Below are 375,851 nucleotides of genomic sequence, written 5' to 3'. Positions count from 1 at the left end.
CCAGTGTCAGGCGCAACAGGTCGCTCGCCGATCTGATGCCGCGCGGGCGCAGGAACGCCTTCGTCTCGCGAGCACTTCCTGCGATCAACTCTTCCCCGCCGAGAAGCTCAATCGTCTCGGCCCAGCCGTCATCAACAAGCGATTCGTGTGTCATCCCAGCGTAGAATCACAATCGATTCCGCGCCGCAATCCCTATCTTAGCGCCTATGCCCTTGTGGGGGAGATGCCCGGCAGGGCAGAGGGGGCGCGAAGGATCGCGGCCTGTATCGTGTTCTTCGCTGGGACGCGAAATGACAATGCGCTTGGCTCAGGCCAAAAAGCCAACCGCCGATACGCTGGCGGGACAGCGCCCCCCTCTGTCCTGCCGGACATCTCCCCCACAAGGGGGGAGATCAGCCGTCACCCCCGCTCCGGAAACATCGCCTTCAGCCCGTCGCGTGAAGCCTTCGCCACGCCGCGTTCGGTGATCAGCCCTGTCACCAGCCGCGCCGGCGTCACGTCGAAGGCCGGGTTAGCCGCCGGCGTGGCGTCCGGCGAGACGCGCACCTGCGCGACCTTGCCGTCCGCGGTCTTGCCCCAGACCAGCGAGACCTCGTCGCCGGAGCGTTCCTCGATCGGGATCTCGGCAAGTCCGTCGGCGACCGTCCAGTCGATGGTGGGCGAGGGGAGCGCGACATAGAAGGGCACGTCATTGTCGGCGGCGGCAAGCGCCTTGAGATAGGTGCCGATCTTGTTGCAGACGTCGCCATTGGCGGTGGTGCGGTCGGTGCCGACGATCACCATGTCGATGTCGCCATGCTGCATCAGGTGGCCGCCGGCATTGTCGACGATCAGCGTGTGCGGCACGCCATGGCCGGCCATCTCCCAGGCCGTCAGCTGGGCGCCCTGGTTGCGCGGCCTGGTCTCGTCAACATAGACATGGACCGGAATGCCGGCCTCGGTCGCCAGGTAGATCGGCGCGGTGGCGGTGCCGTAGTCGACCGTCGCCAGCCAGCCGGCGTTGCAGTGGGTCAGGATGTTGACGGTCTCGCCAGGCTTCTTGCGCGCCGCGATCTCCCTGATGATGGCAAGCCCGTTCTCGCCGATGGCGCGGTTGAGCCCGACATCCTCGTCGGCGATTTCCGCGGCCCGCTTGTAAGCCGCCTCGGCTCGCTGTTGCGGCGCGAGCGGCTTCAGGAAGCGGCGCATCTCGTCCAGCGCCCAGCGCAGGTTGATCGCCGTCGGCCGCGTCTTGTTGAGCGTCTCCCACACCGCGTCGAGCGCTTCGTCCGAGGCATCGTCGGTCATCTGGATGGCGACGCCATAGGCCGCGGTGACGCCGATCAGCGGCGCGCCGCGCACCCACATGTCGCGGATCGCGGTGGCGATGCCGGCGACGGTTCCGATCCTCTCGACGCGGAACTCGTGCGGCAGCCAGCGCTGGTCGATGATCTCGACCGAACGCTTGTCGTCGCTGAGCCAGATGGTGCGGTAGTGGCGTTCGCCGACGTTCAAATTCAATTCTCCTGTTCGATCAGCGCGGCCAGGGTGTTGACCTCGTCGATGCTGTGGATCTGGCGCCGGTTGACGGCGATGTGCCGGCCGAAGCGCAGCGCCTTGGCCTCACATCTGGCGCGCAGGTCGGCATCGGCAATGGTCTCGAAATCGGCATTGTGGGCGAGGCCGAGGATGCGCCGGTGCACCTCGATGCCGGCGAAGCCAAGCAGGTCAGTCCAGATGCCGGAGAGGATGTGGTCGAGCGCCTGCTCGGCGCCCAGCTTGTCGCCTTGGTCCTCGAACAGGCTCTTCTGGTAGAGCATGCCGGTGCGCTCGGTCCGCCACAGATGCGAGAACTCGGCGCGAAAGACGGCCCAGGTTTCGGCCGTGACCTTGAGCAGGTAGGCACGCATCGAGTCCCGGCTGCCCTCCTCCTCATGGCCGCGTTGCGAGAAGTAGGCCATCCAGAAATTGGCGAGCAGCATGCCGACATCGAAGGCGATCGGGCCGTAGAAGGCGAATTCCGGATCGATCATCCGGGTCTCGCTGTCGGTGACCATGATCGAGCCCGAATGCAGGTCGCCATGCAGCAGCGTCTCGGCATTGGCGGCGAAGAGATGCTTCAGCCGCTGCGCCTCGACCTTGAGGTCACGGTCGGCGCGCAACTCGGCCGCCAGGCCGTCGAGCTGCGGGCTGGTGTGCCGGTTCATCTGGGCGTCGAAATAGGGATCTGAAAACACCAGGTTCTCGGTGATGTCGCAGAGCTCGACATTGTCGGCGAACAGCGCGAGATCGGCCTTGCGCTCTCTGGTCACCATAGACAGGTCGGAGCCGCGGAACAGCGTCCGGGCCATGAACAGGCCGATGTCGCGCGCGATCTTCGGCAGCTCGCGGCCGTCGATCAGCGCGCGCCGCAGGATGATGTGCGGCGGCGCCAGATACTCCATGACGATGAGCGCCTGGGTCTCGTCGAAATGGTAGATCGCCGGCACCGAGCCGGGCGCTCGGCGCTCCTGCCTGGTCAGCGCATGATATTCGAAGAAGGAACGCTTCAAGGGCAGCGGCCAGCTGTCGCCGACCAGCCGCACATAGGGCAGCGCCTGCTTGACCACCGCGGCCCCGTGATCACCCTCGACGATGAAGACGAGGTTCAAATTGCCGTCGCCGACCTCGCGTACTTTCCACTGGCTGGCGTCCTTGCCGATGCGCTCTGTCAGCGCCTCGTTGGCGCCAAGGCGCTTCGGCAGCGTTTCCACCGACAATGCTTCGAACGTCTCGGTCATCCTCTCCCCTCCTGCGCGTGGTCTCCGACGATAGCGGAGCCACGGCGGCGAGGCCAAGCTAGGGAGCGCTCTAGCAATTGTCAATCGTGTTGACAATTGCCGAGTGAGCCCATAGCGTCATGGATCAGGGAGGAACGAATGGGCGCAGATGCCGTGTTCCGTGTGGAAGGCCTGAGGAAATCCTTTGGCCAGAACGAGGTGCTTGGCGGCATCTCGGTCGACTTGTTTGCCGGCGAGGTGACCGTGCTGATGGGCGCCAACGGTGCTGGCAAGTCCACCCTGGTCAAGATCGTCAGCGGGGTCTATTCGCGCGGCAGCGGATCCATGCGGCTTGCCGGCCAGGCCTTCGACCCGCAGACACCCGCCGAAGCCATCCGCGCCGGGGTCGTCACCGTGCACCAGAACATCAATGACGGCGTGGTGGCCGATCTCGACGTCGCCACCAACCTAACGCTGGACCGGCTGAGCGGCAAGGGCGCATCGCTGCTGTTCAAGCCTGCCAATGTCCGCGCCGAAGCCAGGACCGTCGCCGATCGCATGGGGCTTATCATCGACCTCAGGGCGCGTGTCGCCGACCTCTCGCTCGCCGACCGGCAGATGGTGGCGATCGCGCGGGCCATGGCGCACCGGCCGAAGGTGCTGATCCTCGACGAGCCGACCTCATCGCTGTCGAGCGCCGAGGCCGACCGACTGTTTTCGCTGATCGACCGGCTGCGCGGGCAGGGCGTCGCCATCCTCTACATCTCGCACCGCATGTCGGACATCAGGCGGCTCGCCGACCGCATCGTCTCGATGCGCGACGGCGTCATCTCCGGCACCTTCGACCGGAAGCCGCTCGACTATGAGGGCGCCGTCAACGCCATGCTCGGCCGCAGGATCCAGCTCGACCGGGTCGTCGCCAGAAACTCGGCGCGCGTGGTCTTCATCGCCGAAGGCCTGCAGCTGGCGCATGGCGCCAAGCCGATCTCGATGGCGCTCGGCGCCGGCGAGGTGGTGGCGATCACAGGCCTCGTCGGCGTCGGCAAGACGGCGCTGGCCGAGACGCTGTTCGGCGTGCGCAGGCCGCTGGCCGGCACCATGCATATGGACGGCAAACCTTATGCGCCGGGATCGGCGCGCGAGGCGATCGCCGCCGGCGTCTTCCTCGTTGCCAAGGACCGCGCGCTGAGCGGCATCGTCGGCGGCTTCAACATCGAGCGCAACATCAGCCTGCCTTTCCTCAAGCGCATGTCCGGCTTCGGCGTCATGAAGAAGCGCGCGGAACGCGCTGCCGCGCGCCGCCAGATCGACGAGCTCGGCATCGTCTGCCGCTCCGAGAAGGACGAGCTGTACGCGCTCTCGGGCGGCAACCAGCAGAAGGTGATGGTGGCGCGCTGGATGTCGCAGGCCTCGCGCCTGTTCATCCTCGACGAGCCGTTCCAGGGCGTCGACATCTCGGCCAGGCGCGACATCGCGGCCAAGCTGAGGGGGAGCGCCGACGGCCGCGCCACACTCGTCTTCGTCACCGAGATCGACGAGGCGCTGGAGACCGCCGACCGCATCCTGGTGATGTCGGAGCAGGCGATCGTCGGCGAGCACCGGAACGATGGCATCGATCTCGATCGGCTGCTGGCGCAAGTGGCCGGCGGGCCGCTGCATGGCACGGTGTGAGATCGTACCGATGAAGAGACTTGGAGTGCAGGCATGAGTTCCAGTTTGACGGAGAGGGCGACAGCGCGGGAGCGTTCGATGACATTGCGTGACCATGCCATCCGCTATGGCTTCATCGTCCTTCTGGTCGGGCTGATCGCCTATTTCGCGGTCGCTGCCGACGGTTTCGCCTCGCCGCAAAGTGCCGTCTTCATCTTCCAGTCGGTAGCGATCACCGGCGTGCTCGCGCTCGGCGTCACCGCGACGCTCGTCGTCGGCGGTTTTGATCTCTCGATCGGCTCGGTCGCCACCAGCGCCATGATGGCGGCATCCTATGCCATGGTGGTGCTGGAGCAGAACGCCTTCGTCGCCGTCATCGCCTGCCTGGCGATCGGCGTGGTCGTCGGCCTGATCAACGGCTGGCTGATCGTCTACATGCGCGTGCCGGATCTTCTGGCGACGCTCGGCATGATGTTCCTGCTGCTCGGCCTGCAGCGCATTCCGACCGAGGGCCGCTCGATCGCCACCGGCATGACCATGCCCGACGGCTCGGTCGCCAACGGCAAGTTCTCAGAGGCCTTCCTGGCACTGGGCCGCCACCGCATCGACTTCTTCATCCCGAGCCTGATCCCGGTCTCGGTGGTGGTGCTGGTCGTGCTTGCGGTGCTGATCTGGTTCTTCCTCGAATACACCCGCTTCGGGCGCATGATGTATGCGGTCGGCAGCAACGAGCGCGCCGCCGAACTCGCCGGCGCGCCTGTCAAGGCATACAAGATCTGGGCCTATGTCATTTCGGGAGTATTTGCCTCGATCGGCGGGATTTTGCTCGCCGCCCGGCTTGGACGCGGCGACATCGCCTCGGGTAATAATCTCTTGCTCGACGCGGTAGCTGCGGCACTCATCGGTTACGCGGTGCTCGGCGCCGCCAAGCCCAACGCCTTCGGCACCGCCGTCGGCGCGGTGTTCGTCGGCGTCCTGTTGCAAGGCCTGACGATGATGAACGCCCCTTACTACACGCAGGATTTCGTCAAGGGCGCGGTGCTCGTCGTCGCCCTTGTCTTCACCTTCGCCCTTTCCGGCAGGGGCAAGAGATAGTTTCGACCGGGGCACTGATGAGAACACAACGGAGGAAAAAGTGAGCATCACAAGAAGACTTCTGGGGAAGGCCGCACTCGGCCTTGCGGGCGCGGCGCTGCTGATACAGGGCACGGCATTGGCGGCGGACCGCCCGGCGCCGTTCGACAAGCCGGGCGTCAAGATCGCGCTGGTTCGGTACCTTTCGACCGGCGACTTCTTTCAGGCCTATCTCTCCGGCGTCGAGGCGCAGGCCAAGGCGCTCGGCGTCGACCTGCGTGTGTTGGACAGCCGCCAGGACGCAGCACTCCAGGCCGATATGGTCGACCAGGCGATCGCGCTCGGCGTGCAGGGCATCATCATCCAGCACGGCCTGACGGAATCGATGAAGGACGCCGCCCAGCGCGCGGTCGATGCCGGCATCAAGGTCGTCGCCTTCGACGTCAATGTCGAGAACCCGAAGATCCCGCAGATCGAGCAGTCCGACCGCGACCTCGCAAAGCTCGCGCTCGAGCAGGCGGTCAAGGACAATGGCGAGGCCTGGAAGGCCGGCTATGTCTATGTCGCCGGTATCGCGCCGCTCGACCGCCGCAACGAGACCTGGGTCGACGTGAAGAAGAAATATTCGGGCATCAGCGAGGTCGCCATGTTCGGCACGCTCGACAACCCGATCGCCAATTCCGTCGCCAACCAGGCGCGCTCGGTGCTGCAGGCGCATCCCGACATCAAGGTGATGTTCGCGCCTTATGACGAATTCGCGAAGGGCGTGAAGATCGCCGTCGACGAGGCCGGGCTGAACAAGGGCATCAAGATCTACTCGGCCGATATCTCGACCTCGGACATCGCCGCGATGCGCGAGCCGGACAGCGCCTGGGCCGCCACCGCCGCCACCAACCCGGCCGTCGTCGGCCAGGTCTCCGTGCGCGCGCTGGCGCAGCTGCTTGCCGGCGAGGATCCCGGCCACAACGTCATCGTGCCGCCGACGCTGATCACCCAGAAAGAGCTCGTCGACAAGGACATCAAGAACATGGAGGACCTGTCGGCCAAGCTGCCGCAGTTCGCCCATGCCGATGTCGCGATGCCGGCCTGGATGCCGAACCCGAACGCCAAGTAAGCTCGGGCGTCATGGCCAAGGAAAAGAGCGGCTCTCGGGCCGCTCTTTTTTGTTGCGCCTTTCAGACCGATCGCGCCGCTCGCGCCAGCCCGTGCGCCACCAGCCGGTCGATGACCTCCGGATAGCTGACGCCGCTCGCCGCCATCGCCTTGGCGTACATGCTGATGTCGGTGAAGCCGGGGATGGTGTTGAGCTCGTTGATGAGGAACGTCATATCCGGCATCAGGAAGAAGTCGACACGCGCCATTCCGTCGCAACCGATGGCTCTGAAGGCCCTTGCGGCCGTGGCGCGCATGCCCTGCTCGACCTCCGGCGGCAGCTCGGCCGGAACGATCAATGCTGCGCCGTTTTCGTCGATGTACTTGGCATTGTAGTCGTAGAAGCCGTGACTTTCCGCGGGCACGATCTCGCCCGGTCGCGAGACGAAGAGTTCGCCCGCGGGATCCTCCAGCACGCTGTATTCGATCTCTCGGCCACGAACGAACTCCTCCGCCAGCAGCTTGCGGTCGTGCCGGAAGGCCTCCGCAAGCGCCCGATCGTATTCCTGGCTGGCGTTGACCTTTGCGACGCCGACCGACGATCCTTGCCGCGCCGGCTTGATGAACAGCGGCAGGCCAAGCTGATCTTCCAGAACGGCGAGGGAAGGCGCCGCGCCCTCGTCGATCGTCACCGAGCGCGCGATCGGCAGCCCCGCCGCCTTCAGCAGCCGCTTGGCGATGTCCTTGTCCAGCGCCGTGGCGGAACCCAGGATGCCGCAGCCGGCAAGCGGCACTTGAGCCACCTCGGCCAGCCCCTGCACAGCGCCGTCCTCGCCATGCAGGCCGTGCAGGACGGGAAACAGGATGTCGATGGCCGGCAGTTCGTGTGGCGGTCGATCGGCCGGGACTGCGAGCATCTGGCCATGTCCGCCCGGCACCAGGCAGATCTCCATGCCGGCTGAAGGTGTCGCCAATGCGCCGTCCTGGAAGCTGCTCAGCAGCCATTGCCCCTGGCGGGTGACGAAGATGGGGATGGTATCGTATTTCTTGGGGTCGAGCGCGCGCATGACATTGGTCGCCGAAAGCAGCGAAACCTCATGCTCGGCGGAACGTCCGCCGAAGAGCACACCGATACGCAGTCGTTTCGTGGCCATCGACATCTCCACCGAAGATCAGGGTTGGAAACCGACCGCGACGCCGCGCCGGGCAAAAAAGCGGTCGAAGCTGGCCAGCGGCAGCGTGACGTTCGCCTGGCTCTGCCGGTCGTGGCCGGACGGGTTGTGGAAGCGGATTTCGCCTGGTGAGGCCGCCGTCACCAGCATCAGGTGCCCGCCCTTCGACGGCGGCTCGCGCCCGGGCCAGCGGATCCCGGGATGCACCGAGGCGATGAAGTAGCGCCACCTTGAAAAAAGCCCGGGCACCATCGCCATATCGACATTCGTCATCGTCTCGGCGGGGAGGCCGAAATGGTCGCGGACGAATCTGACGAAGGGCTCGTAGATCAGCCCCTTGATCGAACCGTCCACTTCATTGATGACATAGCCGCCATAGGCCGTGCAGGCGCGGGCGAGCTCGAGCGTCGGATGGATTTCACCGCGCGCGGCAAGGATCATCTTCAGGCAGGCCATGCCGCAGACATTGACCGCCCAGCGCGCATAGTCCTCGACGGTCTCGGCGCCGGAGTTGCGCCACAACGGATCGCGATGCAGGGCCGATGGTCCCTCCGCCAGCAGCGGCAGGGTCATGCCGGGCGATTCCCACTGGCTGAAATAAGGCACTTCCCTGGATTGCATACCGGCTCCAGCCCAACATCTCGAATTGGAGGGCAAGGCACCCCCTTAAAGCTGTTCGAGCAATAAGCGAAGGATTTGAGCGGATTTTGACCAGCTGGAGCAGTTTTCCAGCAGAAGTGGGGAAACGAGCGGTTCGTCGTTTTCGTCAAACGATGAACCGCTCCGGGATGGCCTTGCGTCGTCAGCGCAGCGCCGCGGCGATGTTGCCGCCGTCCACAGTCGTCACATCGGCGGTGGTGCGCTCAGCCAGCGCCTGGTGCAGGAAAGCCTGCGCCACATCGTCGGCCGTCACTTCCTGTCCAAGCAGATTGCCGGACATGTATTCCTTCTCCGACACGCCGCGCGCGCCGGAGCGGCTGGCGATCATGGCGTCGGTCAGAAGGCCAGAGCGGATGCGGTCGGCGTTGACCGCGTTGGAGCGGATGCCGTGCGCGCCGTAATCCAGCGCATATTGCCTGGACAAGAACAGCGTCGCCGCCTTCGGGATGCCATAGGCGCCGAACTTCGGTCCCGGGTTGATCGCCTGCTTGGACGTGTTGAACAGGAGCACGCCCCCGGTGCCCTGTTCCAGCATGATGCGCACGGCATTCTGCGCCGCCGACTGGTGGGCGAAGAAGTTGAGCTCGAAGCTCCTGCGCAGCAGCGCGTCGTCGATCTCGCCGATGCGGCCTTCCCAGGCCGCGCCCGCATTGGAGACCAGGATGTCGAGGCCGCCATAGACCGCGACCGCCCGGTCGAATGCGGCGCGCAGTTCGACGGGATTGGTGATGTCGGCGCCGACGCCGATCGAGCCGTTTCCGGCCTTCTTCGCCGCTTCGGCGGCCTTGGCCGGATCGAGATCGACGATGACCGCATGCGCGCCGTTGGCGGCGAACAGTTTTGCCGTCGCCGCACCGATCGCGCCGGCGCCGCCGGTGACGAGCACCACCTGGCCGGTCAGCGGCTTCGGCTTGTTGGAGGCGAGCTTGGCCTGTTCCAGCGACCAGTATTCGAGCGGGAAGAGGTCCGCCTTGGAAAGCGGCTGGAAGTTGCCGATGGCTTCGGCGCCGCGCACCGCCTCGATCCACATCTCGCCGACGTCGGAAGCGATCTTGGCGTCCTTCAGCGTCCGGCCATGGCCGAACATGCCCAGCCCTGGAACCAGCGTCAGCCGCGGCATCGGGTCGAGCATGGTGCGCTTGACGTCGTCCAGCGCGTCATTGGTCTCGAAATAGGCGCGGTAGTCTTTCGCGAAGGCCTCGACATGGCCGCGGATGACCGCCTTGTAGTCGCCGAGCTTGTCGGCGTCCGGCGCCGGCACCGCCATCGGCCCGGTCTTGATGCGGATCGACAGGTCCGGCGTCGACACGCCGCGCCCGGCGTAATCGGCGATCGTTGCCGAATTGATGAAATCGATGATGGCGTCCGAGGTGCGGAAGTCGCTGATCATGCGGTCGAAGCGGCCTTCGCCGCGCGCCACGGCCACCGCGCCGCGCAGCGTCGGCGCGATGTCGCTGGGCTTCGCCAGCTTGGCTGGCAGCGCCGCCTTGGCCGTTTGTGGCTTGCCGTTCTTGGCCACAAAATCCTCGGCGACGGTCACATAGTGGATCATCCGGTCATAGGCCTGCCTGGCATCGTCGCCGAAGGTGAAGATGCCGTGCTTGTCGAGGATCAGGCCCTCGACGCCTCGGTCGGCGTCGAAAACCTCCGCCGCGACCTTGGCGAGATCGAAGCCCGGCTTGATGTAGGGCACGTAACCCATCTTGTCGCTGAACACCTTTGCCACCAGCGCCTTGCTGTCTTCCTGGTCGACGATGGCAAGGATGGCGGTCGAATGGGTGTGGTCGACGAACTTGTGCGGCAGGAAGGCGTGCAGCAGCGTTTCGACCGACGGATTGGGGGAGGCGGGGTCGATGAGGTTGGAGCGCTGCAGCGCCACCATGTCCTCGTCGGAGAGACTTTCCAGCCCGCGAGCCTTGAGCAGCGCGCCCATCTTCACCGCCGGCAGGCCTTGCGGCTCGATGACCGCCATGTCCCAGCCGCTGCCCTTGACGCAGAGCACATCCCATTCGTCGCCGACGAGATCGGTGGCCCTGGTCTTGCAGGAGGTGTTGCCGCCGCCATGCAGCACCAGCCGCGGCTCGCCGCCGAGCAGACGGGTCGTGTAGACGCGCAGCGCAAGGTCGCGGCCGACGCCCTTCTTCGCATAGTCGGCAACTATCTTTTCCGCGTCGGCGTCATTCCAAAGGTTCTTCATCTCGCTCCGTCCGATACTCGTCTTTTTGCTCATGAACAGAAAGCCGCGACGTCTTGATGACAGAAGCGGCGGGGGTGGTTTTTCTACGAAGCCTTTTTGCTCGCCGCGCCGGCGTATTCGAGAAGACGCGCGGCCATATGCGCGCCGACCACCAGATGCGTGCACAGCCCGCCGGCGATCGCCGCCAGCAGCGGCTCGAACTTGCTGTCCTCCTGCACCACCATAAGCCGCTTCTCAATGGCGCGCAGCGAGGCGAGCTCGGCGGAGATGACCCGTCGGTTGTAGTCGCAGTCGAGCACCTCGCCATCGGCGTCGATGACCTGCCCGGCGATGACGCCGGCTGCACCTTGTCCGCGCAGCGCCGACATTTCGGCCGGCGACAGCGCGCCGCATTTCACCAGATGGCTGTCGGCATCGACGGCGCCGACCGAATAGAGCGCCAGATCGCAATCGCTGATGCCGGCAAGCTGGTCGCGGATCACCGGCTCCGTACGCAGGCCCTGCGCCAGTTCCTCGGTCGAAAGCACCAGCGGCGCGTAGAAATTGAGGCCCTTGGCGTTCAGCCGCCGGGCGATCTCCATCGTGCATTGGTCGGGCCGGTAGGAATAGGGCGCGCCGAGATTGCCGCAGAGCTGCACCACGGTGACGTCCTGAAGATCGGCATAGGACATGATGTCGGCGATGGTGTAGACGGTTCGGCCCCAGGCGACGCCGATGCGGTCGCCCTTCTTCACGAGCTCTAGGAAGACGCTCGCCGCCAGCACCGCGATGTCGGTCGAGGGGTCGGCGACATAAGCGTTTTCCGGCGCGATCCAGACGGCGTCGAGCTTGAAGGCATCCTCCAGCCGGCGCGCCATGACGTCGTCGGTGAAAAGCTGCGTCGAGGTCGAGATGTTGACGATGCCGGTCTCACGAGCCTTGCGCAGATACATGGCGACCGACGCGCGCGAGATATTCAGCTGGTTGGCCACCTCGTCCTGGCGCAGGCCATGCGCATAGTAAAGCCAGGCGGCCTTGTGGATGAGCTGTTCTGCCGGTCTGATCGCCATGCCGCCTCCTCGGCTGACATTAGTCACGGCTCTCGACAAAAGTCAAATCTGAGCGGCTGGGTGTAATCGCCTTCCGGCGCGGTCTGTTCGGAACTGCCATTCTACCGGGGGCTCATATGATAGCATTTCCCGGTCGTTCAGGGGGATGGCATGATCGCCGCCCAGTGGGTAGAAAGCTCGAAAAGACTTTTGGGGAGGATGGGATGGTCAATCCCTATGAACAGGATCTCGACAGGAACGCCGCCAACCACCAGCCGCTGACGCCGCTGACCTATCTGGAGCGCGCCGCCAAGACCTATCCCGACCACATCGCCATCATCCATGGCAGCCAACGCATCACCTATCGCGATTTCTGGCGCCGCTCGCTGAAGCTTGCCTCGGCGCTTTCGAAACGCGGCATCGGCAAGGGCGACACGGTGACGGTGATGCTATCCAACACGCCGCCGATGCTCGAAGCCCATTTTGGCGTGCCGATGACCAAGGCCGTGCTGCATTCGCTCAACACCCGTCTCGACGCCGCCGTCATCGCCTTCCAGCTCGACCATGCCGACACCAAGGTGCTGATCGTCGACCGCGAATTCTCCGGCGTCGTCAGGGAGGCGCTGGCATTGGCCAAGGCCAAGCCATTGGTTATCGACTATGACGATCCCGACTATGCCGCCGACGCGCCCTATCCGAAAGGCGAGCGGATCGGCACGCTCGACTATGAGGATTTCGTCGCCGGCGGCGACGTGGCCTTCGCCTGGTCGATGCCGGATGACGAGTGGAACGCCATCTCGCTCAACTATACCTCCGGCACCACAGGCAATCCGAAGGGCGTCGTCTACCATCATCGCGGCGCGGCGCTGATGGCCTACACCAACACCATCCATGCCGGCATGGCCAAGCACGCGGTCTATCTTTGGACGCTGCCGATGTTCCACTGCAACGGCTGGTGCTTCCCCTGGACCTTAGCCGTGCAGGCCGGTACCCATGTCTGCCTGCGCTGGGTGCGGGCAAAGCCGATGTATGACGCCATCGCCGATCATGGCGTCACCCATCTCTGCGGCGCGCCGATCGTCATGTCGGTGCTGATCAACGCTAAGGACGAGGACAAGCGCCAGTTCCCGCAGACCGTGACCTTCAACACGGCAGCCGCGCCGCCGCCGGAGGCGGTGCTTTCCGGCATGGCCGATGCCGGCTTCGCCGTCACCCATCTCTACGGCCTCACCGAGACCTATGGGCCGGCCGTCGTCAACGAATGGCACAATGAGTGGGATGCCCTGGAGAAAGGCCCGAGGACGGCGAAGAAGGCGCGCCAGGGCGTGCGCTATGCGGCGCTCGAGGGGCTGACGGTGATGAACCCCGAGACGATGGCGGAAACGCCGGCCGACGGCGAGACCATCGGCGAGGTCATGTTCCGCGGCAACATCGTCATGAAGGGCTATCTGAAGAACCGCAAGGCGACCGACGAGGCCTTCGCCGGCGGCTGGTTCCACTCCGGCGATCTCGGCGTCATGCATCCGGATGGTTACATCCAGCTCAAGGACCGCTCCAAGGACATCATCATCTCGGGCGGCGAGAACATTTCGTCGATCGAGGTCGAGGACGCGCTCTACAAGCACCCTTCCGTCGCCTCCTGCGGCGTCGTCGCCCGTGCCGACGGCAAATGGGGCGAGGTGCCGGTCGCCTATGTCGAGCTGAAGCCCGGCAAGAGCGCGACCGAGGCCGAGATCATCGAGCACTGCCGCTCACTGCTCGCCCGCTTCAAGGTGCCGAAGGCGGTGGTGTTCGCCGAAATTCCGAAGACCTCGACGGGGAAAATCCAGAAGTTCCGGCTGCGGGAGATGGCGAAGGGCGTCTGAGTTCGTCATCCTAGGGTGGAGCAGTCGCGGAGCGACGTCGCGGAAACCCTGGGATCCATGCCGTGACCTTGCGGCCGTGCTCCGGCGGTCGAGAATAGCCCTGCACGAATGGCGGCGCTGGCAAGCTAACTGCTTGATCCGACTTTATTCTTTGGCCGACGTCACGGCATGGATCCTAGGGTCTGCGCTGCGTCGCTTCGCTCCTTGCTTCGCCCTAGGATGACGAACTCATTCGTCGGTTTTCACGCTTCCTCGCTGTCACCATTTGTCACCAATTATACGCGTACGTCGATTCCGCGTTGACTCTTCGCTGTTTTCGATTTACGACTGACGAAAATTGAAATTCGTCACTCGTCAAACGAAAGCACCAATGTCAGAAGCCGCCAACATCGTGGCCGACCCCGCCAGACAGGAGAATGTGACGCGCATTCTCGACTGCGCCGAGCGCCTGTTCCGGCATTACGGCTACGGCAAGACTAACGTCGCGGACATCGCCCGCGAGCTCGGCATGTCGCCGGCCAATATCTACCGCTTCTTCGCTTCCAAGGTTGAGATCCACCAAGCCGTCTGCGGCCGTATGCTCGGCGCCAGCTACGCGATGGCCTACGAGATCATGCGCCTGCCGATCAGCGCCGAGGAGCGGCTGCGCCGTTACGTTCACGCCCAGTACAAGATGACGCTGGAGGTCATGCTCGACGACCAGAAGGTGCACGAGATGGTCATCGTCGCGCTCGAGCGCGACTGGGGCGTCATCGACAAGCATGTCGACCGCATCCACGACCTGTTCGCCGAGGTGATCCGCCAGGGTATCGAAGCGGGTGAGTTCAGGAAGCAGGATCCGGTCATCGCCTCGCGCTGCTTCGGCGCCTCCACCGTCATCCTCTGCCATCCGCAGATGGTCGCGCAGTGCCTTGCCAAGACCAACAGGGCGATGCCCGACGATCTCATCGATTACGCAATCAGAGCCTTGAAATAGCCGCCGCCCGCCGGGTGCCGGTCGACGTTCATCTCCAGTTCGGGAGTGCTAAGGTGTTTTTGTCCAATTCCATCCTCCGCGGGTTGCCAGCCGCCGGTCTCCCAGTCGTAGGCCTCTTTGTGGCGGCGCTCGGCCTTGCCGGCTGCAGCCAGGAGAAGGCGGCGGTCGTCGAGGAAGCCGCCCGTCCGGTGAAGGTCGTCGAGATCGGCGAGGCGCAGACAACCCGCCAGCTCGACTATTCCGGCTCGGTGCGCGCCCGCACCGATATGAATCTCGGCTTCCGCATCGCCGGCAAGGTCACCGAGCGTCTTGTCGATATCGGCCAGCATGTGAACGAGGGCGACGTCCTCGCCCGCGTCGACCCGTCCGACTACGAGCTGTCGGTGAAGAGCGCCGAGGCGAGCCTCGACGCCGCCGAACGCCAGGTCGAGACGGTCGATCTCGCCAGGAAGCGCGCCGAGCAGCTCTATGCCAAGAACTTCGCGCCGAAGTCGCAGCTCGACCAGGCGGCGCTGAGCTACGACCAGGCGGTGGCGACGCGCGATGCCGCCCGTTCGACGCTCGCCCAGGCGCAGAACCAGGTCCACTACACCGATCTCAAGGCCAGCAAGGCTGGCATCGTCACCGCCATCTCGGCCGATATCGGCCAGGTGGTCGGCGCCGGCACGCCGGTGATGACGGTTGCCGTCGACGGCGAGAAGGAAGTGCTGATCGCGGTGCCCGAAATGGATATCGCCGGCTTCCGCCCGGGCAAGGAGGTCAAAGCGAGCTTCTGGTCCGACGACGCGCTGACCCTCGACGGCAAGGTCCGCGAGGTTGCCGGCAGCGCCGACCCGCAGTCGCGCACCTTTGCGGTCCGGGTGTCGTTGCCCAACGATCCGCGCGTGCTGCTCGGCATGACCGCCAACGTCGAGGCGACCGTCGGCAGCAAGGCGCAACTGGTTTCGATCCCGCTGACCGCCTTGACCGAGAAGGACGGCAAGCACATCGTCTGGACCGTCGACCGCGCCTCCGACACCGTGCATCCGCGCCCGATCAAGGTGGCGAACTTCACCGCCGACGGTGTCGCCGTTGCCGATGGCTTGAAGCAGGGTGACGTGGTGGTTGCCGCCGGCACGCAATTCATGACCGAGAACCTGAAGGTCAAGCTTTCCGGCGACATCGCCCAGCAATCCGCTTCGGCGGAGGACAACGTCGCCACCACCAGCAGCCTGCACTGATGCTTAAGACTTGAAGTCAGGCGAAAAAACGCCTTTCCCGCCCTCGCTGGCGCGAGCCGCGAGCCGGGGAGGGCATGGGTTCCGGGCGGCGAACGCCCCCGATCGACGAGACGCCGGCTGCTGGTATCCCCCGCACCGCGGCCGCGTCCAGCGCGATTGCGAGTCTCTCCGCTTGAGGTGCTCGCCGCCCGGAAGCCACCCGAGCAATTCATGAGTAATGGCAAGCGTGCCTTGCCGGCCAATTGGACTGGACTTGCGCCATGACCACGGACAGCAGCACTGAAAAGCGACCTTTCAACCTCTCGCGCTGGGCGATCGGACATCCGAGCATCGCGCGCTTCCTGTTCGGCCTCATCATCCTGGCCGGCGCGCTCGGCCTGATGCGCATGGGCCAGAAGGAAGACCCCGACTTCACCTTCCGCGTCATGGTGGTGCAGGCGGTCTGGCCGGGCGCCTCGATCCAGGACATGGAGGACCAGGTCGTCAACAAGATCGAGCGCAAGCTGCAGGAAACGCCGCATCTCGATTTCGTCCGTTCCTACACGCGCGCCGGCAGCGCCATCATCACCCTGCAGGTCAAGGGCGACACCAACCCTGAACAGGTCAAGGACGCCTTCTACCAGGTGCGCAAGAAGGTCGGCGACATTGCCAATGAGTTGCCGCAGGGCCTGCTCGGGCCGTATTTCAACGACGAGTTCGGTGACACCTTCATTACGCTGCATTCGATCAGCGGCGACGGCTTCACCTATCCGGAGCTCAAGAAGTTCGCCATCCAGGCACGCGACATGCTGTTGACGACGCCGGGAGTCGAGAAGGCCGTCATCATCGGCGACCAGCCGGAGAAGATCTATATCGACGTCTCGTCCAAGGCGCTCGCCGAGCGCGGCCTGACCATCGTCGACCTGCAGAACGCCGTGAAAGGGCAGAACGCCGTCGATCCGGCCGGCTCGGTGGACACCGGCCTGCGCTCGGTCCGCATCTCGGTCGAGGGCGACGTCACCAGAGCCGCCGACATCCGCGAGCTGAGGCTGCGCGCCGGCAACCAGGTGACGCGCCTCGGCGACATCGCCACCGTCACCTCGGGTCTCGAGGATCCCTATCAGCGCAAGTACCGCTTCAATGGCCGCGAGAGCGTCCAGGTCGGCGTCGTCATGGCCAAGGGCTTCAACGTCAGGGACGTCGGCAAGGATGTCGAGGCGACCTACCAGCGCTTCGAGGAAGGCCTGCCTTACGGCGTCGCGGTCGATCAGATCTCCGACCAGCCCGAGGTCGTCAAGGACGCCGTCAACGAGTTCATGGAGGCGCTCGGCGAAGCGCTGCTCATCGTGCTCGTCGTCTCGTTCCTGTCGATCGGCTGGCGCTCCGGCCTGGTGATCGCGATCGCCATCCCGCTGGTCTTGGCCGCCACCTTCGCGATCATGTACGAGATCGGCATCGACCTGCAGCGCATCTCGCTCGGCGCTCTGATCATCGCGCTCGGTCTTTTGGTCGACGACGCCATGATCGTCGTCGAGATGATGGAGCGAAAGCTGGAGGAGGGGCTGGTCAAGATCGAGGCGGCGAGCTTCGCCTATTCCTCGACCGCCTTCCCGATGCTCACCGGCACGCTGATCACCACCGCCGGCTTCATCCCGGTGGGCTTCGCAGCCTCCACCGCCGGCGAATATGTGCGCACGCTGTTCTACGTCGTCGGCATCGCGCTCGTCGTGTCGTGGTTCGTCGCGGTCTATTTCACGCCCTGGCTCGGCTACATGATCCTGAAGCAGCGCAAGCACGCGGGCACCCATCACGATGTCTTCGACACGCGCTTCTACCGGCGGCTGCGCTCGACGGTCACTTGGGCCGTGCGCCATCGCATCATCGTGCTGGTGATGACGCTGGTCACTTTCGGCACCAGCCTGTGGGCCTTCCAGTTCATTCCGCAGAACTTCTTCCCGCAGTCCTCGCGTCCGGAAATCCTGGTCGATCTCTGGCTGCCCGAGGGCACCTCGATCAAGGAGGTCGAGACGCAGGCCAAGGCGCTGGAAGCCAAGATGATGGACGACCAGGACAAGCGCTTCATCGCCACCTATATCGGCGAGGGCGCGCCGCGCTTCTTCCTGCCGCTCGACCAGCAGCTCAGGAATCCGAACTTCGCCCAGCTCCTGGTGATGGCCAAGGACGAGCCGACGCGCGAGCGGCTGATCGTCAAGCTGCGTTCGATCCTGGCCAAGGACTTCCCCTCGATCCGCGCCAAGGTCGATCGTCTCTTCCTCGGCCCGCCGACCGGCTGGCCGGTGCAGATGCGCATCATGGGTCCGGATCGCCAGGAGGTGCGCCGCATCGCCGACGAGGTGAAGGCGAGGTTCCAGGCCAACCCGCTGCTTGGCGCCGTTCATGACGACTGGCTGGAGCAGGTGCCGGCGATGAAGCTGGTCATCGATCAGGATCGCGCCCGGGCGCTCGGCGTCACCTCGCAGCGCATCCGCCAGATGCTGCAGGCGACCATGTCCGGCGCGCCGCTCGACGATTTCCGCGACGGCGAGGAGACGGTCTCGATCGTTGCCCGCGAGCCGGAAGCGACACGTCATCTGCTCTCCTCTGTCGACTCGGTCTACATCCCGACCGACTTCGGCGGCTCTGTCCCGTTGTCGCAGGTGGCCAAGGTCGTGCCCGTCATGGAACAAGGCATCGAATGGCGGCGTGACCGCCTGCCGACCATCTCGGTGCGCGGCACGCTGCCGGACGGCGTGCAATCGAACGATGTCGTCACCAAGATGTACAACGACATGAAGGACCTGCGTGCCGGCCTTGCTCCCGGCTACAAGATCGAGATCCAGGGCGGTGCGGAAGACTCGGCCGAAAGCCAGGCCTCGATCGCGGCCAAGGCGCCGATCATGCTGGCCATCATCGTCATATTGCTGATGGTCCAGCTGCAGCACTTCGGCAAGTCGATGCTGGTGCTGGCCACCGGTCCGCTGGGCATCATCGGCGCCGCGGCGGCGCTGCTGATCAGCGGCGCGCCGTTCGGCTTCGTCGCCATCCTCGGCGTCATCGCGCTGCTCGGCATCATAATGCGCAACTCGATCATCCTCGTCGACCAGATCGACCAGGATATCGCGGCGGGCATGGAGCGATCGGAAGCGATTGTCGGCGCTGCGGTGCGCCGCTTCCGGCCGATCATGCTGACGGCGCTGACCGCGGTGCTGGCGCTGATCCCGATCTCGCGCGCCGTCTTCTGGGGTCCGCTGGCCTACGCCATGATGGGCGGCATCCTGGTCGCCACCGTGCTCACCATCCTGGTGCTGCCGGCGGGCTATGCCTTGTTCTTCGGCCGCGAGCCGAAGAAAGCCAAGACCGACGCGCAGGCGCCGGAGCCGGAACAGATCGAAGGCATCGAAAGGCCGCAGCTGGCGCTGGCCGCGGAATAAAAGGTGGCAACCTCGCATCATCCGCCATCGGCGAAAGCTGGTGGCGGATGATATGTATCAGGGTGACGGCGTGCGGAAATCAGCCGTCACCCGAGGTCCTCGGGATGCGCGATGGAAGGGAGGCTGGCGCCGCCTGCGCCTCAAGGCATTGTCGGCTGACTCACGACATGATCAGGCCGCCGTCGACATTGATGGTCTGTCCGGTGATGTAGGCCGCGTCGTCGCTGGCGAGGAAGCTGACGAGGCCCGAAACGTCCTCGCCGCTGCCGGCTCGGCCCATCGGGATGTTCTTTACCCATTCAGCCATCAGCTCGCCCGGCTTGTAGTCGCCGAGCAGCTTGCCCCAGGCGGTGTCGTTATAGGCCCACATGTCGGTGTCGATGATGCCGGGGCATATGGCGTTGACGGTGATCTTCTCCTTGGCCACTTCCTTGGCGAGGCTCTGGGTGATGCCGACGACGCCGAACTTCGAGGCCGCGTAATGCGGCGTGTAGATGAAACCCTGCCGCGCCTGGCCCGACGCGGTGTTGATCAGCCGGCCGCCTTCACCATGCCTGCGCATGCGCAGGATCGCTTCCTGGCAGCACAGGAACACGCCCTTGGTGTTCACCGCCATCACCTTGTCCCACTCGGCTTCCGTCATCGCTTCGATCCTGGCGATGGTGATGACGCCGGCGTTCTGAATGGAAATGTCGACGCGGCCGAAATCCTTTTCGGCGAGATCGTAAAGGGCTGCGACCTCGTCCTTCTTCGTCACGTCCATGCGCATCGAGGCGACCTTCGCACCCGCGGCCTTCAGGTCGGCGGCGACCTCGTCGACGCGCGGATCGATGGCGCTGACCACGACCGCCGCACCCTCCGTCGCGAAGCGTTTTGCCATGGCGGCGCCGATGCCGCCGCTGGCGCCCGTGACGACCGCTGTCTTTCCCTCAAAACGCTTCTGCATCTTCTCTCCCTACCAGCAGACGAAGCCGCCATCGACGATGAGGTCGACGCCGGTGACGAAACTCGCGGCGCGGCTCGCCAGGAACACGGTCGGCCCGACCATTTCTTCCGGCGTCGCCATGCGGCCCATCGGCGTGTCGCGCTTGAAGATTTTTATCTGCTCGGCCACCTCCGGCCGCTTGTTCATCGGCGTCAGCGTATAGCCCGGGCTGACGACGTTGACGCGCAGGCCGCGATCGGCCCACTCCATGGCGAGGCTCTTCGACATATGGATCACCGCCGCCTTCGACGAATTGTAGTGCGCCTGCGTCAGGCCGCGGTTGACGATCGAGCCGGACATCGAGGCGATGTTGATGATCGAGCCCTTGCGGCGCGGCAGCATGACGCGCGCCTCGGCCTGGCAGGACAAAAACACGCCGCCGACATTGACGTCGTAGAGCTTCTGCCATTTCTCCAGCGGTAGCGTCTCGGCGGGTTCGGCGCCGGCGATGCCGGCATTGTTGACGGCGATCGTCAGCGCGCCGAGCTCCTTTTCCGTGCGCTCGATCGCGAGATCGCTCTCCGACGTCACCGTGCCGGTCAGCACCAGCGCCTTGCGGCCGAGCGCCTTGATCTTGCCGGCCGTCTCGTCCAGCCCGCCTTTCGAGCTGTGGCCGAAGCAGGCGACGTCGGCCCCGGCTTCCGCCAGCCCGATGGCGATCGACTGGCCGATGCCGCTGCCGGCGCCGGTCACCAAGGCTACGTCGCCGTGAAGATCGAACAGTTTCATCTTTTTCCCTCTCCTCAGATGAAGGGGCGCCAGTCCTGCTGGCGCCCCGCGCGGTCCGGTGCCTGGGAGGGTATCACCTGCTGCGCTTTGTTCCCATCCGCCGTGTCTCAGCTCGTGGCGAGTTCCATGACGGCGATATTGCTTGCCTCGTCGCGGTCGAGGATGCCGCGCTGGCGACCGCGGCTCAGCACCAGCACGCGGTGCGAAAGCCCCAGCACTTCCTCCAGATCCGAGCTCACCACCACCACCGCCATGCCAGAGCGGGCAAGGTCGGCGATCACGTCGTAGATCGCCGCGCGCGCGCCGACATCGATGCCGCGCGTCGGCTCGTCGAGGATGAACACCTTGGGCGGCCGCGACACCCATTTGGCGATGATCACCTTCTGCTGGTTGCCGCCCGACAGCTTGCCCACGGCCTGATTCGGCCGTCCCTTGACGCCGAGCCGACTGATCCCGGCCTCGGCAAATCTCTGCACCGCTCTGGGAAACACCCAACCCTTCGGCGCGACATGGTCGAAATTGCCGATCGCGAGGTTCTCGCCGATCGTCTGTTCCAGCACCACACCCTGTTCCTTGCGGTCTTCCGGCACCAGCACGACGCCGGCCCTGATTGCCGCCGCCGGGCCGCTGAGGCGGACTGCCTGGCCGGCGACGCGCACCGCGCCGGACGAGATCGGATCGGCGCCGGCGATCGCCCGCACCAGCTCGGTGCGGCCGGCGCCGATCAGCCCGGCGATGCCGAGGATCTCGCCCGATTTCACCGAGAAGGAAACGTTGTTGAAGCTGCGCTCCGGCGAGGACAGGTTCTCGACCTCGAGCACCGTTTCCACGCCCGGCGCCGACAGCCTCGGGAACATGCGCTCGACGCTGCGGCCGACCATCTGCTCGACCACGGTGCGCACCGGGATATCGGCGCGCTCGTGCCGGGCGACGATGCGGCCGTCGCGCATCACCACCACGCGATCGGCGATCTGCGCGATCTCGTCGAGGCGGTGGCTGATATAGATGAAGGACATGCCTTCGGCCTTGAGCTTGCGGATCTGCTGGAAGAGCAGCTCCGTCTCCTCGCCGCCAAGCGCCGCTGTCGGCTCGTCGAGGATCAAAAGCTCGGCGTTCAGTGTCAGCGCCTTGGCGATCTCGACCTGCTGCTGGGCCGCGACGCGCAGCGTGCGCACCTTGCGTTCCGGCGAGACGTCGAGGCCGAGGCGCTTCAACTGCGCCGAGGCTTTCGCGTTCATGGTTGCGCGGTCAATGCGGCCGCCGCGCATCGGCAGGCGCCCGACATAGACGTTCTCCGCCACCGACAGGTCCGGCAGCAGCTTCAATTCCTGATGGATCATGCCGACCCCGGCCTCGATGGCCGCGGCGGGGTTGGCGGGGGAGTAGGGCTTCCCCCGCCAGATGATGGTACCGGCGTCGGGCTTGGTCGAGCCGGCGATGATGTTCGAGACGGTCGACTTGCCAGCGCCGTTTTCGCCGAGCAGCGCCACGACCTCGCCCGGCCGCACCTCGAAGCTCGCATCGGCCAGGACCTGCACAGGTCCGTAGCTCTTGCTCAGCCCGTTGACGAAGAGCCCGTTATGCGGGCTCCCGCCGGTGTGAGGATCAGGGGACATCGTGGCGCTCTTCAGGTCTCGGCTGGCTTGCCCTCAGGGGTGCTTCTCGATGAACTGCGCGACATTGTCCTTGGTGGTCAGCGTCGCGTCCTGCAACTGATCGGCGGGCAGCTTGTCGCCGGCCACCAGCTTGACCGCCGAGTCGACGGCGAGCCGGCCCATGCCCTGCGTCTGCTGCGTCGCTGTCACGTCGAACACGCCGTCCTTCAGCGCCTTCAGCGCGGCCACGTCGCCATCGAAGCCGGCGATCCAGATCTTGTGGTCGGGATTGGCGACCTTGACCGCCTGCGCGGCGCCCAGCGCCAGGGCGTCGGCCTGGCCGAAGATGATCGAGACGTTCGGGTGGGCCTGCAGCAGGTCCTGCGCCAGCTTGAAGCCCTCGTCCTGGTGCCACTGGTCGCTCCACAGCTCGCCGACCACCTTGATGTCCGGATAAGCCTTCAGCGCTTCGCCGCAGCCCTTGGAGCGGTCGACTTCCGGTGTCGTGCCCTTCTGGCCATGGATGATCACCATCTCGCCCTTGCCGCCGGCCTGCTTGGCGATGTAGTCGCACACGCCCTTGGCCGAATTGACGCTGTCGGTGGCGATGAAGGTGTCGCCGGGCGCGCCGTCGGCGTTGCGGTCGACATTGACCACCGGGATGCTGGCAGCCTTGGCGGTCTTGGTCGGAACGGTCGCGGCGGTGGCGCCGGCCGGGATGTAGATCAGCGCGTCGATGTTCTGGGTGACGAGGTCCTGCACCTGGCTGACCTGCGTTGCCGAGTCGCCCTTGGCGTCGACGGTGATGACCTCGATGCCCTTCTCCTTGGCATAGGCTTCCACCGACTGCTTGATCTGGTTGAAGAAGTCCGCCTGCAGGTTGGCGACGGCAAGCCCGAGCTTCTTGGCGTCCTTGGCCGAAGCGGCGTCGGACAGGCCGAGTAGCGGGACGATGGCTGCGGCCGCAAGCAGCAGTGAACGTTTGGTGAGCATGTTTTTCCTCCGTTGGTGTTCAATCCCGTCCAGCCTGCGCATCGCGGCGCCCCCGGCCGGACAGTCCAGTCTCGGATCGACCGATCCGTTTCGCCCGCACATCCGGGCGAATCCCTATTGCCTGCGGCGCCGCCAGGTGTCGGTGGCGACCGCGAGCGCGATCACCACGCCGATCACCACCTGCTGGATGAAGGGCGAGACGCCGAGCAGGTTGAGCCCGTTGCGCAGCACGCCGATGATCAGCACACCGATCGCCGTGCCGCCGATCGAGCCGATGCCGCCCGAAAGGCTGGCGCCGCCGATCACCACCGCGGCGATGGTGTCGAGCTCGTAGCCGACGCCCGAGCTCGGCTGCACCGAATCGAGCCTGGCGGCGAGCACGATGCCGGCCAGTCCCGCCAGCAGAGCGCAGATCGCGTAGACCCAGTTGGTCAGCGACTTCACCGGAATGCCGGAGAGGCGGGCGACCTCGGCGCTTCCGCCGATCGCGTAAAGGCTGCGCCCGGTGGCGCGATAGTTGAGGAAGATGGCGAAGACGATCGCCAGCACGATCATCAGCCCGACGGTGACCGACAGGAAGCCGAAATGGCGTACGATCGACAGGTTGGTGAACCAGTCAGGGAAGCCCACGATCTGTGAGCCGTCGGTGATCATGTTGGCGAGGCCGCGCGCCACCGACATCATGGCGAGCGTCGCGATGAAGGGCGGCAGCTTGGTCACCGTCACCAGCAGCCCCGAGACCAGGCCGCAGAGGGCGGCGACAACGAGCGCCGCGGCAATGCCCACGGGCACGCCGAGATTGAGATAGTCGGGGTAGGCGACGTAGCCCATCACCATCGAGGCCAGCGCCAGCACCGAGCCGACCGAAAGGTCGATGCCGCCGATCAGGATGACCAGCGTCATGCCAATCGCCATGATGCCGAGCACGGTGACCTGGTCGAGCACGTTGAGGATGTTGCGGACCGTCAGGAAGGTGTCGGTGGTCAGCGCCAGCGCCAGGCACAGAAGCACCAGGCCGATCAGCGGTCCCATCGTTCCGGCAAACAGGGCCGAAAGCTTTGCGCCGGAAGCGCCGCGCGCGGCACCGGCGCCGGCCTTCAACTCGCTCGTCTCGTTGCTCACGGCCACGTCGTCTCCTCCGTCAGCCAGCCGGCGCGCCTCGCCGTCCGCTCCTGTTCACCAGGCATCCTCCCTTGTGAACAATTTATCTTTGATATGCAATTTTGTTCAGCTAAAACGTTCATCAGAAAATTGTCAAGTGCCGCTGACGCTTTCGGCGCCGGTTTGCGCCAACCGACGGTTTGCCATAGGGAAAGTCGAACGCATGCGGGAGGCATAAGGATGGCGGTGATCGAGAACGAGAAGGCCTCGCGCTTCCCGGATGCCGAGCTCAAGGCCCGTGCCGCCTGGCACTATTATGTCGAAGGCCTGACGCAGGAGCGGATCTCCGAGATCCTCGGTATCGGCCGCATCAAGGTGCACCGGATTCTCTCGGCCGCGCGCGAGGAGGGTGTTGTCCAGTTCCGCATTCGCGACAGCGTCGTCGAATGCGTGCAATTGGAGGAAAGCCTGAAGCAGCGCTTCGGCCTTGGCCACGCCGTGGTCGTGCCGTCGGCAGCCGACAGGAGCAACGCGCCGCTGATGATCGGCCATGCCGCCGCCGCTTATCTTGCCGACAATGTCAATCCCGGCGACGTCATTGCGCTGGGCTGGGGCAGGACGTTGAAATTCGCCATCAACGAACTGCCCAGGCGGCCGATCGCCAGGACCACGGTGGTCTCGATGCTCGGCGGCCTGACCCACGCGCAGCCGCTCAACCCGACTGAGAGCGCCTGGGAATTCGCCGAGAAGATCGGCGCCGAATGCTACCTTTTGCCGGTACCAGTCTATGCCGACAGGCCGGAGCAGCGCGATGCCTTCATGAGCCAGCGCAGTGTCCAGGACGTCGTCTTTAGGGCGAGGCGCGCCAACATCGCCGTGCTCAGCGTCGGCTCCTTCTCCAACGACAGCCCGATCGCCAACTACGGCTTCATCAAGCCAAGCGAATTGGAGGAATTGCAGGCGGCCGGCGCGGTCGGCGACATCCTTTGCCATTTCATCGATGCAGAGGGCCGCACGGTCGACCATGAGGTCAATCGCCGTGTCTGCGCCTATCCGCTGCAGGACCTCTCCGACATCCCGACCACCATCTTGGTTTCGGGCGGGCAGGAGAAGATCGCCGTCATGCGCGCCGCGCTTGCCAACACCAAGGTTTCTGTGCTGATCACCGACGAGGACGCGGCCAAGGGCCTGCTCAGCCGCTGAGGTTCGCCGGATCAGAAGCTGCAGATTTTGGGACGCTTCTCGTAGGACCAGTCCTTCAGCAGCACGGGCTTGAACCTGCCTTTGACGGGCTTGCCGTCTTCCAGATCCGTGGACGCTGTAGCCTTGCCGGTGAGGTAATTGATGTCGCAATCGCCGATCGTCGTCTCGACGGTTCCGTCTGACTTCTGGATGTTCCAGTCCCAGTTGCGGCTATAGCCGCCGACCAGGAAGCTGCCGTTGCGATAGACGACGGTCAGCGTGTCCTCCGTCGATTTGCTGGCGCCGCAGCCGAAGCAGGACGTGATCGCCAGCGATCCCTTGCCCTTGGCTTCCAGGTCGAGGATCCGGTCCTCGGTCAGAGCCCTCCGCACGAAGTCGGGCTTTCGCGAGGGATCGGGCTTTTCCTCACCTACCGCCAGATAGATGTAGAGGTCGGCCGGACCATCGTCCTGCATCACCACGGCGCGGTCCATCGTGCCGTCCTGATCGACGTCGAGCGCTAGCTCGAACGCCGGCTTGTCGCCGGCAAGCGCCGGCATAGGCATAGCCGTCGAGGCGACAAGCCAAAAGAGGGCCGCATGATGAAGGGCTGTGGTCATGAGCAATCGTCCGCCGCGTGCCGGAAGCGTAGCATCAGCAGGGCAAGACGCAAAATGCGTTGCTTCACACAGGTTTCAGGCCGCACCCAGCCGCGCGTGGATGTCTCGCGTCGCGTGATAGAGGTCGCGGTAGATTTCCTTGCGGGCGCGGTAGATCGGCACCAGCGCTTCGACCGGATCGACTTGTCTCGCTGGCGGGGCGGCCATCGCCTTTGCCGCGTCCTCCGGCGATGCGAACCAGCCGATGGCCGAGGCCGCCAGCATGGCAGCACCCAGCGCCGCCGCCTCGTTGACCGGCGAGACCAAGAGCGGCCGCTCGAGCACGCTCGCCATGATCTGCATCAGCAGCGTCGAATTGGTGCCGCCGCCGGCCGCGATCATCGCGCCGGCCTTGCCGGTCTGTTCCTCCATCGCGTCGGTGGCAATCGCCTGCTCCAGGGCAATGCCTTCCAGCACCGCGCGGAAGAGATGTTTCGGCTCGTGATCGAGCGACAGGCCGACGATCGCGCCGCGCGCCGCGCCGTCCCAATAGGGGCTCATGACACCGGCCCAATAGGGCATGACCAGCAGGCCGTCGCTGCCCGCGGCGACCGTCATCGCCGCCCTTTCCAGCTCGGCGGCCGAAGGCGAGCCGGTGGTGCGCACGATCCAGTCGACCAGTTGCATGCCGGAGCGCAGCACGGTTTCCAGCATGAAGCCGGAGCCGGTCGGCGAGACCAGCGTGCGGAACGCATCCGATGTCGTGACCGTGCCGGAATAGTTGCCGCTGACGACGCCCGAGCCCAGCGAGAGATAGCTCTTGCCGGGGCCGTAGACGCCCATGCCGAGGCCCATGGCCTGGCCGTCGCCGGCGCCGGCCACGACCGGCGTGCCGGCCTTCAGACCGGTCGCCGCGGCGATCCCTTCCGAAAGCGTGCCGCAGACCGCGCCGGGGGCGGCCAACTCCGGCAATTGTCCAGTTTGCAGGCCTGCCGCTTCGACTAGCCGCGGATGCCAGGTACAGTTGGCGATGTCGAGCAGGCCGAGCGGATCGGCGCTCGCCGTGCTGGTCATCAGCCGACCGGTGAGCCGGTGGACGAAGAAGGCATGCACGTCGACGAGCGCAGCCGCTTCCGTCAGCGCCGGCGGCTTGTGCTCCACCAGCCAGGCCAAGGCGTAGAGCGCCGGCGTCGGGTCCGGCGGCTTGCCGCTCCAGTCGCGGATCGCCTCGCGGCCAAGCTCTTGCGAAAGCCGCGCCACCTGGCGGCGGGCGCGCTCGTCGAGCCACAGGATGGCGGGGATGAGCGGCTTGCCGGCGTCGTCGATCAGCGTGAAGGTCTCGCGTTGATGGGCGATGGAGATCGCCTTCACGCGCGCCGCGCCGACCTTGTCGGCGACCTTCCCCAGCGCCGTCACCAGCGCCGTCCACCAATGCTCGGCATCCTGCTCGAAATGGCCGGGCGCCGGATTGGAAAGCGGGTAGGTCTCGCGTGCCTGGAAGAGCTCCGTGCCGTCACGCGTGAAAGCGATCGCCTTCACGGCCGTCGTCGAGGCGTCGATCCCGATTACGACATCGTCCATCAGGCGGCGATCCGCAGGGTTAGTGCATGTCGCGCAAAAGTGTGCAGCGGTTTTGCGAAAACGACATGCATAAAAACAAAGACCTAAATCGCGTCGCCTGGATTCGTTTCAGCGCGACGCGCTTTAGGCCGCGTTGGGTACAAACCGCCCGTCCGACTGGTCGAGACGACGGCGGATCTGGGTTATCACCATCGAATCGTCGGGTACACAATTTTCATAGGTCAGGAAGTCGCCGGCCTTCACCGGCTTCACCACCTTGGCGCGCTCGGCAAGGCCGAGCGGCAGCGCGCCCTTGGCGCGCGCGTCCTCCCAGGTCATGGCAAAGCCGCGATAATCGTTCTCGCCGATCATGCCGAGCGACTGTCCGGTGCCGAGATTGGTCTTGGCCACCGCCACCGCCTCGGCCACCGGATGGTCGAGCGGCTCCATGTCGGCGCGCTTGTAGACCACCGCGCGCGCCGCCGAGAGCGGCACTTCGAGACTGGTCAGGTGATAGGGGCGGAAGATCGTGAAATAGGGGCCCTTGCCGACCTTGAGGTCGATCATGCGCTCAAGCACGCGCGGATGCTTCGTCTCGATGATGCAGAACACGCCGGGCGCGACGCCCTTGCCGATCGAATAGTCGACCACGCCCTTGCGGTGCAGCACGCCGCCGTCCTCGCGAGGGCAGAGCACGCTTGCCAACTCCTCCAGCGTTGCCGTCGGGCCGTGCATGCCGGGCACGTCCGGCACCAGGCCGGTGGCATTGGCGATCGCCACCATCTCGATCGCCGTCTTCGAGCCGTCGACGAACTCGACAAGCATGCGCGCATTCATGTTGCGCTCGGCCGCCTCCTTCTCGTAATCGGCGGGCACCGCATCGAACTTGAGCGGATTGTTCTTGCCCTTGCCGGCGGCAACTATTGTGAAGCCGAGGCTTTTGGCGAAGCCGATGATCTCCAGCGTGCAGGCGGGCTCGTCGCCGGCCGCGCCCGTGTAGACCACGCCGGCCTTGCGTGCTTCCTCTTTCAGGAAGCGGCCGATGGTGATGTCGGCCTCGACATTGAGCATGACGATATGCTTGCCGTTCTTCATCACTTCGAGCGCGAACAGCGTGCCGATATTGGGATTGCCGGTGGCGTCGATGATGACGTCAATGCGGCCGGCGGCGGCGAGCGCGTGAAGATCCTCGGTGACGGCGATCTTGCCGGCCTCGATGGCGCGGTCGATGGCCGCCGCATTGGGCGCCTGCACGATATCGGAGCGGTCGTGGCCGGCAAGCAGCGCGGCATCGATCGCCGCCTGCGGCCTGACTTCCGAAATGGCGCCGATGCGCATGCCCGGCATGAGCGCCACCTGGACGACGATGTCCGTCCCCATCTGCCCGGCGCCGGCGAGCCCGATGGTGATCGGTCCCTGCTTCTCAGCGCGCTGCAGGAGTTCCGCTGCGAATTGCGGATGGGACATATCGCTTCCTCCGGTCCTTGGCGCGCCGCCGCGCCGCAATCGTTTGAACATTCCTATTTCTATTTGAAAAATATTTCAACCGGGATTTGGGCATTGCCCTGAGGGATCAATTCAAGGCCGGCAGGACAGAGGGGGGCGCGAAGGAACGCCACGGCTGCCAATCTGCGCCGCTTCGTTGCTTCGCTTCAGGAAGAGGCTGGGAGTTCGCTCAAAAATAGCCGTCGGACGCCGCTGTCGCTTCCTTGGGAATCTCAACCCCGTCGACCAGGATCTTGTCGACCAGTTCGTGGTGGAAGCACACCAGTCCCTTGATGCGTTCGGCCTCGTGCACGGGCTCGGGATAATACCAGACCAGGTTCTCGTGCCGCTTCTTGGGCGTCGTCACGTGGTAGTAGTTGGAGATGCCCTTGTAGGGGCAGCGCGAGATGTAGCGGCTGGGCGTGAACATATCGAGCCGCGTGTCCGAGATCGGCAGATAATGCCGAACCGGATGGCCGGTCTCGAACAGGAACACGCCACGCCGGGAATCGGCGACCTGCTCGCCGTCGAGGATCACCTGCACGCGCCGCGATGAAGGCAGGCAGTCGACGCGGCGGAACGGGTCGCGGGCATGGACGAAGATCTCCTCGTCCTCCTCCCACCAATGCGTCATCTTCGGCCAGTAGAAGGAGATGTAGTCCGCGATCGGCGGGCAGCCCTTGACGGGATCGAGATAGCGCCAGGCGCCGTCCTCGACGAGCGTGATGCCGGTGTTCAGCGAGTAGTGCGTGGCGGTGCCCTTGAACGGATCCTCCGTCGTGGTCCTGCTCGGCAGCAGGAACTCCTCGCGCACGTCGCTTATCGGGAAGTAGTAGACCGGCAGGTGGTCGCTCTCATAAAGCACCAGCGCCCTGGTGGTGTCGGCGACGATCATCGGCCCGACCTGGACGCGCAGCCGCTTGGGCGAGGGCATGGTGAAGGCGACGTAGCCCGGCTCGAACTCGTATTGCACGATAGTGTCGAGCAGCGGGAAATGCGGCCCGCGGCCGCGCAGATGAGGCTTGCGAATGGTCGTCGTCCTTTTCTCGTCGTTGGCCGCCAGGTTGCTGCGCGCGACCATGATCAACCCACCGAGACACGATCGAGCAGCAGGCCGGCGGCGATCGGCGGCAGGCCGCTGACATTCTTGCGCACCGGCACCAGGAGGTCCGGGAAATAGCTGAAGATCACCGGCGTCTCGTCGAGCAGCAGTTTTTGGATGTCGGAGGCAGCCTTGCGCTGCGCGTCGAGGTCGAGCGCCTTGAGGTAGCCGGCCACCAGCCCGTCATAGGCCGTGTTCTTGAAATGCGCCGCGTTCCACGGACCGTCGCTCACCAGGGGACTCTTCAGAAAGACGTTCGGCACGCTGCGATGCGCGTAGTCGGTGATGCCGAGCGGGCTGTCCAGCCAGTCGGACTGGCCGAACACCGCCTTGCCGTAATATTTGTCCTGGTCCTCGATGTTGAGCGAGATGCGCGTGCCGATCTCCTTGGCGAAGTTCTGGAAGAGCTGCGCGTAGCCGGGAATGTCGGAATAGCGCAGCGTGGTCAGCGTCATGTCGAAGCCGCTGGCAAGGCCGGCGGCCTCCATCAACTGCTTGGCCTTGGCGATGTCCTGCGCGCGCTGCGGCACCGATTTGTCGGTAGCCGGGAAGGCCGGCGCGAACGGGCTGTCATAGCCGGTCGCCGCCATGCCGCGGCAGAGCCCGTCGACCAGCTTGGAGCGGTCGATCGAGAGGGCGAGGGCCTGGCGCACGCGCTTGTCGGTGAAGGGCGCCATGTCGCAGCGCATGTGGAGTTGGCGATGCGCGGTGGACGCCACGCGCAGCACCGTGATGTCGGGATTGCCGAGCACCACCTGGCTGACGTCGAGCGGGATGGCGTCGAGCACGTCGACCTCGCCCGCCTGCAGCGCCAGGATGCGCGGCTGCACGTCGCCATAGAACTTGAATTCGAGGCGGTCAGGCAGCGCCTTCTCGCCCCAGTAGTCGGGATTGCGCACGAAGCTGGCGCCGACCTTCGGCGTGTAGCTTTCCAGCCGGAACGGGCCGGTGCCCTCGAAAGTCTTCTCGTAGTCGCCCTTGTAGCTCGCCGGCAGGATGACGGCGTTGTAATTGTCGATCGACACCGAATAGGGGAAGCTGCCGTTCGGCGCGTCGAGATGGAACTCGACGGTATGGTCGTCGACCTTGCGCGTGCCGCCTTTCGACAGCAGGCCCTTGAACACCGACAACGCGTTGGAGCTGCCCTTCGGGTCGGAGAGGCGATCGAAGGTCGCCACGACGTCGTCGGCCTTGAAATCCTCGCCATTGTGGAATTTCACGCCTTTGCGCAGCTTGAAGGTCCAGACGCTGCCATCGGCGTTGGGCGACCAGCTTTCCGCCAGAACCGGCTTCAGCGTCAGGTCCGGCTGCGTCACGCACAGGAATTCGGCCGTCTGGAAGACGAGCTGATAGCTGCCGCTGTCGTAGAAGTTCACCGGGTCGATGGCGCCGCCGGGCACGGCGATACCGGCGCGCACCGTACCGCCCGGCTTGCCTTCGGCGCGTGCCTGCGGTGCGCCAAGGCCGACCGCCGAGGCGATGCCGCCGAGGAAGGGCAGCGACAGGCCGAGCACGCTGCCATGGCGCAGGAATTCGCGCCTGCCGATCCTGCCGGCGAGCAATTCGTCGATAGCGGAATTTTCGATTGCGCTGAGATTGCTGCGAGCGGCGTCGATCGTCCTGAAATGCTTCGGCATGGCTGCATTCCTTGGCTGGCGTGGGGGCTTTGCCATCTAGTTCATTGTTGACCACGGCCGAAAAGCGATATTTTTTGATGAGGGCCATCGGAATCTTCGATTGCCGCCGAGCCGAAAGCGAAAGCCATGGATACGGAGAATCTGCGCAGTTTCCTCGAGGTCGCGGCGCATGGCAGCTTCACAATTGCCGCCCACCGGCTGAACCTTGCCCAGTCGACCGTCAGCGCGCGCATTCGCGGGCTGGAAGAGCAGTTGGGCCGCAAGCTGTTCGTCCGCGACAGCGACGGCGTCACGCTGACGCCGGCCGGCCGGCAGTTCCTGCCGCATGCATCCACCATCACCCGCACCTGGGAGCAATCGCGCCAGGACATCGCCGTTCCCGAGGGCTACGAGACGCTGCTGAGGCTCACCGCTCCCGCCTATCTCTGGGACAGCATCACCTCGCCCTGGATCGAGTGGATGCGGGCGAAGCGGCCGAACGTGGCGCTGCGGCTGGAAGGCAGCTTTCCGGATCTGGCGATCGACCAGATGGCCGAAGGCCTGCTGGATATCTGCATCCTCTATCTGCCCAAGCCGCATCCCGGCATCGTCTATGAGACATTGGCCGTCGACCAGGTGGTGCTCGTCCAGCACACCGAGCAAGCCGGGCCGTGGACCGACAACTACATCCTGATGGACTGGGGCCTGGAGTTCCGCGTCGAGCACGACCGCGCCTTTGCCGGCAAGGTGAAGCCGGCGATCTCGGCCGGGCTGGTGTTCATCGGCCTGCAGCATGTGCTGTCGCAGCAGGCGGCGGCCTATCTGCCGCTGAGCGCCGTCAGCGCTCACATCGAGCGCGGCGAATTGCGGCGCGTCGAAGGCACGCCGGTGTTCCAGCGTCCGATCTATCTTGCCTATCCCGCGAACCCGGCGTCGTCCGATGCTCTCGACATTGCACTCAAGGGTCTCCGCATGCTGGTCAAGGACTGGTCCGAAGTAAGCAGTTTCGCCGAGGCCGACCGCGCCCTCAGCATGGCCGACGCGGTAGTGTCTCAGTTTGAAATTTGACCGGCTATTAGCCGGCACCGCTCGCTGTCGCGCCTGCCGGCGAACTCCTATATGCTTTTCAAGATGGATCGGCACAACAATCAGCTAGCGCACACTTCAGACCGGCTGCCCCGCTGGAGAGCTTTGGCTCAGGTGATGTTGCCGAACGAGTTTTCTGCGGCATCCATAAATCGGACAGAGCGTTGCTCAACTTATGCGTTTTTCGCCGAGGTACTTTCTTCTGTTCGCAGAGCCCATTCGGTCGACGATCGCAACGAGCTTCCCAAAATCTACGCCTTTGCCGAATGGAGCCTCTGGCACCCCAACAAACAGCTTTGGAACGCTGCTGGAGTTTCCTTCTACGAGCACGCCTTTGACCATCGTGCTGACATAGACAACGTTATGGCATGGATTGCTCCCAAGACGAGGGCGGCCGTATCGGGCCTATGGGACCTGCACTTGGATCCCGCAACCTTAGAGCGCGTCAAACGCGCATCACAGAGCGTTCATTGGAGCCATCAGCGCGAATGCGATGTTGCTTTGCAAACCGCCATCGCCACGTTGAATGCGCCGGTAACAGCGGCTTAAACCTGCGACATTGAGGAAAAAATGCATGCCCACCGGGCTAAAGGCCAGAAGCGCCCCGCCGACGTGATCGGCAACGCCGTCCGCGTCATGCGCATTGCCACTGGCGAGGAAGCCGACGACGCGCAGGACGACGGCAAGAGTGCCGCCGCCAAAGAGCTTGGCTCGAAGGGCGGAAAGAAGTGCGCCACCGCCGTTGCGCCGAAACTGGGCAAGCGTGGCCCCTACAAAAAGTCAGTCGCCGAAATTTCAAACTGAGACACTACCGGACGCCTCCGCCTTGATTGCTGTTCAAGCGGGCTCCACGATCTGCAGCCGCGCCAGTTCCGCATAAGGGATGTGGCAGCGGATGGTGTGGCCTGGCTGGGCCTCTGTGAGTTGCGGCTCCTGCGTCTCGCAGATGGCGCCGATCTTGCGCGGGCAGCGCGTGTGGAAGACGCAGCCCGTCGGCGGGTTGGCAGCGCTCGGTATCTCGCCGTCGAGGCGGATGCGCGCGCTCTCGGTCCGGTCGAGTTTCGGCACGGCCGACAACAGCGCTTCCGTATACGGGTGGTGCGGTCCGGAAAACACCGCTTCCGACGGTCCGAACTCCATAATGCGGCCGAGATAGAGCACGGCGATCTTGTCGGAGAGGTAACGCACCACGCCGAGGTCGTGCGAGATGAAGATGTAGCTGACGTCCTGCTTCGACTGCAGGTCGGCCAAAAGGTTGAGGATCGCCGCCTGCACCGAGACATCGAGCGCCGAGGTCGGCTCGTCGCAGACGACGATGCGCGGATCGCCGGCAAAGGCGCGCGCGATCGCCACGCGCTGCTTCAGCCCGCCAGAAAGCTGGCGCGGCTTGACCGCAAGATGCCGGTCGGTAAGCCGCACCGAGCGGACGAGCTCTTCCAGCCGCGTGTCCAGTGTCTTGCCGGTGAGCCCGCCCAGCCGCTTCAAGGCACGGCCGAGGATGTGCCGGATCGAATGCGAGCGGTTGAGCGCCGAATCCGGGTTCTGGAAGACGATCTGCACCGCCTTGACCTGGTCCTCCGAGCGGCTTGCCAGCCGCGGCGCCAATTGCTGGCCCTCGAGCTCGATGCTGCCGCCTTCGTCCGGCGGCACGAGGCCGAGCAGAAGCCTCGCGAAAGTGGTCTTGCCGCTGCCGGATTCGCCGACCAGGCCCAGCGTCTCGCCGGGCCCCAGGCTGACCGAAACATCCTTCACCGCTCTCAGCGGGCGGCCATGGCTGGCATAGGTCTTGTTCAGGCCTTCGACCTGCAGCACCGGCGGCGCCTGCTTCGGCGCGACGGCGGGAATCTCCGCGGGCGTGGCGCGCGGCAGCGTCTGCGCCTTGTCGTGATAGTGGCAGCGCGACAGCCGGACGCCTCCCCCGCCATCAGCCAGCTCGTAGAGCGGCGGCGGCTCGCTGCGGCAGCGCTCCGTCGCCAGCGCGCAGCGGTCGGCGAAGGCGCAACCGACGATATTGGCGCCGATGCCGGGCAGGAAGCCGGGAATGGTGTCGAGGCGGCCCTGGTCCTTGCGTTGGCCGCCGCGCGGCAGGCAGCGCAGCAGCGCCACCGTGTATGGATGGCGCGGATTGTTGAAGACGTCCTTCGTCGAGCCTTGCTCGACCAGCATGCCGGCATAGAGCACCCCGACCCGGTCGCACATGTTGGAGACGACGGCGAGGTTGTGGCTGATGAACAGGATCGAGGCCGACAGTTCTCTTCTCAACTGGGCGATCAGGTCGAGCACTTCGGCTTCGACCGTGGCGTCGAGGCCGGTCGTCGGCTCGTCGAGGATCAGCATCGATGGGTCGTTGGCCAGCGCCATGGCGATCGCCACGCGCTGCTGCATGCCGCCGGAAAGCTGGTGCGGATAGCGCTGCATGACGCTGGCCGGATCGGAAATGCGCACCCGGTTCAGCATGGCGATCGCCTTGTCGCTTGCCGCCTGTCCCGAGACACCGCCAAGCTCGAAGATCTCGGTCAGCTGGCGGCCGATGCGCAGCGACGGGTTCAGTGCCTTGCCGGGGTCCTGATAGACCATCGACACGCTTTCCGCACGCGCCCGCCGCAGCGCTTCGGCATCGAGCTTCATCACGTCCTGGCCGTCGAGCGCGATCGAGCCGCCGGTGATCGAGCCGTTGCGCGGCAGGTAGCGCACCACAGACAGCGCCGCCGTGGATTTGCCGCAGCCGGATTCGCCGACCAGTCCGTAGGCCTCGCCCCGGCCGATGGTAAGGCTGACATTGCGCAGCACCGCCCGGTTGCGGCCGCCAACGCGGTAGGCGACGGAGAGATCGTTGAGCTCGAGCGCGTTCTTCTCAGTCATTGAACGCTCCATGGACGCCGTCCGCCACCAGGTTGACGCCGATCACCAGCGAGGCGATGGCCAGGGCGTCGAACAGCACCGTCCACCAGAAGCCGCCGCCGATCATGCCGTAGTTGCTGGAGATCGAGAGGCCCCAGTCGGGCGAGGGCGGCTGGATGCCGAAGCCCATGAAGGACAGCGTCGCGACGGCGAAGATCGCGTAACCCAGCCGCACCGTCGTCTCGACCAGGATCGGCGGGATGACGTTGGGCAGGATCTCGACGAACATCGTGTGCAGCGCGCCTTCGTGGCGCAGCTTGGCCGCCGCGACATAGTCGAGCTCGCGCTCGGCCAGCACCGCCGAGCGCACGGTACGGGCGATGATCGGCGCGAAGCTCAGGCCGATGACGACGATGACGGTGATCTTCGAGGTGCCGAGCGCGACGATGGCGAGCAGCGCGATGATCACCACCGGGATCGCCATGAAGGCTTCGAGCACGCGGCTGACGACGTCGTCGACGATGCCGCGGAAATAGCCGATCAGCAGGCCGAGCGCGGTGCCGGCGACGGTCGCCAGCAAGGTGGCCAAGGGCGCCACCGTCAGGATGTCGCGCGAGCCGACGATGACGCGCGAGAAGACATCGCGGCCGATCTGGTCGGTGCCGAACCAGTGCTCGGCCGACGGCGGCGCAAGCGCGTTGATGATGTCGTCGGCGAGCGGGTCGTAGGGCACGAAATGCTCGCCGAACAGCGCGCAGATGACCCAGAACAGGACGATGCCGAGCCCCGTCAGGAAGGTTCCTGATCTGAGCAGCGAATGCAGCACGTCGCCCCATGGGCCGCGCCGCGGCGCGGTATCGGGCGCTGGCAGGTTCGCCGGCGTGTCTGTCGCGCTCATTGCTCTGCTCCAAGCCGGATGCGCGGATTGAGCACCGAATAGAGGAAGTCGGCGATCAATGTGGCCACCGCATAGACGATGCCGATCGTGAGGATGCCGGCCTCGAGCATCGGGAAATCCTTGCCGCGCGCGGCGGTGAAGATCAGCGAGCCGATGCCCTGGTAGCGGAACAGCGTCTCGATCACGACCAGGCCGCCGATCAGGTAGCCGGTCTGCGTGGCGATGACGGTGATGGTCGGCAACAGCGCGTTGCGCAGCACGTGCCGCCAGATCACCGTGCGCCACGGCAGGCCCTTGAGCACGGCGGTGCGCGTGTAGTCGGAATCGAGCGCCTCGATCATGCCGGACCGCGCCATGCGCGCGATGTATCCGAACAGCACCAGGAACAGCGGCAGCGACGGCAGGATGAGATAATAGAGCTGGGTGAAGAAGCCGGCACCCTTCGGCCAGGCGGCCGCGATCGGCAGCCAGCGCAGCCAGACGCCGAAGATCAGGATCAGGATGATGCCGGTGACGAATTCGGGCAGCACCGTCACCGACAGTCCGCCGAGGCTGATGATGCGGTCGAGCGGCCGGTTGAGGTTGAGCGCGGCGATGACGCCGCCAAGGATGCCGATCGGCACCACCAGCACGAAGGCGACCAGCGCCAGCTTCATCGAATTGCCGAGCGCGTCGACCACGAAGGGCGCGACCGGCGCGCGGAAAATGTAGGACGTGCCCATGTCGCCATGCAGGAAGTTCCAGATCCAGCTTCCGTATTGGACGAGCAGCGGACGGTCGACGCCAAGCGAATGGTTGAGCGCGTCAACCGCGCGCTGATCGGCAAACGGCCCCAATATGGCGCGCCCGACATTGCCGGGCAGCACCTGGCCGCCGAGGAACACCATGACGCTGAGCAAAAACAGCGTGACGAGCGACAGAGCCAGGCGCCGGACGAGGAAAGCGAGGATGGCGAATACTCCTATTGAAGCCGGCTCTCGCTGGAGAGCCGGCCGTCAGGGATAAGCTTGTTCTCTCGTCAGGCCTTCGAAGCCTTCTCGAGGAACAACTGCGACATGGCGGTGGGTTGCACGCCCGCCACGCCTTTCGCCGTCGCCGTCAGGTAGTCGTAGAAATAGCCGAAGATGACCGGGGTCTCCTCGAGCAGCAGCTTCTGGATCTTGCCGGCGGTGGCCTTCTGCGCCTCGAGGTCGAGAGCCGCGATATAGCTCGTCGCCAGCTGGTCGTAGTCCTTGTTCTTGAAGTGCGCCGCGTTCCAGGTGCCGTCGCTCTTCAGTGGTGCCGCGAGATAGACGTTCGGCACCCCGCGGTGGCCGTAGTCGGTGATGCCCATCGCCGAATCCAGCCAGTTCGACTTGCCGAACACGGCATCGCCGTAATAGGCGCCCTGGTCGAGGATGTTGAGCTCGAGCTCGATGCCGATCTCCTTGACCCAGTTCTGGATGAGCTGCGCGTATTCGGGGATTTCGAGATAGCGCTCAGTGGTGAGCGTCACCTTGAAGCCCTTGCCGGCGCCGGCCGCCTCCATCAGCTGCTTGGCCTGCGCGATGTCCTGCTCGCGCTGCGGCACGCTGGTGTCGGTCGACGGATAGGCGGACGCGAACGGGCTGTCGTTGCCTTCCTGGGCGCGGCCCTTCATCAGGCCGGCGACCAGCTTCTTGCGGTCGATGCTGAGCGCGATCGCCCGACGCACGCGCGGATCCTTGAACGGGTCGGCATCGCATTGCATGTGCAGCTGCTGATGCGCCACCGACTTCAGGCTGATGATGGAGACGTTCGGATCGTTGAGCAGGCCGACGCCGGCCAGCACCGGCATCTGGTTGATGATGTCGATCTGGCCGCCCTGCAAGGCAAGGATCTGGGCCTGCATGTCGGAGAAGAAGGTGAACTCGGTGCGTTCCGGCAAGGCCTTCTCGCCCCAGTAATCCTCGTTGCGCACGAAGGAGGCGCCGACCTTGGCCGTGTATTTTTCCAGCTTGAACGGACCGGTGCCGTCGAAGCTCTGTTCGTAGCCGCCCTTGTAGCTCGCCGGGATGATGACGGCGTTGTAGTTGTCGGACGAGACCATGTAGGGGAAGTTTCCGTTCGGCGCGTCGAGGTGGAACTCGACCGTGTAGTCGTCGACCTTCTTGGTGTTGCCCTTTTGCAGGATGCCGTTGAACACCGACAGCGCGTTGGACGAGTTGGCGGGATCGGCGAGACGGTCGATGCTGGCCACCACGTCGTCGGCCTTCATCTCGCCGCCGCTGTGGAACTTGACGCCCTTGCGCAGCGTGAAGGTCCACACCGTGCCGTCGGCGTTCGGCTTCCAGCTTTCCGCCAGCGCCGGCTTCAGCACCAGGTCCGGTCCGTCGATGCAGAGGAATTCAGCGACCTGCTGTAGGACGAGAAGGCCGCCGGCGTCGGCGATGGTGACCGGGTCGATGGCGGCGGACGGCACATTGCTGCCGACGCGGATGGTGGCGCCGGGCGCGCCCTGGGCGCGGGCAAGCGATGGCGCGGCGCCAAAGCCCGCGGCCATGCCGATGCGGCCGAGCAGCGGCAGCGACAGGCCGAGCAGGCTGCCATGGCGCACGAAGTCGCGGCGGCTGACGCGCCCGTCGATCAGGCCATCGATAAGGTGGTTTTCGAGCGGCGTTCGGTTGCGCCGGATGAGATCGAGAATGCGATAGTTCTTGCTCATGGGTCTAGACCCTTTCCCCAGTTCTTGTGGTTGGCGGGTGGTGCATTCCGGTTGACGAAATACCGTGGAGTTCTCCGGTCCCGGACATCGTCATGAATTTCGGTCGAACGAACTTTAGCATGCAGTCTGGTCCGGTCCATCCGCTCTTGGATGCGGGAAGGTCAGATTTTCTTGATGCATGCCTTGTCCGTTTCTGCGGCCGGATCGAAATCGCGGCCGCTTCTTCTCTCCGTCTGTCGCCTCCTTTCCCTTGAGGTGCTGAGGTGCTCTAGTTCAGCGGCAGCCGGCGATAGGTGCCGGGCTTTTCCGGGTCGTGGTACTTATTGCAGGGCCCGTTCTCGACGAAGTCGCGATGGCAGGCAGCGAGCCTGTCGCGCGAAAGGGTGACGCCGAGGCCATGGCCTTCCGGCACCCGCACCACATTGTTCTTCGGCGCGAACGGCCCTTCCTCGATGACGTCCATCGGCTGCATGCGAAACAGCGACTGGTTGGGCTCCCGGATCCAGCCGAGCGCCGAGCAAAGATGCAGGTAGCAGGCGCTGCCGATGCCGGTGTCGCCGCTATAGCACCAGTAATCGATGCCGGTATGCTCGCAGGCGCCGACGAAGCGCAGCATGCGGGCGATGCCGCCATGCGCGGTCGGATTGCCGACGAAGGCGTCCGGCACCTTCAGCTCCATGGCGCGCGCGATGTCGATGTTGTGGGTGGAGAACGGGATCGAGGTGTGGCGGCGCAGCTCCCGCATCTCCTCGATCGTTGCCACCGGGTCTTCCCAGTTGCGCACGCCGAGCTCTTCCAGCGGCCGCGCCAGTTGCCTCGCGGTGGCCAGCGAATAGGCCTGGTTGGAATCGATGCGGATCATCGCATCGTCGCCGAGCTTCTTGCGGATCAGCTCGACCATCCGGAGCGAAAGCTTCGGATCCTGCGTCGAAAACTTGCCTTCGAAGAAGGTCGTGCCGTGCCGCTCGTGCAGTTCGACGCAGTAGTCCGCGACCGCTTCCGGCGTCTTTTCGCCCTTCGCCTTCGCTCCATCGCCGCGCAGCGAGAAATAGTCGGTGAAGGGGATCTGTTTGCGCACCGCGCCGCCGAGCAACTGGTAGAGCGGCTGCTTCCAGGCCTTGCCGCGCAGATCCCACAGCGCCATCTCGATGGCGCCGAAGGCCATGATGCGGGTACGATCGTTGATCGACTGCACGCCGCTCCAGTAGGGCAGGCACACCTCTTCGGCGCCGGCGATGTCGAAGCCGTCGCGGCCGGCGAGCCGGGGCGCGAGCACGTCGTTGATGATCGCCGCCGCCGCCGGCGTCGGCGCTTCGCCGAGACCGACGGGCCCGTCCTCGGTCTCGACCTCGACGATGGTCGGCGAGAAGCCGTCGAGCTCGCCGAACACCCAGACATACGGCGCTTCGAGCCTGTAGTTGATCGGCGTTGCCCTGATACGCCTGATCTTCATTTCAGCCGATCTCGAAGAAGGGTTTGCCGAGCAGCTCCGGCACGACATCGATGCCGAGGCCGGGTCCGTCCGGGATGCCCATGCGGCTGCCCGTCACCGGCGGCTTGTTGGAAGCGGTGCGCACTGTCACCCATTCGTGGAAGGCGATCGCGTGCAGCCGGCGCTCTTCCGGCGTCGACAGCGACAGATGCGCCATGGCGGCGGTGTCGATCTCGGCGCCACCGGTGTCTTCCACGGTGATCATGAAGCCGAGGTCGACGGCGACGTCGCGGATCAGCCGGGTCTGCGTCACGCCGCCCAGCCGCGAGATCTTCAGCGTCAGCCCGTCGGCCGCGCCGCGGCGATGGATTTCCAGCATCTCGCCCAGCGAGGTGACGGATTCATCCAGCACCATCGGCTTGTCGAACATGCGGCGCACCGACATGTTTTCCTCGATCGTCGTGCAGGGCTGCTCGAAGGTGTAGTCGATGCCGCGCGTGGCATCCGCGAACTGGCGCGCCTGGTAGGGCGTCCAGCCGGCATTGGCGTCGCAGAAGATCACCGTGCCCTTCGGCACGGCGGAGGCGACGGCCGTCACGCGCTCGATGTCGTCGCGCACGTTGCCGCCGACCTTGACCTGCAGCCGGTGGTAGCCCTCGGCGACGATCTTCTTGGCAAGCGCCGCCATCTGGTCGACCGTGCCGTGGGTGACGACCCTGTAGAGCTCCGCCGTCTCGCTCTCGCGGCCCCCGAGCATGGCCACCAGCGGCACGTCGGCCGCGCGGGCGGCAAGATCCCAGCACGCCATGTCGAGTGCGGCTTTGATATAAGGATGGCCCTTGAACACCGTGTCCATCAGCCTGCCGATGCCGGCCAGCCCGCGCGGATCGTGGCCGATGAGGTGCGGCGCGATCTCCGGCACGCCCGCGCGCGTCCCCGCCGGAAACGCGGCTGAGTAGAAATTGCCGAGCGGCGCCATCTCGCCCCAGCCGGTCACGCCGCTGTCGGAGGTGACGGCGACGATCACCGCGTCGAAACAGTCGGCGACCCGCCCCTTCGACATGCGATAGGGACCGTCCACGAAGGGCTGCACGACATGGTAGGCTTTGATGCTTTTGATCTTCACGTTGGTGTCCGTTGTCAGCGAGGTCGGTCGGCGCCCTTCGAGGCGCGCTTCTCGAGACCGCGCGCATAGGCGAGAAGCTCCTCGAAATCGAGGTCGATATGCTCGCGCGCATGGCGCTGGGCGGCGCGCATGTCCTTGCCCTTGAGCAGCGCCACATAGGTTTCGTGCACGTCTTCTGCCGGCACCGGCTCGTTGCGGGCGCGCTGATGCAGGGCGAAATACATCTGCAGCCGGCTGGTCAGCCGCTGCCAGGTCTCGAGCAGCACCGAATTGTCGGCCCATTCGTAGATCAGCCCGTGCAGCTGCAGCGCCGTCTCGATCTGGCGCGTGGTGTCGAGCGCCCGCGTCGCCTGCTTCACCGCCTCGTGGCGGCGGTCGAGCTCGTCGAAGAAGCGCTGGTCGCGCTGCGGCCAGGCGAGCTCGATGGCGAATTCGTCGAGGACCTTGTTCAACGAATAGGCGTCGATGATGTCCTTGGCGGCGACGTCGATGACGAAGGTCCCGGCATAGGGGATGCCGGTCAGTATGCCTTCCTGCACCAGCTCGCGCATCGCCTCGCGCAGCGGCGCGCGGCTCACCCGCATCTGTTCGGAAATCCTGAGCTCGTTGAGTTTCTGCCCGGGCTCCAGCTGGCCGGTCAGGATGGCGCGCCGGAGCAGGGCGACGATCTCGGCCCTGCGCGTCGTATCCGCGATTGGACTGAAATCCAGTTTCGCCATGCGTCCCACTCCGGATGAACCGGCTGCAAGACAAGCAGATTGTCGACAATCTAACAAGGGGCGGCGATCCGATTTTTTCGGATTGCGCCGCGAAAAGAAAACGGCGCCCTCGGCGTGGGAGCCGAGGGCGCCGTCGGACCGGAACTGATGGGGGTTATCAGCTGGCCGGTTTCGGTTGCGGCAAGGGAGAAACCGGCATTCCGGGTCCGATCTTCTGCAAATTGCCCGTGATCACCTGGTCGCTCTCGGAGATGCCGGAGGTGACGGAGATGAGGTCGCCGTCGGTCGGTCCGAGCGAGACCAGCTTCTGATCGACGGTGTTGTCCTTGCCGAGAACGTAAAGGTATTTGCCGAGCTGGCTGGAACCCAACGCGACCTGCGGCACCATCAGCGTGTTGGGCTGCTCTTTCACATGCAGCCGCACGCGCACATATTGCCCGGGCAGCAGCGTGAACTTGGCGTTGCCAATCGTGGCGCGTGCGGTGATCGTGCCGGTCGAATGGTCGATCGTGTTGTCGATGAAGGTGAGCTGGCCTTTCTGGCTCGGCTCGGTCTCGCCCGGCAGCAGCACGTCGACCGCGATCGGACCGGCAGCCCTCGCTTGCTCGATCTGCACGAGGTCGGTCTCGCTCGGATTGAAGGTAACGTAGATCGGGTCGAGCTGCACCAGCGTGTTGAGGACGGTGCCGGCGACACTGACCAGCGTGCCGACCGAAGCCTGGTTGCGGCCGATGCGTCCCGGGAACGGCGCCTTGATTTCGGCGTAGCCGAGATTGAGCTCGGCCGTCCGTACCGCCGCCTTGTCGAGCAGCAGCGCCGCTTCGGCCCCGCGCAAGGTGCTGGTGCGCTGGTCGAAGCTGTCCTTGGCAAGATAGCCGCTCTTGGCGAGCTCGCTGCCGCGGCCGAGATTCGAGCGCGCGTAGTCGAGCGTCGCGGTGTCGCGCTCGACCTGCGCCTTGGCCTGGTCGAGGGCCGCCTGGTAGTCCTCCGGCGCGATCCTGTAGAGCAGGTCGCCTTGCCGGACGTCGCTGCCGTCGGCCGCGGTCTGCTCCTGCAGATAGCCCGGCACGCGCGCCTGCAGCGTGATGCTGCGGATCGACTCGACGCGCGCGGCGTAGTCGAGATAGATCGGCAGCGTCTTCTTGACGACGTTCACCACCGGTACCGGCATGACGAAGGCCTTGGGCGCTGGAGCTGCGCCCGCCGTGCTGGCGTTGAGGCTCAGATTGCCCATGTCGAGCAGGTGGACGCTTGCCACCGAAATCGCGCCCAGCGCGACGGCCGTTCCTAAAGCGATTTTCCATTTACGCATGAAATCTCTCCAATCCTACTCGGCCGCATCGGCGAGCCGGATAGGCTCGGCGGTCGGTTCAATCTCTTGTTGATGCGGGGCATAGTGATGCCCCGCGGCAGGTTCGTTCTCGCCACCGCGCTCGCGCAGCTTCTCGATGACCGCGTAGAAGACGGGCACGAAGACCAGCGACAGGACAGTCGCCGCCACCATGCCGCCGAAGACGGTGGTGCCGATCGACTGCCGGCTGGCAGCGCCCGCGCCCGTCGCGAACATCAGCGGCAGCACGCCGAGGATGAAGGCGAAGGCCGTCATCAGGATCGGCCGCAGCCTGAGCCGCGCGGCTTCCATCGCCGCCTCGACGATGGTGAGGCCTTCCTCGCGCCGTCGCCTTGCGAACTCGACGATCAGGATCGCGTTCTTCGCCGCCAGGCCGATCAGCATCACGAAGCCGATCTGCGAGTAGACGTCGATCTGCATGCCGCGCAGCAACAGCACGACGAAGGCGCCGAACAAGGCCAGCGGCACGGCGAGCAGCACCATGAACGGCATCGCGAAGCTTTCATACTGCGCCGCCAGGATCAGGAAGACGAAGACGATTGCCAGGCCGAACACGACCGAGGCGATCGACCCTGCCTTGAGCTCCTGAAAGGTGATGCCGGTCCACTCGTAGCCGAAGTCGCGCGGCAGCACGTTCGCCGCCGCCCGCTCCATCGCCGCCACCGCCTGGCCGGACGAGAAGCCCGGCGCGGCGCCGCCATTGATGAGGGCGGACGCATTGTTGTTGTAGTGCGGCACCGTCTCGGGTCCGACGATCGGCACCAGCTTGCCCAGCGTGCTCAGCGGCACCATGCCGCCCGACGCGTTGCGCACATAGAGCCGCGAGATGTCGGTCGCATTTCCGCGCGCGTCCTTGTCGGCCTGGATGGTCACACGGAAGGTGCGGCCGAACAGGTTGAAGTCGTTGACGTAGAGCGAGCCGAGGTAGATCTGCAGCGTGTTGAACACGTCGGGCAGGTTGAGGCCGAGAAGCTTCGCCTTGCTGCGGTCGAGGTCGTAGTTGAACTGCGGCGTCGAGGTCGAGAAGGACGAGAAGAGCTGCTGCGGGTTGAGCTCCGGCTGCTTGCGCGCCTCGGCGATCAGCGCCTGCGTGACCTCGTTGAGTGCGGCGCTGCCGCGTCCCGAAAGATCCTCCACCTGGAATTCGAAGCCGCCGGTGGTGCCGAGGCCCGGGATCGAAGGCGGATCGAAGGAAAGCGCGAAGGCTTCCGGCATCTGTAGGAGCTTGTTGCGCACCTCGGCGACCAGCTTCGAGGCGTTCTGGTCAGGCCCGCGTTCGTCCCACGGCTTCAGGATGGCGAACTCGACAGCCGAATTCGACTGCGCGGCGCTGGTGAGGAAGTTCAGGCCGCTGATCGAGCCGACGATGTCGACGCCGGGCGTGTTCTGCAGGATGTCACGCGCCTTCTGGGCAACCGCGTCGGTGCGCTCCAGCGAAGCGCCGTCGGGCAGTTGGATGACGACGAAGAAATAGCCCTGGTCCTCCACGGGAAGGAAGGTCGAGGGCAGCTTCTGCCAGACGAAATAGGTCGCGACCAGACCGGCCGCGAACAGGCCGAGCATGGCCCAGCGCAGCTTGATCAGGATGCGCACGCCACGGGCGTAGGCATGCGACAGCCAGTCGAAGCCGGCATTGAACCAGCGGAACAGCACGAACTGCGTCTCGCCGCGATGGCGCAGGAACGCCGCGCTCAGCGCCGGGCTCAGCGTCAGCGAGTTGAAGGCCGAGATGCCGACCGAGATCGCCACGGTCAGCGCGAACTGGTTGTAGAGCCGTCCCGACACGCCGGGGATGAAGGCGACAGGGACGAACACTGCCGCCAACACCGCCGTGGTGGCGATGATCGGTCCGGTCACTTCGGCCATCGCCGCGCGCGTCGCGGCGAGCGGCGCAAGGCCGGCCTCGAGCTGTCGTTCGACATTCTCGACCACCACGATCGCATCGTCGACGACGAGGCCGATCGCCAGCACCATGCCGAGCAGGGAGAGCATGTTGAGTGAGAAGCCCAGCATATACATCACCGCCAGCGTCGCGATCAGCGACACGGGGATGGCGATGGTCGGGATGATGGTGGTGCGCCAGCTCTGCAGGAAGATGAAGACCACCGCCACGACCAGCACCAGCGCTTCGCCGAGCGTGATCAGCACGTCATGCATCGAGGCCGACACGAAGCGCGTCGTGTCGTAATGCATCGCGTAGTGGACGCCCTTCGGGAAGCGCTGCGACAGCTCCTGCATCTTATCCTTGACCCGCTGCTGCAGGTCGAGCGCGTTGGAGCCGGGCATCTGGTAGACGGCGAGCACCACGGTCGGATCCTTGCCGAAGAAGGCCGACGAGGAATATTGCAGCGCGCCGAGCTCGATGCGGGCGACGTCGCGCAGCCTGACGAGCGAGCCGTTCTGCGAATTGGCGCGCACGACGATGTCGCCGAATTCCTTCGGATCGCTCAAGCGGCCGACCGCGTTGACCTGCATCTCGAAGGCGGTGCCGGCCGGCGCCGGCGACTGGCCGATCTTGCCGGCCGCCACCTGCACGTTCTGCTCGGCGATGGCGTTCTGCACGTCGACGGCGGTGATGCCGAGATTGGCCAGCTTGTCCGGATCGAGCCAGACGCGCATCGAATAGCGGCGCTCGCCGAAGATCTGCACGTCGCCGACGCCGGGCAATCGCTTCAGCGGATCGACCACCTGCAGATAGGCGAGGTTGCTCAGCGCCACCGGATCGACCGAGCCGTCCGGCGAAGTGAGGTCGACGATCAGAACGAAATTCGGGTTCTGCTTTTTGATCGTGACGCCGCCTTGGTTGACGATGGCCGGGAGGGAGGATGCGGCCTGCGAGACGCGGTTCTGCACGTCGACCGCCGCTGTGCTCAGCGGATAGCCGACGTCGAAGGTGATGGTGATGGTCGAGGAGCCGTCATTCGAGCTCGTCGACGACATGTAGGTCATGCCCTGCACGCCGTTGATCTGCTGCTCGAGCGGCGTGGTGACCGTATCGGCCACCACCTGCGCGCTGGCGCCGGGATAGTGGGCGCTGACCACGACCTGTGGGGGCGTGATGTCGGGGAATTGCGAGACCGGCAGCAGGAAATAAGCGATCGCGCCGGCGAGCACCATGATGATGGCGATCGCCGATGCGAAGATCGGACGGTGGATGAAGAATCTTACCATGATGCGGATGCCTCGCCGAAGGGTTTTGCGAAGTGGCGCAGGCGCCGGGCGCGACCGGAGCCGGGGTCCTCCAGGAAGGATGGCAGGATCTCATCGCCCGGCGCCTGTTGCGCCGCGCGCGAGCGCAACATCCGTTCGAAGGCCTTGGGGTCGATCCCGTCCGCCTTCATCACCAGCCGGATCATCGGATCCCGGATGGCTTCGTCGATCGTCAGGTCTTTGCGCTTTCGCATAGGAGTGGCTCCTTGCTCGTCCCGCATCGGTTGATCACGGGCCGCCTTTTTTCTCGAATTCACCGGCCGAAGCCGCATGACAGGCAGGTTTTGCGTCCTATCTCACTCTGGCAGGCTATCTGTGGGCCTTGTCGTTTGACGGCGAGTGATATAGGTGTTACCAGTAAGTAACATCTAAAAGTTACAGATCGGTAACACCCTAGTCAAGAGGTGGCCGAGGGTTTTTTGGAAACGAAAGGAGAGCATGATGACAGACGGCGTCGTGGAGCGCACTCGCCCCCGGGACCGGATCCTGGAGACGGCGCAGGACATGTTCCACAAGCACGGCATCAAGGGCGTGGGCGTCGACGCCATCACCGAGGCCGCCGGCACCAACAAGATGACGCTCTATCGTCACTTCGAATCCAAGGACGATCTGATCATCGAATGCCTGCGCGCCACTGCGGCGAAGGCTTCGAGGATATGGGACGAGTTCGAGGCCCAGCATCCCGGCGACAAGCTCGCGCAACTGCATGCCTGGGTCCGCAAGGTGTCGCAAATGCTCAGCGCCGACAGCCGCGGCTGCGACATGGCCAATGCCGCCGTCGAGCTCAGCGAGACCGATCACCCGGCCAGGCGCGTCATCAAGGAACTCAAGGAAGCCCAGCGCGAAAAGCTCGTGGCGCTCTGCCGCGACGCCGGCGTCGGCCAGGCGGAGTTGCTCGCCGACACGCTGTCGTTGCTGCTCGAAGGCGCGCGCGTCTCGATGCAGAGCGTGGGCGCCGAAGGCCCGAGCGCGCAGTTCGTGCGCATGGCGGAAGGGCTTATCGCGTCGTTTAGGGCGCGCTGAGGGCGCTGCGTAGGCATTCCGATTTCCATGCGGGCAAAAGAAAAGCCCGCTGCCGGGAGGAGGAGGCAGCGGGCTCGATTTCGAATACGGCACGGGAGGAGGTGTACCGTATTCACCGTCGGTGTCTGGGAGGAGGAAGACATCCGACACCGCAACAATTACGATTTGCTCAACGATTCGGCAACCATAAAACTTGCATAGCTGGTGTGCAGTTTTGCCGCACCGCCCGCCAATCATCCGACAAATCCGGACAAAGACGCTTCGCCTCGGCGTGCTAACTCATTGAACCGGCACGTTTTCCTTGAAGATCAGCCGCGGCTCGATGAATTTCTTCGTCAGGTACGGCGCCGATGACGCGATCGAGCCGAGCAGGCGGATCACCGCTTGTTCGGCAATCAGCCGCGCATTCTGGTCGATGACGACGTCGGCGAGATCGTCGACGAGATAGCGGCGCGTCTCCTTGGTCAGGTCATGGCAGATGAACACCGGCTTCCGGCGCGGCCTGGCTTCCAGCAAGGCCCTCGCCACGCCCGAGCGTCCCGCGCCGACACAGTAGATGCCGAGCAGTTCAGGCTCGTTGTGCAGCGCCTTCATCGTTGCGCTGTAGCTGGCGTCGGGCTCGTCGTTGATCTCGACGGCGCTGGAGACGGTGAGGTTGGGAAATTCCTCGCTCAGCACCGAGCGGAAACCCATCTCGCGCTCCTCATGGCCGCGATAGGAGCGCGAGCCGACGACCATCGCCAGATGCCCGGTCCGGCCGCCGAGGAAGCGGCCCATCAGCAGCGCGGCGGTGCGTCCGGCGACCCGGTTGTCGATGCCGACATAGGCCGAGCGGGGCGCTGCCGGCACGTCGGAGACCAGCGTCACCAGCCGGATGCCGGCCTCGACCAGCTCGCGCAGGATGTTGCGCGTGCGCGGGTGGTCGACGGCGATGACGCCCACCCCATTGGCTTTCAACGACAGGTTTTCGACCGCACCCTGCAGCGCGCCGGGTGAGATGCCGGCAAGGTTGTGGATGCGGCAGGAGGCGACCAGCGGCAGGCGCTGGGCATAGTCCTCGATGTGATGGGCGAGATCGGCCATGAAGGCGTTGCTGCCGATCGGCAGGAAAAACTCCAGATGCGCCGGCTTCGACGGCAGCACGACCTGGTCGAGGGTCGGCAGGTAGCCGAGCTGCTTCGCCGCTTCCATCACCCGCTGCCGGTTGGCCGCGCTCGCCCCCGGCCGGTTGTTCAGCACCCGGTCGACGGTCGCGGTCGACAGGCCGCAGCTCCTGGCGATGTCGGCTACGGTGGCTTTCATGGGTCCAGTCATAGGATGGGATGCGAGCCCCTGTCAGGCCAAATCAGATGTCAGGCCAAATCAAACGTCGGGCCAAATCAACGTCGGGCAAATCAGCCATGCGGCTGCGGGCCGTCGGAAATCGCATCGCGGATCTGCTTGTCCGACATGCCGGTGATGATCCGCTCGACCTCGGCGACGGTGGTCTTTTTCGGATCGATGTCGTCGGCCACCACCTTGCCGCGGCGCATCACCACGATGCGGTCGACCACCTGGAAGACGTGGTGGATGTTGTGGGCGATGAAGATGCAGGAATGGCCTGAGTCGCGCGCGCTGCGCACGAAGCTCAAGACGCCTTGCGTCTCGGCGACGCCGAGATTGTTGGTCGGCTCGTCGAGGATGATCAGGTCGCTGTCGAAATGCATGGCGCGCGCGATCGCCACCGCTTGCCGCTCGCCGCCCGACAGCGAGCCGATCGGCGTCGTCGGCGGGATGTTCTTCGAGATGCCCACCTGTTTCAGCAGGTCGCGCGCCACCCTGTTCATCGCCTCCTGGTCCATGCGGTTGAGGAAGCGCGGCGGCTTGATCGGCTCGCGGCCGAGAAACAGGTTGCGCGCGATCGACAGCTGCGTGACCAGTGCCGAGTCCTGGTAGATGGTCTCGATGCCATGCGCTATGGCGTCGCTTGTGCTGCGGAAATCCACCTTCTTGCCGCGCACGAAGATGTCGCCGCTGGTTAGCGGCACCGCGCCCGACAGCACCTTGATCAGCGTCGACTTGCCGGCGCCGTTGTCGCCGAGCAGCCCAACGATCTCTCTTTCGTTGACGTGGAAGTTGGCATCCACCAGCGCCTGCACGCGCCCGTAGGACTTGCGGATGTTCGTCATGCGGATGAGAGGTTCGGCCATGGTTCACGTCCCTGCCTGGTGCCGGCGTTCGAGCCATGAGTGCAGCGCCATCATGCCGAGGATGATCGCGCCGATGAAGATGTTGTAGGCGAGCCCCGGCACGCCGATGAGCACGATGCCGTTGCGCATGACGCGCAGGATCAGGATGCCGAGCACGGTGCCGATGATGGTGCCGCGTCCGCCGGTCAGCGCCGTGCCGCCGATCACCACCATGGCGATGACCTCGAGCTCGTAGCCGGTGCCGCTGTTGGGATTGGCCGCAGAGGTACGCAGCGACGAGATCACGCCGGCAAGCGAGGCCATCACCGCCGACAGGATGAACAGGCCGACCTTGACACGGCTGACGTTGACGCCGCGCGCACGCGCCGCGTTGGGGTTGCCGCCGGCCGCCTGGATCCAGTTGCCGGTGCGGCTTTGCGTCAGCACGTAGCCAAGCACGATCGCGGCGCCGATGAACCAGAACAGCGAAGCGTAGACGCGGAACGGGCCGATATAGAAGTCGCCGACCAGGATGTCGGCAAGCCAGCTGCCTTCGGCGCTCCAGGTGCGCTGCGGAAAGCCGTCGGTGACGAACAGCGCGGTGCCGCGCACGACGAGCAGCATGCCGAGCGTGACCAGGAAGGATGGGATCTTGAGCTGGGTGACGAACCAGCCGTTGATCAGCCCGATGACGGCCGCGACCATAAGCGCGATGACGAAGCCCATCTCCAGCGAGGTGACGCCGCCGTTGAAAAGCGTCCACATCAGCACCGGCGAGAAACCGAACAGCGAGCCGACCGAAAGGTCGAATTCGCCCGATGTCATCAGCAAGGTCATCGCCAGCGCGATCAGGCCGAGCTCTACGGTGAAGGCGAGGATGTTGGAGATGTTCTGCGGCGACAGAAAATCCGGATTGATAGCCCAGAAGACGACGAGTTCGACGACGAGCAGCACCAGCGGGCCGAATTCCGGCCGCGCGATGAAACTCTGGATGAAGGAACGGTTTTCCATTGAGCCCGCGACGTGGATGAACTTGGCTAAAAGCGCGTCGCGATCTTTCGGATTCGCGCCACGCGCTTTAGATTTCTTGATTTTACGCATGTCTTTGTCCCGAAACCGGTTTCCCACTTTCGGGAGACATGCTTTAGGCCCGCGCGTGGGCAGGCCGGCGAAAGGAATGGCGTGGCCCAGGCGGCCACGCCATTCGGTCGCGGATTACTTGCCGGACAGGATCTTGTCGTAGACGCCGGCGGTGTCCTTTTCGTAGAGCGCGCCGGTGATCACGTTGAAGCCCGGAGGAATGCCGGCCGACGCCATCGCGGCAAGCGACAGCGCAACATAGCTTGTGGCCTGCGGGTCCTGCCACTGCGCGGCGTTGACATAGCCGTTCAGCACTTCCTGGGTGGTGTCGAGCGAGTTGCCCCAGCCGACGACCGGGATTTCGCCCGGCTTGACGCCGACCTGGTCGAACACGCGCTTGATCGAGCCGGTGACGAGGTCGCCGAGGCCGATGATCGCCTTCACCTTGCCCTTGTGCGCGGTGAGATAGTCGACCATGCGGTTGATCACCTCGGCCTGGTCGAGCGTCGCCTCAGTCACCTCATAGGTGATGCCGAGCGGCTCGAATACGCTCTTGATGCCTTCCTCTTCCTGCACGCCGTAAGTGGCGCCGGGCACCTCGACCGGCATCCAAACGAAGTCGCCCTTCTTCACCAGGCCCTTGTCGACCAGATACTGCGCCCAGTGCTTGCCGAAGGTGACATTGTCGCCGCCGACATAGGCATTGAAGTTCGCCTTCGGATCGGGCGTGTTGAAGTTGATGATCGGGATGTTGGCCGCGCGGGCCTCCTTGACGATTTCAACCAAGCTCCCCGGATCGGGGCTGGTGGTGACGATGCCGTCGGCCTTGGCCGAGATGGCGGCGCGCACAGCCTCCTGCTGCGATGCGACGTCGCCATTGTGGAACGAGGTGTTTACCTTGCTGCCGGTGTCGCTTGCCCATTGCTTGGCGCCGGCCAGGAAATAGGTCCAGACCGGATCGGCCGGGCCGCCATGCGAAATCCAGTAGAACGTCTTGGCCTCAGCCATCGCCGGAATGGCGAGCGCTGCGATCAAGCCAAGCACGAGCAGTCTCAGCCTCGAAAGCATTCGATTTCCTCCCATGTTGAAGTCTCTCCTCCACATCAAGCGCGATGCAGTCCGGGAACCGCATCTCCCGCCAGCGCCGGCCGGAAACGTCAAGAGCATTCCCTTTTTCGGCCGATGGCAAGCCTCCGCCGCCAATGGATGTTGGCACGGCCGCGCACGCCATCAGCGAACCCATCAGATTGCATCAGTTGCGGTGATATTTTGCGGGCAAACCCTCGCCATTACGCCCCATCAGCCTGTCGTGATGGGCACAACAAGCATGTTGCCGCTTTGATCCGCTAGATGAGATCGGCCTGGGCGAGATCGCGCATCAGATGGCTGGCGCCGTAGGTCCAGTGCGGGCAGTCCGGCGACAGCCGCACGCGATTGACCAGGGCACCGAGTTTTTCGGACGAGATGGTGACCAAATCGCCGACCTTGTGGGTAAAGCCCTTGCCCTTCTCGCCGCGATCCTTCGACGGCACGAACATGGTGCCGAGATAGAGCGCCAGCCCGTCCGGATACTGGTGATGCGGCCCCATCGCGGCCTTGACCAGCTCTTCCGGCGAGCGGCTGATTTCGGCCATCGAGCTTGCGCCCTCCAGCGAAAATCCATCCTCGCCCTCGACGCCGAGCCGCACCGTCGCGCGCTTCACGTCGGCGATAGAAAAGGTCTCGTCGAAGAGCCGGATGAAGGGGCCGAGCGATGCGGAAGCATTGTTGTCCTTGGCCTTGCCGAGCAGCAGCGCCGACCGGCCCTCGACGTCGCGCAGGTTGACGTCGTTGCCGAGCGTGGCTCCGACGATGCGGCCCGAGCTGTCGGCGATCATGGCGATCTCCGGCTCCGGATTGTTCCAGGTGGAAACCGGATGCAGGCCGACATCGGCGCCGAAGCCGACGGAGGCCATGGGCTGGCACTTGGTGAAGATCTCGGCGTCGGGGCCGATGCCCACTTCCAGATATTGCGACCAGGCCCCGCGCTGGATGAGCTTGGCCTTGATCTCCATCGCCTCGGGCGAGCCGGGCTTCAGCTTCGAGAGGTCATGGCCGATCAGCCCGGCAATGTCGGCGCGGATGGCGTCGGCCTTCTCGGCCGAGCCGCGCGCCTGCTCCTCGATGACGCGCTCGAGCAGGCTGACGACGAAGGTGACGCCTGAAGCCTTCACCGCTTGCAGGTCGACGGGCGAAAGCAGGATCGGCTTCTTTGCATCGCGCCCGGCCTCGAAGCTGTTCGCCGCGATGTCTTCCAGCGCGCCGATCGCCTTGCCCTTGGCCGAGCGCACGTGGCCCGCCGGGTCCTTCAGCTCGCAGACGTCGCGCACCGTGGGCGCCGCGCTCGAGGTGATGTCGATCACCTTGCCGTCGCGCACCGTGACCACAAGCGGATGGGAGGCATCGTTGGTTCTGGCGCGACCGACGAAAAGGCCATCGGCGGGGAGACGGGTCGGGTCGGTCATGGTGTCGGTCCTCTTGATTTTTCGCGCGCGGCACTTTTCCCCGATTTCGCCGAAACGTCTATCCCGTCTATGGCAAGGTTATGGGCTACAGGCATGCTGTCACATAGCCGAGGGCGGACTGGCCTATCGAGCGCTCTTTCAAGTTTGTGAAATCGGCAATAGGATTTTCACGAAGCTCCAGCGCCTCAGGTGAACGCTTGCCCGCAGCCTTTTCCGATCCGATCTGGCAGAAGCCCAAAATGGCCCCGGCGTTCCAGCCCGGGCTATCAGGCGGCGGCACGCTCGACGCGGTCATCGTCGGCGGCGGCATCATGGGCCTGTCGACCGCCTTGCATGCGGCCCGTGCCGGTCTTTCGGTGCAGGTGCTGGATGCTGGCGCGATCGGGCAGGGCGCTTCCGGCCTCAATGGCGGCCAGGTCATTCCCGGTCTCAAATATGATCCGGAATGGCTGATCGGGCATTTCGGCAAGGAGCGCGGCGGGGCCCTGGTCGACTTCGCCGCCTCGACGGCCGATGCCGTGTTCGACCTCATCCGCGACGAGCAGCTCGCGGTGCCGTTCACGCGCAACGGCTGGATTCAAGCGGCGCACACCGAGACCGCGTTGAAGGCTGCCGCCAATCGCGACCGGCAATGGCGGCGGCGCGGCGCCGACGTCAAGCTGCTCGACCAGGCCGAGATCGCTGCCATGACCGGCGCCAAGGGCTATCTCGGCGGCTTGCTCGACCGTCGCGCCGGCGTCATCGATCCACTGTCCTACACGCTGGAGCTGGCGCGCATCGCCTCGGCGGCCGGTGCCAGGATCGCCGAGGGGCAGAAGGTGGTGAGGCTCAGCAGGGAAGCAGGCATCTGGCGGGTATCGGTGCAAGGCGGTGCCGAATTGCGCGCCAAGTCGGTGGTGCTGGCCACCAATGCCTATACGGATAACCTGCTTCCCGGCCTCGCCCGGACCATCGTGCCGCTGCATTCGTTCCAGATCGCCACCGCGCCGCTGCCGGCCGGGCTTGCTTCCACGATCCTGCCCGGCGGCCAGGCCGTCTCGGACTCCCGTCGCATTCTCGTCTACTACCGCAAGAGCGCGGACGGCCGGCTGGTGCTCGGCGGCCGCGGGCGCATGGCGCTGCCGTCCAGCGCCGCGGACTGGGCGCATCTCGAGCGCGCGCTCACTCGCCTCTATCCGGTGCTTGCCGGCATCGCCATCGACAAGCGCTGGTTCGGCCGTGTGGCGATAACGCCGGATCATCTTCCGCACCTGCATGAGCCGGAAAAGGGCCTGCTTGCCGTCGTCGGCTGCCAGGGCAGGGGTGTCGGGCTGATGAGCGCGCTTGGCAAGCGCATGGCGAACTACCTGGCGAATGGCGATGTCGGGCAATTGCCGTTCCCGTTGTCGCCGATCCGACCGATCCCGTTCCACGCCTTCCGCCAGATCGGCGTCGCCGCCACGATCACCTGGTACCGGATGCTCGACGCATTCGAGCCCTGATGGCGACCGCGTGCAGCGCACAAGCGATTGAGCTTGACGGTTTCACAAATATGAAAAAGAATTAGCTGATTTCAAAAATCGATGGGCAGCTGCCCAATAGGCAATAAAATGTCGACCATCGTTGCAGCGCGGCCATCGCCGGAAACCCGCATCTCGCCGGTCTTCCGGTTGGCCATGCTGGTGCCGGGCGGGCTGGTCACCTTCTTCCTGATCCTGTTCGCGCTCGGCCTGGTGCTCTTCCTCGCCTTCAGGAGCAATGACGGCTCCCTGCTCGGCGCCGGCCTGACGGCGGAGAATTTCGTCACCGTGGCCACCGATCCGCTCTACTGGACGGTGACGCTGCGCTCGCTGGTGATCGCCGGCCTTGTCACGCTGGCGACCGTGGTGACCGCCTATCCCGTCGCCTACTACCTCGCCTTCCATGCCGGGCGTCGGCGCAACCTGCTGCTCTTCCTGGTCACGCTGCCGTTCTGGACCAGCTATCTGCTCCGCGTCTTCGCCTGGAAGATCGTGCTTGCCTATAACGGCGTGCTGAATTCGGCCTTCATCGAAAGCGGCCTCTGGTCGGAACCGACGCTGGCCTTCCTCAACACGCCGGCAGCGGTCGTGGTGACGCTGGCGCACGCCTACGCGCCTTTCGCCATCCTGCCGATCTACGTGGCGCTGGACACCATTCCGAAATCGCTGCTCGAAGCCGCCTCCGATCTCGGCGCGCGACCCTTCACCAGCTTCCGCCGCGTCGTGCTGCCCAACTCGATGCCGGGCGTGCTGGCAGCGGCGCTGGTCGTCTTCGTGCCGACCGTCGGCGACTATGTCACGCCGGCCATGGTCGGCGGCCCGGCCAGCACCATGATCGGCACGCTGATTCAGTCGCAGTTCGGCAAGGCCAATGACTGGCCGTTCGGCGCGGCACTGTCGGTCTGCGTCATGCTGGTCATCCTGTGCGTGGTGCTGGTCGCGCGCGGCGCCGACCGCAGGTTTGGCAGCCGTACATGAGCAGCGCGCGCAAAGAGGCAAATGCAGGCGGCCGCTGGCTCGGCCTCTATGTGCTTGCCTATCTCTTCTTCCTCTATCTGCCGATCCTTTTGATCCCGCTGTTTTCCTTTAACGATTCCATCCAGGCGGCATTTCCGCTGCAGGGTTTCACGCTTGGCTGGTATGAGACGCTCTACGGCAATCCGGCGCTCTCCGGCGCTTTGGCCAACAGCCTGATCATCGGTGTCATCGCCGCATCGGGCGCAACGCTCTGCGGCATCACCGTCTCCTACATGGACCTCTACGGCCGCTCGCCGCTTGCCGCCACCATCAGCGCCGTAGCCCGGCTGCCGATCCTGATCCCCGGCGTCATCGTCGGCATTTCGCTCTTGATCCTGGTCAACCTCATCGGGCTCGGGCCGTCGCGCATCGCCATCGTGCTCGGCCACATCCTTGTCGCGCTGCCGACGACGGTGGTGGTGATGCGCAGCCGCTTCGCCGCCATTCCAAAAACCATCCGCGAGGCGGCGCTCGACCTCGGCGCCTCCGACTGGACGACATTCAGGCGCGTCATGCTGCCGCTGAGTGCGCCGGCGGTGCTGTCGGCCTTCATGCTCGCCTTCCTCACCTCCTTCGACGAGTTCATCGTCGTCTTCTTTCTCGCCGGCACCGAGCCGACGCTGCCGCTCTACATCTGGAGCCAGCTGCGCTTCCCGCGCTCGCTGCCGACCGTGATGGCGCTGGGTACGGTGATCCTCACGGTGTCCTTCATCATCGCCGCGCTCGCCGAGCTCCTGCGCCACCGCGGCCTCGGCGCGGCGCGTCGCAATCCAGCCTGAACCACAACAAAGAAGAGGAGAACGAAAATGACATTCCACCTGAAATCGATCACTGGACTGAAGGCCCGCGCCGGCCTTGCCGCCTTGGCCCTGGCGTTGTCGTCGACGGTCGCTGTTGCCGCCGACAAGCTGCAATACTTCACCTGGTCGGGCTACGAGTTGCCAGACTTCAACAAGAGCTTCCTCGCCGCGCATCCGGACGGCGTCGAGGCGACGATCTTCGGCGACGACGACGACGCCTTCACCAAGGTTAAGGCCGGCTTCCGGCCCGACATCGCGCATCCCTGCTACGACAAGGTCGCGCGCTGGAACAAGGAAGGCCTGCTGCAGCCGATCGACACCAAGCGCATCAAGAACTGGGATTCGATCTTCCCGGTGTTCAAGAACCTGCCCGACCTGCAGGCCGGCGACGGCAAGGTGTGGATGGTGCCGTGGGACTGGGGCAACACCTCGATCCTCTACCGCACCGACCTGGTGAAGAACCCCGAAGCGAGCTGGAACCTTCTGTGGGACAAGCAATATGCCGGCCGCATGGCGACCATCGACGCCGTGCATGACACGCCGATCGTCGCCGCGCTGCTGGCGGGCGTGAATCCGTTCGACATGACGCCGGAGCAGATGGAGAAGGTCGCCGCGAAACTGCGCGAGCAGCGGCCGCTGCTGTCGAGCTACACCACCGACATGACCTCGGTCGAGCAGGCCCTGGCCAGTGGCCAGCTGGTCGCCGCAATGACCTGGAACGCGTCGGCCACCTCGCTCAAGAAACAGGGCGTGCCGGTCGAATTCATGAAGCCGAAGGAAGGCATGCTGACCTGGGCCTGCGGCTTCGTGATGCTGAAGGACGCCAAGAACGTCGACCTCGCCTATGACTTCATCAACAGCCGGCTCGATGCCGACTCCGGCAAATACCTGATCCAGTCGTATGGCTATGGCAGCTCGCTCGCGACCGCCTTCGCCGGCGTGTCGAAGGACGAGCTGGAGAAGCTGCAATTGCCGGCCGATCCGGACGTGATGCTGAAGAGCACCATCTTCACCGGCCCGATGAAGCAGAATGACGATGTGGCTAAGATGTTCGAGAAGGTGAAGGCCGGCGGGTGAACGGCGCGGACTCCCCTTCTCCCTCCGGCAAATACCTGATCCAGTCGTATGGCTATGGCAGCTCGCTCGCGACCGCCTTCGCCGGCGTGTCGAAGGACGAGCTGGAGAAGCTGCAATTGCCGGCCGATCCGGACGTGATGCTAAAGAGCACCATCTTCACCGGCCCGATGAAGCAGAATGACGATGTGGCCAAGATGTTCGAGAAGGTGAAGGCCGGCGGGTGAACGGCGCGGACTCCCCTTCTCCCCTTGTGGGAGAAGGTGGCCGCGAAGCGGCCGGATGAGGGGTGTTCCAGGGAATGCCAGCGTCTCACTTCGCTGGAACACCCCTCATCCGTCTCGCCGCTATCGCGCCGATCCACCTTCTCCCACAAGGGGAGAAGGAAAAGACAACGAGGACGGATGCATGGATGTATTTGACGAAGCCGAAAGGTCCAAGGACGATGCCGACGTCCGCGTCGGCCGGCGCGTGCGGGCGCTGAGGTTGGAGCGCAAGCTGTCGCTGGCCGAGCTTGCCGCCAAGGCCGGCATTTCCATCGGCGCGCTCAGCCAGATCGAGCGTGGCATGTCCTCGCTCCGCGTCAAGGTGATCTGGCCGCTCGCCGCCGCCCTAGACATCGAGCCCTCGGTGCTGATCGCCGACGGCAATGATGCCGTCAACGACCTCTATTGCGTGCGCGCCGACAAGCGGCGACAGATTCCGGTGAAATCCGAGGGTATCGCCAAGGCGCTGCTGTCGCCGCCGGCTGCCACGCTCACCGGCATGCTGGTGACGGTCGAGGCCGGCGGCGGCACGGCGGAAGCCTACGCCCATGCCGGCCACGAGTTCGGCTTCGTGCTGACGGGCGAGGTCGAACTGGTGGTGGATGCCACGACCTATCTGCTGAAGGCAGGCGACAGCTTCGCTTTCAAGAGCACGCTGCTGCATGCCTTCCGCAACCCCGGCGCCGAACGCTGCCAAATCCTTTGGGTCAACACCACCAAGCCCTCCGAGGTGCGCGATGGCGCCTGACGCGCTCGTTCGGCTGCAGGAAGTTTCGAAGGTCTTTCCCGGCGGCATTGTCGGTCTCGAAGCCGTCGATCTCGACATTGCGCCGGGCGAGTTCCTGACCCTGCTCGGTCCCTCCGGCTGCGGCAAGACGACGAGCCTGCGCGTCATCGCCGGCTTCGAGAGCCCGACAAGCGGCAATGTGCTGCTGGAGGGCCGCGACATCACCGGCTTGAGGCCCTTCGACCGCCCGGTGAACACCGTCTTCCAGGACTATGCGCTGTTCCCGCATATGGACGTCGCCGCCAATGTCGGCTTCGGCCTCTCGCTGCGCAAATTGTCCGGCGCCGATCAGGCCAGGCGTGTCGGCGAGGCGCTTGACATGGTCGGCCTCGCCGACAAGCTCGGCGCCCGCGTCTCCGAGCTCTCCGGCGGCCAGCGCCAGCGCGTCGCGCTCGCGCGCGCCATCGTCTGCGAGCCGCGCGTGCTTCTGCTCGACGAGCCGCTGTCGGCGCTCGATGCGCATCTGCGCGAGCAGATGCAGGTCGAGCTGAAGCGGCTGCAATCCCGGCTCGGCACCACCTTCGTGATGGTCACCCATGACCAGACCGAGGCGCTGTCGATCTCCGACCGCATCGTCGTCATGAACAAGGGCCGCATCGAGCAGATCGCCCCGCCGGCAACGCTGTACGACCGTCCGGCGACGCGCTTCGTCGCCTCCTTCATCGGCACGATGAACCTCTTGCAGTCGCGCTTTCTCGGACGCGACGGCGAGCGGCTGCGCTTCGCCGCCGGCGAGTTGCCGCTGGAGGCGGTCTCCAACACCGGAGAGATGCCGGCCGCCGGCGACACGCGCACGATCGGCGTGCGGCCGGAGGATCTGCTGGCAGCCACCGTGGCCGCCGACGGCACCGCGCCGGCCAGAGTGAGCGGCGTCGTCTTTCACGGCCGCACGCTGCGCCTTCATGCTGAGCTCGGGCAGGGGACTTCGATCGTCATCGACGCGCCGCGCCGCGCCGACGGTTTTCAATTCAGCGTCGGCGACGTGGCCCATATCAGCCTGCGGCGTGGCGCCAACTGCCCTGTGCTTTCGAGCTGACCGCTAGAGCGTTTCAGCGATTCATAGAATCGCCGAACCGCCATAAGTATTTGTTTTTACGCAATTCCCGACGAAAAACCGTTACACGCTTTTCCTGGAATTGCTCTAAAGACCGGTCAGGACGCCCTGGCGAAGAATCCCTGGTAGTCGGATTTGGCCTGCAGCAGGCGCAGGATGTTCTCGCGCGAGCCGCGAACATGCGCGCGAGCGCGCTCACCGGCTAAAGCGACATCGCCGGCGCAGATCGCGTCGACGATGCCGGTATGCTCCTCGCGGGTGACCTTCCATTCGTCCAGCCACAGAAGCTCCGTCCAGACATATTGCTGGCATTTGTCGAGGATGCCGCAGAGCATGCCGTGGAGCATCTCGTTGCCGCTGAGTTCGGCGATCACCCGGTGCAGGTCGATGCCGACCTGCAATTCCTCGAATTTCTCACGTGTGCTGCGGTCGGGGATCGCCGCCAGGCGCTCGCATTCGGCGAGCATCTCGCGCAGCCTTGCCTTGTCGGCGCTGGTGGCGTTGGCCGCCGCCAGCTCGGTCGCGCGCCCGTCGAGAAGCTCGCGGATATCGAAGGCTTCGCGGAACATGTTCAGGTTGAACTCGGCAACGATATAGCCCTGGCGCGGCCGGCCGATGACCAAGCCGTCGCGTTCGAGCCGGTTGAAGGCCTCGCGCACCGGCGTGCGGCTCACCTTCAGGCGCTCGGCGATCTCGTTTTCCGTCACGCGGCCGCCCGGCGGGATCTGACCGGTGATGATCATCGCCTTCAGCTTCTCGAACACCGAGTCGCGCAGGGTGTTTTTCCGTTCCTTGCCCAAACTTCCCGCTCCAACGGTCTGTGATGGATTCGCAGTCTAGTGCCTTTTTGCGCCTGCTTGAAACAGGGCCGTTTCGAGAAGCAGTCGACCCGGAAATGTTCTCAGTTTCTCCAGTGGCCAAAAAACCCGATCATCCATGTTGACATCGGCTCTCGCCGAATTACACTCAAAATTGTATACAAATTCGCATACCAAATCAACGATAACGGGAACACCGGTTGGAGAAGCGAAAATGACGAAGAGACTTTGCATTCACGGCCTGGCGATCACCGGCCTGCTGGCCTCGGTCGCCGTTCCGGCGTCGGCCGCCGACACCATCACCGTTGCCTCGTGGGGCGGCACCTATCAGGAGGCGCAGACCAAGGCCTTCTTCGATCCGACGGCCAAGGAGCTTGGCATCACCATCAAGCAGGACACCACCAACGGCCTCGACGACGTCCGCCTGCAGGTCACCGGCAACGCCGTCAAATGGGACATTACCGAGCTTGGCGCCGACGAATGCGCGCGGGGCTCGAAAGAGGGCCTGTTCGAGAAGCTCGACTACAGCCTCATCGACAAGAGCGGCATCAACCCGAAGCTCGTCCATGACGACTGGGTCGGCGTCTCCTACACCTCCGTCGTGCTGATCTATCGAACCGATGTTTTCGGCGACAAGGGACCAAAAACCTGGGCCGATTTCTGGGACGTCGAGAAATTCCCCGGCCGCCGCGCGCTCTCCGGCAGCCAGGCTACGGAGACGCTGAGCGTCGCGGCGCTCGCCAAGGGCACTCCGATCGACAAGGTCTATCCGGTCGACATCGACGGCGCGCTGCAATCCGTCGACAAGGTCAAGGGCCACATCGACGCCTGGTGGACTTCCGGCGCGCAGGCGATGCAACTCGTCAAGGACGGCGAGGTCGATATGGCGAGCATCTGGAACGGCCGCGCCGGCACCTTGAGGAAGGAAGGCGCACCGGTCGCCTTCTCCTTTGACCAGGGTGTGCTCACCGCCGACTGCATGGTCATCCCGAAGGGATCGAAGAACAAGGATCTTGCGATGAAGGCGCTGGCCAGGTTCGTCAGCCCGGATCTCCAGGCCAACCTGCCGCTCTATGTCGACAACGGTCCGGCCAACGAGAAGGCCTTCGAGACCGGCAAGATCCCGCAGGAGCGGATCAGGGACATCAACTCCTCGCCCGAGAACGTCAAGAAGCAGGTGCTGCAGGATCCCGAATTCTGGCGCGACACTCTCGTCGAGGCGACCGAGAAGTTCAACAACCTGATCCAGCAATAGCGACCGTGCCCGGAGCAGCGTCGATGCGCTGCTCCGGGCCGTTTCGCCGACAATGCTCCGGAGTTGAAGGAGATGCTCTTGTCTCTTGCGCCGTCAGCGCTTCCCATCGGCATTCACGGTATCGAGAAGCACTTCGGCTCGCTCTCCATCCTGAGCGATCTCAGCCTCGATGTCGCCGCTGGAGAATTCCTGACGCTGCTCGGTCCGTCGGGTTCGGGAAAGACGACGCTGCTGATGATCCTGGCGGGTTTTGTTCGCGCCAATGCCGGCTCAATCAAGGTCGGTGGCGAGGAGATCATCACCATGCCGCCGCACAGGCGCAACATCGGCATGGTGTTCCAGAATTATGCGCTGTTCCCGCACATGAACGTCTTCCACAATGTCGCCTTTCCGCTGAAGCAGCGGCGGGCCTCCGTGGCCGACACCAGGGAGCGCGTGGAGAAGGCGCTTGATCTCGTGCGCCTGCAGGGGCTGGGCGAGCGCCGCGTCGACCAGCTTTCCGGCGGCCAGCGCCAACGCGTGGCGCTGGCGCGGGCCATCGTCTTCGAGCCGCGCATCGTCTTGATGGACGAGCCGCTCTCGGCGCTCGACAAGGGGCTGCGCGAGCACATGCAGATCGAGCTGCGCAACCTCCACCGCCGGCTCGGCATGACAACCGTCTACGTCACCCACGACCAGCGCGAGGCGATCACCATGTCGGACCGCATCGCGGTCATGAATGCCGGCCGCATCGAGCAGATCGACCAGCCCGAGGCGCTCTATGCCAAGCCGAAGACGAAGTTCGTCGCCGGCTTCATCGGCGAATCCAACTTCATCCCCGTCGAATGCCGCAACGGCAGCGTCTGGTATGAGGACCGCAAGCTGCGCATGAACGATCCGCCGCCGGCCGCCGGTCCGCATCTGATGGTGGTGCGGCCGGAAAAGCTGCGGCTGATCGCCGACACGGACCAGTCGGGCCTCAACATGCTGCCGGCGACCGTTGGCGATGTCATCTACCAGGGCGACAGCTTCATCTGCTACGCGACGCTGCGCGACGGCCGGCAGGTGACGCTGCGCGACTATTGCCGCTCCGACGTGCTGGCGAAGCTGCCGGCGCCGGGCGAGCCGATCACGCTCGGCATCGATGCGCAGGATGTCGTGCTGGTGGCGGACCAATGAGCGTCGGATCCGCGAGCCTCGGCCATGCCGGCAAGTCTGATGGCGTGCTGAACGCAGACGCGCTGCGCGCCGATGCGCGGCGGCAGGCACTGGGGCTGCTGGCGCTGCTGTCGCCCGGGCTGTTTCTGGTCTTCGCCGTCATCATCGTGCCGATCGGCTGGCTGTTCTGGCTGTCGCTGTTCGACGAGACCGGTCAGCTCAGCGCCGCCAACTATGCGCGCTTCTTCGAGCAGGCGTCCTACATCAAGACCTTTGCCACCACCTTCAAGGTGGCCTTCGTCGTCACCGGCGCCTGCGTGCTGTTCGGCTATCCCCTGGCCTATATGCTGTCGCAGCTGCCGCGCCGCGCGGCCTCGATCTGCCTGATCTTCGTTATCCTGCCGTTCTGGACCTCCGTCTTGGTGCGCACCTATGCCTGGCTGGTCATCCTGCAGCGCAAGGGCCTGATCAACAACTGGCTGATCGACCTCGGCATCATCGGCCAGCCGCTGCCGCTCGCCAACAATTTCGCCGGCGTCGTCATCGGCATGACGCACATCATGCTGCCGTTCCTGGTGCTGCCGCTTTACGCTTCGATGAAGACGATCGACGTCGACTGCCTGCGTGCCGGCATGAATCTCGGCGCCAGCCCGGCCGCCACCTTCCGCCAGATCTTCTTCCCGCTGTCGCTGCCGGGCCTCGCCTCGGGCGTGGTCATCGTCTTCGTGCTTTGCCTCGGCTTCTTCGTCACGCCGGCGCTGATGGGCGGCGGCAAGGTCATCATGTGGGCCATGCGCATGGAGCAGGCGACCAGCCTCTATTCCAACTGGGGAGCGGGCGCGGCGCTCGGCGTCGTGCTGCTTGCCGTCACGCTGGCGCTGCTCGGCCTGTTCCAGCGGCTGCTCGGCGCGCGCGCCACCGGCATATGGAGCAGGCGATGAGCGCACAAAACAGCCTGCCCATCTCGCACTGGCAACGTCTCTGGCTCTATCTGCTGGGCGGCCTCGTCATGCTCTTCCTGATCGCCCCCTCGGTGATCATCGTCATCATGTCCTTCTCCGGCTCGACGCTGCTGCAGTTCCCGCCCGAGCAATGGTCGCTGCGCTGGTATGAGGCCTACTTCGGCTCCGTCGAATGGCACGACGCCACCGTCGTCTCGGTCAAGGTAGCGGTGATGACGGCGATCGTGGCGACGCCGCTCGGCACCGCCGCGGCCTATGCCATCAATGCCGGCACGCTGCGGCTGACCGGCGCCATCAATGCGCTGCTGACGGCATCGCTCATCATTCCGGTCATCCTGATCGGCATCGGCACCTTCTTCCTCTATGCGCGCATCGGCCTCAACAACACGCTGACCGGCCTTGTCATCGCCCACACCGTCCAGGCGCTGCCGCTGGTGGTGCTCACTGTGCTTTCCGGCTTGCGTTCCTACGACATGAGCCAGGAAATGGTGGCGCGCAGCCTTGGCGCCGGACGCCTCGCCGCCTTCTTCCAGGTGACCCTGCCGCAGCTGCGCTTCTCGATCGTCTCGGGCGCGCTGTTCGCCTTCATCACTTCCTTCGACGAGGTGGTGGTCTCGCTCTTCATCTCGGGCGGCGAGACGACGACGCTGACGCGCCGCATGTTCAATGCGTTGCGCGATCAGATCGACCCGACGATTGCCGCCATTTCGACTTGCCTGATCGTGCTATCGATCGTCTTGTTCTCCGCCGCCCAGCTTTTCGGCCGCGGACGTTGAATACAGGGATAATCTGAACCGCATGCGTGATTTCCAGTTTCCCGGCCGCTCGCCGGTCCGCGCCACCGAAGCCATGGCCGCGACCTCGCATCCGCTCGCGACACTTGCCGCCATCGACATGCTGCGCTCCGGCGGCAACGCCATGGACGCGGCCGTCTGCGCGGCGGCGGTGCAGGCCGTGGTCGAGCCGCAATCGACCGGCATCGGCGGCGACTGTTTTGTCCTCTATTGCCCGAAGGGCGACGGCAACGTGATCGCTTTCAACGGCTCGGGCCGCGCGCCCCAGGCCGCGACGGTCGACTGGTATCGCGAGAACGGTTTCAGCGAGCTTCCCAAGCAGGGCCCGCATGCGGTCACCGTTCCCGGCGCCGTCGACGCTTGGTGCCGGCTGCTGGAGGATCATGGCCGCAAGGGCATCGCCGACGCTTTGGCGCCGGCCATCCGTTATGCCGAAGAAGGCTATGTCGTGCACGACCGGGTCGCCTTCGACTGGGCTGATCCGGAAACCGATCTGTCGGCCGACGAGGTGGCAACGCGCATCTTCCTGCCGGGCGGCAAGCCTCCCAAGGCCGGCGATATCCATCGCCAGCCGGAACTGGCGGAGACGCTGCGCATCATCGCCAGGAAAGGTCGCGCCGGCTTCTATGAAGGCGCGGTGGCCGAGGATATTGTCGCACGGCTTCGCCAGCTTGGCGGGCTGCATACGCTGGACGACTTCGCCGCGACCAGGGGCGACTACAGGACTGCGATCGGCACCTCCTATCGCGGCTATGACATCCACCAGATGCCACCGAACAATCAGGGGCTCACCGCGCTCTTGATGCTCAATGTGCTGTCCGGCTTCGACCTTGCCGCGCTCGACCCGAATGGCGCCGAGCGCCTGCATCTGGAGATCGAGGCGGGACGGCTGGCCTACCAGGACCGGGATGCATTTTTCGCCGACCAGGACCATGTCGACGTTCCGGTGAGCGCGCTGCTCTCCGGCGCCTATGCCGACCGGCTGCGCGCTACGATCGATCCCGAGCGCGCGATGACGCATCTGCCGCGTCTCGATCTGCCGGGCAGCGACACGGTCTATATCACCGTCGTCGATAGCGACTTGAATGCGGTGAGCTTCATCAACTCGACCTATTATTCCTTCGGCAGCGGCGTCGTCGGGCCGAAGACGGGCGTCGTGCTGCAGAACCGCGGCTCGAGCTTCCGCCTCGATGCGAAGCACCCGAACGCGATAGCGCCTGGCAAACGGCCGATGCACACGATCATGCCGGGCATGATGACCAGGAACGGCCGCGCCGTGATGCCGTTCGGCGTCATGGGCGGCGGCTACCAGCCCTTCGGCCACGTGCATCTTTTGACCAATATGATCGATTTCGGCATGGACCCGCAGCAGGCGCTGGACGCAGCGCGCGTCTTCTACAACCACGATGTCGTCGAGGCCGAGCGCAGCGTGCGTCCCGACGCCACCGAGGGCCTGCGTCGCCGTGGCCACCGCGTTGTCGAGCCCGACCATCCCCTTGGCGGCGGACAGGCGGTGCTCATCGATTGGGAAAAAGGCACCCTGACCGGCGCCTCCGATCCGCGCAAGGACGGCCTGGCGCTCGGATATTGAGCAGCCCTTTGCTGGACATCGGCCGAGCGTTCGAAACATAGTCTGGAACCATGACAAGAAGCGGAAAATCCATCGACCTCGCCCATCGTCTCGCGCCCGGTGCCGAAGACGCGCCGGCCATTGCTGCGCCCGAACGGGCGGCTCTCTCGCATGGCAGGCTGCGCCGGCTGATCCAGGAGACAGTGGCTCGGCTCAACGCGCTCGGCATCGGCCGCGGCGACCGCGTCGCTATTGTTTTGCCGAACGGCCCGGAGATGGCGACGGCTTTCATCGCGATCGCCGCCGCCGCCTCCACGGCGCCGCTCAATCCCGCCTACCGCGCCGACGAGCTCGATTTCTATCTGAGCGACATCGGCGTCAAGGCGATCCTCGTCGGCAAGAACGAGACGGGGCCGGCGGTCGAGGTTGCCGGGCGTCTAGGCATCTCCGTGCTGCGGCTGGTCGTGCCGGACGGCGCGCCGGCAGGCGTCTTCACGATCGAGGGCGACTCGGCGGGAGCACCTGTCGTGTCCGGATTGGCCAAGGACGGCGATGTCGCGCTGCTGCTCCATACTTCCGGCACGACGTCGCGTCCGAAGCTGGTGCCGCTCAGCCACGCCAATCTTGCGGCGTCGGCAGCGCATATCGGCGCGACGCTCGGCCTGACGGCAGCCGACCGCTGCCTGAACATCATGCCGCTCTTCCATATCCACGGGCTGATCGCGGCGGTGCTGTCCTCGCTTGCCGCCGGCGGCTGCGTCTTCTGCACGCCGGGCTTCAACGCGCTGCGCTTCTTCCAGTGGCTGAGCGAGGCGAAGCCGAGCTGGTACACGGCGGTGCCGACCATGCATCAGGCGATCCTGCCGCGCGCCGCGCGCAATCCCGAGCAGCTGGCCGAGGCGAAGCTGCGCTTCATCCGCTCGTCGTCGGCGTCGCTCCCGGCGCAGGTGATGGCCGAGCTGGAATCCACCTTCGGCTGCCCGGTGATTGAGTCCTACGGCATGACGGAAGCCGCGCACCAGATGGCCTCCAACCGCCTCCCGCCCGGCCTGCGCAAGCCGGGCAGCGTCGGCGCGTCGGCCGGGCCGGAAGTGGCGGTGATGGCGCCGGACGGGCGGCTGCTCGCAGCCGGCGAGATCGGCGAGATCGTCATTCGCGGTCCGAACGTCACCGCAGGCTACGAGAAGAATCCGGACGCCAACGCCAGCGCCTTCGCCCATGGCTGGTTCCACACCGGCGACCAGGGCGTGCTCGACGAGGACGGTTATCTGCGCGTCACCGGCCGGCTGAAGGAGATCATCAATCGCGGCGGCGAAAAGATATCGCCGCTCGAGGTCGACGGCGTGCTGATGGACCATCCGGCGGTGGCGCAGGTCGTCACCTTCGCCATGCCGCACGACAAGCTCGGCGAAGAGGTCGCGGCCGCTGTCGTGCTGCGCGAAGGCCAGAGCGCCAGCGAGTCCGACATACGCGGCTTTGCGTCGACCCGGCTCGCCGATTTCAAGGTGCCGCGCAAGGTGCTGATCCTGGACGAGATCCCGAAGGGCGCGACGGGAAAATTGCAGCGCATCGGTCTCGCGGCAAAACTCGGGCTCGGCTGATGCGCGTCACCGTTTTCGGCGCCGGTGCCATCGGCGGCTATGTCGCCGCCAAGCTGGCGATCGCCGGCAACGTCGATCTGTCGATCGTGGCACGCGGCGCGCATCTCGAAGCGATCGAGGCCAACGGCCTTCGCCTGATCGAGGACGGCAAGGAGGAAGCGACACGGGTGAGGGCCGCGGCCCGGGCAGAGGAGCTCGGCGCGCAGGACTATGTCGTGCTGGCGTTGAAGGCGCACTCGCTGGCGCCGGCGCTCGGCCAGATCGCGCCGCTGCTGGGCGAGGGGACCGCCGTCGTCACCATGCAGAACGGCGTGCCCTGGTGGTATTTCTACAGGGCAGGCGGCGCGCTCGAAGGCACGCGGCTGAACGCGGTCGATCCCGGCGGAGCGATCTGGCAGCGCATCGGGCCCGAGCGCGTCATCGGCTCGGTCGTCTATCCGGCGGTCGAGGTCGATGCGCCCGGCCTGATCCGTCATGTCGAGGGCACGCGCTTTTCGCTCGGCGAGCCTTCCGGCGAAAAGAGCGAGCGTGTCGCAGCACTCGCGCGCGAACTGGTCAAGGCCGGGCTGCAGGCGCCGGTCCGCGAGGACATACGCTCGGAGATCTGGGTGAAGCTCTGGGGCAATCTTTCCTTCAACCCGATCTCGGCGCTGACCGGCAGCACGCTCGCGGCCATCGTCGCTGATCAAGGCACGCGCGCGCTTGCCCGCGCCATGATGCTGGAGGCTCAGGCCATTGGCGAGAGCCTCGGCGTGCGTTTTCCCGTTTCCGTCGACCGGCGCATCAAGGGCGCCGGCGATGTCGGCGAGCACAAGACCTCGATGCTGCAGGATCTCGAGCGCGGCCGCCCGATGGAGATCGATGCGCTGGTGAGCGCCGTGCAGGAACTCGGCCGCCTGACCGGCCAGCCGACGCCGGCCATCGACAGCGTTCTCGCGCTGGTGCGGCGCCTGGCGATCGAACGTGGATGTTATTCTTCCTTGTAGATTGTTCCTGTTTTGTTCTAGACTATCCTTCGAAGCGTGACTATCTTCGCCGCGCTGAGGCCGCCATCCTGACACGAATTGTCACCTGCGAGGTGACCTGACGGTGGCGGGCGAAGAATCGATCCCTACTTCATCTCTGGTCCAAACCGGGAGGAAATCATGACCACTGCCGAAATTGCCAAGGATTTCACCGAACTCCTCAAGCAGGGCGACAGCCACAGCGCTGCCGCGAAATACAATGCCGACGACATCGTCAGCTACGAAGCGATGGAAGGCCCGATGGCTGTTTGCAACGGCAAGGAAGCCGTCAAGCAGAAGGGCGAATGGTGGGAAGCGAACCACGAGGTTCATGGCGGCTCGGTCGAGGGCCCCTATGTCAATGGCGACCAGTTCGCCTTGCGCTTCAGCTTTGACGTGACGCCCAAATCTACCGGCGAACGCGTCAAAATGGACGAGGTTGGCCTCTACACGGTCAAGAACGGTAAGATCAGCGAAGAGCGCTTCTATTATTGAAGCCGGCCTGCTCTAGCCTTTCGTTTTTTTGCGCTGCACGATTGAAAATCAGGATGGCGGCCGGGATGATATTCCGGCCGCCGCCATGCGGCGCGTTAAATCGTCTTCGCATAGCCCCGCTGGCAAAGCGGGCAGGGCGGGCCTAGGGTTCGGCCAGATTCGCAACCCATCCGCCCGAGGTCTGAATTGACGATCACCATGTACGGCATCACCACCTGCGACACGATCAGGAAGGCGCGCGCCTGGCTGGATGGCCACGACATTCCGTACCGCTTCCATGACTACCGGGCCGAGGGCATCGAGGCGGAGAGGCTGGACGGCTGGGTCGGCGAGGTCGGCTGGGAAAAGCTGCTCAACAAGGGCAGCACCACTTTTCGCGAGCTGCCGGAGAAGGCCAAGGAAGCACTCGACGAGAAGAAGGCGAAGAAGCTGATGCTCGCCAAGCCGACCATGATCAAGCGGCCGGTTCTGGAGGTGGGGGATCGGGTTCTCGTTGGATTTAAGGCGGATGTTTACGAGGAGGCGGTTGGCGGAAGGTAGTACCTAGCAGCGACCTTCGTACGCCGCGTTCCTTCGCGCCCCTCTCTGTCCTGCCGGACATCTCCCCCTCAAGGGGGGAGGTTGGCAGTTTCGACGCCTAGCTCATTCTGCAACGTTGGCGATTGGCGAAAGCCGTTGCGACATCTGATCTCCCCCCAAGAGGGGGAGATGTCCGGCAGGACAGAGTGGGGCGCTGTCCCGCCGGCGTTTCCACGCTTACGCACGGGCTCGCAAATACCCCGCCAGCGCCACCGCATTGTTGTGCGCTTCGTCATGCGCGCCATAAAGCAGCGTCACCTTTCCCTCGCGAAGCACATCGCGCAGCTCCGCCACCGCCTCCTTGTTTGCGTCAAGCTCGGCCCAATACCGCTTCCGAAACTCCGGCCAGCGCTCCGGCTCATGCCCGAACCATTTGCGCAATTCGTCGGTCGGCGCGATGTCCTTCAGCCAGAGCGCCAGCGCGGCGTCCTCCTTGGCGACGCCGCGCGGCCAGATGCGGTCGACCAGCACCCGCTGGCCATCGGCTTTCGCTGGCGCCTCGTAGACGCGCTTCACCGCAATGTCGAAGGCCACTACGCCTCCTTGGTCAAGCAATTCCAGGAAAAGTGTGCAAACGGTTTTCCGTCCGGAATTGCGCAAAAAAAGTCGTGTCAGGCCCACTCGCCCTTGCGCATGACCGGCACGCGGCTGCCGTCCTTGGCCACACCATCGATGTCGATCTTGTCCGAGCCGATCATCCAGTCGATATGGATAAAACTCTTGTTGCCGCCGCGCTGAGCGATCTCGTCCTGGCTGAGCGACGCGCCGTTGACGAAGCACTTCGAATAGCATTGTCCGAGCGCGATGTGGCAGGCGGCATTCTCGTCGAACAGCGTGTTGAAGAACAACAGCCCGCTCTTGGCGATCGGCGAGGAATGCGGCACCAGCGCCACCTCGCCGAGGCGGCGCGCGCCCTCGTCGGTGTCGAGCACCTTCTTCAACACGTCCTCGCCCTTCGCGGCCTTGGCCTCGACGATCCGCCCGCCCTCGAAGCGCACCGAAATCTCGTCGATCAGCGTGCCCTGGTAGGAAAGCGGCTTGGTCGATGACACGTGCCCTTCGACCCGCCAGGCATGCGGCGTGGTGAAGACCTCCTCGGTCGGGATGTTCGGGTTGCAGGTAATGCCGTTCTTCGCTGTCGAGGCGCCGCCCATCCATTCATGGCCTTCCGCCAGTCCAACGGTCAGGTCGGTGCCGGGGCCGGTGAAATGCAGGGAATGGAAATTGTGATCGTTCAGCCATTTCGTGCGCTCGGCCAACGCCGCGTTGTGCGCCTTCCAGTTGCCGATCGGATCCTCTACATCCACCCGCGAGGCCGAGAAGATGGCGTCGGCGAGCTTGGCCACCGCGACGTCGTCGGGCTCGCCCGGAAACACCTGCTTTGCCCAGGCAAGATCGGGATAGGCCACGATGTTCCAGTTGATGTCGAAGCCGGTGATCTTCTCCAGCGCCGGCCGGTAGGCCATCGAGTTCGCCTTGTTGGCGCGCGCTACCTTGGCCGGGTCTTGCGCCGACAGCAGCGCCGGGTCCTCGCCGCGCACGGCGAGCCGCGCGGCATTGTTGGAGAAGGCCTTGGCCATGCCTTCATAAAGCCAGCCGGCGGCGCGGTCGAAACCGGAATCGGCGCCGTAGCGGAAGCGCGCCAGCGTGATCTCGTCATCATTGAAGATCGGCGTCACCAGCCCAGCACCGGCCTTGTAGGCATGTTCGACGATGCGCCGCGTCAGCGGCAGCGCCGCGATCGACGAGGTCAGCACCAGGTCCTGTCCGGGCTGCAGCTGCAGCCCGACCTTGACGGCGACCTCGGCCAGCCTGTCGAGCTTCACCGGGTCGATCGTTGCCGAAACGCCGCGCGAATGTGTGGTCATGATCCTGCCTGCCGTGATTGTGGAGTCTGGTCCTTACATAGACCGCTGCGGTTGGCCTTTCCACCGCGATCGACTGGTCCTGTTGACGCTCAAACGAGCTTAAGCCGCGCTGTCGAGCGCGCGGAACTGCGCCATGGTGGCCGCGATCTCCTCGCGGATCCAGGCCTTGAAGTCCCGCACCTTGCGGCTTTCGCTCTTCGTCTCCGAAGTCACCAGCCAATAGCCAAGGCCGCTTTCGGCGCGCACGCCGAAGGGCGCCACCAGCCTTCCGTCGGCCAGCGCATCTGCCGTCAGCAATTGCCAGGCAAGCATCACGCCATGGCCGGCAATCGCCGACTCCAGGCAGAGCATCGGATCGGTGAAGCGCGCCCCTTTCAGGAAAGTGACCGGTTCGACGCCCGCGGCCTCGAACCAGCTGTCCCAGCTGAACATGGCCCGTTCGTCGGTGATGGCGCAGGTCTGCGCCAGGTCCTCGATCGATTTCAGCTTGGCCGCGATCGATGGCGCGCAGACCGGAAACACCTCTTGCGCCAAAAGCAGCTCCGCCCGGCCGCCCGGCCATTTGCCGTCGCCCAGCCGGATGGCGATGTCGATGTCGGACCGGTCGAGGTCGGCGATCCGGGCGGAAGCGTCGATCCGCAGCAGAACATTCGGGTGCCGGGCGAAATGCCGCGACAGCCTCGGCAGCAGCCATTTCGAGGCGAAGGCAGGCGCCACCGAAACCACCAGCGTGCATTCGCTCGCTTCGTCGGCCAGCGCCACCGCTTGCGCGAGCTCGCGGAAGCCGGCGCTGAGCCGGGCCGCGAAGACGGTGCCGAATTCCGTCGGCACAAGCCCTGCCGGCGTCCGCTCGAATAGCGCCTGGGCAAGCTGTTTTTCCGTGCGCTTGACCTGCTGGCTGACGGCGCTGACCGAGACGTTGAACTCGGCGGCCGCGGCTGCGAGCGAGCCCAGCCGGGCGACGGTTTCGACGGCGCGCAGGCCGTTGAGATGGACGCGGTTCAGCATAGCCATTCAGATTTTCTAAATCCGAAGAGCCGAAATCTCAATTGAAACCTGGGGTGGGAAGGCGGATTTTAGCGAGGTGAGCCAGACCTTGGAGGCAATCCGATGAAGATTTTATCTTTGCTGAAGGGGCTTTCCGTCGCGGCACCGGTAAAGCGCTGGCACGATGACGGCGAGATCGCCCGCTGGGTCGTCGATCCGCTGTCGCATCCGGTGCTCGACACAATGTCGGAGCGCGAGCTCGGCGACATGCCCTTCCGGCTGACGGCGCATCGCACGGCATACGAGACAGCCTGCCGCTGAAGGCCGCCTGACCGAACTGGCCCAACACAAGCGCATTGTTTCGCCTGCGCGCACACTTATGTTGCGCTGCAATGAACCCCGCCTCGCCATCCCCCTTGCGCCTCGCCATTGCCGGCATGACGGCGCTCGCCGTCGCCATGGGAATCGGCCGCTTCGTCTACACGCCGATCCTGCCCGGCATGATGGAGGAGCTGCATCTGACGCCGGCCGACGCCGGCTGGATCGCCTCCGCCAACTATCTCGGCTATCTCATCGGCGCGCTTGCCGCGGCCGGCGGCTGGGCGCATGGCCGCGAGCGCCTGCTGATGTTCGCGAGCCTTGTCGCCAGCGCCGTCCTCGCGGGGCTGATGGGGCTGAACGAAACGATGGCCGCTTTCCTCGTCATTCGTTTCCTCGCTGGCCTGGCCAGCGCCTTCGTCATGGTGTTCATGTCGTCGATCGTCTTCAGCCATCTCGCCGAGGCCGGCCGCGGCGACCTGTAGGCGCTGCATTTCGGCGGCGTCGGTCTCGGCATCGCGGCGTCCTCGGCGCTGCTGGCCATTCTCGTCACCTCCCATGCCGGCTGGGCCGCCGGCTGGCTGTGGTCCGGAGCGATTTCCGCCGTCGGCCTGCTCCTTGTCGCGCTGCTCGCGGGCTCAGCCACGCCCGCCAACGGCGTCGACGGGCCTGAACCGGCGCTGCCGAGGGACAAGTCGCTGACCAAGATGATCCTCGCTTACGGGCTGTTCGGCTTCGGCTATGTGGTAACGGCCACTTTCCTGGTCGCGATCGTCCGCCAGGGCGGCGGTGGACGCGTCTTCGAGGCCGCCGTCTGGATGGTCACCGGTCTTGCCGGTTTTCCGTCGACCTGGTTCTGGCGGAAGCTCGCCGGCAGGATCGGACTATACGCGGCCTATGCCGTGAGCTGCCTGGTCGAAGTGGTCGGCGTCACCGCCAGCGTTGTCGTCAAGGGTTTCACCGGGTCGCTTCTCGCCGGCGTGCTTCTCGGCGGCACCTTCATCGCCATCACCGCGCTCGGCCTGCAGGCGGCGAGGCAGCTTGCGCCGCTGGCGCCGCGCCGCATCTTCGCGGTGATGACGGCCGCCTTCGGCCTCGGCCAGATCGTCGGTCCGATCGCCGCCGGCCTGCTCGCCCAGGCGTCCGGCAATTACGTGCTCCCCTCGCTCATGGCCGCCGTGGCCTTGCTGCTCTCCGGCGTCATCGCCTGGTCGGCTGCGCCAAAATCGCCATGATTTGTGGTCTTGCTCGGTGCTGGGCGCAGGGCAGGGCATTTTCTTTCCCACTAATGTGTGACCTTATGCCCGCCGAACAGCAACGCCGCTGATTTGCGGTCAGACCGAGGAAACCCGCCACAGTGTTCGTATCCTTCTTCCCGCAGCCGAAGCCATTTGTAATTTCGGCGGTCGTCTGGAGCCTTCTGCTTGTCATTTTTTGGTTCTTTGGCGGTGAACATCTGGGGACTCTCCTTGGTATGCCGCCGATAGACCCTGAGACTGCGCCTATCAGTCCTCTGCGCTTCCTGCTGCCGGGCTTCATCTGGTTTTATATCTACTTCTTCGGAGGGGTGGGCGTTTTCTATCTGTTTTGGGCTTGGTATGCTCCGCATCGTTGGCAGATATGGTCGATCCTAGGAACCGGTCTCATCCTGTTCGCAACTAACTTTTCAGTCCAAGTCAGCATCGCGTTGAACGCCTGGCGCGGTTCTTTCTATGACCTTGTTCAAAAGGCGCTAACCCCTCCTCCAGGCTCGGTGCAGGCCGCTGAGCTTTATGTCGGCGTCGGACAGTTCCTCTCGCTCGCCCTGGTAGGAATCACGGTTGCGGTTTTGAACCTCTTTATCGTGCGCCACTATGTTTTCCGTTGGCGCACCGCGATGAACGACTATTTCACATCGTATTGGTCCCGGCTGCGGCACATCGAAGGTGCCTCACAGCGTGTGCAAGACGATACGATGCGCTTCGCGAGGACTATGGAAGGACTGGGTGTTGATCTCGTCAGCTCGGTTATGACCTTGATAGCCTTCCTCCCGCTTCTCGCCGCCTTATCAGCACATGTGACAGCCCTGCCTTTGGTCGGGGCGATTCCCTATCCGTTGGTGCTCGCAGCGATCACCTGGTCGCTGTTCGGTACTCTTCTTCTTGCTATTGTTGGCATTAAGCTCCCTGGCCTCGAATTCAAGAACCAGCGAGTTGAGGCAGCGCTGAGAAAAGAGCTAGTCTACGGAGAGGATGACGAAGGTCGCGCCCAACCACCAACGTTAGCCGAGCTTTTCGCAAATGTGCGCAAGAATTATTTCACGTTGTATGCAAACTACGTTTATTTTGACGTAACGCGATACCTGTATCTACAGACTGACAGCGTTTTTGCAACTATGATTCTTGTGCCGACAATTGCTGTTGGAAAGATTACTTTTGGAATTTTCCAGCAGATCGTCTCTGCCTTCTCCCAAGTGTCTAATTCTTTCCAATACCTAGTGAATTCTTGGCCAACAATTGTAGAGCTGATTTCAATCTACAAGCGCCTGCGCGCTTTCGAGGCAACGCTAGAGGGTGCCCCCCTGCCGGATATCGACCAGCATTACCTGGAACGCGAGCGAGCCGGCTTACGTCCAGAGGATCAACCAGCGAGTTAAAAACGCATGCGGCGCCGCCCGCCCATCGTCGCCGGTGCTTAGCCGCCCACGGCTGCCAGCCTCTCGCCACCGCGTCGCCGCTCGACATAGTCGCCGAAGCTGATGCACTCGACGTCGGCCTTCACGCAGACCTCGCCCGCGAAGCGCTCGAGCGCGTTCCAGTAAGTGCCGCCGTTCATCTGCGTGAAGTGGAGGCCGAGCTCGAGCGGCAGTCGCTTGCCGTTGTATTGCGCATCGAACGCGGCGCGGAACGCGTGGTAGGCGCGATCGGCGAACTCGTCCGCCATCGACGGTTTCTCGAAGCCGCCTGAATGGCGGACATAGAGATTGTAGTCCATCGCAACCACCGGCTTCGCCTTCGGCCCCTCCGGTATCAGCGGCAGAGCGAAGCGGGTGGTGCGGTTCTTCGTCGGCGGCAGGGCAGGGCCGTTCGAGACGCCGCTCGCGTCGTACTTAAAGCCAGCCTCGGGCAGCGCTTCGTAAAGCGCCTTGTCGGTCGAAAGATACGGCGCGCGGAAACCGGTCACGGCATGACGGGCGAAATCGCGCCAGCCGGGCGGCTCTGGCGAGATGCCGTTGATCGCATAAGCGTTTTCCAGGATGCGCCGGAAGGCGCCGAATTCGGCCAGCCACTCGGCCTTGCTCCAGTCCTTGCCGTCGAAATGGCCGCAAGCATGGCTGCCGATGTCGTGGCCTTCGGCGGCCGCGAGCCGGATCTGCTCCAGCCGCTCCGCGACGTCCTGCTTCGAGGCGGCAAAGCCGATATTCGACTTGCCGGCGCCCTTGCCCGGTGCCGTGTACGCGCCGCGCGTTTCCGGCGACAGCAGGAAGACGCAGGACAGGAAATAGGTGAAATGCGCGCCGGTGCGCTTGGCCAGGGCGCGGCTGCGTTCCCATTGCGAGATCTCGCGCGCGCTGTCGAAGGAGACGAGCACGATCTGCTTTGGCTTCGCCGGCGTCGGCTCCGGCGATTTCGGCGGATCGGCGAAGGCCGCGGCAACGGAGGCCGCGAGCGCGGCGAGACTGAGCGCAAGGACGCTGAGCGGATGTGGCACTGGCACTGGCAACCTTCGGGCGATCTTCTGACGATTGGAAAGCCGGCTATTGCCCAATTGTGGCATGGGTACGTACGCCCGGCTGGAAGCCGCCCTGGCTTGTCCCGCCGATTTTCCGGCGCTCCCCCTTCCATGCCGACAAAATTTCGCTAAAACGCGGGGCTCAAGAAGCGCCCCGTTCCGGGGCAGCAATGGTTTTTGATTGATGTCGGACGACAGTTTTATCCGCGAAGTGAACGAAGAGATTCGTCGCGAGCAGGCGCAGAAGCTGTGGGACCGTTTTGGTCCGGCCCTGCTCGGCGCCGCGATCCTGATCGTGCTGGCGACCGCTGCCGTCGTCGGCTACCGCTATTGGGACGAGACCCGCGCCAACCGCTCGGGAGATGCGTTCTCGGCTGCGCTCAAGCTTGCCAATGACGGCAAGAACGACGAGGCGATCGCCGCGCTCGATCAGCTGGAGAAGGATGGCTACGGCGCCTATCCGCTGCTCGCCCGCATGCGCGCCGCGACCGTCAAGGCCGACAAGGGCGATGTCGACGCCGCCGTGAAGGATTTCGACGAGGTCGGCGCCGACAGCGCCATTCCCGCCGGCATCCGCGACATGGCCCGGCTGAGGGCGGCGCTGCTCCTGGTCGACCATGGGTCGTTTGCGGACGTCTCCAGCCGCGTCGAGGCGCTCACCGCCGACACCAACCCGCTGCGCAGTTCGGCGCGCGAGGCGCTCGGCCTTGCCGCCTGGAAGGAAGGCAAGTCGGCGGACGCGCTGAAACTGTTCGACCAGATCGCTTCGGATGACGGTGCCCCGCGCAATGCGCGCCAGCGGGCGCAGTTGATGGCCGAGCTGATCCGCGGGTCGGGCAACGCTTCGTGATATCGGATGGGCTTCAAAGTCGCCATCATCGGCCGGCCTAACGTCGGCAAATCGACTCTTTTCAATCGGCTGGTGGGAAAGAAGCTGGCGCTTGTCGACGACACGCCGGGCGTGACGCGCGACCGTCGCGTGCACGCCGCCAAGCTCTACGACCTTCACTTCGACGTCATCGATACCGCCGGCTTCGAGGATGCGGCGGCTTCCACGCTGCCCGGCCGCATGCGCCAGCAGACCGAGATCGCCATCCGCGAGGCCGACCTGATCTTCTTCACCGTCGATGCCAAGTCAGGCCTGATGCCCGACGACCGGACCTTCGCCGACGTGGTGCGCAAATCCGGCAAGCCGGTGGTGCTGGTCGCCAACAAGGCGGAAGCGCGCGGCGCGCAAGGCGGCATGCTGGAAGCCTGGGAGCTCGGCCTCGGCGAGCCGATCCCGGTCTCGGCCGAGCACGGCCAGGGGATGCCCGATTTGCGCGACGCGGTGATCGCCGCGCTTGGCGAGGAACGCGCCTTCGGCGAGGACGAGGAAGAGCCGGGCGACGAGATCGCCGTCAGCGAGGCGCTGATCGGCGAGGACATCGCCGATCCGGACGCTGAAGCAACCTATGACGACACCAAGCCGTTGCGCATCGCTGTCGTCGGCCGCCCCAATGCCGGCAAGTCGACCCTGATCAATGCGCTGATCGGCGAGGAGCGGCTGCTGACCGGGCCGGAAGCCGGCATCACCCGCGATTCCATCTCGGTCGACTGGGACTGGCGCGGCCGCCGCATAAAACTCTTCGACACGGCCGGCATGCGGCGCAAGTCCAAGGTCCAGGAAAAGCTCGAGAAGCTCTCCGTGCAGGACGGCCTGCGCGCCATCCGCTTCGCCGAGATCGTCATCATCGTGCTCGACGCCACCATCCCCTTCGAGAAGCAGGATCTGCAGATCGCCGACCTGATCATCCGCGAGGGCCGCGCGCCGGTGATCGCCTTCAACAAATGGGACCTGATCGACAGCCCGCAGGAGCTTCTCGCCGAGCTGCGCGAGAAGACCGAGCGGCTTCTTCCCCAGGTGCGCGGCATCCAGGCGGTGACGGTCTCGGCCGAGACCGGACGCGGCCTCGACCGGTTGATGGATGCCGTCATCAAGACGCACAGGGTGTGGAACAGCCGCGTCTCGACCGGCAAGCTCAACCGCTGGCTGGAAGGCATCCTCGCCCATCATCCACCGCCCGCCGTCGCCGGCCGCCGGCTGAAGATCAAATACGTCACCCAGGCCAAGACCCGCCCGCCTGGCTTCGTGGTGTCGTGCTCGCGTCCGGATGCGATGCCGCAATCCTATGTGCGCTACCTATCGAACAGCCTGCGCGAGGCCTTCGACATGCCTGGCGTGCCGATCCGCATGGCGCTGCGCACCTCGGACAATCCGTTTGCAGGTAGGGCGAAGAAGCGCTGACAGTCGGTGATTGTCGCAAAGCCGGGTTCCTCGTCATCCTCGGGTCTGCGCCGCGTCGCTTCGCTCCTTGCTTCGCCCTAGAATGACGAAGTCGAAAGGCGCCGGCCAAGACCTCACGCGACCTCCCGCAACCCCTCACCGGTTCGCGCCCCCTCCGGCAGCGTCTCTATCGCCGCCTGCAAAAGAATCTCCGCCAGCCGCGCCGACACCGGATCGAGTTCGGCATCCTTCTGGTGCAGATGCAGCGCCATCTTCGGCAGTGCCGGCAGGCCGAGCACTCCGGGCGCGAGCGCCCTGACATTGACGGGCAGGCCGATATCGGTGCGGATCGTCAGCCCCAGGCCGGCCGCGACCGCAGCCCAGATGCCGCCAAGGCTGGGGCTGGAGAACGCCATGCGCCAGGCCAGCCCGGCGCGGTCAAGCGTCTCGGTCGCCACGGTGCGCAGCAGGCAGGGCGCCTCGAACACCACCAGCGGCAGCGCCTCGCCCTGGCGTGCATCCGCCCCGATCGGTTTCGCCGAACCGATCCAGCGCGCCTGCACGTCGGCGACATGCCGGCTGTAGGGCAGGGTCGTGCCGTCGTGCCAGGCGAGGGCAATGTCGAGGCTGCCGGACAGGACACGCTCGGCAAGCTCGTGGCTGCGTCCGATCCGCGCCTCGATCCGCACTTTGGGATGGGCTCGGGCGAAGCGGCCGAGCACTTCCGGCAGCACGGCTTCGCCAAAATCCTCCTGCAGGCCGAGCCGCACCCAGCCTTCCAATTCGACGTCACGGATGGCGGAGGCCGCCTCGTCATTGAGCTCGATCAGGCGCCGCGCATAGCCGAGCATGGTCTCGCCGGCTTCGGTGAGCGCCAGGCCGCGCCCCGCCTTGCGGAAGATCGGCGTCGCCGCCTGCTCCTCCAGCTTTTTCAACTGCGCGCTCACCGCTGAAGTCGAGCGGCCGAGCCGCTCGGCCGCCTTGGCGAAGCTGCCAAGTTCCATGCCGGTGACGAAAGTCCTGAGGACGTCGAGATCGAAAGTGACGCGCCGCATGGAATTGTCCTTGTTTTCAGGATTGTTGATCAAAAACTTCCTGATTTTTCGAATGAAGCTACGGCGCTACATCCGTCCCGTCAAGGCCAGTCAACGGGGAATGGAATTATGTCCGCCATCGTCACACCTACCGATTGCGATCCGCCAGAAACAGGCCCCTCCGCCGGCTCGGCCGGCCGGAGCTTCGGACCCAACCATCGCTGGAAGGTGCTGGGCATCGGTGTCGCGGCCAATGCCGGCTTTTCCGCCACCTTCTCCGGCATACCGGCGACCGCTGTGGCGATGCGCCAGGGCTATCAGCTCGACAATGCCTGGCTTGGACTGGCGCTCGGGCTTCTCGGCCTCGGCGTGGCGTTGAGCGAATTGCCCTGGGGCCTGCTCACCGACCGTTGGGGCGACCGCCGCGTGCTGCTGACCGGGCTCGGCGCGACAGCGGCATGGCTTCTCGTCATGGCGATGCTCGTCGTGCCGACCAAGCTTGCGGTTCCCGGCGTCACGCTGCTGTCGGCAAGCCTGCTGGTTGCGGGCCTGCTCGGCGGCAGCGTCAACGGCTCCAGCGGCCGCGCCATCATGGGCTGGTTCGGCGAAGGCGAGCGCGGCTTTGCCATGAGCATCAGGCAGACGGCGGTGCCGCTCGGCGGCGGGCTCGGCGCGCTCGTGCTGCCTTCGCTCGCGTTGGACTTCGGCTTCGCCGCTGTCTTCGGCCTGCTTGCGGCTCTCTCCGCCCTCTCGGCTTCCTTCGCCTGGCGCTGGCTGCACGAACCGCCGACGCAAGGCGACGCGCACGCCGCCGCCGCGACGAGCGGTCCGGCGCCGCTGCGCAACATCGAGGTCTGGCGCATCTCGACGGCCATTGGCCTGCTCTGCTTCCCGCAGGTGGCGGTGCTCACCTTCGCCGCCGTCTTCCTGCACGACTTCGCCGGCATGGGCACATGGGTGACGAGCGCCAGCCTCGCCGCCGTGCAGACCGGCGCCATGGTGATGCGCGTCTGGAGCGGCCGCTTCACCGACCGCCACGGCAACCGCCGGCCGTTCTTGAAATTCTGCAGCGTGTTCAGCGCGCTGGCGTTCCTGGTCCTCTGGCTGCTGGTGATCGCGGCGTCCACGCAGCCGGCGCTGATGCCGCTCCTTCCCGCCATGGTGGTCGTGGCCGGCATCTCCGTCTCGGCCTGGCACGGCGTCGCCTATACCGAGCTTGCGACGCTTGCCGGCGCCGGCCATGTCGGCACCGCGCTCAGCCTCGCCAACACGCTCGTCTTCGTCGGCTTCTGCCTGGTGCCGATCGCCATTCCATGGCTCTTGCTGCTATGCGCCTGGCCCGGCGTATGGCTGGCAGCCGCGACCTGCGCGGCGATTGCCTGGCCGATCTTCCTGCGCCCAACCCGAAGCACCGAGCCTGATTAACCCAGCCTGATTCCCGGCCGGCTTTCCGCGGCAGGGGGGCCGGCTTGTCTCCAACACGAAAAAAACACGATCGATGCCGTTAACCGACCATCAAGGTTAATGCTTCATTTTGGCTCTCCGGGGTCAGTAGCGTTTCTGGAGAGTTCCGTGCATCGACGCGTTTTTATGCGGCTCGTCGCCGCCGCCGTTGCGAATAAACGTTCCTTCCTTCCTCCTTTGGTTCTGGGGCTCGGCTTCTGGGTCGGCTCCCCCTCCGTCGTCGCCTACCAGGACATGGCAAGCCTTGTTTCGGGTCTGGAATCGCCCAGCCATCGCTGGAACGCCTATGTCGAAAAATCCGTCGCCGGTTCGGTGCATGCCGCCGAGATGCCGTTCGTCGATTCGGCCGCCACGGGCTCGATCTCCGGCTCCGGCGTGGCATTGCCGGGCGTCGGCACGGTGGCGTTGCGCGGCAAGGGCAATGTCGCCGGCGCCACGCCCGACGAGGATCGCGTCGTGCGTGCCGACAAGAAGGGCCGCCTCGTCCAGGTCTCGCCGGTGGCGCCGCCGAAGAATTTCAGCGCCGGCTCGATCTTCGAGCGCACCTCCTCGCTGCTCCGTCCCGCGATGGACAGTGGCCTGAAGCTCACTTTCGCCAAGCCCGGCATCAAGGGCAAGGAGATCCAGATCGCCCAGGCCTTCCACATCCGCGAGGACAAGAAGCCCGATCCAGACTTGCCGGCGGCCCTCGTTGCGCTCGTCAACAACGACAAGCCCGACGTCCTCGCCACCGCCTATGCCCAATCGGCGCCCGACTACGCCAAGGCCTCACCCTTCGAAGCGCTGCTGCAGGACGATCCGAACGACGGCCGCTTCATTCCGCCGATGGGCAAGGGCGACCACGCCTGGATGCAGAACCCGCTGCCGGCGGCCGTCTTTTCCAGGCCGGAACAGGAATGCCTTGCCAAGGGCATCTATTTCGAGGCGCGCAGCGAACCGGTGCGCGGCCAGGCCGCGGTGGCGCAGGTGATTCTCAACCGCGTCCGCAACCCAGCCTATCCGAAGACGATCTGCGGCGTCGTCTACCAGAACGACAACTGGTTCAACCGCTGCCAGTTCTCCTTCGCCTGCGACGGCAGGAAGAAGCGCATCAACGACCCGGTCGCCTACAAGACCGCCCAGGATGTCGCCATGGCGGTGACCGCCGGCAAGATCTTCATCCCGGAGGTCGGATCCTCCACGCATTACTACGCCAATTATGTGCATCCCGGCTGGGCGCGCGCCATGCATCGGATGACCAGGATCGGCCTGCATATCTTCTACCGCACCTATGGCGGCGGCTGGAGTTGAGCCGTTTAGGCGGCTCGAACCAAGCCGCTCAATCGACGCCCTTCGTCAAGGCCGTTTGTCGCTCGCCGCGCACGCCGATCGGCGCGGCTTGCCGGGCGGATTCGCGCCGAGTCCTCGCGCGTGCGTGACGGGCACGATGTCGCACCCAAATAAGCCATTGATTTTAAATTGGAAAATACATCGCTTTGAAGTTCGGCCCGTGGCTTGACGGGCGCGGACCCTCTAACTATGTTGCCGGCGACTTTAGAAGCGGACGGACGGTGATCGTCTGCCCGGGCAGGGGGGTTGCGATGGCCGACGAAAACAGGCCAGACGGAACCGGAGAAACCGGCCGCGGCAGGCAGCCAGAAGCCACCATCCGCGACGACGAACTTGAGCGCCGCCGGCGCGAGCTTGAAGCATCGCTAGCGACAAGACGCACGGACCGGCTCGAGGGGAAAGACGAAGCGAACGCTGCGACCGGATACGGTCAGGCACTGAAGCTGTCCAGCGAGTTCATCGCCGGAGTGGTGGTTGGTGTCGGCTTGGGCTGGATCATCGACCGCTTGGCCGGAACGGCGCCATGGGGTCTGATTGTCGGCCTGTTGCTGGGTTTTGGCGCCGGCATACTCAATGTCCTGCGTTCGGCGGGACTGGCGCCACAGTTCGGTCAGGGCGGTACGCCGCGCGAGCCGAAGGAATGAGATGAGGCGCCGCAAGGCGCGAAAGAAACTTAAGAAGCCGGTTGTGGCTTTGACGGGGATTTAAAGTGGCTGCTGACAAGGTCGATCCGATCCACCAGTTCCAGATCCATCCGATCATCCCGCTCCATATCGGCGGCTACGACGTCTCCTTCACCAACTCCGCCCTGTTCATGGTTGTGACGGTCATCGTCGCTTCCGCCTTCCTCTACATGAGCACCGCCAGCCGCGCGCTCATCCCGGGCCGCCTGCAGTCGGTCTCGGAAATGGCCTATGAGTTCGTTGGCAATATGCTGCGCGACGCGGCCGGCAAGCAGGGCATGCAGTTCTTCCCGCTGGTGTTCTCGCTGTTCATGTTCGTGCTGGTCGCCAACCTGATCGGCCTGTTCCCCTATTTCTTCACTGTCACCAGCCACATCATCGTCACCTTCACGCTGGCCGCGCTGGTCATCGGCACCGTCCTGGTCTACGGCTTCGCCAAGCACGGCTTCGGCTTCCTCAAGCTGTTCGTGCCGCATGGCGTGCCCGGCTATCTCCTGCCGCTGGTGGTGGCGATCGAGATTATTTCATTCGTCTCGCGTCCCGTCAGCCTCTCGGTTCGTCTTTTCGCCAACATGCTGGCCGGTCACATCACGCTGAAGGTGTTTTCGGGCTTCGTCGTCAGCCTCAGCGCGCTGGGCGCGGTCGGCATCGCCGGCTCGGTCCTGCCGCTCGCAATGGCTGTCGCGCTGACCGCGCTGGAACTGCTGGTCGCCTTCCTGCAGGCCTACGTCTTCGCGGTGCTGACCTGCATGTACCTGAACGACGCTCTGCACCCGAGCCACTGACCGATTTTCACCGGCGCCCCGGCGCCAGCATTACCCAACGTACCAACCGCAACGATTACCGAAAACCACAGGAGTTTTGAAATGGACGCAACTGCAGCAGCTGCTATCGGCGCTGGTATCGCCTGCATCGGCATGGGCGGCGCGGGCATCGGCCTCGGCAACATCTTCGGCAGCTACCTCTCGGGCGCCCTGCGCAACCCGTCGGCTGCGGACGGCCAGTTCGGCCGCCTGATCTTCGGCTTCGCCGTGACCGAAGCTCTGGGCATCTTCTCGCTCCTCATCGCGCTGCTCCTGGTCTTCAAGTAAGAAGCACGCGCTGACGAAAGGGGCCGCATGGTGCGGCCCCGCCGTATGGACAGGGGAATGAGATGTTCGTGACATCTGCCTTTGCGCAAGAAACCGCGCCAGCCGCGGCCGAAGGCGAGACGCATGCGGGCACCGCCGTGCCTACCGAAGAGCATGGCACGTTCCCGCCGTTCAATGCCGAGACCTTCCCGTCGCAGATCCTGTGGCTGGTCATCACTTTCGGGCTCTTCTATCTGTTCCTGAAGCGGGTTGTGATGCCGCGCGTCGGCGGTATCATCGATGTCCGCAACGATCGCATCACGCAGGATCTCGACCACGCCGCAAGGCTGAAGGGCGAAGCGGACGCTGCCGTTGCCGCCTATGAGCAGGAGCTGGCGGAAGCCAAGGCCAACGCCAACAAGATCGGCCAGCAGGCGAGCGACGCAGCCAAGACCGAAGCCGAAAGCACGCGCAAGAAGCTCGAGGGGGAACTCGAGAAGAAGCTCGGCGAGGCCGAGGCGAGCATCGCCTCGATCAAGGCCAAGGCGATGAAGGAAGTCGGCACGATCGCCGAGGACACAACGTCGGCCATCGTCGAGGCGCTGGTCGGCACCAAGACCGACAAGGCCGAGGTTTCGGCCGCTGTCAAATCCGCGACCCGGTGAGGAGGGCATCATGGACGCCACATCACTCGCGACACTCTGGGCCACGATTGCCCTGATCATCTTCCTCGGCGCCATCATCTATCTGAAGGTGCCGGGCATGCTCGCCAAGTCGCTCGACGCCCGCGCGGCCAAGATCAGCAGCGAGCTCGAGGAAGCGCGCCGCCTGCGTGAGGAGGCCCAGCAGTTGCTCGGCCAATACCAGCAGAAGCGCAAGGAAGCCGAGAAGGAGGCTGCCGACATCGTCGCCGCCGCCAAGCGCGAGGCCGAGCTCCTTGCCTCCGAGGCGCACAAGAAGACCGAGGACTATGTTGCCCGGCGCACCGCGCTCGCCGAGCAGAAGATCAGCCAGGCCGAGCGCGAAGCGATCGGCGAGGTGCGCGCCAGCGCCGTCGACATCGCCGTCGAGGCCGCCCGCGCGCTGCTGGCTGCCAAGGTCGACGCCAAGGCCGGCGCGGACCTGTTCAAGTCCGCGCTGCAGGATATGAAGGCCAAGCTGAACTGACGAGCTTCACAGTTATTCAAATCAGAAAGCCGCCTGGGCAACCCGGCGGCTTTTTTGTTTGGAGATGGAGCGAAGCGCCGGAGCTGCCAATCTCCCCCCTTGTGGGGGAGATGCCCGGCAGGGCAGAGGGGGGGCGCGAAGGATCGCGGCCTCTCATCCGTATGTGCTGGATTGGGTGCAAGCTGTGCAGTGAATTCGCGCCACTTGCTGACAGGTCGGCGGGACAGCGCCCCCCTCTGTCTGCCGGACATCTCCCCCACAAGGGGGGAGATCAGCCGTCACCGGCGCCGTCGCTCACTCCATCCCGGCGAAGCTCTCTTCCTCTTCCGCGACCTCGACCCCGCCCAGCCGGAATGGCGCGAACGAGGCGCGGTGCAGTCTCGCCACCGGCCCATGCGTCTCGATTGCGCTCCGGTGCCGGACGGTTGCATAGCCCATATGCACCTCGAAGCCGTAGTGCTCGTGATGGCCGCCGCAGCCGCACATCATGCGGTCGCGCATCACCTTGGCGACGATCGAGGCGGCGGCGATGGATTGCGAGCGCTGGTCGCCCTTGATCAGCGCGCGGCCCTCGCAGGGCAGCCCAGGCGGCACGTCGCGGCCGTCGGCCAAAGCCAGTTTCGGCCGCAAGGACAGGCCGGCTGCGGCGCGGCGCATCGCTTCCAGGCTGGCTTTCAGAATATTGCTGTTGTCGATGCCTTCGGCGCTGATCGACGCCATCGAGACGCTGAGCGCCGAGCCCAGGATTTTCAGGAACAGCGCCTCGCGCTGCAGATGGGTGAGGCGCTTGGAATCGTCGAGCCCCTCGGGAATGTTCGCGGGGTTGAGCACGACCGCCGCCGCCACCACCGGACCGGCGAGCGGCCCGCGGCCAGCCTCATCCATGCCCGCCACCGGCCATAGCCCGTCGGCCATCGCCTTCGTCTCGATCGAGAAGTCGGGCTTTTCGACCATTTCAAAGAGAAGCGGAGAATCGGAACGCGCGCGAGCCATGGTGCGGCGAGGTTCGCATCGGCTCCGATTCTCCGCAAGTCCCTCCGGATCGGATGGGGCGTCGGACCGGGAGGGCACCGTCTCACGGCCGGGGGACAGGGGCCGGACGGGATTGTGGGGCAGGGCACAGCCACTAGGCCACGCCCTGGCTTGTCTTCGTCAAAGCAGCATCAACTGCTCGCCGGCGCCGGAGCCTGCGACGAACTGGTCGGTCCGAAGCTGCCGTCGCTCGGCATTGAGGCCGAGCCGCTTGGCGGCGATCTCGAAGCGCCGGCCGATCTGCCAGGCGTAGGGTCCGGCGCCCTTCATGCGCTTGCCCCATTCAGAATCGTAATCCTTGCCATCGCGCATCGAGCGGATCAGCGACATCACATGCCGGTAGCGATCCGGATAATGCCGCAGGAGCCAGTCCTTGAAGATCGGCGCCACCTCGAGCGGCAGCCGCAGCACGACATAGCCGGCTTCCCTGGCGCCGGCGGCGCGCGCAGAATCGAGGATGCGCTCCAGCTCCGGATCGGTGAGTCCGGGAACGATCGGCGCCACCATTACCGAAGCGGGGACGCCGGCATCCGAAAGCTGCCTTATCGCCTCCAGCCGCTTCGTCGGGGTCGATGCGCGCGGCTCCATCGTCCTCGCCAGCATGCGGTCCAGCGTCGTCACCGACAGCGCCACCTTGGCGAGGCCGCGTTCGGCCATGCGCGACAGGATGTCGATGTCGCGCGTCACCAGCGCCGACTTGGTGACGATGCCGACCGGATGGCCGCGCGCCTCCAGTACTTCCAGGATCTCGCGCATGATCCGGTACTGCTTCTCGATCGGCTGGTAGGGATCGGTATTGGTGCCGATGGCGATGGTGCGCGGCTGGTAGCCGGGCTTCGACAATTCCCTGTCGAGCATGCGTGCGGCATCCGGCTTGGCGAAGAGCTTCGATTCGAAATCGAGCCCCGGCGACAGGCCCATGAAGGCATGCGTCGGCCTGGCGAAGCAGTAGACGCAGCCATGCTCGCAGCCGCGATAGGGGTTGATCGAACGGTCGAAGGAGATGTCCGGCGACTCGTTGCGCGTGATGATGGTCCGCGGCTTCTCGACCTGCACCTCCGTCTTGAACGGCGGCAGTTCCTCCAGCGAGTTCCAGCCGTCGTCGAACACATGCCGGCTGACCGGCTCGAAGCGGCCGGACGGATTGATGCCGGCAGAGCGTCCGCGGTTGCGCTCGGGGCGCACGCGCATGCCGCTCTGTTCCATCATCGCGTTGGCCATCTCGGCCCTGCCGGCTCCGAAAGCGGCAATGTCGGCGCGCACGATCTGTTCCATTTTCGCCCTCTCCCAGGGACTGTCGGCAGGCTGTCGAATCGCTCTGTTCATGAAACTATTCCTATTTCGCCGATGAGAACAAAGCAAGAACTTTTTCGACTGGAACGCGCAACTGGCGCAGCGCCCGGCTTTCCGCTATTCGGCTAGGAATGCTCAGCGTTCTCATCGAAACTCGGAACGACGAAGAAGGCCTTGCCCGTACGCTCGCCTCGCTGATCGGCGGCGCGGTCGAAGGTGTGGTGCGCGACGTCATCGTTTGCGACACCGGCTCGACCGACCAGACGCACTACGTCGCCGAGCATGCCGGCTGCCACTATGTGGCCGGCGGCATCGCGGCCGGCATCGGCCAGGCCAAGGGCGACTGGCTGCTGCTGCTCGAGCCCGGCGCGCGGCTGGCCGAAGGCTGGATCGAGGAGGTCGCCGCCCATACGGCAAGGCAGACCATGCCGGCGCGGTTTTCACGTGCCCGCGGCAATCGCGCGCCATTTCTGGCCCGGGTCTTTTCAGGCAACCGGGCGTTGGCCGAAGGTCTCGTCATCAGCAAGCGCCAGGCTGCGGCACTGGCGAAAAGCGCGCGCAGCGCCGAAGCCCTGGCGCGCGGCCTGGCCACCAGAAGGCTCAACGCCGAAATCTGGGTGGCGCCGCCGAAGTGATGCCTGCGCCCGCAAGAGGAAAAGCCGGGCAGCTAAATCAGCCGTCGCTTATTGTGCATTGCACAAAATCGAAGGTGAGGTTAGCACTCTTCCCATGCGGGACAATCGGGATTGGGTAGTGCCGAAGCGATAGGCAACTGTCGTTTCGTCGGACGCATGCATATGAGGACCCGATGAATCTTACTCCCCCAGACAATTCCGGCGCGACCAGCCTGGATGCGATCGCCCGCAACGGCAGCCTGTTCAAGCGCATCGCCGTGCGCATCCCGACCTATATGACGGATCTTCGCGAAAACCCTGCCTGGTTGCCGATGTTCATGCTGGCGCGCACCATACCCGGGCGCCGAATGCATTGGCTGGGCGCCAAACGGGCCGGTCCGTCAGACAACACGGAAAAGACCATGTTCACCGGCACCGATCGCGAGGCGGTGGTCGAGGCGCTGCGTTCGGAGGGTTTGTTTTCGGGCTTCATGCTGCCGCCGTCGATCCATGAGGAGATCGCCGCTTTCGCGCAGCGCACGCCCTGTTTCGGCAATTTCGACCGCCGTCTCGAATTCATACCGGGCGACCATGCCGAGGCGGAGAAGCGTTTCGGCCGCTCCCTGCTCAGCGGACATTTCTTCGAGCGCATCCTGGATTGCCCCGCGGCCCTGGCCGTCCAGAAAGACCCGCTGCTCCTCGACGTCGCCCGGCACTATCTCGGCGCCCAGGCAAAGCTGATCACCACGCGCGTCTGGTGGAGCTTTCCGACCGGCAAGGCTTCCGACGCCGACAAGAACCTCGCCTCGCTCGGCAAATATCATTTCGACCTCGACGACTGGCGCATGCTGAAGTTCTTCTTCTACCTGGTGCCGGTCGATGCCGGCACTGGTCCGCATGTCTATGTCCGCGGCAGCCACAAGCGCCGCGCGCTCAAGCATCAGCTGACGCTTCTTGTCGGCCATCCGGCAGAAGATGTGCTGGACGTCTACGGTCCGCAAAGCCCGGTCACGTTGACGGGCGAGGCGGGTCTCGGCTTCGTCGAGGATCCGTTCGGCTTCCACATGGGCACCGTGCCCGCGCGTACGCCGCGGCTGATGATGGAAATCGGCTTCGGCGTCTCCAAGCCCTCGCGCCGCCGCTTCCACGGTGAGCCGGTCATCCGCTGATTGCGGCATTCGCGAGTTCGGCCGCTCTCATATCCCGTGGACTTCGACCGGCATCCAGGCGCTGCGGCGCCTGGCCAGCCGCTGCTCGCGCGTCTCGGCGTCATAGCGGACGGGGATCGGCTCGCGACAGAATAGCTCGCGGTCGTCGAGCGCGTTGACGTTGACGATCGCCCTGGCCTCGGTACCGTCGCCGGCGATCGCCGCGACATAGACGCCGCATTCGCGGCAGATGAGATAGTCGGCGGTGCGCAGGCCGAAGCGGTAGACCTGCAGCCGTGCTTTGTCTTCGACCGAAATGGCCAGACGCCCGCCCGGATCGGCGGCGGCACGCGAGCCATGCCGGGTGCAGAACGAACACTGGCAGGCTCGGATTTCCATTGCGGCCGGATCGAGCGCGGTGGAGAAGCTCAGGCGGATATTGCCGCAATGGCATCCGCCGTTGTGCACGGTCATGGCGCGGTCCCTTGCTTCACGGCACAAGGTACTTCGCCGGCATCGGCTTCGGAATGGCGCCTCGAAGGCGGGAGCGCCATTCCGTCTGCAAACCGGATGCCGATTGGATGGTTTGCCCGTGCTTTACGAGGCGGGTTTGCCGCCACGCCTGAGATGCTCGTCCAGCCGCGGCATGATCTCGACGAAGTTGCAGGGCATGTGCCTGTAGTCGAGCTGTGCCTTGATGATGCCGTCCCAGGCGTCCTTGCAGGCGCCCGGCGAGCCCGGCAGCACGAAGACGAAGGTGGCGTTGACGACACCGCCCGTCGCCCGGCTCTGAATCGTCGAGGTGCCGATCTTGTCATAGGAGATGCGGTGGAAGACTTCCGAAAAGCCGTCCATGCGCTTTTCGAAGATCGGCTCCAGCGCCTCCGGCGTCACGTCGCGACCGGTGAAGCCGGTGCCGCCGGTGGTGATGACGACATCGACCGCCTCGTCCTTCGACCAGCCGAGCACCTTTTCGCGGATCTTTTCGCGATCGTCGGTGACGATGTCGCGCGCGGCCAATATGTGGCCGGCTTCCACGATGCGGTCGGCCAGCGTCTGCCCCGATTTGTCGTCGGCGAGGCTGCGCGTGTCGGAAACCGTCAGCACCGCGATGCGCACCGGGATGAAGGGCCGGCTGTCGTTGGCCATCAGTCGGCCTCCATGCTGCGCGTCGCGGCGACGAACCAGCCGGGATGGCGGCCGCGGATGTCGATCGCCGCGCGCTTGGCGACATTGCCGGTCTCGAACAGGCCGAAACAGGTGGCGCCGGAGCCCGACATGCGGGCGAAGGCGGCGCCTGCCTTCTTGAGCGCCTTGAGCGTTTCGCCGATTGCCGGCTGGATCGAACGCGCGGCTGGCTCGAGATCGTTGCGCGTGGTCTCCAGCCAGTTCCAGATCGTGTGGAAGTCGAGGCGGCCGGGCAGTGGCGGCAACGGCTCGCTGTCGCGCCTGGCAAGCGCCTTGAACACGTCCGGCGTCGAGACGGCGACACCCGGATTGACCAGAACTAGCGCCAGCGCCGGAAAGCCAGCCAGCGGCGACAAGTCATCGCCGATGCCGCGCGCAATCAGCGGCCTTGCCTTGAGGCACATCGGCAGGTCGGCGCCGAGCGACAGGCCGATCCGCGCCAGTCCGGCTTCGTCGATATCGAGGTTCCATAGGTGCGAAAGGCCGTTGAGCGCGGCCGCCGCGTCGCTCGATCCGCCGCCGACGCCGGAAGCGATCGGCAGGTTCTTTTCCAACCGGATGGCGACGGGCGGGGTGCGTGCCGCACCGGCTTCCCGCCGCAAGGCGTCGCGCGCCTTCACCACCAGATTGCTGTCATCGAGCGGCACGCCGGCGGCGAAGGGGCCAGATACCGAGAAAGCGTCGCGCTCGGCCGGCTCGATCTGCAGCCGGTCGCCGAAGCGGGTGAAGACCGCAAGGCTGTCGAGCAGGTGGTAGCCGTCGGCGCGCCTGCCGGTCACATGCAGCGCCAGGTTGATCTTGGCAGGCGCAAGCCATGTCCGGGACTTGGCCTCGGGCTCCAGAATGTCGGCTGCTGGCGAGATGGGTTCAGTCCTTGGCCAGACGGTATTCGCCGGTCTTGGGGTCCTTGACCAGCGTGCCCATCGTGCCGTTGGCCGCCTGTTTCTCGGTGCGCCGGGTCTTGGCCGTCACGCGCTCGGCCTCGCGGATGAACGCGCGATAGCCGAAATAGGCGGTCGCGCCGACGACAACGAAGAAAATGATCTGCGGCATGTCGAAACTCCTTCCGCGTTTGCGCGGCAAGGCCGGCCGTACGGGTCGGTTAAGCGATTATGCTAGACGCTTTCATGGCGTTTTCAAAGCCCGAAGCGCGCCCACAGCGCGCGCTCTTCCGCCGCATCGATGGCGCCGCTGGCGACTGCCGCGGCGATGTCGGGCGCAGAGAAGCGCGAGCCGAACAGGCCGAAACGGCCGAAAAGCCCGCGCGGCGCGGTGATCAGCTTGAGCTGGGTCTTGTCGCCGAAACGGGTCTTGAGCACGCTGCGCATGTCGCCCAGCGCATCGACGAGACCGAGCTCCAGCCCCTTCTTGGCGGTCCAGAACAGGCCGGTGAACAGGTCCGGATCGTCCTTGAGCTTGGTGCCGCGCCGTTCCCTGACGAGATCGATGAAGGTCTCGTGCACTTCGAGCTGCAGCGCCTTCAGCCGCTCGACGTCCTCCTTCTTCTCGGGCTTGAAGGGGTCGAGCACGGCCTTGTTCTGGCCGGCGGTATGCACGCGCCGCTCGACGCCGATCTTCTTCATCAGTTCCGGGAAGCCGAACGATGCCGAGACCACGCCGATCGAGCCGACAATCGAGGACGGGTCGGCGAAGATCTCGTCGCCGGCGATCGCGATCATGTAGCCGCCGGAAGCCGCCACATCCTCGACGAAGACCAGCACCTTCTTGTTCTTTTCCGCCGCCAGATCGCGGATGCGCTTGAAGATCAGCCGCGACTGCACCGGCGAGCCGCCCGGCGAGTTGATCGAGATCGCGATCGCCGGCGCGTCGAAGCCGAACGCCTTTTCGATCATGCCGGCCGTCGAGGCGAGCGACAGGCTCGGCCGGAACTGGCCGCCGCCGGGCAGGATGGTGCCATGCAGCCGGATGACGGGAATGGTGACGACTGTCGAGCGCCAGGATTTCGGCAGCAGGCGGTTGAAGAAGCGTTTCACGAAAACTTGTCTCCAGAAGAGGTGCAAGAGCAAGGTGAGAACTCATCCTTGCTCCCGGCATGTAGGAATTCGCCGGCCAACGGCAATGCCGTAGTGCCGACCGATGCATGTCGCGCAAAAGTGTGCGGCGGTTTTGCGAAAAAGACATGCATAAAATAGTACCTTGAAGCGCGTCGCCTGGTTCCGTTTCAACGCGACGCGCTTCAAGGATCAATCGCCGAACAGCGACGCCAGCCCGTTGTTGATCATCTCGGTCCGCTCCGTCGGCCCGTTGCCGGACGGTCCGTGCAAGATCAGCGGCGGCCGGATCGACAGCTTGCCGCGCGCGCCGAGCACTGCCCTGACGACGATCCGGATCGCCGCCGCGTCCGGGCGAGGATGGACGCAGAGCATCTCGGCGTCGCCGAAGCGGCCTTCGATCGCGTCGAGCATGGTGACGAGCTGCTCCGGCCGGGCAATCGCCGCCAGCCCGCCGCGCGGCTTGACGATCGCCGCCGCGCTCCTGATCCAGCGCTCGAACAGCCCATCCTCCGTGACATGCGCTTCCCGGCGCAGCGCGTCCGGGGTGGCGCGATCCTCGGCGGCGTTGAAGGGCGGGTTCATGATGACGAAGTCGAAAGAGTTGTCGGCAAGCCCGGCTTCGGCCCGTGCGCGGCCGGCAAGCGTGACGTCGGCCGTCAGCACCGAGGCGCGGTCGCCGAGATGCGCATTGCCCGGATGCGCGAGCGTGGCGGCGGCAAAGCCGGCCATCTCGGCGGAGCGCTCGACCAGCACCGCGCGCGATTGCGGACAGCGCGACAGGACGGCAAGGGCCGCGGCGCCGGCGCCGGCGCCAAAATCGGCGAGCCTGCCGGAGAAAACCGACGGCACGGCCGCCGCCAGCATCATGGCATCCATGCCGGCGCGGTGGCCTTGCCGTGGCTGCACCAGCCAGAAGCGTCCGCGATGGAAGGCATCGACCGTATGGGCCGGGGTGTCGGCCTGCGAGGCGTTGGGAGCGAGGTTGCTGGGAGCGGGCATTATTTCCGGCGGATCTCGTTCTCGATGCCGGCATCCTTCAGGATGCGCCGCGCCGCATCGGCCTTGTCGGCATCGACCATGATGCGCCTCGGCAGGATGCCGATAGATCCGTCGAGCACGCTCATGTTCTGGTCGGCGACGAAGCAGGCGATGCCGGCGTCGCGCATCAGCGATTCGACGAAGGAGATGAGGACGGCGTCATTGGTGCGGACGAGTTCAATCATGGAATGAAAATCGCAGGTTGCGGCGTTCATGTAAACGTCGAGGCGGACCCGCGCCAGCCAAGCCGCGCCAATTCGCCTCTTGCCGTGCGCGGTTGTGCCGACCTAGAGTCCCGTCGGGACCAGGGTGTTGTCGTGCGCGTCAACCGAGACGGGAGTGATCGTGGTGGGTGTCGTTCTGAATATCGAGGGCAAGCGGGAACCTGCTTCCATCAAGGATCTCATCGATCTGACGGCAGCCGACATGGGACGCGTCAACGAGCTGATCCTGTCGAAGGCCGGCTCCGACGTCGAGATGATCCCCGAGGTCGCCAACCACCTGATATCGTCCGGCGGCAAGCGGCTCAGGCCGATGCTGACGCTCGCCGCCGCCCAGATGTTCGGCTATGCCGGCGAGGGCCATGTCAAGCTCGCCACCGCGGTCGAGTTCATGCACACGGCCACGCTCCTGCATGACGACGTCGTCGACGAAAGCGCGCTGCGCCGCGGCAAGAAGACGGCGCGCATGATCTGGGGCAACCAGGCGAGCGTGCTGGTCGGCGATTTCCTGCTCGGCCAGGCTTTTCGCATGATGGTCGAGGTCGGCTCGCTGGAAGCTTTGGACATCCTGTCGAGCGCCGCCTCCATCATCGCCGAGGGCGAGGTGATGCAACTGGCCGCCGCCAAGAACCTGGAGACCACCGAGGACGAGCATTTCGCGGTCATCAAGGCCAAGACCGCCGCCCTGTTCTCGGCCGCTGCCGAGGTCGGCCCGGTAATCGCCCAGGCCAGCCGCAACGATCGCGCCGCGCTGCGCTCCTACGGCATGAATCTCGGCCTTGCCTTCCAGCTCATCGACGACGCGCTGGACTATGGCGGCTCCAGCAAGGAGCTCGGCAAGAATGTCGGCGACGATTTCCGCGAGGGCAAGGTGACGCTGCCGGTGATCCTCGCCTACCGGCGCGGCACCAAGGCCGAGCGCACCTTCTGGAAGCGCGCGATCGAGGACAATGTCACCGACGATGCCGGGCTGGAGAAGGCGATCGGCCTGATGACCCGCCACGGGGCGATTGCCGACACGATCGGCCGCGCCCGTCACTTCGGCGAGATCGCCCGCGACGCCCTGGCGCCGCTGGAGGCGACGCCGCAGAAGTCGGCGCTGATCGACGTCATCGATTTCTGCATCAGCCGCGTCAACTGAGAGCCTGGTTTCCGGGTGTCCGCTGTGCGATGCCGTTGCCGCCGAGGGGTTCCGCTCTACCCGTTTGTAGAACGATCGATTGCCATGGGAGATCGGCGCATCAGCCAGACGGGTAATCGACGTCAGGGCTGGATGCAGATATTATTCCCGGCGGCCATGCTCTGTTGAGCGGCACGAATGTGATTCGCGCGGATTGAAGCGTGACCCCAAAAAGGCCATGCTTTGTCTGGAAAAGATCGAGTCTGTGGGCGGTCCGCCAAGGGCGGGATCGCGTCTGGCTGAAAGGGATACGATGCGGCAAGGACGTGCGCGCTGGCTGGCAAGGCTGGCATTTTTGACGGGTGTGGCGCTGTCGGCGCTGCCTGCCCATGCCAAGGAAAACGCCCAACCGATCCAGATCACGTCCTTCTCGGGCGCCTATCTCGCCGCTCACACCGCCGAGAGCGACAACGATCTCGACAATGCCATCGCCTATTACAAGCAGGCGCTGGCCTTTGCCCCCAACGACACGGACCTGCAGCAGAGCCTGATGCTGGCGCTCGTCGCGCAGGGCCGCTTCGAGGAATCGCTGGTTTATGCCGACAAGCTCAAGGAAGTGCCCGATGTCGAGCGCTTCTCGCGCCTGGCGCTTGCTGTCGATTCCTTCCACAAGAAGGACTACGCCAAGGCCCAGTACTGGCTGAAGCTGTCGCTCGAATCCGATCTCGACCGGCTGCTCTCCGGCGTCATGGACGGCTGGGCCAAGGAAGGCGCGGGCGATGCGTCCGAGGCGATGGCTTCGATCGACAAGCTCAAGGGGCCGGACTGGTTCGGCCTGTTCAAGTCCTTCCATCGCGCGCTCATCGCAGACGCTGCCGGCCTCACCGACAAGGCCGATGAGATCTATGCCGCCACCCTGGCCGACACGGCCGCGGGCGGCTCCGCGCCCGAGACGTGGATGCGCAATGCCCAGGCCTATGCCTCCTTCCTCGCCCGCAAGGGCGACAAGGCAAAGGCGGTTGCGGTGCTGAACCAGGCCGAAGCCTTCGCGCCGGGCAAGCTGGAAATCACCACGCTGCGCGACAGGATCAACAAGGGCGACAAGATCGAGCTGCTGGTCGCCACTCCGGCGGACGGCGCCTCGGAAATTCTGCTCGATCTCGCCACCGCGCTCAACCGTGGCGGCGGCGAGCCCTTCGTGCGGCTCTATCTGCAATATGCGCTGGCGCTGAAGCCGGACAGCGACGCCGCCCTCGTGCAGCTCGCGGCGGTCGCCGAGCAGTTGAAGGACGGCGAAGCCGCGATCGCGCTCTATCGCCGCATTCCGGCCACCTCGCCGCTGAAGCAGCTGTCGGAGCTGCAGCTTGGTCTGAACCTCGCAGACATCGACCGTCACGACGAGGCGATCGCGCATCTCAAGGGCTATGTCGATGCGCATCCGACCGACATGCGCGGCTATCTGGCGCTTGGCGGCGTCTACTCCTCCAAGGAGGATTTCCGCTCGGCCGCCAATCTCTACGACAAGGCTGCCGAGCAGCTGAAGACGCCGACCGCCGCCAACTGGAACATCTTCTACCAGCGCGGCATCGCCTATGAGCGGCTGAAGGAATGGCCGAAGGCCGAGCCCAATTTCCGCAAGGCGCTCGAGCTGCAGCCCGACCAGCCTCAGGTTCTGAACTATCTCGGCTATTCCTGGGTCGACATGAACACGAACCTCAAGGAAGGCCTGGCGATGATCCAGAAGGCCGTGGATCTCAGGCCAAGCGACGGCTACATCGTCGATTCGCTTGGATGGGCCTACTACCGCCTCGGCCGCTTCGACGACGCCGTGCGCGAAATGGAGCGCGCCGTTTCGCTGAAGCCCGAGGATCCGGTCCTCAACGATCATCTGGGCGACGCCTACTGGCGCGTCGGCCGCAAGCTGGAAGCGACCTTCCAATGGACCCAGGCGCGCGACCTGAAGCCGGATCCGGACGTGCTCGCCACGCTGCAGCAGAAGCTGCTCAAGGGTCTGCCGCCGATCGAATCCAACACGGCGCAGGAAACCCCGAAGGTGAAACCGGTCGCGCCGGCTGCGCCGAAAGGCTGAAACCGCCGGAGCTGTTCAAGAAACGGGGCTCGCTGAGCCCCGTTTTCGATTCAGAAGAGTTTGCGGTACATGACAAATCCCGAGCGCTCGCCGATCTTGTCGTAGAGCTGCATGGCGGTGTGGTTGGTCTCATGCGTCAGCCAGTAGACGCGGCCAGAGCCAGCGGCTTTTGCGCGCTCGTAGACGCCTTCGATCAGAGCCCGGCCGACACCCTGGCCGCGCACCGCCTGCGACGTGAAGAGATCCTGCAGATAGCAGTTCGGCCCGATCGCCGTTGTCGAGCGGTGGTAGAGATAGTGGACGAGGCCGAGAAGCTTGCCGTCGCGCTCGGCCACCAGCGCATGCACCGGCTCGTAGGCGTCGAAGAAGCGCGACCAGGTCATCTGCGTGATCTCGCCGGCAAGCGCGGTCTCGCCCGAGCGGCCGTAGAAGGCGTTGTAGCCGTCCCAGAGCGGCAGCCATTGCTCGTGGTCCTGCCGGTTGACGGAACGGACGGTGAGTTGACCGGGCATTGCGGAATCTCTGTCGTTACGGTCAGGCGAGCAAACGGCCTGCTGCGACGCCCGGCAATGGGCCAGCCGCCGGCAAAGCGTTCAACCTCTCCGTGATGCGGCGCCTGCCTTGACGCTTGCCGGCCCGGCAACTAGGGAAGGCTCGAATCCCAGCGCTTTCCGAGGCCGCCGTGACCATCGACATTCCTGCCCACATGCACCCCAGCCGCTCCTTCCAGGGGCTGATCCTGACGCTGCACAATTACTGGGCTGCCTATGGCTGCGTGATCCTGCAGCCCTACGACATGGAAGTCGGCGCCGGCACCTTCCATCCGGCGACCACCTTGCGCGCGCTCGGTCCGCGTCGCTGGAACGCGGCTTACGTGCAGCCGTCGCGGCGTCCGAAGGACGGCCGTTACGGCGAGAACCCGAACCGGCTGCAGCATTACTATCAGTACCAGGTGATCCTGAAGCCGAACCCGCCGAACCTGCAGGAGCTTTATCTCGGCTCGCTCGAGGCGATCGGCGTCGATCCGCTGCTGCATGACATCCGCTTCGTCGAGGACGACTGGGAAAGCCCGACGCTGGGTGCCTGGGGTCTCGGCTGGGAGTGCTGGTGTGACGGCATGGAAGTGTCGCAGTTCACCTATTTCCAGCAGGTCTGCGGCATCGAATGCGCGCCGGTGGCGGGCGAGCTCACCTATGGGCTCGAGCGCCTCGCCATGTATGTGCAGGGCGTCGACAATGTCTACGACTTGAACTTCAACGGCCGCGAGGGCGCCGAGAAGGTCACCTATGGCGATGTCTTCCTGCAGGCCGAGCAGGAATATTCGCGCCACAATTTCGAATTCGCCAACACCGCGATGCTGCTGCGGCATTTCGAGGATGCCGAGGCCGAGTGCAAGGCGCTGCTTGCCGCCGGTGCGCCGGCGTCGAATGACAATCTGGCGGCGCACCGTATGGTCTTTCCGGCCTATGACCAGTGCATCAAGGCGAGCCACGTCTTCAACCTGCTCGACGCGCGCGGCGTGATCTCCGTCACCGAGCGCCAGAGCTACATCTTGCGTGTCCGTAACCTCGCCAAGGCCTGCGGCGAGGCGTTCCTGCAGACGCAGGCGGGCGGTCTGGCGGCTTAAGTCAGCAAGGCTTTCGCGATCTCGGCGACGGTCGGCGGCAACGCGCTCTGGCTGCTTGCGCCATCGATCGTGCGCAGGGCCTGCCTCACGCCAGGCATCGAGAACGTGCCATGCATCTGGGCGGCGAAGCAGGCGCTCAGTGCCAGGATCTGCAGGGTTCTCGATGCCGTTTTCATTGTCGTTCAGCCAATAGTTCTCCGCCTGAGCGTTGGTCGCTTCAGTGCCGCGTTTGGTTCATGGGATGTCTGCTCTTAGGACGGGTGGGCACGCGTCGTCCCGACAAAGAACTGAAAATTTCCCGATATAGGTCTGATTGGCGATCGGCAGGCAGGGTGACAGCGGCTGGCCGAGTTGCTATGCGCCCTCTACCTCCCCCTTGATGGGGGAGGTCGCCGCGAAGCGGCGGGTGGGGGTGACGGGCGCTTCCCTATGCCAAAACTTGATCGCTTCAAGTTGCAGTCCGCGCGAACGCTGCGCGCGGCGATGACCGACGAGGAACGCAGGTTGTGGCGGCACCTCTGGCGCATCCCAGTCGAAGGCACGCACTTTCGTCGGCAAGCATCGGTTGGTGGCTACTATCCCGACTTTATCTCACATCGGCTGAAGCTGATTATTGAGGTGGATGGCTCCCACCATGGTGCCGATGATCAGCTGCGCCATGATGAAGCTCGAACGCGGTGGTTTGAAAGCCAGGGCTACCGCGTTGTCCGTTTCTGGAATCACGAGATAAAAAACGAACTGGATTCCGTCCTCGATACAATCTATGCGGCGGTGGAAGAACGGAAATTACACCTGCATCTGCGCGACGGTGCCGAAGGTAATGGCAGCTGAGAGGCCGCCACCCCACCCCGGCGCTACGCGCCGACCCTCCCCATCGAGGGGGAGGGTGGGAGCTTAACTATGCCTGACCTACTCCTGGAACTTCGCTCCGAGGAAATCCCCGCGCGCATGCAGCGCAAGGCTGCCGGCGATCTCAGGAAGATGCTGACCGACGGTCTTGTCGAGGCGGGGCTGACCTACGAGGCGGCGCGCGAATACTGGACACCGCGGCGCCTGGCGTTGGACATCCGCGGGCTGACGGCGCGATCGAAGGACATTCGCGAGGAGATCAAGGGTCCCTCGACCACGGCGCCCGAGCAGGCGGTGCAGGGCTTCCTGCGCAAGGCAGGCCTTTCATCGATCGCCGAGGCGCATGTCCATTCCGATCCGAAGAAGGGCGACTTTTACGTCGCCCACATCGCGAAGCCGGGCAGGGCGGCGGAGGAGATCATTGCCGAGCTGGTGCCCGGCATTATCAAAGACTTTCCCTGGCCGAAATCGATGCGCTGGGGGCCGGCCTCGGCCAAGCCCGGCTCGCTGCGCTGGGTGCGGCCGCTGCAGTCCATCGTCTGCACCTTCGGCCCGGAGACCGAGGAGCCGGTGGTGGTCGACTTCGAGATCGACGGCATCCGCTCCGGCAACGTCACCTTTGGCCACCGCTTCCATGCGCCGGGGCAGATCACCGTTCGCCGTTTCGACGACTACGTGGCCAAGCTCGAGGCGGCAAAGGTCGTGCTCGATGCCGACCGGCGCAAGGAGATCATCCTCGCCGACGCGCGCAACGTCGCCTTCGCCAACGGCCTCGATCTCGTCGAGGACGAAGGCCTGCTGGAGGAAATCTCCGGCCTGGTCGAATGGCCGATCGTGCTGATGGGCGAGTTCGAGCAGGACTTCCTCACCATTCCGGCCGAGGTCATCCGGCTCACCATCCGCGCCAACCAGAAGTGTTTTGTCACCCGGCCGCAAGGCGCGGCCGAGGACCTCTCCAACCGCTTCATCCTCGTCGCCAACATCGAGGCAAAGGATGGCGGCAAGGAGATCGCCTACGGCAACGGCAAGGTGGTGCGGGCGCGCCTTTCCGACGCGCTCTATTTCTGGAAGACCGACCAGGGCGACCTGCCGGACCTCGGCACGCTGCAGGAGTCGGCGGCGAAGTTCGAGCTGGACCTGAAGAAGCCGCTCGACCAGCGCATGGCGCGGCTCGATCATCTCAGCGTCACCTTCCATGCCAAGCTGGGCACGCAAGGGGAGCGGGTCGCGCGGATCAAGAAGCTTGCTGAAGAGCTGGCGCCGGTCGTCGGCGCCGATCCCGCGCTCGTCGCCCGCGCCGCGGTCCTCGCCAAGGCCGACCTGCAGACCGAGGTGGTCGGCGAGTTTCCGGAACTGCAGGGCGCCATGGGCCGCAAATATGCGCTGCTGCAGGGCGAGCATCCATCCGTCGCGGCAGCCGCCGAAGAACACTACAAGCCGCAAGGCCCGTCCGACCGGGTGCCAACCGACACGGTGTCGGTTGCGGTGGCGCTTGCCGACAAGCTCGACACGCTCACCGGCTTCTGGGCGATCGATGAAAAGCCGACCGGCAGCAAGGACCCGTTCGCACTGCGCCGCGCTGCGCTCGGCGTGGTCAGGATCCTGATCGAGAACCGCGTTCGCCTGGGACTGACGTCGGTCTTCGCCAAGGCCTTTGCGAATTTTACGGACGGGGCCAGGCAGATATCCGACCTGCTTGCCTTCTTCCACGACCGCTTGAAAGTCTATCTGCGCGACCAGGGCGCGCGGTACGATCTGATCGATGCCGTCATTACCCCGCAGTCCGACGACCTTCTGCAGATCGTCCGTCGCGTCGAGGCGCTGGGCTCCCTGCTCGACACCGAGGACGGCAAGAACCTGCTCGCCGGCACCAAGCGCGCCGCCAACATCCTGGCCGCCGAGGAGAAGAAGAAAACGCTGGTCGCCGAGACCGTTGAGCCGGCGCTGTTCCGCGAAGACGCCGAAAAGATGCTGTTTTCCGCGGTGAATCAGGCCGAGAAGGAAGCCGGCCAAGCAATTCAAAATGAAGATTTTTCCGCCGCCATGCTGACGCTTAGCGTGTTGCGCGAACCTGTTGATTCATTCTTTGAAGGCGTTCTCGTGAATGATGAGGACCAGGCCGTGCGCGCCAACCGCCTGGCGCTGCTTGCCCGCATCCGCGCCGCCACCGACCAGGTCGCCGATTTTTCAAAAATCGTCGGCTGACTGCTCAAGAAATTGCCGATCCGAAGCAGCCCGCGCCTCACAAGGCGCGGGCGCGCTTCGACAATTTGGCGGCCAAATTTAATGCGCCGGAGCCGGCTTACAGTCATACGACGATGACCTCCGCATGGGAGAACCAATGCATGTCGCCCAGAAGTGTTCAGCGGTTCTGGGACAACGACATGCATCAAGCAAAGACCTGAGCCGCGTCGCCTGAAATTCATTTCGGCGCGACACGCCTCAGGACGTTCCCCAACCACGGAGGCATGCCATGAATTCCGTTCACGATATCGAATTGACTGAAGAGACCCCGGCCGCCGCCGAGGCCACCGAAACCGCTTCCGACAACATCCTCGACCATGCCGCCGCCGCGGCGGTCGAAGCCGTCGATCCGTCCGAAGACGATGAGGAAGAAGGCGACGAAGACGCCGACGGGGAAGCCACGGCCTCGGGCGACGACGAGGACGACGAAGACGGCGACGACGATGAGGACGCCGACGAAGACGAAGACGAAGACGGGGAAGCCAAGGCCTCGGGCGACGATGAGGACGAAGACGGCGAGGACGACGAAGAAGACGAGTCTGAAGACGACGACAAGGAAGAAGCGGCCTGAGCCGTTTCTTCCCGGTTGAAAGCAGGAGGGACGACGCGGCAGGCGTCGCCCCTCTGTCGGTCCTGAAGGTTTGCGCGCCTACATTGCCTTGCTGAAGCGCGGCGATACCGGAGGTTCTTGCGGTTGGGCTTTCGATTGCGCCTGTTCGTCCGAGGCGCTTGCGGTCGCGGCCGCCTTGTTCTCGGCGGCGGCCTTGTCATCGGCCGCTTTGGCGTCGCCGTTGGGGGGCGCCGCGGCCGTGCCGTTGGGAGGCGTGGCCGCAGCCGGCGCGCTGCCGTTTGCCGGTGTTGCAGCCGCCGGCGCTGTGGCCGAGGCGCTCGCAGCGGGCGCTGCTGAAGCGCCACCTACGATACCGCCGCGAATGATCGTCGGCGCCTGCGCATGCCTCTGCCCGGACTTCTCCGGGATTGCGGCCACCTTCTCTTCGGTGACGGCTGGCACCGGCTCGTCGAGCGCCACTATGGACGGCGTGGAAGCCGCGGAGACCCTACCGGGCTCGATCGAGGGCAGCCTGACAACGGATGGCGTCGAGGTGGCAACGCCAAGCACGACGATGGACGAAGCCTGCGCCAAGCCGGTCATCGCCAAAAGCCCGATACCGACCGCTGCCAGTGCAATTCCAGGAAAAATGCGTGACGGCCGTCCGTTCGGATTTGCGTCAAAGCAAAGCATACGCATCACGATAACTCCCCGAGCCCAACACCCAGAAATCCGTAGCCTAGCGGCGGCGAATTGATGCCGGCTTGCGCGGAAACTTAGCATTTTAGGGATTGATAAATCGCCACTGCCCGCCTTGCCCCGCATTCCCAGCCGTATTACGGGACCGGCATATTGATGATTGGTGACCAATTTGGCTGAGATACTTGCCGTCGGCGAGGCAATGGAGCGGGCGCAGGGTCTGCTCGAGGGCGGCGATATCGTCGCCATCCCGACCGAGACCGTTTACGGGCTGGCCGGCGACGCAACGAACGGCCTCGCTGTGGCGCGCATCTTCGAGGCCAAGGGCCGCCCGCGCTTCAACCCGCTGATCGCGCATGTCGCCGATCTCGCCATGGCAAGCCGAATTGCCGCGTTTGACCCGCTGTCGAAGAAACTCGCCAAGGCCTTCTGGCCAGGTCCGCTGACACTGGTGCTGCCGCAGCGTGAAGAAAACGGCATCCATCCGCTGGTCACCGCCGGGCTGGACACGATCGCGCTGCGCATGCCGAAAGGTTTTGGCGGCGAGCTGATCTCGCGGCTCGGCCGGCCGCTCGCGGCTCCCAGCGCCAATTCCTCCGGCAGGATCAGCGCCACCACGGCCGAGGCGGTGGCGGCCGATCTTGGCGGGAAGATCAAGCTGGTGGTCGATGGCGGCGCGACGCCGGTCGGCCTGGAATCCACCATCGTCAAGATCGAGGACGGCGAGCTGCGGCTGCTGAGGCCGGGCGGTATCGCTGCCGAGGATATCGAAGCAGTTGTGGGCATGAAGATGATGCGCGGCGCTGCCGGCATCGAGGCGCCCGGCATGCTCGCCTCGCACTATGCGCCGGGCGCATCGGTCCGGCTCAATGCCGAAAAAATCGGCGAAGGAGAGGCGCTGCTCGCCTTCGGCCGTGATCGTGCCGAAGGCTGGCGCAATGCGGTCGCGGTGCGCAATCTTTCCGAGGCCGGCGATCTGCGCGAGGCGGCCACCAACCTGTTCGCCTACATGCAGGCGCTCGACCGCAGCGGTGCCGCCACCATCGCCGTCGAGCCGATTCCGGCCGACGGCCTGGGCGAGGCGATTAACGACCGCCTCGTGCGCGCCGCCGCCCCGCGTGACAAGATCGCCTGAGCCTATCTCTTTGTCTTGACGCAATTCCGGACGGAAAACCGCTTCACACTTTTCCTGGAATTGCTCTAGGTTCGGGCCCATGAACGACCAACCCTTCGACCTCGATCCCGCCCTCATCGACCGCTTCGCGGCAATCGTCGGCGACAAATACGCGCTGCGCGACCAGGCCGACATCGCGCCTTACATAACCGAGCGGCGCGGCCTCTGGCATGGCCGGACCTCGCTGGTGCTGCGGCCGGGCAGCGTCGAGGAAGTGAGCCGCATCATGCGGCTGGCGACCGAGACCGGAACGCCGATCGTGCCGCAAAGCGGCAATACCGGGCTGGTCGGCGCCCAGGTGCCGGACAGGTCCGGGCACGACATCGTGCTGTCGCTGTCGCGGCTGAACCGCATCCGCGAGATCGATGTTTTGTCGAACACGGTCACCGCCGAGGCCGGCGTGATCCTGCAGACGCTGCAGGAAGCCGCCGATGCCGCCGACCGGCTGTTTCCGCTGTCGCTCGCGGCCCAAGGTTCCTGCCAGATCGGCGGCAATCTGTCTTCGAATGCCGGCGGCACCGGCGTGCTTGCCTATGGCAACGCGCGCGAGCTGTGCCTCGGCGTCGAGGTGGTGCTGCCGACCGGCGAGGTGTTCGACGACCTGCGCAAATTGAAGAAAGACAACACCGGCTACGATTTGAAGGACCTCTTCGTCGGCGCCGAGGGCACGCTTGGTGTCATCACCGCCGCGGTGCTGAAGCTCTTTCCCAAGCCGAAGGGCAGGGAGGTCGCTTTTGCCGGCCTGTCTTCGGCTCGCGACGCGCTGTCGCTGTTCACCCTGGCGATGGACCAGGCCGGCGCCGCGCTCACCGCTTTCGAGCTGATCGGCAAGCGGCCTTACGACTTCACGCTCAAGCATGCGCAAGGCGTGACGCGGCCGCTGGCCGACGACTGGCCATGGTATGTGTTGATGCAGGTTTCCTCCGGCCGTTCGGAAGAAGACGGCAGGGCGCTGATCGAGGAGATTCTTTCAACCGGCCTCGAGCAAGGCATCGTCGGCGACGCGGTGGTCGCGGCCAGCCTTGCCCAGGGCGATGCCTTTTGGAATTTCCGCGAGACGCTGCCCGAGTGCCAGAAGCCGGAGGGCGCTTCGATCAAGCACGACATTTCGGTGCCCATCGCCTCGATCCCGGACTTCATCGAGAAGGCGGCAACCGCCGTTGCGTCCGTCAGCCCCGACGCGCGCGTCGTCTGCTTCGGCCATATGGGCGACGGCAATTTGCACTACAACATTTCCCGCCCCGAAGGCGGTGACGACGAAGCGTTCCTCGGCCTCTACCGCCCGATGAACAAGGCCGTGCACGACGTCGTGCGCTCCTTCCACGGCTCGATCTCGGCCGAGCATGGCATCGGCCAGCTGAAGCGCGACGAGCTGATCGCCACGGCGCCGCCGATGGCGATCGACCTGATGCGCCGCGTGAAGGCGGCGTTCGATCCGGCCGGTATCATGAATCCCGGTAAGGTTATCTGATCCTTCCAATATGTTGTGGCTGGTTGCATTCCGATAACCATCGGCTCCGATCAGCAAAATTTAACTGACTTTCTTAAGCGCGGCGGTAAGAAGCGAGCGCTAATGTTTCTCCTCATAACGAGGCCGGAAAAACCGGCCCGGAGAGAACCGGAAAACGGCCCTCAGGAGAAACAGGAAGGCATTCGATGAACACTGGACTGAAGCCAGTCTGGGCGGGGCGCAACATGCGTCTCGACCCGTTTCGCCTGCCGCAGATGGTAAGCTATGCCACGCGCGACGATTATGGCGATGTTACCTTCACCATCGATCAGCGCGGCGCCGTCATCCGGCGCATGCTGGAGATGAGCGGCGTGCCGGCGATCATCGCGCTGCCCGCCAACGCGTTCCGCGGCGTCGCCGCCCGCGCCATGGAAGATCCGGACGGCAACGTCACCGTGACGCTGGAACTCCTGCACAATGATCCCATGCTGTCGGTGCCTCTGCTTGTCGCCGACGATCTCGACGACGTGGCCGCCGACTGGCGCGCCTGGGCCGACGCCTATCGCCTGCCGATGCTCCTGATCGAGGCCGACGGCATCGCCCGCACGCTGGAAGAATCGCTCGGCGCCGCCATCAAGGCGCTGCCGCCGCAGGAACGCCGCAAGGGCCGTGTCTCCAACATGCGCCGCCCGCGCTTCCTCGCCCGCCGCAGGACCGGCAATCTCGGCCTGCGCCTCGTCATCGGCGGCCAGGAAATCATCGCGCGGGAGTAGTCGGCCTGTCACGCCGGCGATTGGCGAAACAGCCAATGACAGCCTTCTTCTCCCCGTCGCTATACGGGGAGAAGTGCCCGGCAGGGCGATGAGGGGCGGCGCCGACTTTGATGTTTGGCCCTCCCAAAATTTGATCCTGTATCGCCGCTGTGCAGTTCATCTTGCCTCCAAGGTTGGCGCTGCCCCTCATCCGGCTGCCGCCACCTTCTCCCCGTATAGTGACGGGGAGAAGGAGACTACACCAGCGGCTTCAACGCCACCCACAGCGCGCCGCCGATCAGCCCCAGGAAGATCAGCCAGCCGACCTGGTTGTTCGACTTGAACAATCTCAGGCACTGATCCGAATCGTTGATATCGAGCCGGATGATCTGGCGCGCCATATGCGCGCCGGCGGCGATCAGCCCGGCCAGCGCCGGCATCGGCACCTGCGCCGAAGCGAAGGCGATGGCGAAGCAGACGAGCGTGCCGCCGTAGAGCCCGACCAGCCAGGCCTTGGTGTTGTCGCCGAAGAGCCGCGCCGTCGAGCGCACGCCGACGATGGCGTCGTCTTCCTTGTCCTGATGCGCGTAGATCGTGTCGTAGCCGATCACCCACAGGATCGAGCCGATATAGAGCATGATTGCCGGGCCATCGAGGTCGCCGAACTCGACCGCCCATCCCATCAGCGCGCCCCAGGAGAAGGCGAGCCCCAGCACGAATTGCGGCCAGTGGGTGATGCGCTTCATGAACGGATAGATCGCGACGATCGCCAGCGAAGCGATGCCGAGCGGAATGGCGAAGCTGTTGAACTGCAAGAGCACGCCAAGCCCGACCAGCGCCTGGATGACGAGGAACGCCCAGGCCTGGCGACGCGTCACCTTGCCGGCCGGCAGCGGCCGCGAGCGGGTGCGCTCGACCTGGTTGTCGATGTCCTCGTCGACGATGTCGTTATAGGTGCAGCCGGCGCCGCGCATGGCGACGGCGCCGACGAAGAACATGAACAGGTACCACGGCGCCGGCAGCAGCGTCAGCAGCGGGTCCGTCGGCCGCGGATAGGCGCTTGCCGCAAGGGCCGCCGACCACCAGCAGGGCCACAAAAGCAGCTGCCAGCCGATCGGCCGGTCCCAGCGCGCGAGCTGCGCATAGGGCCACAGCCAGCGCGGCAGCACCCGGTAGACCCAATGACCGCTCGGCGCGTCGGCGACGCGGCCCTGGGCGGCTTTCGACTGGATGGTTTCCATCGCGATGGAGTGGCAGCAGCGATGGGCGCCGTCAAGCGGCCGCCTGGAGCAATTCCAGGAAAAGTGCGAAGCGGTTTTCCGTCCGGAATTGCGCGGAAACAAAGAGATAGAGTGGTTCGCCGTTTCCGTGAAACGGTGAACCACTCTAGCCGCTCAGCCGTTGAAAACATCGTGACTGGCGAACCAGGCTTTTGCGACCTCGATGAAGGCGAGCGCTGGCTTCGGCAGGCGCTGGCGCGTGTCATGGGCAAGAATGATGCGTTGCATCGGGAGCGGATCGGAAATCGGCTTGCAGACCAGCGGCAGGCCGTCATAGCTCCTGTCGCCATGCGGTCTGGTGTAGCTGACGGCGACGCCGAAGCCGTTGGCCACCATGCTGCGCTGCAGTTCGAACGAGCTTGTCGACGACTGGGCGACAGGCGACAGGCCGCGGCTGAGGAAGAGATCGAGCATGTGCTGCCAGCTGTACGGCTGCTCGGTGGTGATCAGCGGATGCGCGGCCAACTCCGCCAGGCTGACGGTCCGCTTGTCCGCCAGCACGTGGCCGGCCGGCAGCAGCGCGTGCGGCCGAAGCTCGTGCAGGAGCACGCGCTTGAAATGCGCCGGCAGGCCGAGATCGTAGGTCAGGCCGAGATCGACCGCGCCGTCGGCCAGGCGCCGTCCCAGCGTCTCGAAGGTTTCGTCGCGGACAATGACGGTCACCGACGGACAGCGCTCGGCGAAAGCGCGCATCAGCGCCGGGGCGAAATAGGGGGCGAGATCCTCGAAGCAGCCGAGCACCAGCTCGCCGCCGACATCGGCCTCGCGCGATCCGAGCGCGGCCAACTCATCCGCCTCGGCCAGCACCTGCCTGGCCTTGGCAACCGCGCCGCGGCCGAACGACGTCAGCGCGATGCCGCTTCCCCGCTGGCGCACGAACAGTTTCTGGCCGAGCGCATCCTCGACATTGTCGATCGCCACCGAGATCGAAGGCTGCGACACGCTCAGCGCCCTGGCGGCCATGGTGACGCCGCCGTAGCGTGCCACGGCAACGACATAGCGCAACTGCGTGAGGGTCAAATTCATAGGACAAAACTATAAATGTGATGAGAAGTTATTATTTTACGCGATATGACGCGCCTGCGATAGTTGGCGTCCAATCACGGAGAGCGCGATGGCCAGCCCCAAAATCGATGCCGCAACAATTGCCGACTATCAGCGCGATGGCGCGGTTTGCATCCGCGGCGCCTTCAAGGACTGGGTCGATGTCATTGCCGGCGGCATCGAGCGCAACATTGAGAACCGCAGCGCCACCGCCTCGGACATCGCCGGCGGCAAGGGCAGCTTCTTCGACGATTACTGCAACTGGGAACGCATCCCGGAATTCGTCAGGGTCGTGCGCGAATCGCCGGCGGCAGAGCTCGCGGCGGCGGTCATGCAGTCGCGCAGCGCGCAGTTCTTCCACGACCACGTTCTGGTCAAGGAACCCGGCACGCAGAAGCCGACGCCCTGGCACCAGGACATCCCCTACTATTTCGTCGACGGCAGCCAGACGGTGAGCTTCTGGATCCCGATCGATCCGGTGAGGGAGGCGACGCTTCGGCTGATCGCCGGCTCGCATAAATGGGAAAAGATGGTCCTGCCGGTGCGCTGGCTGAACGACGCCAATTTCTATGCGGGCGAGGGCGACTACCTCCCGGTCCCCGATCCCGACAACGACCCGTCGATGAAAGTGCTCGAATGGGAGATGGAGCCTGGCGACGCCATCCTGTTCGATTTTCGCACCGCCCATGGCGCGCGCGGCAACATGACGTCGGCCAGGCGCCGGGCGCTGTCGCTGCGCTGGGTCGGCGACGACGCGCATTATGTCGAGCGGCCGGGCCGCACCTCGCCGCCTTATCCGGGTCATGACATGAAGCCCGGCCAGAAACTGCGCGAGGACTGGTTCCCTATCATCTTCCAGAGCTGAGCCGTTCTTCGGGGACTGATCGGCCGGACCACCTCGCCAGGCCCAGCCTTGTCTCATCACCTCTTGATGAGGGTCATGTTCCCGTGCGCAATTGCCGCCAAATTGCCGAGACGCCTTGACCCGTCGCCCGCGGACCAATAGCGAGTGCAGGGAGACGATCAGCAAGAGGTGGCCATGAACGTTCTTCTTCTCGGCTCGGGCGGCCGCGAACATGCGCTTGCCTGGAAGATCGCCGCCTCGCCGCTCTTGACCAGGCTCTATGCGTCGCCCGGCAATCCCGGCATCGGCCGTTTCGCAGAGCTCGTCAAGCTGGACGTTGCCGACCATTCCACCGTGGCCGCCTTCTGCCAGGAGAAGAAGATCGACCTCGTCGTGGTCGGTCCTGAAGCCCCGCTGGTGGCCGGCATCGCCGACGACCTGCGCGCCTGGGGCATCCGCGTCTTCGGTCCGTCCAAGGCGGCGGCGCGGCTCGAAGGCTCGAAGGGCTTCACCAAGGACCTCTGCGCCAAATTCAACATCCCGACCGCCGCCTATGGCCGCTTCGGCGATCTCGCCTCGGCGAAAGCCTATGTCGAGACGACCGGCGCGCCGATCGTCATCAAGGCCGACGGGCTCGCCGCCGGCAAGGGCGTCACCATCGCCATGACGCTTCCCGAGGCGCTGGCCGCGCTCGAGGCCTGTTTCGAAGGCGCCTTCGGCGCCGCCGGCGCCGAGGTGGTGGTCGAGGAGTATCTGACCGGCGAGGAGGCGAGCTTCTTCTGCCTGTGCGACGGCGCCACCGCGCTGCCCTTCGGCACCGCGCAGGACCACAAGCGCGTCGGCGACGGCGACACCGGCCCGAACACCGGCGGCATGGGCGCCTATTCGCCGGCGCCGGTGATGACGCCCGAAATGACCGAGCGCACCGTGCGCGAGATCATCGAGCCGACCATGCGCGGCATGGCCAATCTCGGCGCGCCCTTCGCCGGCATCCTGTTCGCCGGACTAATGATCACGGACCAGGGCCCGAAGCTCATCGAATACAACACCCGCTTCGGCGATCCGGAATGCCAGGTGCTGATGATGCGGCTGAAGGACGATCTGCTGGTCCTGCTCAACGCCGCCGTCGATGGCCAGCTCGCTCATATGTCGGCGCGCTGGAGCGACGAGGCCGCACTCACCGTGGTGATGGCGGCGCGGGGCTATCCCGGCACGCCGGAAAAGGGCTCGGTCATCCGCGGCCTCGACGAAGCGGCAGCCGAAGGCGCCGAGATCTTCCACGCCGGCACCGCCATCAATGGCGGCGCGCTGGTCGCCAATGGCGGCCGCGTGCTCAACGTCACCGCGACCGGCGCCACGGTCGCGGAGGCGCAGAAGCAGGCTTATGCGGCGGTCGACCATATCGACTGGCCGCAGGGCTTCTGCCGCCGCGACATCGGCTGGCGCGCCGTCGAGCGCGAGCAGACCGGCGCCTGAGCAATTCCAGGAAAAGTGCGTAGCGGTTTTCTGTCCGGAATTGCTCAAAACAAACGTGATCAGGCGGCCGCGCTTTTGCGGCCCCCACGCGCCCAGGCCGGCAGCCAGTCGCCATGGGCGGCGAGCAAGTCGTCGACCAGCGACCAGATCTGGTCGAGATCGAGCTCGGCCGCCGTATGCGGGTCCATCATCGCCGCGTGATAGATGTGCTCGCGGTTTTCGCTCATCAGCGCCCGCACCGTCAGTTCCTGGACATTGATGTTGGTGCGGATCAGTGCGGTCAGCTGCGGCGGCAGGTCGCCGATATAGGTCGGCTGGATGCCCGAGGCATCGACCAGGCACGGCACTTCCGCCGCGCAGTCGAAAGGCAGCGAGGTGATGCAGCCATTGTTGCGGACATTGCCGTAGATCACCGACGGCTCGCCGGTCCACACCGAGTTCATGATCGAGGAGGCGTATTCCTTCGATTGCTCGACCTCGATCCGGTCGGCCGAGCGGTAGGCTTCCGCCTGGCCCTTCCAGCGCTCGATCTGCTCGATGCAACGCTTGGGATATTCGTCGAGCGGAATGCCGTATTTCTCGATCAGGTCGGGGCGGCCGTCCTTGATGAAATAGGGCGTGTATTCGGCGAAATGCTCCGAGCTTTCGGTGACGAAATAGCCGAGCCGGGTCAGCATCTCGTAGCGCACCTTGTTCGGGCAGCGCGGGTTCCAGCCCGGCTTCGGTGCGCGGCCTTCGCGATAGGCGCGCACAAGGTCGGGATAGAGGTCGCGGTATGTGCCGTCCGCCTGGCGATGCTCGAACTTGAGATAAAAGGCCATGTGGTTGATGCCGGCCGAACGGTAGCGGATCTCTTCGTAGGGCAGGTCGAGATCGTGCGCCAGCTCCATCGCCGTGCCTTGCACCGAGTGGCAGAGCCCGACCTGCTTGATTGTGGGGTATTTCTCCGCGATTGCCCAGGTGTTGATGGCCATCGGGTTGACGTATTGCAGCATGATCGCTTGCGGGCAGACGGCGAGCATATCCTCGCAGATCCTCCACAGATGCGGCACGGTCCTCAAGCCGCGCATGATGCCGCCGACGCCGAGCGTGTCGGCGATCGTCTGGCGCAGGCCGTATTTCTTCGGCACCTCGAAATCGGTGACGGTGCAGGGCTCGTAGCCGCCGATCTGGAAGGCGACGACGACGAAGTCGGCTCCGGCGAGCGCCTTCCGCTGGTCGGAATAGGTCTCGGCCTTGGCCTTCACGCCGAGCGTGGCGACCAGCTTGTTGACCACGACGGCGCTCTCCTCCAGCCGCTGCGGATTGATGTCCATCAGCGCGATCGTGGCGCCGGACAGCGCTGGCCGTTGCAGCACGTCGCCGACGATATTCTTCATGAACACCGTCGAGCCGGCGCCGATGAACGTGATCTTGGGATTTCTAGCCACTGTGAACCTCCGGCATATGGTCACGCCACGTCGAAGGCGGCCCTGACGAGCCGTTCGGTGTAGGCGGTCTTGGGATTGGAAAGCACCTCGTCGACGGGGCCCTGTTCTACGATCTTGCCGTGCTGCATGACGATGACGCGATGACACAGCGCCCGCACCACCTTGAGGTCGTGCGAGATGAACAGGTAGCTCAGGCCCCGCTCGTCCTGCAGCTTGCGCAACAGGTCGATGATCTGCGCCTGCACCGAAAGGTCGAGCGCCGATGTCGGTTCGTCGAGCAGGATGAATTCCGGCTCCAGCGCGATGGCCCGCGCGATCGCGATGCGTTGCCGCTGGCCGCCGGAGAATTCGTGCGGAAACCGCGACAGGATATCGCCCGGCATGCCGGCGCTCACCAGCGCCTCGCGCACCCGCTCGACCCGTTCGCGCCGCGTCGCCCCGATCCTGTTGACGGCCAGTCCTTCCTCGATGATCTGGCCGATCGTCATGCGCGGATTGAGCGAGGAGAAAGGATCCTGGAAGACGATCTGCATGCGCGAGCGCAGCGGCCGCATCCCCGCCCTCGTCAGCCCGTGGATCGGCTGGCCGTCGAAACGGATCTCGCCGCGCCTGGCGTCCAGCAGCCGAAGCAGGGCCTGGCCGAAGGTTGTCTTGCCGGAACCGGATTCGCCGACCAGCCCAAGCGTCTCGTGGCGGCAGAGCTTGAGGTCGAGATCGTCGACCGCGACCAACTCGCGCCAGTCGGGCTTCAGGAAGCTGCCGTGGCGCATCATGAAACAGACGCGCACACCGTTCGCTTCCAGAATGGTGCCGGATTTGTCAGGCAATGGCTTCGGCCCTCCGTGCGGCTCGGAAGCAAGCAGCCGCCGCGTATAGGGATGCTGCGGGTCGGCAAAGAGCCGTTCGGTGACGTTGTGCTCGCGCATCTCGCCATGCTGCATGACATAGACGTAGTCGGAGAACTTGCGCACCACGGTGAGGTCGTGGGTGATGAGGATCACCGCCATCCGCAGCTCTTTCTGCAGATTGCGGATCAGGTTCAGGATCTGCGCCTGCACCGTGACGTCGAGCGCTGTCGTCGGCTCGTCGGCGATCAGCACGTCGGGGTCGTTGGCCAGAGCCATGGCGATCATGACGCGCTGGCGCTGCCCGCCGGAGAGCTGATGCGGATATTGCTTGAGCCGCGCTTCCGGCTCGGGAATCTGCACATGCCGCAAAAGCTCGAGCGCCCGCGCCCAGGCTTGCCTGCGGCTCACCTTGCGATGCACCCTGATCGCTTCGACGATCTGGCTGCCGACCGTGTAGATCGGGTTGAGCGAGCTCATGGGCTCCTGGAAGATCATCGAGATGCGGTTGCCGCGCAGCTTGCGTCGGGCGCGCTCGGAAAATTTCAGGATGTTTTGCCCGAGATATTCGACGCTCGACCTCGGCGATACCGTCGCCCGCCGCGACAGCAGGCCCATGACGGTGCGTGCCGTCACCGACTTGCCGGAGCCGGATTCGCCGACAATCGCGATCGTCTCGCCGCGATAGAGCTGGAACGAGACGTCCTTGACCGCCTCGACGGTGCCGTGCTCGACCTTGAAGGCGACCTCGATGTTGCGGGCGTCGATGACGGGCTGCTCATGGCGACCGTCATGGTCGTGCCGGACGGCGGGTGCGAAGGATTCGGCTAGCGCGATCGTCGTCATCCTCGCCGCCTCAATAGGGATCGACGGCATCGCGCAGGCCGTCGCCCAGCGCGTTGAAGGCAAAGACGGTGATCAGCACGAAGCCGACCGGCGACAGGATCCACGGATAGGTGCCGATGACCGAATAGGTCGCGGTGTCCTGCAGCATCAGCCCCCACGAGATCAGCGGCGGCTTCACCGCGAACCCGAGGAAGCCGAGGAAGGATTCGAGCAGCACCACCGTCGGGATCGCCAGCGTCACGGCGACGATCACATGGCTCATCACATTGGGGAAGATGTGCTGCATGATGATGCGCCGGTCGGTGGCGCCCACCGCCATGGCGGCGCGCACATAGTCGATGCGCGCCAGCGCCAGAGTCTTGCCGCGCACCTCGCGCGACATCTGCGCCCAGCCCAGCGCCGACATGACGATGATGACGAAGGCGAGGAAGACATTGGTCGGCGCGGTGACCGGGATCAGCGTCGTCAGCGCGAGATAGAGCGGCAGTTGCGGGAAGGCGAGCACAAGCTCGACGAAGCGCTGCATCCAGACATCGAACTTGCCGCCGAAATAGCCCGATGCCATGCCCACGGTGGTGCCGATGACGGTGACGATGAAGACGACCGTCAGCGCGATCATCAGCGAGACGCGCGAACCATGGATGGCGCGCGACAGCACGTCGCGGCCGAACTTGTCGGTGCCGAGGAAATGCACCGGCTGGCCGTCCATCGAACCGAAGAGGTGCCGGCCCGCCGGGATGAGACCGAGCAGCTTGTAGGGCGCGCCCTCGACGAAGAAGCCGAGCAGTCGCGGATGGTCGTAGTCGGGCCCGACGATCGGCTGGAATGTGACCGGGTCGAGATCGGTCGACTCGGCCAGCACGTAGATTCTCGGCCGCGCGGTGAAATTGCCGTCCTTGTCGCGGAAAGCGGGCACCTCCGGCGGAGCGAAGGCGATATCGGTCGCCTTCGGGTCCAAAGGCGCCAGGAATTCCGCGAACACGGCCATCGCGAGCAGCAGCACGACCAGGCAAAGTCCGGCCATGCCGGTCCAGGAGCGCCTCAGCCTGCGCCAGACGAGCGCCACGTAGCTCTCGTTGCCGTGGGCGGGCTGGTGCACTGCGCCTTCGGCCGGCGGCGGTGGAGGTGATGGATCGCGCGCCAGCATCTAATGCTCCCCGAACTGGCGCACGCGCGGGTCGAGAAGCGCGAGCAACATGTCGGCAATGATGTTGCCGACGATCAGCGTCGCCGACAGCACCATCATGAAGGTTGCGGTCACATAGACATCGCCGACCGCCATCGAGCCGACGATCGCCGGTCCGACTGTGGGCAGCGCGAAGATGATCGCCGTCTCGATCTCGCCGGTCAGCATGTAGGGCAGGACCACGCCCTGATACATGACCAAAGGATGCAGCGCGTTGGGCACGGCATGGCGCATCACCACCGCGCCGCCGGTCAGTCCCTTGGCCTTCGCCGTCTCGACATATTGCGCGTTGAGCGTGTCGAGCAGGTTGCCGCGCATGACGCGCATGTTGTAGGCGAGCCCGCCGAAGGTCGCGATCGCCACCACCGGCCAGACATGCTTGACGAGGTCGACGAACTTCGCCCACGACCATGGCGCGCCGCCATATTGCGGCGAGAAGAACGAGCCGATCTCCGACACGTTGAACTGGAAGACCAGCAGATACACGATGATCAGCGCCATCAGGAAGCGCGGCACCGTCATGCCGAGGAATGAGATGGCCGAAAGCGTGGAGTCGATCCAGGAATACTGCCGGGTCGCCGCCCATATGCCGAAGCTGATGCCGAGCACCGAGGCGAGCAGGTGGCAGACCAGCGCCAGGAGCAGCGTGCGCGGCAGCCGCTCGCCGACCACATCGGCGACCGGCTTGTTGTAATAGAGGCTGTAGCCGAAATCGCCGCGAGTGACGATGCCGCCGATCCAGTTGAGATACTGGACGGGCAGCGGCTTATCGAGGCCATGTTCTTTCCGGTAGGCCTGCGCCTGCGCATCCGCCTCGGCGTAGGAGGCTCCGCCCTGGTTGATCAGCTGCGAGCGGATATAGTCGGCGTAGTCGCCGGGAGGCGCCTGGATGATGGCGAAGGTGACGAGGCTCAAAATGGCGAGGACGGGAAGCGCCGACGCTATGCGCATGAGCAGGAATCGCAACATGGACGGTCCGCTTCCTTTGTCTGGCCGGTCGCTCCCTCGGGTGCGTTCGGAAGTTTCGTTGGTCCGGCCGCGCCGCGGCGCGGCCGGACTTTCTTCGTCAGGGGAGGTAAACCTTACATCGGGCCTTTGTCTCCCGGTTTGCCGGGGAGTTCCTCAGGGAAGAGTTCATACTTGGCCTGCTTGTCGGCCGCGACGAAGACGCGTTCGCGGATGATCGAATCCTCGGCCCAGTTGAACATGAAGATCGGTGTTCCCTGCGGGATGTTCGAGAAGCGCTTGTTGACGATCAGCGCGCCCGGATATTCCGTCAGGCCGACATTGTAGACGTTTTCCGTCGAGATCTTCTGGAACTTCTTCATCAGCTCCGCGCGCTGGTCGTTGTCCTGCGTCGAGACGAACTTATTGACGATGTCGACCAAGTTCTTCTCGAACGGCATCAGATCGACCTCGCCGCTTTCCGGCGCGCGATGGTCCCAACTGGTCTTCGGACCGACCGGAGCGAGTTGCACCGTGTTCTGCACGACGGAGGTGAGCTCCTGCTCGTTGCGCCGGATCAGCCAGTCGAAGCGGCCCGAATATTGGGTCGCGTCGCGCTGCGTGCCGTTTACGCCATTGAGCACGACCCTCAAGCCCAGCTTTTCCATCTGCGCCACGACGCCTTCGGCGAGGCTCTTGTCGGTGATGTAGTCGTTGTTGACCAGCATCACGATCTCGACATCCTTGCCGCCGGCGGTGCCGGCCGGGAAGTTGACGAAGCCGTCGCCGTCGGTATCCTTGAGGCCGGCCTTGGCAAGCTCGGCCTTGGCGCCTTCGAGGTCGAAGGGATAGTAGACGGTCGACTTGCGGTCGTAGAAGCTGGTGCCGGACGAGAAGCCACCGGGATAGATGGCGGTGAACGGCCCCTTGACCAGCGAATCGCCGAGCGCCTTGCGGTCGAGCGCCATGGTGACGGCCTTGCGGAAGTCCTCATTGCGGTTCAGCTCGCGCAGCGCCTGGCCGCGCTCGTCCGGGTTGCCCCAGCCATTGGCGGAGAAGTTGAAGCGCAGATTGTAGCCGATGAGGCGCGGACCGAAGGCAAGCCGCGCCGGCGCGTTCTTCTCGGCGGCGCGCTTCAGCGAGGCGACGAAGTTTTCCGGCTGCTCGAGGTTGGAGAAGTCGCCCGAGCCCGCCACCGCCTGGACGTCGCGGTCGGCCCATGTCGAGAGCTTGTATTGCAGCTCGTTGAGATAGGGCAGTTGATTGCCCTTCTCGTCGACCTTCCAGTAATAGGGGTTGCGCCGCAGGACGATGATGTCGTCGGGCCGGTATGCGACCGGCACCCAGGCACCCATCACCGGCATGTTCATGAACTCCGGCGGGAAGGCATTCTTGAACTGGTCGTAGGTATTCTTCGAATACTTCGGATGCTGCGGCTTCAATATGTGCGAAGGGCCGGGGCAGAAGGTGCCATAGGCCATCGTGTAGAGATACTGTCTCGGGAACGCGTCCTTGAAGGTCCACTCGACGGTGTAGTCGTCGATCTTCTTCAGCGTCGTGCCGACGCCGAAGGTTTCCGGCGTCGCGCCGTTCAGCGGCGAGACGTTGGGGTCGACGACCTCGTCGTCCCAGTAGAACATGACGTCGTCGGCGTTGAAGGGCACGCCGTCCGACCATTTGGCGCCTTCGATGAGATGCATGGTGAGCTTGTGGCCGTCCTTCGACCATTCCCAGCTCCTGGCGAGGTTCGGCAGCGGTTCGGTGTCCTTGGCCTCGACCTGGAACAGCGGCGCGGTGCGCGTCAGGCATTCCGAAAGGCCGATGTCGATGCCGCCCCAGCCTTGCGTCTGGCCGGCGCCGTAGTTCCAGCCTTCCGGCCTGCCGCCGATGACGTGCCGCATCGTGTCGCCATAGACGCCGACGCCGTCCGGCATGTTGGCGGTCTTGAAGACCAGCGGCTCTTTCGGCAGCCGGTCCTTCACCGGCGGCAGCTTGCCGGTCTTGACGTATTTCTCCGTCACCCAGTCGGGCTCGTGATATTCGGGCAGCGCCTTGAACTCCAGGATGGAGTCGCGCGCCACAAAATGGATCTTGCCTTCGGCCGGAAACGTCGCCGGTTCCGGCGGCGCCGTCGGCTCGGATGCGAAAGCGTTGAGAGCCGGAACTGAAACGCCGAGCGTCAGTCCGGCGGCAATGCCAATTCTGCGTAAGGTCCTCATTGTCTCCTCCCACGTGATCAGGACGTTTTCTGCTTTCCGCCCGCTATTTCCAGGCGGCTGAACCGGCCGACCCGCCTCCCTGGGGCCAGCACAATGGCCGAGGCTCAGCCGGCCTGTTTCAATGCCGCCTTTTCGGCGCGCAATTCCTCGATCGAGCGCACGCTTCGCCGCGCCGCGCCCGCCCATTCGCGGGTCTTGACCCTGGATTTCGAAAGCCGCTCTTTTGCCGCCGGCACGGCATCGGCGTATTGCGGCAGCCAGGCGGCCTGGGCGACGACCATCTCGTCCACCATCTGCCAGACCTCTTCCGGCGTCGACACGGCGCCGACCAGCGGATCGTGAAGCACGGCGAGCTTCAACAGATCGATGTCGCCGGCAATCGCGGCATGCACCGACATGCGCTGGACGTTGATCGAGGACATGCAGGTGGCGGCACAGGCCTCGGGCAGCGTGATGCCGGCCGCCATGTTGATGCCGAAGCGGTCGACGAAGCCGGGCGACTCGATGATGGCGTCCTGCGGCAGGTTGGCGATCACGCCGTTGTTCCGGACGTTGAAGTGCCCGCGATAGACGCGGTTGGTCTCCAGCGCCTCGAGAATGTGGCTGGCATGCTCGTTGGAGCGTTTTGCCGGATCGATCGGCTTCGACGCGGCTTCGAGGAATTGCGGATATTCCGTCTCGAACCAGTTGCGCGTCTCGGTCGAGTAGCGCAGATAGCCGCCGGTCTCGCCATGGATCCAGTCCGACATGTCGATCCAGCGCGTGATCTCGTCGGGGCGCTTGCGGTACCAGGGCAGATATTCGGACAGATGCCCGTTGCTCTCGGTCGAATAGACCCCAAAACGCTTCAGCACGTCGATGCGCAGCTTTTCCTGCTTCGAATAGACCGGGTGCGCTTCGAAGGCGGCGACCAGCTCGTCCTTGCCGATCGGCCGGCCGTTCAGCCTGAGCTCGATGAACCAGGTCTGGTGGTTGATGCCGGAACAGACATAGTCGAGTTCCTTCGACGATTTCGCACCGAGCACTTCGGCGATCTGCGCGGCACCGTGCTGGACGCCGTGGCAGAGCCCGACCGTGTCGACCTTGCCGTATTCGATCGCGGCCCAGGTGTTCATCGCCATCGGGTTGGCATAGTTCAGGAATTTCGCGCCGCTCTCGGCGACCGCGCGGATGTCCTTGCAGAAATCGAGGATCACCGGAATGTTGCGCTGGCCATAGAGAATGCCGCCGGCGCAGATCGTATCGCCGACGCACTGGTCGATGCCATATTTGAGCGGAATGCGGATGTCGTCGGCATAGGCTTCGAGGCCGCCGACGCGCACGCAGCTGATGACGTAGCGCGCGCCCTCCAGCGCCTTGCGGCGGTCGGTCGTCGCCGTCACCCTGGTCGGCAGATTGTTGGCTTCCACGATCCGGTCGAGGATCGCCCTGATCATGCCGAGATTGTGCTCGCTGATGTCGGTCAGCGCGAATTCGATGTCCCGGAATTCGGGGACGCAGAGAATATCGGTGAACAGCTTCTTGGTGAAACCGACGCTCCCGGCGCCAATGATAGCGATTTTGAAACTCATCACCTTCACCTCGATCCATTCGAATGCTAGGCAAGGAGCAGCAGGGGAGGATATGGCCGCACGCCAGCACGCGTGCTCGCCATTCGAGCCGGAAATCCGGCTCTTTCTCCTCCCGCCCGCTCCTCGACCGCGGGTCTTTCCCGTTCTTGATGAGCCGGATTATGCGCTTATTCGCGGGCGCGGCCAGAGAAGGATTATGCTTTCGAGGGTAATTTTGTGCTGCAGGACCTGATCGCCAACGGGCAGTCGATGCGGACGATCTCGCTGCCGCGCGGCCGCCAGCGCCTGCACGCCATGCCGACCAGCTCAGGCTATGAGGTGCGCGAGGACGAGACCTATGACTGGGACGGGCGAAAGCGCGGCCAGACCCCGTTCACCGTGCTCCAGCATACGATCAGCGGCACCGGGCAGTTGCGCTACGAGAGCCGCAACTATCGCCTGCAGGCGAACGACACGTTGCTGGTTCTGGTGCCGCACAACCATCGCTACTGGCTGGCCAAGGGCGACCGCTGGGAATATTTCTGGATCTCGATGAACGGCGAGGAAGCGCTGCGCGTCCACAAGTCCATCCTCGGCGTGTCAGGCCCCGTGTTTCGGCTGCAGCCCACGACCATCGATCACCTTGCCGATTGCAGCCTGCGCCTCATCAAGGGGGCGGGCTCGCCGGGCGCCGCGTCGGCGATCGCCTACGAGGCGGCGATGGCGCTCTATGACGATGTCTTCGGCTCGCACGCCTTCGCCGAGAAGCAGAGCGCCATGCAGCCGGTCATCGATCACATCAACGCCAATCTCGACAAGCCGCTGCCGGTGGCGGAGCTTGTCGGGATCAGCGGTCTCAGCCGCGCGCATTTCTCACGCTGCTTTGCCGAGAGCGAAGGCTTGCCGCCGGCCGAATTCGTGCTGCAGCAACGGCTGCAGCGCGCGGCGAAACTGCTGACCAGGGCGGATTTCCTGCCGGTGAAGGAAGTCGCGGTGCTGTGCGGTTTCGAGGACGCGAACTACTTCTCCAAGGTTTTCCGCCGCTGCTACGGCATCAACCCGACGCAGTTTCGCACCACCGGCATGTATGCCAGCCTGAGCAATCATCGCTGACGGTGCCGTTGACTACTGCCTGCGGTGGTCGAGCGTCGTCGAAGCGGTGCTGACCGGATCGGCGGCCGCGAAGGCGGCGTCGAGCTGTTCGGGCGTGCGCTGCCCGGCCCGCTTCCAGGCGACATATTGAACGATGCCGAAACCCGGGCGCTGCGGTACGGTCTTCACCACCGGCATGCGGAATCCGTCGCGGAATTTCTCCCAGCGCGCGCCGAGTACCGCGACCAGCTCCTCGAAAGTCGGCGGCGCCGCCACATCGGCATAGGTGATGGTGACCTTGCCGGCGAGGCCGGCTTCGCGCGGGATCGGCACCGGGATCGAGGCCAGATAGTCGGGCGGCACGTCGATCAGCCCGCCGAAGGCCCATTGCTGGCGCAACTCATCGGCTTTCATCGGCGCGACGCTGACGTCGATGTCGTTCGGCGTGCCCGGCACGCGATAGGGGCAGCTGAAGCGGCCGCAATTCGCCTTGGCGGAAAACTGCCAGAGCGCGTAGCCCTGCCAGTTGCCCATCGGGAAATGCACGTCGATGTCCGGCTTGTAGCGCGCATACCAGAGCGGCAGCCTGGACAGCAGCCGGTAAGTGTAGCGGTTGTCGGCGATGTACTGGGCGGTCTTGCCGTTCGAGTAGAGCACCGGGAAGCGCCCGAGGCGGCGGTGCACCTGGCGCACGAATTCTTCCGCGTCCTCGAGCGACATCCAGTGCGCCGGATCGATGCCCTCGATGTCGAGGGCAATGAGATCGTCCGGCGCGGGCTCGGCGAAATCGACGAAATTATTGGCCTGCTCGACCGGATTGCCGGGGCGGGCAAGGTGGTAGGCGCCCCATTTCAGGCCGAGCGCCCTGGCCACCACCTTGCGCGTCTGGAAGAGCTCGCGCGTCACCGCGAAGCGCTTCCACAGCGCCTTGCAGAGCTTCACGTCGGTCTCTTCGCCGAAGCAGAAATAGGGCGGCGGCAGCCCGTCGGAAGCCTTGTTGATGAAGCCGACGATGCGCTTGTCGGTGGCAAGCTCAGCCCAGTCGATGGAATTGTATTCGTAGGCGTCGATCACCAGCGCGCGGTCGGGATTCTTCCAGGGCTCGGAGAAATCCGAGGCCTTTGCCGCCGTGCCCAGCGCAACCGCTGCCGCGAGAAGCGCCAGGCGGCGAAGAGGGCGCGCCGGCTTTTTCAATCAGGGTGTCCCCACTGACCAGAGGACGATCCTGAACCGCTATGGTTAAGGAAGTGCTTTCAAAGCCGATTGGGCGCTCAGCGCCGAAACAGCGACTGCAACTCGAAAGGATCGGGCGCCGGATCTTGCGGCAGCGTGCCCTCGGCGGCGCGTTTCTTGTGATGCGCCAGCGAGCATTGCGGGGAGCACAATATGCCGCGGTCCGTCCAGTAGGCCGGTCCATGCTCCATCTTGCCCTCATGGTACCAGAAGCCGGCAGCCCGATAGGGGAGACCGCATTCGATGCAACGATAGGCGTCAGGTCTGGCAAGCATGGGTCTCGGCCTGGTCTCGAGCCGGACCTCGACGGTCGGCTGCTTCGTATCTAGTACGCCTGGAAAGGAATGCAAAATCCGCGTGACAAAGTTTGACGTTTACGTAAAAAGAAGGCGCGGGACCGGCCCAAAGGCGGATGGTCTCGGTTCGGCCGCGCGACTACGGTTGGCCGGAACGGAGGAGGAGCAGACATGTATCGCGCACCGGTCGAGGATATCGCCTTCACGCTGAAGCACGTTGCCGGCCTGAAGCCGGCGCTGGAGTCCGGCACCTTCGGCGATCTCGGCGAAGACCTCGTCGACGCGATCCTGGCCGAGGCGGGCCGTTTCGCCAGCGAAGAGGTGGCGCCGCTCTACAAGATCGGCGACGAGCATGGCGCGGTGTCGAAGGACGCGGCCGTCACCACGCCGCCCGGCTGGAAGGAGCTCTACCGGCGCTGGATCGACGGCGGCTGGAACGCGCTCTCCGGGCCGGAAGAATTCGGCGGCCAGGGCCTGCCCACCATGCTCGGCGTCGCCGCGCTCGAAATGTGGAACTCCGCCGCCATGGCCTTCGGCATCGGCCCGACGCTGACCATGGGTGCGGTCGAGGCGCTCGACAAGCACGCTTCCAAGGCGCTGAAGGAAAAATATCTGGGCAAGCTCGTCTCCGGCGAGTGGATGGGCACGATGAACCTCACCGAGCCGCAGGCGGGCTCCGACCTCGCGGCCCTGCGCACCCGCGCCGAGCCCGCCGGCGACGGCACCTACCGCATCTTCGGCCAGAAGATCTTCATCACCTATGGCGAGCACGATTTCACCGACAACATCGTCCACCTGGTGCTGGCGAGGCTTCCCGACGCGCCGGCCGGCACGCGCGGCATCTCGCTGTTCCTGGTGCCGAAATTCCTGGTCAATGACGACGGCTCGCTCGGCGCCCGCAACGACGTCTTCTGTTCCGGCCTCGAGCACAAGCTCGGCATCCATGCTTCGCCGACCTGCACCATGATCTACGGCGATGGTTTCCAGGGCGCGACGCGGGGAGCCATCGGCTGGCTGATCGGCGAGGAGAACAAGGGTCTCGCCTGCATGTTCACCATGATGAACAACGCCCGCCTTGCCGTCGGCATGCAGGGCGTGGCGGTGGCCGAGGCCGCGACGCAGAAGGCGATCGCCTATGCCAATGAGCGCCGCCAGGGCAAGGCGTCGGACTATGCCGGGTCCGGCATGGCGCCGATCGTCCATCACCCGGATGTGCAGCGCAATCTGTTGACCATGCGGGCGCTGACCCAGATCGCGCGCGCCATCAGCTATTCCTGCGCGCATGCCATCGACCGCGCGCGCATCGCCGAGGGCGAGGCCGCCGCCACCTGGCGCGACCGTGCCAATCTGTTGACGCCCTTGGCAAAGGCCTTCTCGACCGACGTCGGCGTCGAGGTCGCTTCGCTGGGCGTCCAGGTGCATGGCGGCATGGGCTTCATCGAGGAGACGGGCGCGGCCGCGCTTTATCGCGATGCGCGCATCGCGCCGATCTATGAAGGCACCAACGGCATCCAGGCGATCGACCTCGTCTCGCGCAAGCTGCCGCTCGGCGGCGGCGAGCATGTGCACCGCTATATCGGCGAGCTCAAAGCGATGGCCGACGGCGTGCGCACCTCCAACATCGAGGGCTTCGGCCGCACCGCCGACAATCTCGATCGCGCCCTTGCCGATCTCGATGAGGCGACGCGCTTCCTGCAGAAGCTGCTGGCCGGCGGCAAGGCCGACGCCGCCATGGCCGGCGCCACGCCCTATCTGCGCCTGATCTCGCTCGCCGCCGGCGGCGCCTATCTGGCGCAAGGCGGGCTGGCCGACCGCGGCCGCATCGCGCTTTGCCGCTTCTTTGCCGAAAACCTGCTCGGCGAGACACGCGCCCTGAAGGAGCGCGTCATCGACGGCGCGGAGAGCCTCGCCGTCGCCGGCAGGGCATTGATATCCGTCTGACCCCTGACATTCGAAGGAACCGACCGTGACCGACCATATCCTCATCGAGCGCCGGGGCGCCGTGCAGATCATCCGCATGAACCGGCCCGACAAGAAGAATGCGCTGACGCGCGCCATGTACGCCAAAATGTCGGCCGCTCTTGTCGAGGGCGATGCCGATCCGGCTATCCGCGTCCACGTCTTCCTCGGTGTGCCCGGCGCCTTTTCTTCCGGCAACGACCTTGCCGACTTCCTGGTCATCGCCACCGGCGGCGAGGGCGGCAACGAGGTCTGGGATTTCCTGATGGCGCTGGCCAAGACTGAAAAGCCGATGGTTTCGGGCGTCGATGGCATCGCCGTCGGCATCGGCACGACGCTCAACCTGCATTGCGACCTGACCTTCGCCACCCCGCGCACGCTCTTCCGCACGCCCTTCGTCGACCTCGGCCTGGTGCCGGAGGCCGGCTCCAGCCTGCTGGCGCCGCGGGTCCTCGGCCGGCAGGGCGCCTTCGCGCTGCTCGGTCTCGGCGAAGGTTTTTCGGCCGAGCGCGCCAAGGCCGCCGGCCTGATCTACGACGTGGTCGCGGAAGACGCGCTTGAAAGCGCGGTGCTGGCGGCCGCCGACGAGATCGCCGCCAAGCCGCCGCAAGCGCTGAAGATCGCGCGCGACCTGATGCGCGAGCCGCGCGACGAATTGATCGCCCGCATCGAGGTCGAAAGCGCGCACTTCCGCGAGCGACTGACCTCCGACGAGGCGCGCGCCGCGCTGACGGCCTTCATGACGCGCAAGAAGGCGGGCTGATTTAACGTTATCGCTGCTCGGCCGCGATGCGGATGCCGAGCCCGATCAGCAGCGTGCCGCTGACCGCTTCGACGACGCGGCGCACAGTCGGCCGTCGCAGCCAGTCGCCGGCCTTGGCCACGACAGTTGCGTAGATGGTCAGCCAGATGAAGGTGATCAGCGCGAAGACGACGCCGAGCAGGAGCAGCGACAGAAAAGACGCTTGTCCGGCCGGCACGAATTGCGGCAGCAGGCTGGGGAAAAACACGGCTATTTTCGGATTGCCGAGATCGCTGATGAGGCCTTGCCGGAATGCGGCGATCGGCGCCAATCGTCTATGATGCAGGGCCGGCGCCTGCGCATGGTCGAAATGCGCCGGCCGGATCGCCTCGCGCAGCGCCTGCATGCCGAGATAGACGAGATAGGCGGCGCCGGCATATTTGACGGCGAGGAAGAGCGGTTCGGACGCCGTCAGCAGCGCGACGAGGCCGACGCTGGTCGCGAGCGCCCAGATCGTCAAGCCGCAACCGACGCCGAGCGCGGTCAGGATTCCCGCCGGGCGGCCGCCGAGCAAGGTGTTGCGGATGGTGATCGCGGTATCGGGTCCGGGCGTGACGATCACCACGAGCGCGACGCCGAGGAATGCCAGGAAGATTGCCATGCCGACCCTCGCCAGGCTTGAGGTCCTGGCATCAATATGACCGGAAATGGCTCCTGGCGTAAGGCGAGTTGACCGTCCAATTTCGCCTAAAGGTTGGTGCAGGGGTGTCAAAGCGCTCGGGTCTGTACTATCTCTCGTCGACGCGTGCGGGGGCTCGTGAAAATGGAGAGGACATGAGCCGAGACGCCGCCTTCGATACCCGACCCGCCGACATGACTGGGGGGCGTTCGCAGACCAACTGAACGCCTCGACATGCTTGCCGATGCCGCAAAGCCGCTGGCGCTGACCTTCAAGCTCTGGTGGCGCTTCTGGCCGCAACTGGTTTCCATGGTGCTCCTCGGCATCGTGTTCGGCGACCTGTTCATGCAGCTCGCCGCGCGCACCGCCCTTGTCAACCACATGGCGGGGCTTGCCTTGCTGACGCTGGTCGCGCTGACGCAGCTCATCGTCACCGTCGCCATGTTCCAGATGCTGCTGCCGGCTTTGCCGGCAACACGCGCGGCACAGCAGGCCGCGCGCGATGAAAGTTTGGGCGAGGCGCGCAGCGGCAGCGCGCGGCTGGCGCGCATGGTCACCGTCGCGCTGCTGCCCTTCTTCGCCTATTACGCCGCTTGGGGCTTTCTCGGCGATACCGTGCGGCAATATTCCCGCGTCACGCTCGACATGGCGCCCTTCGGCGAGGGCGCCGGCAACGTGCTCGACGTCCTGGATTCCCGGTGGCTGGTCCTTTCCGTCGTCATCTCCTGGCTGATCCGGCGCTTCGCCATCACCATGCAGGCGCGCGGCGGCTCGCGCTCCTTCTGGCAGATCGTCGTGGTCATCTGCGAGACCAACTGGATCTTCATCGGTCTCTATGTGATCTCGCGCTGGAAGGACGAGGTCGTCGGCTGGATCATGAGCCGCAATTTGTTTTCGACCCTGCAGGCCGCTGCCGACGGCATCGCGAACCCGATCGCAAGCGCCTTTGCCGATCCGATGGTTCCCGTCGAGGTCACGTCGATCGACACGACCGCCAAGCTGGTCAACCTGTTCTTCTACATGCTCCTGCCTGTGATCTGGCTGGTGCTTGCCGCGCTGATCTACGGCTACGACGTGCGCGACGACAAGGAGCTGAGGCGCATGCACCGGCGCGTCGAACGTGCCGGCGAGCGCTACCGCGCCATTCCGAAATTCCTGCGCGACTTCGTCGAGCACTTCGTCTCCGGCTACCGCTCGCGCTATTTGCCGATCGCCAATGGCGTGCGCATCACGCTGAGCTCGGGCCTGGTGCTGATCGTCACGCTGATCGTCGGCTACCGCCTGATCGACTGGCTGGCTGCCTGGGCGTGGCTCGGCATGACGCGCCTCATCGGCCCGCATGGGCTCGATACCTGGCAGGTGCTTTCCGAGGGCGTATCGCTGCTGTTCGGCAGCCCGTTCCAGGACTCCTCGACTGGCATCCTGGTCGAGCCTGTCCGGATCTGCTTCCTCGCCGCCGTCCTCGAAGCGGCCTTCGCGCTGCCGAAGCGCCAGGCCAGCGAAGATGCGCGGCCGGCCGGCTCGCCGGGCGCCGCGGAAGTCGAGGCCCAGAATGCTTGAGCATGCCGGTTCCCGTCTGAAAGCCTGGCTGGTGGCCGGCTTCGGCACCGCAACGGCGATTGCCGTCGCCGGCGTCATGGGCGCCTTCGGCGCAAGGCACGAGCCTCTTACCGTTCTGGCGCCTGGCGGCCGGATCGAAACGGGCGAATGGCTGCTGAGGCCGCTCAAGGCCTACTCCGCCGAAGGCGAGAACCTCTACGGCGTGCCGCTCAAGCCCGGCGCGAAGGCACTCGTCCTCGAGCTCGAGATGACCAACCGGACGGCAAAATCGACAAAGGACTATTTCGATGTCCTGCAGGCGAGCCGGGCAACGGTCGATCCGGCGACGAAACCTTTCATCGTGCTGGCACGCGATTCCACGTTGTCGCCGGAACTGCACCCCGGCATGCCGGAGCGCATGGTCTTTGTCTGGCAATTGCCGGACGGAGCGGCTCCGCCGGCAAGCCTCGAGCTGACGGTCATCCGCAAGACCTACAAGAAGCGCGACAATCTCTACGGTCTGTCGGGCTGGTTCAATCCGGCGCCGATCGGCACGCTGACGCTGCCCGTCGGCAGCGGGCCCGGCAGCGTGGAAATCCAGCCATGATGCGCAAGCTCGCCAACGTCGTCCTGCTGCTCGCCGCGGTGTCGCTTTGCTACGGCCTGCAGTTGTCGAAGCCGCATTACGGCGACCTGATCGGGCCGATCCCCGCGCGCGGCAAGCTCGGCGACACGGTCGTCGGGCGAGGCTTCGAAATCCGTGCCGAGAAGGTGGAATTCGCCGGCAACCTGAAAGTCGACAGGTTCGGCGACAGCAAGGTCCTGACCACCGGCGGTATCTGGGCCGTCGTCACGGTGGAGCTTGCGGCACGGGCGCAATCGACGACGGTGGCGGTCGCGTCCTGGCGCGGAACGACGGGCCTGACCTATGACCAGACGGAGCGGCTGTCCTTCGCCAATGGCCTGCTTCCCGTGGCCATCGACCCCGGCCTGCCGAAGAATGCGAGGCTGATCTTCGAGCTGCGGCCGGATGAAGCGAGCGACGCGGTGGTGCTGGTTTCGGAAAAGCTGATGTCGGCGCTCGATTCGCAAGCCGAAATATCGCTCGGGCCGGTCGCCATCGGACCCGACGGCCTGCCACCCGGAACGCTCGGCACGCTCGATATGACGCAGCCGATCTGAGGGGTATCGAATGACGGCGGAGCTTCGGGATCGCGAGAGCGGGACGAGCGAGCGGAAGTGGCGCCGCCGCAGCCTTTGGTCGCTTGTTCTGCTCATCCCGCTGAGCCTGGCCATTGAGTCCTACGACAGCGTCAAGGCGCTGCTTGGCGACAGCGACCTGTTTCCGCGCCGTGTCGCCTGGGGCGAAAGCGCCCGTTTCGGCGGCAGCGACTGGAAGCTGACGGACCTGCGGGGCGCCTTCGGCATGTCGAACCTGCCGCCGGATTCGGTGCCGGTGCTGGCCGACTTCCAGGTCAAGATCGGCGATCCCGACCTGCAGAACCGATGGCTCGGCTGCAAGGTGATGCTGATCGACAAGGACGGACGGCGCTGGTCGCCGACTTCCGTTGTTGTGTCGCTGAAAACCACGGACAACGTGCAGACCTGCACGTCGGCGATCTTCTCCGGCGCCAAGGGCGGCGATACGCTCAACCTGCGCGAGACGTTCCTAGTGCCGAAGGAGGCGACCAAGTCGGTGCGCCCGGCTGTCGGCGTCGCCAGCGAGCGGCCGCATTTCCTGCTGTTCCAGCTGGAAAAGGATTAGAGCAATTCCAGGAAAAGTGTCTAACGGTTTTCCGTCCGGAATTGTGCAAAAACAAATACTTAGAGCGGTTCGGCGATTCCATGAATCGCTGAAACGCTCTAGGGATACAGCCGCGTCTTGTCCCAGCCGCCTTTGGCATTGCGCGAGAAGGCGATGCGGTCGTGCAGCCGGAACGGACGGTCGTGCCAGAACTCGATCGTCTGCGGCAGGATGCGGAAGCCCGACCAGTGCTTCGGCCGCGGGATCTCGCCGATCGCGTAGCGCGCCGTGTATTCGGCCACCGCCTTCTCCAGCGCGAATCGGCTTTCCAGCGGCCGCGACTGTTTCGAGGCCCAGGCGCCGATGCGGCTGCCGCGCGGCCGCGTCGCGTAATAGGCGTCGGCCTCGGCGTCGCTGACGATCTCGACCGGCCCGCGCACCCGCACCTGGCGGCGCAGCGATTTCCAGTGGAAGCACATCGCCGCCTTCATGCTGCCAAGAATCTCGCGGCCCTTGACGCTCTCGAAATTCGTGTAGAAGACAAATCCCTTTTCGTCGAACCCCTTGAGCAGCACCATCCGCACGTCCGGCATGCCGTCGGCATCGACGGTTGCCAGCGCCACGCCGTTGGGGTCGTTGGGCTCGCTCTTGGTGGCGTCCTCCAGCCATGCGGCAAAGAGCCGGAACGGCTCCGCCGCCTCTGTAAAGTCACTGCTTGTTAACTCGGTTTCGTTCATAGTTTTCCAAATTTTTAACATTGCGGGAGGAGTTCGCCGATTGTCGCGTATCGCGCAAGCTTTTGACAGCGGGCAATGGAGCGTTATCGCTTCGGCCAGCGCCAAGGCTGCGCTGCTGACATTGGCGCTCCCCCTTGCTGCCTGCGGCGCCGGCGGCTTCAGTCTCGAGAAGGCGGAGGTCGACCGCTCGATCGTCACCTCCAGCGCGCCGTCCTCTCCCGCCCAGCCGGCAGGCAGCGACACCGATTCGGATCAGACCACCATCGGCAACGCGGTCTCGTCCGCCGACGTCCGGGAGCTCGGCGGCCAGCCCGTGCCGTGGGCCAATGCCGGCACCGGCTCGCGCGGCGCGATCACCGAACTGGTGGAGCTCAAGGATGGCGGCCTCACCTGCCGCCGCTTCAACGCCACGCGCGAGAGCTTCGACGGCGTCGCCCTGTACAAGGGCGAGCTTTGCATGGCTGGCGCCGGTGGCTGGCATATGCAACAGTTCAAAGCGCTCTGAATAATTCGGGGTGTTCCGATTTTCGCTCGCCGATCCCTCTTGCGCCACTGGAATTTCTTCCTATCCAAGCGCATATAGGGGGCAACCGTGGACTCATCCTCTCTGTCAGGCAGGAAGCATGCGCGACCCCTATGAGGTGCTGGGCGTTGCCAGGAACGCATCGGCCAAGGACATAAAATCGGCGTACCGCAAGCTCGCCAAGCAGCATCATCCGGACCAGAATCCGAATGATCCGAAGGCGAAGGAGCGTTTTGCCGCCGCCAACCAGGCCTACGAGATCGTCGGCGACGAGAAGACGCGCGCCGCTTACGATCGCGGCGAGATCGACGCCGACGGCAAGCCGAGATTCCAGGGCTTCGAAGGTGCGGCCGGAGGAGGCGACCCGTTCGCCGGGTTCCGGCGTCAGCAGGGCCCCGGCGGGGCGCATTTCGAGTTCCGCACCGGACGCCCGGGCGGCGATCCGTTCGACGGCAACAGCGACATCTTCAGCCAGATCTTCGGCGATGCCTTTTCGGGCGCGCGCGGCGCTGGCCGCGGCGATCGTCGCCAGCCGGCCCAGGCGGCTGACCTCAACGTCACGCTGGACATCACCGTCGAAGAGGCCGCCACGGCCGAGAAGGTGACGGCGATGTTCCCCGATGGCCGCAAGATGGCGGTCAAGCTGCCGGCCTATGTCGAGGATGGCCAGACCATCCGCCTCAAGGGCCAGGGCGAGCAGGGACCAGGCCAGCCGGGCGACGCGCTGGTCAAGATCCACATCCGCCGCCATGCGCGCTACCGCATCGAGGGCCGCGACCTGCATGTCGACCTTCCCGTCGACCTCGCCGATGCGGTGCTTGGCGCCAAGGTGGCCGTCGAGACGCCGACCGGCAAGCTGGCGGTCAACGTTCCGGCATGGTCGAGCTCGGACAAGGTGCTGCGCCTGAAGGGCAGGGGTTTGCCTGAAAAAGCAGGCGGCCACGGCGACCTTTACGCCCATGTGCGGCTGATGCTGCCGGAGGGCGGAGACGTCGATCTCGAAGCCCTGATGCGCAAGCGAAAAGGCTGACCGAGGCGATTTTCTCCTCAAGCCAGTCTGTTTTCGACGCTTGAAGGGGCTCTGTGCCTGTGCGATAGGGCTCCACAAAGCAGACATTCTTGCGGAGAACGCGCACATGGCGGGTGGACAGGGCCTCATGGCCGGTAAGCGAGGCCTCATCCTCGGCGTCGCGAACAATCGGTCGATCGCTTTCGGCATCGCCAAGGCTTGCGCCGATCACGGCGCCGAAATCGCGCTGACCTATCAGGGCGAGGCGTTCAAGAAGCGCGTCGAGCCGCTGGCGGCGGAACTCAACGCCCATGTCGCCGGTCATTGCGACGTCACCGACCCGGAAAGCCTCGACGCGGTTTTTGCCGACATCGCCAAGCACTGGGGCAAGCTCGACTTCCTCGTCCATGCCATCGCCTTCTCCGACAAGGACGAGCTCACCGGCCGTTATGTCGAGACGACGCGCGACAATTTCCTGCGCACCATGGACATTTCGGTGTTTTCCTTCACCACCATCGCCAAGCGCGCCGAGCCGCTGATGAGCGAAGGCGGCTCGCTTTTGACGCTGACCTATTACGGCGCCGAGAAGGTGATGCCGCACTACAACGTCATGGGCGTCGCCAAGGCGGCGCTCGAAGCGAGCGTGCGCTATCTGGCCGTCGACCTCGGCGCCAAGAAGATCCGCGTCAACGCGATCTCGGCCGGCCCGATCAAGACGCTTGCCGCCTCCGGCATCGGCGATTTCCGCTACATCCTCAAGTGGAACGAGTACAATGCGCCGCTGAAGCAGACGGTGACGCAGGAGGAGGTCGGCGATTCCGGCGTCTACTTCCTGTCGGATCTGTCGCGCGGCGTGACCGGCGAGGTCCATCACGTCGATTCCGGCTACCATGTCGTCGGCATGAAGGCGGTCGACGCGCCGGACATCTCGACCGTCAAAGACTAACTCTTCTCCGCCTATCCCTCCCGTCCAGGCCCTGGCCCGACCTACGGAAGACCTGATGTATCCGCTCGTCTACATCGTGCGCCACGGCCAGACGCAGTGGAATACCGAGCGTCGGCTGCAGGGCCAGGCTGATACCGACATCAACGCGCTCGGCCGCGAGCAGGCGACCCGTAACGGCCATCGTCTGGCAGCGCTCGTCAGAAATCCCGCGGATTTCGACTTTGTCGCCAGCCCGATGCGGCGCACGCGCGAGACAATGGAGCTGATGCGCGCGGCGATGGGGCTCGACCCCTCCGACTATCGCACCGACCCGCGCCTGGTGGAGCTGAGTTTCGGCGACTGGCAGGGTTTCACCTTCGCCGAGCTCGAGGCCCAGCATCCGGGCTCGACCAAGGGCCGCCGCGCCGCCAAATGGGACTTCCAGCCGCCCGGCGAGGGCGCCGAAAGCTATGAGATGCTTCTCGAGCGGCTAAAGCCATGGTTCGACGCGCTCGACCGGCAGACGGTCTGCGTCACCCATGGCGGCGTCATGCGCTGCTTCTTCCGCGTCGTCGCCGGCCTGTCCAAGCAAGAAGCGGCCGGCCTCGAAATCCCGCAGGATCGCCTGCTCCGGCTGGAGGGCCGGAGCCTGGAGTGGCTGTAGATCTTAGTTGGCGTCGCTGTCCGGCAACTGCATATCGGTAACGACGTTCTCGCCATTGGTCACGTCGAAGGCGATGACGATATCCATGCCGGGCTTCAGCGCGTCGAGATCGGTCTCGGCGTTGAGCTTGTAGGCCTTTCCGTCGTCCAGCGTCAGCGTCAGCGTGTCCTTGTCGACCTTCTTGATCAGGCCTTCGGTCTGGCCGGCGAATGCGGCGGTGGAAATCATGAGCATGGCGCCAACAGCGCCAATCAGGGTACGCATCGTCGTCCTCTTTGGTCATTGCGCCGGCTGGTCAGCGGCGGATCCTCAACGGCGGATGGAAGAGAGCAGAAACCAACCGAATGTGTCAAAACTAAATCGGCCGGATCACAGATTGATGCAGCTGATCACCGTTTGACCGCTGTGGAAAACGCCAATAGAAGGCAGCCTTGAACCGGCGAACCGGCTCCGCCGCCGGGCAGGGCGTTTTTCCATGTCTCACAACACCTTCGGCCATCTCTTCCGCGTCACCACCTGGGGTGAAAGCCATGGCTCCGCGCTCGGCTGCGTTGTCGACGGCTGCCCGCCCGGCATCCGCTTCAAGCGCGAGGACATCCAGGCCGAGCTCGACCGGCGCCGCCCTGGCCAGTCGCGCTTCGTCACCCAGCGCCGGGAGCCTGACGAGGTCAAGATCCTGTCCGGCTTCATCCTCGACGAGGACGGCGAGACGATGATCACCACCGGCACGCCCATCTCGATGCTGATCGAGAACGTCGACCAGCGCTCCAAGGATTATGGCGAGATCGCTCGCCAGTACCGGCCGGGCCATGCCGACTACACCTACGAGGTCAAATACGGGTTGCGCGACCATCGCGGCGGCGGCCGCTCCTCGGCGCGCGAGACGGCGGCGCGGGTGGCTGCCGGCGCGCTGGCCCGCAAGGTGGTGCCGGGCATGGTGGTGCGCGGCGCGCTGGTCTCGATAGGCGAAAAAGCGATCGATCGCGCCAACTGGAACTGGAATTTCGTTGGCGATGCCGAGAACCCGTTCTTCACCCCCGATCCGGCCTCGGTCCCGGTCTTCGCCGCCTATCTCGACGGCATCCGCAAGGCCGGCTCCTCGGTCGGCGCGGTGATCGAGATCGTCGCCGACGGCGTGCCGGCCGGCCTCGGCGCGCCGATCTATGCCAAGCTCGACCAGGACATCGCCTCCGGCCTGATGTCGATCAACGCCGTCAAGGGCGTTGAGATCGGCAACGGCTTCGAGGCGGCGCGCATCACCGGCGAACAGAACGCCGACGAGATGCGCATCGGCAATGACGGCAAGCCGGTGTTTCTGTCCAACAATGCCGGCGGCATCCTGGGCGGCATCTCGACCGGGCAGGCGATCGTCGCCCGCTTCGCCGTCAAGCCGACCTCCTCGATCCTGACGCCGCGCAAATCCATCGACAAGGACGGCAAGGATGTCGAGGTCATGACCAAGGGCCGCCATGATCCGTGCGTCGGCATCCGCGCCGTGCCGATCGGCGAGGCCATGGTTGCCTGCGCGATTGCCGACCACTATCTGCGGCATCGAGGACAGACGGGGAGGGGAGTAGGGGAGTAAGGCAGTAGGGGAGTTTGTTGAGCGGCCCCTCGTGAACGCCAATTTTTTCCTTTCCCCTACTCCTTTACTGCCCTATTCCCCTACTCCCCTAGCGAGCTAGTGAGCGCCCCATGCCATACGACCAGAAGAAGATCGTCGAAGCGATCCGCGCTTTCGAGCGCGGCGAGATCGTCGTCGTCATGGACGATGACGGGCGCGAGAATGAGGGCGACCTGATCGTCGCCGCCGTCCACTGCACGCCGGAAAAGATGGCCTTCATCGTCCGCAACACGTCCGGCATCGTCTGCACGCCGATGCTGCGCGAGGATGCGAGGCGGCTCAACCTTGCGCCGATGGTGGCGGACAATGATTCCGCCCACACCACCGCCTTCACCGTCAGCGTCGACTTCAAGCACGGCACCACGACGGGCATATCGGCAGACGACCGCACGCTCACCGTGCGCAACCTTGCCAACGGCAATGTCGGCGCCTCCGACTTCGTGCGCCCCGGTCACATCTTCCCGCTTATCGCGCGTGAGGGGGGCGTGCTGATGCGCTCGGGCCATACGGAGGCCGCTGTCGACCTCTGCAAGCTCGCCGGACTGCCGCCGGTCGGCGTCATTTCCGAACTTGTCAATGACGACGGCACCGTCAAGCGCGGGCCCGAGGTCCAGGCCTTCGCCGAACAGCATGGCTTGAAGCAGGTTTCGGTCGCCGACCTCATCGCCTACCGCCAGCGCAAGGAAACGCTGGTCGAGCGCGTCGCCTGCTCCGATATTGACACGCCCGGCGGCAAGGCGCAGGTCTTCACCTACACGCTGCCCTGGGATTCCATGCATCACGTCGCGGTCGTCTTCGGCGATATCCGCGATGGCGAGGAGGTGCCGGTGCGCCTGCACTCGGAGGATGTCGTGACCGATGTCTTCGGCACCAGCCACCGGCTGGACCGCATCATGAAGGCAATGGGCGAGCGCAAGCGCGGCGTCATCGTCTATCTGCGCGAGGGCTCGGTCGGCGTCGCCCATCAGGAGCGCAAGCGGCCGCAGAGCGGCGAGCGCGAGGACCACGAGGAGGCGCGCCGGCGCGAGAACGAGTGGCGCGAGATCGGTCTCGGCGCCCAGATCCTGAAGGATCTAGGCATTTCCTCGATCAACCTGATCGCCTCGCGTGAGCGCCACTATGTCGGCCTCGAAGGGTTTGGCATCCATATCGCCAAGACAGAAATTCTCTAGCTGTCGAGGGACGGAAGCTCCTCCAAGCAAATCGCACGCTTACGCGATTGACTGAAGCGTCCGTGACGCAGGCGTCATCTGAAATGGATGGCTGAACGCTTCGTCACTCAACCCGACGCCATCGCTTCGTTTCCGTCCACGTCGCAATCCGGTGTCGCTAGCCGGTACTGACCGGCGAGCACCGTGGCAAATGCAATCGCGCCTGCCGTGACCGACACCCAGAAACCGTTCTGCGGTCCAAAAGCGTCGACCATCCAGCCGGCGGCGAAGGAGCCCAGCGCCATGCCGATACCGATCCCTGTCGTCACCCAGGTCACCCCTTCCGTCAGCATCGCGGCCGGCACGTGACGCTCGATCAGGCCGAAGGCGGTGATGAAGGTCGGCGAGATCGCGACGCCGCTGACGAAGACGACGAGCGCCAGCGTCGGCACCGTGTCGGCAAAGAGCAGCGGCAGCGTGGTGAGCGCAATCACTGCCACCGCTATCGCCAGTTGCCGCTGCAGCGGCGCTCTCAGGCTAAGCGCGCCGACGATGATGCCGAGCACGAAGGAGCCGAGCGCGTAGACGCCGATGACGAGGCTCGCCGCTTCGGGCTGGCCGAGCGCTTTGGTGATCGCCACCGTGGTGACCTCGGTGGTCGCGAAGGTCGCGCCGACGAAGATCAGGGCGAACGTGATGATCTGAACCGGCCGCAACCGGATCGCCGAAGCGGCCGCCCCATGTTCCGCCGGACGCACGGGTGGCTCTGTCGAACGCTGCAGCAGGAACGCCGCCGAGCCGAAGGCAAGCAGCAGCGTGCTCACCACCATGCCGGCCTCGGGGAACAGCGCGGTGCTCAAGCCCACCGACAGCGAGGCGCCGGCGACATAGACCAACTCGTCAGCCGCCGATTCGAAGGCGAAGGCCGTGTTCAACTCGGGGCGATTGCGAAAAATCTCGGTCCAGCGCGCCCTGACCAGCGCCGGAACGCTGGGCATGGCGGCCGCCAGTAGCGCGGACAGGAACAAGGTCCATACCGGCCAGTGCTGGTTGGCCGCCGCGATCAAGGCAGCGAAGGAAAGCACCGAAACGAGTGTCGTCGGCATGGCAATGCGGGTCTGGCCAAGCCGGTCTACCAGCCGCGATACCTGCGGCGACAGGAAGGCGTTGACCAGCGCGTAAGTCGCCGAGACAGCGCCGGCCAGCCAGTATTCGCCATACGTCTGCGACAGCATCGCCACGATGCCGATCGGCGCCATGGCGATCGGCAGCCGGGCGATAAACGCCGCCGCGGCGAAGCCCTTCGTGCCGGGAGCCCGAAAGATTTCCGAATAGGGATTTCGCATGATCGTGCTCCTCGACAAGGAAAGGCGCCGCAACTACATACGCCGCGTATGTATCTCAGATAGTTCATACGTCGCGTATGTCAATTGGCATACGAGACGTATGCGAATAGGGCCAGAGCCATGCACAGACCGCGCAAGGAGATGATCGCCGAGACGCGCGCCAAGCTGATAGCGGCCGCACGCCACGCCTTCGGCACGATCGGCTATGCCGAGGCTTCGATGGATGATTTCACCGCTTCGGCGGGCCTGACGCGCGGCGCAATCTATCATCATTTCGGCGACAAGAAGGGGCTCTTGCAGGCGGTGATCGCCGAGATCGACGGCGAGATGGCCGCCCGGGTGAACGAGGTGGCGTCACGGGCGCCGACCCGCTGGCAGCATTTCGTCGACGAATGCACCACCTATATCGAGATGGCGCTGGAGCCGGAGATCCAGCGCATCATGTTCCGCGACGGCCCGGCGGTGCTTGGCGATCCGGCGCAGTGGCCGAACGCCAATGCCTGCACGGCGTCGATCACCGGGCATCTGACCAGCTTGCAGCGGGACGGTGTCGTCGTTCCCGATCTCGATCCCGAGACCGCCGCGCGGCTGATCAACGGCGCCAGCAGCCAGGCCGCGCAGCGCATCGCCAATTCCGAGGATCCCGAAGCGACCTCGAAGAAGGCGATAGCGGCGTTCAAGCAGCTGCTAGAAGGCTTGCTCAGGAAGCCAGAGCAAACCACCGCGTAACCACGCTGCCGGTTTGTGCACCGTTTTTTGGGCCCGGCACGCCGCCGCCGCGTTGACAATGTCAGGGGCGAGCGCATCCTCTCCGGCCAATTGTCTGGCAGCGCCGCGCGTTCTTCGAACGCGCAAACGACGCTGTAACACTCTTGATTCTGCGCATGATCCTTTCCGAAAAATCGATTCCGATTTTCGGGGTCATGCGCGAGGCGGGGAGTCGGGGCCATGTGGGACTTCAGCATCGGCCGGTCGGTGTCCATCATGATGCGGACATGGCCGTTCATCGTCTTTCGCATGATCGTCTATTTCGGCATCACGCTGGCCTACATCATGGCGACCGGCACCGGCGCCAGTGTCGGCTATGGCGTTGGCCACATCTCCACCGACCCTGACGGACCGATGTCGTTTGCCTTGTGGGGCGGGGTCGTCGGCTTCGGCGTCGTCTCGATCGCCGTCTACTGGATCCGCGAATATATCCTCTATGTGCTCAAGGCCGGCCACATCGCCGTCATGGTGCATCTGATCGACGGCCACGACGTTCCGGATGGCCAGGGCCAGATCGCCTATGCGAAGGAAGTGGTGACCCAGCGCTTCGCCGAGGCCAACATCCTTTTCGTGGTCGACCAACTGGTCAAAGGCGCCATCCGCGCCATCACCGGCCTGATCGGCGGCATTGCCGCGTTCCTGCCCATTCCCGGCTTGAGCGGCCTCGTCAGCTTCATCAACACGGTCATTCGGCTGTCGCTGACCTATGTCGACGAGATCATCCTCGGCTACAACATCCGCATCAATTCGGACTCGCCTTTCGAGACCGCCAGGCAGGGCGTCGTGCTCTACGCGCAGAACGGCAAGCACATGGTCAAGAATGCCGTCTGGCTGGCGGTGATCATGTGGGGCGTGTCCTTCGTCATCTTCCTTTTGATGCTTGCCCCGGCAGCCGCCATCCTCTGGGTGATGCCCGGGCAGCTCGCCGGCTGGGCCTTCGTGCTGGCCATCGTCTTCGCCTGGGCCTTCAAGGCGGCCTTCATCGAGCCTTTCGCCATCGCTTCGCTGATGCAGGTCTATTTCGCCACCATCGAAGGCCAGGTTCCCAATCCCGAATGGGACCGGCGCCTAGCCGAGGCCTCGTCGAAGTTCAGGGAGCTTCGCGACAAGGCGCTGGGCTCCTTCGGCGGCTCGCGCTGGGATTCGCCCCGGCCTGCCTGATCGGCAGCCCCTGACCACGAAGGCAACCCGATCAAGGCTTCGGCAGGTCAGCGCCGCGAAGCTTGGCAATCGCCGATTTGAGCGGCGCCTCGCCGGCGCCGCAAAAGATCTCGCTCATCACCAGGTCGGGCAGCGGCAGGCGCCGGCCCCAGCCATGCGCCTCGAGGTCCGGCCGCGGCGCGAATTCCGAGACGCGGCCGACGCAGAGATAGGCTATCGGCGTGACATGCTCGGGGATCGACAACAGCCGCTTCAGCGCCTCGGTCTCGATGATGCTCACCCAACCGACGCCGACGCCTTCGGCGCGCGCCGCCAGCCAGAAGTTCTGTACCGCGCAGACGGTGCTGTAGAGGTCCATCTCCGGATTGTGCCAGCGCCCGAGCGGCGAATTCTGCGAGCGCTGCCGGTCGCAGGTGATGCAAAGATTGAGCGCGCTTTCGCAGATGCCCTCGAGCTTCAGCGTGCGGTAGAGCGCCTGCCGCTCCGCCTCGATCGCCGGCAGTTCCTGCTCGCGCGCGGCCAGGAACAGGTCGCGCACCTGCCGCCGTCTTGTCGCATCGCGGATGACGATGAAGTTCCACGGCTGCATGTAGCCGACCGACGGCGCATGATGGGCAGCCGTCAACAGTCGCGCCAGCACGCCATCGTCGAGATCGTCGGCAGTGAAATGGCTGCGCACGTCGCGCCGGGTGAACATCGCCCGGTAGACGGCCTCGCGCGCCAATTGGTCAAAGTCGCCGCCGCCGGTGGCGGCCATTCGTGCCTGCATCGCTTGTCCCCTTGCGATAAGCAGCCCTCCGCCTGACCATGCGGACGACCATTTCTGCCGGGCCGGTCTTCTGGCTCGGGATCGACCCGCATCCGGCGCCTTCCCGTCTAGGACAGTGGCTTTTGCCGGCGCGGTCCCCCTCACAGCGTTGGGCACGCCACGGATTTCAACCGTGTTCCCGATTCTCCCGCGTCGCGGGCACCAGGCAGCGGCAGGACTCTATCGCGAAGCGGAAGCCGCGCCAATGCCGCTTGCGACACGATCGGGCGCGATTTTCCCCAATCATTCGGCGCCGAAACATGGCTATCCGGGCGACAGGTGCCTAGATTAGGGGCCATGGCTACCCGTCTCTACACCCATCCGGTATTCCTGGAGCACCTCACGCCGCCCGGTCATCCCGAGCGTCCCGACCGTTTGCGCGCCATCGAGCGCGTGCTGGACGACGAGGCTTTCTCGGCTCTCGACCGCGTCAGGGCGCCGGAAGGCGACGAGGCAACCATCCTTTATGCCCATCCGGAAGATTTCGTCGCCCGCGTCCGCGCGGCCATTCCTGAGACCGGCATCGTCTCGATCGATGCCGACACCAGCGCCAGCCCGAAGAGCTGGCAGGCCGCGGTGACGGCGATCGGCGCCGCCAATGCGGCGATCGACGATGTCTTCGAGGGGCGCGCCGCCAATGTCTTCGTCGCCGCCCGTCCGCCCGGCCATCATGCCGAGAAGACGACGGCGATGGGCTTTTGCCTGTTCAACACCGCGGCGATCGCGGCCCGCTACGCGCAGAAGAAGCACCAGGCCGAGCGCGTCGCCATCGTCGATTGGGACGTGCATCACGGCAACGGCACGCAGGACATCTTCTGGGACGATCCGTCGGTGCTCTATTGCTCGACGCATCAGATGCCGCTTTACCCGGGCACAGGCGCCAAGAGCGAAACCGGCGCCGGCAACATCGTCAACGCGCCGCTCGCGCCGAGCACCGGCAGCGATACGTTCCGCGACGCCTTCCTGTCGCGCGTGCTGCCGTCGATCGACGCATTCAAGCCGGACCTGATCATCATTTCCGCCGGGTTCGATGCGCACCATCGCGATCCGCTGGCCGCGATCAACCTGACCGAAGACGATTTCGACTGGGCGACCGGCCAGCTTATGGAGCGCGCCGGGCGCCACAGCGGCAACCGGCTCGTCAGCCTGCTGGAGGGCGGCTACGATCTGCAGGGACTGGCATTTTCGGTCGCCGCCCATGTCGGGCGGCTGATGAAGGGATGAATTATGGCTGATGAAGCTAACCAAGACGTCAAGACGATGAGCTTCGAGCAGGCGCTCGACGCGCTGGAGAAGATCGTCGATGATCTGGAGCGCGGCGATGTCCCGCTCGATCAGTCGATCAGGATCTACGAGCGCGGCGAGGCGCTGAAAGCCCATTGCGACCGGCTGCTAAAGGCGGCCGAGGACAAGGTCGAGAAGATCAGGCTGTCGCGCGACGGCAAGCCGGTTGGAACGGAGCCGCTCGACGCCGAGTAGTGTGGAAGAGGGGCGGGGGAAGAAAAGCAGGTAAGGAGTTCAAGCATGTGCCGCAACATCAAGACCCTGTTCAATTTCGATCCGCCGGCGACCGATGACGAGGTCCATGATGCGGCGCTGCAGTTCGTGCGCAAGCTGAGCGGCTCGACCAAGCCGTCCAAGCGCAACGAGCATGCGTTTCACCACGCCGTCGAGGCGATCGCGGCAGCCGCGCGCGAGCTGCTCGACAGCCTCGAAACCACGCAGCATCCGCGCAATCGCGAGGAAGAGGCCGCTAAGGCGAAAGCCAGGTCCGCGCTCCGCTTCGCCTGAGGTCATGACATGAGCTTCTTCCCGGGAAACGACCCTGAGGCCGGCGACGCGTTTGCCTGCGACCAGATCGAGTTGATGGTCATCCCCAACGCCAAGGATATTGGCGGCTTCGAGGTTCGCCGCGCCCTGCCGACGGCGAAACGCCGGCTGGTTGGTCCCTTCATCTTCTTCGACCGCATGGGACCGGCGATCCTGCGCGCTGGCCAGGCGATCGACGTGCGCCCGCATCCGCATATCGGGCTTTCCACGGTCACCTATCTGTTCGACGGCAAGATCAGGCATCGCGATTCGCTCGGCACCGAAATGGTGATCTCACCCGGCGACGTGAACCTGATGACCGCCGGCCGCGGCATCGTTCATTCCGAGCGCACGCCCAAGGAGTTGCGTGGCGCGCCGATGTCGGTCTCCGGCCTGCAGACCTGGCTGGCCTTGCCCGACGGCAGGGAAGAGGTCGCCCCGGTGTTCGCGAATACGTCGGTGATCCGCCTGCCCGAGATCGACGCCGACGGCGTCAGCGGCCGAGTCGTCGTCGGTGAATTTTCCGGGCTGCGCTCGCCGGTCGCGACCGCCTCGGAGACGCTCTACGCCGATTTGCGGCTGGCGGCGGGCGCCAGCGTCAAAATCCCCGCCGATGCCGAGGAGCGCGCCATCTATACGCTGGAGGGTGAGGTTTCCATCGCCGGCGACCGCTTCCCGGCCGAGCGGCTTCTGGTGTTCAAGCCGGGCGAGGAGATCGTCGTTTCGTCCGAGCGCGGCGCGCATTTCATGCTGTTCGGCGGAGCGTCGCTGGGTTCCAAGCGTTATATCTGGTGGAATTTCGTTTCCTCCTCGAAGGAACGCATCGAGCAGGCCAAGGAAGAATGGAAGACGGGCCGCTTCGATATCGTTCCTGGCGATGAGGAAGAATTCATTCCGCTGCCGGAAGGTTAGAGCGGGATGGACGACGTGCGCCAGCCGCGTCACTGGCACGCATTTACATTCGCCCGCCAGCAGCATATTTCGCGCATGATCGAGGCGCATATTCAAAGGTTAGCGCAACGTTAAGACTGAGCAGGCTGCACCAGAGTGAACCCAAAGCCCGACACGCCGCTTCTCGACAAGGTCCGCATCCCCGCGGATTTGCGGTCGCTTGACGAAAGCGAGCTGACGCAGCTGGCGACGGAACTGCGCGCCGAGCTGATCGATGCCGTGTCGCACACCGGCGGCCATCTCGGCGCTGGGCTGGGCGTGGTCGAGCTGACGATTGCGCTGCACTATGTCTTCAACACGCCGCAGGACCGGCTGATTTGGGATGTCGGCCACCAGGCCTATCCGCACAAGATCCTGACCGGCCGCCGCGATCGCATCCGCACGCTTCGCCAGGAAGGCGGTCTCTCCGGCTTCACCCGGCGGGCGGAGAGCGAATACGACCCCTTCGGCGCCGCGCACTCCTCGACCTCGATTTCCGCCGGCCTCGGCATGGCCGTGGGCCGCGAGCTCGCGGGCGGCCGCAACAACGTCATCGCCGTCATCGGCGACGGCGCCATGTCCGCCGGCATGGCCTATGAGGCGATGAACAATGCCGGCGCGCTCGACGCCCGCCTGATCGTCATCCTCAACGACAACGACATGTCGATTGCGCCGCCGACCGGCGCGATGAGCGCCTATCTGGCGAGGCTCGCCTCCGGCAAGGCCTATCTCGGCCTGCGCGATTTCGGCAAGAAGCTGTCGTCCTACCTCGGCAAGCGGGCCGACCGCGCCATCACCCGCGCCGTCGAGCATGCGCGCGGCTACGTCACCGGCGGCACGCTGTTCGAGGAGATGGGCTTCTACCACATCGGCCCGATCGACGGGCACAATCTCGAGCACCTGATCCCGGTGCTTAAGAACGTGCGCGACAATGCCGACGGCCCGGTGCTGATTCATGTCGTGACCCAGAAGGGCAAGGGCTATGCGCCGGCTGAAGCCGCCGCCGACAAATATCACGGCGTCAACAAATTCGACGTCATCACCGGCGCGCAGGCCAAGGCGCCGGCCAACGCGCCGAGCTACACCAAGGTCTTCGCCGAGAGCCTGATCCAGGAAGCGCGCGAGGACGATCGCATTGTGGCGATCACCGCCGCGATGCCGAGCGGCACCGGCCTCGACCTTTTCGGCGAGGTGTTCCCGACGCGAACCTTCGATGTCGGCATCGCCGAGCAGCACGCGGTGACCTTCGCCGCCGGGCTCGCCACCGAAGGCTACAAGCCCTTCACCGCCATCTATTCGACCTTCCTGCAGCGCGCCTATGACCAGGTCGTGCATGACGTGGCGATCCAGAAGCTGCCGGTGCGCTTCCCGATCGACCGCGCCGGCTTCGTCGGCGCCGACGGCGCCACCCATTGCGGCGCCTTCGACATCACCTTCCTGGCTTCGCTACCCGGCTTCGTTGTCATGGCCGCCGCCGACGAGGCCGAGCTTCGCCACATGGTGCGCACCGCAGCCGACTATGATGGCGGCCCGATCGCCTTCCGCTATCCGCGCGGCAACGGCGTCGGCGTCGACATGCCGGAGCGCGGCTCGGTGCTCGAGATCGGCAAGGGCCGTATCCTCAAGGAAGGCACCAAGGTGGCGCTTCTCTCCTTCGGCACGCGGCTGCAGGATTGCCTGCTGGCGGCGGAAGAGCTCGGCGCGGCGGGCCTTTCCACCACCGTTGCCGATGCCCGCTTCGCCAAACCGCTGGACGAAGATCTCGTGCGCCGCCTTGCGCGCTCGCATGAGGTTCTTGTGACGATCGAGGAGGGCGCGGTCGGCGGCTTCGCCAGCCATGTGCTGCATTTCCTCGCCCATGAAGGCCTGCTGGAAAACGGCCTCAAGGTGCGCCCGCTCGTGCTGCCGGACGAGTTCACCGATCACGCCAGGCCGGAGAAGATGTATGCCGATGCGGGCCTCGACACGGCCGGCATCGTGCGCACGGTCTTCGCCGCGCTCGGCCACGGCGTGCAGGCGCAGCGCGCCTGATCGAATTCTCAACGTGCTGAATCGCTTTGCCGGGTTCCGGTTGTAAGTGTTTGTTGACGCTTTTGTTTGGCGCTTCGGTTACCCTGTCTTTTGGCCGATTTTCAACGCCGCCCTGCTAAGACCTTGGTCTGAGGCATGTCTCCCGAAATCAAGGGATGCGACGCGCTTTACGCAGGGGGTAAGAACAATGAAACCGTTCCTTTGCGGCATGGCCTTCCTGATGGCCATGGCCGCGCCGGTGGCAGCCGAAACGCCTTACGACCGCAACCTCGAAAAGGCGGTCATGGACATCGTCGCCGGCAAGATGGGCAACATCCGCGGCGGCTTCTCCTACAAGCAGGTTCCCCAGCTTGTGGTACTGCCTGAAGCCGCACCGAGCGCGCCGCCGCCGGCTGAGCCTTCGCGCAGCCAGGCTTCCAGCGACAACGGCCTGACGCCGGCCGTCGAGCGCCCGCTCTCGCGGAGGGTCTTCTAAAACCACATGTCGCGCACGCAGCGGCCGTCGCGCGGGAGGTCGTCGAAGCTGTCGAGACCGTCGAAATGGTCGATCGGCAGGTCGGCCACAGTCTCCGGCGGCGCCAGCCTGACATTGACGGCGATGCGGGTGCGGCCGCTGGAACCTGAACGCAGGCCGCGCCAGGCAAGCACGCAGGCGCAGGTCGGGCAGAACAGGATCTCGAGCGCCGGCTCGGCCACTGCGGCGCGCCTGTAGGAACGCATCGGTCCGGCGATGCGGATGCGCTCGTCGACATAGTCATAGGCCCAGAGCGTGCCGTAGCGGCGGCAAAGCGTGCAGTTGCAGGCCGTGATCGATCCCGGATCGCCTTCCAGGGTCCAGTGCGCGGCGCCGCAATGGCAGGTTCCCTTCAGCATTGCCTCCTCCTGGGCTGGTGAAACGGCCCCGCATTCTGCCGTGCCCCGCGCGCCATATTCAACAGGCTGCCATTGCGTTCGCGTCCGGCTTTCGCCAATGAAGGCCGATGAACTCTCCGTTGCCAGCCAGCACACGCCAGCGGCTCGACGAATTGCTCGTCGAGCGCGGCCTGTTCGCCAGCCGTTCGCGCGCCCGCGACGCGATCGAGCGCGGCACGGTCACCGTCGACGGCGCGGTTGCCCGCAAGCCCGGCCAGTCCGTCGTGGCGGACTGCCTCGTCGCCATCGACGACCCGGCTCGAGGCTATGTGTCGCGCGCGGCGCTGAAGCTGATTGCCGGCCTCGACCATTTCGGCCTCGACCCCTCGGAGAGCGACGCGCTCGACATCGGCGCCTCGACCGGCGGCTTCACTCAGGTTCTGCTTGAGCGCGGCGCCGCCCATGTCATCGCGATCGATGTCGGCCATGGCCAGATGCATCCCGATATCGCCGCTAACCCGCGCGTGACGGTGGTCGAGGGGCTGAACGCCCGCGACCTCACGACAGCGGACCTCGGCGGCCGCATCCCGGACTTCCTGGTTTGCGACGTCAGCTTCATCTCGCTAAAGCTGGCGCTGCCGCCGGCGCTCGCCCTGGCGGGCGAGGGCGCCAGGGCGTTGTTTCTTGTCAAGCCGCAATTCGAGGCGGGCCGCGAGGCGATCGGCAAGGGCGGGCTGCTCAAGGACCCGAGCGATGCCGAGGCCGTCGCCGCCGGTTTGCGCGACTGGCTTGCCGGCATGCCGGGCTGGCGCGTGCTTGGGCTGCACTCGTCGCCGATCGAGGGCGGCGACGGCAATCGCGAATTCCTGCTCGCCGCGATCAAGGACGCGAAACCGCGATGAGCGCGCGCTTCAGCATCACCAGGCTCGGCTCGCAAGGCGACGGCATCGCTAATGCCGATGGCGGCGAGGTCTTCATCCCGTTCACGCTGCCGGGCGAGACGGTCACCGCGGCGCGGCAGAAGGACCGCGCGACGCTTATGTCGGTGCTGGAGGCGTCCCCGCTCAGGGTCGAACCGGCCTGCCGCCATTTCATCGAATGCGGCGGCTGCGCACTGCAGCATTTCGAAGCCGAGGCCTATCGCCAGTGGAAGCGCGAGCGGGTGGTGCAGGCGTTGAAGGCCAAGGGCATCGCCAGCGCGGTGGACGCGCTGGTGCCGTGCGCGCCGCAGACCCGCCGCCGCGTCGTCTTCAGCGCCCGGCGCACCGAGGCCGGCATGCTGCTCGGCTTCGTGCGCGCGCTTTCTTCCGAGATCATCCCGATCGAGGAGTGCCCGATCTCGCTGCCGGCGATCGTTGCGTCGCTCGATCGTTTGCGGAGGCTGGCCGCTCTGGTCTGCGCCACGCCGAAGGCCTTCCACATGACGGTCACCGTTACCGCCTCGGGCCTCGATGTCGCCGTCCACGACGCCGGCAAGCTCGGTGAGAACCAGCGCCGCATCGCCTCGAATTTCGTTCTTGCCGAGGGGCTGGCGAGACTTTCGGTCGACGGCGAGGTGATCGTCGAGCCGAAGAAGCCGGTGGTGCAGTTCGGGTCGGTCGCCGTCGCGGTGCCGCCGGGCGCCTTCCTGCAGGCGACGGAGGCCGCCGAGCAGACGATGGCCGGACTCGTCGGCCAGCATCTGTCGCGCGCAAAGAAGGTCGCCGACCTTTTTGCAGGCTGCGGCAGTTTTGCGCTCCGGCTCGCGGCGAGATCGGAGGTCCATGCCGTCGAGGGCGACGCGCCGGCCCTTGCGGCGCTCGACCGCGCCTTTCGTTTCGCCAGCGGCCTGAAGCGGGTGACCGTCGAACGCCGCGACCTCTTCCGAAGGCCGCTGACCTTCAAGGAATTGAACGGCTTCGACGGCCTGGTCTTCGATCCGCCGCGCGCCGGGGCGGAGGATCAGTCCAAGCAGATCGCCCGCTCGGACGTGCCGCTGGTCGCGGCCGTGTCCTGCAATCCGGTGACGCTGGCGCGGGACCTGCGCATCCTCCTCGACGGCGGCTATCAGTTGAAGAGCGTGACGCCGATCGACCAGTTCCTGTGGTCGCCGCATGTCGAGGCGGTCGCGCTGCTGGAGAAGCCGAAGCGGCGCCGGTAGTCCGCAACCGTCGGTTCGCAAGAAATTTTGTGAAGCCTCTGTTCTTTCGACGAAATTGCGCCCTAAAGCCGCCTTTTTGCGGGGCCTTAATTTCGCGCTGTAGGGAAACATTCCTGCCTTTCCGGCGTTAATGCTCTGAACGGATGGCGGACAAGGGACGGCGGATTGCGATGCAAACGCTTCAGAAATTCATCGGCCTCATTGTCGTTCTCATCGTATTTGCGGTCGCGACCGTGACGGGCGCGCTCGCGCAAGAGCAAAAACGCCTCGCCTTTGTCATCGGCAATGCCGCGTATTCGTCAGGCGAACTGGCGACCCCGGCGAATGACGCCGGGCTGATCGGACAGACCTTGCAGGCGGCGGGGTTCGACGTGGTCGGGGCGCGAGATGTGGACCAGGAATCGCTGCGCGGCGCCTTCCGCGATTTCCTCGCCAAGGTTTCGGCCGCCGGCCCCGACGCGGTCGTTTTCGTCTATCTCGCCGGTCACGGCGCGCAGTTCGAAGGCGAGAACTATTTCCTGCCGGTCGACGCCAACATCGCCAATCCTGCCGACGTGCCGATCCAGGCCATTCGGGTCTCCGATCTCACCCGCCCGCTCGCGGCCCTGCCGACGAAGGTCAACATCGTCGTGCTCGACGCGGCGCGGCCGAATGCCTTCCCGCAGACGAAACAGCCGCTCGCCGGCGGCCTCGCTTTGGTCGATCCCGACCCGAACATGCTGATTGCGTTCAATGCCGCTCCGGGTACCGTCGCGCCGGAGGGCAAGGGACCCTACGGCGCCTACGCCCAGGCGCTGGCCGAGATGATGCGCGAGGGCGGCCTGCCGCTCGAAGACGTGTTCGACCGCACGCGCCTGCGCGTCAACGAGGTGACGCAAGGGGCAGAAGTGCCTTGGGACGCCTCGAAGATCAGCGCGCCCTTCGTCTTCTTCGACCGCGCGCCGGATGCGCCGGCGCCCAAGGTTTCCGAGGCCGAATCCCAAGCCAACCGGACAAGGGAGATTCGCGACTTTGATGCCCACGACGCCTATGTCGCGGCGCTCGACCGCGACACGATGCGCGGCTACCAGGATTTCCTCGTCGCTTATCCGCACGATCCGATGGCCAAGCGGGTGCGCGCCATCATCGCCGCGCGGCGCGAGGCGATTACCTGGCGTGAGACCTGGATGCAGGACACGCCGGAAGCCTACTGGTCCTACCTCGACCGTTATCCGCACGGGCCGCATGCCTGGGACGCGCGGCGTCGGCTGAGGCATTTCGATGCCGAGCTCGAGCCGCCGGCGAACTTCACCGTCATCATCTACGATGTGCCGCCGCCGGAGGAGGAGGAGATCGTCTATGTCGATCGCCCGGTGCTCTATTTCGACGACCCCGATTTCGACTTCGAACCGCCGCCGCCGGTCACAATCATCTTCCTGCCGCCACCGCCGCCGGATTTCATCGTGCTTGAACCGCCGCCGCCGCCGATTGACGTCTTCGTCCTGCCGACGCCGGTGTTCGTGCCGATACCCGTGTTCATCAACCCGCCGCGCCACATTGTGCCGCCGCCGAACAACATTATCTTCAACAACATCCACAACACGACCGTCATCAACAACATCAACACGACGATCAGAAACGAGACCATCAATCAGGCCGCGCAGCCGAGCGGCAATGCTCAGGCGGGCGTCACCACAGGCCAGAAGACGCTCGGAGGCGCCGTTGGTGCTCGTGCGGATGCGTTGGCGGCCAAGGTTGCGCTGCCGCCGGTGCTGAAGAAGAGGGCGGCGATATCCGGTCAGGCCAAGTCCAATCAGCAACAGGTCGGCTTGCCGCCGAAGCCCGGCCAGCGTGTTATCCAGGGTCAGCAGCCTGGCGCCGCGACTCCGCAGCCGGAGACCCAGTCCGCAACCGGCAAGCTGTCGCGCGACCACGCCTTGCCCGGAGCCGACGGCAAAAAGCTGCCGCTCGTCAACGGCAAGCCGGCGCTCAACGACCAGAATTTGCCCGGCAACAAGTCGAGGAAGCAGTTCGGCAGGCAAGGCATTGTGGGCGGCAACCAGGAGGCGACGGGAAATGCCGGCGCCGCCGCGACCGGAGAGCAGGGCACCGATCAGCAGAAGGGCAAGAAATTGCGCAAGCTGCCCACCGTCAACGGCATGCCGGCCGACAATGGCCAGAGCGCGCAGGAAAGGTTCGGGAAGAACAATCCGAACATGCCGTCCGGCAAACCCAAGAAGCTGACGCGCAGGGATTTGTCCGCCGGCCAGGCAATTGTCGAGCCGGGCGACCAGGGCTCGGCCAACCGCGACAATAAGAGCAGGAAATTCCGCAAGCTGCCGACCGTCAACGGTGAGCCGGCCGACAACCGGCCGAGCGTGCAGAAGCGGCTCAGGAGGAACAATCCGGACGTGTTCTCCGACCAGAGCCAGGGCTCGGTCGACGGGAACGTGAAGAACAGGAAGCTCCGCAGGCTGCCGACCGTCAACGGTGAGCCGGCCGACAACGGGCAGAGCATTCAGAAGCGGCTCAGGAGGAACAATCCGAGCGTGTTCTCCGACGAGGATCAGGGCTCGGCCAATGCGAACGAACGGGGCAGGAAGTTCCGCAGGCTGCCGACCGTCAACGGTGAGCCGGCCGACAACGGGCCGAGCATGCAGAAGCGGCTCAGGAGGAACAATCCAGAGGTATTCTCGGACCAGAATCAGGGCTCGGCCAGCGGAAGCGACAGGGGCAGGAAATTCCGCAGGCTGCAGAATGAAGAAGGTTCCGGCGGCGGGGAGGTCAACGTCCAGCGCAACTTCAAGGTCAACAGGCCGCAGAGGCCTGAGTTCAGCGAGCAGCCGAGGCCTGAGGTCCAGGAGCGGCGTCAGCCGCAACAGCCGAAGCAGCAGGAGCCGCAAGGAAAGAGGAAGTTTGCTTGCGGCAATCCGGGTGAGCCGCCCTGCCAGCAGTAGGCTGTCGGGCCGGACAACAGTTTGCCGTTGCGCGGGCCTGACTTTCCGGCCCGCGATTTGCAAGGCAGGGAGCACCTGCATACCGACCCGTAAAGGCTGGTTCAGTCCTGGTTATGCGGGCCGCTCGGCTTACAAGCCTGGCAGCATCCGTCAGGTTTTCGGCGTGCCGCCGCGCTGGTTGATCGACACCCAGACATTCGGGTTCTGCTGCGACTGGCGTTTCAGGAAATAATAGCCGGTCGCGTTCCAGGGCCGGACCTCGTCGACCAGATTGTCGAGGACGAGGTCGCCCCTGTCGGTCTTCACCGTCAGGATGGTGTGGCCCTCATTGTTGAGGTCGCGCACCACCGTCATCAGCAGCGCTTGCCGCGGAAATCCCGCCTCCAGGAGAAGCTTGCGCTTGTAGAGCGCGTAGACCTTGCAGTCGCCCTTGCCGTCCACCGGATAGTCCCAGTGGTCCATCATCGTGCCCCAGTGATCGTAGTTGCTGACGGGCTTGATGGCGCGGTTCGCCTTCTGGTTTATGCGCTTGAGGGTGCGCAGGTTCTGCGCGGTCAGCTTGACGTTCGCGGCCTGCAGGGCAGGCACCTTGCACTCTTTCGGCCGGCGATGGCAGAAATCGAGCCAGCCATAGGGAACGCTGGTGCGTCCTCCAACCGAGACGGAGCGAACCGCGTCCGCGGAGGGCTGCGTCGATGGCCGTTTGAACAAGGTCGACTGCGCCGCCGCCGTGTCGACGCACAGCGATGTCGCGCCGATCAACGAGAAAAGGCCAACGAGGAAGGAAGAGGTCAGTACGCCAGGGGAACGCTGCACTGCCAACACCACCGCAACGGGAAGACTGGCGACGAGTTAATGCGGAAACGGCGGTCAAGGCAATTGAACAATTAATAATCTTCTAACACGATCGTGTTCGCATCCGGCGGGTAGCTACGCCACTTGCACGCCACTATGCCCCGCAGCCCGAGCAGCTTTGATGAGTTCGCGGTCGAAGGTCGCAAACCCCGAGCAATGCGCAGACTTGCCGAGATGCAGCGCATCCGCGAAGTCCATCCCTGCCTCAGCCAGGTCAAGCGCGGAGGAGACAAGCGCGGCCTCTTCCATCTCCACTGTGGAAAGCCCACCGAACGCCCGCAGCGCCCTGACGACTTCGGCCTGGCCGTAGCCATAGGCGCTGCGCAGCACCCACTCAGCCTCCAGGATCACGGTGACGGCGACAAACACAGCTTGACCATCGATCAGCCGCCGGGATCGCGGGGACTGTTCGGGATGGTCGTTCGTCAGGTATCTGACGACAAGGTAGGTATCAATCGCGAGCATGGCGCCGCCGCGCTTCAGCAAGGACGCTCGCGTCCATCTCTTCCAGTGTCTTCGGCTTGCCGCTGTGCGGCAGCACACCAAACACGTCTTCCGGCCGCGTCGGGGTAAAGGCCGGCGCTGGTTTCAGAAGAACACCCTCGGGTGTGTCTTCGACCTGCAGACGCGTGCCGGCGCCCCAGTCCCTCCGTTTCCGGATCGCGCTGGGGAGGATCACTTGTCCCTTGGTCGAGACGGTGGTTATGAGTTTTTCGGCACCAGCCATGTAAGCTTACCGTGTGTAAGACAAAGGTAAGATACTCTAGCTGCGGGTGCTGTTCAAACCTGCCGGATTGAGCGTCCTCAAACCCTTGTGCCGCCCACCGTCATCTGGTTCATCCTCAGATGCGGCTGGCCGACGCCGACGGGCACGCCCTGTCCGGCCTTGCCGCACATGCCGATGCCGTTGTCGAGCTTCATGTCGTTGCCGACCATGGTCACGCGGTGCATGGCGTCGGGCCCATTGCCGATCAGCATCGCGCCCTTGATCGGCTGGGTCACCTTGCCGTCTTCGATCATGTAGGCCTCGGTGCAGCCGAACACGAATTTGCCGGAGGTGATGTCGACCTGGCCGCCGCCGAAGGAGACGGCATAGATGCCGTTCTTGACCGACGCGATGATCTCCTCCGGGTTCATGTCGCCCGCGGTCATATAGGTGTTGGTCATGCGCGGCATCGGCTGGTGCGCGTAGCCTTCGCGCCGGCCGTTGCCGGTCGCCTTCATGCCCATCAGGCGAGCGTTCTGGCGGTCCTGCATGTAGCCGACCAGCTTGCCGTCCTCGATCAGGACATTGCGCGCCGAAGGCGTGCCCTCGTCGTCGACGGTGAGCGAGCCGCGACGCTCGGCGATCGTTCCGTCGTCGACCACGGTCACGCCCTTGGCCGCCACCTGCTGGCCCATCAGCCCGGCGAAGGCCGACGTCTTCTTGCGGTTGAAGTCGCCTTCCAGGCCATGGCCGACCGCTTCGTGCAGCATCACGCCCGGCCAGCCGCTGGAGAGCACGATGTCGAAGGTGCCGGCCGGCGCCGGAACGGCCTCGAGATTGACCAGCGCCTGCCTGAGCGCCTCGCGCGCGGCGTGCTTCCAGCTCTCCTCGGTGAGGAACTCGCCGAAGCTCTTGCGGCCGCCCATGCCGTAGGAGCCGCTTTCCTGCCGGTCGCCATCGCCGACCACCACCGAGACGTTGATTCTGACCATGGGACGGATGTCGCGCACCACCTGGCCGTCGCCGCGCACGATCTCGACATGCTGCCAGGACGCGGCGAGCGAGGCCGTCACCTGCCGCACGCGCGGATCGGCGGCGCGCAGCCAGGCGTCGATCTCCTGCAGCAGCTTCGCCTTGGCCTCGAAGCTGGGCGAGGGGATGGGATTTTCGTCGCCGTAAAGGTGGCGATTGGTGCGGGCGGGCGCTGCGGCAAGCGTGCCGGAATAGCCGCCCTTGACCGCTGAGACCGCGTCGGCCGCGCGCAGCAGCGAGGCTTCCGAAAGATCGCTGGAGTGGGCATAGCCGCTTGCCTCACCGGCGATGGCGCGCAGGCCGAAACCCTGGTCGGTGTTGAAATTGGCCGTCTTCAGCCGGCCGTTGTCGAACATCAGCGCTTCGCTCTCGCTGTATTCGAGGAAAAGCTCGCCGTCGTCGGCGCCCTTGATGGTGTCGGCGACGATCTCTTTGACGCGGTCGTCGGAAATGTCGAATTGGCCGATCAGGCTATTCATGGCGGGACTGTCCACTGGCGGTTTCATCATTCCACCCGATGTAGGGGCGAAGGCACGTCAAGACAATCGGCGGCATTCACACGCGATTGTCATCGCCGCGGACAAGTGGACGACCCGCGGTGCCGCCGCGCTCAGGGCAGGGCGGCGAAGCCTTCGGCGAATCCCTTGAGATCGACGGGGATGCCGATGCCTTCCTCCGGCGTCTGGAAGACGATGAACGTGGCCGAGGTGCCGCTCTTCAGCGTGTCGAGCAACGGCTTCTCGAGGATCACTTCCGCATAGCAGCCGTCCTGGAAGCAGCGCACGAAATAGGCGCGGCCGATGTCCTTGCCGTCGACGTTGAGGCCAAGCCCGTTGGGCAGGAGCACGCCGAGCGGCGCCAGCACCCGCAGGATCTCGGCCTTGTTGTCGGCGGTGCGCAGCACCACCACCGAAAGGCCCATCTCCGGACGATCCTCGGCGACGACGTTCTGCATCATCACGCACTGCTCGGAGGTCGCGCCGGCCGGCGTGTCGCAAATGATCGACCACGCGCCATGCGTCGACTTGACCGTGCCGCTGGGCGGCGCCGCGGTCTGCGGCGGCGCGGCGTTCGCCACGCCGGCGCCAAGCAAGGCGGCAAGGAAGACGACCTTCGCCAGGGGTCTCAAAAGCCAGGAAGTCATGACGGCTCCATTGCGAATCACGGCACTTTAAGCTGCGCCAAGGCCAAGTAAAGGACGAGACCGTCGCCGGCCCGCCCAGATACCGGCAATTACGCGCTTTTCCAGAGCAAATTCGCCCGAATTGCGACCGTCCGGCACGCACTGCCTCGACGGCCGGGGATGCCCTTCGGGCTGCGCGCAAAAATGCCGCACGGTTTAGCCCGCTCCTTCCTTGCGGAGGGAAATAGAGTATGGTTTGAACCACCTTAGGACAGACCGGGATTCCCAATCCCGGCGTCGTTCGTTATTGGTGCGATCCGATCGCAGGAAGTGGGAGACGAGAGGGCGATGAGAAAATTCATGGCAGGCGCCAGACTTCTGGCAGGTGCTGCGGCCGCAGGCGCGCTCCTCTCCGGCACGTCCGCCTATGCTGATCAGCCGCGGCCATGGGAAACCGCCTTCCAGGCGCCCGCGACCGAGATGATGCGGCAGATCGAATGGTTCGGGAACTACACGTTTGTGTTCATTGTGGTGATCACCCTTCTGGTGCTGGTCCTGCTCGCCTATTGCATCCTGCGGTTCCGCGCGAGCGCCAACCCGTTGCCCTCGCGGACCAGCCACAACACGCTGATCGAGGTCATCTGGACGGTCGGGCCGGTCATCGTCCTGCTGCTCATCGCCATTCCCTCGTTCCAGCTGCTCACCGCGCAGTACACGCCGCCGGAAGAAGCCAAGCTCACCGTCAAGGCGACCGGCAACCAGTGGAACTGGGACTACGAATACCAGATCGACAAGAGCTTCTCCTTCAACTCGGCGATCCTTCAGGATGGTGACCGCGCCAAGGCCGGCAAGGAAGACCGCGCTCTCTATCCGCGCCTGCTTGCCGTCGACAACGAGCTGGTGGTGCCGGTCAATACCATGACCCGCGTGCTGATCACCGCCACCGACGTCATCCACTCCTTCGCCGTGCCGTCCTTCGGCATCAAGATGGACGCCGTGCCGGGTCGTACCAACGAGACCTGGTTCAAGGCCGAGAAGGAAGGCCTCTACTACGGTCAGTGCTCGCAGCTGTGCGGCAAGGATCACGCCTTCATGCCGATCGCGGTTCGCGTGGTTTCCGATGCGCAGTTCAAGACCTGGCTGGAGACGGCCAAGACCGATGTGCCTGCCGCCAACAAGGCGCTGATGGCCGAGATCGATGGCACCAACAAGGTAGCGGCCGCCGGCAACTGACGCCGCGGGTTAGCAAGATTTAGGGAACGGAGCGGAATATGGCAGAGGCTGCAGCTCACGAGCACCACGACCACAGGCCGCATGGCTGGGTCCGCTGGGTGTATTCGACCAACCACAAGGACATCGGCACGCTCTACCTGATCTTCGCGATCATCGCCGGCATTATCGGCGGCGCGCTTTCGGTCGCCATCCGCATGGAGCTGCAGGAGCCGGGCATCCAGATCTTCAGCGGTCTGGCGCAGATGGTCTACGGCATGCAGGGCGACGCCGCCATCGACGGCGGCAAGAGCATGTACAACGCCTTCGGCGCCGCGCATGGCCTGATCATGATCTTCTTCATGGTGATGCCGGCCCTGATCGGCGGCTTCGCCAACTGGATGGTGCCGATCATGATCGGCGCGCCGGACATGGCCTTCCCGCGCATGAACAACATCTCCTTCTGGCTGCTGCCGCCGGCCTTCATCCTGCTGCTTTCCTCGATGTTCGTGCCGAGCGCGCCCGGCGCTTTCGGCGTCGGCGGCGGTTGGACGATCTATCCGCCGCTCTCGACCTCCGGCCAGCCTGGTCCCGCGATGGACCTCGCGATCCTGTCGATCCACATCGCCGGCGCCTCGTCGATCCTCGGCGCGATCAACTTCATCACCACCATCTTCAACATGCGCGCGCCCGGCATGACCATGCACAAGATGCCGCTGTTCGCCTGGGCGGTGCTGATCACGGCCTTCCTGCTTCTCCTGTCGCTGCCGGTTCTGGCGGGCGCCATCACCATGCTGCTCACCGACCGCAACTTCGGCACCTCCTTCTTCGTGCCGGACAATGGCGGTGATCCGCTGCTCTTCCAGCACCTATTCTGGTTCTTCGGCCACCCCGAGGTGTACATCCTGATCCTGCCGGGCTTCGGCATCATCAGCCACATCGTCTCGACCTTCTCGAAGAAGCCTGTCTTCGGCTATCTCGGCATGGCCTACGCCATGGTCGCGATCGGCGCCGTCGGCTTCATCGTCTGGGCGCACCACATGTACACGACCGGCCTGTCGCTCGACACGCAGCGCTATTTCGTGTTCGCCACCATGGTCATCGCGGTGCCGACCGGCGTGAAGATCTTCTCCTGGATCGCCACCATGTGGGGCGGCTCGATCTCCTTCAAGCCGCCGATGCTGTGGGCGCTGGGCTTCATCTTCCTGTTCACGATCGGTGGCGTCACCGGCGTCCAGCTGGCCAATGCCGGCCTCGACCGCTCGCTGCACGACACCTATTTCGTGATCGCCCACTTCCACTACGTGCTGTCGCTGGGCGCGGTGTTCGCCATCTTCGCCGGCTGGTATTACTGGTTCCCGAAGATGACCGGCTACATGTACTCGCCGGTGATCGCCAACACCCACTTCTGGGTCACCTTCGTCGGCGTCAACCTGATCTTCTTCCCGCAGCACTTCCTCGGTCTCGCCGGCATGCCGCGCCGTACCGTCGACTACCCGGACGCGTTCGCCGGCTGGAACATGGTCTCGTCCTACGGCTCATACATCGCGGCCGTCGGCGTTGCGATCTTCCTTTATGGCGTGTTCGAGGCCTTCCAGAAGAAGCGGGTCGCCGGCGCCAATCCGTGGGGCGAGGGTGCCACCACGCTCGAATGGCAGCTGCCTTCGCCGCCGCCGTTCCACCAGTGGGAACAGCTGCCGAAGATCAAGTAAGGCGGCTGCCCGAAATACGAGGCCGCCGGCGAGCCGGCGGTCTTGGCCAACGGAATGATGGACTTTAAGTACGCATGGCCCTTGCCGACCACAAATTGATGGAGGAAGTTGGCTTTCGCATGTCGGAAGCCACCGCGGGCGATTTCTTCGCTCTCCTCAAGCCGCGCGTCATGTCGCTAGTCGTCTTCACGGCCTTTGTCGGCATGGTCGCGGCGCCGGTCGCCATCAATCCGCTGCTGGCGGTGATCGCCATCCTGGCGATCGCGATCGGCGCCGGCGCGTCGGGCGCGCTCAACATGTGGTACGACGCCGACATCGACGCGGTGATGACAAGAACCGCCGGCCGTCCGGTCCCGGCCGGACGCGTCACGCCGGGCGAGGCGCTGAGCTTCGGCCTGGTGCTGTCGGCGCTGTCGGTGATGACGCTGGGCGTGCTCATCAACTGGCTGTCGGCGGCCCTTCTTGCCTTCACCATCTTCTTCTACGCCGTCGTCTACACGATGTGGCTGAAGCGCTGGACGCCGCAGAACATCGTCATCGGCGGCGCCGCCGGCGCCATCCCGCCGGTGATCGGCTGGGCCGCGGTGACCGGATCGGTCAGCCTCGAAAGCCTGATCCTGTTCCTGATCATCTTCCTGTGGACGCCGCCGCATTTCTGGGCCCTGGCGCTGTTCAAGTCGGACGACTACGCCCGCGCCGGCATCCCGATGATGCCGAACGTCGCCGGCCCGGCCTCGACCCGCCGCCAGATCTTTGCCTATGCGCTGATCCTGGCGCCGGTCGGCGTGCTGCCCTGGCTGCTCGGCTACACCACCGCCGCTTATGGCGCCGTCTCCCTGGCGCTCGGCCTGGGCTTCGTCTGGTATGCCTGGAAGGTGCTGGGCATGAGCGACGACGACCGCGCGATGAAGCCGGCCAAGGCGCTGTTCGGCTATTCGCTGCTCTATCTCTTTGCAATCTTCGCCGCCTATCTCGTCGACAGCGTGGTCGGGCGCGCCCTCCTCATGGGGGGAGCATGATCATGGCCGACAAGAACCTCGAACTGGTCACCTTGACCGAACGCCAGCGGAAGGCGCGGCGAAACCGCTCCGTCGCCATCGGCGTGGCGCTCGCCGCGCTCGTCATCATCTTCTACATCGCCACCATCGTGCGCTTCGGCCATCACGCTTCGGGCGTGATGCCCACGAATTTGATGTGAGGCCGCGATGAGCGTCGAGACCAGACCCCTCAGGAACAGCAACCGCATCGTTGTGGCGGTCTGCCTGGCGTTCTTCACCGGCATGGTCGGCATGGCCTATGCGGCGGTGCCGCTCTACAAGATGTTCTGCCAGGTCACCGGTTATGGCGGCACGACGCAGCGCGCCGAGAAGCAATATGCCGGCCGCGTGCTCGACCGTGACATCACCATCCGCTTCGACGCCAACACCAACGGCATTCCGTGGCAGTTCGAGCCCGTCGCCCGCTCAGTGACGATCAAGATCGGCGAGACCACGCAGGCGCACTACAGCGCCACCAACAAGTTCGACCGCCCCATCACCGGCCGCGCTTCCTTCAACGTGCAGCCGGAAATGGCGGGCGCCTATTTCAACAAGGTGGAGTGCTTCTGCTTCACCGACACGACGCTGAAGCCCGGCGAGACGCTGGACATGCCGGTCGTGTTCTATGTCGATCCAGACATCGTCAACGTGCCGGAACTGAAGGACTTGAAGACCATCACCCTGTCCTACACGATGTTCCCGGTCGAAAAGAAACAGCCGGTCGCGTCGTCCGCGCCGGCTGCTGGCAAAAACAGCAACAAAGTTCCAGAGTCCGAAGCAAGCCTCGGGGGTTGATATGGCAGACGCGCACGCAAAACCGAACCACGACTACCATCTCGTCAATCCCAGCCCCTGGCCTTTCCTGGGCTCGATCGGCGCGCTGGTCACGGCCATCGGCGGCGTCTGCCTGATGCAGTATCTGAAGGCCGGAAACTTCCCGGTCTTCGGCCACAACATCGCCAATCCGTGGCTGTTCTTCATCGGCCTGATCATCGTGCTTTACACGATGTTCGCCTGGTGGTCGGACACCATCAAGGAAGCGCATGAGGGCCACCACACGCGTGTCGTGTCGCTGCACCTGCGCTACGGCATGATCATGTTCATCGCCTCCGAGGTGATGTTCTTCGTCGCCTGGTTCTGGGCCTTCTTCGACGCCAGCCTGTTCCCCGGCGAAGCCGCGCAATATGCCCGCACCACCTTCACCGGCGGCGTCTGGCCGCCGAAGGGCCTGGAGGTTCTCGATCCCTTCCACCTGCCGCTCTACAACACCATCATCCTGCTCACGTCGGGCACGACGGTGACCTGGGCGCACCACTCGCTCCTTCACGGCGACCGCAAGGGCCTGATCAATGGCCTGGTGCTGACCGTCGGCCTTGGCATGCTGTTCACCATGGTGCAGGCCTACGAGTACATGCACGCGCCGTTCGCCTTCAAGGATTCCATCTACGGCGCCACCTTCTTCATGGCCACCGGCTTCCACGGCTTCCACGTCATCATCGGCACCATCTTCCTGCTCGTCTGCCTGGTGCGCGCGATGCGCGGCGACTTTACCCCGAAGCAGCATTTCGGCTTCGAGGCGGCTGCCTGGTACTGGCACTTCGTCGACGTGGTCTGGCTGTTCCTGTTCAGCTGCATCTATGTCTGGGCCTCCAATGGCGCGTTGATCGAAGCCCATTAAATCGACGGCTTCGGAATCCCAAAAGGCGGCTGCGGCGACGTGGCCGCCTTATCTTTTCGGGCGAAAGGGGGTACGGTGCGGACATGAGCGAAGACAAGGCCATTGAAGCCAGGGCAATCGAAGACAAGGCGATCTGGCCGCCCATCGACCCGATCTCGGCCGGGCTGCATGGCCATTGCCCGCGCTGCGGCGAGGGCAAGCTGTTCTCCGGTTTCCTCACCGTCGGCAAGCGCTGCTACAATTGCGGCCTCGACTATTCCTTCGCCGATGCCGGCGACGGTCCGGCCGTCTTCGTCATCCTTATCATCGGCTTCATCGTCGTCGGCCTGGCGCTGTGGATGGAAGTGACGCTGAGCCCGCCGCTCTGGTTGCATTTCATATTGTGGATACCCTTGGCGCTGGTACTGTGCCTGACGGCGCTGCGCCTGATCAAGGGCGTGCTGATCACCCTGCAATATTCGAAGAAGGCTGCGGAAGGCAGGCTGGACAGCCGCCAATGAGCGGAGCGACCGGTTCGATTGCCGGCCCTTCGCGGCCGCGCTCGGCGTTGCTGCTTGGCCTTGGCCTCGTCCTGTTCGTCATCCTTCTGGGCCTCGGCACCTGGCAGGTCCAGCGGCTCCACTGGAAGGAAGGGCTGCTCGAGACCATCGACAGGCGCACGCATGCGGCGCCCCTGCCGCTGGCCGATGTCGAGAAGGAATTCGCCACTTCCGGCGATGTCGACTACACGCCGGTGACGGTGACCGGCACGTTCCTGCATCAGGGCGAGCGGCATTTCTTCTCCACCTGGGAAGGCGATACCGGCTTCAACGTCTACACGCCCCTGCAGCTCGAAGACGGCCGCTTCGTGCTCGTCAATCGCGGCTTCGTCCCCTACGATCTCAAGGATCCGGCCAAGCGCCGGCAGGGCGAGGTCGCCGGCAAGGTGACGGTGACCGGGCTTGCCCGCAATCCGCTCCCGGAAAAACCTTCGATGATGCTGCCCGACAACGATGTCGCCAAGAACATCTTCTACTGGAAGGACCGCGACGTCATGGCTTCGAGCGCCGGCCTGACGGCAGGCGCCGGGCTGGTGCCGTTCTTCATCGATGCCGACAGGACGCCCAATCCCGGCGGTCTGCCGGTCGGCGGCGTTACCATCATCGATCTGCCGAACAACCACCTGCAATATGCCGTCACCTGGTATGGCCTGGCCGCCGCCCTTGCCGCGGTGCTGATCCTGAGGCTCCGCCGCCCGGCGAAGGAAGGTTGAGCGCGGCCGCTCTTGACAGGGCAGGGCTGCACGCCTCATTTCGCCCTTGAGCAATTCCAGGAAAAGTGTGAGCGGTTTTCCGTCCGGAATTGCGTCAAAACAAACAGATAGCTTCCGACTGAACCGGCCCGTTTTGATGATTGAGAAAAAGCCACCGCTGACGATCAGGCTCTGCCAGCCGCGCGGCTTCTGCGCCGGTGTCGACCGCGCCATCCAGATTGTCGTGCTGGCGCTGAAGAAATACGGCGCGCCGGTCTATGTCCGCCACGAGATCGTGCACAACCGCTATGTCGTCGAAGGATTGCAGAGCCTGGGCGCGGTGTTCATCGAGGAATTGTCCGAGATCCCACCCGAGCATCGTCAGTCGCCGGTCGTCTTTTCCGCGCATGGCGTGCCGAAATCGGTGCCGGCCGACGCCGAGGCGCGCCACCTCTTCTATCTCGACGCCACTTGTCCGCTGGTGTCGAAGGTGCACAAGCAGGCGATGCGCCATCAGCGGCTCGGCCGCCACGTGCTTTTGATCGGCCATGCCGGCCACCCGGAGGTGATCGGCACGATGGGGCAGTTGCCGGAGGGCGCGGTGACCCTGATCGAGACCGAGGCGGATGCGGCAACCTTCGTGCCGGCGGACCCGGCGACGCTTGGCTTCGTCACCCAGACCACATTGTCGGTCGAGGACACCGCCGGCATCATCCGGGCGCTGCAGGAGCGCTTCCCGCAGCTTCACGCCGCGGCGGCCGAATCGATCTGCTATGCCACCACCAACCGCCAGGAGGCGGTGAAGGAAACGGCTGCCGGCGCCGACCTCTTCCTCGTCGTCGGCGCGCCGAACTCGTCGAACTCGCGGCGCCTTGTCGAGGTGGCGGAGCGCGCCGGGGCTGCGATGTCGCTTCTCGTGCAGCGGGCTGCCGAAATTCCATGGGATGAGATCGGCGAGATTTCGACGCTCGGCCTGTCGGCCGGCGCCTCGGCGCCGGAAATCATCGTCGACGAGATCATCGACGCTTTCCGGCAGCGCTTCGACGTCACCATCGATCTGGCCATCACGGCCACCGAAACGGAGGATTTTCCGGTGATGCGGGTGTTGCGCGATGTCGAACTGACGGCGGCCGACATGGCCTTCGTCAACGGAGCCGCGTAAACCCAGATGGCCGTCTACACCGACGTCAACGAAAACGAGCTGAGCGCATTCCTGAAAGCCTATCCGGTGGGCGAGCTCCTGTCCTACAAGGGCATCGCCGAGGGCACCGAGAACTCGAATTTTCTCGTCCACGCCTCCACCGGCTCCTACATCCTGACGCTCTACGAGAAGCGCGTCGACAAGGCCGATCTGCCGTTTTTCCTCGGCCTGATGGGCCATCTCGCGCGGAAAGGCATTTCCTGTCCGCTTCCGGTCACCGCGCATGACGGCACCGTCATCGGCACGCTCGCCGGCCGGCCCGCCGTCATCATCACCTTCCTCGAAGGCCTGTCGCTCAGGCGCCCGACGGCGGCGCATTGCGGCGAGGTCGGCAAGGCGCTGGCCGCGCTCCATCTCGCCGGCCGGGATTTCCCGATGCAGCGGCCGAACGCGCTTGCCATCGACGGCTGGCGCAAGCTCTGGGCCGCGTCGCGCGACCGCGCCGACGAGGTCGAACCGGGCCTGGCGGCCGAGGTCGACGCAGACTTTGCCGAATTCGAGCGCAACTGGCCGGTCGACCTGCCGCAGGGCATCATCCATGCCGATCTCTTCCCGGACAATGTCTTCTTCCTCGGCGAAAAACTGTCGGGCCTGATCGACTTCTATTTCGCCTGCGACGACCTCTACGCCTACGATGTCGCCACCTGCCTCAACGCCTGGTGCTTCGAGAAGGACTTTTCCTTCAACCTCACCAAGGGCACGGCGCTGCTTGCCGGCTACCAGTCGGTGCGGCCGCTCGAAGGCGGCGAGAAGGCGGCGCTGCCGATGCTGGCGCGCGGCTCGGCGCTGCGCTTCATGCTGACAAGGCTCTATGACTGGCTGACCATCCCCAACGCCGGCCTGGTGATGAAGCGCGATCCGACCGAATACATCCGCCGCATGCGCTTCCACCGCGCCATCAGATCGCCATCCGAATACGGGCTGATATGAACAAAGAGATCGAGATCTTCACTGACGGCGCCTGCTCGGGCAATCCCGGCCCAGGCGGCTGGGGCGCTGTGTTGCGCTACAACGGCATCACCAAGGAGCTGTCGGGCGGCGAGGCGGAGACCACCAACAACCGCATGGAACTGCTTGCCGCCATCACCGCGCTCAATGCCCTGAAGGAACCCTGCACGGTCGATCTTTATACCGACAGCAAATACGTCATGGACGGCATCTCCAAATGGATCCATGGCTGGAAGAAGAACGGCTGGAAGACCGGCGACAGGAAGCCGGTCAAGAACGGTGAGCTCTGGCAGGCGCTCGACGACGCCAACCGGCGCCACAAGGTCACCTGGCACTGGGTGAAGGGCCATGCCGGCCATCCGGAAAACGAGCGCGCCGACGAACTGGCAAGGCAAGGCATGGCGCCGTTCAAGCCGAAGCAAGCGCGGCCAGCACCGGTTGTGGCTGCGCCGAAGCCGGAAGGCGCTCCGGCCAGGAAGCCCGCGCCCCGACGCTCGACCCAGAGCTATTGATCTCCGCAAAGGGGCCAGCTCTCTGACCGGAGGAGCTCAGTCGTGCCGATCGCCTACTACATCACGCACCCCCAGGTTCAGATCGACGCCGACATTCCAGTGCCGGAGTGGGGGCTATCCGACATCGGCAGGGCGAGAGCCTCTGCAATGCTCGATCAGCCCTGGGTCGGGTCGATCCGGCGCATCGTATCGTCGGGTGAACGCAAGGCGACCGAAACCGCCGAAATCCTGGCAAGGCATCTCCGTCTTGCCGTCGAGGTGAGGGGACGGATGCATGAGAATGATCGGTCGGCAACCGGCTTTCTGCCGCCGCCGGAATTCGAAGCGATCGCGGATCAGTTCTTCGCCAATCCGCACGTCAGCGTTCGCGGATGGGAGCGAGCTGTCGATGCCCAAAATCGTATCGCGGGCGAAGTCGAAATCGCGCTCACAACCAATGAAGGCGATGACATCGCTTTCGTGGGCCATGGCGGAGTAGGAACCCTTTTGCTGCTCCATTTGAGCGCGCAGGAAATCAGCCGCGAGGCCGATCAGCCGGCGGGCGGCGGCAATTACTTCGCCTACGATATCGGCGCACGACAAGTCATCCATGGATGGCGGCCGATCGACAGCCAGCCGCGCTGACTACCGGAGCAGCAGCGCCGTCGAAAACAGGCCGACCGCGAAGACCGTGTGCGAGACGAGGTTGAGCGTGCGAACCAGCATCGGGTTGGGCAGTTTGGACGCCGCCCAGCCGGCGCCCATGCCGGGCGCCAGCAGGAACCAGCCGGCGCCGACGGTGACAATGCCGAGGATGAAGGCCGGCAGGAAGGTCGGCGCGGCAAGCCAGCCCGCGCCCGCGAGCACGACCAGGATCACGCCGTAGAGGATGCCGACCAGATAGTGGAACGCCCAGCCCAGCGCCTTTTCATGTGCATAGGGCGCGGCCCGGCCGATATCGTCGTGGAAGACCTTCTCCGGCAGGTGCCGGACCCAGCGGCCGACCAGGCCCCAATTCGGCCTGGGCAGGCCGAACGCCTTGTTGAGCACGATCGCCCAGACGTCCATGAAGACCGTGGCGCCGATGCCGATCGCGACGGCGCGCCAGGCGATATCGAGCATCAGAGCTGCTCGAGGATCTTGGCCGCGCCGCTCTCGTCGACACCCGGCTTGGTTTCGACATTGATCGCCGTGACCTTGCCGTCCTCGACGATCATCGAAAAGCGCTTCGAGCGCAGCCCCATGCCGCTCGCGGAAAGATCGTTGTCGAGGCCGACCGACTTGGCGAAGTCGGCGCTGCCGTCGGCCAGATAAAGGATCTTGCCTTCGCCGCCGGTGAAGCGCGCCCAGGCGCCCATGACATGGACGTCGTTGACCGAAACGACCGCGATGGTGTCGACGCCGCGCGCCAGGATGGCGTCGTGGTTCTCCAGATAACCCGGCAAATGGTTGTTGCTGCAGGTCGGCGTGAAGGCGCCGGGAACGCCGAACAGCACGACCTTCTTGCCGGCGAAGATTTCAGCGCCGGTCACCGGCTTGGCGCCGTCGGCGGTCATCACCTTGAAGGTCGCTTCGGGCAGTTTTTCGCCAACCGAAATGGTCATGGATTCCTCGCTTGGGGATTGGAAGGATCTGTGCCTGCGTATCGGACTGGGCGGGTTCCCGCAACCATTCAGAAGAATTGCAGGAAAACTGCCCGGCGGTTTTCCGACCGCAATTGCGGCTCCAGGAGGGGCTGGATCAAGGGAAAGGCAGCATTCCGTCCACCGCGCCCTCGGCGCTGGTCAGCGTGTAGTACAGCCCGCCACCCGTAGGCGTCGCCGACGGCCGGTCGAGGATCGGCACGGTGAAGACAAGCTTGCCGTCCTTTTCGCTGCGCATCGGCGCGCCGAACATGTAGTCGCGCTCGCCGGCGATGAAGAAATCGACCGAATCCGGATCGCCCGGGGAGCGCGCCTCGACGATAAGGGTCTCGTGGTCGCCGGGCAGCACGCGGATGCCGAAATCGGGCCGCGCCGGCGAGGGCAGCGTTGCAAGCGCCGTTTTCACCAGCGCCGCGTCGACAGCGTTGTCCGGTTCGGACGCCGGATCGACGCTGAGCCGGGTCTGCACCGGAATGCAAATCGTCTCGCATATGCCAAGGAAGACGTTGGCGTCGATCGTCGCCGGCTGGTCGGGCGACGACAGCGTGAAGGTCACCGGCAGCGACACGGGGCGGTCGTAACCGGCCCACTTTCCGTAGCCGTCGTCGTGCCGCTGCGGCGGCGGGAACGACAGCCTTGCGTCGGCGATGTTGGTGCTGGTCGTAATGTCGATCTGCGGCGGCACGCCGGCGTCGCCGGGGTCGCGCCAGTAGGTTTTCCAGCCGGGCTTGAGCGCAATGTCGAGCACGCCGTGGATCTTGCCGGCCTCGTCAGGCTTGCCGCTGGTCACCAGCCGTACCTTGCCGCCTTCGCTGTTGTACCACGCCGAGGACGATGCCTCGGCCGGCAGGCCCGCTCCCAGGCCGATGACGGCGCCCAGCGCCGCAATGTTCAGGTGTCGCATGGCGGTGATTTGATCGCCCGTTCTTGGCCGCGCAATGGTTTCATGTCCCTGCCGGTATCATATTTGCGTGACATCCGGCAGCCTCACCATCTTTTCGGCGCGGCGGAAACGGGTTACGCTCAACGTTATGGACTTGTTGCGCCACAAAAAGAAGGCGGCCGGCCGCGGCTTTCTCGACGATCAGTTCCTGATTGCCATGCCCGGCATGAAGGACGACCGTTTCACGCGCTCGGTCATCTATATCTGCGCCCACAGCGACGAGGGCGCCATGGGCCTGATCATCAACCAGACGCAGCAGATGCTGTTCCCGGACCTTCTGGTGCAGCTTGGCATCGTGAACGAGCAGGAAGCGATCCGCCTGCCGGCGCATGCGCGCGACTTCGTCGTGCGCAATGGCGGGCCGGTCGACCGCAGTCGCGGCTTCGTGCTGCATTCCGGCGACTATCGTGTGGAATCCTCGCTCAACGTCTCCGACGACATCTGCCTGACCGCCACCGTCGACATTCTGCGCGCCATCTCGACGGGCCGCGGGCCGCGTCATGCGCTGATGGCGCTCGGCTATTCCGGCTGGGGCGCCGGCCAGCTCGAAAGCGAGATCGCCGAGAATGGCTGGCTGACCTGTCCGGCGACGCCCGAACTGCTGTTCGACGCCGACATCGAGCGCAAATACGACCGCATCCTTGCCTCGATCGGCATCGATCTCGCCCATCTCAGTGCCGCCGCCGGCCACGCCTAGGCCTCGCCTTCGCCTGCGGGAATCTTGTTGCATCGGATCATCGCAAACGTCGGAGATTGGCCGAACCGCCCGCCACGGTCGTCATCCTAGGGCGGAGCAAGGAGCGAGGCGACGCGCGCAGACCCTAGGATCCATGCCATTACATCGACCAAAGAGTGCAACGGTGCAGAATTTTGCACCGTTTTCAACGCCTTAACGTCACGGCATGGATCCTCGGGTCAAGCCCGAGGATGACGAAACGATGGGCCTCTAAGCCTGCGTCAGCGGGTACTGCTCCCTCAGCGTCTTCAGCACCTGGTCGCCGGGCATAGGCGCACCGAACATGAAGCTCTGGACATATTCGCAGCCCATCTGGCGCAGCTCCAGCGCGTCGCTTTCGTCCGAGATGCCCTCGGCCACGACCGACAGGCCGAGCTCATGCGCCATGTTGACCATCGATTTGAGCAGCACCGCCCGCTTCGGCGTGGCGTCGTCGACGAAGCTCTTGTCGATCTTGATCGTGTCGAAGGGGAAGCGCGTCAGATAGGACAGCGAGGAATAGCCGGTGCCGAAATCGTCGAGCGACAGCCCGATGCCGAGCTGTTTGAGCTTGGTCAGCACATGCGCGGTCTGCTCGGGATTGTCCATCACCAGGGATTCGGTGAGCTCGAGCCGGAAGCAGCGCGGCTTCAGATTGGCGCGCGCGATGACCGAGCGGACGTCGCTGACGAGGTCGCGGCGGATGAGCTGCCGACTGGAGAGATTGACCGAAACCGACAGCGGCGCGTCGCCGATCTGTTTCTGCCAGGTGGCGAGATCCTCGGCCGCCTGCTGCATGGCGAACAGACCGAGCTGCACGATCAGGCCGCAATTTTCGGCCACCGGGATGAAATCCCCCGGCGGGATCATGCCGCGCCTGGGATGGTCCCAGCGCAACAGCGCCTCGAAGCCGGCGACGCTGCCGTCCTCCAGCCGTACGATCGGCTGGTAGGCGAGCGTGAACTCGCGCCGCTCGATGGCGCGGCGAAGGTCGGATTCGAACTGCAGCCGGTCGGTGCCGACGGTGCGGAAGGCCGGCCGGAACGGCTCGATCCTGTCGCCGCCGAAACGCTTTGCCTGGTGCATGGCAAGCTCGGCGTCCTTGACCATGTCCTCGGACGAGGTCTGCGCCGTCGTCCAGGTGATCAGGCCGATCGAAGCGGTGAGCACGATCTCGCGCTTGGCGAAGGTGATCGGGTTGTTGATCGCATGCTTGATGGCGTCGGCCATGGCGGCGATGCGGGCGGGGTCCTGCTCCGACAGCAGCATCAGCGCGAACTGGTCGCCGGCAAAGCGCGACAGCGAATCCTTGGGCTTCAGCAGACGGTGCAGCCGGCGCGCGATGGTGAGCAGGATGGTGTCGCCGGCGGAAATGCCGAGCCCGTCATTGACCTGCTTGAAGCGGTCGATGTCGATGACGAAGACCGTCGGGCGCACCTTGTCCTCGGTGCGGGCGATCGAGATGATCGCCTCCAGCCGGTTCATGAACAGCTCGCGGTTCGGCAGGCCGGTGAGGTTGTCGTGCACGGCGTCGTGCAGCAGCCTTTCCTCGGACTTCTTCTGCTCGGTGACGTCGACCATCGTGCCGACGCAGCGGATCACTTCGCCGTCCGAGCCGATCACTGGCCGCGCCCTCAGCGAGAACCAGTGATAATGGCCGTCGGCGCCGCGCAGGCGGAAATTCTGCGCCACCCGGCCGCGGCGGTGCTCCAGCACCACGTCGAGCGTCGTGCGGAACGTGTCGCGGTCGTCGGCATGCAGCACCGGCAGCCAGTTGCGGGCCGCGCCCGACAGGCTGTTGGGGGCGAGGCCGAGCTGCAGGCTGATGTCGGGCTTGGTCACCACGCGGTCGCGCAGCACGTCCCAGTCCCACACGGTGTCGCCCGATCCGGCGACCGCGAGCGCCTGGCGCTCTAGGTCGGAGAACAGGCCCTGGTGCAGCGCGCCGCCGGCAAAGGCGTGCTGCATGACGGTGAAGCCGATCAACAGGATGATCAGGATCAGGCCGCCGCCCAGCGCCGGCTGGGCGATATCGTTGTCCAGCATCCCGGTGATCGCCATCCACGACCCGCATAGCCAGAGCAAGACCATCACCCAACTCGGCACCAGCATGATCGCGCGGTCATAGCCGCGAATGCCGAGGAAGATGATGAGGCCGAGGCCGGTGAGGGCGGTTGCCGCGAACGAGATGCGGGCGATGCCGGCGGCGACCGCCGGATCGACGATTGCCACGCCGGCAATGAGCAGCAGTCCGAGGATCCAGACCAGCGCGCCATAGCTGAAATGGCCGTGCCACCGGTTGAGGTTGAGATAGGCGAACAGGAACACCACGAAGGTCGCGGCCAAAGCCACCTCGGTTCCGGCCCGCCACATCTGCTCATTGCCGGGTGAAATCTCGATGACCTTGTTGAGGAAGCCGAAATCGACGCAGATATAGGCGAGCACCGCCCAGGCGAGGGCGGCGGTGGCCGGGAACATCGAGGTTCCCTTGACCACGAACAGGATGGTCAGGAACAGCGCCAGAAGCCCGGCGATGCCGATGACGATGCCGCGGAACAGCGTGTAGGAATTGACCGAGTCCTTGTAGGATTCCGGCTCCCACAGATAGACCTGGGGCAGCTTCGGCGAGGCAAGCTCGGCCACGAATGTGACCACCGTGCCGGGGTTCAGCGTCACCCGGAAGACGTCGGCGTCGGGGCTGGTCTGGCGGTCGAGCGCGAAGCCTTCGCTGGGCGTGATCGCCGCGATGCGCGTCGAGCCGAGATCCGGCCAGAAGATGCCGGAATTCACCAGGCGGAAATGCGGCGCGACGATCAGTCGGTCGAGCTGCTGGTCGGTGGTGTTGGCGAGCGCGAACACCGCCCAGTCGCCGGTCGAGCGCGCGTCCTTGGCCTCGACCTCGATGCGCCGCACGATGCCATCGGGGCCGGGCGCGGTGGAGACCTGGAAATTCTCGCCCTGGTTCGGGTAGATCTCGAGGGCGCCCGAAAGGTCGAGCGCCTTGTCATCGCGGGCGATCTTGATCGGCTCGACGGCTAGCGCCGGCGCGGCTGCCGAGAGCGTGACGACGACCGCCAGGATGAGGGCGAACAGCGACGCGATTCGCGGAAAATTCGTCACATATCAGCCCTTCGTTCCATCACCCGGCGGATCGTCCGCGATCCGGGCGTAGAGGTAGTGATCCTGCCAGATGCCGTTGATCCTGAGATAGGATCGCAGAAGTCCTTCGCGCCGGAATCCGGCTTTTTCAAGCACGCGGATCGACCGGGCGTTGTCGGGAATACAGGCAGCCTCGATCCGGTGCAACCTCAGCGTATCGAAGGCAAAACGCGACACCAGCCTGACCGCTTCGGTCATCAGGCCGCGGCCGCCGTAGCGTTCGCCGATCCAGTAGCCGATATGGCCGCTTTGCGCGACGCCGTGGCGGATGTTGCCGAGCGTGATGCCGCCGGCGAGCTTGCCGCTCGACTTCTCGAAGATGAAGAAAGCGATGGCCGTGCCTTGCGCATAGTCCTCGCGGTAGCGGCCGATGCGAAGCCGCCAGGCGGTGCGGTCGAGCTCGTCCGGCTGCCAGCGCGGCTCCCAGGGCTCGAGGAAGGCGCGGCTTTCGCCACGCAGTGTCGACCACTCGCGGTAGTCGTTGGTCAGCGGCACGCGCAGCGTGACCTTTTCACCCTTCAGTGCCGGCAGGTCGCGGCGAAAGAAAGGGAGCGCGAACACGGCGCTTGTTCTAAGCTGATATTCGTGGGATGCCCCACGAATATCTGCTTAGATTCCCTGGTTTTTCGCAGGTGCCGATCGCAAAACCGTGGGACACTTTTGCGGAACCTGCTTAGGGTTAGACGGCGAGCCTGCGGGCCGTCGTCTGCGGACCCGCAAGCGATTCGAGGATCGCTTCGTAGGGCGCCAGCGTGCCTACGGGGCCGACGGCGGTCAGCGTCGGCTTGGTCGAGAACAGCCGCGACGAGAGGTCGGTCAGCCGCTCGACGGTCAGCGCCGCCAGCCGCTCCATCAACTCCTCCTTGGCGATCGGCCGGCCGAACAGGAGCAATTGCCTGGCGATCTGCGAGGCGCGGCTTGCCGGGCTCTCGGCCGACATGATGAGGCCGGCGCGATATTGCGCGCGTGCCCGGTCGAGCTCTTCCTGCTGGATGCTTTCGCCGGCCTTCTGCAGTTCGTCGATGATGACCGGCACCAGCTTGGCGATATCGCTCTGCCCGGTCGCGGCATGCACGCCGAAAATGCCGGTGTCGGAGAAGCCCCAGTGGAAGGCATAGACCGAGTAGCACAGGCCGCGCTTCTCGCGCACCTCCTGGAACAGCCTCGACGACATGCCGCCGCCGAGGATCATCGACAGCACCTGCGAGGCGTAGAAGTCGCGCACATGGTAGGCGCGGCCCTCGAAGCCGAGCACGATCTGCGCATCCATCAGGTCGCGGTCCTCGCGGAAGTCGCCGCCGACATATTGCGCATATTGCGGAATGCTGCTGTCGGCCTTGGCGCGAAAGCCGCCGAGCTGCTTTTCGACCTCGCGCACGAAATTGTCGTGCTTGATGTCGCCGGCCGCCACGATCACCATGCGCTCGGCGCCGTATTGCCGTTCGATGAAATCGTGCAGCTGCTTCGAAGTGAAGGATTTGACCGTCTCCGGCGTGCCGAGGATCGAGCGGCCGATGGTCTGGTGGCGGAAGGCGGTTTCGGTGAAGCGGTCGAAGACGATGTCGTCGGGCGTGTCGTGCGCGGCGCCGATCTCTTGCAGAATCACATGCTGCTCACGCTCCAGTTCCTCGGGATCGAATTCCGATTCCTGCAGGATGTCGGCCAGGATATCGACCGCCAGCGGCACATCGTCGGAGAGCACCCTGGCATAGTAGGACGTCGTCTCGACGCTGGTGGCGGCGTTGATCTCGCCGCCGACATTCTCGATTTCCGAGGCGATCTCGAAGGCGCTGCGCCGCTTGGTTCCCTTGAACGCCATGTGCTCGAGCAGATGGGCCATGCCATGCTCTTCTTCGCGTTCGTTGCGGGCGCCTGACTTGACCCAGGCGCCAAGGGCAACGGATTCGAGGCTTGGAAGGGTTTCGGTGGCGACTGTCAGGCCGTTCGACAGACGGCTTACCTCAACACCCATATGGCAACTACTCCCTAACGGGCCGCCCGCGTGTGGCGGCTCACGTAATCTTCCACCATTTTCAGCTCGGATGGAAGTATGGTGTACTTTTCGTCGGCTGTCATCAAGCCGGCAAGCCATGAGGGGAGCGCCGGGGCAACGCCGCTGGCGGCCTCTACCGCTGCCGGGAACTTGGCCGGATGCGCGGTGCCCAGCACCACCATGGGCACGGCGCCAGACGGCTGGCCGGCGGCTACGTGCACGGCGGCCGCCGTGTGCGGATCGAGCAGGTAGCTGCTCGCTTCGAGCGTCTGGCGGATGGTTGCGGCAACCTCCTCGACGCTGGCGCGGCCAGCGTCGAACTCCGCGCGGATCCTGGCCATTTCGCCTGCTTCGATGGTGAAGGCGCCGGATTGCTTGAGCCCGTTCATGTAGCGCCTGACCGCGGCGGCATCGCGGCCTGCAGCCTCGAACAGCAGGCGCTCGAAGTTCGACGACACCTGGATATCCATCGATGGCGAGGTGGTGGCGAACACGCCCTTGGTACGGTATTCGCCGCTCGACAATGTGCGCGCCAATATGTCGTTGTCGTTGGTGGCGATGATCAGCCGTTCGACCGGCAGCCCCATGCGCTTGGCGGCGTAACCGGCGAAAATGTCGCCAAAATTGCCGGTCGGCACGGTGAAGGACAGCGGCCGTTCGGGTGCGCCGAGCGCCAGCGCGGAGGAGAAATAATAGACGATCTGGGCCATGATGCGGGCCCAGTTGATCGAATTGACGCCCGACAGCGACACCCTGTCGCGGAAGGCGTGATCATTGAACATGTCCTTCAGCAGGCCCTGGCAGTCGTCGAAATTGCCTTCGATCGACAGCGCATGGACGTTGGCCGCGCTCGACGTCGTCATCTGCCGCTGCTGCACCGGCGAGACCTTGCCATTGGGGAAAAGGATGAAGATGTCGGTGCGATCGCGGCCGGCGAAAGCGTCGATTGCGGCACCCCCGGTATCGCCGGAGGTGGCGCCGACGATGGTGGCGCGCTGGTCGCGTTCGGCAAGCACATGGTCCATCAGCCGCGCCAGTAGCTGCATCGCCACGTCCTTGAAGGCGAGCGTCGGGCCGTGGAACAGCTCGAGGACGAAGGTGTTCGTGCCGGTCTGCACCAGAGGGCAGACCGCGTCGTGCCGGAAAGTCGCATAGGCCTCGCGCACCAGCCGCTCGAAGACGGGCGCGGCGATCTCGCCGCCGAGGAAGGGCGTCAGGACGCGGATGGCAAGGTCGGGATAAGCAAGCCCGCGCATGGCACGGATGTCGGCGGCCGAGAACTGCGGCCATTCGCGCGGCACGTAAAGCCCGCCGTCGCGCGCCAGCCCGGCCAGCACCGCGTCGGAAAATCCAAGCACGGGCGCATCCCCGCGGGTACTCACATATTGCATCGCTAACAGTCCATTTGCTGCCGGCCGCGTCATCCACGACAAATTGGTTAATTTTGCGAACCGGCTCAGTCGCATTTTCGCCGCGGCGTTGATATACGTCACCGGCTTTGTGAGAGGGAAGAGCAGTTTATGGCGTTTAATTCGGTCAACCGTCGTTTTGTCGCGGGTCTGGCGCTTGCCGGCTTTATGCTTGCCGCCGCCGGCTGCCAATCCAGCGACAACGGCATCCTGGACTTCGGCTTCGGCAAGAAGGATCCGACCGCGCCGCCGCCGCCGCAGGATCCGAAAGTGCTGGCCAGCCAGCTGCGCGCCTACTGCCCGAAGGTGACGCTGCGCGACGGTACCGCCTTCTTCAACACCTACGCCAAGGGCGCTGGCGCCAAGCCGAAGAAAAAGAAGGCTGACGCCGCAGCAGACGCGGAAGCGTCGGCAGCCGCCGCGACCGCGCAGACCGGGCCGGACGGAACGCCGGTCGATCCCAATCGCGATCCCGCCAAGATCGTCTACCAGGCCTCGATCACCGACCTGACGCGCGACTGCACCCACGAAAACGGCCAGCTGACGATGAAGATCGCGGTCGCCGGCAAGGTCGTCCCTGGCCCGATGTTCGCGCCGGGCACTGTCACCATGCCGATCCGCGTCGCGGTCCAGCACGGGCCCGACGTGCTCTATTCGCAGCTGCACCAGTACCAGGTGCAGGTCACCGACCCGTCGGCCGCCACGCAGTTCGTCTTCACCGACGCCAATGTCGTGGTGCCGGAGCCGACCGCGCGGGATTACCAGGCCTATGCCGGCTATGACGAGAACACGCCGGCGGCGACGGACAAGTCCAAGGGCAAGAGGAAGAAGCGCGTCGCCGCGACGAACTGATCACGTTCGTCGCGCCAGACGTACGGCAGGCTCTAAGCGTCTTCCGACCACTCCGACAGCGCCGCGATCGTGCTGCCGAGTTCCGCGAAGCGGCGGATGACCGTCTCGGCGCCCGCCTCGGTCAGCGCATCGGCATGGCCCGGATAGCTGTGTCCCGCGCCGGTGAAGCCGATGACGCGCATGCCGGCCGCCCTGGCGCCGGTGATGCCGTGCACCGAATCCTCGATGACGAAGGTGTTTTTTGGGTTCGCGCCGAGCTGTTCGGCCGCATAAAGGAACACGTCCGGCGCCGGCTTGGTCTTCTTGCTGGGGATGTCGAGCCCGGAAAAGATACGGCCGGCGAAGAAGGGCAGCAGGCGCATCTTGTCCAGCATGAACTCGACCCGATCCTTGCGGGAATTGGAGCAGACGGCGCGCGGCACCGTGACCGCCGCCACCGCCTCGCGGGCGCCGTCGATGACGCGCACGTCGCTGCGCAGCTTGCGGTCGACGAGCTCCTCGGCGCGGTCGATCAGCGAGGCCTGGAACGGAATGTCGGACTTCTCTTCCAGCCGCAGCATGATGTCCTTGAAGGTCAGCCCGGCATAGGACTCGAAAATCTCTTCGGCCGAAATCTCGAATCCGGCCGATGTCAGAAGCTCGGCCTCGACGCGCGCGGCGACGATTTCGGAATCGACGAGCACGCCGTCGCAATCGAAGATGACAAGGTCTGGCTGGGGCATGGCAATCCAAAGTGTAGGCGGAAAATGGCCTGACTGGCTTAGAGCATGATGCCGAAAACTGTGGAGCGGTTTTCGGACGACATCATGTTCTATTTCTTTGATTTAGAGACGGATTCAGATTTCAGGTCGAACAGACCTGAAATCATCCGGCTCTAGGCGGCGCGGCATACACCAATGGAGCGGTCTTCGCAAATCGAGCGAGGCTCGGCCGCCTTCACCGAATGTTTACGCTGATCGGTAACCATAACAGTCAGTAAACCGTAACGCGTGCTTTGGGTGTTTTCATGTCTGCCGTGCGTCTTCTCGACGAGCTTTCCCACGCTCCCCTTAAGTCCGAATGGCTGGACACGATCTTGAAGGGCGACTGCGTTGCCGCCCTCGACAGGCTGCCGGAAAAGTCGATCGACGTCATCTTCGCCGACCCGCCCTACAACCTGCAGCTCGACGGCGACCTGCACCGGCCCGACCAGTCGAAGGTCGACGCCGTCGATGATGACTGGGACCAGTTCGAAAGCTTCGAGGCCTATGACGCCTTCACTCGCGCGTGGCTGCTCGCGGCACGCCGTGTGCTGAAGCCCAACGGCACGATCTGGGTCATCGGCTCCTATCACAACATCTTCCGCGTCGGCGCTCGCATGCAGGATCTCGGCTTCTGGATCCTCAACGACGTCGTCTGGCGCAAGACCAACCCGATGCCGAACTTCCGCGGTCGCCGCTTCCAGAACGCGCATGAGACGATGATCTGGGCATCGCGCGACCAGAAGGCCAAGGGCTACACCTTCAACTACGAGGCGCTGAAGGCGTCGAACGACGATCTGCAGATGCGCTCCGACTGGCTGTTCCCGATCTGCACGGGCGGCGAGCGCCTGAAGGACGACAACGGCAATAAGCTGCACCCGACGCAGAAGCCGGAGGCGCTGCTTGCCCGCATCATGATGGCCTCGACCAAGCCGGGCGATGTCGTGCTCGATCCCTTCTTCGGCTCCGGCACCACCGGCGCCGTTGCCAGGCGCCTCGGCCGCCACTTCGTCGGCATCGAGCGCGAGCAGGCGTATATCGATGCCGCCAATGAGCGCATCGCGGCCGTTCGCCCGCTGGCGGACGCCGATCTCACCGTGCTTTCCGGCAAGCGCGCCGAGCCGCGCGTCGCCTTCATCAGCCTGATCGACACCGGCCTGATGGCGCCGGGCGCCACGCTCTACGACGCCAAGAAGCGCTGGGCCGCCAAGGTGCGCGCCGACGGCACGCTGGCCATCGGCGACAGCGCCGGCTCGATCCACAAGATCGGCGCCGAAGTGCAGGGGCTGGATGCCTGCAACGGCTGGACCTTCTGGCACTATGAGCGCAGCGGCGGCCTCACCCCGATCGACGAGCTGCGCCGCATCGCCCGCCTCGGCATGGAGCGGGCAGGGGCCTGATCCGCCAAAGCAATTCCAGGAAAAGTGCGCAGCGGTTTTCCGTCCGAATTACGGAAAACAATTCAGAGCGGTACGGCGATTCCATGAAAATCGCCGAACCGCCCTTGAATCAAGACTTTAGCGGATCGCCGCAAGCGATTCAGATCAGACCGCAATCCCGAGCCGCTCAAGGTCCGCTTTAAGCGTCCTGGCATCGGTGAACAGCACCGCCTGCCATCCTGCAGCCTTGGCGCCGTCGACGTTCTTGTGGCTGTCGTCGATGAACAAAGTCGCGGACGGTTCGAGGCCGAAGGCAGCGACATGATGATCGTAGATGACGCGATCCGGCTTGATCTGGCGGATGTCGGCTGACACGGTCACGCCGCGCGGACGATTGAGGAAGGGGAAGCGGCGGCGCGCCTCGCTGAATGTGTCGGCGGCGAAGTTGGTCAGCATGGTCACGTCATGGCCGGCGTCGATCAAAGTTTCCATTATCCGCACGCTGTCGTCATAGGCATGCGGCACCATCTCGTGCCAGTGGCGGCGGAAGTTGCGGATGTTTTCCGCGTGGGCGGGATGCTCGGCAATCAACAGCGCCTCGGCCTCTTCCCATGTCCGGCCGCGATCCTGCTCGATGTTCCAGTCATGCGTGCAGACATTGTCGAAGAACCATTTCCGCTCCTCGGCATCCGGAATGAGACGGCTGAATGGTATATTCGGATCGTAGTGGATCAGCACCCTGCCGATGTCGAACACGATATGGCGGATTTCGGTCATTGCGGGCCTTTCATTTTGGACGCTTCTTCGTCGCGCCCGGCATCGCCGCCTCGATTACCTTTTTCATGACGGTGGGCAGCGCTTCCCCGGAAATTTCATGGGCCAGCGACCAGAAATGTCCATCCGGCGCATCACCTTTGATGTGGGCATGAAAGACTTCGAGTTCGAGCGCGAAATGCGTGAAGACATGGCCGATCCGCCCGGCGCGGCGCCAAGCCGCAGGGAAGGGCGCTGCATCCTGGGTGGTCGCGCCATCGATCCGCGCCGTCCAGGTCGTGGTCGGCACCTCGGTCATGCCGCCGAGCAGCCCCTTGTCCGGCCGCTTGCGCAAAAGGATGGCGCCGTCGCCACGCTCGGCGACGAAGGCGGCGCCGCGCCTGAGCGGCTTGTCGTCCTTCGGCAGGCGGACCGGAAAACGTTCCGGATCGCCCGAAAGGACGGCGCTGCAATCCTCCCGCAGCGGGCAGAGCATGCAGCGCGGCCGCTTTGGCGTGCAGATCGTCGCGCCGAGATCCATCATCGCTTGGGCGAAGTCGCCAGGCCGTGCCTGCGGCACCAGCTTTTCGACCAGCGCGCGGATTTCGGGCTTGGCCTCGCTGAGCGGCGTTTCGATCGAACAGAGCCGCGAGATGACACGCTCGACATTGCCGTCGACGACGGCAGCCGGCCGGTCGAAGGCGATCGCCGCGATCGCCGCCGCCGTATAGGCGCCGACGCCGGGCAATTTCCGCAGGCCGGCCTCGGTGTCGGGAAAACGGCCGCCCTGCCGCGCCACGAGATCGGCGCAGGCCTTGAGGTTGCGCGCCCGGGAATAGTAGCCAAGCCCGGCCCAGGCCTTCATGACATCCTCGGCGGGCGCGGCGGCCAGCGCCTCGATGGTCGGCCATTTCTCGATGAAGGTCCGGAAATAGGCTTTCACGGCCTCGACCGTGGTCTGTTGCAGCATGACTTCGGAGAGCCAGACGCGATAGGGATCAGGCCTTGTCCCACGCGCGAACGCCCCCGGCGTCACGCGCCAGGGCAGGTCGCGGTGATGCGCGTCGTACCAGGCAAGCAGGCGGGCGGCGATGCTGCTGTCTCCGGATACGGCCTGCTCGGCCTTGCGGGTCTGGTCTTGCGGTGCCATTGATCGGGTGAGTTGGGGATCGGAGAACGCACATGGCAGGGAAAAGGCCCTTCGGCAATCCTGTTCCGGTAAGCGATCTTGCGACCGAGATCCTCGATCCGGTGCTGAAAAAGCGCGCCGGCATCTCGATCGGGCTGGTGCAGTCCTGGGAGGAGATCGCCGGACCGCGCCTGGCCAGCCACTCGCGCCCGGAAAAGATCCAGTGGCCGCGCCGCCTGCATGAGGATGATCCGTTCGAGCCGGCGGTCCTGGTTATCGCCTGCGAAGGCATGGCGGCGCTGCATCTCCAGCATGAGGCCGGCGAGGTCATCAACCGCGTCAACGCCTTTCTGGGCTTCAACGCCATCGGCCGCATCAAGATCCTGCAGAAGCCGGTGCTTTCGGCGAAAGCGCGGCCGAAGCCTCAGCCGAGGCCGCTCAGCGAGGCCGAAAAGTCGAAGCTGGCGCGCACGGTCGGCAAGATCGAGGACGATGGTTTGCGCGCTTCGCTGGAGCGGCTCGGAGCGACCATCCTGGGACAAAAGAGGCCATGAGCATGTCTCCCGAAGGTATGCGGCGGTTTCGGGAAAAGACATGCGCCGAGCTGCAAAATTGTCGTCAATATCGCGTATTCGTGATCGCGCCCGAAAAATTTGGCGATTGGATTGGGGACGAGGATGCCTTAATTCGCGCCAACTCTCGCCTTTTCTAGCCCTTGCATTGCAAAATCCAACCGATATCAGGTGATTCGCATGAACCGTGCCCCGTTTGGCAAAAGCTTGTCCCGCAGAAACCTTCTGACCACGCTGGCCGCTGTTCCGGCGGTGGCTCTGCTTGCCGCATGCAGTGACTCGGGCGAGGATGCCAAGGCGGCCGATGTGAAACCCGCCAATCCGTCGACGCCAGCCAAGCCGGCAACCCCGGCGGCCGTTCAGGTGCCGGAAGCGCAAGGCACGGTCGACATGGCGGAACTGCTGAAGCCCGGCGCCTTGCCCGATAAGCAGCTCGGCAAGGACGACGCCAAGGTCACCATCGTCGAATATGCCTCGATGACCTGCCCGCATTGCGCGCATTTCAACGACACCACGTTTCCCGAGCTGAAGTCGAAATATATCGATACCGGCAAGGTGCGCTACATCCTGCGCGAATTCCCCTTCGATCCCACCGCCGAGGCCGGCTTCATGCTGGCGCGCTGCGCCAAGGACAACTATTTCGCCATGGTCGACGTGCTGTTCAAGCAGCAGCCGAGCTGGGTTGGCGTCAGCAACACCAAGGAAGCGCTGCTGCAGATTTCCAAGCTTGCCGGTTTTACACAGGAGTCGTTTGAGGCCTGCTTGACGGACCAGAAACTTCTGGACGATGTGAGAGCAGTCCAGAAACGCGGAGCGGACGAGTTCAAGGTCGACTCGACGCCGACCTTCTTCATCAACGGAAAGACCTACAAAGGGGCGATGTCGATTGAGGAAATGTCGGCCATCATCGACCCTCTGCTCTGATGTCCGGGCCGCGCCGAAGCGATCGCGCCTCGGCGTTCCAGGCTCTGTGGGGCGGCGCGAATGAAGTTTTCGCGCCTGCGCCTCCTCGGTTTCAAGTCCTTCGTCGAGCCCGGTGAGTTCGTCATCGAACGCGGGTTGACCGGCATCGTCGGGCCGAATGGCTGCGGCAAGTCGAACCTTGTCGAGGCGCTGCGCTGGGTGATGGGCGAAAGCTCCTACAAGAATATGCGCGCGTCCGGCATGGACGACGTGATCTTTTCCGGCTCCGGAGCGCGGCCGGCCCGTAACACCGCCGAAGTCACGCTTTTCCTCGACAACAGCGACCGCACCGCGCCCGCCGCCTTCAACGATGCCGATGAACTGCAGGTGTCGCGCCGCATCGAGCGCGAGGCTGGCTCGCTCTACCGCATCAACGGCAAGGAAGCGCGCGCCAAGGATGTGCAGCTTCTGTTTGCAGACCAATCGACCGGCGCCCGTTCGCCTTCAATGGTCGGCCAGGGCCGCATCGGCGAGCTGATCCAGGCAAAGCCGCAGGCCCGCCGCGCGCTTCTGGAGGAGGCTGCCGGCATTTCCGGCCTGCACACGCGACGCCACGAGGCCGAGCTCAGGCTGAAGGCGGCCGAACAGAATCTCGAGCGGCTGGACGACGTCGTCGGCGAACTCGAAAGCCAGATCGACAGCCTGAAGCGCCAGGCGCGCCAGGCCTCGCGCTTCAAGAACCTGTCGGCGGACATCCGCAAGGCCGAGGCGACGCTCTTGCACCTGCGCTGGACGCTGGCCAAGACCCAGGAAGGCGAGGCGCGTTCCGCGCTTGCCGTCGCGACAACGCTGGTCGGCGATCGCGCCGCGGCCCAGATGGCGGCCGCCAGGGAACAGGGCATCGCCGCGCATCGCTTGCCGGACCTGCGTGACGCGGAAGCCGCCGCGGCCGCCGCCTTCCAGCGCCTGTCGATCGCCAAGACGCAGATCGAGGAGGAAGCCGGCCGCATCCGCTCGCGCCAGGTCGAGCTCGAACGCCGGCTGCAGCAGCTCGACGCCGACATCGCCCGCGAAGAGCGGATGGTGCGCGACAATGCTGACATCCTGGAGCGCCTGCGCGCCGAAGAGGCCGAGCTCAACTCGGAAAACGCCGGTGCGGCCGAGCGCGAGGCCACCACGCGCGCCGCTTTCGAGCAGGCTGCAACAACACTGTCGCAAAGCGAAGCGCGACTTGCTGCGTTGACCGCCGAACGCGCCGAGGCCGCCGCCTCGCGCCATCAGATCGAGCGCACGTTGCGCGAGACGGCCGAGCGCCGCGATCGCTTCGCCCGCCAGCTTGCCGAGGTCGACGGCGAGCTCTCCGACATCGTCGCGCGTATTTCCGGCCTGCCCGATCCCGCCGAGAAGCGGCTTCTGGTCGAGGACGCGCTGGCAAGGCTGGAAGAGAGCGAGCTGGGCGCCATCGCCGCCGAGCAGGCTGTCGCCGAGGCGCGTGCCGCCGAAAGCGCCGCACGGCCGCCGTTGCAGGATGCCAAAGCCGAATTGCAGCGCATCGAAACCGAAGCGCGCACGCTGGCCAAGATCCTCAACGCCGCGAGCGGCGACCTCTTCCCTTCGGTGCTGGAGCAGATCAGCGTCGAGCGTGGTTATGAGACCGCGCTCGGTGCGGCGCTGGGCGAGGACCTCGACGTGCCGCTCGACCGCAGCGCCCCGGTGCATTGGGGCGAGAGCGCGGTCCAGCCCGGCGATGCGGCGCTGCCCGAAGGCGTGAAGAGCCTTGCCAGCGTGGTGCGCGCCCCGGCACAGCTTGCCCGCCGCCTGGCGCAGATCGGCATCGTCGATGCCGCCGAGGGCCGCCGTCTTCAGGCGCTGCTGGCGCCCGGCCAGCGGCTGGTCAGCCGCGACGGCGCACTCTGGCGCTGGGACGGCCTGACGGCCAGCGCCGACGCTCCGACTGCCGCCGCGCAGCGTCTGGCGCAGAAGAACCGCCTGGCCGAGCTCGATGCCGAGGCCGTGCAGGCGACCCGCGTCGTGCGCGAGGCCGAGGAGACATTGGCGCGCGCCGAGCAGGCGATGCGCCAGGCGAGCGAGGCTGAGCGCAACGCGCGCCAGGCCGGCCGCGACGCCCAGCATGGGCTGGACGCCGCCCGCAACGCGCTGGCCGAGGCCGAGAAGGCCGGCGGCGAGCTGGCGAGCCGGCGTGCTGCCTTGGATGAAGCCCGCGCGCGTATCGTCGACAGTCATGAAGAGACGCAAGCCGCATTCCTCGAAGCCGAGGAGATGCTGAAAGGTGCCCCCGATCTCGGCGATCTTCAACTGCAGCTCGAGCAAGCCTCCGCCAATGTAGCGCGCGACCGCGCCGCGCTCGCCGACGCGCGCGCCGTGCATGAGGGCCTGCGGCGCGAGGCCGAGGCGCGCATGCGCCGGCTCGAAGCCATCGGTGCCGAGCGCAAGAGCTGGCTGGAGCGCGCCGAGAATGCCTCGACGCAGATTGCCGCCCTTGGCGAGCGCAAGGCGGAAGCCGAAGCCGAGCGCGAGCGGCTGGCCGACGCGCCTGACGAGATCGACGCCAAGCGCCGCGCGCTGCTGACGCAGCTTTCCGAGGCAGAGGCGCTACGCCAGGCGGCGGGCGACCGGCTGCAGGAGGCGGAGACCAAGCAGGCCGAGCTCGACAGGGCGGCGACGGCCGCCATCCAGTCACTCGCCGAGGCGCGCGAGACCCGCGTCCGCGCCGAGGAGCGGCTGACGGCGGCCGACGAGCGGCGCGCCGAGGTCGAGGCGCGAATCCAGGAAGCGCTGAACACGCCGCCGCATCTCGTCATCAAGCACACCGGCCTCGATGCCGACGATCCGATGCCGGACATGGCCGAGATAGAGCGCCAGCTCGACCGGCTAAAGATCGAGCGCGAGCGGCTCGGCGCCGTCAATCTGCGCGCCGAGGAAGAACAGAAGGAACTCTCCGAGCGCCTGGAAACCATCGTGTCCGAGCGCGAGGACATCATCGAGGCGATCAGAAAACTGCGTCAGGCTATCCAGAGCCTCAACCGCGAGGGACGCGAGCGGCTGCTGTCGGCCTTCGAGGTGGTCAACGGCCATTTCCAGCGGCTGTTCTCGCACCTCTTCGGCGGCGGCACTGCCGAACTGCAGCTGATCGAGTCGGAAGATCCCTTGGAAGCGGGGCTCGAGATCCTCGCCCGCCCGCCGGGCAAGAAGCCGCAGACCATGACGCTGCTTTCCGGCGGCGAGCAGGCGCTGACGGCGATGTCGCTGATCTTTGCCGTCTTCCTCACCAACCCGGCGCCGATCTGCGTGCTAGACGAGGTCGACGCGCCGCTGGACGACCACAATGTCGAGCGCTTCTGCAACCTGATGGACGAGATGTCGAAGACCACCGAGACGCGCTTCGTCATCATCACCCACAACCCGATCACCATGGCGCGCATGGATCGGCTGTTCGGCGTCACCATGGCCGAGCAGGGCGTCAGCCAACTGGTCTCGGTCGACCTGCAGGCGGCCGAGGCGATGCGCGAGGCGAGCTGAGTCGGCTCGCCGTCCGGTTCGATCAAGCTATTTCTCCGGCGCCGTCGCCGGCGCCGTGTAGCGGCGGCGCACGGCCTCGAGCACCAGCTTGCGGCTCTGCTCGGGCGATAGACGCTTGTCCTTCTCGGCCGCGACCGTCTCGCGCGCGAGGTCCTTGTCCCGGATCTGGTGACGGAACCATTTGGAGTAGTCGCCGGCGCGCAGGTGATATTCCCAGGTCTTGTCGTCGATGCCTTCGGCCATCCGGGCGAAGATGATCAGATTGTGGGCTCGAAGGTTCATCGCCTTCTTCGGCCCGGTGAAATAGAAGCTGCCCGCCTCGTCGAGCTCGCCTTCGGCATATTTGCGGCTGTGCCGCTTCAGCGATTGGCTCGGCTCGATCGCCTTGACCGTGAACGGCTTCTTGCCGTCCCGCGGCCGCCACAGCAGCACCCGATCGCCCTTGGGCGTCGGGATGTTCCTGGGCGCTTCCAGCCCGGCTTCCTTGCAGAAGGTCTTGACGACGCCCTTGGCCATCGGGCCGAGCCCGATCACCGCCGTCACCAGGTGCAAGACACCCGTCGAGATCGCTTCCGGATGCACGGTGATCAGCACCGTGCCCGGCAATTCCAGCGAAAGCACCGCGCGCGTGTCCTCACGCTTCTTGGGCAACAGATGATGCGCCTCGTCGATGATCAGCCAATTCGGCCTTGCCGTGCGGTAGCGGACCCTGCCGAGGCCGGGCAGCAATTCGGCGAAGAAATCGGGCCGCTCGTCGACCTTCAGCGCCAGTCCGTTGATCACGATATTGGTGTCCGGCCTGTCGATCAGCTCCAGCAACTGATCCTTGCTCGGCGCGCTCGACGCATCGCCGAGCGGCACCGCGCCCTGCAGCCCGTCATAGTCGCCTTCCGGGTCGAAGATGCAGAACTGCAGGCCTTTTTCGACAAGCCGTTCGGTCAGCGCGGTCGCCAATGTGGATTTGCCGATGCCGGAGCGTCCGGCGATCAGAACCGTCTCGACCGGTGACAGATAGACCTTCTTGCCGTGAGAGGTTCCCAGCAGGACACCGCGCGAGCGTTTGCGCACGATCTGATGGTCGAGCTTGATCAGCCTGCGGATCAGGTCTTCGACGCCCTTGCCGCGCGCGCCGTTTGTGACGAGGTCGGCTGTCTCCTTCACAGACGGCAGGGCATTTGCGACGGCCACGCTCAGGCCGGCGGCCCTGAGGAAAGCGTGGTCGTTTTCGGCATCGCCGACGGCCACCACATTGTTCGGCGACAGCCTGAGATCGGCAAGTGCCGCCGCCAGTCCCGTCGCCTTGTTGATGCCTGAAGGCAGGATCATCACGGCGCCCTTGTTGAAGATGATTTCCAGCTCCAGCCCGAGCTTCTTGATGACGTCGAGCACCGTGGCCTGGTGCGGCTCCCAGGTGGCGACGATCGAGCGGCCGACCGACAGCGGCTTGACGCCGCGTTTCTTCAGTCTGTCGACGAGATCGGCGGAAGGGGAGGGCGAAATCGTGCGCTCTTCTTCGCTCGCCGGCGTGTAGATCAGGGCGCCGTTTTCCGCGACGACCTTGTCGAACAGACCGATCTCCGGAAAAACCTCCTTGAGATCGGGCAATTCGCGGCCGGTGACCAGGATGAGCTTGCGGCCCGACCTCTTCAGCGTCTCCAGCGCCGAGAGCGTGCTTGCGGCGACCAGGCCGTTATGCGCCAGCGTGCCGTCGTAGTCGGTGGCCAATGCCATGAAATACATCGGGTGATCCTCTCAGCCGCTGAGCGCTCGGTCCGTCTGGAACGAACAACGCCTGTCGGCGGAAAAGGTTTAGGCCGACGCCTGCCTCGCAACATCGGAGCGTTCCGCCACAGCTCCCGGGGCATCCGGCGCGCCATGTGCGAGAAGCCTGCAGCAAGCCGTTGCATCATTGCTCGCCGGCAGATCCTTGCGCGATGGAACCCGGTCGGGACGGTCACGTTCGATCGGAAGCGTCGCTCGAATCGTCGAGCCGAAACGAGAGGGCTTCCGATGTATGTTTCCCTGCAGTTCGTGACAATCATCCTTGTGGCGAGCGCGATGGCCATGGCGCTCGCCCATACGCTGGAGCTGCCGGGCAAATTGCGACTCGGCAGGCAAGAGTATTTTGTCGTCCAACCATCTACTATCTGGGCTTCACCATCGGAGGCGGCGTCGCCGAGATCGGCGGGATCGTCGCGACCTTTGCCCTGATGCTGACGTCAGGCAGCCCGGTCCAATTCTGGCTGACCGCCGGCGCTTTGGTGGCGCTCCTCCTGATGCAGCTTGTCTTCTGGCTCATGACCCAGCCGATCAACAAGCATTGGCTGCAGGAGGTGGAGCTCGCCGCGCCGGCGAAGCGCTTCTTCGCAACCGAAGGCAGCGACGGTGCCGCGCTCCCGCCGACGGAAGAATGGACCACCCTTCGCAATCGGTGGGAACTCTCGCACGTTGTCCGCGCGGCTTTGGCGATGCTGAGCCTGATCCTGCTGACCACGGCAATCGCCACCCAAAGCCTCTGATCTCCAACCGGGCTTCCCGATCCGTTCGACGCTTCAGGAGAGGCGCAGCCGGTCATCCGGCCGAGGTCGGTGGCCGAAGCCATGAAATACATAGGGCGATCCTCTCCGCCAGCGGTCACTCGGTCCGTCTGGGAGAGACAACGCCCGTCTTCGGAAAAGTTGGGCCGGCGCTTTCGCCTCCCTGGCGCGAACCAGGTTGGAGAAATGCGGCTTATCGCGAAGAGAGAAGGTTGGCTGGGTTCTCGGAAGGCGGGGCGCTTCTGGCCTTTGGAGCAATTCCAGGACAAGTGTGAGCGGTTTTCCGTCCGGAATTGCGTAAAAACAAGGAGATAGGGCGCTTCGCCGTTTCCGTGAAACGGTGAAACGCACTAGGTCCGGTTGGCGTCGGCGCGTTGCTCCTGCGCCTTCTTACAGATGTCATCCAACTTTTTTCGGACCCGGTCGTTATCAAAGAGCAGCTTGGCGCGTGAGAATCCTCTGCTGCGAAGCTCCCATTCGATGGCAAGCCATCCGTCATAGTCGCCAGATGACGCAAGTTTCCCGGCTTCGCGCCACATAAGCACGTCACGTTCTCGGGACACACCCTTTCTCCCGTGCTTTTGCGCGAAGCATATAGGAGGTCGGGCCGATATTGAAATGCAATATGCCAACAGCTCGTCTCTGCGAGGACATTCAATAAAATTTTACATTTTGTGATTTGCACGATACCGCTAACGAGGCTCTGGTAGGTACAGGCCTTTCTGGCTTCAGGCGTTTGGGCGAATAGGGCGGGGGTGTGAAAGGGGCCAAGCATGGCCACGAACACCATTGTCTTGAGCGGCGACTATGGCTACCAGCAATATAAAGCAACCGGTCTGCCCGCCGACACCATAATCGATGCCACCAACGCCTCGTGGATCGTCGCCAATCAGGGAAGCCCCACCAACCTCTATCCCTTCGCTGTCGTCAACCCCGGCGACAACCTCCTGGCTTTCGGCGGCACGATCAACGGCACGGTCTCCCAAACCGGCGCTTGGGAGGACATTTACGTCAACTCCGCCGCAGTCCGTATAAATTCAGCCCACAGCTTTACCATCGACGACTGGACGATCACCCAGCCTTGGGATGGCATCCGTGTCGGCGGCACCGGCACCTTCCTCATCGAGGATAGCTATGTCGGCAACTCACGCGACGACGCGGTCGAGGACGACGACGTCATCGGCGGCACCATCAAGGATTCCCTGTTCGACCACGTGTTTTCCGGAGTAAGCCTCGGCGACGGTGACGTGGATGGGTCTGACAACACGGTCACCATGGATGGCATGCTTCTGGGCATGGGAGAGTACCTTCGCAAAGGCGAGATAACCCACGGTTCGCCGTTCAAACTCGACAACGGCACAGGCGCTAACGATATCGTGCCCAGCCTGCACTTTATCGACTGTGTGGTGGCGATCACCGACGTTCACCACAACGGCCAGGGGCGGCTGCAGCATGCCTGGGACAAGACGGTCGAGTCGCACGGCAATTACTATCTCAACCTCTCTGACGAGCCGCTGCCGGCGGATTATCCAATGCCGCCCGCCGGCTGGACGGTCCTTCAAGGCCAGGCGGCCCGCGATTACTGGGCCAGCGCCAAGGCGGCTTGGCATGCAGCCCATGACGGGACCGACCCGATACCGTCACCTCCGACCGACCCGACATCTCCGACCCCGCCGACCGACCCGACCCACGGAACGACCGGGGACGATACTTTTGTCGGCACTAGCGCGCCCGATACCTTTGATGCCCTGGCTGGCAACGATACACTGCGGGGCCTGGGTGGTAACGACGTGCTGACCGGTGGCACGGGCGAGGACACCTTCGTGTTTGACACGGCCTATGGCCCCGGCAATGTCGACACGCTCACCGACTTCGACGCGGAACATGACGCGCTCTATCTCGACAATGCCGTCTTCACGACGCTCGGCTCCGGTTCCTTGTCCAGCCCGACGCAGGTGAACTCGGGGTATTTCGAGTTGCGAGAACACGCCGAACACACCAACGATCACCTGCTCTACAACCGGACCACGGGCGTTCTGTACTATGATCCCGACGGCTCGAAATCGACCCCCCAGGTGGAAATCGCCCACCTAGAGCCCGGGGCGGCCCTGACCTATCACGACGTGTTCGTCGTTTGATCGCCGGGACAACCGACGGCGAAGCTTCAGGGCGGATGTGGGGAACGCTGCTCTTCGGATGGCACTCGTGATGCCGGCACCATGGTCGGCGCTTTATGGAGAGGCACCTTTACGCTGGCTGACGACGGCACTGCCGAGCCACCGTTGCGTATGATCCGGCGGACGAGCTCCACCTCGGGCCGGGTTGAAGGCCGCAGGAGGCAGGATCGAGCCTACCTTTCCCGAAAGGCGCGCTGGAACGAATCCACCAGCGGCTTGGTCAGATAGCTCAGAAACGTCCGCTCGCCGGTTGAAATGAAGGTTTCGACCGGCATGCCTGGGTAGATTTGCTCGGGCTTGACCTGCGGGGGCAGCTTATCAGCCATCTTAAGCCGCACCGTGTAATACGGCTGTCCAGTGCTGGGTGTGATCAGCCGGTCCGCCGAAACGTAGAACACCTCTCCGGACACTTTTGGGGTTGTCCGCGCATTGAGGGCTGTCAACATCATGTTCGCGCCTTGGCCGACTCGGATGGAATCGATGTCTTCAGGCTTGATCTTTGCCTCGATGATAAGTTCATTCGTGGTCGGCAGAAGCTCCATTGCAACCTCGCCAGGCCGGATGACGCTGCCTTCGGAATTGTAGAGCGAGCGGACAATGATGCCGTCCACCGGGGCACGAATGGTTGTCCGCGCCAGGACCGATCGAGCAGCGTTGATTTGTTCCTCAAGGTCCGCCACCTCCGCCAGGGCTTTGTTCAGTTCCGTGACGGCATCTTCGACCCGGCTGGTTGTAAGTCTTTCAATCTGTTGACGCGCTTCCACGGTCTGGGTCGCCAAGCTGGCGATTTGCGCCTCCAGCGATCCCGCCTGACCTGCCAACTCGGCGGTGCTACGCAGAAGATCGGTGTATTCAGAACGATTTGTCAGTCCCTTTTCCAGCAAGCCCTTTTTGCGTTCCGTCTCGGCATTGACGATCGCGAGCTGGCTTTCCGCAGCATCCTTCTGCGCCCTCAAGCCGGCAACGGCTTCCCGAAGGGCTGCTACCCGTTGACTCAGAATCTCCTGTTCTGCGGCATAGCGCGCTAGCCGAGCCTGGAACTCCTTGGTTTGCTCTGCAAAGACGTCACTGAATTCGGGCGCGCCTGAGTAGGCGCCCAGATCGCGGGGCAGGACGATATTCTCCAGTCCGTCCCGTTCTGCCTCGAGCCGAGCGATTTCAGCTTTTTGTGCGACCCACTGTTTGAGGACCCGGTTGAGCTGGGACTGCGCCACCGTTGGATCGAGCACGATCAGCGCCTGGCCCCGTATGACCCTGTCACCCTCTCGGGCCTTGATGCTGCTGACCACGCCACCTTCGAGATGCTGGATCATGACATTCTGACCAGCTGCCGCGACCACTCCTGGCGCGATCGTTGCTCCGGCAATCGGCGCCATTGCGCCCCAGATTCCGAAGCCAAGCAAGAAAACGGACACGCTTGCATACCCCGCCAGCGTGATCCGATCGGTGCGTGTATCGACGTTGCGCTGCCAGCGATACGTCCTGCCGCCGATGGCTTGACTAGGAACCGTCATTAGCGACCTTCATCTCCCCGCGAGAAGATGACGGGAAAGGCACCACTCCTTCGCGGTCACGCGGCTGCGAGGCTGCGGGCCGCCCCGCTTGGCCCCGGCGCTCGGCAAGTCTATCGAGCACGCTCTTGGTCAAACCGTACATCTCGATCTGGCCACTGCGCACCATCAATATGCGATCGCATTTGGCAGCGAGAGAGGGCCGATGGGTTATGACAAGCACGGTCGTTTTTCGTAAACGCGCCTGTATGATCGCTCGCTCGAGCGCGGCTTCGCCGTTGGCATCGAGATTTGCATTGGGTTCGTCGAGAACCAGTACCTTGGGATCGCCGTAAAAGGCGCGAGCAAGCCCGATGCGCTGACGCTCGCCACCCGAAAGGCGAACGCCGGTCGGGCCGATCAGCGTCGAATAGCCATCCCTCTGACCCAGGATGAGCCCATGCACTTGGGCCCGCTGGGCTGCCTGGACCAATTTCCCGTCGGGCGCATCCGGTTCGAAACGCGCTATATTTTGGGCAATGGTTCCCGGAAAGAGTTCCACATCTTGCGGAAGGTAACCAATATGGCGGCCGAGTTCTTCCGGATCCCAGTTTCGAATATCGCCGCCGTCGATCCGGATCGCCCCCGAGCGGGGCTCGATCGCGCCGACGATGAGGCGCGCCAGGGTCGATTTGCCAGCCTGGCTCGGCCCCACGATCGCGACTGTTTCGCCGGCGGCGACTTCAAAGGTCAAGCGCTTTATCAGCGGCAGCGACCCGTCGGCCGCGCCCGGAAGATGATAGACTATTTGATCCACGCTTAACGCTCCTTCAGGAGCCGGCAACGCCACGTTTTCCTGATAGTCGGGTCCGGATCGGAGGGTCGAAAGCCTCTTCCATGCAAGATTGGCGTCGATGATCTGCCGCCAACTCCCAATGATCTGATCAAGAGGTTGCAGAGCGCGCGCCGAAATCATCGAAGACGCAAATATCATGCCGGCGGTCATCTCGTTGCGCAGAACCAGATAGGCGCCGACCCCCAATATCGCGATCTGCAGTGTCAAACGGGCGGTGCGCGATACACCGCCATAAAATGAATTGATGCGGGCGAGCCCATCCGAGGCGTGCAGAGAGCCGGAAAAACGCGTCCCCCAGAACTCTATCGCGTTGGACACCATGCCAAGTGCGCGAACGGTTTCGAAGTTTCGGGCGAAGGCCTGCGCCGAATTCATTGAGGCGTTGAGATTCTCCGCCGCTTCCTTGCCAGGACGCGAACTCGCGGCCTGGTTCAGCATGGCGATGATGACCATGAGAACCGCCCCGACGACCGTCACAAGGAAGAGCAACGGATGGATGAAATAGAGCAGCCCTACGAAGATTGGCCCGAAAGGAAGGTCGAAGAGAAAGAAAACGGTTCTCGAAGCGATGAAATTCCGCAGGGTGGCCAAGTCGCGCAAGGCCTGGACATCGCCGAGGCCGGCGCGGGGGCCGCTCATTGCAGCGAGAAAAGACGATGTGCCCAAAGAGACATCCAGTCGCGCCGCGAGCCGGCTTGCATATACACCCCGCACGACTTCGAGCATGCCGAAGAGCAGGAGCGACGAAACCGCGAGCAATGTCAGGTAGGTGAGAGTGTCCAAATTGGCCGCGGGCAAAACCCGATCATATACCTGCAGCATATAGAGAGGCAGAACTAGCACCAGGGTATTCATCACCGCGGAGAAGAGGGCCATTTCGACCACGCTCTTCGATAGCATCCTTCCCTTCGTATAACCGGGCATCCCCGAAATCGCCTCCTTGGCCAAGTGATCATATTAGGCAATCTTTATATATCATGCCAGGCAGCCGCGCTATCGGTTGCGATCCTTTTGACGGCTAAGGAGAGGTGAAACGAAGGCTGAGCCTCACGTCATAGTACCCGCTTGTGGAACCAGGTTATCCACAGCATCCAGTTTTGGCTGGGGCGCCAGGATTCGAACCTGGGAATGTCGGTACCAAAAACCGATGCCTTACCACTTGGCGACGCCCCAGCAGGCGGGGCGTGCCCCACTGCGCGCGGCCTTATAGGACGGGGCGGGAGAAAGCTCAATGGCGGATTAGGGGAATAAGACAGTAGGGCAGTAGGCGCGACAGATTCCCTATGGCTCCACTCCCTTACTGCCCTATCCCCACTTACCGCTCGGCCCAGACGGCCAATTCGTTCCCGGCGGGGTCGGTGAAATGGAACCGTCTGCCGCCCGGGAACGAAAAGATCGGCTTGACGATGCTACCGCCGGCATTCTCCACCGCTTCAAGCGTCTCCTCCAGGTTTTCGGAGTAGAGCACGGGCAGCGGCCTGGTGGGCGCCTCGCCGGCATCGGCCTGAAGCCGCCGTCAGGCCTTCGGCAAAAGCGGAATAGGTCGGCCCGTAGTCGGTGAACGACCAGGAAAACGCCGCGCTGTAGAAGGATTTGACGCTGTCCAGAGTTCCGCCGGTGGCCGGCAGTTCCAGATAGTCGAGTTTTCCGTTGAGTTTCATCACGCTACTCCACTCTGTTCTTGATATGTTCTATATCGCGCGGCCGATACCGGCAAGTCTTTTTGACGCAGCTTTTGCTTAATCGATTGTAGTGGCGGCGCTTGCTTTGCCAACGCCTTGCCTTTCGCACTGCAGCATCATATCGCTCGGATCGGAAGGGCGGGGAACCGGGCCTTGGCCCGGGTGTTGTTGTTTATCTTCCAAGGACCTGGAGGGCGAGCATGACCAAGTGGGTTTATACCTTCGGCGACGGCGCCGCTGAAGGCCGAGCCGGCGACCGCAACCTTCTCGGCGGCAAGGGCGCCAACCTGGCCGAGATGTGCAGTCTCGGCCTGCCGGTGCCGCCTGGCTTCACCATCACCACCGATGTCTGCAACGCCTATTACGCCAACGGCCGCAGCTATCCGGCAGCGCTTGAAGCGGATGTCCTCGCGGCGCTCGACCATATCGGCAGGCTCACCGGCCGCCGTTTCGGCGACCCGTCGAAGCTGCTTTTGGTCTCGGTACGCTCCGGTGCCCGCGCCTCGATGCCCGGCATGATGGATACCGTCCTAAATCTCGGCCTCAACGACGAGACCGTCGAGGCGCTGGCTGCCGATTCCGGCGATGCCCGCTTTGCCTATGACAGCTACCGCCGCTTCATCCAGATGTATTCCGACGTCGTCATGGGTCTCGACCACGAGGTGTTCGAAGAAATCCTCGAGGACCGGAAGGCGAGCCTCGGCCATGAGCTCGATACCGAGCTTTCGGCAGGCGAATGGCAGGACATGATCGGGCTCTACAAGGCCAAGGTCGAGGAGGAGCTCGGCAAGCCGTTCCCGCAGGATCCGCGCGAGCAGCTCTGGGGCGCCATCGGCGCGGTGTTCTCGAGCTGGATGAATAACCGCGCCATAACTTATCGGCGCCTGCACGACATCCCGGAGAGCTGGGGCACGGCGGTCAACGTCCAGGCCATGGTGTTCGGCAATATGGGCGACACCTCCGCCACCGGCGTCGCCTTTACCCGCAACCCTTCGACCGGGGAGAAGCAGCTCTATGGCGAATTCCTCGTCAACGCGCAGGGCGAGGACGTGGTGGCCGGCATCCGCACGCCGCAGAACATCACCGAGGCGGCGCGCATCGCGGCCGCCTCCGACAAGCCGTCGCTGCAGAAGCTGATGCCGGACGCCTTCCAGGCTTTCGTCGACATTTCCGACCGGCTGGAGAAGCACTACCGCGACATGCAGGATCTCGAATTCACCATCGAGCGCGGCAAATTGTGGATGCTGCAGACCCGCTCCGGCAAGCGCACCGCCAAGGCGGCGCTCAAGATTGCCGTCGAGATGGCGAAGGACGGGCTGATCAGCAAGGAGGAAGCGGTCGCCCGCATCGATCCCGCCTCGCTCGACCAACTCCTGCACCCGACCATCGATCCGAAGGCCGCGCGCGATGTCATCGGCATGGGCCTGCCGGCTTCGCCCGGCGCCGCCACGGGCGAGATCGTCTTTTCCTCCAGCGATGCCGAGGACGCCAGGGCGCAAGGACGCAAGGCGATCCTGGTGCGCATCGAGACCAGCCCCGAGGACATCCACGGCATGCATGCCGCCGAAGGCATCCTCACCACGCGCGGCGGCATGACCAGCCACGCCGCCGTGGTGGCGCGCGGCATGGGCAAGCCCTGCGTCTCGGGCGCCGGCTCGCTGCGCGTAGACTACAAGGCCGGCACGCTGATCTCGATGGGCCAGACCTTCCGCAAGGGCGACATCATCACCATCGACGGCGGCAACGGCCAGGTGCTGAAGGGCGCCGTCGCCATGCTGCAGCCCGAGCTTTCGGGCGATTTCGCCGCCATCATGGAATGGGCCGACGCCGCGCGCCGCATGAAGGTGCGCACCAATGCCGAAACGCCGCTCGACGCGCGCATGGCGCGCTCCTTCGGCGCCGAAGGCATCGGCCTTTGCCGCACCGAGCACATGTTCTTCGACGGCGACCGCATCGTCGCCATGCGCGAGATGATCCTGGCCGACACCGAGAAGGACAGGCGCGCGGCACTCGCCAAGCTGTTGCCGATGCAACGCTCGGATTTTCTCGAGCTGTTCGAGATCATGGCCGGCCTGCCGGTGACGATCCGCCTGCTCGATCCGCCGCTGCATGAATTCCTGCCCAAGACCGAGGCTGAGTTGGCCGAGGTCGCGGCAGCGATGAACGTGTCGGCCGACAAGCTCAGGCAGCGCACCGAGGCGCTGCACGAGTTCAACCCGATGCTCGGCCATCGCGGCTGCCGGCTTGCGGTCTCCTATCCGGAGATCGCCGAGATGCAGGCCCGCGCCATCTTCGAGGCCGCGGTCGAGGCCGGCCGCAAGGCCGGCGCGCTGGTGGTGCCCGAAATCATGGTGCCGCTGGTCGGCCTGGTGAAGGAGCTGGAATACGTCAAGGCGCGCATCGATGCGGCCGCCCAAAGCGTCATGCACGAGACCGGCACGAAGATCGATTATCTGACCGGCACTATGATCGAGCTGCCGCGCGCGGCCATCCGCGCCCATGTCATTGCCGAAGCAGCCGAATTCTTCTCCTTCGGCACCAACGACCTGACCCAGACGACTTTCGGCATCTCGCGCGACGACGCGGCCACCTTTCTTGAAACTTACCGTCAGAAAGGTATCATCGAGCAGGATCCGTTCGTTTCGCTCGATGTCGACGGCGTCGGCGAGCTGGTGCGGATTGCGGCGGAGAAGGGGCGGGCGACGCGGCCCGAGATCAAGCTCGGCATTTGCGGCGAGCATGGTGGCGATCCGGCCTCGATCCGCTTCTGCGAAGAGGTCGGCCTCGACTATGTGTCATGCTCGCCTTACCGCGTACCAATTGCCCGACTGGCTGCGGCGCAGGCGGCCGTGGCGGCCGCGAAGGACAAGGCAAAGCGCGCCTGAGCGGCGCGCCCCACCTTACGATTTTGTATGGGAACTCACGCGAACGTGCGCGCGCTGGTTCCCAATCTGGACATCGTTGGCAAGCAGTTTCGCGTTCCGAATTACTCGGCGCGTGAAACAGATGTTGCAGATTTCCCCAACCAGTGTCCGGTCGATCCTGATCCTGCAGACCAAGTTCATCGGCGATATCGTGCTCGCCTCGGCATTGGCGAAGAACCTGCAGCTCGAATATCCCGGCGTCCGGATCGTGTTCCTGTGCGAGGCCAGGTTCGCCGGCTTCCTGACCGCGCATGGCATCGCCACGGAGGTCATTTCGTTCACCCGCGCCCATGTGCGCGGGACGCCGCTTCAGCGCGGGCGCGAGCTCGTCCGGGTCGTGCGCGCATTGCGGCGGCACCGCTTTGACATGACCATCGACATCACCGATTCGAAAACCTCGCGGCTGGTATCGGGGTTGGTCCGTGCCCCGATTCGTGTCGGCCACTATCCGACGGAACGACCGCTGCGCTGGCTTGAGCGCCAGCCTGCCAATGTCAGGATGAAGCCGTTCGGATTCGGCGAAAAGCATTATATCTTCCGCTATTTGTCGCCGCTCGAGGTGCTCGGCGTCGACCTGCGCATCAGGGTGCCGACCATCCGCCCGCTAGCCTTTGAAACGACGCGCGCGCTCGCCTTGCTGAGCAAATATCATTTGCAGCCAAACGCCTTCTTGGCCGTGCATGCGGGGGCGAGCTTTCCCGGGCGGCGCTGGCAGCCCGAGCGCTTCGCGGCGGCGATCGAACGGATATCGGCCGAAACCGGTCTGGACGTTGTTCTGATTGGCGGCCCTGACGAGAACGAGGCAGCGCACAAGATCATCGCGGCGGCGAAAACGCCGGTCGTCAATCTGGTCGGCGCGCTCTCGCTCGAGACTCTGCTGGCGCTGCTCAAGGAGGCCAGGCTGTTCGTCGGCAATGAGAGCGGCCCGATGCATATGGCGGCGGCCGCCGGCACTCCGGTCGTCGGTCTGTTCGGCCGGACCAATCCGGTTCGATGGGGCCCAGTCGGCGTTCCCAGCATCTCGTTGCGGCCGTCCATGCCTTGCGATTGCGTCGGCGGCGACCTGTGCCGCCGGACCGATTCGAGCAAAGCATGCTGTGTCTGGCGCCTGGAGGTGGATGCCGTGGTCGACGCGGTGCGGGACCTTCTGGCTCGGACCGAGATCTCTGAGGAGCAGGCGGTCTGAAGCGTGTCGCTCAAAAGCGCATTGCGGTTTTGGGGGCGTGCATAGGAAACGGCCCACGCAAATTGTCGCGTTGTTGCATTTCGGATACGAACCATCCCGATTTTCGCCTAGATGCGGGTCTTGTTGACGCCATCTTGCATTGAGCGGCTCGACAGGCAGGGCTTGGAAAGAATGACGGGGTTGCTTCGGAAATCTCTTGGCGCGTCGGCGCTGGCGCTCGCGCTGGTCTCGGCCGGCAATGCCGCGACGCTGGTCGAGCCGACGTTGCATCTGAAGCCGCTAGGCGGCGGCGGGCGCGTGGCGCTGACGCTGGATGCCTGTGGCGGGAAGACCGATACGCGCATTCTTTCCGCGCTGGTCGAGAACAGGATCCCCGCGACCATCTTCGTCACCGGCATCTGGCTGAAGCGCAACGCCGCCTCCGTCGAGATCATGCGAGCCCACCCGGACCTGTTCGAACTCGAAAATCACGGCGGTCGTCACATTCCGGCGGTCGACACGCCGCGCAAGATCTACGGCATCAGCAGCGCCGGCAGTCCCGATGCCGTTCAGGCCGAGGTCGAGTCCGGCGCCGCGGCGCTTGCAGGCGCCGGTGGGCCGGCACCGAAATGGTTTCGTGGCGCCACCGCCGAATACAGCCCCTCGGCGATCGCCATGATCCGCAAGCTGGGCTTCAAGATCGCCGGCTTTTCCGTCAACGGCGACGGCGGTTCGCTGCTCGGCGCCAAGGAAACCGCCCGGCGCATCGCCGCCGCCAACGACGGCGACGTCATCATCGCTCACATCAACCAGCCGACCCATGCGGCGGGCGAGGGCGTCGTCCAGGGCCTGCTGGCGCTGAAGCAGAAGGGCATGACCTTCGTTCGCCTGGACGATGCCGAGGATGTGGGCAACGACGGCACCACGGATTGATTCCTGGCGCCAGGCCGGGATCACTCCGACGTGGCTTCGACCGAGACCTTGCTCGTATAGAATGCGCCGTGATCGCGGATCTCGGTCATTTCGTCGAAGGGCTGTTCATAGGCCCACATCGCGTCCTTGCCGCTTTCGCCGGCCGGCAGGACGCTCCAATAGCTCGCGTCGCCCTTGTATGGACAATGCGTCGAGTGCTCGGTCCTGGCGAGCTTGCCGAAATCGATGTCGTCGAAGGGAATGTAGAAAACCGCAGGGTAGGGCGGTTCCGACAAGAGTCTGGCCCGGGTCGACCTGGCGACAACGACGTCACCGGCGCGAACTACCACGGCGCCGCGATATGGTTCGATCGTTATCGCCTTGTCGGGATTGCGTTGAAACCCAGGGGCGGGGTTGGCGCGCTTGTCCATGCGAGGTCTCCTTGTGGGAGACTTACATGGGTCGAGCCCTGCCGTGGCGCAAGGTCGCACTGCGCGCTGCGTGATCACCGTTGATTGAACGTTTGCCGCCCGACGGTCAGGCGGCGGCCTTGAAGGCGTCCATGAGTCCTGCATAGGCTGCGGCGATGCCGGCGACCGGATTGGTGCTTCTGGCCGCGGTCTCGACCTTCAGCGCGCCGCCCGTGGTCGGCAGGGTCAGCAGCAGAAACTGTCGGTTGCCGCCGTCGCCGACGCATGCGGCCGCAACATGCTGGGCCTCGCCTTCATTCTCGACGCACATTCTGAACAGCAGGGTTCCGCCGACGGCCTCCAGCGCGCCGCCGACGACTTCGGCAAATTCATCGTCGGAAACGGTTTTGGAGTCCGGCGTCAGATCGTCCAGACTTTCGGCAAGCGTGCTTTCGAGGGCTTTGTCGTCGAGCTGCGCGTCCATGCGAACCTCTCCATTCGCCAATCTCACCCAGCCCGTTAATGAAACTTAACGGTGACGATGGCCGTATTGTGGCGGGTTTCACGGCTTGTTCGGCCCATCCACCACCTTGGACTTATGGCGGCTGGACAATCCGCCGGATCATTCCACAATGCGTGAAACAACGACGCAAAAGCGCGAAGGGGAGGAAACCGAGATGCTCGGACTGATGCAGGAATGGCCGCTGCTCTGCCACAGGCTGATCGATCATGCCGAACGCCAGCACGGCGGGCGCGAAATCGTAACGCGTTCGATCGAAGGCCCGATCGTGCGCTCCACCTACGCCGAAATCCATCACCGTGCGCTCAAGGTCGCGCAGCGGCTCGAGCGGGACGGCTTCGGGCTCGGCGACCGCATCGCCACGCTTGCCTGGAACACGGCCCGCCACATCGAGACCTGGTACGGAATCATGGGCATCGGCGCGATTTACCACACGCTCAATCCGCGCCTCTTCCCCGAACAGATCGCCTGGATCATGAACGACGCCGGGGACAGGGCGATCTTCGTCGACTTGACCTTCGTGCCGCTGCTGGAAAAGATCGCCCACGGGGTCAGGTCGCTTGAGAAAGTGATCGTGCTGACCGACCGGGCGCATATGCCGCAAACCTCGTTGCCGAATGCCGTTGCCTACGAGGAATGGCTGGCCGAGGCCGACGGCGCCTTCGCCTGGAAGACCTTCGACGAGAACACCGCGGCCGGCATGTGCTACACCTCGGGCACGACCGGCGACCCGAAAGGCGTGCTCTACAGCCATCGCTCCAACGTTCTTCACGCCATGATCGCGGCCATGCCGGACGCCATGGGCATATCGGCGCGGGACGTGATTCTTCCGGTGGTGCCGATGTTCCACGCCAACGCCTGGGGCCTCGGCCAGAGCGCGCCGATGATCGGCGCCAAGCTGGTGATGCCGGGCTGCAAGATGGACGGCGCGTCGATCTACGAATTGCTCGATACCGAAAAGGTCACCTTCAGCGCCGCCGTGCCGACGGTGTGGATGATGCTGCTGCAATATCTTGAGGAGACCGGCAAGAAATTGCCGTATCTCAACAAGGTCGTCATCGGCGGATCATCCTGTCCGCGCGCCATCACCGCGAAATTCCAGGACAAATACGAGGTTCAGGTCGTGCATGCCTGGGGCATGACCGAAATGTCGCCGCTTGGCACGCTGTGCACCATGAAGCCTGAATATGAAGGGCTGACCGGCGATGCCCGGCTCGACATCCAGGGCAAGCAGGGCCATCCGCCCTTCGGCGTCGAAATGAAGGTGACCGACGACGAGGACAAAGCGCTGCCCTGGGACGGCAAGACCTTCGGGCGCCTGAAAGTTCGCGGCCCGGCAATCGCGCGCGCCTATTACGGCGGCGTCGGCTCCGAGCAGTTCGACGCCGACGGCTGGTTCGACACCGGCGACGTCGCGCATATCGACGCCAGCGGCTACATGCAGATCACCGACCGCGCCAAGGATGTCATCAAATCGGGCGGCGAGTGGATATCCACCATCGATCTCGAGAACCTTGCCGTCGGCCATCCCGACGTGGCGGAGGCGGCGGCGATAGGCGTGCCGCATTCCAAGTGGGGCGAGCGGCCGCTGCTGGTCGTCGTGCGCAAACCGGGCAGGGAACCGAGCAAGAGCGACATCCTCGCCTTCATGAGCGGCAAGGTCGCCAAATGGTGGATGCCCGACGACGTCGCCTTCGTCGGCGAAATTCCCCATACGGCGACGGGCAAGATCCAGAAGACCACCTTGCGCCAGCAATTCAGGGAGTATCGGCTGCCGACAGACTAATGCATGTCGCCCAAAACTGCGCAGCGGTTTTGGGACAACGACATGCATCAAACAACGATTTAAGCGCGTCGCGCGAATTCGTTTCAACGCGACGCGCTTTAAGGAAAGTTCAAACAGCAATTCCACAGAACGCCGAACTGCGCTAACTCTCGGCTCGGGCTGGGGTGATGCGGCAGACGATGGCAACAATTCCTGAACGGCAGACGTCGAGGGCGGCCGGCTGGTCGCGGCGGATCGGAGCATTCTCGCTCGTCCTGTTGCTGACCGTCCTTGCCGGCTACCGGCTCGATCTTGTCGACACGCCGCCCTTCCTGTGGGTGCTGGCGATCGTCGCGCTGCTTGCGGCGCTTGCGCTGCTGCTCTCCGGGCTTGCCCTGTCGAGGCTGTGGAATTTCGGCGACCGCGGCGGCCGCGACCTCAGCGTCGGCGCGTTGCTGGCGGTGCTGGTGCTTGCCCCTTTCGGCATGGCCGCCTACTGGGCCACGCTCTATCCGCCGCTGCGCGACATCTCGACCGACCTCGACGACCCGCCGGTGCTCGACACCAGCGACCGCACAAGCGACATGAATGCGCTGTCGCCGCCGACGCCCGGCGAGCAGAGCCTGCAGGCGCAGGCCTATCCGCTGGTCACCGGGCGCAGCTACAACCTGCCTTTCGAAACCGTGGTCGACGCGGTGGAAACCGTGCTCGACCGGCGGGACTGGCAACTGACCGCGCCCTATCCGGACATCAACGGCCAGAGCGAGGCGACGATCAATGCGATCGCCAGGGGTTTCGTGCTCGGGCTGCCGGCAGATGTGGCCATCCGCGTCACCGACGACGGCGATTCGGTGATCGTCGACATGCGCTCGGCCTCGCGCTACGGCCGCTATGACTTGGGCGACAACGCCGCCCGCATCACCGATTTCCTCGGCGAGCTCGACCAGGAGGTCGCCGGCCAGGTCGGCGCGGCACCGGCCGAGTGATTTAACCGGCAGGCTTGAAAATGCCGTCGATCGCCAGGTCGCCGTCGGTGGTGACGAGGCCGCGGGCAACCAGATCTTCGAGATGGGCGAGAACCGAAAGGCCGGCTGCGCCGTGCAGCCGCGGGTCTATGTCGCGATAGATCGCCGCGACCATCTCCTTGATCGTCCGGTCGCCGCCGCGAATGCGCTCCAGGATCGCCCCTTCGCGCATCTTTCGGTGCATCTTCAGCCCGCGCATGAAGCTGCGCGGCGCGGTCACCGGCCCGCCATGGCCGGGCAGCAGCAGGCGGTCGCCGCGCTCGATCAGCCTGTCGAGCGATTTCATGTAATCGGCCATCGCGCCGTCCGGCGGCGCGACGATGGAGGTTGCCCAGGCCATCACATGGTCGGCCGAAAACAGGATGCCGGTCCCTTCGAGCGCGAAGGCCGCGTGGTTGGCGGTATGGCCCGGCGTCAGCACGGCTCGCATCGCCCAGCCGTCGCCCTTGGTGAGGCTGCCGTCGGCCAGCGCTACGTCGGGCACGAAGCCCAGGTCGGCGCTGGCATCGAGCGGGTTCACCTCGCCGATGCGAAGCCGCCGCGCCGGCCGGTGCGGACCTTCGGCAAGCACGAGGGCGCCGGTGCGCTCCTTTAGCCGCGCCGCCAAGGGCGAGTGGTCACGGTGGGTATGGCTGACGAAGATGTGGCTGACCGGCCTGTCGCCGATCGTCGCGAGCAGTGTTTCGAGATGCTCGTCGTCATCCGGCCCCGGATCGATCACCGCCAGCGTGTCGCGGCCGACGAGATAGCTGTTGGTGCCGTGGAAGGTGAAGGGGCTTGGGTTTGGGGCGGTGATGCGCAGCACGTCCGGCGCGACCGTGACAGCCTGGCCATAGGCCGGATCGAAGCGTGTGTCGAATTCAAGCGTCATGCTGGGCTCCGCTGCGATGCGGCAAAATCATTGCCGCCTTCTCCGGAAGCCAATATAGGAAAATCAAAGCCAGCAAATCAGCCACCCAAGAAATCAGCCAGAATGGGGAAGACCATGGCAACTGCAACCACGATGCGCCCGCTCGTTTCTCTCGCTCTGCCGGACCAGGGCGCGGCCCGGCTCGCGAGCCAGCTCTTTCTGGCGCTTGCCGGAACGCTGCTGCTCACCCTGTCGGCGAAGACCAAAGTGGTGCTCGGCCCCGTCGACATCTCGCTGCAGACGCTCGCCGTGCTGCTGATCGCCTCGGCCTTCGGCATGCGCCTCGCCGTCGCGACGCTCATTCTCTATCTCGCCGAAGGCGCTTTTGGTCTGCCGGTCTTCCAGGGCACGCCGGAAAAGGGCCTGGGCATCGCCTACATGCTGGGCTCCACCGGCGGCTACCTTGCCGGCTTCGTGGTGATGGCGGCGATCGCCGGCTGGGCCGCGGACCGCGGCTGGGACCGCCATCCCTTCAGGCTGTTCGGCGCGATGCTTGTCGCCGAGGTCGTGATGATGGCGATGGGCTTCGCCTGGCTGGCGGCGCTGATCGGGCCGGAAAAGTCGTGGCAGTTCGGCGTCGTGCCGTTCATCGCCGGCGACCTGATCAAGGTAGCGCTGGCTGCCAGCCTTGTACCGGCCGTCTGGGCGCTGTTGCCGAAGCGGTCGTGACCCGGGAAAAAGCAGAAGAGGGCCGGTGGGCTAGGCGCCCGCCGGCCCTTTTTTCATGGTGCGGCGGGATTTCGCTCGGGAGTAGCGTCAGGAAGAATTCGCAGCCGACAATTGACAAGCCGGTGCACGAAACCTAAGCACGGGCAACTTGGCGTCTGGGCGGGGCCTCGATAGTTCAAGGAGAGCTTGTTGAAAGGAATTATCCTTGCGGGCGGCAGCGGGACCCGTCTTTATCCCCTTACATTGGCCGTATCTAAGCAAATCCTGCCGATCTACGATAAGCCGATGATCTATTACCCGCTGAGCGTGCTGATGCTTGCGGGAATTCGCCAGATTCTGATTATTTCAACTCCGCGCGACTTGCCGGTCTTCCGGGAATTGCTGGGCAACGGTTCCGAATTCGGGCTGGAGTTCTCCTATGCCGAGCAACCGCAGCCCAATGGGCTCGCCGAGGCCTTCATCATCGGCCGCGACTTCATCGGCAAGGACAGCGTGTCGATGATCCTCGGCGACAACATCTATTTCGGCGAGGGCCTGTCGCATCTCTGCCGTGCCGCGGCGGCACGTGAAAGCGGCGCCTCGGTGTTCGCCTACTATGTCGACGACCCGCAACGCTACGGCGTGGTGTCGTTCGACAAGGTTACCGGCAAGGCTTTGACGATCGAGGAAAAGCCGCAGAAGCCGAGGTCCAACTGGGCCGTCACGGGTCTCTATTTCTACGACAACGATGTCGTCGATATCGCCGCGGCGATCCGGCCCTCGGCACGCGGGGAGCTCGAGATCACGGCGGTCAACAATGTCTACCTGGAACGCGGGGCACTGCAGGTGCATCAGCTTGGCCGCGGCTATGCCTGGCTCGACACCGGCACGCATGACAGCCTGCATGAAGCGGCCTCCTTCGTGCGCACGATCGAGCACCGTCAGGGCATCAAGGTCGCTTGCCCGGAAGAGATCGCCCTCGAGCAGGGCTGGCTCGGCGCCGAAAAGGTTCTGGAACGCGCCTCGCGGCTGGGTAAGAATGAGTATGCCGCCTATCTGCGCAAACGGGTTGCCGATCTGACGGAGGAACGCGGTGCTTGAGGTCAGGCCGCTCGGCCTCGACGGCGTGCTGGAGATCGTGCCGAAACGGCACGGCGACGCACGCGGCTTTTTCAGCGAGACCTGGAATGCCGCGCGCTTCGCCGAAGCCGGCATCGACCTCGCCTTCGTGCAGGACAACCATTCCTATTCCACGGCCGCCGGCGTGCTGCGCGGCCTGCACTACCAGATGCCGCCGCGCGCCCAGGACAAGCTGCTGCGCGTTATCCGGGGCGGCGTGCTCGACGTCGCGGTCGACATCCGCCGTTCCTCGCCGACTTTCGGCAAATGGGTAGCGCTGGAGATATCGGCCGAGAAGGGCAACCAGATCCTGGTGCCGAAAGGCTTTGCGCACGGTTTCGTCACGCTCGTGCCGGGTACCGAGGTGCTGTACAAGGTGACCGACACCTATTCGCCCGGGCATGACCGGTCGATCCGCTTCGACGATCCCGCAATCGGTATCGAGTGGCCGGCGATCCCCGGCGGATTCCAGCTCTCGGACAAGGACCGCAAGGCGCCGCTGCTCGCCATGGCGGAGGTGTTTGCGTGAGGAGAGACGGCGGCATGAATTTCCTGGTCACCGGTGGCGCCGGCTTCATCGGCTCGGCCGTGTGCCGGCATCTATGCGCCAACCCGGCCTACCGCGTCACCAATCTCGACAAGCTGACCTACGCCGGCAACCTCGCTTCGCTCAGGTCGATCGAGAACGCGCACAACTACCGCTTCGAGCAGGCCGACATCTGCGACGAGCGCGCGGTGCTGGAAATCTTGCGCCGCGACGACATCGACATCGTCATGAACCTCGCCGCCGAGAGCCATGTCGACCGCTCGATCGACGGTCCCGGCGCCTTCATCGAGACCAACATCGTCGGCACCTATCGCATCCTGAACGCCGCGCTCGACTACTGGCGCGGGCTGCCCGGGGAGCGCAAGTCCGGCTTCCGTTTCCATCATGTCTCGACCGACGAGGTGTTCGGCGATCTGCCTTTCGACGGCGGCATGTTCGTCGAGGAGACGCCCTATGCGCCGTCCTCGCCCTATTCGGCTTCGAAGGCGGCGTCGGACCATCTGGTGCGGGCCTGGCATGAGACCTACGGCCTGCCGGTGGTGCTTTCCAATTGCTCGAACAATTACGGCCCCTATCATTTCCCGGAAAAACTGATCCCGCTGGTCGTCCTCAACGCGCTCGACGAGAAGCCGCTGCCGGTCTACGGCGCCGGCGCCAATGTGCGCGACTGGCTCTTCGTCGAAGACCATGCGCGCGCGCTCGAGCTTGTCGCCACGAAAGGGCAGCCGGGCGAGAGCTACAATGTCGGCGGCAATTCCGAACGCACCAATCTCGGCGTCGTCGAGACGATCTGCGATCTTCTCGACTTGAGGCGGCCGCGCGCAGGCGGCGCGAGCTATCGCGACCTGATCGCCTTCGTCACCGACCGCCCCGGCCACGACCGCCGCTACGCCATCGATGCCTCCAAGATCGCGCGCGATCTCGGCTGGGCGCCGCGGGAAGATTTCGACAGCGGCCTGGCGAGGACGGTCGACTGGTATCTCGACAACAAATGGTGGTGGGGGCCGATCCGCGAGCAGCGCTACAATGGCGAGCGGCTGGGCCAAGGCCCGAGTGAAAACGGTCCGATTGAAAACGGGAAGGTCGAACACAGCCCGATCGGGAGCGGCCCGATCGAGAACAGGAAGGCCGAAAGCGGCAAGGTGGCCACGTGAGGCTTGCCGTCACCGGGCGCGAAGGCCAGGTTGCCGCAAGCCTGATAGAGCGGGGCGGCAGGGATGTGGAGGTCGTCGCTATCGGCCGGCCGGTGCTCGACCTCACGCGGCCTGAGACGATCTTCGCCGCGCTCGAGGCGGCAAGGCCCGACATCGTCGTCTCGGCGGCGGCCTACACCGCTGTCGACCAGGCCGAGGACGAGAAGGACCTGGCCTTTGCGATCAATGCCGCAGGTGCCGGCAAGGTGGCCAAGGCGGCTGCGAAGTTCGGCGTGCCCGTCATCCAGCTCTCGACCGACTATGTCTTCGACGGATCCAAGGACGGCGCCTATGTCGAGACCGACAAGACCGCGCCGCTGGGCGTCTACGGTGCCTCCAAGCTCGCCGGCGAAGAAGCCGTCGCGGCGGCCAACCCGCGCCATCTCGTCCTGCGCACGGCCTGGGTCTACAGCCCGTTCGGCAGGAACTTCGTCAAGACGATGCTGAGGCTGGCTAGCGACCGCGACGAGGTTTCGGTCGTCGCCGATCAATGGGGGAATCCGACATCGGCCCTCGACATCGCCGACGCGATCCTGCACGCGGCAGCGAGGCTGCGAGACGACGAGAATTTCGCCGCCTTTGGCGTCTATCACCTCGCGGGCAGCGGCGAGACCAACTGGAGCGGCTTTGCCCGTCACATCCTGGACGCAAGTCGGGCGTTCGGCGGGCCGCATGCGAGCGTGCGCGATATCACGACGGCGGACTATCCGACGAAGGCGAAGCGGCCGGCCAATTCGCGGCTGTCGAGCGCGAAGTTTGCGGGCGTGTTTGGGTGGCGGGCACCGGAATGGCGGGCGGCGGCGGAGGAAGTGGTGCGCCGGCTGGTGGTTCAGTCCCGCGGATCGCGTCCATCTTCCACTGGATAGAGGGCGACGTCAGCCCTATCGACCGAAATATTCGTCCGCGATCGCTTTGGCCGGACCGTCCATCCTCACCCGGCCATGCTCAAGCCAAATCAACCGATCGCAGTTCCCCAGCAGCAGCTCTTTCGAATGGCTGGCCAGGATCAGGATTTTGGTCGAGCTCACGATCTCGTTAAGCCGTTGTCTTGCCCGATCCTTGAAATCTTCGTCGCCCGTCGACAGCCATTCGTCCATGATTAGAATTTCGGGCCGGATGGACGTTGAAGTTGCGAAGGCCAGCCTAAGCTGCATTCCCGACGAATAGGTTCGGAAGGGCATATCGAGGAAATCCCCCAGCCCGGAGAATTCGGCAATCTCCTCATATTTCGCGCTGAGTTCCTTGGCCGTCATGCCCATCATGACAGCCCGCAATCGGATGTTTTCCCTGCCTGTGGCTTCGGGATCGATGCCGAGGCCGATGTTTATAAGCGAGACGCATTCGCCGTCGATTGCCGCGATTCCCGAAGTCGGCGCGTAGATGCCGGAAAGCAGCCGAAGCAGAGTGGTCTTGCCGGAGCCGTTGTGGCCGACAAGGCCCACCCGCTCGCCCTCGTGGATTGCGAGGTCAATCTCATCGAGGCCTTTGACGACCACGAGCCCGTCGAATCGTCTTTCGATTGCGCCGCCGGTCGCAACCGTTAGAACGCGGTTCTTCAAGGACCGGCTGGCTGCGTTGTAGACGGGGAAGGAGACCGAGGCCCTCTCGAGGCGAATCTTAGCCATGCACTCACAACCAGTACGGGATGCGCTTGCGATAGCGGCCGAAAAACCACAATGCGAACAGCCATCCAAGGATCGACGTCGTTATCGCGTAAAGCCAGGTGACTGAGGACGGAATCTCACCCAGCAACGGCGCGCGGATCAGCGTAATCAAATGGTAGAACGGATTCAAATCGAAGAAGTACGCCGGAAAGTTTGCCGGGAGCGTCTTCATTTGCCAGACGATTGGAGTGGCGTAGAAAATAACTTGAAGCAAATTTTGCACGACCTGCGTCATATCCCGGAAACGAGCGCAAATCGTTGCGAGAACAAGCATCATCCACAGAAGGTTTATGGAAACGACGACAAACCCCGGCAGTGCTATCAATGCCGCCCATGAGATGGGAGCCGACACAGCGATCAGAGCTACGGGAACGATAACCAGATTGTGCGCGAAAACTATGATGTTTCGCCAGAGTGATCTCATCACATGCGTGAACAGAGGCATTCGGACCTGAAGAATGATGCCTTCGGCGCTTATGAAGCTGGCGCAACCATCGCTCAGGCAGGTTGAGATAAAACTCCAGACGATCAGGCCGCAGCCGACAAACGGAAGGAACTCCTGCATCGGCGCCCGAAAAAGGTTGCCGAAAATGAGTCCGAGCGCACCGATCATCACGCCCATATTGATGGTGAGCCAGAATGCTCCGATCCGTGACCGGCGGTAGCGCTGGGCTACATCCTGCCACCCAAACGTCGTTGCCAGGTGGCGCTTCCGGACCGCTTCGCCGATGTCGGCGACAGCGTCGGAAAAAGTCATAACTGTCATTTCATTGGTCAATTCGGAGAAACTCGGTGAAGCTCAAGAGACAAATCCGGAGCTGGTACGGTCCGTGATGGAACTCATGTTTGCGTTCCAAATGATGTCACCAACAACGTGCCTCTCGCTGGAATAGAGAGCCATCAATTTGATTGGGGCGATGCACAGCACGGAGCAGCATCAGACCCAGCTTGATTTCCGGTCGACCCACCCGCGTTCGACGACTTTGAGCGCCGCCGCTACCCTCGAAGCCAGCTATTGCTTCTGGCTGGTCGGTCCTCTATCACGGCCTCGAATTCAAATGCAAGGATCATGACCCGCGCGGGAGAGCGTGGACTGTTGGGGGCGTGGCAGTCGAGGCTGCCGACGTTGGCTGGGAAATCTCAACAGAGCGGTGAACCGCGAAGATGCTGAATGAAGCAAAGATCACTCAATGAGCTATTTGACGCGCATCGAGGCAAAGTTTCCGACAAGTGGGAACATTGCCTCAATATGTACGAGAGGCTCTTCCAGCCACTACGCCGCAAGCCGCTGCATCTTCTCGAAATCGGCATACAGAACGGCGGTTCGCTTGAAATTTGGGCAAAATATTTCCAGCATGCCCGGACGATAACGGGCGTCGATATCGATCGAGCGGTCGGCCAGCTGACCTTCGCTGACGCGCGCGTCAAGGCGATTGTCGCCGACGCTACGGACCCCGCGTGGTGCGATACGCTTGCGCCGCCGCTCGACGTGGTGATCGACGACGGCTCGCACCAGTCCAGCGACATGATCAAGTCCTTCCTGCTGCTGTTTCCAAAGCTGGCGCCGGACGGAATCTACGTCGTGGAGGACATGCAATGCAGCTACTATCCCGAGTATCAAGGGGGACTCTTCACACCCGGCTCGGCGATGTCCTTCTTCAAACGCCTCGCCGATGTCATCAATCATGAACATTGGGATGTGGACCAGCGTTCACGGGAACTCCTCATTCCAATTCTCGATCGTCACGCTATCGGCGCGCGTGATCTCGACTGGCTCGATACGATCGATTCAATAGAGTTCACAAACTCCTGCGTCGTCCTGCGCAAGCGTTTGCCGGAAGACGCCCGGCTGGGCCGGCAGCGGGTTCGTGGCGCGATCGAATCGGTTGTGCCGGGCCGGCTGCAATATGAAGGTCGGATGTATGAGCGGGCGCGCTTCACCACTCTGCCTCCCCTTACGCCGAGGGCGATCCATCCCGAGGACGCAATCGCGAATTTGGAGGCGGAGGTCGCCCGCCTCGACGAGCAGGCGCAGGGGTCCAGCGAGGACGCGCGCAGACTTGGTGAGCGACTTTCGTCGGCGGAGAACGAGTTGTCGAGGTCGCACGAAGCAAGCGCGGAGCTGCAGGAGGCGCTGGCAAATGCCGGGGAAACAATCAAGGCGTTTGAGAGGGAGCTTGATGCGCATCGGGAAGAGGCGGCGGCGCTGCAAGGTGAACTGCACTCGTATCGGGGAGAGATCGCGTCGCTGAGGGCCTCGACCAGTTGGCGAATAACCGGGCCGCTTCGAGCCGTCCGGGCGATTGCGCGCAAGATTGGTCGACCATTCGCCTCAGTTAGCCGCCTGGCGCTCAAACCACCGCAAGCGATGTCGCTCCTGTTGGCGCCTCGCGAGACGGTCCGGCTTGCCAAGACCATGCGCCGCCGCGTGGGCGGATTGCGGCCCCTGCTGCGGGTGGGCTGGACGGTGCTGCGGCGTGAGGGCGTGGCAGGCCTGTCGTCCCGATTGAGCCGTGCCGCCATGCAATTGGCTGGGACCAACGCTCTTGCCGGTGCCGAGGCAAGGCTTTTTTCCCGGCGCAGCATCTGGCGCCAGATGAATGGCAACGCCTCATCCTTTCTCGGCAAGCATGTCATCCCGGATTTCCGGGAAGTACCTGATCTCGCCGATGGCCGCCTCGAGCCCGGAGAGCTCCTCTTCTCGATTCTGACGCCGGTCTTCAACACCGACGACGCTGCATTGCGGGCGATGCTCGATTCCGTGGCAGGCCAATCCTTGGGGTCTTGGGAACAGATTCTGGTTGACGACGCATCCACGGATTCCCGTGTGGTGCGAACATTGCGGGAATATGCCGCCGCGGATTCGCGGTTCGCCGTGGTGGAATGCGACAGAAATCGCGGAATTTCGGAAGCGACGAACGAGGCCCGGCGGCGTGCGCGCGGCAGATATGTCGTTCTGCTCGATCACGACGATACGCTGCACCCCGACGCTTTGCTCGAGAATGCGCGTGTCATCTGCGCGTACCCCGAGGTCGATCTGATCTACAGCGACGAGGACAAGACCAACTCGGGCGGGGAGTTCTATTCGCCGTACTTCAAGCCGGACTGGTCTCCCGTGCACCTGCTGACCAGGATGTTTACGGGACATCTCTCCGTCTATCGCAAGACTCTGGTGGATGAGGTGGGCGGCTTTCGACCGGAATTCGATGGCACGCAAGATTATGATCTCGCGTTGCGGATTGCTGAAAAGACCAGGCGGATCGTTCATATACCGAGGGTGTTGTACCATTGGCGTGTCGGAGCCGGGAGCACCGCCGGCAATATAGAAGCCAAGACCGGAATATTGGATAAGCAGAAAAAGGCGCTTGAGGATTGCCTTCGGCGAAGGGGTATCGAAGGGAGCGTTCAGCCCACCGACTACCCCGGCAATTGGAGACCCGTTCCGGACTTGCCCAATCCTGCTCCATTGGTCTCCATCGTGATCCCAACGGCCGGCCGGGAAGGCATCATTCGGGGCCGGAATACGGACATCCTTCAAAACTGCCTGCGCAGCATCGCACGCTCCACATACCCGAACCTGGAGGTGGTGGTCTCATGCAACGGGCCGCTTTCGGCCGCGGCGGAGGAGGCGCTGCGAGCGTTTCCGCGACACACGCTCGTTCGCTATGAAAGTCCTGTTTTCAATCTCGCCGACAAGATCAACAAGGCTGCACGGGCGGCGCAAGGAGAATACCTTGTTCTGTTGAACGACGACATCGAGGTCAAGACGCCGGACTGGCTGGAAAACATGATGCGTATCTGTGCGCTCGACGGCGTCGGATGCGTAGGCGCGAAGCTTCTCTTCGAGAACAATACGCTTCAGCACGCCGGCGTGGTGCTCCAGGACTCCGGCCCGTCGCATGTGATGATCGGTCGGCGAGCCGATGAGCCCGGTCCCAACATGGAAGCCTGTCTGACACGCGAAGTGATCGCCGTGACCGGAGCGTGCATGATGGTTCGGTCCGGCCTGTTTTGGGAATTGGACGGCTTCGATGAAGAGTTCCCGCTGAACTACAACGACGTGGATTTCTGTTTGCGCCTGCGCGACCTGGGACACGGGGTTGTGCAGGAACCTTCGGCCGAGCTCTACCATTTCGAGTCCCTGTCCAAGGAAGGGGTCTTCTCGACGGAACTGGATCGGCTTGTCGCCCGCTGGGGCGAAATCGACGATCCCTACTACAACGTCAATTTCGATCGCTCGAACCCATGGTTTACTCCGAGGCCGGGCTGGAATTGGCGCGATCTTCGGTCGGAGGATTATCAGGCTTGGCTCGACCGGAGGGTGGCCGCGCGCATGCCGGTCACATTCAGCCCGGATCGGACAGAGGGACTGAAGCTGTCGGTCGTCACCTCGGTCTACAACACCGAACGCCGGTTCCTGCTTGAGCTCGCGCAATGCATCAACAACCAGAGCCATCAAAGGTTGGAATGGATCTTGGTCGACAACGGATCGACCGATCCCGACACGGCCGCGACGCTTCGAGAAGTCGCTTCGACGAGCGATCGTGCGACCCTTGTCCAGGTGGAAAAAAACAAGGGTATTTTGGGCGGCATGCGGGTCGGTCTCGAAAACGCGACGGGCGACTATATCCTTCCGATGGATTCCGACGACCTCGTCACCTCCGATGCCGCGGCGCTGATCTCAGCCTTTCTGATCGAGCGCGGTCTTCCGGAACTGATCTATTCGGACGAAGACAAATGCGGTGTGTATTCCTCACGCCACAGTCCCTTCATGAAGAGGGATTGGGATCCCGTCATGTTCTATGGCTGCTGCTACGTGGCGCACTTGTGTGCGATCCGCCGCGATACGGCGCTGAAACTGAACGCATACACCGATGACAAGGCGAACGGCTGTCATGATTGGGATACTTTCCTGAGGTTCATCCGTGATGGGGCCACTCCGGTTCATATGAACGAAGTCGTCTATTCGTGGCGCACGCACCCGCAATCGACGGCATCAGCCGATCCATCCGTGAAACCGTTTACGCTGGTTTCACAAAGCCATGTGCTGACACAGCACCTGCAGTTGCAACAACTCGCGGACCGCATCGAAATCGTCGAGAACGATCTGTTCGGGCACGCCGGCATGTGGCGGCTGCGGCGCAAGATCGGCGAATTGCCTGCGACGTTCGTGGTGGCAACGCACCAGAGTGGAGCCGACGGCAAGGTCGACAGCTCTGTGGGCACCGTATCCGAACTGATCGACATCGTTCGCGCAAAGTCGGGCGACCATGAATACATCGCGATCATGGATTCCGGGCTCATGATCGAAGACGCCGAGTGGATTTCCGAGGCGATCGGGCTGTGCGAGGTCCAGGACGATATCGCGTTTGTCGGCGGCACGTTGCATTCCGACGATGCGACCATGCTTTGGACCGGAGGCTATCGTGCTTACCGCAACGGCGAGACATGCCCGTACCATGGTCGCCCCTCCTACCATTCGGGCTATCATGGGGAGGCTTTTTTGCAGCGCAGTGTGGATACGTTCACGCCGATGTTCTGGCTGGCGCCCGCCAAGCGCCTGGAAAATCTCTGCAAAGACCTGCCGGATGGATTATCATTTGCCGAGTTGGCCGGGGCCCTTGCGGTGGAAGCCGCCGAGAAAGGATATCGAACCGTCGTTTCGCCGTTCATGAAAGCGACTGTCCGGGGTTCCGTCCGTGAACCTCCCTATCGCCCCGTGGTGCAATATCCGTTCCCCGATGGCAACGCATATTATCCATTGAGGATGTCACCAACAGCAGCCTGGGAACTGGGACCAGCAAACTAGGCACCTTCGACCGATATTTTACCGATGCATGGAGCTTGTGATGAAAGCGGTGATACTCGCCGGCGGACTTGGTACCCGATTGGCGGAAGAGACGTCCATTCGCCCGAAGCCGCTTGTTGAAATCGGCGGCAGGCCGATCCTTTGGCACATCATGAAGTGCTATTCGGCGCATGGAATAAATGAGTTCGTGGTCTGCTGTGGCTACAAGGGGTACATGATCAAGGAGTATTTCGCCAATTACTTCCTTCATATGTGCGACGTGACATTTGACATTGCCAACAATCAAATGACCACGCATCAGAGCCGTGCGGAGGATTGGAAGGTCACGCTCATCGACACCGGTGATGAAACCATGACCGGAGGCCGCCTTCGCCGCGTGCGGCAATTCATAGGGGAGGAGACGTTCTGTTTCACCTATGGCGACGGCGTCGGCGACGTCGACATCACCGCAACTGTCGAGTTCCATCGTCGTCACGGCAAGCTGGCGACGCTTACCGCCGCGACGCCGCCTGGCCGGTTTGGGGCGCTCAATCTGGACGGCCACGACGTGCGGTCATTTCAGGAAAAGCCGAAGGCGGACGGTGGGGTGATCAACGCCGGTTTCTTTGTGTTGGAGCCGCAGGTCATCGACCGTATCTCCGGCGACGCCACGGTTTGGGAACGGGAGCCGCTCGAGACCCTTGCTTCGGACGGTCAGCTGGCTGCCTGGCGCCACGAAGGCTTCTGGCAACCCATGGACACCTTGCGTGACCGCAATCAGCTCGAGGCCTTGTGGGCGAGCGGGAAAGCGCCGTGGCGGGTATGGCAATGACCGCAAGCGCAAAACCCAGCGCCGACTTCTGGTTCGGCAAGCGTGTCCTTGTGACGGGCCATACCGGTTTCAAGGGTGGTTGGCTTTGCATGTGGCTTTCGGGAATGGGGGCGAAGGTCACAGGCCTTTCGTTGGACCCATCCGGCGATCCGTCGCTCTACGGCGTCGCTGGTGTGAACAGGTTTCTTGAAGCGGATTTGCGCTGCGACATCCGCGACGCCGCCAAGCTGCGTGAGGCTGTTTTGTCCGCGGCGCCCGAGATCGTGCTGCATCTGGCGGCTCAACCGCTCGTGCGCCTCTCCTATGCCGATCCGCTCGCAACCTATGCAACGAACGTGATGGGCACGGCGCATCTCCTGGAGGCCGTGCGATACGCTTCGTCGGTCAAGGCAGTCGTCAATGTCACGACGGACAAATGCTACGAGAACCGCGAATGGGTTTGGGCCTATCGCGAGGACGAAGCGATGGGCGGCCATGACCCGTATTCGAGCAGCAAGGGCTGTTCCGAACTCGTGACCGCAGCATATCGCCGCTCGTTCCTCGCGGCCGCGGGCGTGGGCGTGGCGTCTGCGCGCGCCGGCAACGTCATAGGCGGCGGCGACTGGTCGGCCGACAGACTGGTGCCGGACTTCCTGCGCGCCATCGACCGAAACGAGAAGCTCGTCATCCGTTCGCCGGAAGCGACGCGGCCATGGCAGCACGTGCTCGAACCGCTGTCGGGCTATCTGTTGATCGCCGAAGCGTTGTGGCGCGACGGCGTCGGCTTCGCGGAAGGCTGGAATTTCGGGCCTGACGAGGATGATGCCAAGCCGGTGCGTTGGATCGTCGAGACGCTGCAGGCTCTGCTCCCGCGGATACGCTGGGAGATTTTCGACGGCGAGCGTCCGCATGAGGCGAACATGCTGGCGTTGTCGAGTTCAAAGGCACGCGCCAGACTCAACTGGCGCCCGCGCTGGAGGCTGCGCCGCGCGCTGGAAGAGACGGTTCGATGGCATGAGTCCTGGGCGCGCGGCGAGGACATGGCTGATTTGTGCCGCGAGCAGATCCGGGGTTATCTGGATACCCCTTTCTCATGAGCGCGCGCCTGTCGGTTGAGCAAACGCCCCTTGCCGGGCTTCTGGTGATCAGGCGCAATGTGCTAAGCGACCACCGCGGCTACCTGGAACGCTTGTTTTGCACCACGGAACTCGCCCCGTTCCTCGATGGGCGCAAGGTCGCCCAGGTCAATCACACGCTGACAAGGAACGCCGGCGCAGCCCGCGGCATGCACTTTCAGCGCCAGCCTTTTCAAGAGACGAAGATCGTGTCTTGCCTGCGCGGAGAGGTCTTCGACGTCGCCGTTGATCTTCGAAAGGGCTCCGCCACGTTTGGCAAATGGTATGGCACTGTCTTAAGCGCCGACAATCACAGCAGCCTTTACATCCCCGAAGGCTTCGCTCATGGCTTTCAGACGCTCTGCGGTGATTGCGAGATGCTCTATTTTCACACGGCTTCCTATTCCGCCGAGGCGGAGGGCGCCGTCAACATGCTCGATCCCGCGTTCGGAATCGAATGGCCGATGGCCATCACCGAGCGTTCCACCCGAGACGAATCCCATCCTTTCATCACAAGCGCATTCGAAGGCCTGGAAATATGATTTGTAGACACTGCCGAGCGCCCGTAACGCAGAGCTTCGTTGACCTGGGCAGCGCGCCCCCCTCGAATGCATATCTGACGGCAGAGGCGATGCGCGGTCCTGAAAAATGGTTTCCGCTGCGCGTTCTCGTCTGCACCCAGTGCTGGCTGGTGCAGACGGAGGATTTTGCCAGGTTTGACGAATTGTTTGACCATGAATACGCGTATTTTTCCAGCTTTTCGGCCTCGTGGCTCAGGCATTCCAAGCGCTATTGCGAGGCGATGACCGAGCGGTTCGGGCTCGATGCCGCGAGCCACGTGGTGGAAGTGGCGGCCAATGACGGCTATCTGCTGCAATATTTCAAAGCTGCCGGAATTCCGTGCCTGGGCATCGAGCCGACCGAAAGCACCGCCAGGGCAGCCCGCGAAAAGGGGATCGAGATCGTCCAGTCGTTTTTCGGCGAGGCGCTCGGCAAGAAACTGATGGCCGAGGGCCGGGGCGCCGACCTCACGGCTGCGAACAACGTGCTCGCCCATGTGCCGGACATCAATGATTTCGTGAAGGGGTTTGCAAGCATTCTGAAGCCGGACGGCGTTTCCACGTTCGAATTTCCATCCCTGCTCAATCTGCGTGATCTGGTCCAGTTCGACACGATCTACCATGAGCATTTCTCTTATCTGTCCTTGACCGCCGTGAACCAGATCTTCGATGTCAACGGTCTGTCTGTCTTCGATGTCGAGGAATTGCCGACCCACGGCGGCAGCCTGCGTGTGTTCGCGCAGAGGAAGGACACCGGATCGCGCGCGAAAAATCCCTCCGTTGCAGCGATGCTGCAACGTGAGGCATCGGCAGGCCTGTCTTCACGTGAAGGCTACGCTGGCTTCCAGCGAAGAACCGATGAGGCGAAGAATGCGCTCGTTTCGTTTTTGCTGGCGGCGCGCAACGACGGTAAAAAGGTGGTTGCCTACGGCGCCGCCGCGAAGGGCAACACGTTCCTCAACTATGCCGGCGTCCGCCCGGATCTGATAAGCGTTGTGGTGGACCTCAATCCCGCCAAACAGGGGAAGTTCATGCCCGGAAGCCGAATTCCGATAGCGGGCGAGGAAAAGATCCGCGACGAGAAGCCGGACTATATTGTTATCCTTCCATGGAACCTGTCTGAAGAGATTGCCACCCAACTCGCATACGCGCGCGAATGGGGTGCCTCCTTTGTGACGTCCATACCCGAACTCAAGGTGTTCTGATGCGGGTCGCGGTGACGGGCGCGACCGGTTTCATTGGACGCCATGTCCTGGCCGAACTGCGCCGGCGGGGTCATGAAACGACCGTCTGCGTGCGCGATGCGTCACATCTGCCGGGTCAACTCCTGCATACGGGGACGGAAGTCCGGGAGATCGCTATAGGCGCCGGCGATGAGCCGGACTGGCCGGACCTGGGTTCGCCGGATGTGCTTATCCACCTCGCATGGGGCGGATTGCCGAACTATCATTCGCTGCACCATTTCGAGAAAGAGCTCCCCGCGCAATATTCATTCCTCGCTCGACTTGTAAAAACCGGGTTGCCGACGCTGGCTGTAGCAGGCACGTGCTTTGAGTATGGCATGCAATCCGGAGCTCTTGGCGAGGATCACATATGCCTGCCGGGCAATTGCTACGGGTTTTCCAAAAACGCCTTGCACAACCAGCTGCAATTTCTCTCCAAGACGCATGGTTTCAATCTCGTCTGGGCAAGGCTGTTTTACCTGTATGGAGAGGGGCAGTCTTCCAACTCGCTTCTTTCTCAATTGCGCCAAGCGGTCATGGAAGGGAGAGAAGTCTTCGACATGTCGGGCGGGGAGCAGTTGCGCGACTATCTGCCGGTAACGACGGTCGCGGAACTTCTTACTAAACTTGCCACGCTGGGGCAGAATATTGGCCCTATCAACATCTGTTCGGGAAAACCTGTTTCGGTGCGCAGGCTGGTCGAGACCTGGATTCGTGAAAATGGCTGGAAGATAGAACTCAACCTTGGACATTATCCCTATCCGGACTACGAGCCGCTGGCCTTCTGGGGGAAGGCCGACAAGCTTTCGGCGATTATTTCCACGGTCGGAGGGCCGCCAGGTGGCGCGGCGGCGCCGCACTCCGGTCCTTAACAACCTCCCGCCCCAAAAAACCTCTGGCGGTCCCCCGAACTCCGCGCTAATGCGGTAACCGGGTGACGGGGTTGGGGATTGCAATCTGGAGTCGTGGCGGACGACGATGGTCGATCCGGCGCTATTCTGGTAGTCATATTCCCGCGCCTGGAGTTCAGTACCACCCAATGACCGCATACGTAGAAGCCGTATCGGGCATCCGACCGAAGATGCGGCGCGCCATCATCATGATGCAGGACCTTGTCATGGTCCTGGCTTCGGTGGCGCTTAGCCTCATCCTATCGCAGTCGCGGCTTTCCTTCGACGCGTTCTCTTACGGCGGGTTGGCCTGCTGGGTGCTCATCGTGCTCACTGCCCATCTGCTGTTTCGCTATTGCGGCCTCTACAACACTGTGTGGCGCTTTGCTTCCACGCCCGATTTCTTCAACATCCTGAAGGGCTGCGGCAGCCTGACCGTCGTCCTTTATTTGGCCTCGATTGCCTTCCGCTCCTTTTTCCAGCCGGTCGCCGGGCTCAACGAGCGCCAGTTCATCGTCTTCTTCCTGGTTTCCTTCACCATCATTTCGGCGCCCAGGCTTTACTATCGCTTCCTCCGCGACGGCGCGTCCTGGCGCATCCTGCGCCGCGCTCCCGGCGACGCGCCGATCAAGCAGGCGCTGTTCATCGGCCGGCTGAGCGAGGCCGACGTGATCGTCCGCTTCACCCGCACGGCCGTGCCGGCCGAATACGCCATCGCCGGCATCATGGCGACCGAGAGCGACGCGCCGCTCGGCACCCAGATCCAGGGCGTTCCGGTCGTGGCGCTCATGCCGCGCCTGGTCGAAGTGCTGGAAGAGTATGTCAACGGCACGGAAAACCTCGACCTGCTGATCTTCGGCAAGGGGGTCGAGCGCGAGATCGAGGATTATGCCGAGCTGGTGCGCGTCGCCCGCCACAGCGGCATCGCCGTCGTGCAGTTTTCCGGCCTTTCGGAACTGGGGCAGGGCGGCAAGCTGGTTCTCGATGCGGTCGAGATGGAAACCATCATGCGCCGTTCGGCGGTCGCCACCGACACGGCGCGCATCGGCGCCTTCGTCGGCGGCAAGCGCGTGCTGGTCACCGGCGGCGCCGGCTCCATCGGCCGTGTCCTGGTGAAGCGCTCGTTGGAGCTCGGCGCCGAGGCGGTGCTGGTGGCCGACAATTCCGAATTCGGCATTTTCCAGCTCGATCAGCTGATCGAGGAAAGAGACCGCGACCGGCTGGCCAGCCGCATCGTCGACGTCACCGACCGGGCTCACATGATGCGCCTCGTCAGCGAGTTCAAACCCTCGATCATCTTTCACGCCGCGGCGCTGAAGCATGTGCCGCTGCTGGAAGAGAACTGGGAAGCGGCGATCGAGACGAATGTCTTCGGCACGCTCGCCTGCGCCGAGGTCGCGGCCGAATGCGGGGTGCCGCAGTTCCTTTTGATTTCCAGCGACAAGGCCGTCGATCCGAGCTCCGTGCTTGGCGTCACCAAACGGGCGGCCGAGCAGATCGTATCCTCGCTGCATGAAACCCATGCCGCGCCGCCGCCCTTCTATACCGGCGGGCTGAACGGCCACCATGGCGGCGTCCCAGGCACCAAATTCATTGCCGTGCGCTTCGGCAATGTCTTCGGCTCCAACGGCTCGGTGGCGACCATCTTCCAGGCGCAGATCGAGGCCGGCGGGCCGGTCACCATCACCGACCGGCGCATGACGCGCTATTTCATGACGGTGGCCGAGGCCGTCGATCTCGTCATCATGTCGGCCGCCGATGCCGAGCAGCGCCAGGGCAGGGACGACTACGCCATCTATATGCTCGACATGGGCAAGCCGGTGCCGATCCTCGAAGTCGCCGAGACCATGATCCGCATGGCCGGCAAGAGCCCCTATACCGACATTCCGATCCGCTTCACCGGCATCAGGCCAGGCGAGAAGCTGCACGAGACGCTGCATGGCGAGGGCGAAGAGGTCGTCAAGCTCGACATCGCCAAGATCTTCGGCCTCAGGACCGACGTCGCGCAATGGCCGAGGATCGAAGCCGCGCTGCCGGCGCTGGTGGCCGCCATGCATGACCAGGACAAGGCCGCGGCGCTTGCGATTCTGGCCGGGCTCTACCGGGCGGAGGACGACATTGGCGGCGCGTCCGAGCGGGCGGTGCCGAAAACGGCCGGACAGGTCGGTTGAGCATGTCTCCCGAAAGCGGAAACCGGTTTCGGGACAAAGACAGGCGTAAAATCAAAAACTTGAAGCATGTCTCCCGAAAGTGGAAACCGGTTTCGGACAAAGACATGCGTAAGATCAAAAACTTGAAGCCCACTATGCGCTTTAGGCCTGTGCCGCCCGCCAGCAATTGGCTATTGAAGCTTGTTCGAATGCCCAGCGAGTTTTGAGGCCGTGACAGGAAGAGATCAGCGCGTGGCCGTTCTCATGGGCACGAGGGACGGCGCGGCATTCATCGACGAGCAATTGGGATCCTTGCTCGCGCAATCCTGGCCTCATGTTGATCTCTGGGTCTCCGACGACGGCTCGACGGACGCCACGCCCGCAATCGTCGAGGCGTGGCGGTCCCGCTGGAGCAAGGGTTCCCTTACGCTGGTGCAGGGTCCGCAAAAGGGCTTCGCCGCCAACTTCCGCTCGATGGTCATCGATCCGCGCATCGATGCCGATTACTATGCCTTTTGCGACCAGGACGATGTCTGGGAGCCGGACCGGCTGGAGAGCGCCATTCGCTGGATGGAGGGAGAGGAAATGGCAACGCCGCTCCTGTTCTGCTCGCGCACGGCGACCATTTCCGAGACCGGCGTCCCGGCCGGCCATTCGCCGCTGTTCCGCCGCCCGCCGTCCTTCCGCAACGCGCTGGTGCAGAGCATCGCCGGCGGCAACACCATGCTCTTCAACCGCGCGGCGCGCGACCTTCTAGCGAAGGCTTCGGCGAGAACCGAATTCGTCAGCCATGACTGGTGGGCCTATCTCATCGTCACCGCCGCCGGCGGCAAGGTCCGCTACGAGCCGCGGCCGCTGGTCAGGTACCGGCAGCATGCGGCAAACCTGGTCGGCGCCAACGTCTCGTGGAGCGCGAGGCTTTCAAGGCTCGGGCGTCTGTTCCAGGGCCAGTTCGCCACTTGGACGGACAGCAATCTCAGGGGCCTAGCGGTCAACCGCGACCTCGTCACACGCGATGCGGCACTTTGCCTTCGCCTGTTCATCATGGCGCGCAAGGGCAGTGCTTTCAGGCGCTTCAGCCTGCTCGGCAAAAGCGGTGTCTACCGGCAGACCCTGATGGGGACGCTCGGGCTCTATCTCGCCTTTCTCTGGCAGCGTATCTGAGCCGTGACGGCAAAACGCGCTTTCGACCTGATTATCGCGGCCGTGATGCTGGCGCTGACGTCGCCGATCGTGCTGGTCGCCATGCTGGCGATCAGGGCGACATCGCCCGGACCGGCCGTTTTTTCGCAGCCGCGCGTCGGGCGGGAGGGCGCTGTCTTTGCCTGCCGCAAGCTGCGCACGATGCATCGGGACACCCCCGCCCTGCCCACCCACGAGGCGCCTGCCGGCTCGGTCACCGCGGTCGGCAAGGTGCTGCGCGCGACCAAGATCGACGAACTGCCGCAACTCTGGAACGTGCTCGAGGGCGAGATGAGCCTTGTCGGGCCCCGTCCATGCCTGCCGACGCAGACGGAGTTGATCGGACACCGGCAGCGGCTGGGCGTGCTGGCGGCGCTTCCGGGCATGACCGGGCTGGCGCAAATCAAGGGTATCGACATGTCCGACCCCAAACTCTGCGCCGAGACCGATGCCGCTTATCTGAAGGCCGCTTCGATCGGCTTCGACCTCAGGATATTGCTGGGGACACTCTACCGGGTCTGACCGGCCTTCTGTCGCGCCAGTTTCTCCAGCCGGCCGAGCGTATCGGCCTCGGGCATCCAGCCCTCTGAAATCAGCGGTGACGGGTCACAAATCTGTGTCGCCATCCAGGCTTCGTACGATGCTTGTCTGCCAAGCAGCATGGCCACCCGCCGGAACGGCCAGGCCGGCACGGCAAGAAAGCGGGCTGGAACGCCGTATCCGCGCCGGAACGCGGTGATGACCTCGGACATCGCAACTGGGGAAGCATCGGCCAAGACATAGGTCGGGCGCGGCGGCGTGGGGCGGGTCAAAAGATGCGCCACGGCGCCGGCCACCGCGTCCTGCGACAGCAACGAGCGAACTCCCGTGAGAAGGCCTGCAGGCAGTGGCAAGGCGGTGGCGGCGACCCGCATCAGCCCGCGCAGGTTTCCCTTCATGCCTTCCCCATAAACCGGCGGCAGGCGCAGCGCCGTCGCTCCAGCCCGATCCGCCGAGGCATAGGCTTCGAGCATCCTGACCTCGCCTTCCCCCTTGGAGCGGCCATAAGCGCATTGCGGGGCAGGGGGCGTTGTTTCGCTGATCGTGCCGCTGAAGCGGGGACCGGCGACGGCGCGGATCGAGGAGAGGTAGACAAAACGCCCGCCGGCACAGGCTGCTGCCGCCCTGGCCAGCCGCCCGGTCAGCGTTGCGTTGACGGCCTGGCAGTCGGCGTCGCTGGCACGACGGTCGTTGTTGAGCGCCGCGCAGTGAACGACATGCGTCACATCGCGCATCAGCGCCACAAAGGCTTCGTCGGCGGCATCGACGCCGGGCAGCCGGACGGCATCGTCCGCGGCCGGCAGCCTTTCCGGCTGGCGCGAGGCGACCCGCACGTCGAATCCGCCCTCCTGCAGCCTGCCGACGACCCGCCGCCCGATGAAGCCAGTCGCGCCGGTAACCAGAACCTTCATGATTCCCGGCCGGAGGTTGACGGGATAGCAACCGCGCCCTTGCCGGTCGGCGGCACCGTTCGTCCGCAGGCCAGATAGGTTCCGGAAACCAGGAACACCATCAGTGTCGAATCGAGAAGGTCCTGGCCGACCACGATGCCGGTCAGCCCGCCGACGAGATAGGTGATGACGGTGACAATGATCATTGTCGCACCAAACCGCTCCACCGGATCGGCGCTGAGGCGCAGCACCCTTGCCGCGTTCCGGGCCGCGACGATGAAGATCGCCGCCAGCGCCAGCGCCCCCAGCAAACCGGCCTGCACCGCCGCGGTCAGAAAGCCGTTGTGATAATGGTTGTAACCTGCGTCCATGCCGAATTGATCGTGAAAACCCTGTTTCATCAGCGCCCGGCTGCCCGAGACGCCATGGCCGAAAATCGGCATTTCGCGAAACGCGCCGACTCCGATTTCCCACATCGCCACGCGCAGGCCGAGCGCCGTCGAGTGGTCGCCCTTGGTGGTGAGCGCGTTCCAGTCGCTGAACAGGAAATCGGTGCGATCCATGATGACGGGGAAGCCGATGGCCGCGATCACCAGGCAGGCCGCGCCCGCGATCAGCGCCACGCGCATCAGATTGGCGCTGGCGAACCTGCGGCGATTGATCACGACGACGGCGATGGCGGCGATCGGCAGGGCAAGCCAGATGATGCGCGACCCCGAAAGAAGGATAGCCATCGTTCCCGCGAGCGCCGCGGCGGCCGGCAGCTTCCAGCCCTTCACGATTCCCGCAAGCGCGCCGGCAAGGCACGTCATGACGCCAAGGCACGTGACGGTCGCGAACACGATCGCATTTCCGGCGCCGCCCTCGGCCCTGGTGCCGATCCAGCTGTACTGGACGATGGCGAGCGCCAGCGCGCCGCAGCAGGCCGCGGCGCTTGCGAGTACGGCGATGCGCGCAAGGCTCACCTTGTCCGTGATGCTCCAGGTCGAATAGGAGATCGGGAAGAACAGCAAGGTGATCAGCGGCAGGAAATATTTCAGATCCGCCCCGAGCGCACCGTTGACGGCCGAAGCAAGCACCAGGGCCGCGCAATAGGCACAGATCGCCGCAGTCACGGCGAGCATGGCCCGGTCGATGTTGAGCTGCCGCCGCCCGAAGGCGAGCAGAAACACCGACCAGAGCGCGCCGCCATTGAAGACGAAGCTCACTACCGACCCCAGTACAGGCGGCGAAAAGAAGCAGACGATCGAGAAATAGATGTTGATCTGTGTCGGCGTGAGGTGGCGCCGGAACGATGTAAACGGGTTCAATGCCTTGCTTCGCAATCTTCCAGGTTGTGCGCAGACCCGCCAGGCTTCTAACAACTGCCCCGACCGATCCCGTTCTACCGCGCCTCGCCCCGTTCCCGCGCCGGTATAGCGGCTGGCTCCGGTCTCCGATAGGGCGACCGACGGATGTCTGCCAAAAATCGGCGGTCTGGACGAAAACTCCTGGAAGTCAATCTGGCCGATCGAAGCAAACAGGTTGTTCGGCCCCTTTCAATTGCTCAGCTTGTCTGGGAGAATTTTCCGACTTATCAGGCTCACTTGGAAAATTCATTCCCAAACCGCTATGCCCGGCGCGGGTCTTGCATTGTTATGGGCGATGGCGATCTGCTAGAACGCCCGCGAGAAGTGTCCAGGGCTTGACGGGCTGTTTTAGGAAACCGCGCCAACCGCTGCTGCAAGGCCTGGCCGGCACGAAAGAACGCTCAATAGTCCATGAATATCGCGCTCACTCACCTGCAGCGGCTCGAGGCCGAATCCATCCACATCTTCCGTGAGGTCGCGGCCTCTTTCTCCAAGCCTGTGATGCTCTACTCGGTCGGCAAGGATTCCTCCGTGCTGATGCATCTGGCGATGAAGGCCTTTTATCCGGCCAAGCCGCCGTTTCCCTTCCTGCATGTCGACACGACCTGGAAGTTTCGCGAAATGATCGCCTTTCGCGATCAGATGGCGCAGAAGCTCGGCTTCGACCTGCTCGTCCATGTCAACGAAGACGGCGTACGCGACGGCATCAACCCGTTCGATCACGGCTCGAATACCCATACTCATGTGATGAAGACGGTTGCGCTGCGCCAGGCGCTCGACAAATACGGCTTCGACGCCGCCTTCGGCGGCGCCCGCCGCGACGAGGAGAAGTCGCGCGCCAAGGAGCGCATCTTTTCCTTCCGCAATGCGCAGCACGCCTGGGACCCGAAGAACCAGCGGCCGGAAATGTGGAAGATCTTCAATACCCGCATCGCGCCGGGTGAATCGATCCGCGTCTTTCCGCTGTCCAACTGGACCGAGCTCGACATCTGGCAGTATATCTTGCAGGAGAACATCCCGATCGTGCCGCTCTATTTCGCCAAGGAGCGCCCGGTTGTCGAACGCGACGGCATGCTGATCATGAAGGACGATGACCGCATGCAGCTTCGCCCCGGCGAGACGGTCGAGAACCGTCTCGTACGCTTCCGCACGCTGGGCTGCTATCCGCTGACGGGCGCCATCGAATCGGACGCCGACACGCTTGAGGCCATCGTCGGCGAGATGCTGACCGCCCGCACCTCCGAACGCCAGGGCCGCCTCATCGACCGCGACGAGGCAGGGTCCATGGAAAAGAAGAAGCGCGAGGGGTATTTCTGACGATGCGCCACATCATGGCCAAGAGCCTCGCCCCTACAGACTCGATCCGCGACTACATGGCTTCGCAGGAGAAGAAGTCGCTGCTGCGCTTCCTTACCTGCGGTTCGGTCGACGACGGCAAGTCGACGCTGATCGGCCGGCTGCTTTCCGACACCAAGCAGATTTTCGAGGATCAACTCGCCGCGCTGGAGAATGACTCTCGCAAGCATGGCACCACCGGCGACGACATCGACTTCGCGCTGCTCGTCGACGGGCTGGAGGCCGAGCGCGAGCAGGGCATCACCATCGACGTCGCCTACCGCTTCTTCGCCACGCCGAAGCGCAAGTTCATCGTCGCCGACACGCCCGGCCACGAGCAGTACACGCGCAACATGGCGACGGGCGCCTCGACCGCCGATCTCGCCATCGTGCTGATCGATGCGCGCCAGGGCGTGCTGCGCCAGACCCGGCGCCATTCCATCATCGCCTCGCTGCTCGGCATCCGCCACATCGTGCTTGCCGTCAACAAGATCGACCTCGTCGGCTTCGACAAGACCGTGTTCGACAAGATCGTGGCGGACTACGGCGACTTCGCGAAGGGGCTGGGCTTCGCGAGCATCGTTCCGATCCCGATGTCGGCGCGCTTCGGCGACAACGTCACCAGCCGTTCCGAGCGCTCGCCCTGGTATTCCGGACCGTCGCTGATCGAGCATCTGGAAATCGTGTCCGTCGACGAGGCGGCCGTCGAGCTGCCGTTCCGCTTTCCGGTCCAATATGTGAACCGGCCGAACCTCGACTTCCGCGGTTTTGCCGGCACCATCGCTTCGGGCACGGTTTCGCAGGGCGACGAGGTCGTGGTCGCCAAGTCGGGCAGGGCCTCGCGCGTCAGGCGCATTGTCGCGCATGGCGGCGATCTCGAGCAGGCCGTCGCCGGCCAAGCCATCACGCTCGTCCTCGAGGATGAGGTTGAGGTGTCGCGCGGCAACATGCTGGTGTCGCCGGCCGCACGTCCGCAGGTCGCCGACCAGTTCGCCGCCAACATCGTCTGGTTCGACGAGCAGGCGCTGCTGCCCGGCCGCTCCTATATCCTGCGCACCGAGACCGATCAGGTCAGCGCCACCGTCACCGAGCTCAAATACCGCGTCAACGTCAACGATTTCGCGCATGAGGCGGCAAAGTCGCTCGACCTCAACGAGGTCGGCGTCTGCAACCTGTCGACCCGGGCGCCGATCGCCTTCGATCCCTTCGCCGAGAACCGCACGACCGGCGCCTTCATCCTGATAGATCGCATCAGCAACGCCACCGTCGGCGCCGGCATGATCCTGCATTCGCTGCGCCGCGCCGAAAACATCCACTGGCAATCGCTCGATGTCGGCAAGCGCGGCCGCTCCGACCTCAAGAACCAGCGCCCGGCGGTGTTCTGGTTCACCGGCCTGTCCGGCTCGGGCAAGTCGACCATCGCGAATCTCTTCGAAAGGAAGCTGTTCGCGTCCGGGCGCCACACCTACATCCTCGACGGCGACAATGTCCGCCACGGCCTCAATCGCGATCTCGGCTTCACCGACGCGGATCGCGTCGAGAACATCCGCCGCGTCGCCGAAGTGGCCAAGCTGATGGCCGATGCCGGCCTGATCGTCATCGTCTCCTTCATCTCGCCCTTCAGCGCCGAGCGGCGCATGGCGCGCGAGTTGATGGGCGAGGGCGAATTCGTCGAGGTGTTCGTCGACACGCCCTTCGAGGAATGCGCCCGCCGCGACCCGAAGGGCCTTTACGCGCGCGCCCTGAGCGGCGAGATCAAGAACTTCACCGGCGTCGATTCTCCCTATGAGGCGCCGGAGAATCCCGAAATCCACCTCGAGACTCTCGGCAGGAGCCCGCAGGAGATGGCGGAAGCCCTGGAACACTGGCTGACCGAGCGCGACATTGCCGAAGAGCAGTATGACAATGGCGGCGGTATCTGACGACGAAACGATGCTCGCCGTCTTCGAGCGTCTGGCGCTCGAGGCCGGCCGCGAGGTGATGCGCGTCTTCCACGAAGGCTGCGCCGTCGATGAGAAGTCCGACTCTTCGCCGGTGACGGAGGCTGACCGCGAAAGCGAGAAGATCATCCTGGCCGGCCTGCGCGCCGCTTATCCGGACATCCCTTGCGTGGCCGAGGAGGAGGTTGCGGCGGGCATCGCCACGCCCGACCTCGACGCCGCCTTCTTCCTCATCGATCCGCTCGACGGCACCAAGGAATTCGTCAATCGCCGCACCGATTTCACCGTCAACATCGCGCTGGTGCGCCACGGCGTGCCGGAAGTCGGCGTCGTCTTTGCGCCCTGCACCGGACGTTTCTTCTCCGGCCGGCCGGGCAAGGCGGAAGCGATCGAGGTCGACGCTGAGTTTCGCATCACCGAACGTCGGCCCATCACGGTGCGTGCAGGGGGCTCGCCGCTCGCCGTCGTCGCCAGCCGCTCGCACAACACGCCGGAGACCGAGGCCTTCATCCGCGACCTCGGCGCCGCCGAGATCGTCTCGATCGGCTCTTCGCTGAAATTCTGCCTGCTCGCCGCCGCCGAGGCCGACGTCTACCCGCGCTTCGGCCGCACCATGGAATGGGACACGGCGGCCGGCGACGCCGTGCTGCGCGCCGCCGGCGGAATGACGCGCACGCTGGACGGCGAGCCGCTCGTCTACGGCAAGCGCAACCAGGCGAACGACAGCGATTTCGCCAATCCGCATTTCATTGCGAGTGGGAAGAGCGCGCCTGCCTGAGATGCTCAGGCCGCCGCGACATGCGCCGAGTTCGAGCCGATATAATTGCGGATCGTCTCGATGATCTTGTCTTGGTCGGCTTCGCTGAGATAGGCGTGCATGGGAAGGCAGAGGATCTGCTTCGGCAGCTTTTCCGAAACGGCAAGACCGGTCGGCGCGCGCGGGTAGTCGCGATAGGCGATCTGCTCGTGCAGCGGCTTCACATAATAGATGACCGACGGGATGCCTTTTTCGCCGAGATGGCCCTTCAGCCCGTCGCGCTTCGGCGTCTCGATGGCGTACTGCGCCCAGGCCGAGCGGCCGTGGCCCAGATTGCGCGATGCCTTGACGATGTCGCCAAGTCCTTTGGCATAGCGGTCGGCGACCGCTTGCCGCGCCACCATCTCCTCTTCGAGAATGGCAAGCTTCTCGATCAGGATCGCCGCCTGCAGCGTGTCGAGGCGCGAATTGATGCCGACGCGGATGTTGTCGTACTGGGTCTCGCCCTTGCCGTGGAAGGCGAAGGAGCGCAGCTTGTCGGCCAGCGCTGCGTCATTGGTGAACATCGCGCCGCCGTCGCCGTAGCAGCCGAGCGGCTTCGCCGGATAGAAGCTGGTCGAGCCGACATGGCCGAAGGCGCCGCACATCTTGGCGTCGGCGGAACCGCCGATCGATTGGCCATCGGCCGAGCCGCCCATCGACTGGGCGGCGTCCTCGATCACCAGCAGGTTCTCGCGCTTGGCGATCGCCATGATCGCCTCGTAGTCGGCGGAGAGACCGAACAGGTCGACCGGGATGATCGCCTTCGGCTTCAGCCGGCCTTCCTTCTTGATCATGTCGATCGCCGCCTCGAGGCTGGCGATGTCGATATTGTAGGTGTCGGGATCGACGTCGACGAAGACCGGCTCGGCCTTGGCGAGCGCCACCACTTCGGCCGTCGCGGCGAAGGTGAAGCTCGGCACGAACACGGCGTCGCCCGGGCCGATGCCGGCGGCAAACAGCGGCAGAAGCAGCGCATCGGTGCCGTTGGCGCAGGCCACCACATGCTTGACGCCGACGTAAGCCGCGAGCTTGTTCTCGAATTCGGTGACCTGGGGCCCGAGGATGTAACGGCCGTCCTCGACCACCTTGTCGATCGCGGCCTTCAGCCGGTCGCGGATTCGTTCGCGCTGCGCGCCAAGATCGATGAACTGCATGTCGGCCTCAAATACTGCCAGTAAACCGGCCCGCTGGTACCAGACTTGGCACGGCTGAGAAAGCCGACCGGGGGCAGGGCAAATTGCGCAAGTGTCGCAGCCTGTTACCGTCTTTTGCCGGCGTATTGGCCGAGGAAGGCGGAAATCCGGGCTTCCAGGCGCATTCTCGGCGCCTTTTATCGCACTGTTCCGGTCCTTGGAAACATAAAGTGATCGGCCGGCGAGGCCTCGCGCCCCTCGCAGACCGAGCTCAGGCGATTTCGTGCCGCCACGGCGGGTTGGCGCCGGCTCGCGACACGGTCACCGCGGCCGCCTTGGCGCCAAGCTCCAGCGCCTTGCGGATGGCGTCTTCCGGCAGGCCCCCGATCGCCGCCTTGGTGAGCAGGCCCTGCTCGTGCAACGCAGCGAGGATGCCGGCATTGAAAGTGTCGCCCGCGCCGACCGTGTCGACCACCTTCACCTTCTGCGGCACGACCGTGACCTTGTGCTCTTTGCTGTAGCCGACGGCGCCTTCGCTGCCATGGGTGACGACGATCAGCTTCGGCCCGCGGTCCAGCCAGTTGCGCACGATATCCTCATGCGAGCCCGCCTCGTCGAACCAGTTGAGGTCTTCGTCCGACAGTTTGACGATGTCGGCCATCGCCATCATCTCGCGGATGCGCCTCAGATGCTTGGCCTTGTCCGGGATGAAGTTCGGCCGGATGTTGGGGTCGAGCATCATCACGCGGCTGTTGTGCTCGCGCCGCATGAATTCCTCATAGGCGGATCCCGCGGGCTCCGAGATCAGGCTGATGGCGCCGAACAGCATGGCCTCGATCTCGGCGCCGAGCTTCGGCAGGTCCTCGATGGTGAGCATGCGCCCGGCGGTGTTCTCGTCATAGAAGGTGTAGGTCGCCTGGCCGTTGTTGAGCCGTACGAAGGCGAGCGTCGTGGGCTTTGGCGAAGTGTGCGCATAGGTCGAGCTCACCTTGCTAGCCCCCAGCGCCTCGCGGAGCTGGCCGCCGAACAGGTCTGAGGAAAGGCCGGAGAAGAAGCCCGCCGGGGCGCCCAGCCGGCCGAGCGCGACCGCACTGTTGAACACCGCGCCGCCGACATAAGGCGCGAAGGCCGCTTCGCCTTCGGTCGTCGTGCGCGGCAGCATGTCGATCAGGGCTTCGCCACAGCAGAGGATCATTGTGTCTTGGTCTCCGGCGGATAAATCACGCCCTTGCGGATGATGATGTTGGCATAAAGCCTGGGCTCGCTGGTCGCCACGATCGCGTGCGCGGCCTTGACGCGTGCATAGAAGTCGGCCCCGGCCAGCGCAATCACCTTGTGGCCCGGCGCGCGTTTCGCGCAGACCGCTTCCATCTCGTGATGCACGGGATCGGCGAGCGCCGGATCGCCCTTGACGGAGGCGCGGAACAGCGCCTCCGGCACGGCTTCGTCGACAGGCAGCACCTTCAAGATCGCATCGATCACCGGAATGATAAGATGGCCGTCGGCGCGGATCAGCCTGCGCGCCTGTTCCTCGGCGGGATAGTTGCCGTCGACGATGGCGATCTCGTCACCATGGCCCATGGCCCTGAGCGTCGCCAGAAGCTGCGGTCCGAGGAGCGGCGGGATACCGATCAGCATGGTCAGGCGCTCCTGGAAATCGTGGTCGGTCCGATCAGGAAGCGCTCCGACAGCGGCAGGCTGGCTCCGCCCAGCGCGCGCGCATGGATGCCTACGGTTCCTTCGCGCACTATGGGCAGTTTCAATCCTTCGGCGTCGATGCCGACGATGGCATCCGTGACCGCATCGACAAGTCGCCGCCTTACGGCGAGAGGCATCCAGCCGTCGATAACCGCCGCTTCGAAATCGATGACCGAGGAGGCCGCGACGATGGCATAGGCCAGCGCCTGCGAGGCGCTGGCGATCCAGTCGTCGAGTTCGGCGCCGATCTCGCCCCAATCCTGCGGCGATGTCCAAAGATACGAGCCGTCGATGCCCTTGGCGCTCAGCGCCTTTTCCAGGATGGCGATCGAGGCGACGTCGATGAGCTGCGTCGGCTTGCCGTCCGCCCCGGGCACGGGCATCGAACCCAGCGCGCCGGCGTTGCCGGTCGGCCCGCCGAACAGCCGGCCGTTGAGCACGATGCCGCCGCCGGCAAAGGCGCCGATGTAGAAATAGACGAAGTCGCGCGCCACTCCCGCCTGGCCGAAGACGAGCTCGGCGCCGCAGGCCGAGGTCGCGTCGTTCTGCAGATAGACCGGAAAATCGCACTGCGCCTGGATGTCGGAGCGGATGTCGCGATGGCGCCATTCGTCCATGATCTCGCGCGGCGCGCCGGCCGTATCGGCCCAGCTCCAGAGTTCGAACGGCATGGCGATGCCGAGCCCGGCTATGCGCTTGTCCTGCGCCGGCGTCAGTTCGCCGCGCATTTTCTTGATGCCGGCGCTGACGAATTCCACCGTCTCGCGCGGCGCCGGATAGCGATAGGAATTGTGCAGCATCGCGCGCACCGTGCCGAGGAAGTCGATCAGCACCAGTTCGGCGCTGCGGCGGCCGATCTTGAGGCCGATGAAGAAGGCGCCTTCCGGGTTGAGCGCCATCGGGATCGAGGGCTGGCCGATCTTGCCGCGCAGCGGCGCCTGCCGGACCAGCAGCTTGTCTTCCTCCAGCTCGCGCATGATGACGGATACCGTCTGCGCCGACAGTCCTGTCATGCGCGCAATGTCGGATTTGGCCAGGCTGCCATGCTGGCGCACCAGGGACAGCACGAGCCGCTCATTGTGGTCGCGCATGCCGCTCTGGTTTGTGCCGCGATGCAGCCGGCTCTCCCGAGCCTCGGGCGAACCGTGCCTCGCAATGCCGGTCTCCACCCTGTTCCTCCCGTCAGTTTCCCCGCACTGCTTTTCGTTCAGAATGAGTGAACGGCGCAAGTCTGTCAATAATAAATAAGAGTGATTTAATTATTGACAGATGTCTCGGACTGGTGTCTTTTGAGGTGGCGTCCACGCTGGGAGAAATGGTTGGATGCGCTTGAGGCGCCGGGTTGGCCGGCGTCCGCAATGGTTCCACTGGGAGGAAATCGTGACCAAGAAATCGCTGCTGAAGTCCACCGTATTTGCGGCGGCCGGGCTGGGCCTGCTCGCATTCGCCTCGTCCGCGTCGGCCGCCGGCGTCGGCGCCTGCCTGATCACCAAGACCGACACCAATCCCTTCTTCGTCAAGATGAAGGAGGGCGCGACCGCCAAGGCCAAGGAACTTGGCGTCGACCTCAAGACCTATGCCGGCAAGATCGATGGCGACAGCGAAAGCCAGGTCGCGGCGATCGAAAGCTGCATCGCCGACGGCGCCAAGGGTATCCTGATCACCGCCTCGGACACCAAGGGCATCGTGCCGTCGGTGAAGAAGGCGCGCGACGCCGGCCTGCTGGTGATCGCGCTCGACACCCCGCTCGATCCGATCGACGCCGCCGATGCGACCTTCGCCACCGACAATCTGGAAGCCGGCAAGCTGATCGGCGCCTGGGCGGCCGCCACCCTCGGCGACAAGGCCAAGGACGCCAAGATCGGCTTCCTTGATCTGACCCCCTCGCAGCCGACCGTCGACGTGCTGCGCGACCAGGGCTTCATGATGGGCTACGGCATCGACGTGAAGGATCCGAACAAGATCGGCGACGAGGACGATCCGCGCATCGTTGGCCATGACGTCACCAACGGCAATGAGGAAGGCGGCCGCAAGGCGATGGAGAACCTTCTGCAGAAGGACAACACCATCAACGTCATCCACACCATCAACGAGCCCGCCGCCGTCGGCGCCTACCAGGCCCTCAAGGCCGTCGGTCTCGAAAAGCAGGTGCTGATCGTCTCGGTCGACGGCGGCTGCCCAGGTGTGAAGTCGGTTACCGAAGGCGTGATCGGCGCCACCTCGCAGCAATACCCGCTGCAGATGGCGGCGCTCGGCATCGAGGCAATCGCCAAGTACGCCAAGGACGGCACCAAGCCGAAGCCGACCGAAGGCAAGAATTTCTTCGACACCGGCGTCAACCTCGTCACCGACAAGCCCGCGAACGGCGTGAAGTCCATCGACACCAAGGAAGGCCTCGCCAAGTGCTGGGGCTGATGCCAGCCTGACGAGCGCACAAACCTTGCGGCCGGGGCTTGATCCTCGGCCGCATCGGGTGGACGATGCGCTTTCGTAAGCGCTGATAAATCCCGGCAACAGACCGGAATGCGTGAACGGCGTGTGGGGCAATGAGCAAGCTCCGCGCAGACGGGAGGATACATGTCTCAGATGCAGGAATTCGAGAAGGTGCTCACGAGCAGCGACACCAGCGTCGCCGCCTTCGAGGAGCACGGCAAGTCGTTCGTCAAGCGCGCCCAGCATTTTCTGCATTCCACACCGGCGGCGGTGCCGCTGATCGTGCTGGTGCTGTCGATCATCATTTTCGGTATCGCCATCGGCGGCCGTTTCTTTTCGTCCTATACGCTGACGCTGATTCTGCAGCAGATTGCGATCGTCGGTATTCTCGGCGCTGCCCAGACACTGGTCATCCTGACCGCCGGCATCGATCTCTCGATCGGCGTGATCATGGTGATTTCGGCCGTGATCATGGGCAATTGCGCCATCACCTACGGCATGCCGACCATTCTCGCGGTGGTGATAGGGCTTGCCGCCGGCGGCGCCTGCGGCCTGCTCAATGGTCTGCTGGTCGCCTACATGAAGCTGCCGCCGTTCATCGTCACGCTCGGCACCTGGAACATCGTCATGGCCACCAATTTCATCTATTCGGCCAATGAGACGATCCGCGATGCCGACGTCGACGCCCAGGCCCCATTGCTGCACTTGTTCGCTCTGAGCTTCAGGGTCGGTTCCGCGGTGCTGACCGCCGGCGTGATCGCCATGGTCCTGCTGGTGATGCTGCTCTGGTACGTGCTCAACCACACCGCCTGGGGCCGCCATGTCTATGCCGTCGGCGACGATCCGGAAGCGGCGAAGCTCTCCGGCATCCAGACCAAGACGGTGCTGATGGCTGTCTACACGCTTGCCGGCCTGATCGCCGCCTTCGCGGCCTGGGTCTCGATCGGCCGCAACGGTTCGATTTCGCCGTCCGCCGCCGTCACCGACTACAATCTGCAGGCGATCACCGCGACGGTGATCGGCGGCATCTCGCTCTTTGGCGGCCGCGGCTCGATCCTCGGCACGCTGTTCGGCGCCATGATCGTTGGCGTCGTCTCGATGGGCCTCAACATGCTGGGCGCCGATCCGCAATGGAAAGTGCTGCTCACCGGCGTGCTGATCATCGGCGCCGTGGCGATCGACCAGTGGATCAGAAAGGTTTCGGTGTAACCATGACCCAAGAGCCTGTCCTCACCGCGCGTGGTCTTACCAAGCGCTATGGCCGCGTCACCGCGCTCAACGCCTGCGACTTCGATCTCTACCCAGGCGAAATCCTGGCGGTGATCGGCGACAATGGCGCCGGCAAGTCGACGCTGATCAAGGCGATCTCCGGCGCCGTGCATCCCGACGAGGGAATGATCGAACTGGACGGCAAGCAGGTCCACTTCAAATCGCCCATCGAGGCCCGCGAAGCCGGCATCGAGACCGTTTATCAGAACCTCGCATTGTCGCCGGCGCTGTCGATCGCCGACAACATGTTCCTCGGTCGCGAGATCCGAAAGCCTGGCCCGCTCGGCAGCTGGTTCCGTATGCTCGACCGGCCGGCGATGGAAAAGCGCGCCCGCGACAAGCTCACCGAACTCGGCCTGATGACCATCCAGAACATCAGCCAGGCGGTGGAAACGCTCTCGGGCGGCCAGCGCCAGGGCGTCGCGGTGGCGCGCGCCGCCGCCTTCGGCTCCAAGGTGGTGATCATGGACGAGCCAACCGCGGCGCTCGGCGTCAAGGAAAGCCGCCGCGTGCTCGAGCTGATCCTCGATGTCAAGAAGCGCGGCCTGCCGATCGTGCTCATCTCGCACAACATGCCGCACGTGTTCGAGGTGGCTGATCGAATCCACATCCACCGGCTTGGGCGGCGCCTCTGCGTCGTCGATCCGAAGCAGATCTCGATGTCGGATGCCGTTGCGCTGATGACCGGCGCCAAGAAGCCTCCGGAGGATGCGCTGGCGGCCTGATTTCCGTCCTTCACGGTAAATTGCCGCAGGGAAACCGGATGACATTCCCGCCTAAATCGATTGAATGTATGCTGCAATGCGGTAGGAAGGGCTGGGAGGAACGGTGAAAGCCGGTATGATCAGGCCAACCGAACGAGAGGCGATATGACACCCGCCATGACGATCGAAGCCCCAGTTCTCGACCATCCCGACCCCAAGACGCTCGCCGAAGAAGTCTTGATGTCGCTCAAATACCGACTCGGCAAGGACACCACCGTCGCCACGCCCTATGACTGGCTGACCGCCTCGATCAAGGTGGTGCGCGACCGGGTCGTCGATCACTGGATCCAGGCGACCAAGGAAGCCTACGACCAGAAGGAAAAGCGGGTCTATTATCTCTCGCTCGAATTCCTGATCGGGCGCCTGATGCGCGACGCCTTCTCCAATCTCGATCTGATGGAGAACATGCGCGAGGCGCTCGCCTCGCTCGGCGTCGACCTCGATCTGATCGCCGGCCTCGAGCCTGACGCAGCCCTCGGCAATGGCGGCCTCGGGCGGCTCGCCGCCTGCTTCATGGAAAGCATGGCGACGGTCGACATTCCCGCGCATGGCTACGGCATCCGCTACGCCAACGGCATGTTCCGCCAGGAGATCCATGACGGCTGGCAGGTCGAGCTGCCGGAAACCTGGCTCGACCACGGCAACCCGTGGGAGTTCGAGCGGCGCGAGCGTTCCTTCGAGGTCGGCTTCGGCGGCTCGGTGGAATCGATCACCTCCAAGGACGGGCGGCTCGAGCGCCATGTCTGGAAGCCGACCGAGCATGTGCTGGCCGTCGCCTATGACACGCCGGTGGCCGGCTGGCGCGCCAAGCGCGTCAACACGCTGCGGCTGTGGTCCGGCATGCCGATCGACCCGATCCTGCTCGACAAGTTCAACGCCGGCGACCACATCGGCGCGCTCGCCGAGAGCAACAAGGCCGACGCGCTGTCGCGCGTGCTCTACCCCGCCGATTCCCACATGGCCGGCCAGGAGCTCCGGCTGCGGCAGGAGTATTTCTTCTCGACCGCGTCTCTGCAGGACATCGTCCAGCGGCATCTCAGCCAATATGGCGACCTGAAGTCGCTGCCCGACAAGGCCGCGATCCACCTCAACGACACCCATCCCGCTGTCGCCGTGGCCGAGCTGATGCGGCTTCTGATGGACGTCCACGGCATGGATTTCGACCTTGCCTGGGACGTTACCAAGCGCACCTTCGGCTACACCAACCACACGCTGCTGCCCGAGGCGCTGGAAAGCTGGCCGGTGCCGCTGTTCGAGCGCCTGCTGCCGCGTCACATGCAGATCGTCTACGCCATCAACGCGCAGGTCCTGCTCGAGGCACGCGCCACCGGAAAATTTTCCGGCGAGCAGATCGCCCGCATCTCGCTGATCCAGGAAAACGGCGACCGGCGCGTGCGCATGGGCAATCTCGCCTTCGTCGGCTCGCACTCGATCAACGGCGTCTCGGCGCTGCACACCGAGCTGATGAAGGAGACGGTGTTCGCCGACCTTCACAAGCTCTATCCTGACCGCATCAACAACAAGACCAACGGCATCACGCCCAGGCGCTGGCTGATCCAGTGCAATCCGGGCCTCACCGCGCTTGCCCGCGAGGCGATCGGCGGCCGCTTCATGGACGACATCGAGGCGATCAAGGATCTCGATCCGCTCGCCGACGATGCGGCCTTCCGCGAGAAGTTCGCCGCGGTGAAGCGCCAGAACAAGGCGAGGCTTGCCAACCTCGTCGCCGACCGGCTCGGGATCAGGCTCGATCCTTCGGCGCTGTTCGACATTCAGGTCAAGCGCATCCACGAGTACAAGCGCCAGCTGCTCAACATCCTCGAGGCGATCGCGCTCTACGACCAGATCCGTTCGCATCCGGAGCGGGACTGGATGCCGCGGGTGAAATTCTTCGGCGGCAAGGCGGCGCCCAGCTACCACAACGCCAAGCTCATCATCAAGCTGGCCAATGACGTCGCCAGGGTCATCAACGGCGATCCGTCGGTGCGCGGCCTGCTGAAGGTCGTGTTCGTGCCGAACTACAATGTCAGCCTGGCCGAAGTGCTGATGCCCGCCGCCGATCTCTCCGAGCAGATCTCGACCGCCGGCATGGAGGCTTCCGGCACCGGCAACATGAAGTTCGCCCTCAACGGCGCCTTGACCATCGGCACGCTCGACGGCGCCAATGTCGAGATCAAGGAGCGCGTCGGCGACGACAACATCTTCATCTTCGGCCTGACCACCGCCGAGGTCGCCAAACGCCGCAACAACGGCTACAACCCGCGCGGCGTGATCGAGTCATCGCCCGAATTATCGCAGGCTGTGTCGGCGATCTCGTCCGGCGTCTTCTCGCCCGACGATCCCAACCGCTACCGCGACCTGATGAACGGTCTCTACCAGAGCGACTGGTTCATGGTGGCCGCCGATTTCGACTCCTACGCCGCCTGCCAGCGCGAGGTCGACAACGTGTGGCGCAACAGTCCCGACTGGTACGCGCGCGCCATCCGCAACGTCGCCCGGGTCGGCTGGTTCTCGTCCGATCGCACGATCCGCCAATACGCGAAAGAAATCTGGAACGTGCCCGTCTGATATGATTGCATGAGACCACGAGCAACGTGGTCCAAAACAAAGACTGGTGCCCAGGGAGGGCGACCGCCTGATGAGGAAGCCGCGCGCGACCGCTGCGACAAGCGGCCCGGACGGACTGGCGCCAGCCGGCGATGTCGCGGCGATCGTCGCCGGAACGCATGGCAATCCCTTTGCGGTTCTGGGCGTCCATGAAGCCGGCAAAGGCTTCGTCGCCCGCTGCTTCGTGCCCAATGCCGAATTCGTCACCGCCTACACGCTGACCGGCAAGGAGGTGGGGGAACTCGACCGCAGCGACGATGCCGGCTTCTTCGAGGGCAAGCTCTCGATCCGCAAGCACCAGCCGCTGCGCTATCACGCGAGAAATGCCGGCGGCGACTGGTGGCTGACCGACCCTTACTCCTTCGGCCCGGTGCTGGGGCCGATGGACGATTACTACATGGCCGAGGGCTCGCATCTGAGGCTCTTCGACAAGCTCGGCGCCCACATCATCGAGCATGAGGGCGCCACCGGCGTGCATTTCGCCGTCTGGGCGCCGAACGCGAAGCGCGTCTCGGTGGTCGGCGCCTTCAACGACTGGGACGGTCGCCGGCACACCATGCGCGACCGCAAGGACACCGGCATCTGGGAACTGTTCATTCCGGACCTCGGCGCCGGCCAGCCTTACAAGTTCGAGATCATCGGCCCCGACGGTGTGCGGCTGCCGCTCAAGGCCGATCCCTTCGCCTTCGAATCCGAGCTGCGTCCGGCGACCGCTTCGGTGACGGCGCCGCCGATGGCGCATCAATGGGGCGACGAGGCGCACCGCAGCTTCTGGCAGAAGGCCGACCCCAGACGCGAGGCGATCTCCATCTACGAGGTCCATGCCGGCTCGTGGCAGCGCCGCGACGACGGCACGTTCCTCACCTGGGACGAGCTTGGCGCGCGGCTTATCCCTTACGCGGTCGACACCGGCTTCACCCATATCGAGTTCCTGCCGATCTCCGAGCATCCTTACGACCCGTCCTGGGGCTACCAGACGACCGGGCTCTATGCGCCGACAGCCCGCTTCGGCGATCCCGACGGCTTCGCCCGCTTCGTCGACGGCGCGCATCGCGCCGGCGTCGGCGTCATCCTCGACTGGGTGCCGGCGCATTTCCCGGTCGACGAGCATGGGCTGGTGCAATTCGACGGCACCGCGCTCTACGAGCATGCCGATCCGCGCCAGGGCTTCCACCCCGACTGGAACACCGCGATCTACAATTTCGGCCGCCGCGAGGTGGTGTCCTTCCTCGTCAACAACGCGCTGTTCTGGGCCGAAAAATATCATGTCGACGGCCTGCGCGTCGACGCGGTCGCCTCGATGCTCTACCTCGACTATTCGCGCAAGGCGGGCGAGTGGATCCCCAACGAGAAGGGCGGGCGCGAGAACCTGCAGGCCGTCAGCTTCCTGCAGAAGATGAACAAGGAGCTTTACGGTCACCATCCGGGCGTGATGACGATCGCCGAGGAATCGACCTCATGGCCGAAGGTGTCGCGTCCGGTGCACGAAGGCGGGCTTGGCTTCGGCTTCAAGTGGAACATGGGCTTCATGCACGACACGCTGGAGTATTTCTCCAAGGAGCCGATCTACCGCAAGCACCACCACAACGACATCACCTTTGGCCTGGTCTACGCCTTCTCCGAGAATTTCGTGCTGCCGCTCTCCCATGACGAGGTGGTGCACGGCAAGGGCACGCTGCTCCACAAGATGGCCGGCGACGACTGGCAGAAGTTCGCGACCTTGCGCGCCTACTACGCCTTCATGTGGGGTTATCCCGGCAAGAAGCTCCTGTTCATGGGGCAGGAATTCGCGCAGCGCCGCGAGTGGAGCGAGGAACGCGCGCTCGACTGGAATCTCTTGGACTTCGCTCCGCATCGCGGCGTCTGGCAGACGGTGCGGGACTTGAACTACCTCTACCGCTCGCGCCCGGCGCTGCATGCGCGCGACTGCGAGCCGGACGGCTTCTCCTGGCTGATCGTCGACGATCGCGACAACTCGGTCTTTGCCTGGCTGCGCAGCGCGCCCGACGGCAACCCGATCGCCGTCATTTCCAATTTCACGCCGGTGCCGCGCGAGAACTATCGCGTGCCGCTGCCGAAGGCGGGAGAATGGCGCGAGATCATCAACACTGACGCCGTCGAATATGGCGGCTCCGGCATGGGCAATGGCGGCATGGTCGTGGCGAGCGGGAAAGCGGGCAGCACGTCGGCGACGATGCTGTTGCCGCCGCTGTCGACGATCATGCTGGAATTCGTCGCGGACTGAAGCAGATGATATCTCATCTTGCTGAAGCAAAGTTCCGGGCCGATTACTTGGGAGGGTAACAATGGCAGAGATCAAGAGAACCCAGCCGCTGGCACGTGATGCCATGGCCTATGTGCTTGCCGGCGGCCGCGGCAGCCGCCTCAAGGAGCTGACAGACCGGCGCGCCAAGCCAGCGGTCTATTTCGGCGGCAAGACGCGCATCATCGATTTCGCGCTCTCCAATGCGTTGAACTCCGGCATCCGACGTCTCGGCGTCGCCACCCAGTACAAGGCGCATTCGCTGATCCGCCACCTGCAGCGCGGCTGGAACTTCCTGCGGCCGGAGCGAAACGAGAGCTTCGACATCCTGCCCGCCTCGCAGCGCGTTTCCGAAACGCAGTGGTACGAGGGCACCGCGGACGCCGTCTACCAGAACATCGACATCATCGAGGCCTACGGTCCCGAATACATGGTCATCCTCGCCGGCGACCACATCTACAAGATGGACTACGAGCTGATGCTGCGCCAGCACGTCGACGCCAATGCCGACGTGACCGTCGGCTGCCTCGAAGTGCCGCGCATGGAGGCGACCGGCTTCGGCGTCATGCATGTCGATGGCAAGGACAACATCATCGCCTTCGTCGAAAAGCCCGCCGATCCGCCCGGCATCCCCGACAAGCCGGAGTTCGCCCTCGCCTCGATGGGCATCTATGTCTTCAAGACAAAGTTCCTCATGGAGCAGCTGCGCCGCGACGCGGCCGAGCCCGGTTCCAGCCGCGACTTCGGCAAGGACATCATCCCCTACATCGTTGAGCATGGTAAGGCGATCGCACACCGTTTCGCCAAGTCCTGCGTGCGCTCCTCGCATGAGGCCGAACCCTACTGGCGCGACGTCGGGACGGTGGACGCCTATTGGGAAGCCAATATCGATTTGACCGACGTCACGCCCGAGCTCGACCTTTACGACCGCGACTGGCCGATCTGGACCTATGCCGAACTGAAGCCGCCGGCCAAGTTCGTGCATGACGAGGAGGGCCGCCGCGGCGAGGCGATCTCCTCGCTGGTATCCGGCGACTGCATCGTCTCCGGCGCATCGCTGCGCCGCAGCCTGATCTTCACCGGCGCGCGCATCAATTCCTATTCGAAGCTCGAGGAGGTGGTGATGCTGCCCGATGTCAATGTCGGCCGCAACGCGCGCCTCAAGCGCGTCGTCATCGACCATGGCGTGCAGATCCCGGAGGGGCTGGTGGTGGGCGAGGATCCGGTGCTCGACGCCAAGCGCTTCCGCGTCTCGGAAAAGGGCATCTGCCTGATCACCCAGGACATGATCAACAAGCTGTCAACCTGATAAGGTTGATCAAGCCGTCAACCCGCCAGGGTTGATCGGCAAGCTGTCGACCTGATCAACAGATTGTCACTTTGACCTGCCACTTTGAGATCGGAATGTGGAGCGCATGCAGGTTCTGTCGGTCACGCCCGAAATCTTCCCGCTGATCAAGACCGGCGGGCTTGCCGACGTGGCCGGCGCGCTGCCGATCGCGCTCGCCGGCAAGGGCGTGGCGATGCGCACGCTGGTTCCCGGCTATCCGGTGGTGATGGAGGCTTTCAAGAAAAAGAAGGCCGTCTACCAATACCCGCTGCTGCAGGGCGGCAAGGCTTCGGTCCATGCCGTCAAGATCGGCGAGCTCGACCTCTTCGTGCTCGACGCGCCGCATCTGTTCGATCGTCAGGGTGGTCCATATGGCACCGCCTCCGGCTCCGACTGGCCTGACAACTGGCGGCGTTTCGCGGCGCTGAGCCAGGTCGGCGGCGACATCGCCGGCGGCGCCATCTCCGGCTACCAGCCCGACATCGTGCACGCCCATGATTGGCAGTCGGCGATGACGCTCGCCTATATGCGCTACGGCAAGGCGGTCGGCGTGCCGTCGCTGATCACCGTGCATAACCTGGCTTTCCAGGGCCAGTTCGGCGCCGGCATCTTCGGCGAGCTCGGCTTGCCTGGCGTGGCGATGCAGCTCGACGGCGTCGAATATTATGGCGGCGTCGGCTTCCTCAAGGCCGGCCTGCAGGCGGCCTGGGCGATCACCACGGTGAGCCCGACCTATGCGCAGGAGATCCGCTCGCCGGAATTCGGCATGGGCCTCGACGGCCTGATCAACATGCGCGCCACCGATCTCTACGGCATCGTCAACGGCATCGATGTCGATATCTGGAACCCGGCGACCGACAGTCATCTGGTCGCCAATTATTCGGACGAGACACTTGCGGCGCGCGCCAGGAACCGCAAGGCCGTGGAGGACCGCTTCAATCTCGAAAATGACGACAGCCCGATCGTCTGCGTGGTCAGCCGGCTGACCTGGCAGAAGGGCATGGATATTTTGGCCTCGGTCGTCGACGGCATCGTTCAGCGCGGGGCCCGGCTGGCGATCCTGGGCTCAGGCGATGCCGGCCTCGAAGGCTCGCTGCTCGCCGCCGCCGCGCGGCACCGCGGCCGTGTCGGCGTCGTCATCGGCTATGATGAAGGCCTCTCGCACGTCATGCAGGGCGGCTGCGACGCCATCGTCATCCCTTCGCGCTTCGAGCCCTGCGGGCTGACCCAGCTTTATGGCCTGCGCTATGGCTGCGTGCCGATCGTCGCCCGCACCGGCGGTCTTGCCGACACCATCATCGATGCCAATGAGGCGGCGCTTTCGGCAGGGGTCGCCACCGGTTTCCAGTTCGCGCCGAACAATGGCGGCGCGCTGTTGCATGCGATCCGCCGCCTGGTCGAGGCGCATGCCAATCCCAAGAGCTGGGCATCGATCCAGCGCCAGGGCATGAAGGCCGATGTCTCCTGGGACAAGAGCGCCGAAAGATACGTCGAACTCTATCGCCTGCTGCTTTCGAAAAGGGTTGCCTGAAGCATGATCAAGACCGTCCCCACCAAACCCTATACCGACCAGAAGCCCGGCACCTCCGGCTTGCGCAAGAAGGTGCCGGTCTTCCAGCAGGAGAACTATGCCGAGAACTTCATCCAGTCGATCTTCGACGCGCTGGAAGGTTTCGAGGGCAAGACGCTGGTCATCGGCGGCGACGGCCGCTTCTACAACCGCGAGGTCATCCAGAAAGCCATCGCCATGGCCGCCGCCAACGGCTTTGGCAAGGTGATGGTCGGGCAGGGCGGCATTCTGTCCACGCCCGCCGCCTCCAACATCATCCGCAAATACAAGACTTTCGGCGGCATCATTCTGTCGGCCAGCCACAATCCGGGCGGCCCGCATGAGGATTTCGGCATCAAGTACAACGCCGGCAATGGCGGCCCGGCGCCGGAGAAGATCACCGACGCGATCTTCGAAAAGACCAAGACGATCTCGAGCTTCAAGATCGCCGACATCGGCAATGTCGACATCGACACGATCGGCACCGTCGAAGCCGGCGGCATGACGGTCGAGGTCTTCGACCCGGTCAAGGACTATGCCGAGCTGATGGAAAGCCTGTTCGACTTCGACGCCATCCGCGCCAATTTCAAATACGGCTTCCGCATGCGCTTCGACGCCATGCACGCGGTGACCGGTCCTTACGCCAAGGAGATCCTCGAGCGCCGCCTCGGCGCCCCCAACGGCACCTGCCGCAACTTCAAGCCGCTGCCGGATTTCGGCGGCCATCATCCTGACCCGAACCTGGTGCACGCAAAACAGCTCTATGACGAGATGATGGGTCCGGACGCGCCGGACTTCGGCGCTGCTTCCGACGGCGACGGCGACCGCAACCTGATCGTCGGCAAGGGCATCTTCGTCACCCCGTCGGATTCGGTGGCGATGCTTGCCGCCAACGCGCATCTGGCGCCCGGCTACAAGGAAGGCCTGAAAGGCATCGCCCGCTCGATGCCGACCAGCGGCGCGGCCGACCGCGTCGCGGAAAAGCTCGGCATCGGCATCTACGAGACGCCGACCGGCTGGAAGTTCTTCGGCAATCTGCTCGACGCCGGCATGGCGACGATCTGCGGCGAGGAAAGCGCCGGCACCGGCTCAAACCATGTGCGCGAGAAAGACGGGCTGTGGGCCGTGCTTCTGTGGCTCAACATCCTCGCCGTGCGCGGCGAGAGCTGCAAGGACATCGTCACCAGGCACTGGGAAACCTACGGCCGCAACTACTATTCGCGCCACGACTACGAGGAGGTCGAGACCGAAAGGGCGAACAAGCTGGTCGATGAGTTACGTGTCAAGCTCGGCTCACTGCCCGGCACCAGCGTGCGCGGTATGAAGATCGCCAGCGCCGACGACTTCGCTTATCACGATCCGGTCGACGGCTCGGTGAGCAAGAACCAGGGCATCCGGATCCTGTTCGAGGGCGGCTCGCGCGTCGTCTTCCGCCTCTCCGGCACCGGCACGTCCGGCGCCACGCTGCGCGTCTATATCGAGCGCTACGAGCCGGACAAGGCGAGGCATGACCTCGACACGCAGCAGGCGCTCGCCGATCTCATCGCCGCCGCCGACGACATCGCCGGCATCAAAAGCCACACCGGCCGCAACAAGCCGAGCGTGATTACTTGAGGGTGGTGCTGCGCGCCTTTCCTTCTCCCCTTGTGGGAGAAGGTGGATCGGCGCGCAGCGCCGAGCCGGTCGAGGGGTGTTGGCCGGATCGCCGTCATCGCCAAGCTGGAGCACCCCTCATCCATCGCCTTCGGCGACACCTTCTCCCACAAGGGGAGAAGGGGGAGCTCGCATGACCCAGCTCGGCGCCACCGTCACTCCCGAAGGCATCCGCTTTGCCGTCTGGTCCTCGTGCGCTCGACGCCTCTGGGTCTCGCTTTTCGACGAGAGCGGCAACCGCGAAATCGACCGGCTGGAGTTGAAGCCTGAAGGCGAGAGTGTGTATGCGCTCTCTGTCTCCGGCCTCGTCCCAGGCACGCGCCACGGTTTTCGCGCCGACGGCGACTATGCACCGGAACGTGGTCTGTGGTTTGACCCGAACAAGCTTCTCACTGACCCCTATGCCGTCGAGATAGATCGCCCATATCAATACCACTGGCGACTCGCCGCTAAACGCAACGAGGGTGCCGATACGGCCTCGCTGATGCCGAAAACAGTGGCGCGCGCTTTGCCGCATCCGCTTTCACCCCAGCCGCCGCTGTTCCGGCCCGGCGGCCTGATCTACGAGCTCAATGTCCGCTCCTTCACCAGGCTGCATCCCGACGTCCCGGAGGCGCAGCGCGGCACCATCGCTGCGCTCGCCCATCCGGCTGTGATCGAGCATCTGCAAAAGCTCGGCGTCTCCGCTGTCGAACTGATGCCGATCACCGCCTCGATCGACGAGCGGCATCTGCCGCCGCTCGGGCTCCACAACGCCTGGGGCTACAATCCCGTCACCTTCATGGCGCTCGATCCGCGCCTGGCGCCGGGTGGCCTACAGGAACTGCGCGGTACCGTCGCGGCCCTGCGCAACGCCGGTGTCGGCACCATCCTCGATCTCGTCTTCAACCACACCGGCGAGAGCGACCGGCTCGGCCCGACTTTGTCGCTGCGCGGCCTTGACGCCCAAGCCTATTACCGGCATCTGCCGGACGGCCGGCTGGCCAATGACACCGGCACCGGCAACACGGTCGCCTGCGACCATCCGGTCGTGCGAGAGATGGTGCTCGACACGCTGCGCCATTTCGTCCGTTTCGCCGGCGTCGACGGCTTCCGCTTCGACCTGGCACCGGTGCTCGGCCGCGTCGGCGGCACGTTCGATCCCGATGCGCCGTTGCTCCAGGCCATCGCCGGCGATCCCGTGCTGGCCGACCGCGTGTTGATCGCCGAGCCCTGGGACATCGGTCCGAACGGCTACCAGCTCGGCAATTTCCGGCTGCCGTATCTCGAATGGAACGACCGCTACCGCGACGACGTTAGGCGCTTCTGGCGCGGCGACGCCGGTGTGATTGGTGCTTTGGCGACCCGGCTTGCCGGTTCCTCCGACGTGTTCGGCAGGACAGGGGAGCCGGTGAGCCGCAGCGTCAATTTCATCGCCGCGCATGACGGCATGACGCTGGCCGATCTCGTCGCCTATGAGAAGAAGCACAACGCGGCCAATGGCGAGCAGAATCGCGACGGCCATAATGACAATATCTCCTGGAACAATGGCGCCGAAGGCGAGACAGATGATGCGGCGATCACCGACGCCCGCTTCGGCGACCGGTGGGCGTTGCTTGCCACGCTCTTTGCCTCGCGCGGCACCATCATGCTGACCGCCGGCGACGAGTTCGGCAGAACCCAGCAGGGCAACAACAACGCCTATGCGCAGGACAATGCCATCACCTGGCTCGACTGGGCCCGCCGCGACGAGGCGCTAGAACGATACGCTTCGGCTCTCTCCGCGATGCGCCGTGCCTTTCCGGCGCTGTCGGACACGCATTTCCTGACCGGGAAGCCGTCCGATGCTTCGGCCATTCCGGACGTGGAGTGGCTGACGGAGACGGGTGCGCCGCTCGGCGAGGCGGAGTGGAACGATCCCGCGCGACATCGCCTCGTCATGATGCTCGGCGATAGCGGGAGCGGCCGCCTTGCCGTCATGGTCAATGGCGACCGCCGCCAATGCGTCTTCACCTTGCCCGCGCGGGAAGGCTTTCACTGGCATCCGGCGATCGAGACGCAGGCAGTCGACCTGGCGCGGCCGGTTCCTGGCCGCAGCGTGACATTTGTGATCGAGCGGCGTGCCGCAAAGGCTCGCGCCAGGAAGGGTTTGTAATGGCTGACGATAATGCCGGGCAGGGGGCCGAATGGTGGCGCGGCTGCGTCATCTACCAGATCTATCCGCGCTCCTTCCAGGACACGACCGGCGACGGTAGCGGCGACCTCAAGGGCATCACGGCGCGGCTCGCCCATGTTGCCTCGCTCGGCGTCGATGCGGTCTGGCTCTCGCCCTTCTTCAAGTCGCCCATGGCCGATATGGGCTATGACGTGTCGGATTATCGCGACGTCGATCCGATGTTCGGCACGCTGGAGGACTTCGATGCGCTCGTTGCCGAGGCGCACCGGCTCGGCCTGAAACTCATCATCGACCAGGTGATTTCGCATTCTTCGGACAGGCATGAATGGTTCGTCGAGAGCCGCGCCAGCCGCGACAATGCCAAGGCCGACTGGTATGTCTGGGCCGACGCGAAGCCGGACGGCAGCGCGCCCAACAACTGGCAATCGCTGTTCGGGGGCCCCGCCTGGGAGTGGGACGCCACCCGCCGGCAGTACTACATGCACAATTTCCTGGCTGCGCAGCCCGACCTCAATTTCCATACTCCGGAGGTCCAGGACGCGCTGCTCGACACGGTGCGCTTCTGGCTGGAGCGCGGCGTCGACGGCTTCCGGCTGGATACCGTCAACTACTATTTCCACGACCGCTGGCTGCGCGACAATCCACCCTTGGCCTCAAGCGTCGCCGGCACCAATGGCGCGACCACCACTTATGCCTTTCAGGAGCATCTCTTCGACAAGACGCGCCCCGAGAACCTCGACTTCCTGAAGCGTTTCCGCGCGCTACTCGACGAATATCCCGACCGCGCCGCGGTCGGCGAGGTAGGCGACGAGGACCGTTCGTTGCAGACGCTCGCCGCCTACACGTCCGGCGGCGACAAATTGCAGACGTGCTACACCTTCGATCTGCTCGGCCCGCAATTCTCGGCCGCCCATGTGCGCGGCTGTGTCGAGGCCCTCGAGAATGCGGTTGCCGACGGGTGGGTTTGCTGGGCCTTCTCCAACCACGACGTCGTTCGCCATGTCAGCCGCTGGACGCAGCCCGGCGACAACCCGGATATCGTGGCGAAATTCTCGATCGCGCTGCTCTGTTGCCTGCGCGGCTCGATCTGTCTCTACCAGGGCGAGGAGCTCGGGCTGGAGGAAGCCGAACTCGCCTATGAGGATTTGCGCGACCCGCTGGGCATCCGCTTCTGGCCTGGCGTGAAGGGCAGGGACGGCTGCCGCACGCCGATGGTCTGGGAAGCCGGCGCTGAAAATGGCGGCTTCTCGACAGGCAAGCCCTGGCTGCCGGCGCCGCAGGCGCATCGCGGTCGCGCGGTCGATGTGCAGAGCGGCGAGGGCGGCTCCGTCCTTGCTGCCTATCGCTCGATCGTTGCCTTGCGCAAGCGCCGTCCGGCGCTGATCGGCGGCTCGATCCGTTTTCTCGACGCGGAGGGCGATGTGCTGGCCTTCATACGCCAGCACGAAGACGAGACATTGTTATGCGTCTTCAACTTCGCCGGCGAGCCGGCGAACTGGACGCTGCCGGCAGAGATCAGGGATGTCGAGATAACGGCGCTTGCTGTTGACGTCGCCGGCGTTCTTGGCGGCGTTCTCGAAGAGGTAGCGCTGGCGCTGCCGCCCATAGGTTGCTTCGTCGGCAGAATTGGCTGACAGCCAGCCTATTGGACGAGCACCGAGCGCCCGCAGACGGCGCCGGTTACGCGCACATCGGCCTCGCCGACATGCACGCCAAGCGCCGCGAGCACGTTGTAGACGAGGTCGTCGACCGGTGCGGTCACGCCGTTGAGCAGCGTCGTCACCGCCGGCTTCACCGTGCCGAGCAGGGCGGTCACGTCGAGACCGAGGCCCAACGCGTTGGCCGACAGCGACAGGTTGTTCACCAGCGAGGTGGTGAGCGACTGCGTCAGGTTCTTGGTCGACACCGTCTTGATCGTCTTGCTGGCGATATCGGTGGCGTTGAAGGTCAGGGTCGTCGGCGTCATGTTGGTCATCGAGAAGGCCGACGATCCCTTGATCTGCAGCAGGTTGAGATTGACCAGGGGCAGCTTGGCCTTCACATCGGCGATGTCGGCGTCGCTGAAGGATTGCGGTTCGGTGAAGTCGGCAAAGCCGCTGGCGTTGTTGTCGGCGAGATGCGCCGAGACGACCCCGGGTTGCGCGGCGATGGAAACCTTGATGCTGGAGGGGCCGGTCGGGCAGCTTATGTCGGTCAGCTTGGCTTCGGCATAGGCGGCCTCGACATTGAGAGGCAGGTTTACGGCGAGCAGCTTGATGCCGCCGCCAAGGGTCGGTGTGCCGACCGTGACGCTGGCGTTGAGCTTGATGCGGGTCTGCGCGGTGCGCAACACGGTTCCCAGTTCGCCGACCGCCAGCCAGGGCGAGGACTGCATGGGCTCGCCGATGGCCACCTGGAGCGTCGTCGACGTCAGCCCGGGTACGGTTGCCCCGAGATTGACGGCAACCTGGTTGGTGCCGTTTGCTAGTGCCGCGGCCGCGGTCACCATGCTCATCGCGCTGGCGTCGACCGAAAGTCCGGCGGGCTTCTGCCCGAGGCCGAGGTTCCCCACCGAGCCGAGATCGAGGAACTGGCTGAGCGGGATCTTGACTGTATTGGTGGCGCTCGAGGCCATGGTCTGCAACGCGAGCTTGGCCGTCCGGTCGAGTTCGGGCACGTTGGCCATCGCGGTCGCGATCTGGCCGACCGTTGCCTTCGAGGCGAGCACGTCCGAATAGGTCACGCCAGTCAGGTGCAACTGCGTCGCCAGCGCATCGGTGAAGGAGAGCACGTCGACATCAGCCGAGATCAGCGAATTGTAGTCCATCACGCTGAGCGAGATGTTGCCGCCGAGAAGCCCGCCGAGCAATGCGTTGAGGATGCCGCCATTGACGCTGGCCAGCCGCGACCCGACCGAGAACGCCGCTTCGGGCTGGGCGCTGGCTGTGGCTGTCGTGCCGATCACCGGCGGCGCCATCATCGAGGCGGCGAAATAGAGCGTGCCCAGCTTCTTCAGCGACACCTGGACGGCGTTGTAGGGTAGCTTGCCTGGCTCGAAGCGGCTGCCGGCCGCTATGGAACTGACCCCCGAATAGCGCCCGGGCACGACCTGCACGACCGCCTTGCTGCCGGTCGGCGCGATGTTGGTTCCCTGTTGCTGCACGGCGACGGACGTGATCCCGTTGTCCTTCAGCGTCGTCAGCACCGCCTGCTGGGCATTGTTGATGTTGGCGGCGGCGGTGATGGCGGCGAGGTCGACGATCGACTGCGCGGCGCGGCGTTCATTGTAGAGCGAGCCCTCGTCGACGGCGAAAGCGGTCAGCGCCAGCGCCACCGGCGTGCAGAGCGCGGTCATGACCGCGAAATTGGCACGGCTGTCGGCGATCAGCCGTCGCGCTGCGTCCACCAGAGCAATTCCAGGAAAAGTGTGAAACGGTTTTCCGTCCGGATTTGCGTCAGAAAAAAGAGCTAGAGCGGTTCTGCGTTTCCAGGAAACGATGACCCGCTCCAGTCCCCCCTTGGAACTGCGCATCATATGCCTCCGACCCGGATCGTCGACTGACGCTGGATCGTGGTGCCCGGCAGCGGCAGCGTCCGGAACAGATTCCAGATCGGCAGGTTGCGCGCGTCATAGCTGACGGACACGACGAACTGGCTGCCGTCGACGGCGCTGTCCTTGGCGTCGACCGTCAGCTTCTTGGGGTCGACAAAGGGATAACCTGCAACGTCGTGGGTGATGAAATCGGTGACCAGCGCCTGCCGCTCCGTCTGGTTGAGGCCGGCAATCGCCGTCCGTGCCGCGTCGGCGGCGATCTGCTGAACCGAATGGCTGGCGCCGAAATAGATTCCGTATGCAACCATCCCGAGCAACAGCAAGATGAAGATCGGCGCCAGCATGGCGAATTCGACCGCCGATGTGCCCGCGGCGTCAGCCCGGAAACGGAACCAAGGAGCGAGGAATTTTCGGTTCTTCAGCATGGTCCGGAGAATGCCAAAACCTGCCTGCAAAAACCGAAAACGACCGGAACAACCGAAAGGTGCACCAAGTTGAATGGAGTGATTAAATATTAGAGTTTGCTGTTTTAGCAGAGTGATGCTCACTCAACGTCAAGCAGCGGGCAGTTGAAATAAGATTTCGCTCTGTCTAGTCTCCCGCCACCAGCCGCCGGAAGGGACCGGCGGCACGCTCAAAAAGGGACCCGTTGAACGGTTCCAGGGCGGCAACACTCAAGGCGTGGTTGAGGGGCCGCGCCAAAAGGGAGAGACTTCATGCTGAAAAACCTGCTGAAGGCGACCGTGTTCGCCACCACCATGGCCTTGGCGACCGGGGCCTTCTACACGCCCGCCTTCGCCGAGACCGTGTACAACCGCGGAGCCGCCGCCGAGGCGGAGACGGTCGATCCGCACAAGACGTCGACGGTCTACGAAGCCGACATCATACGCGACCTGTTCCAGGGTCTCGTCATGCATGACCAGAAGACGAACCTCATTCCGGGCGCCGCCGAAAGCTGGACGGTGTCCGACGACGGCACTGTCTATACCTTCAAGCTGCGCAAGGACGGCCTCTGGTCGGATGGCAGCCCGGTGACGGCGGACGACTTCGTCTACTCGTTCCATCGACTGGAAGATCCGGCCACCGCTGCCGAATACGCTTCCATGCTCTATCCGGTGAAGGGCGCCGAGGACTTCAACACCAAGAAGGGCAAAGCCGAGGATATGGGCGTGAAGGCGGTCGACGCCAACACGCTGCAAGTGACGCTGAAGGCTCCGACGCCCTATTTCCTGGAGATGCTGACCCATCAGGCGACCTATCCGGTCAACAAGGCCTCCATGGACAAGCTCGGCGCCGACTGGATCAAGCCCGGCAAGCTGGTTTCCAACGGCGCCTATATGCTGACGGAGTGGGTTCCCAACGACCATATGAAATTGGTCAAGAATCCGAAGTTCTGGGACGCCGCGAGCGTCAAGCTCGACGTGGTCAACTACATCCCGACCGAGGATCGCTCGTCTGCGATGAAGCGCTTCGAGGCCGGCGAACTCGACAGCTATGGTGACCTGCCGACCGAACAACTCGCCGATCTCAAAACCAAATTCGGTGACCAGGTCCGTGTGGGGCCATATCTCGGCACCTACTATTATGCGGTCAAGACCGACAAGGCGCCTTGGGACAATGTCGAGCTGCGCAACGCCATCTCGATGGCGATCGATCGCGACTTCCTCGCCGAGAAGGTCTGGCAGAACTCGATGCTGCCCGGCTATTCGATGGTGCCTCCGGGCGTCGAGGGCTACACGCCGGCACTGGCCAAATACGCCGACATGCCGCAGATCGACCGCGAGGACGCGGCCAAGAAGATCCTGGAGAAGCTCGGCTATACACCCGAGCATCCGTTGAAGATGGAGATCCGCTACAACACCTCGGAGAACCATAAGAACACGGCGGTCGCCATCCAGGAACAGCTGAAGCCGCTCGGCGTCGAGGTGACGCTGCTCAACACCGACACCAAGACCCACTACAGCTTCCTCGAGCAGAAGGGCAATTACGACGTTGCCCGCGCCGCCTGGATCGCCGACTACAAGGATCCGGAGACCTTCCTCGGCATCTCGCGCAAGGCAAGCGGCAACAACTACTCGAACTACAACAGCCCGGCCTACGAGGCCGCGATGGACAAGGCGGCCGCCGCCGGCGGCAAGCCTGAGGAACGCATGAAGGACCTCGCCGAGGCCGAGCGCATCCTCGTCGACGATGTCGGCCAGATTCCGCTGCTCTACTACAGCTACCACGACATCGTTTCCTCGAAGCTGCATGGCTTCGATGACAATGTGATGGACATCCATCCGTCCCGCTTCATCTCCAAGGACTGACAAGGAACCTTGGCCGTGCCGCCGCTCTCTTTTGGGAGCGGCGGCCGCGGTCTGTCGTCGTGCCGGGCCGAAAGTCGGGTTGGATTTTCAGGCTGCCCGGTGCGAAGATCAGAGATGCCAGCGCGCCACGGTCTCGTCTGGAGAGCTGTCGCCCTGGCTGAAGCGGGGCGCCGATGCTGCGTTATGTCTTCCGGCGGCTGTTGACCGCCATCCCGACGCTATTCGTCATCGTGACGGTGGCGTTCTTCCTGATCCGTGTCGCGCCAGGCGGCCCGTTCAACCAGGAGCGGGGCTTGAGCCCCGAGATCAGGGCCAATCTCGAAGCCCAGTTCGGCCTCGATGATCCGCTCTGGCTGCAATATGTCCACTATCTCGGCAATCTTTTGCGCGGCAATTTCGGCCCGAGCTACAATCTGCCTGACTTCACCGTCACGGAGCTCTTCGCCAAGGGCCTGCCGATCTCGGTGCAGATCGGCACTTCGGCGCTCGTGCTGGCGCTGCTGCTGGGGAGCATCCTCGGCACCATCGCGGCGCTCAACCAGAACAAAATAGCCGACTATTCCGTGATTGCCTTGGCCACCGCCGGCAGCACTATCCCGACCTTCGTCATCGCCCCGGTGATCCAGCTCGTCTTCGGGCTGTCCTGGAAGCTGTTGCCGATCGGCGGCTGGGGTGACGGCGCCTTGATCAACAAGGTCGGGCCGGTGCTGACGCTTGCCCTGCCGCAGATCGCCATCGTCGCCCGCCTGATGCGCGGCTCGATGATCGAGAGCCTGCGCTCGCACCATATCCGCACGGCCCGCGCGCTCGGTCTCTCGGACTGGTCGGTGGTGGTCAAGCATGCGCTGCGCGGCGCCGTCCTGCCGATCGTCTCCTTTACCGGTCCCGCGGCTGCGGCGCTGCTCACCGGCTCGATCATTGTCGAAACCATCTTCTCCATTCCGGGCGTCGGCCGCTATTTCGTCGATGCAGCGCTCAACCGCGACTACACGCTGGTCATGGGTACCGTGGTGGTGATCGCGGTCTTCACCATCGTCTTCAACCTGATCGTCGATCTTCTCTACGCGGTCGTCGACCCGAGGGTGCGCTATGACTGACCTTGCCGTAGCCGTTCCGGAGCCGATCGTCGGCCGCTCGCTCTGGGGCAATGCCTGGGCGCGGCTGAAGCGCAACCGCGCCGCCATGTTCAGCCTTTACTATCTGGCGTTCATTGCCGTCATCAGCGTTTTCGGCCCGATGGTCGCGCCGCATGAATACACCACCATCTACGGCGACTACGTGCGCACCCCGCCGAGCCTCTCGGCCTACCCCAAGCCCGACATGATCCAGACCGCGCTGACCGACGCCATCAAGCGCATGCGCGTCGACATTAAGGAGTGGCACCAGGACGGCAGCCGCGTGATCGTGACGGTCACGTCCAAGAAGCCGATAGACGACCGCTACACCCGTTATCTCGATCGTTCCGACGCCTTCGACGACACCAGGATCGAGAGCAAGTCGCCGGACGGGCTCGAAGTCACGATGAGTTCCGCCATCAAGCAGCAATATTTCATCTTCGGCACCGACAACACAGGGCGCGACCTGCTTTCGCGTACGCTGATGGCCGGGCGCATTTCGCTGGCCATCGGCCTGCTTGCCGGCGTCGTCGCCGGCGTCATCGGCGTGATCTACGGCGCGACGGCCGGCTTTGCCGGCGGCAGGGTCGACGAGGTGATGATGCGCATTGTCGACGTGCTCTATTCGCTACCGTTCATCTTCTTCGTCATTATGCTGGTTGTGTTCTTCGGCCGCAACTTCGTGCTGATGTTTCTGGCGGTCGGCGCGGTGCTGTGGCTGGACATGGCGCGCATCGTACGCGGCCAGGCGCTGTCGATCCGCAGGCAGGAATATGTCCAGGCGGCAGAAGCGATGGGCGTCGGCCATCGCGGCATCCTGGTGCGCCACGTGATCCCCAATCTGCTCGGGCCGGTGGTGATCTACATGACGCTGCTGGTGCCGCAGGTGATCATCCTGGAAAGCTTTCTCTCCTTCCTCGGTCTTGGCGTGCAGGAGCCGATGACCAGCTGGGGTGTGCTGATTTCCGTTGGCGCCAAGAACATCGGCTATGCCAACTGGCTGCTGATGTTTCCGGCCTTCTTCCTCGTCTCGACGCTGTTTGCGCTGAATTTCGTCGGCGACGGCCTGCGCGACGCGCTCGACCCGAAAGATCGATAGAGATGGGGATCGCTGACATGGCTTCCGAAACGATCCTCAGCGTCAAGGACCTGCGGGTCCGCTTCCAGACCCTCGACGGCACGGTCGAGGCGGTGAAGGGCATCAGCATCAAGGTCAATGCCGGCGAGACCGTCGCCGTCGTCGGCGAATCCGGCTCCGGCAAGAGCCAGACGATGATGGCGGCGATGAGCCTGCTCTCCTCCAATGGCGAGGCCACCGGCCAGGTCGACTATCGCGGCCGCAATCTGCTGGAGATGACCAAGAGCGAGCTCAACAAGGTCCGCGGCCGCAAGATCAGCATGATCTTCCAGGAGCCGATGACCTCGCTCGATCCGCTCTACACCATCGGCAATCAGCTCATCGAGCCGATCCGCCGGCATCGCGGGCTCTCCGCGCCGGCCGCGCGCGAGGAGGCGCTGAAGCTGCTCAAGCTGGTGCACATCCCCGATCCGGAGCGCCGGATGAAATCCTATCCGCACGAAATGTCGGGCGGCCAGCGCCAGCGCGTCATGATCGCCATGGCGCTGGCCAACGATCCCGACATACTGATCGCCGACGAGCCGACGACGGCGCTCGACGTCACCATCCAGGCGCAGATCCTGATGCTGCTTGCCGAATTGCAGCGCAAGCTCGGCATGGCGATCGTCTTCATCACCCATGATCTCGGCATCGTGCGCCGCTTCGCCGACCGCGTCTATGTCATGCGCCAGGGCGAGGTGGTCGAGGAGGGCCAGGCGGAAGCGCTGTTCGCCAACCCGCAGCATGCCTATACCAAGATGCTGCTCGCGGCCGAGCCGACCGGCACCAAGGCGGCGCCGCCCGCCAATGCGCCGGTGCTGCTCGAAGGCCGCAACGTCGAGGTCGTCTTCAAGATCGGCGGCGGCTTCCTCGGAGGCGAGCCGCTCATGCTGCGCGCGGTGGACAAGATCTCGATCCGGCTGAAGCGCAATCAGACCATCGGCATCGTCGGCGAGTCCGGTTCAGGCAAGTCGACGCTCGGCCGCGCGCTGCTCAGATTGTTGCCCAGCGACGGCGTGATCCGCTTCGGCGACCGCGACATCTCCGAGGCCGACCGCCGGGCGATGCGGCCGCTCAGGCGCGAATTGCAGCTCGTCTTCCAGGATCCGTTCGGCTCGCTGTCGCCGCGCATGACGGTTGGCCAGGTCATCACCGAGGGGCTTCTGGTGCACGAACCCTCGCTGACCGGCAAGCAGCGCGACCAGCGCGCCGTCGAGGCGCTGCGCGAGGTCGGCCTCGATCCCAACGCCCGCAACCGCTACCCGCATGAGTTTTCCGGCGGCCAGCGCCAGCGCATCGCCATCGCCCGCGCCATGATCCTGAAGCCGAAAGTGGTGGTGCTCGACGAGCCGACCTCGGCGCTCGACCGCTCGGTGCAGAAGCAGATCGTCGAATTGCTGCGCAAGCTGCAGGCCGACCACCAGCTCTCCTACCTCTTCATCAGCCATGACCTCGCGGTCGTGCGCGCCATGGCCGACTACATCATCGTCATGAAGCAGGGAAAGATCGTCGAGGAGGGCCCGACCGAGGAGATCTTCGGCAATCCGCGCGAGGCCTACACGCAGACGCTGATGAACGCGGCAATCGATTCGACCAGGTTCCGGATCAGCGCATAGGACCGCCGCCGGCGGCCGCTGGCTCATTGCGAGGACGGGCACCTTTGCTTCCTCGCGGCGACAATCGCCTGCTGCTGGTGCTGCAGCCGCGCGATCTTCGCCGTGTCGCGGTTGGCCACCACTGTCTTGACGCGCTCGCCGCCGAGCAGCCAGCTCGGCACGCTGGTGTTGGCGACCTTGCCGCGGCTGATCGCCGTCCGCGAGATGTCGGTGGCCGTGTCGCCGAGCGCGCTGTTGAGTTCCGCGCAGCTCATCTTGTCGTATTTCCCCGGATCGATCGATGCGACGGTAGACGAGCAGCCGGCGACCGCAAGGGAGACACCGATCAAGGTCAACGGCAAGAGGGCCCTGAACTTCATACTCTTACCCGGTTTCGCCGTTCCAATGGTCCAGCACCCCTCGAAGTGGAGCAGGGCGACCATTAGGCCAAAGTGAGGGTCCGTTGTCGACCATTTATCTGTTCGACTTAACCACTGCGGCTGAGCCGGGCGGAGAGCCGTGAAAATTGTACGGCGGTCCGTTACCGATCCTTAGGGATGGTTGAAACTGGCCGATGGCGTTAACGCCACGGTTGCGCTGCCTCTGCGATAGTGCCGCTCGCACAATATGCAAACGCAAGGGGTGGGGCCTCCATGATCGACCAGATTCGCTCGCTGCTCGAGCAGCATCCGATGATTCCGCTGAATTTCGGCGCGCTCGCCGACGATGCCAATCTCTACGACGCGGGGCTGACCTCTTTCGCCTCGGTGCAGATGATGCTGGCTCTCGAAGAGGAGTTCGATATCGAATTCCCCGAGACGATGCTGACGCGGCGCACCTTTTCTTCGCTCATCAACATCGCGGACGCCGTTTCGCAGCTGACGCGCAGGGCGGCGTAGCGCCATGAATTTGTTGAGAAAAATCGAGGCCGCTTCGGTCGCGGAGGCGCCGGAAGCAGCAACCGAACGCATGCGGCGCGTCGCCGAGATCGCCGCCAGCCATGCTGATGCCGTCGACAAGGAAGGCCGTTTCCCGACAGAGACGATCGAGGCGCTGAAGCGCGAGTGCCTGCTCGGCGTGGCGATCCCGATCGAGCATGGCGGCGAGGGGCTCGGCACGATGCGGATCGCCGACCTCATCGTCCAGCTCGGTCAGGCCTGCGGCTCGAGCGCGATGATCTATGCCATGCACCAGATCAAGACGTCGAGCTTCGTCACTCACGGCGGCGCCAGCGACTGGCACCGCGCCTATATGCGGCGCATCGCCGACGAGCAGTTGCTGATGGCTTCGGCGACGACCGAGGCCGGCATCGGCGGCAATCTGCGCAATTCGATCTGCGCGGTCGAGGTCGCCGGCGGTCGCTTCACGCTGACCAAGGAAGCCACCGTCATCTCCTACGGCAACTATGCCGACGCCATCCTCGCCACGGCGCGGCGCGCGCCCGACGCGGCAAGCTCCGATCAAGTGATGGTGGTGATACCGGCCGATGGCGACCGCACCCTGGAACGCACGTCGGTGTGGGACACGCTCGGCATGCGCGGCACCTGCTCCGACGGCTTTCATCTCGTCGCCACGGGTGATGCGAGACAGATGTTCCCGAAGCCGTTTTCCGAGATCGCGGCGCAGTCGATGCTGGCCAGCTCACACATCTTCTGGGCGGCGACCTGGTTCGGCATCGCCGCCGACGCCTTCAATCGGGCGCAGGCCTTCGTCAAGGCGGCGGCACGCAAGCAGCCCGACGCCATGCCTCCCGGGGCGCTGAGGCTGGCCGAGGCGGCAGCGCTTTTGCAGGAGATGAAAGGGCACCTGACGGCCGCCATCCACCGCTTCGAAGCGGCCGCGGGCGACGATGACGCGTTGTCTTCGATCGGCTTCGCCGCCGAAATCAACGCGCTGAAGGTTGCGGCCAGCGAGAAGGCCGGGGCCGTGGTGCGTCTGGCCATGCTGGTCAACGGCATCCTTGGCTACAAGAACGGCACGCCGTTCAGCGTCGGGCGGCACTTGCGCGATGTGACCTCGGCACCGGTGATGATCTCGAACGACCGCATCCTTTCCAATACCGCGACGCTCATGCTGATGAGCCGCTTCGACACCGGCCTGGGGGGCTGAGATGGACGCCAAGACATTCGACTCCAAGTCGCTGCTCGACAGCCTGTTCGAGAACGGCATCCTGTTCGAATCCGGCATCGACGGCCTCTATGGCCGTTCGGGCGCATTCGAGGAAGTGATCGAGCGGTTCGAGCGTCTCGTCACGCGGCTCGGCGCGCCCGACAAGGCCACCCGCATCCACTTTCCGCCGGGCATGAGCCGCGCGACGCTGGAGAAGAGCGGCTACATGAAGAGCTTTCCGCAGCTTGCCGGCTGTGTGCATTCCTTCATGGGCGGCGAGCGGGAGCATGCGCAGCTGCTCGGCATGATGGCCGATGGCGGGGACTGGACGGAGCTGCAGAAGGCGACGGACCTCGCCCTGACGCCGGCCGCGTGCTATCCGCTCTACCCCACCATCGCTGCGCGCGGCCCGGTGCCGGCGCCCGGCCTGCTTTTCGAGCTCTCCTCCTATTGCTTCCGCCACGAGCCGTCGAAAGACCCGGCGCGCATGCAGCTCTTCCGCATGCGCGAGTTCGTCAAGATCGGCACAGCCGAGCAGGTGCGCTCGTTCCGCGAAAGCTGGCTGAAACGCGGCAAGGCGATGATCGAGTCGCTCGATCTGCCCTGCGAGGTCGATCTCGCCAACGATCCGTTCTTCGGCCGCGGCGGCAAGATGATGGCCAACAACCAGAGAGATCAGGGCCTGAAATTCGAGCTGCTGATTCCGGTGACCAGCATCGAGAAGCCGACCGCCTGCTTGAGCTTCAACTATCACCAGGACCATTTTGGCCGGACCTGGGGCCTGAAATTCGCGGACGGCGAGTTCTGTCATTCGGCCTGCGTCGGCTTCGGGCTGGAGCGTGTGGCGCTGGCCCTGTTCCGCCATCATGGTCCCGACGCGGAGGCTTGGCCCGCGACGGTCCGCGACGTGCTGTGGAGCGTGTGACATGCGCGCAGCTATCGCCGGCCTCGATCCGGCCTGCTACCGGCCGCATTGGCTGCACGATCCGCAAAGGCGCTGGCCGCAGACCAACTGCTATGTCGATCTCCTGATCGAGGTCCTGCACGCGACCGGCCACGACCCGGTCGCGGCGCTCGGCTTCACCGTGGCGCAGGATTTCGAGGGCGATCAGTTCACGTTCTTCAAGTTCCCGACCGCCGACCTGCAGCGGCTGGCCGGGCTAGACATCCAGGAACTGGCGGTCTTCGACAGGCTGGAGACGCATGTGCTGGCGCAGGTCGAGCTCGGCCGGCTGCCGCTGGTCGAGGTCGACGCCTTCCACCTGCCCGACACCAAAGGCATCACCTATCGCAGCGGGCATTCCAAGACCACGGTCGGCATCAACGCGCTCGATCCCGAAGGTCGGCAGATGCGCTACTTCCACAATGACGGCTATTTCGCGCTCGAGGGCGAGGACTATGACGGCATCTTCGGCCAATGGGACGATGTGCCGGCGGGCGGCCTGCCGCTGTTTCCTTACGCGGAATTCGTGAAGCTCGAGGTCACGCGGCCGGCCCGCGATGCGGTCGGAACCGCGGCGGTGCTGCTCGCGCATCACCTCAAGCGGCGGCCGAAGCGCAATCCGCTCGGCGCCTATGCGGCCGCGTTCGGCCGACACGCCGAAACGCTGGCAACGCGCTCGCCTGACTATTTCCATACCTATGCCTTCAACACGCTGCGACAGGTCGGCGCGAATTTCGAACTTCTCGGCAGCCATCTCGAATGGCTGGGGCAGCATGGCGAAACTTGCCTGGCGGAGGCGGCGCAAGCCGCCGGCGATATAGCCGACGGCGCCAAGGTCATGCAGTTCAAGCTCGCTCGCGCGATGGCGCGGCAGCGTTTCGACGGCTTGGCCGAAGCGATCACGCCGATGGCGCAGGCCTACGAAACGGTGATGGACGTGCTGGAGGCACGCATGGCGGGCGTCGCCTCCAAGGCGGCCTAGGGACGGGCCGAGGCGCATTTGGGCATGGGTGTGTGAATGGACGCCACGGTGTCGATCATCGGCACAGCCGGATTGCTGGACCAGGGCTGGCGGATGGCCGTCTCGGCGGCCGGCGCCTGGGCTTGCCCGCATGATATCGACGCAAGCGCCGAATGGCTGGACGCGGCCTGTCCCGGCACGGCGGCCGCCACGCTGGAAAAGCATGGCCGCTGGGACCGCAAGCAGCCCGCCCCGCTGCACGACCGCGATGTCTGGTACTGCCTCAGGCTGGCGGCGATCGGTCCGGTGCGGCTGGTGTTCGAGGGTCTGGCGACCATCGCCGAGGTCTGGCTTGACGACCGGCTGCTGCTCGCCTCGACCTCGATGTTCGAGTGCCATGAGGCCGCAGTGACCCTTGCAGGCGGCGAGCGGCTTGCCATCGTCTTTCGCAGTCTCGACCGCCATCTGGAAACGGCGACCGGTCCGCGCGCCCGCTGGCGTCCGCGCATGATCGACGATCAGCGGCTGCGGCTGGTGCGCACGACCCTGATCGGCCACATGCCGGGCTGGTGTCCGAACTTCGATGTCGTCGGGCCGTGGCGTCCCGTCAAGTTGATCCGTGACGATGGCGGCCAGCGCATCCTCGATGCCGACATGCGCGCCGGTCTCGACGGTACGACCGGGCGCCTTGTCGTCGCGATCACCCTCGCCGAACCCTTCGACGATGCCAAAACGGCGCATGTCAGCTGCGCTGGAGTGCGCGCGCGCCTCAAGGCCGAGACACCCACCCGGCTGACGGCGGAATTGGACATTGCCGATGTCGCCCCATGGTGGCCGAACAGTCATGGCGAGGCGGCGCTGCACGACGTGACGGCGACACTCGGCACGGTGCGCAGCCGGCTGGGCCGGATCGGATTCCGTCGCATCGAGATCGATCGCGGCGCCGACGGACGCGATTTCCGCCTGGTCGTCAACGGCGTGCCGGTGTTCTGCCGCGGCGCGGTCTGGACGCCCTCCGACCCTGTGCGGCTGCCATGCGGGCGGGCCGAAATCGAGCCCGACCTCGACCTCGCGCGCCGAGCCGGCGTCAACATGCTGCGGGTCGGCGGCACCTTCGCCTACGAGGGCGATGCCTTCCACGAGTTGTGCGACGAGATGGGCATTTTCGTCTGGCAGGACCTGATGCTCGCCAATTTCGACTATCCGGCGAAAGACGAGGCCTGGCGGGCGGCGCTGTCGCGCGAGGTGGAAAACCTGCTGAAGCGGCTTCGGCATTCGCCTTCGCTGGCGGTGCTGTGCGGCGGCAGCGAGGTGGCGCAGCAGGCCGCGATGCTCGGTATGCCGGCGGCGATGGATCCCACGCCCTGGTTCGACGATGTCGTGCGTCCGGCCGCGCAGGCGATCCTGCCCGATCTCGCGCTGGTGTCCTCGTCGCCCTCCGGCGGCAGCCTGCCCTTCGCCGCGGATGGCGGTCCGACACACTATTATGGCGTCGGCGCCTATTGCCGGCCGCTGGAGGACGCGCGCCGCGCGGGGGTGCGTTTCGCCAGCGAGTGCCTCGCCTTCGCCAACGTGCCGGAACAGGCGACGCTGGACGAGCATCTGCCCGTTCCGCCCGGCCACGATCCGCGCTGGAAAGCCGGCGTGCCGCGCGACGCGGGCGCGTCGTGGGATTTCGAAGACGTGCGCGAGCATTATCTCGAAATGCTGTTCGGCGTCGATGCGCGTCGCCTGCGCATGGAGGATCCGGCGCGCTACCTTGACCTCTCGCGCGCCGTCACCGCCGAAGTGGTCGAGCGCACGATCGACGAATGGCGAAGACCAGCCTCGCCGACGGCGGGTGCGCTGCTGTTCTTCTGGAAGGATCTGCGCCCGGGCGCGGGCTGGGGCATCGTCGATTCCACCGGACGAACGAAATCGGTCTGGCATGCGCTGAGACGAGCCTTCGCGCCGCTCAGGCTGGCGCTGAGCGACGAGGGCGTCAACGGGCTGGGCGTCCATCTTGTCAACGACGGGCCAAAGGCCGTCGAGGCGACGCTGTCGCTTGCCTGCCTGCGCGATGGCGCCACCCCGGTGGTGGCGGCGCGTCGGCCGGTCACGCTGCAGGCGCGCGGGGCGCAGTCCCTGTCGGCGTTCTCGCTGCTCGGCGCCTTCTTCGACGTGTCCTATGCCTATCGCTTCGGCCCGGCGGGCCATGAGCTAACCGTGGCGCGGCTGGAAGGCCACGACGGCGAGATCCTGGCTGAAGCCTTTCATGTGCTTCCCGGCGCGATGGCCGCGCGACGCGATATCGGCCTGTCGGCGCGGTTGGTGCGCGGAGAAGACGGCTGGCGCTTGCAACTCGCGTGCAGACGCGCCGCCTATCATGTCGCCGTCAAGGATGGGCTGTTCCTCCCGCGCGAGAACGGTTTCCACCTGATGCCGGGCGCGGTGAAGGAAATTGGCCTGGACGGGCCGGCCTCGGCTACGCCGGCGGGCGTCGTGACGGCGCTGAATTGCGATCGCGACGCGGCCTACAGTTCAGAAATCGGGGCGGAGATCATGCGGTCATTGCAGCCGGCGAGGAGCATGGCATGAAGGGGATAGTCTTCGCCGACATGATCGGCTGGCTTCATGAAGGCAAGGGCACCAGGCGGCGCGGCCGGGGCGTCGTCATCGCCGGGGCGCATGGCCACGAGGACCTGTGCAGCCGGCGTTTCCTGAGGCTGCTGGCGGACAAGTTGGCCGAAAACCACCTGCCGGTATTGCAGTTTGACTATCCCGGCTGCGGCAATGCCGCCGGGGATCATTCAACGCCCGGCCAGGTGCGTGCGTGGACGGCGAGTATCGGCGCAGCGATCGATCGGCTGAAGCAGGATTGCGGCGTGGCGGATGTCATTTTGGTCGGCTTCCGGCTCGGCGGCCTGCTGGCGCCGCTGGCGGCGGCCGGACGCGACGACGTTGCCGGTCTTGCGTTGCTCGCGCCGCCGTCCTCCGGCAAGGCCTATGTCCGCGAGATCACAGCCATGTCGCGCATGATCGACGCGCCGCTCGCCAGCCGTTCGGCGGGCGAAGGGCTTTTCACCGAGGGGCGCGAGGCCGCCGGTTTCCGGATTTCGCATGAGACGCTGGCCGATCTTTCGGTGCTCGATTGGCAGCGTGCCGTGGCAAGCCTTCCATGCCTGCCGATGCTGGTGCTTACAAACGGCAAGCCGCTCGCCGCTAGTGAAATTCGTGGCGTCGGGGCAGGCGCTGCGGATGTCACCACGGCCGAGTTCGACGGCTATCCACTCTTGATGTGCGACCCCACCGCCAACCGGATTCCGGCCGCCGTTCTCGATCGATGCGCAGCCTGGATAGCCGACCATGCCGGCGAAGCGGTCGCGGGAAAGGCCACGCCGCGTTTCACGTCTGAGACCCTGGACGGTCCGCACTACACGGAAGAGCCGGTCCTGATCGGACCGGAGCCGATGATCTGCGGCGTGCTTTGCCGGCCGCGCGGACGTCAGGCCGCGGCCGAGCCGGTGATCTTCCTCAATGCTGGCGGCGTGCCGCATGTCGGCTGGGCGCGCGGCACGGTGGAAGCGGCGCGGGACCTGGCGGTAGAAGGGGTCGCCTCGCTGCGCGTCGACCTGCCCGGACTTGGCCTCAGCGATCAGACCGAGGAAGGGCGCCTGTTCCTCTATGACGGGCGCACGCGCCATGACGTCAGCCGCGCGATCGACTGGATGGAACGAGCCGGCTATCCCGCTGTCGGCCTGGTCGGCACCTGCGCCGGCGCATTCCAGGCTTTTCACGCCGCACGGGCCGATCGGCGGGTGCGGACGCTGACCATGATCAACCCGCTCTGCTTCGCCTGGAACAGTTCCTACGCGCTGGAGATGGCGATCTGGAAGACTTACGAGACGTCCAGGGCCGTGCTCGGCCAGAATGCCGCCGCCATGCAGGAGAGCCGCGAGCCGCCAGCCCCGACATGGCACGGGATCGCTTCGCGCCACGCCAGGCTGGTTGTCCGGCGCGGGCTGGAGGCGGTCAAGTCCACGGTGTCGATGCTGCATCCGGCCGCTCTATTGGGACAGCGGCGGGTGGAACGCTGGATGCGCGACCTTTGCGGCCGGGGCGTGCGGGTTCTCATCGTGACCTCGGAAGGGGACCTGAGCCTGAAGGAGATCGCCCGCCATTTCGGCTCGGAGGAAGAGCGGCTCGACAGCATTCGCGGCGTGACCAGGGTCTCGCTGCCGAATGCCGACCACACGCTGACGCCGTATCACGCACGGCGCGCCGTGATCGCCCGCCTGATCGATCATGGCGGCATCCGGCGCGACGGCCACGCTCGCCCAGAGCCGGTGCGCGCGACGACAAGCCCGTCCTTCCTGGCGCCGTAGCGCGGTCGCCATGGCAGCATGGCGGTCGTGTCCGGTTTGAAAACTCGCGAAAGCGTTTGTGCGTCCGCCCGGTTGCGCCGGGCGGCCGAGCGGGCTTCGCCCCGGGAACAGCAAGGCCGCACGGGGCGTGAGACACGCCTCACATTCCGCAGCTGTTCCCTTTGCGGACGTTGACCAAGCCTTTGAATTATCGGCGAAACTTGAAGATTTTCGGGAAATGTCGGACTGGTCGGAGTGGCAGGATTTGAACCTGCGACGCCATCGTCCCGAACGACGTAGACGAAGCGAAAATCGTTATATTTCAATACGATAACGGAGGCGTTCGGCAACGAAAAACACGGTTTGTTCCGTTCATTCATTGCCAATCATTGCCGTAGCCCCAAAAAAAAGACCGGAACCAACCGGCGCCCGCCATACCTATCAACAAGGACATTTGAAATGCGCATACGCAACGCGCGGCCGGTTCGGCAGGAACCGTCGCCGCGGGGATTTCACACGCTCGCCCGGTTCTCTCTCGAGCCAACAGCGGGTGTTCTCATTTACGACTGCACCATTGTTCGCGCTCCGGATGGACGCACGCTTGTTTACGGGCCGCCAGCCAAGAATGGCGCGCCTATTTTGTCGCTGGCGCCAGACGTGCGCCGTGACGTCATCGTAATGACGCTCCGCGAGGTTGGAATTGATGAATATGCAGACGCAGACTGATCTCCGCCACGAACTATGGGATGACTTCCAAGGCTTCTGCGAGATGCTTTACGGAGATCCGGTACTTGTCCCCGACCCCACGAATATAGACGGTCTTACGCGCGACGATCTAACCAAGATTTCGCATTGGTCAGACTTCGAGTTCTCCGACATCGACCGCTTGGCGATCCTCACGGACAGTTTCGACCGTTTCATTGGTAGAGGCGAAGACGCGTCCGTGATTACGTTGTGGCGCCACGGAACGCCGCTAGTTCAGCAGATCGAAGGCGAGCCGTGTGAGCGGACCGTCGATATCATTATGGAGGCAATTTGCGACGACTTACCGCTCGATGAAATTGCAGAAATGCAGCGCGCGGCGACCGCTGAGAAAGAAGGTGCTGCAGATACGAAACTCCCGGCAAATGACAATGTCCATCCGCTCCTTCTGCGCCTTCAGCGATTGTATGGCGGGCAAATAATTGGGGATAAAATCCACTGGGCAAAGGTCCCGCCTAGCAACGTGGCCACGTCTATCGTTGGCGTGATCGATGGGGCGCCTTGGGTGCTTACTCCTGCAGGCGAGCAATTCTCGCAGTTGCCGCTACCACCTGAACCAATCCGCGCTTCGCCGTTCAAGCTTCGCGACCCGGCCAGCCTGGCGGAGCGAGACTGGCTCTTCGGGCGCCATTACATCCGCCGATATCTCACATCGACCGTTGGCGCAGGCGGTGGCGGCAAGTCCGCGCATGCAGTTTCCGAAGCCTTGGCGATGGTGACAGGCCGCCCGCTGCTTGATCCTGACGGGCCGCGCACGAGACCGTTGCGCGTCTGGTACGTGAACTGTGAGGATCCGCAGGACGAGATAGACAGGCGCTTCCACGCGGCTGCCAAGCACTTCAACATCACTGCGGAACAGATCGGCGATCGAAGACCGGCTAATTGAGCCTGGCGCGCCTGGCGTGGCTGTAGAAATCTTTCAGGCCGACTTTGCGCTCCTCTTGCTAGCTGTGGCCTCCGGGGCGCCGCTGCGCTCCGTGGCCGACGTTACCGCCAACTTGGCTTCCTGTGTTCCAGACGGCGTCGACGTCAACGTTATGCCGGAAGGCATGCGCCCGGCGAAGCGTACTGCATTCGACCTGCTGCACGACCTAGTGTGGTCGCCTGACACTTCGCCGGTAACGGCTGTCGAGGTGTGCGAAAGCTGGCCGGAAGTCACCTTTCACACTCGCGATGGCGTGGTCCGCTTTCAGCCGGCCGGAACGCTCGCCGGGCATTGGTCGGGCAATAAGCAACGCCGCGCCACCACCATCCCGGCTAGCGCCATTGCGCTCGCCGCAAAGCACCTCTTCGCTGGAGACTCCAACTGATGGCATCTATTTTCAAAAAGGCGCCGGCCGAACCTTACCACGTTCCGTCGCTTGCCGAATGCGACGACGTTTACGCTGGCCTGCTCTCGAAGCGCGGCGAGTTGAACGAACGCCTTCGCGAGCTTGGCGTCGAAGAGCGGGAACTGGAAAAAGCAATCGCCGCTGATCCGACGCCGGATGTCCGGCCAAGCATTGCTGCGCTGTTGGGCGATGGTCCGACCGCTAAGGCCGCCAACCGCAAGAAGCTTGCCGACGTGCGCGCAGACAGGGCCGACCACGAGGTTGCCTCGCGGGCGATTGAGCATCGGATCCGAGACGCAAAAACCCCAGCTGTGCGGAAGGCAATCGCGCTCGTTCGACCAGAGTGGGATCGCCGCCAGCGCGAGCTGTGCGAGGCGCTTGTAGTGGTCGAGAAGGCGCACCGTGACCTCGCTATGCTCGCGGACGACGTCGAGGCTGAGGATATCGGCTCGAGCCATTTCGGTCAGCGGCCCCATTTCCTCGGCGACGCCCGCGACGGACACATTTCTAGGTTTTTGAAGGAGAGCGGCTATGCAGTTTGAGCGCCAGAATGAAACCCGCGTGGAACGCGCCATCGCGAACGGGCGCCGCAAGCCCTCGAAACGTGCCGTCAAGCTGCCCGGTGCAGCGAGCCATTCGTCGACGGACGAGTCCGCGGAATTGATTGCACGCCGGATTCAGCTTGCGAAAATGGAAAAGCGAGCCGGAAGGAAGTAAATGTCGAAGATAATCACTGGTTATGCTGTCCGCTTCAACGAAGAAACAGTGATATCCGGGCTCTGGCGGGAGAAAGTCGCGCCATCTGCATTTGAGAAATCGCTAAGAGACTACCCCGATGTGCTTGCGCTTTACGGACATGATTACAATCGAGTCCTTGGCAGGACGGCAGCGGGCACACTCGAGCTTCGTCCTGATCGCATCGGCCTCGATTTCACGCTGTACGTTGATGAGTCAACGCCGGATGGTTTGACTGCACTCGGTAACGTTCGTCGACAGGACATTTCCGGTTGCAGTTTTTCATTCGCGCCAACCAGGGAAACCTGGCTGGAGGGAGATGACTACGAGTTGCCGCTCCGCATCATCGAGGAAGCGATGCTATTTGAAATCAGCATCGTCTCGCTCCCCGCCTATCCGACCACCAGCGCAACCCTCCTCGAGCGCTCTGCCGACGCGACGGACAACGCCTCCAACGCGCGCCGTCGCGTTGCCGAGCGAGAGGCAGCGATGCGCCGCAGGGGTATCGTATGAGACCCCGCACCGAAGGCACCTTCGCGCCTGGCATCGAGCCGAAGGTGCTGCTCGATTACGGCGAGCGCCTGAAAGTTGCCGGCCCTTGCGAGTTGTTTGACGACGGCGACCGCGTCTCATTCTGGATTGTGACCGACTTCACCGGAACAATTATCCGGAAGGTCGCGCACAGCCTAGAACTGGCGGGGTAACTGCAGCGTCAGTCGTCATCTGGAAGAACGATGTTCTTCGCCCTTGCAACGCTAGTTGGCCTACGGAATCGGTTCGGATTCTCCCTGAGGTATTCCGTCACTATCGTTCGAATGAGTTCGGCTTTTGTCTTGTGCGTTTGCGTTGAAAGCCTCTCAAGAACGATGAATTGTTCATCGTCAAACGATACCGAAATTCTGTTTTGAACGGCCATTGTGTCACCTGAAAAACACTGCGCCGAATTCTGAAATGGCGAATGCTAGACCAAGCACAATCGCCATCTGAGCAATGTGCGACCCACCGATTGGCAGCACTTTGCCAGGTCGCTTAGAGATTGCTCCAATGGCCTCGAGCGAGATTAGAACCGCTCCAGCGATTCGAAAGACATCGTACATTTTTTCGGTTCCAGCGGTGGACTCAACGTGGCCGCCATTGTTTCCGGAAACACTAAATAAAGTATTAACAGTGCACCACATTGCGCTCCCAGCGCGAGCGCGCAGCTATGCGCAAAGGAAAATCAATGACACCCGATTTCGAAGCGGCGTCCGTCGCGGCGGAGCTTGCCGCTACGCGCCTATTATCTGCGCATCCGGCGGCCCGCTGCCCGCACCGCGGCTAGCCTCGAGCGCACCATGCGCACGGGCTGACAAATTACAGGAGAGTAAAACATGGCAAGAAGTTTCTCTGGCGGAACGGATCAACTCTACTGGTCAATGCCCACAACCTCACCGGCGGTTGGCTCTTTCGCCTTTCGCATGAAAACCACGCAAACCACTGTCAACGCGGCGGCAGTCGTTTATTGGGATACAAGCAGCCGATGGGGCTTTGGTTTCATTCTGAATAACACCGCCGGCAAGGTGCTCGTGCAGGGCTATTCATCAAGCGGTACGCCAGCAATACAATTGAGCTCCACGACGACGGTTAACGACGGAAATTGGCATTCGATCGTATTTAACTATGACCGAGCCAACGGCGGCGCGAACGCTCTGTTTATTGATGGCACCCAAGAGGCGAGCGGCAATTCTGGTGCTCTTTGGAATAAGCTAGGAAACAATTTGCCGATCGTACTAGGCGACAGTCTGGACGCCTTTTGGGCCTCCTATGTAGGGGAGATCGCGGAAATAGGGCATTGGGCCGACGCGTCGAATTCAAAACTCAATGCCGACGAAATTGCAGCCTTGGCGAAAGATTTCTCACCGATGCTCATCCGCCCCACATCGCTGATCTTCTATGCGCCCCTTGTCCGCGAGACGCGCGAGTTGAGAGCCGGGCTGACGGCGACCGTAACAGGCGGGGCGGTGTCCGATCATCCGCGGAAGCTTGGGCCTGGCTGTTGAGTTTGTCAGCCAGCGATTGCCATTCCGATAGCGAAGCCGATGCCAATAGCGATGCCCAGGAAGAGCTTGCTGGCGAGATCTAGGGCATAAGCGCGGACAGTAGCAGATACATCTATACAGGGCTGTTTGAGGGCCGCCGTGAGGTCATCGAACATCGCTTCCATGGTTGCCACCTGCGATTTCTTCGAGCGGCAAGACTAGATCAGTTCTGGTGAGATGTGAATCCCTCTGATCCATCAAAGTCTAACGATCAGGAAAGCGTGTTGGTAGGCACGTGTGGTAACGGTTGGTTCAACCATTGCTGGTATATATCAAAGGCAGGTGGCGGCCCCGACAGCGGGCGGGGGGTGCGCTGGGTCTGCCGGAGCCGCCTGCGCGGCAGTGGGCACTGACCCGCGCTGTCCCAGAATAGGACAGCGCGGGTCTATAATTAGTTAAAGCTAATTGACTGTTCCCGGACGCGCCTGCCCTTTAAGTCGGCTTGTCGACGAGGGCCGTCTTCCTCGAAGGCGGCTTGCAGGCTGTTACCAGTCTCAGCATATCCATGTTCACCGTCACCGGCACGCCGAGATTCACCGTCACCCACTGGCCATCGATATGCGTGACATCGCCGATCAACTCGACGGGCTGGCCTTTCTTCACCGTCGACGTCTTGTCGATGATCGAGTGCGGGAAGCCATATGATGGGATCGAGACGCTTACCCGATCTTCAGTGACCCGTCGGCGCACGGTCGCGGTAATGGCGACCTCGTCGCCGATTTTCACGCCCTTCGCCATCCCCTGAGTCTGGAGCGCGCGCCGGCTTCGTCAAGCAGATGCTAATATTTACGAACAGACATGGAACAGACGGTCGCGATTGCTGGTTACAGCTGGATGGCGGCCAAGTATCTCGACCACAAATTGGAGTGCCCATTTTGCGGCACTATCCGTTTGATGATCCCCGCCGATGCAATCCCGACAACCCCAATCAGTTGTGCAGAGTGCGGAATGTATCTCGGCACCTGGGACGAGCTGCAAACCGACTTTGAGCGCCAGGGCGGCACCGACGGTGTGTTCCGCCTCGACAAAGGGCGTATCAAAAAGCTCGACTGAGCCCCTCTTGGGGCCGCCAGCTTTCGTCACGCGGAACCTAATATAAGCGTCGTGCTTATCGCAAAATGAGCACTCGCGGCGCCAATTTTCTCGACCGGTGGATGGCAGAGCATCTGCCGAACGCGATGACGGATGACCCGGCCGCCATTAGCGACCTGGTAATTCAGATGACGAAGGCTGCGGAACGCGAAGGCATCGACAGGGTCGAGATCACTGAGGAAGTCGACAGTGTCTTTGAGGTGATCTTCGACGCGATGCAGCATCGCGAGGGCGGCCGCGCAGAAGGCAAAGAAAGCGACAAGATGGCAGAGGCCGCGCTTGATCTGTTGGCTGGTCGTTTAGCGAGAGAGACGGGCATTGCCCACGAGCAAGCCGAAGAGATGATCAAGCAGATTGGAACCGATTGGGACGCCCTGCTTCGGGAGGCTCATTTCCTGAAGGCGCGGCACCGCCTATGAGCGAACGTGGGGCAGAATTCTTTGGAAAGTGGATCACCGACAACGTGATGCGCGGCAGCGTAGGCGCGGACATCATTTCTGTGGCGGATCTGACAACCAAGCTGTTCGCCGATGCGAAGGCCGCAGGCATTTCCGAGCACGAGATCGAAGAGGAGGTCGGGAGCGCCTATGAGGCGATACTTGCGGCGATAAATGGCCCGCCAGATTTCGAATCCGAGTAACTGGCGCGGGGCTTCACCCATTCTAAATTGCCATCCGTCCACAACGAAGGACACCTTGGCTCGCCGCGGATTTCGCTCTTCTACCTGTAGCTGGTCAAACTCGGATCGAGGTTCTGCTACAATCCCGAATGGCCGTCCGAATCGTGGTTGTCCTGGCGCTTCTTTCCGCCTTCGCCTTGGGATTCGCAAAACTCGTGGAACGCTATGGCGGCGTTGGCGATCGGCCCCCTCCGTGTGAGCAATTGTCTGATTGCCCCGACCCGAACACGCCGCCTCGGGAGCCCGAGCCTAAGACGGGCTAACTGAGCAGCATATATCGCGTCCCATTTTTGAAGGGCCCTGCCTGGCGAGTTAACGGCGCGCGGGAGGACAACTGAGCTATAAGTGCTTCCCGGCGCGCATCATAGCCCGTGCAATCGCCAACCCCGCGTCCACCCTGGCCTTTTTCCTTTTGCGTCATGTTGTCGGCCGTGATGACCGGAACCTGGAGACCAGGCACTCGGAAACGCGCAATGGCGGACCAGATCGCCAAGTTGGCGAACTGAAAGAAGCAGACCGCTTCACGGCCGACACAGCAAAAAAGCCGGCGAAAGCGCGCGCAAGGTTCAGCGCAACGCAGAGCGCCGTTGTGCTATAGATTAGTGGCTATGCCACGCCGGGAAAGCCTCATGGAAATGGCAGAGCGCCACGTCCGCGAGGGAGCCGAGCGCATCGCTCGCCAGCGTGCGCTCATCGACAGTTTAGCGGAACGAGGGCTTCCCATCTACGACGCGGTGGTGATGCTGCAGGCGTTTGAGGCCGCGCAGCGGCAGCACGTCGCTCATTTAGAGCGGCTGCTAAAGTCAGACTGAGGCGCTAACCCGCCATCACGCGTACCGCGGCAATACCTATGCCAATCGCAAGGTCCTGTTGCAAGGCTTTCGGCCAGGCGCAGCAAAATGGCGCCGTATGGCAGGCGACGCTGTGGAGCGTTCAGAATGCGGGCAAGTTCGTCGAAGGTCCGTTCCATGGCACTCTCTCGCAGGAAGTGACGCAGATGGATTCCACAGAACAACGTTGGAGTCTAGAGGAGAATTGCCGTAGGCGTTTTCGCCTATTTGTACTTGACGAAGGGCGAAAACGCATTCCGCTTTACTCGACATTAAAGCGGTAAAGCGGTGTTTGACTTTGGCGCGGATATTCGTAATGATCTTTGGCGGCTCGCCGGATCGGGCGGGCTGGTGCGTGAAGAACCGATCGCTGGCGCTCGAGCGATCAAGGCGCGCTGTAGCTTAGTAACTGCGGCGCGCCCCTATTCGGCTGCGCCCTTGGACAGAAAGCCTTTGGCCTCGAGGTCGTCGGCCAAAACTTTCTCGACATAGCTACTGACAGTGCGTCGGTCAGCCTCGGCGGCTTTGGCCAGGGCAGCTTTGACTACAGGCGGCAAACGAAGCGCCAAGTTGGCTGATTTCGCGTTGGCGGATTTGGCCATGCGTATTCCCTCTTTCGTGATGTCATGCAATGTAATGCATTTTTCGGTTGACGGCTAGTTGCGCATATGTAATGCATTGTCATGCATCGCATTGCAACGAGGAGCGCAGAAATGAATACGAATACGGTTAATGAAAGTGGGCTGGCGCTTGGCGCCATCGTGACGATGACTGGTGCGGTCGTCGGGACGAGTAGACTTCCGGACGGACGCACCTCTTACCTCGTCCAGTTCGACCGCAAGGGCGAAACGGCGCGGGACTGGTTTTTTGCGGAAGATGTGGCGGATTTGGGCTTCGACGACTGACTTGGCAAGGCCGTCGTGACTTGGGAAAAACGCCGCAAAAACATACTTATCTGAACGCCGCCCTGTGCGGCAGCACCGTCCGACCTTTCGTCACCTTGTAGCCCATGGTCGTGGCGTCGGACGGTGCACCTATTGGGGAGGGGACATGAAAGCGGCGAATGATAATGTTGCGCCAGACGCTCCGTTGCGGATCGCGGATGCCGTTGCGCTGGCATTTCCGTACGGCGGCATGACCGTAGCCGGCCTTCGACGCGAGGCGGCGCGAGGACGCCTGACCATCATGCGCATCGCGAACAAAGATTTTACGACGCTCAACGCTGTTGAGGAAATGAAGCTAAAATGTCTCGTACCCGCAAACCAGCCCGGCTCTGGCTCAGGCCGGCAGACAAGGACAGGGAAGCCGTCTGGATCATCCTCGATGGCGGAAAGCAATACAGCACTGGCCGCGGCGAATCTGATCGTGCAGAGGCTGAGCGCGCGCTCGCCGAACACATCGCGAAACGCTTTCTAGAGAAGCCGACAGAAAAGCACCGAGCCGCTTCCGAGGTTTCGGTTGCGGAGGTCATCGCGCATTATCTTCTCGTCAAGGAGGAGACTGTCCGCAACTCGAAAGAGCTGGCGGCACGCGCCAAGGCGCTCCTAGCGTTTTGGGGTGATAAGACTCTTGACGACATCACCACCACGACATGCTCGGCCTATGTCAAACAGCGCACGTCCCAGTCCATGGCGCGCCGCGAGCTTGAAGACTTGCGCGCTGCCTGCCGCATGGCCATTGCCGACAAGGTGACGCGGCATGCCGTAACCGTGACGCTGCCGCCGAAGTCGAAGGGGCGCACCAATCACCTTGATCGCGATACGATGGCCAAGCTCGTTTGGGCCGCATATCGAAAGCGGGAAGTGCAGCGCGGCGTTCCGACGAAGAAGAAGGCAACGCTGCATGTTGCTCGCTTCCTGATAGCCGCCCTCTACACCGGAAGCCGCTCGGCTCGCGTTTGGCAAGCTTCGTTCAAGCGTGAGAAGGGCAGGCCGTATATCGACCTAGAGCATGGGGTTTACTACCGCGCCGCTGAGGACGAGCAGGTGGCGGCAAACAAGCAGGCACCACCTATCCGCCTGCCATCCAGGCTGCTGGCCCATATGCGGCGCTGGCACCGGAACGGCGCGAAGTACGTTGTTGAATATCAAGGCCGCGCCGCAGATCCAAAGCGGGCTTTCCGCAATCTCGCGGACGATGTGCTAGGCGCTGAAGCCAAGGGCATTGTGCGCCACACGATGCGCCACACAGCCGCGACGTGGTTGATGCAGGGCGGCGTCGATATGTGGCAAGCCGCGGGCTATCTCGGCATGACTAAAGAGACGCTTGAAAAGACCTACGGACACCATCATCCGGACCATCAGGGCGACGTTGGCGCCGCATTTACAAGCGGCAGGGCAGGGAGGATTCGGCAATGACTATCCAATCGTTGCCGTATTCATTGCCGTGGATTTTCGGGAGGTTAGCCAAGTGCTTGTTTCTTCTGGTCGGAGTGGCAGGATTTGAACCTGCGACCCCATCGTCCCGAACGATGTGCGCTACCAGACTGCGCTACACTCCGTGACCAGACGGCGGGCTTATAGCCGCCACTTTCCGATCCTGCAAGCGCCAATGGCTGCACTTGTGTCGCATTTCGTCGGCTTTCTCCAAGGTTGCCTGAAAGGCATGTGATTTAGCCGTCGGGTAAAGACCGGCTTAAAGGCTCTGTGGTAAGCCGCAGGTCCATAAATCGGCATTCCGGCCGACCCTGGAGTTTCCACCATTGCCTCTGACGATTGTTGGCGAAGCCCGGCCCAACAGCTTCGAATTCGAGACCTCGGCGCTGATCAAGGCATCGGGTTTTCGCGAATATGACGCGCGCTGGTGGTTCGGCCATTCCGGCTCGACGGAGGCGCCGGAGCTCAATTTGATCGGCGTCCAGGCGCTCGGCTTGGGTCTGGGCACGCTGATTCGCCGCCTGGGTGCCGGGCCGGACATCGTCACCGGCCATGATTTCCGCTCCTATTCGCTGTCGATCAAGCTGGCGCTTGTCTCCGGTCTGATGACGGCGGGCGCACGCGTGAGGGATATCGGCCTGGCCCTATCGCCCATGGCCTACTTCGCCCAGTTCGCGCTGGACACGCCATCCGTTGCCATGGTCACCGCCTCGCACAACGAGAACGGCTGGACCGGCGTCAAGATGGGCGCGGCGCGGCCGCTCACCTTCGGCCCGGAAGAAATGAGCGCATTGAAGAAGATCGTGCTCGAAGCCGACTTCGACCTCGTTGGCGGCGGTGCCTACGAGTTCGTCTCCGGCTTTCGCGAAACCTATCTCGACGATCTGACCAGGGACAAGCGCATCGCCCGCAAGCTCAAGGTGGTGTGCGCCTGCGGCAACGGCACGGCCGGCGCCTTCGCGCCGGAAGCGCTTGCGCGCATCGGCTGTGACGTGATCCCGCTCGATGTCGAGCTCGACCATACATTTCCGCGCTACAACCCGAATCCCGAGGACATGCAGATGCTGCATGCCATCGGCGAAAAGGTGCTGGAGACCGGCGCGGATGTCGGACTGGGCTTCGACGGCGACGGCGACCGTTGCGGCGTCGTCGACAATGAAGGCAACGAGATCTTCGCGGACAAGGTCGGCGTCATGCTGGCGCGTGACATTTCCAGTTTGCACCCGAGCTCGACCTTCGTCGTCGACGTCAAGTCGACCGGGCTGTTCGCCAGCGATCATGTGCTCAAGGCCAACGGCGCCGCCACCGACTATTGGAAGACCGGCCACTCCTACATCAAGCGCCGCGTTGCCGAGCTCGGCGCCGTCGCGGGCTTCGAGAAGTCCGGTCATTTCTTCTTCAATCCGCCGATCGGCCGCGGCTATGACGACGGGCTGATCACCGCGATAGCCGTCTGCCAGATGCTCGACCGCAATCCGCGACGATCGATGGCCGATCTCTACCACGCGCTGCCGCTGACCTACGGCACGCCCACCATGTCGGCGCACTGCGCCGACGAGGTGAAATACGGCGTGGTCGAGCGCGTCGTCGCCGATTTCCAGGCGATGCGGCGGGAGGCTGCTGATTTCGCCGGCCAGAAGATCGCGGCGCTGATCACCGTCAACGGCGTGCGCGTCGTCGCCGAGGACGGCACCTGGGGCCTGGTACGCGCCTCCTCGAACAAGCCGGAGCTTGTCGTGGTGGTGGAGAGCCCGGTATCGTCCGACCGGCGCCGGAAGATGTTCGAGGCCGTCGACGCCGTGCTGCGCCGCAATCCGGAAGTCGGCGCCTACAACCAGACTTTCTAGGGAGCGACCGGACGGTCAGCCGGCCGATGGAGCCTGTTCGAGGACGCTCCAGTCGAATGCTTTCGCCCAGTCGGCGAAACTGTGCCACCGCACCTCCGGGAAATCCTTGCGCAAGGTGGCGATGTCGACGTCGTAGCCGACACGGTCGAACCATTCGAACATCGCCGCCGCATCCGCACTCTGCTGGCGGGCGACGGCGATCGGGATTTCCTGATAGCTGATGGGGCGGCCGATGGCCTTTGACAGGATTTTCGCCTGGTCCTCTCCGGACAGCTCATCGCCGGCGAAGTCGAAGCGCCTGCCGAACACGCTCTCACGCCGTTCGGCAAGCGCTGCGACGAAGGCGCCGATATCCGCGACAGCAACCAATTGCAGAGGCCGTTTGGCAGGCAGCGCGAAGGCTTGGATGCCCTGGCTGAGCGCGCCGGCCGACCATGGCGCAACGGCATTCTCCATGAAGGCGACCGGGGCACTGATCGTGTAGGGAATGCCGAGCCCGGCGATATGCCGTTCGACCAGAAATTTGCTTTCGAAATGCGGGATGCCGGTCTGCTTGTCGGCGTCGGCGACGGATGAATAAATCAGGTGCCCGATGCCGGCAGCCTTCGCCGCGTCAGCGGCGACAATGCCCTGGCGCGTCTCTTCCTCGAGCCCGGCCTCGTAGCTGTTACCCATCAAGAACATGGTATCGACGCCCCTTGCTGCGTCGATGACCGAAGCCGCGTCGGCGAGATCGCCGGCAACGACCGTAGCGCCTCCCGATGCCAGCTGCCGGGCGGCATCGCTGTCCGGCCTGCGTGTCAGCGCCTTCACGCTGTGGCCCCTCGAAAGAAGGGCGCGCGCGACGGCGCCGCCCTGCTGGCCCGTGGCGCCGGTTACGAGAAAGGTTCGTTTGCTGGTCATCTATCTGCTCCTTCGGTTTCCATGGAGCAAAGTTAGGCGCTGTCAATTTGATGCATAACTGCCTATAATTGAGAAACTTTGTCCCATCGGAAGATACAATGCTCGATTTGAACGACGTCGTTGTGTTCGCTCGTGTCGTGGAAGCGGGCAGCTTCACTGCGGCTGCGCGATGGCTGGCCATGCCCAAGACGACTGTCAGCCGCCGTGTCGCCGCGCTCGAGCGCGAGGTCGGCGTCCGGCTGCTGCAGCGCACGACCCGCAGCCTCAGTATGACGGACGCAGGCCGCCTCTACTACGAGCAGAGCAGCCAGGCGCTGCGCACGATCGAGGAAGCAAACCTGCGTCTTGCCGAAGCCAGGGCGGAGCCTACAGGCACCATCCGCATTTCCGCGCCGGTCGGCTTTGCGGGGCACTTTCTCACATCCACGGTGATGGAATTCCTGGCGATATATCCGAAGGCAAATGTCGAGCTTCGCCTCACCGACGAGAGGCTCAATCTGGTCGAGGACGGCATCGATCTCGCCTTCCGCACCGGAGTCCTGGAGGACTCGACTTTGATCGCCCGCAAGCTGGGCGCTACGCACAGACTGCTTTGCGCCAGCCCCGAATATCTGGCGCGTCGCGGAACACCGGACTCCCCGGCGGACCTCGCCCGCCATGACTGCCTCATTGCCGGCCCGTCGGCTGTCGGCGCGCACTGGGTGCTGGACGGGCCGGATGGCCGGGAAACGGTCACGGTGGCCGGGCGCTTCGCCGCGAACGAGATGCAGGCCGTCGTCGCCGCCGCCCTAGCGGGTTACGGCATTGCCCAGATGCCGCACGGAATGGCCGAGGCGCTGATAGGCGGGGGGAGGCTATCCCGTGTTCTTGACGACTACACCACGCCGACTGGCGGGCTTTATGTCCTTTATCCGAGCAGCCGCCATCTTTCGCCCTTGGTCAAAGCCTTTATCGACCTGGCGACGGAGCGGATTTCCATACGGGTAAACACCGCTTAAGGCCATCCGTGCTACCCGGTCGACCCAGATTCTGAATGTGAGACCCGAATGAGCCAGCGCATCGTCAGTTTCGTCATGAGCGGCGGCGTCGGCTCGCGGCTATGGCCACTGTCGCGCGAGGACAATCCCAAGCAGTTCCATGACCTCTCCGGCGATGGCTCGATGCTGGCCAAGACCTTGCGCCGGCTGGCGGCGCGACCCGAGGGCGAGACGCCGATCTTTCTGATCGCTTCGGAGCGCCACGCCGAGCGCGTCCATGCCGACCTTGCCGGCCTCGACCTCGCCGGCGGCGGTCCACTCTTCGAGCCGACCGGCCGCAACACCGCGGCTGCCGTGGCGCTGGCCAGCCTGCGCACGCTTTCCGAGTTCGGCGACGAACTGGTGCTGGTGGTGCCTTCCGACCACGAGATCTCCACCGCGCGCCAGTTCTGGCAGAGCATCGAGGCCGGTGCCGAGGCGGCGGGCGCCGGCCGCCTGGTGGTGTTCGGCATCAAGCCGACGCAACCCGAGACGGGCTACGGCTATATCGAGGTCGCCGCCGACCGGGACGGCGTGTTCGACGTCTCGCGCTTCGTCGAGAAGCCCGACCTCGCCACGGCGCAAACCTATCTCGACGCCGGCAGTTTCTACTGGAACACCGGCATCTTCCTGTTTCGCGCCGGCGCCATGCGCGATGCCTTCGCCGCCTTCGAGCCGAAGATCTGGCAGGCGACGAAAGCGGCCTATCACGCGGCGACCAGCGATCTTTCCGGCCTCTACATGCCGCTGGAGCTCTATTCGGCGATCCCGTCGACCTCGATCGACTACGCCATCATGGAGCGGGCCAGGGACATCGCCATGGTGCCGGCCGGCTTCCGCTGGAACGACCTCGGCTCCTGGCAGTCGTTGCTCGATGTCGGGCCGTCCGACAGGCAAGGCAATGTCATCCTCGGCGATGTCGTCGCCATCGACTGCGAGAACTCCTATATCCGCGGCGACGGCCGCCTGCTTTCGGCGATCGGCATGAAGGACGTCGCCATCGTCTCGACAGCCGATGCCACTTTCGTCGCGCCGGTCAGCCACAGCCAGCATGTCAAGAAGATCGTCGAGCAGCTCGAGAAATCCGGCCGGCTGGAGACGAGGTTCACGCCGGCGCATGACCGCGTGATCGAGAGCGGCGCCTGGCGGCGGCGCGTGCGCCACTGGCTGTTCGAGGAGACGCTGCCGCTGTGGTCGACGATCGGCGTCGACGAACGCCATGGCGGCTTCCATGAGGCGCTGGGCTTCGACGCCACGCCGCTGATGAAGCCCAAGCGCATGCGAACGCAGGCGCGCCAGGTCTATGCCTTCGCGGTCGCCAAGGAGCGCGGCTGGGATGGCCCGGCGGACCGGCTGATCGCGCATGGTATCGACTTCATGACTGGCCGAGGTCGCACCGGCAAAGGCGGCTGGGTGCGCACGCTCAACATCGACGGCTCGGTCGCCGATCCGGTCGAGGACGCCTACGACCATTCCTGCGTGCTGCTCGCGCTGGCGCACGCTCATATGTCGGGTCATCCCGATGCCTTGCGGCTCGGCGAAGAGACCTTCGCCTTTCTCGATACTCATCTCGAGGACAGCCGCATGACCGGCTTCCTCGAAACCTCCGATGGCGAGGGCGAGCGTCGCTCCAACCCCCACATGCATCTGCTCGAGGCGTTCCTTGCCTGGCACAAGGCCACCGGCGAGCGCGCCTATCTGCGCCGCGCCGCGCGCGTCATCGACCTCTTTCGCAGTCATTTCTTCGACGCCGAAAGCTGGACGCTGGGCGAGTATTTCGACGACGGCTGGAAGCCCGTGGCGGGCGAGAAGGGCGCCTGGACCGAGCCCGGCCACCATTTCGAATGGGCCTCGCTGCTTGTCGATTTTGCCGCCCGCAGCGGCCAGGCCGAGCTCGCCGGCTTCGCCCGCAAGCTCTATGCCTCCGCCGTTGCCAACGGCCTCAATCGCGCCACCGGCCTTGCCTACGGCGCCGTCTCGCGCCAGGGGCTGCCGCTCGACCGCGTGTCGCGCGGCTGGCCGCAAGCAGAGGCGGTCAAGGCGGCGATCGCGCTCGACGGCTCGGGTGGCCCCGATCTCAAGCCCGAGATCGAGGCACGCGTCGGCAGGCTGTTCCGCTGGCACATCGACCCGGCGCCGCTCGGCCTCTGGATCGACCGCATCGACGAACGCGGCCGCTCACTGGCCACCGACGTGCCGGCAAGTATCTTCTACCATCTGGTTTGTGCGCTGACCCAGTATCTGGACGGGACGGCGGAGAAGGGGTGAGGCGGCGCTGGCGCCTAAGCGTCGCCGTCTCCGTCGAAAATGGCATCGATGTCGCGAGCACCGTGCAGATCGTTCAATTCGTACATCGTCTCCTTCAGCTATGTAGAAGACTACATAGCGTTGGAATGGAATTGATCGAAGGTTTGGTGACAGTGAGAATCGGGGTGCGCCGCCATGTGGTGCGTCGGCAATGCGATCGCATCGCCCTCTGAGCGCCGTCACAAAGCGCCGAGCCGTGGCTGGATTTTCGGTATGGATGTAATCGCCGATTTCCTCGACATCCCTTGCGGCGGCAGGTGAGAATGTAACAGCCATTACTTATGGCTTTTGTCGCGGTATTTCGCTTCTAACCGGTCCAGAACCTCCGATGCCGGAATGCCGGGACCGCTTTCCCTCCCTTTGCGGATATCTTCGCGCAAAGCATCCAACTTTGCCCGCCGCTGTTCTTCGCGCTCCTCAAGGAGGCGCAGGCTATCGCGTACGACTTCGCTGGCGCTTGCATAGCGGCCGCTTTCGACAAGCTCGCGTACCAGTGCCTCATAGCGAGAACCGATATTATAGCTTGCTGGCATCGCCCAGTTCCTTGCTATTATCCATTCTTATCAATTTATGATAAGCGCGACCGAGCCGGTTGCCAAGTCAATACGGGCTCGCCACGTCCCCCGTCTCGACATAGACCGCCTTCAGCTGCGAATAGTGCGCCAACGCCGCCAGCGAGTTCTCGCGCCCGATGCCGGACTGCTTGACGCCGCCGAAGGGCATTTCCACCGGCGTCAGATTGTAGGCGTTGATCCAGCAGGTGCCGGCCTGCAATTCGGCGATCACCCGGTGCGCCCGCGGCAGGTCGCGCGTGAACACACCGGCGGCGAGGCCGAATTCGGTGTCGTTGGCGCGCTCGATCACCTCGTCCTCGCTGTCGAACTTCAACACGCTCATCACCGGCCCGAAGATCTCCTCGCGCGCGATGCGCATGCCGTCGGTGACACTGGTGAACACCGTAGGCTCGACGAAGAAGCCGCCCTCGAAGCCTTGCAGCGAGGGCACGTTGCCGCCGCAGGCGAGACTCGCGCCGTCCTGTTTGCCGGCCGCGACGTAGGAGACAACCTTGTCCTGTTGCGCCCTGTTGACCAGGGGTCCCATCTGCGTTTCTGGATCGAGCGGATCGCCGATGCGGATCTTCTTGGTGCGCTCGACCAGTCGCTCGACGAAGCGGTCATGCAGGCCCTTCTGCACGAAGACGCGCGTGCCGTTGGAGCAGATCTGGCCGGTCGAATAGAAATTGCCGAGCATGGCGCCGCCGATGGCGTTTTCGAGATCCGCGTCGTCGAAGACGATCAGCGGCGACTTGCCGCCGAGCTCCATCGTGGCGTGCTTCATCTTCGAGCCGGCGAGCGACAGCACCTTGCGGCCCGTCGGCACAGAACCGGTCACCGAGATTTTTGCCACGACATCATGGCCGACGAGGCCGGCGCCGACATCGCCATAGCCCTGCACGACGTTGAACAGCCCGTCGGGCAGGCCCGCTTCCGAGTAGATCTCGGCGAGCGCCAGCGCCGAAAGCGGCGTGTTCTCCGAGGGTTTGAACACCATGGCGTTGCCCATGGCTAAAGCCGGCGCCGACTTCCAGCCGGCGATCTGGATCGGATAGTTCCAGGCGCCAATGCCGACACAGACGCCAAGCGGCTCACGCCTGGTGTACGCAAACGGACCGCCGAGATCGATCATATCGCCGTTGAAGGCGGCGACCGCGCCGGCGAAATATTCAAGACAATCGGCGGCCGAAGGCGCATCGGCCACCAGCGTCTCCTGGATCGCCTTGCCGGTATCGAGCGTCTCGATGCGGGCGAGATCGGCGTTGCGCGCGCGCAGGATGTCGGCGGCGCGGCGCAGGATGCGGCCGCGCTCGACCGGCTTCAGCCGCGCCCAGGCCGGCTGCGCCGCGCGTGCCGCCTCGATCGCCAGCTCCAGTACGTTCGGCGTCGCCGAATGCAGCGTGGCGATGGTCTCGCCGGTCGCCGGATAGATCACCGGCAGCGGCGCGCCGCCTTCGTCCTCGATGTAGCGGCCGTTGACATAATGCGATGCCGTGGGCTGGGCGCGCATGGATCTTCTCCGTTCGTAATCGCTGGGGCGGGGGAGGGCGCCCGCCGGATCATGCGCTATCTGTCCGCCACCTGCCAGCGCGGATTGATCCATGGTTCCTGGTTGGACGGCGCCAGCGGCGTGCGGCCGAGGATGTGGTCGGATGCCTTCTCGCCGGTCATGATCGAGGGTGCGTTGAGATTGCCGTTGGTCACCCGCGGAAAGATCGAGGAGTCGGCGACGCGCAGGGCCTCGACGCCGATCACCCGGCATTCCGGATCGACGACGCTTGTCAGATCGTCGGCGCGACCCATCCTGCAGGTGCCGCAGGGATGATAGGCGCTCTCGGCGTGCTCGCGGATGAAGGCGTCGAGCTCGTCGTCGGACTGCACATGGCTGCCCGGCGAAATCTCCTTGCCGCGGAAACCATCGAAGGCCTTCTGGCCAAAAATCTCGCGGGTCAGCCGGATGCAGTGGCGGAACTCGCTCCAGTCGTCCGGATGCGACATGTAGTTGAAGCGGATCACCGGCTTAGCCCGTGCGTCGGGCGAGCGCAGCGTCACGGAGCCGCGCGACTTCGAGCGCATCGGGCCGACATGCGCCTGGAAGCCATGCGACTTCGCCGCCGCCTTGCCGTCGTAGCGCACCGCCGCCGGGATGAAATGATACTGGATATCGGGATAGTCGACACCCGCCTGCGAGCGCACGAAGGCGGCCGCCTCGAAATGGTTTGTGGCGCCGAGGCCGGTCTTGAAGAACAGCCACTGCGCGCCGATCATGGCCTTGGAGAAGGGATTGAGCACTGAATTCAGCGTGATCGGCCTGGTCGATTCCTGCTGGATGTAGAGCTCCAGATGGTCCTGCAGATTGCCGCCGACACCCGGCCGGTCGGCGATCACCGCAATTCCGTTTTCCCGGAGATGCGCGCCAGGCCCGATGCCCGACAGCATCAGGATCTTCGGTGAATTGATCGACGATGCCGCAACGACCACCTCACGTCGCGCCTTAACGACTTGAATCTGTTTGTTAGCCTCGATCTCGACACCGACGGCGCGTTGATTCTCGATCACCACGCGTCGGGCGAAACCTTTGACCAGCCTCACATTTTTGCGCCTGAGAGCCGGCTTCAGATAGGCATTCGCGGCCGACCAGCGCCGTCCGCCCAGAATGGTCTGCTCCATTGCCCCGAAGCCTTCCTGCTTCGAGCCGTTGTAGTCGTCGGTGAGCTCGAAACCGGCCTGGCGGCCCGCCTCGACGAACGCGCCATAGAGTGGGTTCTTGCGCGTGCCGCGCTGCACATGCAGCGGGCCGCTTTTGCCTCGCCAGCCGTCCTCGCCGCAGTCGGCTTCTTCCATCCGCTTGAAATAGGGAAGCACGTCTGCAAATCCCCAGCCGGCGGCACCTTGTTCAGCCCAATGGTCGAAATCGCGCGCATGGCCGCGCACATAGACCATGCCGTTGATCGAGGACGAGCCGCCGATGACCTTGCCGCGCGGCGTGGCAAGCACCCGGCCGCCGAGATGCGGCTCCGGCTCGCTGGCGAAGCCCCAGTCGTAAAGGTTCATGTTGAGCGGGATCGACAGCGCCGACGGCATCTGGATCAGCGGCCCGATATCGGTGCCGCCGAACTCGATCACGATCACCGAGTGCTTGCCGTCCTCGGACAGCCGGTAGGCCATGGCCGAGCCGGCGGAGCCGGAGCCGATGATGACGAAATCCGCTTCAAGCATTGTTCACATGCGCCATAAAATCGGCGAGCGAGACATTGCCGCCGGTAGCCACTACGAGGACGGTTTTGCCCGCCACATTCACCTTGCCGCCCAGCAGCGCCGCGAGCGATGCCGCGCCCGACGGCTCCAGCACCAGCTTCATCCGCTCGAAGGCGATTTTCATTGCGCGCCGCACCGAGGCGTCGTCGACGGTGACGCCGCGAACGCCGGCCGCGCTCACTGCCGCGAAGGGCGCCTCGCCGGGCTTGCGCGCCATCAGTCCGTCGCAGATCGACTTCGGCCCGATCGGCATGGTCTCGATCGCGCCATGCGCGAGCGAGGAGCCCATGCCGTTGAAGCCCTCGGGCTCGACTGCGATGATCTCGGTCTTCGGGGACAGATAGTGGAAGGCGAGCGAGACGCCGCCGATCAGCCCGCCGCCGCCGACCGAGCAGAACACCAGATCGGCATGCGCCTTCTTTGCAGCCAACTGCTCGAGCGCCTCGAGCCCCGCGCCGGCCTGGCCGGCGACGATCTCCGGATCGTCGAAGGGGTGGAGCAAGGTGAGGTGCTCGGTCTCGGCGATCTCGCGCGCCTTGGCGGCCGCGACTTCCTCGCGGGCGCGATCGCCATGATCGGTCAGTACCACGCGCGCGCCATAGCCTGCGGTCGCATCGCGTTTGGCGGTCGGCGCGTCGATCGGCATGACGATGGTGACGGGAATGCCGAGCGCCTGTCCGGCGGCCGCGAGCCCTTGCGCGAAATTGCCTGAGGAATAGGCGACGACGCCCGCGCTCGCTTTCTCCGGCGAGAGTCGCTTCAGCCGCCAATAGGCGCCGCGCACCTTGAAGGAGCCTGCCCATTGCAGCGATTCCGGCTTGACGAAGACGCGCGCGGCGCCCGTTTCGCTGGCGAGCGCGGCCGACTCCAGCAGCGGCGTCACCTGCGTGGCCGTGGACGTCACGGCATAGGCCTGCTTCAGGTGGTTGAGGGTGGGAATGAGAACGTCAGCCATCATTCGCCTCGCGGATACCGTTTGCTCTCCTCGAGATTGTCGAGGTTCATGTGATTGCGCATGTAGCGTTCCGATGCCTTCTGCAGTGGCTGGAAGTCCCACGGGTAGTAGGCGCCGTTGCGCAGCGCCGGGTAGACCACCCAGCGGCGCGCCTGGCTTTCACGCACCGCGGCGTCGAAGGCGGGCATGTCCCAGCGCGCCCGGACCTTGTCCATGAAAGCGGCCACCAGGGCGGCGTTTGCCGGATCGTCGGCGAGGTTGTCGCGTTCGAGCGGATCGGCCTCGAGATCGAAGAGTTGCGGCGCGTCGAGCTCGCAATGGACGAACTTGTATTTGCCGTCGCGGATGGCGACCAGGGGCGCATGGGAGCCCTCGGCGGCGTATTCCATCAACACCGGCGCGGTGCGTGCCTCGCCGCCAAGCAGCGACAGCAGCGACTGGCCGTCGGTCCACGGCGTGATCGCCGCGAAGTCGATGCCCGCCAGGTCGCAGAGCGTCGGCGTCACGTCGAGGTTGGAGACCGGCGCTTTGACCAGTCCGGCCGGCACGCCCTTGCCGGCGATCATCAACGGCACGCGCGCGGACCCCTCGAAGAAGCTCATCTTGAACCACAGGCCGCGCTCGCCCAGCATGTCGCCATGGTCCGAGCAGAACAGGATGGTGGTGTCGTCGAGCATGCGGGTGCGCTTGAGGACATCGACAAGCTCGCCGAGCTTGTCGTCGACATAGGAAATGTTGGCGAAGTAGCCGCGCCGTGAACGGCGCACCTGCTCGGGCGTGATCTCGAAGGATTGGTAGTCGCTGGCGCGGTAGAGCCGCTGCGAATGCGTGTCCTGCTCGTCATGCGGGATGAACGAGGTTTCAGGGTCGAGCGCCTGGCAGTTCTGGTAGAGATCCCAGTACCGCTTGCGCGCCACATAGGGATCATGCGGATGCGATAGTGACACCGTAAGGCACCATGGCCGACGACGCGCATCGTCCTGCTCGCGCGAGAGCTGGTAGAGTTTCTGCGTCGCCAGGAAGGTGACCTCGTCGTCATATTCCATCTGGTTGGTGGTCTCGGCGACGCCAGCGCCGGTCACCGAGCCCAGATTGTGGTACCACCAGTCGATGCGCTCGCCGGGCTTGCGATAGTCCGGCGTCCAGCCGAAATCGGCGGGATAGATGTCGGTGGTCAGCCGCTCCTCGAAGCCGTGCAACTGGTCCGGCCCAACGAAATGCATCTTGCCGGACAGGCAAGTGTAGTAGCCGGCGCCGCGCAGATGATGCGCGAAGGTCGGGATCGAGGAAGCGAATTCGGCGGCGTTGTCATAGACCCCGGTGCGCGACGGCAGCTGGCCGCTCATGAGCGAGGCGCGGCCGGGCGCGCAGAGCGGCGAGGCCGTGTAGTTGTTGGCGAACCGCGCCGAGCGCGCCGCGAGCGCCTTGAGATGCGGCACGTGCAGGAAATCCGCCGGGCCGTCGGGGAAGAGCTTGCCGTTGAGCTGATCGACCATGACGATCAGGAAATTGGTCCGTCGGGTCGTCAAGGCAGGCCCCGTCCGCTGAGCTTGGTTTCTAGATAGTCTTCGATGAGCGCGATCGCTGTCCGCGCATCGGGCACGCCTTCCTTCAGCGCGCGTCGGATGTAGAGCCCGTCGATCAGCGCTGCCGTCGCTTCCGCGACGCGGTCCGCTTCGGTCCTCGGCAGGATGCCGGTCAGCCCGCTCATCAGGTTGGAATTGAGCCGCCGCGCATAGACGCGAAGCAACCGCCGCAGGGCGGAAGACTGCTGCGCCTCGACATAGAAGGCGAGCCAGGCGGCGATGATTTCGGGCTGGAACTGGTCGTCGGAGAAACTGACCGCTACGACGGCTGAAACGCGCTGGCGCGGCGTCGCGGCAAGGCTGAGCGCGCGCCGCGTGTCGGCGTTGAGTTCGGCGAGGATGTGCCGCATCGTCGCGAACAGCAGCTCGTCCTTGGCGCCGAAATAGTGATGCGCGAGCGCCGAGGATACGCCGGCGCGGCCGGCGATCTCCGACATGGTCACGTCCAGCGAACCGCGCTCGCCGATCGCCGAGATCGTCGCGTCGATCAGCGCCCTGCGGCGCAGCGGTTCCATTCCGATTTTCGGCATTTGGGAGATCCGATTCCGGGTCCAGATTATTTTTTATTGACGGATCAATCAATAAAAAATCGACACCGGGATCAATCGATCGTGTCGCTCTGGCCCATCCCAAAGGCTGGAAAACGGTTCATCGTTGAACAATATTGAATCTCATGCCGCGGCAGGATCGTGCTAGCGTGTGTTGAGGTTCAGGTCAGGCCGGCATCACCTGAAGATCAATACACGCGGGGCCGCGCGGCAAATGGAGGCTGTTATGACCGCATGCATCGTCGGCTGGGCGCATTCGCGCTTCGGCAAGCTCGAAGGCGAGACGCTGGAGGGCCTGATCACCAAGGTCGCCGTGGACGCGCTCGACCATGCCGGCATCGGTCCGGACGATGTCGACGAGATCGTGCTCGGCCATTTCAACGCCGGCTTCTCGCCGCAGGATTTCACCGCGAGCCTGGTGCTGCAGGCCGACGACCGGCTGCGCTTCAAGCCGGCGACGCGTGTGGAAAATGCCTGCGCCACCGGCTCGGCCGCGGTGCGGCAAGGCATCCGCGCCATCGACGCCAACGCCGCGCGCATCGTGCTGGTGGTCGGCGCCGAGCAGATGACGACGACGCCCGGCCCGGAAATCGGCAAGAACCTGCTCAAGGCCTCCTATCTGCCGGAGGACGGCGACACGCCGGCGGGCTTTGCCGGTGTCTTCGGCAAGATCGCGCAGGCCTATTTCCAGCGCTATGGCGACCAGTCGGACGCGCTTGCCATGATCGCCGCCAAGAACCACAAGAACGGCGTCGACAATCCCTATGCGCAGATGCGCAAGGACTTCGGCTACGAGTTCTGCCGCCAGGAGAGTGAGAAGAACCCCTTTGTCGCCGGTCCGCTGAAGCGCACCGACTGCTCGCTGGTTTCGGACGGCGCGGCGGCGCTCGTGCTGACCGACACCGCGACGGCACTGAAGATGCGTCGCGCGGTCACCTTCCGTGCCAATGAGCATGTCCAGGATTTCCTGCCGATGTCGAAGCGCGACATCCTTTCCTTCGAAGGCTGCGAGCGGGCCTGGGAGCAGGCGCTGAAGAAAGCCGGCGTCACGCTCGACGACCTTTCCTTCGTCGAGACGCATGACTGCTTCACCATCGCCGAGCTCATCGAATACGAGGCGATGGGGCTGGCCAAGCCAGGCGAAGGCGCGAAGCTGGCGCTGGACGGCACGACGGCCAGGGACGGCCGCCTGCCGGTCAATCCATCCGGCGGCTTGAAGGCGAAGGGCCACCCGATCGGCGCCACCGGCGTGTCGATGCATGTGCTGACCGCCATGCAGCTTACCGGCGAGGCCGGCGGCATCCAGGTGCCGGGCGCAAAACTCGGCGGCATCTTCAACATGGGTGGGGCTGCGGTCGCCAATTACGTTTCCATCCTCGACAGGATTCGCTAGAAGCGGCCCGCATCAAAGGCGCCGCGCCCCATCGGGCGCGCGCGGGCGGGAGAAGACATGGCAAATCCGGTTCTGGTCGAGGTTCTGCGCGGCGCGGTGGTCGAAAGCGCTCATCGCGGCGCGGTCTCCGTTTTCGATGCCGACGGCAAGCCCGTCTGGGAGATCGGCGACACCGAACGCCCGGTGTTCCCGCGCTCGGCGGTGAAGGCGATCCAGGCGCTGCCGCTGGTCGAATCGGGTGCTGCCGACGCTTATGGCTTCGGCGACCGCGAACTGGCGCTGGCCTGCGCATCGCATTCCGGCGAGCCCGAACATACCAAGCTGGCCGCCGCGATGCTCGCCAGGGCAAACCTCGACAGGACCGCGCTCGAATGCGGCGCGCACTGGCCGTCGAGCCACGATGCGACGATCGCGCTTGCCCACGCAGGCGCCATGCCGAACCCGCTCCACAACAATTGCTCCGGCAAGCATGCCGGTTTCCTCTGCACCTGCGTGCATTCCGGCATCGCCCATGGCGGCTACGTCAAGGCCGGCCACGCTTTGCAGGAGATGGTGCGCGACGCCATGCAGTCGGTGACGGGCGCCGCCCATGACGCCGACCATTGCGCCACCGACGGCTGCTCGATCCCGACTTACGCCGTGCCGTTGAAGAGTTTTGCGCTGGGCTTTGCGCGTATGGCGACGGGCAGGGGCTTCGCGTCCGAACGCGCCAAGGCGGCGAAGCGGCTGCTCTCGGCCTGCATGGCCGAGCCGTTTCTGGTCGCCGGCACCGGCAAGGCGGATCTCGCGCTGATGCAGGCCGCCCCTGGCCGCATCTTCGTCAAGACCGGCGCAGAAGGCGTCTATTGCGCGGCGTTGCCCGAACTCGGCCTCGGCATTGCCTTGAAATGCGATGACGGCGCCGGCAGAGGAGCCGAGGTGATGATCGCCGCAGTGCTGGCAAAACTGCTGCGCGGCGATGAAGCACTCGCCGCGAAGCTCTCCAAGCTCGCCCATCCGCCGGTCGAAAGCCGCATCGGCGCCAAGGTCGGCTCGCTGCGGCCGACGACGGTCTTGACCTAGCTGACCTTGTTGCGCTCGACGGTCAGATGTGCGTAGCCGCTCTCGCTTGACCGGGCGAGATCGCCGGTCACCGGGTCGGCCCAGCGTTGGCCGACGATGGCGCCGTTGGCGGCGCCGTCGATGACATTGTCGGAGATGACGGCGCTGCCGGAGCCTTCGACGACGCTGACGACGATGCCTGTGCCCGCCTTGCGGATGATGTTTCCCGTCGCCACCACGTTGCGCAGATAGGGCCCCCAGCCGAGCTGCATGCCGTAGAGCGGGGCGTTCTCGACGACATTGCCGGAGACCGTGGTGTCGGCCTCGGCGCTGATGCCGACGCCGAAGCCTGGCGGGTCGGCGGCGTAGGGGCCGACCGTCGACAGGTTGCGCACGATGTTGTTCGAGCACACGGCCATGCGGCCGCCTTCGTTGAAGTTGACGATCGAGATGCCGTTGGCGGCGCCGTCGACGAGGTTGTTGCTGAGGATCGCGCCTTCGAAGGAGAACTCCGAATAGATCCCGGTTTCGCCCGAGCGCGAGCAGGTGTTGCCGGTGATCTGCAAATTGTTGGAGCTGTTGGCGCGGATCGCCGAGAAGGCGCAGTCGGAGACGACGTTACCCGAGATGATGACATTGCCGGCGCGGAAGGCGTTGATGCCGTTGCCGTTCTGGCCGGTGCCGCCGCTCCTCGCGCCGATGCGCTGCACGCGGTTGCAGCTGACGATGGTGCCGTCCTCCGCCTGTTGCCAGCGATGCACCAGAATGCCGCCATTGGCGCAGTCGGACACGGTATTGCCCGAAATCTCTAGCCCGCCCGCCTCGACCGAATAGATGCCGGCGTCGGCCGCGCCCGAAATGTCGCAGCGCCCGACGCGGCCGGCGACATGTTCCAGCGCCAGCCCGTTCTTGCCGCTGCCTGTCACCTGGCAATTGTCGATGGTGAGATGCGCGACGCGGCGCAGGTCGAGCAACCCCTGCGTATAGTCGGCCAGCGAGCGATTGCTGCCGTCGAGCACCAGCCCGCTGAGCTCGATATGCTCGGCCTGTTCGGCCATCATCAGGTGGCCGTTGCCGCCATAGACGATGCGGGTCGCGCCCGGCACGCCCGACAGACGCACGCGCGCTGGCAGCTTCAGGTTGGAGACGAGATAGGTGCCGGGCGGCAGGAACACCGGCGCGTCGCGGTTGCTGGCTTCAGCGAGCATCTTGGCGAAGATTTTGCTCTGGTCGTCCAGCGCGCCCGGCTGCACGCCGATCTCGATCGCGTTGATCGAGCCGCGCATCGCGGCCTTTTCGATGCCGGGCAGCATCTTCGCCGACGCCTTGCCGGCAAAGAGCCCGGCAACGGCGAGGCCGGCGGTCTGGGCAAGCAGCGTTCGTCTGTCCAACATCGGCACAGGTCCTGGTGTTTCGCCCTGTCTGTCGCAGGATTCGTGCCAGGGCCGGCTCACCGGCAAATCGCTTGTGCAGTTGCCTGACCAAGCCTAAGCTCATGTCATGAGCAGAGCTTTCACACGCGAAGAAGACAGCGAAAATGCAATCGCCGGCGTCGGCGAACGGCCGATCAGCCCGCACCGCAATCTGGTGACGGAGCGGGGCCTGGCGATGATCGAGGAGACTCTCGCCGAGCTGCGCGATTTGATGGCCAAAGCCGAACGGCGCGGCGACCGCGAGCGCCTTGCGGTGGTGTCGCGCGACCTGCGCTACTGGACCGCGCGGCGCGAGAGCGCCGAGCTTTCCGTGCCCGAGCTGGGCAGCGACGTAGTGCGCTTCGGCATGGGCGTCACGTTGGAAAACGATGACGGCAAGAAAGTGCATTGGCGCATTGTCGGCGAGGACGAGGCCAATCCTTCAAAAGGCAGCATTTCCCATGTCTCGCCAATGGCGGTCGCGCTATTCGGCAAGAAGGTAGGCGAGGTCGTCAAGGTCAACGGCAAGGAGTGGGAGATCGTCAAGCTCTCGGACAAGGCCGAGAATTAGCCCTCGAGCTTGACGGTATGGTCGCGGAAGAAGGCCGTGGCACCAGCCTCATCGATTTCACCCGCGGCAACGCCCATAACGAATTCGTAGATCGTGCCGTTGTCGGCTGTAAGGCCGTAACCATTTATGATCAGGAAGGCGCCTGCGGCGACTATTGCCGTGCGTTTGTTGCCGTCGACAAAAGCGTGGTTCCTGGCGATGCCGAAAATATAGGCGGCCGCCAGATCCTCGATTGTCGGATCACCATAGTTGGCCTTGTTCTCAGCGCGGGCGAGAGCGGATTCGAGAGCGTTCTCATCCCTCAAACCCTGCGCGCCGCCATGTCGGCGCAACTGCTCGGCATGCATCGCTTCGACGGCGCGACGCGACAGGAACTGCCAGCTCATTCGGCGAGCTTCTGAAGCGCGACCTTGTACTTGTCCATGATCTTGCGAGCGGCTTCCATCTGCCGCTCGAAGCTGTCGTCCACGGGCTCGAGGGCAATGCCCTTATCCGTCTCGACGATCTGAAGCTGGTCGCCCGCCTTCATGTTCAGACGGTCGAGGAGCTCCTTCGGCAGGATCACGCCTTCCGAATTTCCGATCTTGCGAATGGTGGTGTTCATGACGCAGCATCCTGTTGTAACGTCAATTATAACGCGTAACGTCCGGCGTTACAACAAGAATTATAACAGTACTTACCGAGCCCTCAGCAACCGATCCATCAGCCGGTCCGCCGCCTGCGGGATGACTGTGCCCGGCGGGAAGATTTCCGCCGCGCCCGCCTTCAGCACCACGTCATAGTCCTGCGGCGGGATGACGCCGCCGGCGACGATAAGCATGTCGCCATGGCCAAGCTTCTTCAGCGCATCCTTGAGCTCAGGGATCAGCGTCAGATGTCCAGCGGCAAGCGAGGAAGCGCCGATGATGTCGACGTCGTGCTGCACCGCCAGCTTCGCGATCTCGTCCGGTGTCTGGAACATCGGCCCGACGGTGACGTCGAAGCCGAGATCGGCAAACGCGCTGGCGATCACCTTCTGGCCGCGGTCGTGGCCATCCTGTCCCATCTTGGCGACCAGGATGCGCGGCTTGGCGCCGGATTTCTTCTCGAAGGCTTCGATCTTTTCCTTGAGCCGGTCGACCGCCGGATTGTCGCCAAGCGCGTCGCGATAGACGCCGGAGATCGTCTGCACGGTGGCCGCATGGCGGCCGAACACCTTCTCCAGCGCCAGCGAGATCTCGCCGACGGTGGCATTGGCGCGCGCGGCGCGGATCGCGAATTCCAGCAGGTTCTCGCCGCTCTCGGCCGCGCGGGTGAGGGCGGCAAGCGCGTCCTCGAGTGCCGCGACGTCGCGCGTGCCTTTCAGCCGCTGCAGCTTCGCCAACTGCCGGGCCTTCACCTCGGCATTGTCGATCTTGAGCACATCGACCTCGATATCGGCTCCCGGCCGATGCGCGTTGACGCCGACCAGCACCTGCTCGCCGGAATCGATGCGCGCCTGCGTGCGCGCCGCCGCTTCCTCGATGCGCAGCTTCGGAATGCCTTTCTCGATCGCCGCCGCCATGCCGCCGAGGCTTTCGACCTCCTCGATATGGGCGAGCGCGCGGGCCGCCAGATCATGCGTCAGCCGCTCGACATAGGCCGAGCCGCCCCACGGGTCGATCATGCGCGTGGTGCCGGATTCCTTTTGCAGAATGAGCTGCGTGTTGCGCGCGATCCGCGCCGAATGATCGGTCGGCAGCGCCATAGCCTCGTCGAAGGAATTGGTATGCAGCGATTGTGTGTGTCCCTGCGTCGCCGCCATCGCCTCGATCATGGTCCGGATGATGTTGTTGTAGGGGTCCTGCGCCGTCAGCGACCAGCCTGAGGTCTGGCAATGGGTGCGCAACGACAGCGAGCGCTCGTCTTTCGGCGCAAAATTCTTCTTCATCAGGCTCGACCAGAGCAGACGCGCGGCGCGGAGCTTGGCGACCTCCATGAAGAAGTTCATGCCGATCGCCCAGAAGAAGGAGAGGCGCGGCGCGAAGCGGTCGATGTCGAGCCCGGCGGCGACGCCGGCGCGCGCGTATTCGATGCCGTCGGCGATCGTGTAGGCGAGCTCGAGATCAGCCGTCGCTCCTGCTTCCTGCATGTGGTAGCCGGAGATCGAGATCGAGTTGAATTTCGGCATATGCTTCGAGGTGTAGGCGAAGATGTCCGACACGATCCGCATCGATGGCTTTGGCGGATAAATGTAAGTGTTGCGGACCATGAACTCCTTCAGAATGTCGTTCTGAATGGTCCCGGCGAGATCCTTCTGCGCGACGCCCTGTTCCTCCGCCGCGACGATGAATAAAGCCATGATCGGCAGCACGGCGCCGTTCATCGTCATCGACACCGTCATCTCGCTGAGCGGGATGCCGTCGAACAGCTGGCGCATGTCGAGAATGGAATCGATCGCCACACCCGCCATGCCGACGTCGCCGGCGACGCGCGGATGGTCGCTGTCATAGCCGCGATGCGTGGCAAGATCGAAGGCAACCGAAAGCCCCTTCTGGCCGGCCGCGAGATTGCGTCGGTAGAAGGCGTTGGATTCCTCGGCCGTCGAGAAGCCGGCATATTGCCGGATCGTCCAGGGCTGCTGGACATACATGGTCGGGTAGGGGCCGCGCACGAAGGGCGGCAGGCCGGGATAGGTCTCGAGATTGGCCAGCCCCTTGAGGTCGCCTTGGCCGTAGAGGTGTTTTACGGCGATGCCTTCCGGCGTCATCCGCTGGCCCTTGAGCTCGACCGGTGCCCTGCGCGGCGCCGACCAGCCGATCTGGCTGAAATCCGGGATCATGATCCGGCTCCGATCGACTGATCGATGCGCACCGGAAACAGCGGCTCGCATACAGCGACGCCCTCAGTCAGCGCCGGCCGGCGTTCGGCCGTCAATGTCTCGACGGGACGCTCGCTGCCGGCCCGGAAAAGCGTCGTCCCGATGATGCCGCGTTCGCCGGCCCGATAGGCGGCATTGCGCTTCGCGGCGGCCGTCTGCACGCGGTTCTGGATATAGCCCTGCTGCAGGCTGTTGAGCACGCCACCCTCTGCCTCGATGCGCTGGAATTCCTGCCAGGCCGCCGCGCAAAGCTCGTCGGTCAGCGCCTCGACCGCGCCGGAGCCGCTGGCCGGATCGGCGACATGATGGAGATGGCTCTCATGCGCCATGATCAGCTGCGCATTGCGGGCGACGCGGCGGGCAAAACCGGCGGGCAGACCATGCGCGATGGTGTGCGGCAGGATCGAGACGGAATCGGCGCCGCCGGTCGCCGCGGCGAAAGCGGCAACCGCGGTACGCAGGATATTGGTTTCCGGGTCTGCCATCGCCATCATGCGATAGGAGGTTTCGGCGTGGACGTTGGCCGTCGAGGCTGGGATCGAGCAGGCCTCCTGGATCCGCGCCCAGAGCTTGCGCAACGCCCGCACCTTGGCCATCGACAGGAACTGGTCCTGGTCGACGCTGAGGGCGAAGCCGATATAGGGCGCGGCATAGACCAGCGGCTGGCGTGCCTTCTCGAACATCCTGAGGTAGGAGACAGCCGACGCCATCATCGTGCCGAGTTCCTGCGCCTCGGTGGCACCGGCATTGTGGAACACGCGGCCGTCGGCCTCGAGCAGCGCGCCCGGCACACCCATCGAGAAGAAATGCGCCAGCGATTGCGGCATCGATTCCTGCAGCGCCTCGATCGAGGTGCGCAGCCGTCCGGTGCCGGCGAAGATCGCCGCCGGGTCGATGCCGAAGGAGAGGTTGAGCTTCGTCGGATCGGAGCGGCGCCGGGTCAGGAAGGCGAGCAGCCAGTCGGCCACGGCGCGGCTCCACGGATGCGCGTCGATGCGCACCTGCACGCGGTTGAGCGGCACGCCTTCGAGCACCGTTTCCAGCGCCTCCGCCGTTCTCGGCAGGCCGTAGCCGAAGGCGTTCGGCGCACCCTCGAAGACCAGCGACAGGCCGGTCGCGCCCTGCGCGATGTCCTGCAGCGCCTGGGCGCTGGCGCGGGCGATGTCCGGGTCGTCGACGCGCTGGCTGACGATCCAGGGCGACTTCGGATTGGTGCGCACCAGCGGCTCGGCGCCGGCCGAGCGTTCGCTGAGCGGCTCGATGCGGATACCGTCATCGGTGTGCGAAACGAGATTCTCCTCGAACGAGCCGCCGGCCAGCGCCTTTTCCGCCAGCGCCAGCCAACGCTTGGCGTCCGGGTTCGGAAGGTCGACATCCCTGGTCAAGGCGCCGGCGCCCATCGCACTCCTCGTCTCTTTGCCGCATCATCCACCAGTCTAAGGTCCCCGGCCGGATATCACAATGCGACATCCGCCGCGGCAATTCCGGCGGCTGCTAACCGATTGCCAAACATGCTCAAAATCCGCAAGCTTCAAAAGATCGAATTTCGCCGACGGCCCGGTTTCAATGATTGGCATTGTCGCCCGGCGACAGCGTTACTATACCTCGCATGAGGCTCGGGCGTTTGACGGAACAGATTGCGGAGACCGGACATATGGCTGACGACACCAGCATCTTCATCGGCGCCAGCCGCAAGCCTGACGATTCCTATCAGCGCGCGGAGGAACTGCTGCTGCGCTACGGCAACCGTCACGGGCTGATCACCGGCGCCACCGGCACCGGCAAGACGGTCAGCCTGCAGGTCCTGGCCGAGGGCTTTTCCAACGCCGGCGTCCCGGTCTTCTGCGCCGACATCAAGGGCGACCTTTCCGGCATCGCCATGATGGGCGAGGGCAAGGATTTTCTCGTGAAGCGTGCCGGAGAGGTGAAGCTCGATCCTTACCAGTTCCAGGAATTCCCGGTCATCTTCTGGGATCTGTTCGGCGAGCAGGGCCATCCGATCCGCGCCACCATCTCGGAAATGGGGCCGCTGCTCATGTCGCGGCTGATGAACCTCACCGAAGCGCAGGAGGGCGTCATGAACATCGCTTTCCGCATCGCCGACGAGGAGGGCCTGTTGCTGCTCGACCTCAAGGACCTGCAGGCGCTGCTTGCCAACATCGCCGAGCGCGCCGACGAGCTCAGGGCCCGCTACGGCAATGTGACCAAGCCCTCCGTCGGGGCCATCCAGCGCACGCTCCTGGTGCTGGAACAGCAGGCCGCCGCGAACTTCTTCGGCGAACCGGCGCTACGCATCGCCGATCTCATGCGCACGACCCGCGACGGCCGCGGCGCGGTTAGCGTTTTGGCCGCCGACAAGCTGATGATGAACCCCAGGCTCTATGCCACCTTCCTGCTCTGGCTGATGTCGGAACTGTTCGAGGAACTGCCCGAGGTCGGTGACCTCGACCAGCCGAAGTTGGTCTTCTTCTTCGACGAGGCGCATCTGTTGTTCGAGGACGCGCCGAAGGTGCTGGTCGACCGCGTCGAGCAGGTGGTGCGGCTGATCCGTTCCAAGGGCGTCGGCGTCTATTTCGTCACCCAGAACCCGCTCGACATTCCGGAAAAGGTGCTGGCCCAGCTCGGCAACCGCGTCCAGCACGCGCTGCGCGCCTACACTCCGCGCGAGCAGCAGGCGGTCAGGACAGCGGCCGAGACCTTCCGGCCCAACCCCGATTTCGACTGCGCCACCGCCATTACCCAGCTCGCCACCGGCGAGGCGCTGGTCTCGACGCTGGAGGACAAGGGCGTGCCGGCCATGGTCCAGCGCACGCTGATCCGGCCGCCGTCCTCGCGGCTCGGGCCGATCGCGCCGGACGAGCGCCGCAAGATCATTGCCGCGAGCCCGGTCGCCGGCCAGTACGACCAGCTGGTCGATCGCGAATCGGCCTTCGAGATCCTGCAGAAGAAGACCAAGGAGGCGCAGGACGCCGAGGCGCAGGCGCAACAGGCGGGCAGCGGCGGCTCGCGTTGGACCATTCCGGGCTTCGACGACGTCTTGGGAACGTCGGGCCGGCGGTCTTCCAACCGTCAGACGGTGGCCGAAGCCGCGATCAAATCGGTGGTGCGCTCGGTCGGCTCCTCCGTCGGCCGCGCCATCGTGCGCGGGATACTGGGAAGCCTGGCCAGGGGGCGGTAGAAAGCCATCTCGGCGGTCGGGCAACCGGCCTGGTAGCCAATCAGGCAGGGCGTCTGGCTATGGCGAGGCCGATGCCGAGCGCGATCATCGCGCCGCCTGACGTCTCGCGCAGCCGACGTATCATGCCGAACCGGCCTGCCGCGCCGTCCCGGATGCGGCTCGCCCCGAAAGCGACCACGACATCGGCAAGGGTGTTGAGCGTCACCGACACGAAGCCGAGCGCCATGAACTGCAAGGCGACATGGCCGGCGCTGAGGTCCACGAACTGCGGAATGAAGGCCAGGAAGAAAGCGGCCGTCTTTGGATTCAGCGCCTCGACCAGCACCCCTTCGCGAAACGCTCTGCCCGCGCCGATCGCGGACGCGGCCGCGCCGCCCTCCAGTATTGTCGTTGCCTCGCGTCGTGCGGCCTGGAAGGTGCGGAAGCCGAGCCAGACGAGGTAGGCCGCGCCGATCAGCTTCAGCGCCGTGAACAGCTCCGCGCTTGCGAGCACGATCGCCGAAATGCCCAGGCTGCCGGCAAGCACGTGTACCATGCCGCCGAGGCCCGTCCCGAAACTCGAGGCGATGCCTTCCGCGCGTCCTCCGGCAAGCGTGCGCGCGGCGACGTAGAAGATACCCGGCCCGGGCGTGATGGCGAGCAGGAACGCGGCGGCGAAGTACAGAGCGAACTGGGTCAAATCGGGCATGACGGACTTGAGTGTAAGTTGGACGGCCTGTCACCACGGGATGAGCGCGGCGACCTCGCGGTCCGAAGGCCGATCGCTCGCCGCGAGACCAGACACGACGCCGGCGCGGTCGGCCGCGTTGCGGTTCTGGCTCATCTTGCGCTTGCCTTCCAGCCGCGTGATCGGCAGGCGCAGGCCGACAATCCCCTTGAGTTGCGATTGGATGAAATCCGGCGGCGCATCCGATACGGACCAGGGTGCGGCGCGCCCGCCTTCGTGGAGATTGGTGAGACGCGTCACCACGTCGAGCAGCCTGTCGGCGTCTTCGAAGAATTCGATCGGCCCATAGGCATGGACGGCGACATAGTTCCAGGTCGGCACGACCTTTCCGGTCTCCTGCTTGGCCTGATACCACGCCGGCGTCACATAGGCATCTGGTCCCATGAAGATCACCAGGCCATCGCCCAGTACTGGTGCGCGCCACTGCGGATTTGCCTTCGCCACATGGCCGTAGATCACGCCATGCTCGCCCTCGCTGTCGTCGAGGAAAAGCGGCAACGGCGTCGCCCGCGGCCCTTCCGCAGTGGCGGTGACCAGCGTCGCCAGCCGCGCCGCGCGGATCGTTGCTCTCAGGCTCTCCGTGTCGTCGTCCCGGAAGGCGGGCGGTATGTACATGGTGGAACTCCTTGCGCCGGATCTGAAGATGCCGCAATTCTGGTTTACATAAAACATCCAGTTTTGAGGAGTTTCAGTGGTCCAGTTGGAGCAGGACAGCATCGCGCGCCGGATCATTGCGGCGATCAAGCAGCGGATTCACAGCGGTGCCAACCGGCCGGGCGACAGCCTTCCGTCGACGCGGGCCCTCGCGGCTGAATGGGGCGCTTCGCGGACCACGGTGACGGCGGCCTACAACCAACTCGCAGCCGAAGGCTATCTGATCATCCGGCAGGGCGCGCGCGCCATCGTCGCTGCCGGACTGGAGATGACGTCAGAGGGAGCGTCCCACACGGCTGCCCAGCCTCGCAATCTCTCGGCATTCGCCCGTCGGCTGCTTGCCTTGCCTTCGCCGGCCGGAGCGCAGCCGGCCAGGGTTGCGGATTTCCGCTATGGCGACCTGTCGGGGGCGGACTTCCCGGTGCTGGCTTGGCGGCGGGCGTCGAACAAGGCCATTCTCCGGCGCGGCGCTCGTCTGCGCTATGGCGACGCCCAGGGATCCCTTGCGCTCCGCAACGCGCTTCAAAGCTATCTCTGGCGCGCTCGCGGCATCAACTGCGCACCGGACCAGATCGTCATCGTCAACGGATCGCAGCAGGGGCTCGATCTCTGCGCGCGGCTGCTGCTCGACCCCGGCGATCCGTTCGTGATGGAGAACCCGGGCTATCCGCTGGCCCGCCATGCCTTCGCGGCGGCGGGCGGCGTCGCTGTGCCCGTTGCGGTCGACGCGGAGGGGCTGAGGACGGACTCGCTGCCGCCGGCCCGCCTGGCATGCGTGACGCCGTCGCACCAGTTCCCGCTCGGCGGCGTGCTTTCGGCGGCACGGCGTCGTTCCCTGCTGGCCTGGGCCACGGCGACGGGCGCCTACATCGTCGAAGACGATTATGATGGCGAGTACCGCCACGACATCGCCCCCATCCCGCCGCTGCAAACCCTCGACGCGGAGTCGGTCATCTATGTCGGCACCTTCTCCAAGACGCTCTCGCCCACCCTAAGGCTCGGCTATCTCGTCGCCCCGGCCGGCCTGTGCCGCGCGTTCAGCGAGGCGAAGCGCCTGACCGACCGGCACGCTCCGATGCTGGAACAGGACGTGTTGGCCGAACTGCTGACGAGCGGCGCTTATGAGCGCCATGTCCGCAGCATTCGCAGAAAAAACACCGACGCAGGGAGGTGCTGCTGCAGGCGTTGGCGGATCATCTGGGGCCAAGGGTCGCTGTCGCGGGGGCCGAAACCGGACTGCATGTTGTTGCCTGGATGAACGGCATCGCTGCCGGGCGCGAGCCGGCAATCATTGCGGCGGCACACGCCGCCGGAATCGGTCTCTATCCGGTGTCACCGCTCTATGACCCAAGCGAGCCGCGACCTGAAACGGCCGGCTTCATCCTCGGCTATGCCGGGCTCGACGCGGAGGCGCTGCGACGCGGCGTTGCGGTGCTGGCGACCATACTCGCCGAGCACCGCTGAAGCGTTCAAACTCAGAAGATCTCGTTGGTGATCCGGCGTACCGGACCGAGCAGGATCGAGCCGGTCGGCACACCGTTGTCGATCGGGATGGCCCGGCGCTCGGGCATATCCGCCATCGGCTCGCCGATATCAGCGGTCACCACGACCGGCGTCTTGTTAGGCACGCGATCATAAAGGTCGATGATGTCCTGGTTGATCAGGCGCACGCAACCCGAGGAGACCGACTTTCCGATCGACCACCATTCCGGCGAGCCGTGCAGGCGATAGAGCGTGTCCTGGTTGCCCTGGAACAGATAGAGTGCGCGGGCGCCGAGCGGGTTCTTCAGTCCGCCCGGCATGCCGCCGTTCTTGGCGCTGAATTGCGTCAGTTCCGGCTGGCGGGAGACCATCTCGTCCGGCGGCGTCCATTTCGGCCACTTCTGCTTCCACTGCACCACGGCGTCGCCCGACCATTCGAAGCCGGCGCGGCCGAGGCCGACGCCGTAGCGGATCGCCTGGCCGCCCTCGCGCACCAGATAGAGGAAGTGGTTGGTGGTATCGACCACGATGGTGCCCGGCCGCTGTCCAGTCGGATCGGGAACGATCTGGCGCAGGAATCTGTGATCGATCTTGTTCACCGGGATGGCTGGCAGGTCGAAGCCGTTATCCGAAATCGGACCGTACATCGTCTCGTAATCGCCGAGTGGCGGCTCGACATAGGCCGGCGGTGGCGGCTGGACCGGCTCGGGGCCTGGACCGGTGGTGGAGCAGGCTGAAACCGCGGCCGAAGCAGCGCCAAGGGCTGTGAGATTGAGGAAGCCACGACGGCTGATGCGGAAGGAAGCGTCTGACATGGTTGCCTTTTCTAGGTCTTAATTCGCAAGAAAGCATGAATCCGCAGGCTTGGCCGCCGGCAGCTCCAATAGCAGTCGGCGGTGATAGGCGGTTCCAATTCTGGCCTCAGGGTGGACAAACAAAGGCGAAGCTGTGACCACGACACATCTGTTGCGCTGCAGCAACAGCAGCGTCGGAGCGGTACAGCGTCTCACGGAAACGCCGAACCGTCCTGTCTCTTTATTTTGACGCAATTCTGGACGGAAAATCGTTTCACACTTTTCCCGGAATTGCTTTACGCGCCCGCCAGAAGACCTTCGAGCGAGGGCAGGATCAGCCCCGGCGGAAAGTCCCGGTATTCGTCGGGCTGGTTGGTGCGATTGATCCAGACCGTGCGGAAGCCGAATTTGGCGGCGCCCGCCACGTCCCAGCGGTTGGAGGACTGGAACGACACCGCCTCCGGATAGAGCCGCCAGCCGGTGACCACCATGTCGTAGACCGAGGGATCGGTCTTGAAGCGCTTGATCTCGTCGACCGAGAAGACGTCGTCCAGGATCTGGTCGAGGGCGGCGGATTTCACCGCAGCCCGCAACATTTCCGGCGACCCGTTGGACAGGATCGCGAGCTTCGCGCCGGATGCTTTCAGCGCTTTCAACACCGCCGGCACTTCCGGATAGCAGTCGAGCTGCCAATAGGCCTCGAGCAGCCTTGCTCTCAGCGCCGGATCGGCCGAGGGCACCTTCTTCAGCGCGAAATCCAGCGCCTGCTCCGTGAGCTGCCAGAAATCGGCATAGGCGCCCATCAGCGTCCGCACCCAGGAATATTCGAGCTGCTTGGCGCGCCAGATTTCTGAGAGAAGCTGGCCGTCAGGCCCGATCTCGCCGGCATGCCTGCGCACGGCGGCGTGCACGTCGAACAACGTGCCGTAGGCGTCGAAGACGTAGGCCGCATGATGCATGGCTTTAGTTTTGCGGCGCTAAGGCTTGCCGTGCAAGCGTTGATTGCGGTCAAGTGCCTCTGGCCTCAACGATTTCTCCCGATGTCGGTTGACGCCGACCGCCAAAGCATCGTCCTATGGCGGCCTGAAATCATCCAAATGGACGGCAAGCGATGACTCTGGCGGCGGCGGCGCAATCCGCGACATGGACCTATGTGGACGGCGACTGGTACGAGGGCAACGTCGCCATTCTCGGACCGCGCAGCCATGCCATGTGGCTGGGCACCAGCGTCTTCGACGGCGCCCGCTGGTTCGAAAACGTGGCGCCCGATCTCGATCGCCATGCCGCGCGCGTCAACGCCTCGGCGATCGCGCTCGGCCTGAAGCCTTCCATGACGACGGAGCAGATCGTCGGGCTGACCTGGGATGGCCTGAAGAAATTCGACGGCAACACCGCCGTCTATATCAGGCCGATGTATTGGGCCGAGCATGGCGGCTATATGGGCGTGCCGGCCGACCCGGCATCCACCCGCTTCTGCCTCTGCCTCTACGAATCGCCGATGATTCCGCCTTCCGGCTTTTCCATCGGCGTCTCGCCGTTCCGGCGGCCGACCATCGAGACGATGCCGACTAACGCCAAGGCCGGCTGCCTCTACCCCAACAACGGCCGCGCCATCCTCGAGGCCAAGATGCGCGGCTTCGACAACGCGCTGGTGCTGGACATGCTGGGCAACGTCGCCGAGACCGGCACGTCCAACATCTTCCTGGTGAAGGACGGCCATGTGATGACGCCGGCCGCGAACGGCACCTTCCTTTCCGGCATCACCCGCTCGCGCACGATCAGCCTGCTCGGCGACTACGGCTTCAGGACCACCGAGAAGGCGCTGTCGATCCGGGAATTCCTCGAAGCTGACGAGATCTTCTCGACCGGCAACCATTCCAAGGTGGTGCCGATCACGCGCATCGAGGACCGCGACCGTCAGCCCGGGCCGGTGGCCAAGAAGGCGCGCGAGCTCTATTGGGATTGGGCGCATTCGACTTCCGCTGCCTGAGCGGATAAAAAGGCCGCCGGCGCTTCATTCCGGAGTTGCCCCCATCCATTCCAGACCTATCTTAGTCCGGTAGTTGCACCGGACTTTTTCCTGAGGGAGTACCACCCATGGCTTTCGAGTTGCCCGCTTTGCCCTACGACTATGAGGCCCTGCAGCCTTACATGTCGAAGGAGACGCTGGAGTATCACCACGACAAGCACCACAAGGCCTATGTCGATAACGGCAACAAGCTGGCCGCCGAGGCTGGAATGGGCGACCTGTCGGTCGAGGAGGTCGTGAAGCAGTCCTTCGGCAAGAATGCCGGGCTCTTCAACAATGCCGCCCAGCACTACAACCACATTCATTTCTGGAAATGGATGAAGAAGGGCGGCGGCGGCAACAAGCTGCCGGGTGCGCTGCAGAAGGCCGTCGATGCCGATCTTGGTGGCTACGACAAGTTCAAGGCGGACTTCATCGCCGCCGGCACCACCCAGTTCGGCTCCGGCTGGGCATGGCTCTCGGTCAAGGACGGCAAGCTCGCGATCTCGAAGACCCCCAACGGCGAGAACCCGCTGGTCCACGGCGCCTCGCCGATCCTCGGCGTCGACGTGTGGGAGCATTCCTATTACATCGACTACCGCAATGCGCGGCCGAAATATCTCGAAGCCTTCGTCGATAGCCTGATCAACTGGGATTATGTCCTTGAGCTCTACGAGAAGGTGAAAGGCTGATTTATTTGACGAAAAGCCCCGGCATGCCGGGGCTTTTCTTTATCTGCCAACACACGAGATTGATCGCGATCGGGAAAATCGTGACGGCACTAGGGAATATTCCCGCCGCCAGGTCCGTTAACGTCGAGTCGCGAACTCTCTTCACCATGGAGCCAATCGAATGAGAAAGCTTGTCATCGCCATCTCCTTGCTCGCCTTTGCCGGCTCGGTCGCGTATGCCGACCCGATCAAGGATCGCCAGGCCCTGATGAAGGAGCGCGGCAAGCTCGCCGGCCAGCTGTCGAAAGTGGTCAAGGGCGAGGAGGATTTCGATGCCGCCGCGGTGCTGACGACGTTGAAGGCCTTGCAGGCTAATGCCGAAAAATTCGATGCCGAGACGCTGTTCCCGGCTGGCAGCGACAAGGGCGACACGACGGCTGCGCCGAAGATCTGGGAAGACAAGGCCGGCTTCAATACGGCGGAAGACAAGCTGCTGACCGACGTCAAGGCCGCGGTTGCTTCGCCGCCGGCCGATGCCGATGCGCTGAAGGCGCAACTCAACACCATCGGCGGCGACTGCGGCACCTGCCATCAGACCTACAGGATCAAGAAGGGCTGACAGTCGGCCATGGGCTGGCTGAGGAAACTCATCGGCGTCGTCGTCGTTTTGGGCGGAGCCGGCGCGGTCGCCGGCTGGGCGCTGTCCGCGCCGGTCAGGCTCGATGCCGCGGCCGTCGCGCAACTCAGCCCCGGTGACGCCGCCAAGGGCAAGCGCATCTTCAATGCCGGCGGCTGCACGTCCTGCCACGCCAGACCCGGATCAAAAGGCGATGCCCGCCTGAACCTTGCCGGCGGGCTGGAGTTGAAGACGCCGTTCGGCATCTTCGTGCCGCCCAACATCTCGCAGGATATCAAGGACGGCATCGGCGCCTGGAGCGAGGAAGACTTCGCCAATGCGATGCTGAAGGGCGTTTCGCCCTCCGGCGAGCATTTTTATCCAGCCTTTCCCTACGCCTCCTACGCGCGCATGAAGCCGGCCGATGTCGCCGACCTCTATGCCTTCATGAAGACGCTGCCGGCGGTTGCCGGCAAGGCGCCCGGCCACAAGCTCTCCTTCCCCTTCAACATCCGCCGTGGCATTGGCCTCTGGAAACTTCTCTATCTCAGCCCCGAACCGGTGATTGCCTTGCCCGACGGCGCGCCGGCCAATGTGCTGGCTGGCCGCTATCTGGTCGAGGGGCCCGGCCATTGCGGCGAATGCCACACGCCGCGCGATTTTGCCGGCGGCGTCAAGAAGGCCGCATGGCTGGCGGGCGCCGTGGCCGCCGAAGGTTCCGGCGTCGTGCCCAACATCACCCCGCAGGGCGGCCCCAAGGATTGGTCGGAAGCCGACATCGCCAACTATCTCGAAACCGGCTTCACACCGGATTTCGATTCGGTCGGCGGCGCCATGGTCGACGTGCAGCGCAACATGGCCCAGCTGACAGCCGATGACCGCGCCGCGATCGCCGCCTACCTCAAGGCCATCCCGCCGCATCCCAACGGTTATCCGGCGCGCAAGCCATCCAAATAGTCTCAGGCTACGGGTGGCGGTCGCCCAGGAAGTCGAAGCCGTTTTCGAAAAAGTGGTTGTAGTCGCAGGTCAGTTCCTCGCCCGGCGCGATGTCGCGCAGCGCGTAGGTTTCCTCGGGCGAGGAGACGTCGCAGTTCGGCTCGTCGGCGTGATTCATATAGCGGGCGTCGTCCGCCTCGAAGACGATGAAGTTGGGATCGCGCCGGTCTGGATAGGAATAGCGGTCGAGATAGGATTTCACCGCGCCGGATTCGCCCTCATAGGTGTCGACGTGAATGCGCCGGTCGAACCTCGGATCGAGCTTCCAGATCAGCGTGCCGCGCGCGATGCGGTGTTTGGCGAAGACGCCGATGCCCTGAATGGGCGATTTGTCGAGATAGACGTCGACGAGCAGCATGACGAACCCTACGGATGACAGATGACGCGGCCTGGGAAACCGCGCCCAAAGAACCGAACCCAACCGAGCATTGCCTAACGCCTGGCCCTCACGATTGCGAGGGAAAAATCAGGCCTTGCCGGTCACTTTCAAGGCATAGGCGTAGATGTACGCGATCTCCTCCAGCCGCGAGAACCGGCCCGAGGCGCCGGCATGGCCGGACTCCATGTTGATCTTGAACAGGATCGGATTGTCGCCAGCCTTGCGGTCGCGCAGCCGCGCCACCCATTTGGCCGGCTCCCAATAGGTGACGCGCGGGTCGGTCAGTCCGGCCAGCGCCAGGATCGGCGGATAGTCGAGCGCCGCGACATTGTCGTAGGGCGAATAGGCCGCGATCGTGCCGTAGTCCTCGGCCGACGCGATCGGATTGCCCCATTCCGGCCATTCCGGCGGGGTCAGCGGCAAGGTTTCATCGAGCATGGTGGTGAGCACGTCGACGAACGGCACCTCGGCGACGATGCCGCCGAAACTCTCTGGCGCCATGTTGGCGACCGCCCCCATCAGCATGCCGCCGGCCGAGCCGCCTTGAGCGACGATGCGGTCGTGTTGCGTGTAACGCTCCGCCACCAGATGGCGGGCGGAAGCGATGAAATCGGTGAAGGTGTTCATCTTCTTCGCCCGCTTGCCGTCCTCGTACCAGCCGTAGCCCTTGTCCTTGCCGCCGCGCACATGGGCGATGGCGTAGACGAAGCCGCGGTCGACCAGCGACAGGCAGTTGGTGTTGAAGGCGGCGGGAACCGTGATGCCATAGGAGCCGTAGCCGTAGAGCTGGCAGGGCGCGGAGCCGTCGAGGGGGGTGTCGCGATGGTGGATCAGCGAGATCGGCACCAGTTCGCCATCGGCGGCCGGCGCCATCAGCCGGCGCGTCACATAGTGCTCCGGATCATGGCCGGAAGGCACTTCCTGCGTCTTCAGCAGGACGCGCTCCCGGCTGCGCATGTCGTAGTCGAACACCTGCGCCGGCGTCGTCATCGACGAATAGGTGAAGCGCATCACCTCGGTGTCGTATTCATAGGATCCGGAAAGGCCGAGCGAGAAGGCCTCCTCGTCGAAGGAAATGAGATGCTCCTCGCCGGTTGCCCGATCGCGCACGACGATGCGCGGCAGGCCCTCCTTGCGCTCCAGCCTGACCATGTGATGCTTGAAGCCAAGCACCGACAGGATAAGCCGGCCAGGTTCGTGCGGTACCAGTTCCGTCCAATTGGCACGCACCGGGTCCTCGACCGGCGCGGTCATTATCTTGAAGTCCTTGGCGCCGTCGGCATTGGTGAGGATGAAGAAGACGTCGCCGCCTTCTTCCAGATCGTATTGCAGGCCGCTCACGCGCGCCGCCACCAGCTTCGGCTCGCCGAAAGGTTCGTCCGCGCGCAGCAGGCGGTATTCGGAGGTTTCATGGTCGTTGATGCCGATCATGATCCAGTCGTTGGAGCGCGTGCCGCTGACGTCCATGAAGAAACCCGGATCTGTTTCTTCGTATATCAGCCGGTCGTTCTGCGGACTGTCGCCAAGTGCGTGGAAGAACACTTTTGACGGGCGGTGGTTGTCGTCGAGGCGGGTGTAGAAAAAGCCGTCGTCTCCGGCTTTCCACACGCCGCCGCCACCCGTGTCCGGGATCTGGTCGGTCAGGTCCCTGCCGCTGGCGATGTCGCGCACGCGCAGCGCGAAGAATTCCGAGCCCTTGTCGTCGAAGGCCCAGAGCAGCTTGCCATGGTCGGCCGAATGGTCGACGCCACCGAGACGGAAATAGGGCTTGCCCTCGGCTTCCGCGTCGCCGTCGAGCAGGATCTCCTCGGTGCTGCCATCGCGCGGAGTGCGGAAGTAGCGCGGCTGCTCGCCGCCGAGCTTGAAGGACGAGCCATAGGCATAGGGACCGTCCTTCATCGGTACGGTGGAGTCGTCTTCCTTGATGCGCCCCTTCATCTCTGCAAACAGCTCGGCGCGCAGATCGGCCGTATCGGCCATCAGCGTTGCCTGGTAGGCATTCTCGGCCTCGAGATGGGCGCGGATCGCGCCGTCGAGGAGCGATGGATCCCTGAACATCGCCTGCCAGTTGCCGGCGCGCATCCAGGCATAGTCGTCGGTGCGGGTGAAGCCGTGATGCACATCGAAGATGGGGTGTTTCTCGGGCCGCGGCGGGTTGGCGGTCGGGAAGGCGGAACTTCTGGTCATTACGTCTCGCTGTGGAATTTGCTTGAATGGCGAATGAACACACTGCTCAGCAGCGGTTCAAGGGGCAGGGTTCAAGGTGGTCTGCAGAAAGTAAGTCGAAGGGGGAAAGATGAAATCCTATGTTCGCGCCGCGGTGGCTGTTGCTGTCGCCTCGTCAGTCCTGGCCTTTTCCGGTCAGTCTCATGCAACCGTGTTCGCGGCCTAGCAAGTGGCCGGCGTGCCGTTCGGCGACACGCTCAACGCGCGCAAGTATCCGTCAAACACATCGCAAAAGCAGGCGGCCTATCCGAATGGCGCCGTCCTGCAGATGACCGGCCGCTGCACGGGAGGCATAGACCTGCTCGATATCGCCGGCCATCCGCACTGGAAGCAGCGGCAGGCGATCCGCTATCGCTGGTGCGAGCTCTGGCACGATCCGGCGCGGAACGGCCATTTCGTCACCGGCTGGGTCTACGGCAAGTACATCACACCCTATTGAGAGGTTCGTCGAGGCTGCTTGGTTGTTTGACCCGGTGACGAATGTCCGCGGCCTGTGGTCCGCAGGGTTCTTCGTCCTCACCGCCCAGGCTACCCAAGCATTAGTCAAGCATTGAGAGCCTTGTTCAGCGCCACCTGAGGTGTAAAAGCATTCTTGACGCCACGTCAGGCTGCGCTGGTCCGACCAGAAAAATCTCGCTAAGTTACACGGCGAACGAAATTTTGAAGCTGAATCAGCAATATTTGATGAATATCGCCGAATATAACTCAATAGGTGAATTGACTTACTTACAGCACAGCGTCATTAAGATAAGGCGACGCGAATCGCACGGCTTGCCTGCATGAAATTCGCGCGATGCCCGATCCAGAAAAGGGCGTAGTCTAGAAACAAACTCTCGTTGGGGCCTGAGCACAATGGATATCGTGGAAACACCTTCAAGGAATGGCGACGCGCTAATCGAACTGACCGCCGATGTCGTAGCGGCCTATGTCAGCAACAACCCGGTACCGGTCGGTGAACTGCCGAACCTGATCGCCGATGTCCATGCCGCGCTCGGCCGCGTCGGCGGCGCGACGGAGCAGCCGTCGGCCGAGAAGCAGAAGCCGGCTGTCAACCCGAAGCGCTCCGTGCATGACGACTACATCGTCTGTCTCGAAGACGGCAAGAAGTTCAAATCGCTGAAGCGCCATCTGATGACGCACTACAACCTCACCCCGGAAGAATATCGCGAGAAGTGGGGCTTGGACGCCAACTATCCGATGGTCGCTCCAAACTACGCTGCGGCCCGTTCGCAGCTGGCCAAGAAAATGGGCCTCGGCCGTAAGCCCAAGGGTCGCCGGTAGCGGCTTGCACCTTCGGCAAAGCGACGGCGCCCCGCAGGGCGCCGTTTTGTTTTTGAGGCAATTCCAGGAAAAGCGCGCGACGGTTTCCGCGAACGCGTGAACCCGCGGCGACGCGGTACGTCGCCGGGTCTGGGTTGAGTCAGGCGGTCTGTTTCAAGGCCGCTTCCGCGTCGCGCTTGATGCGCTTGACCATCGAGCGAAGGCCGTTGGCGCGCTGCGGCGACAGATGTTCGTCGAGGCCGAGCTCTTTCAGCGTGACCTCCGCGTCGGTGCTCTGGATCTGGCTGGCCGGCCGGCCGGAGAACAGCGCCAGCATGATGGCGACCAGGCCGCGCACGATGTGGGCGTCCGAATCCCCTTGGAAGCTGATCACCGGATCGACGCCTTCTCCCTGCTCGGTGGTCAGCCACACCTGGCTAACGCAGCCCGGCACCTTGTTGGCCGGTGTGCGCTCGGCCTCGGGAAACGGCGGCAGCGCCTCGCCGAGCTCGATCACATAACGGTAGCGGTCCTCCCACTCGTCGAGCAGGGAGAAGTCGTCGCGGATCGTTTCGATCGAGGTCGTCATTGCCCGCATATAGTGACCCGGCGCCGCCGCGTCACGGAAAAAGAAAGACGCCGCGGGCGTCGAGAGGTCGGACGGGCCCGCGGCGTTAGAGCAATTCCAGGAATTGCGCTAAAACTAAAGCAGCCGAGCGAACGGCTGGAAGGTATCTCAGTTCTTCGCCGTCAGCATCATCGGAATGTTGACCTTGGCGGGCAGCACGATGTCCTTAGCGACGCTGCCGGTGGTCTCGGCGGAGGTTTCCGCCACCTTCGCTCCCGGCCTTTCGGACTGCTGGTCGTCAAGCATGGCTGCGGCGATCTTGGCGGTTTCCTGGGCGCGGACGGTGATGGTGTGCATGGCAGATTTGCCGGTCTCGCAGACGTCCGGCTTGCGCTCGCAGATGCCGGCAATGTCGCCGACCGCCTCGCGCGCCGCAAACAGCGCCTGGATCGGCCCGACCGCCTCGCGGCCATCCTCGTCCGGGCCGACGCTGAGCGGCAGCGCCAGGAGCACCAGCGAAAACCAGAAAGCCATCCTGATCAGAAAGCCCATCTCAATGCCTCTCGTCCGTGACCGGATCATGCATCCATCGGCATGACCTCTTTTATGGGCGGGATAGTGGCATAGCCGCGCAAAGGACGGCTTGCGCCGAAGCCGCGAATTTTCTGCAAATTTTAGATAAATTCGAAAGGATTGGTTTTCGAGATTGATTTCATTCAAATCTCATCGATTGCATTAACTTTATGATAACCATCTATATATCTGTTTTAAAAGGAAAATTTCGAAAGGGAGAAGCGTCGGCGCGGGATTTCCGGCAAGCCCTGGCGCGGCTGTTGCAGCTAACGCTCCATTTACCATGGCGGCAGATCGACGGGCTTTCCCACGCCGGCGTCCCAATATTTGCCGCGGGCGGAGCGCTCGTCTCGCCTGCCTTATCCATTCCTTAAACGCTGGGTGCGAGTTTCAAGCCAATCAAGAGTCACCTGCAAAGCAGGGCAGCTTCACGACCGGGTACGAGTGCGTTGAGTTCGATTACGGCCAGATACGTTCATCTGCCTGGCGCGGTTGCCGCCGGCTGCGAACGCATGGTTCATCCGACCGTCACGGGCGAGGCCGAGCGCCTGCGCCAGCGCCGCTTCATCGGTGTCATGCTCGCCGCTCCCTTTCTCGCCGCGGGCGCGGCGGTGACGCTGGTCACCTCCAGCCTCGGTGCGGCCGTCACCGTGGCCGCGATCTTCGGCGCTTTCGGCCTGTGCTGGTTCGCGGCGCTTTTCGTTGCCGCCACGGGCCGCATGGCGTTCGCCGGCCGTGCGGCAGTCGCGATGGGTGGCCTCGCCCTTGCCGGCGCGATTGCCGCGGCAGGTGGCCTGGCCTCGCCGGTCGCGCTGCTTGCCGTCGCTTTCCCGCTCGAGGCCTGGTGGATCGCCGGATCGCGCCGCGCTGCCCTTTCGGGTGCGTTGGCTGCTGTCGCCGCCATTCTCCTGCAGCCTATCGCGGATCAGGTCCTGCCGCTCGGTGCGGGCGGGACCGCCACTTGGCACTGGGTGCTGCCGCTTGCCTGGGCGCTTACGCTCTTGCCGCGCGCGGCGGCCTTCGCCAACCCGGGTAACGCGCGCCAGCCGCAACCTGCAGCCGACCGTCTCGAGGAGATCATCGACGCCGTCGTGCTGCGCGTCGGCCGCCAGGGCGAAGTGCTCGACGCTTCGGCCAAGGCGCGCTCCGTTCTGAGGCTGGCGCCGGAGCTCTTGCTCGGCACGGGCCTGTTCGAGCGCGTCCATCTTTCCGACCGCGTCGCCTATCTCACCGCGCTCGCCGACATGCGCGAGGGCGCGCCGAAGCGCCGGCTCGACCTGCGCATCCGGCTGCCGCGCGACGGTGGCGGCGCGGCCGACAATTTCCGCCCGTTCCGCCTGGAATTGATGCGCGGCGCGCTTGAGCAGGACATCTTCACCTTCGTGCTTCGTGAGAACGACGACGTCGCAATGCTGCGCGAAGAACTTGCCTCGGCCAGGGAGGCTGCGGCTGCCGCCGAAGTGGCCAAGGGCCGTTTCCTGGCGGTGGTCAGCCACGAGCTGCGCACACCGCTCAACGCCATCATCGGCTTTTCCGACATGCTGCTGCACGAGATGTTCGGCGCCTTCCGCGATCCGCGCCAGAAGGAATATGTCGGGCTGGTCAGGGAGTCCGGCCAGCATCTTCTGTCCGTCGTCACCTCGATCCTCGACGTCTCGCGCATCGAGGCCGGCGCCTATACGACGGAGCTCGAACCGTTCCGCTTCGCCGATGCCGTCGATATGTGCCGCTCGATGATGCGGCCGCTGGCCGACGCCAAGAGCATCGCTCTCGGTGGGCAGATCGCGCCGGACGCCGGCGAGATCAACGCGGACCGCCGCGCGGTGCAGCAGATCCTGATCAATCTGGTTTCCAACGCCGTGAAATTCACGCCCGACGGCGGCAGCGTGGTTATCGGCGCCAAGCGCGTCGGCTCGCGGCTGCATTTCTGGGTGAGCGACACCGGCATTGGCATCGCCGAGGAGGATATGGCCAATCTCGGCAAGCCGTTCATGCAGATCCAGAACGACTATACGCGCCGTTTCGAGGGAACCGGGCTCGGCCTTTCGCTGGTCAAGGGCCTGGTGGCGCTGCACGAGGGCACGATGTCGATCGAGAGCGCTCCGGGCGAGGGCACGACGGTGACGATCAGCCTGCCGATGAACGGACCGAAGCGGCGCTCGGGCGCGCCGTCCGGCGTGCTGCCGATGCCGGTTGCAAAGCCGAAGGGGGATGCAGATGGGGACAGCAATGGCTCGCTCCGCAAGACGGCCTAAGGTGGTCGAACCCGAGCGCGGCGTCCTTGCCGAGGGCGCCGTGGCGGTCGGCCAGATGATCTCGCGCAATCCGGTTATGGTCGGCGGCTCGACCGCCTTCCTGGTGACGCTCTTCTACGTTTCGGCCAACGCGCTCTGGTACCAGCCTTTCCCGCATACGGGCGCCTTCTTCGCCACCAGGAGCATCGAGAATTTCCCGCATGCCGTCTCCAATGAGCCGGAGACCACCATCAACATCGTGCGGCAGGCGCCGGCGCAGCCGGCTCCCAAGCCCGACCCGGCCGTCCAGCAGGTGCAGGGCATATTGAAGGATCTCAACTTCTACGACGGCACCGTTGACGGCCTCACAGGTCCGGCCACGCGGAGAGCCATCCAGGCCTATCAGGTCAAGGTCGGGCTGCCGTCATCCGGCGAGATCGACGACGCGCTGCTCGACCAGCTCGGCGCCCGGCAGACGACCGCGGCCATTCCGCATCCGGCGCCGAGACCGGCAACTGCGGCTCAGGCGGCCGCGCCGGTGCCGATCCCGGTCTCCGCCCCGGCCAATGGCGCGACGCAGACGCCGGACGCCCGCATCGTCAAGATCCAGGCCGGCCTCAAGGCCTTCGGCAATAACGACATGCAGCTCGACGGTGTCGTCGGCGCCCGCACCAAGGCCGCGATCAAAGAGTTCCAGGCGTTGTTCGGCCTGCCCGAGACCGGCGATCCGGACGAAGCGGTCTACGTCAAGATGCGCGAGATCGGCCTGACGAACTGAGGCCCTCTGCGGCCATTTCGGTTCCGCCGCCGATGCTGTAAGGACCGCGCATGTCGCCCGGAACCCTCTCATGCGCGTAACCACCGACCTTTGGGTATCGGCCCTTGTGCGACGCGTCTTCGGCGCCGGCGGTTTCGCGGCCGTGGTCAAGCGCGGCGCCACCGAGGCGGGCGCCGTCTTCGTGCTGTCGCGCGGGCGGATGGGAGAGGTGGTCCTCTATGGGCCGGCGCCGCAGACGAGCTACGATTCGGCCAAACCCGACGAGCGCTTCTTCATCCAGTTCGATACTAGCGAGGATGGCTCGGCCTTCGATGCGCGGCTGGAGCGGGAGAAGAAATTCGACCCCGACATCTGGGTTGTCGAGATCGAGGCAGGGACTGTTCCGGTCGAAGAGCTTCTTTCGGTGAAGACCGACTAGGCCGTAGACTCATGTGCGCGCAGCCACAGCCGCACTGAGGCAGGCTGGACCATTACGAGAACATTGGCGGCCAGGTGAATCCGTCCCAAAGCCTTCCAGGCGTGGTCGGATTCGCGAATGCAGTGAAGGTTCATCATGCCGCTTCCCCCTTTTGGACGGGAAACCGGGCGGCGAAGACTTCTTTGGCCGCAAACAGCCCGTTGAGCGCCGCAGGAAAGCCGGCATAAACCGCCATCTGTATGATGGTTTCGGTGATTTCGACCTTGGTCAGCCCGACATTCAGTCCCGCCTCGATATGGACCTTCAGTTGCGGGGTCGCGGTTCCCATCGCTGTCAGCGCCGCGATAGTCGCGATCTCACGGGCGCGCAGATCCAGGCCGGGGCGGCTGTAAATGTCGCCAAACGAGAACTCGAACACGTAGTTTGCGAAGTCGGGGGCAATGTCAGCCAGGGCGGCAATGACATTGTGGCCGGCCTGGCCGTCGATTTCAGCGAGCGCCCGCTTGCCGCGTTCAAGCCGGCTTTCGCCGACGTTCGGGGATTGGTGCGTCATAGTCCTTCATCCTCTGTTCCTTGCCGGCATATCCGGCAATCTTGGTGTCGAGGACGAGAAGGCAGGCTTGCAGCTTGGCCACATGCGCACGGACACGCTCACGGTGCTGTTCGAGCAACGCGCTGCGCTCCGCTTCCGTGTCGACGCCGCGCTCCCGCAAGGCCGCGTAACGCAGCATTTCCCGAATAGGCATCCCGGTCGTTTTGAGACGATCGAGAAATTCTATCCAGGTCAGGATTGACGCGTCGTAGTCGCGTTGGCCCGATTGGTCCCTGTCGGCATGGGGAAACAGCCCGATCCGCTCATAGTAACGGATAGTGTAGGCAGACAGTCCCGAACGCTTCGCCAGCTCGCCAATCTTCATCAACGCCCTTCTTTCGTCACGACGCACGGAAAGCTACGAGTTAGAGTGCGCTCTAAGTCAAGAGGCGCTTGTCACTTTGTCGTGTCGCGGAAATGCCGAGTTTCGCGACGACATCGGCGATGCCCGACGCCCGGCGCTGGCCGTCTCGGCGGCGTTGCCGCGGATCGCCCGCGACAGAGCCTCGGCCTTCCAGGCCCGCACCTTGTCGAGCGCCGCCTCGCGATGCAGCAGCCGGTAGCGGTCGAGGAACAGCCGGATCGCTTGCGGATGCGGGAATTCGCCCGGACAGACCGCGACCGCGATCAGGAAGGCTCTGTCCTCGCTGAGGTCGAGCGCCTTGAGCGCCGCGAGCAGTGCGGCGTAGCCCGACTGGTCGATGACCGAGCGGGCCGTGGCAAAATCGATGTCGAGCGCATCGGCAAGCGCCGTCTGGAAGAAGGCGGCGTTGCCGGTCAGCGCCGTCTCGCGCAGCCTCACATAGGTCGGCTGGCCGAGGAACAGGTTGACGGTGGCACCTTCGCCGGCGGGGCGCATCATCGAGCGCAGGCGGCGTCGCGCATCCTCTTCGGCCACGCCGGGATCCGGGCGATGGTCTTCGGTCGTGGAAGCGGGCTCCGGTTTCACCGGCGCGAGCTTGGTGACCGTCTCCGGTGGTCGCGTCTTGACCAGCGTCGGCTTCTCCAGCGCGCGGATCAGGTCTGCGATGGTCGCATTGAGCTGCTTGCGTCGTGCGATCGCGCGCGCATGCGGCAGGCCGTGGCGCCCGATCAGCGCGATGAGGTCGATGTCGCTCAGCGCATTCGAGCGGGTGAGCAGCGGCGCGGCGATCTCGACCGGCTCCTCGGCCAGCCGCCGCACCAGCGCGGTCGGCGCATACTCGCATTCGGAAAGCGCGGCGGCGACATAGCGGCGCGATTCGACCGACACCTCGTCGAACAGCGGCAGCGTCAGATCCTCGAGCTGGGCGATCTCGCGGCGCGAGGGGCGCGTCAGCGAGCAGAATGCGGACACGGCGGCGCGGAAAAGCCTTTCGGCTTTTCCCGTTTCGGTCCGGATAGCGATGTGCCTGAAATCCGAAGAAGACACGGAGGATACGCCCGATACTCGACACAGACCTGGCCCCGCGCAATCCGGCCGGGCCGGTTCCGCGTCTCCAGGGAACAAAGATCAAATTAGCCGCGATCCGTTAGCGCTCCGTTAACCCTCTGCCCGCCTTAATCAACTTTGGAGGCGTTGCGTTGTGCTCCGGTCAAACCGAGAGGAATGCGCGAACCATGGGCATGGTCCTGTCTTTTGTGCCGAGAACGGCACCGGTCAATCGAGTAAATCACGCTGCCGATACGGCGGCCGCGGTTATCATCTTCCCCGGCGTCCGCTACGAGCCGCAGCCGCAAGCCGGCGCGGGGCGCCAGGACTCCCCGGACAAGCCGCCGCGGCCTCCAGTGCCGCATCACTGAGCTTGCTCGCCAGAGCAATTCCAGGAAAAGTGTGTAGCGGTTTTCCGTCCGGAATTGCAGCAAATGCTAATAGTCCTGCAACTCGCAGGCGCTCTGCTCGAGGAAGCGTGACACGATCGGCTTCCAGCTGTCGTCGGGAACGAAGGCACGGACGACGAGGATGCCTTCCTCGATGGGCGCCTCGACGAAGATCGCGCCCTGAAGTTCCTCCGGAAGATCGCGCCGCACATCGATCATCTGCGCCGGTGTTAGCACCACGGCATCGAGCTTCTCGCTGTTGGCGTTGTGGTCGTTGAAGGAATAGATGTTGTGGCCGCTGCGGTCATAGACCGAGGCCGACCAGAACGGCACGTTGCCCGGCGCCCTGACCCGCACCAGCCCGTCGGCGAGATCGAAGCGGCAGGCGGCGGCATAGAACATCGGGTCGACCGACTTCACCACCGGCGCGCCGCCGGCCTCGGCGTCCAGGCGCGTCATCTTGTAGAGGTCGGAAGCCATTGCCAGCCGCGACCAGGCATCGCGTTCGGAAAATTCCGGCACCAGGAACAGCACCGCGATGTGCACGATGCCGGCGCCGAGCAGCCCGAGGATCAGGGCATGCAGCAGTCTACGCATGGCAGCCGGCCTTCAGGATGCGCGGCAGCGTCACGTCGGAAAGCCCGGTGCTCGAAGCGATCGGCGTGTCGTAGAAGGTGAGCACGAAATACATCTTGCCGAAGCCGCTGGTGAGCAGCCAGTTGCCGGGGGCAGGGCGGTCGCCGACCGAGATGACGACCGAATTGTCGGGTTGGCGCAGCACCTCGTAGGATTGCAGCGCGGCCTGCCTTGCCTTGCCGATGTCGATGACGCCGAGCGACTGGTCGGCGGCATAGAGCGTCCAGAACCGCGCCGTCGGATAGCCCCCCTCGATCGTATAGGCGCATTGCCGCTTCAGCGGCTCGCCGGCTTCGTCGCGCGCGGCGACGAAGGACAGCCCCTCCGCCCGGCCGAGCGCCAGCACGCCCTCGCGCGCCACGCGTGCCTTGGAATAGGGGTCGGCGGTCTGGGTGCCGATTTCTGGAAAAGCGGTCCATTGGCCGATACGGATCGCGCCGACGCCATCCTGCGCGTTGAGGGCGTACCAGACGCTGCCGCCGCCGAGGCCGATGGCGATTGCAAGCGAAAGCAGCGTGAGGAAGGCGGTCTTGAGCATGCAGGGCCGGAACTGAGGAGGTTGTTCGGGATATCGCGGCGCGGGGTGGCGTGGCAAGCCGGCTCGCTCGAAGGCGTGGCGATATTCAGGTGAAACCGGCATGCAAATGGCGGCTTCCCGCGCTTCCGGAACTCACGTGATGGCATACGGCCACCAAGTCGTTTTCTGCCGGACAAGCAGCAGAAGGTTCCCTCCCGCGGCGCCGCAGGTGGCCATTCAATCGGGTGTCTGTGCTTGAAGCGGCCGCCATTTGGTTCCACATCGACCGGGATGAAGGGCGAGACGGAAGAACGGCGTTGGAATTTGGCTTGGGCCTTGCCCGCGTCGCTGATCCTGCATGTGCTCATCGCGGCGTTTCTGGTCCATGGCCTGCCGAGACCTGCCCAATCGCCGGATCAGGACCAGCCGGTCAATGTCGCGCTCGTGCCTCCGCCCGAGCAGCCGAAACCGAAGCCTCAGCCCGCGCCGCAGCCAAAGGAGCCGAAGGCTGAAAAACCGCCCGAGCAGAAAGTCGAAAAGCCGCCTCTGCCGGAAAAGCAGCCACCGAAGCCACCGCCAATCGCTGTGCTAAAGCCCGTTTTTCAATACGGCGACAAGGATACCGGCCCGAGGAAATCCCTGGATGGAGGCGGCGATCGAGACAATGCGCCATCGCCGGCCAAGGATGACGATTCCAAGCCGCCTGCCGCGCCGAAGCCGGCGGAGAAGCAATCTGCCGCGCCGGCAGACGCCGATCAGCAGGCAGATCCAAGCAAGACTGACGACAAGCCGGCAACCGCCGCGACAGACGCCAAGCCCACGCAGAGCGAGGAAAAGCAGGCAGCTCAAAACACGAATAAACAACAGGCGGACGGGCAAGAGGCAGGTGCGCAGACCGCCGACAAGCCCCAACCCGCAAACGCGCTGAAGTTCAAGCCTGCAAAGGGATCGAAGTCCCGAAGCAGGAACGCCGGGACGCCAGGTTCCACCAACGCCGCCGTTGCTGGGTCGCCGACCTATTCGGGCCTTCCAGGTGTTCGAAAGCTCTACTCGCAGGGCGCTACCGGCGATGCGCTGGCCACAAGCTCGATGACCGGCGTGCCTCGCGATCAGCGAGTTGCCAACCTTTGCGGCAGCGTTTTGAACCAGGAATTGCAGGACGCCTCTTATTCTCCCAAATGGCTGCCATCTATTCCGCTGAAGGTGGGCAACGTTCTTAGCCCCCTGCAGACCGCCTTCAGCACCACAACCAAGTGGTACCGCCTAAGCTTCCGGTGCGAGGTCGACGCCGACGCGACGAGGGTCTTGTCGTTCAACTTCCGTGTCGGCGCTGAAATCCCACCTGGCGAATGGGCCCGTCTCAGATTGCCCAGTCTCCACTAAAGCATGCTCCCGGGAACCGGCTTCGGGACAAGGGCGTGTGCAGGATCAAATCCTAAAGCGCCGACAGCGTCTCCGGCGAAGTCGGCGCGTCGAGCACAGGCGCCGCCTCGAACGTCCTGGTCATCTCGCGCAGCATCTGGGTGGTGCGGCTGGAGAGCACCGGCGGGCGCTCGGCTTCCGCCTGCGCCGCCGCATCCGCGGCCTCCTTCTTGGCCGCCTCCTCAGCCTTGGCGGCGACCTCCGGGTCGACCCATGGATGCTCGAGGCCGGGGATCGGCTTCAGGTCGATGTTCTGGTGCGCGTAGGCCATCAGCCGCTGCCACACCATCGCCGGCAGCGAGCCGCCGGTCATTTTGTTGCTCGGCGTGAAATCGTCATTGCCGAGCCAGACGGCGGCCGTGTAGTTGCCGGTGAAGCCGACGAACCAGGCATCGCGGTAGGATTGCGTGGTGCCGGTCTTGCCGGCGACGACGATGTTGGGAAGCTGGGCGCGCCTGGCCGTGCCGATCACCGGCACCGCGGCCAGCATCGTGTTCATGTATTTCAGCGCCTTCTCCGACAGCACGCGGTGCGGCGGCGGCGCGTCCTTGGTCCAGTCATAGACAACGTCGCCGGTGCGGGTGACGAGCTGGGTGATGCCGTGCCTGGAGCCGACGAAGCCGTTCTGGGCGAAGACGCTGTAGCCGGTCGCCTGATCCATCACCGTCATCAGGGATGTGCCGAGCACCATGGTCTTGTGCGATTCAAGCGGCGACTCGACGCCCATCGATTCCGCCATCGCCTTGATCGGACCGATGCCGAGATGGTCCTTGGCGAGCCGCACCGGCACGGTGTTGATCGACTTGGCGATCGCCGTGATCAGCGTCACGTTGCCGGCCGAGCCGCCATTGTAATTGTGTGGCGACCAGCTGCCCCAGCTGATCGGACCGCCGGAAACCACCGAGTCCGGGGTGAAGCCGTGCTCCATCGCGGTGGCGTAGACATAGGGCTTGAACGACGATCCGGTCTGGCGCAGCGCCTTGGTGGCGCGGTTGAACTGGCTGGCGCCATAATCGCGGCCGCCGACGATGGCGCGCACCGCGCCGTTCGTCTCGATCACCACCACCGCGCCCTCGGTGACGTTGTATTCCTTGCCGAACTGGCGAAGGTGGAACTCAACCGACTCTTCCGCCGCCTTCTGGATGTTGGCGTCGAAGGTTGTATGGGCGACCAGCGAATGCTGGCCGGGCCTGGCGATCTTCTTGACCTCGTCGAAGGCCCAGTCGAGGAAATAGTCGGGGCTCTTCTGCTCGCCGCGGTCGACGACATCGGCTGGATGCAGCCGCGCCTGCAGCACCTGGCCCTCGGTCATGAAGCCGGAATCGACAAGATTGGAGAGCACCACATTGGCGCGCGCGCGCGCCGCCGGCAGGTTGATGTGCGGGGCGTATTTGGTCGGCGCCTTGAACAGGCCGGCCAGCATTGCCGCCTCCGCGAGGTTCAGGTCTTTGACGCTCTTGCCGAAATAGAAATCCGCCGCCGCCTCGATGCCGAACGTGCCGCCGCCCATATAGGCGCGGTCGAGATAGAGCTGCAGGATCTCCTTCTTGGAGAGGTTGGCTTCCAGCCACAGCGAGAGGAACGCTTCCTTGATCTTGCGCTCCAGGGTGCGCTCGTTGGACAGGAACAGGTTCTTGGCGAGCTGCTGCGTGATGCTGGAGCCGCCCTGGACCACCGAATTGGCGCGCACATTTTCGAAGATCGCCCGCGACAGGCCGAGCACGTCGATGCCGTAGTGGTCGAAGAAGCGCCGGTCCTCGGTCGCCAGCACCGCCTTGATGACGATGTCCGGCATTTCGTCGACCGGCACGGAATCGCGCTGGATGATGCCGCGCTGGCCGATCTCGTTGCCGTAGCGGTCGAGGAAGGTGACGGCGAAGTCGCCCTGGTTGCGCCAATCGCCGCCGGTGATCTCGAAGGCCGGCATGGCGAGCGCCAAAAGCACCACGAAGCCGCCTGCGCCCATGGTGAAGCCTTCGCTCAGCACCTCGATGATGGCGCGCCGCCAGCCATGCAGGCGGAAACGGCGGGAAAAGATGGTTGCGGCTTCCCAGAATTCGCGCGCCTTGAAGCCGATTTCATAGAGCGAGGAATCGAGCCACGCGTCGACAGCAAGAGCCGCCGAGGCGATCCGGCCTCTTCTCTTGCGTGGTTTCGAAGGACTTGCCATTCCGGAATTCCGCCCCAACGCACTTTCGACCGAAATCGCATCGACGATTTCGGGCGACCCCCTGCAAGACTAATCGACCATTTTATCACCGCTCACAAGGGCAGCGAAGCCACACCCAGGCTTTGTTTGAACGCTAAGGTTGATTGTGCCTAGAGCAATTCCAGGAAAAGTGTGTAGCGGTTTTCCGTCCGGAATTGCGTGACACAAATACTTAGAGCGATATCATCGCGCCGCGATGAAGCGCATGAAATGCGCCACATCCGCCTCCGTCGGTTCCTGGCCGGTGAAGGAGCGCAGATAGGCGGCGAGATGGCTGACGCGGGCCTCGACCGGCTCCTTGAGGTCGAGCACGTAATAGCCGATCTGCATATAGTAGAGCACACGCGCCCGGATGAAGGCGTCCTCGTCGTCATAGCCGTGCCGGCGATACATGTCGCGGATGGCGGTGAGGCGATCGTCGTCGGCCTGGTCGATCATGCGCCGCACGTCGTCGGAACGGCGTGCCCATTCGCGGACCGCGAAATCGAGCCTCGGGTCGAACAGGCGCTCGTCGGCCCAGCATTCGAAGACGTTCATCACGCCCATGATGATGGTTTCGGACGGGCGCCGGGCGCGCTCGACGATCGCCGTGGTGTTGGTGTCGTGCCAATGCTTGAGCAATTGGTCGAGCAGGTCCTGCCGGCTTTCGAAATACCAGTAGAAGCTCGATCGCGACACGCCGAGCTTCTGCCCGAGCGTGAGCACGCGCACGCTCTCGATGCCGTCTGAAATCAGCGTCTCTAGCGCCAGATTGATCCAGTCCAGGCGCGTGACCTTGATGTTGGCGGGCGCCGGCTCGGACTGCGGAGCGGTCATGATCATGGCCGCACAATAGGCACGGCAAGAAACTCTGCGCAAGCGCTGGACAGAAGTGTCTAGACACATATGTCCAGCAGGTATATCGTAAGGGCTTCCAACGAGAGGGAGAGGCTCGTGAAATCGCATTACCGGGCAGTCGTCATCGGGGGAGGCGTGGTCGGCGCCTCTGTGCTCTACCATCTGACGCGCTTCGGCTGGAGCGATGTGGCGCTCATCGAGCGCGCCGAGCTGACGGCCGGCTCGACCTGGCACGCGGCCGCCGGCTTCCACGCTCTCAATTCCGATCCCAACGTCGCGGCGCTGCAGGATTACACGATCAAGCTCTATCGCGAGATCGAGGCCGAGTCCGGCCAGAATGCCGGGCTGCACATGACCGGCGGCGTCAACATGGCGAGCGACCCGCAGCGCTGGGAATGGCTGAAATCGGCCTGGGCAGTATTCCAGTCGGTCGGCATCGAGACGGCCCGCCTGGTGACGCCGGAAGAAATCAAGCAGATGTGCCCGATCGTCGATGTCAGCGATGTGCTAGGCGGCCTTTACGATTCCAACGAAGGCCATCTCGACCCTTACGGCACGACGCAGGCCTATGCCGGCGCCGCGAAGAAGCGCGGCGCCGACGTGATCCTGCGCAACCGCGTCGTCGAGCTGAAGCAGCGTGCCGACGGCGGCTGGGACGTCGTCACCGAGAAGGGCACGATCGTCGCCGAGCATGTCGTCAACGCCGGCGGCCTCTGGGCCAAGCAGGTCGGGCTGATGGCCGGCGTCGACCTGCCGGTGACGCCGATGGAGCACCACTATTTCGTCACCGAGGACATTCCGGAAGTCGCCGCGCTCGACAAGGAACTCGGCCTCGCCGTCGATCTCGACGGCTTCTCCTATCTGCGGCAGGAGCGCAAGGGCGTGCTGCTCGGCGTCTACGAGCAGAACCCGAAACACTGGAACATGGACGGCGCGCCCTGGGATTACGGCATCGAGCTGATCCCGGAGGACATCGACCGCATCAGCCCGGAGCTCTCCAGGGCCTATCAGCGCTTCCCATGCCTGGCGAAGGCCGGCATCCGCAAATGGGTGAACGGTGCCTTCACCTTCACGCCGGACGGCAACCCGCTTGTCGGCCCGGTCAGGGGCCTCAGCAACTACTGGGTCGCCTGCGGCGTCATGGCCGGCTTCAGCCAGGGCGGCGGCGTCGGCAAGTCGCTGGCCGAGTGGATGATTTACGGCGAGCCACAGGCCGACATCTTCGGCATGGACATCGCCCGCTACGGCGCCTTCGCCGCCAATCGCGAGTATCTGCGGCAAACGACCGGCCAGTTCTACGCCCGGCGGTTCGTCATGACCTTCCCCAACGAGCGTCTGCCGGCCGGCCGGCCGCTGAAGCGTCCCGGCGCTTACGACGGCATGAGCGCCGCCGGCGCCGAGTGGACAGCCTCATGGGGTCTGGAGATCCCGGCCTATTTCGCGCCTATGGGGTTCCGCGAGGAGACGACGCTGAAGCGCTCCAACGCCTTCGACATCGTCGGCGACGAGGTGCTGCAGGTGCGCCGCGGCGCCGGCCTCGTCGATACGACTGCCTTCTCACGCTACGCCGTGTCCGGCCCAGGCGCCGAGGCCTGGCTCGACCGGCTGCTCGCCTGCAGGCTGCCGAAGGCCGGCCGCGCCAAGCTCGCGCCGATGCTTGGGTCTGACGGCAGGCTGAAGGGCGATCTCACGGTGCTCAACTGGGGCGACGGCGAGTACTGGATCATGGGCTCCTACTATTTGCGCGAATTCCATATGCGCTGGTTCGGAGCGCATATGGCGGACGGCGTTTCCGTCACCGACATTTCGGACACGGTGTCCGGCTTCCTCGTCACCGGACCCAACGCACGCAAGATCGTCGAACGCACGACGCATCAGGACATCTCCGCCGAAACCTTGCCGTTCATGGCCTGCGGCGCGTTCGACATCGGCATGGTGCGGGCCCGCGTCGCCCGGCTGTCGATCGCCGGCGAGCTCGGCTTCGAGATCAATTGCCCGGCCACCCTGCATTCGACCCTGCGCGAGACGCTGCTTGCCGCCGGCGAGGATCTCGCCCTCGCCGAGATCGGCTACTACGCGCTCAATGCGCTGCGGCTGGAAAAGAGCTTCGGCATCTGGTCGCGCGAGTTCACGCAAGGCTACACACCGGGGCAGACCGGGCTCGACCGTTTCATCGCCTTCGACAAGAATGGTTTCATCGGCCGCGAGGCCGCGCTCGAGGAGCGCGAGGCCGGTGTCACGCGACGCATCGTGACGCTGGAAGTCGATGCGGTCGACGCCGACGCCAGCGGCTTCGAGCCGGTCTGGCACAAGGGGCGCCGCGTCGGTTTCGTCACCTCCGGCGGCTATGGCTACACGGTCGGCAAGAGCGTCGCCCTGGCGTTGCTGGATGACGATTTCGCCGGGCAGGGGACGGAGCTTTCCGTACACATTGTCGGCGTCGAACGGCCGACGCGCGTCATCGCGGCCTCGCCTTACGACCCCAAGGGCGAGGCAATGCGGCAATAGGGAGGACCAGGCATGATTGACGAGGCCGCACGCGATCTGAGGCGCGAACGCCGGCGCGGACGAACCGGCGAGGCCGGCAGCGAGTCGAGCCGCCGCCCGAACTACCGTTCCCTGAAGAACGCGTTCCTGCCGCAGCCGGTCTTCTCCGACGACCAGGTCGTCGCCATCCACGACACGGCGCTGCGCGTGCTGGAGGAGCTCGGCATCAAGGTGCTGCTGCCCGAAGCCCGCGCCATCTTTGCCCAGGCCGGCGCGCTGGTCGATGAGGACAGCCAGATGGTGAAGATCGGCCGCGACATCGTGACGGCCGCGCTTGCCTCGGCGCCGCGCTCTATCCCGGCGCGGGCTGGTGACCGCTACCGCGATCTCGATCTCGAACTCGGCACGATGACCTTCCTCGCCGGCTGCGGCGCCCCCAACGTCACCGATCTCGAGCGCGGCCGGCGGCCGGGGACGCTTCAAGCCTTCGAGGATTTCATCCGGCTGGTGCAGCATTTCGACGTGCTGCACATGCTCGGGCCCTGCGTCGAGCCGCAGGACGTCGACACGCGCTTTCGCCACTATGCCACCGGCCGGGCGCAGCTGACGCTGTCCGACAAGGTGCCGTTCGTCTTCGCGCGCGGCACGCCGCAGGTCGAGGACAGCTTCGAGATGGTTCGCTTGGCGCGCGACCTGTCCGAGGACGAATTCCTGGCCGGCGCCTATTGCTACACCGTCATCAACACCAACTCGCCGCGCCAGCTCGACATCCCGATGGCGCAAGGCATCATCGACTTCGCCAGGGCCGGCCAGGTCTCGATCATCACGCCCTTCTGCCTGGCGGGCGCCATGGCGCCGATCACGGTCGCCGGCGCGCTGACGCTGCAGCACGCCGAGGCGCTGGCCGGGCTGACGCTGGCCCAGGTCGTGCGCCCCGGCGCGCCTGTGGTCTACGGCTCCTTCTCCTCCAATGTCGACATGAAGTCGGGCGCGCCGGCCTTCGGCACGCCGGAGCACGTCAAGGCGACCTTGGGTGCCGGCCAGCTCGCGCGCTTCACCGGCCTGCCGTGGCGCTCCGGCGGCGGCAGCGCCGCCAATATTTCGGACGCGCAGGCCGCGCATGAGACGCAGTTCGCGCTGTGGGGCTCGGTGCTTGCCGGCGCCACCGTCTGCATCCATGCCGCCGGCTGGCTGGAAGGCGGCCTGAGCGTGTCCTTCGAGAAGCTGATCACCGACGTCGAAGCGCTGCAGACGGTCGCCGAGCTTTGCGCGAAGACGCCCGGCGACGCCGATGCCATCGGCTTCGAAGCCATCGCCGAGGTGCAGCCCGGCGGTCACTTCTTCTCGGCCGCTCACACCATGACGCGCTACCGCACCGCATTCTACGAGCCTCTGGTCGCCGACTGGTCGAATTTCGGCAACTGGACGCAATCCGGCTCGAAGAGCGCGACCGAGCGCGCCACCGGCATCTGGAAGCGGATCCTTTCCGACTTCCAGGCGCCGCAATCCGCCGCCGCCACAGCAGGCGTGCTCGACGAATTCATCGCGCGGCGCACCGGGGAGGGCGGCGCGGCGCCGGTGTCGTGAACATCAAGGCAACAGGGCGACCGCCTTGCGCGAATATGTGGCGTCGCCGACCTGATCGAGCATGAAGGCGGCCACGTCGGCGCGCGACAGCGTTGGCAGCAGCGATCTGGCCTGGATGCCGTCGCCATGGCGGAACGTGCCGGTTGCCGGACCGCTGCCGAGCCTGGGCGGCCGCACGATGGTCCAGTCGATCCCGGACTGCGCGATGAGCCCTTCTTTGGCTTCGTGATCCGCCACCTCATGGCGCAGCACCAGCGGCACGATGATGCCGCCGAGCAGCGGCCCAAGTTGCCGGCGGCTGTCGCGGACGCCCAGGAAGGACAGGTAGATGAGCCGGGCGGGCCCGCTCCGCTGCACTGCCTCGATCATGAAGCCGATGCCAGCGATCACCGCCGCATCGTGCTTCAGCGGCACGCCGACGCCGAGACAGCTCAACACCGCGTCGTGGCCGGCAATGGCACCTTCCACCGCCTGGCGGTCGGCGACGTCGCCGACGAGCAGGCTGAGATGTTCGTGGCTGATCGCAAGCTTGCCGGGCGTGCGGACGAAGGCGGCCACCATATGGCCTTTCGCCAGCGCGGCCGAGACGAGGGCGCGCCCCGTCGCGCCGGAGGCGCCGAAGATCAGCAATCTCATCGTCAGTCTCCGGTTGTCGTCAGCCCGGCTTGCGTCCGGCGACGAAAGCGACCGGCGCTCCGGCCGGACCGAGCAGCAACCTTGTGTCGATATAGCCCCATTGCTCGACCAGCGCCTGCGCCGCGCCTTTCTCGAAAACCGTGCCGCCCCACATGGTGGTGCGGAAACCGGCCAGCGCCTCTCCCAACGCGTCCGGCCCGGGATTGACCATTGCCAGCAGCAACCAGCCACCCGCCTTGAGCACCGCCCGGCAACGCGGGACGATCGCCCTGACATGCGCCTCCGGAATGAAGGCGCTGGGCACGAAGGCAAGGTCGAACATCTCATCGAGGGTGACCTCCTGGGCGAGCCCGGTGTGTAGCGCGATGCGGTCGGCGAGTCCGGCCGCCCTGACATTGGCATGCGCCTGGGCGATGGCTTCGGACGACGGGTCGATGCCGACGGCCCGCAGTCCAGGCCATTCCCGCAGCATCGACACCGACAGCGCGCCGACGCCGACGCCGATATCGAGGAAGGCGGCGCCCGGCGTCTCGAGCCTCTCCGGCAGGCCGGCAAGCTGCGGCGCGATCGATCGCTCCAGCAGCGCCGGAAAGCCGGTGGAAACGTCGCCGAGGGCCTGTCTTAAGATGGCTTCCATGGTCTGCGCGCCGGCGGAAGGCGCCGTCAGCAGCTTGCTTCCCGACAAGAGATCGACCTTGATGCCCGCCAGCACGGGCAGAAGCTCGGCGGCGCTGGCGTCGGCGACCAGGTCGGACACTCCGAGGCTGCCGAGCACGGCTTCGGTGCGGCTGGCGGTCTCGCCGTCCATCGCCGTGCCGCGCAGCCGCGAATCCAGCGCAAGGCCGAGCGCCGCGAGCGCATTGACCGATGCCGCGTGCCGCGCCACCACCGCCCGCAGGCCTTCGATGTCCATAGCTTTGCTCCTTGATACGGATCGGCCGATCCTTGCGCGGGCGGCCCCGCCCGGCCATTCGCGATTTTCGCGCAAGCCTGTGCAAAACCGCACAAGCATTCGCCGCCGGGTTGGTCTAGAATGCTTGGGTGATGACAACCGGCGAACCGGACTGGAACGATCTGCGCTTCTTCCTTGCCGCCGCGCGGGCGGGAACGCTGTCGGGCGCGGCGCGCGCGCTGGGCGTGCGGCACACCACGATCGGCCGGCGCCTGGCGGCGCTCGAAACCGCGCTCGGGGCCTCGCTGGTGTTGCGCGGGCCGCAAGGCGTCGAGGTGACGCCGCTGGGACGGAGACTGCTGCCGCTCGGCGAGGATCTGGAACGCGCCATTGAGGCGATTACGGCCCTGGCCCGCCCGGGCACGCGCCGCGTCAGGCTGGCGCTGCCGACCGGGTTCAGTCCCATCTTTGCCGAGGGCATGGCGGCTTTCCGCAAGGCTTGTCCCGGCATCGGCCTCGAATTGACCAGCGGCAGCCGCCCCGTCGACCTGCGCCATGGCGAGGCCGACCTGGCGGTCAGGATCGGGACCCTGACCGATGAAACGATGGTCGCGCGCAAGCTTTGCCTCTCGGGCTGGTCGCTCTATGCGTCCCGCGCCTATCTCGACCGCCATCCGATGCCTATCGATCCACGAAGCCTGTCAGGGCACGAGATCATCGGCTTCCATGAGAACCTCGCGGGCGTGCCCGGCGCCCGCTGGATCGAAGCCCATGGCGAGGGCGCGACGATCGTCCTCCGCGTGGCCGAGATGACCGAGATGCTGGCGGCGGCGCTGGGCGGCGCCGGGCTCGCCGTGATGCCCTGCATGCTGGCGGAACCGGAACCGCGTATGGTGCGGCTCACGCCCGATATTCTCGGCAGCCACCCGGTTTCGCTTGTCTGTCGCCGCGAGATCGGTAATGAGGCGCCGGTACGCGCCGTGATCCGCTTCGCGACCGCTGTGATCAAGGACCATGCGGCGCTGATCGGTGGCGAGCCGCGCCGGCTTGCCGAAAGCGGTTCCCGAACCGCTCCCATCGATCTGGCGAAGTGATCGCAACGCGGTTACGGTGCGCGCGAAACGGCCGGCGGTTTGTTCAAGGCGTGTCAGGCGAATGGAGACGATAGATGACGGCGCCTGGCGATTTGATGCAGGCCTTGTTCCTGCGACTGAAGACCGATGTGTCGCTGTCGGCGCTGCTGGGCGGCGCCGGCTTGCTCGAGCGCGCCAGCGACAAGGCCGCCTTTCCCAACGTGACCTACGGCCGCACCAGCGCCTTCGATCTCGAAACCGGCGCCGACAATGACAATGATCAGCTCATCACGCTGCATGTCTGGTCGAAGTCGCAAGGCGAGGCCGAGGCGCGCCTTATCATGGACAGCATCAGGGCGCGCCTCGACGGCGCGGCCCTTTCGATCGGCCCGCGCGGTCAGACACGCCTGTCGCTGGAATTCGCCGAGGCGCGCTATGACGAGGATCTGGCGGTCCACCATGGGCTGTTGCGCTTTCGCGCGCTGACGCAGGAAAGCGCCTGATGGGAGCAGATCAACTTTCTAAAGCTGAGCCTGGATGGCGGCCTTGTCGATGACCGACCAGACTTCGCCTATCCGCCCATCCTGGAATTCATAAAAGACGTTTTCGGCGAAGGAGACGCGCTTGCCGTTCACCGGCAGGCCGAACAGCATGCCCTTGGGCCTGCAGTCGAAATGCAGTCGGGCCGCCACGCGCGGCGGTTCCGATACCAGAAGCTCGATGTTGAAACGCAGATCGGGAATGGACTCGAAATCGCCTTCCAGCATCCGGCGGTAGCCCGAAAGCCCGATCGTCTCGCCGTTATACTGCACCTCCTCGCCGACGAAGCGGCCGAGATTGTCCCAGTCCTGTTCGTTGAGGCAGGCGATGTAGCCTTTGTAGCGGTCGGCAAGGTCCTCGCGCGTCATGGCATTCTCCCGTGGTCGCTCTCTTTACGGGCGCTAACTAGAGCACGATCGCCCGCGCGAAAACCGTAGCCGCGCCGGTGCCTTTCCGGCTATGAATTCATGGCACGGCCGGAGGGGGCCTGGGCAGCAAGAACAAGTATCATGGGGGCATGGCGGACATGGATTTTCGGCCGTTCACCGTTCATTTCACGTTCAGCACCGATGCGTTAGAACCGTGATCATGAAAACGTTCCGCTCCTATATCCGTGCCGCGACGCTGATGCTTGCCGCAGCCGCCCTTTTTGCCTCGCAGGCGATGGCGATGCCGGTCACCCAGCCGTCGGCCGACGAGCCGATCGTGCTTGCCGCGAGCGATTGCTACGCGATCGGCCAGCAGGTCGCCGCGCAGAATGGCGGCACGCTCGCCAAGGCCTCGCAGGCGACGCGCGGCGGTCAGCAGGTCTGCGTCATCGTCGTGCTGGTGCCCGGCAAGGACGGCCAGCGTCCGCGCCGTTCCGAGATCGTGGTGCCGCTGAACTGAGCCCATCGTTTCCCTGGCCGGCGGAATCGGCCTATACCTTACGCAACAACAGGCCTCAACCCATGCGCGTGCTCGTCGTCGAGGATGACAAGGATCTCAACCGGCAGCTGGCGGACGCGCTGGTCGATGCCGGCTATGTGGTCGACCGCGCCTATGACGGCGAGGAGGGGCATTTCCTCGGCGACACCGAGCCTTACGACGCCGTCGTCCTCGACATCGGCCTGCCGCAGATGGACGGCATCAGCGTCGTCGAGCGCTGGCGCCGCGGCGGGCGCAAGATGCCGGTGCTGATCCTGACGGCTCGCGACCGCTGGAGCGACAAGGTGGCCGGCATCGACGCCGGTGCCGACGACTATGTCACCAAGCCGTTCCACATCGAGGAGGTGCTGGCCAGGGTGAGGGCGCTGATCCGCCGCGCCGCCGGCCATGCCTCGTCCGAGCTCACCTGCGGTCCGCTCAGGCTCGACACCAAGGCCTCCAAGGCCGACGTCAGCGGTGTGCCGCTGAAGCTCACCTCGCACGAGTTCCGGCTGCTCGCCTATCTGATGCACCATATGGGCGAAGTGGTGTCGCGCACCGAATTGGTCGAGCATCTCTACGACCAGGATTTCGACCGCGATTCCAACACCATCGAGGTGTTTGTCGGCCGGCTTCGCAAGAAGATGGGCATCGACATGATCGAAACCGTGCGTGGCATGGGCTATCGCATGCGAGAGCCGGAGGCGTGACTCGGAACCGCTGAAGCCGACGATGGGAACGTGGCTTTCAAGGCTGCGGCTCTGGCCGCGCTCGCTGACCTTCCGCGTCATCGCTTTTTCGACGGTCTGGGCGATCCTGACGCTCATCGTCATCTTCACCCTCATCACCACGCTCTACCGGCAGGCCAGCGAGCGCGGCTTCGACAGCCTGCTTTCGGCGCATCTGTTCAACCTGATCGGCTCCGTGGGCATTTCCGACAGCGGCGCGCTCACCGGCTCGCCCGACCTTGGCGACCTGCGCTTCTCCGAGCCGAATTCCGGCTGGTACTGGTCGGCGGAGCCGGCCTCCGAAGACGTCCACGGCGAAATCCATTCCTCCTCGATGACGACCTCGATCCTGTCGCCAAGCGTCGCCGAGGTGCCCTTCAACGCGAATTTCCAGCGCAGCTACGCGACCGAGGGCATCAAGGGCGAGGAGCTCGAAGTCTTCGAGAGCGAATTCGTGCTCGATGCCAAGAACCGCGCCGCGCGCTTCCGCGTAATGGGCAACCACAGTGAGCTGGAGCGGGAGATCGGCAGCTTCCAGCGCCGGCTGCTCACCTATCTGTCGCTGTTCGGCGTCGGCATGATCGCCATCAACGCCATCGCCATCCTGCTCGGCCTGCAGCCCTTGCGCCGCGTGCGCAATGCGCTCGCCATGGTGCGCGAGGGCACGGCGCAGCGGCTCGACGGGCGCTTCCCCGCCGAGATAGAACCCTTGGCCAGTGAGACCAACGCGCTGATCGAGAACAACAAGCGCATCGTCGAGCGCTCCCGAACTCAGGTCGGCAACCTCGCCCACTCGCTGAAGACGCCCCTGGCCGTCTTGATCAACGAGGGTCGCGCGCTCGGCGGCGCCAAGGGCCAGCTCATTGCCGAGCAGGCGGCCTCGATGCAGAAGCAGGTGGACCATTATCTGCAGCGCGCCCGCGTCGCCGCCCAGCGCGACAGCGTCGTCTTCCGCACGCCGGTGAAGCCATTGGTCGAGCGCATGGTGCGGGTGCTGCAAAAGCTCAACCCGCGGACGAAGATGACGCTGTCGCCGCCGCCCGCCGAGATCGTCTTTGCCGGCGAGCGCGAGGATCTGGAGGAATTGCTCGGCAATCTGCTCGACAACGCCGTGAAATGGGCAAAGAGCGCCGTCGCGGTCTCGGTTGCCGCCGTTGCGGGAAGCGCCAACCTGTTCGAAATCGTTGTAGAGGATGACGGCCCCGGCATCCCTGAGGACAGCGCGCGGGAAGTGTTGAAGCGTGGCAAGAGACTGGACGAGACGAAGCCGGGAACGGGGCTCGGATTGGCCATTGTCGCTGATCTCGTCAACGAGTATGGAGGCACCTTGGCGCTGGAACGGTCAGGCATGGGCGGCTTGAGGGCGGTGGTGAGATTGCGGAGCCTTCATTAATGTTTTTTATCGATTTGCGTGCGGCTGGCAGCAGCCAAATTTCCGACAAACATCAACACTATGGGCTTGCCGTCCTCCCCGACGGCGCGGCCCCCAGTTCATTTCGCTCAAGAAGTCCATTTCGCTCAAGAGAACCGGTTGCTGGCATGAAGATTCGCGTCGCGCTCGTTTCCGCCCTGATGGCCGTTTCGGGCTGCACCACGCTGGGCAGGGGCGGTCCGACCACTCCGGTCACGCCCGTCGCCACGCCGCCGGCCGCCGGCAAGGTTGGAACCAGCATCGTCGCGGCCATGAATGGCGGGCTCATCGGCGGCTCGATCGGTTCGGGTCTGAGCGATGCCGAGAAGCGCAAGGGTCTTGAGGCCGAGTACAAGGCGCTGGAATATAACGCCAGCGGCCAGAAGGTGACGTGGAAGGGCGACAGGTCGACCCATTATGGCGAGGTCGTTGCCGCCCAGCCTTATCGGGTCGGCTCGCAGGACTGCCGCCAGTACACCCACACCGTCTACACGAGCGGCACGGGGGTCACGGCGCGTGGCACCGCCTGCCGCAATGCCGACGGCAGCTGGACGCCGCTGACTTAAGTGAGGCAACAGCCGGCATTTGATATCGATCAAGGCCGTGCTTCGCGTCTGCCGTCAAAGCGTCGCAGTATGCTTGTGTTGGCAGGGCAGGGCTCTGCCTTTATTGGAATAGCCATGCTGTTCTGGGTCATAGCCGCAATCCTCACGCTGGGCGCCAGCCTGGCGGTGCTTCTGCCGTTGGCCGGCGGCACGAAAGGTGCGTCGGCGGCCGGCGACCACGACCTCGAAGTCTATCGCGACCAGCTTTCGGAGCTAGATCGCGACATGGCGCGCGGCCTGATCCAGCCGGGCGAGGCCGAGGAGGCCCGCGCCGAGATCGGCCGCCGCATCCTGCGTCTCGGCTCGACTAGCCAGCCCGGCAAGGAAGCGCCGCGCCCCTCGCGCGCCGCAAGGCTGGTCGCCACCGCCGCCGTGCTGGCGGTGCCGCTGGTAAGCTGGGGGCTCTACGGCACACTCGGCTCGCCGGATCTGCCCTCGCAGCCGCTGGCCGAACGGCTCGCCAAGAACCCGGCCGATTCCTCGGTGGATGAACTGGTCGCGCGCGCCGAGGCCCATCTCGCCGCCAATCCTTCGGACGGCAAGGGATGGGACGTGCTGGCGCCTGTCTACCTGCGCCTGCAGCGCTACAGCGACGCCGTCACAGCCTATCGCAACGCCATCCGCCTCGACGGCGACAGCGCCGTCCGCCAGGCCGGCCTCGGCGAGGCGATCGCCAACGCCGCCGGCGGCATCGTCACGGCCGATGCTCAAGGCGCCTTCGACGCGGCCTTGAAGCTCGATCCCGCCAATGCCAAGGCAAGCTTCTATCTGGCGATGGGCCTCGCCCAGGAAGGCAGGAAGACCGAAGCCGCGGCTGCCTGGCAGAAGATGCTCGGCCAGCTTTCGCCGAATTCGCCCTGGCGCAGCGCCGTCCAGCAGGCGCTTGCCGAAACGGCCGAGCCGGCGGTCGCGGCCGGCAAGCCGGCGAACGGCCCGGATGCCGGTCAGGTCGAGGCGGCGCAGCAGATGTCGCCGCAGGACCGGCAGGCGATGATCGAAACCATGGTCGCCGGCCTCGACGACAGGCTGAAGCAAAATCCGCGCGACGAGGAAGGATGGATGCGGCTCATTCGTTCCTATGTCGTGCTCGGCAAGGCCGACCAGGCGCGCGACGCGCTCGGCCGCGCTGTTGCCGCCTTCGGCGCCGATAGCGAGCAGGCAAAAAAATTCACCGCCTTTGCCGCCTCCCTCGGCGTGACGGCGACGGAGTAGGACATGACGCGCAAGCAGAAGCGATTGTCGGTGATCGTGGCGGGGCTGGCTTTCCTGGCCGCCGCCACCGGGCTCACCTTCTATGCGCTCGGCCAGAAGGCCTCCTATTTCTACATGCCGGCAGATCTCGCCACCGCAACCGTTGAGCCTGGGCAGCGCATCCGCCTCGGCGGCCTGGTGGAGAAGGGCACGATCGTGCGCGGCGAGGGCGCCACCGTCGCCTTCTCGGTCACCGACAAGCAGAAGTCGGTCAAGGTCACCTATACCGGCATCCTGCCCGACCTCTTCCGTGAGGATCAGGGCGTCATCACCGAGGGCGCGTTCGGCCCGGACGGCGTCTTCGTCGCCGACAGCGTTTTAGCCAAGCATGACGAGCGCTATATGCCGAAGGAAGTCGCCGACGGCCTGAAGGCCAAGGGCGTCTGGCAGGAAAGTGCGAGTCAATAATGGTTGAGACCGGACATTTCGCGTTAGTCCTCGCCTTCGCGCTGTCGCTGGTGCAGATGCTGATGCCGCTGGTCGGCGCCCGCACCGGCAACCGGCGGCTGATGGCGGTCGGCGGTCCGGTCGCGGTCACCGGCTTCGCGCTCACCGCGCTCTCTTTCACGGCGTTGGCGACTGCCTATGCCGGCTCCGACTTCTCGGTGGCGAGCGTGTGGGAGAATTCGCACTCGCTGCAGCCGATGATCTACAAGATCACCGGCACCTGGGGAAACCACGAGGGCTCGATGCTGCTCTGGGTGCTGATCCTGACCTTCTTCGGCGCGCTCGTCGCTGCCTTCGGCTCGAACCTGCCGGCGACGCTCAAGGCCAACGTGCTTGCCGTGCAAGGCATGATCGGCGCCGCCTTCTTCCTGTTCATCCTGGCGACGTCCAATCCCTTCATCCGCCTGAACCCGGCCCCGATCGAGGGCCGCGACCTCAACCCGATCCTGCAGGACCTCGGCCTCGCCATCCATCCGCCGCTGCTCTATCTCGGCTATGTCGGTTTCTCGATCTGCTTCTCCTTCTCGGTCGCGGCACTCATCGAAGGCCGCATCGACGCCTCCTGGGCGCGCTGGGTGCGGCCCTGGACCCTGGTCGCCTGGATGTTCTTGACGGGCGGCATCGCCATGGGCTCCTACTGGGCCTATTACGAGCTCGGCTGGGGCGGCTTCTGGTTCTGGGATCCGGTCGAGAACGCCTCCTTCATGCCCTGGCTCGCAGGCACCGCGCTGCTTCATTCGGCGATCGTCATGGAGAAGCGCTCGGCACTGAAGATCTGGACGCTGCTGCTTGCCATCCTCACCTTCTCGCTGTCGCTGCTCGGCACCTTCCTGGTGCGCTCCGGCGTGCTCACCTCGGTTCATGCCTTCGCCACCGACCCCGCGCGCGGCGTCTTCATCCTCTGCATCCTGACGCTGTTCATCGGCGGCTCGCTGGCGCTGTTCGCGCTGCGCGCGTCCACGCTGACGGCCGGCGGTCTGTTCCACCCGATCTCGCGCGAGGGCGCGCTGGTCCTCAACAACCTCTTCCTGACTACCGCCACCGCGACGGTGCTCGTCGGCACGCTCTATCCGCTGGCGCTCGAAGCGCTCACAGGCGGCAAGATCTCGGTCGGCGCGCCGTTCTTCGACCTGACCTTCGGTCCGCTGATGCTGCCGTTGCTGGCCATCGTGCCGTTCGGGCCGCTGCTGGCCTGGAAGCGCGGGGATGTCGTCGCCGCTTCCCAGCGCCTGATGGCTGCGTTCGCATTGGCGCTTGCCGCGGTGCTGGTCACCGGTCTGTTCATCGATGGCGCCTCTGTCTTCGCCGCGCTTGGCGTCGGCCTCGCCGCATGGCTGGTCGCCGGCGCGCTCACCGACCTCGCCGTCAAGTCGGGGATCGGCTCGGTGGCGCCGACGGTCATGCTGCGGCGCTTTGTCGGCCTGCCGCGCTCGGTCTTCGGCACCGCGCTTGCGCATCTTGGTCTTGGGCTCACCTTGCTCGGCATCGTCGGCACGCTGTCCTTCGGCACCGAGAAGATCCTCGCCATGCGCCCCGGCGAGACGGTGGAACTCTCCGGTCATACACTGCGCTTCGAAGGGCTCTCCCCGCGGAAAGGCCCGAACTTCACCGAGGATCGCGGCCGCTTTCAGTTGATTGGCGCTGACGGCAATGCCGATGGCGAAATCACCTCCGCCAAGCGTTTCTATCCAGTGCGGCAGACGGTGACGACCGAGTCCGGCATCAGGACGCTGGGCTTGAGCCAGCTCTATCTGTCGCTCGGTGACGAGGGCAATGATGGTTCCGTCGTCGTGCGTCTGTGGTGGAAGCCGCTGGTGACGCTGATCTGGGGCGGCGGGCTGGTGATGATGGCGGGCGCCGCCGTGTCGCTGTTCGACCGCCGCCTGCGAGTCGGCGCGCCGGCAAGCCGCCGTAAGCCTGCAGCCGTAATCGCGAGCCCGACATGAAGGCCAGGTTTTCGCTCGCCTCGCTGATCCTGCTGCTGGCTCTGCTCTTTGCCGGTACGGCCCAGGCGGTGAAGCCTGACGAGGTGCTGGCCGATCCGGCACTGGAGGCCCGCGCCCGCGCGCTCTCCGAAGGCCTGCGCTGCATGGTCTGCCAGAACCAGTCGATCGACGAATCCGACGCCGATCTGGCGCGTGACCTGCGCATCCTCGTGCGCCAGCGCCTCGTCGCCGGCGACACCGACCAGCAGGTGATGGACTATATCGTCTCGCGCTATGGCGAGTTCGTGCTGTTGAAGCCGCGCTTCAGCCTGCGCAACGCGCTGTTGTGGGGCACGCCGGCGCTTCTGCTTCTGGCTGGCGGCATCTTCATCGTGCTGAGCGCCCGTTCGCGCCGGCCGGCGCCGGACAGCACCCTCAGCGCCGAGGAACAGGCGGCGCTTGACAAGATGCTGCATCGGGACTGAGCCGCCGTCCGGCACCCGGCACATTACAAAACTTTCATGTACCGGAAATGGCGCCGTAATGTGCGGCTGTCTAATCCTCTTGCCCGAGGATGCTTCGCCTGAGCGCATCCCTTCGAAAGAGGAACGAAATCCATGAATATTGCCCCCAATTCATATTCCCGCACCCGCAAGCGCCTGATGGCGGCCGTCGCCTCCCTGGCGGTCGTTGGTACCGTCGGCGCGGGCATGCTCGCAACCGGCACCGCCCCTGTGCTGGCCGATGCCGTGCGCGTCGAGGCCCCGCAGGTCCCGAGCTTCGCCGATGTCGTCGAGCGCGTCTCGCCGGCGGTCGTCAGCGTCAAGGTCAAGGCCAAGATCCAGCCGACGGCCGACGACGGCTCCGATGACCAGGACGGCTTCGACAACCTGCCCGACAATCCGCAACTGCGCCGCTTCTTCAAGGAGTTCCGTGGCTTCGGCGATCAGGGTGGCCAGCAGTTCGGCATGCGGCCCTTCGGTCATCGCAACCACGGCAATGGCGAGCCGCGCCCGGTTGCCCAAGGCTCGGGCTTCTTCATTTCCGAAGACGGCTACCTTGTCACCAACAACCACGTCGTTTCGGAAGGCTCGGACTTCACCGTTGTCACCAATGACGGCAAGGAGCTCGACGCCAAGCTGATCGGCGCCGATCCGCGTACCGACCTCGCCGTGCTGAAAGTCGACGGCGGCGGCAAGTTCACCTATGTCGATTTCGCCGACGACTCCAAGATCCGCATCGGCGACTGGGTGGTGGCCGTCGGCAACCCGTTCGGCCTCGGCGGCACCGTCACCGCGGGCATCGTCTCGGCCCGCGGCCGCGACATCGGCGCCGGACCCTATGACGACTTCATCCAGATCGACGCCTCGGTCAATCGCGGCAATTCCGGCGGTCCGACCTTCAACCTCAACGGCCAGGTGATCGGCATCAACACCGCCATCTTCTCGCCCTCGGGCGGCAGCGTCGGCATCGCCTTCGACATTCCGGCCTCGACCGCCAAGCAGGTCGTCGAAGACCTGATGAAGAACGGCTCCGTCCAGCGTGGCTGGCTCGGCGTCGAGATCCAGCCGGTCACTTCCGACATCGCCGAGTCGCTCGGCCTGAAGTCGGACAAGGGCGCGCTGGTTTCGAGCGCCCAGGATGCCGGCCCCGGCAAGAAGGCGGGCATCACGGCCGGCGATGTCATCACCCAGGTTGACGGCAAGGATGTCGCCTCGCCGAAGGAACTCGCCCGCGTGATCGGCGCCTATCAGCCCGGCAAGTCGGTCGATGTCACCGTCTGGCGCAACGGCAGGAACGAGACGGTCAAGGTCGATCTCGGCACGCTGCCTTCGAGCGACAAGCAGGCCTCGAACGACGACAAAAACAAGCAGGCGGCCCCGGCCAAGGCCGATACGCTTGCCGATCTCGGCCTCACCGTCACCAAGTCGGAGAACGGCAAGGGCCTGGTCGTCACCGATGTCGACCCGGACAGCGATGCGGCCGACCGCGGCATCCAGCCCGGCGATGTCATCACCTCGATCAACTCGAACGAGGTGAACACCACCGACGACGTCTCCAAGGCAATGACGGACGCCGCCAAGTCGGGCCGCAAGGCCGTGCTGATGCAGATCACCCGCGACGACGCGAACCGCTTCGTCGCGCTGCCGGTCGGCAAGGGCTGATCCGATAGAGCGGTTCATCGTTTTTCACGGAAACGCAGAACCGCTCTATCGCCTTGTTCTACGCAATTCCGAACCGAAAACCGCTTCACGCTTTTCCTGGAATTGCTCTGGCGACTTTTCCCAGCGGCGGTTTCAACACCCCCGATCCGCCGTCGGGAAAACATGGGGCCGAGCACGTCAGTCAGTCACCGTGTTTCGCTCCTGGCGGCAGCGGGTTTCCCATCACTCGCTGCCGCTTTAACTGAAAGACCAAGGCAATGGCTGCTCCTCAATCTTCCGGTGAAATCGCGTATAAAGGTTCCATGAAGATTCTCGTCATGGAAGACGATCGCGAGGCAGCGGATTACCTTAAGAAGGCCTTCGCCGAGGCGGGCCACACCGCCCATGTCGCGGGCGACGGTGAGACCGGCTTCGCGCTGGCCGACGCCGGCGACTATGACGTGATGGTGGTCGATCGCATGATGCCGCGCCGCGACGGCCTGTCGGTGATCGCAGCGCTCCGCTCGCGTGGCAACACCACCCCGGTGCTGATCCTGTCGGCGCTGGGCGAGGTCGACGACCGCGTCACTGGCTTGCGCGCCGGCGGTGACGATTACCTGACCAAGCCTTACGCTTTTTCCGAACTGCTCGCCCGCGTCGAAGTGCTCAACCGCCGCGCCGGCGCCCGCGAGGCCGAGACCGTCTACCGTGTCGGCGATCTCGAGCTCGACCGTCTTTCCCATTCGGTCAAGCGCGCTGGCCACGATGTCACGCTGCAGCCGCGCGAGTTCCGCCTGCTCGAATATCTGATGCGCCATGCCGGCCAGGTGGTGACGCGCACCATGCTGCTGGAAAATGTCTGGGATTATCATTTCGATCCGCAGACCAACGTCATCGACGTTCACGTTTCGCGCCTGCGCGGCAAGATCGAGAAGGGCTTCGACAAGCCGATCCTGCACACGATCCGCGGCGCCGGCTATATGCTGAAAGGCGGCTAGAGCATGATCCCTAAAAGTGGGAACCGGTTTTCGGTGAAGATCATGCTACAACAAGGAGTCAGATCAGAATGACGATTCAACCGATCGTCATTCTGATCTAGCGGCAAATGGCCCTTTCCCTGCCGGCCATTATGAGGACGACGGCAGCCCGGCTTTCGGCGCTTTATCTCCTGCTTTTCGCGCTTTGCGCAGTGCTGCTGGTCTTCTACATGACCTCGCTGTCGGCGCGCATGCTCACCGCGCAGACGCAGGAGACCATCAACGACGAGGTGCTGGGCCTCGCCCAGGCCTACCAGCGCGGCGGTCTGCCGGTGCTGGTGCGCGTGGTGGAAAACCGCTCTCGCCAGCCCGGCGCCAACCTTTATCTGATTGCCGACACCAACGGCCAGATCCTGACCGGCAACGTGCAGAGCCTGGCGCCGGGGGTCATCGAGACTGAGGGCTGGACCACCGAGCCCTTTTCCTACCAGCGCTTCGGCGAAGGCGAGCTCGATCGCCTGCGCAGCGGGACCACGGACCAGGGCACGACACCCCAGTCCGGCGACAGTAGCGCGCAGCCGGAAGGCGAGAAGGGCCACAATGCGATTGCGCTGGTGCTACGGCTGCCCAACCAAATGATCATGCTGGTCGGCCGTGACCTCGGCGAACCCGAACGCTTCCGCGCCGTCATCAAGCGGTCGCTGATGCTGGCGCTGGGCATGATGGGCCTTGGCGGGCTCCTGATCTGGTTCTTTGTCGGGCGCGCCGCGCTGAAGCGCATCGACAGCGTCTCCGACGCCAGCCGGCGCATCATGGGCGGCGACCTTAGCGGGCGGCTGCCGGTGACAGGCGCCGGCGACGAATTCGACCGCCTGTCGGAAAACCTCAACACGATGCTTGCCCGCATCGCCACGCTGAACGAGGGGCTGAAGCAGGTCTCCGACAACATCGCCCACGACCTGAAGACGCCGCTCACCAGGCTGCGCAACCGCGCCGAGGCGACACTCGCCGGCAAGCACAAGACGACCGACTACCGCCAGGCGCTGGAGGGAACGATCGCCGAGTCCGACCAGCTCATCAAGACCTTCAACGCCATCCTGATGATCTCGCGGCTGGAGGCCGGCTATTCCTCCGAGACGACCAGTCCGGTCGACCTCGCCGCCACGGTGAGCGATGTCGTCGAGCTCTACGAGCCGGTTGCGGAGGAAGCGGGCGTTGCGTTGGAAGCGACGGTGGCGGAAGCCGTCACCATCAACGGCAACCGCGAGCTGATCGGCCAGGCGCTGTCCAACATCGTCGACAACGCAATCAAATACTCGACCGGCGCCGCCGAGAGCCCGAAAGTGCTGGTCTCGCTGGCGCGCGCCGGCGGCGAGGCCAAGCTCACCGTCACCGACAATGGCCATGGCATTCCCGACGATACCGACCGCGCCAGGGCCACCGAGCGCTTCGTGCGGCTGGAAAAGAGCCGCTCGCAGCCGGGTTCGGGCCTTGGCCTCAGCCTCGCCAAGGCGATCATGACTTTCCACAATGGCAGGCTTGATCTTGTGCCCGCCAATCCCGGATTGTCCGTGGTCATGAGCTTCCCGACGCGGGAGACACATTGATGGCGACGAGGATAAAGAAAAAGATCGAGACCGGATGGCAGCTCCGCCCGACGCTGGCGCTTGGCCCGCTGGATGGCGACCATGCCCGGCGGGAATTGTCCGAGATCGCGGACGCCGCCGAGGAAGACGGCCTTACCCGCCTGGCGACGTTCCTTGCCGGCGAGGGGCCGCTGCAGGACCTGCTCGCCGCCATTTTCGACCTGTCGCCGTTCCTTCGCGATACGGCGCGCCGCCGTCCGGCCATTCTCGACACGCTGTTCGACCGGACGATCGAAGCGCGACTCGACGAGATCGGTAAGGCGATCGATCGCGCGGCGCGGGCCGAGACTGTTTCGCAAACAAGCCTGATGATGGAACTCCGGCAATGGAAGGCCGAAGCGCATTTCCTGATCGCGCTCGCCGACCTTTCCGGCGAGGCCGAGGCCGCGCTGACGGTGCGCCGACTGAGCGTCCTCGCGGATGCCGCGACGCGCGCCGCGGTCGATTTCCTGCTGCTCGACGCGCATGGGCAGGGCAAGCTCAAGCTGCCCGATCCAAAGGACCCGGCGCGGGGCTCGGGCTGGATCCTGCTCGGCATGGGCAAGCTCGGCGCGCATGAGCTGAATTTCTCCTCCGATATCGATCTCATCGTGTTCTTCGATCCGGAGGCGCCGGCCGTGATCGATGCGCTCGACGCGACTGAACTGTTCTCACGCCTTACCCGCCGCCTCGTGCGCATCCTGCAGGACCGCACCGAGCACGGTTATGTCTTCCGCACCGATCTCAGGCTCCGTCCCGATCCCGGCTCGACCCCGCTGGCGATTCCGGTCGAGGCGGCGCTGCGCTATTACGAGGCGCGAGGCCAGAACTGGGAGCGCGCCGCCATGATCAAGGCGCGGCCGGTAGCGGGCGACCTTGCGGCGGGCGCCGCCTTCCTCAAGGAATTGCAGCCCTATGTCTGGCGCAAATACATGGACTATGCCGCGATCGCCGACGTCCATTCGATCAAGCGCCAGATCCATGCCCACAAGGGCCATGGCGAGATCGCGGTCAAGGGCCACAACGTCAAGCTCGGCCGCGGCGGCATCCGCGAGATCGAGTTCTTCGTCCAGACGCAGCAGCTGATTGCCGGCGGCCGCTTTCCGGAGCTGCGCGGCCGCGAGACGGTGCCGATGCTGGGCGCGCTCGCCGCGCGCGGCTGGATCACGGCGGACGCGCGCGATGCGCTGACCCGGCAATACTGGTTCCTGCGCCGTGTCGAGCACGCCATCCAGATGGTGGCCGACGAGCAGACGCATATCCTGCCGGAAGAGGACGAGGAGCTGGAGCGCATCGCGCTGATGCTCGGCTTTGCTGGCGAGTCGGCGTTCGCGGAAGCCTTCCGCGCCTCGCTGCACCAGGTCGAACGCCATTATGCAGCGCTGTTCGAAACGGCGCCCGAACTGTCGGCCGGCGTCGGCAACCTGGTCTTCACCGGCGACGTCGACGATCCCGATACGCTGCAAACCTTGCATCGCCTCGGCTTCCAGCGCCCGAGCGACATCTGCCGCGTCATCCGCGGCTGGCATTTCGGCCGTTACCGCGTCACCCAGTCCGCGGAAGCGCGCGAGCGACTAACGGAACTGACGCCGGCGCTGCTGCAAGCCTTTGGCCAGACGCGCCGCGCCGACGAGGCGCTGATCCGCTTCGACGAGTTCCTCGCCGGTCTGCCTGCCGGTATCCAGCTCTTCTCGCTGCTCCAGTCGAATCCGGCGCTGCTCAAGCTCATGGCGACGATCATGGGCGCCGCCCCGCGACTCGCCGCCATCATCACGCGCCGGCCGCATGTCTTCGATGGCCTGCTCGACCCGGCGCTGCTGACCGAGCTGCCGGACCGCGCCTATCTTTCGGCCAGGCTTGCCGCCTTTATCGAGGGCGACCGCGCCTATGAGGACGTGCTCGACCGTCTGCGCATCTTGGCCTCCGAGCAGAAGTTCCTGATCGGCGTGCGCCTGCTTGCCGGCTCGATCGATCCCGTGCGGGCAGGGCGCGCCTTCTCCGACCTCGCCGATCTCACCATCGAGGCGGCGCTTCAAGCGGTCATTGCCGAGTTCGCGCTGCGCCATGGCAGGATCGCAGGCGGCAGGGTGGCGCTGCTCGGCATGGGCAAGCTCGGCAGCCGCGAGCTCACCGCGGGATCCGACGTCGACCTAATCCTGCTCTACGACCACGACGTGGATGCGGAGGAATCAGACGGCGAGAAACCGCTGGCACCCTCGCATTACTATACCCGCATGACCCAACGGCTGATCGCCGCCGTCGCCGCGCCGACGGCCGAGGGCGTGCTCTACGAGCTCGATCTGCGCCTGCGTCCTTCCGGCAACAAGGGGCCCGTCGCCACGCATGTCGACGCCTTCAAGAAGTACCAGCGCCAGGATGCCTGGACCTGGGAGCACATGGCGCTGGCCAGAGCACGCGCCATCGGCGGCGATGCCGAACTCTGCGCCGAAGTCGAAGGTGATGTCGCGGTGGTGCTGGCCCAGCCGCGCGACGGCGCCAAGGTGAAGGCGGAAGCCTCCGAGATGCGGGCGCTGATCGAGAAGGAAAAGCCGCCGCGCGACCTCTGGGACATCAAGCTGATCCCGGGCGGCCTCATCGACCTTGAATTCATCGCCCAGGTCGCGGTCATCACCGGCGCTGTCGAACCTGGCCGGCGGGTGACGGCGACCGCGGACGTGTTGGCGCGGCTTGCGCCGCGATTCGCTGCAGCCGATGTCAGGCAGGAGCTTTGCGAGGCTTGGCGGCTCTATCTGGCGCTGACCCAGATGATCAGGCTCTGCCTTACCGGCGAGTTCCAGCGCGACGATGTCCCGCCGGGGCTTTCGGATCTGCTTCTGGCGGTCACCGACCTGCCGGATTTCGGCGTGCTGGAAGCGCATCTCAAGGAGACGTCCCGGAAGGTCCGCAAGGATTTCGACTTTCTGCTTCGCGCGGACGCGGCCTCGCGCGGCTAGATTGCGTCTCGCTCCCTCGCGCCCCCTGTCTCGCCGACGTTTCCCAATTTCGGGCGGACTTTAGGCCGCCGCCTTCACCGTGGGCGGCGACTTCTTCAGCGGGATGCGCACCGACACGATGGTGCCGACGCCTTCCGTCGAGCGGATCTTCAGCGCGCCGCCCTGCAGTTCGGCCAGCGAGCGCGATATAGCGAGGCCGAGGCCCGAGCCGGTGTGGTTCTTCGAGAACTGGTTCTGCACCTGCTCGAACGGCCGCCCGAGCTTGCTCAGCGCCTGCTTCGGGATACCGCAGCCATTGTCCTCGATGGTGAGAACCAGCGCGCCCGACGCGCTGCGTGCCCTGACCGTGATCTTGCCGCCCTGTCCAGTGAACTTCACCGCATTGGACAAGAGGTTGATGGCGATCTGCTTGATGGCGCGGCGGTCGGCGTAAAGCCGCATCGAGTCGGCGATGCGAGTCTCCACGGTGATCGACTTTTCCGCCGCCTGCAGCGAGATGACCCGAACCGTTTCCTTGATCAGCGGGCAGAGGTCGATCTCCTCGCGATCGAGCGAGAACTGGCCGGCCTCGATCTTCGACATGTCGAGTATGTCGTTGATGACGCCGAGCAGATATTTGCCGCTGCCGTTGATGTCGCTGGCATATTCCTCGTAGCGCTCGGAACCCAGCGGCCCGAACAGCCGCTGCTCCATCAGTTCCGAGAAGCCGATGATGGCGTTGAGCGGCGTGCGCAATTCATGCGACATGTTGGCGAGGAATTCGGACTTCGCCCGGTTGGCCGCCTCGGCGCGCTCCGTCTCCTTCATGTATTTGCGGTTGAGCTCGACCAGCTCCTTGGCGCGTTCCTCCTCGGCGCGGCGCGCCAGGCTGAGGTCGTGGATCGTCGCCATCAGGCGGCGCTCGCTGTCGACCAGCTTTTCCTGGTGCAGCTTGATCTGGGTGATGTCGGAGCCGACCGAGACGGTTCCGCCGTCCCTGGTCCTGAGCTCGTTGACCTGCAGCCAGCGGCCGTCGGCAAGCTGGCGCTCCAGCGTCACACCTCCGTGCGGACCGTTGGCATTGGCCAGCCTGCGCTCCGAGGCGAAGGCGAGCATGCGCTCCTCCAGCATGTCGCGGGTCGCGCCCGGCACCACGTCTCGGTCCGAGAGCCCGTTGTCCTTCTGAAATTTCGAGTTGCACATGATCAGCCGCTCGGCGGCATCCCACAGCACGAAGGATTCGTTGATGTTCTCGATCGCGGTCCTCAGCCGCATGTCCGCCGCTTCAGAGCGCAGCGCCAGGTGCCGCTGCTCGGTAACGTCGACGGCGATGCCGATCAGCTGGATCTCGGGCGCCTCCGGGTCGATCACCTGGGCGCGGGCGCGCATCCACACCCACTGCCCGTCGGCATGGCGCATGCGGAACACCTGGTCGATATGGTCGATCTCGCGCTCGACGATGCGGTTGGCGAGCTCGAATAGATCGCCGTCGTCGGGATGGATAATCTCGTCGACCTCGCCGAACGACAGCATCGTATCGCAGGGCTCATAGCCCAGCATGTCGTACATCGAACGCGACCAGTACATCTTGCCGCGCACCATGTCCCAGTCCCACAGCCCGCAGCGGCCGCGCACCAGCGCCATGTCGATGCGCTGGTGCGCCTCGAGATAGATGCGGTCGGCTGCCTGGGCGCGCGCCGCCTGACCGAAATAGGCATAGAGGATGACGATCAGCACGCCTGCCGTCAGCACGAACAGCGTGACGTTGAGCGACACCGTCTTGCGCCAGCCGTCGAACATCGCCTCCTTGGGCACCAGCGCCGCCGCGGCGTTCTTGCGGTCGCCTGTGAGACTGACGGCGGCAAGCCAGTCCTTCCCGCCGATGCTGACTTCCATCACGCCGGCGCGGTCGCCGAACATGAACAGCGGCTGGCCGCCGAGCACGAGGCTGTCCAGCGAACGCCCCTGCCAGCCGGTCGACAATGGCGACACCGCGATGATCTTGAAGGCGCCATCGGTGATCGCCAGCACATGGCTGCGGCCCATGGCGCCCTGGCGGCTGGTGTTTTCCAGAAGATCCACGGCATTGGCGCTAGCCGCGTTCGGGTCGGCTGCGATCGCCTGCGCCATCTGGCCGGCGGCCAAGGCCAGCACCGCTTTGGCGTCGCGTTCGACCGCGTCGCGGTCGTTCACCAGCGACAGGAAGCGAAGTGCTGCGATGACGATCAGGAAGATGATGATCAGCGCGGGGATCGAGCGGCGCAGCAGCGGCTCCGCCGCCACCAGCCGCTGGTAGGCGGGCTCGGCGATCAGGCGCGCATTGCCGGCAAGCCCGTCGCCCCTTGCCTCGCGACGCGCAAAAGCCTTCCCTCCGGGCGCGCCCCACGCGTCCGTCTTGGCCATAAATGGCACTCCCCGATTTGCCGCATACTTGACGACCCGGCTACGCCGCACGCCCGAATCGTCATTAAGGAATCAAAGGTGATTCGCCTTGTCCAGAGGCGCGGCCAAAAAAGATTAAAAGTTGATTGAAATTCGTCGAAACAGCTGATCTCTCCCCTACAAGGGGGGAGATTGGCGCTCCATCGCTACGCCAACGTCCGCTCCACGATATCCCGCAGATCCGCCGACAGGTTCTCGGCGTTTGCAATCTGCAGCAGCGCCTGCCTTGCCTTGTCCTGCCGGACAGTCTCCAGCGAGCGCCAGGACCGCATCGCCGTCGCCAGCCTTGCCGCAACTTGCGGATTGCGCTTCTCGACTTCCAGCACGGTCTCCGCGAAGAAGCGGTAGCCCTGGCCGTCGGCCCGGTGGAAGCCGGTCTGGTTGGCGCTGGAGAAGGTGCCGATCAGCGAGCGCACCCGGTTCGGGTTGGCGATCGAGAAGGCGGGGTGCTGCATCAGTGCGCGCACCTTTTCGACGGTCTGCCGCCCGGGCACGCCGGCCTGGATCTGGAACCATTTGTCGAGCACCAGCGCATCGCCGCGATATCTTGCTTCGAAGGCCGCCAGCGCCTCCTCCGCTTCACGAGAGCTCGCATGGCGGTGCGCAAGCACGGTGAGCGCGGCGGCGCGGTCGGTCATGTTGGTAGCGGCGTTGAAGTGCCGCGCGGCAAGGGCCGCGCCCTCGGGCAGCAGCGAAAGGTAATCGAGCAGGATGTTGCGCAGCGCCCGCCGCCCGGCGCTCGCCGCGTCGGGCGTGAACGGCCCCTTGTCGGCGAGTCCGTCGTATAGCGCGGAGAAGACCTCGCGGTTCGCCTCGGCGATTGTCCGCGCCAGCATTTCGCGCGCGGCAAAGATGGCGTCGGGGTCGATGCCCTTGCCGATGTCGCGGGCGATGTCGGCCTCGCCGGGCAGCGCCAGCGCCAGCGCCCGGTAGGCCGGCTCCAGCGCCTCGTCGACGGCGATCCTGCCGGCCAGTTCGGCGAGCCTTGCTGCGAAGGCCGGCTCTTTGCCACCTAGCACCTGACGGAACGCCGCGATCAGCGCATCGGTAAGCAGCGTGTTGAAAGCCTGCCAGCGCGAGAAAGAGTCGCCGTCGTGGCTGGCGAGGAAGAACTGATCGTCGGCCCTCTGCTGTGCCGACAGCGTGATCGGTGCCGAGAACCCGCGGTTGAGCGACACGGAAGGCCGCTCCGAGACGCCTGAGAAGCGCACCGTGTGCCGCCGCTTGCGGACATGGATGACGCCGTCCTCGACGGTGGCGCCGTCGACGGTTTCCCAGGCGACGGGCTTGCCGCCGGCGCCGACCAGCCCGAAGGCCAGTGGAATGTGCATCAGCCGCTTGCGGCTTTCCGACGGCGTCGGCGGCACCGACTGTTCGATCTCCAGCGTGAAGGCCTTGGCCGCGGCGTTGTAGGAGGAACTCACCGTCAGGTTCGGCGTGCCGGCCTGGTGGTACCAGAGCGCGAACTGCGCGAGGTCTCGGCCCGAAACGTCCTCGAACACCTTGAGGAAGTCCTCGATGGTCGCGGCCTCGCCGTCATGCCGCTCGAAATAGAGGTCCATGCCGGCGCGGAAGAGTTCGGGACCGAGGATGGTGCGGATCATGCGCACCACCTCCGAGCCCTTCTCGTAGACGGTGGCGGTGTAGAAGTTGTTGATCTCGCGGTACCGGCGCGGCCTAACCGGATGCGCCAGCGGCCCCTGGTCTTCGGGGAACTGGTGCGCGCGCAGCGTGCGCACCTCGGCGATCCGTTTCACCGCCCGCGAGCGCTGGTCGGCGGAGAATTCGTGGTCGCGGTAAACCGTCAGCCCTTCCTTCAGGCAGAGCTGGAACCAGTCGCGGCAAGTGATTCTGTTGCCAGTCCAATTGTGGAAGTATTCATGCGCGATGATCGCTTCGATATTGGCGAAGTCGGCGTCGGTCGCCGTCTCCTCGTCGGCCAGCACATATTTGTCGTTGAAGATGTTGAGGCCCTTGTTCTCCATCGCGCCCATGTTGAAGTCGGAGACGGCGACGATGTTGAAGACGTCGAGGTCGTATTCGCGGCCGAAGGCGTCCTCGTCCCATTTCATCGAGCGCTTCAGCGCGTCCATCGCGTAGCCGGCGAGCCTCTCCTTGCCGGGCTCGACATAGATGCCGAGCGCGACCTCGCGGCCGGACAGCGTGGTGAAGCTGTCCGCCACCTTGCCGAGCGCGCCCGCCACGAGCGCGAACAGGTAGGACGGCTTGGGGAAGGGATCGTGCCAGACCGCATAGTGCCGGCCATCGGCCAGAACACCGTTTTCGACAGGATTGCCGTTCGACAGCAGCAGCGGCGCTTCGTTGTGCGGCGCCTCGATGCGCACGGTGTAGACCGACAGGATGTCCGGCCGGTCGAGGAAATAGGTGATGCGGCGAAAGCCCTCGGCCTCGCATTGCGTGCAATAGACATTGTTGGAGCGATAGAGGCCCATCAGCGCTTCATTGCTGCACGGCGCGATTTCGGTCTCGAGACGAAGCTCGAAGCGCTGCTTGGCCGGCGGCGCCGGAATGGTCAGCTGGTCCGGCGTCGCCTGATAATCGGCCTGTGAGAGGGGCTGCCCGTCGATGGCGACGCCGAGCAGCGTCAGCCCGTCGCCGTCGAGCACAAGCGGCGCGGAAGCGGCGACGCCCTCGCGCCGCTCGACGGTGAGCACGGCGGTGACGCGCGTGGCATCCGGCGACAGGCGGAAATCGAGGCTGGTCCGCGGAATGAGATAGTCGCTGGGGCGATAGTCTTCGAGCTTGAAGACATGGCCGGTATCAGTGCGCATTCCGTCGGTTTTCCTGTCGATTTCGGGCGGACAGCGGAGGTTGCCGACCCAAGAATTTTGAAGTCCGCGCTCTTTACACGAAACGGTCACTCGACAAAACCGCGCCAGGGTCTATTTCTGGGCTTCGTTTCCGACCATCGTCACGAGGCAAGATGACCGTCGATCATGCCGTCGGCCACAATACGCTGCGCGGCATTGCGCTGAAGATCGTCTCCGTGGCGGTCTTCGTCAGCATGCAGACCTGCATCAAGGCGGCCGGCGACGTGCCCGCCGGGCAGATCGTCTTCTTCCGTTCGTTCTTCGCGATCTTCCCGATCGTCGCCTTCCTGGCCTTCAAGCGACAACTGGGCACGGCCTTCACCACGAAACGGCCGTTCAACCACGTCGCGCGCGGCCTTGTCGGCGTCGGCGCCATGGGGCTCGGCTTCTTCGCGCTGACCAGGCTGCCGCTCCCCGAAGCGATCACGCTGAACTATGCCCAGCCGCTCCTGGTCGTGGTGTTCTCCTCGGTCTTCCTCGGCGAGACGATCCGCGTCTATCGCTGGAGCGCTGTCGCCGTCGGTCTCGTCGGCGTGCTCATCATCTCCTGGCCGGAACTGACGCTGTTGAATTCCGACGAGGCGCTCGACGACCAGGAGGTGCTTGGCGTCATGGCGGCGCTGATTGCCGCGGCGATCTCGGCCGTCGCCATGCTTCTGGTGCGCAATCTCGTTCGGACTGAGAAGACGGCGACGATCGTGCTGTGGTTCTCCTCGACGGCGAGCGTGCTGGCGCTGCTCACGCTGCCCTTCGGCTGGCAGGCGCTGACGCCGATGCAAGCCGCGCTCCTTGTCGTGGCCGGCTTCTGCGGCGGGCTCGGCCAGATCCTGATGACGGCCGCCTACCGCCACGCCGAGGCTTCCGTAGTGGCGCCCTTCGAATACACTTCGATGATCCTCGGCGTCGTTGTTGGCTATTTCGTCTTCGGCGACGTGACGTCGCTGAACACATTGATCGGCGGCGTGATCGTGGTAGCCGCCGGCATCTTCATCATCTGGCGCGAGCGGCAACTCGGTCTGGAGCGCACGCGTACCAGGAGAGCCGCGCCGCCGCAGGGGTGATCTGTTTAAAAAAGAAAGCCGCAAAGGTCGAGTTCCGTCACACCCCCCTCTGTCCTGCCGGACATCTCCCCCGCAAGGGGGGAGATTGGATGTAGCCGCGGTTTCGCCAATCGCCCACGTTGCAGGAGGAGCGCCGTCGGCAAAGCTGCCAATCTCCCCCTTGCGGGGGGAGATGGCCGGCAGGCCAGAGGGGGGTGCTGTCCCGCCGAACGTCTGAAAGCAGCGTCCAGCCGAGACGCCTACGTCGCCCGCTCTTTCGCCAGCCGCACCAGCGCCGTCCGTGTCTGCTCGTCCGCGGGAAAGAAGGACTCGATCGCCAGCTCCGACAGCGTGACGTCGAGCGGCGTGCCGAACACGGTGATCGTGCTGATGAAGGACAGCACAGTGTCGCCATGCGCGAGCCTGAGCGGATGCACGATGCCGCTCGGCTCGACCGGCGCCGGCCTGCTGCTCTTCAGACCGGACGGATAGGCGCGCAGCTCCTTCTCCAGGTCGATCAGCACCGGATCGCCGGTCGCGTCGTTCTGATGCTTGAGGCGCTCGAGCAGATGCGCCCGCCATTCGGCAAGATTGATGATGCGCGGCGCGACGCCGCCCGGATGCAGGCTGAGCCTCAGCACATTGACCGGCGGCTTGAGCAGCGATGGCTCCGAGACATCGGCCAGGAATGGGCCGATCGCCGCGTTGGCGGAAACGAGGTTCCAGTGCCGGTCGACGGCGAGCGCGGGGAAGGGCTCGTGTCCCCGGAGCACCGTCTCGACCGCCGCAAGCGCCGGCGCCAGCGTCGCATCGGTCAGCGGCCTCTCGCTAAAGCTTGGCGCGAAGCCCGCCGCGAGCAAGAGCTGGTTGCGCTGGCGCAGCGGGATCGAAAGCTGCTCGGCCAGATGCAGCACCATATCGCGCGACGGCTGAGCGCGGCCGCTTTCAACGAAGGAGAGATGCCGCTGCGAGATATCGGCCTCCATGGCAAGATCGAGCTGGCTCATGCGCCGGCGCGTGCGCCACTCGCGGATGAGTGTGCCGGCGGAGATTTCGGATGTGGTCATAGGCGATGAGTAGGGCGGCGGGCGGAGAGATTCAATTACCTGGCAAGTTATAGGTAGCGCCCTTCGTAGGAGATTGGCGAAAGCGACGGTGACGCCCGATCTCCCCCCTTGTGGGGGAGATGCCTGGCAAGGCAGAGGGGGGCGCTGTCCCGCCGACCTCTCGGCTTTTAGAATTGCTGAGCCGGAAGAAGATTGCAGAGGCTGGCGATCCTGCGCGCCCCCCTCTGTCCTACCGGACATCTCCCCCACAAGGGGGGAGATCAGCTAGCCTCCAACCCCCTCAGCTTCGCCTTCACCTCGAGGAAATCCCGCCAGGCCAGCTTCTTGTGCGCCGGCGTGCGCAAGAGATAGGCCGGATGCAGCGTCGGCATGGCGGGAATGGCTATGCCTGACGCGGTCGTGTGCACACGCCAGTTGCCGCGCAGCCTGAGGATACCTTCCGTGGTGTTGAGCAGCGTCTTGGCCGACGGGCCGCCGAGATTGACCAGCACCTTTGGATTGACCAGCTCGATCTGCCTTTCGATGAACGGGCGGCAGATCTCCGTCTCGTGCGGCGTCGGCGTGCGGTTGCCGGGTGGGCGCCACGGGATGACGTTGGCGATGTAGGCCGAAGTCCGGTCGAGGCCGATAGCGGCGAGCATGCGGTCGAGCAGCCGTCCCGAGCGGCCGACGAAGGGCAGGCCTTCGAGGTCCTCGTCGCGGCCCGGTGCCTCGCCGACAAGCATCAGGTCGGCATTCGGGTTGCCGTCGGCAAACACCAGGTTCTTGGCGGTGAATTTGAGGTTGCAGCCGTCGAAGGCCGCCATGTGCTGGCGCAGCTCGTCAAGTGTCGAGGCGCTGGCCGCCAGTTGCCGCGCGAGCATGATCTGCCCCTCGTCGGGGACCGTCGCGGTGGTGAGCGTCGGGCGCCTCGGCGCATCTGGCACCTGGCTTGCGTCCAGCCCGGTTGATGCCGCCGGCCGTTCCGCGGCGCGGCTTGCGTCAAAGCCGGGATCCGATGCCGGCCGCTCCCGGTGCCTGGTTTCGCGAGCGGGCGCGGCCGCAGCCGGCGAGCGCTCGGCTTGCTTAGGCCCGGCCTCGGCGAAGCGGTTTATCGGCGCGTCTTCCAGCGCCTCGTCGACGCCGGCGCTGGCGTAGAAGGCCAGCAGCTCGGCGATGTCGAACGGATTGTTGAAAGAGGTGGCAGTCATGGCGGCACCATCGTCCGCGTGGCGATGATTTGCAACCGCCATTCGCCATCCGACGCGACGTCCGTCAGCCTGTGGGAATGCGCGGATCCTGCACCAGATAGAACGTCCAGCGCGGCGTGTAGTCGGTGATCAGGAATTCGAATGTCGCCGTCTTCAGCGGGTCGACCTTGCCGTTCTTGAACAGCAGCCGGTCATAGGGTTCGAACTGGCGGTCGAAATCGGCAAAGTTGCTGGAAACGATGTTGTCGGGCGTCTTGTTGCGCTGATCGAAGGACAGGCCGTCGCCGAACACGCTTGGCTGGTCGAGGATTTCCTGCAGCTCGAACTGGAATTCCACCCAGGGCAGCGCGCTGTTGTTGAGCACGTCGATACGCATATACATCACGCCATTGACGACGTCGCCTGCCTTGCCGAAGGCTTCGATCGGCCTTCTGGCGCGGATGGTCAGCGTCACCGGCGTCGCCGAATTCAACTCCTCGGTGATGACCAGCGGGTCGTCCTTGGTGCCGATGCCCGAAGCGCCAGTGATGCGGAAGCCGCCAAGCTCGTCGGAAAAGGAGTAGGCGCCGGCCGCCCACGCTTTCTGCGGATCGGCTTGCGCCGGGGCGATCAGGAAGAGGAGCGGAAGAACCGCGCGGCTGAACACGCCGAGCGTGAAGAGTAAGCGCTTCGATGAAAAGCCGGTAGGCTCGGGAGTGCGCATGAGGCCAAGTATTGCCGATAAGCAAGCCGTCGAACAATTAAAAACATGCGTCCGCTGGTTCCCTTGCAATCGGTTGGCCCTGTCGGATGCTTTCTCCGGCCCGATCGAATGGGCTTGCATCGCCGGAAAACCGCGACTTTTTGTCGAAATCGGCGTTGTTACGTCAGCGCCGGTTTCGCGTCGCGAATTGATGCGCTATGCAGCGCGTGAGCCAGCAAAATGAGAGAATATGGCGAGCCAGTGAGGGGTCGATGAGCGAGATCGAACGCGAGAGCATGGAATTCGACGTTGTTGTCGTCGGCGCCGGTCCGGCTGGCCTTGCCGCGGCGATCCGTCTGAAGCAGCTCAACCCCGATCTTTCCGTCGTCGTGCTGGAAAAGGGCGGCGAGGTCGGCGCCCACATCCTCTCCGGTGCCGTCGTCGACCCGATCGGCATCGATCGCCTTTTGCCGGGCTGGCGCGAGGAGGGGGGCCATCCGTTCAAGACGCCGGTTACCGACGATCATTTCCTGGTGCTTGGCCCCGCCGGTTCGTTCCGCCTGCCCAATTTCCTGATGCCGCCGCTGATGAACAATCACGGCAACTACATCGTCTCGCTCGGCAATGTCTGCCGTTGGCTGGCGACCAAGGCAGAGGCGTTGGGCGTCGAGATCTATCCGGGCTTCGCCGCGGTGAGCCTCGTCTACAATGATGCGGGCGCCGTCACCGGCGTCATCACCGGCGATATGGGCGTCGAGAAGGACGGTACCCATGGGCCGGCTTATGCGCCCGGCATGGCGCTGATGGGCAAATACGTGCTGATCGGCGAGGGCGCGCGCGGCTCCTTGGCCAAGCAGCTGATCGCCAAATACAAGCTTGCCGACGGCCGCGAACCGGGCAAGTTCGGCATCGGCCTCAAGGAACTGTGGCAGGTCAAGCCGGAGAACCACAAGCCGGGCCTGGTGCAGCATTCCTTCGGCTGGCCGCTCGACATGAAGACCGGCGGCGGCTCCTTCCTCTATCATCTGGAAGACAATCAGGTGGCGGTCGGCTTCGTCGTCCACCTCAACTACAAGAACCCCTGGCTCTCGCCCTTCGAGGAGTTCCAGCGCTTCAAGACGCACCCGGCGATCAAAGGCACCTTCGAAGGCGCCAAGCGCATCGGCTACGGTGCCCGCGCCATCACCGAGGGCGGCTGGCAGTCGGTGCCGAAGCTGTCCTTCCCGGGCGGCGCGCTGATGGGCTGCGCGGCAGGGTTCGTCAACGTGCCGCGCATCAAGGGCTCGCACAATGCAGTGCTGTCCGGCATGCTGGCGGCGGAGCATGTTGCCCAGGCGATCGGCGCCGGCCGCGCCAATGACGAGCTTTCCTCCTACGAGCAAGCCTGGCGCGGCAGCGACATCGGCAAGGACCTGAAGAAGGTGCGCAACGTCAAGCCGCTGTGGTCGCGCTTCGGCACCATCGTCGGCGTCGGCATTGGCGGTCTCGACATGTGGCTGAACACGCTCTTCGGCTTCTCGCCCTTCGGCACGCTGAAGCACGGCAAGGCCGACTATGCGACATTGGAGCCGGCCTCCAAGCATCAGAAGATCGCCTATCCGAAGCCGGACGGCGTCTTGACCTTCGACCGGCTCTCCTCGGTGTTTCTGTCCAACACCAACCATGAGGAAAACGAGCCGGTGCATCTCATCGTCGGCGACATGGCGCTGCAGCAGCGCTCCGAGCACGACGTCTTTGCCGGGCCCTCGACGCGCTACTGCCCGGCCGGCGTCTATGAATGGGTGGACAAGGACGGCAATGCGGCGGCCGATCCGTCGGCCAAGGACGTGCGCTTCGTCATCAACGCGCAGAACTGCGTCCACTGCAAGACCTGCGACATCAAGGATCCGAACCGGAACATCAACTGGGTGCCGCCACAAGGCGGCGAAGGCCCGGTCTATCAGGGCATGTAGATGCGGGCTGTGCCGGATTGCGCCGGCGCAACCCCAAGGCCGTTGAAACCACCGCTCGCTTGTGTTTTCTTTCCGTGAGGATAGGGGAGAGACGGCCATGCGCTTGGCGGTTTTGGCATGCCTTGTCGCCATCGGCGCGCTGTACGCGCCGCAGGCTTCAGCCGGCACCAGGGTGCTGGTCCAGACGCGCAGCTATGACATTGCCGGCAATTCCGGCGCGGCTCTGGTCGAGGCCATGGACAGCAAAGGTCCCAAGCACGGCTTCATGACGCATGCCATTGCCCAGACCGCCTACACGGTCGACTGGGAACTCGGCGTGATCCAGGACAAGGGTTCGTGCCGGCTCAAGCAGGCAAACGGCACGCTCCATCTCTTCTACACCTTTCCGCGCGTCGCTTCGCCGGCGACACCGGCGCTGAAGAAGCGCTGGGACCGGTTCTTCGCCGGCGTGCGTGCCCATGAGCAAACCCATGGCCGGATCGCCAGGCAAATGATGCGCGCCACCGAGCGGTCGATCACCGGCCTCAAGGTCGCCGACGATCCCTATTGCTACGAGACGCGCCGCGAGGCGCGCCGGCGTATCCAGGCGGCCTATGCCGAATACGAAGCCAGGCAGAACGCCTTCGATGCCCGGGAGCACCGCGATGGCGGCCATGTCGAGCACCTGGTCGCGGCGTTGATGGGGAGGTAGGTCGAAAAGCGTCTCCCAGCCGGCATCGCAGGCTATTTCGCGGGAGCGCAGCTGCCGACGTCCCTGGCATTGGGCCTGCCGGCCTTCAGGTCTGAAAGCTGGGGGGCGGTAGGATCGAACCCGACACGCTGTTCATACACTTTCCGGCTCATAGGGACTTGCCTGCCTGAAGCGGTGAAGCCCACCATGCCGGTCTTGCCGACATAGGCGATTGCTGCCCGCATTGGACAGAAGAACTTTTTCTCACCGTTGGAAACGATCCAGCCCAGCGACCCTGATGCGCCGCGCGTCAGCTTGCTGGTCTTGTAGCCGCTGGCCTGCAGGCTCGAAAAGGATTCGGCGTGCGATGGTGTGATCGAGGCCAGTAGAAAGACCGCCATCGAAGACACGCCAAGCCATTTGATTGTATTCTTTGCTGCCATGGTGCCACCCCCACTTGTTCCACTTCGATTCATGGAAAAATTCGGATAGCAGCGCAAGCAGTGTTGTGTTCATCGACTTGAAATGCGCGGCGAGCTCGCCCTAAAGGCCGTTCGCCGCCAGCGCCGACTGGTGCTCATCCTCGGGCTTTCGGCCGTCGTCGGGCTGCAACGAGAACTCGACCAGCACCGGCAGATGGTCGGAGCCGTCGTCTTCCAACCGCGTCGACGACAGGATCGTCACCCCGCCCTTGCTGAACACCTGATCGATCGGCAGGCCGGCGAAGCGCCGCAGGAAGTCGGGCAGCTTCCTGTGGATCCAGGTCGGCCCGGCCGACGGCATCACCGTCAACCGGCCGAGCGAGGCGACGCGACGCACCGCCGCGCTCCACGGCACAGCGTTGCAGTCGCCGGCCATGATTGCCGTTTCGCCGAGCGCGGCAAGCGGCTCCGCGAGTTCGCCGATCTGCCAATACTGCTCGCGCGGCCAGGGCCAGCTCAGATGGATCGCGGCGACGTCGACGCCGGTGCCGCCGAAATCGATCGTGGCGGTCGCCATCGCACCGCGCGGCTCGCAATGCGGAGCGGTGCCGGCGGCAAAGGGCCGCCGCGACAGCAGCGCGACGCCGAATATGCCGTTCGGATAGGGGCAAAGGATGCGGTAAGGATAGGCGCTGGTGATATAGCCAAGTTCTCTTGCCCACATCCCCGACACCTCGTCGAGCGTGATCACGTCGGGATTGGTCCGGCCGATCAGCGACAGCACCTTTTTGGGCGTCCGATTGTCGAAGCGCAGGTTCATCTGCAGCAGACTGTAGACGATCCCGTCGGCCGGCTTGGCGACCGCCTGCTGCGGCCACAGCCGGGGCAACGCGCCCGCTGTCGTGGCGAGGCTGGCAATGGCGAAGAGCAGCGCCGCGACCGCCTGCAGCCGGTAGGAGCTGGCCAGCAGCGGCAGCGCCAGCAGCGCCGTCAAGACGCTGAGATGAATGCGAAAATGCGAGAAGGAATCGAGGGCCGGATGCAACGCGCCGAAGAACCCGGCCAGCATCGCGGCCGAGAGTGCCATCATCGCCAGGAATGCCACCCCTGCCGTCATCTTCAAGCGCGCGCCGCCTGTTGCCATCTCAGTCGTGATCTGCCGAATGCCGCCGGCAATTTGTTGGAGCGAGACAATCTCGCTCAGGCCTGTTTATCGGCCAAACTGCGGCCCTAGCAAGACGATGGATTACCCTGCAGGCCCCTGGCCGGTCACTATTGGAAGGCCGTTTCGGAAAAACTTCTCAGCTTGCGCGAATGCAGCCGCTCCATCGGCATTTCGGCGAGCTTCTCCATCGCCTTGATGCCGATGGTGAGATGCTGCGCCACCTGTCGCTTGTAGAATTCCGTCGCCATGCCGGGCAGCTTCAACTCGCCATGCAACGGCTTGTCGGAGACGCACAGCAGCGTTCCGTAAGGCACGCGGAAACGGAAGCCGTTGGCGGCGATCGTCGCCGATTCCATGTCGAGCGCGATCGCCCGGGACTGCGACAGGCGCTGCACGGGTCCGCGCTGGTCGCGCAGCTCCCAATTGCGGTTGTCGATGGTGGCGACGGTGCCGGTGCGCATGATGCGCTTGAGATCATAGCCCGAAAGTCCCGTCACCTCGGCGACCGCTTCCTGCAGCGCCACCTGGATTTCCGCCAGCGGCGGGATCGGCACCCAGACCGGCAGGTCGTCGTCCAGCACATGGTCCTCGCGCACATAGGCATGGGCCAGCACATAGTCGCCCAGCGCCTGCGTGTTGCGCAGGCCAGCGCAGTGGCCGAGCATCACCCAGGCATGCGGGCGAAGCACCGCGATATGGTCGGTGATGGTCTTGGCGTTGGAAGGGCCGACGCCGATATTGACCATGGTGATGCCGCCATGGCCCGGCTTTTTCAAATGATAGGCCGGCATTTGCGGCAGGCGCGGAGGCGGCGTGCCTTCGCCTGGCACGGCGGCGCCGGCCTTCGTCACCACATTGCCCGGCTCGACGAATTCGGTGTAGCCGCCACCGCCCTTTTCCATCAAGTCGCGGGCGCGCGCCACGAACTCGTCGATGTAGAACTGGTAGTTGGTGAACAGCACGAAGTTCTGGAAATGCTGCGGGCTGGTCGCCGTGTAGTGAGTCATCCGGTGCAGCGAATAGTCGATGCGCTGCGCGGTGAACGGCGCCAGCGGCCTCGGCTCGCCGAATGCCACCTCGAAGGTGCCGTTGGCGATCTGGTCGTCGGTGCCGTCGAGGTCCGGCACGTCGAACAGGTCGCGGATCGGCCGCTTGATGCGCTCCGCCGCCGCCCCGTCGACATAGGTGCCTTCCAGGAAGGCGAAATGCAGCGGGATCGGCGTCGTCGATTCCGACACCGTCACCTGCACGCCGTGATTGCGCATGATCAGCCGAAGCTGCTCGACGAGATAGTTCTCGAACAGCTTCGGCTGGGTGATGGTGGTGGCGAAATGCCCGGGTGTCGGCATATGGCCGTAGGCCTGGCGCGAGTCGATCTGGGTGAACGAGGTCGTGGTGACGCCGATCTGCGGATAGAAGGCCCGGTAGCGCCTGCTCTCGTCGCCGCCGGCGGCAAGCTGGGCGAAGGAATCGCGTAGGAACTTGGTGTTGCGGTCGTAGAGCATCTCCAGCGCCGCGACCGCCTTTTTCGCGTCGTCGAAGCTCTGCCTGCCGAAAGGCTCCGGCATGACGACCGATTCGATGGCTTGGGGGTAGATTCGCTTTTCCATGGCCCAATATAGGGATTTGGAAGCGGGCTTGGGAGAGGGAGGCGGGCCAGAAGCTGGCCTCGCCATGTATTTTTCTGGAGACCGTGTCAGCCGCGCTGCAGGCTGACCAGCAGCACGAAGCCGATGCCTGCCTTCTTCGGCGTCGGCGCTTCGATGACCGAACCGCTGTCGGCGCGCATCATCGGCACCGCCAGCACCGGGGCGGCAAGCAGCATCAGGATGAGCACCGCCCGCGGCAGGAGCCGAAGGGTCTTGAGGGTGGAGGCGGCGATGCGGTTCATGGTCGTGGTTCCGGTTTCGAGTGTTGGTCGTTTCAGCGGTCAAAATGGTTCATGCAGTCCAGCCGGCAGGTGTCGGCCATTCCCGAGGAGCGCGCCGGGCGGCCGGCTTCGGCCACCAGGATGGCGAAGGCCATGCCGAACAGGCTCATCAGCAGGCAGACGATGGTGAAGCGGCGGACAAGCATTGGTCTCTCCTTCAATGGCGAGGAGGAGGAGAATGCCCGAATGCCTCTGAACCGGTTCTGAGACCGGTATTCATCTGACGTTCAAATTGGTTGATAGGCCGGCCAAGCGCTGCAACGGCCTTGCTGGCCGCCGACCGCTCCCAAGCAGCGCCCAAAAAGAAAACGGGGCCGCCGGGCCCCGTTTTCACATCGTCGTTTGAACGGCGCTCAGAGCTTGTGCCAGGTCTGGCTCTTGCAGATCAGGCCGCCAAACACGCAGCCGCTCATCTTAAGCGAGGCGCCCGAAAGCGTCGCCTTGCCGGAATAGGTCTTGTCGGTTTCCGGGTCGGTTATGGTGCCGGTGTATTTGTTGTCGCCGGTCGCCTTGAAGGAGCCGATCGTCTTGCCGGCAAATTTGCCGGACTTGAGCGTGATGGAAAACGAGCCGCTGCCGGCGATCGCCGCCGTCGAGCCGGCCTGCGTCTTCCAATTGCCTTCGATCGGGTCGGCCCATGCGGCGCCGGCCATGATCAAGGTGGCCGCCAGGGCCAGGCTTGCTTTTCGAAACATATCTGTCCTCCTCCCTACAGGTTGCGGCGGGACTCGCTCCGCCTCTCCGCCCCTTACGCAAACGTAAGCTAATCCAGCCGCCGCCAAAACGAAAGCGGTGCCGCCACGGAAGCTTGCAAGGATTTTGGCCGCGCGGGTCGCCGAAAATGAACGGGTGGCGAAAAAGGCTTCGGTTTCCGTGGTTAGCGAAGTCTTGACTCCGGCATCTGAAATTTTCGTCGAATTTTGCGCAAATCGGCTGAATTGCTGGGTTTCCATGCTTAACAAATCTTCGCGTTTACTTCTTGTTTTAGCTTTGTTTTCTTCAAATTAAGCAAGCCATTTAACGACGGATTCAAGGCCAGCCGTCATCCTCGAAAGCATCGAAAGAGCGGCCCGCCCCAAGGGACAACTGGGACAGAAGGAGGCAGCTCTCGGGAGCAGACAGGGGATTGAAATGGCACGTTTTGAAATGCTCGAAGCCGGCTTCGGCGCCATGGGTGCAACTGCCCAGGCCGACATTCTCTTCGAACTGGGCATGATGTATGCGACCGGCCGCGATTGCGAGACCGACGTCGTCGCCGCCCACAAATGGTTCAACATCGCCGCGATCAAGGGCTCGACCCGCGCCGCCGAGCTGCGCTCGGAACTGTCGGCCACGATGTCGAAGGCCGATATCGCCAGGGCGCTGCGCGAAGCGCGCGAATGGATGACGATGCACTGACCTTGCGGACCTGAGGCCAAGAGTTTTCAGGGGACAAGGCCGCGAAAAGACGGCCGGTTAGCAAAACCAAGAACGCGGCGGGTCAACGAACCTAAGCCGCGCGACAAACAGGGAAGCGAGCGGGTTCAGGCGCGGGGGCGCTGGGCAAGCTCGACTGCAAAAGCCGCGACCGGCCGGAACAAGGCCGGCGCGGCTTTTGCATTTTCCGTTTTCATCGCGGCTTGGCCCAAGAAATCCTCACCGGAATGAACCAAAATCCGCGCCGCTGTCCTCTCGACAGGTCCGGCGAAGGGTGAAATTGTCCCGGCTCTGGAAGAAGCGTGGCCGGAACGGCAGCGCGCAAGTGGAGGAGTTCTATTGTCATGAAAAGATTGGGTATTTTGAGCGCGGCCGCATTGGGCCTGATGATGAGCGCATCGGTTGCCTTCGCCGACGACGTCACAATCTCGGTGGTCGGCCCGATGACCGGCCAGCTCGCCAACATCGGCGACCAGTTCAAGCAGGGCGCGCAGGCGGCTGCGGATGCCATCAATGCCGCCGGAGGTGTCAACGGCAACAAGATCAAGATCGACATCCAGGACGACCAATGCGATCCGAAGCAGGCCGTCTCCGTCGCCAACCGCATCGTCGCCAACGGCGTCAAGTTCGTCGACGGCCATGCCTGCTCGGGCTCGAGCATTCCGGCTTCCGCCGTCTATGCCGAAGCTGGCACCCTGATGATGAGCCCGGCCTCGTCGAATCCGGAACTGACCGACGCTGCCGCCAAGGCCGGCTGGCCGACGATCATGCGCCTCTATACGCGTGACGATGCGCAGGGCGCTTTCATCGGTCCATGGATCGCCAAGAAATATGCCGGCAAGAACGTCGTCGTCCTGCACGACAAGAGCGCCTACGGCCAGGGTGTCGCCGATGCCGTCAAGGCGACGATGAATGCCGGCGGCCTCAAGGAGGTCGACTACGAAGGCATCAACGCCGGCGAGAAGGACTACTCGGCTTTGGTCACCAAGCTGAAGCAGCTCAAGGCCGACGTCGTCTATTTCGGCGGTTACCATCCGGAGGCCGGCTTGATCCTGCGCCAGGCGGCCGAGCAGAATGTCAAGTTCCAGCTGATCATGCCGGACTCGATCGCCTCGCCGGAATTCTGGCAGATCGCCGGCCCGGCCGGTGAAGGCACCATGTTCGTCTTCCCCTCGGATCCGCAGGCCAAACCTGAGGCGAAGGACGCGGTCGCCAAGATCAAGGCCGGCGGCTTCACCCCGGAAGGCTTCACGCTGTTTTCCTATGCCGTGATCCAGGCCGTCGCCGAAGGCGTCAAGCGCGCCGGCACCGACGATCCGGGCAAGGTCGCCGAGGCGCTGAAGAACGGGCAGCCGATCAGCACCGTCGTCGGCGACGTGATCTTCGACGAGAAGGGCGATCTGAAGAACGCCAGCTACGACATCAACCAGTGGCACGACGGCAAATACGCGCCGATCAAGCCGTAATCGGTTCTGTCAGGCAAGTGGACATGGCCGGGCTTGTCCCGGCCATTTTCGTTTTCAGCCCTGTGCCTCCTCGACAAAGCGCACCAGCACCGTGCCGTCGCTCACCTGCGCGCCTTCGGCCGCGATCTCGGCGATCACCCCGTCATGGGGTGCCGCGATCGTGTGTTCCATCTTCATTGCCTCGAGGATCAAGAGCCGCTGGCCCTTGATGACGGTATCGCCGGCTGCGGCGCGCACCAGCTTGACCAGCCCCGGCATTGGCGCGCGCAGGCTCCCCGTGCCGGCTGCGGCCTCGTCCGCCTCGGCGAGAGGATCGGGCACCGCGAAACTGTAGCCCACCGCGCCTTCGAACACGGTGACATGGCCCGGCCAGCGGGCGGTGCGCGGTAGATTCCTGAGATCGTGCGAATTGATCGCGTCATGCGGCGCCTCCAGCGCCACCTGGAAGCGGCCGTCCGGTCGCGCCGAGACCCGTGCCAGTATGTTCTCCTCGCCGAAGCGCAGCCGGGTGCAGCGCGCGAGCGTATGGAAATGCGAATAGCCGAGAAGCGTGGACCATGGATCGGCGGCCGGACCTGGCACGCCCGCGTCGGTCGCCGCCAGCGCCGCGGCTGCGATTGCCTCATCGCTTGGCGGTGGGATGGCGACAAGAGCGTCCTGATGCCGGACGATCAGGCCGGTGTCGACATCGCCCGCCGCGAAATCGGCGTCCTCGACAAGCGCCGCGAGGAAGGCGGTGTTGACCGTCGAGCCGGCAACTTCGGTCCGGGCGAGCGCATCGCGCAATGCTGCAAGCGCCGTGGTCCTGTCTTTGCCGTGCACCACCAGCTTGGCGATCATCGGGTCGTAGAAGGGCGAGATCGCGTCGCCGGCCCGCACGCCGGTTTCGATGCGCATGGCGGCGCCCTCGGGCGGGACGTCGGGAAACTTCAGGTGGTGCAGCGTGCCCGTCGCCGGCAGGAATCCCTTGGCCGCGTCCTCGGCGTAGACGCGCGCCTCGAAAGCATGTCCGGCAAGCGCGATCTCACCCTGCGTCTTCGGCAATTTCTCACCCGAAGCGACGCGCAATTGCCATTCGACCAGATCGACGCCGGTGACCATTTCGGTGACGGGATGCTCGACCTGCAGCCGCGTGTTCATCTCCATGAACCAGAAGCGGTCCGGCTTGAGACCCGCGGAAGCGTCGACGATGAACTCGATGGTGCCGGCACCCGAGTAGTTGATTGCCTTGGCCGCCTTGACCGCGGCCTCCGTCATCGCCTTGCGCAGCGCCGGCGTCATGCCAGGGGCGGGCGCCTCCTCGATCACCTTCTGGTGGCGGCGCTGCGCCGAGCAGTCGCGCTCGTAAAGATGCACGGCGTTGCCGAAATTGTCGCCGAACACCTGAACTTCGATGTGGCGCGGCTTGTCGACATATTTTTCCACCAGCACGCGGTCGTCGCCGAAGGCGGCCTTGGCCTCGCGCCGCGCACCTGACAGCGCCTCGGAGAAATCGTCCGGATGGTCGACGCGCCGCATGCCCTTGCCGCCGCCGCCGGCACGCGCCTTGATCAGCACGGGATAGCCGATCTCGCGCGCCTTGGAGGCAAGAAGCACGATCTCCTGCGCCTCGCCGTGATAGCCGGGCACCACCGGAACGCCTGCCTTTTCCATCAGCCGTTTGGCGGCGTCCTTCAGCCCCATGGCGCGGATCGAGGCGGCGGACGGTCCGATGAAGACGAGCCCAGCCGCCGTCACCTGGTCGACGAAGTCGGGATTCTCCGACAGGAAGCCATAGCCGGGATGTATCGCCTCGGCGCCGGTGGCGAGCGCCGCGGCAATGATCCGGTCGCCGCGCAGATAGCTCTCGCCGACGGGCGAGGGGCCGATATGCACCGCCTCGTCGGCCATCTCGACATGCAGGGCGCGGGCGTCGGCATCCGAGTAGATCGCTACGGTACGCACGCCGAGCTTGCGCGCGGTGCGGATGACGCGACAGGCGATCTCGCCGCGATTGGCGATCAGGATCTTGCCGAACATGAAGCCTCCCGTTTTGTCTTCGGGCGGCGCCAGTCCGGCAGGCGCCTGCCTACTTCGACGCCGCGATCTGGCAATAGCCAGCGGCTGCCACCTTGTAGCGCGCCCGAGTGGCCTGGCAGGATTTCATCGCCAAATCCTCGGCCGCCTTTTGCGAACGCGCGTTGTAGTGGGCGCCGCACAGGACGTAGCCGTCCCTTACTCGCACGAACGCTGTCGTCGCGTATGCCGAGTGGCCGCTTGCGGCGACATAGTCCCTGTAGGCCTTGGTGCATGGGTCCGTAGCTTTGCTGGGCAGAAGTGGCGAAAAGCGCTTGTCTCCCACGCTTCCTGCCAGCGATTCCGCATTGCCGATCCCGGGCGCTGCAACAATCATCAGTGCAGCCAGCATCGAGGCTGCCGCTTGTTTGAAATTTCCGACTATCATTCTGATCCCCCGCGGAAAGCGCCGTCGGCCCTATTTGGACGCCGCGATGCTGCAGGCGCCGGCGACCGTAACCTTGTACTTGCTCTTGCTGGCCTGGCAGGATTTCAGGGCCTGTTCCTCGGCGGCCTTCTGTGACGACGCGTTGATCCAGCCGCCGCAAATAAAATACTCGATCGCCGGGACTATCGGCGTTGCCGCGAAGGCCGAATGGCCGGGAGCCGCTATGTAGGCCGCATAGGCTTTGCCGCAGCCGCCTACGGTCCCCGTGGGGATGGTTATCGGATAACGCACATCGCCCTTGCTGCCGGCCAGCGATCCGCCAGCCTCCGCGCTCGGCGCTGCAACTATTAGCAACCCTGCAAGTATCGAGACGGTCGACTTGCGGCAATATTTCGAGATCATTTCCACCCCACCCCATTTGCCCAATGCTAGATGGGAGATATCGAATATTTTCCGCCTGCGCTAGCTGCTGAGCGAAAATTCCCATTCGCCTGTATTGAAGGATCTCCTGGTCCATAAGTTCAGCGTCCTCCAAGGGCAGCAACGGCGCGCCGGTACAGTTCAGCGGTTTGCTCGTCGAAGCAGCAGAAAGTAACAGTCTGCGGCAGCGCGCTTTGTTGCAGGAAATCGCTTACGGTGGCGACGGCGATGTCGGTCGCCTCGTCCTTCGGGTAGCGGTAGATGCCGGTCGAGATCGCCGGGAAGGCGATCGTTCGGCAGCCATGGTCGCTGGCGATTTCGAGCGAGCGGCGGTAGCAGGAGGCGAGCAGCTCTGCCTCGTTCTTGCCGCCGCCCTGCCAGACCGGCCCGACTGTGTGGATGACGTAACGTGCCGGCAGGTGGTAGCCCTTGGTCAGCTTGGCATCTCCGGTATTGCAGCCGTTCAGCGTCCGGCATTCGGCGACCAGCTCCGGTCCTGCCGCGCGGTGGATGGCGCCGTCGACGCCGCCGCCGCCGAGCAGCGAGGAATTGGCGGCATTGACGATGGCATCGACCGCAAGCTTGGTGATGTCGCCTGTGTGGACGCGGATCCTGTCGCCGATCTTGCTCATCGTCACATCCTGAACACGCCGAACCTCGTCTCCTCGATGCCGGCATTGAGCGCCGCCGAGAGGCTCAGCGCCAGCACCTCGCGCGTCCTGGCAGGATCGATGATGCCGTCGTCCCAGAGCCTTGCCGAGGAATAGAGCGGGTGGCCCTCATGCTCGTATTTCATCAGGATCGGCTTCTTGAACTTTGCTTCCTCCTCGGCGCTCCATTCACCGCCCTTGCGCTCGATGCCTTCGCGCTTGACCATGGCGAGCACGGTCGCCGCCTGCTCGCCGCCCATCACCGAGATGCGCGCGTTCGGCCACATCCACAGGAAACGGGGCGAGTAGGCGCGGCCGCACATGCCGTAATTGCCGGCGCCGAAGGAGCCGCCGATGATGACCGTAAGCTTGGGCACGCGTGCGGTTGCGACCGCCGTGACCAGCTTGGCGCCGTCCTTGGCGATGCCCCCGGCTTCGTACTTCCGCCCGACCATGAAGCCGGTGATGTTCTGCAGGAAGATAAGCGGAATGCCGCGCTGGCAGCAGAGCTCGATGAAATGCGCGCCCTTCAGTGCGCTTTCGGAAAAGAGCACGCCATTGTTGCCGAGGATGCCGACCGGCATGCCGTAGAGATGGGCAAAGCCGGTGACCAAAGTGGTGCCGTAGTTCTGCTTGAACTCATCGAACTCGGAACCGTCGACAAGACGAGCGATCACCTCGCGCACGTCATAGGGCCGGCGCAGGTCCGTCGGCACGATACCATAAAGTTCATGCGGATCGTGAAGCGGTGGCACAGGTTTCTGTAAGGTCAGGCTTACGGCTTTGTTCCGATTCAGGTTCTTGATGATACGCCGGCAAATGGCCAGCGCATGCTCGTCGTCCATCGCATAGTGATCGGCGACGCCCGAAAGCTTGGTGTGGACATCGGCGCCGCCGAGCTCCTCCGCGCTGACATCCTCGCCGGTGGCGGCCTTCACCAGCGGCGGGCCGCCCAGAAAAATGGTTGCCTGGTTGCGCACCATGATCGTCTCGTCCGACATTGCAGGCACATAGGCGCCGCCAGCCGTGCACGAACCCATGACGCAGGCGATCTGCGGGATGCCGGCCGCCGACATGTTGGCCTGGTTGTAGAAGATGCGGCCGAAATGCTCGCGGTCCGGAAACACCTCGTCCTGGTTGGGCAGATTGGCGCCGCCGCTGTCGACCAGGTAGACGCAAGGCAGGTTGTTCTGCAGCGCGATCTCCTGCGCGCGCAGATGCTTCTTCACCGTCACGGGATAATAGGTGCCGCCCTTCACCGTGGCGTCGTTGACGACGACCATCACCTCCCGGCCTTCGACGCGGCCGATGCCGGTGATAATGCCTGCCGACGGGATGTCCTCGCCATACATCGACCATGCCGCGAACTGGCCGACCTCGAGGAAGGGCGAGCCGGTGTCGAGCAGTTGCGCCAGCCGTTCGCGCGGCAACAGCTTGCCGCGGCCCTGGTGGCGCTCGCGCGCCTCGTCCGAGCCGCCGCGCTCGATGCCGGCCGCCTTCTCGGCGATATCCGCGACCAGCGCCCGCATGCGCTCGGCATTGGCACGGAAGGTGTCGGAGGCGGGGGAGATCTGGGATTGCAATGTGGCCACGTTGTTCCTCACACCTCTTGATGCCGCGACGGAACCAGTGTAACAGCCCGCGCCCGGATGCCGCGCGCCAGGCATGGCATCCTTTTTAGTAGTGACACCCTCAGGAGGCGACGATGAAAGGCATGGATATGCGTTTCACCAGATGTCTCCCTTCGGCCATGGCCTGACGCCGCCGAAGGGCGGCTTTCCACGTCCCGAATTTGAGCAAGAGGAACACGGCGCCCGCAAGCGCTGTGGGTGTCACAATGTATTTGCGGTTTGTAACGCCGCTGATCCATCCGAAGAGCCGGGTGGAGACCGGCTTTTTCCATGCGTCCTGGTATCTGTACCGGAACGGCTGCCCGGACTGGATCCATGGCGAACTGGAGGATCAGTTCGACTGGTTTAACCGGAATCTGCCGTTTCCTGGTCGGGTTGGCCGGCATTTCAAGCGGCGGAATTCGATCTGGGGTATCTGCTGGTTCCATCCGGACGCCAAGGAAGCCATCAGCCGTGCGCGCTATTGCGCGTGGCTGATCGAGGAGGGCGGCTTGCCTGTGCGTTCGATCACGTCGCGGCGCCAACGTGAGGTTCTGTGGCGCGATGCGCATCAGATCGTCGCCAAGCCAACCGACGACCTGCCCAAGGCGTTCGGCTGAGGCGGCGGAGGGAGGCATCACGCCCCCTCCGCCATGATCTCGCGCCCGATCAGCCAACGGCGGATTTCGCTGGTGCCGGCGCCGATCTCGTAGAGCTTGGCGTCGCGCAAAAGCCGCCCCGTGGGATAGTCGTTGATATAGCCATTGCCGCCGAGCAACTGGATGGCATCAAGCGCCATCTGCGTCGCCTTCTCGGCCGCGAACAGCACACAGCCGGCGGCGTCCTTGCGTGTGGTCTCGCCGCGGTCGCAGGCGGCGGCCACGGCATAGACATAGGCGCGGGCGGCGTTCATCGTCGTGTACATGTCGGCGAGCTTGCCCTGCACCAGCTGAAAACTGCCGATCGGCTGGCCGAACTGCTTGCGCTCATGCACATAAGGCACCGCCACGTCGAGGCAGGCCGCCATCAGCCCGATCGGCCCGCCGGAAAGCACCGCGCGCTCATAGTCGAGGCCCGACATCAGCACCTCGACGCCGCGCCCTTCCTCATGCAGCACGTTCTCGAACGGCACCTCGACATTCTCGAACACGAGCTCGCCGGTGTTGGAGCCGCGCATGCCGAGCTTGTCGAGTTTCTGTGCCACCGAAAAACCGGCGAAAGTCCTCTCGATGATGAAGGCGGTGATGCCGCGCGACTGCCGCTCCGGATCGGTCTTGGCGTAGACCACCAACGTCTCCGCATCGGGGCCGTTGGTGATCCACATTTTCGAGCCGTTGAGCACATAGCGGTCGTTGCGCTTTTCGGCGCGCAGCCGGAGCGACACCACATCCGAGCCGGCACCGGACTCCGACATCGCCAGCGCGCCGACCTTCTCGCCACTGCAGAGCGCCGGCAGATACTTCTCCTTCTGCGCCGGCGTTGCCCAGCGGTTGATCTGGTTGACGCAGAGGTTGGAATGCGCGCCGTAGGAAAGGCCGACGGAGGCCGACGCGCGCGAAATCTCTTCCATCGCCACGACATGGGCGAGATAGCCCATGCCGCTGCCGCCGAAATCCGGATCGGCGGTGATGCCGAGCAGGCCGAGCGCCCCGAGCTCGCCCCACAGATGCGCCGGGAATTCGTTGGAGCGGTCGATCTCGGCCGCGATCGGCGCGATCCTGTCCTGGGCGAAGCGCCGTACCGTGTCGCGCAACGTCTCGATATCCGGATCGAGCCCGAAATTCAGTGTGTTCGTGTACATGCCGTTCCTCCCGCGCATGCCCCGACCTTCGCGGGGATCATGCCTGTATCAGAGTGCCACGGCGTCTCCGGCGCGCTCGGAACGACGCGCGGTGCCTTGGCTGATTGTCGCGCCGACCAGACGCATTGTCATCGAAAGATATGTCGTGGTGACTTCAGTGATCGACAGCCGCTCGCCCGGCCGGAACCAGACGATGACGCCGGTCATCATCTGGATCAGCGCCATGGCGGTGAGCCCGACATCGTCGATCTCGAAGACACCGGCTTCCACGCCGTCGCGCAGGATCGCGCGCAACTCCTTCTCATAGGCCGCGCGCAGCTTGAGGATCTGCGTCAGTCGCTCATGCGAGAGGCTGCGCAGCTCCATGTTCGAGACATGGGTGGCGTGGCGCCGCTCGATATGGAAGGCGATGTGGTTCTCGACATAGGCGCCAAGTCGGGCGACCGGATCCTCTCGCGCCGGCCTCGCGGCGTCCCAGGCCTTGAGCAGGCCTTCCATATGCTCTCGCATCAGCGTGAACAGCAGGTCCTCCTTGGTCGGGAAATAGCGATAGAGCGCCGCCGCCTGCACGCCGACTTCAGCCGCCAGCTGCCGCATCGACATCGCCTCGTAGCCCAGCCGCGCGATCAGGCTGACCGCCGCATCGCGGACTGCCGCCTCGGTTCTTTCGCCGTCGGAACCTGTAGTGCGCGCCATGATCGCCTCTGTGCGAGTATTAATAAAACGAACGTTCAATTAATTCAAGAGCCGCAACGTCGCAAGCAGCTTGCGCTGGCCTAGTCGACAATCCTGAAGTCTGCAGGCGCGTCGTCAGCTGCCTCCTCGACCTCGACGGCCGAGACCAGCGCGCCCCGCGGGCCCTGCCAAAGCCGGTCGATCATGGCGTCGACCGAGGCATCGGCGCCGGCGATGAGTGCTGTCACCGAGCCGTCGGCCTCGTTGCGCACCCAGCCCGTCACGCCAAGACGCATGGCTTCGCGGTGTGTCCACACTCGGTAGCTCACGCCTTGCACCATGCCGCTTATGCGCGCCCGCACGACCCTTTTCCGCTCGGCCATCGCTTTCTCCGTCCCTCAAGCGAATCTGGTGCAGGACCTGGCAAATGCAACGGGCTTGCGGAATGCGGACATAGGTCGAGAAAGGGCTCGGCTGCGTTCCTTCGCCCGCTCTCCTGTCTTTATAGGACCGCTCTTCGCCCGACGAGCGCCCGCCCTAATTCCCCCTTGCCGTCGCCAGCGCGCCCGGCAATTCCTCGGCGAAGATATCGAGCTCGTGTTCGAGGCCGACGCTGACACGGATGCAGCGGTCGAGGATCGGCGCCATCGGCTTGCGGATGAAGACGTCGCGCGACAGAAGCGCCTGCATCACCTTCAGCGCGAAGGCGCCGTCGTGACCGCAGTCGATGGTGACGAAATTGGTCGCCGACGGCAGCGGCTTCAGGCCGTTTTCCTCGGCGATGGCCGCAATGCGGCGGCGTCCGGCCGCCACGCGTGCCACCACCGAGTTCAGATAGTCCCGGTCGGCAAGCGCCTCGAGGCCCGCGATCTGCGCCATGCGGCTGACGCCGTAATGGTTGCGGATCTTCTCGAAGTCGCGGATCACTTCGCGTTCGGCCACCGCGTAGCCGCAGCGAATGCCGGCCAGCCCGTAAGCCTTGGAGAAAGTGCGCATGCGCACGACGTTCGGCCGCTCAACATCGATCGGCGGCAGCGCCGAAGCCGGGCCCAACTCGCCATAGGCCTCGTCGAGCACCAGCATGGTGGTTTCCGGCAGCGCCTCGATGAAGCGCACGACGTCCGGCGCCTCCCACCAGCTCCCCATCGGATTGTCCGGATTGGAGAGATAGACCAGCGGCGCCTTTTCCCTGGCGACAGCGGCAAGCAAACCGTCGAGGTCTTCCTTGTCGTTGGCGTAGGGAACCGTCACCAGCCGACCGCCGACGCCGGCTATGTGGAAGTTGAAGGTGGGATAGGCGCCGAGCGAGGTCACCACCGCGTCGCCCGGCGCGACATACATGCGCGCGACGAGACCGAGCAGCCCGTCAATGCCTTCGCCCACCACCACGTTCTCGACGCCGACATTGTGATGCGCGGCCGCAGCCACCTTCAGGTCGAAATTGTCGGGGTCGCAATACATCCACTGGTCGCGGGCGACGCTCTCCATGCGGGCAATGACGCGCGGCGAGGGTCCAAAACTGCTTTCATTGGCGCCGATGCGGGCGCGGAAAGGCCGCCCGCGCTCGCGCTCCTGCGCCTCCGGCCCGACGAACGGCACCGTGGTGGGAAGCGCGCCGACGATTGGGGTAAGGGGAGGGCGAAGAAGCATGGCAAAGGGCTCGGTTGAAAAGGGGTCTTCTTGCTAGCGTGGGCGGAGGGTGGGTGCAAGTTGCGGAAGAGCTTCCAAGACTGGATTCTCCCGGCCGCTTTTGCTAGCGAGGCACAATGAGCAACCGATTGCCGCCCGCCTGGGCAAAGCACCTGAAGACTAAATCCGCTGCGAAGGCCGTACCGCAAAAAGCTGCGCCACCGAAAGCCGGGCTGCGGGCAAGTCCATCGCGAGCGCAGGCCGACGACATGATGTTACGGCAGGCGCTCGATCTGCAGAAGGCCGAGCGGCTGCCGGAGGCCGAGGAACTCTGTCTCAAGGTTCTGGGAAGAACGCCAAACCATCCACTGGCTTTTTACATCTTGGGAACCCTCGGCGTCGGATACGACAACGAAAAGGCCTTGCGGTATTTTGCTCGGGCGGTCGGCGAGGAGCCGCAGAATCCTTACTATCACCTGAGCCTCGGTGAGGCCTACCTGAAGCTCAGTGAGTTTACGCCGGCAATCAGGCACTTTCAGCAAGCTTTGGCATTGAACCCGGATCTGGTGGAAGCGCTTTGCGCCCTGGGTGATGCTTATAACTCGTTTGATAAGGGGGAAATGGCGCTGCCGCTCTTCGAGAAGGCGCTAAAGATCAATCGGGATCATCCTGTGGCCCGTTTGGGGCTGCCCCGTGCACTCGCGAGCCTCGGTCGCATGGACGAAGCCGCGGTTCATCTCAAAGAGGCTTTAGAACGGCGCATCGCGGTGCCGGCTGCCTACAATGCACTTGTGCACACACGCAAATACCTTGAAGAGCCGCCGGAGCTGGCTGAAATCCTGACCGAGCTTCAGAGCCCGGAACATGGATCGAAGGGAGCGCCAGCACTCCATCACGCCGCCGGCAAGGTGCTCAACGACCTTCGTCGCTACCGGGGGGCGATGGATCATTTCAAGCAAGGCAATCAATACGGAACTGGTAAATTCGATCTGGAAGCGCACCGTCGCTGGGTCGATGCCACGATCGAGACCTTCACACCGGAATTGGTGGCTTCAATGGCCGCTTTCGGCAATCGCTCGGAGGCGCCTGTATTCGTCGTTGGCATGCCTCGCTCCGGCACGACGCTGACCGAGCAGATTTGCGCCAGTCATCCTGGCGTCCACGGCGCCGGCGAGCTCAGCAAGCTTGCACGAACTGCCAGTGGGCTTGGCCTGAATGATCGCTCCAACCCAGACCTCGGCAAATCGATCGCCGCGATGACGCCCGAACTGACCAGAACGCTGGCCGACGGGCATCTCGCCTATCTGCGCGAGCGTGCTCCCGAGGCGCTTCGGATCGTCGACAAGATGCCTCACAATTTCGAGCAGATTGGCCTGATCGGCATTCTGTTTCCGAATGCGCGCATCATTCATTGTCGCCGCGATGCCATCGACAATTGCATCTCCTGCTTCGTCCTGCAGTTCAACGAGGCGCATAGCTACAGCGCCGACCTCGAGACGCTGGGACTTTACTACAGGGAATATGATCGCCTGATGCGGCATTGGGACAAAATCTTCCCGGGCCGGATATTCGAAAACCGCTATGAGGCATTGATTGAAAATCAGGAAGAGCAGTCGCGCCGACTCATAGACTATCTCGGCTTGCCTTGGGACGAAGCCTGCCTGCGCTTCTTTGACCGGAGCGGCTCCGTGAACACCTATAGCAATTGGCAGGTCCGCCAACCGATCTACAAGTCATCGGTCAAGCGATGGAAGAATTACGAAAGCGAGATCCAGCCCCTGGTCGAAGCGTTGGGAGATCTAGCCGAGGTTTGACCGGTGGTAGCCGCTCCAGCTTCGTCAATCCTTGGGGTAGCGACTCGAAGCGAAGACCCAAGAATCGATGACGCGCCTCCAGAGCGTCGCGGTGGTGGAGAAGTCTTGAAACGCTGGCGGGACAGCGCCCCCCTCTGTCCTGTCGGACATCTCCCCCACTTGGGGGGAGATCGGACGTCGCCGTGGCTTTCGCCAGTCGCCAACGTCGCAGGATTGAGCGAGGCGCCAAAGCTGCCAATCTCCCCCCTCGTGGGGGAGATGTCCGGCAGGACAGAGGGGGGCGCGAAGGATCACGACTGATCTCACCCTTGAACCACGCATTCTCGACCAGGCCGTGGCGGGATCGTCGCTTCGCCTCTTGCGCCGCCTAGGTGTTTGATCCTGGCATTTGATGGTGCATTGTTTTCCCAAGAATGGAAGGATGCACTATGGGCCAGGTTCTTCACGGCAGCGCCACAACGACAGAGGCGATCCGTCGAACAATACAGAATAGTCAAGAGAGCCTGAGAA

General features: G+C 64.5%; 345 protein-coding genes, 2 tRNA genes, 3 pseudogenes and 1 riboswitch. Of the genes and pseudogenes, 195 read left to right on the top strand and 155 right to left on the bottom strand.

What is annotated here, in order from left to right:
• Positions 1-399: 399 nt before the first annotated feature.
• Both mtnA and mtnK read right to left on the bottom strand, forming a co-directional pair.
• Positions 400-1,494: an S-methyl-5-thioribose-1-phosphate isomerase gene (mtnA, locus tag EN874_RS18995; RefSeq protein WP_127426461.1), complete on the bottom strand. Its 1,095-nt coding sequence runs from the start codon at positions 1,492-1,494 to the stop codon at positions 400-402.
• Between the two features lie 2 nt (positions 1,495-1,496).
• Positions 1,497-2,759, bottom strand: a complete 1,263-nt coding sequence (mtnK, locus tag EN874_RS18990; protein ID WP_127426460.1) for an S-methyl-5-thioribose kinase — start codon at positions 2,757-2,759, stop codon at positions 1,497-1,499.
• Positions 2,760-2,897: 138 nt separating this feature from the next.
• Between mtnK and EN874_RS18985 the strand changes: the two genes are divergently transcribed.
• The 3 genes from EN874_RS18985 to EN874_RS18975 all read left to right on the top strand — a co-directional run bounded on the left by EN874_RS18985 (position 2,898) and on the right by EN874_RS18975 (position 6,576).
• On the top strand, positions 2,898-4,409 hold the full coding sequence (locus EN874_RS18985) for a sugar ABC transporter ATP-binding protein (protein WP_127426459.1): 1,512 nt from the start codon (positions 2,898-2,900) through the stop codon (positions 4,407-4,409).
• Positions 4,410-4,487: 78 nt separating this feature from the next.
• Positions 4,488-5,483, top strand: a complete 996-nt coding sequence (locus EN874_RS18980) for an ABC transporter permease (RefSeq protein WP_127426458.1) — start codon at positions 4,488-4,490, stop codon at positions 5,481-5,483.
• A 40-nt stretch (positions 5,484-5,523) separates the two neighbouring features.
• Positions 5,524-6,576, top strand: coding sequence for a substrate-binding domain-containing protein (locus EN874_RS18975; protein ID WP_127426457.1), 1,053 nt, complete (start codon positions 5,524-5,526; stop codon positions 6,574-6,576).
• 61 nt (positions 6,577-6,637) lie between these two features.
• Here EN874_RS18975 and EN874_RS18970 read toward each other — a convergent pair whose 3' ends face one another.
• The 4 genes from EN874_RS18970 to EN874_RS18955 all read right to left on the bottom strand — a co-directional run bounded on the left by EN874_RS18970 (position 6,638) and on the right by EN874_RS18955 (position 11,632).
• Positions 6,638-7,714 (bottom strand): D-alanine--D-alanine ligase family protein, encoded by a 1,077-nt coding sequence (locus tag EN874_RS18970; RefSeq protein ID WP_127426456.1) that lies wholly within the window; start codon positions 7,712-7,714, stop codon positions 6,638-6,640.
• 12 nt (positions 7,715-7,726) lie between these two features.
• Positions 7,727-8,347, bottom strand: a complete 621-nt coding sequence (locus EN874_RS18965; protein ID WP_127426455.1) for a hypothetical protein — start codon at positions 8,345-8,347, stop codon at positions 7,727-7,729.
• Between the two features lie 181 nt (positions 8,348-8,528).
• A complete protein-coding gene (locus EN874_RS18960; RefSeq protein WP_127426454.1) occupies positions 8,529-10,583 on the bottom strand; it encodes a bifunctional aldolase/short-chain dehydrogenase in 2,055 nt (684 codons plus the stop codon).
• 83 nt (positions 10,584-10,666) lie between these two features.
• Positions 10,667-11,632 (bottom strand): sugar-binding transcriptional regulator, encoded by a 966-nt coding sequence (locus tag EN874_RS18955; protein ID WP_127426453.1) that lies wholly within the window; start codon positions 11,630-11,632, stop codon positions 10,667-10,669.
• Between the two features lie 203 nt (positions 11,633-11,835).
• Here EN874_RS18955 and EN874_RS18950 point away from each other — a divergent pair, with 203 nt between their 5' ends.
• From EN874_RS18950 to EN874_RS18935, 4 genes are all read left to right on the top strand, one after another.
• On the top strand, positions 11,836-13,476 hold the full coding sequence (locus EN874_RS18950; RefSeq protein ID WP_127426452.1) for an acyl-CoA synthetase: 1,641 nt from the start codon (positions 11,836-11,838) through the stop codon (positions 13,474-13,476).
• Positions 13,477-13,846: 370 nt separating this feature from the next.
• The gene (locus tag EN874_RS18945; RefSeq protein WP_127426451.1) at positions 13,847-14,452 is read left to right on the top strand and encodes a TetR family transcriptional regulator; all 606 of its coding nucleotides are present in this window, start codon (positions 13,847-13,849) and stop codon (positions 14,450-14,452) included.
• A 53-nt stretch (positions 14,453-14,505) separates the two neighbouring features.
• On the top strand, positions 14,506-15,672 hold the full coding sequence (locus tag EN874_RS18940; RefSeq protein WP_127426450.1) for an efflux RND transporter periplasmic adaptor subunit: 1,167 nt from the start codon (positions 14,506-14,508) through the stop codon (positions 15,670-15,672).
• 260 nt (positions 15,673-15,932) lie between these two features.
• Positions 15,933-19,082 carry an efflux RND transporter permease subunit gene (locus EN874_RS18935; protein ID WP_127426449.1) on the top strand — a complete coding sequence of 1,050 codons (3,150 nt, stop codon included), beginning with the start codon at positions 15,933-15,935 and terminating at the stop codon, positions 19,080-19,082.
• A gap of 160 nt (positions 19,083-19,242) precedes the next feature.
• Here the strand turns inward: EN874_RS18935 and EN874_RS18930 are convergent, their stop codons facing one another.
• From EN874_RS18930 to EN874_RS18910, 5 genes are all read right to left on the bottom strand, one after another.
• Positions 19,243-20,028, bottom strand: coding sequence for a glucose 1-dehydrogenase (locus tag EN874_RS18930; protein ID WP_127426448.1), 786 nt, complete (start codon positions 20,026-20,028; stop codon positions 19,243-19,245).
• Positions 20,029-20,037: 9 nt separating this feature from the next.
• Entirely contained in the window at positions 20,038-20,796 is a 759-nt protein-coding gene (locus tag EN874_RS18925) for an SDR family oxidoreductase (RefSeq protein WP_127426447.1), read from the bottom strand.
• A gap of 107 nt (positions 20,797-20,903) precedes the next feature.
• Entirely contained in the window at positions 20,904-22,412 is a 1,509-nt protein-coding gene (locus tag EN874_RS18920; protein WP_127426446.1) for a sugar ABC transporter ATP-binding protein, read from the bottom strand.
• 33 nt (positions 22,413-22,445) lie between these two features.
• Entirely contained in the window at positions 22,446-23,384 is a 939-nt protein-coding gene (locus tag EN874_RS18915; RefSeq protein WP_126085351.1) for a sugar ABC transporter substrate-binding protein, read from the bottom strand.
• 114 nt (positions 23,385-23,498) lie between these two features.
• On the bottom strand, positions 23,499-24,485 hold the full coding sequence (locus EN874_RS18910; protein WP_128261473.1) for an ABC transporter permease: 987 nt from the start codon (positions 24,483-24,485) through the stop codon (positions 23,499-23,501).
• Positions 24,486-24,725: 240 nt separating this feature from the next.
• Here EN874_RS18910 and EN874_RS18905 point away from each other — a divergent pair, with 240 nt between their 5' ends.
• Complete coding sequence (locus EN874_RS18905; RefSeq protein ID WP_126085349.1) at positions 24,726-25,688, top strand: sugar-binding transcriptional regulator; 963 nt, start codon at positions 24,726-24,728, stop codon at positions 25,686-25,688.
• 11 nt (positions 25,689-25,699) lie between these two features.
• On the opposite strand, the gene EN874_RS18900 is transcribed toward EN874_RS18905, so the two are convergent.
• The 5 genes from EN874_RS18900 to EN874_RS18880 all read right to left on the bottom strand — a co-directional run bounded on the left by EN874_RS18900 (position 25,700) and on the right by EN874_RS18880 (position 32,050).
• Positions 25,700-26,287, bottom strand: coding sequence for a hypothetical protein (locus EN874_RS18900; RefSeq protein ID WP_127426444.1), 588 nt, complete (start codon positions 26,285-26,287; stop codon positions 25,700-25,702).
• Between the two features lie 75 nt (positions 26,288-26,362).
• A complete protein-coding gene (locus EN874_RS18895; protein ID WP_127426443.1) occupies positions 26,363-27,847 on the bottom strand; it encodes an FGGY family carbohydrate kinase in 1,485 nt (494 codons plus the stop codon).
• Positions 27,848-27,970: 123 nt separating this feature from the next.
• On the bottom strand, positions 27,971-29,293 hold the full coding sequence (locus tag EN874_RS18890; protein ID WP_126085346.1) for a homoserine dehydrogenase: 1,323 nt from the start codon (positions 29,291-29,293) through the stop codon (positions 27,971-27,973).
• A 208-nt stretch (positions 29,294-29,501) separates the two neighbouring features.
• Positions 29,502-30,392: a DUF427 domain-containing protein gene (locus EN874_RS18885; RefSeq protein WP_127426442.1), complete on the bottom strand. Its 891-nt coding sequence runs from the start codon at positions 30,390-30,392 to the stop codon at positions 29,502-29,504.
• A 2-nt stretch (positions 30,393-30,394) separates the two neighbouring features.
• Positions 30,395-32,050, bottom strand: a complete 1,656-nt coding sequence (locus EN874_RS18880) for an ABC transporter substrate-binding protein (protein WP_127426441.1) — start codon at positions 32,048-32,050, stop codon at positions 30,395-30,397.
• A 126-nt stretch (positions 32,051-32,176) separates the two neighbouring features.
• Between EN874_RS18880 and EN874_RS18875 the strand changes: the two genes are divergently transcribed.
• Genes EN874_RS18875 through EN874_RS18865 form a run of 3 tightly spaced genes read left to right on the top strand, consistent with a single transcriptional unit; the run spans position 32,177 to position 33,919 of the window.
• The gene (locus EN874_RS18875) at positions 32,177-33,097 is read left to right on the top strand and encodes a LysR family transcriptional regulator (protein WP_127426440.1); all 921 of its coding nucleotides are present in this window, start codon (positions 32,177-32,179) and stop codon (positions 33,095-33,097) included.
• A gap of 51 nt (positions 33,098-33,148) precedes the next feature.
• Positions 33,149-33,664, top strand: a complete 516-nt coding sequence (locus EN874_RS18870) for a hypothetical protein (protein ID WP_127426439.1) — start codon at positions 33,149-33,151, stop codon at positions 33,662-33,664.
• A 21-nt stretch (positions 33,665-33,685) separates the two neighbouring features.
• Positions 33,686-33,919, top strand: a complete 234-nt coding sequence (locus tag EN874_RS18865; RefSeq protein WP_127426438.1) for an RNA-binding protein — start codon at positions 33,686-33,688, stop codon at positions 33,917-33,919.
• Positions 33,920-33,952: 33 nt separating this feature from the next.
• Here the strand turns inward: EN874_RS18865 and EN874_RS18860 are convergent, their stop codons facing one another.
• The 10 genes from EN874_RS18860 to EN874_RS18815 all read right to left on the bottom strand — a co-directional run bounded on the left by EN874_RS18860 (position 33,953) and on the right by EN874_RS18815 (position 47,569).
• The gene (locus tag EN874_RS18860; RefSeq protein WP_168247533.1) at positions 33,953-35,977 is read right to left on the bottom strand and encodes an ABC transporter ATP-binding protein; all 2,025 of its coding nucleotides are present in this window, start codon (positions 35,975-35,977) and stop codon (positions 33,953-33,955) included.
• On the bottom strand, positions 35,970-36,854 hold the full coding sequence (locus tag EN874_RS18855) for an ABC transporter permease (protein ID WP_127426436.1): 885 nt from the start codon (positions 36,852-36,854) through the stop codon (positions 35,970-35,972). Before EN874_RS18855 ends, EN874_RS18860 begins: the two co-directional genes overlap by 8 nt.
• Positions 36,851-37,804 carry an ABC transporter permease gene (locus EN874_RS18850; protein WP_127426435.1) on the bottom strand — a complete coding sequence of 318 codons (954 nt, stop codon included), beginning with the start codon at positions 37,802-37,804 and terminating at the stop codon, positions 36,851-36,853. The genes EN874_RS18855 and EN874_RS18850 overlap by 4 nt, the downstream gene beginning before the upstream one ends.
• Before the next feature lie 68 nt (positions 37,805-37,872).
• Entirely contained in the window at positions 37,873-39,537 is a 1,665-nt protein-coding gene (locus EN874_RS18845; RefSeq protein WP_127426434.1) for an ABC transporter substrate-binding protein, read from the bottom strand.
• Between the two features lie 268 nt (positions 39,538-39,805).
• Positions 39,806-40,990, bottom strand: coding sequence for a mandelate racemase/muconate lactonizing enzyme family protein (locus tag EN874_RS18840; RefSeq protein ID WP_127426433.1), 1,185 nt, complete (start codon positions 40,988-40,990; stop codon positions 39,806-39,808).
• Between the two features lies 1 nt (position 40,991).
• Entirely contained in the window at positions 40,992-42,095 is a 1,104-nt protein-coding gene (locus tag EN874_RS18835) for a mandelate racemase/muconate lactonizing enzyme family protein (protein ID WP_127426432.1), read from the bottom strand.
• Positions 42,096-42,109: 14 nt separating this feature from the next.
• Complete coding sequence (locus EN874_RS18830) at positions 42,110-42,814, bottom strand: GntR family transcriptional regulator (protein ID WP_127426431.1); 705 nt, start codon at positions 42,812-42,814, stop codon at positions 42,110-42,112.
• Positions 42,815-42,971: 157 nt separating this feature from the next.
• Positions 42,972-44,126 carry an efflux RND transporter periplasmic adaptor subunit gene (locus EN874_RS18825; RefSeq protein ID WP_127426430.1) on the bottom strand — a complete coding sequence of 385 codons (1,155 nt, stop codon included), beginning with the start codon at positions 44,124-44,126 and terminating at the stop codon, positions 42,972-42,974.
• A 15-nt stretch (positions 44,127-44,141) separates the two neighbouring features.
• Complete coding sequence (locus EN874_RS18820) at positions 44,142-47,336, bottom strand: multidrug efflux RND transporter permease subunit (protein WP_127426429.1); 3,195 nt, start codon at positions 47,334-47,336, stop codon at positions 44,142-44,144.
• Positions 47,330-47,569 carry a hypothetical protein gene (locus EN874_RS18815; RefSeq protein WP_127426428.1) on the bottom strand — a complete coding sequence of 80 codons (240 nt, stop codon included), beginning with the start codon at positions 47,567-47,569 and terminating at the stop codon, positions 47,330-47,332. The genes EN874_RS18820 and EN874_RS18815 overlap by 7 nt, the downstream gene beginning before the upstream one ends.
• A gap of 247 nt (positions 47,570-47,816) precedes the next feature.
• Between EN874_RS18815 and EN874_RS18810 the strand changes: the two genes are divergently transcribed.
• Entirely contained in the window at positions 47,817-48,398 is a 582-nt protein-coding gene (locus EN874_RS18810; RefSeq protein ID WP_127426427.1) for a TetR/AcrR family transcriptional regulator, read from the top strand.
• A 279-nt stretch (positions 48,399-48,677) separates the two neighbouring features.
• Here EN874_RS18810 and EN874_RS18805 read toward each other — a convergent pair whose 3' ends face one another.
• The 5 genes from EN874_RS18805 to EN874_RS18785 form a co-directional block, all read right to left on the bottom strand.
• Positions 48,678-49,700, bottom strand: coding sequence for a LacI family DNA-binding transcriptional regulator (locus tag EN874_RS18805; protein WP_127426426.1), 1,023 nt, complete (start codon positions 49,698-49,700; stop codon positions 48,678-48,680).
• Between the two features lie 92 nt (positions 49,701-49,792).
• On the bottom strand, positions 49,793-50,587 hold the full coding sequence (locus EN874_RS18800; protein WP_127426425.1) for an ATP-binding cassette domain-containing protein: 795 nt from the start codon (positions 50,585-50,587) through the stop codon (positions 49,793-49,795).
• Between the two features lie 3 nt (positions 50,588-50,590).
• Complete coding sequence (locus tag EN874_RS18795; protein ID WP_127426482.1) at positions 50,591-51,577, bottom strand: ABC transporter permease; 987 nt, start codon at positions 51,575-51,577, stop codon at positions 50,591-50,593.
• Positions 51,578-51,781: 204 nt separating this feature from the next.
• Positions 51,782-52,714: a substrate-binding domain-containing protein gene (locus tag EN874_RS18790; RefSeq protein WP_126085330.1), complete on the bottom strand. Its 933-nt coding sequence runs from the start codon at positions 52,712-52,714 to the stop codon at positions 51,782-51,784.
• A 278-nt stretch (positions 52,715-52,992) separates the two neighbouring features.
• A complete protein-coding gene (locus EN874_RS18785; RefSeq protein ID WP_127426424.1) occupies positions 52,993-54,150 on the bottom strand; it encodes a fumarylacetoacetate hydrolase family protein in 1,158 nt (385 codons plus the stop codon).
• Between the two features lie 239 nt (positions 54,151-54,389).
• On the opposite strand from EN874_RS18785, the gene EN874_RS18780 reads away from it, so the two are divergent.
• The 7 genes from EN874_RS18780 to EN874_RS18750 all read left to right on the top strand — a co-directional run bounded on the left by EN874_RS18780 (position 54,390) and on the right by EN874_RS18750 (position 60,629).
• Positions 54,390-55,631, top strand: coding sequence for an FAD-dependent oxidoreductase (locus EN874_RS18780; protein WP_245513617.1), 1,242 nt, complete (start codon positions 54,390-54,392; stop codon positions 55,629-55,631).
• A gap of 108 nt (positions 55,632-55,739) precedes the next feature.
• On the top strand, positions 55,740-56,627 hold the full coding sequence (locus EN874_RS18775; protein WP_127426422.1) for an ABC transporter permease: 888 nt from the start codon (positions 55,740-55,742) through the stop codon (positions 56,625-56,627).
• Positions 56,624-57,445, top strand: a complete 822-nt coding sequence (locus EN874_RS18770; RefSeq protein ID WP_127426421.1) for an ABC transporter permease — start codon at positions 56,624-56,626, stop codon at positions 57,443-57,445. The genes EN874_RS18775 and EN874_RS18770 overlap by 4 nt, the downstream gene beginning before the upstream one ends.
• A 27-nt stretch (positions 57,446-57,472) precedes the next feature.
• Positions 57,473-58,543: an ABC transporter substrate-binding protein gene (locus EN874_RS18765; protein ID WP_127426420.1), complete on the top strand. Its 1,071-nt coding sequence runs from the start codon at positions 57,473-57,475 to the stop codon at positions 58,541-58,543.
• Complete coding sequence (locus EN874_RS18760; RefSeq protein WP_245513616.1) at positions 58,540-58,767, top strand: hypothetical protein; 228 nt, start codon at positions 58,540-58,542, stop codon at positions 58,765-58,767. The genes EN874_RS18765 and EN874_RS18760 overlap by 4 nt, the downstream gene beginning before the upstream one ends.
• A gap of 181 nt (positions 58,768-58,948) precedes the next feature.
• Complete coding sequence (locus EN874_RS18755) at positions 58,949-59,554, top strand: cupin domain-containing protein (RefSeq protein ID WP_127426419.1); 606 nt, start codon at positions 58,949-58,951, stop codon at positions 59,552-59,554.
• A complete protein-coding gene (locus tag EN874_RS18750; RefSeq protein WP_127426418.1) occupies positions 59,544-60,629 on the top strand; it encodes an ABC transporter ATP-binding protein in 1,086 nt (361 codons plus the stop codon). The genes EN874_RS18755 and EN874_RS18750 overlap by 11 nt, the downstream gene beginning before the upstream one ends.
• Before the next feature lie 116 nt (positions 60,630-60,745).
• On the opposite strand, the gene EN874_RS18745 is transcribed toward EN874_RS18750, so the two are convergent.
• Positions 60,746-61,447 carry a GntR family transcriptional regulator gene (locus EN874_RS18745; protein WP_127426417.1) on the bottom strand — a complete coding sequence of 234 codons (702 nt, stop codon included), beginning with the start codon at positions 61,445-61,447 and terminating at the stop codon, positions 60,746-60,748.
• 232 nt (positions 61,448-61,679) lie between these two features.
• Between EN874_RS18745 and EN874_RS18740 the strand changes: the two genes are divergently transcribed.
• From EN874_RS18740 to EN874_RS18700, 9 genes are all read left to right on the top strand, one after another.
• Entirely contained in the window at positions 61,680-62,720 is a 1,041-nt protein-coding gene (locus EN874_RS18740) for an ABC transporter substrate-binding protein (RefSeq protein ID WP_127426416.1), read from the top strand.
• A 78-nt stretch (positions 62,721-62,798) separates the two neighbouring features.
• Positions 62,799-63,878 (top strand): ABC transporter ATP-binding protein, encoded by a 1,080-nt coding sequence (locus EN874_RS18735; protein WP_127426415.1) that lies wholly within the window; start codon positions 62,799-62,801, stop codon positions 63,876-63,878.
• Positions 63,875-64,798 (top strand): ABC transporter permease, encoded by a 924-nt coding sequence (locus EN874_RS18730; protein ID WP_127426414.1) that lies wholly within the window; start codon positions 63,875-63,877, stop codon positions 64,796-64,798. Before EN874_RS18735 ends, EN874_RS18730 begins: the two co-directional genes overlap by 4 nt.
• Entirely contained in the window at positions 64,795-65,595 is an 801-nt protein-coding gene (locus EN874_RS18725; protein WP_127426413.1) for an ABC transporter permease, read from the top strand. The genes EN874_RS18730 and EN874_RS18725 overlap by 4 nt, the downstream gene beginning before the upstream one ends.
• A gap of 22 nt (positions 65,596-65,617) precedes the next feature.
• Positions 65,618-67,204 (top strand): gamma-glutamyltransferase, encoded by a 1,587-nt coding sequence (ggt, locus tag EN874_RS18720; RefSeq protein ID WP_127426412.1) that lies wholly within the window; start codon positions 65,618-65,620, stop codon positions 67,202-67,204.
• Positions 67,205-67,254: 50 nt separating this feature from the next.
• Positions 67,255-68,784 (top strand): acyl--CoA ligase, encoded by a 1,530-nt coding sequence (locus EN874_RS18715; RefSeq protein WP_127426411.1) that lies wholly within the window; start codon positions 67,255-67,257, stop codon positions 68,782-68,784.
• Positions 68,784-69,770, top strand: coding sequence for a 2-dehydropantoate 2-reductase (locus tag EN874_RS18710; RefSeq protein ID WP_127426410.1), 987 nt, complete (start codon positions 68,784-68,786; stop codon positions 69,768-69,770). The genes EN874_RS18715 and EN874_RS18710 overlap by 1 nt, the downstream gene beginning before the upstream one ends.
• 159 nt (positions 69,771-69,929) lie before the next feature.
• Positions 69,930-70,283 (top strand): nuclear transport factor 2 family protein, encoded by a 354-nt coding sequence (locus EN874_RS18705; protein ID WP_127426409.1) that lies wholly within the window; start codon positions 69,930-69,932, stop codon positions 70,281-70,283.
• Between the two features lie 186 nt (positions 70,284-70,469).
• Positions 70,470-70,823: an ArsC family reductase gene (locus EN874_RS18700; protein WP_127426408.1), complete on the top strand. Its 354-nt coding sequence runs from the start codon at positions 70,470-70,472 to the stop codon at positions 70,821-70,823.
• Positions 70,824-71,039: 216 nt separating this feature from the next.
• Here EN874_RS18700 and EN874_RS18690 read toward each other — a convergent pair whose 3' ends face one another.
• The 3 genes and pseudogenes from EN874_RS18690 to EN874_RS18680 form a co-directional block, all read right to left on the bottom strand.
• The gene (locus EN874_RS18690; protein ID WP_127426407.1) at positions 71,040-71,396 is read right to left on the bottom strand and encodes a DUF488 domain-containing protein; all 357 of its coding nucleotides are present in this window, start codon (positions 71,394-71,396) and stop codon (positions 71,040-71,042) included.
• Between the two features lie 77 nt (positions 71,397-71,473).
• On the bottom strand, positions 71,474-72,730 hold the full coding sequence (locus EN874_RS18685) for an aminopeptidase (protein ID WP_127426406.1): 1,257 nt from the start codon (positions 72,728-72,730) through the stop codon (positions 71,474-71,476).
• 102 nt (positions 72,731-72,832) lie between these two features.
• Positions 72,833-73,744 (bottom strand): annotated as a pseudogene (locus tag EN874_RS18680) (LysR substrate-binding domain-containing protein); the annotation flags it as partial.
• Positions 73,745-73,840: 96 nt separating this feature from the next.
• Here EN874_RS18680 and EN874_RS18675 point away from each other — a divergent pair.
• The 3 genes and pseudogenes from EN874_RS18675 to sbmA all read left to right on the top strand — a co-directional run bounded on the left by EN874_RS18675 (position 73,841) and on the right by sbmA (position 76,670).
• Positions 73,841-74,038, top strand: a complete 198-nt coding sequence (locus tag EN874_RS18675; RefSeq protein WP_127426404.1) for a hypothetical protein — start codon at positions 73,841-73,843, stop codon at positions 74,036-74,038.
• A gap of 71 nt (positions 74,039-74,109) precedes the next feature.
• Positions 74,110-75,270, top strand: a pseudogene (locus EN874_RS18670) (YbfB/YjiJ family MFS transporter).
• A 122-nt stretch (positions 75,271-75,392) separates the two neighbouring features.
• On the top strand, positions 75,393-76,670 hold the full coding sequence (sbmA, locus tag EN874_RS18665; protein WP_127426403.1) for a peptide antibiotic transporter SbmA: 1,278 nt from the start codon (positions 75,393-75,395) through the stop codon (positions 76,668-76,670).
• 38 nt (positions 76,671-76,708) lie between these two features.
• Here the strand turns inward: sbmA and EN874_RS18660 are convergent, their stop codons facing one another.
• The gene (locus EN874_RS18660) at positions 76,709-77,731 is read right to left on the bottom strand and encodes a polysaccharide deacetylase (protein WP_245513615.1); all 1,023 of its coding nucleotides are present in this window, start codon (positions 77,729-77,731) and stop codon (positions 76,709-76,711) included.
• 199 nt (positions 77,732-77,930) lie between these two features.
• On the opposite strand from EN874_RS18660, the gene EN874_RS18655 reads away from it, so the two are divergent.
• Both EN874_RS18655 and der read left to right on the top strand, forming a co-directional pair.
• A complete protein-coding gene (locus EN874_RS18655; RefSeq protein WP_127426401.1) occupies positions 77,931-78,596 on the top strand; it encodes a tetratricopeptide repeat protein in 666 nt (221 codons plus the stop codon).
• 6 nt (positions 78,597-78,602) lie between these two features.
• The gene (gene der, locus EN874_RS18650; protein WP_127426400.1) at positions 78,603-80,033 is read left to right on the top strand and encodes a ribosome biogenesis GTPase Der; all 1,431 of its coding nucleotides are present in this window, start codon (positions 78,603-78,605) and stop codon (positions 80,031-80,033) included.
• 113 nt (positions 80,034-80,146) lie between these two features.
• On the opposite strand, the gene EN874_RS18645 is transcribed toward der, so the two are convergent.
• Positions 80,147-81,067, bottom strand: a complete 921-nt coding sequence (locus EN874_RS18645) for a LysR substrate-binding domain-containing protein (protein ID WP_127426399.1) — start codon at positions 81,065-81,067, stop codon at positions 80,147-80,149.
• A gap of 108 nt (positions 81,068-81,175) precedes the next feature.
• On the opposite strand from EN874_RS18645, the gene EN874_RS18640 reads away from it, so the two are divergent.
• From EN874_RS18640 to EN874_RS18610, 7 genes are all read left to right on the top strand, one after another.
• Positions 81,176-82,471 (top strand): MFS transporter, encoded by a 1,296-nt coding sequence (locus EN874_RS18640; RefSeq protein ID WP_127426398.1) that lies wholly within the window; start codon positions 81,176-81,178, stop codon positions 82,469-82,471.
• Between the two features lie 147 nt (positions 82,472-82,618).
• Positions 82,619-83,800: a cell wall hydrolase gene (locus tag EN874_RS18635; RefSeq protein ID WP_127426397.1), complete on the top strand. Its 1,182-nt coding sequence runs from the start codon at positions 82,619-82,621 to the stop codon at positions 83,798-83,800.
• A 290-nt stretch (positions 83,801-84,090) separates the two neighbouring features.
• Positions 84,091-84,483 (top strand): AtpZ/AtpI family protein, encoded by a 393-nt coding sequence (locus EN874_RS18630; protein WP_126085300.1) that lies wholly within the window; start codon positions 84,091-84,093, stop codon positions 84,481-84,483.
• Positions 84,484-84,548: 65 nt separating this feature from the next.
• On the top strand, positions 84,549-85,307 hold the full coding sequence (locus tag EN874_RS18625) for a F0F1 ATP synthase subunit A (RefSeq protein ID WP_126085299.1): 759 nt from the start codon (positions 84,549-84,551) through the stop codon (positions 85,305-85,307).
• Positions 85,308-85,388: 81 nt separating this feature from the next.
• Positions 85,389-85,613, top strand: a complete 225-nt coding sequence (locus EN874_RS18620; RefSeq protein WP_027164582.1) for a F0F1 ATP synthase subunit C — start codon at positions 85,389-85,391, stop codon at positions 85,611-85,613.
• A 62-nt stretch (positions 85,614-85,675) separates the two neighbouring features.
• Positions 85,676-86,257, top strand: coding sequence for a F0F1 ATP synthase subunit B (locus EN874_RS18615; RefSeq protein WP_127426396.1), 582 nt, complete (start codon positions 85,676-85,678; stop codon positions 86,255-86,257).
• 10 nt (positions 86,258-86,267) lie between these two features.
• Positions 86,268-86,759, top strand: a complete 492-nt coding sequence (locus tag EN874_RS18610) for a F0F1 ATP synthase subunit B (RefSeq protein ID WP_127426395.1) — start codon at positions 86,268-86,270, stop codon at positions 86,757-86,759.
• Between the two features lie 294 nt (positions 86,760-87,053).
• Here the strand turns inward: EN874_RS18610 and EN874_RS18605 are convergent, their stop codons facing one another.
• Complete coding sequence (locus EN874_RS18605; protein ID WP_127426394.1) at positions 87,054-87,752, bottom strand: ribonuclease HII; 699 nt, start codon at positions 87,750-87,752, stop codon at positions 87,054-87,056.
• A gap of 159 nt (positions 87,753-87,911) precedes the next feature.
• On the bottom strand, positions 87,912-89,066 hold the full coding sequence (locus tag EN874_RS18600) for a PA0069 family radical SAM protein (protein ID WP_126085295.1): 1,155 nt from the start codon (positions 89,064-89,066) through the stop codon (positions 87,912-87,914).
• 149 nt (positions 89,067-89,215) lie between these two features.
• On the opposite strand from EN874_RS18600, the gene EN874_RS18595 reads away from it, so the two are divergent.
• Both EN874_RS18595 and EN874_RS18590 read left to right on the top strand, forming a co-directional pair.
• Positions 89,216-89,719, top strand: a complete 504-nt coding sequence (locus EN874_RS18595; RefSeq protein WP_127426393.1) for a glycosyltransferase — start codon at positions 89,216-89,218, stop codon at positions 89,717-89,719.
• A gap of 173 nt (positions 89,720-89,892) precedes the next feature.
• Complete coding sequence (locus tag EN874_RS18590) at positions 89,893-90,867, top strand: hypothetical protein (RefSeq protein WP_127426392.1); 975 nt, start codon at positions 89,893-89,895, stop codon at positions 90,865-90,867.
• 27 nt (positions 90,868-90,894) lie between these two features.
• Here the strand turns inward: EN874_RS18590 and EN874_RS18585 are convergent, their stop codons facing one another.
• The 7 genes from EN874_RS18585 to EN874_RS18555 all read right to left on the bottom strand — a co-directional run bounded on the left by EN874_RS18585 (position 90,895) and on the right by EN874_RS18555 (position 95,272).
• Positions 90,895-91,320, bottom strand: a complete 426-nt coding sequence (locus EN874_RS18585; protein ID WP_127426391.1) for an aldehyde-activating protein — start codon at positions 91,318-91,320, stop codon at positions 90,895-90,897.
• Between the two features lie 123 nt (positions 91,321-91,443).
• Complete coding sequence (moaB, locus tag EN874_RS18580; RefSeq protein ID WP_127426390.1) at positions 91,444-91,995, bottom strand: molybdenum cofactor biosynthesis protein B; 552 nt, start codon at positions 91,993-91,995, stop codon at positions 91,444-91,446.
• Entirely contained in the window at positions 91,995-92,876 is an 882-nt protein-coding gene (locus EN874_RS18575; RefSeq protein WP_127426389.1) for a 4-(cytidine 5'-diphospho)-2-C-methyl-D-erythritol kinase, read from the bottom strand. The genes moaB and EN874_RS18575 overlap by 1 nt, the downstream gene beginning before the upstream one ends.
• A 25-nt stretch (positions 92,877-92,901) precedes the next feature.
• Positions 92,902-93,087, bottom strand: a complete 186-nt coding sequence (locus EN874_RS18570) for a hypothetical protein (protein ID WP_135884709.1) — start codon at positions 93,085-93,087, stop codon at positions 92,902-92,904.
• An 83-nt stretch (positions 93,088-93,170) separates the two neighbouring features.
• Positions 93,171-94,028, bottom strand: a complete 858-nt coding sequence (locus EN874_RS18565) for a S49 family peptidase (RefSeq protein ID WP_127426387.1) — start codon at positions 94,026-94,028, stop codon at positions 93,171-93,173.
• A 210-nt stretch (positions 94,029-94,238) separates the two neighbouring features.
• The gene (locus EN874_RS18560) at positions 94,239-95,048 is read right to left on the bottom strand and encodes a methyltransferase (protein ID WP_127426386.1); all 810 of its coding nucleotides are present in this window, start codon (positions 95,046-95,048) and stop codon (positions 94,239-94,241) included.
• The gene (locus EN874_RS18555) at positions 95,048-95,272 is read right to left on the bottom strand and encodes a DUF2007 domain-containing protein (protein ID WP_059186744.1); all 225 of its coding nucleotides are present in this window, start codon (positions 95,270-95,272) and stop codon (positions 95,048-95,050) included. Before EN874_RS18555 ends, EN874_RS18560 begins: the two co-directional genes overlap by 1 nt.
• Before the next feature lie 163 nt (positions 95,273-95,435).
• On the opposite strand from EN874_RS18555, the gene EN874_RS18550 reads away from it, so the two are divergent.
• Positions 95,436-96,449, top strand: a complete 1,014-nt coding sequence (locus tag EN874_RS18550; RefSeq protein ID WP_126085287.1) for a polyprenyl synthetase family protein — start codon at positions 95,436-95,438, stop codon at positions 96,447-96,449.
• A 292-nt stretch (positions 96,450-96,741) separates the two neighbouring features.
• Complete coding sequence (locus EN874_RS18545; protein WP_127426385.1) at positions 96,742-98,517, top strand: tetratricopeptide repeat protein; 1,776 nt, start codon at positions 96,742-96,744, stop codon at positions 98,515-98,517.
• A gap of 50 nt (positions 98,518-98,567) precedes the next feature.
• On the opposite strand, the gene EN874_RS18540 is transcribed toward EN874_RS18545, so the two are convergent.
• Positions 98,568-99,029: a GNAT family N-acetyltransferase gene (locus EN874_RS18540; RefSeq protein ID WP_127426384.1), complete on the bottom strand. Its 462-nt coding sequence runs from the start codon at positions 99,027-99,029 to the stop codon at positions 98,568-98,570.
• Positions 99,030-99,199: 170 nt separating this feature from the next.
• Between EN874_RS18540 and EN874_RS18535 the strand changes: the two genes are divergently transcribed.
• A complete protein-coding gene (locus tag EN874_RS18535) occupies positions 99,200-100,144 on the top strand; it encodes a glycine--tRNA ligase subunit alpha (RefSeq protein WP_126085284.1) in 945 nt (314 codons plus the stop codon).
• On the opposite strand, the gene EN874_RS18530 is transcribed toward EN874_RS18535, so the two are convergent.
• Positions 100,141-100,320, bottom strand: coding sequence for a hypothetical protein (locus tag EN874_RS18530; protein WP_127426383.1), 180 nt, complete (start codon positions 100,318-100,320; stop codon positions 100,141-100,143). The two genes, EN874_RS18535 and EN874_RS18530, sit on opposite strands and share 4 nt — an antisense overlap.
• A gap of 253 nt (positions 100,321-100,573) precedes the next feature.
• Here EN874_RS18530 and EN874_RS18525 point away from each other — a divergent pair, with 253 nt between their 5' ends.
• The 3 genes from EN874_RS18525 to EN874_RS33725 all read left to right on the top strand — a co-directional run bounded on the left by EN874_RS18525 (position 100,574) and on the right by EN874_RS33725 (position 103,808).
• A complete protein-coding gene (locus EN874_RS18525) occupies positions 100,574-100,975 on the top strand; it encodes a DUF559 domain-containing protein (RefSeq protein ID WP_127426382.1) in 402 nt (133 codons plus the stop codon).
• A 69-nt stretch (positions 100,976-101,044) separates the two neighbouring features.
• Complete coding sequence (gene glyS, locus EN874_RS18520) at positions 101,045-103,198, top strand: glycine--tRNA ligase subunit beta (protein ID WP_127426381.1); 2,154 nt, start codon at positions 101,045-101,047, stop codon at positions 103,196-103,198.
• Positions 103,199-103,466: 268 nt separating this feature from the next.
• Complete coding sequence (locus tag EN874_RS33725; RefSeq protein WP_168247531.1) at positions 103,467-103,808, top strand: ATPase; 342 nt, start codon at positions 103,467-103,469, stop codon at positions 103,806-103,808.
• Positions 103,809-103,886: 78 nt separating this feature from the next.
• Here EN874_RS33725 and EN874_RS18510 read toward each other — a convergent pair whose 3' ends face one another.
• A complete protein-coding gene (locus EN874_RS18510; protein ID WP_127426380.1) occupies positions 103,887-104,390 on the bottom strand; it encodes a hypothetical protein in 504 nt (167 codons plus the stop codon).
• Positions 104,391-104,658: 268 nt separating this feature from the next.
• On the opposite strand from EN874_RS18510, the gene EN874_RS18505 reads away from it, so the two are divergent.
• The 3 genes from EN874_RS18505 to EN874_RS18495 all read left to right on the top strand — a co-directional run bounded on the left by EN874_RS18505 (position 104,659) and on the right by EN874_RS18495 (position 107,883).
• On the top strand, positions 104,659-105,621 hold the full coding sequence (locus EN874_RS18505) for an L-threonylcarbamoyladenylate synthase (RefSeq protein ID WP_245513614.1): 963 nt from the start codon (positions 104,659-104,661) through the stop codon (positions 105,619-105,621).
• A 79-nt stretch (positions 105,622-105,700) separates the two neighbouring features.
• Positions 105,701-107,131, top strand: coding sequence for an FAD-binding oxidoreductase (locus EN874_RS18500; protein WP_127426379.1), 1,431 nt, complete (start codon positions 105,701-105,703; stop codon positions 107,129-107,131).
• A gap of 185 nt (positions 107,132-107,316) precedes the next feature.
• Complete coding sequence (locus EN874_RS18495) at positions 107,317-107,883, top strand: DUF6101 family protein (protein WP_127426378.1); 567 nt, start codon at positions 107,317-107,319, stop codon at positions 107,881-107,883.
• 236 nt (positions 107,884-108,119) lie between these two features.
• On the opposite strand, the gene ubiA is transcribed toward EN874_RS18495, so the two are convergent.
• Positions 108,120-109,103, bottom strand: coding sequence for a 4-hydroxybenzoate octaprenyltransferase (ubiA, locus tag EN874_RS18485; RefSeq protein WP_168247530.1), 984 nt, complete (start codon positions 109,101-109,103; stop codon positions 108,120-108,122).
• A 153-nt stretch (positions 109,104-109,256) separates the two neighbouring features.
• On the bottom strand, positions 109,257-110,168 hold the full coding sequence (locus EN874_RS18480) for a LysR family transcriptional regulator (RefSeq protein ID WP_127426376.1): 912 nt from the start codon (positions 110,166-110,168) through the stop codon (positions 109,257-109,259).
• An 88-nt stretch (positions 110,169-110,256) separates the two neighbouring features.
• Between EN874_RS18480 and EN874_RS18475 the strand changes: the two genes are divergently transcribed.
• Positions 110,257-111,051 carry a phytanoyl-CoA dioxygenase family protein gene (locus tag EN874_RS18475; protein ID WP_127426375.1) on the top strand — a complete coding sequence of 265 codons (795 nt, stop codon included), beginning with the start codon at positions 110,257-110,259 and terminating at the stop codon, positions 111,049-111,051.
• Between the two features lie 174 nt (positions 111,052-111,225).
• A complete protein-coding gene (purD, locus tag EN874_RS18470) occupies positions 111,226-112,506 on the top strand; it encodes a phosphoribosylamine--glycine ligase (RefSeq protein WP_127426374.1) in 1,281 nt (426 codons plus the stop codon).
• A gap of 59 nt (positions 112,507-112,565) precedes the next feature.
• Here purD and EN874_RS18465 read toward each other — a convergent pair whose 3' ends face one another.
• From EN874_RS18465 to EN874_RS18440, 6 genes are all read right to left on the bottom strand, one after another.
• On the bottom strand, positions 112,566-113,936 hold the full coding sequence (locus EN874_RS18465; protein ID WP_127426373.1) for an alpha-glucosidase/alpha-galactosidase: 1,371 nt from the start codon (positions 113,934-113,936) through the stop codon (positions 112,566-112,568).
• A 20-nt stretch (positions 113,937-113,956) separates the two neighbouring features.
• Positions 113,957-115,627 carry an ABC transporter ATP-binding protein gene (locus EN874_RS18460; RefSeq protein WP_127426372.1) on the bottom strand — a complete coding sequence of 557 codons (1,671 nt, stop codon included), beginning with the start codon at positions 115,625-115,627 and terminating at the stop codon, positions 113,957-113,959.
• A gap of 10 nt (positions 115,628-115,637) precedes the next feature.
• Positions 115,638-116,774, bottom strand: a complete 1,137-nt coding sequence (locus EN874_RS18455) for an ABC transporter permease (protein ID WP_127426371.1) — start codon at positions 116,772-116,774, stop codon at positions 115,638-115,640.
• On the bottom strand, positions 116,775-117,782 hold the full coding sequence (locus EN874_RS18450; protein ID WP_126085270.1) for an ABC transporter permease: 1,008 nt from the start codon (positions 117,780-117,782) through the stop codon (positions 116,775-116,777).
• Between the two features lie 113 nt (positions 117,783-117,895).
• A complete protein-coding gene (locus EN874_RS18445) occupies positions 117,896-119,977 on the bottom strand; it encodes an ABC transporter substrate-binding protein (RefSeq protein ID WP_127426370.1) in 2,082 nt (693 codons plus the stop codon).
• A gap of 104 nt (positions 119,978-120,081) precedes the next feature.
• Positions 120,082-121,548, bottom strand: a complete 1,467-nt coding sequence (locus EN874_RS18440) for an alpha-glucosidase/alpha-galactosidase (protein WP_127426369.1) — start codon at positions 121,546-121,548, stop codon at positions 120,082-120,084.
• A gap of 249 nt (positions 121,549-121,797) precedes the next feature.
• Between EN874_RS18440 and EN874_RS18435 the strand changes: the two genes are divergently transcribed.
• The gene (locus EN874_RS18435; protein ID WP_127426479.1) at positions 121,798-122,640 is read left to right on the top strand and encodes an AraC family transcriptional regulator; all 843 of its coding nucleotides are present in this window, start codon (positions 121,798-121,800) and stop codon (positions 122,638-122,640) included.
• A gap of 12 nt (positions 122,641-122,652) precedes the next feature.
• On the opposite strand, the gene EN874_RS18430 is transcribed toward EN874_RS18435, so the two are convergent.
• Complete coding sequence (locus tag EN874_RS18430; protein ID WP_127426368.1) at positions 122,653-123,813, bottom strand: glycoside hydrolase family 25 protein; 1,161 nt, start codon at positions 123,811-123,813, stop codon at positions 122,653-122,655.
• A 77-nt stretch (positions 123,814-123,890) separates the two neighbouring features.
• The gene (locus tag EN874_RS18425; protein ID WP_127426367.1) at positions 123,891-124,127 is read right to left on the bottom strand and encodes a hypothetical protein; all 237 of its coding nucleotides are present in this window, start codon (positions 124,125-124,127) and stop codon (positions 123,891-123,893) included.
• A gap of 192 nt (positions 124,128-124,319) precedes the next feature.
• Here EN874_RS18425 and EN874_RS18420 point away from each other — a divergent pair, with 192 nt between their 5' ends.
• Both EN874_RS18420 and EN874_RS18415 read left to right on the top strand, forming a co-directional pair.
• A complete protein-coding gene (locus tag EN874_RS18420) occupies positions 124,320-126,089 on the top strand; it encodes an acyl-CoA dehydrogenase family protein (RefSeq protein WP_127426366.1) in 1,770 nt (589 codons plus the stop codon).
• Between the two features lie 25 nt (positions 126,090-126,114).
• The gene (locus EN874_RS18415) at positions 126,115-126,870 is read left to right on the top strand and encodes a crotonase/enoyl-CoA hydratase family protein (RefSeq protein WP_127426365.1); all 756 of its coding nucleotides are present in this window, start codon (positions 126,115-126,117) and stop codon (positions 126,868-126,870) included.
• Positions 126,871-126,877: 7 nt separating this feature from the next.
• Here EN874_RS18415 and EN874_RS18410 read toward each other — a convergent pair whose 3' ends face one another.
• Entirely contained in the window at positions 126,878-127,510 is a 633-nt protein-coding gene (locus tag EN874_RS18410; RefSeq protein WP_127426364.1) for a LysE family translocator, read from the bottom strand.
• Positions 127,511-127,762: 252 nt separating this feature from the next.
• Between EN874_RS18410 and EN874_RS18405 the strand changes: the two genes are divergently transcribed.
• From EN874_RS18405 to EN874_RS18390, 4 genes are read left to right on the top strand one after another with little or no spacing between them, the layout of a single operon-like run.
• Complete coding sequence (locus EN874_RS18405) at positions 127,763-129,088, top strand: hypothetical protein (RefSeq protein WP_127426363.1); 1,326 nt, start codon at positions 127,763-127,765, stop codon at positions 129,086-129,088.
• Positions 129,081-129,674, top strand: coding sequence for a hypothetical protein (locus EN874_RS18400; protein ID WP_127426362.1), 594 nt, complete (start codon positions 129,081-129,083; stop codon positions 129,672-129,674). The genes EN874_RS18405 and EN874_RS18400 overlap by 8 nt, the downstream gene beginning before the upstream one ends.
• Positions 129,671-130,249 (top strand): hypothetical protein, encoded by a 579-nt coding sequence (locus tag EN874_RS18395; RefSeq protein WP_127426361.1) that lies wholly within the window; start codon positions 129,671-129,673, stop codon positions 130,247-130,249. The genes EN874_RS18400 and EN874_RS18395 overlap by 4 nt, the downstream gene beginning before the upstream one ends.
• A 10-nt stretch (positions 130,250-130,259) precedes the next feature.
• Entirely contained in the window at positions 130,260-130,832 is a 573-nt protein-coding gene (locus EN874_RS18390; RefSeq protein WP_127426360.1) for a hypothetical protein, read from the top strand.
• A 98-nt stretch (positions 130,833-130,930) separates the two neighbouring features.
• Here the strand turns inward: EN874_RS18390 and pdxH are convergent, their stop codons facing one another.
• Positions 130,931-131,548: a pyridoxamine 5'-phosphate oxidase gene (gene pdxH / locus EN874_RS18385; RefSeq protein ID WP_127426359.1), complete on the bottom strand. Its 618-nt coding sequence runs from the start codon at positions 131,546-131,548 to the stop codon at positions 130,931-130,933.
• Positions 131,549-131,588: 40 nt separating this feature from the next.
• Between pdxH and EN874_RS18380 the strand changes: the two genes are divergently transcribed.
• The 4 genes from EN874_RS18380 to EN874_RS18365 all read left to right on the top strand — a co-directional run bounded on the left by EN874_RS18380 (position 131,589) and on the right by EN874_RS18365 (position 134,669).
• Complete coding sequence (locus EN874_RS18380) at positions 131,589-132,053, top strand: RT0821/Lpp0805 family surface protein (protein ID WP_127426358.1); 465 nt, start codon at positions 131,589-131,591, stop codon at positions 132,051-132,053.
• Between the two features lie 118 nt (positions 132,054-132,171).
• Positions 132,172-133,101 (top strand): J domain-containing protein, encoded by a 930-nt coding sequence (locus EN874_RS18375; RefSeq protein WP_127426357.1) that lies wholly within the window; start codon positions 132,172-132,174, stop codon positions 133,099-133,101.
• A 106-nt stretch (positions 133,102-133,207) separates the two neighbouring features.
• Positions 133,208-134,026 (top strand): enoyl-ACP reductase FabI, encoded by an 819-nt coding sequence (gene fabI, locus EN874_RS18370; RefSeq protein ID WP_127426356.1) that lies wholly within the window; start codon positions 133,208-133,210, stop codon positions 134,024-134,026.
• Between the two features lie 55 nt (positions 134,027-134,081).
• Positions 134,082-134,669: a histidine phosphatase family protein gene (locus tag EN874_RS18365; protein WP_126085254.1), complete on the top strand. Its 588-nt coding sequence runs from the start codon at positions 134,082-134,084 to the stop codon at positions 134,667-134,669.
• 3 nt (positions 134,670-134,672) lie between these two features.
• On the opposite strand, the gene EN874_RS18360 is transcribed toward EN874_RS18365, so the two are convergent.
• Positions 134,673-134,933: a DUF1344 domain-containing protein gene (locus tag EN874_RS18360; protein ID WP_127426355.1), complete on the bottom strand. Its 261-nt coding sequence runs from the start codon at positions 134,931-134,933 to the stop codon at positions 134,673-134,675.
• Between the two features lie 211 nt (positions 134,934-135,144).
• On the opposite strand from EN874_RS18360, the gene aroC reads away from it, so the two are divergent.
• Positions 135,145-136,254 (top strand): chorismate synthase, encoded by a 1,110-nt coding sequence (gene aroC, locus EN874_RS18355; protein ID WP_127426354.1) that lies wholly within the window; start codon positions 135,145-135,147, stop codon positions 136,252-136,254.
• A gap of 110 nt (positions 136,255-136,364) precedes the next feature.
• On the top strand, positions 136,365-137,465 hold the full coding sequence (gene ribB / locus EN874_RS18350; RefSeq protein WP_127426353.1) for a 3,4-dihydroxy-2-butanone-4-phosphate synthase: 1,101 nt from the start codon (positions 136,365-136,367) through the stop codon (positions 137,463-137,465).
• Positions 137,466-137,572: 107 nt separating this feature from the next.
• Here the strand turns inward: ribB and EN874_RS18345 are convergent, their stop codons facing one another.
• The gene (locus EN874_RS18345) at positions 137,573-138,790 is read right to left on the bottom strand and encodes an MFS transporter (protein ID WP_127426352.1); all 1,218 of its coding nucleotides are present in this window, start codon (positions 138,788-138,790) and stop codon (positions 137,573-137,575) included.
• 120 nt (positions 138,791-138,910) lie between these two features.
• Here EN874_RS18345 and EN874_RS18340 point away from each other — a divergent pair, with 120 nt between their 5' ends.
• Positions 138,911-139,519 (top strand): TetR/AcrR family transcriptional regulator, encoded by a 609-nt coding sequence (locus tag EN874_RS18340; RefSeq protein ID WP_127426351.1) that lies wholly within the window; start codon positions 138,911-138,913, stop codon positions 139,517-139,519.
• A 219-nt stretch (positions 139,520-139,738) separates the two neighbouring features.
• Complete coding sequence (locus EN874_RS18335) at positions 139,739-140,719, top strand: hypothetical protein (protein ID WP_168247528.1); 981 nt, start codon at positions 139,739-139,741, stop codon at positions 140,717-140,719.
• 31 nt (positions 140,720-140,750) lie between these two features.
• Here EN874_RS18335 and bluB read toward each other — a convergent pair whose 3' ends face one another.
• Positions 140,751-141,488: a 5,6-dimethylbenzimidazole synthase gene (bluB, locus tag EN874_RS18330; protein ID WP_168247527.1), complete on the bottom strand. Its 738-nt coding sequence runs from the start codon at positions 141,486-141,488 to the stop codon at positions 140,751-140,753.
• A 42-nt stretch (positions 141,489-141,530) separates the two neighbouring features.
• Positions 141,531-141,709: riboswitch (cobalamin riboswitch) on the bottom strand.
• A 115-nt stretch (positions 141,710-141,824) separates the two neighbouring features.
• Here bluB and EN874_RS18325 point away from each other — a divergent pair.
• The 6 genes from EN874_RS18325 to EN874_RS18300 all read left to right on the top strand — a co-directional run bounded on the left by EN874_RS18325 (position 141,825) and on the right by EN874_RS18300 (position 146,772).
• Positions 141,825-142,751 (top strand): histone deacetylase family protein, encoded by a 927-nt coding sequence (locus EN874_RS18325; RefSeq protein WP_127426350.1) that lies wholly within the window; start codon positions 141,825-141,827, stop codon positions 142,749-142,751.
• Positions 142,752-142,754: 3 nt separating this feature from the next.
• Positions 142,755-143,006, top strand: coding sequence for an exodeoxyribonuclease VII small subunit (locus EN874_RS18320; RefSeq protein WP_126095248.1), 252 nt, complete (start codon positions 142,755-142,757; stop codon positions 143,004-143,006).
• Positions 143,007-143,051: 45 nt separating this feature from the next.
• Complete coding sequence (locus EN874_RS18315) at positions 143,052-143,318, top strand: DUF2277 domain-containing protein (protein WP_127426349.1); 267 nt, start codon at positions 143,052-143,054, stop codon at positions 143,316-143,318.
• Positions 143,319-143,327: 9 nt separating this feature from the next.
• Positions 143,328-144,248, top strand: a complete 921-nt coding sequence (locus tag EN874_RS18310; RefSeq protein WP_127426348.1) for a pirin family protein — start codon at positions 143,328-143,330, stop codon at positions 144,246-144,248.
• A gap of 135 nt (positions 144,249-144,383) precedes the next feature.
• Positions 144,384-146,297, top strand: a complete 1,914-nt coding sequence (dxs, locus tag EN874_RS18305) for a 1-deoxy-D-xylulose-5-phosphate synthase (protein WP_127426347.1) — start codon at positions 144,384-144,386, stop codon at positions 146,295-146,297.
• A 187-nt stretch (positions 146,298-146,484) separates the two neighbouring features.
• Positions 146,485-146,772 (top strand): hypothetical protein, encoded by a 288-nt coding sequence (locus EN874_RS18300; protein WP_127426346.1) that lies wholly within the window; start codon positions 146,485-146,487, stop codon positions 146,770-146,772.
• On the opposite strand, the gene EN874_RS18295 is transcribed toward EN874_RS18300, so the two are convergent.
• Entirely contained in the window at positions 146,769-147,170 is a 402-nt protein-coding gene (locus tag EN874_RS18295; protein ID WP_127426345.1) for a GFA family protein, read from the bottom strand. The two genes, EN874_RS18300 and EN874_RS18295, sit on opposite strands and share 4 nt — an antisense overlap.
• A 107-nt stretch (positions 147,171-147,277) precedes the next feature.
• Here EN874_RS18295 and EN874_RS18290 point away from each other — a divergent pair, with 107 nt between their 5' ends.
• The 3 genes from EN874_RS18290 (at position 147,278) to EN874_RS18280 (ending at position 152,225) form a co-directional block, all read left to right on the top strand.
• Complete coding sequence (locus EN874_RS18290) at positions 147,278-148,051, top strand: TlyA family RNA methyltransferase (RefSeq protein ID WP_127426344.1); 774 nt, start codon at positions 147,278-147,280, stop codon at positions 148,049-148,051.
• Complete coding sequence (locus EN874_RS18285) at positions 148,048-149,289, top strand: class I SAM-dependent RNA methyltransferase (RefSeq protein ID WP_127426343.1); 1,242 nt, start codon at positions 148,048-148,050, stop codon at positions 149,287-149,289. Before EN874_RS18290 ends, EN874_RS18285 begins: the two co-directional genes overlap by 4 nt.
• A 170-nt stretch (positions 149,290-149,459) precedes the next feature.
• Positions 149,460-152,225, top strand: a complete 2,766-nt coding sequence (locus EN874_RS18280; protein ID WP_127426342.1) for a caspase domain-containing protein — start codon at positions 149,460-149,462, stop codon at positions 152,223-152,225.
• Positions 152,226-152,375: 150 nt separating this feature from the next.
• Here EN874_RS18280 and EN874_RS18275 read toward each other — a convergent pair whose 3' ends face one another.
• The 5 genes from EN874_RS18275 to EN874_RS18255 form a co-directional block, all read right to left on the bottom strand.
• Positions 152,376-153,041: a transglutaminase-like cysteine peptidase gene (locus tag EN874_RS18275; protein WP_168247526.1), complete on the bottom strand. Its 666-nt coding sequence runs from the start codon at positions 153,039-153,041 to the stop codon at positions 152,376-152,378.
• A 114-nt stretch (positions 153,042-153,155) separates the two neighbouring features.
• Entirely contained in the window at positions 153,156-153,545 is a 390-nt protein-coding gene (locus EN874_RS18270; RefSeq protein ID WP_127426477.1) for a type II toxin-antitoxin system VapC family toxin, read from the bottom strand.
• Positions 153,532-153,807 (bottom strand): AbrB/MazE/SpoVT family DNA-binding domain-containing protein, encoded by a 276-nt coding sequence (locus EN874_RS18265; protein ID WP_126095239.1) that lies wholly within the window; start codon positions 153,805-153,807, stop codon positions 153,532-153,534. The genes EN874_RS18270 and EN874_RS18265 overlap by 14 nt, the downstream gene beginning before the upstream one ends.
• A 77-nt stretch (positions 153,808-153,884) precedes the next feature.
• On the bottom strand, positions 153,885-155,297 hold the full coding sequence (gene tldD / locus EN874_RS18260; RefSeq protein ID WP_127426341.1) for a metalloprotease TldD: 1,413 nt from the start codon (positions 155,295-155,297) through the stop codon (positions 153,885-153,887).
• 131 nt (positions 155,298-155,428) lie between these two features.
• Positions 155,429-155,962 (bottom strand): invasion associated locus B family protein, encoded by a 534-nt coding sequence (locus EN874_RS18255; protein ID WP_127426340.1) that lies wholly within the window; start codon positions 155,960-155,962, stop codon positions 155,429-155,431.
• Positions 155,963-156,301: 339 nt separating this feature from the next.
• On the opposite strand from EN874_RS18255, the gene coxB reads away from it, so the two are divergent.
• From coxB to EN874_RS18195, 12 genes are all read left to right on the top strand, one after another.
• A complete protein-coding gene (gene coxB, locus EN874_RS18250; RefSeq protein WP_245513613.1) occupies positions 156,302-157,174 on the top strand; it encodes a cytochrome c oxidase subunit II in 873 nt (290 codons plus the stop codon).
• 38 nt (positions 157,175-157,212) lie between these two features.
• Positions 157,213-158,862, top strand: a complete 1,650-nt coding sequence (gene ctaD, locus EN874_RS18245; RefSeq protein WP_127426338.1) for a cytochrome c oxidase subunit I — start codon at positions 157,213-157,215, stop codon at positions 158,860-158,862.
• A 74-nt stretch (positions 158,863-158,936) separates the two neighbouring features.
• Complete coding sequence (locus tag EN874_RS18240) at positions 158,937-159,881, top strand: heme o synthase (RefSeq protein WP_127426337.1); 945 nt, start codon at positions 158,937-158,939, stop codon at positions 159,879-159,881.
• Positions 159,878-160,060: a hypothetical protein gene (locus EN874_RS18235; protein ID WP_127426336.1), complete on the top strand. Its 183-nt coding sequence runs from the start codon at positions 159,878-159,880 to the stop codon at positions 160,058-160,060. The genes EN874_RS18240 and EN874_RS18235 overlap by 4 nt, the downstream gene beginning before the upstream one ends.
• A 7-nt stretch (positions 160,061-160,067) precedes the next feature.
• Positions 160,068-160,694, top strand: coding sequence for a cytochrome c oxidase assembly protein (locus tag EN874_RS18230; protein ID WP_127426335.1), 627 nt, complete (start codon positions 160,068-160,070; stop codon positions 160,692-160,694).
• Between the two features lies 1 nt (position 160,695).
• Positions 160,696-161,577 (top strand): cytochrome c oxidase subunit 3, encoded by an 882-nt coding sequence (locus EN874_RS18225; protein WP_127426334.1) that lies wholly within the window; start codon positions 160,696-160,698, stop codon positions 161,575-161,577.
• Between the two features lie 83 nt (positions 161,578-161,660).
• Positions 161,661-162,077 (top strand): DUF983 domain-containing protein, encoded by a 417-nt coding sequence (locus EN874_RS18220; protein ID WP_127426333.1) that lies wholly within the window; start codon positions 161,661-161,663, stop codon positions 162,075-162,077.
• Positions 162,074-162,829 carry an SURF1 family protein gene (locus EN874_RS18215; protein WP_168247525.1) on the top strand — a complete coding sequence of 252 codons (756 nt, stop codon included), beginning with the start codon at positions 162,074-162,076 and terminating at the stop codon, positions 162,827-162,829. The genes EN874_RS18220 and EN874_RS18215 overlap by 4 nt, the downstream gene beginning before the upstream one ends.
• Positions 162,830-162,965: 136 nt before the next feature.
• Complete coding sequence (gene ispH, locus EN874_RS18210; protein ID WP_127426332.1) at positions 162,966-163,970, top strand: 4-hydroxy-3-methylbut-2-enyl diphosphate reductase; 1,005 nt, start codon at positions 162,966-162,968, stop codon at positions 163,968-163,970.
• A 6-nt stretch (positions 163,971-163,976) separates the two neighbouring features.
• On the top strand, positions 163,977-164,939 hold the full coding sequence (locus EN874_RS18205) for a homoserine kinase (protein ID WP_127426331.1): 963 nt from the start codon (positions 163,977-163,979) through the stop codon (positions 164,937-164,939).
• Positions 164,936-165,469 carry a ribonuclease HI gene (gene rnhA / locus EN874_RS18200; protein ID WP_127426330.1) on the top strand — a complete coding sequence of 178 codons (534 nt, stop codon included), beginning with the start codon at positions 164,936-164,938 and terminating at the stop codon, positions 165,467-165,469. The genes EN874_RS18205 and rnhA overlap by 4 nt, the downstream gene beginning before the upstream one ends.
• A gap of 42 nt (positions 165,470-165,511) precedes the next feature.
• Positions 165,512-166,093: a histidine phosphatase family protein gene (locus EN874_RS18195; RefSeq protein WP_127426329.1), complete on the top strand. Its 582-nt coding sequence runs from the start codon at positions 165,512-165,514 to the stop codon at positions 166,091-166,093.
• Here EN874_RS18195 and EN874_RS18190 read toward each other — a convergent pair whose 3' ends face one another.
• The 3 genes from EN874_RS18190 to EN874_RS18180 all read right to left on the bottom strand — a co-directional run bounded on the left by EN874_RS18190 (position 166,094) and on the right by EN874_RS18180 (position 167,995).
• Positions 166,094-166,570: a DUF2938 domain-containing protein gene (locus tag EN874_RS18190; RefSeq protein ID WP_126085223.1), complete on the bottom strand. Its 477-nt coding sequence runs from the start codon at positions 166,568-166,570 to the stop codon at positions 166,094-166,096. It lies immediately after the preceding gene.
• Entirely contained in the window at positions 166,570-167,052 is a 483-nt protein-coding gene (locus tag EN874_RS18185; RefSeq protein ID WP_127426328.1) for a peroxiredoxin, read from the bottom strand. Before EN874_RS18185 ends, EN874_RS18190 begins: the two co-directional genes overlap by 1 nt.
• Positions 167,053-167,188: 136 nt before the next feature.
• Positions 167,189-167,995, bottom strand: a complete 807-nt coding sequence (locus EN874_RS18180; protein WP_127426327.1) for a protein-disulfide reductase DsbD domain-containing protein — start codon at positions 167,993-167,995, stop codon at positions 167,189-167,191.
• Positions 167,996-168,122: 127 nt separating this feature from the next.
• Between EN874_RS18180 and EN874_RS18175 the strand changes: the two genes are divergently transcribed.
• The gene (locus EN874_RS18175) at positions 168,123-168,731 is read left to right on the top strand and encodes a YqgE/AlgH family protein (RefSeq protein ID WP_095813713.1); all 609 of its coding nucleotides are present in this window, start codon (positions 168,123-168,125) and stop codon (positions 168,729-168,731) included.
• Between the two features lie 249 nt (positions 168,732-168,980).
• Here the strand turns inward: EN874_RS18175 and EN874_RS18170 are convergent, their stop codons facing one another.
• The 4 genes from EN874_RS18170 to thrC all read right to left on the bottom strand — a co-directional run bounded on the left by EN874_RS18170 (position 168,981) and on the right by thrC (position 175,292).
• Positions 168,981-171,869 (bottom strand): EAL domain-containing protein, encoded by a 2,889-nt coding sequence (locus EN874_RS18170; protein ID WP_127426326.1) that lies wholly within the window; start codon positions 171,867-171,869, stop codon positions 168,981-168,983.
• Positions 171,870-171,872: 3 nt separating this feature from the next.
• On the bottom strand, positions 171,873-172,469 hold the full coding sequence (locus EN874_RS18165) for a GNAT family protein (protein WP_127426325.1): 597 nt from the start codon (positions 172,467-172,469) through the stop codon (positions 171,873-171,875).
• Between the two features lie 118 nt (positions 172,470-172,587).
• A complete protein-coding gene (locus EN874_RS18160) occupies positions 172,588-173,880 on the bottom strand; it encodes a pitrilysin family protein (protein ID WP_127426324.1) in 1,293 nt (430 codons plus the stop codon).
• 14 nt (positions 173,881-173,894) lie between these two features.
• Positions 173,895-175,292 (bottom strand): threonine synthase, encoded by a 1,398-nt coding sequence (gene thrC, locus EN874_RS18155; RefSeq protein WP_127426323.1) that lies wholly within the window; start codon positions 175,290-175,292, stop codon positions 173,895-173,897.
• A 129-nt stretch (positions 175,293-175,421) separates the two neighbouring features.
• On the opposite strand from thrC, the gene EN874_RS18150 reads away from it, so the two are divergent.
• Positions 175,422-176,162, top strand: a complete 741-nt coding sequence (locus EN874_RS18150) for a hypothetical protein (RefSeq protein WP_127426322.1) — start codon at positions 175,422-175,424, stop codon at positions 176,160-176,162.
• Between the two features lie 32 nt (positions 176,163-176,194).
• Here the strand turns inward: EN874_RS18150 and EN874_RS18145 are convergent, their stop codons facing one another.
• Positions 176,195-176,884 (bottom strand): HAD family phosphatase, encoded by a 690-nt coding sequence (locus EN874_RS18145; RefSeq protein WP_127426321.1) that lies wholly within the window; start codon positions 176,882-176,884, stop codon positions 176,195-176,197.
• A gap of 284 nt (positions 176,885-177,168) precedes the next feature.
• Between EN874_RS18145 and EN874_RS18140 the strand changes: the two genes are divergently transcribed.
• On the top strand, positions 177,169-178,302 hold the full coding sequence (locus tag EN874_RS18140) for a site-specific DNA-methyltransferase (protein ID WP_127426320.1): 1,134 nt from the start codon (positions 177,169-177,171) through the stop codon (positions 178,300-178,302).
• Between the two features lie 144 nt (positions 178,303-178,446).
• Here EN874_RS18140 and EN874_RS18135 read toward each other — a convergent pair whose 3' ends face one another.
• Both EN874_RS18135 and mutY read right to left on the bottom strand, forming a co-directional pair.
• Positions 178,447-179,058: an HAD family phosphatase gene (locus EN874_RS18135; RefSeq protein WP_127426319.1), complete on the bottom strand. Its 612-nt coding sequence runs from the start codon at positions 179,056-179,058 to the stop codon at positions 178,447-178,449.
• Positions 179,059-179,068: 10 nt separating this feature from the next.
• Positions 179,069-180,184: an A/G-specific adenine glycosylase gene (gene mutY, locus EN874_RS18130; protein WP_127426318.1), complete on the bottom strand. Its 1,116-nt coding sequence runs from the start codon at positions 180,182-180,184 to the stop codon at positions 179,069-179,071.
• Between the two features lie 32 nt (positions 180,185-180,216).
• Here mutY and EN874_RS18125 point away from each other — a divergent pair, with 32 nt between their 5' ends.
• The 3 genes from EN874_RS18125 to smc all read left to right on the top strand — a co-directional run bounded on the left by EN874_RS18125 (position 180,217) and on the right by smc (position 185,178).
• A complete protein-coding gene (locus EN874_RS18125; protein ID WP_126085208.1) occupies positions 180,217-180,717 on the top strand; it encodes a DUF721 domain-containing protein in 501 nt (166 codons plus the stop codon).
• Positions 180,718-180,915: 198 nt separating this feature from the next.
• The gene (locus EN874_RS18120) at positions 180,916-181,659 is read left to right on the top strand and encodes a DsbA family protein (RefSeq protein ID WP_127426317.1); all 744 of its coding nucleotides are present in this window, start codon (positions 180,916-180,918) and stop codon (positions 181,657-181,659) included.
• Between the two features lie 60 nt (positions 181,660-181,719).
• The gene (gene smc, locus EN874_RS18115; RefSeq protein ID WP_127426316.1) at positions 181,720-185,178 is read left to right on the top strand and encodes a chromosome segregation protein SMC; all 3,459 of its coding nucleotides are present in this window, start codon (positions 181,720-181,722) and stop codon (positions 185,176-185,178) included.
• 27 nt (positions 185,179-185,205) lie between these two features.
• On the opposite strand, the gene EN874_RS18110 is transcribed toward smc, so the two are convergent.
• Positions 185,206-186,918, bottom strand: coding sequence for an HAD family hydrolase (locus EN874_RS18110; RefSeq protein ID WP_127426315.1), 1,713 nt, complete (start codon positions 186,916-186,918; stop codon positions 185,206-185,208).
• A gap of 194 nt (positions 186,919-187,112) precedes the next feature.
• Here EN874_RS18110 and EN874_RS18105 point away from each other — a divergent pair, with 194 nt between their 5' ends.
• Positions 187,113-187,697, top strand: a complete 585-nt coding sequence (locus tag EN874_RS18105) for a DUF1772 domain-containing protein (protein ID WP_245513612.1) — start codon at positions 187,113-187,115, stop codon at positions 187,695-187,697.
• Between the two features lie 368 nt (positions 187,698-188,065).
• On the opposite strand, the gene EN874_RS18100 is transcribed toward EN874_RS18105, so the two are convergent.
• Positions 188,066-188,254 carry a hypothetical protein gene (locus EN874_RS18100; protein ID WP_127426314.1) on the bottom strand — a complete coding sequence of 63 codons (189 nt, stop codon included), beginning with the start codon at positions 188,252-188,254 and terminating at the stop codon, positions 188,066-188,068.
• Between the two features lie 234 nt (positions 188,255-188,488).
• Between EN874_RS18100 and EN874_RS18095 the strand changes: the two genes are divergently transcribed.
• On the top strand, positions 188,489-189,853 hold the full coding sequence (locus EN874_RS18095) for a calcium-binding protein (protein WP_127426313.1): 1,365 nt from the start codon (positions 188,489-188,491) through the stop codon (positions 189,851-189,853).
• 212 nt (positions 189,854-190,065) lie between these two features.
• Here the strand turns inward: EN874_RS18095 and EN874_RS18090 are convergent, their stop codons facing one another.
• The 4 genes and pseudogenes from EN874_RS18090 to EN874_RS18075 form a co-directional block, all read right to left on the bottom strand.
• On the bottom strand, positions 190,066-191,406 hold the full coding sequence (locus EN874_RS18090) for an HlyD family type I secretion periplasmic adaptor subunit (protein ID WP_127426312.1): 1,341 nt from the start codon (positions 191,404-191,406) through the stop codon (positions 190,066-190,068).
• Positions 191,393-193,162 carry a type I secretion system permease/ATPase gene (locus EN874_RS18085; RefSeq protein WP_127426311.1) on the bottom strand — a complete coding sequence of 590 codons (1,770 nt, stop codon included), beginning with the start codon at positions 193,160-193,162 and terminating at the stop codon, positions 191,393-191,395. The genes EN874_RS18090 and EN874_RS18085 overlap by 14 nt, the downstream gene beginning before the upstream one ends.
• Positions 193,163-193,336: 174 nt before the next feature.
• Positions 193,337-193,411, bottom strand: a tRNA-Gln gene (locus tag EN874_RS18080).
• A 142-nt stretch (positions 193,412-193,553) separates the two neighbouring features.
• Positions 193,554-193,899 (bottom strand): annotated as a pseudogene (locus tag EN874_RS18075) (VOC family protein).
• 221 nt (positions 193,900-194,120) lie between these two features.
• Between EN874_RS18075 and ppdK the strand changes: the two are divergent.
• From ppdK to EN874_RS18060, 3 genes are all read left to right on the top strand, one after another.
• A complete protein-coding gene (ppdK, locus tag EN874_RS18070; RefSeq protein ID WP_127426310.1) occupies positions 194,121-196,805 on the top strand; it encodes a pyruvate, phosphate dikinase in 2,685 nt (894 codons plus the stop codon).
• Positions 196,741-198,030 carry a glycosyltransferase family 9 protein gene (locus EN874_RS18065; protein WP_245513611.1) on the top strand — a complete coding sequence of 430 codons (1,290 nt, stop codon included), beginning with the start codon at positions 196,741-196,743 and terminating at the stop codon, positions 198,028-198,030. Before ppdK ends, EN874_RS18065 begins: the two co-directional genes overlap by 65 nt.
• Before the next feature lie 171 nt (positions 198,031-198,201).
• A complete protein-coding gene (locus EN874_RS18060; protein ID WP_127426309.1) occupies positions 198,202-198,942 on the top strand; it encodes a polysaccharide deacetylase family protein in 741 nt (246 codons plus the stop codon).
• 20 nt (positions 198,943-198,962) lie between these two features.
• On the opposite strand, the gene EN874_RS18055 is transcribed toward EN874_RS18060, so the two are convergent.
• Both EN874_RS18055 and EN874_RS18050 read right to left on the bottom strand, forming a co-directional pair.
• Positions 198,963-199,352: a DUF427 domain-containing protein gene (locus EN874_RS18055; RefSeq protein WP_127426308.1), complete on the bottom strand. Its 390-nt coding sequence runs from the start codon at positions 199,350-199,352 to the stop codon at positions 198,963-198,965.
• A 106-nt stretch (positions 199,353-199,458) separates the two neighbouring features.
• Positions 199,459-199,815 carry a hypothetical protein gene (locus EN874_RS18050; protein ID WP_126101420.1) on the bottom strand — a complete coding sequence of 119 codons (357 nt, stop codon included), beginning with the start codon at positions 199,813-199,815 and terminating at the stop codon, positions 199,459-199,461.
• A 193-nt stretch (positions 199,816-200,008) separates the two neighbouring features.
• Between EN874_RS18050 and EN874_RS18045 the strand changes: the two genes are divergently transcribed.
• Both EN874_RS18045 and EN874_RS18040 read left to right on the top strand, forming a co-directional pair.
• A complete protein-coding gene (locus EN874_RS18045; protein WP_127426474.1) occupies positions 200,009-201,637 on the top strand; it encodes a fatty-acid--CoA ligase in 1,629 nt (542 codons plus the stop codon).
• Positions 201,638-201,816: 179 nt separating this feature from the next.
• Complete coding sequence (locus EN874_RS18040; protein ID WP_127426307.1) at positions 201,817-202,602, top strand: DUF1499 domain-containing protein; 786 nt, start codon at positions 201,817-201,819, stop codon at positions 202,600-202,602.
• Between the two features lies 1 nt (position 202,603).
• On the opposite strand, the gene EN874_RS18035 is transcribed toward EN874_RS18040, so the two are convergent.
• Positions 202,604-203,512 (bottom strand): MBL fold metallo-hydrolase, encoded by a 909-nt coding sequence (locus EN874_RS18035; protein ID WP_127426306.1) that lies wholly within the window; start codon positions 203,510-203,512, stop codon positions 202,604-202,606.
• A gap of 114 nt (positions 203,513-203,626) precedes the next feature.
• On the opposite strand from EN874_RS18035, the gene EN874_RS18030 reads away from it, so the two are divergent.
• The 5 genes from EN874_RS18030 to rfbD all read left to right on the top strand — a co-directional run bounded on the left by EN874_RS18030 (position 203,627) and on the right by rfbD (position 207,924).
• The gene (locus tag EN874_RS18030; protein WP_127426305.1) at positions 203,627-204,220 is read left to right on the top strand and encodes a biotin transporter BioY; all 594 of its coding nucleotides are present in this window, start codon (positions 203,627-203,629) and stop codon (positions 204,218-204,220) included.
• A gap of 189 nt (positions 204,221-204,409) precedes the next feature.
• Entirely contained in the window at positions 204,410-205,300 is an 891-nt protein-coding gene (gene rfbA / locus EN874_RS18025; protein WP_127426304.1) for a glucose-1-phosphate thymidylyltransferase RfbA, read from the top strand.
• Positions 205,293-205,847: a dTDP-4-dehydrorhamnose 3,5-epimerase gene (gene rfbC / locus EN874_RS18020; RefSeq protein WP_127426303.1), complete on the top strand. Its 555-nt coding sequence runs from the start codon at positions 205,293-205,295 to the stop codon at positions 205,845-205,847. The genes rfbA and rfbC overlap by 8 nt, the downstream gene beginning before the upstream one ends.
• A 14-nt stretch (positions 205,848-205,861) precedes the next feature.
• Positions 205,862-207,019, top strand: a complete 1,158-nt coding sequence (gene rfbB / locus EN874_RS18015) for a dTDP-glucose 4,6-dehydratase (protein ID WP_245513610.1) — start codon at positions 205,862-205,864, stop codon at positions 207,017-207,019.
• Positions 207,016-207,924, top strand: a complete 909-nt coding sequence (rfbD, locus tag EN874_RS18010; RefSeq protein ID WP_127426302.1) for a dTDP-4-dehydrorhamnose reductase — start codon at positions 207,016-207,018, stop codon at positions 207,922-207,924. Before rfbB ends, rfbD begins: the two co-directional genes overlap by 4 nt.
• Positions 207,925-207,939: 15 nt before the next feature.
• On the opposite strand, the gene EN874_RS18005 is transcribed toward rfbD, so the two are convergent.
• Both EN874_RS18005 and EN874_RS18000 read right to left on the bottom strand, forming a co-directional pair.
• Positions 207,940-208,683 carry an ABC transporter ATP-binding protein gene (locus EN874_RS18005; RefSeq protein ID WP_127426473.1) on the bottom strand — a complete coding sequence of 248 codons (744 nt, stop codon included), beginning with the start codon at positions 208,681-208,683 and terminating at the stop codon, positions 207,940-207,942.
• A 4-nt stretch (positions 208,684-208,687) separates the two neighbouring features.
• Positions 208,688-209,479: an ABC transporter permease gene (locus EN874_RS18000; protein WP_245513609.1), complete on the bottom strand. Its 792-nt coding sequence runs from the start codon at positions 209,477-209,479 to the stop codon at positions 208,688-208,690.
• Positions 209,480-209,893: 414 nt separating this feature from the next.
• Here EN874_RS18000 and EN874_RS17995 point away from each other — a divergent pair, with 414 nt between their 5' ends.
• From EN874_RS17995 to EN874_RS17955, 9 genes are all read left to right on the top strand, one after another.
• Positions 209,894-214,531, top strand: coding sequence for a glycosyltransferase (locus tag EN874_RS17995; protein ID WP_127426301.1), 4,638 nt, complete (start codon positions 209,894-209,896; stop codon positions 214,529-214,531).
• A 40-nt stretch (positions 214,532-214,571) separates the two neighbouring features.
• On the top strand, positions 214,572-215,342 hold the full coding sequence (gene rfbF / locus EN874_RS17990) for a glucose-1-phosphate cytidylyltransferase (protein WP_126085185.1): 771 nt from the start codon (positions 214,572-214,574) through the stop codon (positions 215,340-215,342).
• Positions 215,339-216,418: a CDP-glucose 4,6-dehydratase gene (rfbG, locus tag EN874_RS17985; protein ID WP_127426300.1), complete on the top strand. Its 1,080-nt coding sequence runs from the start codon at positions 215,339-215,341 to the stop codon at positions 216,416-216,418. Before rfbF ends, rfbG begins: the two co-directional genes overlap by 4 nt.
• Positions 216,415-216,978, top strand: coding sequence for a dTDP-4-dehydrorhamnose 3,5-epimerase family protein (locus EN874_RS17980; RefSeq protein WP_127426299.1), 564 nt, complete (start codon positions 216,415-216,417; stop codon positions 216,976-216,978). The genes rfbG and EN874_RS17980 overlap by 4 nt, the downstream gene beginning before the upstream one ends.
• Complete coding sequence (locus tag EN874_RS17975; protein ID WP_127426298.1) at positions 216,975-218,201, top strand: class I SAM-dependent methyltransferase; 1,227 nt, start codon at positions 216,975-216,977, stop codon at positions 218,199-218,201. Before EN874_RS17980 ends, EN874_RS17975 begins: the two co-directional genes overlap by 4 nt.
• Positions 218,201-219,091 carry an NAD(P)-dependent oxidoreductase gene (locus EN874_RS17970; RefSeq protein WP_127426297.1) on the top strand — a complete coding sequence of 297 codons (891 nt, stop codon included), beginning with the start codon at positions 218,201-218,203 and terminating at the stop codon, positions 219,089-219,091. Before EN874_RS17975 ends, EN874_RS17970 begins: the two co-directional genes overlap by 1 nt.
• A 167-nt stretch (positions 219,092-219,258) precedes the next feature.
• Positions 219,259-221,280, top strand: coding sequence for a nucleoside-diphosphate sugar epimerase/dehydratase (locus EN874_RS17965; protein ID WP_168247524.1), 2,022 nt, complete (start codon positions 219,259-219,261; stop codon positions 221,278-221,280).
• 231 nt (positions 221,281-221,511) lie between these two features.
• Entirely contained in the window at positions 221,512-222,423 is a 912-nt protein-coding gene (locus EN874_RS17960; RefSeq protein ID WP_245513608.1) for a glycosyltransferase family 2 protein, read from the top strand.
• A 45-nt stretch (positions 222,424-222,468) separates the two neighbouring features.
• Positions 222,469-222,963, top strand: coding sequence for a sugar transferase (locus EN874_RS17955; RefSeq protein WP_127426470.1), 495 nt, complete (start codon positions 222,469-222,471; stop codon positions 222,961-222,963).
• On the opposite strand, the gene EN874_RS17950 is transcribed toward EN874_RS17955, so the two are convergent.
• Together EN874_RS17950 and EN874_RS17945 are read right to left on the bottom strand one after the other, a co-directional pair.
• Entirely contained in the window at positions 222,951-223,892 is a 942-nt protein-coding gene (locus EN874_RS17950) for an NAD-dependent epimerase/dehydratase family protein (RefSeq protein ID WP_127426295.1), read from the bottom strand. The two genes, EN874_RS17955 and EN874_RS17950, sit on opposite strands and share 13 nt — an antisense overlap.
• Positions 223,889-225,181: an O-antigen ligase family protein gene (locus EN874_RS17945; RefSeq protein WP_127426294.1), complete on the bottom strand. Its 1,293-nt coding sequence runs from the start codon at positions 225,179-225,181 to the stop codon at positions 223,889-223,891. The genes EN874_RS17950 and EN874_RS17945 overlap by 4 nt, the downstream gene beginning before the upstream one ends.
• 450 nt (positions 225,182-225,631) lie before the next feature.
• Between EN874_RS17945 and cysD the strand changes: the two genes are divergently transcribed.
• From cysD to cysQ, 3 genes are read left to right on the top strand one after another with little or no spacing between them, the layout of a single operon-like run.
• Positions 225,632-226,537 (top strand): sulfate adenylyltransferase subunit CysD, encoded by a 906-nt coding sequence (cysD, locus tag EN874_RS17940; RefSeq protein WP_127426293.1) that lies wholly within the window; start codon positions 225,632-225,634, stop codon positions 226,535-226,537.
• Positions 226,538-226,539: 2 nt separating this feature from the next.
• The gene (cysN, locus tag EN874_RS17935; RefSeq protein WP_168247523.1) at positions 226,540-228,477 is read left to right on the top strand and encodes a sulfate adenylyltransferase subunit CysN; all 1,938 of its coding nucleotides are present in this window, start codon (positions 226,540-226,542) and stop codon (positions 228,475-228,477) included.
• 10 nt (positions 228,478-228,487) lie between these two features.
• Positions 228,488-229,273, top strand: a complete 786-nt coding sequence (gene cysQ / locus EN874_RS17930) for a 3'(2'),5'-bisphosphate nucleotidase CysQ (RefSeq protein ID WP_168247534.1) — start codon at positions 228,488-228,490, stop codon at positions 229,271-229,273.
• Between the two features lie 5 nt (positions 229,274-229,278).
• Here the strand turns inward: cysQ and EN874_RS17925 are convergent, their stop codons facing one another.
• The 4 genes from EN874_RS17925 to EN874_RS17910 form a co-directional block, all read right to left on the bottom strand.
• A complete protein-coding gene (locus tag EN874_RS17925) occupies positions 229,279-230,448 on the bottom strand; it encodes a DegT/DnrJ/EryC1/StrS aminotransferase family protein (RefSeq protein ID WP_127426290.1) in 1,170 nt (389 codons plus the stop codon).
• 250 nt (positions 230,449-230,698) lie between these two features.
• The gene (locus EN874_RS17920; protein ID WP_127426289.1) at positions 230,699-231,622 is read right to left on the bottom strand and encodes a carbohydrate kinase; all 924 of its coding nucleotides are present in this window, start codon (positions 231,620-231,622) and stop codon (positions 230,699-230,701) included.
• On the bottom strand, positions 231,619-232,065 hold the full coding sequence (locus EN874_RS17915) for an RbsD/FucU domain-containing protein (protein ID WP_126085172.1): 447 nt from the start codon (positions 232,063-232,065) through the stop codon (positions 231,619-231,621). Before EN874_RS17915 ends, EN874_RS17920 begins: the two co-directional genes overlap by 4 nt.
• Before the next feature lie 2 nt (positions 232,066-232,067).
• On the bottom strand, positions 232,068-233,294 hold the full coding sequence (locus tag EN874_RS17910; RefSeq protein WP_127426288.1) for an ROK family transcriptional regulator: 1,227 nt from the start codon (positions 233,292-233,294) through the stop codon (positions 232,068-232,070).
• A gap of 211 nt (positions 233,295-233,505) precedes the next feature.
• On the opposite strand from EN874_RS17910, the gene EN874_RS17905 reads away from it, so the two are divergent.
• The 10 genes from EN874_RS17905 (at position 233,506) to EN874_RS17860 (ending at position 249,782) form a co-directional block, all read left to right on the top strand.
• Complete coding sequence (locus EN874_RS17905; protein WP_126085170.1) at positions 233,506-234,540, top strand: sugar ABC transporter substrate-binding protein; 1,035 nt, start codon at positions 233,506-233,508, stop codon at positions 234,538-234,540.
• Positions 234,541-234,702: 162 nt separating this feature from the next.
• The gene (locus EN874_RS17900; RefSeq protein WP_127426287.1) at positions 234,703-235,767 is read left to right on the top strand and encodes an ABC transporter permease; all 1,065 of its coding nucleotides are present in this window, start codon (positions 234,703-234,705) and stop codon (positions 235,765-235,767) included.
• A 2-nt stretch (positions 235,768-235,769) separates the two neighbouring features.
• Positions 235,770-236,552 carry an ATP-binding cassette domain-containing protein gene (locus EN874_RS17895; protein WP_127426286.1) on the top strand — a complete coding sequence of 261 codons (783 nt, stop codon included), beginning with the start codon at positions 235,770-235,772 and terminating at the stop codon, positions 236,550-236,552.
• 144 nt (positions 236,553-236,696) lie between these two features.
• Positions 236,697-239,159: a glycogen/starch/alpha-glucan phosphorylase gene (locus EN874_RS17890; protein ID WP_127426285.1), complete on the top strand. Its 2,463-nt coding sequence runs from the start codon at positions 236,697-236,699 to the stop codon at positions 239,157-239,159.
• 70 nt (positions 239,160-239,229) lie between these two features.
• Positions 239,230-241,443, top strand: a complete 2,214-nt coding sequence (gene glgB / locus EN874_RS17885; protein ID WP_127426284.1) for a 1,4-alpha-glucan branching protein GlgB — start codon at positions 239,230-239,232, stop codon at positions 241,441-241,443.
• 61 nt (positions 241,444-241,504) lie between these two features.
• A complete protein-coding gene (gene glgC, locus EN874_RS17880; protein WP_127426283.1) occupies positions 241,505-242,770 on the top strand; it encodes a glucose-1-phosphate adenylyltransferase in 1,266 nt (421 codons plus the stop codon).
• Between the two features lie 106 nt (positions 242,771-242,876).
• A complete protein-coding gene (gene glgA / locus EN874_RS17875; protein ID WP_127426282.1) occupies positions 242,877-244,322 on the top strand; it encodes a glycogen synthase GlgA in 1,446 nt (481 codons plus the stop codon).
• Positions 244,323-244,325: 3 nt separating this feature from the next.
• On the top strand, positions 244,326-245,954 hold the full coding sequence (locus EN874_RS17870; RefSeq protein ID WP_127426281.1) for an alpha-D-glucose phosphate-specific phosphoglucomutase: 1,629 nt from the start codon (positions 244,326-244,328) through the stop codon (positions 245,952-245,954).
• A 172-nt stretch (positions 245,955-246,126) separates the two neighbouring features.
• A complete protein-coding gene (glgX, locus tag EN874_RS17865; protein WP_127426280.1) occupies positions 246,127-248,127 on the top strand; it encodes a glycogen debranching protein GlgX in 2,001 nt (666 codons plus the stop codon).
• Entirely contained in the window at positions 248,127-249,782 is a 1,656-nt protein-coding gene (locus EN874_RS17860; protein ID WP_127426279.1) for an alpha-glucosidase family protein, read from the top strand. Before glgX ends, EN874_RS17860 begins: the two co-directional genes overlap by 1 nt.
• Positions 249,783-249,790: 8 nt before the next feature.
• On the opposite strand, the gene EN874_RS17855 is transcribed toward EN874_RS17860, so the two are convergent.
• Both EN874_RS17855 and EN874_RS17850 read right to left on the bottom strand, forming a co-directional pair.
• Positions 249,791-251,482 carry a pilus assembly protein TadG-related protein gene (locus EN874_RS17855; RefSeq protein WP_245513619.1) on the bottom strand — a complete coding sequence of 564 codons (1,692 nt, stop codon included), beginning with the start codon at positions 251,480-251,482 and terminating at the stop codon, positions 249,791-249,793.
• Between the two features lie 176 nt (positions 251,483-251,658).
• Complete coding sequence (locus EN874_RS17850) at positions 251,659-252,228, bottom strand: TadE/TadG family type IV pilus assembly protein (protein WP_245513607.1); 570 nt, start codon at positions 252,226-252,228, stop codon at positions 251,659-251,661.
• 168 nt (positions 252,229-252,396) lie between these two features.
• On the opposite strand from EN874_RS17850, the gene EN874_RS17845 reads away from it, so the two are divergent.
• The 4 genes from EN874_RS17845 (at position 252,397) to EN874_RS17830 (ending at position 257,837) form a co-directional block, all read left to right on the top strand.
• The gene (locus EN874_RS17845; RefSeq protein ID WP_127426277.1) at positions 252,397-253,989 is read left to right on the top strand and encodes a peptide ABC transporter substrate-binding protein; all 1,593 of its coding nucleotides are present in this window, start codon (positions 252,397-252,399) and stop codon (positions 253,987-253,989) included.
• A gap of 173 nt (positions 253,990-254,162) precedes the next feature.
• Positions 254,163-255,086 carry an ABC transporter permease subunit gene (locus EN874_RS17840; protein WP_126085157.1) on the top strand — a complete coding sequence of 308 codons (924 nt, stop codon included), beginning with the start codon at positions 254,163-254,165 and terminating at the stop codon, positions 255,084-255,086.
• Entirely contained in the window at positions 255,079-256,203 is a 1,125-nt protein-coding gene (locus EN874_RS17835; RefSeq protein WP_127426276.1) for an ABC transporter permease subunit, read from the top strand. Before EN874_RS17840 ends, EN874_RS17835 begins: the two co-directional genes overlap by 8 nt.
• Positions 256,204-256,220: 17 nt before the next feature.
• Positions 256,221-257,837, top strand: a complete 1,617-nt coding sequence (locus EN874_RS17830) for an ABC transporter ATP-binding protein (RefSeq protein WP_127426275.1) — start codon at positions 256,221-256,223, stop codon at positions 257,835-257,837.
• 23 nt (positions 257,838-257,860) lie between these two features.
• Here the strand turns inward: EN874_RS17830 and EN874_RS17825 are convergent, their stop codons facing one another.
• On the bottom strand, positions 257,861-258,196 hold the full coding sequence (locus EN874_RS17825; RefSeq protein WP_127426274.1) for a hypothetical protein: 336 nt from the start codon (positions 258,194-258,196) through the stop codon (positions 257,861-257,863).
• Positions 258,197-258,469: 273 nt separating this feature from the next.
• On the opposite strand from EN874_RS17825, the gene EN874_RS17820 reads away from it, so the two are divergent.
• From EN874_RS17820 to EN874_RS17760, 13 genes are all read left to right on the top strand, one after another.
• Positions 258,470-258,715: an acyl carrier protein gene (locus tag EN874_RS17820; RefSeq protein ID WP_126085153.1), complete on the top strand. Its 246-nt coding sequence runs from the start codon at positions 258,470-258,472 to the stop codon at positions 258,713-258,715.
• A 70-nt stretch (positions 258,716-258,785) separates the two neighbouring features.
• On the top strand, positions 258,786-259,925 hold the full coding sequence (locus EN874_RS17815; RefSeq protein WP_245513618.1) for an acyl-CoA dehydrogenase family protein: 1,140 nt from the start codon (positions 258,786-258,788) through the stop codon (positions 259,923-259,925).
• A 1-nt stretch (position 259,926) separates the two neighbouring features.
• Positions 259,927-260,850: an amino acid--[acyl-carrier-protein] ligase gene (locus tag EN874_RS17810; protein WP_127426272.1), complete on the top strand. Its 924-nt coding sequence runs from the start codon at positions 259,927-259,929 to the stop codon at positions 260,848-260,850.
• A 1-nt stretch (position 260,851) separates the two neighbouring features.
• Complete coding sequence (locus tag EN874_RS17805) at positions 260,852-261,850, top strand: DUF1839 family protein (protein ID WP_127426271.1); 999 nt, start codon at positions 260,852-260,854, stop codon at positions 261,848-261,850.
• Positions 261,851-261,886: 36 nt separating this feature from the next.
• Positions 261,887-264,406, top strand: a complete 2,520-nt coding sequence (locus EN874_RS17800) for a glycoside hydrolase family 2 protein (RefSeq protein WP_245513606.1) — start codon at positions 261,887-261,889, stop codon at positions 264,404-264,406.
• The gene (locus tag EN874_RS17795) at positions 264,403-266,193 is read left to right on the top strand and encodes an alpha/beta fold hydrolase (RefSeq protein WP_127426270.1); all 1,791 of its coding nucleotides are present in this window, start codon (positions 264,403-264,405) and stop codon (positions 266,191-266,193) included. The genes EN874_RS17800 and EN874_RS17795 overlap by 4 nt, the downstream gene beginning before the upstream one ends.
• Before the next feature lie 682 nt (positions 266,194-266,875).
• A complete protein-coding gene (locus EN874_RS17790) occupies positions 266,876-267,820 on the top strand; it encodes an AAA family ATPase (RefSeq protein WP_127426269.1) in 945 nt (314 codons plus the stop codon).
• Positions 267,821-267,836: 16 nt separating this feature from the next.
• Positions 267,837-268,244, top strand: coding sequence for a hypothetical protein (locus EN874_RS17785; RefSeq protein WP_127426268.1), 408 nt, complete (start codon positions 267,837-267,839; stop codon positions 268,242-268,244).
• A gap of 101 nt (positions 268,245-268,345) precedes the next feature.
• A complete protein-coding gene (locus tag EN874_RS17780) occupies positions 268,346-268,807 on the top strand; it encodes a hypothetical protein (RefSeq protein WP_127426267.1) in 462 nt (153 codons plus the stop codon).
• A complete protein-coding gene (locus EN874_RS17775) occupies positions 268,797-268,982 on the top strand; it encodes a hypothetical protein (protein ID WP_127426266.1) in 186 nt (61 codons plus the stop codon). The genes EN874_RS17780 and EN874_RS17775 overlap by 11 nt, the downstream gene beginning before the upstream one ends.
• Positions 268,983-269,513 carry an HK97 family phage prohead protease gene (locus EN874_RS17770; protein WP_127426265.1) on the top strand — a complete coding sequence of 177 codons (531 nt, stop codon included), beginning with the start codon at positions 268,983-268,985 and terminating at the stop codon, positions 269,511-269,513.
• The gene (locus EN874_RS17765) at positions 269,510-269,704 is read left to right on the top strand and encodes a hypothetical protein (RefSeq protein ID WP_127426264.1); all 195 of its coding nucleotides are present in this window, start codon (positions 269,510-269,512) and stop codon (positions 269,702-269,704) included. The genes EN874_RS17770 and EN874_RS17765 overlap by 4 nt, the downstream gene beginning before the upstream one ends.
• Positions 269,705-270,370: 666 nt before the next feature.
• Positions 270,371-271,039 carry a LamG-like jellyroll fold domain-containing protein gene (locus tag EN874_RS17760; RefSeq protein ID WP_127426263.1) on the top strand — a complete coding sequence of 223 codons (669 nt, stop codon included), beginning with the start codon at positions 270,371-270,373 and terminating at the stop codon, positions 271,037-271,039.
• 5 nt (positions 271,040-271,044) lie between these two features.
• On the opposite strand, the gene EN874_RS33720 is transcribed toward EN874_RS17760, so the two are convergent.
• Together EN874_RS33720 and EN874_RS17755 are read right to left on the bottom strand one after the other, a co-directional pair.
• On the bottom strand, positions 271,045-271,203 hold the full coding sequence (locus EN874_RS33720) for a hypothetical protein (protein WP_168247522.1): 159 nt from the start codon (positions 271,201-271,203) through the stop codon (positions 271,045-271,047).
• Between the two features lie 307 nt (positions 271,204-271,510).
• Positions 271,511-271,816, bottom strand: coding sequence for a hypothetical protein (locus EN874_RS17755; RefSeq protein WP_127426262.1), 306 nt, complete (start codon positions 271,814-271,816; stop codon positions 271,511-271,513).
• Positions 271,817-271,876: 60 nt separating this feature from the next.
• On the opposite strand from EN874_RS17755, the gene EN874_RS17750 reads away from it, so the two are divergent.
• From EN874_RS17750 to EN874_RS17735, 4 genes are all read left to right on the top strand, one after another.
• Positions 271,877-272,131 carry a hypothetical protein gene (locus EN874_RS17750; RefSeq protein ID WP_168247516.1) on the top strand — a complete coding sequence of 85 codons (255 nt, stop codon included), beginning with the start codon at positions 271,877-271,879 and terminating at the stop codon, positions 272,129-272,131.
• A 101-nt stretch (positions 272,132-272,232) separates the two neighbouring features.
• Positions 272,233-272,589 carry a hypothetical protein gene (locus EN874_RS34420; RefSeq protein ID WP_245513605.1) on the top strand — a complete coding sequence of 119 codons (357 nt, stop codon included), beginning with the start codon at positions 272,233-272,235 and terminating at the stop codon, positions 272,587-272,589.
• A complete protein-coding gene (locus EN874_RS17740; RefSeq protein WP_127426261.1) occupies positions 272,586-272,810 on the top strand; it encodes a DUF768 domain-containing protein in 225 nt (74 codons plus the stop codon). The genes EN874_RS34420 and EN874_RS17740 overlap by 4 nt, the downstream gene beginning before the upstream one ends.
• A gap of 668 nt (positions 272,811-273,478) precedes the next feature.
• Positions 273,479-273,661, top strand: a complete 183-nt coding sequence (locus EN874_RS17735; RefSeq protein ID WP_245513604.1) for a hypothetical protein — start codon at positions 273,479-273,481, stop codon at positions 273,659-273,661.
• A gap of 440 nt (positions 273,662-274,101) precedes the next feature.
• On the opposite strand, the gene EN874_RS17730 is transcribed toward EN874_RS17735, so the two are convergent.
• Positions 274,102-274,281 carry a hypothetical protein gene (locus EN874_RS17730; protein ID WP_127426259.1) on the bottom strand — a complete coding sequence of 60 codons (180 nt, stop codon included), beginning with the start codon at positions 274,279-274,281 and terminating at the stop codon, positions 274,102-274,104.
• Between the two features lie 111 nt (positions 274,282-274,392).
• Here EN874_RS17730 and EN874_RS17725 point away from each other — a divergent pair, with 111 nt between their 5' ends.
• Together EN874_RS17725 and EN874_RS17720 are read left to right on the top strand one after the other, a co-directional pair.
• Positions 274,393-274,584, top strand: coding sequence for a hypothetical protein (locus EN874_RS17725; protein WP_127426258.1), 192 nt, complete (start codon positions 274,393-274,395; stop codon positions 274,582-274,584).
• A 339-nt stretch (positions 274,585-274,923) separates the two neighbouring features.
• Positions 274,924-276,036, top strand: a complete 1,113-nt coding sequence (locus EN874_RS17720) for an integrase (protein ID WP_127426257.1) — start codon at positions 274,924-274,926, stop codon at positions 276,034-276,036.
• 66 nt (positions 276,037-276,102) lie between these two features.
• On the opposite strand, the gene EN874_RS17715 is transcribed toward EN874_RS17720, so the two are convergent.
• Positions 276,103-276,179: transfer RNA gene (locus EN874_RS17715), tRNA-Pro, on the bottom strand.
• 201 nt (positions 276,180-276,380) lie between these two features.
• On the opposite strand from EN874_RS17715, the gene EN874_RS17710 reads away from it, so the two are divergent.
• Positions 276,381-277,901 (top strand): phosphomannomutase/phosphoglucomutase, encoded by a 1,521-nt coding sequence (locus EN874_RS17710; RefSeq protein ID WP_127426256.1) that lies wholly within the window; start codon positions 276,381-276,383, stop codon positions 277,899-277,901.
• A gap of 15 nt (positions 277,902-277,916) precedes the next feature.
• Here EN874_RS17710 and EN874_RS17705 read toward each other — a convergent pair whose 3' ends face one another.
• Positions 277,917-278,804 (bottom strand): NmrA/HSCARG family protein, encoded by an 888-nt coding sequence (locus EN874_RS17705; protein ID WP_127426255.1) that lies wholly within the window; start codon positions 278,802-278,804, stop codon positions 277,917-277,919.
• A gap of 98 nt (positions 278,805-278,902) precedes the next feature.
• Between EN874_RS17705 and EN874_RS17700 the strand changes: the two genes are divergently transcribed.
• Both EN874_RS17700 and EN874_RS17695 read left to right on the top strand, forming a co-directional pair.
• Positions 278,903-279,802, top strand: a complete 900-nt coding sequence (locus EN874_RS17700; RefSeq protein ID WP_127426254.1) for a LysR family transcriptional regulator — start codon at positions 278,903-278,905, stop codon at positions 279,800-279,802.
• 48 nt (positions 279,803-279,850) lie between these two features.
• Entirely contained in the window at positions 279,851-282,088 is a 2,238-nt protein-coding gene (locus EN874_RS17695; protein WP_127426253.1) for an AGE family epimerase/isomerase, read from the top strand.
• Here the strand turns inward: EN874_RS17695 and EN874_RS17690 are convergent.
• The 7 genes from EN874_RS17690 to betI all read right to left on the bottom strand — a co-directional run bounded on the left by EN874_RS17690 (position 281,999) and on the right by betI (position 289,010).
• Positions 281,999-282,403 (bottom strand): type II toxin-antitoxin system RelE/ParE family toxin, encoded by a 405-nt coding sequence (locus tag EN874_RS17690; protein WP_245513603.1) that lies wholly within the window; start codon positions 282,401-282,403, stop codon positions 281,999-282,001. The genes EN874_RS17695 and EN874_RS17690 overlap by 90 nt on opposite strands.
• The gene (locus tag EN874_RS17685) at positions 282,403-282,660 is read right to left on the bottom strand and encodes a type II toxin-antitoxin system ParD family antitoxin (RefSeq protein WP_127426252.1); all 258 of its coding nucleotides are present in this window, start codon (positions 282,658-282,660) and stop codon (positions 282,403-282,405) included. The genes EN874_RS17690 and EN874_RS17685 overlap by 1 nt, the downstream gene beginning before the upstream one ends.
• Before the next feature lie 67 nt (positions 282,661-282,727).
• The gene (gene betB, locus EN874_RS17680) at positions 282,728-284,191 is read right to left on the bottom strand and encodes a betaine-aldehyde dehydrogenase (RefSeq protein ID WP_127426251.1); all 1,464 of its coding nucleotides are present in this window, start codon (positions 284,189-284,191) and stop codon (positions 282,728-282,730) included.
• A gap of 56 nt (positions 284,192-284,247) precedes the next feature.
• Entirely contained in the window at positions 284,248-285,900 is a 1,653-nt protein-coding gene (gene betA / locus EN874_RS17675; RefSeq protein ID WP_127426250.1) for a choline dehydrogenase, read from the bottom strand.
• A complete protein-coding gene (locus EN874_RS17670) occupies positions 285,893-286,897 on the bottom strand; it encodes a threonine/serine dehydratase (protein WP_168247521.1) in 1,005 nt (334 codons plus the stop codon). Before EN874_RS17670 ends, betA begins: the two co-directional genes overlap by 8 nt.
• Positions 286,894-288,423, bottom strand: coding sequence for a choline-sulfatase (betC, locus tag EN874_RS17665; protein WP_127426248.1), 1,530 nt, complete (start codon positions 288,421-288,423; stop codon positions 286,894-286,896). Before betC ends, EN874_RS17670 begins: the two co-directional genes overlap by 4 nt.
• Positions 288,420-289,010, bottom strand: coding sequence for a transcriptional regulator BetI (gene betI / locus EN874_RS17660; protein ID WP_127426247.1), 591 nt, complete (start codon positions 289,008-289,010; stop codon positions 288,420-288,422). The genes betC and betI overlap by 4 nt, the downstream gene beginning before the upstream one ends.
• A gap of 244 nt (positions 289,011-289,254) precedes the next feature.
• Between betI and EN874_RS17655 the strand changes: the two genes are divergently transcribed.
• A complete protein-coding gene (locus tag EN874_RS17655; protein ID WP_127426246.1) occupies positions 289,255-290,421 on the top strand; it encodes an acetyl-CoA acetyltransferase in 1,167 nt (388 codons plus the stop codon).
• Between the two features lie 57 nt (positions 290,422-290,478).
• On the top strand, positions 290,479-291,483 hold the full coding sequence (locus EN874_RS17650; protein WP_127426245.1) for an asparaginase: 1,005 nt from the start codon (positions 290,479-290,481) through the stop codon (positions 291,481-291,483).
• Here EN874_RS17650 and EN874_RS17645 read toward each other — a convergent pair.
• Positions 291,480-292,856 carry a TIGR03808 family TAT-translocated repetitive protein gene (locus EN874_RS17645; protein ID WP_127426244.1) on the bottom strand — a complete coding sequence of 459 codons (1,377 nt, stop codon included), beginning with the start codon at positions 292,854-292,856 and terminating at the stop codon, positions 291,480-291,482. The two genes, EN874_RS17650 and EN874_RS17645, sit on opposite strands and share 4 nt — an antisense overlap.
• A gap of 106 nt (positions 292,857-292,962) precedes the next feature.
• Here EN874_RS17645 and greA point away from each other — a divergent pair, with 106 nt between their 5' ends.
• The gene (gene greA, locus EN874_RS17640; protein ID WP_127426243.1) at positions 292,963-293,445 is read left to right on the top strand and encodes a transcription elongation factor GreA; all 483 of its coding nucleotides are present in this window, start codon (positions 292,963-292,965) and stop codon (positions 293,443-293,445) included.
• Here greA and EN874_RS17635 read toward each other — a convergent pair.
• The 4 genes from EN874_RS17635 to EN874_RS17620 form a co-directional block, all read right to left on the bottom strand.
• On the bottom strand, positions 293,442-293,831 hold the full coding sequence (locus tag EN874_RS17635; protein WP_127426242.1) for a type II toxin-antitoxin system death-on-curing family toxin: 390 nt from the start codon (positions 293,829-293,831) through the stop codon (positions 293,442-293,444). The two genes, greA and EN874_RS17635, sit on opposite strands and share 4 nt — an antisense overlap.
• Positions 293,828-294,049, bottom strand: coding sequence for an AbrB/MazE/SpoVT family DNA-binding domain-containing protein (locus tag EN874_RS17630; protein WP_127426241.1), 222 nt, complete (start codon positions 294,047-294,049; stop codon positions 293,828-293,830). The genes EN874_RS17635 and EN874_RS17630 overlap by 4 nt, the downstream gene beginning before the upstream one ends.
• Before the next feature lie 72 nt (positions 294,050-294,121).
• The gene (scpA, locus tag EN874_RS17625) at positions 294,122-296,245 is read right to left on the bottom strand and encodes a methylmalonyl-CoA mutase (protein ID WP_127426240.1); all 2,124 of its coding nucleotides are present in this window, start codon (positions 296,243-296,245) and stop codon (positions 294,122-294,124) included.
• On the bottom strand, positions 296,242-297,684 hold the full coding sequence (locus EN874_RS17620; RefSeq protein ID WP_127426239.1) for a methylmalonyl-CoA mutase family protein: 1,443 nt from the start codon (positions 297,682-297,684) through the stop codon (positions 296,242-296,244). Before EN874_RS17620 ends, scpA begins: the two co-directional genes overlap by 4 nt.
• Positions 297,685-297,938: 254 nt before the next feature.
• Between EN874_RS17620 and EN874_RS17615 the strand changes: the two genes are divergently transcribed.
• Positions 297,939-299,462 carry a helicase HerA-like C-terminal domain-containing protein gene (locus EN874_RS17615; RefSeq protein ID WP_127426238.1) on the top strand — a complete coding sequence of 508 codons (1,524 nt, stop codon included), beginning with the start codon at positions 297,939-297,941 and terminating at the stop codon, positions 299,460-299,462.
• A gap of 40 nt (positions 299,463-299,502) precedes the next feature.
• On the opposite strand, the gene EN874_RS17610 is transcribed toward EN874_RS17615, so the two are convergent.
• The gene (locus EN874_RS17610; protein ID WP_127426237.1) at positions 299,503-300,150 is read right to left on the bottom strand and encodes a LysE family translocator; all 648 of its coding nucleotides are present in this window, start codon (positions 300,148-300,150) and stop codon (positions 299,503-299,505) included.
• 30 nt (positions 300,151-300,180) lie between these two features.
• Positions 300,181-300,804 (bottom strand): FMN-binding negative transcriptional regulator, encoded by a 624-nt coding sequence (locus EN874_RS17605; RefSeq protein WP_127426236.1) that lies wholly within the window; start codon positions 300,802-300,804, stop codon positions 300,181-300,183.
• 76 nt (positions 300,805-300,880) lie between these two features.
• Between EN874_RS17605 and EN874_RS17600 the strand changes: the two genes are divergently transcribed.
• Positions 300,881-302,101, top strand: a complete 1,221-nt coding sequence (locus EN874_RS17600) for a PLP-dependent aminotransferase family protein (RefSeq protein ID WP_348631736.1) — start codon at positions 300,881-300,883, stop codon at positions 302,099-302,101.
• The gene (locus EN874_RS34930) at positions 302,098-302,307 is read left to right on the top strand and encodes a hypothetical protein (protein WP_348631735.1); all 210 of its coding nucleotides are present in this window, start codon (positions 302,098-302,100) and stop codon (positions 302,305-302,307) included. Before EN874_RS17600 ends, EN874_RS34930 begins: the two co-directional genes overlap by 4 nt.
• 11 nt (positions 302,308-302,318) lie before the next feature.
• Here EN874_RS34930 and EN874_RS17595 read toward each other — a convergent pair whose 3' ends face one another.
• Together EN874_RS17595 and EN874_RS17590 are read right to left on the bottom strand one after the other, a co-directional pair.
• Positions 302,319-303,140 (bottom strand): L,D-transpeptidase, encoded by an 822-nt coding sequence (locus EN874_RS17595; RefSeq protein ID WP_127426235.1) that lies wholly within the window; start codon positions 303,138-303,140, stop codon positions 302,319-302,321.
• A 275-nt stretch (positions 303,141-303,415) separates the two neighbouring features.
• The gene (locus EN874_RS17590) at positions 303,416-304,078 is read right to left on the bottom strand and encodes a haloacid dehalogenase type II (protein ID WP_127426234.1); all 663 of its coding nucleotides are present in this window, start codon (positions 304,076-304,078) and stop codon (positions 303,416-303,418) included.
• Positions 304,079-304,230: 152 nt separating this feature from the next.
• Between EN874_RS17590 and EN874_RS17585 the strand changes: the two genes are divergently transcribed.
• The 4 genes from EN874_RS17585 (at position 304,231) to EN874_RS17570 (ending at position 307,371) form a co-directional block, all read left to right on the top strand.
• Entirely contained in the window at positions 304,231-305,109 is an 879-nt protein-coding gene (locus EN874_RS17585) for a branched-chain amino acid aminotransferase (protein WP_127426233.1), read from the top strand.
• 107 nt (positions 305,110-305,216) lie between these two features.
• A complete protein-coding gene (locus EN874_RS17580) occupies positions 305,217-305,819 on the top strand; it encodes a superoxide dismutase (RefSeq protein ID WP_127426232.1) in 603 nt (200 codons plus the stop codon).
• Positions 305,820-305,979: 160 nt separating this feature from the next.
• A complete protein-coding gene (locus tag EN874_RS17575; protein WP_126085128.1) occupies positions 305,980-306,417 on the top strand; it encodes a cytochrome c in 438 nt (145 codons plus the stop codon).
• Positions 306,418-306,426: 9 nt separating this feature from the next.
• Complete coding sequence (locus EN874_RS17570) at positions 306,427-307,371, top strand: cytochrome c (protein WP_127426231.1); 945 nt, start codon at positions 306,427-306,429, stop codon at positions 307,369-307,371.
• 7 nt (positions 307,372-307,378) lie between these two features.
• On the opposite strand, the gene EN874_RS17565 is transcribed toward EN874_RS17570, so the two are convergent.
• Positions 307,379-307,768, bottom strand: a complete 390-nt coding sequence (locus EN874_RS17565) for an SET domain-containing protein-lysine N-methyltransferase (protein WP_127426230.1) — start codon at positions 307,766-307,768, stop codon at positions 307,379-307,381.
• Positions 307,769-307,876: 108 nt separating this feature from the next.
• Positions 307,877-309,976 (bottom strand): S9 family peptidase, encoded by a 2,100-nt coding sequence (locus EN874_RS17560; RefSeq protein ID WP_127426229.1) that lies wholly within the window; start codon positions 309,974-309,976, stop codon positions 307,877-307,879.
• Between the two features lie 208 nt (positions 309,977-310,184).
• On the opposite strand from EN874_RS17560, the gene EN874_RS17555 reads away from it, so the two are divergent.
• Entirely contained in the window at positions 310,185-310,454 is a 270-nt protein-coding gene (locus EN874_RS17555) for an SH3 domain-containing protein (RefSeq protein ID WP_348631734.1), read from the top strand.
• Between the two features lie 413 nt (positions 310,455-310,867).
• Positions 310,868-311,296 carry a MucR family transcriptional regulator gene (locus EN874_RS17550; protein WP_126085123.1) on the top strand — a complete coding sequence of 143 codons (429 nt, stop codon included), beginning with the start codon at positions 310,868-310,870 and terminating at the stop codon, positions 311,294-311,296.
• A gap of 139 nt (positions 311,297-311,435) precedes the next feature.
• On the opposite strand, the gene EN874_RS17545 is transcribed toward EN874_RS17550, so the two are convergent.
• Positions 311,436-311,864: a SufE family protein gene (locus EN874_RS17545; protein ID WP_127426467.1), complete on the bottom strand. Its 429-nt coding sequence runs from the start codon at positions 311,862-311,864 to the stop codon at positions 311,436-311,438.
• Positions 311,865-312,011: 147 nt separating this feature from the next.
• Positions 312,012-312,395 (bottom strand): DUF5330 domain-containing protein, encoded by a 384-nt coding sequence (locus EN874_RS17540; RefSeq protein WP_127426228.1) that lies wholly within the window; start codon positions 312,393-312,395, stop codon positions 312,012-312,014.
• Positions 312,396-312,928: 533 nt separating this feature from the next.
• On the opposite strand from EN874_RS17540, the gene EN874_RS17535 reads away from it, so the two are divergent.
• The 3 genes from EN874_RS17535 to EN874_RS17525 all read left to right on the top strand — a co-directional run bounded on the left by EN874_RS17535 (position 312,929) and on the right by EN874_RS17525 (position 315,846).
• Positions 312,929-314,671, top strand: a complete 1,743-nt coding sequence (locus tag EN874_RS17535) for a HAMP domain-containing sensor histidine kinase (RefSeq protein WP_127426227.1) — start codon at positions 312,929-312,931, stop codon at positions 314,669-314,671.
• Positions 314,646-315,428 carry a peptidoglycan-binding protein gene (locus EN874_RS17530; RefSeq protein WP_127426226.1) on the top strand — a complete coding sequence of 261 codons (783 nt, stop codon included), beginning with the start codon at positions 314,646-314,648 and terminating at the stop codon, positions 315,426-315,428. Before EN874_RS17535 ends, EN874_RS17530 begins: the two co-directional genes overlap by 26 nt.
• 70 nt (positions 315,429-315,498) lie before the next feature.
• Positions 315,499-315,846, top strand: coding sequence for a DUF1491 family protein (locus tag EN874_RS17525; RefSeq protein ID WP_127426225.1), 348 nt, complete (start codon positions 315,499-315,501; stop codon positions 315,844-315,846).
• A gap of 133 nt (positions 315,847-315,979) precedes the next feature.
• On the opposite strand, the gene EN874_RS17520 is transcribed toward EN874_RS17525, so the two are convergent.
• The 5 genes from EN874_RS17520 to EN874_RS17495 form a co-directional block, all read right to left on the bottom strand.
• Positions 315,980-316,399 (bottom strand): carboxymuconolactone decarboxylase family protein, encoded by a 420-nt coding sequence (locus EN874_RS17520; protein WP_127426224.1) that lies wholly within the window; start codon positions 316,397-316,399, stop codon positions 315,980-315,982.
• Entirely contained in the window at positions 316,359-316,763 is a 405-nt protein-coding gene (locus EN874_RS17515; RefSeq protein ID WP_127426223.1) for a MerR family transcriptional regulator, read from the bottom strand. Before EN874_RS17515 ends, EN874_RS17520 begins: the two co-directional genes overlap by 41 nt.
• Before the next feature lie 57 nt (positions 316,764-316,820).
• On the bottom strand, positions 316,821-317,849 hold the full coding sequence (locus EN874_RS17510; RefSeq protein WP_127426222.1) for a DUF2336 domain-containing protein: 1,029 nt from the start codon (positions 317,847-317,849) through the stop codon (positions 316,821-316,823).
• Positions 317,850-318,286: 437 nt separating this feature from the next.
• Positions 318,287-318,835 (bottom strand): DUF1254 domain-containing protein, encoded by a 549-nt coding sequence (locus tag EN874_RS17500; RefSeq protein ID WP_126085114.1) that lies wholly within the window; start codon positions 318,833-318,835, stop codon positions 318,287-318,289.
• Positions 318,828-319,412: a DUF1214 domain-containing protein gene (locus tag EN874_RS17495; RefSeq protein ID WP_127426466.1), complete on the bottom strand. Its 585-nt coding sequence runs from the start codon at positions 319,410-319,412 to the stop codon at positions 318,828-318,830. Before EN874_RS17495 ends, EN874_RS17500 begins: the two co-directional genes overlap by 8 nt.
• Before the next feature lie 270 nt (positions 319,413-319,682).
• Here EN874_RS17495 and EN874_RS17490 point away from each other — a divergent pair, with 270 nt between their 5' ends.
• The gene (locus EN874_RS17490; protein ID WP_127426465.1) at positions 319,683-320,774 is read left to right on the top strand and encodes a DUF930 domain-containing protein; all 1,092 of its coding nucleotides are present in this window, start codon (positions 319,683-319,685) and stop codon (positions 320,772-320,774) included.
• 52 nt (positions 320,775-320,826) lie between these two features.
• Here the strand turns inward: EN874_RS17490 and EN874_RS17485 are convergent, their stop codons facing one another.
• Both EN874_RS17485 and EN874_RS17480 read right to left on the bottom strand, forming a co-directional pair.
• Complete coding sequence (locus EN874_RS17485; RefSeq protein ID WP_127426221.1) at positions 320,827-322,983, bottom strand: penicillin-binding protein 1A; 2,157 nt, start codon at positions 322,981-322,983, stop codon at positions 320,827-320,829.
• Between the two features lie 222 nt (positions 322,984-323,205).
• The gene (locus tag EN874_RS17480) at positions 323,206-323,844 is read right to left on the bottom strand and encodes a TetR/AcrR family transcriptional regulator (protein ID WP_127426220.1); all 639 of its coding nucleotides are present in this window, start codon (positions 323,842-323,844) and stop codon (positions 323,206-323,208) included.
• 111 nt (positions 323,845-323,955) lie between these two features.
• Here EN874_RS17480 and EN874_RS17475 point away from each other — a divergent pair, with 111 nt between their 5' ends.
• On the top strand, positions 323,956-326,367 hold the full coding sequence (locus EN874_RS17475) for an FAD-dependent oxidoreductase (protein WP_127426219.1): 2,412 nt from the start codon (positions 323,956-323,958) through the stop codon (positions 326,365-326,367).
• Between the two features lie 12 nt (positions 326,368-326,379).
• Complete coding sequence (locus tag EN874_RS17470) at positions 326,380-327,933, top strand: trimethylamine methyltransferase family protein (RefSeq protein ID WP_127426218.1); 1,554 nt, start codon at positions 326,380-326,382, stop codon at positions 327,931-327,933.
• Between the two features lie 3 nt (positions 327,934-327,936).
• On the opposite strand, the gene EN874_RS17465 is transcribed toward EN874_RS17470, so the two are convergent.
• The gene (locus tag EN874_RS17465) at positions 327,937-328,569 is read right to left on the bottom strand and encodes an NAD(P)H-binding protein (RefSeq protein WP_168247520.1); all 633 of its coding nucleotides are present in this window, start codon (positions 328,567-328,569) and stop codon (positions 327,937-327,939) included.
• Positions 328,570-328,588: 19 nt separating this feature from the next.
• Positions 328,589-329,482: a class I SAM-dependent methyltransferase gene (locus EN874_RS17460; protein ID WP_168247519.1), complete on the bottom strand. Its 894-nt coding sequence runs from the start codon at positions 329,480-329,482 to the stop codon at positions 328,589-328,591.
• A gap of 131 nt (positions 329,483-329,613) precedes the next feature.
• Between EN874_RS17460 and EN874_RS17455 the strand changes: the two genes are divergently transcribed.
• Both EN874_RS17455 and EN874_RS17450 read left to right on the top strand, forming a co-directional pair.
• Complete coding sequence (locus EN874_RS17455) at positions 329,614-330,555, top strand: LysR family transcriptional regulator (protein WP_127426215.1); 942 nt, start codon at positions 329,614-329,616, stop codon at positions 330,553-330,555.
• Positions 330,556-330,629: 74 nt separating this feature from the next.
• Positions 330,630-331,037, top strand: a complete 408-nt coding sequence (locus EN874_RS17450) for a DUF3168 domain-containing protein (protein WP_127426214.1) — start codon at positions 330,630-330,632, stop codon at positions 331,035-331,037.
• An 18-nt stretch (positions 331,038-331,055) separates the two neighbouring features.
• On the opposite strand, the gene EN874_RS17445 is transcribed toward EN874_RS17450, so the two are convergent.
• A complete protein-coding gene (locus tag EN874_RS17445; protein ID WP_127426213.1) occupies positions 331,056-331,442 on the bottom strand; it encodes an ester cyclase in 387 nt (128 codons plus the stop codon).
• Positions 331,443-331,662: 220 nt separating this feature from the next.
• On the opposite strand from EN874_RS17445, the gene EN874_RS17440 reads away from it, so the two are divergent.
• From EN874_RS17440 to EN874_RS17385, 12 genes are all read left to right on the top strand, one after another.
• A complete protein-coding gene (locus EN874_RS17440) occupies positions 331,663-331,962 on the top strand; it encodes a hypothetical protein (RefSeq protein WP_127426212.1) in 300 nt (99 codons plus the stop codon).
• Between the two features lie 62 nt (positions 331,963-332,024).
• Positions 332,025-332,690 (top strand): response regulator transcription factor, encoded by a 666-nt coding sequence (locus EN874_RS17435; protein ID WP_126085102.1) that lies wholly within the window; start codon positions 332,025-332,027, stop codon positions 332,688-332,690.
• Between the two features lie 22 nt (positions 332,691-332,712).
• Entirely contained in the window at positions 332,713-334,101 is a 1,389-nt protein-coding gene (locus tag EN874_RS17430; RefSeq protein ID WP_127426211.1) for an ATP-binding protein, read from the top strand.
• 146 nt (positions 334,102-334,247) lie between these two features.
• Complete coding sequence (locus tag EN874_RS17425; protein WP_127426210.1) at positions 334,248-334,685, top strand: hypothetical protein; 438 nt, start codon at positions 334,248-334,250, stop codon at positions 334,683-334,685.
• Positions 334,686-334,799: 114 nt separating this feature from the next.
• Entirely contained in the window at positions 334,800-335,936 is a 1,137-nt protein-coding gene (gene ccmI / locus EN874_RS17420) for a c-type cytochrome biogenesis protein CcmI (RefSeq protein ID WP_127426209.1), read from the top strand.
• A 3-nt stretch (positions 335,937-335,939) separates the two neighbouring features.
• Positions 335,940-336,383, top strand: coding sequence for a cytochrome c maturation protein CcmE (ccmE, locus tag EN874_RS17415; protein ID WP_126085098.1), 444 nt, complete (start codon positions 335,940-335,942; stop codon positions 336,381-336,383).
• Positions 336,383-338,368, top strand: a complete 1,986-nt coding sequence (locus EN874_RS17410; protein ID WP_127426208.1) for a heme lyase CcmF/NrfE family subunit — start codon at positions 336,383-336,385, stop codon at positions 338,366-338,368. The genes ccmE and EN874_RS17410 overlap by 1 nt, the downstream gene beginning before the upstream one ends.
• On the top strand, positions 338,365-338,832 hold the full coding sequence (locus EN874_RS17405) for a cytochrome c-type biogenesis protein (protein WP_126085096.1): 468 nt from the start codon (positions 338,365-338,367) through the stop codon (positions 338,830-338,832). Before EN874_RS17410 ends, EN874_RS17405 begins: the two co-directional genes overlap by 4 nt.
• A 132-nt stretch (positions 338,833-338,964) precedes the next feature.
• Positions 338,965-340,512, top strand: coding sequence for a Do family serine endopeptidase (locus EN874_RS17400; RefSeq protein WP_127426207.1), 1,548 nt, complete (start codon positions 338,965-338,967; stop codon positions 340,510-340,512).
• A 302-nt stretch (positions 340,513-340,814) separates the two neighbouring features.
• The gene (locus tag EN874_RS17395; protein ID WP_127426206.1) at positions 340,815-341,489 is read left to right on the top strand and encodes a response regulator transcription factor; all 675 of its coding nucleotides are present in this window, start codon (positions 340,815-340,817) and stop codon (positions 341,487-341,489) included.
• Between the two features lie 107 nt (positions 341,490-341,596).
• Positions 341,597-343,075: a HAMP domain-containing sensor histidine kinase gene (locus EN874_RS17390; RefSeq protein ID WP_127426205.1), complete on the top strand. Its 1,479-nt coding sequence runs from the start codon at positions 341,597-341,599 to the stop codon at positions 343,073-343,075.
• A complete protein-coding gene (locus EN874_RS17385) occupies positions 343,075-346,047 on the top strand; it encodes a bifunctional [glutamine synthetase] adenylyltransferase/[glutamine synthetase]-adenylyl-L-tyrosine phosphorylase (RefSeq protein ID WP_127426204.1) in 2,973 nt (990 codons plus the stop codon). The genes EN874_RS17390 and EN874_RS17385 overlap by 1 nt, the downstream gene beginning before the upstream one ends.
• Positions 346,048-346,107: 60 nt before the next feature.
• Here EN874_RS17385 and EN874_RS17380 read toward each other — a convergent pair whose 3' ends face one another.
• Together EN874_RS17380 and pepN are read right to left on the bottom strand one after the other, a co-directional pair.
• A complete protein-coding gene (locus EN874_RS17380; protein ID WP_127426203.1) occupies positions 346,108-348,429 on the bottom strand; it encodes a PAS domain-containing sensor histidine kinase in 2,322 nt (773 codons plus the stop codon).
• Positions 348,430-348,614: 185 nt separating this feature from the next.
• Complete coding sequence (gene pepN, locus EN874_RS17375; RefSeq protein WP_127426202.1) at positions 348,615-351,260, bottom strand: aminopeptidase N; 2,646 nt, start codon at positions 351,258-351,260, stop codon at positions 348,615-348,617.
• Positions 351,261-351,412: 152 nt separating this feature from the next.
• On the opposite strand from pepN, the gene EN874_RS17370 reads away from it, so the two are divergent.
• Entirely contained in the window at positions 351,413-352,360 is a 948-nt protein-coding gene (locus EN874_RS17370; RefSeq protein WP_127426201.1) for a DMT family transporter, read from the top strand.
• Between the two features lie 239 nt (positions 352,361-352,599).
• Here EN874_RS17370 and EN874_RS17360 read toward each other — a convergent pair whose 3' ends face one another.
• The 3 genes from EN874_RS17360 to EN874_RS17345 form a co-directional block, all read right to left on the bottom strand.
• Entirely contained in the window at positions 352,600-353,406 is an 807-nt protein-coding gene (locus tag EN874_RS17360) for a helix-turn-helix transcriptional regulator (RefSeq protein ID WP_127426200.1), read from the bottom strand.
• A 260-nt stretch (positions 353,407-353,666) separates the two neighbouring features.
• Complete coding sequence (locus tag EN874_RS17350; RefSeq protein ID WP_127426198.1) at positions 353,667-354,596, bottom strand: uracil-DNA glycosylase; 930 nt, start codon at positions 354,594-354,596, stop codon at positions 353,667-353,669.
• Between the two features lie 64 nt (positions 354,597-354,660).
• The gene (locus EN874_RS17345; protein ID WP_127426197.1) at positions 354,661-355,299 is read right to left on the bottom strand and encodes a hypothetical protein; all 639 of its coding nucleotides are present in this window, start codon (positions 355,297-355,299) and stop codon (positions 354,661-354,663) included.
• Here EN874_RS17345 and EN874_RS17340 point away from each other — a divergent pair.
• From EN874_RS17340 to EN874_RS17330, 3 genes are all read left to right on the top strand, one after another.
• On the top strand, positions 355,298-355,522 hold the full coding sequence (locus EN874_RS17340; protein ID WP_127426196.1) for a hypothetical protein: 225 nt from the start codon (positions 355,298-355,300) through the stop codon (positions 355,520-355,522). The two genes, EN874_RS17345 and EN874_RS17340, sit on opposite strands and share 2 nt — an antisense overlap.
• Positions 355,523-355,550: 28 nt before the next feature.
• Positions 355,551-357,230, top strand: coding sequence for an electron transfer flavoprotein-ubiquinone oxidoreductase (locus EN874_RS17335; RefSeq protein ID WP_127426195.1), 1,680 nt, complete (start codon positions 355,551-355,553; stop codon positions 357,228-357,230).
• A 97-nt stretch (positions 357,231-357,327) separates the two neighbouring features.
• Complete coding sequence (locus EN874_RS17330) at positions 357,328-357,921, top strand: DUF922 domain-containing protein (RefSeq protein ID WP_126085083.1); 594 nt, start codon at positions 357,328-357,330, stop codon at positions 357,919-357,921.
• Positions 357,922-357,953: 32 nt separating this feature from the next.
• Here the strand turns inward: EN874_RS17330 and EN874_RS17325 are convergent, their stop codons facing one another.
• The 6 genes from EN874_RS17325 to EN874_RS17305 form a co-directional block, all read right to left on the bottom strand.
• Complete coding sequence (locus tag EN874_RS17325; RefSeq protein WP_128261472.1) at positions 357,954-358,343, bottom strand: hypothetical protein; 390 nt, start codon at positions 358,341-358,343, stop codon at positions 357,954-357,956.
• A 100-nt stretch (positions 358,344-358,443) separates the two neighbouring features.
• On the bottom strand, positions 358,444-359,439 hold the full coding sequence (locus EN874_RS17320; protein WP_127426463.1) for an endonuclease/exonuclease/phosphatase family protein: 996 nt from the start codon (positions 359,437-359,439) through the stop codon (positions 358,444-358,446).
• A gap of 155 nt (positions 359,440-359,594) precedes the next feature.
• Positions 359,595-361,055 (bottom strand): AMP nucleosidase, encoded by a 1,461-nt coding sequence (locus EN874_RS17315; RefSeq protein WP_245513601.1) that lies wholly within the window; start codon positions 361,053-361,055, stop codon positions 359,595-359,597.
• A 128-nt stretch (positions 361,056-361,183) separates the two neighbouring features.
• Entirely contained in the window at positions 361,184-361,378 is a 195-nt protein-coding gene (locus EN874_RS17310) for a hypothetical protein (protein WP_127426192.1), read from the bottom strand.
• 32 nt (positions 361,379-361,410) lie between these two features.
• Positions 361,411-361,563, bottom strand: coding sequence for a hypothetical protein (locus EN874_RS33715; protein ID WP_168247518.1), 153 nt, complete (start codon positions 361,561-361,563; stop codon positions 361,411-361,413).
• A gap of 207 nt (positions 361,564-361,770) precedes the next feature.
• Entirely contained in the window at positions 361,771-362,112 is a 342-nt protein-coding gene (locus EN874_RS17305) for a DUF2147 domain-containing protein (RefSeq protein WP_127426191.1), read from the bottom strand.
• Between the two features lie 436 nt (positions 362,113-362,548).
• Here EN874_RS17305 and EN874_RS17300 point away from each other — a divergent pair, with 436 nt between their 5' ends.
• Together EN874_RS17300 and EN874_RS17295 are read left to right on the top strand one after the other, a co-directional pair.
• Positions 362,549-362,815 (top strand): sel1 repeat family protein, encoded by a 267-nt coding sequence (locus tag EN874_RS17300; protein ID WP_127426190.1) that lies wholly within the window; start codon positions 362,549-362,551, stop codon positions 362,813-362,815.
• Between the two features lie 362 nt (positions 362,816-363,177).
• Positions 363,178-364,299, top strand: a complete 1,122-nt coding sequence (locus tag EN874_RS17295; protein ID WP_127426189.1) for an ABC transporter substrate-binding protein — start codon at positions 363,178-363,180, stop codon at positions 364,297-364,299.
• Between the two features lie 54 nt (positions 364,300-364,353).
• Here the strand turns inward: EN874_RS17295 and EN874_RS17290 are convergent, their stop codons facing one another.
• From EN874_RS17290 to EN874_RS17270, 5 genes are all read right to left on the bottom strand, one after another.
• Positions 364,354-366,318, bottom strand: a complete 1,965-nt coding sequence (locus EN874_RS17290; protein WP_127426188.1) for an acetyl/propionyl/methylcrotonyl-CoA carboxylase subunit alpha — start codon at positions 366,316-366,318, stop codon at positions 364,354-364,356.
• 49 nt (positions 366,319-366,367) lie between these two features.
• Positions 366,368-366,706 carry a hypothetical protein gene (locus tag EN874_RS17285; RefSeq protein ID WP_127426187.1) on the bottom strand — a complete coding sequence of 113 codons (339 nt, stop codon included), beginning with the start codon at positions 366,704-366,706 and terminating at the stop codon, positions 366,368-366,370.
• A 66-nt stretch (positions 366,707-366,772) separates the two neighbouring features.
• Positions 366,773-367,144, bottom strand: a complete 372-nt coding sequence (locus tag EN874_RS17280) for a hypothetical protein (protein ID WP_127426186.1) — start codon at positions 367,142-367,144, stop codon at positions 366,773-366,775.
• Positions 367,145-367,263: 119 nt separating this feature from the next.
• Positions 367,264-367,794 (bottom strand): O-acetyl-ADP-ribose deacetylase, encoded by a 531-nt coding sequence (locus EN874_RS17275; RefSeq protein WP_127426185.1) that lies wholly within the window; start codon positions 367,792-367,794, stop codon positions 367,264-367,266.
• A 2-nt stretch (positions 367,795-367,796) separates the two neighbouring features.
• On the bottom strand, positions 367,797-369,404 hold the full coding sequence (locus tag EN874_RS17270) for a carboxyl transferase domain-containing protein (protein ID WP_127426184.1): 1,608 nt from the start codon (positions 369,402-369,404) through the stop codon (positions 367,797-367,799).
• A 290-nt stretch (positions 369,405-369,694) separates the two neighbouring features.
• Between EN874_RS17270 and EN874_RS17265 the strand changes: the two genes are divergently transcribed.
• Positions 369,695-370,042, top strand: a complete 348-nt coding sequence (locus tag EN874_RS17265; RefSeq protein WP_245513600.1) for a hypothetical protein — start codon at positions 369,695-369,697, stop codon at positions 370,040-370,042.
• A gap of 17 nt (positions 370,043-370,059) precedes the next feature.
• Here the strand turns inward: EN874_RS17265 and EN874_RS17260 are convergent, their stop codons facing one another.
• The 4 genes from EN874_RS17260 to EN874_RS17245 all read right to left on the bottom strand — a co-directional run bounded on the left by EN874_RS17260 (position 370,060) and on the right by EN874_RS17245 (position 373,548).
• On the bottom strand, positions 370,060-371,223 hold the full coding sequence (locus EN874_RS17260; protein ID WP_127426183.1) for an isovaleryl-CoA dehydrogenase: 1,164 nt from the start codon (positions 371,221-371,223) through the stop codon (positions 370,060-370,062).
• 48 nt (positions 371,224-371,271) lie between these two features.
• Positions 371,272-371,919 (bottom strand): TetR/AcrR family transcriptional regulator, encoded by a 648-nt coding sequence (locus EN874_RS17255; RefSeq protein WP_127426182.1) that lies wholly within the window; start codon positions 371,917-371,919, stop codon positions 371,272-371,274.
• Positions 371,920-371,999: 80 nt separating this feature from the next.
• The gene (locus EN874_RS17250; protein WP_127426181.1) at positions 372,000-372,281 is read right to left on the bottom strand and encodes an acylphosphatase; all 282 of its coding nucleotides are present in this window, start codon (positions 372,279-372,281) and stop codon (positions 372,000-372,002) included.
• Positions 372,282-372,435: 154 nt separating this feature from the next.
• A complete protein-coding gene (locus EN874_RS17245; protein ID WP_127426180.1) occupies positions 372,436-373,548 on the bottom strand; it encodes a pyridoxal phosphate-dependent aminotransferase in 1,113 nt (370 codons plus the stop codon).
• A 116-nt stretch (positions 373,549-373,664) separates the two neighbouring features.
• On the opposite strand from EN874_RS17245, the gene EN874_RS17240 reads away from it, so the two are divergent.
• Complete coding sequence (locus EN874_RS17240) at positions 373,665-375,341, top strand: sulfotransferase (RefSeq protein ID WP_127426179.1); 1,677 nt, start codon at positions 373,665-373,667, stop codon at positions 375,339-375,341.
• Positions 375,342-375,851 lie beyond the last annotated feature (510 nt).

Origin of the sequence: Mesorhizobium sp. M1D.F.Ca.ET.231.01.1.1, from assembly GCF_003999155.2 — a bacterium.
Taxonomy (GTDB): domain Bacteria; phylum Pseudomonadota; class Alphaproteobacteria; order Rhizobiales; family Rhizobiaceae; genus Mesorhizobium.
The sequence above is the reverse complement of the archived record's forward strand: the minus strand, read 5'-3'. Positions and strand labels throughout refer to the sequence as shown.

Excerpts from the sequence above, each read along its gene's own strand:
- mtnK (WP_127426460.1), bottom strand. The coding sequence starts at position 2,759 with ATGACCGAGACGTTCGAAGCATTGTCGGTGGAAACGCTGCCGAAGCGC.
- EN874_RS18985 (WP_127426459.1), top strand. The coding sequence starts at position 2,898 with ATGGGCGCAGATGCCGTGTTCCGTGTGGAAGGCCTGAGGAAATCCTTT.
- EN874_RS18980 (WP_127426458.1), top strand. The coding sequence starts at position 4,488 with ATGACATTGCGTGACCATGCCATCCGCTATGGCTTCATCGTCCTTCTG.
- EN874_RS18970 (WP_127426456.1), bottom strand. The coding sequence starts at position 7,714 with ATGTCGATGGCCACGAAACGACTGCGTATCGGTGTGCTCTTCGGCGGA.
- EN874_RS18965 (WP_127426455.1), bottom strand. The coding sequence starts at position 8,347 with ATGCAATCCAGGGAAGTGCCTTATTTCAGCCAGTGGGAATCGCCCGGC.
- EN874_RS18960 (WP_127426454.1), bottom strand. The coding sequence starts at position 10,583 with ATGAAGAACCTTTGGAATGACGCCGACGCGGAAAAGATAGTTGCCGAC.
- EN874_RS18955 (WP_127426453.1), bottom strand. The coding sequence starts at position 11,632 with ATGGCGATCAGACCGGCAGAACAGCTCATCCACAAGGCCGCCTGGCTT.
- EN874_RS18950 (WP_127426452.1), top strand. The coding sequence starts at position 11,836 with ATGGTCAATCCCTATGAACAGGATCTCGACAGGAACGCCGCCAACCAC.
- EN874_RS18945 (WP_127426451.1), top strand. The coding sequence starts at position 13,847 with ATGTCAGAAGCCGCCAACATCGTGGCCGACCCCGCCAGACAGGAGAAT.
- EN874_RS18935 (WP_127426449.1), top strand. The coding sequence starts at position 15,933 with ATGACCACGGACAGCAGCACTGAAAAGCGACCTTTCAACCTCTCGCGC.
- EN874_RS18930 (WP_127426448.1), bottom strand. The coding sequence starts at position 20,028 with ATGCAGAAGCGTTTTGAGGGAAAGACAGCGGTCGTCACGGGCGCCAGC.
- EN874_RS18925 (WP_127426447.1), bottom strand. The coding sequence starts at position 20,796 with ATGAAACTGTTCGATCTTCACGGCGACGTAGCCTTGGTGACCGGCGCC.
- EN874_RS18920 (WP_127426446.1), bottom strand. The coding sequence starts at position 22,412 with ATGTCCCCTGATCCTCACACCGGCGGGAGCCCGCATAACGGGCTCTTC.
- EN874_RS18915 (WP_126085351.1), bottom strand. The coding sequence starts at position 23,384 with ATGCTCACCAAACGTTCACTGCTGCTTGCGGCCGCAGCCATCGTCCCG.
- EN874_RS18905 (WP_126085349.1), top strand. The coding sequence starts at position 24,726 with ATGGCGGTGATCGAGAACGAGAAGGCCTCGCGCTTCCCGGATGCCGAG.
- EN874_RS18900 (WP_127426444.1), bottom strand. The coding sequence starts at position 26,287 with ATGACCACAGCCCTTCATCATGCGGCCCTCTTTTGGCTTGTCGCCTCG.
- EN874_RS18895 (WP_127426443.1), bottom strand. The coding sequence starts at position 27,847 with ATGGACGATGTCGTAATCGGGATCGACGCCTCGACGACGGCCGTGAAG.
- EN874_RS18890 (WP_126085346.1), bottom strand. The coding sequence starts at position 29,293 with ATGTCCCATCCGCAATTCGCAGCGGAACTCCTGCAGCGCGCTGAGAAG.
- EN874_RS18885 (WP_127426442.1), bottom strand. The coding sequence starts at position 30,392 with ATGGTCGCGCGCAGCAACCTGGCGGCCAACGACGAGAAAAGGACGACG.
- EN874_RS18880 (WP_127426441.1), bottom strand. The coding sequence starts at position 32,050 with ATGCCGAAGCATTTCAGGACGATCGACGCCGCTCGCAGCAATCTCAGC.
- EN874_RS18875 (WP_127426440.1), top strand. The coding sequence starts at position 32,177 with ATGGATACGGAGAATCTGCGCAGTTTCCTCGAGGTCGCGGCGCATGGC.
- EN874_RS18870 (WP_127426439.1), top strand. The coding sequence starts at position 33,149 with ATGCTTTTCAAGATGGATCGGCACAACAATCAGCTAGCGCACACTTCA.
- EN874_RS18865 (WP_127426438.1), top strand. The coding sequence starts at position 33,686 with ATGCATGCCCACCGGGCTAAAGGCCAGAAGCGCCCCGCCGACGTGATC.
- EN874_RS18860 (WP_168247533.1), bottom strand. The coding sequence starts at position 35,977 with ATGACTGAGAAGAACGCGCTCGAGCTCAACGATCTCTCCGTCGCCTAC.
- EN874_RS18855 (WP_127426436.1), bottom strand. The coding sequence starts at position 36,854 with ATGAGCGCGACAGACACGCCGGCGAACCTGCCAGCGCCCGATACCGCG.
- EN874_RS18845 (WP_127426434.1), bottom strand. The coding sequence starts at position 39,537 with ATGAGCAAGAACTATCGCATTCTCGATCTCATCCGGCGCAACCGAACG.
- EN874_RS18840 (WP_127426433.1), bottom strand. The coding sequence starts at position 40,990 with ATGAAGATCAGGCGTATCAGGGCAACGCCGATCAACTACAGGCTCGAA.
- EN874_RS18830 (WP_127426431.1), bottom strand. The coding sequence starts at position 42,814 with ATGGCGAAACTGGATTTCAGTCCAATCGCGGATACGACGCGCAGGGCC.
- EN874_RS18825 (WP_127426430.1), bottom strand. The coding sequence starts at position 44,126 with ATGCGTAAATGGAAAATCGCTTTAGGAACGGCCGTCGCGCTGGGCGCG.
- EN874_RS18820 (WP_127426429.1), bottom strand. The coding sequence starts at position 47,336 with ATGGTAAGATTCTTCATCCACCGTCCGATCTTCGCATCGGCGATCGCC.
- EN874_RS18815 (WP_127426428.1), bottom strand. The coding sequence starts at position 47,569 with ATGCGAAAGCGCAAAGACCTGACGATCGACGAAGCCATCCGGGATCCG.
- EN874_RS18810 (WP_127426427.1), top strand. The coding sequence starts at position 47,817 with ATGACAGACGGCGTCGTGGAGCGCACTCGCCCCCGGGACCGGATCCTG.
- EN874_RS18805 (WP_127426426.1), bottom strand. The coding sequence starts at position 49,700 with ATGAAAGCCACCGTAGCCGACATCGCCAGGAGCTGCGGCCTGTCGACC.
- EN874_RS18800 (WP_127426425.1), bottom strand. The coding sequence starts at position 50,587 with ATGGCCGAACCTCTCATCCGCATGACGAACATCCGCAAGTCCTACGGG.
- EN874_RS18795 (WP_127426482.1), bottom strand. The coding sequence starts at position 51,577 with ATGGAAAACCGTTCCTTCATCCAGAGTTTCATCGCGCGGCCGGAATTC.
- EN874_RS18790 (WP_126085330.1), bottom strand. The coding sequence starts at position 52,714 with ATGCTTTCGAGGCTGAGACTGCTCGTGCTTGGCTTGATCGCAGCGCTC.
- EN874_RS18785 (WP_127426424.1), bottom strand. The coding sequence starts at position 54,150 with ATGACCGACCCGACCCGTCTCCCCGCCGATGGCCTTTTCGTCGGTCGC.
- EN874_RS18780 (WP_245513617.1), top strand. The coding sequence starts at position 54,390 with ATGGCCCCGGCGTTCCAGCCCGGGCTATCAGGCGGCGGCACGCTCGAC.
- EN874_RS18775 (WP_127426422.1), top strand. The coding sequence starts at position 55,740 with ATGTCGACCATCGTTGCAGCGCGGCCATCGCCGGAAACCCGCATCTCG.
- EN874_RS18770 (WP_127426421.1), top strand. The coding sequence starts at position 56,624 with ATGAGCAGCGCGCGCAAAGAGGCAAATGCAGGCGGCCGCTGGCTCGGC.
- EN874_RS18765 (WP_127426420.1), top strand. The coding sequence starts at position 57,473 with ATGACATTCCACCTGAAATCGATCACTGGACTGAAGGCCCGCGCCGGC.
- EN874_RS18755 (WP_127426419.1), top strand. The coding sequence starts at position 58,949 with ATGGATGTATTTGACGAAGCCGAAAGGTCCAAGGACGATGCCGACGTC.
- EN874_RS18750 (WP_127426418.1), top strand. The coding sequence starts at position 59,544 with ATGGCGCCTGACGCGCTCGTTCGGCTGCAGGAAGTTTCGAAGGTCTTT.
- EN874_RS18740 (WP_127426416.1), top strand. The coding sequence starts at position 61,680 with ATGACGAAGAGACTTTGCATTCACGGCCTGGCGATCACCGGCCTGCTG.
- EN874_RS18730 (WP_127426414.1), top strand. The coding sequence starts at position 63,875 with ATGAGCGTCGGATCCGCGAGCCTCGGCCATGCCGGCAAGTCTGATGGC.
- EN874_RS18725 (WP_127426413.1), top strand. The coding sequence starts at position 64,795 with ATGAGCGCACAAAACAGCCTGCCCATCTCGCACTGGCAACGTCTCTGG.
- ggt (WP_127426412.1), top strand. The coding sequence starts at position 65,618 with ATGCGTGATTTCCAGTTTCCCGGCCGCTCGCCGGTCCGCGCCACCGAA.
- EN874_RS18715 (WP_127426411.1), top strand. The coding sequence starts at position 67,255 with ATGACAAGAAGCGGAAAATCCATCGACCTCGCCCATCGTCTCGCGCCC.
- EN874_RS18710 (WP_127426410.1), top strand. The coding sequence starts at position 68,784 with ATGCGCGTCACCGTTTTCGGCGCCGGTGCCATCGGCGGCTATGTCGCC.
- EN874_RS18705 (WP_127426409.1), top strand. The coding sequence starts at position 69,930 with ATGACCACTGCCGAAATTGCCAAGGATTTCACCGAACTCCTCAAGCAG.
- EN874_RS18685 (WP_127426406.1), bottom strand. The coding sequence starts at position 72,730 with ATGACCACACATTCGCGCGGCGTTTCGGCAACGATCGACCCGGTGAAG.
- EN874_RS18675 (WP_127426404.1), top strand. The coding sequence starts at position 73,841 with ATGAAGATTTTATCTTTGCTGAAGGGGCTTTCCGTCGCGGCACCGGTA.
- EN874_RS18655 (WP_127426401.1), top strand. The coding sequence starts at position 77,931 with ATGTCGGACGACAGTTTTATCCGCGAAGTGAACGAAGAGATTCGTCGC.
- der (WP_127426400.1), top strand. The coding sequence starts at position 78,603 with ATGGGCTTCAAAGTCGCCATCATCGGCCGGCCTAACGTCGGCAAATCG.
- EN874_RS18645 (WP_127426399.1), bottom strand. The coding sequence starts at position 81,067 with ATGCGGCGCGTCACTTTCGATCTCGACGTCCTCAGGACTTTCGTCACC.
- EN874_RS18640 (WP_127426398.1), top strand. The coding sequence starts at position 81,176 with ATGTCCGCCATCGTCACACCTACCGATTGCGATCCGCCAGAAACAGGC.
- EN874_RS18630 (WP_126085300.1), top strand. The coding sequence starts at position 84,091 with ATGGCCGACGAAAACAGGCCAGACGGAACCGGAGAAACCGGCCGCGGC.
- EN874_RS18620 (WP_027164582.1), top strand. The coding sequence starts at position 85,389 with ATGGACGCAACTGCAGCAGCTGCTATCGGCGCTGGTATCGCCTGCATC.
- EN874_RS18615 (WP_127426396.1), top strand. The coding sequence starts at position 85,676 with ATGTTCGTGACATCTGCCTTTGCGCAAGAAACCGCGCCAGCCGCGGCC.
- EN874_RS18610 (WP_127426395.1), top strand. The coding sequence starts at position 86,268 with ATGGACGCCACATCACTCGCGACACTCTGGGCCACGATTGCCCTGATC.
- EN874_RS18605 (WP_127426394.1), bottom strand. The coding sequence starts at position 87,752 with ATGGCTCGCGCGCGTTCCGATTCTCCGCTTCTCTTTGAAATGGTCGAA.
- EN874_RS18600 (WP_126085295.1), bottom strand. The coding sequence starts at position 89,066 with ATGGAACAGATCGTGCGCGCCGACATTGCCGCTTTCGGAGCCGGCAGG.
- EN874_RS18595 (WP_127426393.1), top strand. The coding sequence starts at position 89,216 with ATGCTCAGCGTTCTCATCGAAACTCGGAACGACGAAGAAGGCCTTGCC.
- EN874_RS18590 (WP_127426392.1), top strand. The coding sequence starts at position 89,893 with ATGAATCTTACTCCCCCAGACAATTCCGGCGCGACCAGCCTGGATGCG.
- EN874_RS18585 (WP_127426391.1), bottom strand. The coding sequence starts at position 91,320 with ATGACCGTGCACAACGGCGGATGCCATTGCGGCAATATCCGCCTGAGC.
- moaB (WP_127426390.1), bottom strand. The coding sequence starts at position 91,995 with ATGGCCAACGACAGCCGGCCCTTCATCCCGGTGCGCATCGCGGTGCTG.
- EN874_RS18570 (WP_135884709.1), bottom strand. The coding sequence starts at position 93,087 with ATGCCGCAGATCATTTTCTTCGTTGTCGTCGGCGCGACCGCCTATTTC.
- EN874_RS18560 (WP_127426386.1), bottom strand. The coding sequence starts at position 95,048 with ATGCCCGCTCCCAGCAACCTCGCTCCCAACGCCTCGCAGGCCGACACC.
- EN874_RS18555 (WP_059186744.1), bottom strand. The coding sequence starts at position 95,272 with ATGATTGAACTCGTCCGCACCAATGACGCCGTCCTCATCTCCTTCGTC.
- EN874_RS18545 (WP_127426385.1), top strand. The coding sequence starts at position 96,742 with ATGCGGCAAGGACGTGCGCGCTGGCTGGCAAGGCTGGCATTTTTGACG.
- EN874_RS18540 (WP_127426384.1), bottom strand. The coding sequence starts at position 99,029 with ATGCCCGGTCAACTCACCGTCCGTTCCGTCAACCGGCAGGACCACGAG.
- EN874_RS18530 (WP_127426383.1), bottom strand. The coding sequence starts at position 100,320 with ATGAAAACGGCATCGAGAACCCTGCAGATCCTGGCACTGAGCGCCTGC.
- EN874_RS18525 (WP_127426382.1), top strand. The coding sequence starts at position 100,574 with ATGCCAAAACTTGATCGCTTCAAGTTGCAGTCCGCGCGAACGCTGCGC.
- glyS (WP_127426381.1), top strand. The coding sequence starts at position 101,045 with ATGCCTGACCTACTCCTGGAACTTCGCTCCGAGGAAATCCCCGCGCGC.
- EN874_RS33725 (WP_168247531.1), top strand. The coding sequence starts at position 103,467 with ATGAATTCCGTTCACGATATCGAATTGACTGAAGAGACCCCGGCCGCC.
- EN874_RS18510 (WP_127426380.1), bottom strand. The coding sequence starts at position 104,390 with ATGACCGGCTTGGCGCAGGCTTCGTCCATCGTCGTGCTTGGCGTTGCC.
- EN874_RS18500 (WP_127426379.1), top strand. The coding sequence starts at position 105,701 with ATGAACGACCAACCCTTCGACCTCGATCCCGCCCTCATCGACCGCTTC.
- EN874_RS18495 (WP_127426378.1), top strand. The coding sequence starts at position 107,317 with ATGAACACTGGACTGAAGCCAGTCTGGGCGGGGCGCAACATGCGTCTC.
- ubiA (WP_168247530.1), bottom strand. The coding sequence starts at position 109,103 with ATGGAAACCATCCAGTCGAAAGCCGCCCAGGGCCGCGTCGCCGACGCG.
- EN874_RS18480 (WP_127426376.1), bottom strand. The coding sequence starts at position 110,168 with ATGAATTTGACCCTCACGCAGTTGCGCTATGTCGTTGCCGTGGCACGC.
- EN874_RS18475 (WP_127426375.1), top strand. The coding sequence starts at position 110,257 with ATGGCCAGCCCCAAAATCGATGCCGCAACAATTGCCGACTATCAGCGC.
- purD (WP_127426374.1), top strand. The coding sequence starts at position 111,226 with ATGAACGTTCTTCTTCTCGGCTCGGGCGGCCGCGAACATGCGCTTGCC.
- EN874_RS18460 (WP_127426372.1), bottom strand. The coding sequence starts at position 115,627 with ATGACGACGATCGCGCTAGCCGAATCCTTCGCACCCGCCGTCCGGCAC.
- EN874_RS18455 (WP_127426371.1), bottom strand. The coding sequence starts at position 116,774 with ATGCTGGCGCGCGATCCATCACCTCCACCGCCGCCGGCCGAAGGCGCA.
- EN874_RS18450 (WP_126085270.1), bottom strand. The coding sequence starts at position 117,782 with ATGTTGCGATTCCTGCTCATGCGCATAGCGTCGGCGCTTCCCGTCCTC.
- EN874_RS18445 (WP_127426370.1), bottom strand. The coding sequence starts at position 119,977 with ATGAGGACCTTACGCAGAATTGGCATTGCCGCCGGACTGACGCTCGGC.
- EN874_RS18440 (WP_127426369.1), bottom strand. The coding sequence starts at position 121,548 with ATGAGTTTCAAAATCGCTATCATTGGCGCCGGGAGCGTCGGTTTCACC.
- EN874_RS18435 (WP_127426479.1), top strand. The coding sequence starts at position 121,798 with ATGCGGACGATCTCGCTGCCGCGCGGCCGCCAGCGCCTGCACGCCATG.
- EN874_RS18425 (WP_127426367.1), bottom strand. The coding sequence starts at position 124,127 with ATGCTTGCCAGACCTGACGCCTATCGTTGCATCGAATGCGGTCTCCCC.
- EN874_RS18420 (WP_127426366.1), top strand. The coding sequence starts at position 124,320 with ATGTATCGCGCACCGGTCGAGGATATCGCCTTCACGCTGAAGCACGTT.
- EN874_RS18410 (WP_127426364.1), bottom strand. The coding sequence starts at position 127,510 with ATGGCAATCTTCCTGGCATTCCTCGGCGTCGCGCTCGTGGTGATCGTC.
- EN874_RS18405 (WP_127426363.1), top strand. The coding sequence starts at position 127,763 with ATGCTTGCCGATGCCGCAAAGCCGCTGGCGCTGACCTTCAAGCTCTGG.
- EN874_RS18400 (WP_127426362.1), top strand. The coding sequence starts at position 129,081 with ATGCTTGAGCATGCCGGTTCCCGTCTGAAAGCCTGGCTGGTGGCCGGC.
- EN874_RS18395 (WP_127426361.1), top strand. The coding sequence starts at position 129,671 with ATGATGCGCAAGCTCGCCAACGTCGTCCTGCTGCTCGCCGCGGTGTCG.
- EN874_RS18390 (WP_127426360.1), top strand. The coding sequence starts at position 130,260 with ATGACGGCGGAGCTTCGGGATCGCGAGAGCGGGACGAGCGAGCGGAAG.
- pdxH (WP_127426359.1), bottom strand. The coding sequence starts at position 131,548 with ATGAACGAAACCGAGTTAACAAGCAGTGACTTTACAGAGGCGGCGGAG.
- EN874_RS18375 (WP_127426357.1), top strand. The coding sequence starts at position 132,172 with ATGCGCGACCCCTATGAGGTGCTGGGCGTTGCCAGGAACGCATCGGCC.
- fabI (WP_127426356.1), top strand. The coding sequence starts at position 133,208 with ATGGCGGGTGGACAGGGCCTCATGGCCGGTAAGCGAGGCCTCATCCTC.
- EN874_RS18365 (WP_126085254.1), top strand. The coding sequence starts at position 134,082 with ATGTATCCGCTCGTCTACATCGTGCGCCACGGCCAGACGCAGTGGAAT.
- EN874_RS18360 (WP_127426355.1), bottom strand. The coding sequence starts at position 134,933 with ATGCGTACCCTGATTGGCGCTGTTGGCGCCATGCTCATGATTTCCACC.
- aroC (WP_127426354.1), top strand. The coding sequence starts at position 135,145 with ATGTCTCACAACACCTTCGGCCATCTCTTCCGCGTCACCACCTGGGGT.
- ribB (WP_127426353.1), top strand. The coding sequence starts at position 136,365 with ATGCCATACGACCAGAAGAAGATCGTCGAAGCGATCCGCGCTTTCGAG.
- EN874_RS18345 (WP_127426352.1), bottom strand. The coding sequence starts at position 138,790 with ATGCGAAATCCCTATTCGGAAATCTTTCGGGCTCCCGGCACGAAGGGC.
- EN874_RS18340 (WP_127426351.1), top strand. The coding sequence starts at position 138,911 with ATGCACAGACCGCGCAAGGAGATGATCGCCGAGACGCGCGCCAAGCTG.
- EN874_RS18335 (WP_168247528.1), top strand. The coding sequence starts at position 139,739 with ATGTGGGACTTCAGCATCGGCCGGTCGGTGTCCATCATGATGCGGACA.
- bluB (WP_168247527.1), bottom strand. The coding sequence starts at position 141,488 with ATGCAGGCACGAATGGCCGCCACCGGCGGCGGCGACTTTGACCAATTG.
- EN874_RS18325 (WP_127426350.1), top strand. The coding sequence starts at position 141,825 with ATGGCTACCCGTCTCTACACCCATCCGGTATTCCTGGAGCACCTCACG.
- EN874_RS18320 (WP_126095248.1), top strand. The coding sequence starts at position 142,755 with ATGGCTGATGAAGCTAACCAAGACGTCAAGACGATGAGCTTCGAGCAG.
- EN874_RS18315 (WP_127426349.1), top strand. The coding sequence starts at position 143,052 with ATGTGCCGCAACATCAAGACCCTGTTCAATTTCGATCCGCCGGCGACC.
- EN874_RS18310 (WP_127426348.1), top strand. The coding sequence starts at position 143,328 with ATGAGCTTCTTCCCGGGAAACGACCCTGAGGCCGGCGACGCGTTTGCC.
- EN874_RS18300 (WP_127426346.1), top strand. The coding sequence starts at position 146,485 with ATGAAACCGTTCCTTTGCGGCATGGCCTTCCTGATGGCCATGGCCGCG.
- EN874_RS18295 (WP_127426345.1), bottom strand. The coding sequence starts at position 147,170 with ATGCTGAAGGGAACCTGCCATTGCGGCGCCGCGCACTGGACCCTGGAA.
- EN874_RS18290 (WP_127426344.1), top strand. The coding sequence starts at position 147,278 with ATGAACTCTCCGTTGCCAGCCAGCACACGCCAGCGGCTCGACGAATTG.
- EN874_RS18285 (WP_127426343.1), top strand. The coding sequence starts at position 148,048 with ATGAGCGCGCGCTTCAGCATCACCAGGCTCGGCTCGCAAGGCGACGGC.
- EN874_RS18280 (WP_127426342.1), top strand. The coding sequence starts at position 149,460 with ATGCAAACGCTTCAGAAATTCATCGGCCTCATTGTCGTTCTCATCGTA.
- EN874_RS18270 (WP_127426477.1), bottom strand. The coding sequence starts at position 153,545 with ATGCTCGCGATTGATACCTACCTTGTCGTCAGATACCTGACGAACGAC.
- EN874_RS18265 (WP_126095239.1), bottom strand. The coding sequence starts at position 153,807 with ATGGCTGGTGCCGAAAAACTCATAACCACCGTCTCGACCAAGGGACAA.
- tldD (WP_127426341.1), bottom strand. The coding sequence starts at position 155,297 with ATGAATAGCCTGATCGGCCAATTCGACATTTCCGACGACCGCGTCAAA.
- EN874_RS18255 (WP_127426340.1), bottom strand. The coding sequence starts at position 155,962 with ATGACTTCCTGGCTTTTGAGACCCCTGGCGAAGGTCGTCTTCCTTGCC.
- coxB (WP_245513613.1), top strand. The coding sequence starts at position 156,302 with ATGGCAGGCGCCAGACTTCTGGCAGGTGCTGCGGCCGCAGGCGCGCTC.
- ctaD (WP_127426338.1), top strand. The coding sequence starts at position 157,213 with ATGGCAGAGGCTGCAGCTCACGAGCACCACGACCACAGGCCGCATGGC.
- EN874_RS18240 (WP_127426337.1), top strand. The coding sequence starts at position 158,937 with ATGGCCCTTGCCGACCACAAATTGATGGAGGAAGTTGGCTTTCGCATG.
- EN874_RS18235 (WP_127426336.1), top strand. The coding sequence starts at position 159,878 with ATGATCATGGCCGACAAGAACCTCGAACTGGTCACCTTGACCGAACGC.
- EN874_RS18230 (WP_127426335.1), top strand. The coding sequence starts at position 160,068 with ATGAGCGTCGAGACCAGACCCCTCAGGAACAGCAACCGCATCGTTGTG.
- EN874_RS18225 (WP_127426334.1), top strand. The coding sequence starts at position 160,696 with ATGGCAGACGCGCACGCAAAACCGAACCACGACTACCATCTCGTCAAT.
- EN874_RS18220 (WP_127426333.1), top strand. The coding sequence starts at position 161,661 with ATGAGCGAAGACAAGGCCATTGAAGCCAGGGCAATCGAAGACAAGGCG.
- EN874_RS18215 (WP_168247525.1), top strand. The coding sequence starts at position 162,074 with ATGAGCGGAGCGACCGGTTCGATTGCCGGCCCTTCGCGGCCGCGCTCG.
- ispH (WP_127426332.1), top strand. The coding sequence starts at position 162,966 with ATGATTGAGAAAAAGCCACCGCTGACGATCAGGCTCTGCCAGCCGCGC.
- EN874_RS18205 (WP_127426331.1), top strand. The coding sequence starts at position 163,977 with ATGGCCGTCTACACCGACGTCAACGAAAACGAGCTGAGCGCATTCCTG.
- rnhA (WP_127426330.1), top strand. The coding sequence starts at position 164,936 with ATGAACAAAGAGATCGAGATCTTCACTGACGGCGCCTGCTCGGGCAAT.
- EN874_RS18190 (WP_126085223.1), bottom strand. The coding sequence starts at position 166,570 with ATGCTCGATATCGCCTGGCGCGCCGTCGCGATCGGCATCGGCGCCACG.
- EN874_RS18185 (WP_127426328.1), bottom strand. The coding sequence starts at position 167,052 with ATGACCATTTCGGTTGGCGAAAAACTGCCCGAAGCGACCTTCAAGGTG.
- EN874_RS18180 (WP_127426327.1), bottom strand. The coding sequence starts at position 167,995 with ATGCGACACCTGAACATTGCGGCGCTGGGCGCCGTCATCGGCCTGGGA.
- EN874_RS18175 (WP_095813713.1), top strand. The coding sequence starts at position 168,123 with ATGGACTTGTTGCGCCACAAAAAGAAGGCGGCCGGCCGCGGCTTTCTC.
- EN874_RS18160 (WP_127426324.1), bottom strand. The coding sequence starts at position 173,880 with ATGGGTGTTGAGGTAAGCCGTCTGTCGAACGGCCTGACAGTCGCCACC.
- thrC (WP_127426323.1), bottom strand. The coding sequence starts at position 175,292 with ATGCAATATGTGAGTACCCGCGGGGATGCGCCCGTGCTTGGATTTTCC.
- EN874_RS18150 (WP_127426322.1), top strand. The coding sequence starts at position 175,422 with ATGGCGTTTAATTCGGTCAACCGTCGTTTTGTCGCGGGTCTGGCGCTT.
- EN874_RS18145 (WP_127426321.1), bottom strand. The coding sequence starts at position 176,884 with ATGCCCCAGCCAGACCTTGTCATCTTCGATTGCGACGGCGTGCTCGTC.
- EN874_RS18140 (WP_127426320.1), top strand. The coding sequence starts at position 177,169 with ATGTCTGCCGTGCGTCTTCTCGACGAGCTTTCCCACGCTCCCCTTAAG.
- EN874_RS18135 (WP_127426319.1), bottom strand. The coding sequence starts at position 179,058 with ATGACCGAAATCCGCCATATCGTGTTCGACATCGGCAGGGTGCTGATC.
- mutY (WP_127426318.1), bottom strand. The coding sequence starts at position 180,184 with ATGGCACCGCAAGACCAGACCCGCAAGGCCGAGCAGGCCGTATCCGGA.
- EN874_RS18125 (WP_126085208.1), top strand. The coding sequence starts at position 180,217 with ATGGCAGGGAAAAGGCCCTTCGGCAATCCTGTTCCGGTAAGCGATCTT.
- EN874_RS18120 (WP_127426317.1), top strand. The coding sequence starts at position 180,916 with ATGAACCGTGCCCCGTTTGGCAAAAGCTTGTCCCGCAGAAACCTTCTG.
- smc (WP_127426316.1), top strand. The coding sequence starts at position 181,720 with ATGAAGTTTTCGCGCCTGCGCCTCCTCGGTTTCAAGTCCTTCGTCGAG.
- EN874_RS18110 (WP_127426315.1), bottom strand. The coding sequence starts at position 186,918 with ATGTATTTCATGGCATTGGCCACCGACTACGACGGCACGCTGGCGCAT.
- EN874_RS18105 (WP_245513612.1), top strand. The coding sequence starts at position 187,113 with ATGGAACCCGGTCGGGACGGTCACGTTCGATCGGAAGCGTCGCTCGAA.
- EN874_RS18100 (WP_127426314.1), bottom strand. The coding sequence starts at position 188,254 with ATGTGGCGCGAAGCCGGGAAACTTGCGTCATCTGGCGACTATGACGGA.
- EN874_RS18095 (WP_127426313.1), top strand. The coding sequence starts at position 188,489 with ATGGCCACGAACACCATTGTCTTGAGCGGCGACTATGGCTACCAGCAA.
- EN874_RS18090 (WP_127426312.1), bottom strand. The coding sequence starts at position 191,406 with ATGACGGTTCCTAGTCAAGCCATCGGCGGCAGGACGTATCGCTGGCAG.
- EN874_RS18085 (WP_127426311.1), bottom strand. The coding sequence starts at position 193,162 with ATGCCCGGTTATACGAAGGGAAGGATGCTATCGAAGAGCGTGGTCGAA.
- ppdK (WP_127426310.1), top strand. The coding sequence starts at position 194,121 with ATGACCAAGTGGGTTTATACCTTCGGCGACGGCGCCGCTGAAGGCCGA.
- EN874_RS18060 (WP_127426309.1), top strand. The coding sequence starts at position 198,202 with ATGACGGGGTTGCTTCGGAAATCTCTTGGCGCGTCGGCGCTGGCGCTC.
- EN874_RS18055 (WP_127426308.1), bottom strand. The coding sequence starts at position 199,352 with ATGGACAAGCGCGCCAACCCCGCCCCTGGGTTTCAACGCAATCCCGAC.
- EN874_RS18050 (WP_126101420.1), bottom strand. The coding sequence starts at position 199,815 with ATGGACGCGCAGCTCGACGACAAAGCCCTCGAAAGCACGCTTGCCGAA.
- EN874_RS18045 (WP_127426474.1), top strand. The coding sequence starts at position 200,009 with ATGCTCGGACTGATGCAGGAATGGCCGCTGCTCTGCCACAGGCTGATC.
- EN874_RS18040 (WP_127426307.1), top strand. The coding sequence starts at position 201,817 with ATGGCAACAATTCCTGAACGGCAGACGTCGAGGGCGGCCGGCTGGTCG.
- EN874_RS18035 (WP_127426306.1), bottom strand. The coding sequence starts at position 203,512 with ATGACGCTTGAATTCGACACACGCTTCGATCCGGCCTATGGCCAGGCT.
- EN874_RS18030 (WP_127426305.1), top strand. The coding sequence starts at position 203,627 with ATGGCAACTGCAACCACGATGCGCCCGCTCGTTTCTCTCGCTCTGCCG.
- rfbB (WP_245513610.1), top strand. The coding sequence starts at position 205,862 with ATGAATTTCCTGGTCACCGGTGGCGCCGGCTTCATCGGCTCGGCCGTG.
- EN874_RS18005 (WP_127426473.1), bottom strand. The coding sequence starts at position 208,683 with ATGGCTAAGATTCGCCTCGAGAGGGCCTCGGTCTCCTTCCCCGTCTAC.
- EN874_RS18000 (WP_245513609.1), bottom strand. The coding sequence starts at position 209,479 with ATGACTTTTTCCGACGCTGTCGCCGACATCGGCGAAGCGGTCCGGAAG.
- EN874_RS17995 (WP_127426301.1), top strand. The coding sequence starts at position 209,894 with ATGAAGCAAAGATCACTCAATGAGCTATTTGACGCGCATCGAGGCAAA.
- rfbF (WP_126085185.1), top strand. The coding sequence starts at position 214,572 with ATGAAAGCGGTGATACTCGCCGGCGGACTTGGTACCCGATTGGCGGAA.
- rfbG (WP_127426300.1), top strand. The coding sequence starts at position 215,339 with ATGACCGCAAGCGCAAAACCCAGCGCCGACTTCTGGTTCGGCAAGCGT.
- EN874_RS17980 (WP_127426299.1), top strand. The coding sequence starts at position 216,415 with ATGAGCGCGCGCCTGTCGGTTGAGCAAACGCCCCTTGCCGGGCTTCTG.
- EN874_RS17975 (WP_127426298.1), top strand. The coding sequence starts at position 216,975 with ATGATTTGTAGACACTGCCGAGCGCCCGTAACGCAGAGCTTCGTTGAC.
- EN874_RS17970 (WP_127426297.1), top strand. The coding sequence starts at position 218,201 with ATGCGGGTCGCGGTGACGGGCGCGACCGGTTTCATTGGACGCCATGTC.
- EN874_RS17965 (WP_168247524.1), top strand. The coding sequence starts at position 219,259 with ATGACCGCATACGTAGAAGCCGTATCGGGCATCCGACCGAAGATGCGG.
- EN874_RS17955 (WP_127426470.1), top strand. The coding sequence starts at position 222,469 with ATGCTGGCGCTGACGTCGCCGATCGTGCTGGTCGCCATGCTGGCGATC.
- EN874_RS17950 (WP_127426295.1), bottom strand. The coding sequence starts at position 223,892 with ATGAAGGTTCTGGTTACCGGCGCGACTGGCTTCATCGGGCGGCGGGTC.
- cysD (WP_127426293.1), top strand. The coding sequence starts at position 225,632 with ATGAATATCGCGCTCACTCACCTGCAGCGGCTCGAGGCCGAATCCATC.
- cysN (WP_168247523.1), top strand. The coding sequence starts at position 226,540 with ATGCGCCACATCATGGCCAAGAGCCTCGCCCCTACAGACTCGATCCGC.
- cysQ (WP_168247534.1), top strand. The coding sequence starts at position 228,488 with ATGCTCGCCGTCTTCGAGCGTCTGGCGCTCGAGGCCGGCCGCGAGGTG.
- EN874_RS17925 (WP_127426290.1), bottom strand. The coding sequence starts at position 230,448 with ATGCAGTTCATCGATCTTGGCGCGCAGCGCGAACGAATCCGCGACCGG.
- EN874_RS17920 (WP_127426289.1), bottom strand. The coding sequence starts at position 231,622 with ATGATCCTCTGCTGTGGCGAAGCCCTGATCGACATGCTGCCGCGCACG.
- EN874_RS17915 (WP_126085172.1), bottom strand. The coding sequence starts at position 232,065 with ATGCTGATCGGTATCCCGCCGCTCCTCGGACCGCAGCTTCTGGCGACG.
- EN874_RS17900 (WP_127426287.1), top strand. The coding sequence starts at position 234,703 with ATGTCTCAGATGCAGGAATTCGAGAAGGTGCTCACGAGCAGCGACACC.
- EN874_RS17895 (WP_127426286.1), top strand. The coding sequence starts at position 235,770 with ATGACCCAAGAGCCTGTCCTCACCGCGCGTGGTCTTACCAAGCGCTAT.
- EN874_RS17890 (WP_127426285.1), top strand. The coding sequence starts at position 236,697 with ATGACACCCGCCATGACGATCGAAGCCCCAGTTCTCGACCATCCCGAC.
- glgB (WP_127426284.1), top strand. The coding sequence starts at position 239,230 with ATGAGGAAGCCGCGCGCGACCGCTGCGACAAGCGGCCCGGACGGACTG.
- glgC (WP_127426283.1), top strand. The coding sequence starts at position 241,505 with ATGGCAGAGATCAAGAGAACCCAGCCGCTGGCACGTGATGCCATGGCC.
- glgA (WP_127426282.1), top strand. The coding sequence starts at position 242,877 with ATGCAGGTTCTGTCGGTCACGCCCGAAATCTTCCCGCTGATCAAGACC.
- EN874_RS17870 (WP_127426281.1), top strand. The coding sequence starts at position 244,326 with ATGATCAAGACCGTCCCCACCAAACCCTATACCGACCAGAAGCCCGGC.
- glgX (WP_127426280.1), top strand. The coding sequence starts at position 246,127 with ATGACCCAGCTCGGCGCCACCGTCACTCCCGAAGGCATCCGCTTTGCC.
- EN874_RS17860 (WP_127426279.1), top strand. The coding sequence starts at position 248,127 with ATGGCTGACGATAATGCCGGGCAGGGGGCCGAATGGTGGCGCGGCTGC.
- EN874_RS17855 (WP_245513619.1), bottom strand. The coding sequence starts at position 251,482 with ATGACCGCGCTCTGCACGCCGGTGGCGCTGGCGCTGACCGCTTTCGCC.
- EN874_RS17845 (WP_127426277.1), top strand. The coding sequence starts at position 252,397 with ATGCTGAAAAACCTGCTGAAGGCGACCGTGTTCGCCACCACCATGGCC.
- EN874_RS17840 (WP_126085157.1), top strand. The coding sequence starts at position 254,163 with ATGCTGCGTTATGTCTTCCGGCGGCTGTTGACCGCCATCCCGACGCTA.
- EN874_RS17835 (WP_127426276.1), top strand. The coding sequence starts at position 255,079 with ATGACTGACCTTGCCGTAGCCGTTCCGGAGCCGATCGTCGGCCGCTCG.
- EN874_RS17830 (WP_127426275.1), top strand. The coding sequence starts at position 256,221 with ATGGCTTCCGAAACGATCCTCAGCGTCAAGGACCTGCGGGTCCGCTTC.
- EN874_RS17825 (WP_127426274.1), bottom strand. The coding sequence starts at position 258,196 with ATGAAGTTCAGGGCCCTCTTGCCGTTGACCTTGATCGGTGTCTCCCTT.
- EN874_RS17820 (WP_126085153.1), top strand. The coding sequence starts at position 258,470 with ATGATCGACCAGATTCGCTCGCTGCTCGAGCAGCATCCGATGATTCCG.
- EN874_RS17815 (WP_245513618.1), top strand. The coding sequence starts at position 258,786 with ATGCGGCGCGTCGCCGAGATCGCCGCCAGCCATGCTGATGCCGTCGAC.
- EN874_RS17810 (WP_127426272.1), top strand. The coding sequence starts at position 259,927 with ATGGACGCCAAGACATTCGACTCCAAGTCGCTGCTCGACAGCCTGTTC.
- EN874_RS17805 (WP_127426271.1), top strand. The coding sequence starts at position 260,852 with ATGCGCGCAGCTATCGCCGGCCTCGATCCGGCCTGCTACCGGCCGCAT.
- EN874_RS17800 (WP_245513606.1), top strand. The coding sequence starts at position 261,887 with ATGGACGCCACGGTGTCGATCATCGGCACAGCCGGATTGCTGGACCAG.
- EN874_RS17795 (WP_127426270.1), top strand. The coding sequence starts at position 264,403 with ATGAAGGGGATAGTCTTCGCCGACATGATCGGCTGGCTTCATGAAGGC.
- EN874_RS17790 (WP_127426269.1), top strand. The coding sequence starts at position 266,876 with ATGAATATGCAGACGCAGACTGATCTCCGCCACGAACTATGGGATGAC.
- EN874_RS17775 (WP_127426266.1), top strand. The coding sequence starts at position 268,797 with ATGCAGTTTGAGCGCCAGAATGAAACCCGCGTGGAACGCGCCATCGCG.
- EN874_RS17770 (WP_127426265.1), top strand. The coding sequence starts at position 268,983 with ATGTCGAAGATAATCACTGGTTATGCTGTCCGCTTCAACGAAGAAACA.
- EN874_RS17765 (WP_127426264.1), top strand. The coding sequence starts at position 269,510 with ATGAGACCCCGCACCGAAGGCACCTTCGCGCCTGGCATCGAGCCGAAG.
- EN874_RS17760 (WP_127426263.1), top strand. The coding sequence starts at position 270,371 with ATGGCAAGAAGTTTCTCTGGCGGAACGGATCAACTCTACTGGTCAATG.
- EN874_RS33720 (WP_168247522.1), bottom strand. The coding sequence starts at position 271,203 with ATGGAAGCGATGTTCGATGACCTCACGGCGGCCCTCAAACAGCCCTGT.
- EN874_RS17755 (WP_127426262.1), bottom strand. The coding sequence starts at position 271,816 with ATGGCGAAGGGCGTGAAAATCGGCGACGAGGTCGCCATTACCGCGACC.
- EN874_RS17750 (WP_168247516.1), top strand. The coding sequence starts at position 271,877 with ATGGAACAGACGGTCGCGATTGCTGGTTACAGCTGGATGGCGGCCAAG.
- EN874_RS34420 (WP_245513605.1), top strand. The coding sequence starts at position 272,233 with ATGGCAGAGCATCTGCCGAACGCGATGACGGATGACCCGGCCGCCATT.
- EN874_RS17740 (WP_127426261.1), top strand. The coding sequence starts at position 272,586 with ATGAGCGAACGTGGGGCAGAATTCTTTGGAAAGTGGATCACCGACAAC.
- EN874_RS17735 (WP_245513604.1), top strand. The coding sequence starts at position 273,479 with ATGGAAATGGCAGAGCGCCACGTCCGCGAGGGAGCCGAGCGCATCGCT.
- EN874_RS17730 (WP_127426259.1), bottom strand. The coding sequence starts at position 274,281 with ATGGCCAAATCCGCCAACGCGAAATCAGCCAACTTGGCGCTTCGTTTG.
- EN874_RS17725 (WP_127426258.1), top strand. The coding sequence starts at position 274,393 with ATGAATACGAATACGGTTAATGAAAGTGGGCTGGCGCTTGGCGCCATC.
- EN874_RS17720 (WP_127426257.1), top strand. The coding sequence starts at position 274,924 with ATGTCTCGTACCCGCAAACCAGCCCGGCTCTGGCTCAGGCCGGCAGAC.
- EN874_RS17705 (WP_127426255.1), bottom strand. The coding sequence starts at position 278,804 with ATGACCAGCAAACGAACCTTTCTCGTAACCGGCGCCACGGGCCAGCAG.
- EN874_RS17700 (WP_127426254.1), top strand. The coding sequence starts at position 278,903 with ATGCTCGATTTGAACGACGTCGTTGTGTTCGCTCGTGTCGTGGAAGCG.
- EN874_RS17695 (WP_127426253.1), top strand. The coding sequence starts at position 279,851 with ATGAGCCAGCGCATCGTCAGTTTCGTCATGAGCGGCGGCGTCGGCTCG.
- EN874_RS17690 (WP_245513603.1), bottom strand. The coding sequence starts at position 282,403 with ATGGCTGTTACATTCTCACCTGCCGCCGCAAGGGATGTCGAGGAAATC.
- EN874_RS17685 (WP_127426252.1), bottom strand. The coding sequence starts at position 282,660 with ATGCCAGCAAGCTATAATATCGGTTCTCGCTATGAGGCACTGGTACGC.
- betB (WP_127426251.1), bottom strand. The coding sequence starts at position 284,191 with ATGCGCGCCCAGCCCACGGCATCGCATTATGTCAACGGCCGCTACATC.
- betA (WP_127426250.1), bottom strand. The coding sequence starts at position 285,900 with ATGCTTGAAGCGGATTTCGTCATCATCGGCTCCGGCTCCGCCGGCTCG.
- EN874_RS17670 (WP_168247521.1), bottom strand. The coding sequence starts at position 286,897 with ATGATGGCTGACGTTCTCATTCCCACCCTCAACCACCTGAAGCAGGCC.
- betI (WP_127426247.1), bottom strand. The coding sequence starts at position 289,010 with ATGCCGAAAATCGGAATGGAACCGCTGCGCCGCAGGGCGCTGATCGAC.
- EN874_RS17655 (WP_127426246.1), top strand. The coding sequence starts at position 289,255 with ATGACCGCATGCATCGTCGGCTGGGCGCATTCGCGCTTCGGCAAGCTC.
- EN874_RS17650 (WP_127426245.1), top strand. The coding sequence starts at position 290,479 with ATGGCAAATCCGGTTCTGGTCGAGGTTCTGCGCGGCGCGGTGGTCGAA.
- EN874_RS17645 (WP_127426244.1), bottom strand. The coding sequence starts at position 292,856 with ATGTTGGACAGACGAACGCTGCTTGCCCAGACCGCCGGCCTCGCCGTT.
- greA (WP_127426243.1), top strand. The coding sequence starts at position 292,963 with ATGAGCAGAGCTTTCACACGCGAAGAAGACAGCGAAAATGCAATCGCC.
- EN874_RS17635 (WP_127426242.1), bottom strand. The coding sequence starts at position 293,831 with ATGAGCTGGCAGTTCCTGTCGCGTCGCGCCGTCGAAGCGATGCATGCC.
- EN874_RS17630 (WP_127426241.1), bottom strand. The coding sequence starts at position 294,049 with ATGAACACCACCATTCGCAAGATCGGAAATTCGGAAGGCGTGATCCTG.
- scpA (WP_127426240.1), bottom strand. The coding sequence starts at position 296,245 with ATGATCCCGGATTTCAGCCAGATCGGCTGGTCGGCGCCGCGCAGGGCA.
- EN874_RS17620 (WP_127426239.1), bottom strand. The coding sequence starts at position 297,684 with ATGGGCGCCGGCGCCTTGACCAGGGATGTCGACCTTCCGAACCCGGAC.
- EN874_RS17615 (WP_127426238.1), top strand. The coding sequence starts at position 297,939 with ATGGCTGACGACACCAGCATCTTCATCGGCGCCAGCCGCAAGCCTGAC.
- EN874_RS17610 (WP_127426237.1), bottom strand. The coding sequence starts at position 300,150 with ATGCCCGATTTGACCCAGTTCGCTCTGTACTTCGCCGCCGCGTTCCTG.
- EN874_RS17605 (WP_127426236.1), bottom strand. The coding sequence starts at position 300,804 with ATGTACATACCGCCCGCCTTCCGGGACGACGACACGGAGAGCCTGAGA.
- EN874_RS34930 (WP_348631735.1), top strand. The coding sequence starts at position 302,098 with ATGAACGGCATCGCTGCCGGGCGCGAGCCGGCAATCATTGCGGCGGCA.
- EN874_RS17595 (WP_127426235.1), bottom strand. The coding sequence starts at position 303,140 with ATGTCAGACGCTTCCTTCCGCATCAGCCGTCGTGGCTTCCTCAATCTC.
- EN874_RS17590 (WP_127426234.1), bottom strand. The coding sequence starts at position 304,078 with ATGCATCATGCGGCCTACGTCTTCGACGCCTACGGCACGTTGTTCGAC.
- EN874_RS17585 (WP_127426233.1), top strand. The coding sequence starts at position 304,231 with ATGACTCTGGCGGCGGCGGCGCAATCCGCGACATGGACCTATGTGGAC.
- EN874_RS17580 (WP_127426232.1), top strand. The coding sequence starts at position 305,217 with ATGGCTTTCGAGTTGCCCGCTTTGCCCTACGACTATGAGGCCCTGCAG.
- EN874_RS17575 (WP_126085128.1), top strand. The coding sequence starts at position 305,980 with ATGAGAAAGCTTGTCATCGCCATCTCCTTGCTCGCCTTTGCCGGCTCG.
- EN874_RS17570 (WP_127426231.1), top strand. The coding sequence starts at position 306,427 with ATGGGCTGGCTGAGGAAACTCATCGGCGTCGTCGTCGTTTTGGGCGGA.
- EN874_RS17565 (WP_127426230.1), bottom strand. The coding sequence starts at position 307,768 with ATGCTGCTCGTCGACGTCTATCTCGACAAATCGCCCATTCAGGGCATC.
- EN874_RS17560 (WP_127426229.1), bottom strand. The coding sequence starts at position 309,976 with ATGACCAGAAGTTCCGCCTTCCCGACCGCCAACCCGCCGCGGCCCGAG.
- EN874_RS17550 (WP_126085123.1), top strand. The coding sequence starts at position 310,868 with ATGGATATCGTGGAAACACCTTCAAGGAATGGCGACGCGCTAATCGAA.
- EN874_RS17545 (WP_127426467.1), bottom strand. The coding sequence starts at position 311,864 with ATGACGACCTCGATCGAAACGATCCGCGACGACTTCTCCCTGCTCGAC.
- EN874_RS17540 (WP_127426228.1), bottom strand. The coding sequence starts at position 312,395 with ATGGGCTTTCTGATCAGGATGGCTTTCTGGTTTTCGCTGGTGCTCCTG.
- EN874_RS17535 (WP_127426227.1), top strand. The coding sequence starts at position 312,929 with ATGGTTCATCCGACCGTCACGGGCGAGGCCGAGCGCCTGCGCCAGCGC.
- EN874_RS17530 (WP_127426226.1), top strand. The coding sequence starts at position 314,646 with ATGGCTCGCTCCGCAAGACGGCCTAAGGTGGTCGAACCCGAGCGCGGC.
- EN874_RS17525 (WP_127426225.1), top strand. The coding sequence starts at position 315,499 with ATGCGCGTAACCACCGACCTTTGGGTATCGGCCCTTGTGCGACGCGTC.
- EN874_RS17520 (WP_127426224.1), bottom strand. The coding sequence starts at position 316,399 with ATGACGCACCAATCCCCGAACGTCGGCGAAAGCCGGCTTGAACGCGGC.
- EN874_RS17515 (WP_127426223.1), bottom strand. The coding sequence starts at position 316,763 with ATGAAGATTGGCGAGCTGGCGAAGCGTTCGGGACTGTCTGCCTACACT.
- EN874_RS17500 (WP_126085114.1), bottom strand. The coding sequence starts at position 318,835 with ATGCGTAGACTGCTGCATGCCCTGATCCTCGGGCTGCTCGGCGCCGGC.
- EN874_RS17495 (WP_127426466.1), bottom strand. The coding sequence starts at position 319,412 with ATGCTCAAGACCGCCTTCCTCACGCTGCTTTCGCTTGCAATCGCCATC.
- EN874_RS17490 (WP_127426465.1), top strand. The coding sequence starts at position 319,683 with ATGAAGGGCGAGACGGAAGAACGGCGTTGGAATTTGGCTTGGGCCTTG.
- EN874_RS17485 (WP_127426221.1), bottom strand. The coding sequence starts at position 322,983 with ATGGCAAGTCCTTCGAAACCACGCAAGAGAAGAGGCCGGATCGCCTCG.
- EN874_RS17480 (WP_127426220.1), bottom strand. The coding sequence starts at position 323,844 with ATGATCATGACCGCTCCGCAGTCCGAGCCGGCGCCCGCCAACATCAAG.
- EN874_RS17470 (WP_127426218.1), top strand. The coding sequence starts at position 326,380 with ATGATTGACGAGGCCGCACGCGATCTGAGGCGCGAACGCCGGCGCGGA.
- EN874_RS17465 (WP_168247520.1), bottom strand. The coding sequence starts at position 328,569 with ATGAGATTGCTGATCTTCGGCGCCTCCGGCGCGACGGGGCGCGCCCTC.
- EN874_RS17460 (WP_168247519.1), bottom strand. The coding sequence starts at position 329,482 with ATGGACATCGAAGGCCTGCGGGCGGTGGTGGCGCGGCACGCGGCATCG.
- EN874_RS17455 (WP_127426215.1), top strand. The coding sequence starts at position 329,614 with ATGACAACCGGCGAACCGGACTGGAACGATCTGCGCTTCTTCCTTGCC.
- EN874_RS17450 (WP_127426214.1), top strand. The coding sequence starts at position 330,630 with ATGACGGCGCCTGGCGATTTGATGCAGGCCTTGTTCCTGCGACTGAAG.
- EN874_RS17445 (WP_127426213.1), bottom strand. The coding sequence starts at position 331,442 with ATGACGCGCGAGGACCTTGCCGACCGCTACAAAGGCTACATCGCCTGC.
- EN874_RS17440 (WP_127426212.1), top strand. The coding sequence starts at position 331,663 with ATGAAAACGTTCCGCTCCTATATCCGTGCCGCGACGCTGATGCTTGCC.
- EN874_RS17435 (WP_126085102.1), top strand. The coding sequence starts at position 332,025 with ATGCGCGTGCTCGTCGTCGAGGATGACAAGGATCTCAACCGGCAGCTG.
- EN874_RS17430 (WP_127426211.1), top strand. The coding sequence starts at position 332,713 with ATGGGAACGTGGCTTTCAAGGCTGCGGCTCTGGCCGCGCTCGCTGACC.
- EN874_RS17425 (WP_127426210.1), top strand. The coding sequence starts at position 334,248 with ATGAAGATTCGCGTCGCGCTCGTTTCCGCCCTGATGGCCGTTTCGGGC.
- ccmI (WP_127426209.1), top strand. The coding sequence starts at position 334,800 with ATGCTGTTCTGGGTCATAGCCGCAATCCTCACGCTGGGCGCCAGCCTG.
- ccmE (WP_126085098.1), top strand. The coding sequence starts at position 335,940 with ATGACGCGCAAGCAGAAGCGATTGTCGGTGATCGTGGCGGGGCTGGCT.
- EN874_RS17410 (WP_127426208.1), top strand. The coding sequence starts at position 336,383 with ATGGTTGAGACCGGACATTTCGCGTTAGTCCTCGCCTTCGCGCTGTCG.
- EN874_RS17405 (WP_126085096.1), top strand. The coding sequence starts at position 338,365 with ATGAAGGCCAGGTTTTCGCTCGCCTCGCTGATCCTGCTGCTGGCTCTG.
- EN874_RS17400 (WP_127426207.1), top strand. The coding sequence starts at position 338,965 with ATGAATATTGCCCCCAATTCATATTCCCGCACCCGCAAGCGCCTGATG.
- EN874_RS17395 (WP_127426206.1), top strand. The coding sequence starts at position 340,815 with ATGAAGATTCTCGTCATGGAAGACGATCGCGAGGCAGCGGATTACCTT.
- EN874_RS17390 (WP_127426205.1), top strand. The coding sequence starts at position 341,597 with ATGGCCCTTTCCCTGCCGGCCATTATGAGGACGACGGCAGCCCGGCTT.
- EN874_RS17385 (WP_127426204.1), top strand. The coding sequence starts at position 343,075 with ATGGCGACGAGGATAAAGAAAAAGATCGAGACCGGATGGCAGCTCCGC.
- EN874_RS17380 (WP_127426203.1), bottom strand. The coding sequence starts at position 348,429 with ATGGCCAAGACGGACGCGTGGGGCGCGCCCGGAGGGAAGGCTTTTGCG.
- pepN (WP_127426202.1), bottom strand. The coding sequence starts at position 351,260 with ATGCGCACTGATACCGGCCATGTCTTCAAGCTCGAAGACTATCGCCCC.
- EN874_RS17370 (WP_127426201.1), top strand. The coding sequence starts at position 351,413 with ATGACCGTCGATCATGCCGTCGGCCACAATACGCTGCGCGGCATTGCG.
- EN874_RS17360 (WP_127426200.1), bottom strand. The coding sequence starts at position 353,406 with ATGACCACATCCGAAATCTCCGCCGGCACACTCATCCGCGAGTGGCGC.
- EN874_RS17350 (WP_127426198.1), bottom strand. The coding sequence starts at position 354,596 with ATGACTGCCACCTCTTTCAACAATCCGTTCGACATCGCCGAGCTGCTG.
- EN874_RS17340 (WP_127426196.1), top strand. The coding sequence starts at position 355,298 with ATGAGGCCAAGTATTGCCGATAAGCAAGCCGTCGAACAATTAAAAACA.
- EN874_RS17345 (WP_127426197.1), bottom strand. The coding sequence starts at position 355,299 with ATGCGCACTCCCGAGCCTACCGGCTTTTCATCGAAGCGCTTACTCTTC.
- EN874_RS17335 (WP_127426195.1), top strand. The coding sequence starts at position 355,551 with ATGAGCGAGATCGAACGCGAGAGCATGGAATTCGACGTTGTTGTCGTC.
- EN874_RS17330 (WP_126085083.1), top strand. The coding sequence starts at position 357,328 with ATGCGCTTGGCGGTTTTGGCATGCCTTGTCGCCATCGGCGCGCTGTAC.
- EN874_RS17325 (WP_128261472.1), bottom strand. The coding sequence starts at position 358,343 with ATGGCAGCAAAGAATACAATCAAATGGCTTGGCGTGTCTTCGATGGCG.
- EN874_RS17320 (WP_127426463.1), bottom strand. The coding sequence starts at position 359,439 with ATGACGGCAGGGGTGGCATTCCTGGCGATGATGGCACTCTCGGCCGCG.
- EN874_RS17315 (WP_245513601.1), bottom strand. The coding sequence starts at position 361,055 with ATGCCGGAGCCTTTCGGCAGGCAGAGCTTCGACGACGCGAAAAAGGCG.
- EN874_RS17310 (WP_127426192.1), bottom strand. The coding sequence starts at position 361,378 with ATGAACCGCATCGCCGCCTCCACCCTCAAGACCCTTCGGCTCCTGCCG.
- EN874_RS33715 (WP_168247518.1), bottom strand. The coding sequence starts at position 361,563 with ATGCTTGTCCGCCGCTTCACCATCGTCTGCCTGCTGATGAGCCTGTTC.
- EN874_RS17305 (WP_127426191.1), bottom strand. The coding sequence starts at position 362,112 with ATGTTTCGAAAAGCAAGCCTGGCCCTGGCGGCCACCTTGATCATGGCC.
- EN874_RS17300 (WP_127426190.1), top strand. The coding sequence starts at position 362,549 with ATGGCACGTTTTGAAATGCTCGAAGCCGGCTTCGGCGCCATGGGTGCA.
- EN874_RS17295 (WP_127426189.1), top strand. The coding sequence starts at position 363,178 with ATGAAAAGATTGGGTATTTTGAGCGCGGCCGCATTGGGCCTGATGATG.
- EN874_RS17290 (WP_127426188.1), bottom strand. The coding sequence starts at position 366,318 with ATGTTCGGCAAGATCCTGATCGCCAATCGCGGCGAGATCGCCTGTCGC.
- EN874_RS17285 (WP_127426187.1), bottom strand. The coding sequence starts at position 366,706 with ATGCTGGCTGCACTGATGATTGTTGCAGCGCCCGGGATCGGCAATGCG.
- EN874_RS17280 (WP_127426186.1), bottom strand. The coding sequence starts at position 367,144 with ATGATCTCGAAATATTGCCGCAAGTCGACCGTCTCGATACTTGCAGGG.
- EN874_RS17275 (WP_127426185.1), bottom strand. The coding sequence starts at position 367,794 with ATGAGCAAGATCGGCGACAGGATCCGCGTCCACACAGGCGACATCACC.
- EN874_RS17260 (WP_127426183.1), bottom strand. The coding sequence starts at position 371,223 with ATGTACACGAACACACTGAATTTCGGGCTCGATCCGGATATCGAGACG.
- EN874_RS17255 (WP_127426182.1), bottom strand. The coding sequence starts at position 371,919 with ATGGCGCGCACTACAGGTTCCGACGGCGAAAGAACCGAGGCGGCAGTC.
- EN874_RS17250 (WP_127426181.1), bottom strand. The coding sequence starts at position 372,281 with ATGGCCGAGCGGAAAAGGGTCGTGCGGGCGCGCATAAGCGGCATGGTG.
- EN874_RS17245 (WP_127426180.1), bottom strand. The coding sequence starts at position 373,548 with ATGCTTCTTCGCCCTCCCCTTACCCCAATCGTCGGCGCGCTTCCCACC.
- EN874_RS17240 (WP_127426179.1), top strand. The coding sequence starts at position 373,665 with ATGAGCAACCGATTGCCGCCCGCCTGGGCAAAGCACCTGAAGACTAAA.